388 protein-coding genes and 14 tRNA genes are annotated in these 461373 nt (G+C 49.7%); 217 read left to right on the top strand and 185 right to left on the bottom strand.

Annotated features, from left to right (window positions below; genetic code table 11):
- Nucleotides 1–76: transfer RNA gene (locus tag ACYZZ0_RS00005), tRNA-Gly, on the top strand.
- Between the two features lie 134 nt (nt 77–210).
- A complete protein-coding gene (locus ACYZZ0_RS00010; protein ID WP_461534511.1) occupies nt 211–1722 on the top strand; it encodes an oligopeptide:H+ symporter in 1512 nt (503 codons plus the stop codon).
- 9 nt (nt 1723–1731) lie between these two features.
- Here ACYZZ0_RS00010 and ACYZZ0_RS00015 read toward each other — a convergent pair whose 3' ends face one another.
- Entirely contained in the window at nt 1732–3204 is a 1473-nt protein-coding gene (locus ACYZZ0_RS00015) for an aminotransferase-like domain-containing protein (protein ID WP_461534512.1), read from the bottom strand.
- 143 nt (nt 3205–3347) lie between these two features.
- Here ACYZZ0_RS00015 and ACYZZ0_RS00020 point away from each other — a divergent pair, with 143 nt between their 5' ends.
- Both ACYZZ0_RS00020 and hutG (ACYZZ0_RS00025) read left to right on the top strand, forming a co-directional pair.
- Complete coding sequence (locus ACYZZ0_RS00020; RefSeq protein WP_461534513.1) at nt 3348–3548, top strand: DUF1127 domain-containing protein; 201 nt, start codon at nt 3348–3350, stop codon at nt 3546–3548.
- A 122-nt stretch (nt 3549–3670) separates the two neighbouring features.
- A complete protein-coding gene (gene hutG / locus ACYZZ0_RS00025) occupies nt 3671–4579 on the top strand; it encodes a formimidoylglutamase (protein ID WP_461534514.1) in 909 nt (302 codons plus the stop codon).
- Here the strand turns inward: hutG (ACYZZ0_RS00025) and ACYZZ0_RS00030 are convergent.
- Complete coding sequence (locus ACYZZ0_RS00030; protein ID WP_461534515.1) at nt 4561–5805, bottom strand: hypothetical protein; 1245 nt, start codon at nt 5803–5805, stop codon at nt 4561–4563. The genes hutG (ACYZZ0_RS00025) and ACYZZ0_RS00030 overlap by 19 nt on opposite strands.
- Between ACYZZ0_RS00030 and ACYZZ0_RS00035 the strand changes: the two genes are divergently transcribed.
- Nucleotides 5805–6713: a TIGR01777 family oxidoreductase gene (locus ACYZZ0_RS00035; protein WP_461534516.1), complete on the top strand. Its 909-nt coding sequence runs from the start codon at nt 5805–5807 to the stop codon at nt 6711–6713. The two genes, ACYZZ0_RS00030 and ACYZZ0_RS00035, sit on opposite strands and share 1 nt — an antisense overlap.
- Before the next feature lie 27 nt (nt 6714–6740).
- On the opposite strand, the gene ACYZZ0_RS00040 is transcribed toward ACYZZ0_RS00035, so the two are convergent.
- On the bottom strand, nt 6741–7136 hold the full coding sequence (locus tag ACYZZ0_RS00040) for a PA2817 family protein (RefSeq protein WP_461534517.1): 396 nt from the start codon (nt 7134–7136) through the stop codon (nt 6741–6743).
- Between the two features lie 169 nt (nt 7137–7305).
- Between ACYZZ0_RS00040 and ACYZZ0_RS00045 the strand changes: the two genes are divergently transcribed.
- From ACYZZ0_RS00045 to ACYZZ0_RS00070, 6 genes are all read left to right on the top strand, one after another.
- Nucleotides 7306–8217, top strand: coding sequence for an ABC transporter ATP-binding protein (locus ACYZZ0_RS00045; RefSeq protein ID WP_461534518.1), 912 nt, complete (start codon nt 7306–7308; stop codon nt 8215–8217).
- 7 nt (nt 8218–8224) lie between these two features.
- Nucleotides 8225–9013 carry an ABC transporter permease gene (locus ACYZZ0_RS00050; RefSeq protein ID WP_461534519.1) on the top strand — a complete coding sequence of 263 codons (789 nt, stop codon included), beginning with the start codon at nt 8225–8227 and terminating at the stop codon, nt 9011–9013.
- Between the two features lie 77 nt (nt 9014–9090).
- The gene (gene queF, locus ACYZZ0_RS00055) at nt 9091–9942 is read left to right on the top strand and encodes an NADPH-dependent 7-cyano-7-deazaguanine reductase QueF (RefSeq protein ID WP_461534520.1); all 852 of its coding nucleotides are present in this window, start codon (nt 9091–9093) and stop codon (nt 9940–9942) included.
- Between the two features lie 72 nt (nt 9943–10014).
- Complete coding sequence (locus ACYZZ0_RS00060) at nt 10015–10593, top strand: nitroreductase family protein (RefSeq protein WP_461534521.1); 579 nt, start codon at nt 10015–10017, stop codon at nt 10591–10593.
- A 19-nt stretch (nt 10594–10612) separates the two neighbouring features.
- Entirely contained in the window at nt 10613–11068 is a 456-nt protein-coding gene (locus ACYZZ0_RS00065) for a hypothetical protein (RefSeq protein ID WP_461534522.1), read from the top strand.
- Nucleotides 11069–11247: 179 nt separating this feature from the next.
- On the top strand, nt 11248–11859 hold the full coding sequence (locus tag ACYZZ0_RS00070) for a hypothetical protein (RefSeq protein WP_461534523.1): 612 nt from the start codon (nt 11248–11250) through the stop codon (nt 11857–11859).
- 56 nt (nt 11860–11915) lie between these two features.
- Here ACYZZ0_RS00070 and ACYZZ0_RS00075 read toward each other — a convergent pair whose 3' ends face one another.
- The 3 genes from ACYZZ0_RS00075 to ddpX are packed head-to-tail and all read right to left on the bottom strand — an operon-like array spanning nt 11916 to nt 13985.
- Complete coding sequence (locus tag ACYZZ0_RS00075; RefSeq protein WP_461534524.1) at nt 11916–12212, bottom strand: YcgL domain-containing protein; 297 nt, start codon at nt 12210–12212, stop codon at nt 11916–11918.
- Complete coding sequence (gene rnd, locus ACYZZ0_RS00080; protein WP_461535418.1) at nt 12209–13372, bottom strand: ribonuclease D; 1164 nt, start codon at nt 13370–13372, stop codon at nt 12209–12211. The genes ACYZZ0_RS00075 and rnd overlap by 4 nt, the downstream gene beginning before the upstream one ends.
- Nucleotides 13373–13418: 46 nt before the next feature.
- Nucleotides 13419–13985 carry a D-alanyl-D-alanine dipeptidase gene (ddpX, locus tag ACYZZ0_RS00085; protein WP_461534525.1) on the bottom strand — a complete coding sequence of 189 codons (567 nt, stop codon included), beginning with the start codon at nt 13983–13985 and terminating at the stop codon, nt 13419–13421.
- Nucleotides 13986–14078: 93 nt separating this feature from the next.
- Here ddpX and ACYZZ0_RS00090 point away from each other — a divergent pair, with 93 nt between their 5' ends.
- Together ACYZZ0_RS00090 and ACYZZ0_RS00095 are read left to right on the top strand one after the other, a co-directional pair.
- Nucleotides 14079–14570 (top strand): SycD/LcrH family type III secretion system chaperone, encoded by a 492-nt coding sequence (locus tag ACYZZ0_RS00090; RefSeq protein WP_461534526.1) that lies wholly within the window; start codon nt 14079–14081, stop codon nt 14568–14570.
- A gap of 2 nt (nt 14571–14572) precedes the next feature.
- Nucleotides 14573–15181, top strand: coding sequence for a hypothetical protein (locus tag ACYZZ0_RS00095; protein WP_461534527.1), 609 nt, complete (start codon nt 14573–14575; stop codon nt 15179–15181).
- 85 nt (nt 15182–15266) lie between these two features.
- On the opposite strand, the gene ACYZZ0_RS00100 is transcribed toward ACYZZ0_RS00095, so the two are convergent.
- A complete protein-coding gene (locus ACYZZ0_RS00100) occupies nt 15267–15716 on the bottom strand; it encodes a universal stress protein (protein WP_461534528.1) in 450 nt (149 codons plus the stop codon).
- Between the two features lie 148 nt (nt 15717–15864).
- On the opposite strand from ACYZZ0_RS00100, the gene ACYZZ0_RS00105 reads away from it, so the two are divergent.
- The 4 genes from ACYZZ0_RS00105 (at nt 15865) to ACYZZ0_RS00120 (ending at nt 18808) form a co-directional block, all read left to right on the top strand.
- Complete coding sequence (locus ACYZZ0_RS00105) at nt 15865–16284, top strand: hypothetical protein (RefSeq protein ID WP_461534529.1); 420 nt, start codon at nt 15865–15867, stop codon at nt 16282–16284.
- Between the two features lie 48 nt (nt 16285–16332).
- Complete coding sequence (locus ACYZZ0_RS00110) at nt 16333–17274, top strand: LysR family transcriptional regulator (RefSeq protein WP_461534530.1); 942 nt, start codon at nt 16333–16335, stop codon at nt 17272–17274.
- Between the two features lie 134 nt (nt 17275–17408).
- Nucleotides 17409–17588, top strand: coding sequence for a hypothetical protein (locus tag ACYZZ0_RS00115; protein WP_461534531.1), 180 nt, complete (start codon nt 17409–17411; stop codon nt 17586–17588).
- Nucleotides 17589–17590: 2 nt separating this feature from the next.
- Entirely contained in the window at nt 17591–18808 is a 1218-nt protein-coding gene (locus tag ACYZZ0_RS00120; protein ID WP_461534532.1) for an MFS transporter, read from the top strand.
- A 51-nt stretch (nt 18809–18859) separates the two neighbouring features.
- On the opposite strand, the gene ACYZZ0_RS00125 is transcribed toward ACYZZ0_RS00120, so the two are convergent.
- Nucleotides 18860–21367: an RING finger protein gene (locus ACYZZ0_RS00125; RefSeq protein WP_461534533.1), complete on the bottom strand. Its 2508-nt coding sequence runs from the start codon at nt 21365–21367 to the stop codon at nt 18860–18862.
- A 710-nt stretch (nt 21368–22077) separates the two neighbouring features.
- Here ACYZZ0_RS00125 and fadB point away from each other — a divergent pair.
- Both fadB and fadA read left to right on the top strand, forming a co-directional pair.
- Nucleotides 22078–24234, top strand: coding sequence for a fatty acid oxidation complex subunit alpha FadB (gene fadB / locus ACYZZ0_RS00130; RefSeq protein ID WP_461535419.1), 2157 nt, complete (start codon nt 22078–22080; stop codon nt 24232–24234).
- Between the two features lie 110 nt (nt 24235–24344).
- Complete coding sequence (gene fadA / locus ACYZZ0_RS00135) at nt 24345–25520, top strand: acetyl-CoA C-acyltransferase FadA (protein WP_461534534.1); 1176 nt, start codon at nt 24345–24347, stop codon at nt 25518–25520.
- Nucleotides 25521–25609: 89 nt separating this feature from the next.
- Here fadA and ACYZZ0_RS00140 read toward each other — a convergent pair whose 3' ends face one another.
- A complete protein-coding gene (locus ACYZZ0_RS00140) occupies nt 25610–26137 on the bottom strand; it encodes a nucleoside triphosphate pyrophosphohydrolase family protein (RefSeq protein ID WP_461534535.1) in 528 nt (175 codons plus the stop codon).
- A 506-nt stretch (nt 26138–26643) separates the two neighbouring features.
- Between ACYZZ0_RS00140 and topA the strand changes: the two genes are divergently transcribed.
- The 3 genes from topA (at nt 26644) to ACYZZ0_RS00155 (ending at nt 30273) form a co-directional block, all read left to right on the top strand.
- Nucleotides 26644–29280, top strand: coding sequence for a type I DNA topoisomerase (gene topA, locus ACYZZ0_RS00145; protein WP_461534536.1), 2637 nt, complete (start codon nt 26644–26646; stop codon nt 29278–29280).
- A 127-nt stretch (nt 29281–29407) separates the two neighbouring features.
- Nucleotides 29408–29902 (top strand): DUF6586 family protein, encoded by a 495-nt coding sequence (locus tag ACYZZ0_RS00150; RefSeq protein WP_461534537.1) that lies wholly within the window; start codon nt 29408–29410, stop codon nt 29900–29902.
- A 122-nt stretch (nt 29903–30024) separates the two neighbouring features.
- The gene (locus tag ACYZZ0_RS00155; protein WP_461534538.1) at nt 30025–30273 is read left to right on the top strand and encodes a hypothetical protein; all 249 of its coding nucleotides are present in this window, start codon (nt 30025–30027) and stop codon (nt 30271–30273) included.
- A gap of 110 nt (nt 30274–30383) precedes the next feature.
- Here the strand turns inward: ACYZZ0_RS00155 and ACYZZ0_RS00160 are convergent, their stop codons facing one another.
- Both ACYZZ0_RS00160 and lexA read right to left on the bottom strand, forming a co-directional pair.
- Entirely contained in the window at nt 30384–30890 is a 507-nt protein-coding gene (locus ACYZZ0_RS00160; RefSeq protein WP_461534539.1) for a SulA-like leucine-rich domain-containing protein, read from the bottom strand.
- Nucleotides 30891–30939: 49 nt separating this feature from the next.
- Entirely contained in the window at nt 30940–31533 is a 594-nt protein-coding gene (gene lexA / locus ACYZZ0_RS00165) for a transcriptional repressor LexA (protein ID WP_461534540.1), read from the bottom strand.
- Between the two features lie 474 nt (nt 31534–32007).
- Between lexA and ACYZZ0_RS00170 the strand changes: the two genes are divergently transcribed.
- From ACYZZ0_RS00170 to ACYZZ0_RS00195, 6 genes are all read left to right on the top strand, one after another.
- Entirely contained in the window at nt 32008–32706 is a 699-nt protein-coding gene (locus ACYZZ0_RS00170; protein WP_461534541.1) for a TetR/AcrR family transcriptional regulator, read from the top strand.
- Nucleotides 32707–32793: 87 nt separating this feature from the next.
- Entirely contained in the window at nt 32794–33840 is a 1047-nt protein-coding gene (gene nagZ, locus ACYZZ0_RS00175) for a beta-N-acetylhexosaminidase (RefSeq protein ID WP_461534542.1), read from the top strand.
- Nucleotides 33815–34900 (top strand): mechanosensitive ion channel family protein, encoded by a 1086-nt coding sequence (locus ACYZZ0_RS00180; RefSeq protein WP_461534543.1) that lies wholly within the window; start codon nt 33815–33817, stop codon nt 34898–34900. Before nagZ ends, ACYZZ0_RS00180 begins: the two co-directional genes overlap by 26 nt.
- 159 nt (nt 34901–35059) lie before the next feature.
- Nucleotides 35060–36259 carry a PP2C family protein-serine/threonine phosphatase gene (locus tag ACYZZ0_RS00185; RefSeq protein ID WP_461534544.1) on the top strand — a complete coding sequence of 400 codons (1200 nt, stop codon included), beginning with the start codon at nt 35060–35062 and terminating at the stop codon, nt 36257–36259.
- A 73-nt stretch (nt 36260–36332) separates the two neighbouring features.
- Nucleotides 36333–36671 carry an STAS domain-containing protein gene (locus ACYZZ0_RS00190; RefSeq protein WP_461534545.1) on the top strand — a complete coding sequence of 113 codons (339 nt, stop codon included), beginning with the start codon at nt 36333–36335 and terminating at the stop codon, nt 36669–36671.
- Complete coding sequence (locus ACYZZ0_RS00195; protein ID WP_461534546.1) at nt 36668–37123, top strand: ATP-binding protein; 456 nt, start codon at nt 36668–36670, stop codon at nt 37121–37123. The genes ACYZZ0_RS00190 and ACYZZ0_RS00195 overlap by 4 nt, the downstream gene beginning before the upstream one ends.
- 55 nt (nt 37124–37178) lie before the next feature.
- Here the strand turns inward: ACYZZ0_RS00195 and ACYZZ0_RS00200 are convergent, their stop codons facing one another.
- The 4 genes from ACYZZ0_RS00200 to mfd all read right to left on the bottom strand — a co-directional run bounded on the left by ACYZZ0_RS00200 (nt 37179) and on the right by mfd (nt 44973).
- Nucleotides 37179–38681 carry a hypothetical protein gene (locus tag ACYZZ0_RS00200; protein WP_461534547.1) on the bottom strand — a complete coding sequence of 501 codons (1503 nt, stop codon included), beginning with the start codon at nt 38679–38681 and terminating at the stop codon, nt 37179–37181.
- A 137-nt stretch (nt 38682–38818) separates the two neighbouring features.
- Nucleotides 38819–40237, bottom strand: coding sequence for a DEAD/DEAH box helicase (locus ACYZZ0_RS00205; RefSeq protein ID WP_461534548.1), 1419 nt, complete (start codon nt 40235–40237; stop codon nt 38819–38821).
- 291 nt (nt 40238–40528) lie between these two features.
- Entirely contained in the window at nt 40529–41473 is a 945-nt protein-coding gene (locus ACYZZ0_RS00210) for a CsiV family protein (RefSeq protein WP_461534549.1), read from the bottom strand.
- Nucleotides 41474–41496: 23 nt separating this feature from the next.
- On the bottom strand, nt 41497–44973 hold the full coding sequence (gene mfd, locus ACYZZ0_RS00215; protein WP_461534550.1) for a transcription-repair coupling factor: 3477 nt from the start codon (nt 44971–44973) through the stop codon (nt 41497–41499).
- Nucleotides 44974–45353: 380 nt separating this feature from the next.
- Between mfd and ACYZZ0_RS00220 the strand changes: the two genes are divergently transcribed.
- Entirely contained in the window at nt 45354–46739 is a 1386-nt protein-coding gene (locus ACYZZ0_RS00220) for a glyceraldehyde-3-phosphate dehydrogenase (protein ID WP_461535420.1), read from the top strand.
- A gap of 160 nt (nt 46740–46899) precedes the next feature.
- Nucleotides 46900–48774 (top strand): hypothetical protein, encoded by a 1875-nt coding sequence (locus ACYZZ0_RS00225; RefSeq protein WP_461534551.1) that lies wholly within the window; start codon nt 46900–46902, stop codon nt 48772–48774.
- Between the two features lie 97 nt (nt 48775–48871).
- Here ACYZZ0_RS00225 and ACYZZ0_RS00230 read toward each other — a convergent pair whose 3' ends face one another.
- Together ACYZZ0_RS00230 and ACYZZ0_RS00235 are read right to left on the bottom strand one after the other, a co-directional pair.
- The gene (locus ACYZZ0_RS00230; protein ID WP_461534552.1) at nt 48872–49696 is read right to left on the bottom strand and encodes a Cof-type HAD-IIB family hydrolase; all 825 of its coding nucleotides are present in this window, start codon (nt 49694–49696) and stop codon (nt 48872–48874) included.
- Between the two features lie 426 nt (nt 49697–50122).
- Nucleotides 50123–50428, bottom strand: a complete 306-nt coding sequence (locus ACYZZ0_RS00235; protein ID WP_461534553.1) for a hypothetical protein — start codon at nt 50426–50428, stop codon at nt 50123–50125.
- A 127-nt stretch (nt 50429–50555) separates the two neighbouring features.
- On the opposite strand from ACYZZ0_RS00235, the gene ACYZZ0_RS00240 reads away from it, so the two are divergent.
- From ACYZZ0_RS00240 to sthA, 9 genes are all read left to right on the top strand, one after another.
- Nucleotides 50556–51887: a Na(+)-translocating NADH-quinone reductase subunit A gene (locus ACYZZ0_RS00240; protein WP_461534554.1), complete on the top strand. Its 1332-nt coding sequence runs from the start codon at nt 50556–50558 to the stop codon at nt 51885–51887.
- Nucleotides 51888–51889: 2 nt separating this feature from the next.
- On the top strand, nt 51890–53086 hold the full coding sequence (locus ACYZZ0_RS00245; RefSeq protein ID WP_461534555.1) for an NADH:ubiquinone reductase (Na(+)-transporting) subunit B: 1197 nt from the start codon (nt 51890–51892) through the stop codon (nt 53084–53086).
- Nucleotides 53079–53870, top strand: a complete 792-nt coding sequence (locus ACYZZ0_RS00250; RefSeq protein WP_461534556.1) for a Na(+)-translocating NADH-quinone reductase subunit C — start codon at nt 53079–53081, stop codon at nt 53868–53870. The genes ACYZZ0_RS00245 and ACYZZ0_RS00250 overlap by 8 nt, the downstream gene beginning before the upstream one ends.
- Nucleotides 53871–53874: 4 nt before the next feature.
- On the top strand, nt 53875–54543 hold the full coding sequence (locus tag ACYZZ0_RS00255; RefSeq protein WP_461534557.1) for an NADH:ubiquinone reductase (Na(+)-transporting) subunit D: 669 nt from the start codon (nt 53875–53877) through the stop codon (nt 54541–54543).
- 1 nt (nt 54544) lies between these two features.
- Nucleotides 54545–55156, top strand: a complete 612-nt coding sequence (gene nqrE / locus ACYZZ0_RS00260; RefSeq protein WP_461534558.1) for an NADH:ubiquinone reductase (Na(+)-transporting) subunit E — start codon at nt 54545–54547, stop codon at nt 55154–55156.
- 16 nt (nt 55157–55172) lie between these two features.
- The gene (nqrF, locus tag ACYZZ0_RS00265; RefSeq protein ID WP_461534559.1) at nt 55173–56405 is read left to right on the top strand and encodes an NADH:ubiquinone reductase (Na(+)-transporting) subunit F; all 1233 of its coding nucleotides are present in this window, start codon (nt 55173–55175) and stop codon (nt 56403–56405) included.
- 230 nt (nt 56406–56635) lie between these two features.
- The gene (locus tag ACYZZ0_RS00270; RefSeq protein WP_461534560.1) at nt 56636–57745 is read left to right on the top strand and encodes an FAD:protein FMN transferase; all 1110 of its coding nucleotides are present in this window, start codon (nt 56636–56638) and stop codon (nt 57743–57745) included.
- A gap of 113 nt (nt 57746–57858) precedes the next feature.
- A complete protein-coding gene (gene nqrM / locus ACYZZ0_RS00275; protein ID WP_461534561.1) occupies nt 57859–58080 on the top strand; it encodes a (Na+)-NQR maturation NqrM in 222 nt (73 codons plus the stop codon).
- A 247-nt stretch (nt 58081–58327) separates the two neighbouring features.
- A complete protein-coding gene (gene sthA / locus ACYZZ0_RS00280) occupies nt 58328–59737 on the top strand; it encodes a Si-specific NAD(P)(+) transhydrogenase (RefSeq protein ID WP_461534562.1) in 1410 nt (469 codons plus the stop codon).
- Between the two features lie 107 nt (nt 59738–59844).
- Here sthA and ACYZZ0_RS00285 read toward each other — a convergent pair whose 3' ends face one another.
- Entirely contained in the window at nt 59845–60273 is a 429-nt protein-coding gene (locus ACYZZ0_RS00285; RefSeq protein ID WP_461534563.1) for a hypothetical protein, read from the bottom strand.
- A gap of 224 nt (nt 60274–60497) precedes the next feature.
- Between ACYZZ0_RS00285 and ACYZZ0_RS00290 the strand changes: the two genes are divergently transcribed.
- Nucleotides 60498–61835 carry a sodium-dependent transporter gene (locus tag ACYZZ0_RS00290; RefSeq protein WP_461534564.1) on the top strand — a complete coding sequence of 446 codons (1338 nt, stop codon included), beginning with the start codon at nt 60498–60500 and terminating at the stop codon, nt 61833–61835.
- Nucleotides 61836–61922: 87 nt separating this feature from the next.
- Here ACYZZ0_RS00290 and ACYZZ0_RS00295 read toward each other — a convergent pair whose 3' ends face one another.
- The 3 genes from ACYZZ0_RS00295 to gltA form a co-directional block, all read right to left on the bottom strand.
- Nucleotides 61923–62408: a DUF3859 domain-containing protein gene (locus ACYZZ0_RS00295; protein ID WP_461534565.1), complete on the bottom strand. Its 486-nt coding sequence runs from the start codon at nt 62406–62408 to the stop codon at nt 61923–61925.
- Nucleotides 62409–62456: 48 nt separating this feature from the next.
- The gene (locus ACYZZ0_RS00300; RefSeq protein ID WP_461534566.1) at nt 62457–63041 is read right to left on the bottom strand and encodes a hypothetical protein; all 585 of its coding nucleotides are present in this window, start codon (nt 63039–63041) and stop codon (nt 62457–62459) included.
- A gap of 221 nt (nt 63042–63262) precedes the next feature.
- Complete coding sequence (gene gltA / locus ACYZZ0_RS00305; protein ID WP_461534567.1) at nt 63263–64540, bottom strand: citrate synthase; 1278 nt, start codon at nt 64538–64540, stop codon at nt 63263–63265.
- Nucleotides 64541–65188: 648 nt separating this feature from the next.
- On the opposite strand from gltA, the gene sdhC reads away from it, so the two are divergent.
- The 9 genes from sdhC to sucD all read left to right on the top strand — a co-directional run bounded on the left by sdhC (nt 65189) and on the right by sucD (nt 77237).
- Nucleotides 65189–65563, top strand: a complete 375-nt coding sequence (gene sdhC / locus ACYZZ0_RS00310) for a succinate dehydrogenase, cytochrome b556 subunit (protein ID WP_461534568.1) — start codon at nt 65189–65191, stop codon at nt 65561–65563.
- A complete protein-coding gene (gene sdhD, locus ACYZZ0_RS00315; protein ID WP_461534569.1) occupies nt 65557–65925 on the top strand; it encodes a succinate dehydrogenase, hydrophobic membrane anchor protein in 369 nt (122 codons plus the stop codon). The genes sdhC and sdhD overlap by 7 nt, the downstream gene beginning before the upstream one ends.
- A gap of 3 nt (nt 65926–65928) precedes the next feature.
- The gene (sdhA, locus tag ACYZZ0_RS00320; RefSeq protein ID WP_461534570.1) at nt 65929–67701 is read left to right on the top strand and encodes a succinate dehydrogenase flavoprotein subunit; all 1773 of its coding nucleotides are present in this window, start codon (nt 65929–65931) and stop codon (nt 67699–67701) included.
- A 60-nt stretch (nt 67702–67761) separates the two neighbouring features.
- A complete protein-coding gene (locus ACYZZ0_RS00325; RefSeq protein ID WP_461534571.1) occupies nt 67762–68472 on the top strand; it encodes a succinate dehydrogenase iron-sulfur subunit in 711 nt (236 codons plus the stop codon).
- Between the two features lie 622 nt (nt 68473–69094).
- A complete protein-coding gene (locus ACYZZ0_RS00330; RefSeq protein ID WP_461534572.1) occupies nt 69095–71932 on the top strand; it encodes a 2-oxoglutarate dehydrogenase E1 component in 2838 nt (945 codons plus the stop codon).
- 149 nt (nt 71933–72081) lie between these two features.
- Nucleotides 72082–73287 (top strand): 2-oxoglutarate dehydrogenase complex dihydrolipoyllysine-residue succinyltransferase, encoded by a 1206-nt coding sequence (odhB, locus tag ACYZZ0_RS00335; RefSeq protein WP_461534573.1) that lies wholly within the window; start codon nt 72082–72084, stop codon nt 73285–73287.
- 300 nt (nt 73288–73587) lie between these two features.
- A complete protein-coding gene (gene lpdA / locus ACYZZ0_RS00340; RefSeq protein ID WP_461534574.1) occupies nt 73588–75039 on the top strand; it encodes a dihydrolipoyl dehydrogenase in 1452 nt (483 codons plus the stop codon).
- A gap of 156 nt (nt 75040–75195) precedes the next feature.
- Nucleotides 75196–76365 carry an ADP-forming succinate--CoA ligase subunit beta gene (gene sucC, locus ACYZZ0_RS00345; protein ID WP_461534575.1) on the top strand — a complete coding sequence of 390 codons (1170 nt, stop codon included), beginning with the start codon at nt 75196–75198 and terminating at the stop codon, nt 76363–76365.
- Nucleotides 76362–77237 carry a succinate--CoA ligase subunit alpha gene (sucD, locus tag ACYZZ0_RS00350; RefSeq protein WP_461534576.1) on the top strand — a complete coding sequence of 292 codons (876 nt, stop codon included), beginning with the start codon at nt 76362–76364 and terminating at the stop codon, nt 77235–77237. The genes sucC and sucD overlap by 4 nt, the downstream gene beginning before the upstream one ends.
- A gap of 123 nt (nt 77238–77360) precedes the next feature.
- On the opposite strand, the gene ACYZZ0_RS00355 is transcribed toward sucD, so the two are convergent.
- Together ACYZZ0_RS00355 and mnmC are read right to left on the bottom strand one after the other, a co-directional pair.
- A complete protein-coding gene (locus ACYZZ0_RS00355; RefSeq protein ID WP_461534577.1) occupies nt 77361–78530 on the bottom strand; it encodes a hypothetical protein in 1170 nt (389 codons plus the stop codon).
- A 138-nt stretch (nt 78531–78668) separates the two neighbouring features.
- On the bottom strand, nt 78669–80642 hold the full coding sequence (mnmC, locus tag ACYZZ0_RS00360) for a bifunctional tRNA (5-methylaminomethyl-2-thiouridine)(34)-methyltransferase MnmC2/FAD-dependent 5-carboxymethylaminomethyl-2-thiouridine(34) oxidoreductase MnmC1 (protein ID WP_461534578.1): 1974 nt from the start codon (nt 80640–80642) through the stop codon (nt 78669–78671).
- Between the two features lie 108 nt (nt 80643–80750).
- Between mnmC and ACYZZ0_RS00365 the strand changes: the two genes are divergently transcribed.
- Nucleotides 80751–81458, top strand: coding sequence for a TVP38/TMEM64 family protein (locus ACYZZ0_RS00365; protein ID WP_461534579.1), 708 nt, complete (start codon nt 80751–80753; stop codon nt 81456–81458).
- Nucleotides 81459–81508: 50 nt separating this feature from the next.
- A complete protein-coding gene (locus ACYZZ0_RS00370) occupies nt 81509–82936 on the top strand; it encodes an aldehyde dehydrogenase family protein (RefSeq protein ID WP_461534580.1) in 1428 nt (475 codons plus the stop codon).
- Nucleotides 82937–82942: 6 nt separating this feature from the next.
- Here ACYZZ0_RS00370 and ACYZZ0_RS00375 read toward each other — a convergent pair whose 3' ends face one another.
- On the bottom strand, nt 82943–83926 hold the full coding sequence (locus ACYZZ0_RS00375; RefSeq protein WP_461534581.1) for a tRNA dihydrouridine synthase: 984 nt from the start codon (nt 83924–83926) through the stop codon (nt 82943–82945).
- 203 nt (nt 83927–84129) lie between these two features.
- Between ACYZZ0_RS00375 and ACYZZ0_RS00380 the strand changes: the two genes are divergently transcribed.
- The 5 genes from ACYZZ0_RS00380 (at nt 84130) to ACYZZ0_RS00400 (ending at nt 89369) form a co-directional block, all read left to right on the top strand.
- Nucleotides 84130–84537 carry a lysozyme inhibitor LprI family protein gene (locus tag ACYZZ0_RS00380; protein ID WP_461534582.1) on the top strand — a complete coding sequence of 136 codons (408 nt, stop codon included), beginning with the start codon at nt 84130–84132 and terminating at the stop codon, nt 84535–84537.
- Nucleotides 84538–84811: 274 nt separating this feature from the next.
- A complete protein-coding gene (locus ACYZZ0_RS00385; protein WP_461534583.1) occupies nt 84812–85084 on the top strand; it encodes an OadG family protein in 273 nt (90 codons plus the stop codon).
- A 33-nt stretch (nt 85085–85117) separates the two neighbouring features.
- Complete coding sequence (gene oadA, locus ACYZZ0_RS00390) at nt 85118–86899, top strand: sodium-extruding oxaloacetate decarboxylase subunit alpha (protein ID WP_461534584.1); 1782 nt, start codon at nt 85118–85120, stop codon at nt 86897–86899.
- A 12-nt stretch (nt 86900–86911) separates the two neighbouring features.
- Nucleotides 86912–88216, top strand: a complete 1305-nt coding sequence (locus ACYZZ0_RS00395; protein WP_461534585.1) for a sodium ion-translocating decarboxylase subunit beta — start codon at nt 86912–86914, stop codon at nt 88214–88216.
- A 175-nt stretch (nt 88217–88391) separates the two neighbouring features.
- Entirely contained in the window at nt 88392–89369 is a 978-nt protein-coding gene (locus ACYZZ0_RS00400; protein ID WP_461534586.1) for an LD-carboxypeptidase, read from the top strand.
- Between the two features lie 165 nt (nt 89370–89534).
- Here ACYZZ0_RS00400 and ACYZZ0_RS00405 read toward each other — a convergent pair whose 3' ends face one another.
- Entirely contained in the window at nt 89535–89981 is a 447-nt protein-coding gene (locus tag ACYZZ0_RS00405; RefSeq protein WP_461534587.1) for a hypothetical protein, read from the bottom strand.
- A 547-nt stretch (nt 89982–90528) separates the two neighbouring features.
- Here ACYZZ0_RS00405 and pflA point away from each other — a divergent pair.
- Nucleotides 90529–91257 (top strand): pyruvate formate-lyase-activating protein, encoded by a 729-nt coding sequence (gene pflA, locus ACYZZ0_RS00410; protein ID WP_461534588.1) that lies wholly within the window; start codon nt 90529–90531, stop codon nt 91255–91257.
- A gap of 74 nt (nt 91258–91331) precedes the next feature.
- Here pflA and ACYZZ0_RS00415 read toward each other — a convergent pair whose 3' ends face one another.
- On the bottom strand, nt 91332–92369 hold the full coding sequence (locus ACYZZ0_RS00415; RefSeq protein WP_461534589.1) for a GMP reductase: 1038 nt from the start codon (nt 92367–92369) through the stop codon (nt 91332–91334).
- Between the two features lie 263 nt (nt 92370–92632).
- Between ACYZZ0_RS00415 and ACYZZ0_RS00420 the strand changes: the two genes are divergently transcribed.
- The gene (locus ACYZZ0_RS00420; RefSeq protein ID WP_461534590.1) at nt 92633–93205 is read left to right on the top strand and encodes a glutathione S-transferase N-terminal domain-containing protein; all 573 of its coding nucleotides are present in this window, start codon (nt 92633–92635) and stop codon (nt 93203–93205) included.
- A 24-nt stretch (nt 93206–93229) separates the two neighbouring features.
- Here the strand turns inward: ACYZZ0_RS00420 and udk are convergent, their stop codons facing one another.
- Nucleotides 93230–93856: a uridine kinase gene (udk, locus tag ACYZZ0_RS00425; protein WP_461534591.1), complete on the bottom strand. Its 627-nt coding sequence runs from the start codon at nt 93854–93856 to the stop codon at nt 93230–93232.
- A 145-nt stretch (nt 93857–94001) separates the two neighbouring features.
- On the opposite strand from udk, the gene ACYZZ0_RS00430 reads away from it, so the two are divergent.
- Together ACYZZ0_RS00430 and ACYZZ0_RS00435 are read left to right on the top strand one after the other, a co-directional pair.
- Nucleotides 94002–95042, top strand: a complete 1041-nt coding sequence (locus ACYZZ0_RS00430) for a methyltransferase (RefSeq protein WP_461534592.1) — start codon at nt 94002–94004, stop codon at nt 95040–95042.
- Nucleotides 95043–95284: 242 nt separating this feature from the next.
- Entirely contained in the window at nt 95285–95857 is a 573-nt protein-coding gene (locus ACYZZ0_RS00435) for a Crp/Fnr family transcriptional regulator (protein WP_461534593.1), read from the top strand.
- Between the two features lie 11 nt (nt 95858–95868).
- Here ACYZZ0_RS00435 and ACYZZ0_RS00440 read toward each other — a convergent pair whose 3' ends face one another.
- The 4 genes from ACYZZ0_RS00440 to ACYZZ0_RS00455 all read right to left on the bottom strand — a co-directional run bounded on the left by ACYZZ0_RS00440 (nt 95869) and on the right by ACYZZ0_RS00455 (nt 99211).
- On the bottom strand, nt 95869–96525 hold the full coding sequence (locus ACYZZ0_RS00440) for a tRNA1(Val) (adenine(37)-N6)-methyltransferase (RefSeq protein ID WP_461534594.1): 657 nt from the start codon (nt 96523–96525) through the stop codon (nt 95869–95871).
- A 126-nt stretch (nt 96526–96651) separates the two neighbouring features.
- Nucleotides 96652–97566 (bottom strand): DMT family transporter, encoded by a 915-nt coding sequence (locus ACYZZ0_RS00445; protein WP_461534595.1) that lies wholly within the window; start codon nt 97564–97566, stop codon nt 96652–96654.
- Between the two features lie 198 nt (nt 97567–97764).
- On the bottom strand, nt 97765–98298 hold the full coding sequence (locus tag ACYZZ0_RS00450; RefSeq protein ID WP_461534596.1) for an OmpA family protein: 534 nt from the start codon (nt 98296–98298) through the stop codon (nt 97765–97767).
- A 163-nt stretch (nt 98299–98461) separates the two neighbouring features.
- Nucleotides 98462–99211 carry an OmpA family protein gene (locus ACYZZ0_RS00455; RefSeq protein WP_461534597.1) on the bottom strand — a complete coding sequence of 250 codons (750 nt, stop codon included), beginning with the start codon at nt 99209–99211 and terminating at the stop codon, nt 98462–98464.
- A gap of 450 nt (nt 99212–99661) precedes the next feature.
- Between ACYZZ0_RS00455 and ACYZZ0_RS00460 the strand changes: the two genes are divergently transcribed.
- The 4 genes from ACYZZ0_RS00460 (at nt 99662) to ACYZZ0_RS00475 (ending at nt 102954) form a co-directional block, all read left to right on the top strand.
- Nucleotides 99662–99895, top strand: a complete 234-nt coding sequence (locus ACYZZ0_RS00460) for a FeoA family protein (RefSeq protein WP_461534598.1) — start codon at nt 99662–99664, stop codon at nt 99893–99895.
- Nucleotides 99892–102288, top strand: coding sequence for a Fe(2+) transporter permease subunit FeoB (feoB, locus tag ACYZZ0_RS00465; protein WP_461534599.1), 2397 nt, complete (start codon nt 99892–99894; stop codon nt 102286–102288). Before ACYZZ0_RS00460 ends, feoB begins: the two co-directional genes overlap by 4 nt.
- Nucleotides 102278–102532: a FeoC-like transcriptional regulator gene (locus ACYZZ0_RS00470; RefSeq protein WP_461534600.1), complete on the top strand. Its 255-nt coding sequence runs from the start codon at nt 102278–102280 to the stop codon at nt 102530–102532. Before feoB ends, ACYZZ0_RS00470 begins: the two co-directional genes overlap by 11 nt.
- A 95-nt stretch (nt 102533–102627) precedes the next feature.
- Nucleotides 102628–102954, top strand: a complete 327-nt coding sequence (locus ACYZZ0_RS00475; protein ID WP_461534601.1) for a hypothetical protein — start codon at nt 102628–102630, stop codon at nt 102952–102954.
- Between the two features lie 89 nt (nt 102955–103043).
- Here ACYZZ0_RS00475 and ACYZZ0_RS00480 read toward each other — a convergent pair.
- The 10 genes from ACYZZ0_RS00480 to gloB all read right to left on the bottom strand — a co-directional run bounded on the left by ACYZZ0_RS00480 (nt 103044) and on the right by gloB (nt 115777).
- Nucleotides 103044–103119, bottom strand: a tRNA-His gene (locus tag ACYZZ0_RS00480).
- A gap of 90 nt (nt 103120–103209) precedes the next feature.
- Nucleotides 103210–103285 (bottom strand) — tRNA-His (locus ACYZZ0_RS00485).
- A 184-nt stretch (nt 103286–103469) separates the two neighbouring features.
- Nucleotides 103470–105065, bottom strand: a complete 1596-nt coding sequence (locus ACYZZ0_RS00490) for an ABC transporter ATP-binding protein (protein ID WP_461534602.1) — start codon at nt 105063–105065, stop codon at nt 103470–103472.
- 18 nt (nt 105066–105083) lie between these two features.
- A complete protein-coding gene (locus tag ACYZZ0_RS00495) occupies nt 105084–106106 on the bottom strand; it encodes an ABC transporter permease (protein WP_461534603.1) in 1023 nt (340 codons plus the stop codon).
- Between the two features lie 28 nt (nt 106107–106134).
- Nucleotides 106135–107226 (bottom strand): microcin C ABC transporter permease YejB, encoded by a 1092-nt coding sequence (locus tag ACYZZ0_RS00500; RefSeq protein WP_461534604.1) that lies wholly within the window; start codon nt 107224–107226, stop codon nt 106135–106137.
- Nucleotides 107227–107232: 6 nt separating this feature from the next.
- Entirely contained in the window at nt 107233–109257 is a 2025-nt protein-coding gene (locus ACYZZ0_RS00505; protein WP_461534605.1) for an extracellular solute-binding protein, read from the bottom strand.
- A gap of 12 nt (nt 109258–109269) precedes the next feature.
- Nucleotides 109270–111129, bottom strand: a complete 1860-nt coding sequence (locus tag ACYZZ0_RS00510) for an extracellular solute-binding protein (RefSeq protein WP_461534606.1) — start codon at nt 111127–111129, stop codon at nt 109270–109272.
- Between the two features lie 31 nt (nt 111130–111160).
- Nucleotides 111161–113020, bottom strand: a complete 1860-nt coding sequence (locus tag ACYZZ0_RS00515; protein ID WP_461534607.1) for an extracellular solute-binding protein — start codon at nt 113018–113020, stop codon at nt 111161–111163.
- 149 nt (nt 113021–113169) lie between these two features.
- Nucleotides 113170–114819: a lytic transglycosylase gene (locus ACYZZ0_RS00520; RefSeq protein WP_461534608.1), complete on the bottom strand. Its 1650-nt coding sequence runs from the start codon at nt 114817–114819 to the stop codon at nt 113170–113172.
- A gap of 160 nt (nt 114820–114979) precedes the next feature.
- Nucleotides 114980–115777, bottom strand: coding sequence for a hydroxyacylglutathione hydrolase (gene gloB, locus ACYZZ0_RS00525; protein WP_461534609.1), 798 nt, complete (start codon nt 115775–115777; stop codon nt 114980–114982).
- Between the two features lie 158 nt (nt 115778–115935).
- Between gloB and ACYZZ0_RS00530 the strand changes: the two genes are divergently transcribed.
- Genes ACYZZ0_RS00530 through dnaQ form a run of 3 tightly spaced genes read left to right on the top strand, consistent with a single transcriptional unit; the run spans nt 115936 to nt 117955 of the window.
- Complete coding sequence (locus ACYZZ0_RS00530; protein WP_461534610.1) at nt 115936–116763, top strand: class I SAM-dependent methyltransferase; 828 nt, start codon at nt 115936–115938, stop codon at nt 116761–116763.
- Nucleotides 116760–117239, top strand: coding sequence for a ribonuclease HI (rnhA, locus tag ACYZZ0_RS00535; RefSeq protein WP_461534611.1), 480 nt, complete (start codon nt 116760–116762; stop codon nt 117237–117239). The genes ACYZZ0_RS00530 and rnhA overlap by 4 nt, the downstream gene beginning before the upstream one ends.
- Nucleotides 117236–117955, top strand: a complete 720-nt coding sequence (dnaQ, locus tag ACYZZ0_RS00540) for a DNA polymerase III subunit epsilon (protein ID WP_461534612.1) — start codon at nt 117236–117238, stop codon at nt 117953–117955. Before rnhA ends, dnaQ begins: the two co-directional genes overlap by 4 nt.
- Nucleotides 117956–118021: 66 nt before the next feature.
- Here dnaQ and ACYZZ0_RS00545 read toward each other — a convergent pair whose 3' ends face one another.
- Entirely contained in the window at nt 118022–118333 is a 312-nt protein-coding gene (locus ACYZZ0_RS00545) for an SCP2 sterol-binding domain-containing protein (protein WP_461534613.1), read from the bottom strand.
- A 384-nt stretch (nt 118334–118717) separates the two neighbouring features.
- Between ACYZZ0_RS00545 and sohB the strand changes: the two genes are divergently transcribed.
- Together sohB and ACYZZ0_RS00555 are read left to right on the top strand one after the other, a co-directional pair.
- Nucleotides 118718–119782 (top strand): protease SohB, encoded by a 1065-nt coding sequence (sohB, locus tag ACYZZ0_RS00550; protein ID WP_461534614.1) that lies wholly within the window; start codon nt 118718–118720, stop codon nt 119780–119782.
- 38 nt (nt 119783–119820) lie between these two features.
- Entirely contained in the window at nt 119821–120831 is a 1011-nt protein-coding gene (locus tag ACYZZ0_RS00555) for an oxidoreductase (RefSeq protein ID WP_461534615.1), read from the top strand.
- Between the two features lie 20 nt (nt 120832–120851).
- Here ACYZZ0_RS00555 and ACYZZ0_RS00560 read toward each other — a convergent pair whose 3' ends face one another.
- Entirely contained in the window at nt 120852–121811 is a 960-nt protein-coding gene (locus ACYZZ0_RS00560) for an AraC family transcriptional regulator (protein WP_461534616.1), read from the bottom strand.
- Nucleotides 121812–122665: 854 nt separating this feature from the next.
- Between ACYZZ0_RS00560 and ACYZZ0_RS00565 the strand changes: the two genes are divergently transcribed.
- The gene (locus tag ACYZZ0_RS00565) at nt 122666–123718 is read left to right on the top strand and encodes a hypothetical protein (RefSeq protein ID WP_461534617.1); all 1053 of its coding nucleotides are present in this window, start codon (nt 122666–122668) and stop codon (nt 123716–123718) included.
- Between the two features lie 45 nt (nt 123719–123763).
- Here the strand turns inward: ACYZZ0_RS00565 and ACYZZ0_RS00570 are convergent, their stop codons facing one another.
- The 3 genes from ACYZZ0_RS00570 to ACYZZ0_RS00580 form a co-directional block, all read right to left on the bottom strand.
- Complete coding sequence (locus tag ACYZZ0_RS00570; protein ID WP_461534618.1) at nt 123764–124933, bottom strand: cation:proton antiporter; 1170 nt, start codon at nt 124931–124933, stop codon at nt 123764–123766.
- Nucleotides 124934–125360: 427 nt separating this feature from the next.
- Nucleotides 125361–125852, bottom strand: coding sequence for a DUF934 domain-containing protein (locus ACYZZ0_RS00575; protein WP_461534619.1), 492 nt, complete (start codon nt 125850–125852; stop codon nt 125361–125363).
- Complete coding sequence (locus ACYZZ0_RS00580; RefSeq protein WP_461534620.1) at nt 125836–127494, bottom strand: nitrite/sulfite reductase; 1659 nt, start codon at nt 127492–127494, stop codon at nt 125836–125838. The genes ACYZZ0_RS00575 and ACYZZ0_RS00580 overlap by 17 nt, the downstream gene beginning before the upstream one ends.
- A gap of 411 nt (nt 127495–127905) precedes the next feature.
- On the opposite strand from ACYZZ0_RS00580, the gene ACYZZ0_RS00585 reads away from it, so the two are divergent.
- A complete protein-coding gene (locus tag ACYZZ0_RS00585) occupies nt 127906–129255 on the top strand; it encodes a Fic family protein (protein ID WP_461534621.1) in 1350 nt (449 codons plus the stop codon).
- Nucleotides 129256–129570: 315 nt separating this feature from the next.
- Nucleotides 129571–129759 (top strand): zf-TFIIB domain-containing protein, encoded by a 189-nt coding sequence (locus tag ACYZZ0_RS00590; protein ID WP_461535421.1) that lies wholly within the window; start codon nt 129571–129573, stop codon nt 129757–129759.
- Between the two features lie 25 nt (nt 129760–129784).
- On the opposite strand, the gene ACYZZ0_RS00595 is transcribed toward ACYZZ0_RS00590, so the two are convergent.
- Complete coding sequence (locus ACYZZ0_RS00595) at nt 129785–130936, bottom strand: aromatic ring-hydroxylating oxygenase subunit alpha (protein ID WP_461534622.1); 1152 nt, start codon at nt 130934–130936, stop codon at nt 129785–129787.
- Nucleotides 130937–130975: 39 nt separating this feature from the next.
- The gene (locus tag ACYZZ0_RS00600) at nt 130976–131824 is read right to left on the bottom strand and encodes a CvfB family protein (protein ID WP_461534623.1); all 849 of its coding nucleotides are present in this window, start codon (nt 131822–131824) and stop codon (nt 130976–130978) included.
- A 114-nt stretch (nt 131825–131938) separates the two neighbouring features.
- On the opposite strand from ACYZZ0_RS00600, the gene ACYZZ0_RS00605 reads away from it, so the two are divergent.
- Nucleotides 131939–132151 (top strand): hypothetical protein, encoded by a 213-nt coding sequence (locus ACYZZ0_RS00605; protein WP_461534624.1) that lies wholly within the window; start codon nt 131939–131941, stop codon nt 132149–132151.
- 15 nt (nt 132152–132166) lie between these two features.
- On the opposite strand, the gene ACYZZ0_RS00610 is transcribed toward ACYZZ0_RS00605, so the two are convergent.
- Nucleotides 132167–132385: a DUF2970 domain-containing protein gene (locus ACYZZ0_RS00610; protein WP_461534625.1), complete on the bottom strand. Its 219-nt coding sequence runs from the start codon at nt 132383–132385 to the stop codon at nt 132167–132169.
- 301 nt (nt 132386–132686) lie between these two features.
- Between ACYZZ0_RS00610 and ACYZZ0_RS00615 the strand changes: the two genes are divergently transcribed.
- Nucleotides 132687–135473: a hypothetical protein gene (locus ACYZZ0_RS00615; RefSeq protein ID WP_461534626.1), complete on the top strand. Its 2787-nt coding sequence runs from the start codon at nt 132687–132689 to the stop codon at nt 135471–135473.
- Nucleotides 135474–135492: 19 nt separating this feature from the next.
- On the opposite strand, the gene ACYZZ0_RS00620 is transcribed toward ACYZZ0_RS00615, so the two are convergent.
- A complete protein-coding gene (locus tag ACYZZ0_RS00620; protein ID WP_461534627.1) occupies nt 135493–136299 on the bottom strand; it encodes a TatD family hydrolase in 807 nt (268 codons plus the stop codon).
- A gap of 60 nt (nt 136300–136359) precedes the next feature.
- Nucleotides 136360–137370, bottom strand: coding sequence for a 2-hydroxyacid dehydrogenase (locus ACYZZ0_RS00625; RefSeq protein ID WP_461534628.1), 1011 nt, complete (start codon nt 137368–137370; stop codon nt 136360–136362).
- 159 nt (nt 137371–137529) lie between these two features.
- Between ACYZZ0_RS00625 and ACYZZ0_RS00630 the strand changes: the two genes are divergently transcribed.
- Together ACYZZ0_RS00630 and ACYZZ0_RS00635 are read left to right on the top strand one after the other, a co-directional pair.
- On the top strand, nt 137530–137901 hold the full coding sequence (locus ACYZZ0_RS00630) for a CidA/LrgA family protein (protein WP_461534629.1): 372 nt from the start codon (nt 137530–137532) through the stop codon (nt 137899–137901).
- Nucleotides 137901–138602, top strand: a complete 702-nt coding sequence (locus tag ACYZZ0_RS00635) for an LrgB family protein (RefSeq protein ID WP_461534630.1) — start codon at nt 137901–137903, stop codon at nt 138600–138602. The genes ACYZZ0_RS00630 and ACYZZ0_RS00635 overlap by 1 nt, the downstream gene beginning before the upstream one ends.
- Nucleotides 138603–138695: 93 nt before the next feature.
- On the opposite strand, the gene ACYZZ0_RS00640 is transcribed toward ACYZZ0_RS00635, so the two are convergent.
- Both ACYZZ0_RS00640 and ACYZZ0_RS00645 read right to left on the bottom strand, forming a co-directional pair.
- A complete protein-coding gene (locus ACYZZ0_RS00640; protein ID WP_461534631.1) occupies nt 138696–141785 on the bottom strand; it encodes a MexW/MexI family multidrug efflux RND transporter permease subunit in 3090 nt (1029 codons plus the stop codon).
- Nucleotides 141786–141811: 26 nt separating this feature from the next.
- Nucleotides 141812–142927, bottom strand: coding sequence for an efflux RND transporter periplasmic adaptor subunit (locus ACYZZ0_RS00645; RefSeq protein ID WP_461534632.1), 1116 nt, complete (start codon nt 142925–142927; stop codon nt 141812–141814).
- Between the two features lie 376 nt (nt 142928–143303).
- Between ACYZZ0_RS00645 and ACYZZ0_RS00650 the strand changes: the two genes are divergently transcribed.
- On the top strand, nt 143304–144095 hold the full coding sequence (locus ACYZZ0_RS00650; RefSeq protein ID WP_461534633.1) for an MOSC domain-containing protein: 792 nt from the start codon (nt 143304–143306) through the stop codon (nt 144093–144095).
- 291 nt (nt 144096–144386) lie between these two features.
- On the opposite strand, the gene ACYZZ0_RS00655 is transcribed toward ACYZZ0_RS00650, so the two are convergent.
- The 3 genes from ACYZZ0_RS00655 to ppsR all read right to left on the bottom strand — a co-directional run bounded on the left by ACYZZ0_RS00655 (nt 144387) and on the right by ppsR (nt 150406).
- Entirely contained in the window at nt 144387–145313 is a 927-nt protein-coding gene (locus ACYZZ0_RS00655) for a hypothetical protein (RefSeq protein WP_461534634.1), read from the bottom strand.
- A gap of 395 nt (nt 145314–145708) precedes the next feature.
- A complete protein-coding gene (locus tag ACYZZ0_RS00660; protein WP_461534635.1) occupies nt 145709–149347 on the bottom strand; it encodes a protein kinase domain-containing protein in 3639 nt (1212 codons plus the stop codon).
- A 240-nt stretch (nt 149348–149587) separates the two neighbouring features.
- Nucleotides 149588–150406 carry a posphoenolpyruvate synthetase regulatory kinase/phosphorylase PpsR gene (gene ppsR / locus ACYZZ0_RS00665; RefSeq protein WP_461534636.1) on the bottom strand — a complete coding sequence of 273 codons (819 nt, stop codon included), beginning with the start codon at nt 150404–150406 and terminating at the stop codon, nt 149588–149590.
- 556 nt (nt 150407–150962) lie between these two features.
- Here ppsR and ppsA point away from each other — a divergent pair.
- Nucleotides 150963–153332 carry a phosphoenolpyruvate synthase gene (gene ppsA / locus ACYZZ0_RS00670; protein ID WP_461534637.1) on the top strand — a complete coding sequence of 790 codons (2370 nt, stop codon included), beginning with the start codon at nt 150963–150965 and terminating at the stop codon, nt 153330–153332.
- Between the two features lie 211 nt (nt 153333–153543).
- Nucleotides 153544–154245, top strand: a complete 702-nt coding sequence (locus ACYZZ0_RS00675) for a hypothetical protein (protein WP_461534638.1) — start codon at nt 153544–153546, stop codon at nt 154243–154245.
- 84 nt (nt 154246–154329) lie between these two features.
- On the opposite strand, the gene ACYZZ0_RS00680 is transcribed toward ACYZZ0_RS00675, so the two are convergent.
- Together ACYZZ0_RS00680 and ACYZZ0_RS00685 are read right to left on the bottom strand one after the other, a co-directional pair.
- Nucleotides 154330–155307 carry a threonine/serine dehydratase gene (locus tag ACYZZ0_RS00680; protein ID WP_461534639.1) on the bottom strand — a complete coding sequence of 326 codons (978 nt, stop codon included), beginning with the start codon at nt 155305–155307 and terminating at the stop codon, nt 154330–154332.
- A gap of 5 nt (nt 155308–155312) precedes the next feature.
- Complete coding sequence (locus ACYZZ0_RS00685; RefSeq protein ID WP_461534640.1) at nt 155313–155912, bottom strand: helix-turn-helix transcriptional regulator; 600 nt, start codon at nt 155910–155912, stop codon at nt 155313–155315.
- Between the two features lie 249 nt (nt 155913–156161).
- On the opposite strand from ACYZZ0_RS00685, the gene ACYZZ0_RS00690 reads away from it, so the two are divergent.
- Complete coding sequence (locus ACYZZ0_RS00690; protein WP_461534641.1) at nt 156162–157751, top strand: ABC-F family ATPase; 1590 nt, start codon at nt 156162–156164, stop codon at nt 157749–157751.
- 64 nt (nt 157752–157815) lie between these two features.
- On the opposite strand, the gene ACYZZ0_RS00695 is transcribed toward ACYZZ0_RS00690, so the two are convergent.
- A complete protein-coding gene (locus ACYZZ0_RS00695) occupies nt 157816–158298 on the bottom strand; it encodes a DMT family transporter (RefSeq protein WP_461534642.1) in 483 nt (160 codons plus the stop codon).
- On the bottom strand, nt 158295–158768 hold the full coding sequence (locus ACYZZ0_RS00700) for a DMT family transporter (protein ID WP_461534643.1): 474 nt from the start codon (nt 158766–158768) through the stop codon (nt 158295–158297). The genes ACYZZ0_RS00695 and ACYZZ0_RS00700 overlap by 4 nt, the downstream gene beginning before the upstream one ends.
- A 134-nt stretch (nt 158769–158902) precedes the next feature.
- Here ACYZZ0_RS00700 and ACYZZ0_RS00705 point away from each other — a divergent pair, with 134 nt between their 5' ends.
- Together ACYZZ0_RS00705 and ACYZZ0_RS00710 are read left to right on the top strand one after the other, a co-directional pair.
- The gene (locus ACYZZ0_RS00705) at nt 158903–159811 is read left to right on the top strand and encodes a LysR family transcriptional regulator (protein ID WP_461534644.1); all 909 of its coding nucleotides are present in this window, start codon (nt 158903–158905) and stop codon (nt 159809–159811) included.
- Nucleotides 159812–159930: 119 nt separating this feature from the next.
- Nucleotides 159931–161295 (top strand): SPOR domain-containing protein, encoded by a 1365-nt coding sequence (locus tag ACYZZ0_RS00710; RefSeq protein ID WP_461534645.1) that lies wholly within the window; start codon nt 159931–159933, stop codon nt 161293–161295.
- A 146-nt stretch (nt 161296–161441) separates the two neighbouring features.
- Here the strand turns inward: ACYZZ0_RS00710 and ACYZZ0_RS00715 are convergent, their stop codons facing one another.
- Nucleotides 161442–162002 carry a TetR/AcrR family transcriptional regulator gene (locus ACYZZ0_RS00715; RefSeq protein ID WP_461534646.1) on the bottom strand — a complete coding sequence of 187 codons (561 nt, stop codon included), beginning with the start codon at nt 162000–162002 and terminating at the stop codon, nt 161442–161444.
- A gap of 115 nt (nt 162003–162117) precedes the next feature.
- Here ACYZZ0_RS00715 and ACYZZ0_RS00720 point away from each other — a divergent pair, with 115 nt between their 5' ends.
- Entirely contained in the window at nt 162118–162573 is a 456-nt protein-coding gene (locus tag ACYZZ0_RS00720) for an HPP family protein (RefSeq protein WP_461534647.1), read from the top strand.
- A 25-nt stretch (nt 162574–162598) separates the two neighbouring features.
- Nucleotides 162599–163096 (top strand): ribonuclease E activity regulator RraA, encoded by a 498-nt coding sequence (gene rraA / locus ACYZZ0_RS00725; RefSeq protein ID WP_461534648.1) that lies wholly within the window; start codon nt 162599–162601, stop codon nt 163094–163096.
- A 93-nt stretch (nt 163097–163189) separates the two neighbouring features.
- Here rraA and aceA read toward each other — a convergent pair whose 3' ends face one another.
- Entirely contained in the window at nt 163190–164506 is a 1317-nt protein-coding gene (aceA, locus tag ACYZZ0_RS00730) for an isocitrate lyase (RefSeq protein WP_461534649.1), read from the bottom strand.
- Between the two features lie 192 nt (nt 164507–164698).
- Here aceA and ACYZZ0_RS00735 point away from each other — a divergent pair, with 192 nt between their 5' ends.
- From ACYZZ0_RS00735 to ACYZZ0_RS00750, 4 genes are read left to right on the top strand one after another with little or no spacing between them, the layout of a single operon-like run.
- Nucleotides 164699–165664, top strand: coding sequence for a LysR family transcriptional regulator (locus ACYZZ0_RS00735; RefSeq protein ID WP_461534650.1), 966 nt, complete (start codon nt 164699–164701; stop codon nt 165662–165664).
- Between the two features lie 16 nt (nt 165665–165680).
- Nucleotides 165681–166271 carry a DNA endonuclease SmrA gene (smrA, locus tag ACYZZ0_RS00740; protein ID WP_461534651.1) on the top strand — a complete coding sequence of 197 codons (591 nt, stop codon included), beginning with the start codon at nt 165681–165683 and terminating at the stop codon, nt 166269–166271.
- 59 nt (nt 166272–166330) lie between these two features.
- Nucleotides 166331–166876, top strand: a complete 546-nt coding sequence (locus ACYZZ0_RS00745; RefSeq protein WP_461534652.1) for a heme NO-binding domain-containing protein — start codon at nt 166331–166333, stop codon at nt 166874–166876.
- A gap of 2 nt (nt 166877–166878) precedes the next feature.
- A complete protein-coding gene (locus tag ACYZZ0_RS00750; RefSeq protein WP_461534653.1) occupies nt 166879–168249 on the top strand; it encodes an ATP-binding protein in 1371 nt (456 codons plus the stop codon).
- An 11-nt stretch (nt 168250–168260) separates the two neighbouring features.
- Here ACYZZ0_RS00750 and ACYZZ0_RS00755 read toward each other — a convergent pair whose 3' ends face one another.
- Complete coding sequence (locus tag ACYZZ0_RS00755) at nt 168261–170138, bottom strand: hypothetical protein (RefSeq protein WP_461534654.1); 1878 nt, start codon at nt 170136–170138, stop codon at nt 168261–168263.
- A 232-nt stretch (nt 170139–170370) separates the two neighbouring features.
- Between ACYZZ0_RS00755 and ACYZZ0_RS00760 the strand changes: the two genes are divergently transcribed.
- Complete coding sequence (locus ACYZZ0_RS00760) at nt 170371–172551, top strand: malate synthase G (protein WP_461534655.1); 2181 nt, start codon at nt 170371–170373, stop codon at nt 172549–172551.
- A 67-nt stretch (nt 172552–172618) separates the two neighbouring features.
- On the opposite strand, the gene ACYZZ0_RS00765 is transcribed toward ACYZZ0_RS00760, so the two are convergent.
- The 5 genes from ACYZZ0_RS00765 to mnmA all read right to left on the bottom strand — a co-directional run bounded on the left by ACYZZ0_RS00765 (nt 172619) and on the right by mnmA (nt 177994).
- On the bottom strand, nt 172619–173164 hold the full coding sequence (locus ACYZZ0_RS00765; RefSeq protein ID WP_461534656.1) for a GNAT family N-acetyltransferase: 546 nt from the start codon (nt 173162–173164) through the stop codon (nt 172619–172621).
- The gene (locus ACYZZ0_RS00770) at nt 173085–174212 is read right to left on the bottom strand and encodes a JmjC domain-containing protein (protein WP_461534657.1); all 1128 of its coding nucleotides are present in this window, start codon (nt 174210–174212) and stop codon (nt 173085–173087) included. The genes ACYZZ0_RS00765 and ACYZZ0_RS00770 overlap by 80 nt, the downstream gene beginning before the upstream one ends.
- Nucleotides 174213–174321: 109 nt before the next feature.
- Nucleotides 174322–175689 (bottom strand): adenylosuccinate lyase, encoded by a 1368-nt coding sequence (gene purB, locus ACYZZ0_RS00775; protein WP_461534658.1) that lies wholly within the window; start codon nt 175687–175689, stop codon nt 174322–174324.
- Between the two features lie 481 nt (nt 175690–176170).
- Nucleotides 176171–176791: a high frequency lysogenization protein HflD gene (gene hflD, locus ACYZZ0_RS00780; RefSeq protein ID WP_461534659.1), complete on the bottom strand. Its 621-nt coding sequence runs from the start codon at nt 176789–176791 to the stop codon at nt 176171–176173.
- Between the two features lie 99 nt (nt 176792–176890).
- Entirely contained in the window at nt 176891–177994 is a 1104-nt protein-coding gene (gene mnmA / locus ACYZZ0_RS00785; RefSeq protein ID WP_461534660.1) for a tRNA 2-thiouridine(34) synthase MnmA, read from the bottom strand.
- A 495-nt stretch (nt 177995–178489) separates the two neighbouring features.
- On the opposite strand from mnmA, the gene icd reads away from it, so the two are divergent.
- Nucleotides 178490–179749, top strand: a complete 1260-nt coding sequence (gene icd, locus ACYZZ0_RS00790; RefSeq protein WP_461534661.1) for an NADP-dependent isocitrate dehydrogenase — start codon at nt 178490–178492, stop codon at nt 179747–179749.
- 183 nt (nt 179750–179932) lie between these two features.
- Here icd and ACYZZ0_RS00795 read toward each other — a convergent pair whose 3' ends face one another.
- The gene (locus ACYZZ0_RS00795) at nt 179933–180247 is read right to left on the bottom strand and encodes a cold-shock protein (RefSeq protein WP_461534662.1); all 315 of its coding nucleotides are present in this window, start codon (nt 180245–180247) and stop codon (nt 179933–179935) included.
- A 322-nt stretch (nt 180248–180569) separates the two neighbouring features.
- On the opposite strand from ACYZZ0_RS00795, the gene clpS reads away from it, so the two are divergent.
- Together clpS and clpA are read left to right on the top strand one after the other, a co-directional pair.
- Nucleotides 180570–180920 carry an ATP-dependent Clp protease adapter ClpS gene (gene clpS / locus ACYZZ0_RS00800; RefSeq protein ID WP_461534663.1) on the top strand — a complete coding sequence of 117 codons (351 nt, stop codon included), beginning with the start codon at nt 180570–180572 and terminating at the stop codon, nt 180918–180920.
- A 20-nt stretch (nt 180921–180940) separates the two neighbouring features.
- Nucleotides 180941–183202, top strand: coding sequence for an ATP-dependent Clp protease ATP-binding subunit ClpA (clpA, locus tag ACYZZ0_RS00805; protein ID WP_461534664.1), 2262 nt, complete (start codon nt 180941–180943; stop codon nt 183200–183202).
- Between the two features lie 61 nt (nt 183203–183263).
- Here the strand turns inward: clpA and infA are convergent, their stop codons facing one another.
- The 3 genes from infA to aat all read right to left on the bottom strand — a co-directional run bounded on the left by infA (nt 183264) and on the right by aat (nt 185214).
- Nucleotides 183264–183482, bottom strand: a complete 219-nt coding sequence (gene infA / locus ACYZZ0_RS00810; protein ID WP_461534665.1) for a translation initiation factor IF-1 — start codon at nt 183480–183482, stop codon at nt 183264–183266.
- A 252-nt stretch (nt 183483–183734) separates the two neighbouring features.
- Nucleotides 183735–184499, bottom strand: a complete 765-nt coding sequence (locus ACYZZ0_RS00815; RefSeq protein ID WP_461534666.1) for an arginyltransferase — start codon at nt 184497–184499, stop codon at nt 183735–183737.
- A gap of 10 nt (nt 184500–184509) precedes the next feature.
- Nucleotides 184510–185214, bottom strand: a complete 705-nt coding sequence (gene aat, locus ACYZZ0_RS00820) for a leucyl/phenylalanyl-tRNA--protein transferase (RefSeq protein ID WP_461534667.1) — start codon at nt 185212–185214, stop codon at nt 184510–184512.
- Between the two features lie 158 nt (nt 185215–185372).
- Here aat and ACYZZ0_RS00825 point away from each other — a divergent pair, with 158 nt between their 5' ends.
- Together ACYZZ0_RS00825 and ACYZZ0_RS00830 are read left to right on the top strand one after the other, a co-directional pair.
- The gene (locus ACYZZ0_RS00825) at nt 185373–185831 is read left to right on the top strand and encodes a DnaJ domain-containing protein (RefSeq protein ID WP_461534668.1); all 459 of its coding nucleotides are present in this window, start codon (nt 185373–185375) and stop codon (nt 185829–185831) included.
- A gap of 98 nt (nt 185832–185929) precedes the next feature.
- Nucleotides 185930–186595, top strand: coding sequence for a 7-cyano-7-deazaguanine/7-aminomethyl-7-deazaguanine transporter (locus ACYZZ0_RS00830; RefSeq protein ID WP_461534669.1), 666 nt, complete (start codon nt 185930–185932; stop codon nt 186593–186595).
- Between the two features lie 27 nt (nt 186596–186622).
- Here the strand turns inward: ACYZZ0_RS00830 and ACYZZ0_RS00835 are convergent, their stop codons facing one another.
- Nucleotides 186623–187459 carry a putative RNA methyltransferase gene (locus ACYZZ0_RS00835; RefSeq protein WP_461534670.1) on the bottom strand — a complete coding sequence of 279 codons (837 nt, stop codon included), beginning with the start codon at nt 187457–187459 and terminating at the stop codon, nt 186623–186625.
- A gap of 225 nt (nt 187460–187684) precedes the next feature.
- On the opposite strand from ACYZZ0_RS00835, the gene aptA reads away from it, so the two are divergent.
- Both aptA and ACYZZ0_RS00845 read left to right on the top strand, forming a co-directional pair.
- Nucleotides 187685–189001, top strand: coding sequence for an omega-aminotransferase AptA (aptA, locus tag ACYZZ0_RS00840; RefSeq protein ID WP_461534671.1), 1317 nt, complete (start codon nt 187685–187687; stop codon nt 188999–189001).
- Between the two features lie 53 nt (nt 189002–189054).
- Nucleotides 189055–190605 (top strand): sodium/proline symporter, encoded by a 1551-nt coding sequence (locus tag ACYZZ0_RS00845; RefSeq protein WP_461534672.1) that lies wholly within the window; start codon nt 189055–189057, stop codon nt 190603–190605.
- A gap of 36 nt (nt 190606–190641) precedes the next feature.
- Here ACYZZ0_RS00845 and narL read toward each other — a convergent pair whose 3' ends face one another.
- Nucleotides 190642–191283, bottom strand: a complete 642-nt coding sequence (gene narL / locus ACYZZ0_RS00850; RefSeq protein ID WP_461534673.1) for a two-component system response regulator NarL — start codon at nt 191281–191283, stop codon at nt 190642–190644.
- A 44-nt stretch (nt 191284–191327) separates the two neighbouring features.
- The gene (locus ACYZZ0_RS00855) at nt 191328–193196 is read right to left on the bottom strand and encodes a histidine kinase (protein ID WP_461534674.1); all 1869 of its coding nucleotides are present in this window, start codon (nt 193194–193196) and stop codon (nt 191328–191330) included.
- 307 nt (nt 193197–193503) lie between these two features.
- On the opposite strand from ACYZZ0_RS00855, the gene napF reads away from it, so the two are divergent.
- From napF to ACYZZ0_RS00905, 10 genes are all read left to right on the top strand, one after another.
- Nucleotides 193504–194052 (top strand): ferredoxin-type protein NapF, encoded by a 549-nt coding sequence (napF, locus tag ACYZZ0_RS00860; protein ID WP_461534675.1) that lies wholly within the window; start codon nt 193504–193506, stop codon nt 194050–194052.
- Nucleotides 194049–194321, top strand: a complete 273-nt coding sequence (locus ACYZZ0_RS00865) for a chaperone NapD (RefSeq protein ID WP_461534676.1) — start codon at nt 194049–194051, stop codon at nt 194319–194321. The genes napF and ACYZZ0_RS00865 overlap by 4 nt, the downstream gene beginning before the upstream one ends.
- A 6-nt stretch (nt 194322–194327) precedes the next feature.
- Entirely contained in the window at nt 194328–196835 is a 2508-nt protein-coding gene (gene napA / locus ACYZZ0_RS00870; protein ID WP_461534677.1) for a nitrate reductase catalytic subunit NapA, read from the top strand.
- Nucleotides 196836–196954: 119 nt separating this feature from the next.
- On the top strand, nt 196955–197755 hold the full coding sequence (napG, locus tag ACYZZ0_RS00875) for a ferredoxin-type protein NapG (protein WP_461534678.1): 801 nt from the start codon (nt 196955–196957) through the stop codon (nt 197753–197755).
- Nucleotides 197752–198633, top strand: coding sequence for a quinol dehydrogenase ferredoxin subunit NapH (gene napH / locus ACYZZ0_RS00880; protein ID WP_461534679.1), 882 nt, complete (start codon nt 197752–197754; stop codon nt 198631–198633). The genes napG and napH overlap by 4 nt, the downstream gene beginning before the upstream one ends.
- 40 nt (nt 198634–198673) lie before the next feature.
- Nucleotides 198674–199126 carry a nitrate reductase cytochrome c-type subunit gene (locus ACYZZ0_RS00885; protein ID WP_461534680.1) on the top strand — a complete coding sequence of 151 codons (453 nt, stop codon included), beginning with the start codon at nt 198674–198676 and terminating at the stop codon, nt 199124–199126.
- A gap of 18 nt (nt 199127–199144) precedes the next feature.
- Nucleotides 199145–199753: a cytochrome c3 family protein gene (locus ACYZZ0_RS00890; protein ID WP_461534681.1), complete on the top strand. Its 609-nt coding sequence runs from the start codon at nt 199145–199147 to the stop codon at nt 199751–199753.
- Nucleotides 199754–199774: 21 nt separating this feature from the next.
- A complete protein-coding gene (locus ACYZZ0_RS00895) occupies nt 199775–199903 on the top strand; it encodes a TIGR02808 family protein (protein WP_461534682.1) in 129 nt (42 codons plus the stop codon).
- 195 nt (nt 199904–200098) lie between these two features.
- Nucleotides 200099–202051 carry a hypothetical protein gene (locus tag ACYZZ0_RS00900; protein ID WP_461534683.1) on the top strand — a complete coding sequence of 651 codons (1953 nt, stop codon included), beginning with the start codon at nt 200099–200101 and terminating at the stop codon, nt 202049–202051.
- Between the two features lie 35 nt (nt 202052–202086).
- Nucleotides 202087–202689, top strand: coding sequence for a hypothetical protein (locus tag ACYZZ0_RS00905; protein WP_461534684.1), 603 nt, complete (start codon nt 202087–202089; stop codon nt 202687–202689).
- 13 nt (nt 202690–202702) lie between these two features.
- Here ACYZZ0_RS00905 and ACYZZ0_RS00910 read toward each other — a convergent pair whose 3' ends face one another.
- On the bottom strand, nt 202703–203602 hold the full coding sequence (locus tag ACYZZ0_RS00910; RefSeq protein WP_461534685.1) for an MBL fold metallo-hydrolase: 900 nt from the start codon (nt 203600–203602) through the stop codon (nt 202703–202705).
- A gap of 168 nt (nt 203603–203770) precedes the next feature.
- Here ACYZZ0_RS00910 and ACYZZ0_RS00915 point away from each other — a divergent pair, with 168 nt between their 5' ends.
- A complete protein-coding gene (locus ACYZZ0_RS00915) occupies nt 203771–205093 on the top strand; it encodes a hypothetical protein (RefSeq protein ID WP_461534686.1) in 1323 nt (440 codons plus the stop codon).
- Nucleotides 205094–205388: 295 nt separating this feature from the next.
- Here the strand turns inward: ACYZZ0_RS00915 and ACYZZ0_RS00920 are convergent.
- From ACYZZ0_RS00920 to malE, 8 genes are all read right to left on the bottom strand, one after another.
- Nucleotides 205389–205464, bottom strand: a tRNA-Arg gene (locus tag ACYZZ0_RS00920).
- A 149-nt stretch (nt 205465–205613) separates the two neighbouring features.
- Nucleotides 205614–206585: an aldo/keto reductase gene (locus ACYZZ0_RS00925; RefSeq protein ID WP_461534687.1), complete on the bottom strand. Its 972-nt coding sequence runs from the start codon at nt 206583–206585 to the stop codon at nt 205614–205616.
- 102 nt (nt 206586–206687) lie between these two features.
- Nucleotides 206688–208109 (bottom strand): maltoporin LamB, encoded by a 1422-nt coding sequence (gene lamB, locus ACYZZ0_RS00930; protein ID WP_461534688.1) that lies wholly within the window; start codon nt 208107–208109, stop codon nt 206688–206690.
- A 144-nt stretch (nt 208110–208253) separates the two neighbouring features.
- Nucleotides 208254–210455 carry a 4-alpha-glucanotransferase gene (gene malQ, locus ACYZZ0_RS00935; RefSeq protein ID WP_461534689.1) on the bottom strand — a complete coding sequence of 734 codons (2202 nt, stop codon included), beginning with the start codon at nt 210453–210455 and terminating at the stop codon, nt 208254–208256.
- Between the two features lie 42 nt (nt 210456–210497).
- Nucleotides 210498–211664 carry an ABC transporter ATP-binding protein gene (locus ACYZZ0_RS00940; protein WP_461534690.1) on the bottom strand — a complete coding sequence of 389 codons (1167 nt, stop codon included), beginning with the start codon at nt 211662–211664 and terminating at the stop codon, nt 210498–210500.
- Nucleotides 211665–211688: 24 nt separating this feature from the next.
- A complete protein-coding gene (gene malG, locus ACYZZ0_RS00945) occupies nt 211689–212579 on the bottom strand; it encodes a maltose ABC transporter permease MalG (protein WP_461534691.1) in 891 nt (296 codons plus the stop codon).
- Nucleotides 212580–212609: 30 nt separating this feature from the next.
- Entirely contained in the window at nt 212610–214166 is a 1557-nt protein-coding gene (malF, locus tag ACYZZ0_RS00950; RefSeq protein ID WP_461534692.1) for a maltose ABC transporter permease MalF, read from the bottom strand.
- 32 nt (nt 214167–214198) lie between these two features.
- Nucleotides 214199–215410, bottom strand: a complete 1212-nt coding sequence (gene malE / locus ACYZZ0_RS00955; protein WP_461534693.1) for a maltose/maltodextrin ABC transporter substrate-binding protein MalE — start codon at nt 215408–215410, stop codon at nt 214199–214201.
- Between the two features lie 242 nt (nt 215411–215652).
- Between malE and ACYZZ0_RS00960 the strand changes: the two genes are divergently transcribed.
- From ACYZZ0_RS00960 to glgX, 4 genes are all read left to right on the top strand, one after another.
- Complete coding sequence (locus ACYZZ0_RS00960; RefSeq protein WP_461534694.1) at nt 215653–218142, top strand: glycogen/starch/alpha-glucan phosphorylase; 2490 nt, start codon at nt 215653–215655, stop codon at nt 218140–218142.
- 53 nt (nt 218143–218195) lie between these two features.
- On the top strand, nt 218196–219167 hold the full coding sequence (glk, locus tag ACYZZ0_RS00965; RefSeq protein WP_461534695.1) for a glucokinase: 972 nt from the start codon (nt 218196–218198) through the stop codon (nt 219165–219167).
- 77 nt (nt 219168–219244) lie between these two features.
- On the top strand, nt 219245–221485 hold the full coding sequence (glgB, locus tag ACYZZ0_RS00970) for a 1,4-alpha-glucan branching protein GlgB (RefSeq protein ID WP_461534696.1): 2241 nt from the start codon (nt 219245–219247) through the stop codon (nt 221483–221485).
- Nucleotides 221486–221515: 30 nt separating this feature from the next.
- The gene (glgX, locus tag ACYZZ0_RS00975) at nt 221516–223633 is read left to right on the top strand and encodes a glycogen debranching protein GlgX (protein WP_461534697.1); all 2118 of its coding nucleotides are present in this window, start codon (nt 221516–221518) and stop codon (nt 223631–223633) included.
- A gap of 16 nt (nt 223634–223649) precedes the next feature.
- Here the strand turns inward: glgX and ACYZZ0_RS00980 are convergent, their stop codons facing one another.
- On the bottom strand, nt 223650–224219 hold the full coding sequence (locus ACYZZ0_RS00980) for a DUF1285 domain-containing protein (RefSeq protein ID WP_461534698.1): 570 nt from the start codon (nt 224217–224219) through the stop codon (nt 223650–223652).
- A gap of 141 nt (nt 224220–224360) precedes the next feature.
- Between ACYZZ0_RS00980 and ACYZZ0_RS00985 the strand changes: the two genes are divergently transcribed.
- Both ACYZZ0_RS00985 and ACYZZ0_RS00990 read left to right on the top strand, forming a co-directional pair.
- A complete protein-coding gene (locus ACYZZ0_RS00985; RefSeq protein WP_461534699.1) occupies nt 224361–225089 on the top strand; it encodes a TIGR04283 family arsenosugar biosynthesis glycosyltransferase in 729 nt (242 codons plus the stop codon).
- A 3-nt stretch (nt 225090–225092) separates the two neighbouring features.
- On the top strand, nt 225093–225740 hold the full coding sequence (locus ACYZZ0_RS00990) for a TIGR04282 family arsenosugar biosynthesis glycosyltransferase (protein ID WP_461534700.1): 648 nt from the start codon (nt 225093–225095) through the stop codon (nt 225738–225740).
- Here ACYZZ0_RS00990 and ACYZZ0_RS00995 read toward each other — a convergent pair.
- On the bottom strand, nt 225735–225947 hold the full coding sequence (locus ACYZZ0_RS00995) for a hypothetical protein (RefSeq protein ID WP_461534701.1): 213 nt from the start codon (nt 225945–225947) through the stop codon (nt 225735–225737). The genes ACYZZ0_RS00990 and ACYZZ0_RS00995 overlap by 6 nt on opposite strands.
- Nucleotides 225948–226207: 260 nt before the next feature.
- On the opposite strand from ACYZZ0_RS00995, the gene ACYZZ0_RS01000 reads away from it, so the two are divergent.
- The 3 genes from ACYZZ0_RS01000 (at nt 226208) to ACYZZ0_RS01010 (ending at nt 229039) form a co-directional block, all read left to right on the top strand.
- Nucleotides 226208–226900 (top strand): MlaA family lipoprotein, encoded by a 693-nt coding sequence (locus tag ACYZZ0_RS01000; RefSeq protein ID WP_461534702.1) that lies wholly within the window; start codon nt 226208–226210, stop codon nt 226898–226900.
- 343 nt (nt 226901–227243) lie between these two features.
- The gene (locus ACYZZ0_RS01005; protein ID WP_461534703.1) at nt 227244–228551 is read left to right on the top strand and encodes a SpoIIE family protein phosphatase; all 1308 of its coding nucleotides are present in this window, start codon (nt 227244–227246) and stop codon (nt 228549–228551) included.
- The gene (locus ACYZZ0_RS01010; protein WP_461534704.1) at nt 228548–229039 is read left to right on the top strand and encodes an STAS domain-containing protein; all 492 of its coding nucleotides are present in this window, start codon (nt 228548–228550) and stop codon (nt 229037–229039) included. The genes ACYZZ0_RS01005 and ACYZZ0_RS01010 overlap by 4 nt, the downstream gene beginning before the upstream one ends.
- Before the next feature lie 67 nt (nt 229040–229106).
- Here ACYZZ0_RS01010 and tal read toward each other — a convergent pair whose 3' ends face one another.
- Together tal and dusA are read right to left on the bottom strand one after the other, a co-directional pair.
- On the bottom strand, nt 229107–230057 hold the full coding sequence (gene tal, locus ACYZZ0_RS01015) for a transaldolase (protein ID WP_461534705.1): 951 nt from the start codon (nt 230055–230057) through the stop codon (nt 229107–229109).
- 125 nt (nt 230058–230182) lie between these two features.
- Nucleotides 230183–231145 carry a tRNA dihydrouridine(20/20a) synthase DusA gene (gene dusA, locus ACYZZ0_RS01020; protein ID WP_461534706.1) on the bottom strand — a complete coding sequence of 321 codons (963 nt, stop codon included), beginning with the start codon at nt 231143–231145 and terminating at the stop codon, nt 230183–230185.
- Between the two features lie 211 nt (nt 231146–231356).
- Between dusA and ACYZZ0_RS01025 the strand changes: the two genes are divergently transcribed.
- A complete protein-coding gene (locus ACYZZ0_RS01025; protein WP_461534707.1) occupies nt 231357–232463 on the top strand; it encodes a tyrosine-type recombinase/integrase in 1107 nt (368 codons plus the stop codon).
- Between the two features lie 53 nt (nt 232464–232516).
- Here the strand turns inward: ACYZZ0_RS01025 and ACYZZ0_RS01030 are convergent, their stop codons facing one another.
- Complete coding sequence (locus tag ACYZZ0_RS01030) at nt 232517–232807, bottom strand: pyocin activator PrtN family protein (RefSeq protein ID WP_461534708.1); 291 nt, start codon at nt 232805–232807, stop codon at nt 232517–232519.
- Nucleotides 232808–232961: 154 nt separating this feature from the next.
- On the opposite strand from ACYZZ0_RS01030, the gene ACYZZ0_RS01035 reads away from it, so the two are divergent.
- Complete coding sequence (locus ACYZZ0_RS01035; RefSeq protein ID WP_461534709.1) at nt 232962–233753, top strand: hypothetical protein; 792 nt, start codon at nt 232962–232964, stop codon at nt 233751–233753.
- Between the two features lie 482 nt (nt 233754–234235).
- Here ACYZZ0_RS01035 and ACYZZ0_RS01040 read toward each other — a convergent pair whose 3' ends face one another.
- The 8 genes from ACYZZ0_RS01040 to ACYZZ0_RS01075 all read right to left on the bottom strand — a co-directional run bounded on the left by ACYZZ0_RS01040 (nt 234236) and on the right by ACYZZ0_RS01075 (nt 264148).
- Entirely contained in the window at nt 234236–236353 is a 2118-nt protein-coding gene (locus ACYZZ0_RS01040) for a UvrD-helicase domain-containing protein (RefSeq protein ID WP_461534710.1), read from the bottom strand.
- Nucleotides 236353–242730: a DEAD/DEAH box helicase gene (locus ACYZZ0_RS01045; RefSeq protein WP_461534711.1), complete on the bottom strand. Its 6378-nt coding sequence runs from the start codon at nt 242728–242730 to the stop codon at nt 236353–236355. The genes ACYZZ0_RS01040 and ACYZZ0_RS01045 overlap by 1 nt, the downstream gene beginning before the upstream one ends.
- 143 nt (nt 242731–242873) lie before the next feature.
- On the bottom strand, nt 242874–248741 hold the full coding sequence (locus tag ACYZZ0_RS01050) for a DEAD/DEAH box helicase (RefSeq protein WP_461534712.1): 5868 nt from the start codon (nt 248739–248741) through the stop codon (nt 242874–242876).
- Nucleotides 248741–252094: a hypothetical protein gene (locus ACYZZ0_RS01055; RefSeq protein WP_461534713.1), complete on the bottom strand. Its 3354-nt coding sequence runs from the start codon at nt 252092–252094 to the stop codon at nt 248741–248743. Before ACYZZ0_RS01055 ends, ACYZZ0_RS01050 begins: the two co-directional genes overlap by 1 nt.
- Before the next feature lie 279 nt (nt 252095–252373).
- A complete protein-coding gene (locus tag ACYZZ0_RS01060; protein WP_461534714.1) occupies nt 252374–253582 on the bottom strand; it encodes a hypothetical protein in 1209 nt (402 codons plus the stop codon).
- Between the two features lie 98 nt (nt 253583–253680).
- Nucleotides 253681–256173: a DEAD/DEAH box helicase gene (locus ACYZZ0_RS01065; protein WP_461534715.1), complete on the bottom strand. Its 2493-nt coding sequence runs from the start codon at nt 256171–256173 to the stop codon at nt 253681–253683.
- Nucleotides 256174–256313: 140 nt separating this feature from the next.
- Nucleotides 256314–261266, bottom strand: coding sequence for an Eco57I restriction-modification methylase domain-containing protein (locus tag ACYZZ0_RS01070; RefSeq protein ID WP_461534716.1), 4953 nt, complete (start codon nt 261264–261266; stop codon nt 256314–256316).
- Between the two features lie 2 nt (nt 261267–261268).
- Nucleotides 261269–264148, bottom strand: coding sequence for a DEAD/DEAH box helicase (locus ACYZZ0_RS01075; RefSeq protein ID WP_461534717.1), 2880 nt, complete (start codon nt 264146–264148; stop codon nt 261269–261271).
- 482 nt (nt 264149–264630) lie between these two features.
- Here ACYZZ0_RS01075 and ACYZZ0_RS01080 point away from each other — a divergent pair, with 482 nt between their 5' ends.
- Genes ACYZZ0_RS01080 through ACYZZ0_RS01090 form a run of 3 tightly spaced genes read left to right on the top strand, consistent with a single transcriptional unit; the run spans nt 264631 to nt 269033 of the window.
- The gene (locus ACYZZ0_RS01080; RefSeq protein WP_461534718.1) at nt 264631–267204 is read left to right on the top strand and encodes a hypothetical protein; all 2574 of its coding nucleotides are present in this window, start codon (nt 264631–264633) and stop codon (nt 267202–267204) included.
- Nucleotides 267205–267210: 6 nt separating this feature from the next.
- On the top strand, nt 267211–267918 hold the full coding sequence (locus ACYZZ0_RS01085) for an OmpA/MotB family protein (protein WP_461534719.1): 708 nt from the start codon (nt 267211–267213) through the stop codon (nt 267916–267918).
- Nucleotides 267918–269033 carry an HNH endonuclease gene (locus ACYZZ0_RS01090; protein ID WP_461534720.1) on the top strand — a complete coding sequence of 372 codons (1116 nt, stop codon included), beginning with the start codon at nt 267918–267920 and terminating at the stop codon, nt 269031–269033. Before ACYZZ0_RS01085 ends, ACYZZ0_RS01090 begins: the two co-directional genes overlap by 1 nt.
- A gap of 117 nt (nt 269034–269150) precedes the next feature.
- On the opposite strand, the gene ACYZZ0_RS01095 is transcribed toward ACYZZ0_RS01090, so the two are convergent.
- Nucleotides 269151–269486: a hypothetical protein gene (locus ACYZZ0_RS01095; RefSeq protein WP_461534721.1), complete on the bottom strand. Its 336-nt coding sequence runs from the start codon at nt 269484–269486 to the stop codon at nt 269151–269153.
- A 557-nt stretch (nt 269487–270043) separates the two neighbouring features.
- Here ACYZZ0_RS01095 and ACYZZ0_RS01100 point away from each other — a divergent pair.
- The 3 genes from ACYZZ0_RS01100 (at nt 270044) to ACYZZ0_RS01110 (ending at nt 273640) form a co-directional block, all read left to right on the top strand.
- Entirely contained in the window at nt 270044–271219 is a 1176-nt protein-coding gene (locus ACYZZ0_RS01100) for a hypothetical protein (protein ID WP_461534722.1), read from the top strand.
- Nucleotides 271220–271257: 38 nt separating this feature from the next.
- A complete protein-coding gene (locus ACYZZ0_RS01105; RefSeq protein WP_461534723.1) occupies nt 271258–273126 on the top strand; it encodes a DEAD/DEAH box helicase in 1869 nt (622 codons plus the stop codon).
- Between the two features lie 241 nt (nt 273127–273367).
- Nucleotides 273368–273640, top strand: coding sequence for a type II toxin-antitoxin system TacA family antitoxin (locus ACYZZ0_RS01110; protein ID WP_461534724.1), 273 nt, complete (start codon nt 273368–273370; stop codon nt 273638–273640).
- A 552-nt stretch (nt 273641–274192) separates the two neighbouring features.
- On the opposite strand, the gene ACYZZ0_RS01115 is transcribed toward ACYZZ0_RS01110, so the two are convergent.
- Complete coding sequence (locus ACYZZ0_RS01115; protein ID WP_461534725.1) at nt 274193–274456, bottom strand: hypothetical protein; 264 nt, start codon at nt 274454–274456, stop codon at nt 274193–274195.
- Nucleotides 274457–274699: 243 nt separating this feature from the next.
- Between ACYZZ0_RS01115 and ACYZZ0_RS01120 the strand changes: the two genes are divergently transcribed.
- The 8 genes from ACYZZ0_RS01120 to ACYZZ0_RS01155 are packed head-to-tail and all read left to right on the top strand — an operon-like array spanning nt 274700 to nt 282448.
- The gene (locus ACYZZ0_RS01120) at nt 274700–275257 is read left to right on the top strand and encodes a TIGR00725 family protein (RefSeq protein ID WP_461534726.1); all 558 of its coding nucleotides are present in this window, start codon (nt 274700–274702) and stop codon (nt 275255–275257) included.
- The gene (locus tag ACYZZ0_RS01125) at nt 275235–276206 is read left to right on the top strand and encodes a hypothetical protein (protein WP_461534727.1); all 972 of its coding nucleotides are present in this window, start codon (nt 275235–275237) and stop codon (nt 276204–276206) included. Before ACYZZ0_RS01120 ends, ACYZZ0_RS01125 begins: the two co-directional genes overlap by 23 nt.
- A 26-nt stretch (nt 276207–276232) precedes the next feature.
- Nucleotides 276233–276985, top strand: a complete 753-nt coding sequence (locus ACYZZ0_RS01130) for a polysaccharide deacetylase family protein (RefSeq protein ID WP_461534728.1) — start codon at nt 276233–276235, stop codon at nt 276983–276985.
- Nucleotides 276986–277681, top strand: coding sequence for an arylamine N-acetyltransferase (locus tag ACYZZ0_RS01135; RefSeq protein ID WP_461534729.1), 696 nt, complete (start codon nt 276986–276988; stop codon nt 277679–277681).
- Nucleotides 277681–279168, top strand: coding sequence for an asparagine synthase-related protein (locus ACYZZ0_RS01140; protein WP_461534730.1), 1488 nt, complete (start codon nt 277681–277683; stop codon nt 279166–279168). Before ACYZZ0_RS01135 ends, ACYZZ0_RS01140 begins: the two co-directional genes overlap by 1 nt.
- Before the next feature lies 1 nt (nt 279169).
- Nucleotides 279170–280420, top strand: a complete 1251-nt coding sequence (locus tag ACYZZ0_RS01145; RefSeq protein WP_461534731.1) for a nucleotide sugar dehydrogenase — start codon at nt 279170–279172, stop codon at nt 280418–280420.
- Entirely contained in the window at nt 280417–281265 is an 849-nt protein-coding gene (locus tag ACYZZ0_RS01150; protein WP_461534732.1) for a M20/M25/M40 family metallo-hydrolase, read from the top strand. The genes ACYZZ0_RS01145 and ACYZZ0_RS01150 overlap by 4 nt, the downstream gene beginning before the upstream one ends.
- 46 nt (nt 281266–281311) lie before the next feature.
- Nucleotides 281312–282448: a hypothetical protein gene (locus tag ACYZZ0_RS01155; RefSeq protein WP_461534733.1), complete on the top strand. Its 1137-nt coding sequence runs from the start codon at nt 281312–281314 to the stop codon at nt 282446–282448.
- A 112-nt stretch (nt 282449–282560) separates the two neighbouring features.
- Here the strand turns inward: ACYZZ0_RS01155 and ACYZZ0_RS01160 are convergent, their stop codons facing one another.
- The 3 genes from ACYZZ0_RS01160 to ACYZZ0_RS01170 all read right to left on the bottom strand — a co-directional run bounded on the left by ACYZZ0_RS01160 (nt 282561) and on the right by ACYZZ0_RS01170 (nt 284697).
- Nucleotides 282561–282914, bottom strand: a complete 354-nt coding sequence (locus tag ACYZZ0_RS01160; protein WP_461534734.1) for a hypothetical protein — start codon at nt 282912–282914, stop codon at nt 282561–282563.
- Nucleotides 282915–283053: 139 nt separating this feature from the next.
- Complete coding sequence (locus ACYZZ0_RS01165) at nt 283054–283341, bottom strand: hypothetical protein (RefSeq protein WP_461534735.1); 288 nt, start codon at nt 283339–283341, stop codon at nt 283054–283056.
- Between the two features lie 42 nt (nt 283342–283383).
- Entirely contained in the window at nt 283384–284697 is a 1314-nt protein-coding gene (locus tag ACYZZ0_RS01170) for a hypothetical protein (RefSeq protein ID WP_461534736.1), read from the bottom strand.
- 278 nt (nt 284698–284975) lie between these two features.
- Here ACYZZ0_RS01170 and ACYZZ0_RS01175 point away from each other — a divergent pair, with 278 nt between their 5' ends.
- The 4 genes from ACYZZ0_RS01175 (at nt 284976) to ACYZZ0_RS01190 (ending at nt 289840) form a co-directional block, all read left to right on the top strand.
- Nucleotides 284976–285221, top strand: a complete 246-nt coding sequence (locus ACYZZ0_RS01175) for a DUF2442 domain-containing protein (RefSeq protein WP_461534737.1) — start codon at nt 284976–284978, stop codon at nt 285219–285221.
- A 930-nt stretch (nt 285222–286151) separates the two neighbouring features.
- Nucleotides 286152–286715, top strand: coding sequence for a hypothetical protein (locus ACYZZ0_RS01180; RefSeq protein WP_461534738.1), 564 nt, complete (start codon nt 286152–286154; stop codon nt 286713–286715).
- A 122-nt stretch (nt 286716–286837) separates the two neighbouring features.
- Nucleotides 286838–287422, top strand: a complete 585-nt coding sequence (locus tag ACYZZ0_RS01185) for a class I SAM-dependent DNA methyltransferase (protein WP_461534739.1) — start codon at nt 286838–286840, stop codon at nt 287420–287422.
- A gap of 6 nt (nt 287423–287428) precedes the next feature.
- Complete coding sequence (locus tag ACYZZ0_RS01190) at nt 287429–289840, top strand: DEAD/DEAH box helicase family protein (protein ID WP_461534740.1); 2412 nt, start codon at nt 287429–287431, stop codon at nt 289838–289840.
- 81 nt (nt 289841–289921) lie between these two features.
- Here ACYZZ0_RS01190 and ACYZZ0_RS01195 read toward each other — a convergent pair whose 3' ends face one another.
- A complete protein-coding gene (locus ACYZZ0_RS01195) occupies nt 289922–290926 on the bottom strand; it encodes a Gfo/Idh/MocA family protein (RefSeq protein ID WP_461534741.1) in 1005 nt (334 codons plus the stop codon).
- On the bottom strand, nt 290926–291225 hold the full coding sequence (locus ACYZZ0_RS01200; protein WP_461534742.1) for a putative quinol monooxygenase: 300 nt from the start codon (nt 291223–291225) through the stop codon (nt 290926–290928). The genes ACYZZ0_RS01195 and ACYZZ0_RS01200 overlap by 1 nt, the downstream gene beginning before the upstream one ends.
- A gap of 103 nt (nt 291226–291328) precedes the next feature.
- Here ACYZZ0_RS01200 and ACYZZ0_RS01205 point away from each other — a divergent pair, with 103 nt between their 5' ends.
- A complete protein-coding gene (locus tag ACYZZ0_RS01205; RefSeq protein WP_461534743.1) occupies nt 291329–292192 on the top strand; it encodes a LysR substrate-binding domain-containing protein in 864 nt (287 codons plus the stop codon).
- Between the two features lie 34 nt (nt 292193–292226).
- Here ACYZZ0_RS01205 and ACYZZ0_RS01210 read toward each other — a convergent pair whose 3' ends face one another.
- Nucleotides 292227–293111 (bottom strand): transglutaminase domain-containing protein, encoded by an 885-nt coding sequence (locus ACYZZ0_RS01210; protein WP_461534744.1) that lies wholly within the window; start codon nt 293109–293111, stop codon nt 292227–292229.
- Between the two features lie 386 nt (nt 293112–293497).
- On the opposite strand from ACYZZ0_RS01210, the gene betB reads away from it, so the two are divergent.
- The 5 genes from betB (at nt 293498) to ACYZZ0_RS01235 (ending at nt 299423) form a co-directional block, all read left to right on the top strand.
- Nucleotides 293498–294961, top strand: coding sequence for a betaine-aldehyde dehydrogenase (gene betB / locus ACYZZ0_RS01215; RefSeq protein ID WP_461534745.1), 1464 nt, complete (start codon nt 293498–293500; stop codon nt 294959–294961).
- A gap of 25 nt (nt 294962–294986) precedes the next feature.
- Nucleotides 294987–296663: a choline dehydrogenase gene (betA, locus tag ACYZZ0_RS01220; RefSeq protein WP_461534746.1), complete on the top strand. Its 1677-nt coding sequence runs from the start codon at nt 294987–294989 to the stop codon at nt 296661–296663.
- Nucleotides 296664–296903: 240 nt separating this feature from the next.
- Nucleotides 296904–298121 carry a BCCT family transporter gene (locus tag ACYZZ0_RS01225; RefSeq protein ID WP_461534747.1) on the top strand — a complete coding sequence of 406 codons (1218 nt, stop codon included), beginning with the start codon at nt 296904–296906 and terminating at the stop codon, nt 298119–298121.
- 317 nt (nt 298122–298438) lie between these two features.
- Complete coding sequence (locus ACYZZ0_RS01230) at nt 298439–298798, top strand: hypothetical protein (RefSeq protein WP_461534748.1); 360 nt, start codon at nt 298439–298441, stop codon at nt 298796–298798.
- 58 nt (nt 298799–298856) lie between these two features.
- Nucleotides 298857–299423, top strand: coding sequence for a hypothetical protein (locus ACYZZ0_RS01235; protein ID WP_461534749.1), 567 nt, complete (start codon nt 298857–298859; stop codon nt 299421–299423).
- Nucleotides 299424–299484: 61 nt separating this feature from the next.
- Here the strand turns inward: ACYZZ0_RS01235 and ACYZZ0_RS01240 are convergent, their stop codons facing one another.
- The 3 genes from ACYZZ0_RS01240 to ACYZZ0_RS01250 all read right to left on the bottom strand — a co-directional run bounded on the left by ACYZZ0_RS01240 (nt 299485) and on the right by ACYZZ0_RS01250 (nt 301911).
- Nucleotides 299485–300009 carry a hypothetical protein gene (locus ACYZZ0_RS01240; protein ID WP_461534750.1) on the bottom strand — a complete coding sequence of 175 codons (525 nt, stop codon included), beginning with the start codon at nt 300007–300009 and terminating at the stop codon, nt 299485–299487.
- Nucleotides 300010–300012: 3 nt separating this feature from the next.
- Entirely contained in the window at nt 300013–300456 is a 444-nt protein-coding gene (locus tag ACYZZ0_RS01245) for a hypothetical protein (protein WP_461534751.1), read from the bottom strand.
- A gap of 537 nt (nt 300457–300993) precedes the next feature.
- A complete protein-coding gene (locus ACYZZ0_RS01250; protein WP_461534752.1) occupies nt 300994–301911 on the bottom strand; it encodes a YiiX/YebB-like N1pC/P60 family cysteine hydrolase in 918 nt (305 codons plus the stop codon).
- 153 nt (nt 301912–302064) lie between these two features.
- Between ACYZZ0_RS01250 and ACYZZ0_RS01255 the strand changes: the two genes are divergently transcribed.
- The gene (locus tag ACYZZ0_RS01255) at nt 302065–302586 is read left to right on the top strand and encodes a hypothetical protein (protein WP_461534753.1); all 522 of its coding nucleotides are present in this window, start codon (nt 302065–302067) and stop codon (nt 302584–302586) included.
- 85 nt (nt 302587–302671) lie between these two features.
- Nucleotides 302672–303064 (top strand): DUF2750 domain-containing protein, encoded by a 393-nt coding sequence (locus tag ACYZZ0_RS01260; protein ID WP_461534754.1) that lies wholly within the window; start codon nt 302672–302674, stop codon nt 303062–303064.
- A 56-nt stretch (nt 303065–303120) separates the two neighbouring features.
- Here the strand turns inward: ACYZZ0_RS01260 and ACYZZ0_RS01265 are convergent, their stop codons facing one another.
- A complete protein-coding gene (locus ACYZZ0_RS01265) occupies nt 303121–303624 on the bottom strand; it encodes an FKBP-type peptidyl-prolyl cis-trans isomerase (protein ID WP_461534755.1) in 504 nt (167 codons plus the stop codon).
- Between the two features lie 182 nt (nt 303625–303806).
- Between ACYZZ0_RS01265 and ACYZZ0_RS01270 the strand changes: the two genes are divergently transcribed.
- Nucleotides 303807–304562, top strand: a complete 756-nt coding sequence (locus ACYZZ0_RS01270) for a redoxin domain-containing protein (RefSeq protein WP_461534756.1) — start codon at nt 303807–303809, stop codon at nt 304560–304562.
- Nucleotides 304563–304675: 113 nt separating this feature from the next.
- On the opposite strand, the gene ACYZZ0_RS01275 is transcribed toward ACYZZ0_RS01270, so the two are convergent.
- Together ACYZZ0_RS01275 and ACYZZ0_RS01280 are read right to left on the bottom strand one after the other, a co-directional pair.
- A complete protein-coding gene (locus tag ACYZZ0_RS01275; RefSeq protein ID WP_461534757.1) occupies nt 304676–305344 on the bottom strand; it encodes a GNAT family N-acetyltransferase in 669 nt (222 codons plus the stop codon).
- A gap of 34 nt (nt 305345–305378) precedes the next feature.
- Nucleotides 305379–305861, bottom strand: a complete 483-nt coding sequence (locus ACYZZ0_RS01280) for a MaoC family dehydratase (RefSeq protein WP_461534758.1) — start codon at nt 305859–305861, stop codon at nt 305379–305381.
- Between the two features lie 360 nt (nt 305862–306221).
- On the opposite strand from ACYZZ0_RS01280, the gene ACYZZ0_RS01285 reads away from it, so the two are divergent.
- Nucleotides 306222–306836 (top strand): hypothetical protein, encoded by a 615-nt coding sequence (locus ACYZZ0_RS01285; protein WP_461534759.1) that lies wholly within the window; start codon nt 306222–306224, stop codon nt 306834–306836.
- 106 nt (nt 306837–306942) lie between these two features.
- Complete coding sequence (locus ACYZZ0_RS01290) at nt 306943–307389, top strand: hypothetical protein (RefSeq protein ID WP_461534760.1); 447 nt, start codon at nt 306943–306945, stop codon at nt 307387–307389.
- Nucleotides 307390–307422: 33 nt separating this feature from the next.
- Here the strand turns inward: ACYZZ0_RS01290 and ACYZZ0_RS01295 are convergent, their stop codons facing one another.
- Nucleotides 307423–308262 carry a 23S rRNA (adenine(2030)-N(6))-methyltransferase RlmJ gene (locus ACYZZ0_RS01295; protein ID WP_461534761.1) on the bottom strand — a complete coding sequence of 280 codons (840 nt, stop codon included), beginning with the start codon at nt 308260–308262 and terminating at the stop codon, nt 307423–307425.
- Nucleotides 308263–308429: 167 nt separating this feature from the next.
- Here ACYZZ0_RS01295 and ACYZZ0_RS01300 point away from each other — a divergent pair.
- Nucleotides 308430–308506, top strand: a tRNA-Pro gene (locus tag ACYZZ0_RS01300).
- A gap of 377 nt (nt 308507–308883) precedes the next feature.
- Here the strand turns inward: ACYZZ0_RS01300 and ACYZZ0_RS01305 are convergent.
- A complete protein-coding gene (locus ACYZZ0_RS01305) occupies nt 308884–309300 on the bottom strand; it encodes a GFA family protein (protein WP_461534762.1) in 417 nt (138 codons plus the stop codon).
- A gap of 85 nt (nt 309301–309385) precedes the next feature.
- Entirely contained in the window at nt 309386–310279 is an 894-nt protein-coding gene (locus tag ACYZZ0_RS01310) for a LysR family transcriptional regulator (protein ID WP_461534763.1), read from the bottom strand.
- Nucleotides 310280–310438: 159 nt separating this feature from the next.
- Here ACYZZ0_RS01310 and ACYZZ0_RS01315 point away from each other — a divergent pair, with 159 nt between their 5' ends.
- Nucleotides 310439–311044: a LysE family translocator gene (locus tag ACYZZ0_RS01315; RefSeq protein WP_461534764.1), complete on the top strand. Its 606-nt coding sequence runs from the start codon at nt 310439–310441 to the stop codon at nt 311042–311044.
- 234 nt (nt 311045–311278) lie between these two features.
- Here ACYZZ0_RS01315 and ACYZZ0_RS01320 read toward each other — a convergent pair whose 3' ends face one another.
- The 6 genes from ACYZZ0_RS01320 to ACYZZ0_RS01345 form a co-directional block, all read right to left on the bottom strand.
- On the bottom strand, nt 311279–312262 hold the full coding sequence (locus ACYZZ0_RS01320; protein ID WP_461534765.1) for a transposase: 984 nt from the start codon (nt 312260–312262) through the stop codon (nt 311279–311281).
- Nucleotides 312243–312617, bottom strand: coding sequence for a transposase (locus tag ACYZZ0_RS01325; protein WP_461534766.1), 375 nt, complete (start codon nt 312615–312617; stop codon nt 312243–312245). The genes ACYZZ0_RS01320 and ACYZZ0_RS01325 overlap by 20 nt, the downstream gene beginning before the upstream one ends.
- Before the next feature lie 129 nt (nt 312618–312746).
- A complete protein-coding gene (locus tag ACYZZ0_RS01330; protein ID WP_461534767.1) occupies nt 312747–313067 on the bottom strand; it encodes an immunity protein YezG family protein in 321 nt (106 codons plus the stop codon).
- Between the two features lie 2 nt (nt 313068–313069).
- On the bottom strand, nt 313070–313270 hold the full coding sequence (locus tag ACYZZ0_RS01335; RefSeq protein WP_461534768.1) for a DNA/RNA non-specific endonuclease: 201 nt from the start codon (nt 313268–313270) through the stop codon (nt 313070–313072).
- 69 nt (nt 313271–313339) lie between these two features.
- Nucleotides 313340–314263: a DMT family transporter gene (locus ACYZZ0_RS01340; RefSeq protein ID WP_461534769.1), complete on the bottom strand. Its 924-nt coding sequence runs from the start codon at nt 314261–314263 to the stop codon at nt 313340–313342.
- Between the two features lie 129 nt (nt 314264–314392).
- Nucleotides 314393–314710: an SCP2 sterol-binding domain-containing protein gene (locus tag ACYZZ0_RS01345; protein WP_461534770.1), complete on the bottom strand. Its 318-nt coding sequence runs from the start codon at nt 314708–314710 to the stop codon at nt 314393–314395.
- 242 nt (nt 314711–314952) lie between these two features.
- Here ACYZZ0_RS01345 and ACYZZ0_RS01350 point away from each other — a divergent pair, with 242 nt between their 5' ends.
- The gene (locus ACYZZ0_RS01350) at nt 314953–315270 is read left to right on the top strand and encodes an Mpo1-like protein (RefSeq protein ID WP_461534771.1); all 318 of its coding nucleotides are present in this window, start codon (nt 314953–314955) and stop codon (nt 315268–315270) included.
- Nucleotides 315271–315291: 21 nt separating this feature from the next.
- Here ACYZZ0_RS01350 and ACYZZ0_RS01355 read toward each other — a convergent pair whose 3' ends face one another.
- The gene (locus ACYZZ0_RS01355) at nt 315292–316263 is read right to left on the bottom strand and encodes a GNAT family N-acetyltransferase (protein WP_461534772.1); all 972 of its coding nucleotides are present in this window, start codon (nt 316261–316263) and stop codon (nt 315292–315294) included.
- Between the two features lie 38 nt (nt 316264–316301).
- Nucleotides 316302–316520, bottom strand: coding sequence for a hypothetical protein (locus tag ACYZZ0_RS01360; protein ID WP_461534773.1), 219 nt, complete (start codon nt 316518–316520; stop codon nt 316302–316304).
- A 118-nt stretch (nt 316521–316638) separates the two neighbouring features.
- On the opposite strand from ACYZZ0_RS01360, the gene ACYZZ0_RS01365 reads away from it, so the two are divergent.
- The 8 genes from ACYZZ0_RS01365 to ACYZZ0_RS01400 all read left to right on the top strand — a co-directional run bounded on the left by ACYZZ0_RS01365 (nt 316639) and on the right by ACYZZ0_RS01400 (nt 327229).
- The gene (locus ACYZZ0_RS01365) at nt 316639–317883 is read left to right on the top strand and encodes an MFS transporter (protein WP_461534774.1); all 1245 of its coding nucleotides are present in this window, start codon (nt 316639–316641) and stop codon (nt 317881–317883) included.
- Nucleotides 317884–317986: 103 nt separating this feature from the next.
- On the top strand, nt 317987–318397 hold the full coding sequence (locus ACYZZ0_RS01370; protein ID WP_461534775.1) for a hypothetical protein: 411 nt from the start codon (nt 317987–317989) through the stop codon (nt 318395–318397).
- Nucleotides 318398–318480: 83 nt separating this feature from the next.
- A complete protein-coding gene (locus tag ACYZZ0_RS01375) occupies nt 318481–319305 on the top strand; it encodes an ABC transporter ATP-binding protein (protein ID WP_461534776.1) in 825 nt (274 codons plus the stop codon).
- Nucleotides 319306–320214: an ABC transporter substrate-binding protein gene (locus ACYZZ0_RS01380; RefSeq protein ID WP_461534777.1), complete on the top strand. Its 909-nt coding sequence runs from the start codon at nt 319306–319308 to the stop codon at nt 320212–320214.
- The gene (locus tag ACYZZ0_RS01385; protein WP_461534778.1) at nt 320211–322175 is read left to right on the top strand and encodes an iron ABC transporter permease; all 1965 of its coding nucleotides are present in this window, start codon (nt 320211–320213) and stop codon (nt 322173–322175) included. Before ACYZZ0_RS01380 ends, ACYZZ0_RS01385 begins: the two co-directional genes overlap by 4 nt.
- 210 nt (nt 322176–322385) lie before the next feature.
- Nucleotides 322386–324635: a TonB-dependent receptor gene (locus ACYZZ0_RS01390; protein ID WP_461534779.1), complete on the top strand. Its 2250-nt coding sequence runs from the start codon at nt 322386–322388 to the stop codon at nt 324633–324635.
- 116 nt (nt 324636–324751) lie between these two features.
- On the top strand, nt 324752–325903 hold the full coding sequence (locus ACYZZ0_RS01395) for an iron-containing alcohol dehydrogenase (RefSeq protein WP_461534780.1): 1152 nt from the start codon (nt 324752–324754) through the stop codon (nt 325901–325903).
- A 171-nt stretch (nt 325904–326074) separates the two neighbouring features.
- Nucleotides 326075–327229, top strand: a complete 1155-nt coding sequence (locus ACYZZ0_RS01400) for a hypothetical protein (protein WP_461534781.1) — start codon at nt 326075–326077, stop codon at nt 327227–327229.
- 45 nt (nt 327230–327274) lie between these two features.
- On the opposite strand, the gene ACYZZ0_RS01405 is transcribed toward ACYZZ0_RS01400, so the two are convergent.
- Both ACYZZ0_RS01405 and ACYZZ0_RS01410 read right to left on the bottom strand, forming a co-directional pair.
- Nucleotides 327275–327931, bottom strand: a complete 657-nt coding sequence (locus tag ACYZZ0_RS01405; protein ID WP_461534782.1) for a deoxynucleoside kinase — start codon at nt 327929–327931, stop codon at nt 327275–327277.
- A gap of 334 nt (nt 327932–328265) precedes the next feature.
- Nucleotides 328266–328356 (bottom strand) — tRNA-Ser (locus ACYZZ0_RS01410).
- A gap of 119 nt (nt 328357–328475) precedes the next feature.
- Here ACYZZ0_RS01410 and ACYZZ0_RS01415 point away from each other — a divergent pair.
- Nucleotides 328476–330083 carry a hypothetical protein gene (locus ACYZZ0_RS01415; RefSeq protein ID WP_461534783.1) on the top strand — a complete coding sequence of 536 codons (1608 nt, stop codon included), beginning with the start codon at nt 328476–328478 and terminating at the stop codon, nt 330081–330083.
- Between the two features lie 87 nt (nt 330084–330170).
- Here the strand turns inward: ACYZZ0_RS01415 and ACYZZ0_RS01420 are convergent.
- From ACYZZ0_RS01420 to ACYZZ0_RS01430, 3 genes are all read right to left on the bottom strand, one after another.
- Nucleotides 330171–330261, bottom strand: a tRNA-Ser gene (locus ACYZZ0_RS01420).
- A 187-nt stretch (nt 330262–330448) separates the two neighbouring features.
- On the bottom strand, nt 330449–332200 hold the full coding sequence (locus tag ACYZZ0_RS01425; protein WP_461534784.1) for a formate--tetrahydrofolate ligase: 1752 nt from the start codon (nt 332198–332200) through the stop codon (nt 330449–330451).
- A 348-nt stretch (nt 332201–332548) separates the two neighbouring features.
- The gene (locus tag ACYZZ0_RS01430) at nt 332549–333640 is read right to left on the bottom strand and encodes a hypothetical protein (RefSeq protein ID WP_461534785.1); all 1092 of its coding nucleotides are present in this window, start codon (nt 333638–333640) and stop codon (nt 332549–332551) included.
- A gap of 193 nt (nt 333641–333833) precedes the next feature.
- Between ACYZZ0_RS01430 and ACYZZ0_RS01435 the strand changes: the two genes are divergently transcribed.
- The 3 genes from ACYZZ0_RS01435 to ACYZZ0_RS01445 all read left to right on the top strand — a co-directional run bounded on the left by ACYZZ0_RS01435 (nt 333834) and on the right by ACYZZ0_RS01445 (nt 336240).
- Nucleotides 333834–334388: a hypothetical protein gene (locus ACYZZ0_RS01435; protein WP_461534786.1), complete on the top strand. Its 555-nt coding sequence runs from the start codon at nt 333834–333836 to the stop codon at nt 334386–334388.
- 68 nt (nt 334389–334456) lie between these two features.
- A complete protein-coding gene (locus tag ACYZZ0_RS01440; protein WP_461534787.1) occupies nt 334457–335317 on the top strand; it encodes an alpha/beta fold hydrolase in 861 nt (286 codons plus the stop codon).
- Complete coding sequence (locus tag ACYZZ0_RS01445; RefSeq protein WP_461534788.1) at nt 335314–336240, top strand: DUF4892 domain-containing protein; 927 nt, start codon at nt 335314–335316, stop codon at nt 336238–336240. The genes ACYZZ0_RS01440 and ACYZZ0_RS01445 overlap by 4 nt, the downstream gene beginning before the upstream one ends.
- 59 nt (nt 336241–336299) lie before the next feature.
- Here ACYZZ0_RS01445 and ACYZZ0_RS01450 read toward each other — a convergent pair whose 3' ends face one another.
- The 3 genes from ACYZZ0_RS01450 to ACYZZ0_RS01460 form a co-directional block, all read right to left on the bottom strand.
- Complete coding sequence (locus ACYZZ0_RS01450) at nt 336300–336866, bottom strand: hypothetical protein (RefSeq protein WP_461534789.1); 567 nt, start codon at nt 336864–336866, stop codon at nt 336300–336302.
- Nucleotides 336867–337035: 169 nt separating this feature from the next.
- Nucleotides 337036–337590, bottom strand: coding sequence for a hypothetical protein (locus ACYZZ0_RS01455; RefSeq protein ID WP_461534790.1), 555 nt, complete (start codon nt 337588–337590; stop codon nt 337036–337038).
- Nucleotides 337591–337667: 77 nt separating this feature from the next.
- Nucleotides 337668–339002: an MATE family efflux transporter gene (locus ACYZZ0_RS01460; protein WP_461534791.1), complete on the bottom strand. Its 1335-nt coding sequence runs from the start codon at nt 339000–339002 to the stop codon at nt 337668–337670.
- Between the two features lie 137 nt (nt 339003–339139).
- Between ACYZZ0_RS01460 and ACYZZ0_RS01465 the strand changes: the two genes are divergently transcribed.
- Nucleotides 339140–339529 carry a hypothetical protein gene (locus ACYZZ0_RS01465; RefSeq protein WP_461534792.1) on the top strand — a complete coding sequence of 130 codons (390 nt, stop codon included), beginning with the start codon at nt 339140–339142 and terminating at the stop codon, nt 339527–339529.
- A 98-nt stretch (nt 339530–339627) separates the two neighbouring features.
- On the opposite strand, the gene metH is transcribed toward ACYZZ0_RS01465, so the two are convergent.
- On the bottom strand, nt 339628–343305 hold the full coding sequence (gene metH / locus ACYZZ0_RS01470) for a methionine synthase (protein ID WP_461534793.1): 3678 nt from the start codon (nt 343303–343305) through the stop codon (nt 339628–339630).
- Between the two features lie 138 nt (nt 343306–343443).
- Nucleotides 343444–345726 (bottom strand): WD40 repeat domain-containing protein, encoded by a 2283-nt coding sequence (locus ACYZZ0_RS01475; RefSeq protein ID WP_461534794.1) that lies wholly within the window; start codon nt 345724–345726, stop codon nt 343444–343446.
- Here ACYZZ0_RS01475 and ACYZZ0_RS01480 point away from each other — a divergent pair.
- Nucleotides 345714–345902, top strand: coding sequence for a hypothetical protein (locus tag ACYZZ0_RS01480; protein WP_461534795.1), 189 nt, complete (start codon nt 345714–345716; stop codon nt 345900–345902). The genes ACYZZ0_RS01475 and ACYZZ0_RS01480 overlap by 13 nt on opposite strands.
- Before the next feature lie 85 nt (nt 345903–345987).
- Here the strand turns inward: ACYZZ0_RS01480 and ACYZZ0_RS01485 are convergent, their stop codons facing one another.
- The gene (locus ACYZZ0_RS01485) at nt 345988–347217 is read right to left on the bottom strand and encodes a multidrug effflux MFS transporter (protein WP_461534796.1); all 1230 of its coding nucleotides are present in this window, start codon (nt 347215–347217) and stop codon (nt 345988–345990) included.
- Between the two features lie 220 nt (nt 347218–347437).
- Between ACYZZ0_RS01485 and ACYZZ0_RS01490 the strand changes: the two genes are divergently transcribed.
- Nucleotides 347438–349678: a hypothetical protein gene (locus ACYZZ0_RS01490; protein WP_461534797.1), complete on the top strand. Its 2241-nt coding sequence runs from the start codon at nt 347438–347440 to the stop codon at nt 349676–349678.
- 48 nt (nt 349679–349726) lie between these two features.
- Here ACYZZ0_RS01490 and pfkA read toward each other — a convergent pair whose 3' ends face one another.
- Nucleotides 349727–350710, bottom strand: coding sequence for a 6-phosphofructokinase (gene pfkA / locus ACYZZ0_RS01495; protein ID WP_461534798.1), 984 nt, complete (start codon nt 350708–350710; stop codon nt 349727–349729).
- A 311-nt stretch (nt 350711–351021) separates the two neighbouring features.
- Between pfkA and nfuA the strand changes: the two genes are divergently transcribed.
- The 5 genes from nfuA (at nt 351022) to ACYZZ0_RS01520 (ending at nt 357496) form a co-directional block, all read left to right on the top strand.
- Nucleotides 351022–351603, top strand: a complete 582-nt coding sequence (gene nfuA, locus ACYZZ0_RS01500; protein ID WP_461534799.1) for a Fe-S biogenesis protein NfuA — start codon at nt 351022–351024, stop codon at nt 351601–351603.
- Between the two features lie 166 nt (nt 351604–351769).
- Nucleotides 351770–352342, top strand: coding sequence for a GNAT family N-acetyltransferase (locus tag ACYZZ0_RS01505; protein WP_461534800.1), 573 nt, complete (start codon nt 351770–351772; stop codon nt 352340–352342).
- A gap of 202 nt (nt 352343–352544) precedes the next feature.
- Nucleotides 352545–353030 carry a transcription elongation factor GreB gene (gene greB / locus ACYZZ0_RS01510; RefSeq protein WP_461534801.1) on the top strand — a complete coding sequence of 162 codons (486 nt, stop codon included), beginning with the start codon at nt 352545–352547 and terminating at the stop codon, nt 353028–353030.
- Nucleotides 353031–353147: 117 nt separating this feature from the next.
- Nucleotides 353148–355673 carry an AAA family ATPase gene (locus ACYZZ0_RS01515; RefSeq protein WP_461534802.1) on the top strand — a complete coding sequence of 842 codons (2526 nt, stop codon included), beginning with the start codon at nt 353148–353150 and terminating at the stop codon, nt 355671–355673.
- Entirely contained in the window at nt 355670–357496 is a 1827-nt protein-coding gene (locus ACYZZ0_RS01520) for a hypothetical protein (protein ID WP_461534803.1), read from the top strand. The genes ACYZZ0_RS01515 and ACYZZ0_RS01520 overlap by 4 nt, the downstream gene beginning before the upstream one ends.
- Before the next feature lie 237 nt (nt 357497–357733).
- Here the strand turns inward: ACYZZ0_RS01520 and ACYZZ0_RS01525 are convergent, their stop codons facing one another.
- The gene (locus tag ACYZZ0_RS01525; RefSeq protein WP_461534804.1) at nt 357734–359386 is read right to left on the bottom strand and encodes an electron transfer flavoprotein-ubiquinone oxidoreductase; all 1653 of its coding nucleotides are present in this window, start codon (nt 359384–359386) and stop codon (nt 357734–357736) included.
- A 559-nt stretch (nt 359387–359945) separates the two neighbouring features.
- Between ACYZZ0_RS01525 and ACYZZ0_RS01530 the strand changes: the two genes are divergently transcribed.
- The 10 genes from ACYZZ0_RS01530 (at nt 359946) to ACYZZ0_RS01575 (ending at nt 366204) form a co-directional block, all read left to right on the top strand.
- Nucleotides 359946–360695 (top strand): electron transfer flavoprotein subunit beta/FixA family protein, encoded by a 750-nt coding sequence (locus ACYZZ0_RS01530; RefSeq protein ID WP_461534805.1) that lies wholly within the window; start codon nt 359946–359948, stop codon nt 360693–360695.
- Nucleotides 360695–361624, top strand: coding sequence for an electron transfer flavoprotein subunit alpha/FixB family protein (locus ACYZZ0_RS01535; protein WP_461534806.1), 930 nt, complete (start codon nt 360695–360697; stop codon nt 361622–361624). The genes ACYZZ0_RS01530 and ACYZZ0_RS01535 overlap by 1 nt, the downstream gene beginning before the upstream one ends.
- Nucleotides 361625–362068: 444 nt before the next feature.
- Nucleotides 362069–362722, top strand: a complete 654-nt coding sequence (uvrY, locus tag ACYZZ0_RS01540) for a UvrY/SirA/GacA family response regulator transcription factor (protein ID WP_461534807.1) — start codon at nt 362069–362071, stop codon at nt 362720–362722.
- Nucleotides 362723–362764: 42 nt separating this feature from the next.
- The gene (gene uvrC / locus ACYZZ0_RS01545) at nt 362765–364633 is read left to right on the top strand and encodes an excinuclease ABC subunit UvrC (RefSeq protein ID WP_461534808.1); all 1869 of its coding nucleotides are present in this window, start codon (nt 362765–362767) and stop codon (nt 364631–364633) included.
- Nucleotides 364634–364707: 74 nt separating this feature from the next.
- Nucleotides 364708–365277 carry a CDP-diacylglycerol--glycerol-3-phosphate 3-phosphatidyltransferase gene (gene pgsA, locus ACYZZ0_RS01550; RefSeq protein ID WP_461534809.1) on the top strand — a complete coding sequence of 190 codons (570 nt, stop codon included), beginning with the start codon at nt 364708–364710 and terminating at the stop codon, nt 365275–365277.
- A gap of 93 nt (nt 365278–365370) precedes the next feature.
- Nucleotides 365371–365446: transfer RNA gene (locus tag ACYZZ0_RS01555), tRNA-Gly, on the top strand.
- 15 nt (nt 365447–365461) lie between these two features.
- Nucleotides 365462–365535 (top strand) — tRNA-Cys (locus ACYZZ0_RS01560).
- A 149-nt stretch (nt 365536–365684) separates the two neighbouring features.
- Nucleotides 365685–365758, top strand: a tRNA-Cys gene (locus ACYZZ0_RS01565).
- 149 nt (nt 365759–365907) lie between these two features.
- A tRNA-Cys gene (locus ACYZZ0_RS01570) sits at nt 365908–365981 on the top strand.
- Between the two features lie 149 nt (nt 365982–366130).
- Nucleotides 366131–366204: transfer RNA gene (locus ACYZZ0_RS01575), tRNA-Cys, on the top strand.
- A gap of 58 nt (nt 366205–366262) precedes the next feature.
- On the opposite strand, the gene ACYZZ0_RS01580 is transcribed toward ACYZZ0_RS01575, so the two are convergent.
- Nucleotides 366263–367066, bottom strand: a complete 804-nt coding sequence (locus ACYZZ0_RS01580) for a hypothetical protein (protein ID WP_461534810.1) — start codon at nt 367064–367066, stop codon at nt 366263–366265.
- Nucleotides 367067–367218: 152 nt separating this feature from the next.
- Here ACYZZ0_RS01580 and cysQ point away from each other — a divergent pair, with 152 nt between their 5' ends.
- From cysQ to ACYZZ0_RS01625, 9 genes are all read left to right on the top strand, one after another.
- Complete coding sequence (gene cysQ / locus ACYZZ0_RS01585) at nt 367219–368040, top strand: 3'(2'),5'-bisphosphate nucleotidase CysQ (protein ID WP_461534811.1); 822 nt, start codon at nt 367219–367221, stop codon at nt 368038–368040.
- A 27-nt stretch (nt 368041–368067) separates the two neighbouring features.
- The gene (locus ACYZZ0_RS01590; RefSeq protein WP_461534812.1) at nt 368068–369432 is read left to right on the top strand and encodes a phosphohexomutase domain-containing protein; all 1365 of its coding nucleotides are present in this window, start codon (nt 368068–368070) and stop codon (nt 369430–369432) included.
- Between the two features lie 123 nt (nt 369433–369555).
- A tRNA-Leu gene (locus ACYZZ0_RS01595) sits at nt 369556–369643 on the top strand.
- A 5-nt stretch (nt 369644–369648) separates the two neighbouring features.
- Nucleotides 369649–369722, top strand: a tRNA-Cys gene (locus tag ACYZZ0_RS01600).
- A 131-nt stretch (nt 369723–369853) separates the two neighbouring features.
- Nucleotides 369854–370201 carry a hypothetical protein gene (locus ACYZZ0_RS01605; RefSeq protein ID WP_461534813.1) on the top strand — a complete coding sequence of 116 codons (348 nt, stop codon included), beginning with the start codon at nt 369854–369856 and terminating at the stop codon, nt 370199–370201.
- Nucleotides 370202–370589: 388 nt separating this feature from the next.
- A complete protein-coding gene (locus ACYZZ0_RS01610) occupies nt 370590–371111 on the top strand; it encodes a hypothetical protein (protein WP_461534814.1) in 522 nt (173 codons plus the stop codon).
- Between the two features lie 238 nt (nt 371112–371349).
- Complete coding sequence (locus tag ACYZZ0_RS01615) at nt 371350–371880, top strand: hypothetical protein (RefSeq protein ID WP_461534815.1); 531 nt, start codon at nt 371350–371352, stop codon at nt 371878–371880.
- A gap of 158 nt (nt 371881–372038) precedes the next feature.
- Nucleotides 372039–372560: a hypothetical protein gene (locus ACYZZ0_RS01620; RefSeq protein ID WP_461534816.1), complete on the top strand. Its 522-nt coding sequence runs from the start codon at nt 372039–372041 to the stop codon at nt 372558–372560.
- A 195-nt stretch (nt 372561–372755) separates the two neighbouring features.
- Nucleotides 372756–373064, top strand: coding sequence for a hypothetical protein (locus ACYZZ0_RS01625; RefSeq protein ID WP_461534817.1), 309 nt, complete (start codon nt 372756–372758; stop codon nt 373062–373064).
- Nucleotides 373065–373104: 40 nt separating this feature from the next.
- Here ACYZZ0_RS01625 and ACYZZ0_RS01630 read toward each other — a convergent pair whose 3' ends face one another.
- Both ACYZZ0_RS01630 and ACYZZ0_RS01635 read right to left on the bottom strand, forming a co-directional pair.
- Entirely contained in the window at nt 373105–374181 is a 1077-nt protein-coding gene (locus tag ACYZZ0_RS01630) for a 3-deoxy-7-phosphoheptulonate synthase (RefSeq protein WP_461534818.1), read from the bottom strand.
- A 197-nt stretch (nt 374182–374378) separates the two neighbouring features.
- Nucleotides 374379–375122 carry a sulfite exporter TauE/SafE family protein gene (locus ACYZZ0_RS01635; RefSeq protein ID WP_461534819.1) on the bottom strand — a complete coding sequence of 248 codons (744 nt, stop codon included), beginning with the start codon at nt 375120–375122 and terminating at the stop codon, nt 374379–374381.
- A 186-nt stretch (nt 375123–375308) separates the two neighbouring features.
- On the opposite strand from ACYZZ0_RS01635, the gene cysB reads away from it, so the two are divergent.
- Entirely contained in the window at nt 375309–376283 is a 975-nt protein-coding gene (gene cysB, locus ACYZZ0_RS01640) for an HTH-type transcriptional regulator CysB (RefSeq protein WP_461534820.1), read from the top strand.
- A 56-nt stretch (nt 376284–376339) separates the two neighbouring features.
- Here cysB and ACYZZ0_RS01645 read toward each other — a convergent pair whose 3' ends face one another.
- From ACYZZ0_RS01645 to ACYZZ0_RS01685, 9 genes are all read right to left on the bottom strand, one after another.
- Nucleotides 376340–376642 (bottom strand): hypothetical protein, encoded by a 303-nt coding sequence (locus ACYZZ0_RS01645; RefSeq protein ID WP_461534821.1) that lies wholly within the window; start codon nt 376640–376642, stop codon nt 376340–376342.
- A gap of 163 nt (nt 376643–376805) precedes the next feature.
- Complete coding sequence (locus ACYZZ0_RS01650) at nt 376806–377753, bottom strand: hypothetical protein (RefSeq protein WP_461534822.1); 948 nt, start codon at nt 377751–377753, stop codon at nt 376806–376808.
- A gap of 114 nt (nt 377754–377867) precedes the next feature.
- Complete coding sequence (locus ACYZZ0_RS01655) at nt 377868–378614, bottom strand: DUF2608 domain-containing protein (RefSeq protein WP_461534823.1); 747 nt, start codon at nt 378612–378614, stop codon at nt 377868–377870.
- A 34-nt stretch (nt 378615–378648) separates the two neighbouring features.
- Entirely contained in the window at nt 378649–380079 is a 1431-nt protein-coding gene (pabB, locus tag ACYZZ0_RS01660; RefSeq protein WP_461534824.1) for an aminodeoxychorismate synthase component I, read from the bottom strand.
- A 143-nt stretch (nt 380080–380222) separates the two neighbouring features.
- Nucleotides 380223–381401 (bottom strand): 2-methylaconitate cis-trans isomerase PrpF, encoded by a 1179-nt coding sequence (gene prpF / locus ACYZZ0_RS01665; protein ID WP_461534825.1) that lies wholly within the window; start codon nt 381399–381401, stop codon nt 380223–380225.
- Nucleotides 381402–381480: 79 nt separating this feature from the next.
- The gene (gene acnD, locus ACYZZ0_RS01670; RefSeq protein WP_461534826.1) at nt 381481–384087 is read right to left on the bottom strand and encodes a Fe/S-dependent 2-methylisocitrate dehydratase AcnD; all 2607 of its coding nucleotides are present in this window, start codon (nt 384085–384087) and stop codon (nt 381481–381483) included.
- Nucleotides 384088–384169: 82 nt separating this feature from the next.
- A complete protein-coding gene (gene prpC, locus ACYZZ0_RS01675; RefSeq protein WP_461534827.1) occupies nt 384170–385297 on the bottom strand; it encodes a bifunctional 2-methylcitrate synthase/citrate synthase in 1128 nt (375 codons plus the stop codon).
- Nucleotides 385298–385372: 75 nt separating this feature from the next.
- Nucleotides 385373–386212, bottom strand: a complete 840-nt coding sequence (locus tag ACYZZ0_RS01680; RefSeq protein ID WP_461534828.1) for an isocitrate lyase/PEP mutase family protein — start codon at nt 386210–386212, stop codon at nt 385373–385375.
- 102 nt (nt 386213–386314) lie between these two features.
- Nucleotides 386315–386989 carry a GntR family transcriptional regulator gene (locus tag ACYZZ0_RS01685; protein WP_461534829.1) on the bottom strand — a complete coding sequence of 225 codons (675 nt, stop codon included), beginning with the start codon at nt 386987–386989 and terminating at the stop codon, nt 386315–386317.
- A gap of 408 nt (nt 386990–387397) precedes the next feature.
- Here ACYZZ0_RS01685 and ACYZZ0_RS01690 point away from each other — a divergent pair, with 408 nt between their 5' ends.
- Entirely contained in the window at nt 387398–389164 is a 1767-nt protein-coding gene (locus ACYZZ0_RS01690) for a hypothetical protein (RefSeq protein WP_461534830.1), read from the top strand.
- Between the two features lie 167 nt (nt 389165–389331).
- Here the strand turns inward: ACYZZ0_RS01690 and ACYZZ0_RS01695 are convergent, their stop codons facing one another.
- Complete coding sequence (locus ACYZZ0_RS01695; protein ID WP_461534831.1) at nt 389332–390015, bottom strand: NUDIX hydrolase; 684 nt, start codon at nt 390013–390015, stop codon at nt 389332–389334.
- A gap of 377 nt (nt 390016–390392) precedes the next feature.
- On the opposite strand from ACYZZ0_RS01695, the gene ACYZZ0_RS01700 reads away from it, so the two are divergent.
- Entirely contained in the window at nt 390393–394670 is a 4278-nt protein-coding gene (locus tag ACYZZ0_RS01700; RefSeq protein WP_461534832.1) for a protein kinase domain-containing protein, read from the top strand.
- Nucleotides 394671–394731: 61 nt separating this feature from the next.
- Here ACYZZ0_RS01700 and ACYZZ0_RS01705 read toward each other — a convergent pair whose 3' ends face one another.
- The 7 genes from ACYZZ0_RS01705 to ACYZZ0_RS01735 form a co-directional block, all read right to left on the bottom strand.
- Nucleotides 394732–396681: an acetoacetate--CoA ligase gene (locus ACYZZ0_RS01705; protein WP_461534833.1), complete on the bottom strand. Its 1950-nt coding sequence runs from the start codon at nt 396679–396681 to the stop codon at nt 394732–394734.
- 110 nt (nt 396682–396791) lie between these two features.
- Complete coding sequence (locus ACYZZ0_RS01710) at nt 396792–397697, bottom strand: hydroxymethylglutaryl-CoA lyase (protein WP_461534834.1); 906 nt, start codon at nt 397695–397697, stop codon at nt 396792–396794.
- Nucleotides 397694–399670, bottom strand: coding sequence for an acetyl/propionyl/methylcrotonyl-CoA carboxylase subunit alpha (locus tag ACYZZ0_RS01715; protein WP_461534835.1), 1977 nt, complete (start codon nt 399668–399670; stop codon nt 397694–397696). Before ACYZZ0_RS01715 ends, ACYZZ0_RS01710 begins: the two co-directional genes overlap by 4 nt.
- A gap of 4 nt (nt 399671–399674) precedes the next feature.
- Nucleotides 399675–400505 (bottom strand): enoyl-CoA hydratase/isomerase family protein, encoded by an 831-nt coding sequence (locus tag ACYZZ0_RS01720; RefSeq protein WP_461534836.1) that lies wholly within the window; start codon nt 400503–400505, stop codon nt 399675–399677.
- A 13-nt stretch (nt 400506–400518) separates the two neighbouring features.
- Nucleotides 400519–402126, bottom strand: coding sequence for a carboxyl transferase domain-containing protein (locus ACYZZ0_RS01725; RefSeq protein ID WP_461534837.1), 1608 nt, complete (start codon nt 402124–402126; stop codon nt 400519–400521).
- Nucleotides 402126–403283 (bottom strand): isovaleryl-CoA dehydrogenase, encoded by a 1158-nt coding sequence (locus tag ACYZZ0_RS01730; protein ID WP_461534838.1) that lies wholly within the window; start codon nt 403281–403283, stop codon nt 402126–402128. Before ACYZZ0_RS01730 ends, ACYZZ0_RS01725 begins: the two co-directional genes overlap by 1 nt.
- 192 nt (nt 403284–403475) lie before the next feature.
- A complete protein-coding gene (locus tag ACYZZ0_RS01735) occupies nt 403476–403868 on the bottom strand; it encodes a MerR family transcriptional regulator (protein WP_461534839.1) in 393 nt (130 codons plus the stop codon).
- 342 nt (nt 403869–404210) lie between these two features.
- On the opposite strand from ACYZZ0_RS01735, the gene ACYZZ0_RS01740 reads away from it, so the two are divergent.
- The 4 genes from ACYZZ0_RS01740 to cobB all read left to right on the top strand — a co-directional run bounded on the left by ACYZZ0_RS01740 (nt 404211) and on the right by cobB (nt 408225).
- Nucleotides 404211–405368, top strand: coding sequence for an isobutyryl-CoA dehydrogenase (locus ACYZZ0_RS01740; RefSeq protein WP_461534840.1), 1158 nt, complete (start codon nt 404211–404213; stop codon nt 405366–405368).
- Nucleotides 405368–406141 carry an enoyl-CoA hydratase gene (locus tag ACYZZ0_RS01745; RefSeq protein ID WP_461534841.1) on the top strand — a complete coding sequence of 258 codons (774 nt, stop codon included), beginning with the start codon at nt 405368–405370 and terminating at the stop codon, nt 406139–406141. The genes ACYZZ0_RS01740 and ACYZZ0_RS01745 overlap by 1 nt, the downstream gene beginning before the upstream one ends.
- A gap of 96 nt (nt 406142–406237) precedes the next feature.
- The gene (locus ACYZZ0_RS01750) at nt 406238–407359 is read left to right on the top strand and encodes an enoyl-CoA hydratase/isomerase family protein (protein ID WP_461534842.1); all 1122 of its coding nucleotides are present in this window, start codon (nt 406238–406240) and stop codon (nt 407357–407359) included.
- 164 nt (nt 407360–407523) lie between these two features.
- Entirely contained in the window at nt 407524–408225 is a 702-nt protein-coding gene (gene cobB / locus ACYZZ0_RS01755; protein WP_461534843.1) for a Sir2 family NAD+-dependent deacetylase, read from the top strand.
- 153 nt (nt 408226–408378) lie between these two features.
- On the opposite strand, the gene ACYZZ0_RS01760 is transcribed toward cobB, so the two are convergent.
- A complete protein-coding gene (locus ACYZZ0_RS01760) occupies nt 408379–409641 on the bottom strand; it encodes a hypothetical protein (RefSeq protein ID WP_461534844.1) in 1263 nt (420 codons plus the stop codon).
- Between the two features lie 311 nt (nt 409642–409952).
- Complete coding sequence (locus ACYZZ0_RS01765; RefSeq protein WP_461534845.1) at nt 409953–410729, bottom strand: siderophore-interacting protein; 777 nt, start codon at nt 410727–410729, stop codon at nt 409953–409955.
- A 188-nt stretch (nt 410730–410917) separates the two neighbouring features.
- On the opposite strand from ACYZZ0_RS01765, the gene ACYZZ0_RS01770 reads away from it, so the two are divergent.
- The 5 genes from ACYZZ0_RS01770 to ACYZZ0_RS01790 all read left to right on the top strand — a co-directional run bounded on the left by ACYZZ0_RS01770 (nt 410918) and on the right by ACYZZ0_RS01790 (nt 417827).
- Nucleotides 410918–412798, top strand: coding sequence for a sensor histidine kinase (locus ACYZZ0_RS01770; protein ID WP_461534846.1), 1881 nt, complete (start codon nt 410918–410920; stop codon nt 412796–412798).
- A complete protein-coding gene (locus ACYZZ0_RS01775; protein WP_461534847.1) occupies nt 412791–414158 on the top strand; it encodes a sigma-54-dependent transcriptional regulator in 1368 nt (455 codons plus the stop codon). The genes ACYZZ0_RS01770 and ACYZZ0_RS01775 overlap by 8 nt, the downstream gene beginning before the upstream one ends.
- A 627-nt stretch (nt 414159–414785) precedes the next feature.
- Nucleotides 414786–415784, top strand: coding sequence for a TRAP transporter substrate-binding protein (locus ACYZZ0_RS01780; RefSeq protein WP_461534848.1), 999 nt, complete (start codon nt 414786–414788; stop codon nt 415782–415784).
- A 79-nt stretch (nt 415785–415863) separates the two neighbouring features.
- Nucleotides 415864–416430 carry a TRAP transporter small permease gene (locus tag ACYZZ0_RS01785; RefSeq protein WP_461534849.1) on the top strand — a complete coding sequence of 189 codons (567 nt, stop codon included), beginning with the start codon at nt 415864–415866 and terminating at the stop codon, nt 416428–416430.
- On the top strand, nt 416430–417827 hold the full coding sequence (locus ACYZZ0_RS01790; protein ID WP_461534850.1) for a TRAP transporter large permease: 1398 nt from the start codon (nt 416430–416432) through the stop codon (nt 417825–417827). The genes ACYZZ0_RS01785 and ACYZZ0_RS01790 overlap by 1 nt, the downstream gene beginning before the upstream one ends.
- Here ACYZZ0_RS01790 and ACYZZ0_RS01795 read toward each other — a convergent pair.
- From ACYZZ0_RS01795 to ACYZZ0_RS01805, 3 genes are all read right to left on the bottom strand, one after another.
- Nucleotides 417783–418199 carry a hypothetical protein gene (locus ACYZZ0_RS01795; protein ID WP_461534851.1) on the bottom strand — a complete coding sequence of 139 codons (417 nt, stop codon included), beginning with the start codon at nt 418197–418199 and terminating at the stop codon, nt 417783–417785. The genes ACYZZ0_RS01790 and ACYZZ0_RS01795 overlap by 45 nt on opposite strands.
- A 741-nt stretch (nt 418200–418940) precedes the next feature.
- On the bottom strand, nt 418941–419822 hold the full coding sequence (locus tag ACYZZ0_RS01800; protein ID WP_461534852.1) for a DMT family transporter: 882 nt from the start codon (nt 419820–419822) through the stop codon (nt 418941–418943).
- A gap of 49 nt (nt 419823–419871) precedes the next feature.
- Nucleotides 419872–420114 carry a hypothetical protein gene (locus tag ACYZZ0_RS01805; protein WP_461534853.1) on the bottom strand — a complete coding sequence of 81 codons (243 nt, stop codon included), beginning with the start codon at nt 420112–420114 and terminating at the stop codon, nt 419872–419874.
- A 277-nt stretch (nt 420115–420391) separates the two neighbouring features.
- Between ACYZZ0_RS01805 and ACYZZ0_RS01810 the strand changes: the two genes are divergently transcribed.
- Nucleotides 420392–422380 (top strand): hypothetical protein, encoded by a 1989-nt coding sequence (locus ACYZZ0_RS01810; protein ID WP_461534854.1) that lies wholly within the window; start codon nt 420392–420394, stop codon nt 422378–422380.
- 29 nt (nt 422381–422409) lie between these two features.
- On the opposite strand, the gene ACYZZ0_RS01815 is transcribed toward ACYZZ0_RS01810, so the two are convergent.
- Nucleotides 422410–422760, bottom strand: coding sequence for a GFA family protein (locus ACYZZ0_RS01815; protein ID WP_461534855.1), 351 nt, complete (start codon nt 422758–422760; stop codon nt 422410–422412).
- 250 nt (nt 422761–423010) lie between these two features.
- Here ACYZZ0_RS01815 and ACYZZ0_RS01820 point away from each other — a divergent pair, with 250 nt between their 5' ends.
- The 4 genes from ACYZZ0_RS01820 to ACYZZ0_RS01835 all read left to right on the top strand — a co-directional run bounded on the left by ACYZZ0_RS01820 (nt 423011) and on the right by ACYZZ0_RS01835 (nt 426145).
- Nucleotides 423011–423892 (top strand): hypothetical protein, encoded by an 882-nt coding sequence (locus ACYZZ0_RS01820; protein ID WP_461534856.1) that lies wholly within the window; start codon nt 423011–423013, stop codon nt 423890–423892.
- Nucleotides 423893–424055: 163 nt separating this feature from the next.
- Nucleotides 424056–424592, top strand: a complete 537-nt coding sequence (locus tag ACYZZ0_RS01825) for a DUF6817 domain-containing protein (protein WP_461534857.1) — start codon at nt 424056–424058, stop codon at nt 424590–424592.
- 59 nt (nt 424593–424651) lie between these two features.
- Complete coding sequence (locus ACYZZ0_RS01830; protein WP_461534858.1) at nt 424652–425353, top strand: MOSC domain-containing protein; 702 nt, start codon at nt 424652–424654, stop codon at nt 425351–425353.
- 72 nt (nt 425354–425425) lie between these two features.
- Nucleotides 425426–426145 carry an SIMPL domain-containing protein gene (locus tag ACYZZ0_RS01835; protein ID WP_461534859.1) on the top strand — a complete coding sequence of 240 codons (720 nt, stop codon included), beginning with the start codon at nt 425426–425428 and terminating at the stop codon, nt 426143–426145.
- A 50-nt stretch (nt 426146–426195) separates the two neighbouring features.
- Here the strand turns inward: ACYZZ0_RS01835 and hmpA are convergent, their stop codons facing one another.
- The 4 genes from hmpA to ACYZZ0_RS01855 all read right to left on the bottom strand — a co-directional run bounded on the left by hmpA (nt 426196) and on the right by ACYZZ0_RS01855 (nt 429051).
- The gene (hmpA, locus tag ACYZZ0_RS01840; RefSeq protein ID WP_461534860.1) at nt 426196–427392 is read right to left on the bottom strand and encodes an NO-inducible flavohemoprotein; all 1197 of its coding nucleotides are present in this window, start codon (nt 427390–427392) and stop codon (nt 426196–426198) included.
- A gap of 198 nt (nt 427393–427590) precedes the next feature.
- Nucleotides 427591–428283 carry an aspartate/glutamate racemase family protein gene (locus ACYZZ0_RS01845; RefSeq protein WP_461534861.1) on the bottom strand — a complete coding sequence of 231 codons (693 nt, stop codon included), beginning with the start codon at nt 428281–428283 and terminating at the stop codon, nt 427591–427593.
- 14 nt (nt 428284–428297) lie between these two features.
- Nucleotides 428298–428753 carry a PaaI family thioesterase gene (locus tag ACYZZ0_RS01850; protein ID WP_461534862.1) on the bottom strand — a complete coding sequence of 152 codons (456 nt, stop codon included), beginning with the start codon at nt 428751–428753 and terminating at the stop codon, nt 428298–428300.
- 76 nt (nt 428754–428829) lie between these two features.
- On the bottom strand, nt 428830–429051 hold the full coding sequence (locus ACYZZ0_RS01855; RefSeq protein ID WP_461534863.1) for a hypothetical protein: 222 nt from the start codon (nt 429049–429051) through the stop codon (nt 428830–428832).
- Nucleotides 429052–429435: 384 nt separating this feature from the next.
- Here ACYZZ0_RS01855 and ACYZZ0_RS01860 point away from each other — a divergent pair, with 384 nt between their 5' ends.
- The gene (locus ACYZZ0_RS01860; RefSeq protein ID WP_461534864.1) at nt 429436–430383 is read left to right on the top strand and encodes a Ca2+-dependent phosphoinositide-specific phospholipase C; all 948 of its coding nucleotides are present in this window, start codon (nt 429436–429438) and stop codon (nt 430381–430383) included.
- Between the two features lie 108 nt (nt 430384–430491).
- Here ACYZZ0_RS01860 and ACYZZ0_RS01865 read toward each other — a convergent pair whose 3' ends face one another.
- Nucleotides 430492–431040 (bottom strand): flavodoxin, encoded by a 549-nt coding sequence (locus ACYZZ0_RS01865; RefSeq protein ID WP_461534865.1) that lies wholly within the window; start codon nt 431038–431040, stop codon nt 430492–430494.
- 119 nt (nt 431041–431159) lie between these two features.
- Complete coding sequence (locus ACYZZ0_RS01870) at nt 431160–432053, bottom strand: helix-turn-helix domain-containing protein (RefSeq protein WP_461534866.1); 894 nt, start codon at nt 432051–432053, stop codon at nt 431160–431162.
- A gap of 146 nt (nt 432054–432199) precedes the next feature.
- Between ACYZZ0_RS01870 and ACYZZ0_RS01875 the strand changes: the two genes are divergently transcribed.
- Both ACYZZ0_RS01875 and ACYZZ0_RS01880 read left to right on the top strand, forming a co-directional pair.
- Nucleotides 432200–433129: a DMT family transporter gene (locus ACYZZ0_RS01875; protein ID WP_461534867.1), complete on the top strand. Its 930-nt coding sequence runs from the start codon at nt 432200–432202 to the stop codon at nt 433127–433129.
- A 49-nt stretch (nt 433130–433178) separates the two neighbouring features.
- Nucleotides 433179–435068 carry a hypothetical protein gene (locus ACYZZ0_RS01880; RefSeq protein ID WP_461534868.1) on the top strand — a complete coding sequence of 630 codons (1890 nt, stop codon included), beginning with the start codon at nt 433179–433181 and terminating at the stop codon, nt 435066–435068.
- A gap of 39 nt (nt 435069–435107) precedes the next feature.
- Here ACYZZ0_RS01880 and ACYZZ0_RS01885 read toward each other — a convergent pair whose 3' ends face one another.
- Both ACYZZ0_RS01885 and ACYZZ0_RS01890 read right to left on the bottom strand, forming a co-directional pair.
- Nucleotides 435108–435659, bottom strand: coding sequence for a shikimate kinase (locus ACYZZ0_RS01885; RefSeq protein WP_461534869.1), 552 nt, complete (start codon nt 435657–435659; stop codon nt 435108–435110).
- 16 nt (nt 435660–435675) lie between these two features.
- On the bottom strand, nt 435676–436227 hold the full coding sequence (locus ACYZZ0_RS01890) for a GNAT family N-acetyltransferase (protein ID WP_461534870.1): 552 nt from the start codon (nt 436225–436227) through the stop codon (nt 435676–435678).
- A gap of 234 nt (nt 436228–436461) precedes the next feature.
- Between ACYZZ0_RS01890 and ACYZZ0_RS01895 the strand changes: the two genes are divergently transcribed.
- Nucleotides 436462–437178 carry a class I SAM-dependent methyltransferase gene (locus ACYZZ0_RS01895; RefSeq protein WP_461534871.1) on the top strand — a complete coding sequence of 239 codons (717 nt, stop codon included), beginning with the start codon at nt 436462–436464 and terminating at the stop codon, nt 437176–437178.
- Between the two features lie 103 nt (nt 437179–437281).
- Here the strand turns inward: ACYZZ0_RS01895 and ACYZZ0_RS01900 are convergent, their stop codons facing one another.
- Nucleotides 437282–440848 carry an ankyrin repeat domain-containing protein gene (locus ACYZZ0_RS01900; RefSeq protein ID WP_461534872.1) on the bottom strand — a complete coding sequence of 1189 codons (3567 nt, stop codon included), beginning with the start codon at nt 440846–440848 and terminating at the stop codon, nt 437282–437284.
- A 383-nt stretch (nt 440849–441231) separates the two neighbouring features.
- Between ACYZZ0_RS01900 and ACYZZ0_RS01905 the strand changes: the two genes are divergently transcribed.
- Both ACYZZ0_RS01905 and ACYZZ0_RS01910 read left to right on the top strand, forming a co-directional pair.
- On the top strand, nt 441232–443064 hold the full coding sequence (locus ACYZZ0_RS01905; protein WP_461534873.1) for an NADAR domain-containing protein: 1833 nt from the start codon (nt 441232–441234) through the stop codon (nt 443062–443064).
- Nucleotides 443065–443230: 166 nt separating this feature from the next.
- A complete protein-coding gene (locus ACYZZ0_RS01910) occupies nt 443231–444505 on the top strand; it encodes a hypothetical protein (RefSeq protein ID WP_461534874.1) in 1275 nt (424 codons plus the stop codon).
- Nucleotides 444506–444523: 18 nt separating this feature from the next.
- On the opposite strand, the gene ACYZZ0_RS01915 is transcribed toward ACYZZ0_RS01910, so the two are convergent.
- Genes ACYZZ0_RS01915 through ACYZZ0_RS01925 form a run of 3 tightly spaced genes read right to left on the bottom strand, consistent with a single transcriptional unit; the run spans nt 444524 to nt 446392 of the window.
- Nucleotides 444524–445249, bottom strand: coding sequence for a GNAT family N-acetyltransferase (locus ACYZZ0_RS01915; RefSeq protein ID WP_461534875.1), 726 nt, complete (start codon nt 445247–445249; stop codon nt 444524–444526).
- Between the two features lie 54 nt (nt 445250–445303).
- Nucleotides 445304–445768, bottom strand: coding sequence for a hypothetical protein (locus ACYZZ0_RS01920; protein ID WP_461534876.1), 465 nt, complete (start codon nt 445766–445768; stop codon nt 445304–445306).
- A gap of 30 nt (nt 445769–445798) precedes the next feature.
- The gene (locus ACYZZ0_RS01925) at nt 445799–446392 is read right to left on the bottom strand and encodes a hypothetical protein (protein WP_461534877.1); all 594 of its coding nucleotides are present in this window, start codon (nt 446390–446392) and stop codon (nt 445799–445801) included.
- Nucleotides 446393–446617: 225 nt separating this feature from the next.
- Here ACYZZ0_RS01925 and ACYZZ0_RS01930 point away from each other — a divergent pair, with 225 nt between their 5' ends.
- Nucleotides 446618–448282, top strand: coding sequence for an ankyrin repeat domain-containing protein (locus ACYZZ0_RS01930; protein ID WP_461534878.1), 1665 nt, complete (start codon nt 446618–446620; stop codon nt 448280–448282).
- A 40-nt stretch (nt 448283–448322) separates the two neighbouring features.
- Here ACYZZ0_RS01930 and ACYZZ0_RS01935 read toward each other — a convergent pair whose 3' ends face one another.
- The 8 genes from ACYZZ0_RS01935 to hutG (ACYZZ0_RS01970) all read right to left on the bottom strand — a co-directional run bounded on the left by ACYZZ0_RS01935 (nt 448323) and on the right by hutG (ACYZZ0_RS01970) (nt 455796).
- A complete protein-coding gene (locus ACYZZ0_RS01935; protein WP_461534879.1) occupies nt 448323–448877 on the bottom strand; it encodes a pyridoxamine 5'-phosphate oxidase family protein in 555 nt (184 codons plus the stop codon).
- Nucleotides 448878–448929: 52 nt separating this feature from the next.
- Entirely contained in the window at nt 448930–449403 is a 474-nt protein-coding gene (locus ACYZZ0_RS01940; RefSeq protein WP_461534880.1) for a DUF3291 domain-containing protein, read from the bottom strand.
- A gap of 156 nt (nt 449404–449559) precedes the next feature.
- On the bottom strand, nt 449560–450108 hold the full coding sequence (locus ACYZZ0_RS01945; protein WP_461534881.1) for a GNAT family N-acetyltransferase: 549 nt from the start codon (nt 450106–450108) through the stop codon (nt 449560–449562).
- 77 nt (nt 450109–450185) lie between these two features.
- Nucleotides 450186–450953, bottom strand: a complete 768-nt coding sequence (locus tag ACYZZ0_RS01950) for an IclR family transcriptional regulator (protein WP_461534882.1) — start codon at nt 450951–450953, stop codon at nt 450186–450188.
- A 101-nt stretch (nt 450954–451054) separates the two neighbouring features.
- Nucleotides 451055–453304: a TRAP transporter permease gene (locus tag ACYZZ0_RS01955; RefSeq protein ID WP_461534883.1), complete on the bottom strand. Its 2250-nt coding sequence runs from the start codon at nt 453302–453304 to the stop codon at nt 451055–451057.
- Entirely contained in the window at nt 453301–453804 is a 504-nt protein-coding gene (locus tag ACYZZ0_RS01960) for a DUF1850 domain-containing protein (protein ID WP_461534884.1), read from the bottom strand. The genes ACYZZ0_RS01955 and ACYZZ0_RS01960 overlap by 4 nt, the downstream gene beginning before the upstream one ends.
- Complete coding sequence (locus tag ACYZZ0_RS01965; protein WP_461534885.1) at nt 453782–454750, bottom strand: TAXI family TRAP transporter solute-binding subunit; 969 nt, start codon at nt 454748–454750, stop codon at nt 453782–453784. The genes ACYZZ0_RS01960 and ACYZZ0_RS01965 overlap by 23 nt, the downstream gene beginning before the upstream one ends.
- Before the next feature lie 47 nt (nt 454751–454797).
- Entirely contained in the window at nt 454798–455796 is a 999-nt protein-coding gene (gene hutG, locus ACYZZ0_RS01970; RefSeq protein WP_461534886.1) for a formimidoylglutamase, read from the bottom strand.
- 203 nt (nt 455797–455999) lie between these two features.
- Between hutG (ACYZZ0_RS01970) and ACYZZ0_RS01975 the strand changes: the two genes are divergently transcribed.
- From ACYZZ0_RS01975 to ACYZZ0_RS01985, 3 genes are read left to right on the top strand one after another with little or no spacing between them, the layout of a single operon-like run.
- A complete protein-coding gene (locus ACYZZ0_RS01975) occupies nt 456000–456797 on the top strand; it encodes an IclR family transcriptional regulator (RefSeq protein WP_461534887.1) in 798 nt (265 codons plus the stop codon).
- A 13-nt stretch (nt 456798–456810) separates the two neighbouring features.
- On the top strand, nt 456811–458082 hold the full coding sequence (locus tag ACYZZ0_RS01980) for an NAD(P)/FAD-dependent oxidoreductase (protein WP_461534888.1): 1272 nt from the start codon (nt 456811–456813) through the stop codon (nt 458080–458082).
- A 57-nt stretch (nt 458083–458139) separates the two neighbouring features.
- Nucleotides 458140–458517, top strand: a complete 378-nt coding sequence (locus ACYZZ0_RS01985; protein WP_461534889.1) for a RidA family protein — start codon at nt 458140–458142, stop codon at nt 458515–458517.
- A gap of 80 nt (nt 458518–458597) precedes the next feature.
- Here the strand turns inward: ACYZZ0_RS01985 and ACYZZ0_RS01990 are convergent, their stop codons facing one another.
- From ACYZZ0_RS01990 to ACYZZ0_RS02005, 4 genes are all read right to left on the bottom strand, one after another.
- The gene (locus ACYZZ0_RS01990; protein WP_461534890.1) at nt 458598–459017 is read right to left on the bottom strand and encodes a GNAT family N-acetyltransferase; all 420 of its coding nucleotides are present in this window, start codon (nt 459015–459017) and stop codon (nt 458598–458600) included.
- Between the two features lie 8 nt (nt 459018–459025).
- The gene (locus tag ACYZZ0_RS01995) at nt 459026–459151 is read right to left on the bottom strand and encodes a hypothetical protein (RefSeq protein ID WP_461534891.1); all 126 of its coding nucleotides are present in this window, start codon (nt 459149–459151) and stop codon (nt 459026–459028) included.
- Between the two features lie 102 nt (nt 459152–459253).
- Complete coding sequence (locus ACYZZ0_RS02000; protein WP_461534892.1) at nt 459254–459694, bottom strand: hypothetical protein; 441 nt, start codon at nt 459692–459694, stop codon at nt 459254–459256.
- Between the two features lie 97 nt (nt 459695–459791).
- Nucleotides 459792–460565, bottom strand: a complete 774-nt coding sequence (locus ACYZZ0_RS02005; RefSeq protein ID WP_461534893.1) for a class I SAM-dependent methyltransferase — start codon at nt 460563–460565, stop codon at nt 459792–459794.
- Nucleotides 460566–460887: 322 nt separating this feature from the next.
- On the opposite strand from ACYZZ0_RS02005, the gene ACYZZ0_RS02010 reads away from it, so the two are divergent.
- Nucleotides 460888–461124 carry a hypothetical protein gene (locus ACYZZ0_RS02010; RefSeq protein WP_461534894.1) on the top strand — a complete coding sequence of 79 codons (237 nt, stop codon included), beginning with the start codon at nt 460888–460890 and terminating at the stop codon, nt 461122–461124.
- Nucleotides 461125–461373: the final 249 nt, after the last annotated feature.

Here is a 461373-nt window from a genome sequence, read left to right on the forward strand (position 1 = left end):
GCGGGAATAGCTCAGTTGGTAGAGCACAACCTTGCCAAGGTTGGGGTCGCGAGTTCGAGTCTCGTTTCCCGCTCCAAAATAGAAAGCCGATCTGTAATTCAGGTCGGCTTTTTTATTTTTTGCACTAATAAAAACTGTCTTCCTAAAAATTATCATATTAATTTTCTCCTTCTAGACTAATGACGCATCCAGAATAACCCCGGAGTCATTATGTCCAGGTCCTTGAATGTTCTGCATCAGCCAAAGCCGTTTTACTTAATCTTTTTTATCGAACTGTGGGAACGTTTCGGGTTTTATGGACTGCAGGCACTGCTGGCAGTGTATATGGTTCAGGAAATGGGGATGACCGAGGCCGAGTCCTTTGTCACTTTTGGCGCCTTCAGTGCCATGGTATTCGGGCTGATGGCAATTGGTGGTTACATTGGCGACAAGCTGATTGGTACCAAGCGCACCATTGTACTGGGTGCTGTTGTGATGACGATAGGTTACATCTTGATGGGTGTATCCGATCATAATAAAAATATTGTTTTCCTGGCGCTCAGTGCGGTTGCTGTTGGCAATGGATTGTTTAAGGCAAACCCATCCTGTCTGTTGGCCAAGTGTTATGAGAAAGGCGACAGCCGTCTGGATGGAGCCTTTATCATGTATTACATGTCGATCAATATTGGCTCATTTCTGTCGATGGCCGGCGTACCCTATATCGCAGAGTGGTATGGCTGGAGTATTGGCTTCCTTTGCAGTGCTGTCGGTTTGATAGTCGGACTGGTGAATTACGCTTTTGTAAGACACTGGGTCGCTGATTACGGTTCAGAACCAGACTTTAAACCGGTGCCATTCAAGCTGACCTTTTTGCTATTGGTCGGAATTATTATGTCCTGTGGCTTCGGTGCCTGGATTCTGGATAACCTGACCATTGCCAATACATTGCTTGCCCTGTTGGGTATTGGCGTATTTCTGGTTTTTGGCAAGGAAATCGTGGCTTCCCATGGTGTGGTTCGGCGCCGAATGATTGTGGCGCTGGTACTGATGGCGGAAGGAGTGGTGTTCTGGGTACTGTATATGCAGATGCCGACCTCGCTCAATTTTTTTGCCATATACAATGTCGAGCCCAATATTCTGGGTTTTGAAATCAACCCGATATCTTTTCAATCGTTAAATCCGTTCTGGATTATGGTGGCCAGCCCGGTGCTGGCTTATTTCAGTAATATGGGCAGTGTCGGTCGCAGAAAGCTGGAAATGCCGGCCAAGTTTGCCCTCGGGATGTTGCTGACAGCGCTGAGTTTTCTGGTGTTGCCGCTGGGGGCTATGCTGGCGTCTGCAGAGGGCATTGTCGGTTCTGGCTGGTTAGTCTTCAGTTATCTGTTTCAGGCGCTTGGAGAGTTGCTGATCAGCGCGCTGGGGCTGGCGATGGTGGCCCAGCTGGTACCTGACAGAATGCATGGCTTTATTATGGGCGCCTGGTTTTTGACCTTGTCGGCAGGCTCGGTTATTGCCGGTTATGTGGCCGCATGGACTTCGGTAGACACCATTGAAAATGCCACTGCAATTGAAACCCTTCCAATCTACAGCAGCTTTTTCCAGAACCTTGGTTTAGCAACACTGGGCGTGGCGGCACTGACTTTTGTTATTGCTCCCTGGCTCACAAAAATGAGCAAACCCTCCGCCAGTGAGTTGGAGCAGGAGGATGGTTCTGCACCCCATTTGATGGAAGGTGCCGAATAAAAACCAGTTTCAGGCATGTTCCTGTTCGAGCCTGCCTGTTTCTTTTCTGGGCACAGGCCGTATGGTCTTGTGTGCCAGCTTACCCAAACGATTTATGGCTGCATAATCACTTTCACTACTGATCGTGCCATAACAAAGCCGGAAATAATTCCGGTATTTACCGCCTACTGTAAACATCGGCCCGGGGGCAATACTGATACCGCTATCCAGTGCTGCACGGGATAACACTAGTGCATCACTGTTTTCTGGTAACTCGATCCACAGCAGCAAACCACCTTTTGGGCAGGTAACCCGGGTACCTTCAGGAAAAAAGCGCAGAATCAGATTGCGAACAATATCCCGACGCTGCTGGTACATGGGCTTTACCCGACGCAGGTGCTGGTCGTAATGACCCTCTTCCAGAAATCGGGCCAGAGCCAGCTGCGGCAGTACCGGAGTCGTCAGGCTGGTAATGTATTTTTGCTGCTCTACCTGCCTGAACCATCGACCGGGAAGGATCCAGCCAACGGAAAGCCCGGGTGCCAGTACCTTGGAAAAGGAAGATACCAGGATAACCCGCTCATCAGTATCGTAGGCTTTAATGGCCTCAGGCCTGCCCGGGCGGTAATCCAGCTCGGAATAGATATCGTCTTCTATGACACATATATCATGCTCGCGGGCCAGCTGAATTAACCGTCGTTTATTTTTCTTGGGCATAAAGCCGCCCAGTGGATTGCCAAAATTGGGTGTTACCACACAGGCTTTAACCGGCCACTGATCCAGAGCCAGTTCCAGCGCGCCGAGACACATTCCGGTAACCGGGTCACTGGGGATTTCCAGAGCCTTGAGATTCATCGCTTCCAGCGCCTGGATAATGGCGTAATAGGTGGGTGAATCAATGGCAATAATATCACCGGGACGGGTGACAGCCTGTAAGGCGCAGGTAATCGCTTCCTGGCAACCGGTAGTCACCAATACATCATCTGCTGATATACGACAGCCGGCACTGACCATGCGTCGGGCAATCTGACCTCTAAGTCCGGACACTCCCTGCAGCGCACCATAGCCAAGTGTGCTGGCGTTGGCTGCCCGGGTCATATCTGCCAGATACTTTTTCAGCGGGTTCAGTGATGTAATATTCGGATCCGGTGTGGCCCGGCCAAACAGATGTGGAATATCCCCCGGATTATGGCTGGTTGAATTCAGTGCCATCCGCCATTCGGAGACACTTTCGGGTTGTAATCGGGGACGGGGCAGGCGAGGGACTTCTTCTATCTGTCCCGGCAGCTGGTCGACAACAAAATAACCGGATCGCGGTTTGGCAACGACCCAGCCCTGTCGTTCCAGGGTCTGATACATTTGCTGGATAGTAGCAATGCTGCGAGACATCTGGCGGGACAGCTCACGCACTGAAGGCAGTTTCTGGCCAGGCAGGTAGCGTCCGCGCTGAATCTGTTGCCGCAACTCCTCTGCAGCGGCTTCGTATAGTTTGGGTCGTCCCATAAACATGACAGTTTGCGCTGTCGAAACCATGACAGATGCAAAACTGTGTCCCCTGTACTGTTTATTTATTATTGGATCTGAATCTGTAATGAACAGGGTGCCATGATTACGCTGTACTCTCCACTGACAGGAGGGTAAATAAAATGAAGGAGAGCGATCAACAATCGGGTCAGCAGCAGAAAAAAGGCATTCTGACACTGGTTATCCGTAATCTAAAACTCTGGCATCAGCGCTCGGCAGGTCGCAAACAGGTGGCGGCATTGTCTGATCATATGCTGAAAGATATTGGTCTGAGCCGATACGATGCCAATAAAGAGTACGCCAAACCCTTCTGGATGAAATAAACACCACGTCAGGCTTTTGCTGTCTGTTTCAGAGCAAGGCTTGACTGATAGCGACCCGCGATCGAATCTGTAACTTACAGCCGAGATCGTGGGTTTATTTTTTTATGTACACAGCTCCTGATATGACACGTTGGCAGGGCCGTATTGATCCGGGTGCAGAAGCGCTGCGCTGGCATCAACATATACAGCCACTGGAAGATACCAGTCAGCCGGGTATTGTGCTTTTGGGGGTTAACTCGGATGAAGGTGTCAGCCGCAACAAAGGCCGGACAGGTGCCTGTCTGGGGCCTGAAATTTTGAGGAAAGCGCTGTCTTCGCTGCCCTGCAAACACAATATGACAAGACTGTATGATGGCGGGGATATTACTTGTGACCAGACTGATCTCGAAGCAATGCAGCAGCTGCAGGCAGAAAAACTATCGGCTTTTTTAGGATCAGGGCACTTGCCGGTCGTGTTGGGTGGTGGCCATGAAATCGCGGCCGGCAGTTTTATGGCTCTGGCTGATACTCGTTCTGAAAATAAACGTCTGGGTATTATTAACTTTGACGCCCATTTTGATCTGCGCCCGGATCCTGTACCCACCTCCGGAACACCCTTTCGACAGGCTGCCCGTCGCTGTACCGATGATGGGCAAGAGTTTCGCTATCTGTGTCTGGGTATTGCTGAAACAGCAAACACTCAGGCGCTTTTTAACGATGCGAATAAGCTGGGAGTGAAATGGCTGCGGGATGATGAGCTGGCGCCCTGGCAGCTAGATAAGGCAATGGCTGTAGTGCAGACATTTCTTGATGATATTGATGAACTGCATCTCAGTATCGATCTTGATGCGTTTCCCGCCTCGGTAGCTCCCGGAGTCAGTGCGCCAGCTGCACGTGGGGTGGAGTTAAGTGTTGCTGAGGTGTTGCTAGACAAGATCCGTGAATCCGGAAAAGTCCGGTTGATTGATATCGCAGAACTGAACCCGAAGTTTGATATTGATCATCATACAGCACGGCTCGCAGCCCGGCTGGCTCATCGTCTGGTTGTATGATTTCGCACCCTCACAAGTACAAAGTTGCACTGCCAGGCGCTGTTTAATTTAGATATGTAGTCGTTGATGATTCTCATGGTCAGTACGCCCTCGTCCAGATGCTGCTCACTGTCTGAAGGGGGAGGTGGTGCAAATATACCCAAGGCACTGCTTGCAATAAAAGGTTGCCCTCCCGAAACAAGCAGAAAGAAATGCACAGGATTTTCCTGAATGAATTCTTCAGGGGAGTATTGGCGATGAAATGTAAGAGATACACCGCCATCAGGCCGCTCGCGGTGAGCGGTTATCTGTTTGGCTGCATAACCATGAAGCTCTATTGATTTTGCGGGATTTCTCGGTGCATAGACACTCCAGTGTTCCTGTGGCTTTAATTCGAGGAAGCACTTCTTAAAATTTGAGAGGAAGATTGCAGGGTCAAAATACTCTCCGTTTGTTAAATGACTGAAGTGATAATGCTTTGCAAAAACCTCCTGCAGCGTTTTATAGAAATCAGTAGCGTTCTGGTGGAAGTCTGAATAGCCGGCGTAGTGCATATTCATCAATACCAGCATCTGGCGAGGATAGAGGCTGTAATAAAACCAGAATGGTTGATTCATTTCACGCAGGGTGGCCCAAACGGTTGATACTGGCAGGGGCGCAGGGAAGGTTTTACGCTCTGAAGTCTCGGTCTGCAATGCCTGGGCAGGCATAGGTTCGGCAAGCATGTTGGCACCGCTCATGAATTCGAAAAGCAAACTTTTAAGAACGGCCACCCGCCCGGGTTTCAGTTTTATGGTTTTTTCTGAAATGAAATGACTAACCCACTGCCTGTCGATCCTGGATATATGGTAGCTGGCCATATGCTCCGAAATCAGCCTGTATAGCTCTTGCACCCATGTATCATCAGAGTCAGTATGATCCAAAGGCTGAGCTTTTAACGAGCCGCAGCAGAGTACTATCGATAAAAGCAGCGCGACGAGACCTGCAAGCAGGAAAGATGGAAGGCTTTTGCTCTGATTATTATTGGGCTTACTTGCGGTCATTGCAGGTATAGTCCGTTGATATTGCAGTGAAAAGATAACTCCAGGTGTTTCAGCTTGGGGAGGCCTATTTTTTGCTTTGGTACGCAGGTTTATGACCGTTAAATGTTGAATCAGTTCACAGTGATTATGTCTGATGGTTTCAAGTTGTAAGATAAGGTTTAGAGGTTGATATTTTCTCTTTTTCAGGGATGGGTTTGTGATCAATGAATATTCTGATAACAGGTGGCACCGGTTTTATAGGTCATTTTCTGGTTGCTGACCGCCTGGAAAAGGGTGATGACATCACCGTTTTAAGTCGCCGCCAGCCTGCCGCTGTGAAAAAGGAATTGGGTAGCGAGGTCAGGGTCGTCTCGAGTTTTAAACAGCTGGGAGATGATGTTTCATTTGATGCTGTCGTGAATCTGGCGGGTGAAGGCATTGTTGACCGGCGCTGGACCGATTCGCGGCGCAAAGTCATCCGAGATAGCCGGATTGGCCTGACCGAATCACTGGTAGAATGGTTGAAGCAGCACCACACTCAGCCAGAAGTTTTAATCAGTGGCTCGGCCATTGGTTATTACGGCGCACATCCGGCAGAAGACCAGCTTGATGAATTTGCTTCGGCAGGGCATGACTTTTCCGCCACACTTTGTGTTGATTGGGAAAATGCAGCCAAAAAGGTGGATGCTCTGGGCATTCGTTTATGTCTGCTGAGAACCGGTATTGTACTGCATCCTTCCTACGGTGCTCTGGCCAAAATGATGCTGCCATTTCAGCTGGGCCTGGGAGGCCGAATGGGGCATGGCCGGCAGATGATGTCGTGGATTCATATTGCCGATATGGTCCGAGGCATCAATTATTTACTTGAAAACCCGTCATGCAGTGGCGCCTATAACATGACGGCTCCCGAACCTGTTGCCAATGCGGATTTCACTCGCGCTCTGGCCCATACCCTGAATCGAAAAGCACGATTACCGATGCCGGAACTGGCGCTCAAGTTATTGTTGGGAGAGGCATCGTCACTATTGCTGGAAGGGCAGACAGTATTACCTGACAAGCTGCAAAGGGCAGGATTCAAGTTTGAATTCAGCCGGCTGGGTGTTGCTCTGGATGATTTGCTGTGCAACACCTGACCGGCTATTGATAAAGGCGGGAAGTAATCAGTCAGCCTTATTTAGCACAGTACGTGCTTCAGACCAGTCGAAGTGTTCACCCTTGCTGACAGCTTCGGCTTGCTGTTCATCCAGTTGCTGGAACTTGTCCAGTTCCTCATCCGGCATAAAGTGCAGGCAGTCACCACCAAAGAACCAGAGCAGGTCGCGGGTAATCATCGGGGTCAGCTGGGGATAATTGCCGATTATCTGGCAGATAAACAGCTGGCCGTCCTGCAGGGCATCTTCACCGCCATGCTCAAGCCCGACAATGATATTGTCCAGCCGGTCCGAGATCACCTTGACGGTGTCTTCATCAATAATCACTTCCAGTGCCGGCGGCAGGGTACGGGCCAGTTGACGAAGCTGTTGGATGCTATAGGCGCGGCAGGAGGTTTGGCTCATATTGTGATGTGATCCTGTAATCAGGTTTAGTTGCAAACCATTTATTATATCACTTCACTCGAGCACTTGTGGCAGCCGGTATGTAAAGAACCTGAGTACAATGCTGAGTTTTTTTACGGCTTCAGTTAGAATTGATCTCCTTTCTTTTTACATAACTTAACGTTGTGGTATGACCAAAGCACTGGAAATACGCAACCTTCACAAGACGTACGACAACGGGCATGTGGCTCTGAAGGGTATCGATCTTGAGGTTGCGCAGGGGGACTTTTTCGCCCTGCTGGGCCCTAATGGGGCCGGAAAATCAACAACGATCGGTATTATTTCATCGCTGGTAAACAAGTCTTCGGGCAAGGTATCCATTTTCGGTCATGATATTGACCGCAATCTGACCCTGGCCAAACGACACTTGGGTATTGTTCCGCAGGAATTCAACTTTAACCAGTTTGAAAAAGTGCAGGACATTATCATTACCCAGGCCGGCTATTACGGCATGCGTTCGACAGTGGCCCGCAAGCGCTGCGAACATTATCTCAAGGCTCTGGGGCTGTGGGATAAGCGACACGAATCTTCACGGATGCTGTCCGGAGGTATGAAACGCCGGCTGATGATTGCCCGGGCGTTGATTCATGAGCCGAAACTGCTGATCCTCGACGAGCCAACTGCCGGTGTTGATATCGAGCTGCGTCGCTCGTTGTGGGACTTTATGGAAGAGGTGAACCGCAACGGCACCACCATTATCCTGACCACTCACTATCTGGAAGAAGCCGAGCAGATGTGCAACAACATTGCCATCATCGATCAGGGCCAGATTGTCGAGAATACCAGTATGAAAAAACTGCTGGGCAAACTGCAGAAAGAGCGGTTTATTCTGGATACTCTGGGCGGTCTTCAGCAAAAAGAATTCAATGTTGAAGGTTACCTGATTGAACCGCGTGATGACTTCTCATTTGAGGTGGAAGTGGACAAGACCCAAGGTCTCAACCGATTGTTTACCGAGCTGGGTAAATCCGGTATTGAAGTTGTCAGCATGCGCAACAAGGCTAACCGCCTTGAAGAGCTTTTTGTTTCCATGACCCGGTAAGCGTGAGATGAATCAGGTATCCGAACTGCGCGCGAACTGGATCGCGTTTGAAACAATTTTCGTCAAGGAAGTCCGCCGCTTTATGCGGATCTGGCCGCAGACACTGTTGCCGCCGGCGATTACCATGACCCTGTATTTTGTGATTTTCGGCAGTGTGATTGGCTCTCGGGTTGGCAAAATGGGTGGCTTCGAATATATGAAGTTTGTGGTGCCCGGACTGATTATGATGTCGGTTATCACCAACAGCTACAGTAATGTGGCGTCATCATTCTTCAGTAACAAATTCCAGCGCAGTGTGGAAGAGATTATGGTGGCACCGGTGCCGCACAGCATCATTCTGCTGGGATTTGTGATGGGGGGGGTTGTCCGTGGTATGTTCACCGCGGTAATCGTAACCATGCTGTCGCTGTTTTTTGTCAGCTTTACCATCCATGATTATCTGATTACTTTTACGGCCGTTTTCCTGACCGCGCTGATATTTTCGCTGGGCGGTTTTATCAATGCGCTGTATGCCCGCAAGTTTGATGATGTGTCGATTATTCCGACCTTTGTACTGACTCCGTTGACCTATCTGGGCGGCGTTTTCTACTCGCTGAAGGCGCTGCCGGAGGTTTGGCGTGATATCTCCATGTGGAACCCGATTCTGTATCAGGTGAATGCCTTCCGTTACGGCATGCTGGGACGTGCCGGCATGGTTGATATCAGCGATGCCTTTCTGGTAATGGCGCTGGTTTCTGCCGTCCTGTATGCCGTTTGCCTGTATCTGTTGAACAAAGGCAAGGGTCTGCGACACTAACCCTTCAGACACCCTCTGGTGATTTCTGAACCGGCTGAAGCCTGACCGGGCTTCAGCTTTCTCCCCCAATAATTGATATGAATAGCAGTAACAACGATATGGCACATGTAACGCCGGAACACTCTCCGCTGGGTAAACACACCGATTATATTTTTGAATATGATCCCAGCCTGCTGTTTCCCCTGCCACGCAAGGACAAGCGTGATGAACTGGGCATCACCGGTGAACTGCCGTTTCACGGACGTGATATCTGGAATGCCTGGGAACTGTCCTGGCTGGATCTGAAAGGCAAGCCGGTAATGATGATCGGCCGCTTCACCCTGCCGGCTTCTGCACCGAATCTGATTGAATCCAAATCTTTCAAACTGTATCTGAACTCTTTTAACCAGAGCCGTTATGAGAATACTGCTGTAGTACAGCAGGTGATGGAGAAAGATCTTTCTGCAGCCGCCGGTGCCCCGGTCAGCGTCGAGCTGCTTGATCTGACAACGGCGGCAAAAGAAGGTATCGCCGAGGTTGATGGTTTCTGCGTTGATAACCTGGATGTGGAAGTTGACTGCTATACCCTCAACAACAGTTTCCTGAAGCATGCGGATAATGCAGAAGTCGTTACCGAAACCCTGTACAGCCACCTGCTGAAGTCCAACTGCCCGGTAACCGGCCAGCCGGACTGGGGTACAGTTGTTATCAGTTACACCGGCAAGCAGCTGGATCGTGAAGGTGTACTGAAATACATCTGCTCTTTCCGTCAGAATCAGGAATTCCACGAGCAGTGTGTCGAGCGGATGTATGTTGACCTGATGCAGATCTGCGAGCCGGAAAAGCTGATGGTTGAAGCCCGTTATGTTCGTCGTGGTGGGCTGGATATCAATCCGGTACGCAGCAGTGAAACCGAACTGCCGGCGTTTGCCCGTCTGGTTCGACAGTAATATGCTGTTCTGACAGTACACCAAAGCACTGGCGGTGTGTTGCTGCCAGTGCACTTTATTCGTGGGGGAGCAATGATGACCAAGTCCGTTACAACCATGGATGCAATCACTGCGTTAACTCAGCGTGTTTCGGTCGCCCGACTGCAAGCACCGGCCCCCACGGATGATCAGCTTGAAACCCTGTTTGCCGCTGCCCTGAGAGCACCGGATCATATGATGCTGCGGCCATGGCGCTTTATCGTGATTCGTGAAGACCGGCGCGAAGCGCTGGGCGAGCTCTATGCCAAAGCGGCACTGACTGAGCAGCCGGATCTTTCTCCTGATGCAATCGATCGCTTTAAAGGCCTGCCATTAAGAGCACCCATGCTGGTGGCTATTGTCTGTTCGGTTACCGAACATCCCAAAGTGCCTGAAATTGAACAGGTGTTGTCGACGGGAGCTGCGGTGCATGGATTGCTGACGGCGGCACATGCCATGAAAATCGGGGCGATGTGGCGTACGGGTTCTATTGGTTACAGTTTAGTTGTGGCGGAAGGGTTGGGGCTGAAAGAGAGTGAAAAGCTGTTGGGGTTCGTTTATCTGGGAACACCGGTGGGAAAAGCTAAACCTGTGCCTGAACTTTTTGCTCAAGATTTTGTGTCAGCCTTTTAAGTGGTGCTTAATTCAAATCATGATGAATTTTTTTGAGCAAATTAATAGCTATAAATATGCTTATTTGGGACATATAAGTGAGCCTGAAGATAATTGTCTTCGTCTTGTTATTGAGGGGGCTGGTGTTTCTGATAATAAAATTGCCAAGCTTGCCGGTATTGGAGTTAAGGTGTCTTCAGGTGCGATTGAAACTATAGGTAGTGACAGTGTCTACGAAGTCTATTTTGATAGTTATATTGGTTACTCTGTAAGAGATGAATCTCTTTCTTTTCCTGATGATTATGAAGTCTATGAAGGGAAAATATTTGGCATTTATAGCAAGTCTCATTATCTGGATTTTATAAGTAAGGCGAGCTTTGCCTCTTCTGAGCATCCGGGGCCATTCAAGCATTATGCATTCCACTGTTTAAATCATATTGTTGATGTGGTTTCAGCGGATCAGCCAATAATAAAGAGGCACCCTCCTACTGCGTAGAAATGTTAGCATTTAATATGATAACTCATAGCGATTTAGGATTTTGGTGAGCTTCTAAAAATTAATAATATCAAGCCAAGTAATTGAACTTTCTTTCTTGCATGAGGACTTATTTAGAAACTTGCGGTTAATTGTGAATGATGGAGCGTCATTATCCACGATGAAAATGAAGGGATTTAATGAAGCCAATAAGCAAGAAAATCAATGTTTCTGTTTATCTGGTTCTGTTGCCATTTCTGCTCATAGCTGGCTGTGCAGACCAGAAAGTAACTCTCAATACCTATAATATTCCTGCTAACGAACAGTTTGTACCCATCAATCTGGATGTTAATGCCGGTCGTTATATCAATGCTTTGGAGTCAAAGACTGTTGAGCATATTTACTCCGGTTTTGAGAATTCAGGCCTGTTCCAGACCATTGAAACCAGTTTTATGCGTTATCCGGTGACGATTAAGGTCAAATATATCTGGAAGCAACGTACTGAAGTTCAGGATGTGGTCACCACAGCGTTTTCTATTTCAACCCTGATGATGGTGCCTGCACCTGTCAGTGAAGTACATTGCCTGAAAGTTCATATACTCAACGGTGATGAAGTTATAAAAACAATTGAGTTGGAAGAAACGATCAACAGCTCGGTCTCACTATTTAGTGACCAACTGGAAGACAGGAAATCCGGTATCAATAAAATGCTTGAACGGCTGTTTCGACAACTTAGAAGTGAAAAGCTTATTGCAGTCGGTAGCAGTGAAGGAGCTTCAGTAGGGCTTGGTAGCCCTAAAATGGCTATGTAAAACGCTGGTTTATAACAGGGCAAAAGCAATGAATGCTATGCCCTGTTTTTCTCTGATCAAGTTGGATCGTTAAACCGCAACATTTCCTCAGGTAATTCCGGTAACTCTCGCTCTTTCGGTGGAGGCAACTGCAATTGAAACCCGTGGGTTTCAATGGCTTCCAACACCTTGGCACCGTCAGCCTGAGCCAGCTTTTTTTCCGGTGTCAGCAGCATATCCATCACCTGAATCGGGGTGCCGAAAACCGCACGCAGGTTTTCCGGAATATCATTCAGGTCTTTGCCGCGCTGTACAAACAGGTAGGTTTCTTCTTTTTTGCTGCTTTTGAAAACAGATACCAACAGCTTTTTCATGAAAAATCGGGTCTCGTTGCAGTCAGGGTTTTGACCAGGGGTTCATAGACTTCACGCCGGCGCCAGCCGCTCAGGCTTGGCAACAGGGGGTAGTCATTGGAATCGAAAGCGGTTTGCAGCAGGGCTTTTAGGTCAGCACGGCTGATCAGGATTTCCCGCGAAACATTGAGTTCTTCCGCGCGCTTTTCCAGACAACGGCTGGCGGCTTCGGCCCAGGGCTTGGCATTTTTCGGTAATGGCAAGGGCAGGGCAGCAGGCCATTCAGAGCGGGGCAGGTTCTTGCCCTGTTCGATCAGCATCAGAATATGTTTGCCATGACGACGCACCAGTGTCGGGGTCATCTTCTGTGCCCGTGACAGACTCTGAATATTCTTCGGCTGATAACGGGCCAGTTCCCACAGGGCTCCGGCAGGAATCAGCTGGTTACGGGGAACATCCAGTCGGCGAGCCTCTTTCTCCCGCCAGTTACACAGCACTTTTAATATTGCCAGTTGCTGCGGGCGCAGTTTCCATGCCAGTTTGACCTGGCGCCAGGCTTCTTCCGGATTGGTTTCGGCGGTGCTGTTGGCTGCCAGTCGACGGCCTTCTTCCAGCAGCCACTCCAGCCGGTTTTGCTGTTCAAGTTGTTGGCGCAGCTTTTCGTACAGGGGCAGCAGATAGTGGACATCCAGTGCAGCATAGCCAAGCTGACTGGAGGTTAACGGGCGCTGGAGCCAGTCAGAACGGGTTTCGCTTTTATCGAGTTCAATCTCGAGCTGGGATTCCAGCAGCTTCTGGTAGCCGACACAATGTCCCAGCCCCAGTAATGATGCGGCCAGCTGGGTATCAAACAGGCTGTTTACTGCAGTGCCGGTCAAACGGCTGAAGACTTCAAGGTCCTCATTGCAAGCATGGAGGACTTTAAGACAGTCCGGGTTCTGGAGCAGGTCGGCCAGTGGCTGCCATTCATCAATGGCGAGCGGGTCGATCAGATAGACGATATCACCGGCATACAGCTGTACCAGTCCGGCAATGGGATAGAAGGTGTCACGACGCATGAATTCCGTGTCGACGGCCACAGCTGAAGCCTGCTGACAGCTTTCACAGGCCGACTTCAGTGCATCATTGCTGTCAATCCAGCAGGTTTGAAGGGCGCTGATAGTGAAACACTCCGGTAAAATTCAGAGTGTAACGGTTGGCAGGCTGTGCAGGCAACAGGGTGAACTGTCAGCCGACCATCAGTCCGGTTTTCAGATCAACATCTTTCAAAACCGGGTAATCAGCGCAGTTTGGCAGCTGATAGTGCCACCATTCGTACCGGTACTGCTCAAATCCGGCTATATGCATAATGCCAGCCAGCAATAACCGGTTGTGTTGGGCTTCGCGGCTGATATCCCTATAAGCGTGGTGTGAGCGCTCGTGGAACTCATCGAACTCAGCCCCCATATCCAGCTCGTTGCCCTGTTGGTCAATAAGGGTCAGGTCAATGGCGGCTCCGCGGCAATGGGACCGGGGGCCATTTTCCGGGGGGGATACATACATCGGGTTTGGCGTGTGCTCAAACAACTTTGCCTGGGCTTCCAGTGGCCTGAAAGCATCCCAGATCTTGAGCCGGTACCCGAGCCGGCCAGCCAGATCAATGGCTGTTTCCAGTTTTGGAATAGCGTCCCGGTGCAGAAAACAGGCTGGTTTGAGGTACACCGGGGCTCTGGTAAAGTTATCTGCCGTTGCATAGGCAATGCAGAGTTCGACATCAAATTTGTTACAGGTTACTTCGATCAGCGGGTTTTCCATATCGAATAGTCTCAGGTGAATAGTCTCAGGCTGGCTATGATTAAGTATATAGAACAAGGATATACCTTTAAGTCAGCAACAGGGACGGAATGGATGACCGGCCAACAGTCTTCCGATAACGAGCAGGATTTACAGAGTATGCTGGATAACCACCTGGTGCAGGGTGGAACCTTCAAGGACTTCCAGCAGATCAGTGATGAAGCCATGGATGCCACCTTTGTCATGGCTCACGGGCACTTCAGTAACGAGCGCTATGAAGAGGCCGCCAAAGCCTTTCAATATCTCTGTTTTCACGACCACTGGAATCCGCGCTACTTCGTCGGTCTGGCAGCCTGTCAGCAGATGCTGGGGTTGTTCGGACAGGCGATTGAAACCTATGCCTATGCACACCGGGTGAAACCGGATGATCCGGGTCCACTGTACTTTCTGGGAGACTGCTATGTCTGCCTCAAGCAGGATGACAAGGCGCGGGATGTTTATAAAAAAGCTGTCAAACTGTCTCAGGGTCGAAAGGAGTTTGCCCGGCAGGTATCGAGAGTGATGCGTTTTCTGACAGCGGATATTGATTCAGGGAAGGAGCAATAGTTATGTCTGTTTCAGGTGTGGGTCCAACGGATCATAATTACCGGCTGGATCGATTGAAAGAAGAAATGGAAAATGAGGATATAGCGGAGCAGGCGGAGCTGAGCTACGCCGCACACCTCACATTTGAAAGAGTCCGCAACGATCTTGAGGGTGAGGTTGATGGCTTCAGAATTGGCAAACCAGTATTATCTACGCCTCCGGTATCAGCCGGTGGTACCCCACAGGATCACCTAGTGCATCAGCAGGCCAGTGCCGATGGTCAGGCTGTCCAGTTTGCGGTTGCTGTGGCGCAATCAGATTCATCGAACCAGACCGAAGGTGTTCGTATTGCCACTCAGGGGCTGAGTCATCTGGAAATGCTGAAGTTGCTGCTGGCAGAATCTCCGGAGGATGAGGAGAAAAAGAAAGAGCTGGAAGAAGCTGTTCTGGCACTACAATCGGGCAATCCGACACCTGCCGAAGCCTATCTGGAATCAGTCGGTAAACTTCCGGCCACAGATGCTGCTCAGCAACTTGTTGTATCTGTTCAGGAAGTGGCGCGTGATACGCAAATCAGTCATGATCTGGCGAGAACGACGGAAGATGAAATTCAGCGTAACTCAAAGGTGTAAATGCGCTGTTCTTCTGAAGTGACTTTCAGCGCATAAAAAAAACCGGGCCAGATTCAGGCCCGGTTTTTTTTATTGGTCAACCAACTCAGTGATGATTGTTATTCTTGCCAACTCTTACCGCCAGCACATCACAGCAAGAGCCATGGAGGATACTGGTGGAAGTAGAGCCAAGAATCAGGGCAAGACCATGGCGACCATGGCTGCCTACAACAATCAGGTCGATATCGGACTCTTCGGCAATCCGGTGAACTTCCCGTTCCGGACGGCCATAAACCACATGCTGCTCACCTTTTTCCAGGTGAATCTTGTCTGCCAGCCGGTCAATACGCTCCCGGGCCTGAAGAGTGATTTCATCCTGAAGGGTGGTCAGGTCGAGAGGTATATCGCTGCCATAGGCAACACTCAGGGGTTCAACAACGTGGACAAGCGTCAGCCGGGCACTGTTGGCTTCTGCAATATCCTTTGCCTTGGCCAGCACTTCATCCGCTTCGTCAGACAGGTCAACGGCAACCAGAATATGCTTGTAGAGGCTCATGTCAGGTCTCCTTTAGCGTCGCTTGGGTTCGCTCGGGTCGTTGTATCGTTCGGATTTCTGATCAACTTCCGGTATGGTTCTGGTCGGGTGATCAATCCTCAGGGGGTGTCCCTAGGGGTAAATACTAAAACATTTGCGGATAGATTGTATGATCTGGATTGCAGTTTTTCTGGTTATTGCGCTTCTGCTCAGCAATTTAATGGCTTTGATCCCGTCCAAGGGGGAGCGTAAGGTCATGAAATTAAGGCAAAAGGCTTATGAATCAGGGCTGAAAGTGCACGAAAATACTGATATCGAACAGGACGGCCGCTGGTTTGATTACGTGCTGCTAAAAAAGCACGGACTGGGGTCTGTCAGGTACTGCCGTGAAGGCAATGGCTGGGTTATAAAAAATACTGCCGCCGTCACTGCATCTGAAATCCCGAAGCAGCTTGAATTGCTTCCGGCTGGTGTCATTCAGGTGGATGTAAAGCTCGGACGGGTCAGTGCGTGCTGGGATGAAAAAGGAACGGTTACTGATGCAGCCCAGGTCGCAGCTGTTCTGAAACAGCTTATCGGGCAAGCCTGACATCATTTTTTTGACCTCTTCACTGTTAGCTTGGTTTACCTGCCTACGATGGAACTGGAAGAAGTTTACCGCCGTGATCTCAATCTGCTGGTGGCACTTAAAGTGCTGCTGGAAGAGGGGAGTGTCTCGAGAGCCGCGCATCGGCTGCACCTGAGCCAGTCTGCCATGAGTCGGGTACTGGGTCGTTTAAGAGAGCTGCTGAATGACCCGCTGCTTATTCGTCAGGGACAGCAACTGATCCCTACTGAGCGGGCGCTGGAGGTCAGTGAGCAACTTGATCAGCCTTTGGACCAGTTAGGTCATTTGCTCAAGCAGGATGATTTTGATCCGCGTACCTGCGACAAGCGATTTGTGATTGCTACCACTGACTATGCCATGCAAACCATTCTCCCGTTTGCCCTGCCGCGGATTTACCAGGAAGCGCCGGGTATTCAGCTTGAATTTCCTCCAGTTCAGCATGAGCAGTTACTGGACCAGCTTTCGGCAGGATGTGATATGGCGATTAATCGGCCAGAAGGAAGTGTAGAACCCTTGCACTCCAGTCGGCTTGGACCAGTCAGTGTTTTTTGTCTGCTTTCAAAAAAACATCCGCTGGCACAGCAGGAACTGACCCTGAAGGATTATCTGAATTACCCTCATGCCCTGATTGCCATCAGTGATGGCGTCAAAGCACTGATAGATGAAGCCTTGCGTGGAACAGAGCCGCAGCGGAAAATGGTTCTGCGTGCCTATCATTTGCAGGCTGCTTTAGCGATCGTTGATACCATGCCACTGATCATAACTGTACCGGCTGATCTGGCCTATCTGGTTGCTGACAAGCATGACCTGGTTATCAAATCCCTGCCGTTTGAATTCAAACCCTTTGATTACTGGTTGATCTGGCATCCGCGCTGCGATCACTCTGCGGCACAGTTATGGTTGCGGCGATTATTGAAAGAAGAGTGCAGTCGTTTAATTAATCAGCGAATAAGGGATATGGGGTTGGCCTGATACTGACTCCCTTTCATTCTGTTATTGAATATATGCGCTTTGTGCATGTGCTTTCTGATTTTTATTCATTTGAATCATTTATAAGCAAATCATAAGCTCTTATTTCACATTTTCTCCCTCTGGATTCCCTCATCATGAACTCCCAATCACTGCGCGCTCAGCTGCTGCGCATGGGGTTGCTGTTGGCTGTTGTGCTGGTAGTGCTCCACAACTCTCCCGCGTTACAGCAGGTGTTTGCCCGACAAGCCGTTAAAGCCGGCTGTCATCAGCAGGAATCTGTTTCGTCTGCCTCCCCTCATGCAGGACATCATTGATCGTGAGTATTTTTCGTTTTCCACTGCTGGTGTGGATGGGTATTGCTACCCTGATTTTCAGCCTCGGTATTCGCCAGTCATTCGGCATTTTTATGATGCCGGTTTCAGAAACCTTTAACACTGGTCGGGAGTTTTTCAGTCTGGCCATTGCCTTGCAGAATTTGCTGTTTGGTGTGTTTCAGCCGTTTGTCGGTATGGCGGCTGACCGCTGGGGGGCTCGGTGGATTATCAGCCTGGGAGCACTGGCTTATGCCGCAGGTCTTTACCTGACATCTATTGCCGCTCAGCCGGAATGGATGTACCTGACGCTGGGAGCCTTAGTCGGTCTGGGATTAAGTGCTACCAGTTATGTGATTGTGCTGGGAGCCGTGGCAAAAGTGGTACCGCCGGAGCATACCGCCAAGGCGTTTGGACTGACGACGGCTGCCGGCTCGTTTGGCATGTTTGCAGTGATACCGGGAGCACAGGCACTGCTATCAGCATTTGACTGGCAGACCGCGTTACAAGTGTTTGCTATGGCTTGCGCAGTAATGGTGGGTTTTGCTTCATTTATGAAAGTGAACAAGCCCAGCTCCAGTGAAGTCACAAATAGTGCCGGAGCATCAGAGCAGACACTGAGGGAAGCTTTGAGGGAAGCCTTTCAGCATAAAGGTTACTGGTTTATCCATATGGGCTTCTTTGTCTGTGGTTTCCATGTGATGTTTATTGCCACCCATTTGCCCAGCTATCTGGCAGATAAGGGGCTCGAGGCTTCTGTGGCCGCACTGGCCCTGGCATATGTCGGTATTTTCAATATTTTCGGTTCCTACTTCTGGGGCGTAATGGGTGACCGGTTTGATAAACGTTATGTAATGACCAGCCTGTATATTGCCCGGAGTCTTGTCATTTTGGCCTTCGTTACTCTGCCGGTGACGTCTTCAACCGCGGCATTGTTTGGTGGAGCAATTGGTTTCTGCTGGTTGGGTACTGTGCCGCTGACATCTGGTCTGGTACGGCAGATTTTTGGAGCCCGGTATCTGTCGACGTTATACGGTCTGGTTTTTCTGACTCATCAGATTGGTAGCTTCCTGGGTGCCTGGGCAGGAGGCCGGATTTATGATTACTACGGTTCCTATGAGCCTATCTGGTGGGCGACGGTTGTTCTGGCCTTGATTGCTGCGATCCTGCATTTGCCCATTAATGCGCGGCCGGTACCTCGTTTGCAATTAGCAGCAGCTTGATTAGCGAGTATCTGAAAACTCCTGTCATAGCTCGGGCTTTAATTGTTCCGGTTATTTCCAAAGCCCGGGTCTCTTTTTCAATACACAGCTATGACACAAGTCGAAGCCGATTGAATTCGGGCTTGATGGACTGCAATGGCGACGGCGGTCATAGCATGTGTTACAGCAGAAACGGAAAGAGCCAACAGGAAATAAATAGCCACAACTGTTGCAGTCATAATAATTTTTACGTGTAACCAGTTGAGGGTTCAATTTGTTGCACCCTTCAACGTCATGAGAAGGCATTCTTTCCAGAACCAGCTGTCGGCATGAGTGGCAGACACTGAAAGTGCATTTACCGCATTTGAAGTAATATTTGTGTTTATTCAGAGCACCAGAACAGACAGGGCATTTAGTATGCTGATCGGCTGTTGATTGCCGGGTCATAACAGCTTTGCAACGGCACGGGATAATGTGGTTGTTGATACAGGGCAGGCAAACATCGATATTATCTGAAACCCATGTGTACTCAGACTCATGCCCTTTTTTTACCAACCGGTACAGTGGTGAAACTTTATCAGGTTTGAAATACCCCCGTGCGAAGATAACCTTGCTTTTGCAACCAGGGTGCTCGCAGTCAACAGAGAACGAACAGTCAACGTTAATATTTTCCAGTACCTGATGCTGCTCGATAAAGTGTGATGATCTTTTTTGGCATGAAACAGGCCTGCAGAACCGTTCCTTACCCCTTATCCCTGGAACTAAAACCTCTGGTAGCAAATGGCTTTCATCAGGCATGTAACAGTCTGCTCTGGCCTTTGCTATGGGGGTAGCAATAGAGGCCAGCAGATATGAAGGATGTGGAGTGCGTGCAATATTCAGTAAAGTCTCTACCACCGTCCGGTCTTCGGTACAAAACAGTAGGCGATATGTTTCTAAAATGGCTTCTGCAGATGTTGATGCATCCTCCAGATTTTTCATATGTTCTTTGCAGAGTCTCGAGAGCTCGTTCTCAGACAGATATTCCTGCAATTCATATTTTGATGTATGAAATACAGCAAGCAGAGCGCCTTCATAATCCATTTGCAGAATATTCATCCATCCCTTCGAGTCTCTGAAGATTCCTCGAATTTTTCCCAGGCTCAAAAGGTGTAATCCTTGCCACAAATCAGAGACTTCCAGATAGGTTTGAGATGCAGGGGCATTACTATCCGCACACCGGAATCGTTGGCTCAGGATGACAGGATCGCTATGGCTGTTGACAGCAATATCATGCGATGTAAGACCGTCAAAGCCATATCCCCGGGTATGAAAGTGCGCCACAATTTCCATTAGTTCCGAAATGAATTGCCAGAATCTTCCTGCATGTGTGTGCTGGTCAAGATCCCACAGACCTTCACTCAGACGTTCAAAGCGTGGAAAAATGCTTATATGGAAACTTCTGGTTGAGTTCGGTGGACTTGCCACAGTCTCAAAGAGCATCGCGGGATAGCCGCTATGACCATAGTTTCCGGCTGCTGCATCAAGTAAGGCCGTGCGTAATGAGATGGCTTCAATCGCGAGCTGCTGATCAGCCTCAGTGGTCAATTCTCGAATCAGAACTTCAATTTCTTCTTTTCCTTTCCGGCCTAGATACCTCACCGAGTTTGTGTAGAGTGGGTGCAACTGTTCTACCAATTTGAACATCTGTAGACTGCACGGGAGATTGTCTGTCAGAAGCTTTGTATACAGGATATGTTGACGACGAGCACTATGCCGTTCCTTCACTGAAGCAAAAGTTTGCGTTTGCCGAAATAACTTCATACTTTCAGAAAATGCCTGTGGGTCAGGTTTGGGTGTTGCACCCGGCGGGTGGACTGTGAATGTGGCAAGGCCACAGAAATACTCTCCTGCAGGAAGGCTGTCATATTCGCCGGGTGGAATAATTTCACCACTGTCGCATGAGATCACGGGAGAATCGAACTTTCCCTGCTTCAAGCCTTCAAAAGCCATTCCTCCCGCGGAATAATTGCCGATATTTTTAATTAAGTAATGGTATTGCGATCTCTGAGAGCGGGGCTTTCTCGTCTCTACCTTTTTAGGGCATCGATGCCAATTAGCACTTATCTCACGGAATGTTACCTGGCTGCTGCAGCTTGAACAGAAAATAGAAACTTCTTTGAGCAAACGTACGCTACTCAGCAAAGTATCAAAATCCTTGTATTTAACGTGCTTACTGTCTGAGCTGGGTTGTCGGCATATGGGGCATATATAAGGAGTTCCATTTTTTTGGGCAATAGCTTTAATACGTTTGTAGCAATTGCGGCATATTGAGTGTACTCCTCCGCATGTTATATATACCGGTGGATCCAGTGGCACGGATTCTTCCGGTTTTGTTGTTTGAACATAAGCTGTTAAACACACGCAGCAGATATCAAAGTTACATAATTCTGATATGATTTTTTGCTGGGTCGCGTCAGCATTTTTTATAAAGTACTGTTTGTCATGAGCAGTAAACTCAAGATTCCCTGCACAACATATATTCTGATGTAGCGTGATAATTAATAAAACAAGCGTTATCAGGTAGCTTCTTGAAATCATACCTGTCACTCGACCCTTATAATCTGGTTGGCATGATTCCGGGAAAATATGATTTACCTGTCACTGTGTGCAGGCGTTATGCTTTCGAATATAAATCAGATTAGAGTATATTTTTATTCATTCAAGAGGCTGGCATACGATTAATAATTCTGTTGCTGTGGGTCTTGCAGGCAAGTGATTCCATCTTTTATTAATATCATTATTTTCACAAAACTAACGCCATAGCTGACACTAAAAATTCACCGGGAAGTAGAAACGGTTTTTTTGGTGAGCATTATTCAAAGTTGTCTTACATTGGCTGTATTCGTCGTATAAAAACGGGATGATATTGCATGGTTCTTTGGCGGTTTTTACTTACTTTTTGATGCTGTTGTGCGTATTCATGCTTGACAGACTGGTGCGGATAGCAGTACGTTTCATTGCGTAATTCAAACGGTTGTATGAATTCGGTTTATGCAGCCCGCCACTGACATCTGGGGGGGAGTCGTGGCGGGCTGCCGTTCAAACCGGCCTTCAGCCGACAACAATAAAAGATTTATGACGCTGGCAGCATGTTGCTGCAAGCGGTAACGGAGCAGACGACAGACAAATATTGCCGGCCGCGCAGGGCTGCCCTGCCGCGGTCGGTTTTGTCTGAATCGGCAAGCCGCCCGGTGAAGCCGGCTCCTGACTGCGCACCACGCCAGTCCATTCAAAATGGAGAAATGCTGATGATCTATGAAGGCCAGGCCATTACCGTTCAGTTACTGGATGACGGTATTGCTCAGCTTGAATTCAACCTCAAGGGCGAGTCAGTCAACAAACTCAGCACCCATGTCATTGATGAACTGAACAGTGCCGTAGCTGCCGTCCGTGCTCGTGTAGAGAGCAATGCGGACGTCAAGGGTCTGGTCGTCACCAGTGGCAAGCCGGTGTTTATCGTCGGTGCCGATATCACCGAATTCCTCGGCCTGTTCAGTGCTGAAGATGAAGTTTTGTTTGAAAAGACCATGCAGGCACACAGCGTATTTAATGCGCTTGAGGATCTGCCGGTTCCGACTGTCTGTGCCATTAACGGTCTGGCACTGGGCGGTGGTTTTGAAACGGCACTGTCCTGTGACTACCGTGTAATGTCGACTGCAGCCAAAGTCGGTCTGCCGGAAGTGAAGTTGGGTATCTACCCGGGTTGGGGTGGTACTGTGCGTCTGTCCCGTCTGATTGGCCCGGACAATGCGGCCGAGTGGATCTGTGCCGGTGGCGAACAGCGTCCTGATGCAGCCCTCAAAGTCGGTGCTGTTGATGCGGTTGTAACTCCGGAAAAACTGCTAGAAGGCGCGGTTGATCTGGCCAAACGTGCGGCTTCCGGCGAGCTGGATTACAAGGCCAAGCGTCAGGAAAAACTGGATCCGCTGAAGCTGAACCAGATGGAACAGATGATGGCATTTACCTCTGCTATCGGTTTTGTCGGTGGCAAGGCAGGTCCTAACTATCCGGCCCCGGTTGCTGCTATCAAGGCGATGCAGAAGCATGCTAACAAGAAGCGTGATGATGCGCTGGCCATCGAAGCCAAAGGTTTTGTAAAAGTGGCCAAGAGCCCGGTTGCCCGTAACCTGGTTGGTTTGTTCCTGAATGATCAGGCACTGAAGAAAACTGCCAAGGCTTACGAGAAAGACGCTGCTGAAATCAACAAGGCAGCGGTACTGGGCGCCGGCATTATGGGCGGTGGTATCTCCTACCAGTCTGCCATCAAAGGCACTCCGGTTGTTATGAAGGATATCAATCAGGCCGGTATCGACCTGGGTCTGGGTGAGGCCAGCAAACTGCTGACCAAGCGTGTTGCGAAAAAGAAAATGGAACCGGCCAAAATGGGTGAGGTGCTGAATCGCATCGAGCCTGCACTGACTTATGCCGAATTTGAAAATGTAGACGTTGTCGTTGAAGCCGTGGTTGAAAACGTCAAGGTCAAGCACGCAGTACTGGCTGAAGCCGAGAAAGCTGTGAAGCAGGGCACTGTCATTGCTTCCAACACCTCTACTATTTCTATCTCCCGTCTGGCGGAAGCGCTGGATCGTCCGGAAGATTTCTGTGGCATGCACTTCTTTAACCCGGTGCACATGATGCCGCTGGTGGAAGTTATTCGCGGTGAAAAGACCAGCGAAAAAACCATCGCCACTGTCGTAAATTATGCCAAGGCCATGGGCAAGTCTCCGATCGTCGTCAATGACTGCCCCGGATTTCTGGTTAACCGGGTACTGTTCCCGTACTTCGGTGGTTTTGCCGGTCTGCTGCGCGATGGTGCTGACTTCCAGCAGGTCGACAAGGTAATGGAGCGCTTTGGCTGGCCGATGGGTCCGGCATACCTGCTCGACGTTGTCGGCATGGACACCGGTGAACACGCCAACAAGGTCATGGCAGAAGGCTTCCCGGATCGTATGCAGGCTGACTTCAAGTCCGGTATGGAAGTGATGGTTGAGCACAAGCGTTTCGGTCAGAAGAACGGTGTTGGCTTCTACCGCTATGAAACCGACAAGAAGGGCAAGCCGAAGAAGATTGTAGACGAGTCCAGCTACGAGCTGCTGGCGCCGGTTTGTGCCGAGCGTAAAGAGTTCGACCAGGAAGAAATCATTGCCCGCATGATGATTCCGATGTGCCTGGAACTGGTACGCTGCATGGAAGACAACATCGTGGCAACCCCGGCTGAAGCTGATATGGGTCTGATTTTCGGTGTCGGCTTCCCTCCATTCCGTGGTGGTGGTCTGCGTTATATCGATGAAATGGGTGTGCAGGCGTTTGTTGATCTGTGCGACAAGTATGCTGACCTTGGCCCGCTGTATCAGCCGACCGAAGGCCTGCGCAAGATGGCTGCTGAAGGCAAGACCTTCTACTAAACGCACGCAGCCAGATAAAAGATCAGTCGGTTTGCTTTTGAAAGCAGGCCGGCTCCCGTTTCAGGAGCAACCTGATGGTATCAGCGTCAGGTTGCCAAGGAGAAAGCATAATGAGCCTGAACCCAAGAGATGTTGTAATCGTTGATGCCGTGCGTACGCCGATGGGCAAGTCCAGAAATGGTCAGTTCCGCAATGTACGCGCAGAAAAGCTGTCAGCTGTTCTGGTTGAAGCACTGAAAACCCGTAACCCTGGCTGGAAGGTCAAGGAAACCGAAGATGTCATCTGGGGCTGTGTTAACCAGACCAAAGAGCAGGGCATGAACATTGCCCGTAATATTGCCATGCTGGCAGATCTGCCCAACACCGTTGGTGGCCAGACTGTTAACCGTCTGTGCGGTTCTTCCATGCAGGCACTGCACTCTGCGGCCCAGGCTATCCAGACCGGTAACGGTGATGTGTTTGTGATCGGTGGTGTAGAGCATATGGGCCACGTCGAAATGACCCACGGTGTTGACCTGAACCCGGAAGCTTCCAAGCACTACGCCAAGGCATCCAACATGATGGGTCTGACCGCTGAAATGCTGGGCAAGATGCACGGCATCACCCGCAAGCAGCAGGACGAGTTTGCGCTGCGTTCTCACCAGAAAGCCTGGGAAGCCACTGTGGAAGGTCGCTGGAACAATGAAATCGTGCCGGTTGAAGGTCACGATGCCAACGGTTTCAAGGTGAAGTGCGAAGTGGATGAGGTGATTCGTAAGGATGCCAATCTGGAATCCCTCTCCAGCCTGCGTCCGGCATTTGATCCGAAAGGTGGTACTGTGACTGCTGGTTCTTCTTCTGCGCTGTCTGACGGTGCCGCTGCGATGCTGGTCATGTCTGCCGAAAAAGCTCAGGAAATGGGTCTCAAGCCGCGGGCGAAAATCCTGTCCATGGCAGTTGCCGGCTGCGACGCCGCTATCATGGGTTACGGTCCGGTTCCTGCGACCAAGAAAGCGCTGAAGCGTGCGGGTCTGACCATGGATGATATCGATGTGGTTGAGCTGAACGAAGCTTTTGCTGCACAGTCACTGCCGGTACTGAAAGATCTCAAGCTGCTGGACAAGGTTGAAGAGAAGGTTAACCTCAACGGTGGCGCAATTGCCTTGGGCCACCCGCTGGGCTGCTCCGGTGCCCGTATCACCGGCACCCTGCTGAACGTGATGGAAGGCCGTGGTGCCAAGCATGGCCTGGCAACGATGTGTATTGGTCTCGGTCAGGGAATTGCGACTGTGATTGAGCGCGTTTAACTACATACTTTGCCTGCCAGTTGAAGGATAAATAATTTTCAATTGGCAGGCACTATTATATACCTTCCTTGAACAAAAAGTGCTCGGGTTCAGTCTGTGCCAGCTTCAAGAATTTCCCGTTCAGCTTCAAGGTTACGACTAATGGCTTGCCCGGAGTCAAACTTCTCCGGATAACGTTGTCTGAGCTTTTTGATATTGATTTCCCGGGCCTCTGTCGGGAGTCGATTCAGTGCACGATACATCATGGCCATGTACCACTCGGTATCACCTGCTTCTTCAAACATATTCACTTCGTCAAATGCTTCTCCACGCATGGCTTTCAGAATGGCCTCAAGCATTTCAGCAGCTTCTGTATAAACCCCCAGCGCAGCATGCAGAATTTCCGGCGCTACGGCGTCAGGGTTGATATTTGAGCTTTTACCCTTGTAGTTCTCAATGTCACTTCCGCTTTCGATCGCCTTGCCATAAAACAATGACTTTTTTGCGATATCGACCAGCTCTCCGGTTTTGATGGCTTGCTCAAGGATGTGTTCGAGCATGGCGGGTTCTACAATTTCTGTATGAAACTGGGTAGATGCAGTACGGGCGGACTCTTTCAAGTATTCTTCAGACTTCATCGTTGCTCCGTTATTGGTGTTATGGCTCAAGTGATTCGATTCATGAAGATTTCTGTTTTTATTAATCTATGTGTTTTTTGGCAATGATATAAGAGTCTTTGTAGCGTCTGGGGCGGGAACGCGATCAATATTATTTTGTGGGGACGGCCGGAATATCAACCTAATGCTTTAGCAGGTTGTCGAGAGCATGTGGCATCCTCCCAATGCCGTGCCCTGCAGCACAATGCAGCTCAAATATATGAAGCGATGTTGCCAGAAGACACACTATGAAAAAAATAGGCACAAAAACGCATAAAACCGGAATCAATTACAAAAAATTTATCAACAAGTGGCTGACAAGTACTTGCTCACCTTGACCGACTTCATGTTAAACCTTATATATTGACCTCAAATTACTGGCTCACCCATACCCGGAACTGGCCGACAGCACTAGGTGAACTATTTTCGCAATATACTTGCAGTATGTCGGTACTGGCCGGAACCGCAACAGGACGTGAATCGCAGAGATGGGTAAATCACTGGTTATCGTAGAGTCGCCTGCCAAGGCGAAGACGATCAATAAATACCTGGGCAAGGATTTCACGGTGAAATCCAGCGTCGGGCATATTCGTGATCTGCCGGTAAGCGGGTCAGGTGCCCGCAAACCTGTGGATGCCAAAGCGAGGGCCAAGGCGGCAGCCGAAACCCGCAAGCTCTCTCCGGAGCAGCGAGAGCTGCACAAGAAGCGCAAGGCAAAGGAGCAGCTGATTGCCCGCATGGGGGTTAACCCCGAGAATAGCTGGGAAGCCAGTTATGAAGTGCTGCCGGGCAAGGAGAAGGTTGTTGATGAGCTGATTCGGTTGGCAAAGACTGCTGACACTGTCTATCTCGCGACCGATTTGGACCGTGAGGGAGAAGCGATTGCCTGGCATCTGCAGGAAGCCATTGGCGAGAATGTAGCCGAATACAAACGGGTTACTTTTAACGAAATCACCAAGAACGCCATCACCGAAGCTTTCAAACAGCCCGGCGAACTGAACATGGATCGGGTTCATGCCCAGCAGGCCCGTCGTTATCTTGACCGGGTTGTCGGCTACATGGTGTCGCCACTGCTGTGGGAAAAGATTGCCCGCGGGCTTTCCGCCGGCCGGGTTCAGTCCGTGGCTGCACGTTTAATTGTTGAGCGCGAGCGTGAGATCCGAAAGTTTGTCCCGGAAGAATACTGGGAAATTTATGCCGACCTGCAAGGCGACAAGGCTAATGCTGTTCGCTTTCAGGTAATGAAGCAGGGAGGCAAGGCCTTCAAGCCCCGTAACCGGACTGAAGCTGAAGTGGCAACCAACTTCCTGCAGTCTGCCGGTTACCGGATTGCTGATCGTGAAGACAAGCCTACCAGCTCCAAGCCGTCTGCGCCGTACATTACCTCTACGCTGCAGCAGGCTGCCAGCACCCGTCTGGGCTTCAGTGTTAAAAAGACCATGACGCTGGCTCAGCGCCTGTATGAAGCCGGTTACATTACCTATATGCGTACCGACTCTACCAATCTGAGTGCGGAAGCAGTGGCCAGTGCCCGTGACCTGATTGCTGACCGTTATGGTAAGAACTATCTGCCGGAACAGCCGAACTCCTACAGCAGCAAGAGCGGCGCGCAGGAAGCGCACGAAGCGATTCGTCCGTCTGACGTGAATGTCTCCTCTGGCAACTTGAAAGGGCAGGATCGGGACGCAGAGCGTCTGTATGAGCTGATCTGGCGTCAGTTTGTTGCCTGTCAGATGCTGCCGGCTCGCTACCTGAGCACCAGCATTACCGCTGCTGCCGGTGACTATGAGCTCAAGGTCAAGGGTCGTACCCTGAAGTTTGACGGTTTCACCCGAGTTCAGCCGCCGGTTGCGAAAAAGGGTGAAGACAGGATTCTGCCTGACCTGCAGAAAGGTCAGGAGCTGAAGCTGGAACAGCTGGATCCACGCCAGCTGTATACCAAGCCGCCGGCACGCTTCTCTGAAGCGGCGCTGGTCAAGGAATTGGAAAAGCAGGGGATTGGTCGCCCTTCAACCTACGCTTCCATTATCTCCACGATTCAGGATCGTGGTTATGTAACAGTGAAGAACCGCCGTTTCTACGCTGAAAAAATGGGTGATATTGTTACCGACCGGCTGGTGGAAAGCTTCCATGATCTGATGGATTACAGCTTTACTGCTCGAATGGAAGAAGAGCTGGATGATGTTGCCGAGGGCAAGGGGCACTGGATTGAACTGCTGGACTCTTTCTATAAGGATTTCAGTAACCAGCTGAACAAGGCTCAGGACAAAGAGAGCGGCATGCGGGCCAACGAGCCGGTAATGACCGATATCGACTGCCCGAGCTGTAGCCGCAAGATGCAGATTCGTACCGCCAGTACCGGGGTCTTCCTGGGTTGCTCCGGCTATGCACTGCCACCGAAAGAGCGCTGCAAGACCACAATCAATCTGGTGCCGGGCGAGGAAGTGCTGGGTGTCGATGATGAAAACGCAGAAGTCGATGCGCTGCGAGCCAAGCATCGTTGTGGCAAGTGTGGCACCGCGATGGAAAGTTACCTGCTGGATGAACAGCGCAAGCTGCATATCTGCGGTAACAACCCGGACTGCGGCGGCTACGAGATAGAGAAGGGCGAATTCCGGATCAAGGGTTATGACGGCCCGACCATTGAGTGTGACAAGTGTGGTTCGGAGATGCAGCTCAAGACCGGACGGTTCGGTAAGTACTTTGGCTGTACAGCTGAAGACTGCAAGAACACTCGCAAGCTGCTGAAGAGTGGTGAAGCGGCACCGCCGAAGATGGACCCGGTGCCGATGCCGGAGCTGGCCTGTCAGAAGGTGGAAGATCACTATATTCTGCGTGATGGTGCTGCAGGCCTGTTCCTTGCTGCCAGTCAGTTCCCGCGGAATCGTGAAACCCGCGCGCCGCTGGTAAAAGAGCTGGTACCGCACCGCAGCGAGATCGATCCGAAATATCACTTCCTGATGGATGCCCCGCAGCAGGATCCGGACGGGAATCCAGCGGTTGTCCGTTATAGTCGTAAAACCAAGCAGCAGTATGTCATGTCTGAAAATGACAAGGGCCGGGCAACCGGCTGGCAGGCCTGGTTCACCGACGGCAAGTGGGAAGAGAAGAAAAAAGGGAAGTAACACCCTCTTACCTTCCAGCGTCGATCATCTATCGCTACTGAACAACAAAGCCGGCTTTTAAAGCTGGCTTTGTTGTATGGATCAGGGTAAAACCAAAAGACCGCAGTAAGAACTCAGGAAGTTATCTATGTCGGGTCTGACCAATGATTATAAAAAACTGACAGACATGCACCTGTTGAGTGCCGGCCAGTTGCTGGAACAGCTTCAAGGCACTGATGTATCACTGATGCAGCAAATGTCGATCCGCCATGCGGCATTGCAGCTGCTGGGGCTGGCTTACCGCTCCCTGCTGGCAGAGACTTTGCAAAGTTATCAGCTGGTACCGGGGCAGTTGCCGGACTCTGCTTTACAGGCTGAGCAGCAACTTCACGGCTATCATTCATCTGAGCTGAAGGAACTGGCAATTCAGGAAACATTGCCTGATTCAATGCCAGGCCGGCTGGTTCGGGCCCAGGCAACCATTATCAGGCCGGAGGAAACTCAGGCAGAAGAAGTCCGGGCACCGGCCCTGATTGCTGTGGCCAAACCGTTAGTCCGGCATTCAGTGACAGATTTACTGGAGTTACTGATGTGGTTACGGGATTATAAAGGAACGCTGCGGGAGCGTTTGGTAGAGTGGTAATTCATACCGGAAAACGTACCAGAGCAAGCTGAAGTAAAGTGAAATTACGGATCTGAAGCACAGGTGGTTGGAAATATTAATACTCGTTACAATCGAAAACAGGTTAACAGGAGAAAGGTGCAATGGCGGAATCTTATCTGGAAATAGTCGAACTCCCCGATGGCCAGATCGCATTGCGCCGGTCTGATGAGGCGGACAATCCGCTGGTTACGATTAATTTTTCAGAAGAGGCACGGGCTTTTCTGGAAGATAATTATATCGAGGTAGCTAAAGCCATGATGAACGCGGCCCTGAATGAGGCGGGGCGGGTTCATGAAATGGAAACCGAGATTGAGGAAGTGGTTATTCCCGAGGAAAGAGTGCTGCACTGAGTTGCAGCGCCTGTTATCAACCCTGCCTATTCACCTTTTCATTCGCTAGTCACCAGCCAGCAAGTACAGGTTTCCCCATCTGAATAAAAGTAGGCCTCGCCAGAGGCCTGCTACCGACTGCGAATAGCCAGACCCTGACTAGCTCCCTGACGTGCTGCCTGCTCCAGTTGCAATACTCCATGCTCTTCCAGTGCCAGAAACCAGCTGACAACGGTATGGCTGGTGCCGGATGCCAGAGCACGGGAGCTGAGCTCCAGAGCATCTTCGTTATTGTCAGCAGCAAGACAGATAACCCGGCTGCCATCAATCGAACTGCTGCGCATCCAGCGGGTCACCTGAGCGGCTTCCTGACGGGAACTGACAACCGTCAGCCAGCGACTGTCATGATTGTCAGCCAGATGGCTCAGCAATGGCTCCAGCAAACCTGAAGGCTGAGCCAGATCCAGCGGCAGTACAATCTCGCTGACTTTACCGGAGTTATACAGTGCCTTGTTACAGGTTCCTTCCCGGGACTGTTGATGCGATCTCACCGCAGGCCGCCTCGACGCACTGCTGAAAGGGTTGCGACGACCTGCGATTAGTTGTTGCTGTTCTGTGCGGGTGCCATGAAACTGCATTGTTCAATCTCCGGGGTGTTGCTGTAACAAGTGCTGTCTGCTCGCACTATCAGTGACGGATTACACCGACACTCAAACCTTCAATAATAAAATCCCCGCCTTCTACGACGATGGTTTCAAACTCTTCATTTTCCGGGTGGAGCAGAATGGTCCGGCCCTGTTTTTCAAACCGCTTTACGGTTACGTCGTCGTCCAGCCGGGCAACCACAATCTGGCCATTGCGGGCTTCACGAGTGCGATGCACCGCCAGCAGGTCACCATCAAGGATGCCGGCATCTTTCATACTCATGCCTTTAACCCGCAGGAAGTAATCGGCTTTGGGGCTGAAGAACTCCGGGTTCAGCTGGCAGTAGTCCTCGATATGCTCCTGAGCCAGAATCGGTGAGCCGGCTGCAACCTGACCTACAATAGGAAGGCCCTGATTTACGGGTTCAGGGATGCGAATGCCACGGGAAGTACCCGGGGTGATTTCAATGGCACCTTTGCGGGCGAGGGCGCGCAAATGTTCTTCGGCAGCATTGGGCGAGCGGAAGCCGAAGGTACGGGCTATTTCAGCCCGGGTCGGAGGAAAGCCGCTTTCCTCTATATGCTGCTGTATCAGTGCCAGGATCTCAGCCTGGCGGGGTGTCAGTCGGTTTTTCATGATGGTCTGGGTTTTTATACAGTGTACTGTGATTATATACAGGTATTACAGGGCTGCAACCTGTATATATTGCCTAAGACTTGATTTCTACTACTCCTTAGGGGCTGTTGACAATTAGACATACGACCAGCCGCTCATGGTTTACGCCAGGTTAGGCGCGAACTGTGCGGTGTGGTTATTCCACATAAACAGTGAGCAACGCGGCATGGCGTAAACCATGAGCGGCCCTTCGGGTTCATCACACAAGCCCTCATGCCGCGTTGAACGACTTGAACATGGAACCACCATGCCCTTCGCCGTTCGCCTTACCTGAGGGCTTGTGTGATGAACTGGTCGAATGTCTAATTGTCAACAGCCCCTAAGACTGGCAGGATTGCGTAAAATATTGAAGTGAAAGCAGAAACAGGCGTTTAACTTGACATAGCTCAATAAATAAACGATTGTTTCAAACAATCGTTTTATCGTGTAGCTCCAATGGCTAGTTCCAATAATCACTCCAGTACTCGTACCAATACCCGTTCAAGCACGGTCAGCCGCATTCTGGATGCTGCCGAAAACCTGTTTGCCCAGCACGGTTTTGCCGAGACCTCTTTGCGCAGCATCACCAGCCAGGCTGGTGTTAACCTTGCTGCTGTTAATTATCACTTTGGTTCCAAGAAAGAGCTGATTCAGGCAGTGTTCACCCGCTTCCTCGATCCGTTCTGCCAGCGTCTGTCAGAACGGCTGGATGAGTTCGAAAACCGGGGTAAAAACGAGCAGCCAACACTGGAAGATATGTTGCACCTGCTGGTTGATGAGATGACTGCAGTACCGCATAGCACTGCCCAGCTGGAAACGTTCATGCGACTGCTGGCGCTGGCCTATAACCAGACCCAAGGGCATTTGAAGAAATATCTCGAGCTGACCTACCGCGATGTTTTCGAGCGTTATATGAAGTTGTTGATTGGCGCGGCTCCGACCATGCCGGCGGTTGAAATTTACTGGCGGATCAACTTTATTCTGGGCGCGTCACTGTTTACCATGTCGGAAGCACCGACATTGCAGGCGATTGCTGAAAGGGATTATGGTATTCAGGAACCGCTTGAAAGTGTCATGCGCCGTATGGTGCCGTTTATGGCTGCCGGTATGCGTTCAGGACAGGTTCAGCTGGGTCAGGCTCTGCAGCAGGATTAAAGCTGGCTTCCGATTCGTTGGCAGCTGGTAGCTTACGTTAAAAGAACCCAGCCTTTCCCGGATGCTTTTCCTGTAATGGATACTGCCATGGATCACGGAATCCTGATGCTCGATCTCGAGGGCGAACGCCTGACCGCAGACGAGCAGACATTATTGCTTCACCCCTGTGTCGCAGGGGTGATCCTGTTTACCCGCAATTACTCCAACCCGCAACAGCTCACCGAACTTGTTGAGGCTATTCGCAACTGTTGCCCTGAAGCCCTGATTGTGGCTGATCAGGAAGGTGGTCGGGTACAGCGGTTTCGCGATGGTTTCACCCTTATCCCGCCTATGGGGCGTTTTGGCCAGCTCTATCATCAGGATGAGACGGAAGCACTGAACCTTTGCAGTGAAGCCGGCTGGTTGATGGCTTCTGAGCTGATCGCCTGTGATATCGATTTAAGTCTGGCGCCGGTGGTTGATCTTGACCGGGGTAATAGCCGGGTCATTGGTGACCGCGGATTTGATATTGATCCCGGCGTGGTGGCGATTCTTGCCGGTGCCTTTGTGAATGGAATGCGCGAAGCAGGTATGGCTGCCTGTGCCAAACATTTCCCCGGTCATGGCTGGGTTGATGCCGATTCCCATGTAGAGATTCCGACCGATCTGCGGGATTTCGCCAACATTATGATGTCTGATCTCAAACCGTTCAGGGAAATGGTCAGTCTTGGTGTTGAGGCGGTGATGCCGGCTCATGTCAGTTATCCGGCCTGTGATCCGAAGCCGGCCGGCTTTTCAAAATTCTGGCTGCAGCAAGTGTTGCGGGAACAGATCGGTTTTAAAGGTATTATCTGCAGCGATGATCTTAGTATGACAGCAGCCGGGCTGGCCGGTGACTATGCCGGGCGGGCAAAGGCTGCGCTGGATGCCGGCTGTAATTTACTGTTTGCCTGTAACAACCGGAATGGCTGGCTGCAAATTCTGGAGTGGCTTGAAGAACAGTCCGGATATGTCGGGGCGGCTACTGACAGTCTGCGTCATCGTCACCAGACTGATCGAACTTCTTTATCACAGTTACAACAACATCCGCGCTGGCTCGCCTGTCGCAATGAACTGGAGCGCAAGCTGAATGGAGCAGATACAGTCATTAAGTGAGAGTCTGGGTATGGGTAGCAGCTGGTTTTATCAGCTGGTTATTATTCTCGGACTGACGCTGGGCGGCCATATTGTAGCCCGGGTTATGTTGTCGCGGCTGCTGCTTCATGCCCGGCAGACAACAACCTTCTGGGATGATGCTCTACTTAAGGCTATTCGCAAGCCGCTGGTATTACTGATCTGGCTGATGGGGATGGCATGGAGCGCTACGGTTATTCATGAATTGTCGTCTGCTCCGATCCTGGCTGCGGTACCGGCGATTCGGGATGTGCTGATTATTGTGCTGCTGGCGTGGACCGTAGTGCGCTTTATCAAGCAGGTCGAGCGTCAACTGTTAAAGACCGATCTGACTGGCAAAAAGACCGATGCAACAACAATTACCGCGATAGGCCGCCTGCTTCGAATCTCGGTCATTATTGTCACCGTGCTGGTGGTCATGCAGACGCTGGGATACAGCATCTCGGGTTTACTGGCCTTTGGTGGTATTGGCGGTATTGCGATCGGCTTTGCAGCCAAGGATATGCTGGCGAATTTTTTTGGCGGGTTGATGATCTATCTGGACCGGCCTTTCAAGGTCGGCGACTGGATCAAATCACCGGACAAACAGATTGAAGGTTACGTGCAATATATCGGTTGGCGCCAGACGGAAATTCTGACTTTTGAAAAGCGTCCGCTATATGTCCCCAATGCGACCTTTGCCAGTATTTCGGTTGAAAACCCGTCCCGAATGGAAAACCGGCGGATCAAGGAAACCATTGGCTTGCGTTACCAGGATGCAAAAGTAGTCTCTCCGATTCTGGAGGAAGTCAGAGCATATCTGGATGCCAATGAAGCCATCGATAAGAACAAGATTGTCATGGTGAACTTCACCACCTTCGGTCCATCATCACTGGATTTCTTTATCTACTGTTTTACCTGCACCACCGACTGGAAAATCTATCACCGGGAAAAGGAAGCCGTGTTGCTGAAGGTGCTGGAAATTATTCACCGTCACGGGGCAGATGTAGCGTATCCCACTACAACGCTTGACCTGCCCGGTAAAGAGGTGCTTCCGGAATAGAGTCTCAGGGGGGTGTTTTTGTCACAGCAATGCAGTTTATACTGGATAAAATAATCACTGCCTGAATGAAACAACAGCGGCCAGGACGGCCGCTGAGCTTATGGCAATAAATAACAACACACTGTTTTAGCCATCATAAAACAAACCAGGGAAGGCTTGATGCGTGTACTGATCGCGGAAGATGCCAAAGACCAGCGGCTGTTGCTGAAAGCCCTGCTGAAAAAGCAGGGCTATGATGTTGTCGATACCGAAAACGGCGCCGAAGCCCTGCAAGTGCTGCAGGAAAACCCGGATATCCGGCTGGTGGTCAGTGACTGGATCATGCCGGAAATGGATGGCCCGGAACTTTGCCGCAAAGTCCGCTCGGACGCTTTTGACCGCTATGTCTATGTGATCCTCCTGACCGGCCATGAAGACCAGGATGCCTTTATCCAGGGGCTGGAAGCCGGGGCCGACGACTTTGTTCACAAACCCCTTAATGCTGATGAACTGAGAGTTCGCCTCAAAGCCGGTGCCCGTGTTGTAGGGCTGGAGCAACGGCTTGATGAGCGGAACCGCCAGCTGGGTGAAAACCTCGAACAGCTAGAAGCCGATCTGAGGCTGGCAGGGCAGACCCAGATGTCACTGCTGCCGGAAGCCGGGTGTCTGCAGGGTGTGACCATGGAGTGGTTTTTCCAGCCCAGCCGGATTCTTGGTGGTGATATGTTCGGCTACCAGGAGCTGGATGAGCAGCATATCTGCTTCTATCAGCTGGATGTTTCCGGGCATGGTATTCCTTCCGCACTGTTCTCCTTTCTGTTGCACCATATGCTGTCGGATACAGCCGGTAGTGATTCGTTGATCAAACAGGCTACCAGTCACCCGCCGTATTATCAGATTATGCCGGCCCCGTCAGTGGTCGAAGCTCTGAACAGTCGTTTTCAGGCCAGCCCTGATCATATGATTTACTTCACCATTGCCTTCGGGGTGATGAACACCCAAACCGGTATTGTGGAGCTGGTACAGGCCGGTCATCCGCACCCGTTACTGATTCGCAAGGCAACCGGAGATATTATCCGCACTGGCAAGGGTGGTGTTCCGGTAGGCATGATTGAGGGCATCACCTATGAGGCAGACTGTATTCAGATGCAGCCGGGAGACCGGCTGTTGCTCTACTCCGATGGTTTGATCGAATCCAGTAACCCGGAAGGTGAACAGTACTCGGTAGAAAAACTTGAAGCGTTACAGGCCAGTGTTGCCGGTAAGGAACTGAAAGAGGCTCGGGATATTACCGAGCAGGCATTGCATGACTGGTGCGGTGATGACCGGTTTGATGATGATATGACATTCCTGATGCTGGAATGGCAACCGGATAGTTGATTATAAAAGACCTTAAAAAATGGAATTTAAGGCAGCTAACACAAAAGCAGATTACAAAAATAAGGAGACAGGGATGCCGTTTGAAAACAAAGCTGAAGGCGACTGGACCGTTGTTAAAGTCACTGATATGCGTCTCGATGCCGCTCAGGCCGAACCCTTCCGCAAGCATGTACTGACAGAAATTGATGCCGGTCAGTCACAGTTTGTGATTGATCTCGAATCCGTAATTTTTATGGACAGTAGCGGGCTGGGTGCGCTGGTGGCCTGTCTCAAACAACTGGGTGGACAGGGTGAAGTACGACTGGCCGGTGCTGGCGGTGCGGTTAAGGATCTGTTCGAACTCACCTCCATGGACAAGCTGTTCAAAATGTTCGACAACGTTGAGGCCGCTCTGGCCGGAGATGGCGCATGAGCAGTGAGTACAAACTGTCGATGGAGATAGACAGTGACCTGACCCAGACTGCTGTGGTCGCCATGGCCATGCGCGGAGCCTGTGCCCTGATGTCGGTTGATGCCAGTGAAATCAACCGGATTGAACTGTGCCTGGTAGAGATTGTGAATAATGCGATCGAGCATGCTTACGGTAACGAGAAAGGCCATCCGGTTCGAGTCAGTCTGCTTCTGACAGATAGTAAACTGACGCTGGAAATACAGGACCAGGGCAAGACTTTTACCAATGCCGAAGAGAAGCTGAATGCGCCACCGCCGGAGCCGGATCCCAATGACCCTTCAACCTGGCTGAGCAGCGGGCAGGGGGTGAGTATTGTCAGCCGAATGATGGATGATGTCAGCTACGACTCCGGTGAAGGCTGGAATGTGATGACCATGAGCCGTATTTTCAAAAAATCCGAGCCAGACAATTGATGCCTTTACTTGATGCTGCAAGAGTAACTGCTTGCAGCATCACTTCTTCGGAGTTTTACAATCTCCCTGCTGCCTGCAGTCTCTGATAAAGCCACCCGCTGTCGTCCAGATTCTGACTCAAGCCAACAATGCTGGTGGTTGATCCACCTCCCCACATAATGGCGAAGACATTACTGTCCAGCAGTTGTTGCCAGTGACTTTGATGCCAGTTATAGACGCCGTCAATACAGCCATCCTTTCCTGAACCTGATTGCGGACAGGTAATCAGATACTGCTGCACAGCGGGGCTGGAGACATAGTAGTCATGCTGTGGATTGGTAAACTTCGACGCCAGAATGTATTGCTGCACATTAGCCAGTTCCAGCTGGAGTTTGCTGTCTCCAAGAATATAGTCCGGTGCAGTTGAACCATGGTCGGTACGCGGGTCAGTATCTCCGGTGATCTGCAAATGACCGCCGGGAATCTGAAACAGCATAACCGGCAGCTGGTTAAAATTGTGACTGATGCCGCTAATAAAGCTGAAGTAAATATGCCAGGCGGGCGCATTATAGAGATAACCGTTATTAATGCCGGCGCCTTCCAGTCCCGGATCCCAGCAGTCCCGCTCCCATTTGTCGAAGGCAATAAAGTGCGGTCGCCAAGGGTTGTTGCTGTTATAAATATTCAGGCTGGAAAGAAAGCCGGTTTCGATCTCTATGTGATGTTTGAGAATATCTTCGCTTCCAGCTTCGGCCGCTGCCTTGTGAAGCCAGCTATGGGCGAGGGGATCGCCGGCCCAGATATTATCCTGCCAGCCAAAAGCAACATCGGGAGCCAGAGTACGGAGCAGCCAGTTGATGGCATTGAGATAAAGACCAAAGTTGGCTTCATCGGTAGCCAGCGACTCCGGTATTTCAGGTGCTGAAGTCAGGAAACCATCTCTATGTAATTCTTCAAAAGCCTTCTTTAGTGCGGAGGCGACAGTTATTTTGATGCTCTTGTAAGCAATCGGGCAGTACTGTGGCTGACAGCTTTTATGGACTTCTCCGAGCAGATCGGGATTAAGAATAAAGGTGGCGGGTACGGGGTGGGTGTCATCCTTGCGACTCTCGGCTACCTGAGCAATACGACACAGATTATAAAACCGTTGCCACAGGTTATTCGGGTAATCGGTGTTCTGCCCCAGGTCAATGGCAATGGCATCAGCACCGCTGCTGCCTCCGGCGGTATAGATAACAATCACCGGCATGACCCGGCTGTCACCACCATAAGCGGCTTCCAGTTGGCGGCTTTGTTCAATCAGATTAATAGTTTTGAAAGGCTTGCTGACTTTCTGCAGGTTATAGCTGTCATTACCGCCACCGGCAGCATACGTGAACACGGCTTTAACCGGACGCTTTTTCAGCTGCTCGAAATTAAACTCACCGGCTCCGGTACTGGCGCTGGATACCGAGCCACTGGTGATACCACTGTTTGCCCAACCGGGAACATTGTTGTTACCGCTTCCGATTGCCGCCGTTGTTATAAATAAAACAGTGAAAACCAGAACATACATGAGTGATGATAATGATCTTTTCATGACGATTATCGAGCAGTATGAACGCAATAGCAGGAAGGAGTTGCTTAACTTTAGTTCAGACTTTACATGGAAGCCCTCGTTTATCAGCGCTAACTGGCAGTGCTGATAAACGAGGTCGAACAAACCCTTAATGATGGTCAGGGGCGTTTTACAATCGCTCTCTTGCGTGGAGTGCGCCCTTTCTGTTCATTTGCAGGTTTATTTCTCTTTCTGGCCGCAGGCTTTGACTCCGGTTTTTTTCTGCCGGAATCCTGTTTGCTCATCCCGGGCTTTTGAGTCCGTTTTTTAGATGATGGTTTACGGGCAGGCTTCTTTTCTTCGACTCTTTCCTGACGACTGCCTTTTTCGGCAATGTTTTGAGTCTTTTTGGGCTTCTTGGGTTTCTTTGCCTTGCGGGGCCTGATGCGTGTTTCCGGTACTGTATTGACCGGGTGATAGCCCTCCAGAGGGCGGCGCTCAATATGCTCCTGAATCAGGTTTTCAATATCAAACAGCTGCTTAGCTTCATCCGCGCAGACCAGAGAAATCGCTTGGCCTTCTGCGCCCGCCCGGCCTGTACGGCCAATGCGATGAACGTAATCCTCCGGTACATTCGGCAGATCGAAGTTCACTACTTGGGGAAGCTGGTCAATATCCAGACCCCGGGCTGCGATATCCGTAGCAACCAGGGCCTGAATAGTATTACTTTTGAATTCAGCCAATGAGCGGGTTCTGGCGCCCTGACTCTTGTTGCCGTGTATGGCTGCAGCAGAAATACCGGCCTCGTTCAGTTGCCTGGTAAGCCGGTTTGCACCATGTTTTGTCCGGGTAAAAATCAGAACCTGGTTCCAGCTATTCAGCTTGATCTCTTTGATCAAGGCATGTGGCTTCTGTTTTTTATCAACGATGTGAATCCACTGCTGTACTGTTTTTACGGTTGAGTTGGGTGGCGTAACAGAAATTTCGACAGGATTATGTACTATCGTCTTTGCCAGAGCCCGAATGTCGTCAGAAAAGGTGGCTGAGAACATCAGGTTCTGACGTTTTTTGGGAAGCACCGCCAGTATTTTTCGAATGTCATTAATAAAGCCCATATCCAGCATGCGGTCGGCTTCATCCAGCACCAGTATTTCCAGCTGCTTAAAATGCACTGCTTTTTGATTATATAAATCCAGCAAACGACCTGGTGTCGCTACCAGCACATCGGAGCCCCGGCGCAGCTTCATCATTTGTGGATTGATTTTCACACCACCAAACACGACATTTGATTTCAGGTGCAGGTATTTACCATAAGTTTCTACGCTTTCTGCAACCTGGGCAGCGAGCTCCCGCGTCGGGGTGAGAACCAGAGCTCTGACTCCGTTGGAACCGGCCTTTGATCCCTGACTTAACCTTTCGAGAACAGGCAATGTAAAGCCGGCGGTTTTTCCGGTTCCGGTTTGTGCCGCAGCCATAACATCCAGTCCTTCGAGTACTGCCGGTATGGCTTTGGACTGGATTGGCGATGGTGTTTCATAACCCTGTTCTGTAACGGCATTGAGAATAGGGGCGGACAGCCCGAGGGGGGCAAATGTCATAGGGTAAACTCGTAATTATCGCTTTTCGGTAAAGCATGAAACCGATTAATCGGTAGGGTTTCAGAAGGTGCAAATAGTTCAATATACAACCAACTGCTCATGATTCACGTCAGGCAGGAATAAAAATTATAGGAAAAAAGGTTGCGGGAGCTTACAGCAATGAATTGCTTCCGGGTATAGCGGGTTTAATTCAGAAGCCGAGCGGCTCTGCAAAATGATAGACCTTGGTGCTGCATAGTATTGAGGCAGATTTCTGACTCCGGGGGCGGTTACCCCCGGGAGTCGTATTCTTTAAAGGCCATTCGGTTCAAAAATATCGGAGGCCTTTTCATCCACCGGAATTTCAGCCAGAGGCGGCTTCCATGGTGTCAGTTTCACCAGAATGCCAAAGACCGGGCTGTCGAAATAGGTGATTTCACTGGTACGGACAACCCGCTGGCTGCCACTCACCCTGAAATGTCTCACCATCTGAAAACCGTCATCCGGCATGGCATCTTTCTGTTGTCCCGGTGGCAGGCTCATTTCTTCATTGATATCAGCCAGAGTCTGTGGCGGAAACTGGTTTTCTGCCATTTTATCCGGTTGGCTGAATGGCATGGCTACCGGCTCAAACTGGCGTAGCCAGAAGTCAGCATCAACATGAAGATAGCGTTTATTGCTGACCTGAATTGTACCGCGCAGTTCACGCTTGGTTCCCCAGTTTTGACCACCTTCCAGTAAAACCGGTAGCGATTCTCCCTGATCTTTCAGGGCCACTCGCCAGGAATAACGACCCAGCAGGGGATAGCTGCCATTGCTGGCCAGCCGGTCTGCAACCTGATTTAACTGCCGTTCTTCTGCGGGCAGGCTGATATAGGGCTTGAACAGCGTAGCAGCAGTATCAGCATTACGGCGGGGAGTTATTGCCAGTGGAAGACCATTGTCGTCAGCACCCTCCGGATTGCGGAAAATCAGGGGATCCAGCTCCTGAATGGATGGCTCCGGTAGCTGTTGCTGCACCCGGGTAAGACGAATAGCACCCTGATGGATTTCCTCTGCTGTCAGAGCGGGCCAGGCTTCCGGTGAGTCATTGACCGGATTGCGAAAAACCAGCACATCAACCTGATACCAGTTAACGGCTTCGGCCGCTGGGGCAGAGGGTTGGGTAGCGGCACTGACCGAAGATGATGTGGCCAGCGCTAGCCCCAGCATCAGTCCCGACAGTAAACCTGAACGATTGCAACGGTTTGATTCCATTGGTTCTGTAAATCCCTGCAAGGTTATCTGGCCAGCTGCTGCAACAAATCCCTGAGCGCACTGATCCGGCGATCAGCATCCGGCATGGGCAAACTGTACTTCATTACCGTGGCCCCTTCCAGTCGGAACTGACGGGGCTGAGATTGTACCAGTTGCACCAGTTTCATCGGGTCAATACTGGTTTCAGGGCTGAATTCCAGCTTGCCACCTTCGGTGCCGGCATCAATCCGGACAATGCCGAGCTTGTCTGCCAGCAGTCGCAGTGAAGCCTGACGCAGCAGATGTTTGCTTGGCTCCGGCAACGGCCCGAAACGATCGACCAGCTCTGCCTGCATATCCTGCAGTGCATCATCATTTTCGCAGCCGGCAATACGTTTGTAGATGATCAAACGGGTATGGACATCGCCGACATAATCTTCCGGCAGCAACGCCGGAATATGAAGATTGATTTCGGCACCACTGTTCAGCGGCTGGTCGAGGTTTGGTTCCTTGCCTTCCTTGATGGCTTCAACCGCACGTTCCAGCATTTCCATAAACAGGGTGAAGCCGACGCTCTGAATCTGGCCGCTCTGATCATCACCCAGCAGTTCTCCGGCACCACGGATTTCCATATCGTGAGTTGCCAGGGTAAAGCCGGCACCCAGCGTGTCAGACTGGCTGATCGCGTCCAGTCGTTTTACGGCATCACTGGTCATGGACTTTGGATGCGGTGTTAGCAGGTAAGCGTAAGCCTGGTGGTGAGAGCGTCCGACCCGGCCGCGAAGCTGATGCAACTGCGCCAGGCCAAACTTGTCGGCACGGTCAATAATAATGGTGTTGGCGCTGGGAACATCTATACCGGTTTCAATAATGGTGGTGCAGACCAGCACATTGAAACGTTTGTGATAGAAGTCGGACATGACCTGTTCCAGCTCCCGCTCACGCATTTGGCCATGGCCTACAGCAATACGGGCTTCGGGTACCAGCTCCTGCAAATCAGCCGCCACCTTTTCAATGGTTTTGACTTCATTGTGCAGGTAATACACCTGACCACCGCGTAACAGCTCACGCAGAATCGCTTCCTTGGTGGTGGGCTTGTCACTCTGGCGAACAAAGGTTTTGATAGACAGTCGTCGTGCAGGTGGAGTGGCAATAATCGACAGATCCCGCATGCCGGACATGGCCATATTCAGGGTACGGGGAATCGGGGTTGCGGTCAGAGTCAGAATATCCACTTCTGCCCGCATCGCTTTCAGGGCTTCTTTCTGGCGCACCCCAAAGCGATGTTCTTCATCGATAATCAACAGTCCGAGGTTTTTAAACTTCAGATCACCCTGCAGCAGCTTGTGGGTGCCGATCAGAATATCGACCTTGCCTTCATTAACCTGTTCCTGCAGTCCGCTGACCTGTTTGGCGGTACGGAAGCGGGAAATAACATCCACCTGAACCGGCCAGTCGGCAAAACGGTCGCGGAAACTTTCATAATGCTGCTGGGCCAGCAGGGTGGTGGGCACCAGAACCGCAACCTGCTTGCCGCTCTGAACCGCAAGGAAAGCAGCACGCATGGCCACTTCGGTTTTACCAAAGCCGACATCACCACAGACCAGTCGATCCATCGGTTTGGCGGTGGTCATATCACCGATAACTGCGGAGATAGCGGTTTCCTGATCGCGGGTTTCCTCAAACGGAAAGGCATTGGCAAAGGTGTTGTATTCCATATCCGGCATTTCAAAGCCGAACCCTTTGCGGGCCTCGCGGCGGGCGTAAATATCCAGCAGCTCTGCTGCGGTATCCCGGGCTTTCTCCTGCGCCTTGCACTTGGCTTTGGTCCACTGTTCGCTGCCCAGTTTATGCAGTGGCGCCAGTTCGTCATCGGCTCCGGTGTAACGGGCAATCTGGTGTAGGGAAGAAACAGGAACATAAAGTTTGGCTTCGTCGGCATACTCCAGCATCAGGAATTCTGCCGGCTGGTTATCCACGGTAATTGTTTGCAGGCCACGATAACGACCCACACCGTGATCCAGATGAACCACCGGCGCACCGACCCGCAGTTCGGTCAGGTTGCGGATAACCTGCTCGGTAGAAGTATCCTGCGTCCGTTGACGTCGCTGTTGCATGACCCGGCTGCCCAGCAAGCAAGCTTCGGGAATAATGATCCAGCCCTGTTTTGGCAGCCACAGACTTTGTTCCAGCGGAGCAATGGTCAGTCCGGTCAGGATTTGTTGTTGCTGGAAGTCATGCCAGCTGTCAGAGGCTTCAGTGCTGATACCGTTTTGTTGCAGCAGCTCTTCGAGGTTTTCCCGGCGCCCCGGGCTTTCTGCGGTGAACAATACCCGCAAAGGTTCATCAGCCTGCTGCTGATAAAGTTCAAGAAAGGCTTCGAGGTTTGCCAGCGGAGCCTCCGCGCGGGGATTGGCCTGAACATCGGTCAGTTCCTGCTGCGGCAGATTAAAGCGTCCTGCTTTTTCCTGTTGTTCGTCGGCCGTCAGGGACAGGCGCGGATAGTCTCCCAGCTGACTGAATAGTGATTCAGCAGGGATAAACATCTCATGAGGTGCCAGCAGTGGGCGCTCGGGATCGACCCGGCGGTTTTCATAACGCTCGTTAATATCCTGCCAGAAAGTATCAATCGCCTGATTCAATTGATCTTCGGTCAGAATCAGGGTGTTGCGGGGCAGGTAGTCAAACAGGGTGGCGGTCTGTTCAAAAAACAGTGGCAGGTAATATTCAATACCACCGGTTGGCAGGCCTTCACCGATATCCCGGTACAGTGGTACCTGGCGATAGTCCACATCAAAGCGGTCACGGAACCGGCTGCGGAAAGCCTTGATGGCTTCCTTTGCCATGGGAAATTCCCGTGCCGGTAACAGCTCAATGCTGTCACAGGGATCATCCGAACGCTGGGTTTCCGGATCAAACCGACGCAGTGAGTCGATCTCGTCATCAAACAGATCGATCCGGTACGGATGTTTGCTGCCCATGGGGAAAATATCGATCAATGAGCCGCGAACACTGAACTCGCCATGTTCGTACACAGTATCCACGCAGCGGTAACCGGCCTGCTCCAACTCGGTACGCTGTACATCGATATCAAACTGGTCACCTTTGTTGATCACCAGACTGTTGCCGCGGACATAATCTTTGGGTGGCAGTCGGTGCATCAAAGTGGATACGGGAACAATCAATACGCCGCGTTGAGTCTGGGGCAACTGATACAGGGTCAGCAACCGGCGGGAAACAATATCCTGATGTGGTGAAAAGGTATCAAACGGCAGGGTTTCCCAGTCAGGAAAGGCCAGCACATTGATATCACTGCGGTGGGAGAGATAAAATCCCAGCGTCTGCTCAAGCCGTTCGGCTGCCCGTGGGGTCGAGGTGATTACCAGAGTCAGGCCGTCACGCTGATTCAGTATCTCACTGACAAGATAATCCAGTCCGCCACCACTCAAATTGCCATAAACCTGCTTGTCACCGGCACGGGAAGGCAGTTGCAGTGAGTCTGCTCGGGTCTGATTCAACATGATACCTGTCTGATTACCAGATTAATAAATGAACAAGGCAGGGATTTTAGCCTTTTGCAGCAAGGCCTGACCAGTAAACCGGACAAACAGCAGGCTGTTAAATGTGATTGGTTGATGTTATATTTTGCGCGCTTTTGTTGGTTTGTGTTCGCGACCGAAACAGCCTTAAGCGGAGGATGCCGCTTGCCCGCAATAATGAAGATGTCTGGATAGCCTTAGGGGGTGACATTTTCATATAAAAAAGGGCCCATAAAAAGGTCGTGAGCCAGGCGAATTACTACAACTGTCGGAGCAACCGGCAGGTTTTATATAGTCAGGGGGTTAAAGTGACTCAGGCATGTCTGAATGACTGGATGGAAAGGGAATCACTGGCAGAAGCGATGATTCCACTGGTCGGCAAGCTGTACCGTGAAAATCAGGTTGTCACTTCCATTTATGGTCGTCCGGTAATTAACCGCTCCGTTATCGATATTCTGAAAGCACACCGCTTTGTTCGCCGGGTGCAGAAAGAAGAACTGTCCGTTCATGATACTCACCCGATACTGAAAGTTCTGAGCGAACTGAACCTGGGCCCGGCCCGAATCGATGTTGGCAAGCTGGCCATCGCTTTCAAAAACCAGGATGAAACTGCCAGCCTGGAAGACTTCCTGCGCAAGGAACTGGCTGATGTTGTTGACCAGCCTAAAGCTGAGCAGCCGGAAGGTCAGGACGTGGTACTGTACGGCTTTGGTCGTATCGGTCGTCTGATGGCGCGCATCCTGATCGAGCGCAGCGGTGGCGGCAACGGCCTGAACCTGAAAGCCATTGTTGTCCGTAACGGTGGTGCCAAGAGCGATATCGAAAAGCGTACCAGCCTGCTTCGTCGTGACTCCGTACACGGCAGCTTCCGCGGTACCCTGAGCGTTGATGAAGAGAACGGCTACATCATCGCCAACGGTGTCAAGATCAAGGTGATCTACTCCAACTCTCCGTCTGAAATCGATTACACCCAGTACGGCATCAACAATGCCATCGTTGTCGACAACACCGGCAAGTGGCGTGATGCTGAAGGTCTGAGCCAGCACCTGAAGTGCCCGGGTGTAAGCCGTGTTGTTCTGACTGCGCCGGGCAAGGGCGAAATGAAGAACATCGTTTACGGTGTTAACCACAGCGAGATCACCCCGGAAGACCAGATTATTTCTGCCGCTTCCTGCACCACCAACGCTATTACTCCGGTACTGAAGGCGATCAACGACAAGTACGGTGTGGTTAACGGTCACGTTGAAACCGTTCACGCTTACACCAACGACCAGAACCTGATCGACAACTACCACAAGGGTGACCGTCGCGGCCGTTCTGCAGCACTGAATATGGTTCTCACCGAGACCGGTGCGGCCAAGGCTGTATCCAAGGCGCTGCCGGAACTGGAAGGCAAGCTGACCGGTAACGCGATCCGGGTTCCGACCCCGAACGTGTCCATGGCGATTCTGAACCTGAACCTGGAAAAAGAGACCCAGGTTGAGGAACTGAACGATTACCTGCGTGAAATGTCCCTGTACTCCGACCTGCAGAAGCAGATCGAGTACGTGAAGTCTTCCGAAGTTGTTTCTTCCGACTTCGTAGGCTCACGTTATGCCGGTATCGTTGACGGTGAAGCCACTCTGGCCGACGGTAACCGTTGCGTACTGTACGTGTGGTATGACAACGAGTTCGGTTACAGCTGCCAGGTCAACCGCATTCTGCAGAGCATGTCAGGTGCGATGCATCCGGCTTTCCCCAAGAAGTAAAACGCTTGCGGTGAAATAAGTTGTGAATGCAGCCTTGAATAATTCAGGGCTGCATTTTGTTGTTTGCTTGAAACCCTCTCCTTCGATACATCTGATCTTTATTTCAGCCGCTTGAGCTCCGGGCTTGGTCTACATTTACCCAAACAGATAATGAATGCTCATGGCAGCCTCTCTTGCAGGTTGTATTGAGCTAACAATAATCAAGCTGAAAACAAGCGCCTGTATGACTTTAAAAAAAGCTACCGTACTGGCATTTTTTTCATTCTGTATCTTGCCCGCAAATGCTATGTGGCCTGAGCCAACCTTGTCCTGTGCCGAATATGGCAAACAGGTTAATCCTGCCGCACTTTCTCCTCTTCAAAACACCTGCTGGCATAACCTGGAAGAATTGCTTAATGCCGATGGAAGTGAGCAGCAGGTAGAAAAGGCCAGCCAGCTAAATGTCTTTTGTTATTCTCTCGAAGTCCCCGTGGATATCTATGGTCGGATCTATGCTCGTGGTCATGATTTGTCAGAGATTGTGATTTTTACGATAAAGCCACAACAAAAGCAGTTCTATCCAGCGAAAGGTATTTCACCTGCTGAGACAGGAACATGGCAGCGTCTGGTTAAGGGTAATCGCTGGGGGTTTGCGATAAAAAACACAGAAGTGATTTTTGAGATTGGCCCCGATATTTGTTTGCTGTCAGGAAAAGATGGGATAAAAAGTTTTCAGATTCGAATCGGTCAAAAGAGAAAGCCGGCCAATAAGTCTGTCACTTTACATAAAGCATTTCCAGCTCAAGAAGTAGAGCTGAATGACATAGGTTCAAGATCTTCTTTGAACTTAACGGCGACTCACCTGACATTGCCATTAAAGTATCAGGGAAAGGTTTTTTGCTTAACTCTGGATTTCAGTGAGGGCAAGGTGCTGCTTACCCCTCCTGATTATAAGAAAGGAACTGATTACTCGTTACCCTCTGTTTCATGTGATGTAGGAGAACCGGATGTTGTTGCAGGATTCAAAGTCAGCAGAGGCATGGCCTTAACGCGGGTATCACTCTATAGCAGGCAGATCGAATGGCTGGGTATCATTCCGGACAGTGCACTGAGCACCTTGATGGAGGGCGGGCAGGGTGCTTTTGTGATGTTCTTTGAAGCAGGCGTAATGGATGGCTGTCATTTTTATACTGTGTCCAGTAAAGGCCGAATATTGAAGCGAGCTCTAAAACTGAAATGTTACAAGAGCTCTGGCAGTTCCCGTTTTAATCTGGATTTCCTCAATGATTGTGCTGAAAGTGATAGCGATGCCGAAGATGAAAATCGGAGCCTGAAGCGTCGTGCATTACCTCTGGACACTGGGGGCGACAATGAAACAGGGCACAGCAAGCGGTTTAAGGCTGGTACCGGGATGGAATTGCCAGAAGATATAGAAAGGGTAAGCACACAGCTACCAACTAATGCTGTTCTTCTAGAGCAGGATTTGAAAGCAGCAGGCATAACGCTTGATGATGCTCTTGTGACGGAGCGTTGTTCCTATGGTGAGTCTGCGGGTGATGGCATTAAACCGTTTGTGAGTGAAATTAACTGGCAAGCATATGAAGCAGTAAAAGCACTGCTGGTTCAGAGTCATAATCTGTCTGCAGTACTGAGTGATGAAAGCAATACATATGTACAATGGATTGACTCATTGCTCTACCGGGTGACGGGTGCTGATGGTGCCAGGAAAGCCAAAGGTGAAAGTTATAAATTCGATACCGTTTCAGCTTTTGAGCCCTATGTGATTTACAGTTTGCTGTATCAGCTGTTTGCGTATCATAAAGCGCTGGCCTGGTTTATTGGCAGGCATCTGCAGGTCAGAGAATTAATGGGGTGCTCATCAGAAGAAATGGAACTGGTGGAGTGTGATGCCCGGAATCTGTGGCCGGATGTGCAAGCGGAGGAAATGTTGTTTGAACGATGGGGGCAATCGATATCTGTAGGGGCTTTTAATAAACTCAGAACAGATAAAGCATCATCTCTGGACGAAAAACAAGAATCTACTTCTCAGAAATAGTGCATGATTAAATCGAGATAAATTACACCCTTCAACCCGCTCTATCTTGCTGGTCGGATAGAGCAGGAGCGGTTTAAAACACTGAGCTGGCGGTCAATCAATGAACTGGGTGCAGATCTTTGAGGCCATACGTTTGAGTCAGGTAACCTGCAACAGCACTATGGGTATTTAATCCCGTTACCTCAAGCTCAGGCAGCCGGTCACGCAACCGCTGGTGGCTGTTACCCATAATGACGCCTTTACCGGCAACGGTAAGCATCTCTACATCATTCATGCCGTCACCAAAGGCGATAGCATCCTGCAGCGAAAGACCTTTCAAGCTCATAATTTCCTGAAGTGCATGGCCCTTGTTAACCCCGGGCGCCATGACTTCCAGAATGGTCGGAAGGGAAAAAGCCAGGCTGACGGTATCACCAAATATTCGCTTGATGTCCTGCTCAAGAGGTAACAGGTCGTCATGGTTGTCTGCACAGAAGAACAGTTTGATGACCTGGTTAGTGGGGATGGTATCAAGATCCTGCAACTGGTAAGCAAACCCGGTTTTACTGTGAAACTTCAGCAGCTCTTTCTGTTCCTGCTCTACAAACCACTGGTCTTCGGCATAGACATTGATGTAAACCGATCCTCGATACTTTCTACCGGCTGCGATCAGACCTTTGACAGTAGCGGATAAGATATTGTGACGGACTATAAATTCACCATCGGGGTTGAGCACCCGGGCTCCGTTGGAGGTGATGGTATACATATCAATGCCAAGCTGTTGCCTGATGCTTTCAACATCCTGATGGTGGCGACCGGTGGCAAAAATAAACCTGACACCCTGTTTATTAAGCTGACGAATAACCTGCCGGGTTTCCGGTGTCAGCTCATGTTTTTCATTCAGAAGGGTGCCATCAAGATCGGATACAACAACCGGGTACATGCCTGTCTCCGCGGGGGAAATAATGAAGACTGATTATCCGGTTCTGGTTGTAGGTGGAACAATAAGAACAATTACAACTGGTATTGGATAAAACTCTACCACGGCTTAAAAGTTTTAAGCGCGTTAAGAGATGACAGGATCGGGCAGATATACTTATCGTCAATATTCACAGTTGTCCTGCTGATAAAATCCTGTATAAACGTCACCGAAATGTTACCGACTGTATTGTTTGAGAACATTTTGGAGATCTATGAGCTGGTACATAAGTTCAAATAACCTCGAAAGCACCCCTGCACCTGCTATCTGTCGGATTATAAAAAAGTTTCCAAGTCTTTGAAAAATAGATCTGTATCATTGCGCGGTATCAAAATCCATGCCGCAGATTCTAGGTAAAATCCGAACGGGGATTGAGACAAGTGGCAAAATTTAGTCTTGATCTTTATAATGGCGCGCGTTTATGAGTGTTGCCTGCTTTGTAGTAGGTGTAATTCGGGTATTTTGCCGGTGTAGCCTGCTGGTTTGTTGCTGTAAAGACCACATCAAGATGAGTCGCCAGTAATAAAAATGTGTTTCAGGTACTTCCGGGAAATGGTGGCAGGCCAGCTCATAGACAGCCATGAAAAGTGGTAACCGGTTTTTGTTGCCAGGTTTTGTTGCCAAGTGTAGTGAAAACGGTTTTTTGATGGCGATCGCTGAAGCCGGATGCCAAGGGTGGGCATCAGGTAAAAGCATAATGAGGGTTTGGTCTAACCTTTCCGGCAGCCATGAGGAACATACTGTGAAGCGGTCTCGGACACTAACCGCAAAACTGCTGACAGTATGGTTATTCGGCAGAATGTTAAATGACTAGGCAGAACACATGATAGAGATCAAACGGGGCCTGGACCTGCCTATTGAAGGCGCGCCCGAGCAGACCGTCACCCCCGCGCGCGAAGTGCGCACGGTGGCCGTGACCGGTGCTGACTACGTGGGCATGAAGCCGACAATGGCGGTTGCAGTAGGTGACCGGGTAAAACTGGGACAGCTACTCTTTTCAGACAAAAAAACAGAAGGCGTAAAATACACCTCGCCTGCAGCCGGTACCGTATCCGCCATTAACCGTGGCGAAAAGCGGGTGCTGCAGTCAGTTGTAATTACCCTTGAAGGAGACGAAGAGGAAACCTTCGAATCCTGGTCAGAAGACAAGCTCGACGGTCTGGACCGTCAGCAAGTTGAAGACAATCTGGTCAACTCAGGACTGTGGACTGCACTGCGGACCCGTCCTTTCAGTAAAGTACCGGCACCGGGCAGCAAGCCCAATGCAATCTTTGTAACCGCAATGGATACCAATCCGTTGTCTGCTAACCCGGAAGTGATTATTTCCGAACACGCAGAAGACTTCGCTAATGGTCTGCGGGTACTGGGTCGTCTGACCGACGGTACTGTTTACCTGTGCAAGGCACCGGGTGTCAGCCTGCCACAAGCGGGAGCCCGTGCTGAAGAATTCGCCGGTCCGCACCCTGCGGGTCTGGCCGGTACTCACATGCACTTCCTCGAGCCTGCCAGCAGCAAGCGTATGCAGTGGTCTGTAGGTTACCAGGACGTGATTGCCATCGGTAAGCTGTTCACTACCGGTCGCCTGTGGGTTGAACGTGTGGTTTCCATTGCCGGACCACAGGTTAATAAACCGCGTCTGGTGCGTACCCGTGTGGGTGCCAGCATTACCGACCTGGTTGAAGGCGAACTGAAAGCCGGTGAAAACCGTGTTATTTCCGGTTCCGTATTTGGTGGTCGTACCACTATCGAAGGTTTCACCTGGCTGGGTCGCTACCACAACCAGATCAGCGTACTGGCTGAAGGTCGTGAGCGTCCGTTGCTGCACTACTTCACTCCGGGTGTGAACCGCTTCTCGGTAATGCCGATTTACCTGTCCAAGCTGGCTTCCAAGCTGTTCCCGTTCACCACCACTACAAACGGCAGTGAGCGTGCAATGGTACCGGTTGGTTCTTACGAGCGTATTATGCCGATGGATATCCTGCCGACCCAGCTGCTGCGTGCGCTGATCGTGGGTGATACCGATACGGCGGAAAAACTGGGTGCGATGGAGCTGGATGAAGAAGATCTGGCACTGTGTACCTTCGTTTGCCCCGGCAAATACGAGTACGGTCCGATCCTGCGTGACAATCTGACCCAGATCGAGAGAGAGGGGTAAACATGGCATTGAGAAAGTTCCTTGACTCCATTGCCCCCCACTTCGAGAAAGGGGGCAAGCTGGAAAAGTACTATCCGCTGTATGAGGCAGTGGATACCGGCCTTTACAGCCCGCCGGATGTAACCAACAACACCTCCCATGTACGTGACGGTATCGACCTGAAGCGTATCATGATTACTGTCTGGGCCTGTGCCTTCCCGGCACTGCTGTTCGGTATGTGGAACGTCGGCTTCCAGGCCAACTCCGCAATCGCCGGCGGCCTGTCTGCCCCGACTGACTGGCACAGCTGGTTCTTTGCCGGTCACGATCCGTCCAGCATGCTGGATAACCTGATGTATGGTGCGGCGTACTTCCTCCCAATCTATCTGGTGACCTTTGCGGTCGGCGGATTCTGGGAAGTGCTCTTTGCCATTATCCGCAAACACGAAGTGAATGAAGGCTTCTTCGTAACCTCCATTCTGTTTGCCCTGATCGTTCCGCCTTCTGTACCGCTGTGGCAGGTAGCCCTCGGTATCAGCTTCGGTGTCGTGATCGGCAAGGAAGTGTTCGGTGGTACCGGTAAAAACTTCCTCAACCCGGCGCTGACCGGTCGTGCGTTCCTGTTCTTTGCTTACCCGGCACAGCTGTCCGGCGACGCAGTATGGACCGCAGTAGACGGCTTCAGTGGTGCAACTGCGCTGAGTCTGGCAGCTGATGGCGGTGTTGAGCAGGTGATGGCTCACGGTATTACCTGGTTTGACGCTTTCTACGGCAGCATTCAGGGTTCTGTAGGTGAAACTTCCACGCTGGCGATCCTGATCGGCGGTATCATCATGATGGTGATGGGCATTGCGTCCTGGCGCATCATCTTCGGTACCATCATCGGTATGGTTGCCATGAGCACCCTGTTCAACCTGATCGGCTCCGACACCAACCCGATGTTCAACATGCCGTGGTACTGGCACTTTGTTCTGGGTGGTTTTGCATTCGGTCTGATCTTCATGACCACTGACCCGGTATCTGCTTCCATGACCCACGCCGGTCGCTGGGTGTTCGGTGCGCTGATCGGTGTCATGGTTATCCTGATCCGTGTAGTGAACCCGGCATTCCCGGAAGGCATGATGCTGGCGATTCTGTTCGCTAACCTGTTTGCGCCGCTGATTGACCACTTTGTCGTACAGGCCAACATCAAGCGCAGGGAGGCCCGTGCCAATGGCTAACAACGATACCCTGAAGAAAACCCTGACAGTAACGCTGGTGCTGTCACTGGTCTGCTCGGTTCTGGTTTCTGCTGCGGCAGTATTCCTGAAAGACCGCCAGGACCAGAACAAGCTGCTGGACGTGCAGGGTAATATCCTGTCCATTGCCGGTCTGGTTGATGACCCCCGTGCGATGAGCCGTGACGAAATCCTGGCGAAGTTCAAGGAAGTGAAGCCGATGCTGGTGGATCTGAAGTCCGGCGACTTCTACAGCGGTGGAGACCTGAATGTCAGCACTTATAACGATCGTGCTGCTGCCAAGGATCCGAAGCTGTCTGCTGCTCTGCCAGCCGCTGCTGACACTGCACTGATCAAGCGTCGTGAAGATGTTGCCAAGATCTACATGGTAGAAGAAAACGGCAAGCTGAAAACCCTGATTCTGCCGATTCGTGGTTACGGCCTGTGGTCCACCCTGTATGGTTACATGGCGCTGGACGCTGATCTGGACACCGTTGTGGGTCTGGGCTTCTACGAGCACGGTGAAACACCGGGCTTGGGTGGTGAAGTTGATAACCCGCGCTGGAAAGAAACCTGGAAAGGCAAGGAAATCTTCAACGACAACGGCAAGCTGGATATCGCTGTGATCAAGGGTTCTGTGGTCCCGGGTCCGAATGCGAAGCATCAGGTTGACGGTCTGTCCGGTGCAACCCTGACCACCCGTGGTGTTAACAATCTGGTGAACTTCTGGCTTGGTAGCAACGGCTTCGGTCCCTTCCTGGCCAACCTGAAGAAGGGGGAGGCTTGATTCTATGAGTACACCTACGACTCGTGAAGTTCTGCTGACGCCGGTTGTCAGCAATAACCCCATCGCGCTGCAGATCCTCGGTGTCTGCTCCGCGCTGGCGGTAACCACCGGGATGCAGACCAGTCTGGTTATGACCCTGGCGGTAATGTTTGTAACCGCGTTCTCCAACCTGTTCGTATCCATGATCCGGAATCATATTCCGGGCAGCATCCGGATTATCGTACAGATGGCGATTATCGCGTCACTGGTAATTATCGTTGACCAGATACTGAAGGCATTTGCCTATGAGATCAGCAAACAGCTGTCAGTATTCGTTGGTCTGATCATTACCAACTGTATCGTTATGGGCCGTGCGGAAGCTTTCGCTATGAAGAACCCGCCGCTGCCTTCCTTCATGGACGGTATCGGTAACGGTCTGGGCTACGGTTTCGTACTGATGGTCGTTTCCTTCTTCCGTGAGCTGCTGGGTTCCGGCAAGCTGTTCGGTGTGGAAATCCTGCCGGTCATCAACAACGGCGGCTGGTACAACCCCAACGGCATGATGCTGCTGGCGCCAAGTGCGTTCTTTATCATCGGCCTGCTGATCTGGGCTATCCGCAGCTGGCAGCCGGAGCAGGTAGAAGATGCCGAGTTCCGCATTGCGCCGAACTCTGTTGGTAAGGAGGCTCACTGATATGTTTGAGCATTATCTCAGCCTGTTCGTAAAGGCTGTCTTTGTTGAAAACATGGCGCTGGCCTTCTTCCTCGGGATGTGTACCTTCCTGGCGGTATCGAAGAAGATCCAGACAGCGATTGGTCTGGGTGTTGCGGTTATCGTGGTACTGGTTATCACTGTTCCGATTAACAACCTGATTTATAACTCCATCCTCAAGGACGGTGCCCTGGCCTGGGCCGGTCTGCCGGATGTTAACCTGAGCTTCCTCGGCTTTATCACCTACATCGGTGTTATCGCAGCGATGGTACAGATTCTGGAAATGTTCCTGGATAAATTTGTACCTGCGCTCTACAACGCGCTGGGTGTATTCCTGCCGCTGATCACTGTGAACTGCGCCATCATGGGTGCGGCGCTGTTCATGGTAGAGCGTGACTATGCATTTGGGGAAAGTGTCGTATACGGTCTGGGTGCAGGTACTGGCTGGACGCTGGCTATCGTTGCACTGGCTGGTATCCGTGAAAAGCTGAAGTACAGTGATGTGCCTGCCGGTCTGCGCGGCCTGGGTATCACCTTTATCACTGTCGGCCTGATGTCACTGGGCTTCATGTCCTTCTCTGGCGTCCAGCTGTAAGGGGAATTTAGACCACATGAGTGAAAGTAATCTGATTTTGCTCGGCGTGGGCATGTTTACTGCCATCGTACTGGTGTTGGTGGCAGTCATTCTTGCAGCACGCTCGAAGCTGGTAAGTACCGGTGATGTCAGTATTGACATCAACGATGATCCGGAAAAACAAATCAAGGCTCCGGCCGGTGGCAAACTGCTGCAGACGCTGGCAGGTCAGGGCATCTTCCTGTCTTCTGCCTGCGGTGGTGGCGGTACCTGTGCCCAGTGTAAGTGTAAGGTAACTGGCGGTGGTGGTTCTGCGCTGCCGACTGAAGAACCTCACTTCACCAAGGGTGAGCTGCGCGATGGCTGGCGTCTGTCCTGCCAGGTTGCAGTGAAGCAGGATATGCAGATTGAAGTGCCGGAAGAGTTCTTCGGCGTGAAGAAGTGGGAATGTGAAGTTGTCTCCAACGAAAACGTTGCCACCTTCATCAAGGAACTGACTCTGAAGCTGCCGGAAGGTGAAAACGTAGACTTCCGTGCCGGTGGTTATGTCCAGCTGGAAGCACCACCGCACGTTGTTGACTACAAGAACTTCGAGATTCCGGAAGAGTACAAGGGCGACTGGGACCGCTTCAATCTGTGGCAGTACAAGTCCAAGGTTGACGAGACTGTTATCCGTGCGTACTCCATGGCGAACTACCCGGAAGAGAAGGGCATTCTGAAGTTCAATATCCGTATTGCTTCTCCGCCTCCGGGACAGGACGTACCGCCGGGACAGATGTCTTCCTTTGTCTTCAACCTGAAGCCGGGTGACAAGATTGGCGTTTACGGTCCGTTTGGTGAGTTCTTTGCCAAGGAGACCGGTGCCGAGATGGTATTCGTTGGTGGTGGTGCCGGTATGGCGCCGATGCGTTCCCACATCTTCGACCAGTTGAAGCGTCTGAGCAGTACTCGTAAGATCAGCTTCTGGTACGGTGCGCGTTCCCTGCGTGAAGCGTTCTATACCGAAGAATATGACAAGCTGGCTGAAGAGAACCCGAACTTTGAATGGCATCTGGCTCTGTCCGATCCTCAGCCTGAGGATAACTGGACTGGCAAGACCGGCTTTATCCACCAGGTACTGTTTGAAAACTACCTGAAGGATCATCCTGCGCCGGAAGACTGTGAGTTCTACATGTGTGGACCGCCCATGATGAACGCCGCAGTAATCAAAATGCTGGAAGACCAGGGCGTTGAGCGCGAAAACATCCTGTTGGATGACTTCGGCGGCTGATCGACCGTATCGGAAAGACGGGCAGTATAACTGCCCGTCTTTTTATTCATCCGGAGTAGTTTATTTTCCAGGCTATCCGGCAAGCGATTTTCTTACTGAAGCAGATTTACCCGAACGGTCGCAGAGATCGAACAGGGCGGCCAGAAAGTCCGTTCTCAACGGGATCCAGTCTGCACATGCTTTTTCCTGAGGCTTTGTTCAGGATTCAATCCGCTAGATCTTTTCTGCTGATGAAACGAATTTTTCAGGGGCTGCTCGCCGTAGTATTTGCAGCCACTCTGGTTGCCTGCTCTCAAACCCAGTCACCGGTTGAACCCCGGGTGATCGTGGGCAATATCATGGGTACCACCTACCGCATCAAATACTTTGTTCCAGAAGATAAGGAGCTGGATGCGGAGCAGGTTAAAGCTGATGTTCATGCGGTACTGCAGGATGTTGATGGCCGGATGTCGACCTACAAGCCCGACTCCGAGCTGATGCAGTTTAACCGCGGACCGATAGGCGAACCGGTCAAAATGTCTGCTGATATTGTTGATCTGGTACAGCAAAGTTTCAAAATCTCCGAGGCATCCAACGGCATCTATGACATCACGGTCGGGCCGCTGGTCAATCTGTGGGGCTTCGGATCGATCAAGCCAGAACAGGCTATTGCCGACCTGGCTGACAAAATGCCGGAAATGGCGGACAGCCCGGCGTTTACCGAATGGGTGCAGCGTCAGGAAGCAAGAGTACCGACCAAAGAAGAAATCCACGAAGCACTGTCACGGGTGGGTCACCACAAGCTGCTGGTTGATGAAAAGAACCAGACCCTGACCCGCACCGCGCCACTGTTTGTTGACCTGAGTTCGATTGCCAAGGGCTACGCCGTTGATATGGCCGGCTACAAGCTGGAAGAGCTGGGTGTGACCACTTACATGGTTGAAGTGGGTGGCGAAGTGCGCATTCGCGGTCATAAACCGGACGGCTCGCTGTGGAGCATTGCCATCAAACAGCCCGATATGCTGCCCGGTTCAGTGAACACCATTGTGCAGGCCGATAATAAAGGGATTGCAACTTCCGGTGATTACCTGAATTATTTTGAGGTAGATGGTGAGCATTACTCCCATCTGATCAATGCCCGTAACGGTATTCCCGAGCGCCATAATCTGGCATCGGTGGTGGTGATTGATGATACCACCGCCATGGCCGATGCCTGGGCCACCATGTTTATGCTGGTTGGCGAAAAAGCCGGCATGGAGATTGCTGAACAGCAGGGGCTGGCTGTCTGGTTTATCTACCACACCGGTAGTGGCTTTGAGACCCGACATACCAAGCTGTTCGAGCAGTATCTGAAAAAGTAAAGACCGCTACAGAACGCGCCCTTGGGTGGCGGTATACTTGAATATAGAGATGTCGGAGTTCTGTTCTCGCTGCAGGTACCTGGACAGGCCCCGTAACAAAAGGAGTAACAGAGATGACAACTTTCATACTTGTATTTGCGATCCTGCTGCTGGTGTTTGCCGGTATGGCGATTGGCGTAATCTTTGCCAACAAACCTATCAAGGGTTCCTGTGGCGGCCTGGGCTCACTGGGCCTGAAAGAAAGCTGCCCGATCTGTGGCGATGACAAGCCGATGCCGACCAATGAAAACGGTGATGCACTGTTTTACGACGCCGGCGCGGCAAAGCAGGCCTGAGGCTGCATTAGCTTTACAGGCGGGTTTATTTTCCGCCTGATAATAAATAGAAGGCTGCCCTTCAGAGGCAGCCCTTGCACCCTGACGGGAGTGTTGTGACCAATTGGGACGCTTTTGTGAGGGGCTTCAACTGCCATCAAGTGATGATGTGTCGACTGAAGAGGATCTCGGGAGGGCACGGGTATGGCAGGCAATGACCAATATACTGCCGGCATGATCTGCCGGTATTGAGTTCTGGAGTGAATGGATGGGTGTCATTAGCTATGACGTGATTGTGCTGGGCAGTGGTCCGGCGGGGGAAGGTGCGGCAATGAATGCCGTCAAGCTGGGCAAGCGGGTAGCCGTTGTCGACCAGCGATCACAGGTGGGTGGTAACTGTACCCATCAGGGAACAATTCCCTCCAAGGCACTCCGTCATGCGGTGCAGCAGATCGATAACTTCAATAACAACCCGATGTTCAGGGAAATCGGTGAGCCGCGCTGGTTCTCGTTCCCCAATGTCATGAAAAATGCCATGGGGGTTATTCGCAAGCAGGTTAAATCCAGAACCAATCACTACGCCCGTAACCGGGTTGATCTGTATGCAGGCCATGCCAGCTTTGTTGATGATACAACGGTTAAGGTGATTGAGGCAGACGGTCATGCCCAGACCCTGTCAGCCAAGCATATTGTTATTGCCACCGGTTCTCGTCCGTACCGTCCTGCCGATGTTAACTTCAGCCATCCCCGTATTTACGACAGTGACACCATTCTTAACCTGACCCACACCCCGCGCCGGATCATTATTTACGGAGCCGGTGTAATCGGTTCTGAATATGCCTCCATCTTTGCCGGTCTTGGTGTGCTGGTAGACCTGATTGACACCCGTGATCGTCTGCTGTCGTTCCTGGACAAGGAAATCTCCGATGCGCTGAGTTACCACCTGCGCAACAAGAACGTGATTATTCGCAACAACGAAGAATATCAGAAGATCGAAGGTACTGAAGACGGTGTGGTACTGCACCTGAAATCAGGCAAGAAGATCAAGGCGAATGCACTGCTGTGGGCAAACGGTCGTACCGGTAATACCCAGAACCTGGGACTGGAAAGTATCGGGCTGGTGCCTGATGGCCGGGGTCAATTGAAAGTTGATGAGTTCTACCGCACTGCGGTCGAAAATATTTATGCAGCCGGTGACGTGATTGGCTGGCCCAGCCTGGCCAGTGCTTCTTACGATCAGGGTCGTTATGCGGCAGCCAATATCAAGGATGCGTCGACACCGCACTTTGTAACATCCGTACCTACCGGTATCTATACCATTCCGGAAATCAGTTCGCTGGGTCGTACCGAAGAGGAACTGACCCGTGATGCGGTACCTTACGAAGTCGGTAAGGCCTTCTTTAACCGTCTGGCCCGGGCCCAGATTACCGGTCAGACTGCCGGTATGCTGAAGATTCTGTTCCATCGCGATACCAAGGAAATCCTCGGTATTCACTGCTTTGGTGACCAGGCGGCGGAAATCGTGCACATTGGCCAGACCATTATGGATCAGCCGGGTGAAGGCAATACGCTGGAATACTTTATCTATACCACCTTTAACTATCCGACTATGGCAGAGGCTTATCGTGTCGCAGCACTGGACGGCATGAATCGTCTGTTTGATGAAGAGAGTGAGTAATTACCAGACTGTTCTGGGCTGAATTCTGATCGAGTTTTGTCTGTGCCTGCAGTAGCGCCGTGTTCCGCTGCTGCAGGCTTTTTTCTTTGTCTCTTGTCTATCCCTTCTTACATATCTTCCCCATCAACAATTAACAGGTCGGGCTGACTCTCTTCCGTGGCCTGCAGATGTTTGACCTTCCATTCGCTGTCTTCCTGCGCCAGGACATGCGTGGCGCGAAAGTAATGGGTTTCATCCTGTTTGTTGCCCTGTTCATCCTCGACTTCAAGATGAAATGCCCAGTGACTGGCACAGCTTATCTGCTGCTCCGTATGCCAGATTGAGGCAATGGCATAATCAATATCGGTGATGGTACGGGTTGCAAGGACTTGCTGATGCCATTGCTTGTAGGCGGATAAGTTTTTCAGCTCTTCCAGATCGGAATTCCAGAACAGCATTTCATCGCTCCAGCGACAGTCCTGTTGCCCGGTCAGGTAAGTCATTGCTTTGTAATCAAGCAGCTGGATCACAATATCTTCGGCAGCTTGTGCTTCCATTGTTGAGCCCGGTCGATTTTGAATAAAGATAGAAAAAGGGTCGATCAAGATTCTAGACGAGATTTCCCGAGGCAGGTTTTGCCGAACCGGATTGTGATCAGATAGGCTGTTGTAAGTAGCCACTGTCACCACGTGCGAGCCAATTCAGGCTTGATTGATGAGCCGGTCTGCTACTTTTGAAGTTTATGTTTTTAAAGTGTCTTTGCACATCGGAGCCAAAAACTATGTCTTCATCCAGCAACCTGATCAGTAACAAGGCCTTTATTCTGGCCGTCACGGGCGCCGCAGTCGGACTGGGCAATATCTGGCGCTTTCCCTATATGGCAGGAGAAAACGGGGGAAGTGCGTTTCTGCTGCTTTATATCGTGTTTGTGTTGCTGATGGGATTGCCGGTAATGATGTCGGAGATTCTGGTGGGTCGGGCAGGGCGGGCTGCACCGGTCAAGAGTTTCCAGGCTCTGGCGGAAAAAGCCGGACATTCGCGGCGCTGGGGTATTGTTGCCCTGGGTGGCACTCTGGCGGCGTTTATGGTGCTGTCATTTTACAGTGTGGTGGCAGGCTGGTGCCTACATTATTTCGGACTGTCTTTAGTGGACAGCTTTTCCGGTCAGGGCTCGACCGAAGTGGCCAATATGTTCTCTGACCTGCAGGATTCCATCCCGCTGGTGTTGGGTTTTCACGGGGTGTTTATTTTTCTAACCATGCTGGTCAGCCTGCGCGGTGCCCGGGGCATTCAGCAGCTCAGTAATGTGCTGATGCCGCTGCTGTATGTGCTGCTGGGTATTCTGGTGATTTATGCTGCCGGTATGAGTGGTTTCAGTCAGGCGGTAGATTATCTGTTCAAGCCGGACTTCAGCAAAATCTCCACCGATATCCTGATTGAGGCCATGGGGCATGCCTTCTTTACCCTGGCCATCGGTGCCTGCTGCCTGACCGCCTACGGTGCCTATATGCCAGCCGGACAATCCATTGCCAGAGTGATTCTGCTGGTTGCTGTACTGGATGTGCTGGTCGCGCTGATGAGTGGTATCTCCATCTTCAGTATTGTGTTTACCCAGCATATTCCGACTTCCAGTGGCCCCGGTTTGATGTTTATCACATTGCCCTATGCACTGGCTGATCTGCCTTTGGGTGGTGTGGCGGTTGCCCTGTTTTTCGGGGTGATGGTGATAGCCACCTGGACCTCTTCCATCAATCTGGCCGAGCCGGTGCTGATGTTGGCAGAAACCCGCTTTGGCTGTTCCCGCAAAGGTGCGGTGACACTGGTGGGTGTACTGGTATGGCTGGCCGGTCTGATTCCGGCGTTCTCATTTAATATCTGGAAAGATGTAAAAATGCCGGGTGGAATGGATCTGTTCTCTTTCTATACCGCCATTCCAACCAACTTCCTGCTGCCTGTCGTCAGTCTGTTTGTGGTGATCTTTGTCGGCTGGGTGATGCGCAAGGCAACCGTACAGCGGGAAATGGCGTTGCCGCCGGTGTTTCATATGTTGTGGATGGGGTTGATCCGGCTGGTTGCACCGGTGCTGGTTATTATTGTGTTTGCGGCAGGACTTTCGTGAAATAACTTGAGGGTTATAAATAGAGCAAGCTCAATGCTACTTAGAGTGCCTAGGCACCTTAAGTAGCATGCTGCTATCCGCGGTAACTTACTGAACAATGAATGTCTTTTGGGCTAGCAGTTTTTCGTTATGATAGATGGCAAAATTCCACCTTCCGGCAACAGTTTCCCATGACTCTTCAAATAAATACGCCATACATGACTCAGCGGTACCATCTTTCACAGAGATTTTTTTTGTGTACTTCGAGCTACTGAATTCGGTGCCATTTGGCATGGTGAGCTTCGGATGTTTAATTTCTCTTGTGATGGATATAGATGAGCTATTGCTCTTGATTTCAAAGCAAAATCCAAACTGTATCCCTATTTTTGCCGGGACTATATCTGTTTTCTGAGTAAATTCATTAGATCTGGTGATTAAGACTTGGTTGTTTGGTTCTTCAGCCTGTGTGTAAATAGAAACTGTTTCTGCTGCAGGAGAGATGCCATATTGGCTGATTTTGGTACTGCTAAAGTCTATATGTTCTGTGCTGGCGCAGCCGGAAATAAGGGCGACAGAAAGAAGAAGTTTTCTCATGACTTTAAGTCTATTGAACTCTTGTGTGTTTGGAGTCGGGTCTATCACTTAGCTCAAAGTTTTTGATCTGCTAGTGATTTGTCGAGACAAAGAGGAAACATGTCTTTCGAACTGACTTGTTTTGACCGTTAAAAGTTCCAGAGCATCTTGAAAGTCTGGAATAAACTCTGCTCCATCAATCTGGCCAGTTTTATAGCGTACTTTGTACCTGTGTAAAATATCATGAGCTACATCTCGTTGCGCTTCAACTTCTGTGAAAGTCTGTCTAAGCTCTGGAAAATACATATCCATTATTAAGAAAACACGTTCGTGGTTGTGCTCTCTTTTCTTTTCTAAGGTCGTGTCAAGAGCTTGATTAAAAGTTAGTTCTCCCTCCATTACTTTTAAGTAGGGAAAAAAGTACATGACGGTAGCCGACATATATTTTTTTGACTCTACATATAGCTCCTCTAGACGCTCACGAATAATATCATCTTGCTTTAACTTCCTTTCGTGTTCTAGCTGGATTTTAAGCCGTTTATTATTTGAGTGATTAGTGTATGCAACACCAAAAAAGGTAAGCATAGATGTTAGAAGTGCAGTGACTATTGCTGTCCAGGCTGTAGCAGGTATTTGACTTATAACTTCTTGCACAATGTTCCTTTAAATTTATAACAGTACAAATATGTTTTTTCTTGTTGATACTGTTATACGAAAAATAAGTCATGATCTAGAGCAATTGACTAACAAACATTTAATTATCTAGCTCTGTATGAATCTGTGAATTAGGTGCTGTGTTTTGCGAACAGCTTATTTTTGTTAGAGATCAAAAAAGTCGCCACAAGGGCGACTTTTTAACGAAGCAAAAACTTCAATCAGGCCGGATAATCACGCGGCGCAGCACCGGTGTACAGCTGACGCGGACGACCGATACGGTAGGAGCCACTGATCATTTCGTGCCAGTGAGCAATCCAGCCCGGAGTACGGCCGGTAGCGAAGATTACGGTAAACATTTCAGTCGGAATACCGAGAGCCTTCAGGATGATACCGGAGTAGAAGTCTACGTTCGGGTACAGCTTGCGCTCGATGAAGTATTCATCTTCCAGGGCAATCTTTTCCAGCTTCTTGGCCATGCGGAACAGCGGGTCATTGTGCAGGCCCAGTTCGTTCAGAACTTCGTCGCAGGTCTGGCGCATCACGGTGGCACGCGGGTCAAAGTTCTTGTAGACACGGTGACCGAAGCCCATCAGACGGAACGGATCGTTCTTGTCCTTGGCCTTTTCAATGAACTTCTCGATATTGGCTTCATCGCCAATTTCGGCCAGCATGGTCAGTACCGCTTCGTTGGCACCACCGTGAGCCGGTCCCCACAGCGCGGCAATACCGGCGGCGATACAGGCGAACGGGTTGGCACCGGAAGAGCCGGCCAGACGTACGGTAGAAGTAGACGCATTCTGTTCGTGGTCAGCGTGCAGCAGGAAGATGCGGTCCATGGCTTTTTCCAGAACCGGATTCACCTTGTACTCTTCGCACGGGGTGCTGAACATCATATGCAGGAAGTTGCCGGCGTAGCTCAGGTCATTGCGCGGGTAAGCAAACGGCTGACCGATTGAGTACTTGTATACCATCGCAGCGATGGTCGGCATCTTGGAGATCAGACGGAACGCTGCAATTTCACGGTGACGTTCGTTGCTGATATCCATCGCGTCGTGATAGAACGCAGACAGCGCACCGACAACACCACACATCACGGCCATCGGGTGAGCATCACGACGGAAGCCGCCGAAGAACTTGGTCAGTTGCTCGTGCACCATGGTGTGTTGAGTAATGGTGCGGGTGAACTTTTCTTTCTGCTCTGCATTCGGCAGCTCGCCGTAAATCAGCAGGTAGCAGGTTTCGAGGTAGTCTGAGTGTTCAGCCAGTTGCTCGATCGGGTAGCCGCGGTGCAGCAGCATGCCCTTGTCACCGTCAATGTAGGTGATCTTGGATTCGCAGGAAGCGGTGGAGACAAAGCCCGGGTCAAAAGTAAACAGACCTTTCGCTGTCAGGGAAGATACATCGACAACGTCTGGACCGATAGTTCCGGTATGAATCGGAAGGTTCAGTGAAGAGTCCAGACCATCAACAGTCAGCTGAGCTTGTTTGTCTGTCATGTATGGTCTCCTGTCATGTCTTATTGTATGCCACTGAATGCCTGTCCTGGCACTGCTGTTCAGTTGTCAGGTCGTTCATAACTGTCAGATTATGGGTAACTAACGACAATGTTCAGCATTAATGCGCACAGGAATCAGTAGTGCCGTGGCTGTTATACCACAGTCATGAAAAAACTGCCTTTCAGACTGCGGTTGCCTATTGATTTTGTTGTGGAATTCGCGGTTTAAGCGAAGTTCGACTAAGTAAAAGCCCGCATCACTATAGAGAGATTGTAACTTTTGTCAAACCTGTGACGTTTTCTGTGCGTTATTGTTACGCGGAATGACCGCACTCGTTGTAATGAAATACCGAAATGACTATACTCCACACCGGAAAACGGGGGGCTGGCCTGCACAGTAGTTCGGAGCATCTTAGGTACTAAAGAGTACTTAAAAGAAGCTTCAAAAGGCTGGCTGGTTTTCTTGTCTGACTATCTTGTCTGACTGACCTCAAACAACCTGAACAATTCACCACTGCTCTATGATTGAAGTTGCAATGACTTGCGATCGTTATCGAGCAATATGTGAACATCAGGTGCCCGCAAGGGTGATAGCCAGGGCTTCGCTGCCTAATACCGGGCCAGAGGGCCTAAAAAGAGTACTATAGCCGTGAACAGTAAACGACCTGTCAATCTTGATATAACAACCATCAGGCTTCCGCTTCCGGCATACACTTCGATTCTGCACCGTGTTTCCGGCGTCATTCTTTTCGTCGGTATCGGTTTCCTTTTATACGGCCTGGATCTGTCTCTGGATTCACCGGAAGGATTTGCAGCGCTGCAGGAGTGTATGGCGCATCCGGTAGCCAAATTTATTACCTGGGGCCTGGTATCTGCACTGCTGTACCACTTTGTTGCCGGCATCAAGCATTTGCTGATGGATATCGGTATCGGTGAAGAAAAGGAAAGCGGTAAAACCGGTGCGATGATGACACTGGCAATTTCCGTAGTACTGATTGTGCTGGCAGGAGTGTGGATATGGTAACCAATGCAACAAATTTCTCCCGTTCAGGTCTGTCTGACTGGATAGTTCAGCGTGTCAGTGCGATTGTTCTGGCTGCATTCACAGTATTTATGCTGGGTTTCGTGCTGATGAATCCGGGTATGGACTATGACACCTGGGGAGATCTGTTCGAGCAGACATGGATGCGCGTCTTTACTCTGATGGCGCTGATCTCTCTGCTGGCGCATGCCTGGGTCGGCATGTGGACCATTACAACTGATTATCTGAATGATCGTGCCCTCGGAACATCTGCGCTTGTCGTACGTTTTGCTGTTCAGGCAGCCTGCGGTATCGCCATGTTCACGTATCTGGTCTGGGGTGTACAGATTTTGTGGGGGCTGTAACGGATGGCTAAAATTAGAACACTGTCTTTTGACGCGCTGGTTGTCGGTGGCGGCGGTGCCGGTCTGCGTGCTGCGCTGCAGCTGACCGAATCCGGTCTGAACACAGCGTGTATTACCAAAGTATTCCCGACGCGTTCCCACACCGTATCAGCCCAGGGTGGTATCACCTGTGCGATTGCCAGTGCGGATCCGAATGATGACTGGCGCTGGCACATGTACGACACCGTAAAAGGGTCGGACTACATTGGTGACCAGGACGCAATCGAGTACATGTGCTCTGTTGGTCCGCAAGCGGTTTTCGAACTGGAACACATGGGTCTGCCATTCTCCCGTACCGAAGAAGGCCGTATTTACCAGCGTCCGTTTGGTGGTCAGTCCAAGGCTTTCGGTGAAGGCGGTCAGGCTGCCCGTACCTGTGCTGCTGCTGACCGTACCGGTCACGCGCTGCTGCACACCCTGTATCAGGCCAACCTGAAGGGTGGTACTTCCTTCTTTAATGAATGGTATGCCGTTGATCTGGTGAAAAACCAGCGCGGTCAGATTGCCGGTGTGATTGCCATCTGCATCGAAACCGGTGAAACCGCTTACATTAAAGCCAAGGCAACTGTACTGGCGACCGGCGGTGCTGGCCGTATTTACTCTTCCACTACCAATGCTTTGATCAATACCGGTGACGGTATTGGTATGTCTCTGCGTGCAGGTGTTCCTGTCCAGGATATGGAAATGTGGCAGTTCCACCCGACCGGTATTCACGGTGCGGGTACTCTGGTAACCGAAGGTTGCCGTGGTGAAGGTGGTTACCTGATCAACAGCGAAGGCGAACGTTTCATGGAACGTTATGCGCCGAACGCGAAAGACCTCGCCGGTCGTGACGTTGTTGCCCGCTCCATGGTTATCGAAATTCTGGAAGGCCGCGGCTGTGGTCCGGACAAGGATCATGTACTGCTGAAGCTGGATCACCTGGGTGAAGAAACCCTGTCCCTGCGTCTGCCGGGTGTTTGTGAACTGTCCAAGACCTTTGCACACGTTGATCCGGTCGAGGCACCGATTCCGGTTGTGCCGACCTGTCACTATATGATGGGTGGTATTGCTACTAACGTGGGTGGTCAGGCACTGACTCAGGATGCCAATGGTGTCGACCATATTGTAGAAGGTCTGTACGCCTGTGGTGAATCTGCCTGTGTATCTGTACACGGTGCCAACCGTCTGGGTGGTAACTCCCTGCTGGACCTGGTGGTATTCGGTCGTGCGGCTGGCCTGCAGATCGAGCAGAGCCTGAAAGAAGGTTTCGACAGCGTTGATGCCAGCGAGTCTGACATCGAGCAGGCCATGTCCCGCCTGGATCGTCTGAACAACACCACTTCCGGTGAGTCTGTAGCGCAGGTGAGAAAAGATCTGCAGCAGACCATGCAGCTGTACTTCGGTGTGTTCCGTGAAGGCGAAACCATGAAGGAAGGTCTGAAGAAGCTGGACGTGATCGGTCAGCGTCTGAAAGAGACTCATCTGGAAGACAAGAGCCAGGCATTCAACACTGCACGTATTGAAGCGCTGGAGCTGGAAAACCTGTACGAAGTTGCCTACGCCACCGCTATTGCTGCGGAAGAGCGCAAGGAATCCCGTGGTGCTCACGCCCGTAACGACTTCCAGGAACGTGACGATGAGAACTGGCTGAAACACTCCATGTATCATCCGACCACCAAGAAGATTACCAAGCGTGATGTAAACTTCTCACCGAAAGGTATGGAGCCGTTCCCGCCGAAGAAGCGGACGTACTAATTCCTTAACATCAAGTGTTTTAGTACCAGGCTTTCTCAAGATGGGGTGGAGGGAAACTCAATGAAATTACAGGTTAGTGTCTATCGCTACAATCCTGAACAGGATGCGGCGCCATTTATGAAGGACTATCAGGTCGAACTGCCGGACGGCAAAGACCTGATGGTACTGGATGTACTGAACCTGCTGAAAGAGCAGGATCCGAGTCTGGCTTACCGCCGTTCCTGCCGTGAAGGTGTTTGCGGTTCCGACGGTATGAACATGAGCGGCACCAACGGTCTGGCGTGTATTACGCCGGTATCCCAGGCCATGAGCAAGGGCAAGCTGGTGCTGCGCCCGCTGCCGGGTCTGCCGGTTATCCGTGACCTGGTTGTCGACATGGCCCAGTTCTACAAGCAGTACGAAAAGGTGCAGCCGTATCTGGTCAACGATACACCGGCGCCGGCAATCGAACGGCTGCAGAGCCCGGAAGAACGGGAGAAGCTGGACGGACTGTACGAGTGTATTCTCTGTGCATGCTGTTCTACATCCTGCCCGTCCTTCTGGTGGAACCCGGACAAGTTTATCGGTCCGGCCGGTCTGCTGCAGGCGTACCGCTTCCTGGCGGACAGCCGTGACACCGCGACCGAAGAGCGTCTGGGTAAACTGGACGATCCGTTCAGCGTGTTCCGCTGCCGTGGCATCATGAACTGTGTCAATGTCTGCCCGAAGGGTCTGAACCCGACTCGAGCCATTGGTCACATTCGAAATATGCTGCTGCGGTCAGGTACCTGATAGAATTGTTTGTTTTTGTTTGACTCTTCAGGTGAAGCAGTCAAATAGAACAAACAACTCCAGACAGGTGATAAAAAAGCTTTCGGCATTCTGTCGAAAGCTTTTTTATTGCTGCTCTTTTCTGTTTTTACTGATGTAAAACCACTGAAAATACGCCTTTCACCCTGCCTTATCGCTTCATTTAAATAATAACGACTACAATTGCGTTTTTTTTGTGGGGTTTGGTTATAAATCCCTATATAATTGCTCGCGGCGCTTACGGGCGTCTGAGTGTGACACGGTTCGGGGGGTTTTATATGCCCGAATCTTGGGTTGAACCAGCAGGGGCTTTCGGGTAATACCCGGACTATCTGTGGGGGATGGCCTGTATTTATCCTTGTCGAGGCAGTTGCTTCACAGAATTCCGGTGCCGAGTCGATGACTTGGTGCCATGTCTGCCTTTGTTCTGGATAAATACTGGCTGGCCGCGAATGACAGTGCAGTTGCTTGAGATAAAGCCATGACTGTTTTCCCCGGCCAGAGGTGTGCGGACTTCAGCTAAAGGACACGGGTCCGCCGAGCCAAAACCAACGTAATGGCGAGTCGCCGGATAGCAGCCCCAATCCCACGGGGTACTTTTCGAATGCAAGAAGGCATCATGCAGCAGATGTGGAGTTCATCCCACATCTCCGGAGGCAACGCTGCATATGTAGAAGAATTATATGAACTGTTCCTGCGTGATCCTAACGCAGTCCCCGAACAGTGGCGGGATTATTTTCAGACCCTGCCACAGATCGAGGGCATGAACGCACCTGATGTTCCCCATTCCACGATTCGTGACCAGTTTGAGAGGATGGCCAAGGGCCGCCCGATAACAGTTGCGCGTCCGGCCGGTTCTGTCAGCAGCGAACATGAAAAGCAGCAGATTCTCGCCCTGCGTCTGATGAACGCCTACCGCGTTCGTGGTCATCAGCAAGCTAATCTGGATCCGTTGAACCTCCAGCAACGTACGCCGGTACCTGACCTGGCTTTAGAACACCATGGTCTCAGTGCTGCTGATCTGGATACTGAATATCAGACCGGATCCCTCTTTATTGGCAAGGAACGAGCCACTCTCAAGGAAATCGTTTCAACTCTGGAAGCCGTTTACTGTAACAATGTCGGCGCCGAGTTCATGCATATCGTTGATACTGAACAGCGTCGCTGGTTCCAGCAGCGTCTGGAAAGTGTCAAGGGCAAACCGGAACTGGGTAAGGAAGCCAAGCTGCACCTGCTGGAGCGCCTGACTGCCGCCGAAGGTCTGGAAAAATACCTGGGCACCAAATACCCGGGCACCAAACGTTTCGGTCTGGAAGGTGGTGAATCACTGATCCCGATGGTGGACGAGCTGATTCAGCGTTCCGGTTCCTACGGTTCCAAGGAAGTTGTAATCGGCATGGCCCACCGTGGCCGTCTCAACCTGCTGGTTAACATTCTGGGTAAAAACCCGGGCGAGCTGTTTGACGAGTTCGAAGGTAAAAAGCAGAACGCCAAGGGTTCCGGTGACGTTAAATACCACCAGGGCTTCTCTTCCAACGTTATGACTCCGGGCGGTGAAATTCATCTGGCGCTGGCGTTTAACCCGTCTCACCTGGAAATTGTTACCCCGGTAGTAGAAGGCTCTGTCCGCGCCCGTCAGGATCGTCGTGGCGATACCGATGGTAACCAGGTCGTTCCGATTGCTATTCACGGTGACGCGGCATTTGCCGGTCAGGGTGTGGTGATGGAAACCCTGCAGATGTCCCAGACCCGGGCTTACAAGACTGGCGGCACCATCCACATTATTGTCAACAACCAGGTTGGCTTCACTACCAGTCGTCCGGAAGACGCCCGTTCTACCGAATACTGCACCGATGTTGCCAAGATTGTTGAAGCGCCGATTCTGCACGTAAACGGCGATGATCCGGAAGCCGTTCAGTTTGTTACCAAACTGGCGCTGGATTACCGTATGCAGTTTGGTCGTGACGTGGTTATTGACCTGGTTTGCTACCGTCGTCGCGGTCACAACGAAGCGGACGAGCCATCCGGTACCCAGCCGCTGATGTATCAGCAGATCAAGCAGCAAATGACGACACGTGACCTGTATGCCAAGCAGCTGCAGGGCGAGACTGTCATTACTGCCGAACAGAATCAGCAGCTGGTCGAAGACTACCGTAACGCGCTCGACAATGGCGAGCATGTCGTCAAGTCACTGGTTAAAGAACCCAACAAAGAGCTGTTCGTAGACTGGGCTCCTTATCTGGGTCACGAGTGGACTGCCCGCCACGACACCCGTGTCGCCATGGCTTCTCTGCAGGAGCTGGGTCAGGCCAATAATGATGTGCCTGAAGGCTTTGTGGTTCAGCGTCAGGTTGGCAAGATTCTGGATGACCGCCGCAAGATGGCAGCCGGTGCCCTGCCGATCAACTGGGGCTTTGCTGAAACCATGGCTTACGCCACCCTGGTGAAAGAAGGTCATCCGGTGCGGATTACCGGCCAGGACGTGGGTCGCGGTACCTTCTCTCACCGTCATGCGGTACTGCACAACCAGAAAGATGCCAGCACTTTTGTGCCGCTGGCTAACATGTCAGAAGACCAGCCGAGCTTCCAGCTGTTTGATTCGCTGCTGTCTGAAGAAGCGGTACTGGCATTTGAATACGGTTATGCGACAACCACACCAGGCACGCTGGTGATCTGGGAAGCCCAGTTCGGCGACTTCGCCAATGGTGCCCAGGTCGTTATCGACCAGTTTATTACCAGTGGTGAACACAAGTGGGAGCGTCTGTGTGGTCTGACCATGCTGCTGCCTCACGGTTATGAAGGTCAGGGTCCGGAGCACTCTTCAGCCCGTCTGGAGCGTTTCCTGCAGCTGTGTGCCGAGCACAACATTCAGGTTTGTGTACCGACGACGCCGGCTCAGGTGTTCCATATGCTGCGCCGTCAGGTTCTGCGTCCGCTGCGCAAGCCGCTGGTTGCCTTCACGCCGAAGAGTCTGCTGCGTCACAAGCTGGCCGTATCTACTCTGGAAGAGCTGGCCGACGGCAGCTTCCAGACTGTGCTGCCGGAAGTGGATGAGCATCAGCCGGAGAAGATCAAGCGCCTGATCATGTGTAGCGGTAAGGTTTACTATGATCTGCTGGAACAGCGTCGTGCCGACCAGCGTGATGATGTTGCGATTATTCGTATCGAGCAGCTGTATCCGTTCCCGCAAGACGATCTGGACGCGGTGTTTGCCCAGTACCCGAACCTGGAATCAGTGATCTGGTGTCAGGAAGAGCCGATGAATCAGGGCGCCTGGTACTGCAGTCAGCATCATATGCGACGCGCGCTGGATAACCACCCGAACAACAGCCTGTACCTGCAGTATGCCGGTCGCAAGGCGTCTGCTGCTCCGGCTTGTGGCTACATGTCCAAGCACGTCGAGGAACAGCGCCAGCTGATTGATGACGCGCTGAACGGTTAAATCCGGAAGGATTTCATCAGCGCTCAAGGGTTGAAAAACGAAACAGGGTCGCCATATTGAACAGCTGGCGACCCTGTTGCCAAACAAGCAACACACAAGCGATGCAACAAAACAGCATTGCGAAGAGATTGCCCCGATAAGGAACCGTAATGGCTACAGAGATTAAAGCACCGGTCTTCCCTGAATCCGTCGCCGACGGCACCATTGCCACCTGGCACAAGCAGCCGGGCGAAGCCTGCAGTCGTGATGAACTGCTGGTTGATATTGAAACTGACAAGGTCGTACTGGAAGTTGTTGCTCCGGCTGATGGTGTGCTGAAAGAAGTCCTGAAGGGCGAAGGCGATACCATCGAAAGCCAGGAAGTGATTGCTCTGTTTGAAGCCGGCGCTGTAGCCCAGCCGGCTGCTGACAAGCCGGCTGAAGCGGCTGCTCCGGCCGCTGCTGCCGATGCTGAAGAAGCCATTCTGAGCCCGGCTGCACGTCGTGTGGTTGATGAGAACAAGCTGGATGTCAGCCTGATCAAGGGCACCGGCAAGGGCGGTCGCATCACCAAGGAAGACGCACTGGCTGCGGCGGCTGCCGGCCAACAGCCTGCTGCTGCACCGGCGCCTGCTGCTGCACCGGCTGCTGCCGAGCCTGTGACTGTCAGCGGTGAGCGCACCGAGAAGCGGGTTCCGATGACCCGTCTGCGCAAGCGTGTTGCCCAGCGTCTGGTAGAAGCCCAGCAGAATGCTGCGATGCTGACTACCTTCAACGAAGTCAACATGAAGCCGGTAATGGAGCTGCGTGCCCGTTACAAGGATCAGTTCGAGAAGAAGCATGGTTCCCGTCTGGGCTTCATGTCCTTCTTCGTCAAGGCTTGTGTTGAAGCGCTGCGTCGCCAGCCTGCCGTCAATGCTTCCATTGATGGCGACGACATTGTTTATCACGGCTACCAGGATATCGGTGTTGCCGTATCATCTGACCGTGGTCTGGTCGTTCCGGTACTGCGTGACGCTGAATTCATGGGGCTGGCAGAAATCGAGTCCACCATCCGTGAGTACGGTCTGAAGGCGCGTGACGGCAAGCTGTCCATCGAAGAGATGACCGGTGGTACCTTCACTATCTCCAACGGCGGGGTATTTGGTTCCCTGCTGTCAACGCCGATTCTGAATCCGCCCCAGTCTGCAATTCTGGGCATGCACAAGATTCAGGAACGCCCGATGGCTGTTGACGGCAAGGTTGAAATCCTGCCGATGATGTATCTGGCACTTTCTTACGATCACCGTCTGCTGGATGGTAAGGAAGCGGTAACGTTCCTGGTAACTATCAAGGAACTGCTGGAAGATCCGGCCCGTATTCTGCTGGATATCTGATCGAGTGTTGCCATCGGTGGAACCATTAACCGGTGGCAGGCTCTTACTCTTTATCTATAAAGCCATTTGATAGCTCAAGGGCTGCTTGATAGTTAAAGAGTCGTTTGCTAGCTAATCAATAGCTGATTGATAGCTGAACAGCCGGCTGTAAACAGCTGGTTGGTTGAACCGGGCAGGGCTTCAGGCATAATGCCGGCCTTATCCGAATAGTTTTATAGACAGTTAATTAAATGACGGCAGGTAGTCGCATATCTCCCCCTGTAGATGCAGCTGTCGTTATTGAGGTGTTGGGAATACAACATGCCAAACAAGTTTGATGTTGTCGTTATTGGTGGTGGACCGGCTGGTTACGTATGTGCCATTCGCGCGGCACAGCTGGGTCTGAAAACTGCCTGCATCGAGAAGTGGACCGGCGACAAGGGCAAACCCCAGCTGGGCGGTACCTGCCTGAACGTAGGCTGTATTCCGTCCAAGGCGCTGCTCGACAGCTCCCACAAATTCCACGAAGCCGAAGCTGATTTCAAACAGCACGGTATCGAGCACAGTGGCGTAAAGCTGGATGTTCCGGCCATGATCGCGCGCAAGAACAAGATTGTTGCCAAGCTGTGCATGGGCGTTGAGAGCCTGTTCAAGGCCAACGGTGTAACCCTGTTGCACGGAATGGGCAAGGTACTGGCTGGCAAGCAGGTTGAACTGACCCGTAACGACGGTTCAGTTGAAACGTTCGATGCTGAAAACATCGTTATTGCTACCGGTTCTACCCCGGTTGAAATTCCACCGACTCCGCTGACTGACGATATCATCGTTGACTCTACCGGCGCGCTGGAATTCCAGGAAGTACCGGAGCGTCTGGGCGTTATCGGTGCCGGTGTTATCGGTCTGGAGCTGGGCAGTGTCTGGGCCCGCGTTGGCTCCAAGGTTACTGTACTGGAAGCTCAGGACGCGTTCCTGGCTGCTGCTGACCAGCAGGTAGCCAAAGAAGCTCTGAAGATCTTCAAGAAGCAGAAGCTGGATATCCGTATGGGTGCCCGTGTTGTCGGTTCTGATGTTGCCAATGGTGAAGTTGCTGTACGTTACACCACTGCTGACAGCGAAGAAGAGCAGTCTGTAACTTTCGACAAGCTGATCGTAGCGGTCGGCCGTCGTCCGTACACTGAAGGTCTGCTGGAGCCGGGCTGTGGCGTTAATCTGGATGAGCGTGGTTTCATCTTCGTTGATGAACAGTGCCGCACAGACGTACCGGGCGTATTCGCTATCGGTGACGTAGTACGTGGCCCGATGCTGGCGCACAAGGGTTCTGAAGAAGGTGTGATGGTTGCCGAGCTGATCAAGGAAAAGACAGCCCAAGTTAACTACGACCTGATTCCTTCTGTTATTTACACCCACCCGGAAGTAGCCTGGGTTGGTCAGACCGAAGAAGAAGTCAAAGCCAGCGGTGAATCCTACAAGGTAGGTACCTTCCCGTTCGCAGCCATTGGCCGTGCGCTAGCAGCCAACGATACCGACGGTATCGTCAAGGTTATTGCTCACGAAGAGACCGATCGCATTCTGGGTGTACACGTTGTAGGCCCGAGCGCTGCTGAAATCGTTCAGCAGGGTGTGATCGCGATGGAATTCGGTTCCAGTACCGAAGACCTGCAGCTGACCATGTTTGCTCACCCGACGCTGTCTGAAGCACTGCACGAAGCTGTGCTGGCAGTCGACGGCCATGCGATTCACATGCCGAACCGCAAGCCGCGTGGCAAGAAGTAAGCTGCTACAGCGATAAAAGAACAATACAGGAACATCAAGGGCAAGGATGCCTGGAGAGTCTGCCGGATGGAAACGTCCGGCAGACTCCGATCAAGGTGGCAGGGTAATACTTCTAACAAGCACTGCCGTATAACTATGACGTAATGGAAGCAAAACATGAATTTGCATGAATACCAGGCGAAGCAACTGTTTGCTGAGTACGGGCTCCCTGTATCCCAGGGATTTGCTGTCGATACTCCGGAAGCAGCAGCCGAAGCAACTGACAAGATCGGGGGAGACCGCTGGGTCGTCAAGGCACAGGTTCACGCCGGTGGCCGTGGCAAGGCCGGTGGTGTAAAGCTGGTCAGCAGCCGTGACGAAGCAGCAGCTTTCGCTGAGCAGTGGCTGGGCAAGAACCTGGTAACCTATCAGACTGACGAAAAAGGTCAGCCTGTCAGCAAGATTCTGGTTGAAAACTGCACTGATATTGACCAGGAACTGTACCTGGGTGCGGTTCTGGACCGTGGTACCCGTCGTGTTGTTTTCATGGCATCTACCGAAGGTGGCGTGGAAATCGAGAAGGTTGCTGAAGAAACTCCTGAAAAAATTCTGAAAGCCGCTATCGATCCGCTGGTAGGCCCGCAGCCTTACCAGGCGCGTGAAATGGCTTTCAAGCTGGGCCTGAACCCGGCTCAGATCAAGCAGTTCACCAAGATCTTCATGGGTCTGGCCAAGCTGTTCCAGGAAAACGACCTGGCACTGCTGGAAGTGAACCCGCTGGTTATCACCGACGAAGGTGATCTGCACTGTCTCGACGCCAAGATCAACATCGACAGCAATGCCCTGTACCGTCAGTCCAAGCTGAAGGCGATGCACGATCCGAGTCAGGAAGATGCCCGTGAAGCTCACGCTGCCCAGTGGGAACTGAACTACGTTGCCCTGGACGGTTCCATCGGCTGCATGGTAAACGGTGCCGGTCTGGCCATGGGTACCATGGACATCATCAAGCTGCACGGCGGCGAGCCGGCCAACTTCCTCGACGTAGGTGGTGGTGCGACCAAAGAGCGTGTCAGCGAAGCGTTCAAGATCATCCTGTCTGACGACAGCGTTAAAGCCGTACTGGTTAACATCTTCGGCGGTATCGTACGTTGTGACCTGATTGCCGAAGGTATCATCGGTGCAGTCAAGGAAGTCGGCGTTGAAGTACCGGTTGTCGTACGTCTGGAAGGCAACAATGCCGAGCTGGGCGCCAAGACACTGGCAGAAAGTGGACTGGATATTATCGCTGCCAGCAGCCTGACGGAAGCGGCGCAGCAGGTTGTTAAAGCTGCGGAGGGGCAGGCATGAGCATTCTGATCGACAAGAACACCAAGGTTATTTGCCAGGGCTTCACCGGTTCCCAGGGTACCTTCCACTCCGAACAGGCAATTGCCTACGGCACCAACATGGTTGGTGGTGTAACTCCGGGCAAGGGTGGTCAGGAGCATCTGGGTCTGCCAGTCTTCAATACCGTTGCTGAAGCGGTAGCCGAGACAGGTGCTGAAGCGTCTGTTATCTACGTTCCGGCTCCGTTCTGCAAGGACTCCATTCTGGAAGCGGCTAACGCCGGCATCAAGCTGGTTGTCTGCATCACTGAAGGCATTCCGACTCTGGACATGCTGGAAGCCAAGATCAAATGTGACGAGCTGGGCGTACGCCTGATCGGTCCTAACTGCCCGGGCGTTATTACTCCGGGTGAGTGCAAGATCGGCATCATGCCGGGTCACATCCACCTGCCGGGCAAGGTAGGTATCGTTTCCCGTTCCGGTACCCTGACTTACGAAGCTGTTAAGCAGACCACTGATTTCGGTTTCGGTCAGTCTACCTGTGTCGGTATCGGTGGTGACCCGATTCCGGGTTCCAGCTTCATCGATATCCTGAAGCTGTTCGAAGCTGACGAAAAGACTGAAGCGATCGTAATGATCGGTGAAATTGGCGGTAACGCTGAAGAAGACGCTGCTGCGTTCATCAAGGAACACGTAACCAAGCCGGTTGTTTCCTACATTGCCGGTGTTACTGCACCTCCGGGTAAGCGTATGGGCCACGCCGGTGCGATCATCGCCGGTGGTAAAGGTACTGCAGACGAGAAGTTTGCTGCACTGGAAGATGCCGGCGTGAAGACTGTTCGCAGTCTGGCTGAAATCGGCAGTGCTCTGGCTGAGGTTACCGGCTGGAAATAATTGCCGTTAAATTCAGCTTATGCCTGAAAAAATGCCCGCATTGATTGCGGGCATTTTTTATTCGGTCCGGAGATTATGAATCTGATGATCCGATGTCTGCTCTTGATCACATCACACGCTATATTACCTGTCCTCCAGTAGCCATGAATGGAGATCCGGCATCGGAGTCAAGTGGCGGGCTTGCAGTAAGTGATGCAACCAGATTTGCACGGCAATATGCATGTAAGGAGTGTTAGATTGCTCTGCCAATCCCGCTGACGCTTGTTTTAAAATAGTGTATTCGCCCTCCTCACAGAACCCTTCGTCGACGTTGTCTTCGGCAGGTTCAGCTTCCATCGCAGCTGGTTTGTCACTGCTGTAATAAGATAAAATACACCTCAGAATTCGTTTGTAAGATATTGAGATAAGCTTGTCAGCCTCTCGCAGGTTTGCTTCCGGCAGGTAAGGTATGACTGATAGCTCCAGTTCTTTCATAAAATCCCATATAACCATAGAGCCGAATGTTGCAGGCTGTTTTTTTGCAGTAAGAAAGCGGCCTATATTTGAACAGCAGTCTTGAGGTGGGCTCCATATCAAATGGTATTCAGATAATATGGCATCTAGGCTCATGAGGCTGGTAGCTCTAAAGGTCTCCAGTTCGACTTCGGTGCTTTCGTCAGAATCCAGCCATGCCTGAATACTGAACTTGTTAGACTGGTTATTCTCAATCAGCTCATATTCGAGCCATGCTCTGGCAAGTTCGCTCACAGGCATACCGTACGCATGAATAACGGAATTGAATGCAATACGGGCAATAATATTCAGCCATGGACCGTTATCATATTCTTCAAGTGCCATTTCAATAGAATGATGGGTGTTACCAGATTTGCTGAAAGCGCAACCAACCATCTTTTTCAGATTCCAAAGCCATTGACTGGGACATGATGCAGGCATAGTTTCGCTTCTGACCTGATTCCACTTTATTCCTTGATCCTCACACCTCTGCTTGAGCTCTTTTCTGGCTTGTGGTTTGGTTTTTCGTTCGGTAGAAGAGGTCTCTCTAATTAAATCGCTCTGCTTGCATGCACTAATCTCTGAGGTGGAGAGTGCTTTTGGTAAACCGCTTTCTGGTGGGCGTAGCCGTTTTGCTTTTCTTGTAGAGGCAGGTTGTGAATAGAATGGTTTACATGATTGCTTGCCGTGAGAAAGCCTAGAAGTATAGGCTCTTGATGGGTATTTAGCGGCAGGAGAATAGGTGGGCAGAAATAGAATAAGAAAAGGTAATACGTAGCACACCAGCCTCCGATATTTCATTGAGCCACCCCGGCAATTTTTTGATTAATGAGTCATATTTATAGCTTCTTTATTTTGCTTTCCTCTTGGTCAAAACTCCGGATAAGTTCATGAGATGTCGGCTATCCGGAGTTTTTTCAGATTTTGATAGTTCTGGAATTAACGGTTGCGGATCATTGCTCGAGACTGAAATCGGGTCGGGTGTAATTGAGATACTATATCGGATGAAAGGGGTAAGGCTTCACCACTGATCATCGCTGCAAGCAAGTCTCCGCTCAGCAGGCAGGTAATCAGACCGCGGGAACCATGGCCGCTGTTGATATAAAGACCTTCGTGATAGTTCGGCTGCTGACGGAATGGAAAGCGGGCATTTTTCCTCAACATCGCAAAGTCGACTTCAAACTGTGCATAGTCTGCAACCGGCCCGACCAGAGGAAGGTAATCAGGTGTTGTGCAGCGGAATCCAACCCGGCCACTGTTTATTTTCTCCGGTCGGGCATCCAGAGCCTCAAACAGGGAAGGTGAAAGCCGTTCAAGTTGGTTCAGGTTTTCCTGATGATCTTCTGCACGAATATCCGGGGTTTCTTCCCTGAAATTAAAGGTCGCACCAAAGGTATGCTGGTTACGGCTTTCGGGGGCTGCATAACTGTCACCGCACAACACAGTTTTGAGTTTTTGGCTTTCAGTCGTTGCCGGCAGGGTGCTGACCTGTCCCCTGATAGGCTTCAACGGCAGATGTGCGAGCTGTGAGAACTGGCATGCTTTATCTGCACTGGCAACAACCACAACAGGCGCTTTTATCTTGCCTTGGGTCGTTGCAAGCAACCATTCATTCTCTTTCCGTTCCAGGCTGTTAACCGTGCAGTCAGTAATCACAGTGATGTTGTTATGGTTCGCCAGAGCATTACAGACCGCCGGCGGATGTACCCAGCCGCCGCCAGGGAACCAGAGTCCGGGTTTATCCAGGGATATGCCTGCCAGTTCACTGAGCTCATCGGAGCTCATGGCTTGCAGCAGTTCTGAAGGAAAACCGGCCTCAGCCAGACGCTGTTGCTTTTGCTGAGCTTTATCAGATGACGCCAGCTGAATCACACCGCATAAGCTGAAGCGTTCCGGCTTGTCAGCCAGTAACTGGCTGACCCGGTGTATGGCATGTTGATAGCCTGCTTCGCAAAAGCGGCTGAGTACGGTGTTGTCATGAGACAGGCGCACATAAAGCATCCCCTGGGGATTACCGGAAGCGCCGGCAGCAAGTTGTGGTTTTTGTTCCAGCAAGGTTACCTGCCAGCCTCTTTCGGCCAGAGCACGGGCTGATGCTGTACCGGATAATCCGCCACCAATAACAATGGCTTTTTTCTCTGAGGTGTCTGCAGCTTTGGGTCGCAACCAGATTGGAATAGAGGTTTCTGTTGTTTCTGAGGCGGGTGTTTCCAGCACACCGCAAATCATATCCCGCTTATGCCCGAAACCGGGTACTTTCTGGACGATAAAACCGGCTTCTGCCAGTCCTTCGCGAACAGCACGTGCAGCGGTAAAAGTGGAATATGTCGTTGCCTTATGACTCAGGGCTCTCATTTGCTGGTAGAGTTCCGGTTGCCACATTCCGGGGTTTTTGGCGGGAGCAAAGCCATCCAGAAACCAGGCATCAACCGTTGCATTCAGCTGGGGCAGGGTTTCCTGCATATCGCCCAGCAGCAGAGTCAGCCTGATGCGGCCCTGATCAAATGACAGCGTGTGAAAGCCGGTTTTGCTGACCGGAATAGCAGCAGTCAGCTGTTTGCTGAGCGATTCCAGTTCGGGCCATAGTTGCAGTGCCTTTTGCAGCTCAGGCTGTGTCAGCGGGTATTTTTCTGTAGAGATAAAATGAAGTCGGGCTGATGCAGGTGCATGTTGAATAAAGCTTTGCCAGCTACAAAGAAAGTTCAGCCCGGTACCGAATCCGGTTTCGACAATGGTAAAGCACTGATCCGGTTCGAGCCGGATAAAACGTTCCGGCAGACCGTTGTGTTTCAGGAAGACATGGCGGCTTTCTTCAAGGCCGTCATCAATGGAAAAATAAACATCATCAAAACGAGTGGAAACAGGTTGACCACTGCTTCTCCATTCAATTCCGGCGGATTCAATCTGAGGCATGCTTACTTCATTTTATGCTGAGGATAAATACCAATAAGTCCCATTATTGGCATTCGTATTAGGCTGTATTATGGCGCATGGAACGACAATGATAAAAGATGTGGAACGGTGTCTCTGAAATTATTTCTTTATCGCAATCGCAGAATGTTATCCAGTGCCGGGCTGGTGAGTCTGATGCCGCTGATTTTCAGTTCACTGGCTACGGTATTGCTGATCAGTGAGCAGAGCTGGTTTGAATCGCTGGATGTCCTGCAATGGACACTGCTGTTTGCCCTGACCAGCCTGACTATGGCTCTGGCCATTACCCCTACAACATTTATTGCGCTGGCAAGTGGTTACTTTCTGGGATGGGCTGCTGCTCCCGGAATGATAGTGGCCTATCTGACGGCCTCAATGATCGGGTTCGGTCTGGGGCTCAGGCTGGATGGTGGTCGATTATTGCAGGGTATGGGTGATCACAGCCGTTTTCGGCAGCTGGTGGATGAGATGCAGACACGGGAGTTTGCCATGATGATTCTGGTAAGAATTTCCCCAGTGTTGCCATTTTCCCTGATTAACCTGTTACTGCCGGCAACCGGTATTCGTTTTCGAACTTTTGTTGTAGCCGGTTTTATCGGCATGCTACCGCGCACCCTGTTCTCAATCTGGGCCGGGCAACAGGCCTACAGTCTGGTCACTTTACTGCAGCAACCAGGAGAGCAAGTTGAAGCGACTTTGCTGTTAGTGGTAACAGGTGTAGTGTCGGTTGGTGGATTATTATGGATAGTCCAGCGAGCCTGGGTGAACAGTTTACAAAAGCAATCCGGCAGCTATTGAGTAACCGCTACACTGGATGAGAGGTATCTCTTGCTGGTAGTGAGACATCGATGACTGTTTTAACGGTACGCAATCCTGTAACGGGAGAGCATGATTTTGAATTTCAGTCGACTCCACCTGATGCTGTTGCGGCTATGGCAAGTGATTTGCGCCAGCATCAGCCTGCCTGGCAGGCGTTGGGACTTGAGCAGCGGATAGTACTTCTGCAACGGTTCGCGTCAGAGATTAGCGCAAACCAGGAAGCGATACTGACTGCTCTCAGCACCGATACCGGTCGGGTGATGCTGTCTCGACTGGAAATCAATATGCTCGATGACATTATTGAACGGGCAGCTGGTTTTGCCCGTTCACTGATGCAGGATGAGCAGGAACAGTGCTGTTCGGTACCAGACATTCAGACCAATGCACATTATGTGCCGCATGCCGTATCAGGTGTTATTTCCCCCTGGAACTTCCCTTTTCTGCTGGCCATGATGGAGTCTGTACCTGCATTGCTGGCAGGTAGTTCTGTGCTCTACAAGCCCAGTGAGATTACTCCGAGGCATGTCACACCGTTGCGGGCATGTTTTGCAAGGGTGCCCGCCCTGTCGAATGTTGTGGCATTCGCATTGGGGGGAGCCGAGGTCGGTGAGGCAGTCATCAATCATGTTGATGCGATTTGCTTTACCGGCAGTGCGAAAAACGGTCAAAAAGTAGCTGAAACCGCAGCCGGTAATTTTATTCCTGCCTTTCTGGAACTGGGTGGTAAGGATCCGGCTCTAGTGCTGGCTTCAGCTGATCTTGAGCGAACGGCGCAAATACTGTTGCGCAGTTCTGTGGTGGCAACAGGGCAGGCCTGTCAGTCAGTAGAACGTATCTATGTTGCACGTTCATTGCACGATGATCTGGTTAACCGGCTGGTAGAGCTGGCGGCAGAAGTATCCCTGACGGTAGATACTGAACTGGGACACCTTGGGCCACTGATTGATGATCGACAGCTGACTGTTATTCAGTCTCATGTGGACGATGCGCTTGCCAAAGGGGCTGAGCTTCATTGTGGCGGCAAGGCCATATTCAAGGGGGGAATCTGGTATCCACCTACGATTCTAAGTGAAGTTACTCATGATATGAGTGTGATGGTGGATGAAACCTTTGGTCCGGTATTGCCGGTTATGTCATTCGATTCGTCCGATGAAGCGGTTCAGCTGGCCAATGACTCTTGCTATGGCCTGAGTGCCAGCGTCTTTGCAGGAAGCCGGGCAGAAGGTCAGGAGATTGCCCGGCAGCTCAAGGCAGGGATAGTCAGTGTAAATGAAGCCTCACTATCGAGCAGGGTACAAGGGTTTGAGGCAGATGCTTTTAAAAGATCCGGAATGGGGCGGTCCAGCTTTGGAATTTCAGGTGTCCGGCGGTTTTATCAGCGTCAGCTGATACTGACCGACCAGACGGCTGAACCCGCCACAATTCATCACTTTATCGAGCAGACAAGGCAAGATTGAAAGTTATTACACACTTTGCAGCGTCTCAAGTAGCTGTTGAGGACACTTTATCAGTCGGAATTGTTTGAAAAAATCAGCAGCTAAAGTGTTGCGCTTACTCATCAGGGCCAGCCACTGTTTCATCCGGCTCATCAGATAACGCTCACCGTCACGGATATTAACCCGGGTCATTTCTGTTTCGTCTTCGCGGGCCAGAGTAATACGATTTGCCAGTTCACCAATGATCTTGCGAGTAGCGAGCCAGTGTAAATCAGCACTAGGTTCTATCGCTTCGCGTTGCTTGATATTGCGCGCCAGAAACGGGTCGGTCAGTGCTCCACGGCCCACCATAACCTTTTCACAACCCGTGACCTGACGGCATTTGTCATAATCTTCCGGAGTCCAGATATCACCATTGGCGGTTACCGGAATATCAATATTTTCCCGAATTCTGGTAATCCATTCCCAGTGTGCAGGTGGCTTGTAACCTTCCACTTTGGTGCGGGCATGAACGGTCAGATTTTCAGCTCCGGCTTCGGCAATAGCTATAGCATTATCCAGCGCCAGTGACTTGTCTTCGAGACCGAGCCGCATTTTTGCAGTAACCGGAGTATCTGCCGGTACCGCCTCACGAATGGCTTTAACAATGGTATGCAATATTTCGGTATCGACCAGCAGGGCGGCACCGCCCTTGTTTTTGTTCACGGTGCGGGCCGGGCAGCCGAAGTTGATATCAATACCTTTTGCGCCCAGTCGCCAGGCCTTGTGGGCATTCTCGGCCATTAACTGCGGATGGTTTCCCAGCAACTGAATATGTACTGGAACCCCTGCCAGGGTCTCGCTGCCATGACGCAGTTCCGGGCAATAGCGGTAGAACACGCTGTCTGGAAAGACGGTATCACTAACCCGGACAAACTCGGTCACACACAGGTCAAAGCCACCAATCTCTGTCAGCAGCTGTCGCATCAGATAATCAACTACACCTTCCATCGGTGCCAGCGCAATATGCACGTACCAGAACCCTCTCGTAACCGGCGGTCAAAAACGCTGCATTATATAGCCTTCTGCTGTTTATTGCCGTGGTGAAAGAGTGCAGTCCGGATGTGGTTATTGTCAGGCGCATGATCCCGAGGTATGTGCTTGATTACTTTCTTACGGGCTATCTATGATGCGGTGGTGCAGATAGTGCAGCGAAACAGGGTAGAGGACTCATCATGAAAAAATTCTCAGGTCTGATTGTTGGTCTACTGGCATTGCAAGTGTCAGCAGCCGAGCTGGATTGTGAAAATGCTTCTTCAACGATTGAGATCAATCAGTGTGCGGCGGCCGAGCTCGGTAAGATTGAAAAGGAAATGCAACGTTATCTGCAACAAAGTCTGGAGCAGAGCAAGGATGATGAAGTACTGGTAAAAGCGATCAAGGAATCCCAGCAAAGCTGGCTTGAGTACCGCAAGTCCTACTGTGATGCGGTCTATACCAGGTGGCGTGACGGCACTATCAGAACCCTGATGGCGCTTGATTGTGAAAAGCGGTTAACACGTCAAAGGACACATGAGTTGTGGAGTGAATTTCTGACGTATATGGATAGTACAAAACCGGTACTGCCAGAGCCGAAACAGTGAAAAACCCGTTAAACGTCGTTAAAAGAGTGTTGAATTTGCCAATATCAGGGTATTGCTCGAGGTTATATTGCGTTAAACCCTTATTCGGGTAGAATGGTGGCGCCGTGTAAGTACTCAGGTTTTCAAAATCTGCTGTGCTTGCGGAACTGAATTATTTTGTCAGATGTTGCGAGCGGGAAAATCGGACATGAAGGCGGAATATAACAAGTAAGTTGTCGGGATAGACGACAGAACGAATCAGTGGACGTGATAAACCAATAAGAAGGTGGAAGCTGTGTCTTCAGCGGATCTGATGGGGGAAGGACTTAACCTGATGCTATTCGGCATGGGTTTTGTTTTTGTCTTCCTTACAATGCTGGTCATCGTTACCAGTTTTATGTCGCGCATTGTTCAGGCCACTCAGCCGGAACAACCACAAACAACAGGCGGCAATAATATGCCGGCCACACCCATTACAGGCGCTGCGGATCCCGCCAGCGACCCGGTTCTGCTTGGCATTATTGGCGATGCCATTAAACAACATCGAATCAAGCAAGGCCGCTCGTAGCCAGTAACGTCTGAATTCAGGGGGAAACAATCCATGTCCGATGTAAATAAAGCTGTCGGTATCACCGACGTTGTGCTGCGTGATGCGCACCAGTCCCTTTTTGCCACCCGGCTGCGACTGGATGATATGCTGCCGATTGCCGAGAAGCTCGACGATGTCGGCTACTGGTCACTGGAAACCTGGGGCGGCGCCACCTTTGACAGCTGCATCCGTTTTCTGGGCGAAGATCCGTGGGAGCGCCTGCGGGAACTGAAAAAAGCCATGCCCAAAACCCGCCAGCAGATGCTGCTGCGGGGCCAGAATCTGCTGGGTTACCGCCATTATGCTGATGACGTGGTCGACAAGTTTGTCGAGCGTGCGGTAGTCAACGGTATGGATGTGTTCCGGGTATTTGATGCCATGAACGATCCGCGCAACCTGCAGCAGGCCATGAAGGCGGTCAAGAAGCAGGGTGCCCATGCCCAGGGTACGATTTCCTACACCACCAGTCCGGTGCATACCGTTGATAACTGGATTGATCTGGCCAAGCGTATTGAAGATATGGAGGCGGATTCCCTCTGTATCAAGGATATGTCCGGTATTATCCTGCCTCACGAAGCCTATGAACTGGTTTCACGTCTCAAAAAAGAGACCGGTCTGGAAATACAGTTGCACTGTCATGCGACATCCGGCCTGTCATCCATGGCGATTCTGAAAGCCATTGAAGCGGGTATTGACCGGGTTGATACCGCTATCTCTTCCATGTCCATGACCTACGGACATTCACCGACTGAATCCATTGTTGCTGCGCTGCAGGGTACCGGCCGTGATACCGGACTGGATCTGGGCAAGCTGGAAGAGATCGCCGCCTACTTCCGTGAAGTGCGGAAAAAATACGCCAAGTTTGAAGGCGCGCTGCGTGGCGTTGATTCCCGGATTCTGGTTGCACAGGTACCGGGCGGCATGCTGACCAATATGGAAAGCCAGCTGAAAGAGCAGGGTGCTGCTGACAAGTTTGATGATGTACTACAGGAAATCCCACGGGTACGTGAAGACCTCGGTTACATTCCGCTGGTAACACCGACTTCCCAGATTGTTGGTACCCAGGCGGTACTGAACGTTCTGACCGGCGAGCGTTACAAGTCCATCTCCAAGGAAACCCAGGGTATTCTGAAAGGCGAGTATGGTGCTGCTCCTGCGCCGTTTAATGCCGAACTACAGGCCAAAGTACTCGACGGTGCTGAAGCCATCACCTGTCGTCCAGCCGACAAGCTGGAGCCAGAGATGGACCGCCTCAATGATGAAGTGGTTGCTGAAGCGAAAGAGAAGGGTATTACCCTCGCAGAAAACAGCATCGATGATGTGCTGACGGTTGCCCTGTTCCCGCAGATTGGCATGAAGTTCCTGGCGAACCGCGGTAACCCGGACGCCTTTGAACCGGCGCCGACCGGTAATGAACAGCCGGCACGCAAGGCGGGTGAGCCTGAGGTATATACCGTCAATGTCAGCGGCAATGAGTATGTGGTTGAGGTGTCTGATGGTGGTGATATCACCGGTATCAAGGCCGTTTCTGCCAACAATGCGATTGCTGCACCGGCAGCCGTTGCGGCCCCGGTAACGGGCGGTGAACCGCTGGCGGCTCCGCTGGCAGGTAATATCTGGAAGGTTCATGTCCAGCCGGGTCAGGCAGTCCAGGAAGGTGATGTAGTATTGATCCTGGAAGCCATGAAGATGGAAACCGAAGTTCGAGCTGCAAAGGCAGGTGTCGTCGGTACCGTTAACGTGAAGGAAGGGGATGCGGTTGCTGTTGGCGATACGCTCCTGACCGTAGCATAAAGGAGCAGGCTGATGGATAAGTTATTAAGCCTGTGGTACGGATCGGGCATCTACAATCTGACCTTCGGTCAGACGACTATGATCGTTATCGGCTTTCTGTTGCTGTATCTGGCGATTCGCCGTAACTTTGAGCCGCTGCTGCTGGTACCGATCGGTTTCGGCGGCATTGTTGCCAATATTCCGGAAGCGGGACTCGCCTATTCGGCGGTTGAGCAGATGGCGAATATGGCCAGCAATGCCCAGCTGGCAGAACTGGCTTCTGTGCTGGGAGCACCGGTTGAATCTGCCAAGCAGTTGATTACTGCCTATCATAATGCACCGTCTGCGGTTCAGGCTGCAGCGGAGCATCTGGCGGCAGATTCCGGTTATAACAATGGCATGCTGTACCAGTTCTACAATGTGGCCATTGCCAGTGGTGTTGCACCGCTGGTCATCTTTATGGGTGTGGGCGCCATGACCGATTTCGGTCCGCTGCTGGCAAACCCCAAGACCCTGTTCCTGGGAGCGGCGGCACAGTTCGGTATCTTTACGACCGTAATTGGTGCTCTGGCGCTGACCAGCTTTGGCCTGATGGACTTCTCTGTCGCCCAGGCTGCGGCTATCGGTATTATCGGTGGTGCTGACGGTCCGACCGCGATCTACGTTTCCAGCATGCTGGCACCGGAACTGCTGGGTGCTATTGCCGTAGCGGCCTATTCGTATATGGCACTGGTTCCGCTGATTCAGCCGCCGATTATGCGGGCACTGACTACCGAGCAGGAACGCCAGATTGAAATGAGCCAGCTGCGGCCGGTCAGCCAGCGTGAAAAGATTATTTTCCCGCTGGTACTGCTGGTGCTGGTAGCCCTGCTGCTGCCGGATGCAGCACCGCTGCTGGGTATGTTCTGCTTCGGTAACCTGATGCGTGAATGTGGCGTGGTCGACCGGCTGTCGGATACTGCCCAGAATGCACTGATCAATACCGTGACCATCTTCCTGGGGCTTTCCGTAGGTTCCAAGCTGGTGGCGGACAAGTTCCTGCAGGCAGAAACCCTGGGTATTCTGGCGCTGGGTATTGTGGCGTTCTGTGTAGGTACCGCAGCGGGTGTTCTGATGGCCAAGCTGTTGAACCGTTTCAGCAGTACACCGATCAATCCGTTGATCGGCTCAGCCGGTGTTTCTGCTGTACCAATGGCTGCACGGGTATCCAACAAAGTTGGTCTGGAAGCCAACCCACATAACTTCCTGCTGATGCATGCGATGGGTCCCAACGTTGCCGGTGTTATCGGTTCTGCGGTAGCGGCTGGTGTGATGATCAAGTACGTGACTGGAGGCTGATTTGCTGGTTGTTCGTCAGGTGAGCTTGCCAAATGAACTCGCTTGGTGAACATGTCTGGTAAAAAAGTGTACTGACTTAAAAAACCCTCGCTCTGTCGAGGGTTTTTTATTTGCAACAGTCCGGAGTTTCAAAGTAGGTTATTTTAAATTTATTTTGTTTACGGGCAGGAATACTGTGCAACCAACATGGCAACCCCTTAAACCCGGTGATCTGATTGATGTTATTGCTCCCTCGGGTGCCATTGCCCGCTGGGACAGGGCTCTGAAACAGGTACGCGAACTACTTGAAGGTTATGGGTATCGGGTGCGGATGCCCGAGGAAATGATGTCGCCGACAATCCTGAATTATGCCCATGAAGATTCAGTGCGTGCGGAGTACCTGATCAAGGCTCTTCAGGCAGAGGACTCTGCGGCAGTATGGGCGGTTCGGGGCGGAACAGGAGCAACCCGGTTGCTGGATGCGTTGGATGCGATAGAGCCACCAAAGCGGATCAAGCCATTAATTGGTTTCAGTGATATTACTGCGCTACACAGCTACCTGCACAGTCAGTGGAACTGGCCCAGTGTGCTGGGCGTTGTTCTTTCGAGTAATCAGGAGTTACAGGCTAAAAACGGCGGTACTATAAGCGCTGATGCGGCAGCCAAAGACGTACTGACACTGCTTGAGAAAACAACAGCTGACGATGCTGCCTGTTATAACACTGTACAGCCATTAAATGCTGCGGCTTCAGTAGTGGATCAACTCGATACCCGGCTTACCGGAGGCAATCTTACATTGATTCAGGTGTTACAGGGCTGTCAGTATTTGTCAGACCTGCGAGGCTTTACCCTGTTGCTGGAAGATATCGGGCTAAGTCCGCAGCAGCTGGAGCGAACACTGGACAGCCTTCGCTTCTCGGGAATACTTGAAAACTGTGACGGCGTTATTCTGGGCGAATTTGTATCCAGCCGATCAGGAGAGGATGAATCACTGGCAATTACAGCCAATCAGTATGCACTTGATAATTTTGCTGCAAGTGTAAGCTGTCCGGTATTCAGCCTTCCTGTTTTTGGTCACGGGCGATTAAATGCGCCATTACTGCTGAATTCACAATGCCGTATTTCCTGTGATCAGGAAAACAATTATGCATTACACATGTACCCACCGGTCTGATATCAACATTTACCTACCGGATACGTGATGCAGCTATCAGTAACTGGAGAACAAAAGAGAGGCGATATTTATCGCCTCTTAAATATAGTAATGAGCACGATGTAACTCTTGCTGCAGCTCTTCCTGCAACTCTCAAATGCAGCAAGGACAATAGGAAATCGAGGGTTAACTCACGGAAGTCTTTGGTTCACTGACAGGGTTGTCATCCATGGTGTGACGACGTTTTCTGTAGGTGACCTTCGGGCCTTCCTTTGCGGCTCTGGGTGCAGGTGCTGCCATCTCTACCGGTCGCGCGGTATAGTCATTGCGGGGTTGGCGATTGAAATCCCGTCTGTAGTTATCACGGGCGTTATCACGAAATTCCTTTTTGAATTTCTGGGTCAGGTAACTGGTATCGTTAAAAGTATCCGGTTCCGGCTGCTGAATATTAACTTCAGAATTTGCCGCTGTTTCTTCCGGTCTTGTTTCATCCTGCATATTCAACCGCATGCGGTAAGGATGACCGTAACCACGCCGTCTTTTGGGTTTGGCATTTTTGGGCTCGGGTGGCTTCAAACCGGTGAATTCCTCATACACAGTCTTGTAAATATATTTACTGTCGGTTGTGCTCATTATGTCCTCCGGGGACAAACATCTTCCTGAATAGAATATTGATATCGTTATGGTCTGATATGCTAGACAAACAGCATTTCGGCATACATAGGTAGCTGTACCTAGCGTGTCAGGAAGAATGCTGTAAATCTCTGTGTAGTCGTACGAGGAAAAGAGACGTTGACTACGTTTACTTATCAGAATGACGGGTTAAGTGTTTTAAAATCTGAATAGCATCTTAGAGTAAACATTGTCGCAACTTTCACTAAATACTCGATAGTAATAAAAGCGCATTCTGTTTTTTGCAGAACGAATAAAGTTTATCGATTAACAAGGTATGGGTATAAAAGGCATTTTTTTAATTCATGGAATTGTTCTTTTCGGCGTCTTGCCCTGGATAACGTTTTATTTATTTTCACCATTAGGGCTGAATAAGCGTGGTGATATGTCTATGCTCGTTACCGTATAAATCCTGCCTCACAGTCCGGCCGGCAACCTGTATCCTTCCTGCTTTCATCCGGTTGTGACCGGATCTTGAGCTTTTTCCAACAGGAGAGGAAGGCCTGATATGCTGGGACGGATTCATTCCGAAGATTCTTTCAGTGCTGTCGATGGCCCTGGTATTCGCTATGTGGTGTTTATGCAGGGCTGCCAGATGCGTTGCCGCTATTGCCACAACCGTGACAGCTGGTCGATCAAGGATCAGCCATCTACCGAGATGGACGATATTCTGCAACGGGTGCAGGGTGTCAGGCACTTTCTGAAAAATGGTGGTGTTACGGTATCCGGTGGCGAACCCATGCTTCAGGCCGAGTTTGTGGCTGAATTCCTGCGTCGTTGCAAGCAGCAGGGGCTGCACACCTGTATTGATACCGGTGGCTTTGTAAAGCGTATGACCTCGGCTGTAAGGGATGCGGTTGATGCGGCTGATCTGGTGCTGCTGGATATCAAGCAGATTGATCCGGATATGCACCGCAAGCTGACACTGGTACCGAATGAGCCTGTTCTGAATTTTGCCCGCTACCTGAATGAAATCAACAAGCCGGTGTGGATCCGTCATGTGGTTGTTGATGGCTATACCACTGATCCGGAATATACTGCCCGGATGGCTGACTTCCTGGCACCGATGAAGAATATCGAAAAGGTTGAGCTGCTGCCGTATCACAAGTTGGGCAAGCATAAGTGGGATGTGCTGAAGGACGATTACGAACTGGAAGAGGTCGAGCCGCCTTCAAAAGAACTGTTGGAAACGCTGGCCAATATTCTGCGTGAACGCGGCCTGAAAGTTACCTATTAATAGATTGACGTATTAAAACAACAAAGCGACAACGGTCAAGAAAACCGTTGTCGCTGATATTACTGGCTTCCGAGTCAGGTGAAAATACGGTTTTCCTGTTCCTGAACCCGGATAAAGGTGGTGCGCTTGGTCAGCTCTTTCAGAGTGGCTGCACCGACATAGGTGCAGGTAGAGCGTACACCACCCAGAATATCCTTGACGGTTTCATCAACCGGTCCCCGGTAGGGTACTTTGACTGTTTTTCCTTCGGAAGCGCGGTAATTGGCAACACCACCGGCATGCTTTTCCATCGCCGTGCTGCTGCTCATGCCATAAAACAGTTTGAACTGGTTGCCGTCTTCCTCGACCAGGTCACCACCGGACTCATCATGGCCCGCCAGCATGCCGCCCAGCATGACAAAGTCAGAACCCCCTCCGAACGCCTTGGCGACATCGCCGGCTGAAGTACAGCCACCGTCACCGATAATCTGGCCGCCCAGGCCATGAGCAGCATCGGCACACTCGATAATAGCGGACAGCTGCGGATAGCCTACACCGGTTTTAACCCGGGTGGTGCAAACAGAGCCGGGGCCAATGCCGACCTTGATGACGTCAGCGCCACACAGAATCAGCTCTTCTACCATCTCACCGGTGACGACGTTGCCGGCAATAATTACTTTGTCAGGGAACGCTTCACGCACTCTGCTGACATACACACCGAAATGTTCAGAGTAGCCATTGGCCACATCAATACAGATAAATCGCAGCTGAGGATGCTGTTCGATGATGGTTTTGATTTTTTTGAAATCATCATCCGAGGTGCCGGAGCTGATCATCAGATGATCATATATATCATCACTGGAACCGGTCAGGAACTGGCTCCAGTCATCCAGGGTGTAGTGCTTGTGAACGGCAGTGAGCATGCCGTGGCTGGCCAGTGTAGTAGCCATTGAAAAGGTGCCGACAGTATCCATGTTGGCAGCAATGACCGGAACGCCGGTCCACTCCTGATTGCTGTGATAAAACCGGAAGGTGCGATCAAGACTGACCTGCGAGCGGCTCTTCAGAGTAGAGCGCTTGGGACGGAACAGGACATCTTTAAAACCCAGCTTGAGGTCTGATTCTATACGCATATATCGACTCAAAGTTAGTCAGGACGAAGGATATTGCGATGTACAAGCGGCGGGATGAAGGTTGGCATCGGTCAGCACTTATACCGCTTGATTGTACCTGCAGTTTTTTATTTTGGAACTGTTTTTTTGTTTTCGGGACAGGGAGATAATTCTGAATCGGGCTGACGGTTAATCATCAGGTTGTCGCTGGGATTATCTGCGCCTACTCTTTGCCTGTGGTCGCCTGTATGCCGGCTGTGTTGTTGTTCTCTACGGTCAGGACTATGAAGCTTTACAGTACGCGTTTATCACCCGAATGCCAGCGGGTACGGATTGCACTTAATCTCAAGCAGATTGATTATGAGCTGGTTTCGGCCGAGAAGGAGCAGAGTGCTGCGGCACCGGTACTGCTGACGGAAGGTGAGCAGAGCATCCGGCAGTCACTGGCCATTATTGAATATCTGGAAGAGATTTGTCCCAGGCCCGGACTGTTGCCGGAAGATCGCGAGTTAAGGGCAAGGGTGCGTTCGTTCTCGCACTGTATTGCCTGCGATGTCCAGCCGATGCTGTCAGATCCACTGGGGCTGGAGTCGGAACGGTTTACTGAGGAAGAGCTGTCGCAGCGTGTGATGCGCGGTTTGCACGCCCTTGAGTATACGCTGGCACGGCAGGCGATTACCGGTACCTACTGTTTTGGCGAGTGCCTGACAATGGCAGATGTGCTGCTGGTGCCACTGGTTTCCATGGCCCGGCGAATGAAAATTACGATGTCGACCTATCCCCATATTGACCGGATTTATGAGAATTGCATGCACCTGACGCCGTTTATGGATGCAGCACCGGAGCTGCATCCATAAACTGAAACCGGATTGGATTTCGGTTTAGCGATGGCTGACCAGGCTGCGGATCTTGGTTTTGATCAGATCCAGCGCGATCTTGTTTTTGCCGCCGCGGGGAATAATCAGGTCGGCGTGCTGGCGGGAGGGTTCGATAAACTGCTGGTACATCGGACGCACGGTTTCCATGTACTGATCGATCACAGATTCCATGTCACGGCCACGGCTGATGATGTCACGCTGCAGGCGACGGGTGAGGCAGATATCCAGCGGAGTATCCATGTAGAACTTCAGGTCGAACTCTTCACGGATACGCGGTACAGACAGCAGTAAAATACCTTCAAAGATAACCACTCGAGTCGGATTGATGCGCAGGGTTTCAGCACGGCGGTTATGCTTGGTGTAATCATACATCGGCACTTCAATCGGCTGACCGGCCTTCAGTGCACGCATATGCTCCAGCTGCAGATCGTGGTCGAGGGAGTCCGGATGGTCATAGTTGGTCTTGATGCGCTCTTCCATGGCCATATGGGACTGATCTTTGTAATAAGCGTCCTCGGAGATTACCGAAAGATGGTCAGAACCCAGTTCAGTAGCCAGCGTCTGGGCCAGCAGGCTTTTTCCGGATGCAGAGGCGCCGGCGATGCCGACCAGAATTGTTTTTTGAGACATGTGAAACGTACCCGAAAATCCGTAACGAAAATGACAGACGAGAACTGCCGGATGTAAAAGCCTGGCTTTAATAGCTGGGATATTACTGAGATAAAGAGTATAACGCCTGATCGTTTTTTATAAATTAACTGGAATTACCCCTCTCATGATGGATCCCCTTAGTTCGCCGGTGCTTTTGCTGCAAAAGAACGCAGACTTGTTGGAGGGAATGCGTATTCTCATGCTGGAGCCCGAATCCGGTGCGGCAGTAACGGCTCTGGCCAAAACTGCTGAACAGGTGTCGGTTTTTACCTCGGATTGCCGTGTCCGTGACCAGCTGGAATCATGGGCTGAAGCCGATGGGCAGAATACGCTTTGCTTTGGTTTTGGTGCGCAGACGACAGCGGCAGAGCATGATCTGGCCATCGTTTTTTTGCAGAAAAGCAAGCCGCGCACCGATATGTTGCTGCAGCAGGCATTGCAGGGGTTGAATGAATCCGGCCGGTTATTGCTGGTGGGTGCTAACAAGGCAGGTATCAAGTCCTGGGGCAAGCGAATTGAAAAGCTTGTCGGTTCGGTAGAGAAAGTCGACAGTGCCCGTCATTGTGTACTGTTTGCGGCGGATCGGCCGGATGAAGTGGCAGCTTTTGATATTGAACAGTGGTTTGAAGTTAACCAGCTGGATCAGGCAGATCTGGAGGTTCACTCACTGCCGGGTGTATTCAGTCATGGTCGACTGGATGTGGGTACCAGACTGTTGCTGGGCACAATGGAAAACCGTATCAAGGGTCATGTGCTTGATTTTGGCTGTGGTGCCGGTGTTGTGGCTGCCGCAGTTGGCAAGAAGTATCCGAATACCAAACTCACAATGGTTGATATCAGTGAACTGGCGCTGGAATCTTCCCGTCGTACGCTGGCTGCCAACGGGGTCGAGGGCCAGATTCAGGCATCGGACGGCCTTGGCAATATCAAGGGCCGGTTTGATCTGATTATTTCCAACCCGCCTTTCCATGAAGGCATCAGCACCCGTTACGATACCACCGAGAACTTTATTCGTGCGTCCCGCCGGTTTCTGAAACCACGGGGTGAGTTCCGGATTGTTGCCAATAATTTCCTGCAGTATCCGGCCATTATCAAAGAGGTTTACGGCCATTGCGAGGTGCTGGCCAGTGGTGACGGCTTTAATGTTTATCAGGCAAGGGTATAAAAATCCTGGTTGTATCTCCTTGCGCTTATTGCATATGTGAATCATTCTTAGAGCGTCAGTAACAAGATGCCATTGTCCAGCCAGTGCTAAACCCCATAATTTTTAAGGGTTTAACACTGGCTGGACATGTTTGCGGACAAGGTCATCCGCACAGCAGGCCGGAAAGGACTCCCTGATTCAGCAGTCAAGAGGAGAGGGGTGTAGTGTCGTATCTTTCTTTGCGCCAAACGCGGCTGGGACTTATGCTTGACAGCCTTCGCAGGGCTCTATCCGAAATGAGTCCGGTTCCGGACAGCGACTGGCACCGGTTTGAATGTCTGTTCCGGGAAGTGCGGCTCCAGCGCCATGAAGTGTTTATCTCCGAAGGCAGTATTCCCGACACCTTTGTTTTCGTATACAGCGGCTTGTTGCGGCTGTTCTATACCACCGAGCGTGGAAGGGAGTACAACAAGGAATTCCGCTGGGAAAACGAGTTCCTTGCCAGTTATAGTGCCTTTAACTTCCGACGTCCCACCCGTTTTACTGTTCAGGCTCTTGAGGATACTGTGCTGTTGGTAGCGCCCTATCATGAGGTTGAGCAGCTCTATGAGCATTCAACCTACTGGCAGGGTATTGGCCGCCGGCTGGCGGAAAGGATGGTGGCGGACAAGGAAGAAAAGGAAGCCCAGTTACTGATGGACTCCCCCAGGCTGCGTTATGAGCAGCTACAGAAAAAGTTTCCTGAATTGATGTCCCGTTTGTCCGATTACCACATAGCCTCCTATTTGGGTATCACACCGATAGGCTTCGGGCGTATCAAGCAGCAGATCGGTTGATTATTGCCGGTCTAAAGCTTCAGGTAATACGGGCTCAGTATCTCTGTGGCTGCTTTCGAGTATTCGGGATGTCTGCTGTAAATATTGATGCGCTGTTGCTTCAACGGCGCAGGCTTGTGTCTGAAAGCCAGGATGCTGCGATGTGGCTGGTGCTCGGTACTTGAAGCGACTTCAATACGTTGACAGAGGTGAAGGCCTGCATTGTCAGCTTCTCTGCAGGCATCTGAATCGCTATCTGACGGCAACAGCAGCCAGGCTTTTCCGGTTTCTTCCACGAGATTATTTTTCAGTGCCTGAAACAGCTCTGACAACGGCAGGCTGTCATCGTGACGGGCCATATTGCGCTGTGCATCGGGGCAACGGGTAGAACCGGTGAAGAAAGGGGGGTTGCACAGAATGCAGTCATACTTTTCTTCACTGTTACTGCTGAAATCCTGGGCAGACTTTTTATGCAGGTTAAGCCGGGCTGACCAGGGGCTGAAACTGAAATTATCAGCGGCCTGAGCCAGAGCGCCCGGTTCGATTTCCAGGGCATCAATCTTCGCTGATGAGCGCTGGGCAGCCATCAGCGAAAGCAAACCGGTACCGGTACCAATATCCAGAATCCGGGTAGCATTTTCTACCGGAATAATGGCGCCAAACAGGCAGGCGTCTGTTGTTATTTTCATGCCGCACAGCGCCTGCTCTACACGAAACTGCTTGAATGCAAAATATGTGTTTCGACCCATCTGGTATTTAATCTGTATTTTTGTCCTGAAGTGGGCCGGCAGTCTAATGGAATCTGCTGCAAGCGACTATTGTGATCTCTCCCTGTGCTGATTCGCAGTATTGCCTTTGAAACGGATCTTCTGCAGAAAAATACCGCCAAGAATAAATCCCAACCCTGCCCAGGTTGCTGTAATGATCGGTTCGTCCAGCACCAGCCAGATAACAAACAGTGACAATAACGGGCTCAGGTAACTCAGGTTACTGATGGCTGCAGTATTGGTGGCATGTTTCAGTGCCAGAATCCAGCAGACATAGGCCAATCCCATTTCAATCAGACCCACATAAACAGCACCAGCCAGATCATGCCAGTGAGCAGGTATAAAGGATGACTCCATCGCTACAACCAGGGTCATCATCGGTAAGCCGGCAATAAAGGTAGCAGTCAGGCTAATCAGGGGATCATGGCTATGACGGGTGTTAATCAGCCAGTAAAGGGCCCAGCACAATGTACTGGCCAGGGCCATTGCAACGCCGGGTACATCATCAAACTGTAATTCTGCCAGTTCGCCGCGGGTAGCAATGATCAGTACACCGAAGTAGGCCGTGAGAATGGCGGCGATATCCAGCTTGCGAATTTTCTGTTTGAGAATAGGGATTGCAAGCAGTGTCATTGCCATCGGCCAGGTGTAATTCAATGCCAGAGCCTGCTGTGCCGGGAGCCTGTCATACGCGTTAAACAGAAAGATGTGATACAGAAAGGGATTTAATGCGCCTAACAGCAGCCATGCCGGCCAACTGTCATACATCGCCCGAACTAATTGTCCGAGTTGCTGCTTTTTAATCAGTAAGCCCAGAGTGAACAGCAGTGATGTCAGGCTTGCATAAAATAACAGCTGGTAAGGGTCGAGGTGACCTAAGGCAAGTTTGAACGCTGTGGCTATGGTAGACCACATTAAAACGGTGACCAGGGCATAGGAATAGGCTTTGGTCATTTGGGTCATATTGTTACTACTTTTCGGGGGATTTTGGTGAAGGTTTTACATTTTCAGAAAGAGCGTAAAAATTCTAATCAGTTGTAACGACGATAGCGAGAGCCTGAGAGCAGATAATCGGTTTGTCTATAGATGGGAGGAATTAAAAAAGCCGGCGCCAAAGGGGGCAGGCACCGGCAAGTACTACAAAAGCTAATTAAGAAATAATTATTCAGAAACCGGAGAAAACTCGGTTCTGCGGTTCATGGCGCGACCTTCATCAGTTTCGTTTTCAGTCACTGGTGAGCCTTCACCGAAACCCTGGGTTTCCATCTGGTTTTCGGCAACCCCTTTATTTACCAGATACATATAGGCTGACATCGCGCGGCGTTCGGATAAACGCTGGTTATAATTGGCAGAGCCAATGCTGTCGGTATGTCCGCTCAGCATGACACGCTTGTTCGGATGCTTGATCAGATAGGCTGCCAGATTATCCAAACGCTCCCGGGCATTGTCATCCAGTCGATCCGAATCAAATGCAAAGTGAATACGCTCCATCTGCTCGATCATATCCACTTCACTGAAGGCACAGGCTGTGCCTCCAATCAATGCTCCACCAAGAGCAGCCCACGGGCCGCCTGCTGCCCAGGTTACACCGCCGCCTGCAGCGCAGGCTGGCCAGTTATTCTTGGGTTGGCTGGAACATCCGGTTAAAAAGACGATGCTGGCGATTAATACGAGTCCTTTCCATTGGGTTCTCACTGCGACCTCCTGTCATCTCTTTACAGCAGTACCTCAATTTTTAATCTAGCAGCTAACCCGGGTGATAACAGTCAAAGATGGAGTGTGAGAGTGGATGCAATAAAAAAGCCCCTAAATATCAGATAGATAGAGGCTTTCGGTTTCGATCGAAATTGGCTGGAAACTACTGGCCCTGATACTGATCAGAGGGCTGTGGCGGTTTTGGCGGCTCTGGAGCAAACAGCTCGAGATCGACCCGGCGGTTATGGGCCCGGCCTTCACGTGTGGCGTTATTGACCTGTAGCTCGCCCAGTCCTGAAGCCTGTATTCGACTGGCACTGATACCTTTCTTCTCTACCAGGTACTGTTTGACTGATTGAGCCCGGCGGACAGAGAGCTTGTCGTTATAGCTTGCAGGACCGGTGGAGTCGGTATATCCATTGACCTTCAGGTGAATATGGGGGAAACGCTCAAGGGTTTTCGCTGCATTTTCCAGTACCTGTTCTGAATTCTTCTCGATTTTGGTGGAATCAAACTGGAAATAAAGGCTGTCCAGTCTCTCCGGAGGCAACGGATGGGCCTCTTCTTTAACTGGCGGTGGTGGTGGAGGAACCTCAACAACCTCTTCAATAACAGTCACTTCAGGTTCAGGAGCCGGTGCGGGAGCTGGTGGTGCCGGAGGCTTATTGGTCAGGGCACAGATGGCTCCCCCAAGTAACAGCCCGATCCCGCCGCCAGCCGCTGCTGATGACCCGCTATGAGTTGCTCCGGCAGCAGCACCGGCCAGTCCGCCACCAAGTGCACATTTGCCCCAGCGATCGAACCAGGTCTGTCCGTGCTGGCTGGCACAACCTGCCAGCATAATGGGTACCAGCCCAATCAGAAGATACCGGCTACCGGGAAATCTTCGCTTGGTGTTGAGTGTTTCAGCCATAAGAGCATCCTCCGGAACCTTTTCTAATGATCCCTGCTGAAGCCTGCTGATCCTGAATGGCAGAGCTGCACCGATGGTATCGATTGCAGTGGCACACCCGGGAGCAACACCCGATAACAGCAGGTGCGAACAAAAAGGAAATATGACCCTGAATCGAATAAATATGGGATTACAGCAAATTTAAATATGAAGTGGGGTCATATGCTGAGTTAAACGTTTGAGAGTATAGAGGCTGGTTTGGTTTTCTGCCGGAAGCCGTCGAAGGCAGAGTGCTATCAAGAGGAGTTAATAAGGAGAGTGAACCGAATCAGGTACACTAGATCTAAATGATAATCTTATACATTTGCGATAATAGTACTATGCTCTCTCACTGACACTGAAGAGTACAGTCTTTGGTTATTGCTCGCTTCGATTCTAGTTTCAGGTGCGGCTTCCGGGAGTTTCTCGCTAATGATACAACGTCTGGATCAGTTGTCAGCAGGACAAACTGCCAGAGTGCTGGGGTTTAACGAACAGTTGGGGTGTCGCTCACAGTTGCTGGCAATGGGCCTGATACCGGGTGCCCGGTTAAAGGTTTCCCGACTGGCTCCGCTGGGGGATCCGATGCAGCTCGAGCTGGGTAATTCCAGCCTCAGCTTGCGTCGAAGTGAAGCCGCAATGATCCGGGTTGAGCGCCTGCCATGAAACCGTCTGCCACGAAACCATCCGCCTTAAAACAGAGGATCGTTGCTGTTCTTGGTAACCCCAATGCAGGAAAAACCACGCTTTTCAATGGTATGACCGGTGCTCGGCAGCAGATTGGCAACTGGCCGGGGGTCACGGTTGAAAAGAAAACCGGACACTACAGTCATGATGGTGAAAACATCACGCTGGTGGATCTTCCGGGTACCTATTCGCTGCAGGGGGAGGTTTCGCCTGACGAGCAAATTGCCCAGCAATATCTGTTAAGTGGTGAAGCTGAGCTGGTCATTAATGTGCTGGATGCAACCAACCTCGAGCGCAACCTTTACCTGACAACCCAGCTGATGAGTCTGCGGATACCCAGGCTGATTGTTCTGAATATGATGGATCGGGCCAGGGATCTGGGTGCTGTCATTGATGTCGATTTACTTTCCCGTGAACTGGGGTGCCCGGTTATTCCTGTTTCTGCCCGAAACAGCCGGGATATGATTCGTCTCCAGCGAGTGATTGCAAACTTTCTGCGCCTGAGTAATACGATGAACGCTGCTGAATCAGCGATGAAAGTATATTCCGGGGAAGAAACCGTCGGTCATAAGATTTGCTGTGCGCTTGAGTTGATTGAAAAGGGGCTCGCTAACGAGCAGGTTGGATCAGTCGCTGGACGACAATGGCATGCAACCAGACTACTTGAAGGTTCCGCTTTGGGGTTGGGCGTTTCAGCTGCATTGTCGGAAAAAACAGCAGCCCTGAGAAACAGAATTGAACGGGATTCAGCGGAAGATATCGATATTGTAATGGCTGATCAGCGTTATTGCTTTATCAGAAAGCTATGCGTTGAAGCCGTTAGTTTCAGAAAAAAAGCCAGTCGGGCGCTGACTGATCGTATTGATCGTATTGTCCTTAATCGTGTGCTGGGTGTGCCGGTATTTTTCCTGACCATGTACTTGATGTTCATGGTGACGATTCATATTGGCAGTGCTTTCATCGAGTTTTTCGAACTTTCCGTCGGCGCATTTGCAGTAGATGGCCTGGCCTCGGCTTTAACCAGTATTGATTCTCCGGGCTGGCTGACAGCACTGCTGGCTTATGGCATCGGTGGCGGTATCAAGACGGTTGCCAGCTTTATTCCGGTAATCACTTGTCTGTATTTGTGCCTGTCTCTGTTGGAGGGCTCGGGTTATATGTCCCGTGCAGCCTTTGTAATGGATCGTTTTATGGGCATGATGGGACTACCCGGCAAGGCTTTTGTGCCGCTGCTGATTGGTTTCGGTTGTAACGTGCCAGCCATCATGGCGACCCGGACACTGGAGCGGGAACGTGATCGTAAGCTGGCGATCATTATGAATCCGTTTATGTCCTGTGGTGCCCGGCTTCCGGTTTACGCTCTGTTTGCTGCAGCATTTTTCCCGGCTTCCGGTCAGAATCTGATTTTTACCCTCTATCTTGCCGGATTTGCCATTGCGATACTGACCGGCCTGATAATGAGGTGGACCTTGTTGAAGGGGAGCAATGCACCTTGTGTGATGGAGCTTCCGGTTTATCAGCTGCCGGCTCTGAAGACAGTCCTGATTCAGACTTGGGATCGTTTGTACGGGTTTCTGACCGGAGCAGGGAAGGTTATTGTACTGGTTGTCGCCGTACTCGGCATGCTGGGGCATGTAGATTCCAGGGGGCGGTTTTCTGCTGAATGCTATTCAGAGCACTCAATTCTGAGTGAGGCAGGACGAGCCATTGCACCGCTGTTTTATCCGATGGGCGTATCCGAGGATAACTGGCCTGCTGCAGTGGGTCTGTTTACCGGTATTTTTGCCAAGGAAGCAGTAATAGGCACGCTTGATTCATTGTATAGCCAGCTTGCGGGTCAGCAAAAGCCTGCTCCTGATGATGACGTCGGGCTGATAGACAAGCTCAAGGCCGCTGCCCTGACAATCCCTGCAAACCTGAATGCCCGCTTGGGTGGGGGGCTGATGGGAGGTCTTGATCTGGAGTTATCTGAAATTGGTGATTCAACCCAGACCGCAGAAGCTCTGGACCTCAATGATGGCATGATCAATCAGATGCAACAGCGGTTTGCGACCGATGCTGCTGCCATTGCCTACCTGCTATTTGTATTGCTATATGTGCCCTGTGTCGCTGCCATGGGCGCGGTGAAAAGAGAAGCCGGTTTTCGCTGGATGTTGCTGGTAGGTGGATGGTCAACATTTGTCGCCTATGCTGTTGCAACCGGATTTTTCCAGTTTGCGACATTCGCAAGTCACCCTCTTTATTCATTCTGTTGGTTGTCAGGGCTGTTCACAGTCTTTGCTGCGGTTATTTTTGCATTATGGTTAACAGGGCAGCGTCAGTTGCCAGCTACGATTCAGGTAAACCGGGCCGAGGTAGCAGATGCTGGTTGAAATCCGTGATTACCTGGCGGAAAAGGCCTCTGTCAGCATCAACGAACTGGCACTGCATTTTGATGTGCCGCCGGATGCCATGAGAGGGATGTTGTCACACTGGATTCGTAAGGGATATGTGCGGCACACGACGGCTTGTAGCGGTGGTTGTAATAGCTGTGATACGTCAGAAACCGAACTTTACTTCTGGCATCCGAAGCAAAAAAACAAAGCTGAATCTGCTGTATGCCTGATTAGAGGGTGAATTCCTGTCTCAATAAATAGGATAATATCACCCTTGTTTGTATGACGGCTCTTGTACAGGGCATCAGAAAAACCATTAAGGATAAGGTATTAGGGATGCAGCGAATAAAGTCGATTGCTTTCTCCGGGCTGGTATTGTTAGGGCTGGTCGGCGGAATTTCAGGTTGTGCCGTGTCATACCAGAATTATGCTCAGGTAGGAGATAATGAGGCTGCAGTTGTTGAAAAGATTGGCAAGCCGGAGAAACGAATTGCTAGCGGCGATTTTGTCGGGGTTCAGTACAGCAGTCGCAGTTTTGAAAGTGGTGATCTGAAAAAACAGTATTACGTAATCATTTTTTATGGTGACAAACTGTTCAAACAGGGATACGGGCAGCTAAAGCAGCAGGATCAGTTCCCGCCTTTAGTGATTGATGCGGAATAAAGGAAGCAGAAACTACTTTTCTGACTTCCATAAAAAAAGACAACCCGGAGGTTGTCTTTTTTTATGCCTTTAAAAGGCAGATCGAATAATGGGGTGGACGATGGGAGTCGAACCCACGACCGCAGGAGTCACAATCCTGAGCTCTACCAACTGAGCTACGCCCACCATTAAACCGGTGCAGTACAGAAGATATGATCTTCTGTTTTTCTGCTGTTTATTGAATCAGGTCCAATGAAAACAACAAAAATGAAAAAGTGGGGTGGACGATGGGAGTCGAACCCACGACCGCAGGAGTCACAATCCTGAGCTCTACCAACTGAGCTACGCCCACCACTTTGTCACAAAGAAGTTACTGTAAAGTGCAGTGCTTCAGTGCGGGGCGTATCTTACTTGTAAGGCTGAAGGCTGTAAACCCTTAAGTGAAAAAGATGATTCTGAATTATGCAGGAATAACAAAGAGTTATCGGTTTAAAACTGAAACCGACACGGTGACTTTCTGCGCCTGAACGACAATATTAAAATGCAGCCTCAAGCAAGGCCTGGGTGTATTCATGGCGGGGATTCTCAAAAATTTGTTCCCGACTCCCTTCTTCGACCACTGTACCGTTGCGCATCACCATAATCCGGTGGCTCATAGCTCGCACCACGGCGAGATCATGACTGATAAAAATATAAGACAGATTGTGATGGGCCTGCAGATTACGCAACAGATCAATAATCTGGGACTGAACAGTGCGGTCAAGCGCTGAGGTTGGTTCGTCAAGAATCACCAGCTTGGGCTTGAGTACCATCACCCGGGCAATGGCAATCCGCTGTCGTTGGCCGCCGGAGAATTCATGGGGATAGCGATGTCGTGTTTCAGGCTCCAGCCCGACCTCTTCCAGTGCCTTTATTATCAGTTGTTCGCGCTGCTGTTCATCCTGCATGCCGTGAACTTCGAGCCCTTCGCCAATGATATCGGCAATGGTCATGCGAGGACTCAGGCTGCCAAATGGATCCTGAAAAACAATTTGCATCTCCCGCCGAAACGGACGTAATGCTTTCTGGGATAACTGATGCAGCGGCTGATCATGAAAATAAATAGCGCCCTTGCTACTTTGCAGTCGAAGTAATGCCAGCCCCAGGGTGCTTTTGCCGGAGCCGCTCTCTCCTACAATACCCAGCGTTTCTCCCTGTTGCAGGGAGAATGAAATGTCATTCACCGCTTTGACATGATCGACCGTACGTTGAAGCACGCCTCGTTTGATGGGAAACCATATTCTCAGGTTTTCACCTTGCAGCAGTGTTTCGGAGCTGTCACTGGGTGCAACAGGAAAACCGGATGGCTCTGCATTAATCAACATCCGGGTGTAAGGGTGTTTGGGGGATGAAAAAATGTTGTCTGTGGTGTCTGTTTCAACAATTTTTCCCTGCTGCATAACAGCAACCCGGTGGGCATTGTGCCGTACCAGATTAAGATCATGGCTGATCAGCAGAATACTCATTCCCAGTTTTTGCTGAAGCTCATGCAGCAGGGCAAGAATCTGACGCTGCACCGTAACATCAAGGGCTGTTGTTGGTTCATCGGCGATCAGGATTTCAGGCTCATTGGCCAGCGCCATGGCAATCATAACCCGCTGGCGTTGTCCGCCGGAAAGTTCATGAGGAAAGGCATTGAGTCTTTTGCTGGCATCCTGAATTCCGACCAGTTGCAGCAATTCAATAATACGTTGCTCTGCAGCACTGCCTGACAACCCTCTGTGCAGTGCCAGCACTTCACCAATCTGTTTCTGCACACTATGTAGTGGATTCAGGGAGGTCATAGGCTCCTGAAAAATCATACTGATCCGGTCGCCTCGTATACGACGAAGAGTTCCCGTATCAATATCAAGCAGGTTTTCTCCGGCAAACTGAATGGAACCACTACAGCGACTATGGGCTCGGGGTAACAGCTGCAAAATTGATTGGGCTGTGACTGATTTTCCGGAACCGCTTTCACCAACCAATGCCAGCGTTTCACCCGGATACAGATCGAGGAAAGCATGCTCTACTGCGGTTTCGCAGGTATCGCCATTGAAAAATTCAATATTGAGATCCCGAATCTGCAGTAGTGGCTCCGAGGCGGTTGTCATTCCTTGCTCCCCATCCTGTTATTTGCGTGGATCCATGGCATCACGGGCACCTTCTCCGATAAACACCAGCAAGGTCAGCATCACCGAAAGCGTGACAAAAGCAGTAATACCCAGCCAGGGCGCATGCAGGTTAGCCTTGCCCTGTGCAATCAGTTCACCTAAAGAGGGCGAACCGGCAGGCAGGCCAAAGCCCAGAAAATCGAGTGAGGTGAGGGTGGTAATGGCTCCGGTCAGAATAAATGGCATAAAGGTCAGGGTAGCGACCATGGCATTGGGCAGAATATGACGAAACATTACCCGGGAGTTGTTCATGCCAAGCGCTCGCGCTGCCCGAACATACTCAAGGTTGCGCCCCCGCAGAAACTCGGCGCGAACAACGTCCACCAGTGCCATCCAGCTGAACAGCATCATGATGCCCAGCAGCCACCAGAATCCGGGCTCCACAAAGCTGGAAAGAATGATTAGCAGATAGAGTACTGGTAGGCCTGACCATATATCGATAAATCGCTGCCCGAACAGATCAATCTTGCCGCCATAGTAGCCCTGAAAAGCACCCGCAGTGACCCCGATCAGGCTGCTAAATAAGGTCAGGGTAAGGCCGAACAGAACCGAAATGCGAAAGCCGTATATAACCCGGGCCAGAACATCCCGTCCCTGGTCATCTGTACCCAGCCAGTTTTCGCCGCTGGGCGGGGCAGGAGCAACGCGTTTGTAATTGATGGTATCGTAACTGTAGCGAATGGGCGGCCAGAACATCCAACCGTGAGGTTCAATCAGTTCACGGGCGTATTCCTGACGGTAATCCGTTTCCAGTTCAAAATCACCGCCAAAAGTTGTCTCCGGGTAGTTATATAGAAACGGGAAGTAGAATTGATTGTCGTATTTCACCAGTAGCGGCTTGTCGTTAGCGACCACTTCAGCAATCAGGGTCAGCAGGAACAGAAACAGAAAGATCCATAATGACCAGAAAGCCCGGCGATTGTGGCAGAAACTTTCCCAGCGGCGCTGGTTCAGGGGATTCAATGTGATCAGTCCGGCCATGGAAGCTGTTTCCGGTATCGTTATTTATTCAGAGTTCTCGGGATTCAAAATCAATACGCGGGTCGACCAGAACGTAAGTCAGGTCGCCCAGCAGTTTTACCAGCATTCCGATCAGGGTGAAGATAAAAAGAGAACCAAAAACCACCGGATAATCACGATTGATAGCGGCTTCATAACCCAGTAATCCCAGTCCATCCAGTGAGAAAATAATTTCGATCAGCAGTGAACTGGTAAACAGAATACCAATCAGGGCGGCGGGGAAACCGGCAATAACCAATAGCATGGCATTACGAAAAACATGACCGTACAGCACTCGGTTTTCTTCCAGCCCCTTGGCCCGGGCCGTCTGGACATACTGTTTGTGGATCTCGTCCAGAAATGAATTTTTGGTAAGCATGGTAAGAGTGGCAAAGCCACTGATTACCAGCGTGAAAACAGGAAGCACCAGATGCCAGAAGTAATCCCCGATTTGTCCCAACAGGGAAAGTTGTTCAAAGTTATCTGATGTCAGTCCCCGTAAAGGGAAAATATTCCAGTAACTGCCACCGGAAAACAGCACAATCAGCAGGATTGCCAGCAGAAAGCTGGGTACTGCATAACCGGTGATGATGACGGTACTACTCCAGATATCAAACCGGGAGCCGTGTTTGACGGCCTTGCGAATCCCCAGCGGAATGGAAATAGCATAAATAATCAGCGTGGCCCATAGCCCGAGAGAGATAGAGACGGGAAGCTTTTCCTTGATCAGCTCGATCACCGGGGTATCTCGGAAAAAACTGTCGCCGAAGTCGAGCATCAGATAACTGTGCATCATTTTCCAGAAACGTTCGGCAGGGGGACGATCAAATCCGTATAGCTTTTCAATTTCCTTGATCAGCTCAGGATCCAGTCCACGGGCACCCCGGTATTCGGTCATGCCCTGTTGTTGCAGCTGCTGGATTTCAGCATCAACCCCGCCACCGATCCTGCTGGTGGCACCGACATCGAGTCCTTCCAGCCGGGCAATCATCTGCTCCACTGGCCCGCCGGGAGCCGCCTGAACAATAAGAAAATTGATCAGCATAATGCCGAACAGGGTCGGAATAATCAGCAACAGGCGGCGAATAATATAGGCAAACATCGACAGTTATTGTCCTTTTTTCCGGCGACGTGCAATGACTACATACAGAAGCAGTCCGGCTATCACCAGCAGGACTGTAAACCGGAAGCCATCCTCTGCTTCCGGTGTATTTGCATCTTCAGTATCCGCTGCCTGATCTGATGTTGCAATGGGTGGAGGCTCATACCACCAGATACTCATATCCAGGCTGAACAGCGGTGCTGAGTCAGGATGGTGTAAGGTGTTCTTGTAGGCCACATGCAGGTAAGGATCATACCAGTGCGGAATCAGGTAGCTCTGCCAAAGCAAAACCCGGTCCAGAGCATGTGTTGCTGCCAGCAGCTCCTGATAGTCATCTGCTGAGATTACTTTTTCAATCAGGCTGTCAACCACAGGGTTTTTGATGCCCATGCTATTACGGCTTCCGGGGGTATCAGCAGCTTCACTGCCCCAGAGATTTCTTAATTCATTTCCTGGACTGCTGGACATGGGAAAACGGTCGGCAGTGATATCGAAATCAAAGCTGCGAAGCAGGCTCAGATAATGGGATAAATCAACAGTGCGGATACGCATGTTGATTCCCAAAAGCTCCAGGTTCTTCTTGATCGGCAGGGCGATCCGCTCCATGCTCGGGTTCAGTAACAGCAAATCAAAACTGAATTGTTTGCCCTGTTCATTAAGCAGCTGTCCGTCCTGTATATGCCATCCAGCCTGTTGTAATAATTCGAGGGCAGTCTTCAGGTTTTCACGATTATTACCCAACCCGTCTGTTTGAGGCAGGGTGAAAGGTTGTGTGAACAGTTTCTCGGGAAGTTGTTCCTTCCACGGTCGCAGCAGCTTTAACTCCTGCTCATCAGGCAAACCGGATGCCGCGAGATCAGAATTGACAAAGTAACTGTTGGTTCGGGCATAAAGACTATAGAACAGATTGCGGTTGGACCACTCAAAGTCGAAGGCATAATTCAGCGCCTGCCGGACCAGAATATTATCAAAGGGAGGGCGGCGCAGATTGAAAATAAATGCCTGCATTCCGAAGGGATTGAGGGTACGCAGACTTTCAGTAATAACCTTGCCGGTTTTGATCGCTTCAAAGTGATAGGCGGTGGCCCAATCCTTTGACAGCAGCTCTATCCTGAAGTCGAGTGCTCCGGTTTTCAGCGCCTGTAGTGAGACTGTCCGGTCACGGTAATAATCATAAACAATGGTGTCGAAGTTATAGCGACCAATATTGACCGCCAGATTTCGTCCCCAGTAATTCGGATCCCGTTCATAAGTGATGGAATGACCGGACTCGATAGCCTTTATTTTGTAAGGGCCGCTGCCTACAGGCGGTTTAAGGCTAGTTACAGCGAAATCATTGTCTTCTCTTTCCCAATAATGTTTTGGCAGAGCCGGCAGCTGGCCCAGAATCTGAGCCAGCTCGCGATTGTTGTTATGTTTGAAAACAAACAGCACCCGACGCTGGGAAGTGGCCTCAGCCCGGGCTACATCGGCATAGTAGGTTTTATAAAAGGGCCGTCCCTGTTGCCGCAGCAAATTAAAGGTGAAGACAATATCTTCCGCCGTAACGGGGTGTCCGTCATGGAATTGAGCCGAGGGCCTGAGGTTGAAGGCAACCCAGCTATTATCTTTCGCCAGTTCAATTGATTCCGCCAGCAACCCGTAAGCGCTGAAGGGTTCATCGCTGGAATCTTCCAGCAGGGTGTCATACAGCCCGTTAATACCCATGGCTGTAGTACCCTTGTCTATCCATCGATTCAGGCTATCGAACGAACCAATACCCGCATAACGGATTGAGCCCCCTTTGGGAGCTTCAGGGTTTACATAGTCAAAATGACTGAAGCCGGCTTGATATCGCGGCGTGCCATAGCGACTCACACCATGGTGAACAGTAAAACTGGTACTGTTGTCGGAAGCTTCTGCCAGCACATTGGCGGCAGAAGCGGAAAACAGTATCAGCCATAGTGAGGTAAATAGCGAGGCAGATAGCGGTGCAAATAGTGAGGCAATCCAGGCAAAAAGATTCCGGACAGCTTGCTGTTCCTGATCCATGGCTGTTACCTGCTATTCTGGCTGATGCCACCAGGCCATGATATCGACGACATAAAGTGGGCTCACCGCAGGGTGTCTCAGATAGTTACGGTAAAACAGATTCCAGTTTTTCTGGTACCACAACGGGTGAGCGTAATAGTTACTTCTTACAACCCGGTCCATGGCCTGAACATAACCAATCAGCTCCTGCCGGGTGCGGGCATTGCCAATTCCCTGAATCATGTCATCGACAACCGGGTTTGAACAGCCGGAATAATTTTTACTGCCTGACTGACTTGCAGAAGCACTGCCCCAGAAAACAGCCTGCTCGATACCGGGAGAAGGAGTATTGTGGAAGCTGTGGATCAACAGATCATAGTCATGAGCCCGTAACCGGGTAATGTACTGGGAACTGTCAACAGTGCGCAGGTTGATCTGGATACCCAGACGCTCCAGTAATTGTTTGTAGGCCAGAATGGTCCTTTCGATCTGGGGGTCGGATGTCAGTAGTTCAAGTTCAACCGGATCATCACTTCCAGGGGCAAACAGTTTGTTGCTGCGGTGCTGCCAGCCATTATCCTGCAACAACTTCAGTACACGACTGAGAGCAGACCTTTCTTCGGCTGCTGTGGCTATATCCGGAGTGTGCCAGGGCACAGTCAGAGCGCCAGCCGGTAACTGACGGGCAAACGGTTCCAGTAATGTTTTTTCCAGTTTGCCGGGTAAGGGAGGGGCAGCCATATCCGTGCCGGCAAAGAAACTGTCAGCACGACTTAATTCCCCATGAAACAGCCGGCTGTTGATCTGATCAAAGTTAAACAGTTCACTGAGTGCCTGCCTGAAGATCAGTTGTTCCATTGGCTTGCGGCGGGTATTGAATACCAGTGACTGGGTTTGGGGGTTATGGTTGGTAATTTGTTCGGCGATAATTTTGCCGCTTTTTACCTGCGGTGTATTCTGGTCATTGATCCAGTAACGGGGATCTGATTCGATTCGCCAGTCATAGCTGCCAGCCTGAAATGCTTCTCTGGCAACGGTATTGTCCCGGTAATAGTCATACTGGATAACATCAAAGTTGTTACGACCCCGATTAACCGGATGGTCGGCAGCCCAGTAGTTATCGACTCGCTCAAGCGTAATAAAGCGTCCTGCTTCAAACTTGCTGATACGGTACGGCCCGCTGCCAAGTGGCAGTGTCAGGTCCGCCTTGTCAAAGCTGCGCCCCTCACTGGTCCAGTAATGCTTCGGTAGGACCGGAAGCTGGCCCAGAACCAGTGGCAGTTCCCGATTTTCCGGATTCTTCAGATGAAACACAATCCTCAGCGGTGATGTTACTTCGGTGCGCTCAACTTCTTTATACAGACTCTTCTGGGTCGGAGATCCCTGTTCAGTAAGAGCTGAGAAAGACCAGGCAACGTCTTCTGCGGTTACCGGGTGTCCGTCATGGAACCGGGCTTCAGGATTAATATTGAATGCAATCCAGCTGTTATCTACAGGGCGTTCGATCTTCTGTACCAGTACCCCATATTTGCTTAAAGGCTCATCCCAGGAGCGCACCATCAGTGTTTCGTAAACCAGATAAACAACGCCTGTTGCGTTACCTTTGCTGATCCAGGGGTTGAAGCTGTCAAAAGTACCGGTAAGGGCGAGTTTGAGTGTTCCCCCTTTCGGTGCATCAGGATTGGCATACCCAAAATGACGGAAATCATTATTGTATTTCGGCTGACCATGCAGACTGATGGCGTGGCTGGTGGTTACCGGTGATGCAGCATCAGCTTTCTGCTCACCCGTTACGGTATCACTTTCATTCGCGGTAACAGCCAGTGGCTGCAGGAAAAGAAAACAGACGGTGCTGAGCGCCCTCAGCCAAAACCGGCGAAGTTCTGGAGTCATTGTCGTTCTCATGCTGAAGAAAGTATTTGTTTCAGTGTAATCGAGCCGTCGATGCTTTGCCTGAGTCACCCTCGGCTTCTCTTGACCACCAGAGCGTCAGATCAGGTGATGTATAGAGTGGGACAAACCGGGGCGGTATCAGTTCATTGTGCCAGGTGATGCGTGCTATCGGGTTGTACCAGCGAGGGACCACGTAATATTCCCATAGCAGTACCCGATCCAGTGCCCGCAGGGTTGTTCGTAGCTGATCATAGGAGTTTGCGGTGGCGACTTTTGCCAGCAGGGCGTCTACGGCCGGATTATTAATGCCGGGCAGGTTACGGGTTGCCGGCTGATTGGCTGTAGATGAGTGCCACTGCACATTGAGATCAATGCCACCCGGCAGGTTATGCATATAGAAGTACCAGCCACACATATCAAAATCGAGTCGGCGGATGTCTCTCATGTAATGGGCAATATCTACCTTCTGGATATCCATATGAATACCGATCCTGGCAAGATTTTTTCTGTATTGCTGCAGAATGCGCTCGAATTCCTGAGTCAGGTAGAGCAAGGCAAATTTCAAGGCATCACCCGTTTCACGGTGAGTCATGACACCCTCTTTCAGCTCCCAGCCAGCAGCTTTGAGTAATTCGAGTGCTTGCAGAATCTGGGGGCGAATATTGCCACTACCATCGGTTTCCGGAGCCTGAAATGGTTTTTCGAACAAAACAGGGGGAAGGTGTTGTTGCAGCGGTCGAAGCAGTTTGAGTTCCTCTTCGTCTGGCATCCCGGTTGCCGCAAAGTCGGAATTGTTAAACCAGCTGTTGGAGCGGGTATAACTGCCTCCGAAAAGGTGGGTGTTGCTCCAGTTGAAATCGAATAGCAGGGCAATAGCTTCCCGCACCCTGCGATCCTGGAATTTTGGCTGGCGGGTATTAAACACAAATCCCAGCATACCCCGCGGTGACAGAAACCGGATCTCGCTTTTGTGCAGGCCAGCCGCTTCCAGATCTTTTGGATATCCGGTTTCCCAGCGCTTGGTACTGCTTTCATGGCGGAAGTTATAGTGTCCTGTGAGAAATGCCTGCAGCGCAACTTCGGGTTCGTTGTAAACATCCCAGGTAATCAGATCGAAGTTATATCGGCCGCGGTTGACCGGCAGATCTTTGGCCCAGTAATCCTTGACGCGCTCATAAACAATCCGTTTGCCGGCATCAATCTTTTTTATCCGGTAAGGACCGCTGCCACTGTGTGGTGTCAGTGATGTTCTGGAGAACTCCCGATCCTGCCAGAAACGAGCTTCAAGAATAGGTAGTTGTGCCAGCTGGATGGCGATCTTGGAGTCCGAATCTGGTTTGAAGAAAAAAGTGACAGTATGTTCTGAAGGTGTTTCTACCTTGGTTACATCATGCAGCAGTTCCTGGTAAAAGGAGGTGGCCTGTTGACTGAACAGTTCTGCAGTGAAGGCGACATCCTTGCTGGTGACAGGGTGACCACTATGAAACCGGGCGCGGGGGTCAAGGTGAAAAGTTATCCAGTGACCACCGGGTACCATCTCAACCCGTTTGGCCAGCAGTGGATAGACAGAAAGGGGTTCATCGGCTGACCTGACCATCAGGGTGTCATACAGCAGGTCAAGATCCGGTGGCAGCTTCCCCTTGGCAAGATAACGATTGAGAGAATCAAAGTTACCAAAGGAATTACGCTTCAGATGCCCCCCTTTGGGTGCATCGGGATTCACATAATCAAAATGAGTAAAGCCGTCCGGATATTTGGGAGCACCAAAGTGAGCAAGGGCAGAAAAGGTTTGTACCTTCGAGGTTTCGTCAGAGCCGGCCAGTGCGGTGTTGAGAGCCAGGAATACAGCAGTCAGTAATATGCCCCGAAGAACAGGGATAAAAGTGATCAAGGTATCCAAACCTGCAAATTGTTTATTAATAAATGTTATAGCAGCAGCGGGCTCGGAAGTGTGAGAAATAAGAAAAAAGAAAAGGTTAGGAGAGATTGATGTCATTAAAAAAGGCGTCGAACGACGCCTTTTAGACAGAATGGTCGCAATCAGCGAGCCCGGGTTACATCAACGTACAGAGTCAGCAGTTGACCTGGCTGAAGATATTTCTGGGATCGGGTTTTTGCATTCCAGTCCTTGATCTGGCTGACACCGACACTGAAACGACTGGCAATAACCGACAGGTTATCTCCCTGCCGTACCTTGTAGCTAACCCGGCGTACCACACCGGATTTAGGCATGCCCTTGCTGGTCCAGATGGAAAGGGTTTTACCGACCCGTAGCGGGTCACCGGGTGCCATGTTGTTCCAGCGTGCCAGCTGGCGCACCTTGACATCATAGCGACGGGCAATGATCCAGAAGCTGTCACCTTCCTTGACGGTGTACTGTACCTGGCGTCGACCTTTACGCGGCGTATTCTGTTTGGCCAGCGTCCGCTGAGCAGCAGTGAGCTTGTAATTGTCACTGTCGGCAGACGGTACCGGAATCAGCAGCGGCTTGCCAGCAACAATCCGGTTGCCTTCCAGCTCGTTAACCTGACGGATCAGTTCGGGGCGAGTACGGAACAGCTTGGCAATCTTGATCAGACTGTCGCCGGGTTTAATGGTGTAACGCTGCCATTTCATCCAGTCCTTGCTGTCCATGCTTTCGAGGTTGGCTTCAAACTCGTCAACCACTTCAACCGGCAGCAATAGATGATGCGGACCGTTAGGCGATGTTGCCCAACGGTTGAATCCCGGGTTCAGCTTGTACAGTTCATTCGGTTCGATACCGGCCATTGCAGCGGCTCGAGCCATATCAATCTGCTGACCTACCTCGACAACTTCGAAGTAGGGTTCGTTGATGACTTCCGGCAGTTTCAGGTTCCACTGTTCCGGATCCTTGAACATGGTGCTGACAGCCATCAGCTTTGGTACGTAAGCACTAGTTTCTTTCGGCAGTTGCAGATGCCAGAAATCAGTGGGCTTGCCGGCCGACTTGTTGCGACGGATAGCCTTCATTACCGTACCGGGACCGGAATTATAGGCAGCCAGTGCCAGCATCCAGTCACCGAACATTTCATGCAGATCTTGTAAGTGATCCAGTGCCGCTCGGGTAGACGCAATCACATCACGACGACCGTCATACCACCAGTCCTGCTCCAATCCGTAGAGCTTGCCGGTAGAGGCAATAAACTGCCACATGCCGGCAGCACGACCATGGGAGTAGGCAAAGGGATCGAAGCCGCTCTCCACAATCGGCAACAGCGCCATTTCCATCGGCATGTTGCGGGCTTCGGTCTCTTCAATAATAAAGTGCAGATAGCGTGAACTGCGATCAGCGGTTCGACCGAGGTAAGTGGTATAACGTGAGTAGCGCTCCAGTTCAGAAGCTACCCGCGGCTGGTCGTTGCTGTGGTCCATGGTAAAACCACCGCGCAGCCGTACCCACAGATCAGGGGATACCGTATCGGCAGCGAGTGCGCTGTCGGCTTTGTCAAGATCTTCGACCTCGGCAATAATCCGGGCCTTGAGATCATCCTTGATATGAGGCACTTCCGCTTTGCCGTCTGCCAGCAGGGCGGAGTTTTCAGGTGTTGTCTGCTGTGTGCTCTGACAACCACTCAGTAGCATCACAGCAGTAAGGGCCGGTACTGCAAGTTGCAGTGGACGGCGTGCCGATCGGGCATGATCGGCGTGGGTATTTTTTTTGCGGTTCATTCAGTTTTTAGCTGCTTTCTATACCGTACCTACCCTCAGAGTCTCTGCGTTACCAGACATCTGAAATCAGGATCATGCCCAGAAGACGAAACGGTGGTTTTAGTGAAACATACAAAACTCCACAGAGTTTAACATCTATCATCGACTGAATCTGTAGTTATTAAAAGCAGTCTTTCCAGTTTCTTATCACCTTAAAAATGTTGGCTTCCTCACTTGATATGTCAGCATCCCGCATTTTTGCGGCTGCGATCACATCAGGCTCTGCGGTGCGTAGAAACGGATTGGTATTTTTTTCTGTCAGCAGCGTTGAAGGCACGGATGGCTTATTGTTACTTCGCAGCAGAGCAACATCCTTTATGCGTTGTTGCAGAAGATTATTTTCAGGTTCAACAGCAATGGCAAAGCGCAGGTTGGCTTCGGTGTACTCATGTGCACAAAACACCCGGGTATTGTCCGGTAACGCAGCCAGTTTCTGCATTGAGTCGAGCATCTGTTCTGCCGAGCCTTCAAACAATCGACCGCAACCGCCAGCAAACAAAGTGTCGCCACAGAACAGGGCAGGGCTCTCTACAGCTTCATCGGTGAAATAGGCAATATGATCAAGAGTATGTCCGGGCACGGAATGCACTTTGAAACATGAACCCAGAATGCTTATTTCGTCATCCTGACCAACGGTTTGGGAAATCAATTTGATTGCAGGGTTGTTCGGGCCAACGACAGGGACCTGATAATGTTGCAATAATGTCTGAATACCGCCGGTGTGATCTGTATGATGATGGGTGATCAGAATACCGCCAAGTGACAGCCCCCGCTGCTGCAGGGTCTGTAACACAGCCTGACCATCGCCAGGATCAACCACCCATGCGGTTGAGTCGTCACTTTTATGCTGATTATCAGTCCGGGTCAGGAGCCAGATATAATTGTCATTAAAGGCCGGAATCGGTGTAATCTCGATCATGGGTATCGGTTCTCCTGAATAGACTGCTCTGGCAGGCAGCATTTTACCCCGGTACAGTTGACCGGACGCCCGTGATAGGGTGATATGTGGACGAGATGTTAACACTGGTCTGGAATGTTGAGTAGCGGATGAGCTTGAAACTGGCCCCCGGAAGAAGCATGTCGTCTGATCCCACGGTAATCCCGGAGCTGTACCGTCAGCTGGCAGAGTGGCTGGAAACGCCTGCCGGTCAGTATCTGCTGGAGCAGGAACGTAAAATTCTGGAACAGGCGCTGCCGGGAATTTTTGGTTACCAGTTACTACAGCTGGGCATCAAACCGGATCTGACGCTGGTCTCCCGCTGCGGTATTGCCCATAAAACCATGTTGTCACCCTGGTCCGGACAGGAAGACAAGGGTGCCTTTATTCAGGGCTCGATGCTGAGCTGGCCGATTCGGGAAGAAACACTGGATATGGTGTTTCTGCATCATGTGCTGGAATTCTCATCAGCGCCACGGGCAGTGTTGAGAGAAGCCAGCCGCTGTCTGATTGCCGGCGGCAAACTGGTCATCGTTGGTTTTAATCCATTCTCCGTATGGAATATGATCCGCTGGGTTTATCCCGGACTGAAACTGATGCGGGGTAATGCAAGCCCGCTGCGTGCGGCACGATTGCAGGACTGGCTGGAACTGCTGGGGTTCCGGGTGGACAGCATCAATCATGGTATCGGACTATTTCCCCTGGGGCGCAATCATCCGCAGTGGGTCCAGAAAATGGCCCGCTTTGCCCGCAAAACCGGCCTGCCGGTCGGTGGTATTTATGTCATTGTGGCGACCCGGGTCTATCCGGGACTAACGCCGCTGCGTGGTCGCTGGAACGGTGCCCGCTCCCTGATTGGCCCTGCGGTGCCGGGTTCTTCCGCACAATCTGTTTTCCGTTCCACCCATTTTGAAAGTGACCTGATTGACTTCAGTGGTCTTCAGGTGAATAAACAGGATACTGAGTGACTGAACATAAACCGGCAGAGCCGACAGGCTCTGTGGTCGAAATCTATACCGATGGTGCATGCAAGGGTAACCCGGGGCCGGGAGGCTGGGGTGCGCTGCTGCGTTACGGCAAGCATGAACGCGAATTATGTGGTGGTGAACTTGAAACCACCAATAACCGGATGGAACTGACCGCGGCGATTGAAGCGCTGCGCGCCCTGAAGCGACCCTGTCCCGTTAAGTTAACGACAGATTCACAGTATGTCCGGCAGGGTATCACTCAATGGATGGTTAACTGGAAAAAGCGCCAGTGGAAAACCGCCAGCAAACAGCCGGTCAAAAATGCTGATTTGTGGAAGGAGCTTGATCAGGAAGTGGCACGGCATCAGATAGAGTGGTGCTGGGTCAAGGGACACAGTGGTCATCCCGGCAATGAAGCAGCTGACCAGCTGGCCAACCGGGGTGTCGATCAGGTTTTGAACAGGAATAAGTCATGAGAATCGTTGTACTCGATACCGAGACAACCGGTCTGGAGCCTTCACAGGGGCACCGGATTATCGAAATTGGCTGTGTCGAACTGGTGAACCGCAAGCTCACCGGTAACCATTACCATGTCTATATCAATCCCCGCCGTGAAGTGGATGAAGGGGCGATTGAAGTACACGGTATTACCAATGAGTTTCTGGCCGACAAGCCGTACTTTGAAGATGTCGTCGAGGAGTTCTTTAACTTCGTTCGTGGTGCCGAACTGGTCATTCATAACGCGCCGTTTGACGTCGGCTTTATCAATCACGAATTCAACAAGCTGCCGCACTCACCCGGCAATATTGAAGATCACTGCAAGATCACTGACTCGCTGAAACTGGCGCGGGCCAAACATGCAGGGCAGAAGAACAATCTGGATGCACTGTGTAAGCGTTACGGCGTCGATAACTCGTCCCGGACCCTGCACGGCGCGTTGCTGGATGCCGAGATTCTGGCGGATGTCTACCTGCTGATGACCGGTGGCCAGACCCACCTGTCATTGGGTGGAAGCGATGATATCAGTGGTGGAGGAGTTCAGGGTTCAAATATTGTCCGACTGGATGCCAACCGGTCCCGGCTGCCGGTGCTCAAGGCGGATGAAAGTGAACTGGCTGCGCATAACGAGCGACTGGATCTGATTACCAAAAAGGGTGGTCGCTGTCTCTGGCGGGATATGATTCAGGACTGATCAGAAAAGAATCATCCGGTAGAAATCATGGAGAAACCCTGCCGGATGATTTTGAGCGTTGTCGGCTTAGCCGAACAGATCGCCCAGCTTGGTAGCCAGCATCATATTGCCTTTGCAGCGTATCTTGCCGGTCATAAAGGCCATCATCGGGTTTTGGGAACCGGAGAGAATACCTTTCATGGTACTGCTGGTCATGACCAGGGTGACATCGGGTGATTCATGGGCGCTGTGAATCAGGTCACAGGTACCGTCCTTGACGATCAGGTGATAGGTATCGCCATCTTCCATATCGAACTCATAAACCAGGTCCAGTCCGGCTGCAGCCTCAGGATTGAAATGCTCTTTCATCTGGGCAACAGCTTCAGCAGCTGTAGACATGTTCAGTTCCCTTTTTCATTGGTCGCTTTCGGTATTTGCGATACATCATTGGGTGGTACTGGGTCGAGCACCGCAAAACCCGTCAAGGCTATTGACTGGTTCCGACAGTGTCAACCATCAGGGATATAACACATTGGGGCGGCAACTGTTGTCAATGGCTTGAATGGTTTATCCTGAATCCCCATTAGAGAAGTACCCAGACATTTACTTTCAGATATTTTGGTGGCGCCTTTTTCCACCCTTGCTGCGTTGCAGCTTTGGTCACGTAGCTATGGCTACGCTCCCGACGCTGCGCCTTGAAGGATGAAAAAATCCACACACCAAAATATTCGAAAGTAAATGCCCGGGCACTTGTCACTGAATAATCAGAGTACATATCAGGAGATGATGTTGGAATTCCTTGCAGAGTACGGACTCTTTCTTGCAAAAACATTAACAGTACTGGCGTTTATTGTTGCGGTTGTCGGCCTGGTCGGCAGCATGGGACAGAAAGCCAAGAAGCACGCTGCCGGACATCTGGAAGTCCGCAAGCTCAATAAAGAATTTGAAGGTGCCCAGGACAGCCTGCGTCATGTTGTGCTGGAGCCCGAAGTCTACAAAAAAGAAGCAAAGAACAAAGATAAAGAAGAGAAGAAAGCCAAAAAAGAGCGTAAGAAAGAGCTCAAAAATGAAGAGGCCGAGGACAACACCCGCAAGCGCCTGTATGTGCTGGACTTTGACGGTGATATCAAGGCTTCTGCGGTATCCGGCCTGAGAGAAGAAATTACTGCGGTACTGGGTCTTGCCCGGCCGCAGGATGAAGTGCTGGTTCGGCTGGAAAGCCCCGGTGGTATTGTGCCCGGCTATGGTCTGGCGGCATCCCAGCTGGTGCGTATTCGCAATAAAAAGATTCATCTGACCGTTGCGGTCGATAAAGTGGCTGCCAGCGGTGGTTACATGATGGCCTGTAATGCGGATAAAATAATAGCAGCACCTTTTGCGGTTCTGGGTTCCATCGGTGTTATTGCCCAGCTGCCCAACTTTAACCGGCTGCTGAAAAAGCACGATGTTGATATCGAAATGCATACCGCGGGTGAATACAAGCGCACGTTGACCATGTTCGGTGAAAACACCGAGAAAGGGCGGCAGAAATTCCTCGAAGATCTGGAAGACACTCATGTGCTGTTCAAGGAATTTGTCAGCGAGCAGCGTCCGCAGCTGGATATTGAAAAGGTGGCGACCGGTGAAATCTGGTATGGCCGCAAAGCTGTGGAAGAACAGCTGGTGGATGAAATCATGACCAGCGACGAGTACATTATGGATCGCCTGGAAGACTACGATATTTTCCAGATCAAGCACCATGCCCGCGTCACTGTTGCTGAAAAACTGGGGCTGGCAACCGGTGCCATGGCGGAGCGCCTGCTGACATCTGCCCAGAGCCGGCTGGCGGCTATGCGATTCTTTAACTGATTTCTGAATGGATGCAGCACAGGGAGCGGAAACCGGATATGGCCGCATTTGAGAGTTCATTTAAAGCTCTTTGGGTAGAACAGCCCGAGCATGACTCGGTACCTGAAGTGTCAGTGATTACCCGTAGTACATCGGATCTCCCTGCCGGAGAGCTGTTGGTTCGAGTGGAATGGTCCTCGCTGAATTTCAAGGATGCCCTGTCGGTCAAGGGTAACCGCGGAGTCACCAAGCAATACCCTCACACGCCCGGCATTGATGCTGCGGGCTATGTGGAAGTCTCCGACTCTCCGCAATTCAAACCCGGCGATGCGGTGATCATTACCGGTTATGATCTGGGAATGAATACTGCCGGCGGGTTTGGAGGTTATATCCGGGTACCTGCTGAATGGGCTGTAGCCCTGCCGGAAGGTATGAGCCTGAAGGACTCCATGGCTTATGGCACCGCGGGTTTAACCGCTGCGCTGTGTCTGGAGAAACTGGAAACTGCGGGAATGAAGCCGGGGCCGGGTGATATCTTTGTGACCGGTGCCACCGGTGGTGTCGGCAGCCTGAGTATCTCCATGCTGTCCGGACTGGGCTACAGCGTGGCAGCCAGTACCGGAAAGTTGGAACATGCCCAGTATCTGACCAGCTTGGGTGCAACCAAGATTGTTGACCGGGAAACCATCAGTGATGGTGCCGAGAAAGCGCTGTTGAAAGAACAGTGGGCCGGTGCGATTGATACCGTTGGTGGTGATATTCTGTTTAACGTTATCAAGTCTCTGAAATACGGAGCAAGTGTCGCTTGTTGTGGCATGGTGTCGTCACCCAGCTTCGGGGCTACGGTGTTTCCGTTTATTCTGCGCAACGTCAATCTGCTGGGGGTGGACTCTGCCCGTCAGCCGGCTGAAGCGCGGCAGCGGGTATGGAGCCGGCTGGCCGGAGATCTGAAGCTGAAAAATCTGGATCGCATCACCACTGAGGTCGATCTGCATCAGCTACCGGATGCCATTGAGCAGATTTTCCGTGCCCGACAGATTGGCCGTGTTGTGTTACGCCACGACCATTAACATGTCCGTAACTCTGTGGGTTATGCTCCTATAAGTTGTAGTGAGTTGCCCACAGCATCTGACCAGCTATCAGTCTGTTTATCGCTTGGCTGTCTGTTGTTTGATTTTCTGCTGTCCCGGTTACGCAGTGTCTGCGAAGGCAGCTCATCAAACAACCGGTTATAGTCCGCCGCAAACCGTCCGAACTCGATAAAACCCCAGCGCAGGGCAATATCCGATATTCGGGTTTGACTGTCCTCAGCTTTCAGCAAATCTTCCCGGGCACCATTCAGGCGTACAAATCTCATATATTGAATCGGTGTAACACCGAACTGCTCCCGAAAACCGTATTCCAGACTGCGCTGGCTCATGCGGGCGATGGCGCAGAGCTCTGGAATGGTTGGAAGATCTCTGGCGGTCGCTTTGAGATAGTCAACCACCTGCCGGACTCCGCGCAAGCGTTTGGTTTTTCGTACGATGGTTTGCGGGGATTCAGATGCTGAAGTCAGTGCATCTACCGTTAACTGCATAATCTGGCTGTCGAGCATGGCAAGGATATGATCGCTTTCCAGAATGAAAGGTCGTTGCTCAACCAGTTTAAAGAGATAGTTCATACCGTTTTTGTAGGCATTGATGCTTTCCAGACTCATCTGGCGTGTCTGGCTGACAAACCATGCCGGCGAGGTGTCACGTCCTGAAAGCAGATATGCATTTTTTTCCAGTAACCTGGCATCAACAACGCTGGATATATAATCGAGCCGGTTTGGAATATACATGTTCCATTCCCCGCCGGTGCCCTGCAACAATTCATTGCCGGTAAATTCACGTCCGCAGAACTTTGAATCCGGTGCTGTAAACAGTATCGCCGCGAGCGGGAAAAAATGGCCGGGAGGTGCAGCCTCTATCTGCATACCGGCATACAGTTCCTCGCGGACAAGAATAGTGTTTTCAAGTTTTATTTCGGCAAGATGGCCGCGAATACTCCCGGGTTTCAGCTTCAAATAACGGCGATTTCTTCCAATATCTGAAAAATTCAGTTGGTCAGTGTCACATACCTGCGTGTATTTCAGGCTCGGAACGTTATTTTGCGGAAATTGCATACTCATACTTGGCAGTTTTTTATATGCTGGGTGCGTCTTGTTATAGATAGAGTGCTGACCGGATTTTATAGGCTTTTCATCCTTGATGAGAGTTGTTTTTGGTACTTTGTACTAAAAAGGCCTGTTCTGGAGTAATGCGGCAGTGTTTCAGGGATGATGCTTTGAGCAGGGATGCTCTTCCTTGTTGTGGTTCCCCGTGAACCGGAAGATCAGCCGGGTATCGTCCGATTCGAGATAGATGTCAGGACACAGGCATTCTGGTAGCTCTGCTGCTTGCCAGTGCTTCGTTGTTGTCACTTTTTATACTTTCCCCTGGGTATAGATTCAAAACACCACATTCAATCAACCGATGTCGTCAGAAGAGCTGTTGCTGAATGCTAATGCTCTTCAGACCTTTAACGGGTTCAGTCTGGTGTGGGCAGTTACTCCATCGTCTGACAGTTCAATAATGTAGGGAGCGTTCTCAATTAAACATATGACCAGTTCATCACGCAAACTCTCAGGCAAGGCGAACGGTGAAGGGCATGGTGGTATGTTCGAGCCGTTCAACGCGGTATGAGAGTTTGCGTGATGAACCCGAAGGGCCACTCATGGTTTACGCCAGAACCGCGTTGCTCACTGTTTATGTGGAATCACCACACCGCACAGTTCGCGCCTTGCCTGACGTAAACCATGAGCGGCTGGTCATATGTTTAATTGAGAACGCTCCCTAATAACTCAATAAAAATAAATCACTCATATTCCGGCGAAAATTAATGCGAAAAAATAAAACAATATTAAGCAAAGCTGTCTGGGGACTGGCAGTCTCATTCCTTTTGGCCATGACATCCTGGGCAAATGCCAGACCTCCCGTTGTTATCCATATCGGCTCCGGAGATATGCTCGCTGGTTTTGCCGGTGATGCTGAACCTTCCGTCAAAGTGTCTTCTGCAGAATTCGCGCGACATGGTGTTATTGAAGACTGGGCCGGTTTTGAGAAAGCGATCGCTGAAGTTTATGACCAGCTGGGAGCAAACCCTGAACGACAACCTGTTCTTATGTCTTCAGTCTCACTGAACCCGGCTTTCAAACGTCAAAAAATGCTGGAAATCATGTATGAAAAGTTCCGGGTGCCGGGCTATCACGCGATGAATGAAGCTCTTTTATCTCTGTTTGCCAGTGGTCGAACAACCGGTCTTGTGGTGCTTTCCGGGCAGGGTGGGACATATACTGTGCCGATTGAGGATGGATATCCTCTGGTGCATGCAATCATTCGGCTGGATCTGGCCAAGGTTGATGTTGATCGCAAAATGCAGTCGCTGTTAAAGGCCGAGGGTAAAAATGTTGCACTGGATGCTGCCGGTGAAATTGTTGCCGAGCTGGGCTACATATCCACCAACTACGAGCAGGATATGAAGGCAGGCAGTCCGACAGAAACTTACAGAGGCATTGCTGTTGGCAAGCCCCGGTTTGCTGCGCTGGAAACCATGTTCAAGCCGGAGTTGATCAGCATGAAGAGTGCCGGACTTGCTGAAACTGCGTATAACTCGGTGATGAAATGTGACGTTGATTTGCGCAAGGAACTTTATGCAAATGTGGTGCTGGCAGGTGTGAATACCCGCTATCCGGGCATGGCCGAGCGAATGAAGAAGGAGCTGGCTTCTCTTGCACCTTCAACCATGAAAATCAAAATCATTGCATCGCCGGAACGACATATTTCATCGTGGATCGGTGGCAGTATTTTTGCTGAGATGAGTGCTTTCCCGAGGGTTATGACAACCCTGGAAGAATATGAAGAACACGGTTCTGCTATTGCTCTCAAAAACTGATACAGGAAAATGGCAAGAAGGATATCTCTTCTTGCCATTTTTGCTTTAGTCCCTTCTCAGCTTCTCCGATACCGCAATCGGGCTCTCGAATTTAAACACCACAATATAAGAAGAGATCAGCAGGGTCAGAATGGCTGTGGCCTGAATAACATGGGCAACCACCGGTCCAACCATACCGATACTGAGCGCCAGGGTGGCAATCAGGATCGAGAACTCACTGGTCTGGCCCAGACGAAAACCAATTTCCCACGCTGTTTTCGGTGTTTCGCTTACCTTCTGCAGGGTATAACGGAAAGCAACCGGCTTGAGCGCCATGCATACGGCAGCCAGTATCAGGGTCGGCACAAACACTTCCGGTAACAGGCTGAGATTGAAGCTGGCACCAGTAGAGAAGAAGAACAGCACCAGAAAGAAATCTCGCAACGGTTTCAGACTGATTGCGATGTACTGGGCAATCGGGCTGGTGGCAATGGTAATACCGGCGATAAAGGCCCCGATCTCCGCAGACAACCCACAGGCATGCGCCAGTTCTGCCATGCCCAGACACCAGCCAATGGCTACCAGAAACAGATATTCATGGAACCGGTCAAACCGCTGCATCAGCGGCAGCAATACATATTTTACAAACAGCAGCGAGCCGACAATCAGGGCAGGTAGCGTCAGCAGGGTCAGCAACAGGGAATAGGCAGTCGGCTGATCAGATTGACCGTTGTAAAGTACCAGCAACACGACAATGGCAATCAAATCCTGCAACAGCAGCAGGCTGACCATCAGCTCACCGGTATGCTTGTGATGCAGCACCGTGGTTGGCAGCAGCTTGATACCGATAATAGTACTGGAGAACATCATGGTAGCGCCGATCAGCAGGCACTCAATGATGTCGTAACCAAAGGCCATGCCAAACAGATAACCGGCACCAAAAAAGACACTGGAGGTAATCACTCCGGTTACAGCGGTCTTGCGCAGCATATGGGCCAGATGGGATGGCTGCATATCCAGCCCCAGCAGGAACAGCAGGAAGATAATGCCGATATGGGCAATATCGTTCATTAACTGGGTATCAGTCACAAACTCCAGCCCGTAAGGGCCAAGCAGTGCACCCAGCGCAATATAGGCCACAAGCAGTGGCTGCCGGGTATAGAGTGCCACCGAGGCTAATACCGCAGCACCGGAGAAAATAAGAAAAAAGGAAAAGACGATTGAGCCCGAGTCCATCAGCTGTCTCTCTTTTGTAATACCGAAAACACCATCCGGTCAGCGCTCTGACAGCGGTATTTCCTGCTCACGGCCATATTGAGGCTCAGCTGACGCACATTTATTGTACTCAGCCAAAGCTCTTGCTTTGGCCCTGCGGGTGACTCGTAAAGCGGTCATCCGACTGCGTTGGACTTATACAGACATAGAACCACTATGCCAGCATAAGCCCGCCTTGCGTATGACCGCTTTACGAGCCACTGAGCACCATAAATGTGCGTCAGCTGAACCTGAAAAAACAGTATAAGAAACTGGGGCAAGAACTACTATGGCAGAAAAGAAGATAAGGGCGGGAATGAAAGAATCTTCACCTGCCTGACAGCAATGGGGATACTGACAACAGCGGCAGGTGAAGTTGGCTGACTGGAATGTTTTAAATCAGAGCCGGTCAGGCGGCTCCGACTCTGAACAAGGGCGCTTTATCGTTTGCGCCCTGATAGCTCAGGCTGAAAGCTTCCAGCCCCTGCAATGCTTCCTCGATGCAGCGATCACTGCGAACTGCGTAGGCATTGAAGCCGCAGCGGAGCATAAAGAACAGCTGATCCAGTAATACATCGCCAATAGCGCGCAGCTCACCGGTATAACCCAGACGCTCGCGAATCAGGCGGCCGGAAGAGTAACCGCGGCCATCACTGAAAACCGGGAAGTTAACTGCAACAGCAGCGGCGTCTTCCAGCTGGTCTTTCAACTCAAACGGATCCTGATCGGAATCGATCCAGACACCATATTCATTTTCTGCGGCCAGCTTCAGTTCCTTCCGCTGCAGCCACAACTGCAACGGAAGCAGCAGATTACCCTCAGGAAGATCACCTTCTGCATCTTTGGCAACCACCGTAAAGGAATCAGAAACGATCTGCTTGTCTTTAATTATGCGGCGCATAGATTCGCTCCTTGAACGGGGTGATGCCAATCCGGCGGGCAGTATCAATAAACCGTTCTTCCGGGGTACGCTGATCGACATAAACCTTCAGAATCTTGTCGATGGCATCAACCACGGTATCGCGGCTGAAGGAAGGTCCGAGAATGCGTCCCAGGGAAGCATCGTTGCCTGCATTGCCGCCAACCTGAATCTGGTAAAACTCTTCGCCTTTCTTGTCCACGCCGAGAATCCCGATATGGCCCACATGGTGGTGACCACAGGCATTCATGCAGCCAGAGATATTCAGGTCCAGATCACCGATATCATGCAGGTAATCCAGATCATCAAACCGGCGCTGGATTTCATCGGCAACTGGCAGTGACTTGGCATTGGCCAGCGCACAGAAGTCGCCACCGGGGCAGCAGATCACATCAGTCAGCAAGCCCAGGTTAGGGGTTGCCAGTCCGGTTTCGCGCAGTTTCAGCCAAAGAGGGTACAGCTGATCCTGACGCACATCGGCCAGTACCAGATTCTGTTCGTGAGTCACCCGCACTTCACCGAAGCTGTAGCTGTCGGCCAGCTCAGCAATGGTTTCCAGCTGGGCCGCATCGGCATCGCCCGGTGCTGTCGCAGCGGCTTTCAATGTCAGGGTAACCGAGGCATAGCCGGGGACTTTATGTGCCCGCACATTACGCTCGACCCAGTTACGGAAACCACGGTGTTCCTGCAGATCGGCCAGATAGGAAGCAGACTGAGCCGGCAGCACATCATAATCCGGTGCAGTAAAGCCCTGACCCACACGGTCGACTTCGGTTGCCGGAATTGTGCCCGGACCCTCTTTCAGATGCGCCCATTCTTCTTCAACCAGGCTGCGGAACTTGTCCATGCCCAGCGCCTTGACCAGAATCTTGATCCGCGCCTTGTACTTGTTGTCCCGACGACCAAAGCGGTTATAAACCCGCAGAATGGCTTCCTGATAAGTCAGGATATGCTGCCATGGCAGGAATTCACACAGGGTGGAGCCCAGCATCGGTGTCCGTCCGAGGCCGCCGCCAACCAGTACTTCAAAACCGGTTTCGCCCTGATCGTTTTTAACAATCTGCAAACCGATATCATGTACCCGGATTGCCGCCCGATCAGACTCAGTACCACTGACTGCAATCTTGAATTTACGCGGCAGGAAGGCAAATTCCGGATGGAACGTGGTCCACTGGCGAATCACTTCACACCAGGCCCGCGGATCTTCAATCTCATCCTGCGCCACACCGGCATAAGCATCGGTGGTAACGTTACGCATACAGTTACCACTGGTCTGGATCGCATGCATCTCGACCCCGGCCAGCTCTTCCAGAATATCCGGCACATCTTCCAGCTTGGGCCAGTTCAGCTGCACATTCTGCCGGGTAGTGAAGTGTACGTACCCTTTGTCGTATTTGCGGGATACCTCTGCCAGCTTGCGCAGCTGGACACTGCTCAGCATGCCGTAGGGAATGGCAATCCGCAGCATCGGCGCAAAGCGCTGGATATACAGGCCATTCTGCAGCCGCAACGGCAGAAACTCGTCTTCGCTTAGCTTACCTTCGAGGTAGCGATCCGTCTGGCCCCGAAACTGGCGCACACGTTCGGCTACAATCGTCCGGTCGTTGTCATTATAAGTGTACATTGTTGGACTTTGGATACAGGAATCAGATAGTACTGAGGCGGACGATAGCAGGTTGTTTTTATGCGCTTAAGTATTATTTATCGATATGTATATAGCATAAACGAATAAAGCACTTGGCTGTCCAAGATTGTACTTTGGGTTTGTTTCTGTAGCTGTATGAGAGTAGCTAACAGAATTACATGTGTTGAGAAAAGAAAATATTGCAGGTGTGAGTGCAGGGAGATTTTTATATGCACTATCAATAAATTTATAGTTAATTTTAATGTTGAGGTGGAGCCGAAATCAGCATATTTATATTGTCATGGTTTGTTACTATCACTATAGCTAGCTTCATTATCTTAAAACGCTTGACTTGGGGTGTTTTATTGCCAAACTTATGATATAAACGCAAATTTTGAAAATTGAGTTGAAATGGCTAAGGCAAGAGTTGAAAGAGCTCCTAAGTTTGATTTTAAAGAGTTCGACTACAAAAAATCTGCACAGTATCTCTCTGAGTACGATGTGACGGATAAAAAGGGCCGTTATCTTCATTGGGATCTATTAAAATGGCGTGTTCCCACAAAGGAAGCTAAAGCGATATGGGAAACAGTAAAGTTTAAGCGTTTCCTGCAAATGAAATTTGTTGAGCTATGCGATGAAAACGACCAAGTTTTTAGCTATTGCATCCCTCACTCCATGGAAGCAAAACTACATAAAGTAATTAAAATTGCGGGTGGTAGCGTTGCTTCTGTTGCTGGAAATATGGCTTCAGATAATATTCAGAGTAAATACTTAGTGTCATCTTTGATCATGGAAGAAGCGATCACTAGTGCCCAGTTGGAAGGTGCATCTACTACTAGGGAGGTCGCAAAAAAGATGCTGGAGGAGGAGCGAGATCCTATGGATGAAGATGAAAGGATGATTCTTAATAATTACTTCCTTCTCAAGTATGCAGAAAAAGTTAGTCATGAAGACTTAACGGTCGATATGATTTTGGAGTTTCATAGAATTGCTACTACTGGTACTACAGAAAACAATGTTATACCGGGAGAGTTTAGAGATAAAAATGATATATATGTTGAAGATGATCGAGGTGAAATAGCACACCAGCCCCCAAAGTATGAACTTATACCAGAAAGGCTTTTTGCTTTATGCATTTTTGCCAATACTGATCACTCTGGTGTGGATGGAAATAAATTTATAGCTCCAGTAATAAAAGCAATTATTTTGCATTTTATGCTTGGTTATGAACATCCATTTAGGGATGGTAATGGCAGAACAGCTAGAGCTTTATTTTATTGGTTTATGCTAAGGAATGAATATGATTTATTTAAATATGTTTCAATTAGTAAACTATTGAAGGAAGACCCTAAAGGTTATGGACTTTCTTATCTTTATACAGAAAAAGATCAAAATGATTTAACGTATTTTATCGATTTTCAACTTGATATTATTCTTTCATCTTTTGATGATCTGCAAAGATATTTGAAAAGCAAAACAGATGAATTTAACCAAGTTTTAGAAATTCTTGAGAGCTCTAGGTTTAGTAATATCTTGAATTTTGTTCAAAAAGATTTGGTAAAAAAAGCAACTAAAGAGCCAGGAAGGATCTTTACAGTTAAAGAAATTTCAAACTCATATGTCATTTCTGAAAATACTGCAAGGTCATATTTGAATCAGCTTGTGAAGCATAAGTTGCTTCTTGACACAAAAGATGGAAGAACTCGCCTATATTTATCTCCATCTGACTTAAGGTCTAGGTTGTCAGAAGGAAAAGTATAAGCAAATTAGTGATGCCTGTAGCATGTTTGATTTCTCCCTGAATGTAGAAGGGTATGTGCTCGCGACTTTATGAGCGGAATTGATGTATATTTTTGGCATTAACAAATGAATTGCTCTAATTGTTAGGAAAGGTTAAGAATCGAAATCTATAGAGATAATAAAGTACCTTGTATGTTTCTATTGTGAGGGAACCTGGGTAGAAAATCTGAACTGGATACAGGACTGGTTGTCGACGTCGCCAAAAATATTGAAGCTACAACTGGATTACCCTGCCCAAGCTATGAAGATCAAACGCTGTCACATGCAGTAGAGAATATCGAGTTGGATTATTGTCAAAAGTGTGAGGGTATCTTCTTCGACAAGGGAGAGCTTGAAGCCCTATCTCCAGACTTCAAGGCTATGGACGGGGTAGAAGTTGCCTCTGATGCTCTGAAAGCTCTAGCTGTTATCGTTGTTGTTACTAAAGCTGTGACGTCATGGTTCAGTTTTCTCAATGACGACTAAGCGTGAGGGTTTCAGGCATACCCACTTATTTTTTAAATAAATGGGTATGCTCGGAAGAGAAGGGGTTGTCAGTATCCGAGCCAAAAAGCCGTGATGCCAAAAACTGGTGGAAGTCGACAATAATTCGCTCCATCTCCACCAGTTTGCCACCTTTCCCTTTACGTGATGACATGCCCCGCTGAACCCGCTCACAAATCACCTTGTCTTCAGCAAAAAAGGCCTGGGTAAAGCTTTTGGAAGACTTGCTCTCTTTACCGGATGATTTGCTGGATAGATAGCCGGAACGCACCCGGGTTTCGTCAGGCCCCTGCGGTAAGACACAGAGCCAGCTGAGGGATTCTTTGTCCAGAATGGCGATCATCGAAGGTGGCACCGAAATCAGCATATAGTGATTCCATGCTTCGGGATAACTGCCCATCAGCCATTTCATCAAACTGCCGGAATAACCCTTGATTTCACCGGCGGTCAGGGTCCATTCGGCAGAGCCGGTGACATAGAAACTGGTTTTGGTGGGGGTAATGGTTTCCAGCGTTTGCTTGTGTACCTTGAACAGGTGATAGCTTTCCATCCCGTTTTCCATCACCAGCTTCCAGTTGGCCTGCCAGTTGTCGGTATCCGGTTGGGAACAGCGATCGAATGTTTCCGGTTCAAAGATGGCGGTATAGTCGCCAATATGGCCCAGCCTTTCGGCCAGCGATCGGGGGTTATCCGCCAGATTAACAAAGACCAGCCCCAGCCAGCTTTCAATATGAAACCGTGGCAGGCAATGGCTGGCTTTATCCACCGGAGTGTTGCCCGGAAACGGCACACCTTTCAGTTCGCCCTGATCGTTATAGGTCCAGGCATGGTAGGGGCAGACAATGTTTTTCTGCAGCTTGCCAAACCCCTCATCCAGTAACGGCGTGCCCCGGTGGCGACAGTTATTGGACATCACCCGTAACTGGCCATCTTCGCCGCGAATAATCGCAATCGCTTCACCGGCCAGACTCAGGGCGTAGTAATCACCCGGGTTGGCCAGTTCCTGTTCGGCACAGACAAATACCCAGTCATTGCTGAATATTCTGTCGGCCTCCAGCTGATACACGTCCGGTTGATGATAGCTCTCAAACGGCAGTGATTCTGCTGTGTCCAGGCTGGCGCTGGCGGCCTGACGATAGGCTTCGATTACATTATTCATCGAAAGATAGCCGTTACCGGTAGCTTTTATTCAGAATGCTCAGACGATATGTATTCCATCATTTTCGATTCTGATCAAGCGCTGCTTGTACAATCCGCCAATGGCATGCTTGAAGTTACGCTTGCTGACACCGAACATTTTCTTGATCAGTTCCGGGTTGCTCTTGTCGTGCAGTGGCAGGTGGCCGTTGTTCTGCTTCAGCTTTTCCAGAATCTGCTGGCCCAGATCACTAATACCGGACTTGTCGTATCCCGGCTTGGTCAGGCTGAGGTCGATCTTGCCATCCGGACGAACCCGCTTGATAAAGCCCTTGCCGCTGAAGCCGGTTGAGACATTTTCTGGCAGGTCGTTGTGGAACAGTACGCCCCAGTGCTTGTCATTGATAATGGTGGTGTAACCGATTTCTGTGCGATCGCAGACCAACAGCGACACTTCCTGGCCGGTGCGGTAACGGGCGGGCTCCTGGTTCAGGAACTTGTCGATTTTGGAGGAGCCGACAATACGGTTGGTGTGGGCATCCAGATAGAGGAAGACCACAACCAGCTGGTCTTGCTGCAGTTTGTTCTTCTGCTGGCCGTAGGGAATCATCAGATCCTTGGGCAGACCCCAGTCGGCAAAGGCGCCGGCATTATTGACGTCAATTACCTCGAGGCAGGCAAAATCACCGACCTGGGCCTTGGGTGTTTCAGTGGTGGCAATCAGGTCATCTTCCGAGTCGAGGTAGATAAAGACCCGCATGATATCGCCGATCTTGCAACGTTCCGGTACATAGCGCAGGGGCAGCAGAATATTGCCATGCTCGCCGCCATCCAGATAGACACCGAAGTCTACCTCTTTGATAACTTCAAGATTGTTGTACCGACCAATCTGTACCGCGGTCTGAGACATGTAGGAAGACCTGATTAACACTATGAATGAGGGGCGCGGAGTATATCACTTTCAGCGTCATTGAATCATCGGGTGGACTACTATAAGTTCAATCAATGAGGAAACGGTAAAATCATGCAGCACGCACCTCGTACGGATGCAGGCTCCGGACCCGGGCCGGATACTGACGGGACATCAACTGAACTCACAAAAACAACAACAGAAGAGAGCAGCAATATGGTGGCAGAACATCACGATGACAGTGACAGCCGGCTGGATGCCTTTGCGGCCACAGCCCTGATCCTGATTGCGGTTTTTACCGCGCTGTTCTGGGTGGCTGGGCAGTAAGGCAAGATCAGGATGTCAGCCTGGGATGACCAGGCTGACTATCAGGGCGAGCACCAGAACAAAGCCGGCAGTGAAGATAATGCCGGCAATGATAAAGTGGGATGGCTTACCCTGGGTGAAGTCAGCTTCACGCCTGCGGTTACTTTGAACACCAAAAGCCGCGGCAAAAACACTTTGGATAACATTGAGCCAACCCAGGGGTTTCGGATCTGCTCTATCATTGCTCTTTGTCATGATGTTGTATTCAGGCTTGGTTGATCCCAGTATAACGCCGGAAACTGTCAACTTTAAACTATTGCTTATTTTTGCAAAGTTACTTTGTTTTCATAAAAAATGATTTGAAATGCATGTTGTTCGCTGTATTCAGCTTGTTTTATTAGTTTCTTTTTTTATTCAGGTAATCCCTGTCGTAGCAGGAGGAAAAAAACTGGTTGATTGGTCAATCAGCTTTTGTAATCAGGCCCCTTTAAGCGATCAGTACAAACCGTTAACTGCTTTTCCCTATCCGGATGTAATAGGTATTCGAGAAAAGGGAATGGAATCAAAATTAGTTTATAAACCCGGTGATACCTTTTCTTCCTATGAATTGATGCTTCAGGATCCTGTTGGCAGCTTCAGTGCTGCTGGTTCGGCATGGTTGTGCCATTGCAGGGCTGACAGCCAGTTGCATGGTTGCAGTGTTGAAATAAGCCGGGGGATGGCAGGTGATAAAGAGTTTTGCCGCGACAAGACCCAGGAGTCATTTCGAGAGCAAAATCTCTTTTATATCGAAACATCTCTGCTTTGCGCTGGTGGAAAAACGGCTTCAGGTTTATTGAAACCAGCGAGCCTTGTTCTAATGCTGGACTGTTTCGAAGGAAATACCCCTCGGAATGCGGTTGATGGCAGTCTTCAGTTTCTGAAGCTGGATCACCACAACCAGCGAATTCAGATGACGGTTAACTTAACCAGTAAAAGCTGGTTTTGCATCCAGATGCCAAAAGAGTTTTTCAAATTCAGTTTTTGTCCGCAAGACAGCTATCTTCGAGTCAGGGATGCTCAGTATAAGCTGGTTGTGCCTGAACCCGGCCCGGAAAAGACCTGTGCTGGTGACGTAGCCGTTGACTCTGGGGCTGAGCACACGAGGAAAGGAGATGCATTGTTCCTTGCATTCTATGAGTCTCCGACAAAAAAATCCGACGCCTGGTTATCCACTTGCTGGTTGATTGATGCGCAGCTGATTGACCAGGCCTCAGGTCAGTATCATAAGGATATGCTGGAACTGGAAGCCACCGTTGGGGACAGCGATTTCTTTTGTGCTTTTGAAACGTTGTTAAAAATTGAAGCAGGTGAAATACAGAGTACAGATATTGATGCGTTTCTCGATATGGCTGTAAGAAGGTTGCTTCAGCATAATTTTGAAAAAGCCAGCCTGATTTCATCTCACAGGCTTATGTGTGGTGATATTTATTCCCAGATTTTGAAAGCCTACGCTGAGGTGTTGAAATATTTTTTAAATAGATTTACTGGGTATAACCCCCAGTTTATCCAGATCAATATTGATGACTGTCCTCTCGAGCCTGATCGCTTTTCCGGCTACCCGTTAGCAAAGGTCGTTGATGTTTACCGGGCTATGAATCCCTTGTTTAACCGGAAGGTTCATAATCAAAAACCTGATGTCGTCAATTTGCATTTTTTGGCGGGAAGAACAATCGTTCTGCTTTTATCACTGAAGCCTGATGCTGAATGCTGGCCCTTATTGAGTGAGTTCATGGATATTCATCTGAGATGGAATTCATGTGATGACTCTGATGCGGTGAGTGATATCGTACTGTCTGAATTTCTTTGTTATGCCGAATACCATAAAGAACAAAACATATCTTTGCTGCTAAACGTCTGTGAAAAATTACAGTCTGCAATAAACAGACTTTTATCATCAAAACGTCCGAGTCAGCTTAAAGTTATGCCTGACCGTTATCGTTCAGGGCTGGAGTATATCTGGTCATTAGTTGAAAAGGAGCAGCATCTCTGGATTGAACAGAAATCTGTTGCTGACGGAAGTTCTGCCAGAAATCTCACGCATCTTGACAGTTTTCTCAAGCAGATTGAATTCTTTGGCATCGTACCTGTTCGCAAGACAAAACGTTGGAAATCTAAACTGGCTGAGTGGCACGGAAAGGGCAAGGCGCTGCTTGCAAAAGAAAAGCAGCTGCAGGCACGTGAAATGGACGTAAAAAGAAAACAGGCAGCTAAAACTGGAAAAGAGTTACTGGAAGCAGTCAAGCTGGAGAAGAAAGCAGAGGAGTTGAGGCTGAAGCGTGATCAGCGTAAAACCCGAAAAAAAGGTACAAGAAAGGGAGGGGGGGCAGGAAAAGCTGTAACCAAAAAAGTCGTTAAGGTTGAAAACAGCCCGGTTGTAACCGAAGAAGAATTGCTTACAGAATGGGAAAAATCTTATCAGGCAGGTGTTGTTCTTTATGTAAGAAAACAATATCCGCAAGCGATGACCCATTACCAGAAAATGTATGAAAGCCATGAAAGCGAACTTGAAGCTGCCAGATTAAGCTCTGCGATTTCCAGTTGTATTCTGGCACCTTGCAGTACTGATATCGTGGAGCTGGAAAAGCTGACGGAACGGGCAGAGCGTTATCACAGTCAGTTCAAGAAAGCGGTTGATAATAAAGAGAGGATTCCGCAGAAAGCGGGAACTCTCAACCGAACCGTAAGAAGCCTGACCAGATTGTCAGATATCCTTTTGTCCCCGGTTTTAGATGCCGCTTTGCAAAAAAACCAGGCCATCGATCATTTACGTAGTTTTATGAGCCAGTCTTCGGATGATATTGAACTGGACGATGCCGGCGTTTTACTGGCGCTGATTGAAATTGAATACCAGCGTATGAATCAGGTTATGACCAATGTCAGGGACGCTCTGCGTTATTTGATTGATGTTTATGAATTCAGGTATTGCCTGCTCAGGGATAGAGGGCTTCTTAATGTCACCGGTGAATCAACTGAAGCCCGGCTCAGGCATGAAATGGAGGCTGTTGCAGACTCTCTGGATAAAAGCTCCGGGCGTCAGTCAGCTTCAGCTTCTGACACAACTGTTGTTCCAGGAGGGGCATCGGCCAGGCGGGAAGTGTACTCTCCTGATGCCGCCACCGGCCAGAAAGCTCCTGTGGCGGATATGACTGTTGAGCTTAGAGACAAGGATGATCGGTTCAGAAAGAAAATCAGTGACAACCTTGCAGGTATGACTAGAGGTGTTGTTGGGCTGGGGCTGAATCTCAGGAGAAGTGAGGAGCTGAAAAGGCTTGCTCCTCATAAGCCTGTGCTGGATGAGTAACTCCTGAGTCAATCAGCCTTTAGCCAGCCGGTAGTCTGAAGAAAGTACAGGCATTGGCGGTTGTTTCCTGTGCGATAAGCTCTGCCGGTTTTCCCGTCTGGACTGAAATCATATTTACCACTTCAGATAAAAAGGCGGGTTCATTACGACGGTTTTTGGGTTTTTTCTCCAGTGTCCGTGGTAACAGCCAGGGGGCATCGGTTTCAATCATCAAGCGATTGGCCGGAATGTTATTCAGCAGTGGCCAGAGGTGGGTTCCGCGCCGTTCGTCACACACCCAGCCAGTAATGCCGATATACAGATCCAGATCGAGATAGCGGAACAGGGCATCGCGGTCGGCGGTAAAGCAGTGAATCACCGCATTGCTGATATCATCACGATGGGCTTTGAGGGTTTCATGCATTCGGTCAGCGGCATCACGTTCATGGCAGAACAGGGGCAGGCCGGTTTCGGCCGCCATTTCCAGCTGCGCCAGAAACGCGGCTTCCTGTTCTTTCGGGGTCGAGAAGTTGCGGTTGAAATCAAGCCCGGTTTCACCCACTGCCACAACCTTGTCTTCATTCAGCAGGCCGCGGATGCTTTTCAGTACTTCCGGGGTTGCGGTGCTGGCATCATGCGGATGAATACCGGCAGTACTGTAACACCAGGGTGAGTATTGCTGGCACAGTTCCAGCACCTGTTCACTGCTGGCCTGACAGGTGCCGGTCAGAATCATCCGTTTGATGCCGGCTTCTACCGCCCGCTCGACCACTTCGTCGCGGTCCCTGTTAAACTGCTTGTCGCCCAGGTTAACGCCAATATCAATCAGTTCCGGAGTGTGTGACATTGTTGCCCGATGGTTCCCGTAATCGATGGAAAGAAAAAACAGCGGGCAGTATATCTCAACTCAGTGGTGATCCGGTGCATGGTCACTGATTTCATTGCCCGTTGTTTTACCTTCCTTGAATGCTTTGGCATTACCCAGAGTGGTGTCAGCAATGGCAGTAAGCGCTTCTTCAGTCAGAAAGGCCTGATGTCCGGTAAAGATCACATTGTGACAGGCTGAAAGACGCCGGAAGACATCATCCTGAATCACTTCGTCGGACAGATCTTCAAAGAACAGATCCTGCTCGTTCTCATAAACATCCAGCGCAAGGCCGCCAAGAATTCCTTTTTTCAGTGCCTCGATGGCCGCAATGGAGTCCAGCAGTTTGCCCCGGCTGGTATTTACCAACACCGTACCCGGCAGCATCCGGTTAAAGGCTGCTTCATTGATCATATATTCATTATCTTCGGACAGTGGGCAGTGCAGGGTGATGACTTTGCTACGGCTGATCAGGGCATCAAGATCAACATATTGACCGCCAATCGCCTCAAACGCGGGGTTATGAAACGGGTCATAACCCAGCAGTTCACAACCAAAGCCTTTCAGAATACGGGCGGCCGCCAGACCAATCTTTCCGGTACCGACTACACCGGCCACCCGCCCGTGCAGGTTAAAACCGGTCAAACCTTCCAGTGAAAAGTTGGCATCGCGGGTACGCTGATACGCCTTGTGAATCCGGCGATTCAGGGTCATGACCAGCGCTATGGCATGTTCGGCCACGGCTTCAGGAGAGTAAGCCGGTACTCTGGCAACACGCATGCCCAGTGCTGATGCTGCTTCCAGATCAACATTATTAAAACCGGCACACCGCATCAGCAAAAGTTTGATATTATGTTCAGCCAGTACCTGCAGTACCGGCTGGCTGAGATCATCGTTCACAAACGCGCACACCGCGTCCGAGCCTCTGGCCAGATGAGCGGTTTTGCAGTCCAGATGAATGTCGAAGTATTCCAGCTCGAATCCGTATCCCGCATTACACTGTTCGAAGTATTCACGATCATATTTTCTGGCATTAAACAGGCAGATTTTCATACGTATTCCTGTCCGCTTTTTGTGGCTTCAGCTTGAGTCTGAAACTTTGGTTTGCCCGCTTTGAAACGTGCAATTTGAAGCAAGCGTGCTGTCACAAGTGGTTCTGATATTCGGGGCTGCAAAACAAACGACAGGTGATTTTCCCGACAGGTGTCTCTCTTGAATATAGCTTCTGTTTGCAAGCGCATGGCCTCATGGCTTGGCAGTCTGATGATTTTACTGCTGTGTTTGTATCTTGGTGAGTTTATCAGCACATTAATGAATGAGTTATTACCCGGAAGTATTCTGGGCATGTTGTTACTGGCAGCCCTGTTGGGCAGTGGCCTGGTGCGACTGTCCTGGGTTGAAAGCGGCGCCAATTTTCTTATCCGCTGGATGTCATTGTTGTTTGTGCCCATTGGTGTCGGCGCTATTGATCACCTTGAGTTATTGCACAGCAGTCTGGTTGCGCTGCTGCTTTGCTGTATTGTCGGTACGGTTGTAGTGATGGCTGTTGCCGGCTGGATGTTTCAGTGGCTGGAGCGTTACTAATGATCGCTGGTACCGGATTGTGCTATCTGCTGTTTACTGTTCTTGTCTATCTGCTCTGTTATGCGTTGTACCGACGCTACCGCTTTCCGTTATTTAATCCGGTTTTGCTCAGTATTGTGATTATTGCGGGAACCCTGCTGGTGCTGAAAATACCGTATTCGCATTATCAGCAGGGTGGTGACTGGCTGATCCGTCCATTAGGGATTGCGGTAGTTGCGCTGGGGGTGCCGTTATATGAGCAGATGAAAGAGATCCGGCGGGAATTGCCCGGGGTTATTCTGATTGTGGGTCTGTCCTGTTGTTTAGCGCTGACAGTCACTGTGCTGCTGGCACTGGCGGTGGGTGCTGATGAACAGGTGGCTATCTCGCTGGCCCCCAAATCGGTTACTACGCCCATAGCGGTGATGATTGCTGAGCATATGGAGGGGGGGATTCCGGCATTGACCGCTATTGCAGTTATTATCACCGGCCTGACCGGCGCCATTGTCGGAGTACCGTTATTGTCACTGATGAAAATCACCAGCCCCAAGGCCAGAGGTATTGCCATGGGTACCGCCTGCCACGCGATTGGTACGGCGAGGATTGTTCAGGACTCTCTGCAGCAGGGGGCATACAGTGCGCTGGCACTGGTTCTGTCCGCAAGTTTAAGTGCTTTGCTGGCGCCGGTGGTGGTGCCTTTTGCTCTGAAACTGTTTGGGTAAAAATGCTGAAGGGAAAGAGATGATAAAACGGGCACTTGCTTTACTGCATTTTGCAGATCAACAAGTGCCCGCTGTTACTCAGACTTTATGATATTACGAAGAATGAACCGCTGCGGTTGCAGCCGGCTTATTTTCCTTCGCCAGCAATGAATACATCACCGGAACCACATAAAGTGTAAACAGGGTACCAATTGTCATCCCGGCCACGATCACCAGGCCGATATTAAAACGGCTGGCGGCACCTGCACCGGCAGCAAACAACAGCGGGAAGATACCCATAACCGTTGCTGCAGTGGTCATCAGAATCGGGCGCAGACGCAGGGCACTGGCTTCTTCAACTGCAGCCCGGACACCATAACCCTGCTCGTGACGCAGCTGATTGGCAAATTCCACAATCAGAATACCGTGTTTACTGATCAGGCCGATCAGGGTTACCAGTCCGATCTGGGTATAGATGTTAAGGGTAAAGCCCACACCCCATACCTGCTCAAACAGGGAACCCAGTGCCAGTGGTATCAAGGCACCACAGATCGACATGGGTACCGTAATCAGAATAATCAGCGGATCACGGAAGCTTTCAAACTGGGCAGACAGCACCAGGAAGATGACCAGCAGGGCAAAGAAGAATGTGATCAGCAGGGCATTACCTTCTTCAATGTACTGACGAGACTCGCCTTCATAGTCAGTGCTGAAGCCTTCCGGCAGCAGTTCGTTGGCTTTGTTCTGCAGGAAAGTCAAAGCTTCACCGATACTGACACCCGGCAGCATTACACCCTGCAGCTTGGCAGAGTTCAGCTGCTGGAACTGGGGCAGGGTGTTAGGCGACACTTTCTGTTCCAGCGTGATAATGGTTGCCAGTGGCACCAGATCACCGCTGGCAGTCCTGACTTGGTAACGGTACAGCCAGTTCTTGTCGAGACGGCTGTCGGCATCGGCCTGCGGAATCACCTTGTAGCTGCGACCGGATTCACTGAAGCGATCAATATCACCTTCACCCAGCAGGGTCGACAGGGTACGGCTGATATCACTCATATTGATACCCAGTCGTGCTGCCTTGTCCCGGTCGATATGCATCACAGTTTCCGGCCGGTTAAACCGCAACTCGTTACTGATAAACATAAACAGACCGGACTGCATCGCTGCAGCCTGCAGCTGGTCGGCGACATGGTACAGGGTTTCATAATCTGCAGTGGTGTTGATCAGGAACTGAATCGGCAGACCGCCACCGGCGCCCGGCAGGGCCGGCGGGTTAAAGGAGAAGATCTCCAGCCCGGAAACCTGACTCTGAAGCTGATTCTGCAGATCTTTCTGAATCACCTGCTGGCTGCGTTCACGGTCAGCCCACGGGTTCAGTTTCATCCCGGAGAAAGAGCTGTGCGGGCCACCGTTACCATTAATCTGGAATGACATCTGGTATTCAGGAAAGCCCTCAAAGATTGGCTCAAACTGGGAGGTATAACGATTCAGGTAATCGATGCTGGTGGCCTGGGGTGACTTGGCCACAATAAAGATAATGCCCTGGTCTTCGGTCGGTGCCAGTTCCTGTTTTGCCAGCTGGTACAGGAACGGAATGCTGGTCAGTACCACGAATGCCAGCAGCAGAATGACCGGGCGATAGTTGAGGGTATTGTGCAGCTGTCGCTGATAGCGCTGCTTCAGGGCATCAAACTTCTGGTCCAGCCAGTCTGCCATTCGGCTGCTCTGGCCATGAGGCTTCAGGATGCGGGAACACATCATTGGCGACAGGGTCAGGGCGACAATACCGGAGATCACTACCGAGCCGGCCAGGGTAAAGGCAAACTCACGGAACAGTGCACCGGTAATGCCACCGAGGAAGCCGATCGGCGCATAAACTGCAGCCAGGGTAATGGTCATGGTGATAACCGGCAGGGCGATTTCCCGCGCACCTTCCAAAGCCGCGTCAAAGGGCGTCTTGCCCTCTTCAATATGACGGTGAATATTTTCCACCACCACAATGGCATCATCTACCACCAGGCCGATAGCCAGTACCATTGCCAGCAGTGTCATCAGGTTGATGGTGTAGCCCATCAGCATCATGACAAACAGCACCCCGACCAGCGACAGCGGAATGGTAACAACAGGAATCAGTACGACACGCAGCGAGCCCAGGAACAGGAATACCACCACAATAACGATCAGGGCGGCTTCAATCAGGGTCTGGCTGACTTCATTGATAGAAGCCTGAATAAACTCGGTCGCATCATAAACGATCATGCTTTCGAGTCCGGCCGGGAGCTGATTCTGAATATCCGGCAGGTTGGTGCGCACCCGCTCAATCACATCCAGCGCGTTTGCAGAAGGTGTAGCAGAAATGGCCATATAAACTGAAGGCTGACCATTAAAGCGTACCATGGAGTCAAAGTTTTCCGAGGTCAGCTCAACCCGGGCGACATCAGCAAGGCGTACCAGGGTATCACCACTGGTGCTGACCACAATCTCACTGAAGTCTTCCGGAGAACTCAGACCGGTGCGGGCATCAACCGCAGTCGCCAGCAGCAAACTGCGGGTTTCGCCGGCGGCGGACTGAACATTGTTATTGCGCAGGGCGTTATTGACGTCAGAGGCCGTGACATTGAAGCCGGCCATTTTGACCGGATCCAGCCAGATCCGCATGGCGAACTTCTTTTCACCCAGAATATCGGCAGAACCGACACCTTCAATGGTTGCCAGTTTGGGTTGAACGACGCGAGACAGGTAATCGGTGACCTGCTCTTCATTCATTATGTCACTGTAAAAGCTGATATAAAGCAGCGCCGAGCCCTGATTGTTGCCTTTGGAAATCACTGGCTCGGAAGCATCATCCGGCAGGGTATCCCGCACCGAAGCCACTTTACTCATGATTTCACTCAGCGCCACGTTACTGTCGTATCCCAGCTGGAGATAGACGGAAATGGTGGAGCTGTTCTGGGATGAAGATGAGCGGATGTAATCAATACCCTCACTGCTGGCAATTACCTGCTGCAGTGGAGTAGTAATAAAGCCTTGTATCAACGAGGCGTTGGCACCGGCATAAGCGGTGGATACGGTGATAACACCGGTTTCCAGTTCGGGATATTCCCGTATCTGGAGCTTGCTGAACGCCTGCAGGCCCAGCAGGATGATCATCAGGCTGACCACCGTTGCCAGTACCGGGCGTTTGATAAACAAATCGGTAAAGCGCATGTCAGTAGATTCCGTTCCTTCCGTCCTCAGTTTTCAGTGTCTGCAGACGGGGCGGCAGGAGCTTCCGGGACAAGGGTGACCCGGGCATTGTTTCGCAGCTTGAGCTGGCCGGCAGTAACAACCTGTTCGCCAGCTTTTACACCGGCCAGAATAGCTGTACGGCCATCGCGTTTTTCACCGGCAGTTACGGTGCGGCTGATAACCTGTAGAGAGGTTTCGCCGGCTTCGTTGCTGGATTCAGTCACCACGTAAACGGTGCTGCCGTAGAGGTTATAGGCAATAGAGGTTGCCGGGATGGTGACTACCGGCAGCTGGTCACCGGTAACGATACGCACACTGGCAAACATGCCGGGCAGCAGTTTTTCCTGTGGGTTATCGGTCAGGGCGCGAATCTGGATGTTACGGGTGTTGTCATCAACCTTGACCGCAGTAGAGATAACAGTAGCGGTCAGGGTGTCATTATAGGCCGGTACTTCAAACAGTACGCGCTGGCCATTTTTCACCTGGGGCCAGTCCTGGGCCGGAATGGTGAAATCCACATACATCTGCTGCAGATTTTCCAGGTTGGCAATGATCTTGCCTTTATCCAGAAAATCACCGATTTCAATTTTGCGAATACCCAGCTTGCCATCGAACGGTGCGGCAATGCGCTTTTTGGCAATGGTTGCCTTGATTTGCTCTACTGAAGCGACCGCCTGTTCCAGGGCGGCAGAGGTTTCATCGAACTTGGTCTGGGAAATGGCATTTTTGCGTACCAGTTCCTGATCGCGCTTGTATTTCAGTTTGGCCAGTTTCAGCTGAGCCTGTGCACTTCTCAGGTTAGCCTGCTCAACGGAGTCATCCAGCTCCAGCAGCAGTTGTCCCTGAGTTACCGTATCGCCCGCCTTGAAATGCAGGGCTTTGACAATACCACTGGTTTCAGCCGCCAGCTCGATACCCTGAACGGCATTCAGGGAGCCGGTACCATACAGATACTGATCCCAGGTATCAGTCACGGCAGTTTCTGCTGAAACACTGATCGGGGGAGGGGTGAAGCCAGACATGAATTTGGCCACCATCTGGCCTTCGAAGTACTTGTATCCGAAGACGCCCCCGAATACCAGAGTCAAAACTGCAGCCATGGCTGCCATGCGTTTGATCATTATGCTTTACGTTCCTGCTGGATGTCGTTAAACCAGAACCTTGGTGTCGCAAAACCAGGACAATGACATGAAGTATGTTACTGTTTGCGCAATTCAGGATAATTTGCGCTGCGGCTTTTTTGATTCAATCAGGCATCATACCTGCCGGTTAACAGGCGTTAAAGCGAAATAATTCACATTTAGAGCCTGTTCATAATCTTTCGCGGATAGTGAAAGTGCTGAGAAAAGCCTCAGATACTTCGGTTTTTCGAGGCGCATAGTGGTGCTATGTAACGAGGAAAAGCGAAGTATCTGAGGCTTTTACCGGCATTTGTAGCCCGCGATAAGATTGTGAACAGGCTCTTGGAATCTGGGGTTAAGGTTGATGGAATTGTATGTGAGTCAGCTGGCAGTGTATCCGGTCAAGTCCACCCGACAGATTGCGCTGCAACAGTGTGAGCTGGATGCGTTTGGCCTGCGCAATGACCGGCGCTGGATGGTGGTGACCCCGGAAGGACAGTTTCTGACCCAGCGTCAGTTGCCACAAATGGTGTTGATAGATGTGCAGTTGACTGATAACGGAATCTCCTTGCAGGCTCCGGATATGTCTCTGCTTGATGTGGCAGTGCCGGTCTTGAATCCGGCCGGTACCCGTGAAGTTCTAGTGTGGAACGATACCGTTGAAGCTTTGGATGCCGGTGATCGAGCCGCAGTCTGGCTATCTGGTTTCTTGCAGCGTGATTGCCGGTTGGTTTATATGCCGGATTCTACCTTTCGTCAGGTTGATCCCCGTTATGCTGAAACAGGACAGCGCACTGGTTTTGCTGACGGCTTTCCCCTTTTGCTGATTTCTGAGGCTTCGCTGGAGGGATTGAACAGCAAGCTGGAATCACCGGTGCCGATGGCACGATTTCGGCCGAATCTGGTGATCTCAGGCTGTGAACCTCATGCTGAAGACAGCTGGAAGCGAATCCGTATTGGTGAGGTGGAATTCAGTCTGGCCAAGCCCTGCACCCGCTGTGTCATTCCTTCAATTAATACTGATACCGCAGAGAAAGACAGCCGGATGCTAAAGGTACTGGCAGGCTACCGGCGTGATGAACGCAAACGGGTTATTTTCGGTATGAACCTGATTCATTCCGGCCTCGGTTCCATTACTGTCGGCGACAAGGTGGAAGTGATCGAATAAGGCATCCGTAATGACCAATATAGATGCAATGCAAAGTATTGATATGGGTCAGGGTTGGTAAAACCCCGTACGGGTAGGATGAAGTTACTCACCTAGCGCATGCAGGGTTTCGGAAAAGCCGGTTAAACATTTTACCTGAAGACAGGCAAGTGACCGAGCGCTTTCTCTAGCTTTGCACCTGCCTGAGTATCAGGGATGTTTGCAGAACAACAGGGACACAGACCGCAAGCTGCGGGCTGATACTCCTGCCAAATAGAGCTCGATCTTGAGGGAGATCGAGCTCTTTTTTTACTATTGAGTGGCAGTTGTCAGATTATCAGCCATGACTTTTGATGTCAGGAAAAAAGGTCGATCCCGTTGAGCTGTCGGCCTTGTCCACTCTTTGCTAAAGCCTAGCAAAGGTGTATGTGCCGAATCGCTGTCAGTGCTTTTAAGTAGCGAAATAGTCAGCTTTGTACCACGAGGGGTAGGTATCTCTATCCTTATTCTGTGTCCATCTGAATAGTCCAGCAAAACAACTCTTTTGCTCTCAAAACTGAGAGTAGCGCCAGATTTGATATTGTCGCGGCCTACTTCATGCATAAATAGTATCTGACTGACAATCAACATAGGCATAAGCTCAGACAGGCCTTCACTAGTGCGAAAATTAAAGCTGGACTGCTGAACGGAAGGGAAAGGAAAGGTCTGTGTTATTGGTACAGGATCTCCTCCAAAACTGAGAAAATCCTCATAGTGACCATCATCTTTTTTGGGCTTTGAGGCTTCGGTTTTAGTCGTGGATTTAGCCCCAGTTACCGCCGTTGCAGCGCTAGTGGATGATCTGCTTGGGCGGCGGATAGGGATACACCCGCAAAACAGTCTTGTTTCTTCTACATCATCTTCAACTACCAGAGTTGGAGCGGGAGGCTCTGCTTCTCTGGTGGATGTTTTGATGACAACATTATCGATTTTTTCCTTGCGCAGCTCTACTGTGTCATTTTGATATCTACTGGTACCATCGCCATGGACTGTCCACACAAGCGGGCAGTCTTCTGACGTCGCTCCATTGTTGATTACTTCAGTGCTACGAATTTTTTTAGTCTCGGTGTTTTTAAAATCAATCGCACAAGCTCCGTTAGGAAAGGAGACTGAATTAACTCCGGCAACTACTGTGCCAAGGATCATATTCATTATAATGAATATGGGAAGTGATATTCTTGTCAGTGATTTAAGAAGCATAAAATAAACCTGTAATTATTTGATTCCTGAATCGAAGTATGAAAAAAGCATAGACTGAGATTTTTAATAGTAAAGAAAGATGAATTTATAGTTTTGTAGTGTTTTTAATTGATAGAGGTTGGTGGAGAGTTAATTCTGTTTTTGAGAAGACATAAAGTGTAGAGTTCTGCTGTTTTATTGAGTTTTTATATTGCCGGAATTTGTTTGGCTTCCATTATGCTTGAATATAATATTTGAGTTGCAATTTGATTTTTATTTTGTGTTCGAATGAAGCTTGTCAGTCTTATCTATTGTTTAAATTCTGATTTTATTTAAATAATTCTTTGTACTTTGTAAGTCTGATCGTAAAAAAGCCCGCTACCTGGTAGCGGGCTTAATCATCATGAGCATCTAGCTTACTTGGTACATTTCAGTTCAGCACCTGCAATCTCCAGCCAGCTGCCAGGCTCCACAAACAGGCCTTGCAGTACAGTGCCAAGGTAACATTGCAGATCGCCTTTCATACCTGCTGTCACTTCAGGTTCGATCTGAACCTCGACCAGTGTCCAGTCAGGCGTTGCAACGTGGTTGACCATGCCGATAGAGACACCATCACTGTTGTTGACTACTGACATCAGACTGCCCACATGGCTTGATCTGACCCAGAAAGACAGAGCTGCTTTTTTACCGCGAATCATATCCATACCCTTGGGGATGAACTGAGTGCAGGCATTAAATGTTTCTGTCGGGCTATACCACTCAAGTCTCAAAGCTGTCTTGGAGGCAGCCGGACCGGTATTAACAACTAGGCGGCCCTTTTCGGAATTAACCGAGCAATTTGAAGACCAAAGAGTCCAGCAGTCGTCAGGCTGTACATCCTGAGTTTCGAAGCGCAGGTCAGCACCTGCTATATCGACCGAATCTCCCTCTTGTTCAAGCAGTGCTGATATGCCAGAAGCAAGGTAGAAGTTCAGATTATCCCCGGCAGCCACCGGTGGCAGCTGATGTCTGACAACGATGCGTGTCCAGCGATCACTGACCGGGAAGCCCTTGAAACTCAGGGTCTGGCCATCCGAGTACTGGCACAGGCTGGAATACAGCAGGCCTTCTTTTCGAGTGGATTTCACCCAGCAGGAGAACACGGCTTCGCCTCCTTCTTCCGGTACCTGTGCTCCGGAAATAACCTGGGTCAGTGCTTCAACCGGCTCATCGCCATACTCAATATGAATGACTGGCTGTTGAGTCCTGCGGTAAGGACTGGTTTTATCCTTTAGAAGCAGACCCGCTGTTGGCAGCAGTTTGCAACCAGGTGTCCAAAGTACCCACTTTGCAGGGTCATTGGTATCAATCAGGTTGTACCGATCGAATAATGCACTGGTAAATCCACCATTTGTCAGCTGGTTTTTCAGCAAAGCCAAAGGCTTGACCGCCACCACTGGTTTTGGTCCTTTACGTCGGTCAACCATTGGCACGATAGCGCGTACAGGCTTATCCTGCTGTCGGGTAACTGACTGGAACGGGCCGGCAGGCTTTGGAGCTTGCGGCTGTTGAGCCACTTTCTTCCTTTTGGCTCGCAGTGACCGAACGGATCTTTCATGATCGTCTTCCAGCTGTAACAACTCAGCATCCAGCATGCCGCTATATCGGGCAAGCAGTTCACTGGCTCGAGCCCGGTTGCCAGGATCTACTACCAGCATTTCCCGAATCATTGCTTCAGCCACACCGAGTTGATGACGGTGTTCGGTAAGGTAAGCATCGATACCGTGATGGAGTTCGGCTGGTTGCAGGAAACCGGCATTAAACAAACGCTTGTCTAGTCCTCGCTGCTTCCATTCCCTGATAAATGCGTCTTTGAAATACTTGCTTCGCATTGGGTTCTGGCGCGTCAGCATTTCTGTGAAACTGATGCCCAGACTCCAGACATCCAGTTTGTCACCTTCAAGATACAGTTCTGTTCCCCGCTTCGGTATGTGCATTTCTGGTGCAGCATAGGGCTGGGCAACCCGGAATCTCTGCATTCGCAGGTAGTTGGGTTTTCCTGTAACCGGGTGATTCATGAGCATTTTGTGTAGCCCAAAGTCACTGAGCTTGACGACTGGATTACCATCCTCATCTTCTTTGTACAGATAGTTGTCCGGCTTGATGTCCCAGTGAACAATACCGTGCTGTTCAAGATGAGCGGAGGCTTTCAGCATTTGCTGCATGTACTGTATTTTGCGCAGCTGATTCAGCCTGATCAGATGGTGAGCAACAGCAGCATTCTGTTGCTGCTGGATCTGGGTTGCCAATTCGGCATCCATTTTCTTGATCTGGCTATCCAGGGTGCTGTCCATTAGCTCCATCGGGAATCCGGCAAAGGCCTCGGTGATGGCTTCTACACCATCTTCCAATGTAACCAGCTGAATATTTTTAAGGGCGTCAATCTCTTCGTCATCTTTGTCTGCAGCCTCAATGATATGGGGGTGTTGTAACCATTTGACAATACTGTACTCAATTTCCAGCTCCTCCATATCTTTCAGTTGATCTGTCTTCGGTATTTTTCTGGCAACAGAGGGTCCCAGACGTTGACCGTCACGCGACCGGGGAAAGGTTTGAACTACCTTACCGTATTCACCTCCGCCCAGCTCTCGCTCCATTACCCAATAAACGTCCGGAGTTTCCAGCAGCGGGAAAAAATGAGGGTTCAGGTCTTGCTCCTCTTGGGCAAGCGCAGTGAAAGGAACAAATGTCCCGTCATCGTTGAACTGATAGTAGGCTTCAGCTTCGCCATAGATATCGTCTACATCAACGTAGATATCTTCGACCGTCAGGCCTTGACCGGCAGGAACGGAATTCAAGTCATAATATTCACGTACTACAAGATCATAGTACTCTCGAACCGGTACGACGTCGGTTGGCGCAGGCATTTTGGGATCTCTACCCATAGCCGCGAGATCAGCGTTGAAGTAGCAGGGAGCATCAAACTGTCTGCCTGATTCGTCAGCTAGATTCTCGTACTCAAAATCCATCTCGCCATACTCACATACCGGAAAATCCTCATCATCTTCGTCAGTGTCCATCATCTGAACTGGTGGCGGATTACCAACTACAGCATCGTCATACTCTTCCTCTACATCTGTTCCCGCTGGTGATACAGGAGCGGGTTTTGTGGGTGCGGTGTCGTCATAGTAATCAGCAGCCTCGAGAATATTTTCCCAAAGTGCGAGGAAAGTCCCCTGAACAGGGATTCCTGCCTGCTGACCAAAATTGATCAGTTCTGTAAGTGTCAGGTCATGGGCGCCATTCAGCAGTCCTGTCAGCTTGAAAGCCTGAGCAGATGTTATTATCAGATGAAAGGTGACAGCATATTCAGGTGCACCCATGTTGGTAGCAGCGTTAAGCTTCACCGCTGCCGGCTCGGCTTTGAATATAGACATTCCGAGCAAGTGACCGTTATAGCGAGCAGGTTGTCTTGAGCCCTGCTCAATAACAAACGGATAGTTATCATCGTGCTCAGAGTTGAGAGCCATTGGTAGGGACAGGCGATGATCCCCATCTATATGCGGGTTGCTGTGGGTGAATTCGATCATATCTCCGGCTGGTCCATACCCCCAGAAGCCCAGACTGAAGTTGGCAGGAGGCGCGCCAGGTGTTGTCGGGTTAAAGTATCTGCCCGGAGTCACCAGCATTAAACTGTCAGCGTCAGTATTTGCTACTTGAATGTTGAAGAACGTGGGGTAAACAGCCAGCGTGCTGTCAGTGGGCTCGAGTGAGTCTGCCAGCATCCAGGCATTACCGGGAGGAAGCAAGGCTTCGATATCTTCCATGCTCAGCTTGCCTAAACCGATTCTGGCAATAGAGGTCGATTTGGCAACAGTGTTCTTCTTCCGGAACCTTATGGTCGGAACAGAACGATTGATCGCTTCTTTTGCATCTGCAGTGCTTTCGAGTACAACCACTCCAGTTGTGTTATGCACGGTGAGAGCAGGGTTTTCAACTGCTGTTGCATTGATACCAAGAATCAACATTATTAGCGATAACAATCGCCACAACGAACTTCGGAAAATTAATCTCATCGCTAACTCCTTCTAGCCGGTTGTGTCTCCATTCCTGTTTTAGGTTTGTGCTGGCAGCGCTGGGGCTATACCCGGACCTGATATGGAATTAAAAAGACAATTTTTATGCTTGATGGGAGGCTAACATGACGAAAAAGAATCAGAAATTATACCTTAGTCGATAGACTGGCAGGGCTCTAGATTTGATGAGGCATAATAGCCAAAGGTATGAATCAAATGATCCATACCTTATACGTACAGCTATTTCAGGCGTCGTTCTATTCCAGCCTGAACCATAATCCGGGTTGAAATCTCTTCAACTGAGTAGTGAGTTGTGTTTATAAACGGAATTCTTTCCCGCTGATACAGCATTTCGACCTCGCTGACTTCCCGGCTGCACTGCCGCATGGAGGCATAACGACTGTTTGGGCGCCGTTCATTACGGATATTGGTCAGACGGGCAGGGTCAATGGTCAGTCCGAACAGCTTGTGCTTATAAGGCTTCAAAGCTGCCGGCAGGGCTGACATATCGAGATCATCTTCAGTAATGGGGTAGTTGGCTGCATGAATGCCAAATTGCAGTCCCATATAAAGGCAGGTCGGTGTTTTGCCACTGCGTGATACGCCGACGATGATGATATCGGCATTATCATAATAGCGGGTACGGGCGCCGTCATCGTTATCCAGGGCAAAGTGAACAGCTTCGATTCGCTTGTTGTAACGATTGTTATCACTGTCTATTGCACGCTTCTTGCCCACAGCATGGATGGCATGCTGTTCAAACTCGGCTTCGACACCGGGCATAAAGCTCTGGAAGATATCAAACATTTTGGCGTCAGCACTCTGAATAATCCTGCTGACTTCCTCGTTGATAATGGTACTGAAAACCAGCGGACGATGGCCGTCAACCTTGGCTTTGGCGAGGTCTTCGACAACCTTGAGAGCTTTTTCCGGTGTATCGATATAAGGCAGGGTCTGGTGGCTGACTTCAATATGGTCGAACTGGGCCAGCAGACTCTGGCCAAATGACTCGGCGGTAATCCCGGTACCGTCGGAAATAAAAAATACACGTCGCTGCATGAAAGTTACCCTGAGCTGCCTCTTGTCTGTCCGGACATGTCGTTCAAAAGAAGCACGTCGGTCAAAAGAATTCTGCCAAAAATGGCATGTTCGTATTTGTTTGATTATTCTACCGTTCTTTTTTGCAGGCGTATCTGTTGTAAATCATAAAGTTTGCGTAAAAGACGCTGATTTTTGCTGCTGAACCGGTTTATACTTGCCCCCGAGCGAAAATATCGCATAATCGTGCCTGTTTTCGTCAGACAAAGTCTGAATGTTTGCGATGGTTCGAATTTGTTCGGGTGGTTTTGGCGTAAATACCCAAAATGCCGGCATATCAGCAACCTGAGCATAACGTTATAACTTGTGTCCTTGAGTGCCACCGGACCACGGACAGTTAAGCGTTTGATCGTGCCGCTGGAGCATGATCCGGCTGCAGGCTTAAAACCGTTATAGTCAGGCACACGTGAAGAGTGCATTAGCGGTAGCCGTAGTCGCAAACAGGATTTTCAAGGAGTGTTTTTTGCCGAGGGGGCGGGCACTCCGGTTAGACCATGGGCATTTGGGAGATTCCACCTTGCAAGATTATGTTGTTTCACTTGAGCACCTGGGCAAGGGTGATGTTGAACGGGTCGGGGGCAAGAATGCGTCTCTCGGCGAAATGATCAGCAATCTGGCAGGTGCCGGCGTTAGTGTACCGGGTGGTTTTGCAACTACCTCGAAAGCCTATCGTGACTTTTTGAGCAAGAGCGGACTGGATGACCGTATCCACGATCTGCTTGATACCCTTGATGTTGATGATGTACGCAAGCTGGCGGAAGTCGGTGCCCAGATCCGACAGTGGATTATGGATGAGCCGTTCCAGCCTGAGTTTGAAGACGCTATGCGCCACGCCTGGGACGAACTGTGCAAGGGCAATGAGAACCTGGCCGTAGCTGTACGTTCTTCTGCCACTGCCGAAGACCTGCCGGATGCTTCTTTTGCGGGCCAGCAGGAAACTTTCCTTAATATCCGTGGTTACGACAATGTCGTGCACGCCACCAAGGAAGTCTTTGCTTCCCTGTTTAATGACCGTGCAATTTCTTACCGAGTACACCAGGGTTTTGACCATCGTCAGGTAGCACTGTCTGCCGGTATTCAGCGCATGGTGCGCAGTGAAATCGGTGCCAGTGGTGTTATGTTCACCATGGATACCGAGTCCGGCTTCAACGACGTGGTATTTATCACTTCTTCCTGGGGCCTGGGTGAGACTGTTGTACAGGGTGCGGTTAACCCGGACGAGTACTATGTCCACAAGCCAATGCTGAAAGATGGCAAGCCGGCCGTTCTGCGCCGCAACCTGGGCAGCAAACTGATCAAGATGATTTATACCGATAACGCCAGTGCCGGCCGTTCGGTTGAAACAGTGGATGTAGATCAGGCTGATCGTCAGCGTTTCTCCATAACTGATGAAGAAGTGCTGTCTTTGGCTAAACAAGCCATGATTATCGAGCAGCATTACGGTTGCCCGATGGATGTCGAGTGGGCCAAAGATGGTGATGATGGCGAGCTGTATATTGTTCAGGCGCGTCCGGAAACCGTACAGAGTCGTAACGATGCTTCCATGATTGAGCGTTATGTGCTGAACGAGCGTGGCGATGTGCTGGTGGAAGGTCGCAGTATCGGTCAGCGTATCGGCAGCGGCAAGGTGCGTATCCTTAATGACCTGAACGATATGGACAAGCTGGAGCAGGGTGACATTCTGGTTACCGATATGACCGACCCGGACTGGGAACCGGTTATGAAGCGTGCTTCTGCAATTGTTACCAACCGGGGTGGCCGTACCTGCCACGCGGCTATTATTTCCCGTGAACTGGGTGTGCCGGCGGTAGTGGGTTGCGGTAATGCAACGGACATTCTGAAAGACGGTCAGGAAGTCACTGTGTCCTGTGCTGAAGGTGATGCCGGTTACATTTACGGTGGTCTGCTGGACTTTGACGTTAAGCGCAACAGTGTTGACTCCATGCCTGATCTGCCGTTCAAGATTATGATGAACGTGGGTAACCCGGATCGCGCCTTTGCCTTCCAGGCACTGCCGAACCGTGGTGTAGGTCTGGCCCGACTGGAATTCATTATTAACCGAATGATCGGCGTGCACCCGAAGGCGCTGCTGAACTTTGATACCCTGCCGGCTGATGTCAAACAGACTGTTGAGCAACGTATCGCTGGCTACAAATCACCGGTTGATTTCTATGTCGAGAAGCTGGTGGAAGGTGTTTCCACTATCGCTGCCGCGTTCTGGCCGGAAAAGGTGATTGTTCGTCTGTCGGACTTCAAGTCCAACGAATACGCCAACCTGGTCGGTGGTAATCTGTATGAGCCGGAAGAAGAGAACCCGATGCTGGGCTTCCGTGGTGCTTCCCGCTACATCTCCGATTCTTTCCAGGATTGCTTCGAGCTGGAATGCCGCGCCATGAAACGGGTCCGCGAAGAGCTGGGCCTGACCAATGTCGAGCTGATGGTACCTTTTGTACGTACCGTTGATGAAGCCGAGCAGGTGGTTGATATCATGGGCCGCTTTGGTCTGAAGCGGGGCGAAAATGGTCTGCGCCTGATCATGATGTGCGAGCTGCCCAGCAACGCACTGCTGGCTGAGGAGTTCCTGGAGCACTTCGATGGTTTCTCCATTGGTTCCAACGATATGACCCAGCTGGCACTGGGACTGGATCGTGACTCAGGCCTGATTGCTCACCTGTTTGATGAGCGTAACGGTGCGGTTAAGGCATTGCTGAGTATGGCAATCCAGGCTTGCCGTAAGAAGGGCAAGTACATTGGTATCTGTGGCCAGGGTCCGTCTGACCATCCGGATCTGGCCCGCTGGTTGATGGACGAAGGGATTGAAACTGTTTCCCTGAATCCTGATACCGTACTGGATACCTGGTTGTATCTGGCTGATCAGGAAGCGTAACAGGCGAGAATTAATTTCCTTCTGAAAATAGCCCTGCAGTGTAATGCTGTGGGGCTATTTTGTTTGGATTGCTTATTTCATTGTTTTTTTGTCTGATTATCTCTTTTAAAAACTTGTTTCCTCTTGCATGAACTAGACTGGCAACACTTAAATGGTGTTCGGTTTTCAGTTGTGACCGGATTTGATTTTTATTCACGCCAGAACTTTTATCATGAAATCAAGATTTCAGATATTCGATTTAAGGATGTTGTGTCGTGTTCTTGTCTTGTTGTTCTTTCCTTCCAATCTTTATGCTGGCTTGCTAGATACCAAACTGGGGCAGACTGAACCTGAATTTACTATTCATCATAGTGACTCGTCTCATATACAGGTTGGTAAAGTGAAACTTAAACCTGCTGTAGAAAGTGATGATATCGAAGTCGAATATACCCCAAAAGGTAGTAACACTTCTCAAACAGGAAAAATCACAGCTGCTGTATTTTCAGGTGTTGAATCCCGCCTAGGGTCTCACCAGATACCTGAAGGAATTTACATGAATCAGGTGGCTGGTGCTTTATCCTGCTTATATGCATGGGACCTGGACAGTAATGCCGGTGAAATTGTTAGCCTTAATAATGCTTTGGCAGTAACTGAGATTACGGTTACCTCAACTGATGAGTTTGAAATGTACCTGTCGGGCTCGGTAGATGGTTCAGGAACAAAAGTGGAAAAAACGGTGGTTACGATAACGGCCTATGATGGAAGACCAAATGAGTGCAGGATCTGGGTCAAGATAAAGAATAAAGAAGACCATACCTTAAAATATATGGTCGATTTTGGTAACAACAGCACTATGTTTTCTCGAAGAGTTATTCAGGCGTGTCCCGGGTATCAAGGCACGGAAAAAGCCACGACGAAATGCTCTTGTTGGTGACGATATTGTCGTTAGCTGGGTAACGCTGATTACTTTCAGCTTCACCCAGCTATACGTATAAATCATGTTCTCTTGTGTCTGAGCCTATCTTAAGTTGGTTTGACTGACTGCTTTAATGAAGGTTGGTAGTGTGATATTCCTGCCACAAAGCACAGCTGCTACATTTTTGCCCTGAAACTTACTGGCTTCCTGAATAGCCCCTGACAATGCCACACAGGCTGCCCCTTCGAGCATATAACGTTCGTGAGCAGCAACCCGTTGCATGGTTGCTGCTATCTGTTGCTCTGTGACCAGAACCTTCTGGTCTATGACTTGCTGACATATGGGTAAAGTAATGCTGTCTTCTTCTATTTCACCGGCAGTGCCATCTGAGAGTGTTGGATGTTCGGTAGTTTTAACAACCTTGCCTGCATTCAGAGATTGATACATAGCGGTGGAGTTTTCTGGCCAGCAACCAATGATCGAGATCTTCGGGTTGACGCGTTTGATATAACTGCCGATACCGCTGATCAGACCTCCTCCACCCACAGCAATAAAGACTGCATCCAGCTCCGGAAGTTGGGTCAGTAACTCCAGACCTATTGTTCCCTGACCGCAAACAACCTGTTCATCATTGTAGGGAGATACGTAAATCTTCTGCTCTTTTTCAGCGATGGCCAGGGCTTCGATTTCGGCGTCCAGGCAGCCACCTTTAACTTTCTGGATCCGGGCACCATAACGCAGAATGGCACTGACTTTGGTTTCCGATGCAGTGTCAGGAACAACAACAGTGGCATTTATTCCCAACAGGCTGGCAGCGTAAGCGACGGCTTGACCATGATTGCCTGTACTGGCAGTTATTACACCTTTATTTTTATCGGCTTTAGAGAGCAGAGATAGTTTGTTGGTTGCACCTCTCAGTTTAAATGAGCCGGTTTTTTGCAGGTGTTCGCATTTAAAATACAGATTTGTTCCGGTTAGCTCACTGAAATATGAACTGTGTTCAAGTGGTGTAGTGACAACAGCATTGGGTGATGATTTGATTCGTAAATTAGCTGCAACAATATTGTCTTTCAAAACCATATGAATCAGCCTTTGAGTTGTTTCAGATAATTAAAAACAGTGGTGCGCCCCAGCCCAATAACTTTGGCGGTATATTCCACCGTCTTGGGGCCATTGAACGCCCCACAGTTATACAGCTCCTTGATTAATTCTTGTTTGTCCTGTCGGGTCAGGGCCTGAAGCGTTTTGGCATGAGTCGACAGCCAGCGATTAACAAATACATTGATCTTTTCGAACCAGTCATCACGAAACAGATTGTCTGACTGGGGTTGCAGATCTTGAGGTCTCAGGAAACTGCTGAGGGTATGCAGCGCCCGTTCCATTTGCGATACATCAAGATTGATACAGAGCATGCCAACCGGATTGCTGTTTTCATCCCTGAGAATGGAAGAAATTGATTTCAGTTTGCGGCCATCCCAATTCAGCTTTTCGTAGGGGCCAACTACCTGCATTTCATCGTCGACTTCAATGCTGTCCATCAGCGAGGGCGATCCAATCTCCCGCTGGGAAAAGTTGTTATAAAGCGCAACAACTTTCTGGGTTTTCAGGTTGTGAACCACAACCTCGGCATGAGGGTGCAGCAGAATTGAAATCGCTTCCGCAACAGGAAAAAAACGTTCAAGCATTTTGAACTCTGTAGTTCTTTTTGAATAAAGTAGTACAGATTTATGGGTAGAGCGCAGGTTTGTCTGCCGGTGTCACTCTTTTGTGATAGGGGTACACTATGTTTTTATAATGATAATCTGCGGTAGGCAGTGGCATTAGGCTACTGTAGAATGCGCCGCTTTTGGCCTGTTACAGTAATAGCTACTTAATATAGCTACTGAAATTGCTACAGGCTCATCCATCCACTTTTTGCTGCCAGGGTCGGATCATTGCTCTCAACCGCTAACATCACCATGCAATTCGGGGCCAAGCCCCTGTTCGAGGATATTTCTGTCAAGTTTGGCGAAGGTAATCGCTATGGTTTGATCGGTGCCAATGGCTCCGGTAAATCCACCTTTATGAAGATCCTCAGTGGTGAACTGGAGCCGTCCGCCGGTAATGTGATGCGCGATCCCAATGAGCGTATCGGTAAACTGAATCAGGATCAGTTTGCGTTTGAAGAATTCACCGTGCTGGATACCGTCATCATGGGCCACAAGGAGCTGTGGGCGGTGAAGGAAGAGCGTGACCGGATTTATGCCCAGCCGGAAATGAGTGAAGAAGACGGCATGAAAGTCGCTGATCTGGAAGTTGCTTTCGCCGAAATGGATGGTTATACCGCCGAATCTCGTGCCGGTGAACTGTTGCTGGGTGTGGGTATTCCGCTGGAGCAGCATAATGGTCTGATGAGTGCTGTGGCTCCGGGCTGGAAACTGCGGGTACTGCTGGCTCAGGCGCTGTTTGCCGATCCTGATATCATGCTGCTGGACGAACCGACCAACAACCTCGATATCAACACGATTCGTTGGCTGGAAGGTGTGCTGAACGAACGTAACAGCACCATGATTATTATCTCTCACGACCGTCACTTCCTGAACAGTGTCTGCACCCATATGGCGGACCTGGATTACGGCGAGCTGCGCCTGTTCCCGGGTAACTATGATGAGTACATGATTGCCGCCACCCGGGCCAAGGAAAAAATGCAGGCTGAAAATGCCAAGAAGAAAGCCCAGATTGCTGAACTGCAGCAGTTTGTCAGCCGTTTCTCTGCAAATGCTTCCAAGGCGCGTCAGGCCACTTCCCGTCAGAAACAGATTGATAAAATCCAGCTGGATGAAGTCAAGCCGTCCAGCCGGGTGAATCCTTACATCCGCTTTGAGCAGGAAAAGAAGCTGCACCGTCTGGCGCTGCAGGTTGAAAAGCTGGCCAAGGGTTACGATGAAACCCTGTTCCAGAACCTGAACCTGATGGTTGAGGTTGGTGAGCGTATTGCGGTTATCGGCCCTAACGGTATTGGTAAGACAACTCTGTTGCGCTGTCTGGTAGGTGATCTGGAAAATGATGCCGGTGAAATCAAATGGTCTGAAAATGCCAATATCGGTTACTTTGCCCAGGATCATGCCGCTGATTTTGAAAAGGATCTGAACCTGTTCGACTGGATGGGGCAGTGGGGCAAGGAAGGTGACGATGAACAGTCCATTCGTAGTGTACTGGGTCGTCTGTTGTTCTCCCAGAAAGAAATTGATAAGTCAGTCAAGGTTATTTCCGGTGGTGAGCAGGGACGGATGCTGTTCGGTCGTCTGATGATGCAGAAGCCGAATATCATGGTGATGGATGAACCGACCAACCACCTGGATATGGAATCGATCGAATCACTGAACCTGGCGCTGGAAAACTATCCCGGCACCCTGCTGTTTGTCAGCCATGACCGGGAGTTTGTTTCCTCGCTGGCAACCCGGATTATTGAACTGACGCCGACCGGTATCGTCGATTTCCACGGTAGCTATGAAGACTACCTGAAAAGCCAGGGTGTAGAATAAATGGCAAAAAGCCCGATGATTATCATCGGGCTTTTTTTATCCGGCTTGAAAGACCTCTAATATTCTAGGCTTCAGCTTCCGTTCGTTGATTCGATGATGCGGATGTTTTTTCAGTAGGTTGGTTTCTGCTTTTGTGGAGTGAGAAATACATTCCGGCAAAGATCAGAATCACCCCGGCACCCTGCATTACCAGATTGTGCAATCCGGCCTGCATCGCATCAATAATCAGGCTGGTAATCATCTGGCCTCCCAGCACAAACAGTACTGACTTAACCGCGCCGATTCTGTGCAGGATATAACTGTTCACTGCTACATAAAGTGCACCAATCACCCCGCCCAGATAGACATACCCCGGAACTTTTTCACTAAAGTGAAATTCGCCCGGAGAGACCGCAAATAAAAGACCACAAAGAAATAGAAAACCTGTCAGATGATTAAACCAGGATGCCTTGAAGGGCCCCTGGGCCAGATTCAGTCGTCCATTGAGGTTTCTGGCCAGTGCTATCAGGACTCCGTTAAACAGGGCAAGCAATATCAACCCGATCATGCGGCGTCTCCTGCAAAAATCAGCAGCATGCTGCCGGCCCCGATTAATCCCACAACGACAAAGTCGTGTACCGTTAACGGGCGCTTTTTCAATCCAAACCAGCCGAATTTGTCGGTGGCCAGACTGAACAGAATCTGCCCCAAGAGTCCCAGCGCCAGCGAACCACTCAATCCCAATGGGCTGTTAACGGTAATGGCGGCAATCGCTACGGCAGCAGCACCGGGCAGTCCGCCAAGGTAAGCCCAGCGAGGCGCTTTTGCTGTTGTCAAAACAGGCTTTTTTCTGTGTTTTGAGACGGTTCCCAAAATGGCAATTAATCCCAGTGCCGTGACAGCACCTATTCCATGAGCAACCCATGAAGCGGTCATGGGAGAACTGAAACCGGCCAGCTGGCTGTTAAAACTGATCATGATGGCCAGAAGAGCTCCGCCGGCAATAGCCAGCATAAAATCGGTTGCGTGAACTTTCACAGAGTGCCTTGTTGTTAATAGATTTAAAACAATCGCTAGATGAATCGTTAGATGAATTGTACGGGGCTCAGGGTTGCTGAATAAGACAGGTTTCAGGAAACTTGGCGTTGAATAGAAGTCGACAATAACGTGTCATGGTTAACTTTTCTGCAATACCTGTGTTTGTTTCGGTGGTTGAGAGTGGCAGTTTTTCTGCAGCAGCCAATCTGTTGGGCATCACCAAATCGGCGGTCAGTAAACGTATCAGTCAGCTTGAACATCAGTTAGGCGTCAGGTTGTTAAATCGTTCTACCCGAAGCTTGACGCTCACTGAAGCGGGCAAGGCTTATTTTGATTATGCCAGGCAAGCTTTCCAGCTGGCTGAAGAGGGGAAAGAGGCGATTCAGCAATTACGGCAAGCTCCGGCCGGACGACTGCGGGTGAATGTTCCGATGTCATTCGGGCGACTGCATATTGCGCCATTGATTAAACGGTTTCTTGAACAGTATCCGGATATCGACCTGCAACTGACCATGGATGACCGGATGGTCGACTTTGTTGAAGACAGAATTGATATTGGTATACGTATTGGCAATTTGCCGGACTCAACCCTGATTGCTCAAAGGCTGGCACCTTGCCGCAGCGTGCTGTGTGCTTCTCCTGATTATATTCAGCAGCATGGCGAGCCGCTGTCGCCGGCTGATTTAAAAAACCATAACTGTCTGTATTATTCCTACTTTCGGGGTGGTGCAGAATGGACTTTTTTCCATAACAGGGCCCCGGTCCGAGTGATGCCAAGAGGTAACTATCAGGTCAATAATAGCGAAGCACTGCAGCAGGCTTTGCTGGACGGATTGGGAATAGCGCAGATGCCAACCTTTATTGTGGGGCCTGATCTGGCACAGGGAAAGCTGATTCCTCTGTTAACGGGGTACCCATTGCCTGAGCATGCGATAAATATCGTCTATCCGGACAGGCAACATCTGCCATTAAAAGTCAGGGCGTTCAGGGACTTTATGATTGAACACTTTAAAACTGATTTTCCGAACTGGGACGAGCAATAGTTATGGGTAGTTTATACCCTGAATGTGTTGACAGGACTGGAATTGCTTGACAGCAACAAGTCGTGTAACGGACTATTTGACACGTATTTTTGGTTGTTGATGTCCCAGGGGGTGATGTCGTGCCTTTGCATAAAAAAAATTGTGCCGGCTGGCGGGCTTCTGTCTCGTTGCTGGCACTGCCTCTATTGTTCGTTTCTACGGCGGGTTCCGCTGAAATAACAGCGGCTTCGGATACTGCCAGAGCCTATTGTCTTTCCGGTGGCGGTAATTCAGGTTACAACTGCAACGGTAATCCGGATAAAGAGCCAGAAGGTGGCTGGATGGCTCCGCTGGAACTGGAAGATATGATGGCGGACTTTTCCGAGCCAATGCTATCCCTGAATGCTCTGACACCTGAAGAGTTAGCTGCATCGGTAGAGATCACCGATGATGCTGCCGAATATTCGGAAGGTATTTCGGCGGAACTGTCTGAAGTGCTGGCCGCATCTGATCGCAAATCTTCACCTGCACCGGATTTTACACCGGTACCTGTTTTCACTCCTGCTACTGCATCCGTTGCTGCGCCTGCTCCTAAAGTTGCCCCGGCGGCTGAGCCGGCATCCGATCTGGGCATCAAAACAAAAGGTTACACCATTCAGCTGGCTGCTTTTCGTACCAAAGAGCGTCTGAAGCGTTTTCTGGAGACGGTGGAAGACCGGGGAAACCTGTACCGGGTCAAGCGTAGTGATGGCTGGATGTCTGTAGGCTATGGCTTTTATTCCATGCCGGGTGTGGCCAATGCTGATCTTGCCAGGCTGAAAGCAGCTGGCGTTCAGGGCTGGTTACGTCCGGTTGAATTTGCTGCACTTGAAGACGTTAATGCGAAGCCGAAGGCTGAAGCACGGGTTGTAGCTGAAGCGGCACCGGAAGCAAAAGAAATAGAACCCAAACCTGAAGAGGAAATCAACCTCTCGGCTGTCGCGCTTTATGACCAGGTTGTGATGAGCAGCCCGAATGCCAAAAAGCCAATAGCAGATACTGTTATCATCGAGGATGACAGTATGGCTACTATGACTCACGCTTCAAATCAGCAGGATGAAGCGCTGGCAGTAGTGCCAGCGGCTGAAAAGGTTGATGTGCAAACTGCTGTTGTAAAGGCGCAAAATGAGCCGGAAGTGAAGCCTGAGGTTGCTTCGGACGTCATCGTGGCTCAGACAAGTGATGGTTATACGTTGCAACTTGCCGCATTCCGTACCCAGGAGCGAATGGACAAGTTTCTTGATTCAGTCGACGATATCAAGGGGCTTTACATGATATCCCGTAATGATGGCTGGCTGTCTGTTGGTTATGGCTATTTTGCAGAAGTAGCCCAGGCCAATGAAGCAAATCAGAAACTGAAGCAGGCTGGATTGCAGTCATGGGTGCGCCCGGTTTCCCATGATGCGCTGGAGATGCTTTCTGATGCTGATAACCCTGTTGTCAGTACATTAGATATGCCGCTTTAATTATTGCTCCCCCTGAAGCTGCTCGGGTGATATGCAAAGGTGAAATTCCTTTTCATATCACCTGAGTAGCTTTGACTATCCTGCCTTTTTTATTTTCAATAAAGAATCAACTGAAAACTTGACGGTTTGCTTCCATCAAGGGGCAACTAATCTTTATTCAGTAGTTTTAATGCCGCTGGCAGGCATTTCTCAGCAGCCATTGTATCACCGGAAACCTGAGCCATAACAATGGCGCCTTCCTTAAGCGTGCACAGCGTATCCAGTATGCCTTCAGGTATATCTGTCAATCTGGCTGCTAGTATCTGCCGGAACTGTTGTTTGTGCTGCCGGCAGTATGCTGCAACCTCGTCATTAGTCACCCCATACTCAATAGCGGAATTGATAAAAAAGCATCCCCTGAACGGTGGTAATTCCGGAGCACGGTTGTTAAACCAATCTGTCAGTGCTTTGAACAGTTGAATGACGACCTGTTTATTGTCTACGGCTTTTTCTATTTTGCTTTCAATCCAGGCAAGGAATCGCTGATCTCGTAACTGAAGTGAAGCCAGTACCAGCTCATCCTTGCTGCTGAAATGGTTGTACAGTGTCTTTTTGGCAATGCCTGATGACTTTAGTACTTCATTGATACCCACTGCATTGATTCCCTTTTCATAGAAAAGCTGCAGGGCTGTTTCGAGCAGTTGACTGCGTTTATCTGAAGCGACCATGGATGACTCTAAAACCAGCCTTAAGTAAAAGTGCATGTTGACAAAAAGTAGACCGACTTGTCTACTGTGTAGTGTAGACAGATCGGTCTACTTTTTCGATTAAGGAGTCGTTGGTATGAGTAAAATTCTGATGCAGTTGTTATCTGGCGTAGGAGCTGCTGTTGCTGTGGGAATTCTGGCTTTTGCTGATCAGCTATCTCCCGGGCTGGTTATGCTGATGGCACCTTTTGGAGCTTCTACTGTGCTGGTGTTTGGTTTACCGGACAGCCCGTTGGCACAACCTAAAAATGTATTCTTTGGTCATCTGCTGACAGCATTGATTGGAGTTGTTTTTGCCCAGTATGCAGGGGCTGAACCCCTATGGCTTGCAGTCGCTACAGGGCTTGGCGTGACAGCCATGTTAATGACAGGCACCACTCATCCTCCTGCAGGTGCAAATCCGTTGCTGATAATGATGACCGGTCAAAGCTGGAACTTTCTGCTGACGCCGGTGGCGATAGGGGCCATAACTATCATTCTGGTGGGGGCCGGGTTTAAAAAGCTGATCTTTTCAAAGTATCGTTTACAATGAGTCTCCTGTAACAGGGGATATCAAGATGGATAAAAAGAATTATATTACTCCCGACCTGTGCGATGCTTATCCTGAACTGATTCAGGTAGTTGATCCTTTATTTCGTAACTACGGTGGTTGCTCTTCATTTGGCGGTCAGATTGTGACTGTTAAATGCTATGAAGATAACTCCAAAGTAAAAGAGCTGGTGGATACTGACGGTTCCGGCAAGGTGATGGTAGTAGATGCTGGTGGTTCCATGCGTCGTGCCTGCCTGGGCGATATGTTGGCTGAAAAGGCGGTTAACAATGGCTGGCACGGAATCATTATGTATGGCTGTATCCGTGATGTGGATGTGATTGCCGAACTGGATTTGGGCGTTCAGGCTTTGGGTTCCCACCCCATGAAAACTGACAAGCGCGGCATTGGTGATGTTGATGTCGTGGTAACGTTTGGCGGAGTGACCTTTAAGCCGGGTGATTATATTTACGCAGATAACAACGGCATTATTGTTTCCCCCGAGCCATTACCGGCTGCTGAATAAAATAGCCAGTTAAATAAGATAAATCAGTTAAATAAAAAGCCCCGGCAGAATAATCTGCCGGGGCTTTTTGATGAAGCTTCAGTCTAAATGTTTTTAGAACTGTTCTTCTTCAGTAGAGCCGGTCAGTGCAGTTACTGAAGACTGTCCACCCTGGATAACGGTGGTCATATCGTCAAAGTAACCGGTGCCCACTTCCTGCTGGTGCGCGACGAAGGTGTAACCCTTCTCGGCAGCGGCGAACTCGGGCTCCTGCACCATTTCTACATAGTGCTTCATGCCTTCGCCCTGAGCGTAGTTGTGAGCCAGTTCGAACATGTTGTACCACATGTTGTGAATGCCAGCGAGGGTGATGAACTGGTACTTGTAACCCATGTCGCTCAGTTCCTGCTGGAACTTGGCAATGGTTTCGTCGTCCAGGTTTTTCTTCCAGTTGAAAGAAGGTGAGCAGTTGTAAGCCAGCAGCTGGTCAGGATATTCAGCGCGGATAGCTTCGGCAAACTTGCGCGCTTCATCCAGATCCGGAGTCGCAGTCTCACACCACAGCAGGTCAGCGTAAGGCGCGTAAGCCAGACCACGGGCGATTGCCTGATCGATACCGGCCTTGGTGCGGAAGAAGCCTTCAGCGGTACGCTCACCGGTCAGGAACGGAGCATCGTATTCGTCGCAGTCAGAAGTGATCAGGTCTGCAGCGTTGGCGTCGGTACGGGCCAGAACGATGGTCGGTACGTCGGCAACGTCAGCGGCCAAGCGGGCTGCAACCAGCTTCTGTACAGCTTCCTGAGTTGGAACCAGTACCTTGCCGCCCATGTGACCACACTTCTTCACAGAAGCCAGCTGGTCTTCAAAGTGAACGCCGGCAGCACCTGCCTCGATCATGTTCTTCATCAGCTCGTAAGCGTTCAGAACGCCACCGAAACCGGCTTCAGCGTCAGCTACGATCGGTGCGAACATCTCAACGTAGCCTTCTTCGCCCGGGTTCTTGCCCGCTTTCCACTGAACCTGGTCAGCACGCTTGAAGCTGTTGTTGATGCGCTTGACCACTGCAGGTACGGAGTCAACCGGGTACAGGGACTGGTCAGGATACATGGTGCTGGCGGTGTTGTTGTCTGCTGCAACCTGCCAGCCGGACAGGTAAATGGCTTCGATACCGGCTTTAACCTGCTGTACCGCCTGACCACCGGTCAGAGCGCCGAGGCAGTTTACGTAGCCTTTCTTGGCCTGACCACCGTAAACCAGATCCCACAGCTTTTCAGCACCCTGACGGGCAATGGTGTTTTCAACTTTAACGGAGCCACGCAGACGGACGACATCTTCGGCAGTGTAGGTACGCTTGACGTTTTTCCAGCGAGGATTCTCTGCCCAGTCCTGTTCGATGCGGGCAATCTCTTCGGCACGGTTATATTGGGTCATGCTTCACTCCAGTCGTTGCTGTTTTTATGATTCTTCAGTTCCGTGGCAGCGGATTTCGTTTCAGGTGTTTTCACTACCCGTGAAATTTTCTGCTGCCCGGAGCCATTTGCGGTTAGCGACTCGACGTGACGAATAATATGGTCTGTGAGACAATTTCGGAAATTTATAGTTTTTATTTTCGATATTTATGCAATGAATGGCAGTAAAATCGACCTCAACCTTCTCGTGTATCTGGATGCCCTGTTAAGGGAAAGAAATGTAACCCGTGCCGCCTATTCGCTGGGTATCTCCCAGCCGGCGCTGAGTAACGGCCTGCGTCGTTTAAGGGATTACTTTGGTGATCCGTTGCTGGTGCGTACCAGCGAAGGCATGGCGCCAACCGAACAGGCGCTGGAATTACAGCCGATGATTCGCGATGTGCTGGTGCAGGTCGATCAGGCCATTCAGCCGCGCAAGCCGTTTGACCCGGCATCAAGCAAGCGGGTGTTCCGCATCATGGCCAGCGACTATGCCGAATCAACCCTGATTCCGGATCTGCTGCGCCGGGTGCGTATCGAAGCGCCGCAAATTACTCTGGATATCCTGACCCCCAGTGACGTCAGCTTTCATGATGTGGAACAGGGCAGGGTGGATATGGCGATCAACCGGTTTGATGATATGCCCCAGTCGTTCCATCAGCGGACGCTCTGGCGGGATAACTTCTCTTGTCTGATGTCCCGCAGTAATCCGATTCTGGAAGAATTTACCCTCGACAACTACCTTCGGGCACGCCATATCTGGGTCAGCAAGACCGGGATGGGGATTGGCGTAGGGGTTGACCCGGAAGATGTGCAGCGGCTGGGCTGGGTTGATGAAACCCTGGGCAAGCTGGGGCACAAACGGACGATTACGGTATTTACCCGCCACTATCATGTGGCGATGCAGCTATCCCAGAATAATGACCTGATTGCCACACTTCCCACCCGGGCGGCAAGGTTACAGCAGGATAATCCGCAGCTGGTGGTGCTGGCTCCGCCGTTTGAGATCGAACCGATTGAACTCAAAATGGCCTGGAGTCCTCTATTGCACCATACCCCGGCACACCAATGGTTGCGACGAACCATCGGTTCGGTGGCGGAAGCAAGTAAAACCCCGCGCGCGGCAGTTGCAGCCTGCTAATTGGATAGATAACAGAATGAGTGTGCATGACGAAGACGACCTGTTTCAGGATGCGCTGGACGGGGTTCGCCCGCTGAAGGGGCCGAAAACAGTAACGTCAAAACAAAAATGGAAAGGGCCGACTGATACCCAGGTACAGCGCCAGCTTTCGGCTCAGGAAGAGCTTGAGACTGAACGGGATGGCCTGACCAATGGTTATGTTGACCAGGTTGAAGCGGATGCGGTTCTATCCTGGTGCAGTAGCGGGGTGCAGCATGGTGTATTCCGTAAATTGCGACTGGGACAATATCCGGTTGATGCCCGGCTGGATCTACATTTGAAAACTGTGGAGCAGGCACGTACCGAAGTTTTCCGGTTTGTGCGTGATTGTGTGCAGTATGGTATCCGCACTGCGATTATTGTGCATGGCAAGGGACACCGTAACCGTGACCAGCCGGCAATACTAAAAAGCTATACGGCTAAATGGCTGCTGGAACTGCCGAGTGTACTGGCGTATCACAGTGCTCAAAAACAACATGGCGGAGCCGGGGCAGTTTATATTATGCTGAAAAAATCAGAGCAGGCGAGAATGGATAATCTGGAGCGGCACCAGAAGCGACATCGCTAGTTTCTGTTTGAACCAGATTGGCTCTGACGACATAACCTGACTGGCATGGAGGCCGGACTATGAAAGGTGTTGTTTTTACAGAGTTTCTGGAAATGGTTGAAAGCCAATTCTCCTATGAGGTGGTGGATGCCATTCTGGAAAAAGTGAAGCCCGAATCGGGTGGAAGTTATACAACCCTGGGCACCTACGACCACCATGAAATCGTCAATATGGTGGTCGCGCTTTCCGAAGAAACCGGTACCGTTGCCGGTGATCTGATCCATGCTTTTGGCATGCACCTCTTTGCCCGTTTCAGTCAAATTCATAACAGCTTTTTTGATGGGCTTGAAAGTACTTTTGATTTTCTGGAGCGGGTTGAGGACTACATTCATGTTGAAGTTGCCAAGCTTTACCCCGATGCGGAACTGCCAACACTGGCAACTGAGCGTCCTGAGCCCGGTACGCTGACTGTTCACTACTATTCCCGCCGTCCGTTTGCTGATCTGGCCTTGGGTTTGATTGATGGCTGTATCAAACACTTCGATGAAAAAATTACTGTTTCGCGCAAGGATTTGAGTGAGCCGGCAGGTACTGATGCCGTATTTACCCTGAAGAAGGGTGCCTGAGCGTGGACAGTGACAGCTATAAACGCCGTATCGAGCGTGAGAAAAAAGCCCGCCGTGAGGCAGAGCAGATTGCGGAAGAGAAAACTCGCGAGCTGTTTTATCGAAACCGGGAGCTAAAAGAGCTGAATGACGGGTTGGAGTCACAGGTACAGGTCAGGACTGCTGAGCTGGAAGAAGCCAACCTCAGCCTGCGACAAAAAGCGCAGCAGCTGGAAGAAGCCAATCGCTATAAAGACGAGTTCCTGGCTAATGTCTCCCATGAACTGCGCACACCGCTTAACAGCATGCTGGTACTGGCCCGTACGCTGGCAGGGAACAAGGAAAAAAACCTGACCCGAGACCAGGTTGATGCAGCCAAAGTAATCATGGACAGTGGTAAGGATCTGCTACAACTGATCGGTGAAATACTGGATCTGTCCCGTATTCAGGCCGGCAAGTTGGGGGTGGTTGAAGAAACGGTTTACCTGCAAGACCTTTCCCGCTACCTGCTGAAGATGTTCAAGCCGCTGGCGAAGCAGAAGAAAATCGCATTTCAGGCATCACTGGATGCCGAGCTGCCGGACAGTATTGTGACCGACGCCCAGCGGCTGCAACAGATACTCAAAAATCTGTTAGGCAATGCTATCAAGTTTACCGAGGAAGGGCATGTTCGACTCGGCTTTGAGATGGATGATGAAGACATACTCAGGGTCAGTGTTGAAGATACCGGCATTGGAATTCCCGAAGAAAAGCAGCAGCTGATTTTTGAGGCTTTCACCCAGGCCGATGGTTCAACGACACGCAACTATGGCGGTACCGGACTGGGACTGACTATTTCCAACAAGCTGGCTTCTTTGCTGGGTGGAAAGCTGGAAGTCACCAGTCAGACTGATAAAGGCAGTTGCTTTACGCTTGTATTGCCGCTGAAACAGCCGCAAGAGGAAAATCTGCCTGAGGCTCAGGAAGAATCTGAGGAACCAGTTGCAGATAATGCGCTTACGATTGAGGCCAGCGAAAAACTGCAGGGAACCCAGATACTTCTGGTAGACGATGATTTGCGTGCCGGTTTTGCCCTGTCGAAGTTCCTGCAGCAGCTGGGAGTCAAGGTTTCCATTGCCGACAATGGTCGCTTTGGCTTGCGTAAACTGCTGGAGGAAGACAACAATTTTGATCTGGTGATTCTGGATATTATGATGCCGGTAATGGACGGCTATGATGTACTGAATGAACTTCAGCAGGCGCCTTCTACCCAGCAAGTGCCGATTATTGTGGCCAGTGCCAAGGCGTATCCGGAAGATCAGCAGAAAGCTCTTGATAGCGGAGCAGCGGCATTTTTATCAAAACCGCTTGATCTTGAGCAGCTGGTTTCCCTGATGGAAAGCCTGCTGCCCTGATCGTTTTGATATCAGTTGAGACCGGCCATGGATAATGTCAGCAGGCGGGTATGTTCGGCCTTTTGGGCATCGAGCTGGTTTACGACAAAGAAGACTTTCGGCATATCACCATCATGTGACTCTGCGAAGGTCTTGACTGCATTCGTCCAGGTTGCGGCGACTTCATCATTATCGAGATTGCTGTACTCTGTGAGGAAAGGGGTAAGAGCAAGGCTCTTGTCTCCTTTTTCCACAGCCTGTTGCAGTATGGACGTTACCGCAGATGTTAGTTCATCAGCTGTACAGTCCTGACCACATGACAGTCCGGCACCTGCACCGTACTCTGCCTCCAGAGGGCCAGGCAAGCCGGTGACCAAGGTCGTTGCGCCGCCATCATAGGAACGCTTTTCTCCATGTTGGAGCAGGGTTTGGGCGTCTTTCCCAACTTGTACTAACGACGGCCGTTTAGGTACAGATGTCTGTGGTGCTGGAGGTGTGCTAACGGGAGTTGACGATGTTGTTTTTGATTGATCGTCGGACGTTTTGAGTTGTTGTTGGTTGACTACTTCCTCCAGTTTTTCGAGTTCTTTAAGCCAGTCATCACCTGCTTCCGTTGTGGTCGTTGAAGAGGGCTCGGGCCGGTTTGATTGCTGTAACTGATCTACAACTGGTTGCAAGCGTTCTTTCATTGAGGGCTGTTTAGAGTCTACATTGGACTCTTCGACGGCATCTTGTAAATCCATCCCTGCCTTAATCAGCTGCAGCTCTCTGTTCAGGTCTTTATAGCTGACCTCCGGAGTGGCTGCTTTAGGGCCAGTTGGTGTTGAGCCTGAGGATACAGATCTCGATGTGCTTACCGGTGGTTTGGGCAGAGTTTCGGGTGGTTCCTTGGTTGCCCCGGAGCGGACTACAGGAATGGTAATTCTGGGCTGATTTTGATTTGCTTCTGGCTTGGCCTGCGGCCTGATATGGGGCTTCACTATTCGTTTGGGTTGCGGTTCAGGTCCGATACGTCCTCTCAATCCGGAAACCAGACGCTCCTGGTTGTAGACTGGTTGGAAACGGGATTCTGTTGAGCTGTGGGGTGTTCTGTCCCGCTGTTCGAGAATGCTGAAGAAAGTATTGAGGCTGTTACGGTCGATGGTTGTTTTACGGTTCCTGATGCCTCGAGTATGGATGGACTGATCAAGCAGCTTTGCCATATTCTTTGCCCACTGCTTATCTGCGCCTTTAAGTCCTTTGGTGCTTTGTTTAAAGGCCTTTTTCAGCCCACTGATGCTGTTTCTTTTTTCTTTGAAGTTTTGGCCTGCGACTTTGTTAACAAACTCAAGATGCAGTCTTTCTTTCGGCACTGCCCGGTGAGAAGCCGGAGTCTGCTGTACAAAATGTACAGTAGGAGCCGGGTAGCCCTGGTGGCTACTGAAAACAGTTACTTTCGGTGCTGCAACGGCAACATGATGCAGAACCGGAGGCTGGTAGGGTTGCAATGACTGCTGGGCGAAGTATTGAGCCTGTGGCTTGGCTTGAAAGGGAGGTGTCTGTACATGTTGTGTTACATGCCACCCCTGGTCACTAAACTGGCTAACCTGATAGCCGGGCTGGTAGCTCTGTTGATAGCTGGGTTGATAACTATGTTGATACCCGCCGTAATTTTGCTGGTAACCCTGCTGTGGTGCCGGATTGAGATGGCTGACAGGAGGATGAAAAACCGCGGCTCTGGAGAAGACAGGCTGTCCCGTCCATTGTTGTTGCTGGATATTCTGACTCAGGTTGGTTGTAGAATTGACTAGGGCCTGAACATCCCGGTTAAAAGCCGTACCTGATGATCCTGAATGAAATACGGCAGGTGGCTGTCCATTGGAGCTGAAGACAGTAGTTGTCGTAGTGGTGTGAACCGGGCCCATTGGCATGATGAGACTTCCCTGTAAAACATCCTTATTTCCTCAGTATAGTGCCGGGCAGGATCATGCTTTCCGTACAAAAAAACAATCTGCAATAAACAGGCTGCTATTTATTCATATTCTAAATACCGAATATAAATGGTCGGATTAAGGCAAGCGTACCTAAATCCTCTAGAATCGAGCCCGTCTACGGTCGAGCATTAGCGATGGCCGGGAGAATTATTAAACCAGGGCAAAAACGATGACTGAACGTATAACAATAGGCGGCCTGAAAGTCGCACAGGTACTCGATGAGCTGGTTCGTAATGAAATTGCTCCCGGCACGGGGGTAGATGCAGACAGTGTCTGGTTGGCACTGGAAAAGATTCTTGATGAGCTGGGGCCTGAAAACAGCGCCTTGCTACAGAAGCGTGAACAGCTGCAGCAGCAGATCGATCAGTGGCACCGGGAACATCAGGGACAGCCACATATTCCCACAGAATATAAATCCTTTCTCAAATCTATCGGCTATCTGGTATCTGAAGGTGATGACTTCAATATCAGTACCGAAAACGTCGATGCCGAGCTGGCTACCATGGCCGGTCCACAGCTGGTTGTGCCGGTTATGAATGCCCGCTATGCATTGAACGCGGCGAATGCCCGCTGGGGTTCGCTGTATGATGCACTGTACGGCACCGATGTTATCTCTGACGAAGGCGGTGCAGAAAAGGGGCAGGGATATAACCCGAAGCGGGGAGAAAAGGTTATTGCCTTTGCCCGCAATCTGCTGGATGAAATGGCTCCGTTGGCAAACGGTTCTCATGCTGATGCTACCCATTACCGTATCAAGGAAAGCCAGCTGGCTGTCACCCTGAATAACGGTTGTGAAACCGGGCTGAAAACTCCTGAGAAATTTGCCGGTTACCGAGGAGAGGTTTCCGAACCTGTATGCATTTTGTTGAAAAACAATGAGTTGCATGCAGAAGTTCAGTTTGATGCTGAGCACCCCATTGGCAAAACTGACCCGGCTCATATCAAGGATGTGGTACTGGAATCGGCGCTGTCCACCATTATGGACTGTGAAGACTCCATTGCTGCGGTGGACGCAGAAGACAAGGCTCAGGTCTACAGTAACTGGCTGGGTTTGATGAAAGGTTCTCTGAGCGAACAGGTGCAAAAGGGCGGCAAGACCTTTACCCGTACCATGAATCCTGACCGGTTTTATACCGCTGCAGATGGTAGTGAGCTGACTCTGCACGGTCGCAGTCTGCTGTTTGTCCGCAATGTCGGCCACCTGATGACGACCGATGCGGTGCTGGATAAAGACGGTAATGAAATCCCGGAAGGCATTCTTGATGGTCTGATGACCTCGCTGTGTGCCATTCACGACCTGAAGCAGACCGGTTCCCGTCGTAATTCACGTCAGAACAGTGTGTATATCGTTAAGCCTAAAATGCACGGCCCGGAAGAAGTGGCGTTTGCCAACAAGCTGTTCGCACGGATTGAAGATGCTCTGGGGCTGGAAAGAAATACCCTGAAGATGGGTATTATGGATGAAGAGCGCCGGACAACCGTCAATCTGAAAGAGTGTATCCGGGCTGCCAGCGAGCGTGTGGTCTTTATCAATACCGGCTTCCTGGATCGTACCGGCGATGAAATCCATACCTCGATGGAAGCAGGGCCGGTTGTGCCCAAGGGTGAAATGAAGCAGTCGGTCTGGATCAAGGCATACGAAGATGCCAATGTTGATACCGGACTGGCGACCGGTCTGAAAGGCAAGGCTCAGATTGGCAAGGGTATGTGGGCTATGCCGGATGAAATGGCGCAGATGATGGCGCAGAAATCCGGTCATCCGCTGTCCGGTGCCAATACCGCCTGGGTTCCGTCGCCTACTGCTGCTACCCTGCATGCGATCCACTATCACCGGATTAATGTCGCAGCCCGTCAGGAAGAGCTGATGCACCGTACCCCGGCCAGTGTCGATGATATTCTGACCCTGCCACTGTTGGATGGATTTTCAGTGCTGACCCCTGAAACGATTCAGCAGGAACTGGATAACAACGCGCAGGGTATTCTGGGATATGTGGTGCGCTGGGTTAATCAGGGCGTAGGCTGTTCCAAGGTGCCGGATATTAATAATGTCGGCCTTATGGAAGACCGGGCAACGCTGCGGATTTCAAGCCAGCATATTGCCAACTGGCTGCGTCATGGTGTTTGCAGCGAAGAGCAGGTGGTAGCAACCCTGCAGCGCATGGCTGCCGTGGTTGATCAGCAGAATGCCGGTGATCCGCTGTATCGCAATATGGCGCCTGACTTCGATAACAGTGTGGCATTTCAGGCTGCCTGTGATCTGGTACTGAAAGGTTGTGAGCAGCCCAGCGGTTACACCGAGCCGGTATTGCATGCCCGCAGGCGTGAAGCTAAAGCAAAATATGGGAACTAACAGGTACCTGTATCCAAAGTAAAAAGCCGGCAATGCCGGCTTTTTTTATGCAGAGATGTGCGGAGAGTCAGAGCTTCAGTCGCATATTCTGATGCATGATCGGTCCATCCAGATAGATTTCTCCATAGGCTTCAAATCCCAGCTGCTCATAAAAGGGCATAACATCGACTTGTGAGCTCAGATAGACCTCGGTTTGTCTGGTTTGGCGGGCCTGCTGAATAACTTCTTTCATCAGGCTGTGGCCGATGCCTCTGCGACGGTACGGAGCCAGTACTGATACCCGGCTGATTCGGCCATCCTTCGCCAGTCGTGCAGTAGCAATGGCATCCTCCGTTCTCACGGGCTCACCGTTGGCCTGGCTGATAAGAAAGTGCAGACAGACAGGATCACCTTCGGGATCCCATTCATCTTCCGGGGCAAATCCCTGCTCGTCGATAAAGACTTGCTGTCTGACGGCTGCCAGTGCGGTTCTTTCTTCATGCCACTGGCATATTTTTATCCAGAGTTTAAGCCGGGAATTTTTTGTCGAGGTTTTAGCGGTAGAGCGTCCCCATGTGAAGCATCTCAGTGAACAGTTGCTGGAGTTCAGGGGCCGGATTCGCCGGGATTTCATATTCCCGCTGACAGCAGAGCTGATCAATGATGTCGGTATGAACGGGATCAAGATGCCAGCATTCGCCATCGGCAAAAAGCAGCAGCTCATCACCCTGGTGACGCCAGCATAACCGACTTGCCTCATTGACATACAGTACGTCCTCCTGCTCGAGCACATCCTGCATTTGTTCTTGGTCTGTTTCAGGTGCAGGATGCTGGTACTTAGGTTCGGTCATGTAACGGCCAAACCACTCGCTGAGCTGCTCTGGCTGACTCAGCGCCTGCTGAAGAATAGTCTGTACCTGAGATAATGCACGGTCGCTCAATTTGGCTGAGCTGGTGTCTTGCACCAAATCAGGGTCACTGTAACGCAGCTGCGGGTCGATTTTTTCGGTAATAAAATCGCAGAAGTGGCTGACAATTTCGGTGTGTGCTGGAGCCCGGAACCCCACCGAGAATGTCATGCTGTCTTCCAGGGAAATACCATGATGAGCAATGCCCGGGGGGATATACAGAATATCGCCGGGTTCCAGAATATGACGCTCCTTGCATTCAAATTCAGCCAATAGCCGCAGCTGGGGGTGAGGTCGAATTGGTGAGTGCTCGGTGCAGTGTTGTCCCAGTTGCCATTCCCGTCGACCGGAGCCTTGAATCAAAAACACATCATATTGATCATAGTGGGCGCCTACTGTGCCTCCCGGTACGGCATAACTGACCATAATATCGTCCAGTCGCCAGTCCGGAATAAACCGGAAAGCTTCCAGTAAACTTCGAACCTCGGGCACCCAGTGATCCACTGCCTGAACCAGCAGGGTCCAGTCCTGTTTTGGCAGACTGCTGAATTTGTCTTCATCAAAAGGGCCGTGATCCAGTTGCCAGTTCTGATGTTTGTCAGAGCCCTGGATGATGCGGGATTCAACCTCTTCCTCCAGCGACAGGCCTGCCAGTTCATCCGGAGATAAAGGGTCAATAAATTGTTTGAAGCCCTGACGGATCAGGCAGGGTTTCTTTTGCCAGAACTCGGTTAAAAACTGTTCTGAATCAAAATGCTGCAGCTGGTATTTCATGTTATTGGACAGCTTGTAAAAGCTTCTATAGGGATGTTAAGGGAAGAGGTGACAGGGTCGTAAAGTGCCGCCTGTGAAAGGCGGCACTTCAGATCAGATAGCGACAGGCTTAGATATCGCGAGCCTGGGCTACTGCGTTACCGATATAGGTCGCCGGGGTCAGAGCCTTCAGCTGCTGCTTGGCAGCTTCAGGAATTTCCAGCGTATCGATAAATTCGGAAATCACCTGCTGGCTGATATCACGACCACGGGTCAGTTCCTTCAGCTTTTCATACGGCTTTTCGATACCGTAACGGCGCATCACGGTTTGAATCGGCTCGGCCAGGACTTCCCAGGAATTATCCAGATCGGCGGCCAGCACTCCGGCATTCAGCTCCAGCTTGCCATTACCCTTCAGGGTGGACTGCCAGGCAATCAGACTGTGCGCCAGACCAACACCCAGGTTACGCAGTACGGTGGAGTCGGTCAGATCACGCTGCCAGCGGGAAACCGGCAACTTGCGGGCCAGATGCTCCATCACGGCATTGGCGATGCCCAGGTTGCCTTCGGAGTTTTCGAAGTCAATCGGGTTGACCTTGTGCGGCATAGTAGAAGAACCGACTTCACCGGCCACAGTCTTCTGCTTGAAGAAGCCCATGGAGATGTAACCCCAGACATCCCGGTCATAGTCAATCAGGATGGTGTTGAAGCGAGCAACGGCATCAAACAGCTCGGCGATATAGTCGTGAGGCTCGATCTGGGTAGTGTAGGGGTTCCAGGTCAGCCCCAGCGAAGTTACAAACTTCTCGGCATGAGCCTGCCAGTCCACATTCGGGTAGGCGGAGATGTGGGCATTGTAATTGCCGACAGCACCGTTGATCTTGCCCAGCAGCGGAACATTCTTGATTTGTTCCAGCTGACGCTGCAGACGTGCGGCAACATTGGCCATCTCCTTGCCCATAGTGCTGGGAGATGCAGTCTGGCCGTGAGTACGGGACAGTATCGGCTGTTCAGCCAGATCGTGAGCCAGGCTGCGGATTGATGCCAATACTTCTTCCATGGAAGGCAGTACAACTTCACGCAGGGCGGATTCAAGCATCAGGGCGTGGGACAGGTTGTTGATGTCCTCGGAGGTGCAGGCAAAGTGCACAAACTCGCTGATAGCGGCCAGCTCGGCATTATGCTCCAGCTTCTCCTTGATGAAGTACTCAACCGCCTTCACGTCGTGGTTAGTGGTGCGCTCAATGGTTTTAACGCGGAGTGCATCTTCTTCAGAAAAGTTCGCTGCAATATCGTGCAGGAATGTGCGGGCTTCCTGACTCAGCGGAGTCAGTTCGGCAATGCCGGCGTGGTCGGTCAGCTGCTCAAGCCAGCGTACTTCGACCAGTACACGGAACCGAATCAGGCCAAACTCACTCAGGATAGGACGCAGTGCGGCTGTCTTGCTGCCATAGCGGCCATCAACCGGGGAAATCGCGGACAGGCTGGATAGCTCCATGAATACCACTCACCATTGGTTCATGTTCAAAAGAAGCACGGCATTCTAACTGAAAACGGAGGCTGTTTCACCGGCAATTACGTATATATCGCGTTTATGGACCCTCTCCGCGACTGTGATCCCACAAGGTGAGCTTTACGCCATGAGCCCATGTGCTGAGAATGCTGAAGCTGTATTCATTGTTTTGATCTTTGTAATAAAAGTCGTATCGACACGAGCCATCATTAAAAGTGGGGCCTTGCAGGTGTTTCTGGAGTAATTCTTTCTCACTTAGAAACTGAATTACTTTGTCTCTGGCCTGCTCAATAGAGAGACCACAATCCCTGTAATATTTTTCTCGATAAATTACGTATCCAAACACAGTGCTTACCAGCAACATTATTGCTAGTAAGCTCGTCAGGACTTTTAGGGCTGGTTTCATAATTATACGAATGAGGAAAGCCGCCAGCTGTTCTACTTACAGCTGGCAGTATGTAATGTGTTAACTGTGAAGTAAGCGGTCAGCAGCCTGTCCCAGCTTTTTCCGTGACCAGACCAGCTGCCAGCGACTGCCACCGGTCTGGCGCCACAGCATGGCAGAACGGATGCCAGCCAGCAGGCAGGCACGAATGCGGGCAGTATTGGCTTTGTTCTCAACATGAGTACGTTCGCCGACAACATGAATCCGGGTGCCGAAGGTGCTGATGGATTGCAGATAGATATCTGCCAGATTGGCAATAATATTTTCGTGCATCAGCTCGAAGTGTTCCCGCTGAGTGCGGGCGGCATCGAGTTTACGGCCAATCAATTCCATCATATCCGAACGCTTGGCCAGCTTGCGTTCCAGATGGAGCAGGGCCAGTCCATAACGCAGACTGTCGGATTTGATAACCGCAGCATCCTTGAACAGCAGGTCGCGCACAAAACGCAGGCCGGTACGCATATTGGCAGCATTACCGTATACAGCTTCCACGGAATCAGGGCTGGTCTGAAACAGGCTTTCCAGGCTGGCAGCCATGTCATCTTCGTCAAAACGTCCCTTGTGGGCAATATCCTCTACCAGGCGGGTAGCCTGAAACACACCCGCCAGTGCCAGGGCCTGATCTTCCGTAGAATAGGGCACTTGTTATCTATCCTCTTGTGCTCTGGTACAGAGTGGAGATATGGCGCCATATCTCCACTCTTTCTGTCTTGCTTTGAATTTGTCGTTACGGCTGAAAGTTTATTCCGGCTGGAAGCGCTGGCTGATAACACCGCCGCCCAGACAGATATCTCCATCATACAGTACCACGGACTGGCCCGGTGTGACTGCCCGCTGAGGCTCATTGAACTTCAGCAGCCAACTGCCATCTTGCTGTTGATGAATCTCGCAGGCCTGATCCGGCTGGCGATAGCGGACCTTGGCATGAAGTCGGGTACCGCTGACCGGTGGTTCTCCATTGATCCAGAAAATATCATCACTGGCCAGACTGCCGGAAAACAGCAGCGCATTATCGTTGCCCTGACCGACAATCAACACATTACGTGTCAGATCCTTCTCTACCACATACCAGGGCAGCTCAGAGGCTGACTTAAGACCGCCGATACCGAGGCCTTGACGCTGGCCAATGGTGTGATACATCAGGCCATGATGTTCGCCAATTACTTCGCCTTCGGTGGTTTCGATCTTGCCGGGCTGGGCGGGAATATATTGCTTCAGGAAATCCTTGAAGCGGCGCTCGCCAATAAAACAGATGCCGGTGCTATCTTTTTTACCACTGGTTTCAAGGTCGTGTTCCTGCGCCAGTTTGCGAACTTCGGGCTTTTCCATACCGCCGACCGGAAAGAGGGTGCGTTCCAGTTCCTTTTCGCCAACCTGATGCAGGAAGTAGGTCTGGTCCTTGTTGTTGTCCAGGCCTTTTTTCAGGTAAGTACGACCGTCTTTTTGCTCGGTCTGGCAGTAGTGGCCCATGGCAATCAGGTCAGCGCCCAGGGTCAGGGCGTAGTCGAGAAAAGCCTTGAACTTGATTTCACGGTTACACAGGATATCCGGGTTTGGAGTGCGGCCGGCACGATACTCTTCGAGAAAATGTTCAAATACATTATCCCAGTATTCAGCGGCAAAGTTGGCCTTGTGCAGATGGATACCCAGCCGGTCACAGACGGCCTGTGCGTCGGCCAGGTCATCCATGGCGGTACAGTATTCAGTACCGTCATCTTCTTCCCAGTTTTTCATAAACAGGCCTTCGACCTGGTAGCCTTGCTGTTTCAGGAGCAGGGCGGAAACGGAAGAGTCGACACCGCCTGACATGCCGACGATGACACGAGGTCCGGTTGCTTGGGTCATGAATTCAATACACGCAAAATAAAAACCGCAGATTCTAGCGATAATCACTTGACGCTGCCATCGACATTAGCCGATTTGGGTAGGTGAAATCAGATAGGTTTTGAACTCAAACATAAAAGAACTTTTATAAACGTTGTCGATTGGTATATGGTATATCCGCTCAAACAGCCTTGAGCGGGAAATGCAGCAGCCTTCAGCGGAAAATGAAGTCCGTCCTGAAGCATGAAATGAGAAACATATCAGTGCTGCATTTTCACAAAAACAGCAACTTTTTTGCCAAAACAGTCAAAACATGGCACAGTTGTTGCGCCAAAATCATAACAAGCTCGCCTTTTTACATTTCCAGGTAAGCAGTCAAGACCCCGGGCACTTCATTTCAAGGCAGTACGAATAACGAAGTCGCCGGGCATTGTGGCAATAAAAATACAAGAACGCGATGGGTCGGCTATACATTAGGCGACCACATTCTGATCAAGACAAGAACGGAGTAATTCAATGGGATATCAAAACATCAAGGTTCCCACGGAAGGTGACAAAATCACCGTAAATGATGACTTCTCCCTGAATGTTCCCAATAACCCGATCGTTCCTTTCATTGAAGGTGACGGTATCGGTGTTGATGTAACCCCCCCGATGGTTAAGGTTGTTGACGCTGCTGTTCGCAAGGCATATGGCGGTGACCGCAAGATCTCCTGGATGGAAATCTATGCCGGTGAAAAAGCAACTGCAGTTTATGGTGATGATGTCTGGCTGCCGGAAGAAACTCTGGAAGCCATGCGTGAATACAGTGTTGGTATCAAGGGTCCGCTGACTACTCCAGTTGGTGGCGGTATCCGTTCCCTGAACGTAGCCCTGCGTCAGGAGCTGGATCTGTTTGCCTGCATCCGTCCGGTTCGCTGGTTCGAAGGTGTACCGAGCCCGGTAACCAACCCGGAAAAGACCGACATGGTTATTTTCCGTGAAAACTCTGAAGACATCTATGCCGGTATCGAATGGCAGGCCGACAGTGCTGAAGCCAAGAAACTGATCACCTTCCTGAAGGAAGAAATGGGTGTCAGCAAGATTCGCTTCGAAGACAACTGCGGTATCGGCATCAAGCCGGTTTCCAAAGAAGGTACCGAGCGTCTGGTTCGCAAGGCTATCCAGTTCGCCATCGACAATGACAAGCCGTCTGTGACTCTGGTTCACAAAGGCAACATCATGAAGTTCACCGAAGGTTCCTTCAAGGACTGGGGTTACGAGCTGGCTGCCAACGAATTCGGCGCAGAACTGCTGGACGGTGGTCCATGGCAGGTACTGAAGAACCCGAAGACCGGCAACGAGATCATCATCAAGGACGTTATTGCTGACGCTTTCCTGCAGCAGATCCTGATGCGTCCTGCTGAATACAGCGTTATCGCTACCCTGAACCTGAACGGCGACTACATCTCCGACGCTCTGGCTGCAGAAGTTGGTGGTATCGGTATTGCTCCAGGTGCCAACATCGGTGGCAAGGTTGCCCTGTTCGAAGCCACTCACGGTACTGCTCCGAAGTACGCTGGTCAGGACAAGGTGAACCCGGGCTCCCTGATCCTGTCTGCTGAAATGATGCTGCGCCACCTGGGCTGGTTCGAAGCTGCTGACCTGATCGTCAAGGGTATGGAAGGCGCTATCAGCGACAAGACCGTAACCTACGATTTCGAACGTCTGATGGACGATGCCACCCTGCTCAAGTGTTCCGAGTTTGGTGATGCGATCATCGAAAAAATGAGCTGATCTTTCAGATCTCTCATTTGATAAAAAAACCGGCTTCCTCAGGATGCCGGTTTTTTTATGGGCGTTTATCAGGCTTTAATATAACGACCAAAAACAGGGCGGATAATAGTATCCGCCCTGTCGAGGGTCAGGCTAAAGCCAAGTGGTCAGAGTGTCAGGGGTTGCCTGAACACTCCTGGACCATCAGGATTCCGCCGCAGGCTCCACTGCCGGCTGCAGGGTCTGGGCCGGTTCCGAGGATGACTGGGTCACATGAGCCCCTGATGGCTCTGCTGCATCCTGATGATCGAGAATGGTGATATTGATGGCGTGAAGCCCTTTCGGGCCCTGGAGAATGTCAAAGCTGACGCTTTGACCTGCCTTGAGAGTCTTGTATCCCTCCATGTTTATGGATGAGTAGTGAACAAAAAGATCTTCACTACTTGTTCCGTCCTCGCCGGCCAGAACAAATCCATATCCCTTGGCATTATTGAACCACTTAACTTTACCTGTAGGCATCCTTAATCCCTCTACGTCTACTCCCGATGGGGTTTTTCTTATTATGCAAGTCTGAAGTCGGGTTATTGTTTTTGCATTCAGACTCGTACCCATGTCCTATGGGTTAAATCAAGTGTCAGGGAACCAAAATTGTCTGTCAAGAGTTGATAGCCCTGTGTAACATAAGAATCTGGTAGAGGATAAAAGATGTGACCTTTGGAAGAGTCAGGATGACTTGGAAAAGCTCCCGTAACTGGAGGTTTTCGGCAGGGTCTCATTAAAACTTAAGGGTTTCCTAGAAACCTGTATTTTTGTGATGAAGTTTTTTGTGACAATGAGTGGCATGAGTGAGATTCGTCTAAATTTAGGTAATAAGGGTCATCAAAAACCTGAGATGGATGGCGATGTGGCTCTGGCACCGGAAAAGGTGCGCATCAAGCCGCCACCGATGTACAAGGTTATACTTCTTAATGATGACTACACTCCCATGGATTTTGTAGTTGACGTTCTGGAGCAGTTCTTCGGTATGGCGGAGGAGAAGGCCACCCAAACCATGCTGATGATCCACACCCAGGGCAAAGCCGTGTGTGGCGTTTATACCAGGGATATCGCAGAGACCAAGGCGGAGATGGTGAACGGGTTCTCAAGGGAACATAACCACCCGCTGTTGTGCAAAACGGAACAGGCAGACTAACGCTTAGCCAGGGTATTGCCATGCTCAATAAAGAACTTGAAATTACGTTGAATCTGGCTTTCAAGGAAGCCAAAAGCAAGCGGCATGAATTCATGACCGTAGAGCACTTGTTGCTTGCGTTGCTGGATAATGAAACGGCAACCCTGGTGCTCGAGTCATGTGGTGCTAATCTCTCCAAGCTGCGGCAGGATCTGGTTGATTTTGTTGATGCAACCACGCCGTTGATTCCTGCTCATGATGAAGAACGTGAAACCCAGCCCACACTGGGATTCCAGCGTGTACTGCAACGAGCCGTGTTCCATGTGCAGAGCTCGGGCAAGAAGGAAGTCACTGGTGCCAATGTGCTGGTCGCTATCTTCAGTGAACAGGAAAGTCAGGCGGTTTACTTCCTCAAGCAGCAGGATGTGGCCCGGATTGATGTGGTGAATTACATCGCCCATGGCATTTCCAAGGTGGCTGACAGTGAAGGTGATGAACCGCTGGGTCTGACCAGCAGTGAAGACGAGCCCAGCGAAGCTGAGGGTACCAGTACCAAGCCGTTGGAAAGCTATGCAACCAACCTGAATGAACAGGCCAAGAAAGGCCGTATTGACCCGCTGATTGGCCGTGACAAGGAAATCGAACGGGTTGCCCAGATTCTGGTGCGTCGCCGCAAGAACAACCCTCTGCTGGTGGGTGAAGCCGGTGTTGGTAAAACCGCCATCGCTGAAGGTCTGGCGCGCAAGATCGTTGATGGCGAAGTACCAGAGGTTCTGGCTAACAGCGTTGTCTACTCGCTGGATCTTGGCGCACTGTTGGCAGGCACTAAATATCGCGGTGATTTTGAAAAGCGCTTCAAGAAGTTACTGGCAGAACTTCAGAAAAAGGATGATGCCATCCTTTTCATTGATGAGATTCATACCATTATTGGTGCCGGTGCAGCCTCCGGTGGCGTGATGGATGCTTCCAACCTGCTGAAACCATTGCTGACCAACGGTGAACTGCGTTGTGTGGGTTCTACTACCTTCCAGGAATTCCGGGGTATTTTTGAGAAGGACCGGGCGCTGGCGCGCAGATTCCAGAAGGTTGATGTGGTTGAGCCTTCCGTTGAAGACACCATCAAGATTCTGAAGGGGCTGAAGCCGAAGTTTGAGTCCCACCATGAGATCAAATACAAGGACAATGCCCTTCGTGCCGCTTCTGAGCTGGCTGACCGTTATATCAACGATCGCCATATGCCGGACAAGGCGATTGATGTCATCGACGAAGCAGGAGCCTATCAGCGCCTGCTGAAGGAAAGTGATCGCAAGAAGACCATTGATGTGGGGGATATCGAAGCCATCGTGGCCAAGATCGCCCGGATTCCACCGAAGTCTGTCTCTGCTTCTGACAAGGAGATGATGGCCAAGCTGGATCGCAACCTGAAAATGGTGGTGTTCGGTCAGGATGATGCCATTGAAGGTCTGACCAATGCGATCAAGCTGTCCCGTGCCGGTCTGAAAGAGCCTGAGAAGCCAGTTGGTTCATTCCTGTTCGCCGGTCCTACCGGTGTCGGCAAGACAGAGGTTTGCCGTCAGCTGGCACGTCAGCTGGGTATCGAACTGGTACGGTTCGATATGTCGGAATATATGGAAAGCCACACGGTATCCCGTCTGATCGGTGCGCCTCCGGGTTATGTCGGTTATGACCAGGGTGGTTTGCTGACCGAAGCGATTAACAAGACACCGCACTGTGTGTTGTTGCTTGATGAAATCGAGAAGGGCCACCCGGATGTGTTTAACCTGCTGCTGCAGGTGATGGATCACGGCACCCTGACCGATAACAACGGCCGTAAGGCGGACTTCAGAAATGTGATTCTGATCATGACCACCAATGCGGGGGCAGAAACGATGACCCGTAGCTCCATCGGTTTCACCGAGCAGGATCACACTACCGATGGTTCTGAAGCGATCAAGAAAACCTTTACGCCGGAGTTCCGCAACCGTCTGGATTCCATTATCCAGTTCAGCTCACTCAGTCAGGATCATATCAAGCATGTCGTCGACAAGTTCCTGACTGAACTACAGGTTCAGTTGGATGACAAAAAGGTTGTGCTGGATATCGATGATACGGCGCGAGACTGGTTGGCAATCGCCGGTTATGACAAGCAGATGGGCGCCCGCCCCATGGCCCGGGTGATTCAGGATGTCCTGAAAAAGCCACTGGCCGAGCAAATCCTGTTTGGAAAACTGGCCAAGAAGGGCGGTACCGTCAAAGTCAGTGTCAGCAAGGATGAGCTGGCACTGGATATCGAAGCGGACTGAGTAATCCAGAAGAGTCTGGCTCCGAAGCCCGGCTTCGGGGCTGGCTCAACGCCAGCAGAGCTTAGCGGGCGCGGTAAGTAATGCGGCCTTTGCTCAGGTCGTAAGGTGTCAGTTCAACCTTAACCTTGTCACCGGTCAGAATGCGGATGTAGTTCTTGCGCATTTTACCGGAGATGTGTGCAGTCACGATGTGACCGTTTTCCAGTTCTACACGAAACATAGTGTTAGGCAGGGTGTCTACAACCGTGCCTTCCATTTCCAGACTGTCTTCTTTCGCCATGGGCGCTCACCTTGCAAATGTATTGTTAACCTGGCCGGAGGATTTCGGCAAACCCTTGCCGAAACTGAATAACTCGTCCGGACAAGCCAGCATACGGATTAATTTTATATGGTATTAAGCCGGCCAGCATTCTGCCTTCAACCAGTGCGGAAGTAAAGTCGTGCTCGGCTGGCTATTTGATACCGGATATCACGGTTTTCACTGTCTTGCGTGTTGTATACCGGCTTCAGCGGTTAACGGGTGTGCCGGTATCTACGTCTTTTCTGATTGTGATAACGGAATTTCAACCCGTTGCCAGAGATTATCGGTCAATCGTTCCTGTGGCATAAAGCGCTGCTTGTATACCATCTTGCGACAACCATCAATCCAGTACCCAAGATAGAGATACTGCAGATTCAGAGCTTTTACCAGCCTGATCTGTAATAAAATACTATACGTGCCCAGGCTGCGGTGTGATAACTCCGGATCATAGAAGGTGTAGACGGCTGTCAGACCGTTAGTTAACTGATCCATTACGGCAACGGCAACCAGTTTGTTTTTTTTCCGCAGGCACAGGAAATAACTGGCATGCTGCCGGTTATCTTCTTTCGGATCGCTGGGCCGACAAAGAAAATCCCTGAACTGTTGTGCCGATGGCGGATACATATCGCTGTCCCGGTGCTGACACTCAATATATTTTTTATAGAGGGTATAGACTTCATCATTGAAGTTGCAGGGCATCATGCTCGCTGTCAGGTCGTGATTCTTTTTTAAAAGACGACGCTGGTTTCGACTCGATACAAACTCTGCCACAGGTAATCGCACCGATATACAGCGCTGGCAGGATTCACACTGTGGCTTGTAGTAATGGGAGCCACTGCGACGAAAACCGATTTCATTCAGCCGGGTAAACAGCTCGGTATCAACCGCGGCGGCCGGATCAAGAAACAAGGTTTGTGCCATCTCATCCGGCAGATAGCTGCAGGGATGCGGCGGGGTGAGATACAGTGCTGTTTCCGTCTGCTTGTCTGAAGCCATTGGCATCCTTTCAATTTGATCCGGCGGGGGAGTGATCACACCATTTCCCGGACAGGAAAGGCGGTTTGCAGTATTGATCAAGCTGGTGCAGGAATTCAGTGCGATCCATATTATCGGCGCCGAGACTGCGCAAATGGTCTGTTTCCATCTGGCAATCGACCAGTTCAATATCGAGTGTCTGGAGCAGTGAGGTCAGATGATAAAAAGCCAGTTTGGAACTATTTGGTGCCAGACTGAACATGGACTCACCAAAAAACATTCGACCCAGAGCGATACCGTATAGCCCGCCAACCAGCTCGTCATCCTGCCAGATCTCGACGGAGTGGGCATAACCGGCCTGATGCAGGTTGATATAGGCCTGCTGCATTTCTTCGGTAATCCAGGTGCCTTCCGGTCGGCAGGTCGCACAGTGATAAATAACATCAGCAAAGGCACGATCAAAGCTGACCTTGTAACGGCCTTGCCGGATCAGTTTGCGTAATGATCGGGAAACATGCATATCGGCAGGTCTGATCACCATTCTGGGGGCAGGTGACCACCATAGAATCGGATCATCTTCGCTGAACCAGGGAAAAATACCCTGTTGATAAGCCTGAAGCAGGGTGGGGACTTCAAGATTACCGCCGATAGCCAGCAGTCCGTTAGGATCATCGAGAGCCTCGGTGGGATGAGGAAAAATAATCTGGTGTGGATCCAGTTGCGTAATGAAAGTCATACCATCCTGTGTGATAGGCTATTTATTTAATAAACAATGGCCGTGTAAATTAGAGGCTATTAGCTCATTCTGGTTTTATCATAAACTCATGGCTGATATTTTCTGAAAACAATAACGGTGCTGCAAACACGGCGCTACAAAGCAAGAGGGGCAATGAGTTGATTATTATACTGTTACTGGGACTCATCATTGCCTGGTGGTTATATGGGCTATACAGGGAAGGGAAGCTCAGCCGCTTGCAACTGCTGCTGATTATTGCCTTTGTGGTTGGTGTATCGTTACTGGTAGCAGGCCCGCGAGGCGCTCTAACCGGGCTGCTGTTTGGTATTGTGCCGCTGTTGCGCCGGGGGCTGAGTCTCGCGATGTGGGCTTCAACTTTGAAGTCTCTGTTTGGAAGGCGGGCAGCGTCATCGGCCGCTGTTAATCCTGGGCAGGTAATGACAGTTGAAGAAGCCCGTGAGCTACTGGGAGTGGACGAACAGGCATCACGACAGGATATTATTGATGCCCATCGCAAGCTTATAAGCAAAGTTCACCCGGATAAGGGAGGAACATCCGGGCTGGCTGCTCGACTTAATCAGGCTCGGGACTGTTTGCTAAATAATATGCCCGAATAAGCTATAGGTGTTATTTATTATTCGATATTGAAATAAGCCAGGTGCATCGCTAGAATCCGCCGCTCTGAGTTCCCTTACCTCTATGCTAAAAAGGATTCTTGATGAACCTGAGTGCTCTGCAACTCAAGCGCCTTGTGCTTGTCCTTTCCCTTTTTCACATTGCCATAATTACCGCCAGTAATTATCTGGTGCAGATTCCATTTGAAATCTTTGGCCTGAAAACAACCTGGGGTGCTTTCACCTTTCCGTTTGTATTTCTGGCGACTGATTTGACGGTGCGTATTTTCGGTGCTGATTCAGCGCGTAAAATTATTTTTTACGCCATGTTCCCGGCACTGCTGGTGTCCTATCTGGTTTCCGTGTTGTTTCACAATACGGTGTTTCAGGGGATGGCGGCGATTGAGACTTTCAATGTGGTTGTTGCCCGGATTGCCTTTGCCAGCTTTGCGTCCTATCTGATCGGCCAGTTTATGGATATCACTGTCTTTAACCGTCTGCGTCAGATGAAGGCCTGGTGGGTGGCGCCAGCCTGTTCGACGGTTTTTGGTAACCTGATTGATACCTTCAGCTTCTTCAGTCTGGCCTTCCATGGCTCCAGTGATGCCTTTATGGCAACCCACTGGGTAGAAATTGCGGCGTTTGATGCCGGCGTGAAGATGGGTGTCAGCCTGCTGTTCTTCCTGCCGCTGTATGGCATTCTGCTCAGCCGTGTTCAGGGTTTTATGACAAGTGATGCCGGAAAACTCCAGCATCAACCTGCCTGAAAACTTTGATAATAAGCCGTTATCAGCTCAGGGCTGATAACGGAAATGGAACAGCTGCATATCCAGAGTACATTCAAGGATATTCAGCTGTTCCAGCTTCTCTCGCTGCTCGGGCTTGATATGCCAGTAATGAGGCGTCATAGCCAGCAGATCCTGAATCGCCTGCGATGATTCCAGTGTGAATCTATCTTGTACCGGTGTCACTGACTCGGCGACAATTGATTCAGGAAGTTCTTTCAACAGTTTGTCGGTTTTATAAGACCGAACCTCGCCATAAATAGCTTGTCTTAATTCCAGCAGATGATTTGATCCCGGGCCCAGAGCGAGAACATGGCCGCCAGGTTTCAAAACTCTGGAAAATTCAGCCCAGTCAATTCTTGAAAAAATACTGAAGATTACATCCATGCTGTGATCAGCCACAGGCATATTGCTGACGCTGGCGACTAGCCAGTTAATGCTTTTACTGCGCCGACAGCAGGCCTGAATGGCATTTTTGGAGATATCCAGTCCATAGAGTGCTGTGGGCTGGCATATCTTTTCAACCGACGCAGTGTAGTACCCCTCGCCACAACCGGCATCCAACACGCAGAATGAGGGATCATTGCTATCACTCTGCAGTTTGCTGATTTGTTCCGTAAGCATACGAGCCGGCTTTTGATAACAACCAAGATCAAGAAACCGGTTACGGGCTGTCACCATCAGTTTGTTATCGCCGGGGTCAACAGTACGCTTGTGATGGCTGGGAAGCAGGTTGAGGTAACCCTGCCGGGCTCGGTCAAAACTATGGTTATTGCTACAGCGTATGCTGTTATCAGTGGCTACTAGCGGATCTTTACAGATCGGGCAGGTAAGGTGTTGAGGCATGGTCAGATTGCTTGAAACTTAATGGCGGCAAGTTTACGGCTAAATTGCTTCAAGCAGAAGGAACTTCGTGGGTGGATTTTAAAATTCGGAAGTTCGCCGGTTTTTAGCCAGTCCGGGCTATCAGTGTTTTTTAAGGTGTCATATTCCTGTCTACACTTAGAATCTCCTTTCTTGTGAGCAAAGAAAGGGTTTTGACTTGTTGTTGTGCCATCGACAGGTATTGATATGACACTGACAGCTGCTGAACTGAACGCCTGGTGGATGCCTTTCTCTGCAAACAGGCTCTTCAAGGATTCGCCCAGATTGATAACGGCAGCAGAAGGCGCATATTATATTACTGACGACGGGAACAGGGTACTGGATGGTATTTGCGGACTATGGTGTACCAATCTCGGGCATAGTCGAAGCGAAATAACCGCCGCTATTCAGCAATCCCTGTCCCAGCTGGATTATGCGCCAAGTTTTCAACTTGGGCACCCCGCCGCATTTACCCTGGCTGATAAGTTGCTAAAGCTGGCGCCAGCGGGGTTCGGACAGGTTTTTTTTACCAACTCCGGATCTGAAGCCTGTGACACGGCGCTAAAAATAGCGCTGACTTATCATCAGTTGCAAGGGGATACGGAACGCACTCACCTGGTTGGAAGAAAGCAGGGTTATCATGGCGCCGGGTTTGGAGGCCTTTCTGTCGGCGGTATCAATAATAATGCGAGACTGATAAAAAACCGGCTTGAAGATGTTTCCCTGCTACCGCTCCCAAGATCAGAGAAATGTTTTATCAAAGGTGCACCTCCTGCGGATCCACATCAGGCAGAGGCTTTACTGGAGATCATTCAGCAGGTCGGTGGACATCGTATCGCGGCGGTTATTGTCGAGCCTGTTGCCTGTTCCGGAGGCGTACTGGTGCCTTCAGAAAATACACTGAGCGATATTCGGGAAATTTGTACCGAGAATGGCATTCTACTGATTGTTGATGAAGTGATTACCAGTATGGGCAGGCTGGGGGCAGCTTTTTCCTGCGAAGAGCGTTTCGGGGTTGTGCCGGATATTATTACCACTGCCAAGGCGCTGACCAATGGTACTATTCCTCTCGGAGCAACACTGGTTCGAGGGAACATACATCAAACATTTCTTGATAAAAGCGATACTCTGATCGATTTTTATCATGGTTATACTTTTGCCGGTAACCCCGCTGCTTGCTCTGCTGCGCTGGCCGTACTGGAAACCATGGAAAATGAAAAACTGTTTACCCGGGCACTGGATCTGAATGAACTATGGCAACAATCCATACATCAGCTTCAGGGATTACCGGGGCTTACAGATATTCGAAACTATGGCTTTCTTGCCGGATTTGAGCTGGATCCTGTCAAAAACAGCCCCGGGCTACGGGCCTGGAAGATTTTTCGCGAGTGCTTTGACCAGGGGCTGTTAGTGCGGGCCAACGGTGATGTCATTGCTCTTTGTCCCCCACTAAATGTATCTACAGAGCATATTGCTGAAATGCTGGCCATACTGTCCCGGGTTATCAAGCGTGAATTTGCCTGACTCAATAATCTGAATCTGACTTTAAACTCGAACAAGTCCAGATGAGGCCCGTGATGTCCGGAGTATATTGGAGTCTGTTGTTGTACTTTTCCGGACTCGGGTTGTTGGGCTGGTTGGCATCCCGAAAAGTACACAGTGCAGCTGACTTTTTTGTTGGCGGGAAGAAACTGCCTTCATGGATAGCTGCCCTGTCTGCACAGGCTACGGGAGAGTCGGCATGGCTTCTGCTTGGACTTACCGGTTTGGGAGCCCTGATAGGCGTCAGTGCTTATTGGGTCGCAGTCGGTGAATTTCTGGGGGTTTTTGTAGCCTGGTTTCTAATGGCTGGTCGCTTCAAAAAACAGGCTGAACAGAGTAATGCCCTGACGGTAACTGATTATCTGGCTTTTCGTTTCCGGCAGCATGGGACTTTGATAAGAGCATTATCTGCAATAGCCCTGACTGTTTTTTCGATTATCTATATCAGTGCGGAAATTGATGCAATTGGTGCCGCATTTGAGCATTTTCTTGGCTGGAACTACTACGCTGGTGCCATCTCGGGATTTCTGTTTGTTGCCTTATATTGTGTTGTCGGCGGCTTTCTGGCCGTGGCATGGACCGATACGGTGCAGGGTATCATCATGCTGGTGGGACTTGCAGGGCTACCGGTTGCAGGTTTGTTGTCTGTGGCAATGCCTGCAAATGAAATTATGGGCGTGTTGGGGGCCATTGACCCATTGTTGACCCGGTTCTGGCCGGCCACTGATAGCCATTTGATGAGTCTATGCAGTGTTCTGGGGTTAATGGCTGTGGGGCTGGGTTTTATGGGGTCCCCACAAATTTTCAGTCGGTTTATCGCAATTCGTGACCAGAATGAAATTCGTTCCGGTCGCTGGATCGCTCTTTTCTATACCCTTATTGTCGATTGTGCCGCAGTCAGTATAGGCATTTTGGGTCGTGTCCTGTTCACTTCTTCTGCTGACCCGGTGGAGGCATTGCTGGGCAACGGTGCGCAAAACATACTCCCTGTTACGGTCTCTTCACTGCTCCCTGAATATCTCTCCGGTTTCTATATCGCAGCGGTATTAGCCGCAATCATGTCAACAATTTCGTCGTTACTCCTTCTGGCTTCAAGCTCGCTAACCTGGGATTTTTATCGCCAGTTGGTTTACATAAATATGGAGGACAAGGCAGCAACACAACTGTCGCGCAGGTTGACCTGGGTTCTTGCTTTTATTGCACTTGCTCTGGCCTTATCTGTTGCAATCGTTACACCCGGCAGGACAGTTTTCTGGTTTGCACTTCTTGGCTGGTCGGGGATTGCAGCTGCGTTCTGCCCGGTTGTGATTTTATCCCTGTTCTGGAAAGACTATTCGTCGGCAGGTGCGCTGGCGTCAATGTTCAGCGGTTTTATTATGGTTCTGCTCTGTAAACTGGTCTTACAAAATCTGGACGGAATTGGCCCCTTCATGCAGGCGGTTGAAACCTTGCCTCCAGCTTTTGTTATGGCATTGCTGACGGGTTGGCTGGTGTCCCTTCTTCAGCCTGATCAGCAGGTTGTGCATATACATGAACCAAACCCGAGACAAGCAGAGGTCCAGGATGGTAATCAGACGACTGATTGATAAAGCAAACCCCGTATCCGAAAAACAATTAGAACCTCAGGTGTTTTGATTGACCATCCACACAGCGGCTTCTACCCGTGATCTGACGCCAAGCTTCTTTAATAAGCGTTTGACGTGAACTTTTACCGTACCTTCACTGATTTCCATCTGTCGGGCAATCATCTTGTTGGCCATACCTTCGGCAATCAGGTGCAGCACTTCCTTTTCTTTTGGAGTCAGATCATCCAGCTTGTTATGGCTTTTCTGTTCCGGGCGCAGGACTGAAGCCAGTACACCAGCCAGTCGGTCGTCTACTACCAGCTTGCCGGTGGCAACTTCGATGATCTTGTCCAGCAGCTCTTCCGGTTCCATATCCTTCAGCAGGTAACCATCGGCTCCGGCACGAAACATGGCAGCGACATCATCCCGGTACTCGGACACGGTCAGAGCCACCACTCTTGCATCAATGCCGTCAGCCCGCATTTGCTTCAGGGTTGCGACACCATCCATACCCTTCATATTCAGGTCGAGCAGGATCAGGTCGGGATCATGTGTCTTGGCCAGTTCAATGCCTTCAGGTCCGTTACCGGCTTCAGCGATCACATCCAGTTCGTCTTCTTCATTAATAAGCTGCGCAAGTCCCTTGCGCAGCAGCGGGTGATCATCAATCAGCAGAATGCGGGTGGTATTATCAGTCATAACGGTAAACGTTCAGTTATTGGCTTTCCAGTCTGGTTTAATGGCTATAGCTTTTCTGATTTCAGATCCGGGCTAAATGTCAGGATGACATGAACGCCACCGTCTGAGGAGGATCGCATGGCAAACTCTCCATCCATACTGGCGGCCCGTTCCCGCATAATCGTGGTTCCGTAATGACCACTTTTCTGTTGCTGCAGATCCAGACCGCGACCATTATCTTCCACGGTAATGGTTATTGCACTGTTATCTTGCTGGAGGCAGCAAACCCTGGCTTCTGTTGCTTGAGAGTGCTTGATGACATTGACCAGAGCCTCACGCACAATTTGCAGCGCGTGAATCTGCTGGTGAGCGTCAATGTTGCAATATCGGAGCTGATAATCAAGGCTGAATTCAATATCCGGTTCGCGCTGACGGTATTCATCCAGTGTCTGCTTAAGCGCGGTTTCCAGATCGCCTTCGGGCAGAGTCAGGCGGAAAGTGCGCAATAACTCGCGTAACTGGATATAGGCACTGCTGATACCATCCTGCAGTTCAGCCAGAATGGCATCGACCGGCTCCAGACTACCGTCTTTTTTCAGTCGGCGCTTCAGGCGTGAAATCTGGATTTTTTGATAGGAAAGCGCCTGAGCCAGCGAGTCATGTAACTCCCGGGCAATTACCGCCCGTTCTTCCATCAGCAGTAACTTATGTTGCTGGGTTTTACTGCTGCTCTGATACAGGGATGTAGCAACAATATCGGCAAAGGTCTGCAGCCACTGGCGGCTCTCTTCGCTGAGACCACTGGCAAGGCTGGAAGTCACTTTGAGGAAGCCAAAGCTTTGCTGTTCACTCTGGAGTTCAAAGCTGCAGGTCTGAAGGTCCTGCTGAACGAAGGGGGCACAATTGTCGCTTAAACATTTGTTGCAGTTATTGTTATTGCAGTCGTCTGCTTTGCGGTCAGTAGTTATTTTTTGCAGGCGGCTGGTGTCGGCGCTGGCGGAAAGGCAGATATAGCAGCTGTCCAGCCGCAATAATGATTTCCAACTATCCAGCATGTCTGACACTTGTTCACTGTTGTAAGGGTTGTCGGCAATATTTCTTGATGCCTTGTACAACAGTTGTAATGCACTATTGGATTGAGCCAGCGCCCGGGTTTGTTCTGCGACTTCGGATTCCAGGCTGTCATATGACTGAGCCAGATCCGCTGCCATCAGGTTAAAGGTCTGGGTAAACCAGCCCATTTCATTGTCGGCATCATAAGTCAGGGCAATGGATTGAAACTCCCCGTTGCGCACATTGGTAGCGGCATCACTCAGTTCTCTGATGGGGTGCAGGATATGGCTTCTGATAAAACGGACGGTAATCACCGCCAGACTCAGAATGCCCACCAGGGTCAGCAAGGCTATTACAAACAGCTGCTGCAGCTTCGACTCGGTATTATGCTGCAGTGCCTGTACCATCCGGTCGATCCGGTCGACAAAATCCGGCACCTGCTCGATAAACAGTGTGTACCCCTGCGGCGATCCCAGCAGCGGTTTCATTTCATTATTCCACTCATACAGCACCAAACGATAGCTGTCGCCCAGTGTGTCATAGTCTTCCGCCAGCTTTTTCAGTGGTGGACTGTTGATACTGTTGTCATAGATATCAATCAACCGCCCCAAGGCTTCCTGACTGGTCAGTTCCGGAATCAGCACTTGTTCAGTGAGACGCCAGGACTGCATGCGCAACGATCCGGCAATATTGATCGCGGCGGCATCGTTTTCTGTCACCCAGGCAAACCAGAGTGAGGAGCAGACATTAAACAGGGTCAGCAGACAGATAGTACCGATCACTGCCAGTGCCTTGCGTTGCAGGCTGCGGTTAGCGGGCTGGCGAAATAATGTCTGGCGTGGTGCCGGTCGCCGAAACAGGCGCCGCCATAATCGCTGCAAAATTAATTGATTCAGATCAGGTTTCCTTCCGAAATAGGCTTGTACCCCCAAAGAGTTCGCCCGTCACCAACTGCAGCGTCAGCAAACTGTCAGGCGTTTCAGTCCTGCCTTTACACAGCGGTAAATGCGGTGCTATCGCGGGGGCGGTGAAATCGTCTCAGAAAACCGCTTTTTACCACATACCCCCAAAGGGGTATATCGGGAGTATCCCCCCGTATATCCCGCAATTAGCGGGGGTTTTATGGTACTGACGAATCATTAATATCCCGAAATAACAGATAACTTGACCGGGATTTAAACGACAACCATGGACGCAGCCAGAACAGTTTCTCGACGAAGCCTGCTTCGAGGCCGACTGCGTAACAGTGACGCAATTCGTCCGCCATGGAGCCCCGAAGAAGATGTGTTCACCGATCTTTGCCGCCGCTGTGGTGACTGTGTCGCCGCCTGTGAAACCGGGCTGCTGATCAATGGCAGTGGTGGTTTTCCGGAAGCTGACTTCAAGCGCGCCGGATGCAGTTTCTGTGAACAGTGTGTTACCGCCTGCAGCCATAAAGTGCTGGATGCAACTACCGGTGAGCCCTGGTCAATTATCGCCCAAATAAAAGACACCTGCCTTGCTGCCAATGGTGTGCACTGCCGCACCTGTCAGGACCAGTGTGAGCCCGAGGCAATCAGCTTTCAGCTGCAGCCCGGGGGCATTGCACAACCGAGCATTGACGTATCGTCCTGTACAGGTTGCGGCGAGTGTATTTCCGGTTGTCCGGTAACGGCTATTGAAATGCAGCGGCCGTCAGTACAGCAACCTATTCAGCGCTCTCTTGAGCAACAGCTATCGGCAACAACAGTACTATGAAAAACGCCAGCAAAATCACCACAGAAGACTGTCAGACCTGTGCCGTATCCGGCCTGATTGTCTGTACCAAACCGGAAAATATCGAGCGGGTGACCGCAAGCCTGAACCTGATGGACGGGGTTGAGGTTCATCAGGCCAGTCCGGAAGGGAAGCTGGTGGTGACTGTGGAAGAGTTGCCGGGCCAGAAAATGATGGTTGACCGTATTTCAGATATCAGTGCTGCTGACGGGGTTTTATCCGCAGCGCTGGTCTATGCGCATCAGGAGTAGAAACCTATGACGTTAAAACAAAGTCGTCGAGACTTCATAAAAAATAGCGCCGTCGCCGCTACGGCTGCCGCCGCCGGTATCAGCACCCAGTCCATGGCGACCAATCTGATTACCAGCAGCAAGGAAACCGACATCCACTGGGACAAGGCACCCTGCCGCTTCTGTGGTACCGGTTGTTCTGTTCTGGTAGGCACCAAGGGTGACCGCGTTGTTGCTACCCAGGGTGACCCCGAAGCACCGGTTAACAAAGGTCTGAACTGCATCAAGGGCTACTTCCTGTCCAAGATCATGTACGGCAAGGACCGTCTGCAAACTCCGCTGCTGCGAATGAAGAACGGCAAGTTCGACAAGAACGGTGACTTCACTCCGATCACCTGGGATCAGGCGTTCGACATCATGGCCGAGAAGTGGAAGGCCGCGCTGAAGGACACCCGTAACTCGGAAGAAATGCCTCCGGTGGGCATGTTCGGTTCCGGTCAGTGGACCATTATGGAAGGCTATGCCGCTTCCAAGCTGTACAAGGCAGGTTTCCGCTCCAACCACATCGATCCTAATGCCCGTCACTGTATGGCGTCTGCAGTAGGTGGCTTCATGCGTACCTTCGGTATCGATGAGCCGATGGGTTGCTATGACGACTTTGAACACGCCGATGCGTTTGTGCTCTGGGGCTCCAACATGGCCGAGATGCACCCGATTCTGTGGTCTCGTATCACCGATCGTACCCTGTCTCACGACCATGTTCAGGTAGCTGTACTGTCTACCTTCAAGCATCGTTCTTTCGAGCTGGCGCACAACCCGATTATCTTTACTCCGCAGTCTGACCTGGCCATCGGTAACTACATCTGTAACTACCTGATCCAGAACAAGGCGGTAAACCACGAATTTATCAAGAAGCACACTCACTTCCGCATGGGTGTGACCGATATTGGTTACGGTCTGCGTCCGGAACATCCACTGGAGCAGAAAGCGAAGAACCCGGGCAAGGGTGCTTCCACTGAAATCGACTTTGACGGTTTCGCCAGGTTTGTCAGCGAATACACCGTTGAGAAGGCTTCCGAAATCTCCGGCGTTCCGGTCAAGAACCTGGAAGAACTGGCCAAGCTGTACGCTGATCCGAACCGCAAGGTCATGTCCCTGTGGACTATGGGTGTTAACCAGCACACCCGCGGTGTGTGGATGAACAACATCATTTACAACATCCACCTGCTGACCGGCAAGATCTCCGAGCCGGGTAACGGTCCATTCTCCCTGACCGGCCAACCGTCTGCCTGTGGTACTGCCCGTGAAGTCGGCACCTTTGCTCACCGTCTGCCGGCCGACATGGTCGTCAAGAAGAAAAAGCACCGTGACTACGCCGAGAAGATCTGGAAGCTGCCGGAAGGCACTATCCCGGGTCAGGTGGGTTACCACGCGGTACTGCAGAATCGGATGCTGAAAGACGGCAAGCTGAATGCTTACTGGGTGATGTGTAACAACAACATGCAGGCAGCCCCCAACATGAATGAAGAGGGCTACCCCGGCTACCGTAATCCGGACAACTTTATCGTTGTTTCCGATCCGTACCCGACTGTAAGTGCCCAGGCCGCTGACCTGGTACTGCCGACCGCTATGTGGGTCGAGAAAGAGGGTGGTTACGGTAACGCTGAACGTCGTACCCAGCTGTGGTACCAGCAAGTAACTCCGCAGGGCGAAGCCCGTTCCGATCTGTGGCAGCTGATGGAATTCTCCAAGCGCTTCAAGGTTGAAGAAGTATGGTCTGACGCACTGCTGGCCAAGGCGCCGGATCTGCGTGGCAAGACTCTGTTCGAAGTGCTGTTCAAGAACGGCCAGGTTGACCAGTACTCCATGGACGACTTCAAGGGTCGTATTAACCAGGAAAGTGAAGACTTTGGTTTTTACGTCCAGAAAGGTCTGTTCGAAGAATACGCTGCCTTCGGCCGTGGCAAGGCGCACGACCTGGCACCGTTCGATATGTACCACCAGGCGCGCGGTCTGCGCTGGCCGGTAGTGGATGGCAAGGAAACCCTGTGGCGCTTCCGTGAAGGCTACGACCCATATGTAGGCAAGGGTGACGAAGTGAAGTTCTACGGCAAGCCGGATGGCAAGGCCTGGATCTTCGCGCTGCCGTACGAGCCGCCTGCCGAATCTCCGGACGAAGAATTTGACCTGTGGCTGTCCACCGGCCGGGTACTGGAACACTGGCATACCGGCACCATGACTCGCCGGGTGCCGGAACTGTACCGTGCGTTCCCGGATGCTGTCGTATTCATGCACCCGGACGATGCCAAGGCGCGTGGTCTGCGTCGTGGTATGGAAGTCAAGATCTCTTCCCGCCGTGGTGAGGTACGTACCCGGGTAGAAACCCGTGGTCGTAACCGTCCGCCGAAAGGGCTGGTATTCATGCCGTTCTTTGACGCCAGTCAGCTGGTTAACAAGCTGACACTGGACGCCACTGATCCGCTTTCCAAGGAAACGGATTACAAAAAGTGTGCGGTCAAGGTCGTCAAGGCATAACGCACCTGAGACACAGATAGAGAACAGAGGGCTGCCCGCAAGGGCAGCCATTTCAGAACAGGGCCGGATAGCAACACTTTTAGTGTGACAGCGAATGTCGCACCCCGGGGGTAACAGCAATGAGCGCTGGTGACAAAAGTAACAGGGATAAAGGCAAGACTGCTGGCAGAAACGTCAGTCGTCGTCGCTTTTTGACTGAAACCGCACAGGCGGCATGTGCCGTCGGTTTGCTGGGTTTGGGACTGACCTTTGTTGCTGAAAAATCCCGGGTTCATGCCGCCCAGGTGCTGCGGCCGCCAGGTGCGTTGCCGGAAGATGACTTTCTGGCGTCCTGCCTGCGCTGTGGTATCTGCGTTAATGACTGCCCGTATAACACCCTGAAACTGGCCACCCCGGAAGATCCGGTGGCTACCGGTACACCCTGGTTCAATGCCCGGGAAATACCCTGCGAGATGTGTGACGACATTCCCTGTATCAGCCACTGCCCCAGCGGTGCCCTCAGCCCTGAGCTGAAGGATATCGATGATGCCCGAATGGGTCTGGCGGTACTGATCGACCGGGAAAACTGCCTCAACCTGCAGGGACTGCGTTGTGATGTCTGCTACCGGGTCTGCCCGCTGATCGATGAAGCGATCACACTGCAGCGAACCCGCAACACCCGCACTCAGGTGCATGCGGTGTTTGAACCGGTGGTTCATTCCGATGCCTGTACCGGCTGTGGCAAGTGTGAACAGGCCTGTGTGCTGGATGTGGCAGCGATCAAGGTATTTCCGCGAGAGCTGGCACAGGGTGAGCTGGGCAAGCATTACCGCTTTGGCTGGCAGGAAGAAGAAAGGACAGGTGAAAAACTGGTGCCCTGGGAAAACAAAATGCCGGCCCGGATGCCGGGTAACAGTCTGAACGACGGAGGTGACCTGTGAGCAAACGTCGTCCTGCTACTGAGGCTGTTGCTGTTAAAGGTATCTGGAAAGCATTTCGTTTCCTGTGGTTACGTCGGCTGATGCAGCTCTCAATACTGGGGTTGTTTGTCGCCGGGCCGGTGCTCGGTGTCTGGCTGATCAGCGGTAACCTGTCGTCCAGTTTGATTCTGGGCAAGGTGCCGATGAGTGATCCGCTGGCGGTGCTGCAAAGCCTGCTGGCCGGTCATCCGGTAGTAGCTGTCGGAGTGATTGGAGCAGGGCTGGTGATTGCACTGTATGCCCTGACCGGTGGCCGCAGCTTCTGCAGCTGGGTCTGCCCGGTCAATATGATCACCGATCTGGCTGCCTGGCTACGGCGTCGTCTGGGCATTCGTACCAATCACCGGTTGCCGCGCAAGGCCCGCTACTGGCTGCTGGCTCTGGTGCTGGCGCTGCCGGTGGTAACCGAGATACTGATTTGGGAGTTCATCAATCCCATCAGTCTGGTGTATCGCGGCCTGTTGTTCGGACTGGGCGCCGGATGGTATCTGCTGGCAGCCATCTTCCTGTTTGATCTGTTGGTGACATCACGCGGCTGGTGCGGCCATTTATGCCCGCTGGGTGCCTTTTACGGCCTGGCTGGCAAATACAGTCCACTCATTATGAGTGCTGCACGACGTGAGAAGTGTGATGACTGTATGGACTGCTATGCCGTCTGCCCCGAACCGCAGATTCTGCCCATGGCGCTGAAGCCGAAAAAAGGCTTCGGCCCGGTTCTGAAAACCCTCGACTGCACCCGCTGTGGTCGCTGTCTCGATGTCTGTGCCAAGGACGTTTTTGAATACCAGGTTCAGTTAAAGAACCAACACCCTTTGATCCCCGTGAAAGCGGTGGAGTGAAACAGATTATTACATTTGCCATGAAGGCGGAGAAGCAGTCATGAAACACACCACAAGCCTGAAATCCGTGATGGCCTTTATGCTGGCCATCCTGTTTACCGGTATGGTTTCTGCGGCCGATAACGGTGGCCTGGAATCCCTGCGCAGTGACAGCCTTGAGCTGGAAGCCCCTGCTCAGGCCATGAAGAAGACTTTCGAAAATGACGGCGTAATGGCCCGCGACTTTATCCAGCAGCCGCCGCTGATTCCACACGATATCCGTGGTTACGATATCGACAAGGATCACAACAGCTGCCTGCGCTGTCACAGCTGGAAGAATGCCAGCAAGTGGGGCGCTACCCGTATCAGTGTGACTCACTTCTACGATCGTGACGGCAAGCAGCTGGCCGACGTTGCCCCGGGTCGTTACTTCTGCGTCCAGTGTCACGTTGTACAGGCTGATGCCAAGCCGCTGAAGGATAACGGCTTCGAGCCGGTTGATTCCCTGAAGTAAAGGACAGGAGAGTAGATCATGAGCAGGGAATTTTTTCTTAAACGCTACTGGAAGCTGCTGACGACTCCGGCAAAGGTTTCCATGGGCGTTATTTTGGCCTTTGGCTTTATCGCCGGTATCGTGTTCTGGGGTGGTTTTAACACCGGAATGCAGGCAACCAACCAGGAAGAGTTCTGTATTGGTTGTCACGAAATGAAGGACAACGTGTACGAAGAGTACAAGTCCACCATTCACTACAGCAACCGTTCCGGTGTTCGGGCAATTTGCTCCGACTGTCACGTACCGAAGGACTGGACTCACAAGCTGATCCGCAAGATCCAGGCCAGTAAGGAAGTCTGGGGCAAGATTACCGGCAAGATCGACACCCGTGAGAAGTTCCTGGATCACCGCCGCAGCATGGCGGAACGTGAATGGGCGCGGATGAAGGCTAACGACTCTCAAGAGTGCCGTAACTGCCATAACTTCGACTACATGGATTTCTCCGAGCAGTCTTCCCGTGCGGCCCGCATCCACGGTAAGGCACTGTTTGGTGTTGATGGCAAGCCGGCGACCGGTGAAACCTGTATCGACTGTCACAAGGGCATTGCGCACCAGCTGCCCGATATGACTGGCGTAGAAGGCTGGTAATAACCGGAAGGAGATTAAGATATGAGCGCACTTGAATCGGCTATCTGGACCGCACTGGGTTATGCATCCATGCCGGCTATCTTTCTGGGTGGCTTTGCTGCAACCGCGCTGGTGGCCTGCTTTGTGTTCGACAAGTTGAACAAGAAGTAGCCTCCACCAGGTTGTAGAAAAAACCGGTGTAACATATGTTGCACCGGTTTTTTTGTGCTTTGTATTCGGATGGTGAACGCCTTGATTATTTTAAATTGTGATCTTCAATAACAGGTAGGCAAAATATCAGGGATGTTCTGGTTCATATTACTTCTGCCTGTTCTCCAATAAAGATGGTGAAGGCTTGCATCAAATATGAAAACAATATTTCTACCACTGGTAATTATATTGTTTTGCTTATCCTCAAACCTGCAGGCTCAATATTATTATCAGCGGTTGGAAAATCTGATTATCAGGATTTCCCGTGAGCTGAGACTTCCTCCTGATAAAACTGATTATCTACAGCGATTACTGCCAAAATCTTATCTTGTTGTTTATAAGGACAGTTACTGGCATCAGCCTGGCGTCTGTATGCAGTTCCGGGACAAGAAAAAGTGTTGTGCAATGGTTGCCGATCAATGCTTTGATTTTGAAGTCATAGGCAATACTGATGTGCTACCGGTTATTGTTGATGAGTACGGTCATTGTTTTAGCCTAAAAGTTGAAGATGGATTCTGGAGTGGGTGGATAAACCTTGGAGCCTACATCATGCTCCGGAATTACAATACCAAAATAATAACGCTGGTCCATGAAGATAATGTAAGTTGTTTGAGTGCACTGGAAGAGGAGGAAAAAGAAAACACCGTAGTGATTACAGCACCTTCAGAAAGCGCCGGGATTGTAGAAAGTTCTGATCAGTGCAAACCGGAGGCAGGAAGCGTCACCTGCTGTCAGAATGAACTACTGGAACAAGACGTGACTGATCTGGCTGATACAGTGTTTCCAGACATTAATACTGCTTCTGTTCCTGACCCAGTGCCAGAGCTCTTGATAGAATCTCGTATGTCGGGCTCACGCTATGGCAGAAAGGAGATCACACTGGCAGACTTTCTGGATAAGTTGCCGATAAAGAAAAAAACGGAAGCATCCTCACCAGAAGAGTTTGTTGTTCGTGATGAATTTCAGGAAGAATCTGGTGTTAGCGATGAATGTCGGGAAGAGTTTTTCTCAGAGAAATTTTCATTAGAAGGCGCAGCTATCAATAAACAGTTTAGAAGCCGTCCCAGATATTGCCCAAAAACAGTATCAAGTAAACAGGAAACAAAAACCAGGTCACCTCTATCCGTCAGCTCCGTAACAGGAGTGCATGGGGGCAATGGTGATATTTCTAAAAAAACCAGAGTCAGGAAAAGGAGACAGGTTCAAAGAAATCAATTCAGTTCTCCTTCAGGTTTTGATTTTCATGTATCACAATCAGCCTTTATTCCACAGCCTCCACCTGCTGATCCGTGGATGATACAGGGTCACTCTGCTCCGGAAGCTGCGGTTACTATTGAAATCAAAAAAGATTCAGAGTGTGATGAGCCAGTATCTTGTAAAAGCACAACTACGAGTTCAGAAAAAAGCTCAACAGCAAGCATTACAGGTGATTGTGAGCAAGTAAACAAGGGGCCTCATAGCTCTGTGGAACAGAAACTTCGCCATCGTGGAAAGCGATTGGAGCCTGATGGCATATCGGTGGGAAAAGAAACAAAAGAACCCCAGAGTACAGCTCCAGAGAGCCTTTTGTCGCCAAGAACACGTCCTCATTTGGAAATATCTGATGAAGATCATGACTGGTCTGATAACAGCTGTATGGCATGGCTGTCCTATGTTTATGACTGGTGGGGTAAACCAGTCAGACTTAAACAGTTTCTGGTCGATTTTATCCCGGCAGGGCTGAAGCGGGGTGATGTCCGCCTGTATCACCGGGAAATTACCCTGTTCAAGGCTATGATGAATATGCAGTGCCTGAGCGCTGCTTATCAGCTTGGCTTGAGTCAAGGCGCCTACGTGGATCTGGCGCGATGTATTTACGAAACAGACCGGGAGTTGATTGAATTTCTAAACGGATGGTGTGGTAGTGATGAGTTAAAAGAAGTTTGTGTACCTTTATCTGCAGCCAATATTTTTGGTTCATACCGTCAACGCTGTGCAGATTTACGCCTGTGTTTTTATAAGAAAGAACGTTTAAGCTGCTCTTTTGAAACAATGTTCTTGCGGAGGCCCTCTAAAAACAGGCTTGAAAAAAGACTAATGCAGCTTTTCCTCTCTCTCCCAAAAATATAACGAGTTCACGCCCGCTCATACAGCATATTCAGGAAATGCTGGATATTGGGGAGAGGCTCATTAGCCCGGTTGGCTACAAGGTTAATACCAGAGTCTGGGGGCGCTGGGGTGATACTCAATGGTTTATGGATTTTGAAGGGTATTATTTTTATCCGTTAGTTTATGAACTTTTGCCTCATCTGGATTATTTGAAAGTTTTAGACAAAATTGTTCATGATCACCGTCATCTCTATCATTGCATGCATAATTTTCTAAAGGTCATGTTATTACCAAGTAATAATCTGAAAAGTATGCTGGATGCCTCGGACTGCCAGTTAAAGGCATTGTACATTGCTCATGAAATTCTTGGTCAGGATATTATATTGTTATGGGGAGGCGAAGAGGTATTGGTAGTTCCGATATTGGAAAATCAGACCGTGCTTGTTCGATTTATCAAGCATAATATTTATTGCGATGAAAATGTTGAAAATTTTAGTTTTGCCGAGATGATTCCTGATGACTGTGCTCCTTCCTGGACGGGTAGTGTCGACAGGTCTGATCCTGTTATTCTTGTAACTCCTGATCTTATTCACTTTCGCAGGGTCTATTATCCGGATGCGCGAGAAAAAGCCATTAGAATGGCTAGGTATAGAAACTAAATTGATTGATTTTTTAGTAACAATCTAAATCTTCAGCCAAAACAATTCGACCTGAATAACCGGATTTGACTTCATCCAATACAGTTTTTATTGGCTCGTCATAATGCAGAATATGTGTCAGAGCAAGTAATCCAGGATTAACGGCTTTGGCCAGTTTTGCCAGCTGGCTGCTACTTGTATGTGTTTTATTAAAGTACTGCTGCCATCTTTGTGGCTGACGGTTTAAAGCGGCCTCACAGATCACTTCATGAATCAGGATGTCGGCACCTTTTGCATGCTCAGCCATACCATCGAAATATGCCGTATCACCACTGATGACAATCACCCTGTCCGGAGTTGTAATCCGGTAACCGAAAGCTGGTTCGATATCTCCATGAGCAACAAGGAAGGGCCTGATCGACACTTGGCCATGGCGAAACTCCCATTGATCATCGTCGTGCTCTTCTACTTCAAGCTGATACATGGTGGGATTACTGACAGGTTGACTGCCTTTGGTTCGAAGTGAAATATCCTGCTGAAGAAAACAGTAATATCCATTGATCATTGATTGACAGCCTGTCGGCCCATACAGTTTCAACTGTTTGCTTCTTCGCCACCAGTATGTGGCTGCAAGGGCTGGGATGCCTAGAATATGATCGCTGTGAAGGTGAGTCAGGAAGAGGTACTCAATTCGTGTAGGGTAAAGTGCTGAAATCCCTTTTTGCTGAGATGCTGTAATGGCATTGCGAACCATGCCGGGGCCAGCATCGAAAACATAGGCCTGTTGATTATAAATAACGGCAACAGATGATCCTGCTCTGGCCGGGTCAGGTACAGGGGTTCCTGTGCCTAGCATAACAACTATTGTTTCAGATAAAACATATGTTGTTTTAGTTAATAAAATAAAGAATGTTTTCAGGTAGAGTTGTTTCATTTTCTAATTTAGATTTTAAAATGGATCATTTTGATTTTCTTACGTAGTTTTTTGTTGCCTGAATGCTTGATTGTGGTCGTAAATATTACAGATAACAAAGAGTTTATATAAAATAAGGTTTTTTATTTTATCTACTGTATTAAGTAATATTTTTAAAGCCTTGCTGTCATGAAGAAAAATATTGCTGCAAGCCTGATTTTGTTTATTGTGATTTCCGGTTTTATTAAAGCCGATGAAGACGGAAATGAACAGCATGTTTTGACTGCCAGGCAAAGGTTATTTCGTCATGCATATGAATCCCTTTTAAATAAGAGAAGTCGGCTGTTTGGTGTTTTTCAGCAATGTTGTACAGGTTCGGACACCATTAGTCTTAATACAGAATTAGTGCCACTCGTTGAGAATGGCTTTGATACATCACGTCAGTCAGATAGCCCACCTGAATATCAATTTGAATCTGAGCTTACTCTGAGTCAGGTAGAGCAGTTAAATTATCTTCTGGCAGAAGAGGATTATGAAGCGGCTTTAGGGTTGGTGAGTGAGAAAGGACTAGGAGGGAGTGATCTGTTGCATCAGTTTATAGTGCAATATCCAGTGCTCACATCCAAAGTCCGTCAGCTTCTTATCAGATTGATTGGTCAATTTAAATCACAGTATCTGCAGCAGTGGCAATATTTTAATTCTGGCCGTGATGTTCATACTTTTCTAACTAGTAGAATAGCTGAAGAAAAAAACAGTTTAAATTTATTGTTTGAAGGGGAGTGCTATACACTCGCTAGCAATGGGCTGGATCAGCAACTTGCTTCGTTGCTTTTATTATGTGAACTCAGGGAGGAAGTGGTTTGTCAGGCTTTTTCTGAGCTGATTATCGACTGGATCTCCTGCGTGAAGTCTACTTGTAGTGAGTTTAGACCTGCCGCATATTTCTTGCGATGGAGCTTATATGTTCCTGTTGCAGAGTGGTTGCAATATGCTCCAGTACAACTTGTTACAGTTCTGGCTGAACTGAGTTCTCCAGTTGCAAGGAACACTGGCAGAAGAATGGCTGTGCCACCACCTGTTTATGAGTTCGGAAGAGTGGCTACTCCGCCGCCCGTATATCGTCAACAGCAAACTGAGGAAGAGTTGAAAACAGCCTATCTGGACAGCTGGCTCTCTGTGATTTGGGAGGATTTCGGAGGCTCCTCTACCGAAAATGCATTCAGGCTTTTGGTGGAAGCGAAGAACAGTGCAGACCGGGTCCCCAGAGTTAATAAATTGCTGCAGGCAACCACAACAGGGTGTGTTCATCCTTTGCCTTATCTATCCTGTATTGCATTGCTTCTGGAGTATCAGAGATATAATGAAATCAGGCATGTTTACAAGCGCTATCAAGAGAGTACCAGTATGGTTGCGCAGGACGCTCAGTGGCAGACATTAAGAGATCATCTCGAATATAAACTACTGGGTGGCAGGTGTTTGACTGAGGTGATTTTCTGTGATGCCGGGCACTAGGTTAGCCTAAAGGTATTATGGGTTATCAAGACAGAGACCGGTTTAATACAAGCCCTATAACCTTGCTTTTTCTTTTGTTGAAGGCATCAAAACCATGTTTTGAGAAAAGGTCATACTTGCCAGACAAAATGCTGATGGAATGTATGATCTACTTTCAGAGAGAAAATATACAGAATATTAATGGAGTTGGCTGGGTAGAGAGTTACAGTGATGAAATAACAGGGACTACTACCGAGACCAAAACTGAAAATCTTTAAATCTCGTACAGCGTTGTTTTGCAATTACTTGATTTTAATGGCGTCCCCACCAGGACTCGAACCTGGATCGATCGCTTAGGAGGCGACTGTTCTATCCGGTTGAACTATGGGGACGTATCGGAGTGCAAATGCAGAACTACTCTCACCGGACGGCCGCTATCATAGCGGTTACCGACACCGATTTCCATACTTTATCATGCTGAATCCGGTGCCCGTCAAGCGGCTCCGGGCACGTGCTGGTAGTCATTTTTGTGCTAACAACTTCAAGGGAGCTCTCTGCCTCTGGCGGCAGCATAAAGTTGATACCATTGCTCCCTGCTGAGTTCTATTCTGCTGGCCTCGGCACAGGCTTTGAGGCGATCCGGGTGGGTGGTGCCGATAACCGGTTGAATTCTGGCAGGGTGCCGCATCAGCCAGGACAGTACAATGGCTTCGGAACTGACTTCCATTTCGGCTGCCAGCTGTTTTGCCAGTCGTGCGGTTTGTTGTACGGCTGATGAGTAGTCCCCGGTGGGACGTCCGGAGAATATTCCCTGACTGAGGCTGCCCCATGCCTGCAGTTGAATCCGGTTCTGCTGACAATACTCCAGGGTGCCGGAGGTAAAGCTGGCGCCTGAACCTTCGGGATGATTGACCAGTACGCCTTCCTCCAGCCAGTCCAGTGCTGACAGTCCCAGATTCAGTTGATTGGTCACCAGCGGAATATCATTGGCTGACTGTAGAAACCGGATCTGCTGTGCATTCATGTTAGAAACGCCGAAGTGACGTACTTTTCCGGTTTTGCTCAGTATCGTGAAGGCTTCTGCAATTTCCTCCGGTTCCATTAACGGGTCAGGGCGATGAAGCAGTAGCAGGTCAAGGTATTCTGTTTGTAATCTGGTGAGGATATTGTCGACACTTGAGATAATCCAGTTGCGAGACAGGTCATAGCGTTTCGGACCCTGACTGTCCTCAAACCGAATACCGCATTTGCTTTGCAGCAGCATTTTTTCCCGCAGGGCAGGATGGCTTCCCAGTATCTTGCCAAAAACCTGTTCGGCCTTGCCAAAGGTATAGATATCGGCGTGATCGAACAGGTTGATGCCGGCTTCCAGCGTAATATCAATCAGACTATGGGCCTGACTGATATCAGCGGTGGTGACCGGGTCGTGATTCCAGCCCCCTCCCAGGTTCATGCATCCAAATACGAGATGGCTGGCATGAGGCAGATGATCCTGCAGCGGAATCGATTGCATAAGATGTCCGGAAAGAAATTAAGGAGAGATATGAGATCAGCTACTTCTGACATAGCCAGAAAGGGCATGCGGTATTTCATGCCCTTTTAGCAGTCTGCGCTGTTACCACCAGATTTCGCCCTGGACACCATAGGTCCAGCCACTGGTTTCCTTGTCGAAAGGTGCGCCGCCAATTTTACCTTTGGATTCCTTATTCCACTTGGCGTAAGTAGCGAACAGTCGAATTTGCGGGCGAGCCCAGTAATTGCGTCCTGCTGACCATTGCTGCGCCAGAGTGACTTTGGTCAGTTTGGAGTCCGCAAAGGTTTTGGGTTTTCCGTCTGTCGCTGTCTCAGTGATAATACTGTCCTTGACCATATCGTAACCGACATCAAGCGCCGTACTCATATAGTTATTCCAGAAATAGACGGGCCGCATTCCGGCTGTAATCCAAGTCTGATCTTTCTTGCCGGTTTTCTTGATATAGCCCAGTTTGCTCCAGCCAACAACATAGTTGAGTTCAACGTTTTCACCGAGTGCTACAACACCGGTATCCATCACCCGGGTTAATTTATCGGTTTCCAGCGCATCAAGGCTGGCATAGCCCAAACCACTGGTGCCGAATCCCCATGCACTGCCGGCATCCTTGGCATGTTGCAAAATCAACTGGTTGAAACCACCCAGGAAGTCACTCTGGGTGTGGATCAATGAGAATAAAAAGCCATCGTCTTCCAGGTCCTTTTTCTTGTAGTTTTTCTGTTCAACCTTCGGGTTTGCTATTTTGCTGCTTTGCTTGACGCCATAGGTATTGATCCAGCTGTCCTTGATGCCGTCACTCACATTGCCTGTACCCCACTGCAGTGCCGCTGTGAGCTTGCCATTCTGATTGAGCTCGATATCTTCAAGGCGCAGATCAATCACATCATACGAAATATCCCTTTCTTTGGGATCTTTAAGCTCAGCAGCGTCTGATGCAGTGCTGTAGTACTTGTAGGTTTGTGTATTACGCATCCAGGCGGCACTGAATCTTGCTCCACCCAGATCAATATTCTCAATACCTGCACCTGGCCCCTGCATGGTGAGGTAATAATAATCGATCATATGAATATCATGGCGTTTGTAGTATCGCTTGCCAGCCCAGATGGAGGCTTCAGGTGCAAAACCAAAGACACCGGTACCCCGCATGTAAAATTCCCTCAGGGCGGGTTTGGTTGCTTCCCAGTCAGTAGCCTGGTCGACAGAGTAGGCCACCAGGCTTTTGAATTCCCAGCTTGCGGTTCCGTCATTGAAGGCTTCGCCGCCAAGTCCAAGTTCAACAAAGGTCTCTGTTTCATTCCCCAGCCGGTATTTGGTTGGAGCGCCAACAGCCTTGAACGCCTGTTGCTTTCCGCCCTCATTACTGTTGCCTATGCCGGAACGTGCATAACCGGTGAACTTCAGGTCTTCGCCGGTTATTGTTGCCATCGACGTTGTCGAGGCTGAGGCCAGCAGGAGAGTGCTGCAGAGGTAGCAGAGCGGTTTGGGGATAAACGGCTTGCGAGACATACTATCCACCTTGTGTATAAAGTGCTGTATTAACAGCGGGGCTACGCCTGAGGCCGGTTGTTATTGATTCCCGGACATGGCAGGAATCTGCCTGGCTTCAGACGATACAGGTCATTGCACTCAGGCTATTGCAATTAATAGCTTTCAGGCCTGCCGGGTCAGGGTCAGGTTTCTGAAGAAAGCCCGGTTGGCATCATCCGAGAAAATAGCACTGAGTGTCAGCTGTTGTTTACGGCGCCAGTTGGGGTATTCATCACTGGTGCCGGGCACATTGACCGGTTCGGTTAGTTGCTGGATATCTTCCAGTTGTACCGTAATAATGGTCGATGCAGTTTTGGCTAGGTAATAATGGATTTTTTCCATTAAATCGCGGCTATATCCCATGGTGCTGATGTCGTCGGGGTCCATGCCCCACGGGCATTCACCGATCTGTTGCAGGGTTTTAAGCAGCGCAATCTTGTCTTCGTGACGGGCATTTTTTTCCTGCTGCGTTTTCTGGGCATCGTATATCCCCAGCTGCTGTCGCAAATCCAGGTCATCACAGTTCCACCAGGCTTTAAGGGTTGGGATATCGTGATTGGATACGCAGGTCAGGGCGCGAGCCTTGAAGTCGTCGGGATGGAAGAAATGGTCTTCATCCCGGGAAAACAGCACCACTTCATTGGAGTAACACAATGCCGGTGGTAACCGCTGTTCTATCTCGTCAGGTACGGTACCCAGATCCTCTCCAAAAACGAGACACTCACGGCGCAGGCTTTCCAGCTTGAGGATGCCCAGCAGATCGTCCAGAGGGTAGGTGACGTATACTCCCTGGTCGGCAGTAGCTCCTGCCGGACACCACCAGAGCCGGAACAGCCCCATGACATGATCAATCCTCAGTGCGCCACAGGAGGACATGTTGGACTGAACCGTTTCGATAAAAGCAGCATACTTCAGATGCTTTAATTCTGCCGGATGCAGTGGCGGTAATCCCCAGTTCTGGCCTTGTGGTGCCACCGGGTCAGGAGGCGCACCGACACAGGCATTGAGACAATAGCCATCCGGCTGGCACCAGACATCAGCACCGCCACGGTCAACACCTACCGCTAGGTCACGATAGATACCCAGTCGCATACCGGCATCCAGTGCTGCCTGCTGAACTTCAGCCAATTGGCTTTCGGCCAGCCACTGCAGATACATAAAGTATCGAATGCGCCCCTTGTATTTTCGCTGAAAACTTTTGACTTTAGCGGTATCAAACTGCTGATAGTCATCCGGCCAGCAGGGCCAGCCCCAACTGTTGATATCGTCTTCGCGGAAAAACTCATACAGCGCGTCATAAGTAGCGGCAGCATCCAGTGCGATGCCTCGCTTCCGGCGGTATTTATCAAACTCTTTATAAACCGGGGTTTTTTCTTTGGCGTGGTGGTTTTCGAAGTAACTGTAAAGCGCTTCCAATACCGGAAACTTCAACGCTGCAACCGCTTCATAATCAACCAGTCCGGTTTCCCGGGCATCTTTGAGGTGCTGCTGAAATGTGCTGTCGTTTACAAGGGCGTTGACGGCGTCCAGAGAACCATAATCCGGTACCCGGGTGACATCGATATACAGCGGATTAATAAAGTTTTTACTTGAAGGGCTGTAGGGGCTGCAATGCTGAGGGTTGGATGGATACAGTGAGTGAATCGGGTTCAGGCCAATAACATCGGCCCCTTGCTCTCCCAGCTGTTTTGCAAGGTATTTCAAGTCGGAGAAGTCACCGATACCCCAGTTGGTTTCAGACCTCAGGGTATACAGCTGAATACTGCAGCCCCAGATCTTTTCGGCACGAGCCTTGTCGTCAGGTTTAAGATAGTCCGGTTCATGGCAAGTGGACGGAGTAACAATCAGGTAGCAGTCGGCTTCAAGATTACGGTTTCGCAGTGATAATTTGTGGTAACCCAGCGGCAGGTCTTCCGGCATTTCCAGTGACAACCTGAGCATATTTTTCTTTTTTATCACCCTGCGCTCCAGAACCGATAATTCGGATACCTTGACACTGATACCGGCTGATTTTTTGCTTTCCAGCACCAGTTCTCCCCGGAAAGTGTTGTTCAACCGGGTTTCAGGAATACAGACGGGGATTTCGAATGGTTTGCCCTGGTGTACGACACAGACAGGGGGCAACAGGTGCGACCAGTCGCGTAGCAGGCTTTGTTCAATCGCCCGTTCCAGTTTCTTTTCAGTACCGATATCGAAGCCCAGCGCTTCGATAATGGGGATCTTGGTGGACTCTGCGATATGTACCAGTTGTCCGGCCGCATCGATGTAATCTGCTGCAATACCGTTCAGAGAGGCCAGTTGATTGATCAGATCTTGGTTTGACATAACAGGCTCCGTAACGGTGATTCGGCTGTAAAGTGTTCCGCACTAGCTCTGACAAGTGTTCAGTTCTGGCTTGTGGGTACGGGAAAAAGCAAGTCCCTCGGCACTGAACAGATGACACTGTTTGGGTGGGAGGTGGATACCAAGTTTGTCATTTTCGTTTTGCAGGCCGGATCCTGTGACCCGGACAATCAGATACTCTCGAACAGAATCATGATCAAGATAGATAAATGACTCTGATCCCAGTCTTTCAAGGGTAGACACTGTTGCGATAACAGTGTTGTCTTTTTCGGTCTGATCCTGTTTTTTATCCGGCAATAACAACACATGCTCAGGCCGGATACCGATAATGACCTGGCTGCCACAGGCGGAGCTGGAGGTATTGGCGGCAACCTTTAGAGTTTCTCCACTGGTTAACTTGATCGTTGACCATTCTTCACCCGGTTGTTGCAGCTCTGCGTTAAGGAAGTTCATTTTGGGTGAACCGATAAAGCCTGCAACAAACAGGTTGGCTGGATGATGGTACAGCTCCAGAGGCCCTCCGACCTGTTCCAGATTGGTTTTGGCACCGGGTTGCAGCGGACTTAATACCACAATGCGGTTTGCCAGGGTCATGGCCTCAACCTGATCATGTGTTACGTATATTGATGTCGTTTTCAGGCGTCGATGCAGCTGTGAAAGTTCCTGTCGCATCTGTACCCGCAGCGCGACATCGAGGTTGGAAAGCGGTTCATCAAACAGAAAAACTCTTGGCTCCTGTACGATGGATCGACCAATAGCTACCCGTTGTCGCTGGCCACCGGACATGGCTTTGGGTTTGCGCTCCAGCAAAGGTTCAAGCTGCAACATACGGGCTGCTTCGTCTACCCGCTGTTTAATGATCGACTTGTCAGCCCTGGCCAGCTTAAGGCCGAATGCCATGTTCTCGGCCACGGTCATATGGGGATAGAGTGCATAGGACTGAAACACCATACCGACCTGTCGTTCATGGGGCGGATGGTCATTGATCAGTTCGCCATCAATATGCATTTCGCCAGTGGTAATATCTTCCAGCCCGCAGATCATACGCAGCAGGGTGGACTTGCCACAGCCGGAGGGGCCAATAAAGGCAACAAACTCACCGTTGTGTATTTCAAGGTTCACATCCTTGATGATCCAGGTTTTACCCTGGTCATAGCTTTTGGAAATACCGTTGAGTTTTACTTCAGCCATGCAGTATTACCTGTACCTTGATGTTTATCCCTTGACGCCTCCGGAGGTCAGGCCTCCGACAATCCAGCGCTGACAGGCGAGAAAAATAATGGTGATGGGTAACCCGGAAAGAATGGCGGCAGCGGCAAAGTCGCCCCAGAGATAGTTTTGCGGGTTGAGATACTGCTGAGATCCCACGGCCAGAGTCAGCTTGTCCATACTGTGTAGTAGAATGGAGGCCACCGGGTATTCTCCGATCGATGCGATAAAAGCCAGAATAAAAACGACTGCAAGAATGGGGACTGACAGCGGCAGCAAGACATAGCGGAATGCCTGCCAGGGGGTTGCACCATCAATGGCGGCGGCTTCTTCCAGTGAATTATCAATGGTTTCAAAATAACCCTTGATCAGCCAGATATGCAAGGCAATACCGCCAATATAGGCAATGGTTACCGAGCCCAGGCTGTTGATGCCCAGCCAGGGAATGTAATCCCCGATCTTGTCGAACAGGGTATAGATCGCTACCAGTGCCAGTACTGCCGGAAACATCTGCAGTATCATCATGGCGGTCAGCATATGCTCCCTGAATTTGAACCGCAGCCGGGCAAAGGCATAGGCACCGGTGGTTGAAAGCATCAGTACCAGAATGGAACTGAAAAAGGCGACCTTGATTGAATTCCATAACCACAGCAGTACGGGGAAAAAAGGTTCAGTGACAGAACCGTCCGGATTTTCCCAGGGAATACCAAAAGCCAGGTACCAGTGCTCCAGCGACGGATTTTCGGGAATCAGCGAGCCGGTAGCAAAATTCCCACTGCGGAACGAGACCGAGATAATCATCAGGAACGGAAACAGAATCAACGCCAGAAACAGCCACAGCGCAATCCGGGCATACCAGACCCGATATTTGAGATTGCGGGGTTGAACCATAGCCATCGTCGTTCTTCTCCCGAGTAAGCGTGCTGTCTAGCCTTCCTGCATGCGTCGTGTTACCCGCATATTGAGCCAGGCAATCAGGCCGACAATCAGGAAAATCAGCGTGGCAATGGCAGATGCCAGCCCGTAATCCTGACCGTAAGACTCAAAGGCGATGCGGAAGGTATAGCTGACCAGCAAGTCTGTTGCACCGGCTGGAGTGGTCGCTCCCAATAGATCCGGGCCACCACCGGTAAGCAGGGCAATCAGCACCAGATTATTGAAGTTGAAAGCAAAGCTGGCGATCAGTAGCGGTGTCAGCGGTTTGATTATGAGAGGAATGGTGATCCGGGTAAGGTTCTGCCAGGGGGTTGCGCCGTCAATCGCCGAAGCTTCATAGAGATCGTCCGGAATGGCTTTCAGCAAGCCAATAGCGAGGATCATCATATAGGGGTAGCCCAGCCAGGTATTAACAATCAGCACCATACTTTTGGCCAGAGTCTCATCGCTGAACCATTCGGGGGCTATGCCGAACAACAGCTCCAACAGCATATTGATTTCACCAAAGTTCTGGTTAAACAGGCCCCGGAAAATCAGAATCGAGATAAAGGCGGGTACAGCATAGGGCAGAATCAGCAGCATTCGATACAGTCCGTTTCCCTTCAGCGGTTCCCACTGGATCAGGCATGCCAGTAACAATCCAATGATTAGAGTGAAAACTACGGACAAAGCCGAAAAAATTACGGTCCAGACAAATATCTTGAAAAAAGGCCCCTGGATGCCCGGGTTGGAAAAGATCTCATTAAAATTTTTCCAGCCGGTATACACCGAAAAACCAGGCCCAACTTCATTGGTGCCATCGGTATAAAATCCGGAGTTCATATCCGGGTAGAGCGTCTCTCCGGTACGGGTATCCGTCAGAATCAGCGGATTATCTGTTTGGGCTTCGTAGATCTTGCTGAGGGGGCCAAACTTTCTTAATCCGGCCAGCACCAGACCAGTGCCGTCCGGCATTATAATGGTCAGTTGTTTTAACGAACTTCTTTGCTTGATGATTTCCCGCATTGATAGTGGGGTGCCGGTTGTTCCTGCACTGTCCGGTTTCAGCGGCGCAGCCTGAATCGATACCGGTTCGAACAGCTCACCAAAAGACAGCGTTTCAAACTGGTTGCCGTCGTTGTCTTCCAGTACCAGATGATATCCACCACCTTCCTGGTACAAGCGGAATCCCCAGGAGCCGTCGCCAGAGCTGTAAGTCTTGGCCAGATGGATTTCCCTGACCCGTTCCAGTGACAGCAGATTATTGGAACCATAGTTGGTAAAGGCAATATTGATCGTATAGAGCAGGGGGAAAACGATAAAGGTAAAAACGCCGAGCAATCCGGGGAATACATAGCGGTAACAATAGCCCCGCTGACTGATGAAAACCCAGCTACCACAGGCCATCAGAAACAGGGTCAGCAAGGCAAAGGCTATTTCTCCCTGGGCATACATCAGGGTAATGCCATACAGCAGTACGATATCAATCAGGCCAACCAGTATGATGGCAAGCCAGCTTTTTCCGTTCTGATCAGACTTTGCTGATTGGCTGCAAGTTTCGTCACCCATGGCTATACCCGCTTGAGTATCCTGCTTGCAGTTCAGTTCACAATACGTTTGGCCGCATCATCCAGTGCGGCTGATACACCCTGTCTACCGCTGGTGATATTGCGCAGGGCGGATTCCATTGCTGCCCAGAACTTGCCCATTTCAGGCACGTTGGGCATAACCAGCCCCTGCTGGACATTCTGGTATGTGGCGGCAATCCGGGGATCTTCCTTCAACTGTTCCATAAAGGCCTTGTTGGCCACGGCCCCCAGCGGAACATCGTCGTTCATGGTCTTGAGGCCATCCAGTGTCAGCAGATAGTTTTCCAGAAATTCTCGGGCAATATCCTTGTTCTTGCTGGCATTATTGAGTGTTGCTCCCCAGACCCCGACAAATGCCCGCGCGGGTTCCCCGTTAATAGATGGCAGCGGGGCGACGGCATAGGGCACCTTGCTTTCTTTCAGGTTATCCCAGGCCCATGGCCCGGTAATCATCATGGCGGATTCCTGGTTGTTAAAGGCGGACTCCATCACGCCATAATCCACGCCCCGGGGCATGACGTCTTTCTCTATCAGGCTGACCAGCATCTGGGCGCCTTCTTTGGCTCCGTCATTGTTGACCCCGGTATTTTTCACGTCATATCCGGAGGGTGTGTCCTTGAACACATAGCCACCACGAGCAGCGAGCAGTGGCATGGTGAAATAGGGCTGTACCTGATCCCACATGATGGTGGTAATACCCTTTTTGAGTTTCTCATCATCGGTGGGGGGATACATCTCCGCCAGTTTTTTGCTGAGGGGGAACATTTCTTCAAAAGTTTTGGGCGGTTCGGGCAGAATCTTGGTGTTGTAAATCAAGCTGATGGCTTCCAATGAAACCGGATAACCATAAATCTTGCCGTTATAAGTCATCGCCTGCCAGCCAATATCATCGATACCGGCTTTAAATTTTGCGCCAGGGTCTACCGCCGCAATCAAACCGCTTTTTGCCCACTCGCCGTAGCGGTCGTGAGCCCAGAACAGAATGTCAGGTCCGCCGCCGGAGGCAGCCGCTTGCTGAAACTTGTCAGTAATTCCTTCCGGAATCTCAACCTTGACCAGAATACCCAGTTCTTTGGTAAAGCGTTCGCCGACTGCTCGAATACCATCATAGGCTTTGTCGCCACCCACCCAGATCAGTAGCGGGGATTCTTCTACGGCGATCACGAATCCGCTACCCAATGCGCACAAGCTTAGGGTCAGAGCGCGAAACAGCTTGGCAATCATTGATCGACTCCTGAAAACGGCAGGTGTTGGCTGGTCATCGGATGCAGTCGAAATGTGTCGGATTCGACATAAATACGACAATGAACGTCCTTCGCAAAGGCTGTCCGGCTGCATTGCATAAAGCGATATGTCGTCTATAAGAAAGTAGATAGTTTCCGGATTTGCAAGATTTAATATCGAGTTGTGTTGGCGTATGACGGCTGTTCCGGTCGGGTATGCTGACTTATCGGAGATTGCCGATTATGCCGCTAGAAAACAGCCTGCAAAGTACGGATCTGGATGCAGTCCAGTCATTGTCTGCCCGGCAGGTCAAAGATCATATCCGCTACCATCTGGAGCAGTCCGTCGGTATTGATGCGGATGAGGCTGAGATCAAGGACTACTGGTTTGCCATTGGCTTGTTTCTGCGGGATATCAACCTCGGGCGGGTCAGGAAAACCCGGCGCCAGGAAAGAGAATCGGAGTCCCGGCGAGTCTATTATCTGTCACTGGAATTTCTGATAGGCCGGCTTTTCGGTGATCACCTGCATAATCTGGGGGTCTACAACCAGACTCGCAAGGCTCTGGAGGATATGGGACTCGAACTTGAGCAGGTACTCGAGTATGAGCCTGATCCGGCGCTAGGCAATGGTGGTCTTGGACGACTTGCTGCCTGCTATATGGATTCCATGACAACGGTTGGTGTGGCCGCATTTGGTTATGGCATCAACTACCGTTTTGGTCTGTTCAAGCAGAGTTTTGCGGGCGGCAAGCAGGTGGAGAGTCCTGACAGTTGGCGCGAAAATGGCTTTCCCTGGGGACGTGAGCGCTACAAACGGAAGCAGAAAATTCAACTCTATGGCCGGGTTGAAGAGCAGGATGGCCAGTCCCGCTGGGTTGATACCACTGAAATTATGGGGATTCCCTGGGATATTCCTGTCTCCGGTTATGGTACTGACCGGGTCAATACCTTGAGACTTTGGGAAGGCCGGGCTGAAGGTGGTTTTGATCTGAACAGTTTTGAAAAAGGCCATTATAACGATTCGCGCAGCAATGAAATCCGTGCTGAAAACCTGAGTCAGGTGTTGTATCCCAATGATAACCATCCTGAAGGTCAGGAGCTCAGACTGATTCAGCAGTACTTCTTTGTCGCCTGTTCGCTGGCAGACTTGATGCGACGTTATCGCCGTGAGTATGTGGAGGAAGGGCAAACCGGCGTTGCTGCTTTCAGTGGTCTGGGAGACAGGGTTGTAATTCAGCTCAACGATACCCATCCGGCACTGGCTGTACCGGAGATGATGCGGATATTAATGGATGACGAAGGTATTTCGTTTGCTGATGCGCTGGATATCTGTCGTCGGGTCTTCTGTTATACCAACCATACCCTGCTGCCGGAAGCACTGGAAAAGTGGCCGCAGAATCTGATTGCCCGGGTATTGCCCCGTCATCTGCAGCTGATTCATCTGATCAATCATCACTTTCTGCACAAGGAAGTCGAAGCCAAATGGCCCGGCGACAATATGATGAAACGCCGGCTCTCCATTATTGAAGAACCGCCGACATCCTGGGAGCAACCACGGGTGCGGATGGCATTTCTGGCGACCATTGGCAGCAGCCGTGTGAATGGCGTAGCAGCCTTGCATACCGAGCTGATCAAACGGGATCTGTTCCCGGCCTTTGATATGTTGTGGCCGGAGAAGATTGTTAATGTTACCAATGGCGTAACACCACGTCGCTGGTTGGCCAATTGCAATCCGGGACTGGCCGAGCTGCTTGATGAAGCTGTTCAGGGTGACTGGCGCAGGGATCTGGCTTTGCTGACCAATCTACAGTCGCATGCGACAGACAGTGAGTTCCAGCAACGGTATGCCGCAGTCAAAAAACAGAATAAACAACGACTGGCGAAGGTTATCGAGCAAGAGTGTGGCGTCCGGGTGAATACTGACGCTATTTTTGATGTTCAGATCAAGCGTCTGCATGAGTACAAACGACAGCATATGAACCTGCTGCATATTATGGCGCTGTACCGTCGGTTGCTTGAAAACCCGGAACTGGACGTACCGCCCCGGGTATTTATCTTTGGGGCCAAGGCCGCCCCGGGTTACCAGCTGGCCAAGACCATTATTCATGCCATTAACTGTGTCAGTGAACGGATTAACAGTGATCGCCGTATCAAAGACAAGCTGAAGGTTGTCTTTATTCCCAATTACAGGGTCAGTCTGGCCGAAAAAATCATTCCGGCAGCGGATGTGTCGGAACAGATTTCTCTGGCGGGACTGGAAGCTTCCGGTACCGGTAATATGAAATTCGCCATGAATGGTGCCCTGACTGTTGGCACTATGGACGGCGCTAATGTGGAAATGGCAGAAGAAGCCGGCGAAGAGAATATGTTTATCTTCGGTATGCGAGTGGATGAAGTTCAGGCATTGCGGCAGCGGGGTTATGATCCTGGCAGTATCTACCATCAGAATCCTGAACTGAAAGCAGTGCTGGACTGGATGGCATCCGGTGATCTGTGTCCGGAAGAGCCTGAAGCTTTCCGGCCGCTGGTGAATACGCTCAAGGATTCCGATTATTTTATGGCGCTGGCTGACTTTCAGGCCTATAGCGATGCCCATAACCGGATTGTCGAAACCTGGCGCCAGCCGCAGCAGTGGTGGAAGATGGCGATTATAAATACCGCGACCATGGGCAAGTTTTCTTCTGATCGCTCAATACGTGACTATGGTCGTGCGATCTGGAATATATTCTAGATTCTGTTGATATATGATCTTCTGACCAGCTTCAGACCACAGGGGAATAGGCGATGCAGTCTTACACGGCACTGGTAGGTGATATCGGGGGAACCAATGCCCGCTTTGCTCTGGTGGAAGAGGGCAGTCTGGAACTGCGCAGTATCGAGGCTCTGTCTGGCCGGGAATATCCGGATCTGGAAGCTGCGGTCAAGGTTTATCTTGAACGGCAAGGGATTGTCTCGATTCATACGGCCTGTCTTGCCGTGGCTGGTCCGATTATCAACGGTCGGGTCAGTTTCACCAATAGCCCCTGGACCATTGAGCAATCTCACTTTCAGCAAACCTTTGAGCTTGAAGCATTTGAGCTGTTGAATGATTTTGCTGCACAGGCATTGTCTGTGCCTTATCTAAAGCCTGATGAACTGTTAAGCGTTGGCCCGGAGTTAACCGGCGATACTCATGCAGTGAGGCTGGTTATAGGCCCTGGAACTGGATTGGGAGTTTGCTCGCTGGTGGAGACGGCTTGTGGCTGGCGAGCGCTGCCCGGTGAAGGCGGCAATGCGGATTTTGCGCCGATAGATGATATCGATATTGAAGTCCTGCGATTTGCCCGCCAGAAGATCGAGGGTAATGTCGGCTGGGAGCGGCTGTTATCAGGTTCCGGTCTGGAGTTGTTGTATCAGGCGCACAGTTATCTCGAAAACACGTTTCGTACCCGCTCGGCGCCGGATATAACGCGCAAGGCTCTGGAAGATCGGCAGTCCCTGAGTTTCAGAGTTGTTGAACACTTCTGTCGTTTACTCGGTCATTGTGCCGGCAATGCAGCACTGACCACGGGTGCCAGAGGTGGAGTATATATTGCTGGTGGCATTATTCCGCGAATCAGGGATATTTTTGTACAGGGCGCTTTTCGCCAGGCCTTTGAACAGAGGGACAAGATGCTCCACTTCATGGAAGGTATTCCGACTTCACTGATGCTGGCGGAGTTTCCTGGTCTTACAGGTGCGGCAGCCTGGCTAAAAATGAATGCCGAAAGCAGTTAAACCGAATTCAATCCATGCTCTATTGCAATCTTTCTTCTGGTTGAACCTTAGCCTTAAGGCACAGGGTTATATCCAATATGGCCGTTATCAATCCCGAAATGACGCAGCTGCAAAGTGATCTCCTGCGAAGCTGCTGTGCCAGACCATTCAGTATTCTGGGTATACAACCAGATCCAAAACGCGACACTAGCTATATCAGGGTATGGCTCCCGATTGCAGACGAGCTGTTGCTTGCTGACGAAGCGTCTGGTCTGCCATTGGCGGATTTAAAACCGGTTGATGGTGCCGCCGGCCTGTTTGAGTGTGAACTCGCATCCAAAGAAATACCGGCTGTCTATCGGGTGCAGGGAACATCACAGAATGGCAGCGAAATCAGCCTGATAGATTCCTACCAGTTTGGCCGTTATTGCCTGCAGGAATCCGGTGTTGATGTTTATCGGTTGCATCGCCATATGGGGGCGCATCCCGCTACTCATCAGTGGACGGATCAGTGTGGCAATGAAGCTGAAATTACGGGTGTCCTGTTTCGGGTCTATGCGCCTCACGCCCGCAGTGTCAGCCTGATTGGATCATTCAATCAATGGGATGGTCGGTTGTTACCGATGGCCAGTGCCGATGATGGCGTGTGGCGTCTTTTTGTTCCGGGTGTTGTTACAGGTGATCAGTACAAATATGAAATAAGGGGACAGTCCGGGGAGTTACTGCCGAACAAGGCAGATCCTTTTGGTTTCTTTGCCGAGCAGGCGCCGGGGAATGCCTCGATTGTTTACGATCATGGAAACTATCACTGGAATGATCACGAGTGGAAGCGGGATCAGGGCAGGGATACCGCTGTTTCCATTTATGAAGTGCATGCCGGCTCCTGGAAAAAGAAACCGGGCGATGAAAGTAAGGAATGCCTCTGCTATAGCGAACTCGCGGATCAACTGATTCCTTATGTCAAAGAGATGGGTTTCACCCATATTGAATTCCTGCCGCTCTCGGAACATCCCTTTACCGGTTCGTGGGGCTATCAGCCGGTAGGGTTGTTTGCCCCGACCAGCCGGTTTGGTAATCCGGATGATTTCAAAGCCTTTGTTGATTGCTGTCATCAGCAGGGTATCAGTGTGATTCTGGATTGGGTGCCAGCCCATTTTCCGGAAGATCCGCATGGGTTGGGGCGATTTGATGGCACGGCACTATACGAATATGAAGACCCTCGCCGGGGCTGGCATCCAGACTGGAAAACCCTGATATACGATTATGGCAAGCCGTTTGTGCGTCACTTTCTGGTCAGTAATGCACTGTACTGGCTGGAAGAGTTTCATATTGACGGTTTGCGTGTTGATGCTGTGGCCTCAATGTTATATCTCGATTACTCGCGCCAGCATGGGGAATGGGAGCCTAATGTTCATGGTGGTAATGAGCATCTGGAAGCGATCAGTTTTCTTAAAGAGCTGAATGAAACTGTGTTCAGTGCGGTGCCCGGCTGCATGATGATTGCTGAAGAATCGACCAGCTGGCCCGGCGTTTCCCGCCCGACCTATGGCAATGGTCTGGGTTTCAGCCATAAATGGAATATGGGCTGGATGCACGACTCGCTGGAGTATATGAAACAGGATCCGGTGCATCGCCAGTATCACCATGGCCAGATGACGTTCAGCATGGCTTACCACTACAGCGAGAATTTTATTCTTCCGTTGTCGCATGATGAGGTGGTGCACGGCAAGGGAACCTTGCTAACCCGAATGCCGGGCGATGAATGGCAGCAATATGCCAACCTTCGTGCCTACTATGGTTTTATGTTTGCCCACCCTGGCAAGAAAATGCTGTTTATGGGAGCCGAGCTGGGAACCAACCGGGAATGGAATCATGATACCGAACTCGATTGGCCGCTGCTGGAACAGCCTTTCCCGGCCGGTGTCAGCAAGCTGATACAGGATCTTAACCGGGTTTACCGTCAATATGCCGGGTTCTGGGCTGGTGATTACAACCCTTCAGGCTTCCAGTGGCTGATCGGTGATGATGCTGAGCGCAGCGTATTTGCTTTCTGCCGGCAGGGAATTAATGAAGCTCATAACGAGTGCGTGATACTGGCGATCAGTAATATGACCCCGATGATTCGTTATGACTATCGCGTCGGCGTTCCCAAAGCCGGCCGCTGGCTGGAAGTATTGAATACGGACAGTGAGCTGTACGGTGGCAGTAATGTCGGGAATGCCGGCGAGATTACCGCGATGCTTGAAGCCAGCCATAACCAGCTGCATGGTCAGCCTGCCTCTTTGACTTTAACCCTGCCGCCGTTGGCAACACTCTATCTGGTTTTCTGTAATAGCTGATTCGGTTCAATGTTGTAAATGGAACCCGTTATGGATAATCCTGCCTGCCCTGAACTGCAACCCGGCAATCCGGAGATTCCCGGTGCGACGCTGGTAACGGTAAATAATCAATCAGGCGTTAATTTTTCGGTGGCGGCTCCTGAAGCAATAGCGGTATGGCTGTGTCTGTTTGATCAGGATAATCAGGAAGTCCGTCTTCCGATGGTACGGTCAGAACAGGGTATCTGGCATGGATTTGTTGCCGGTCTAGGTGAAGGACAGGCTTACGGCTTTCGTGTCGATGGCCCCTGGGAACCGGCTTCAGGACATCGCTTTAACCCGGATAAACTCTTGCTGGATCCGGTGGCTCGCGAAGTCAGGGGGAACGTTGCATGGCAGTCACCGGTTTATGATTACAGTGTCGATGGTGAGGGCAACTGGTCACGAGACAGCAATAATAATGCTGACTTTGTTCCCCGTTGTATTGTTCGAAGCAGGGCATTTGACTGGCAGGGCGTCAGCTTGCCTGAAATCCCGGTTTCAGAACAAATAATTTACGAAACTCATCTCAAAGGTTTTACCCGGCTTCACCCTGATATTCCTGATGCATTGCAGGGATCTTATCAGGGAATGTGTCATTCAAGCGTTATCAGCTATCTGAAACGGCTGGGCATTAATACGGTTGAACTATTGCCGGTGATGGCTTTTGCCAGTGAACCCCGATTAGTGCAAATGGGGTTAAGCAACTATTGGGGATATAACCCACTGGTGTTTGCTGCGCCTGAACCCTCTTATGCCGTTAATGATCCGGTAACCGAGCTAAAGACAATGGTTCGGGAACTGCACCGTGCCGGTATTCGGGTCATTATGGATGTGGTGTTTAATCATACCTGCGAGGGTGGTAATGACGGGCCTTCGCTTTGTCTGCGGGGGCTGGCAGCCAAAGAGTATTACCTGCTGGAGTCACCGGGTAATAATGGTGCTATGTCCTATGCCAATTACAGTGGTTGTGGCAATACCCTGAACTTTGATTCTCCCCTGATGCAGCAGCTGACTTTGCACTGTCTCCGACTCTGGTGCGAGGAATATCATATCGATGGCTTCCGGTTCGATCTGGCGCCTGTGCTGGGTCGGCACCGGGAACAGTTTGAACGGGAACATCCGCTCTTCAAAGCCATTGAGCAGGATCCACTACTCAGTCAGCGACAAATGATTGCCGAACCCTGGGATATTGGCCCGGATGGTTACAGGCTTACCGGCTTTCCTCAGCACTGGCAGGAATGGAATGATCGTTATCGTGATGGTGTTCGCAGTTTCTGGCGTGGCGATAACCGACAGATTGTTGATCTGGCCTGGCGCATGACTGGCTCAGTCGATCTGTTCGGGCTGCAGCGTCCGGAAGGCAGCATTAACTATATCTGCAGTCATGACGGATTTACCCTGAGTGATCTGGTGTCCTATACCGAGCGCCGAAATCTGGATAATGGCGAGCAGAATCGTGATGGCGATCAGCATAACCTGTCCTGGAACTGTGGAGCAGAGGGTGAAACGGAAGATGCTGTGGTTCTGGGCAGGCGGTTACAGGCCCGCAAAAACCTGCTGGCAACCTTACTTTTGTCACCGGGTACACCCATGCTGATGGCTGGTGATGAGTGGGGAAATGGCCAGCAGGGGAATAACAATGCCTACTGTCAGGATAATCCGATCAGCTGGCTGGACTGGAACTGGTTAAAACAAGATTCCAAGAGGAACCATCACAATGCATTACATGCCTATGTGGTGGAGCTGATGGCATTGCGCAAGCAATGTCAGCCTTTCCTGAGCTCGGTCAGAAAGGGTGCCGGAGGCCAGCCTCAACTTGCAGTTCAATGGTATGGCCGCAATGGCAATCAGCTGAGTGCAGAGATGCTGCCAGCAGAATCAGGTCATGCATTTCAGGTCTGTTATTCCCACTCCGGCAATAACGGACAATGTTTGCGGATTTTGATTAATAATGAGTCCCAGCCTGTATCTTTCAGTTTTGCTGAACAGGGTCCGCAGGCTTTGTGGTGGCGGATACTGTCGACAGCAGACAGTGATCCGTTTTACCGGGAAGTGTTACTCTTCAAAGGCTGGTATCCGGTACCAGCCCGCAGTGTTGTTGTGATCAGGGAGCAGTCAGCCAGATAGCTCTCAAATAGCAAGCTCAGGGCAGCTCACCCAGGGAATGAAACTGACCACCGCTGTAGATACCCAGCAGGGTTTTGTCCTGCAGCTGTTGCTCTTCTGCCATCTCGACCAGTTGGTAAAACACGTTACGATGGAGTCTGGCATCCAGCCGGTCACGTACATTAATGTAGGGCAGGTTTTCACCATTTGAGGTCTGCTCGATACGCAACGGGTTTTCAGTATTCAAAACCACCTCGTCGCTAACATTGGTGGTCATAACCAGTTGCTGCTTCTCACCACTGCCGGTCACCTCAAAGCCGGTAATAATAAACGGCACATCATCTACCCGGATTCTGACTTTTTCTACCGGGGTCACCAGGTAGTAGGCATCATCGGGATCGCGGCGAAGAATGGTGGAAAACAGCCGTACCATACTTTCCCGGCTGATCGGGGTGCCCATATAGTCCCAACTGCCGTCACGCTTGATATGAATATCGATATCGCCACAGAAGGCCGGGTTCCAGTCATGTACCGGCGGCAGTCCGCGTTTGCCATGCTGTTGTGCCGTGGCTGCCAGAGACTGGGGATTAACGGATTGCCGGGTCATAGAATAGTTGCTCCTTCCGCGAACGGACGATGTTTACCGTTTGTCGTGTGCTTATGATTGTTATTGAATCGTACTTGTCACGATTTTACCGGTTGCATAGGATGCTTGCCCAGAACCTTATTCAACCCGCAGGAAAACCTATTGCGCTGCTCGATTATTATTCCGGTACTGAACGAAGCTGACCAGATTGTGGCAACGCTGCAGCCATTACAGCCATGGCGCGCCAAAGGCCATGAAGTGGTGCTGGTGGATGGTGGCAGTGAAGACCATACCTGCGAGCTGGCTACACCACTGGTTGACCAGGTAGTTACCAGTGGTCGTGGCAGAGCTTTACAGATGAATACCGGTGCCAGAACGGCCAGTGGCGATGTACTGCTGTTTCTGCATGCGGATACAACGCTGCCGAAGGATGGTGTAGAGCAAGTTATTGAAAACTGCAGTAATGACAATGGGTGGGGGCGGTTCGATGTGAAACTGACTCCGGGACATTTTCTGTTTCCGCTGATCGGCTTTATGATCAGCCTGCGTTCCCGCATCACCGGTATTGCCAGTGGTGATCAGGCAATGTTTGTAACTCGTGAACTGTTCAATCAGGTGGGTGGCTTTCCCGTGCAGCCACTAATGGAGGATATTGAACTCAGCCGCCAGTTGAAACACATCATGGCGCCTCAATGTTTAAAGTCACAGGTGATTACTTCCAGCCGGCGCTGGCAGGAATATGGCGTGGTCAGTACCATTCTGCTGATGTGGCGCCTGCGATTACGCTATTACATGGGCGCAGCGCCGGAAACACTGGCACAGGAATATCGTTTTACAGTCCGGGCAAAAAAAGGCATGCTGCCGTCCCGATCAAAACAAGCTGATAAGTGATTCATGGCTGCTGATAAGGAAGCCTGTGTGCTGTTGTTTGCCAAGCCCCCCGTTGCGGGTAAAGTTAAAACCCGACTGATTCCGGCTCTCGGTGCAGAAGGTGCCTGTCGTTTACATCAAAGACTGCTGGAACATGTGGTTGAGCAGGTCAATGCATCAGGTATGGATGCCTGCCTGTGGGCCGCTGATGATCCGCAACATCAGGGATTTGAAAATCTGTCATTAAGCCGCTGGCAAAGAAAAACCCAACCCCAGGGTGATCTGGGTAACCGCATGCAGACGGCGGCAGAAACCATGCTGAAGCAGTATCGCAAGGTGTTGCTGATTGGTAGCGACTGCCCGTTGCTGAATACAGAATACTTTGAGCAGGTTTTACAACAGCTGGAACAGCAGCCGGTGGTCTATATCCCGGCTGAAGACGGTGGTTATGTGTTGTTGGGACTGTCGGAACAGATGCTGTCACAGTCCATGAGCCCGCTGTTTGAGAATATTGACTGGGGAACAGACAGCGTTTTGGAACAGTCCCGCCAGCAGTTACAGCAGGCCGGTATTCAGTGGAATGAACTGACTGAACTTTGGGATATTGACCGGCCTGAAGATGTTGAACGGTTAAGCAAGGTAAAACCGGAACTGGTTACCGGTTTGCTATGAATGAACCTGATCCAGCTGTGCTTCCAGCTCTGCCAGTTTACGGGCCACGCGACGACTGTCGGCTTTAAGTTTACCCTGAAGATATTGCTGGCGCAGTTCGGTAATCAGACGATCCCGTTCGGAAAGAAATACAAGGTTATCGGCCTGTTTTGCTGCACTGACTGAAGCATCCTGCGGGTCAGTTGCAAGGGATTTATCCTGCGGCATGATTTTGTCCTTGTTATGGTGCCGTATCGACTTCAGTATGCAATGGTACTGTAATGGCTGCAACTGTGATTGTCAGGAAACAAACAGGTCAATAGCCGGAAAGATAACTTTGGTAAGTTTCTGAATCAGCGTGCCGGTTTCGTTACAGTTTCCGGCTTGTTATATTTTTTAAACACCCTGTTAATGTGGCTAGGGGCTGCTGAGGTTTTGGTAGCCGTTAACTGGCGTGAACAACTCGACCCTATAAGAGGAATCTCGGCGTGAATGCATGGAAAACATGCGTCTGCTCTCTGGCACTGGCCGTCAGTGCGATGTCGGTGCAGGCAGATGACTGGCAACCGATTGATCAAGAAGATCACTGGGAAAGCTTTAACCGCGGCGCCTTTGCCTTTAACGATACGCTGGACACCTGGATTCTGAAACCGGCTGCCCAGGGCTATGACTATGTTGTTCCGGACAAAATGCAGTCCATGGTGGGCAACTTCTTCAGTAACCTGGGTGAGCTGCGCAATATGCTCTATTCCGGGTTGCAGCTGGAAGGTAAAGAAGCGGCTACTGCGGGCGGACGTTTCCTGGTGAACTCGACTGTGGGCATGCTGGGGCTGCTGGATGTGGCCGGTGCCTATGGCATGGAAGGTAACGACAAGGACTTTGGCCTGGTGCTGGCCGACTGGAAAGTGTCTTCCGGACCGTTTGTGATGGTACCGTTCTTCGGCCCCAATACCGTACGCTCCGGTGTGGGCCTGGTGCCGGATCATTATGCTTACCCGGTGAGCTATGTCGACGGGGGGGAAGGTCTGGCCCTGAATGTGGTGCGGCGTCTTAACCAGCGTTCCGGTCTGCTGAAATCTGAAGACCTGATCGTGGGTGACAAGTACAGCTTTATCCGTGATGCCTGGCTGCAAAACCGGGAATATCGGATAACCGGTGAACTGCCGGTGGACGATTTCTAAATCTCCGTTACACTCACTATCCAGCCTGATGCTTGCCGGCTCTGTGATTGTCGACCTTTGTTGGCAAAAGTGTTGGCAAATTTGCTGGCGAGCCCTGTCATCAGGCTTCCTGTCATTTGATGTTACATCCGGGTCTGTTGCAGCTGTATTTTTATGGGAGTATGGTTCAAGCAGACAGGGTGTTTTTTTACCAGGCTCTGTTAACCTGAGTTCGGTGTGGCTCGGTGTGGTTACCTGCCGCTCTCAGCCGTGAGTTGGCTAAAAGGTAATATGGGCTGACAGAAAGCCGGGGCCGGGGCGCTGTAAAGCAGATAACGATGATGTTACCCATAAGGATGCCTGAATGACTGTTGGACGCAGCACGCTGCTTGTCATCGATGACGATACGATCGTCAGGGAAAGCATTGTGGCCTATCTGGAGGACAGCAATTTTGCTGTGCTCGAAGCCGAGAATGGCGATCAGGGGTTGCAGGTATTCCGGGACTGCTCTCCGGAACTGATTCTGTGTGATCTGCGCATGCCGGTGATGGACGGGTTGGCCGTATTGCGTCAGGTACGGGAAGAATCGCCCGAAACACCTTTTATTGTGGTCTCCGGTGCCGGTGTCATGGCCGATGTGGTCGAAGCCCTGCGGCTGGGTGCCAGCGATTATATAATCAAGCCGATTGTTGATCTCGAACTGCTGGAATATTCCATTAACCGGGCACTGGAAAACTCCCGGTTGTTTCAGGAAAACCTGCGTTACCGGGAAAGTCTGGAACAGGCGATTGAATCACTCAATGACAGCCTGAATCTGCTGAAGTCGGATCAGAAAGCCGGGCGCCAGGTTCAGTTGAAAATGTTGCCGCAAACGCCCTGGCGTTTCGGTTCGTTCCATCTTGAACATCATATCAGCCCTTCGTTGTATCTCAGTGGTGATTTTGTCGACTACTTTCCGCTGAGTGATCATACCTTTGCTTTTTATCTGGCCGATGTTTCCGGCCATGGTGCATCCTCTGCATTCGTAACCGTATTGCTGAAGCATATGTCGCTCAGCCTGCGGGATGAATATTCCGGCCGGCGGGCCAGCCTGAAGGTGAAACCTTCGCAGGTGCTTTCCTATATTAATAAAAGCCTGCTGAATACCGGCCTGGGCAAACATGTCACGGTGTTTGGTGGCATTCTGAATACTGAAGAAAGAACCCTGACGTATGCTTTTGGAGGGCATTTCCCGCTGCCGGTGCTGGCGGCAGGAGAAGAGAGCCGTTTTATTGAAGGGCGTGGATTACCGGTGGGGCTATTCCCGGATGCGGAATATGAAGATGACACCATTCCGCTGCCGGACAATTTCAGTTTGACCGTGCTTTCCGACGGTATTCTGGAAATTCTGCCCCACAAAACCCTGCAGGAAAAAGAAGCCTTCCTGTTGTCCTCTATTCAGAGTTGCCATGGCAATATGGACTCCCTGAAACAGGTGCTTGGTGTTGAGGACCTCAAGGGCGCTGCACCGGATGATATTGCCCTGCTGATGCTCAGAGGGGACACCCGTACCGGTCTTCAGACCGATAATCTTGTTCCGGATACGGTTGTTGAGGATGACAGTCAGGACTCAACGTCGCATAATGCCGCCTCCGCTGAACAAGCTGAAAATACAGCCCGGAAAGACAGATGACTGCTGGTAAAATCCGTTTCGCCGAAGGCGATGGAACTTTTATTCTGAAATTTATCGGTGATGTACGGCTGACGTTGTGTACAACACTGGACGGCTTTATCGACGAGATGTTTCGTAATGAGTCGGTTGCTGACATCATCATTGACCTGACCGAAACCGAAGGTATCGACAGCACCTCGCTGGGATTGCTGGCGCGCCTGTCACGGCAGGCCGGACAGCAGTACCGGCTGACACCGACGATCTGGTCAACCAATCAGGATATTACCCGCATTCTGGAAACCATGGGCTTCCGGCAGGTCTTCAATATTGTGGAAGAGGCCGGTGAATGTCAGTACCAGTATGCTGATCTGCCATTTCGCGAATGTACCGAACAGTCTGCCCGGGAAAAGGTCGAGGATGCCCATACCTGGCTGTGCAATCTGAATGACAAGAATCGGGAAATGTTTGGTCCGCTGCTGCGGGAAATGAAAAAAGACAAGGCAGGATAAAGGCAGATACCTTCAGTATCTGCCTCTTTTCAGGCTATCTCGATCAATAGCCCTTCATCGAAAACGATTACAGGCTGCTCAGGAAGCTTTCCAGCTTGACCTGATCAGCTGCGAACGCACGAATACCTTCAGCCAGCTTTTCAGTTGCCATGGCGTCTTCGTTCAGCGCCCAGCGGAAACCTTTCTCGTCCGGAATGTACAGCTCTTCGGAAGACTGTGGCTTGTCGGCGAACAGTTTCTGTTCGATCGGATCGTTGCTGGCAGCCAGCTTGTCCAGCAGTGCCGGCGCGATGGTCAGACGGTCACAACCGGCCAGTTCAGTGATTTCACCGGTGTTACGGAAGCTGGCACCCATGACCACAGTCTTGTAACCGTGCTGCTTGTAGTAGTTGAAGATGCGGGTTACAGACAGTACGCCCGGATCTTCGTTCGGTGCAAACTCACGACCTTCCTTCGCCTTGTACCAGTCCATGATACGGCCAACGAACGGGGAGATCAGGAATACGCCGGCATCGGCACAGGCAGCAGCCTGACCAAAACCGAACATCAGGGTCAGGTTGCATTCGATGCCTTCCTGCTCCAGCTGTCGAGCCGCCTGAATACCTTCCCAGGTAGAAGCGATCTTGATCAGGACACGATCCTTGCTGATGCCTTCTTTCTCATACATCCGGATCAGACGGTGAGCACGTTCGATGGTCGCAACACGATCGTAAGACAGGCGAGCATCAACTTCAGTAGAGATGCGGCCGGGAATGACATTCAGGATTTCCTTACCGATGCCTACGGCCAGGGTGTCACCCGCCAGACCCAGCTGTTCACTGCTGGAACCGTCGAACTTGCGACCGGCTTCGATGGACTGGGCAACCAGCTCTTTATAGACCGGCAGGCCGGCGGCCTTCAGCAGCAGTGAAGGGTTGGTGGTAGCGTCAACCGGCTTCCAGGTGCGGATCGCTTCGATATCGCCGGTGTCGGCGACAACGGTAGTCATCTGGCGCAGTTGTTCTAACTGACTTGTCATGGGGGTTCCTTACATTGCAATGCAGGTGGAAATAACCATGAAACCCGGCTCCATGCCGGTATTTCACAGAGTCAGAAGTGGTAAGTGTCTGGACACTTATGCCATCAGCAAATGGCTGACCCGGATCAGCAGTTAACCAGCGCAGCGGCTTGTTTCAGTGTATCAACACTGGCCTCGGGGCGATGGGCATTTTCACTGATATAGCGACGGAACCGGCGGGCACCGGGCAGGCCCTGGAACAATCCCAGCAGATGGCGGGTCATATGATTCAGGCGCACACCCTGTGACATTTCATGTTCAATATACGGATACATGGCGGCCAGCACGTCATGGCGGTCGGTTTCGTCAACATCCCGGTCAAATATCAGTTTATCAGCTGCAGCCAGAATGTAGGGATTGTTGTAGGCCTCGCGACCGATCATCACCCCGTCTACATGCTTTAGATGTTCCTGGGTTTGCTCAAGGGTCTGGATGCCGCCATTGATAATGATTTCCAGATCCGGGAAGGTCTGTTTCAGCTTGTACACCACATCATATTTCAGTGGTGGAATCTCGCGGTTTTCCTTGGGGTTAAGGCCTTCCAGAATGGCAATCCGGGCATGGGCGATAAAGGTTTTGCAGCCGGTGTCGGCAATGGTGCCGACAAACTCGCACAGCTCATCCCAGGAGTCACGACCATTAATGCCGATCCGGTGTTTGACGGTTACCGGAATACTGACCTCATCCTGCATCGCCTTGATGCAGTCAGCCACGGTTTGCGGCTCGGCCATCAGACAGGCACCAATCCGGCCTTCCTGCACCCTGTCACTGGGACAGCCCACATTCAGGTTTACTTCATCATAACCATGGGACTGGGCAAAACTGGCACACTTGGCCAGATCGGTCGGGTTACTGCCACCCAGCTGAATCGCGACCGGCTTTTCGCCCGGGTGATAATCCAGGAAGCGGGCCCGGTCACCGTGGAGCAGGGCACCGGTAGTCACCATCTCGGTATAGAGCAGGGTATGACGGCTCAGCTGACGCAGGAAGTAGCGGCAGTGACGGTCAGTCCAGTCCATCATGGGAGCTACACTTAGACGTCGGTCCAAAGCATTTTCTTTAATCATATATAAATCAATAAGATACCGAGGTTATATGATTTCAATTCGTACGAACGTCCGTCACATTTACAGTCATTTTGACCCTTTTTTGGGTCAAAATTTCATGGTGGGGCCCTATTTCGGTGCCCCATTTTCCATGGGGCACCGCAAATTTGACCTATAATTTCAGTCGTGGAGCCTCAACAATAGCGAGTAATACATGGCATCATTTTCAATAGAAAAGCGAACCCGCAAGGATGGCACCATCCGCTATCGGTGTGTGGTCAGAGTCAAAAAGGATGGCGTGATCATACACCGGGAATCCCAAACATTCAGCACTAAAAACAAGGCCCGGGCTTACGGTAAAAAAAGATCGGTTGAGCTTGAAGACCCTCACTATCTGAAAAGCCTCTACCATCAGGACAAGCCTGCTCAACACAGCCTTCTTGGCACGCTGATAGAAAAATACCAAAAGGAAATTTACCCGTTAAAACCCTGGGGGCGAACCAAGCATTATGTGCTTGATCTGCTGTTGCACTCGGCACTTGCAGCTAAAAATGTCTATGAAATCAAGGCAGCGGATATTATCACTCACTGCAAGAGCAGAAAAGAGGCAGGAGCAGGTCCTGCAACAATTGCGCACGATATATCCTATTTACGGGCGGTTCTGGCTACAGCTAAGCCTAACTGGGAAATTAATGTAGATGCCAGTGCTATTGATGACGCCATGCTATTCCTAAGCAGCCATAATCTAATAGGGCACAGCAAACCACGTGACAGGAGACCGACACGTGAAGAAGTCAAACAGATAAGAAGTGCTCTTGAGAAACGTCAGTCAGCTCGGCAAAGTACGATTCCACTTGTTGATATTTTTGATTTCAGTATTCAAAGCTGTATGAGAATCGGTGAAGTGTGTCGAATTTTGTGGGAAGACCTGGATCTGTCAAGAAAGGCCATAAAGGTTCGCGATCGTAAAGACCCCCGGCATAAGAAGGGTAACGATCTGACTATTCCGCTACTGGGTGAAACGATGGAGATTATTCAGCGTCAGCAAATGGTGAGCGACAGAATATTTCCTTATGACCCGAGATCAGTTTCTGCCGCATTCCAACGGTGCAGAAACAAATTAGGAATAAAAAATCTTCGATATCATGATTTACGAAGAGAGGGGGCAACCAGATTGATGGAGCTTGGTCACAAAATTGAAGATGTAGCAACTGTTACTGGCCATAAAGATATCAATGTATTATGGAAAATATATACTGCCATCAGTCCTGAAAGCGTACATGAAAAGCACAGTGAGTTGACAAGGAAGAAAAAAGAATGATATTGGAATCTATGATAGCAAGCTCTCTCTGAGACGAGTTGCTGTGAAGAGATCTAAGACAGGTCCAATATATATTTCATATCTTTGTTTATTTGATTCCATTCTTCCAGAGCTTCTGATCTGAGCCTGTGAAGCCATTGCGCGTAATCAAATATTGATACTACATAAGGACATTTCTGACTTTTCCCCAAGCGTATAGCAGGGAAGGGTAAAGCATCAAGATTTGCCTTTTTTATAGCTGTCTGAAGAGTCATCTTCAAATACCCCCTTTCAATGAGCTGATCCAGCGTGATTAACGTATGATCATTGAATTCTCTCCTCAGATGTTCAATTAGTTTTTCCATACAGCTTTCTCATTTTAAAAATGTCCATATATATAATTAAAGCAAAAAATACCTATATTACAAAATCTGGCGGTAAGTTTCAGTTAATTGAAAAAATTCAGTTTTTTGTTTGTGTATAATATATATAATTCACAAATGATATAGGAGCTATCTTTTGAATGATTTTTTTGCTTGTTGGAAGGATCCAAAAAACCCGTTTCAAAGTTCATCGCAATTACCTATCGATTATCCTATTTTGGGAAAGCATTTGTACAGCTTGGCAAAGTCCTTAAATTTTTCTGTTATGGATGCGTGCTGGTTTTTTGGGATTACTAATGCCAGTTGGTATGAGTATTCAACCAATCATTACCCTAAGATGGAAGAACGTCACGCTCGAGAATTGAGAAAGCTATTTGATGAATCTATACGAGACGGAGATTTTGACTCAAGAGTAAAGAGATTGAACTCCAAAATACAGGATGAGATAGAGTCCTTTAGAGAGAAGGAAAAAAAAGCATCCCGCCATCCGAATAAACCCATCAATGATATATCCCTATCATTGCTATGCCGTTTTTTTAGCGTCATGCCAGATTGGAGCAGCTGTATTACCATGAAATCGCCTGACATTAAAAAGCTGGATTTGTTGTTTAAAGAGGCGTTTAAACATATTCCAGATCAAGCCAAAGCTCATAGCACATGTTTAGAGCCATGCATCGGTGCTTTGCTGGGTCGAGATAAAAATGCGGGCTACCGCTGGATTCAAGGTGTCAATCAACCTCACTCTACTGTCAAGCGTTTGGCTCATGCACTTATTCAGTGGCTTAGCTATGAAAGTGCAGGTGATATTTGTTCTGCTGAAATATCATCTGAAGAGCGTACCAAGCGAGCATATTGGTGGTTAGCTCTATCCCAAAATGAACATAAGTTATTAAATAGAGAGTGGGGGAATGGCATTCAACGAGGTTAATCTGTGTAGTAAGAAGAATTGCGATGTTAAATTATCAAAGAAAATATATTTCGAATGCTCATTTTTAGAATGTTTTTTAACATGTGAATGCTGAACAGAGGGTCATCGAAATATTTAAAAAACTGACTTCCAAACTTCTTAAATTAAGCCAAAAAACCTATTATAATATTTTAATATTATAGTATTACAATATTATAAGGTTTATATGGTTACGTCTGTTTGTCAAGGATGATTGCTAAAAAAATTACAAATTAGTCCGTCTTTTGATTATCTGTGACAGGTTCGTGACAGGTTCGTGACAGGTTCGTGACAGGTTCATAACAGGTTCATAACAGGTTCATAACAGGTTTATAACCGCCACTTCCTCAGGATTTTATTCTGCCATTGCATCTTAATGCTTACTGATCTCGTGCCCAGGGGGGCTGACAGTTATCACCCGCCTTGATGATTAACTGTCAGATCATTTCCATTAATTGAAAGTATCAGCGAATAATAAAACTACTCTGTGAGCCATAACTCAGTACATAAGCAGCTTTGCGGGCTCTGGTAATAGCAACATATACCAGTGAACGCTCTTCCGTTTCTGCGTCAGTTCTGGAAATGTCATCACCCTTGTTTGACATAGCAAAAGACAAAGGCATCAAGCCGTCGTTGACTGAGGCAATAATAAGTTGATCAAACTCAAGCCCTTTAACCCGGTGAACGGTGGCCAGCTTGACTGTATCTGACTGCTCTCGTTCAGGTTCGTTCGGCTTGATAATAAGAGTAGCCACCCCCAGTGTTTCAAGCTTTTTCTGAATGTCGTTAACTTCGCGATTTGTTCTGGCGACAATACATGTGTTGCTTTTTGTATGCTCTGACTGATCCAGTAACTGCTTTATAAATTTAGCCTGGTCATCCGATGTCTCAAATAACTCAACAACCGGAGTAGCTCCATGGGTGAGAGATTTATACAACTTGTTGTCGTCTGAACCACCATCAAGGTCGTCAATATCCCTGCCATCAAGCAGTGCCGTTGCCCATTTACGGATTTCATCTGTGGTTCGGTAGTTAATCTTCAGCTTTCGGGACCGGCCACGAATATTAATACCGCATCGACCCAGAACAACCCGATTACGTCCATAAATGCGCTGGTGAGCATCACCGACAATAAACAAATCATTTTTGCCTTCAGGTACGATTGCGCGCAGCAGGTTAAACGCCTGTGTACCCATATCCTGGGCCTCGTCAACAACAATTGAAGAGTAGGGGAGCTTAACCCGTTGGTTCAGAAGTAGCTGGGTTGCATCACGGTAAGCATCGTCGGTCTCTTTCTGACGATTCCTGTTAAGCTGATGGCGGTATTCTTCGAACACCGGCCAGATTTTAACCCGTTGTTCACGGTTAAGCCTGGTTCCGCGCCCGATACGAGAAGCTCGTTTATATTCTGCCAGTGATGTGACACCCTGAGGCTGAATAACCTGCTGCCACTCTTCAGTATAAAAACTATCCGGAAAATCAATGTCGGCAGGCTTTTCAGATAATGCAACGCGCCAGTATTGCTCCATACGGCTGGTATCAAACACGATCTGGTAGTCGTAGGATTGTTTTCTTAAAAAGCCCTGAACCCAGCGGTCAAGGTTAACGACTTCTATTTTATCCAGCTCATCCTCGGTACAGATATTGTTCAGGTTTTCCTGAATATCGACGGCCAGATTTCTGGTAAACGTTGTGAACAGGATGTGCTGGTCAGTTTCCTGTAGTTGCTGAGCAAGCCATTTGGCCCGGTGCATGGCAACAACGGTCTTGCCGGTACCCGCTCCGCCAAGAACCCGAACGGCACCATTTTTCTCACCAAAAGCGATTTTCCGCTGAGATGAGTGGAGAAATACACGCCATTTTTCTTTGGGTGCGTTAAGCATTTCGGTCAGTTCTTTATCTGAATTCGGAACTACAAAACGCGACTGGGACTGAATCCGGCTAAGAGCTTCAGAGAAATTATCTGTGTCATAGGTTTTATTTTCTTCAGTCTCACGTTCAAGCAGAATATCCCCATAAAGCTCACCAGCCATGATGAGGTAAAGTCCTTCATAAGCTTCCTCCGGAAGCAACAGCTGAATCTTTTCAAGCTGTTCTTCTGCCTGATCTTCCTGTATTTGCCGGACGAGCGGTATCTGTTCCTCCGGTACTCCAAGTTTAAGCAGTTGGCGATCCTTCAGATCGTCAAACTTACCCACTGTAGCTGCAACCGAACTGGCTGGGGGTGAAATCTGATCCTCAATACTTGCCGCATAAAGCTGTAATGTTCCGGTATTCGGGTTCACCTCACACTTGTGTCTGGATGCCCAGTCATAGGCTTTGTCATGGTGATCCACCCAGAGAAAAAGGAAAACATTACCTTCTTTGGGAGCCGACACAATTGCACGGTATGTATTGTCCACGCGCAATGATCGCATCCGCTTGTCTTTAAGAGCATTAAGCTTTTCATAGTTAAGCCCGGTTGACCTCGGGTTGCTCTGAAATTTCAAAACCAGCTGGTTTACTTTGGCCTGAATATTCGGTGGCAGATTCGTTAGTGCTGAAAAAAACACATCGGAAAAAGCAACTTTAGTATTTTCCATTACTGAATACCCACCATCTCAATAAGATCATCCATTTCGGTATCGATTGTAATCACATTCCAGCCTATTTTATCGAAATAGTCCTTGTTTTCATCCAACTGGTAGTCAAGCAAGAGAACGGTTGTTCTTGATGGCCATGCCAGCTCGGCTTCAGCCACAACTTTGCCCTTATCGTTAAGGTGCTCATAAGATACAGCAGGCTTTTCTATTGCATGTTTTGATATTTCATGGATGAACGGAAGGGCTTCTTCATCGGCAATAGATGCCACATCATCCCAGCCTGAAGTATGAACAGATTCTGCCGGCGTTTCTCCCCAAGCCAGCTCCGAATACTTCCCACTGTCAATTCCCTGTTGAGTGGAGATGAAGCTGAATGGCAAGAATTGTAAAAGATTAAGTAATTGTAATAATCGTTGCCATGCTGAAAATGCATCCTGATTGTCAGTGTCCGGTGCGTTGTAGATCGTTGTAACCGCAAGCTGTTTAATATCAAGGTCTCTAACAACTGCCAAGTCTGCGGCGGCACAAAGTTGCAATGAATCACTGCATTCACTGAAATTGGTGAATGACGTTAACCTGAAACCAACATCCTGCCAGCACTCGGTGAACTGGGATGGCCATACACCAGAAAGCGTTCTGAATCTGGCTATACCATCCGGATGTTGCATTGATCTCGCGTCAAACCAGCTAAGCACACGCAGTGCGGCAAATTTCTGCCATTTTGTGAAATCAGGTTGCTTCAGGTAATTAAGCAACTGAGCCAGAGGTTTAAGGCTGGCAAGTTGTTGAAGGTTAGTCAGGCCCTGTGCCTGTGCAATCTGTTGTATCGGACCCGACGGGCTATTTTCGGTATGTTCAGTCAGTGGATTAGGTATTTTGGTTTCTGTTCCGGCAAATACCTGCTGAACATCATGCCAGGTCAGGCTCCAGCAATGGTACTTGCCTGAAAGAGTAAGCCCCTGACGTTTCAGCAGGTCTTCCTGAATAATATCCTTGTGATACTTCCAGCCATCTAGAAATACTGCAACAGGTAAATGGCCGCTGCTGGACTTATCCGGGTAAATCATGAAGTCCGGCTCGCAGGGGTAAGCAACACCATGCTTCTCATTCAACTGTGGGTGGATTTCAACTGAATAATTGAAATCCCCCACCTCTAGCCTGAAGCCGACTTTACCATTGATAATATCTTTACTGATCCTGACTCTGGCATGCTCTATCGACGGATGGTTATTGAGCATCTGGATGGCATCAGGGAAGCAGGCTTCGAGCTCACTGTCAGCCCAAGGGTCTTTCTTGATGCTTCCCAGGTTGTTGACCTCTTTCAGAACCGGGTTATTTGACAGAACGAAATTGAGTAACTCAATTGCTGTTTTGCGTGAGGTCCGTTCCATGCCGTAACTGTTTTTGTAGGCATACAGACAGTTATAGCAGCCATCCATTTCCGGCTGTTCCTGACAGGAACAACTGTCCAGAGTTTGCAGTGCCAGTTGCAGAACCTCCAGAAGGTTTTCCGGTGTTGCCAGTAATTCATGCAGATAACCGGTGCCACCGGGAACGGAATCATACAGCACAAGGTAACTGGCACGTTCTGCAGAACCGGGTATGGGTTCATCACTTAACGTGATATGGATGTGATCAACCTTGCCTCCAAACCGTTTTTTGAGGCCAAGCTGCAGAGCGGCAACAAAAGATTCGGTTTGCTCATCCCGGGGTCTGGACAGCAGGTGAGGCATCAGAATACGGATTGCTTCAGAGTTGTATTCCCTGTAGAGATAAAGGCAGTCAATAATGCCTTCCTGTCCCTCGGTATTTCGGTACTGGCACTTAAATAGGTGCTCCGGTTTGTTTTTATGGTGCTGTACCGTTCCGCACTCCCTGCAAATCCTGAACCCGGGTCTTGGCATTTCCTGGCCGGCAACATAAAACACCTGGTCCGCAGCACCCTGCTTGCCAAAGTTAATTTCCCGGAATGTTGCCTTACGAATAAATTCAAAACCAAAGGATATATTGTCACTGTCCAGAGCGTGAGCCAGAAGTACAGCTTCAGGTTCAAAATCAATCAGCATCTGGCGATTGAAGAAAACGGGTTCCCGGGTATCTGACTCATCCCCGATCTGGGCATCTTCCTCAGAGGTATTGGCATAGACCTGTTGCAGTCTCACCATTTCCCGTTTCTGCGCAGAATCGGCCCACATAGAATCTTCACAGCGTGGACAGGCGGGCTGCTCCGGTCCGGTAATTTCTTCACTGTAGCTGCAGTTTGGACAGAGTCTCCAGTACTGAAGGTTCTTTCCCTTTGCCATTTCTATCCGCTGTATCTGTACCTTCTTGTTACTGGCATAAAAGACACTCTCCGGTGCCAGCTCGGAAAGTGCTGCCTGAGCCGGGCGGGTATATTCATAGCTGCGTGACTCAAAGGTTGTCACAGAGCCGTCATCATTCTGTCGTGGAGTTGAAAGCTTGCGGTATATAACTGAATGTAGTGTGGTACCTTCTTCCGGGAAGGCGTAGTTCGGCAATAAACCCTCGTCAGTAAAAAAGTTGAAGGTCTCTTTTCTGTTCAGCTCACTTTTTAGTCGCTTGATTCCTTCAAACTCATTGCCTACCTCCCTGATCTGGGCTGAAACGGATTCATCTTTCGGCATCTTTTCCAGCTTTTTTAACTCAGCTTTTAGAGACTTCTGGTGCTCATTCAGGTTGTGCCTGAGATCAACAATTCTTTTGACAGCGGTTAAAAAATAGATATCAAGCGGCTCATCATCGTTTGATGTGCCCAGCATAATTGCCTGCAGGCGTTCACGGCAGTTTTTCGATACTTTTTTATCCAGCAGTTGCTCAAACCTGTCCCAGAGAATGTCACGATTCCTGCTGATAAAATCCAGCAGAGTATATGGGAATTTTCCGGTTCTGCTGTGCTGTACAGCATCCATAACAGCCTGCATAGAACCGGGAATTTCCTGCAGACCGCCTTGATGGGTGCCCCACTGGTCAAAACAGAATGCAAGAAGCTGGCGGCGCAGCACCATGCTTGCATTCAGAAATATCGCCGGTGCTTCTACATTGCCGGCAATCATATTGAGTGGGTTGGCATAAAAGAACAGATCATGTGGATGCCCGTTGGCAAGCGTCAGTACAAATGAATTACCATCTTTACGCCCGCCACGTCCGGCTCGTTGTAAATAATTTGCCTGAGTTGGAGGAACCGAACACAGGAGTACCGAAGACAGATCGCCAATATCGATACCCATTTCAAGTGTGGGTGTTGCCGACAGTAGATTAGTGTCCCAGGTATGCTGACTATTAATAAAACGTGTTTCCAGACTTTCCCTGAATTCGCGTTCAAGCAAAGATGTATGTTCATGGGCCTGTACCCGATGAATCTGGCCACTAAGGTAATAGTCCCGGTAAAAAGAGTGTTTGGGGCTAAGATCCTCGGTAAATACAGGTAACTGTCGCCCGTCTGCTCCCTTGATATCAATATCGGGCATTCCATGAATATGAGGCAGCCATACATCAGGAGCTACCCATGAACCCTCGCACTGATTTTGCCCTTCATCATTTTCTGACCCCTGACGGGATAACCGGAGGCTGATGAGATCACGATAAATATACAGCTGCTCCGGATTGAGTCCCCAGGCAGTGTTTCCTTTCTGGGTTTCAAGCTTTAAAGTCAGGCCTCCTTCTGTCAGTGCCTCAAGTGCGAGTTGGCTTAGTTTTTTCACAGCACCGGAATCAACCAGTTTGTCAGGGTCAAGAAACAGCGTTGCCCAACGGTTATACCACCCCTGAGAGTTTTTGGGTTGCAACGGATCCAGATTAGACTCAGCTGCTTCTGCCGGAAATCGTGGCAGTGTAAAGTGGCTGCCGATAACCGGCATGAACGGAAGCTGTATGTGTGACAGTCTGTACCAGTTACCACCGCTTTCTATATATGGCTGAACCAGAGGCATAGCTATCGCCCCCTGCCGCTTCATTCTGATGGCTATTCCCCACAGCATAAAAGCAGCCTGACGGGTTTCAATATCAATGCCCAGCTGTTCATATGCATCAGCTTTCAGTGTTAATGCAGCATTGGTTATCAGTTCAGGATCCCAACCCAGAGTGGCCACTCCGGTTCTTTGTAATGAGCGCCCGATTGTCGACCTTAAACCAAACTCCAGACAAAACTCCCAGCCCAGCCGCTTATTGATCAGGTCGAGCAACTGGTCAGGATTTTTCAATTGATTCTTGTCACGAAGCTCAATCCAGCTTTCAGAAGTCTGCAGGTTAGGTGCAATAAACTGGGTAATATAATCCCGGGTAGAAAAGCTGTCGGGGTTATCAGGGTTCTCACGCCATAATCCGGGAAAGGTTTGTACGAAATCAGTAAATCGGACAGGCTTATCCTGACGGTGGATAGTTTTTGCCAGCGCCATTCGCAAATTATTTTGCCATGTACGTGCAGCAAAAAAACCGGCACGGTGAGCGGCATCCTGTACCGAGTCCGAGAATGCAATCAGTTTTTTATCATCATTAATCGGGCTGGCATAAAGCTGATGAATGGCTACAGCACTTAAACTTGCTGCTCTGGCACCGAACAACAGCAAGCTGTTACTGGCCTGACAGACCGGGCAGTTGCGCTGGCTCTGGATGCGCGGAATACCACCTCTGTTTACATTTTTATTAAGATCCGGCTGAAATATATGAACCAGTGAACCCTGATTACAGGATAAACACTTTCCATTTTCCGGTTGTAAATGACCACAGCCGGTACAGATATACCGTTCATAACCCTGCACTGTGAAATGTTGTTTCCCTTGCTGCAGGGGAAGATAAATCCTGACACTTTTATCCTGCTGGAAGAAAGCGTTATAAATGCTTCTTAAATCCTGCTCAATATGGGAGCTGTTTTCCTCCTGACGGGCCAGCCAGGCTGTGGAATGACATTCATTACACTGTACCAGTGGGAGATAAATTTCGTCATTTCCGATCTTTATATCATCCGAATACTGCAGGCTTACCGGGGTACCGGATGAATCATCACCAAGCCGGGCCACGATACGCCTCAGTTCTCTTGCCCAGAGCTGAATACGAATAGTCACAAAAGGCTCGGAGCCATAATTACTGCCCCGGGCATGAGCCATAAGCGAGAGCAGAGACAGCAGGACTTCGGCGGCATGATGCTTAAGGTTTGCCGGTATACGGCTCTTTACAACGGTTATCAGACTCGACAGAGAAGATATTCCGTTTTTGTCCAGGTATTGCAGCAGGTTATGAAGATAAGGGTTTTGCTTGAGTCGTTTGCCCAGAGCCTGCCGTCCTGATACAGACCGAATATCCAGTCCGTGCTCATCTCCGAGGAACAGCTTTGCCTGCGCGTCAAGATATTCATCGGGGTTATCATAGTGTCGAGGATTTAGTTTTTCAGGAGTAAATGCGGGATTTAGTAGCAGAGAGAAGTCCATGACATCAAGAAATTTGCCATGGGCTTCCCGGCTTTCGCCAATAATGCTGTGCTTGTCAAAGGACGTATCAAAAATATCACCGGCAAACCGGGCAAGGTCATCCATCTGATCTTCTGAACCCAGAGTCGCAGAGGTTCCCGCACAGACCAGATGATTTTTCGGCACATCCAGCCTAGCCTTGAGTCGCCTGATAAGCATGCCAAGGTCAGCACCCTGTGCACCATCAAAAGTATGGAGTTCATCGACCACAAGATAGCGAAGGGTGTCAGGATCATTGTTTTCCCAGAGAGGCTGGTCTTTTGGGCGCATCAAAAGATAATCCAGCATTTTGTAGTTAGTCAGGAGGATATCCGGCGGGTTTTTGCGTAGTGTCGTTTTACAGGTGATTACCTGTTCAGGACCCATAATCTTCTGGTCTGTTTCTTCAGCACCCCCGATAAACAATCCGGCCCGAATATTACCCTTAAGTTCCGGCGTATTGTGAATGACTGACGCAAACCGTTTTGCCTGATCAGTTGCCAAGGCGTTCATAGGATAAATGACAATGGCCTTGATTCCCGGCTTCCGGTGCCGCTGGCAGTGATCCAGAAGCGGATACAGAAAACACTCGGTCTTACCTGAGCCGGTCCCTGTTGCCACAATGGTGCTCTTGTATTTTCCCAGACTGGACAGGTTGCTCCATGCCTGCTGCTGATGGGCAAACGGGCTGTGTTCGGTTTTAAAACCGTCAAAAAGATCATTTCTGTCGGTTTTCTTCAGAAAGGGCAGCCCAATGGAAACATAGGGTCCTTTGATAAATGCTTCACCATTGTTGTGTTTATTTACAAGGGCATCGAACTTGCCTGCAAAAGGCCAGGTATCGGTTTCAAATCCGGTGACAATGAACTCACGGAGTGAGCGGGCAATATCTTGCGCCAGAAGGCCGGGTATCATACGGGAAGGGGCTCCTTGAACACGGAAGGGAAATAAAATCCTTAAGGATCATTATGCCGCCAGACAGGGGCAAGGGACAGGGCAGGGAACCCCGGAAAACTCCTTTTTTGGGAACCCTGCACAGGGATTATGGCATAAGAATCTTATGCACCGTATTCATCGGGTTTGTAACAGGTGATCATTGTTTCACATTCGCTGTTCATCAAATGTGACACGCCACCACTAAGTTCATAAAAGTACTTCGAAGTTGCTCCGCTGTCGTCGAAAACTGTGGCTACCACTCTTCGGTCATGGAAGCTTTTCTTCCTGTGGAAAGGATAGACATTGATATACACTTTACTGGCATAAGGTGCCAGCAGGCTTTTCAGCTTGCTCTCATAAGTCTGGTGGTTATCGTCCCTGTCAATCAGGCGGCAGTCTACCCTTAATTCATTGATCGTCTGCGCCATATCTGTCAGTTCGCTGATCAGCTTTTCAAGAGGACGGATGCTGTTGTCTGTTGCGGCATAAGGATCCCGAATATATAGCTTTTCAATATAGCTACCCTCCAGCTCACTGAAGATGCTGCGAGTTTTCCTTGTTTCACCAACAGAAAATTTGTGGATCAGCACCGGCTGTCGCTTGAGGAAGTAATCAGCTTCGTAACGATGGCTGGCTACTTCAGACTGATAAAAATCAGACTGAACAAATTCACTTTCACCCATCGATAGCACAGTGTCATTGACAGCAAGTGCATTCAGAGCCTTGAAAGGAGACATTGTGAACCAGAATGTGCTATTGCTTTCGGGATTTCCGATTGCAAACGGTTCAAAAGCCGGATCACGTTTATTCAGAGCTTCAGAATACGCGATATTAAGCTGGCCATCCCGGATGTAAGCAATAAGATAATGCATCAGGCTGCGCAGCCCGGATGAAGTTTTGTTAAATTTATCCGGCAACGGTTCAGTCAGTAGCAGAGAGACTTTTTTGCCCTGATTAAGCAAATCCAGCAGCCACTTAATATCATGCAGAATATCATCGCTATCTTCAGCCAGTCCCGGCAGCACAAACAGCAGCTCGTTGTATTTACTCCAGCTTTCAGACAATGAAGCGACGCTGGCGGTACTGTCAACAACCGCTCCCAGCTTTTCTACCGGGTGGTGCAAAACAGTGTCGGCTGTCAGCTGTTCCATATACTCAATGGCTGCGTGGCGGTTAAAGGCATCCCAGAAACGTTGATTGGAATAGTCACACAAACAGCTGATGCAGGCATCGGAACATTCTTTCGGGCACTGCAGTGAATTCAGCACGTGCTCTGAAAGATCATTAAAGGCGATCTGATCGCAAACCTTGCGAACATAACCGGCACCTCCCGGTACGCCATCATAAATAATTACCGAGAGGCTGTTTCGTTCAATCCGGTAAGTAGAGCGTACCTCACTCGGTGGAATGTCCAGCATTTCAATAATGGCACGACGAAATGCTTCAGACAGGGTTACAGCAACATTGCCAATATGATCAGCAGAGTCATCAGCAGGCATGTCAACCGTACTTGCGATGTTCTGACCTATTTTGAAGATCAGTACATCGGTCCAGAATTCATGAGCCAGTGCGACAGGGGATGATATCCGCCCCTTACAAGGTTGGTTGGTTTCCGGATTTGAGTGGTTTTTGGGAGGTCTGGGGGTTTCCACAAGCTCCATATAATTGCAGTAAGGACAACGGTAGTAACCTTTCTGAGCCCGCCCCCGGTTAAGAATAAACAGGCGACCTTCAAGTTCATCTTCTGCCTGGCTGGGCATCAGAACTTTTTTGACCAGTGCATGTCCGGTTTCGGTATAGGCATCCTCCCTGGGGATCACGATCAGTTTGGCTTCATCTGCCGCTGTTGGCCGTTTGCGAACGGACGACGGATCCTTGCCTTTTGATTCCTTCAGAGCCGTGATAAAGCCTTTGGGCTTAATGAAAGGCATGCTTTTGTCTTTAACCGGCTGCCTGCAGTTTTCACATTCGTTGGGGATGTCTGCAGGATCATCAGCAACATTCGCATGAGAACAGGAACGGCAGACCAGGACATACTCTGTAGGCATAAAGTCCCGCGGGGTATAACTGAGACCTGCACTTCGCCAGATCTTGCCGTTAGCTATAACCTCGCCTCCGGGGGCATACTCGGAAATTCCCATGGAGGCGTCCCGGGTCATAGCTATTTCAGACTGTACCTGCTCATATTTGTGGCTCTTCCGCTCTTTCGTGACTTCAAGAGAAATTGAGTGTACAGGGAAGCTGTATGTTGGAATCAGCCCTTTTTGCGAAAGCTGGTTAACAAGATATTGGCCCATAAAGGCCTCACGTTGACCATCCCATCTTGAAAATTCGCCTGAGGCTTTATTATCGCCATCATTTAGTTTGGCTTTTGCTTTCTCCATGTAGTCTGTGTAACGAAGCCAGCGGTCACTGATCTGGGCACTGAATCTTTCGAGTTCATCAACAAACAACCGGGAAATATCGGTGACCTGTTTTGTCAGTTCTGCAGATTCCTCATCAGGCAGAAGATTCAGCATATAGCGGGCATTTCCCAGAGCCTGCTGCCCACACGGCCCCTCAAGCCAGGCCTGAACCTTTTTGCGAAATTCGAGATGATAATTTTCAGGCATCTCTTCATCGAAAAGATCTGCCAGCACCGGAGCCCGTAGTTTTTCCAGCTGAATGTTATCCGACAGGAAATCAGAGAGTAATATTGATAGTTGATGGCGCTGGAAAATGGTCGGATTTGCCAGATGAACCATCGGGTCTGCCGGTGCCTTGCTCAGATATCCGGCAAAATCATTAAAAACGACCCTGTCGTAGTATGAGTTTCTGGCAATGGTGACGCAGAACGGAGCAGCCTGAGCACGACGGCCTGCACGACCGGTTCGCTGCTGATAGCTAGCAATACCCGGGGGAACATTCAGGTTGACGACTGCTTCAAGCTCACCCAGGTCAACACCCACTTCCATGGTGGTTGTACAGCTCAGGATGTTAACTTTGCTCTGATGAAAATCCGATTCAATCTTTTCCCGAAGGTCGGTTGATAGCGAGGCCGTATGTTCTCGTGCACGGGGAACCAGAGGGCTGGTCTTAGTCGCAGAATAGATATAGTGATTCCGCAGTATTTCTTCTTCGGAGAGGGTGCAGGGTGTTACCTCTCCGGTGCAGCCAAAAGCCGTACAGCGATGGTTGACTACATGGAACTGTTTGAGGCCGCAGCCCTTACATTCAAATTGATCTTGCGGACTTGCTGCGACTAATAAAACAGATCTTGAATCAAGCGCTTTTCCAGAACCTGATGCTGTTATCAGTCGACTTCTGGAAAGAAGATCCCACAAATCAGCCAGGAAACTGTTGGCGTCATCCAGAGACCAGTTCAACTGTTTTACCAGATACCATGTTCTGCGGTTAAAGCGATTTTCTGCCTTCGTTAACCAGCCGAAAACTGAACTGTTACTATCTGTTTTTTCCAGCTCGAAAGAACGTTTACCTTTGTAGTTTTCTCCCCAGATAATGCCGTCTTTAATGTCGGGGTCATAAGGGATATTAGTAATTGCCTTGTTGCGCCGAATGTTTTCCAGAAATAAATGGGTGAGCTGATAAATATCTTGCTGGCTTGCCAGATGCTTATAGGCATTATGAAGTCTATCGACGACTCGGGTAATTGTTCGCTCATCGTAAGTAACTTTAGCAAGGCCAAGAGCCTCGGTAGACAAGCGTCTTCCCGGTGGAGTACAGAACTCGGCAACAATCTTGCCGGTCAACAAACTGCTGACGGCGTCGAAATCTGTTCTGACATAACCTTCCCGATCCGGGTAAGCAAAACTGTCTTCCTTACTCCATATAGCACGAACTTTTTCTGCGACAGTGTCGAACGGAAGTGGTTTACTGGCTTCCTCAAGCACTTTAATAATTGCTGCCCTGTGGGCTAGGTCGCCTGCAGTACGCTCGAAATAAGGAGCAAAGAAAGCAGCATCCTGTCTGTTGTCTGAAAATGTCAGCAGCTTTCTTCCGGCCATCGGTCTGTCATCATCATGACCGGTCTTTTTGGGCAGAGCCTCAATGACCCGCTGGGTCACAACGCTGGATAATGATTCATTACCCGGATAAAAGCGGGTAATAATTTCAGCATGAGCACCGGATGCTGTTGCATGGCAGGCTGCACAGCGTTTCAGATAGGAAATCTGTTCCTCAGAATCATCGACTGTCGAAACCTCATAGATTTCAATGCCCTGATCACTGCCGGTACCGAGCTGGCCTGTATGTGTATTCAGATAGACCGGCTTTACTTTGGCTTGGCTGATTGCCTCCTGTGCGTCATCTTCATCATAAGTGATGGTTGATGGCGGCTTTCCAAGCCAGAAAACCCTGCGGGTAGCGCGTTTGCCCGGATGATGGTTAACCAGACTGCCGTTATCATGATAGCCTTCAAAATAAGGCTGTCCGCACTGTCTGCAGGTCAGTAGAGGGTAGTAGATATTGCTTTCGCTCTGGTGCCGTCTGGCCAGTTTGATATCCGCATAACCTTCCGGGCTGTCTGACGGCAGAATACTCAACTCTTCGATTGCACCAGCCATAATATGATGACGACAGGGCAGCAGTGGAAATCCGTTTACCGGTGAACGGGCATACATACCCATCTGGATCAGCCCGGTCAGTGCTGCAACAGCCTGGTCCTTTGAAGATTCAGGAAATAGTGTATGGCTCAGTTCAACAAAATCTGTGACACCCTGTTGCAGTGTCTCGGCAGCCAGTGAAATTTCCCTGTTTGTCGCAAAAACCCTGAACAGACTCTCACAGAGAGGTTCATTATCATTATCTGCTTCTTCAAAAGGCTCGGCAGACAGATCTGCTTGTTCCAGCGCATCTGAAAAGTCCCAATAGCTTTGTTCCTTACTGTCAGGAAACTGATTCAGAAACGATGAAATAGCCTGACCTGTTTTTATCCATTCATCAGCGGACAAAGAAAACCCGGCATCTTTGCCACTGGTAATTTCAGCGTGAGCTTCACGGTTACCCCTGACAATCACCGGTTCTTTTTCACCGAACAGGCTGGCGGAAAATGTCTTGAGTTTCTGATCTGATTCAGGGGAGTCACCCAGGCTGGCGCTGGTGGCAAAAAACTGCAGCGGGTAGTCAATCTTTAACCGGTTTTTCAGTTTCCGCAACAACATGGCAACTTCTGTGGCCTGGGCACCGTTATAGGTGTGTACTTCATCCAACACCATTGCTTTGAGAGCGGTATGGCTGAACAGTGACCTGTTGGCAGGGAGCAGTAACAAATGTTCCAGCATGGCATAGTTTGTAACCAGAACTTTGGGCGGGTTTGCCAGCATTTCTTCCCGGGTCAGTAGCCAGTTATCAGGAATGCCGTCGAAACCGAACTCGTCGTCTATTTTGCTGTTCTCAAGCATTTCTGAAACAACTTCATCTCGCCGTTTTCCTTTCGGCGTCTGACCGGTGTAGCGGCCAAAAGTAATTCCATATTTACGGAGTGTTTTACCCAGCAGTGGCGCAACACGGTAATACAGCTGGTCATTGGCCAGAGCGTTCATCGGGTAAACCAGAATAGCTCTGACACCAGGCTGATCGAAGTTTTCATCCTTCAGCAGCATATCAACCAGCGGGTACAGAAAGGTTTCTGTCTTACCTGAACCGGTACCCGTCGCAACCACAAGGTTCTGCCCGTCATGGCAGGCATTGGTTAAAGCGACTTCCTGATGCAAGTGCAGTTTACGGTCAAGGATCTGTGGTTCAAAATCAGAGAAACCTTCGTGTAAAAAACCACCGTTACTCTGGATAAGGTCACGTAGCGGTCGGCCTTTTTCAAAATCCGGTACGGTTTCGATATAAGGGCCTTTTACCAGCTGCTCCGACTGCAGAGTGTCCCAGAATGCCTGTCTAAGTTGCGGATAACGGGAATGTATTGGCACTGCGGTGGCAATATAGCGCTTCAGGGTGTTATCCAGATTCCTGGCCAGTGCAAGTGGATTTGCTTCAGACATTACACATCCTTTGATTCGAAATAGATTTCCCACAGCAGCAGGTAGTAGTGAAAAAGACAGTCAGCAACGGAAAGGAAAAAGCTGAGAATCTGTGGTTGGTCACAGGCGTTATCCTGCAGCAATTTCATCAGCTCAAAAACGGTTTCGTTGAGATCTTCTCCCGTTCTTGTATGGCGGCGGCAGGCATAAGCCAGATGCGATGCCACTCTGGTTAAACCGTCAAATATTTCCCTTTCCTGCTCATCTGAAAAGAACTCCGGTGGAACCAGACAGGGCAAAACCGATGTTCCGGTTCTTGAACGCAGGGCAATACGAGTCAGATCCCGTCTCCGGTTGTCGTTGCCGGACTGAATGCGGCGGAGGTTTTCCAGTAACTGGTGCTGTGCATAGGCCAGATGATAACCACCCGCCAGATCGCCAAAGGCAGGCTCTTTACCTTCGCGTAACAGTTGCTGCCAGTGCCTGTCTATAAAGGTCATCGGAAGCATGGCGCTCATTGTATGAAAAGAAAAATTGCGAGGCTGGTGGCCGTTATTAATAACGGCCACTGTGTTGGTAAAAGCTGTAACTAGGGAATTCGACAGCAATTCACTCTTTATGGCCTCTGCCAGGTTTCTGCTGACATCAGAAATAGCCCGGAGGCAGCGCAGGTTAATACTGTCACCAGTATCAATCCGGTTATAGGCAATGGCATTACGGGCATAGATATAAGGCTTGTAGCCACCGATATGCAGCATGGGCACCCATGATTCTGCTGCGGTTTCGTCAGGCAGGGTATCGGTAAACGGAAGAATTGATGGCAGGTTATCATTACCCATCAGAGCGGCATCTTCCAGCAAATGTAGCCAGAGGCTTTTAAGCCATGACAGGGCTTCCCAGCACTCTAATGCATAGCAGTTTCGCAGCAGCTCATTGGTATGCTTCAGTATCCGGTTTTTTTCAGGTACCGGAATCAACGGGTGCGACCAGTCAGAAAGATGAATATTCAGATCACTGATTTCTCCCCGGAAGATAACGGCACTGCACGCATACTGGTCTGCCCGCTGGTTAGAAAGCGTACCCCAGCGGCCATTGATCAGTGCGCTGACCTGGAAGAACCAGGCACCGTCAGAAAGGTTTTCAAGATGCAGTGACAACTGCTGGGCGTTCAGGACTCCGGCATTGTCTGCAACCAGAATACCGCCGGTTTTACCGGGCTCAGCGGGTAACAGCCCGGTGTTGGTGTCGAAGGTTATGCGGTGTCGGCGACCACTGAAAAGCTCTGTAGCAGTGATAACCAGTGAATCAACAGATGCGTAGGTTTTGAATTCAATATTCAGTGCCTGATCACAGGGCAGACATTCCCAGCCTGAAATATGATGCGGGGACAGCAGTTCGACCAGTGTCTGTTCTGCATATTCGCTCACAAACCTGAGGCATGAGTTCTCACTGTTAATATGATCAATCAGCGCAGCTACACGATATTTGACCCAGGGTCTTTTCTGAAAATTATCATGCAACAGGTGATCACCGATAAACAGTGCGCCCGGCTCGGTAGAATAAATTCTGATTTTTCTGCGGTCGCTGATTGTCGCAGAGAGCATGGAGCCCGGCCTGATTAATTTTTCCTGTCGTGTCTCTGTAGCAGGATCGTCCAGGTAAATATAGGTACCCGGCAAGGCGAACCGAAAGGAATACTGTTTTCGTGCAGATTTGAAGTACAGCTTGAAAAACGGCAGGCTCTTGTCACGGATAACCAGCTTCCCGCTGTCTTCATCAATCCTGATATTTTCACAGTTTTCAGGTTTCAGGCTGTCCGGTATTTTGCTGAATTCAGGCTTAAAGCCCTGTCGCATCTGATCAAGCCCGGTCCATACCAGCGCACTGGCACGGGCCAGTGGCCTTTTCTGTCCTGTTCGGCGAAGGGTCGCAACAATGCGGTCTACACCGGCTGGCCAGCTGGCGGTAACAAAGCCCAAAGGAACATTAACCTGATGTTGCTTCAGAAATTGCAGTGGCACTGTCCATTGCTGCTCCAGTTCTGGTGCCCGGAATTCCAGTTCATAGGTTTCTTCGCCCAGCCCCCACTCTTCAGGAAGTTTTACAGCCGCCTGAAGAGTGTTGGCAGAAAAGAAGGACGGGCCTTCATAAGGAGTTTCTGCCTTGCCGTTAAATTCAATAACTGCATGGGAGTGAGCTTTGATAATGAAGCTTACCGGTCCTCTTTTAATTTCAAGACTGCTACCGGCATTCAGCTCAAGCTCACCACTGAAGAAACCCTCTTCATAACATTCCGGGGTGTGTAGTCCGGGAATATCAATTTCAAAACGGCTGAGAATAATGTAACGACCGGGATCAAGTGCCACGCCATCTTCGCGCAGGCTGTGACTGCTGACAAAGGTATGATTATCTGCATTGAAAAAAGCAAACTGATTGTCCCGTTCGTCCTGCCAGAGCCGGTATGTAATTTCTGTAGAATCTGTACCTGCCTTACGAATGGTCAGCTGCCGGAAGTCAAGATCATCAACGGGCAGGGTGCGAGACCGGTCAACGACTTCAACCTTCTGTTTTTCACCGTCAATATCCACTTCCCAGACGGTATAGTCATCTGTCGAAGAAAGTTTGAGCAGCAGCGAGTCACCGTCATACTGAAACACTGGCAAAACAGAGTCGGAAAAATTCCTTCTGCCGGTGCGGGTTTCATCCGTAGCAACTTCTGACAAAAACCGCGTCAGGTAAAACCCCATGGTGTCGTTTTCCAGTGCCCTGCGGGTTCTTACCGGGAACGGGCTGTTGAGGCTACCGCAAAACTGTGAGTACCACAGTTTCTGAGCAGCCAAATCATGCTCATCGGGCAGACCGTTGCGGTGGGCGAACCGCTCCATCCGTTCCCAGAGCTGATCCAGAAAAGCGTCTGGTACACCCACCTGTTCCAGATAGGCATCAATCATATAATTGGTGCCAAATGTCCGGTTAGAGAGCGGCAGTTGCAAGCGGCTACAGGCACGACGGAATGAATGCCACATCTTTTCCCGTTCAGAAGAAGGCTGACGGGCATCTCTGGAGCGTCCCATTGCCTGGTTAAGGCAACCGTAAACTTTATTGTCTTCCTGTCCGTGATCTTCCCTGATGGCCTTTATCATGTAAGCCGCAAAAAGAGCCGGAAATTTTTTCAGACCCTGTTCAATGGTACTGAACCTGCCACCGGCCTTGTTCAGTACAGTGCGGAGAAAGTCCGCTGCTGCGGGACTGATCAAATCATCAATCAACCCGAGATATGGTTCCTGAGCAGAAAGAATTTTCTGTCGGACTTCGCTGTTATATTGCTGGAGTTTATCGACACCGTTTCCCGGCGTTGTAGATGAGCTGGTCACGTTATACTTCACTGGTTATTTGAATTGACTGGATAGGGCAGGGAGGAAAGACAATTAGCAGAAAGCAGGATTCTATAGGGTTAATCTGATTATTATATGTGATTTTCAAACTTGGGTACTTGGTCAAATATTCTCAGGACAAAGTAATTATTGCGCTATGAACCACTATTATCCATGGCACAGCTCAGTAAAAGGTTTTTTGAACTGCCTTTTTGTGTTCTCCGCTTAGTAAAACTGAAATTAATAAGCCGATAAGATGAGGAAGCTGTGAAACGAAGCTCAGGCAAATTTCTTTCGGTTTTTGTCAATGAAGTCCGCCAGCCGACCGGCGTTTTCCTGTGTTTCCAGCATTTCCCTGTAAGGCAGTGAATTGGCAATTTCGGTGAAGATATTAATGATGTCAAACATACTGGCATTATCCCGCCAGAAGGAATGGATAACCTTACCTCCCTTACCTCCCTTACCTCCAAGGTGTTTCATGACTTTCTCAATTAAAAGCTGATCTTCATCCTGCTTTATTTCATCCGTGGTCATGCCTTCTTTTTCCCAGTCCTTAAGCTTTGCCATGTCTTCAAACTCTTTTCTCAGGTCCCGGCCAGAGATCAGGTTGCAGATATCATCAGTAATACCTGCTTTGACAGCCTGAAGTGACACAAACTCAATGCCGTATAAACGCTTTATCATTGAATGGGTGGTTTTAAGTGTACCGACAATGTTTGAAACAGCCTTTTCAAGACGATGACTGAATGACTTAGCTGTTCCGATGTGAACAACCCTGTCAGCCTGGCTACCGGTTGGCACAACAAGACCATTGGCGCAGATCAGTCGGTAAAGATAATAAGAGAGTTTCAGGGCATGCCCGCCTGCCATGCTGTTTGAAAGCTGCAAGCCTGTATAGGTTATATCCTCTCCTTCACCACCTTTGCCCTTTATTATTCCTGTCTTGTGAGTAGAGATAAGACGCAGGAACAGACGGCTGTTATAACTATAGGCTTCTTTTAGTTCAAATTTACCGAAATCAAGATGTAAAAAGCTTTTTTGCCGGACTTGCTTATCGCTCAGGGCGACAGAAACTGTCTCCAGAAGGGACAGGTTACTGAAACCGCAGTATCGGTTGGATACAACACCTATAATCTGATTCTCACGACCATCAATAATGAGCTCAGAGTTTTTTAGCAGGCCTTCTTTGTTCAGCACAGACAGCCTGTCGTTCAGAATATCTGAAGCCAGACCTTCACGTTCAGCCTGCTGAACAAAAGCGGGATTGGTTTTCAGGTGCCAGCAGAACTGCTCCAGTCCTTCACTGCTGAACTCCATCCGGGTGCTTCCCAGCCCGAAATATTTGTCATCAGATAATGCGGCGCCTTTTGTTAGCAACGGGGATAATGAAACTCTGTAAATATGTTCTTTTTCGCTGTTTACAAAGGGCACAACTTCTTCGAGTGACTGAAAATAGAAGTATTCCGGAGTCTGTGTGGTAATAGCCATGACTGTGGTTTCCGGCTAAATGAGGGAAGTTTAACGCTACTGTTGAGTCGAGAAAACAAAGTTCTCTGAGAGTACAGAGAACTTTGTTCAGTCAAATGTCAGCCCTTGAGAGCTTTAATCAGTTTCGGAAAATTCTTTACTGCTCGTGCCAGTGTCATGACGGTCCAGCTCTCACTCTTCTTTAATGATTTAAAGTCATCAAGCTGTTCCGAAAACTCAACAATTGCCACTCTTTCATCCGGCCAGCAAAGTAAGGGCTGAGCTACCACACGGTCTCCGGCAGTAATCTCATAGGACAAAACCGGCGTCTTTACATGATCAGCCAGCTTTATTATCAGCGAATGATAATCATCGGGTACCTCTTTGGTCACCTCACTCCATTCAGGAGACAGATCCAGATCGGAAAGGTCGCGAAGAGGCTTTTTCCTGTAAATAAACTGATATTTTCCATCAGCTTCCAGAACAGAGCGGAATTCATCGTAGAAAGGGGATGTCATTTCCATACCGGAAATATGAAGCCAGCCCTTGGCTCGGGTCATAGCTACAAACAGCTGGTTGCGGTGTTTCTGGCTGTTTTCATTTCGGGCGATTTCATCCAGTCCCATAACATAAACCATTTCGGCTTCATTGCCCTTGGCCCGGTGTATCCGTGAAACCGTTACAGCGCCCTGATGCCAGAACCGGTTAGGGTCATTGTCAGGCCAGCGTATATTATGCGTGTTGGCCTGAGTAGCAGACGGAATATAATAATTAATGCCTCTCTGATTCAGGGCGCTGGTTACCAGTTGCTCCGATTCCGTTGAAAAAACGACAATCAGTAGCTGCTTCTTGGGCGTCAGCTTATGCTGCTGAATATCGCTCTGGATTTTATTTGCTACTTCCTGGGCTTCCTGCTGCCGGTTTTGATAGAACTTAAGCTCAACCGACGGCAGTTCGCTGATTACCGGGATCGGATTCGGTGAGTTTTCAGCAGGGCGCTGGAGGCATATCTGCTCACCGGAAGTGAACCGGCCGGAAACATCATAACCAAGATCTTTCCATGCCTCCCTGTTGGTTACGCCTGAAATCATTCCCTGTTCACGCATTAAGCCCATACCAATCGCATGAGCTGCTGTCAGAATCGGCCCCGGAGTACGGTAACAGCGATGCATGATTATACTGCGCTTGATACCGCCTTCGTATTGTCCCACAAGCATTTTTCCAAGCTCTTCACCAAAGACCTCTCTGGCTTTGGGGATAATGGGAGATTCAAGGCACTGGGCTTCATCGTAGGCCCATATCAGGCGACGGAAATCCTTACGTTTGGTTTGAACCGTTTCTGCTTCCGCTTCAAACAGCGCTATTTGCTGCTCTTGTTTTTTCACCGGCTTGCAGAAGTTGTATGCCATCCAGTAGAAAGGCTGAACACCGTGCTCTTTATATTGAGGATCAAAAACCAGATCCTGACCTTCATCAATCAGAATAGCGTCATATATTGGCGGAATTGTACGGTTATGCTGCTCCAGCCAGTTACGCATTTTATTGATAGCCAACCCCAGGCGGGCAGAAATGGGAGTCTCTCTGGAAAACTCCCTGGGCAACATTTTCCGGCAGCCGACACTGTTGCAGACTTCACCATAAAGGCCGGGCTGATCCTGAGCGCCCCAGGCATGAAAGACTTTGAGTCGGCTGGTCTGAGAATTATATCGTTGTTCACCGTTGGTGAACTGCCGTACATACCGATCAATAAGATCAATGATGGAGTCGTATAACGAGCGGGTAAAGAAGACCAGTGCAATGTCCCAGTCAGGGTGTTTCAGATGCATCTGGGCGGCTTTCTGGCATAGCAGAACTGTTTTACCGGAACCGGCTATACCACGAATACGCTGAGGGCCATCCGGAATCTGTTTTGCGGCTGTTTCCTGCTCGGTATCCAGTCTGGCAATCGTCTGCTTTGCTTTTGCGATAGCATCCGCTTTGGTTACAACGGTTTGCACCACCTCGGGATCAGGTGTTTTAAGAACAGAAGTATTACCCGCCACACTGCACAGGCGCTGCCATTTGCCATCATCAAGAATCTGTCCCGGTTGGGCTGTTACAGCATTGCTTATGACAGCATTCAGTCCTTCTCCCAGATCATCCTTAAAAATGACCGGCGGACAGCACGGATGCTTGTCAAACCCTTTTGCCTGCCATTCACTGCGTTTGATTTCGGGCAGTGCAACCAGCGCTCTGCCGGCAACACGGCGGCGCAGTTCAGGCTGGCGGTCACTCATTGCCAGAAATTCAAACAGATGATTTTCTGCCTGCTCATAGGGGCTGCCCGAATCGGTATAGAAATTTCTGAACTGCCAGAGGTGTCCGTCGATACCGGTAATCTGGTCGATTTTCAATGCCTTCACTTCAATGACGACGACACCCAGCGACTGGTGCAGCATCAGAATGTCCGGCTCTTTTCGGCGCTCCCCTACATTCGAAAAAAGTGGGTAGCGCCAGTAGGCAAGACAGGTATCTGAAGCGAATTGCCTGGAGAGACTATTCCAGACTTTTTTTTCAGCACTCAGTCCCGGCTGGGGAAATTTTTCAGTAATAATAAAGTGACTGCTGTTCATGATGTTCCATATCACACAAAGAGTCGCCAGCGTTTGTTCCGGCCTTTTAAAGAATGCCGGAAACTCTCTGTGCGACAGTGATTAATCATCAGGGCGGAGGTACGGCAGCGAAGGCTGCCGTACATATTCAGATAAAGGAATCAGGGCTGGTTATCAAATCGCTCGCTGAATACCTCCCACGCCACCCGGTAATCCTCTTCCCGGTTGGGCAGGTGCCAGGGGGCGGTGTAGGTGATGGTTTTCTCTCTGGGACCGCCCGGTAATGTATCGTCCATTACGGTGCGGTGGATTTTGGTGCCTTCCTCCAGCTGGATAGCCTCTTCCCAGCCCAGTGGGCGGGTTTCCTTCTCTCCGTTTGGATGTTCGACGGTAACCGGGGTGTCTTTTTTGCCCGCCTTGCGGGGCAGGCCAACACCGACCAGCCCTTTGCTGGGAGTGAAGACGATACGGCCACTGGTATCGTAGTAAGTTTCCCGTTCATACTGGCGCATTACCGGGAACTGGACGCGGTAGATGGTCAGCAGTTCCTGCAGGGTCAGGCCCAGGGCCATAGCGACCAGAACGTCGATTTCGAGCAGGGCCTGACGGCGTTCGTAGTCAGTTCGCAGTGCGGAATGTTCCCTCCACTCTTGCGATTGCTTAGCAAAGTAATTTTCTTCGAGTATAGAAATTTTAGTTGTCCAGTAATCACTTTTAAATTTGTCATGCCAGCCCTGCTTCCAAAGAGAAGAATATGAAGCTGTTACACTAACGCAGCCCAATGTTCTATTAGCCAGAGCCAGTCTTATATTGGCAGAGGGAGAAATTAATGCATATTCTTCAAGTTTTGTATGTAGGTTAGCTACTCCGGAAGCCTTGAGCATAAAGTCATATGGGAGTGAAAAGTGCATTGCTGCTACTAGAATCAGGGTGTTTATATCTTTGTATGCATAAGATTTGACACCATTGATGTGTGCAAGATGAGGAGGGTAAATCGCTCCAATTAATGTTCTTTCAGCTGAAGGTCCGACCATTGCCCGATAGCAAATTCTATAATAGTCGAGAACGAGTTTTAGTTTGGATTCATTACTTTCGACCCACGATACTTTAGGTGCACGGAGTAAGTACTCCTCTGAGCTCAAGGCCGGAGTATAATTTGTCCGAGGTAAAAAATTATTTGGGAGGCAAGTTAAGTCTAAAGCATCATAATGGCTGTTTTGGCTACAGATAGACCGGGGCGTTTTGTAGAATGGTGTGCCTACAAAAAAATGAGGTCCAGATAGTATTAGTTTTTCAAGAGTTTTTGGAAAACACGTGTGCCGCTTTATTGTTCCATTATTTTGGGCATTTAATTCATGCCAGCAAGTTGATGGCGTTGCGTAAAACTCACTATTAATATCTCCTAGTCTTCTTGGTTGATGAGCAAACTTTTCCAGTACAGAAATCAATTCCTGAGAGTGAATAGCTGGCAGGCGTGCTTCAGTTGCGGGTGTTCCCGGCTCATCATAAAGCTGGGAAAAAGTTTCTAAGGTATGTTCATCTACATGAACTATACGACTTTTGTGCCCCTTGGTATTCCACTTGTCTTGATCATTTTTAATGCCTGGGACAGGACCGCCACCATCATGCGAAAAGCAGTTATCAATAGTGGAAGGGGTATACAGGTTTGATATGTGTGTGAATGAAATTTTATCCTTAGCCTGACCATAACCATGAATGCCAAATCTTAAACGTCCATGATCATTTGTACCTACAAAAAGGGTAAACTCGTTTTGAAACTGGAAGTGAAAAGCCAGTCTTGGATAAATAAGAGATCTTAGCTTTCCTCCTTTAGGGTCATCATAGGTTCCTTCCGGGTGTACAAAGCCACTAACACCCTCTTGAGAACCAAAACGCCAAGCTTGCGGTAAAAAACACTTATAAAGATTAGTCTGAATCCCTTTCAGCTCCGGATAGTTCTGAAAAGCATTCAGAAAGTTTTGCGTCCCTTCCGCCTCTTCCAGCTCGGTAAACCAGCTTTGCTCCAATTCCGGGCTGCGCTCAAAAGCTTCCGTCCGTTCATCCCGCAATTTGGTGGCACTCAGCTTCCGCAAAACAAATTGCGGATTGTAATCACCCAGCACACCACCTTCGTTCCATTCCACCTTCAGCCAGGGCGGGTTCCCCAGCATCACATCAAAGCCGCCGTTATCGGCAAAGATATCGGCAAACGTCAGTTCCCAGTGGAAGAACCGGTGCTTCTGCGCCAGCTGATTCACCAGATTTAAGCGGGGGAATTGTTTAAACAGTTTTTCAAGGTTCAGTTCACCACTGGCGGTTTTTACGTCCCGGGCTTTCTGTTCCTGTTCGGTCAGGTTTAGCTGTGGCTCATCATCGGCAAACAGATCGGTAACCGGCTTGGTAAAGCTGTCCGGCTCAGGTTTTACAGGCTGATCCAGTGCCAGTCCCCCTTGCTCCGGCTGGAAGCTGTACACTTCGCCCTGCAGAATCAGGTTCAGCTCAAACAGCCAGCTGGCCCGGTCCGGCAGCAGTTCGGCTTTATCCAGCGGCCAGAACCAGAGGGCGCACCAGTAGTCCATCACCAGTTTCAGACGACAATAGGCCGAGGCGATTCTGGCGTTGTTATTGAAAATACCGCTGGTGCGAATCTGGTCTTTTTCGGCCGTGGTGGTGCTGTGGCTGCCGTTATCGCTCTGGCCCCAGATGGCAAACTGGTCTTCAGTACGGTTACGGTCGGCCCGCAGGGTATCGGTATGCTGTTTCCAGAGTTTGTCGACAGACTCACTGATGCTGGTCAGCAGTTCCAGTTCGTAGCTTTCCAGCGGCTCGATAAAATCCTTTTTCCAGCTTTTGATCCGCTCAAAAGCCGCGGGCTTTAGCTTTTTGGCTTCCTTATCACTGACCCCGGCCATGCCTTCATCGGGCAGCAGGAAGTGGTAAATATGATCCGCTTTGCGTTTTGGGTTTAACGGATCGAGCCGTTTGGGTTCGGTATTAAACCAGCGCTCCTGCTTTCTTTTTTTGGTCAGCAATGTCGGGCTGTAAACCTGCCGCCGTGCGCCGATCAGCGAGTTACCATTAAACAGCTGATAACCGAACCAGGGCACCTGATTGGCGCTGGACAGGGCATTCAGCCACAGGGAAACTTCCGCCAGTTCCACCGCAATAGGGTTTAAATCCACACCGTAAACATTGCGGTCGGCAATATACATTCTGACCTGTTGCAGGGCATCGCGGTATTCTTCGTGGGGAATCCGGGTATTCAGCTCTTGCTGCTTGCGGGTCAGATAAGCTTCCGCCAGCTGGTTAACACCTTCGTTAAGGAACGCTGCGCTGCCCATAGCGGGTTCGCAGACGGTCAGTTTCAGAATATCGTCGGCTTTCAGCCCTTCCAGCCGTTCTTTCAGGGTGTATTTCACCAGACATTTGGTGAGCACTTCCGGGGTGTAATAACTGGCGCTTTTCTGGCGGTCGCGGCCTGCCAGCCGGTAGATAAACCGGCCCTTTTCATGTACCCGCAGTTTTTTATGACCGTTGTCGTCAGTGTCATAAACTTTCTCTTCGTCTTTATAGTCGTCGATCTCACAGGCAGGCACAAAGTAGCCGGTTTCCAGTTCGTCCGGGGTATCACCGGTTTTTTTGACCTCATACAGGTCATGACCGGCAAAGAAGCCGCGATAACTCAGCAGGGCTTCATACACTGCCCCCAACTGGTTAATCCCCAGCTGGGCATAGCTGACCCGTCCCCGGCGTTTGCGCCCGCGGCCTTTGGTTTCGCGGGTGAGCGACATTAAACGGATAACGGTTTGCAGGGTTTCGTTGGTGAACTGCACCTTGTTGAGATAGGGTGTCCGGCCGGGGTCAAACAGGTGGCTGTCCAGCTTTTCAATGGCAAATGTGTTGTGCAGGCCGCGCTCGCTCCAGTCCAGCGCTGCGGTGTGCTGCTGTTCGCTGTTGTAGCCTTCGTGAATCAGCCGGAACACCTGACTCAGGGAATGGTGCAGGTAATAACCTTTGCGGCTTTCTTCGCTGGTGAGTTTGACCAGTTCCAGATCCCGCAGGCTTTCCAGGCTGTATCCTTTGCGCCAGGCTTCGCTCTGGTGGGGGACATACTTCAGTTCCGGGCGGGCTTCGATATAGAACAGGAACAGTAGCCGGTACATATAGCGCAGACATTCCCGGCTGAGCTTGTCGGCATCCAGCGCCGACTTGCCGGTGAAAGAAATATCCTTTCGCTGGATCAGCTGTTCCGCGGCTTCATTGCCGAGCATTTCGATGGCCTGGCGCAGGGCATATTTCAGGTCTTCGGAAACACCAAAAGCATGCTTGTGGCTGTTTTCATCCAGATTATCCAGCAGGCTGCTGCCTTCTGACGGTACCAGGCTGGACTGGTGCAGCAGGACGCTGGTGGCTTTCAGGGTCTGGTCATCCTTGCGGCCGAGAATTTCATCCCAGTCGAAGCGCAGCATCCGGTTCTGCAGCCATTTGAAACGGTCGATCAGTACCAGCTGGCGGTCGCTGAGCAGCAGCACCCAGCGGGGGGGGGCGTCCTGTTTGAATACGGTGTTGTTAATCAGCTCGTACCAGCTGGTTTCTTTCAGGCTGTCGAACTGGGGGCCGTCACCGATAAACTGCTCTTTGTGCAGATTCAGGGCCAGCGGGTCCAGCCCTTCTTTATTGATATCCAGTGCGCCCAGCACCCAGAGTGTCGGGTTGGTGGTTTCACCGGCAGGCAGTGTTGCCAGCACCGGCAGTTCCAGATCTTTGCCGACGATCCGGTTATGGGGTTGCCAGGGAATATCCATAGCGGACAGCAGTTCTTTAAACACTTCCCGCTGCAGGTTGATTGCTCTGGCGTTACTGCGTTCCTTCTGGCTGCGTTCGCGCATGGCGAAGTAGTGCTTTGCCAGATTTTTCAGTCGCTGGTAAGGGGGAACAAACCGCTGTTCCCGGCTGAGGGTGTCGTCTTCCCTGTCAGCATCTTCTTTTGCTTTCCACTGGTTCAGGGTGTCACTGATATCCCCTTTGAAGACTTCAGAGAGGTAATGAGCGCTGTAGAATTCGTTTTCGTTGTTGATGCCAAGGAAGCTGGCAGCATTGTCGGCAACAGCCATGATTACACCTCCTGCTGGCAGGAGGCCAGAACAGCAATCAGTTGGATATAGGGGCTGGGCTCGGTTTTCAGGGTATCTTCGAGCCAGTGCAGGTATTCGGTAAACACGTCGTCAATCTTTTTCATACGCTGGTTGCGGCGGCTGTCTTTAAAGGCCGCACTCTGCTGGGAGCGTTCAAGGGTGATTTCCAGCTGTTTTTCCTGAGCGGAGCGCAGATGTTTCAGTTCTTGCAGCTGGGCGGTCAGCTTTGGAATCATTGCCTGTTCGAAATCCGATCGCTGCTGCAAAACGGATTCTTTAACGGCATCGACAACCGGCTGTCGCAGTTTGTTCAGTTGCTCAAGGTTGACCGGCTGGCCGGTATTGGGGCGCTTCTTTTTGCCCAGCGCCAACTGTTCCAGGGTTTCATCCAGTGGAGTGATTTTAGTGACAGCACTGCCTTTGCAGTGGACTGCATACCAGCTCCAGATCACCGGATGGGCTTTGCGGTTGGGAATCAGGGCAGAAACCAGAAAGATACTTTCATCTGCTGCCAGATCAGTATTCAAACCCATAACCAGCGCTTCATGGCGGCCGGTATTGCCGAGCATCCGTTCCTGCAGCCATTCGATGACCGGATGTCGGCGCCAGAGGTAATGGGTTTTCGGCCAGGCATGTTCATCATTGCGGCTGCGCTGGATTTCGTTTTCGTAATCGTCCCGGCTGGAGGTGAGTACGAAGTGTCCGTTTTCCGGCCAGACTTCCGAGGGCAGAAACCGGAATTTCTCCCGCAGGTCTTCCGGGGCCGTCAGTGATACGGTTTGGTTGTGGTCCTGATAGCTGACCTCTGCCATCCGCTGCTGACGGTTCAGGAACTCAAAAGAGTCTTTTACAAAACGGTAGTCGTTTTCATACAGGCTGAAAGTTTTGGCCAGCGGCAGCGCCGGCTGCTTCTGTTCCGGCTGTACAGGATCTTCACTCAGGAAGGCGGCCAGCAGATCATCACCTTCGTTGCTTTCATCGGGCTGGTATTGTCGGTCGAAGGCGTTGGCATCCATGCCTTCGGCCATGGCCCCGGCGGTCAGTTCTTCCTCAACCTGAGTGTCGTGAACGCCCATAAAGGTGGCCGGGTCGCCGATATTCTTGTAAGCCTGCTCATCTTTTTCCTGCAGGATTTCCAGAATCCGGGTGTCGCCGCGAATGGTTTCGTTCTCGCACTCTGTTATCAGGTAATAGAGATGCGGATCATGCTTCTGGCCATACCGGTCTACACGACCGTTACGCTGCTGGAACACCATCAGCGACCAGGGCAGATCGAAGTGAATCAGACGGTGAGAGAGGTAGTGCAGGTTGATACCTTCACTGGCCACATCGGAACAGAGCAGTACCCGCAGTTTGGTTTCCGGCTTACCGAAGGCTTCAACAATTTCCTGTTGTTCGATATCGCTCATGCCGCCGTGAAGCTGGGTGATCTGGGCATCATTCAGTTTGAGTTCGGCCTTGAGGCTTTGCTCCAGAAAACGCAGGGTTTCCAGCCGTTCGGAGAAGATGACCAGCCTGTCTTCGGTATTGGTTTTCCTCCAGTCAAACGCTTTGCCTTTCAGGAGCTTGATAAAGGCATCGTATTTCGACCAGTGACCTTCAATGTTGTTCAGGGCCAGTTTGAACGATTCCAGCGCATTGATTTCAGACTGGATATCTTCATTGATATTGCCGTTATTGCTGAGCTTTTTGATGCGTTCGTTTACGGATGTCAGACAGGCTGCCGGAGATGAAAACAGGGCTTTCTGCAGGCCGATACGAATCAGGTGGCCCTGTTTTTCCGGGTCAAACTCCCCACGGTAAGTAAACGGAATTTCCAGCAGTTTGTCGTAGGCGGCTTCTTCTTCAGGAGAGGCCTGATGGCGCAGGCGGTGGACAGTACGTTCTTTAAATTCGTCGCCTACCTGATCCTGAATATCTTTCTTGAAGCGGCGGATTACCAGTCCTTTGTTCTGGAAGTCTTCACGGCCGTATTCTTCCGGGTCGGAAATAGCCGTCGGGTCCAGCATATTCATCAGGCTGGCAAAGCTGCGGGCGCGACCGTCGTGAGGTGTTGCCGACAGCATTATCAGAGTGTCAGATCGGGAAGCCAGCAACTGGGCCAGCTCGGTACGCTGGGAGCCGGTGCCACGGTCGGCCACATTGTGAACCTCGTCAATAACGATAATGTCCCAGTAGGCCTGTTCAAGATAGTGCTTGAACTCGTTGTCCTGCTTAAGGGTATCAATGGAAATAATGGATTTGTCGTAATAGTAAAACGGGTTGTGATTGCCCGGAATACGGTTGCGAACCCGCTGCAGACCGTTGGAATCAAGCCGGGTCAACGGGATAGTAAAGCGGTTCCAGAATTCCTTCTGAAACTGGGTCATCATGCTTTTCAGGGTTAGTACAAGAATCCGCTGACCGCGACCGCGCTGCATCAGTTCGGTAACCAGAATCCCGGCTTCAAGGGTTTTACCCAGACCCACCGCATCTGCAATTAGAATCCGCTGGCGCGGTTGCTTCAGTGCCTGCAGTGCGGGGTCAAACTGATAGGGTACTTCATTCATGGCGGCTTTATGGGCGACATGAATCTGTTCGTCATTAGGCGTGGCCTGACGTAACTGGCTTTCTATATAAAGCAGACTTTGTTCGAACGCATTGGATGTATCCTGCATCAGCTTTGTTGTAGCCGGATCCAGAATTTTAATGTCATCTTCAAGCTGGGTGAGAAAAATCGAGCTTTTGCCGCGCACCAGTTCAGAGATACCATCGCAGGTCAGCTGGTAGCCTTTATCTGAACTTGGATCGACACGACGAATAACCCATTCGGCATCACGGATTTCAACCCGGGCACCGGGGGCGTAATTGGTAACTGGCATAGAGTGTTCCGGAAAGGAAAATGCTTTATAAGCAGTACTATAACAGGATGGAGAGTATCAGAAACGCTACCGCCCGGAGGTTTTACCGGTATATTTTGACTGCCGGTCAAGCATGGGCCTCGGTAGCTGCTGATCAGAAAGGGGGAAGGCTGTAAAAACCGTTAGATCATACTCTTTGTACTATGGAACATGAAGAAGTGTATATGCGTAACATTGGGTTATTTTATTTTTGATTCTGAAGTAATAAAAGCGATGTTTCTGCTCTGGTAAAGGAGAAGCGCAGGAGTATGCGAAGGTCGTTATGTAAAAATATGTATCGTTGGGTGCATAATCGAAAAACAAAGCATCACTTAGAATACATCCAACAATAGCCGCAGAATTCTTAGTGACTAAAATATACGTCTAAATCTCAATATCCTATTGAGTTGTATTACTTCTGCAGTATTTTGCAGTGCCTGCATTCACATAATGCGAGATTTCCTGTGCTTTCTTCCCCAATTGAGTCATTTATTACCTACGCCGGAGCGTCTGCACTGACTGATGGCTTTCTTGCTGTTTTGGGTTTTGTGTTCTTTTTTGCCGTAGGGTGCAAGATAAAAGATAAAGCCCATGCATTTACTCAGTATACGCCCACACTTCTTACTTCTTTGGGGATACTGGGGACATTTATGGGGATTGTTGCTGGTCTGCTGGACTTTGATACTGCCCATATCGACACCAGTATCGGACCTTTGCTGGAAGGTTTGAAAACGGCATTTATTACCAGTTTGTCAGGCATGCTCTTGTCCATTTTGTTCAAAATGCTTAGTGCATCTGGCTGGATAACCTCAAAAGATAACAAGGATACCGGGGAAGAAATCACTGCTGCCGATTATCTTAGCCACCTGAGACTAATGGGTGAGCAGGCTCAGAATATTAATGATCTGAAAGAAGCCATTTGTAGCACTGAGGATATGAAGCTTGGCGAGCTACAACAGGTTATCCAACGGCAGGCAGATGGTATTGATCAGCTTCTGCGGTCTATTGGTGGTAATGATGATGGAAGTCTCCTGGGCCAGCTGAAACTGTTGCGGTTTGAACAGAGTGATAACCAAAAGCATCTCAATATGCATCTTACCCAGACGGCAGGGGTGCTGGCAGAAATAAACAGTCACCTGTCAGTGCAGGGTGATAACTTTAAACAGTTCGAAAATCGCCTATGGATCAAACTTCAGGACTTTGCCGACATGATGTCAAAGTCTGCAACCGAGCAGGTCATTGAGGCACTGAAATCAGTCATTCAGGATTTTAATAATAATCTGACTGAGCAGTTTGGCGAGAACTTCAAGCATCTTAATAATGCCGTTCTGGAGCTGGTGACTTGGCAGGAAAACTATAAACACCAGCTTGCAGACATGAAGAATCAGTATGATCTGGGTGTAAAAGCAATCAGTGAAACCGAATCGTCAGTTGCTCATATCGGAGAGAAAGCACAGTCCATTCCAGGGGCGATGGATGATCTTGTTAAGGTGATGGAAGTTAACCAGCACCAGATTGAAGAGTTATCTCGTCATCTGGGTGCGTTTGAATCGGTTCGGGACAAAGCTGTTGAGGCGGTACCTGAAATCCGGGGTCAGATTGATATGGCCATTGCCGGTGCCAGAGAAGCCAATGAACTGATGGCGCAGGGAGTTCAGGAAAGTACTGACAAACTGAAACTGGTGGTTGTTGAAAGTGCGGATAACTATCGCGACACCGTAGACCGCACCCGTGGCGCTCTGAATGATGCTGCTACGGAAACCGCTAATTCCAGTGTTGAGATCAAGGATCACTTCAAGGCAACCTTGGAAGATATTAACAACAATATGCGAAACCTTGTCAGCGAACTGCAAACCGGTGGCAAGGCGTTGAATGAAAGTTATATCAATGCCAATGAAACGCTGGTTGATGGCCTTAAGAAGGGCAGCGAAGCACTGACGACCGGGGTAACTGAAGCCGGTGCCAGCCTGGTTAATAATCTGCAGCAGGGTGGGGAAGCTATTAACCAGAGCTATACCAATGCTAATGAAGCATTGGTTGAGGGGCTTAAGAAAAGTAGTGAGGCTCTAACCTCCGGGGTGAATGAAGCCGCAGAAAGTCTGGTTACAAATCTCCAGCAGGGTGGGAAGGCACTCAATCAGAGTTATATCGATGCCAATGCAACACTGGTTGACGGACTGAAGGCCAGTGCAGAAACCCTGGCAGCAGGCGTCAGTGAGGCAGGGGAAAGCCTCGTGATGAACTTGACTCAGGGTGGTAAAGAATTCAGTCAGAACTTTACTGCTGCTGGTAATGAAATGGTCGAAGGGCTTCAGGTCAGCGGTAATGCATTAGCTAGCGATATCACTAAAGCCGGAGAAGGGCTGGTGAATGACATACAGCAGGGCAGTAAGGAATTTAACCAGAGCTTCCTCGAAGTCAGCGAAGCAATGGTTGATGGCCTGAAAGCAGGCAGTGACACACTGACAACCGGCGTTACCGAAGCTGGAGAAAGTCTGATTACTCATTTGCAGAAGGGTGGCAAAGAGCTTGGAGATGCCTATAAGACGGCTGGAGACCAGCTGCTAACAGAATTCCGTGTAACCAGCTCCGAGATGAAAGATTCCAATAACAAGCTGGTAACTGAACTGGCTGAAGGAAATAACAAGGTTGCAGAAAGCTTCAGGCAGGCCAGTGCCGATTTTGCGAAAGAGTCTGGTACGTTGCTAACCACGTTTGGTCAGAATATAGACACTGTTCAGAAGAGTCTGACTTCCACTATTGAGCAGCAGGCACTGGAGCATCGCCAGCGAGCTGACAGTATTTTTGCCGGCCTGGAAAAGAGCATTCAGCAGGCGCTGAGCAATACCGGTGAATCGGTACAAAAGCAAGTTGAGATGATTGACCAGGCCATGGAGAAGGAAGTTACCAAGGTGATGCAGTCCATGGGTGAAGCCCTTGCATCTATCAGCGGTCAGTTCACCCGTGACTACAGCAGCCTGACCCGGGATATGGGCAAGGTGATCAGTCAGGTAAAAGCAGCCAGGCAAGCGATGTAACAGACCATGATGCACCAATTATTAAACCCCGGGCATGATGAGCAGGAAGAAAATCACTGGCTGTCGGTCTCTGACCTGATGGCTGGTTTGATGATGGTTTTTCTGTTTATTTCCATTGCTCTGATGCTGAATGCTTTCAGTGAACGGGACAAAATCAAGCAGATTGCGGTTGCCTACCAGGAAAACCAGGTGGCAATTTTTGATGCTCTGAATACCGAATTTGAAAAAGATCTTCAAAAGTGGGATGCGGATATAGACGAGGAAACTCTTACGTTTACTTTCAAGTCTCCGGATGTGCTGTTTAAAACCGGAGAGATTGAGTTGAGCGATGAATATGAATCTCTGCTGAATGAGTTTTTTCCACGCTATATGGAAGTGCTGAAACCTTTTCAGGATTCGATTAATGAGGTTCGTATCGAAGGACATACCAGCAGCGTGTGGAGCAGGTATTCATCAGACCGTGAAGCCTATTTCAAAAATATGGAGTTGTCCCAGGGGCGTACACGGTCGGTACTGGACTACGTTTACAGTATGCCAAGCAGCCGACCGTTCAGGCACTGGATAAAATCTCATCTTGCGGCTGTAGGGTTGTCCTCGTCGAGGCTGATTTATGATGAAAAAGGCAGGGAAGACCGGGCTCAGTCAAGACGTGTCAGTTTCAGGGTCATTACCAACTCTGATATTCAGATTAAACGCATTCTGGAACGTGCCTGATGAAGTTATCAGTAAAACTGGATGCATTGTGGGCCAGTGTTCAGCAAATGGGTGCTGAACACACCGACTTTGATCTCGGGGAAGTGTGGGATGACTCAGTGACTGAGTTTGACAAGGAACTCAGCAGTTCCGGTGTTGAAATCAGTCTGGAAGATCTGGTACCCGAACAGGGACTTCTCAGTGTAAAAGGTCGACAGGTTCTGCTTTTTATTCCTGATCACAGCTACCGTATTGAAGATGTTCTGGCTGATCCCGGCAGTGGTAACAAGTTTCATATCGCGGATTGTCGCAAGCTTCATGAAATGCGGCAGAGAAAGCGTTTTGATCGTTACAAGGTTACGAATAACCTGAGTGGAGATTTTAATATCTATGGTTCGGTTCAGAGTGGTAAAGCTGTAGAGGGTATTGCGAGGCTCAATGTCTGCAAGCTGTGCCTGAGTCATTTGAATTACAAGGGTGCTGCGAATGCAGGTGGTGCTGGCCGCAGCCGGCTTGTTGAATCTTTTGATATCGGTGATTTCTTCTCGACCTACAGTTCGTTGTTCAAGCACCTGCCCAAAGGTATTAGTCATACCGGAACAGGATATACGGATGACTGGAAGGATGTGTCCTATAAGGTCAGAAAAACTGCTGGATTTACCTGCCAGAAATGCAGTCTTGACCTGTCAGAACATAAAAAATTACTCCATGTACATCACCTCAATGGCGTAAAACACGATAACTCTGATGCCAACCTGATGGTGCTGTGCCTCGACTGTCACCGCAAAGAGCCCCATCATGACCATATGTTTATCCGTCATGAAGAAACTCAGTTGTTAAATCGCCTGAGAAGGGAGCAGCAGCTCATTCTTTCAGGGCTTCAGGACTGGGAACAGGCTATAAAGTATGCGGATACAGCCGTACATGGCATTCTGGATCATGCAAGACACAGAAACTATTCTCCTCCTGAAGTTGGATATGAACTGACCAATGACAAGGGAAGAGTTGTAGCGGAACTGGAACTGGCATGGCCTGATACCAGGTTCGGTATTTATATAGACGAACCTGTTGAGGTGGATGGCTGGTATTTGCAGAGTATAGAACAGGCTATGGAATTCTTTAGCAAAAAGAGATAGTCCGGATATAAAAGTTTGCCGCCTGAACGAAGGTAGTCTGATGTATAAAGAGATGTTAACCAGACTATTCATTAGACTACCTGGCCACTACGGCGGTGCTGCTATAAAGCCAGTACGCTACCTGGGAGCAAAGCCATAATAACACCCAAGGAAACCGGGAGCCGGCACATAAGCTGCAAATTTAACCGCATCGGGTATTGTTACCCTGTCAGTCAGTTCATCTATGCTGCCTTCAAGTTCATCCTCATCCAGTTTCTGGGAGTTGATATTTTCGTCAAAGCGTTCCGACCGGTATTCAAACCCGGCATCCGTGGCGACAAAAAGGCAATGAGGACATGGATGTATGCCAGCATCACCTCCGGTTTCCATATCGATAACTTTCTGACCACAAAAAGGACAGAAGATAGAGTGATCATAAAAACGGGTGAGTTCAGCGCGATGGATAGCAGACATGGATTAACAACTATGAATTGAATGTCATTAGTGTAGGAGTACAACAATTATATCTAACACAGCGGTCAATGCTCTGATTTTGATCAGGATAATATTCTGACAATATTGAATGATAGAGGTCAGTGCCGAGTAGAGCGTTTTAATTTATTTTTACTGATTAGCAGTAATAGTGATGCATTACCGCAAAGAACTGAAAGCACTACTTGATCATATAGAATCCTTGAATAGTGGGCGCGATAAGGATTATTACGAATTCGGATACAGTCGTGTTCTGCCTCATAAAGAGCTGGTTGCTGTCTGCTATCAAAGCCTCACCTGGACGGATAACGAGTCAGGACCACGGTTTCAGAAACAATAAACTCTATTATCTTGAAGTTATTCTGTTTGCAAATGTTGAGAGCTTAAAAAAATGAATAAAGGAATTAAAATGTTAAAAGTATAAAGGGCAAGACCGTAGAGTAATGTGTGAAAATACAAATAAATGATGTGGTAACTTTCAATTGTGTTATTACTACTGTTTTTGTATTTTGGCGTGCTTGTTGATATGGAAATAAAAAATGAAATCTCAATGTTGTGCCTTTTGTGGCAACAGCAATGGTGTTATGAATACATATTATGCTCTTCCTCTGGAGCTTGGTGGAGCCGATACCGAAAATAATAAAATATATCTATGTTCGCTTCATAGTGTCATTCTAGGAGAGATACAGAACAATGCAGCATCAGAAAAAAATCAAGATAAAGGAAACAAGTCTTTACGTTTATCTCTAGAGACTTGTCAGGAGCAGAGGGAAAATCTACAGAATCAATTTTCTGAATTACAGCGGCAAAATACTGAGCTTTTATCTGAAGTTTCAAAGCTGAAAATTGATAAAGAAATACTTTTAAAACAGTTGGATGAAGCAAAAAAAGAATGTGAGAAAAATCTGTCCAATAGTATGGATGTGTCCAAAGGTGAGTCCGAGATTAAGCCTGTAATTGAAGAGTTTGGAGAAAATCAAAATTCACCTTTAGATGAGGATACTGTCAAGCTCACCTTGACTGTCTTTGATCATGATATGGCCTCAACTGCAAGTGCTCTTGGTTGTAGTACTGATGAACTAAATGCTTACATCAAAGAGCATGGTTTAGATGGTTTTTTTGTAAAAGATGAACCTAATGAGGTTCAAAGCTCAGATAAAAGCACTATTCGATCTAATATTCAATCTGAACAAATAGATTCTGATGCTAACTTGAATAACATCGCTTCAGATCAAAGTGATAGCGCAAGAAACGATAGTGCTGTTGTGATTGCTGAGAGTAGCGAGAACCCTTGCATTAGGAGTAATGAGCAGAACAAGACCGATACTGCTCATACAGAATATGAAGTGAAATTTTTGAAAGATTGTTCGATTCTGATAAAGGCGCTCACATATGGTGTGCGTTTCAGTTCATACGACGATCCAGTTGTAAGGCATGTAGGAAAAGAAGAACTTATGCGTGCCATGAATAACAATAACTGGAGCCAGGATCTTTTTCGGGATCCAGAACAAATTCAAATTGTTATTGATAAAACGATTGCAAAAGAAGTAAGAAATGACTATTTGTCAAATTTGCCATCAACCTTGGAGGCTAGCAAGGAATTTATTATTGAGTCGCTAGTTCGGACAAACCAGAGTAAGGACTTAATAAGGAAGTTCAGGTTGAGTTTTCTAAATGATAACCCTAGAGCAAAATTTTTATCTAGCAAGTTGTAAATAAGCTGTAATTTATTATCTGGTAGGTTATCGAATAGATGTATAAGCTGCGTCCATATCAAAATGAGTCTGTATCTAGGATATTGCAGACAGTCAGTAGTGGTTTTGAATCGCATAGTGTTGCGGTACTAGGTACCGGTGCCGGTAAGTCAATTATTATTGCTGAGGTTATAAAGCGCCTTTCTAAAAAAGTGCTAGTTGTTTCGCGTAATAAGGAAATTTGCCAGCAAAATGCTCAAAAGTATCTTGATGTGACTGGAAAATATCCATCAATATATAATGCTGGATTGAATCAAAAATCTTTGCATATGGATGCAGTCTTTGCTTCGGCTCAAAGTCTTGTAAATCTTGATGAAAGAGCTTATCCAAGGTTTGATCTGATTATTATTGATGAGTGCCATCAATGGGGTCTTGAAGAGGGGTCAGCCACAATTCAGGCAAAGCACATAGTCTCTGCATGCAAAAAAGTTAATCCTGTTGTTCCGGTAGTAGGACTCACAGCTACACCATTTCGCTTGAAGGCTAATCCTCAAGGTAGTGATTACTTTAATTGGCCTATATATGAGGGTAAAGAAGCATTTTTTAAGAAATGTCTCATTGATATTTCTGAGGAAACATTAACGGCTCAGGGATATCTATCACCAATAGAGTACGTAAATGATGCGAAAACTCTGTTTGTGGCCAGAGGGGCTTATGTAAGCAGTAATGATTTTAAAGAAAATGAAATCGCAAGAATATGTGATGTTGATACAAAAATTAGAGCGTCTGTTGCAAGAATTATCAGAAATGCAGACCAGCGAAATGGTGGATGCATAATTTTTGCTGCAACAAGGTATCAGGCTAGAATGATATACGAGATTATACCATCTTCTAGTAAGGCATGTATTTTTGGAGACACAAATACCAGCTTACGCGATAGCTACATTAAAAAGTTTAAGAATGGTGACATTAAGTACTTGGTTAATGTACTTGTACTTACTACTGGCTTTGATGCACCAAATATAACTACTCTGGCAATTCTCAGACCCACAGCTTCATATTCGTTATTTCGACAAATTATTGGTCGGGGAATGAGATTGCATCCCGGGAAAAAATCGTGCCTGCTTATGGATTTTACCGATAATGTTGAGAGGTTTAGCGAAGATGCTGATCTTTCCGCATTGCTGGGCAATAAAATCGGTAAGGGTGAATTATCATTACCAATTGAGCATAGAAGTATATCAGAGAAGAAAAATGAAAAAATTATTTGTCCGACATGCCAGTTTGCCAATTTATCAAACAGTGACAAGTGTCTCAATTTGATCAAGGGTCAAGATGGAGAGTATAAATTTTGTGATACATATCTGGAACCCAAAAAGTGCAAGTTTTGTGGTCAGATAAATCCAAAATCTTCTGACTTTTGCTCTGGCTGTGAAAGTAGTATCAATAGCATCGATACATGTAATTATTGTAAGCATGAAACGCCAAAAAATGCTCCATTTTGCCTTATGTGTGGTATGAGTAATACCGAAAATTTTGAGCTAATAAGAGATGCCGCGAGGTTAGCAAAAAGCTATAGAGGAGAGCCTGTATATAAATGTGTGGTGGGAAGCGACAAGCTAAAGTTTTTAACAGACTTCAGTATTTTGTTTCATATTGATGTAAATGGAAAAACATATTCATCATATGCCGCAGGAGATATATTTCAATTTATTAGTACTCTTGCCCCTGTACTTGATATGCTTGGTATCTTGAAACAATGCAGAATGGCTTCGATACGTGATAAATCCGGAGTGGTACTGAAAAATATTTTGCATTTAAATGCTGAAAAAATCAGGAATAACAGTAAGTATTTATATCATTCTTTATCGAAAAAAATAGGTTCAGATGAAGTGATTCCGAGGGTGGTATCGATTGACTACTGTTAAAATAGGGAAATATTCTGGTAATCTCCTTTTTCAGCTCACTCTTTGCAAATCATGATTTTTCATAATGACCTTGACTGCTTCAGAGCAGTATTGGCTGCTTTTGTGGCTATGGAAGACATAGCCATAAGGAAATGTGTGATACCGAAGAGTCATATACTTGTGGCATGGGCTGATGCTGATCTATAGCGCCCAGAAGAAAATGTGTTTCCTGTTACATTCCGCTGATTTGGAGGATATTACAATGAATCACTCTCAATCTCATCTTGATATACCAGTCAGTGCTGAAGTACAGGAATTATTGGAAGAAGCGGCAAGGCTTTGTGGTGAGTCCAGTATTAACTCGTTTATGCTCAAGGCTGCCACCGATAAAGCTCGTAAAATCATAGACCGTGAGAATATTCTGGAGCTAAGTGACAGGGATACAGAGAAGATGGCTCAGGCGCTTAATGAGCCTTGCCATCCCAATAATGAGCTTCTTAAAGCCAGTAATATGTATCGTAAGAAAAGCCAATAATACAGACAGCTCAATTGAGGGAATGAGGCACTTCTAACACGGGACATATTCTGTCGTTCCTCTGAGCCACCATGGGAGCTTTACGGGATCAGGCAGAGAGATGTCTCATTGTGATTGTTCATATAAGCACTGAAACAGCGCGCAAAAACCATGTACCACTTCTGAAAACAAAAATCTGGAGCTTACGGGTCATATTGGAGTTGGCAGGCTTTAATCGGCTTGTGGACAGAGAAGATATAGAAGGTATTGTATTAAACTCTCTGGGGCTCACGGGGGATTTACACCCGGATCATTACAGCTTTGATACTGAGCGGGTGCTTGTAGGTTTGGAAAAGGCATTTACAGAATTCGAGCAGGCTCTGCAACAGGCCGGAGACAACAGTCTTTTTGGCCAGAGTCTGAGTCGTTTGAGTGAGTTCCTGCAGCTGAATTCTGCTAAGCAAAGTATTCTTGAGTTTGTACTGCTACTTCAAATAGGTCCCTGTCTCAGAGCGGCGACAGGGTACTGCGGTCATATTCACTCTATGGCTTCTTTGCACTATGTGCTGGCAGTTATACAGAGTGGAACAGGGCTCTGATATTTTCATCAAGATTAATGCGACGGGACACATGCGGCAGCAACTCGGCCTGAGTCATTTCTTCATAATCAATACCTACACGAGCCGCAAGATCCTGCGCCATGGCTTCACCCAGCTGACGTAGTTTTACCAGCGTCGTATTGGGATCGTGGGCAAAAATAAGCTCTGCGGTTGAGGCAAGCTGAAAGAAAATGGGGTTGTGGGACTCGAGAAATCTGAAATTACTTTTTGGCATCATCCTGACCATCCGGCTGGCTGCAGGTTGATGATACCGTGTCGTGTGATCCGGGGCTATGGTCGAAAGAAGACAGCGGACGAAGCAGTTGATATCCTTCAGTACGGTTAACCTATTGATATTTAAATATTATGCACAATAAAAAAGTATCTTAATTGATATGCATATTGCACCGTAAAAAGTCGGGCTTTTATCATATAAATAAACACAAACGATAATTAGTTTGAGCAGTATCAAGGAGCGTGTGTGCAGGTCGCCGTAGTAGGTAATGCCAGGCTAGAAGATCCTTCCATCATACAAATGTGCAGGCACGTCGGGGAAACACTTGCAAGGCGAGGGTATAGCATCGTCTGCGGAGGTCTTGGCGGTGTTATGGAAGAAACCTGCCGGGGGTTCAAAGGTGTTGAAGGCAGTGGTTCGACTGTAGGAATACTACCTTCTTATAATGCGTCATCCGCCAATAGATTTATTGATATAACCATACCGACAGGGCTGGATATCGGCCGCAATCAGCTGGTTGTGGCCAGTGGCTTTGCGGTGATTGTTATTGGTGGCGGGGCAGGTACTCTGAGCGAGATAGCACTGGCATCCCAAATAGGAAAACCCGTGTTGTTGATGAAGGGAAGCAGTGGCTGGGCTGATAAGTTAACAACTGATTATCTAGATGATCGTCACAACGCGGCGCTATATCACATCCATAATATGCACGAGCTGGAAAAAACACTTTCCGGGCTAGAAAAACACGTCGATCGTGCAGGCATAATCAATAGTGGTCACAATAATGAAGTTACTGGTGCCCGTTAGCTATTTTTTTGGCAAACCACGCAGTGAAATATGGCAGTTAGACACTGAAAATAATGTTAAGAAGTTAATCTGCAGCCTTCCATCTTCAAATAAAGAAGTACGCGGTAAAGGGATCACCGGTTTATCCTGGCTGGATAATGATTATCTTGTTGCTTGTGATTTCAATCGCCTGATCAAGCTTGAGTATGATTCCTGGAATGTTGTTGAAGTGGTGGAAGATTCCGAGTTCAACGACCTCCATCATCTGAGTGTTAGCAAGAATCGTATTTACCTTGCAAATACAGGCAGGGACAGCATTGATGTCTTTGATGACAGACTTAACATGATTCAGCGAATAGATGGCTTGTCAGAACAGGAGTGGAAACAGCGAGTAACGGGTGACTATGAGGTATCAGGCCCCTATTTTGATTCTCCCTGTTCCGGTTTGCCTTTTCATAGCCGCCGGGGGCCGGACAAGTGGCACTTCAACCATGTTTTTAAAGCCGGTGAGGGTTTGGAAGAGCGGATAATTGCAACCAGCTTCGGAGCCAGAGCAATGATGGATCCGGAGACCCTTGAAGTTATCAGTTCAAAGTTGCCTGTGCAGCCTCATGATGGTTTTGTTCATGGTGATTACCTGTGGGTTACTACGGTATCCGGGACGATCTATCGTGCGGCCATAAACCAGCCGCTGGTCTTTGAGCCGGTTGTAGACTTGTTTGCTTATGCACCTCACCAAGGCTGGTGCAGGGGGATGTATATTTCCGGGGATAAGTTGTTTGTTGGCATTACGGCTATTTATGAGAAAAGTAATAGAACCCGCTGGCTGAAAGGTGCTATAGAGGATAGCCGGTCGGGTATTTATAAAATCAGTCTGTCCTCTCTTCAGATAGAGGCGTTCTATGACTTCTCAACGGCAGAAGGGAGCCGAATCTTCTCCATAGTGCCGGACCTGCAGGGTAACCCGTAATGCCCTCAGTTTTGATGTTGCACCGGGTGCTGCAGGAATATGATCCGGACAATTATTATTTTCAGCGTCGAACTGCTATCAGCTGGGGCAGGTTTATTCAGCTGCTGGATAAAATTGAGGCAGATGGTTGTGAAACCCTGCCTGTTTCTGCATTGGGGAAAGCCTCTCCACAAAGTGTGTTTATCACTTTTGATGATGGTTATGCTGATAACTTTCGTGCAATAAAAGAGCTGTTACGGCGAGGTATGACAGCAACAATTTTCCCGGTAAGGAATTTTTCGCAGCAGCAGTTTTCAGCGATAGATGATATGGCAGCAAATCTAATGATGTCTGATGCGATGCCAGCAGATTTGAGGGCCTCAATTATCAATGGGCGGATAAAGAAAATAGCCAGACGCCTTTCCTCCGAGCGATACCGTTTTCTGAGGGCGAAATTATTTGGTATCGCTGAGGATAGACTGATTGAGAAATTGTTTTTAACTGAACAACAACTCTCTGAGCTTGTTGACTCAGGTATCGGGCTTGGAATACATGGCTGTAGCCATAGAATCTTTTCTTCATTGCCGGAAGATATTCTGGAAAAGGAACTACAGGAGTCTCTGGACTGGCTTATATCCCTGGGGATTTCAAAACAGCCTGCTATCTGCTTTCCTCATGGCGCTCATGATGAACGTACCGTTGAAATTTGCAGCCAATATTCAAAATATTTGCTGGGTGTGGACTGCAAGCCTGTTTGCAAAGAGGTTCATAGAAGAATTCATGTAAAGGAAGACACCTAGATGAACAATCTGATGTCCTTTCTGCAACGATGTCTTCATGAGCAGATGCAGGTGTTTCCTTTCCACAACCTGACCCTATTGAACAGGCAGCAGGCAGTTGTTGGTGGAACCTGTTTTGATCAGGCTTTAAAGCTGAAAGATACGTTGAATCAGGCCAGGCTGTGTTCACGTTTATGCGAAGCAGAAGTTTGTATGACCGGGGAGCTGACTCACCGGCTGGTCAGAGTTGATTATCAGGGCTCTGCATTATTTGTGGATGCAGGAAGTGGGTGGCCCACCGTTTATGTAGCCCGGCCCGCAGCGATGAACCAAGAGCATCAAGTTCTTCATAAAGTCGCAGGTATAGTGTTTCAAATCATGGCTGATTCAGAGCACATACTTATAAAAAGGCATGATGGAACGCAATGGCGGGATATGAATCGTATCTCTCTGGCTGAGCAGGATGAACTGGATATCCTTGCGAAGTATGACAGTCGTTATGCCTCTCCATTGCCATTCAGTAAAGAATTGCGTTTATGCTGGCTTGAAAACGCCCGTTTTTATCGTGTGGCAGGGAATCATATTTTTGTGTTTGAAACGGGGAAAAGAACAAAATGTTGTGCCGTGTCACCTCAGGAGTTAATCAGGCAGGTGAGTAAAACGAAGTTTATGAGATTGGTTCCTGATTTGGAGCGTCATTTTGAGGGGCAGCACTGATGTGTGGTTTTGTTGTCAGCGCGTACCCAAATAAGATCTCACAATGTTTCACGGGTGTTGGTATTGATACTCTGGCGAGAGGACCAGACTTATTACAGGCAAGAAAACTGAAGGTTGGCAGCCTCCAGTTATTTGTAGAATTTGCGCATCTGTTTATCACAAAGCCTGCTGCCAGTCAGCCACTTGAAACGAATGAATGGCTACTGGTGATAAATGGAGAAATATACAATTATCATGAGCTAGCCGTTGATGCGGGGTGTGATACCTCTGCTCTGAATGACTCAGAGGTTTTTTTTCAGCACCTTCTGCACTTTGGATTAGAGAGTACTCTCAATCGATCGCTGGGCATGTACGCTGGGTTGTTGATAAACAAGCGAACAGGCATTTGCCAGGGGTTTACGGATCAAGCGGGAAAAAAGCCACTCCTGCTCTGGAATAGCGAGAACGGCTGGCATGTTGGAACGGGGATCGAGAGTAATTATTTCACGGATGAAACAACATCCCTGCAAGTTCTGCGACCCGGACTACATCACATTTGTTTTGAGAGTGGTATGGTCAAGGCTGTTGAAAATATAAATCTCACGCTGCGAAATACCAAAACTTCGGATATTCGGGATATTTTAAGAGCCGCTGTCGCATTAAGGGCTCCGGAGGGCCAGCCTTTTGCTGTTGCGTTGAGTGGTGGGCTGGATAGCTCAATTATCACCTATATCCTTGAAACGGAGCTCAAACTGACACCTGATTACTATGTGGTGGGCGAGGAGTTATCGGAGGAAGTCAATAGCCTTATACGCCTCCTGGCAATTGATAAGTCAAGAGTCAGGTTGATAAAGCCCTCTTGCTCAGGAGAAATACTGCAGCTTATTCGAGACGTATGCAAAATTGTCAAAAGCTACAACCCCTCTGTTGTGTCAAATGGTATTGCAACAATGTTGTTATCCAGAGCCATTCACAATGATGGCCTGAGAGTTTTACTGGGAGGGGAGGGGGCAGATGAGTTCTTTTGCGGTTATCAGGCAATGTATAGCGGCCATCATGATCCTGAGCAATTGCGGTCCAGGCTGATAGCTGACCTTCACTTCACTGAACTCAGGCGTCTTGATTTAATCTGCTCTCATCATGCGACTGAGGCTCGTTGCCCTTTTTTGGATCAGCGTGTAATTCAACATGCACTTTCGATGGAGGCTGTACATCATTGCTGCAGTGAACGAAAAATCGGCAAAATTCAGTTAAGAGAACATTTCAGGGGGCTTTTACCTGACAATATAATTAATGCACCAAAGGAGCCTTTTGATATAACCAGTGGTCTACAGAGGCAGGTTATTGAAGCTGTCAAGAATTATGGCGGGAAGGAAAGAGATGCATTAAAGGTGGTTTTTGAAGGTGTTTTGGGCAAAAGGGAGATTTACAAACATGATTACTTTTCCGCATACCCAGCTTTTGACTCTATGATTGATACGAGATACAGGAAGTATAAAACCAAATAATATGAATAAAAGACCGTGTATTGCAGTTATCGGCCTTGGATATGTTGGCTACCCTCTGGCGCTTGGATTCGGGCAACATTTTGAAACCATCGGATTTGATATCGATGAGTCACGAATAGCAGAACTAAGCCAACAGTATGACCGTACCCGTGAGACTGATCGTCAAATTATTGAGAAGGCAAAACTGCTTGGTTTGAGCAGTGATGAAAAGCACATAGCCAAAGCTAATATTTACATTGTTACAACATCTACTCCTGTTACCGACAAGAATAAGCCAGACCTGACAGAAGTGCTTAATGCTGCCAGAACTGTAGGGCGCTCCGTTTCTGCAGGGGACACCGTCATCCTTGAATCGACGGTCTATCCGGGAGTGACTGAAGACATTTTTGCAAAAGAGATAGAGGTAATCAGTGGCTTGTCGGCAGGTGCTGATTTCTTTTTGGGTTATAGCCCTGAACGCATCAATCCGGGGGACCCTTTCCATAAATTGCAGGATATCGTCAAAGTCGTTAGTGCTACAGACCAGAGCACATTGGATCTGATGTACTCAATTTATAGTCGTATCGTCCCGGAAGGCATACATAAAGCTGAAAGTATTGAGACTGCAGAGCTTTCCAAGCTGGTTGAAAATACCCAGAGAGATATCAATATTGCGTTCATCAATGAGATGTATCAACTTGCATTGAGCCTTGGGCTTGACTTCAGCAAGGTACTCGAATGCGCCAGAACAAAATGGAATTTTATTGACTTTACACCGGGTCTTGTCGGGGGCCACTGTGTTGCCGTTGATCCATACTATCTGATTCATACGCAAGAAATCAGAAATACACCCAGTGAAATAACCCGATCTGCCCGACAGACGAACGAGCAGATGGTTGATTTTGTAGCCAGTTCATTTGTGAAGCACCTTACCCGAAAAGGCATGCCTCTCACCCGTTCACGAGTACTCATTTTGGGAGCAAGCTTCAAACCCAACTGCCCGGACACAAGGAATTCAAAGGCCTTGCGGGTGATAGATGAGCTTATGTCGTTTGGGTTGAAGCCGGAAGTGTTAGAGCCTGTTGCTGATTTGTCTTTTTATAACGGGATTACATGGCATAAAAGGCTACCAGCTGAGGAGTATGACGGCATCCTTATGTTAACCCCCCATACTCTGATGATTGAGTCTCTTCGTGAATGCAGTCATTCCCTTTTAAAGCCGGGTGGCATTTTCTATTCCCTTGACTCGACTCATGAGGCATTGTTTTCATGATAACCAATACCGATAAGCTACAAGAATTCATTTCTATTCCATCTGTCGATAATCATCCGTATGGAAATAAGCAGGCCATTGACTTCGTCAGCACTTTTTTAAGTACTATCGGGTTCGACTGCCAGACAGAAGGCGCAAGCAGAACAGACCAGCCTGTTCTTGTCTGTCGTCATCCAGGCCGGAATTCTAACCAAAAAATTGTGATTTATGGCCATTACGATGTTGCACCTGTCGGTGTTAACGAGACATGGAAATACGGTGACCCTTTTACTTTAAAAGAAACCGAGGGGCGTTTCTTCTGCCGAGGGATTGCTGATAACAAAGGTCCTCTCTGGGCTCGTCTGGAAGCAGTGGCGGAGTTGTTTGATGGCGAAGCTCCTTGCCCTGAAATACTCTGGCTTATTCAGGGAGAAGAGGAGGTCACTTCAGGTGAGAGGGTAGCAAAAGAGATTTTCTCACATCATATTGAAAGGTTTGGCGGGAACCTCTTTATAGAGGAAACAGGATTCAACAATATCGATACCGGTGCACAGATTGCGTTTTTGTGGTCTCCCTCTTTGTCACAAGAGGCATTGAGAAGCTGGGAGCCACTACTGCAAGCATCATTGAATAAACCTCTGGTTGAATATCGGCATCTTAATAAATTCAATGGCATTGAAGCCTGCCCTCTCCTGGGTAACTTACCAGACAAGGCAGTGTACATTGGCTTTGGTCCGAATGATCGTTTACATCAGATTCATCGAGAGAATGAATCTTTAAATATTGAACGGCTAGATCAGCACAAAAAACAATTCAAAGAGTTTTTGAGTCAGTATGCTCGAGTCAGTTGTAATCCCTCGGAATAAAATACAAATCGTACTTGCGACTTCCTCACCTGACCGGGCATTAATAATGCTCCGTAATGTGTGCCACAAGCTGCCAGGTTATGATGTCAGTGTATCAGCGCTATATTTTGGTCAGGACAATGAGGTGGTCAGTCCGGATATAGGCCATGCTATTGAATGTATAGGTGTATCCAGAGAGCTTTTATCCATCGCCGAAAGCAGAAACCGGTGTCAGGCCTTTTTGAAACAGAAACTTGAGAATGAAGGAGGTATTGGACTTGTTCTGGATGATGATCTGCGCTGGGTCATGCCTGAAAATCAGTTTTCTGCGATGTGCCTGCAGTTAGTGAATGAAAATTGTGATATGGCCCTGTGTGCCCTGGCAGGTGATGCACCGATACCCAAGGAATATACCAGAGCCAGCCCGTTACTTGATATTCTCATTGACGTTAATAGTCGGTTTGAGGTCACTCAGGGTATTTCTGACTTTCTCGACTCGGTTTCTCTGGCTGAACATCATGATGCAGGGATGGGCTGGCATCATGACTTTTATACTTATAGACGAAGATCATTTATTCCAACCTCTATTGATACTACCAAGATAGACTGGCATGACTTTCTGCAATGTCTTTATGTGGGTAAAACAACAACCCGTGGTGTGATGACACTAGGCGATATTACTCCAGCAACCGGACGAGAGAGGGGAGGAGCAACAATAATCCTGAACCCTGATGTGCTGGATTCTGAAAATATTGCATTCAGTCATGGGGGTATCTGCAGCCGCCGCAGTGACATGATGATGGCTTCAGATGCTAAAAATAAAGGCTTTCAGCTTTTATGTACACCAGCAGTTCTTGAACATGAACGTACCGTGGCATTTGATTCGCACGATCCTCGCAAGCTGATAGGAGATATCATGGGTTATGCCCTGATTGAGTCTTATCGTGATGGCAGTTACTGCGCAAACCGTTTTCAGCAAAGCTTGCGCCACAGGGTAACCAGCACGGTTTCTATACTGCAGGATACGTCATTAATGCTAGATCTTTTGCGTGAATGGATATTGAAGGAAGGGCTCTTCTCGGTTGGTATGAATGCTGAAATTAGCAGTATTTTTAAAGAGAGTAGAGCCGCTGAGATTGCACTGGGTAACCTCGATATGTCCGGGATAGTCGACTCTTATAAACAAAGGTTTAACAGAATCTGATCTTGCTAGCACGCTCTTGAAAAATAGTGGCTGTAAGATCGGATCCCGGTTTGTGTAGACCAAGCAATGGGCTGAATCATTGATATCATGCTTCAACCCATCGCTATTTTTTTTAAGCTGTTCTATGCCATTCAACCAGTTTGGATAATGCTTCTATTGTCTGAATGTCGATCTTATACTTCTCCTTCAGGACATCTAGTTGGGGAGAAACCCTCTTAAGTGCTGTGCTCGGTTTTTTATCAGGTGTATATGTAGTCAAGCGCCCAAATCCAGGACTATTAATCAGATGCTCGGGCAATTTTCCAATAAATACAGAGGCTTTGTTTTTTGTTCTGGGGTCGAACGCAAGTTCTACACCAGTATCAAGCTTGTAAGAGATCAAGTAGTCGTTATTGTCCCTTTTGAATAATTCTGCATGGGGGTGACGTTTGAAAAACTCTTCTACATCTTTACCGTTAATTTTCATTTTTATTCCTTTGGCTGAATTCGCTTATGAATAACTAAATCATTGTTTTTTTGTTGTATTTTCTCTGCTGAAGAGACTGGTAAAGGTCAAAAAATCAGTAGAGCAAGTGTTCAGCTACATGTTTTATGGATTTGATGTATCAATGCTCTGTGTGTCCCTGCTTCATATTTTCAATCACATGGTTCCTGGCAGTTTCAATAGATATCTCTGCAGCTTCAAGCGTAAAACTTTCAAAAAAATCCAGCGGGGTTGTTTTGCAGTCAAAAGATACCGGAACTCTTACCATGGCAACTTCCAGCTCTTCCTTGTGGATTCTAAAGACCATATAAATGGACCACCCCTCGGGTTCGTCGTGCTCACTGGCCCCGATATACATCAGAATCTGGCCAAACTTCTCTGAATCAACGACCTTGGCAAACTTGTCCATTGTTATGTCCCGGTTTTTATAATAATTTTGGTTGGATTGTTTTCAGGAAATCACTTTTAATAGCGACCGCAGTTCGCCACACGAGCGAATATGAATTTTGTACAGGCTCTCATATGCAATTTCGCTGTACTTCTTTAATCCACTATGGCGGCCGTAGCGGCCCTTTTGGTCTAGTTGATCCTTTGAATAAAAACTCTTTTCGAGATTCAGCTTCTTCCCGATATTTTCAGGCACCCAGATAAACTGTTTCTTCAAACTGTGTTCATGGGTGAACGTAACACCATTGGCTTGATAGCCGTCCATCTTGGCGTTTTTCTTACCCTTTTGCAGATCGTGTACTTCTATATTTTCGGCTTGCTGAAGAATCATGCGAATAATATCAGCAGTAGCAGGCTGTGAATCAGGGGTATTGCTCACTGTTTTCTTTTCGAAAAGTGATTTGAAATCACTGTCAGTGGGAAGTCCGGCAACTTCCTTTTCCCTTCGAATTTCATCACGAAGAGCAAAAACATGTTTCGCCATCAGTCTGGGGCTAACATGTAGTAGTGTCCCCAGTTCAATAGCAACATCGGAAGTAAACCATTGAAGAACTCGTTCATTTGAGTCACTACCGTGACGCCAGAAATAATCGAAGCTGTCCTGAGCTTCAGGTGATACAGCGTTCCTTATCTGTTCGAAAGTTATGACTGGATCTGAATACTGTTCATCAGTAAAGTTTTCTAACCATCTCCGAAACCAAGAAGTACTTCTGAATACACCATTGCTGTCGAGTGCCCAGTTATTTTTGATCCGTGTTGGCTGAAAGGTCCCGCGGGCTATCTGCCACCTTTTAACATCCTCAGGGTGGTATAAGTCGTCTTTGACCGGTTTCAGGCAAGTGTTGTCCGATCCATACATAGCCGCTCGAATAGTGTCTTCTTTAACGCCTTCATACTGAGCAAGCTGGTTTCGGGAAATTAGACCTGTGCTGTGCTCTGAGGAGTAATGACCAGTAGTAAAGTTTACATATACACCTTTTATTGGATCTATTGCCCAACGTATGGTCAGAAAGTCATGTATTGCCTGAATTTCGTGTCGTCTGTCATCCAGAGACAGGTACTCTGGCATCTCAAATCCAAATAGATCAGAGAAGATTGGTAATTCCTCGTCAGGAGCCCCGCCAGTCCATTCTCCGGTTTCGGCAAAGTGGTACGCCGCCTCAAGCAGGGAGCCTGACTTGTCAGGATCGTCGAGAAGATCGTGCATGATGTTGACGTTTTTCCGGCTACATCCACACCACATGAGTTCTAGCATTGATGACGAGAAATATTTTATCACTTCATGTGCGAATGCTTTATCAAAAGGTAATTTAGCCATATCGAGCATCTTTGTTATTTGTCTGGCCATAATATGGCTAGACAAATAACAGGTCAAGTTCTGTTTTCTGGAATGTGCGAAAGTCGGTCGTAGAATAGGCTTGAAATGTGTCTGAGTCAGAGAGATAGCTTGTATGCCAGCCATCGTTGAGAAAACTTCAGAACACTGAGCCTATTGATGCTAGACCTGAGCAGTGTCCCATTTTAGAGTTGCTCTTTATCTGTGCGCTGTTTTTGCATCAGAACGTACACGCATTTTAAACCGAGATATGTAGTGGTATGGATGAAGTAACAATATCTGCAGTACGCCATATCAAGGGGCATGTTTTGGCGCTGACATTTTCAGATGGGCATATACAACCGGTTGATTTCGCCCCTTTCATTTTTTCATCTGGTCATCCAGTTATCGAAGCTTACCAGGATATGGGCAGGTTCTTGGGATACAAGCTTATCGATGGGAATCTTAATTGGGACGACTACAATATGATTTTTCCCGTAACAGATTTATATAAAGGTAAGCTGTGAGTTTGATATCTCGTTCAGACCTTGCAGTTCTGCAGACAAAATGCACTGATATTGAGGTTGAACTCAATGATAAGAATATCACTATTGAGTTTGTGAAATGTCTAAGAGAGAGCCTCCTTCTGAGCGAAAAAGAGCTTTTGAGAGGTTTGGATGCTCACACAGCACACGCGGATCGGTTAGCTATTGTTTTAGGCAAAGAGTTTGGAGAGTAATAGTACACACTGTGAAGAGAATGATGTTACTTGGCTTAAACCTGATTCAGTTAACCGCAAAGTAGTGCCCAGTTCTGCTCAAAAGATATCCTGACGACGTGAGACTCCCGCAGTAGGAGTAGAGTCGTAGTTATTGCACCGAAATACACTATGAACTCCGCAGAATGGTGCTGTTGATCAATTCGTGTTCAACGTGTACGAAAATCTGATCGTTATAAAGATACCGTTTTGGCCTTCTGGGTGCCCCTAAAGTGCCCCATTAGATTATTTATGTAGTTATAATAAATAGTTTGTCCAGTCCATCATGGGTGCCACGCAGAGGCGTCTGTCCAGGGTTTTCTCTTTAGTCATATAGAAATCAACAAGATACCGGGCTTATGTGATGTCGGGCTGCAACCGTGTTCGTCACATCCATTAATCACACCAGAGTTACCAAAAGGGAGTTACACCTTTCTTGCGGCAGAAGGTCAGAGTCAAAGCCGAACCAGCGGCTGTAGCCGATGCTGGTTGCAAAATGCCTGTGAAATCGAGGCGGACGATATTATCACTCAGAAGGAACGCAGAAAAGAGGGATATCCGGGGCCTTACTGCCAGAGCCAATGGTAAGAGGGCATTTGCCTGTCCTGAATGGGACGGAGTTTGAAGCTGTAGAACCTGCGGCCGAAATAAGAAGTAATACAAAGTCTAAATGAAACCGGATTGATCAGGGATGACTGTGATGAAAAAGAGTGCATCTGAATATACTGTGTTTATGCTGCTTCTTGTTCTGCTCTTGGGACTTGGCAAGGCTGCTGCCAATGACATGATGCAATCCTCTAATGAGGAGGGTGCCCTGAGGGAAGTTGCTTATGAAGTTTTTTATAATGAGGATCAGGTTTATGCATTTGAGGCATCCGATGAGGAACGTTTAAGCCGACGTGAGAGAATTGCAATGGGACCTGACCGGGTTGAGGTGTTTAGTAATTTGACTGAGTGGTACCAGCGCTTTCCCGATGTAACCCCCTCTCCAAAAATAACCCGTCTGCTCGAAAGCAACTATACGCTAGTAATTGGCTATGTAGACTTCTCTACTTCAACATGGGGTGTCTGGCTGAAGGTAAGAGAAGTTTCAAAAAAAGGTGATATCGTACAAGTGACATTAGATCGCCCTACGGGTTGCACCAAGCCGGGAGAGATGTGGATCGTAACAACTGACGGTGGTTTTGCACATGTCATGATTGCTATCCCTTCAGGCCAGGGTGAGGTCAAGGCGAGAATTGAGGCAGTGTGTACTAATCGATAAGGGCAAAATATTCGGTAGGGCTTAAGGTTTGACTTTTGACACAACCCGGCTCTCCGGATCACTCACCAAAAAAGCAATGAAAGAGTATGATAGGGGCTCATGATATTGCTGGCTCATCAATCATGCCCCAAACCATCGACTTTTATAATCAGAATGCACCGACCTTTTATGACTCCACGATATCCATCGATGCCGGGAGTCTTTATCAAGAGTTCTTGCCACTGATAACAGCCGGAGGACGTGTTCTTGATGCGGGCTGCGGCTCGGGCAGGGACTCTCTGGCTTTTATGCGTCAGGGCTATGAAGTAGAGGCTTTTGACGGCAGTCCGGCAATGGCCGAGCTGGCATCAAAACTGACAGACATGAAAGTTAAACACTGTTTGTTTAGGGAATATCATTCCTTTCAGCAGTTCGATGGTATCTGGGCCTGCGCCTCTCTCCTTCATGTTCCTCATACTGATCTGCGCGATACCTTTATCCATCTGGCTCAATACCTAAAGCCTGAGGGTGTCTTTTACTGCTCATTTAAACAGGGGCAGGGCGAAGAAGACCGGGGTGGGCGTCATTTTACTCATCTTGATAACGACGAGCTCGAATCTATTTTAAAAACCACGGGACTGCATATCCATAAATACTGGATTACCCAGGATCTGCGCCCCGGGCGTGAAGATGAACGGTGGCTGAATGCCATCCTGAAAAAGGACTGATAATACATGGAAGTAGAAGAAACAGGTGCTGGCAGTGCGCTGTTGACTGCTGGTGGGTATAACGATCCGTTACTGCCCAAGCTTATTTCTGCAATTAATCGCGCCCGGGAAATTGAAATCAGTGTTGCTTTTATCCGTATGAGCGGACTGAAGCTGTTGTTTGACGCGCTGAGTGATGCGATTGAGCGGGGTACTGTGTTAAAGGTGCTGACATCGGATTACCTTGATGTCACTGATTCGCAGGCATTACGAGAACTGATGCTGCTGAAAGAACGCGGTGCGGATATCCGGATATATCAGTCTGACGGCCAGCAGAGCTTTCATATGAAAGCGTATATCTTCATTCATACTCATGATCACGAAACGGTTGAAGGCTGTGCTTTTGTGGGTTCCAGCAATATCAGTAAGGCGGCACTGGTATCGGGTCATGAATGGAATCTGAAGTTGCAGTGTAAGGGGAAGTCTGAACACCGGGACGTACAGCAGTTTAACCATATACGCCGTCAATTCAGCGATATATTCAGCCACTCACAGGTACAGCTTCTGACCCATGGCTGGATTGATGACTATTGTGCCCGGCGACGCAGTGTAAAACTGGTTGCTGTAGAAGACGGTGTTGAACCGGAACCGCCTTCGCCCTCTGAAATTCAACTGGATGCATTGCGGGCCTTACAGCAGACACGTGAGGCAGGTAATCAGCGGGGACTTGTGGTACTTGCTACCGGGTTGGGAAAAACCTGGCTGGCAGCATTTGATTCAGAGCAGTGCAGGGTGCAACGAGTGTTGTTTGTTGCCCACCGGGAAGAGATTTTATTGCAGGCTCAGAAAACGTTTTCCCGGATTCGTAAGGATGCCAGAACCGGATTTTACAATGGTAAAATTAAATCAGGTGACGCTGATATTATTTTTGCCTCAGTTCAGACACTTGGAAGGCAGCAGCATCTACAGCAGTTTGGGGCTGATGACTTTGATTATATCGTCGTGGATGAATTCCATCATGCTGATGCCGTTACCTATCGGAATATTCTCAAATATTTCCAGCCGAAATTTATGCTGGGGCTGACTGCAACACCGGAAAGAACTGATCAGGCTGATATCCTGAGCCTCTGTGATAACAACCTTGTTTTTGAATGCAATCTAGTTGCCGGTATTAATGCTGGTTTACTGTCACCCTTTCATTACTTTGGGATTGCAGACAAACATATCGATTATGATGAAATTCCCTGGCGAAATGGTCGATTTGATCCCGAGTCACTGGAAAATGCCTTTGCTTCCTATAAACGAGCCCATCATGCACTGACGCACTGGGAACATAAGCGACAGCAACGTACGCTGGCCTTCTGTATCTCGAAACGCCATGCTGACTTTATGGCCGGGGTGTTCCGAAGAGCAGGATATCGGGCCGCAGCTGTATATAGTGACTCGCAAATTCGCCGCAATGAAGCTCTGAGCCAACTGGAGCAGGGCAGGCTGGATATTCTATTCTCGGTTGACCTTTTTAACGAAGGTACTGACCTGCCGTCTATAGATACGGTGCTGATGCTGCGCCCTACAGAATCAAAAATCCTGTTTCTGCAGCAGCTGGGGCGTGGCTTGAGGCTGCATGAAGGCAAAAGCCATCTGGTTGTTATCGACTTTATCGGAAATCATAAATCATTTCTGACAAACCCTGTTGCACTCCTTAACGAACATTCAGGCAGGCAGGTAGTCCAAAACATAATACAAGGAGCCTTTAACCTTGCTGCGGGTTGTTATGTTGATTATGACCCGGAGGCTATTGATTTCTTGGCTCGAATTGCAAGAAAGCAAAATGCCAGTATCAGTGATGAATACCAGTCCCTGAAGACACTATCAGGACGTCGGCCCACAGCGACGGAGTTCTATAGCTATTTGCAAGAAACCGTGACGGACTTTAAAAAAGTCAGGGATAAACATGGCAGCTGGTTCGGACTGGTCAAAAGTGAAGGTGACCTTGATATCCAGGAAGCTGAACTGGTTGAGCAATTCAGCAGCTTCCTTCTGGATGTGGTTGAGAAAACAGCCATGTCCAAATGTTTCAAGATGATTCTTCTTGAAGCCTTCCTTGAGCTCGACGGCTTTGCTATCCCACCTACGACAAATGCTCTGGCCGCAAAAAGCTGGCAGGTACTGAAACGCAGACCACAGCTGTTTCAGTCTGAGCTACCCGAAAAGCAGGCAAACCTTGAAAGTGGTGAAGACAAAGAATGGCATCGTTACTGGAATGGAAACCCGGTAAAGGCATTTTTAAAAAGTGCACCTGATTATTTTGAGGAGCGAGATGGGCGGTTTACTTGTACTTTACCGATAAGTGCTGACCAGAGAAATGTAATGCACCGACTTGTTCAGGAGTTAGTAGATCTGAGACTTGAACAGTATTCTTCTCGCATTAGAAAGTAAGACTCTTAAGGATTGTTGTCCGAAAGAGGAGTTCAACGGATGCCTTCTTTTGAAGAAGGCATCCTCGGCAAGCAGATTATTTTAGCTGCAAGACTCACTGGCCGTTAAATGCCACTGATCCAGCCAATGCATAATGGTCACAGACTCATCAATATCGACTGAAGGGAATGGCAGACTGGTTTCACCCGCACTGATTGCATCTGCAATCCGCTTGATCTGGTAGAGATAGGCATCGCCTTCAGCGGTAACATTCAAAGTCTGGACTTCCTTTTCATACTCACCATACTTCAGAACATTCTGCTGATCCGGCAGCCATGGGTTAGAGGCCATTTCAATATAGCCCTTGCTGCCAAGAATCCGGAAGCCATGCAGCAGGCCATAGTCTTCTGCACTGTGTAGCTGTACCTGAACCTTGTCATTAAAGTTCAGTTGGGTAGAGGTTTCGCAGACATTGCCATCCTGACCTCTGCGCCCGGTAGACTGTATGCGGTAGTCCGTCAGATCCAGCTCTGGCAGCATGTGCTTGATTACCCTGAATGCCAGAGAGCCCGGATAACAGCCCAGGTTGAAAATGGTGCCTTTGCTGTCAGGGTTCACAAACTGGGAAATAGCCGCGCTATAGCTGCCCTGAATACTCTTGAGCTCGCCAATCGTACCTTTGGATAGCAGGTTCAGTAATTGTTCAACAACCGGGTGGTTCAGATACATCAGGCCTTCGGCAAAAAATACGCCATTCTCTTTTACGCTCTGTGCCATTGTCTGAGCTTCTTTCAGATCAATACTCAGGGATTTCTCACACAGAATCGCCTTGCCTGCTTCTGCGGCCTTGATAACAAAGTCATAGTGCAGGTGGTTTGGCAGCGCGATATAGATAATATCGACTTCCGGATCATTGATCAGGGCATCATAGTCGGTATAGGTTTTCTCGACCTGATACTCGGCTGCGAATGCCTCTGCCCCCGCCTGACTTCGACCACCCACCGCAACGATACGACTGCGGCCCTCCTTGATCATGGCGTTTGCCATCACCCCGGAAATAAAGCTGGTACCCAGAATACCCCAGTTCAGTGTTTTTGCCGTCATCATTACTCTCCCAGTGCCTTGCTCTGACTGGCATGAACCAGCTCGGTATACCCCTGCTTAATAAAAGCCCGGGTGTGAGGCATGTTAAAATGTGCGTCAATGGCTGCCTGATCCCTGTAGGCTTCCCACAAGTGCACCTGGCGGTCATCAGTCAGATCCTGACTGGCATAGGCGAAAAGGCAACCGGGCTCACTGTTCATGTCCTGGCAAAATTTCTGAACAGCAGCCAGCCCTTCATCCAGAGCAACTTCTGGTTTGATTTTAAGGGCTGCGGTGACCCGGATTCCTTCATTAGGCAACATATATTGTTCCCATCAACAGCAAAAATGCGGAGATTACGCCTGTCACCCCTGCAGATAAACAACGATATAATTGTCTTTTTATCAACCAGCAGTTGTTAATCAATTGAATAAGCTGAAGAGTATGCAGGTGTTTGTCAGTCTGGTGGAGAGCGGCAGTTTTACCAAAGCCGGGCAGTTACACCAGATCAGTTCGACAATGGTAGGGAAGCATATCAAAGCGCTTGAGAGCGACCTGTCGACCCAGCTGATGATTCGCACGACCCGCAAGAAGTCACTGACTGAAACCGGACAGCACTATTATCAGATGTGCAAGCGCATACTGGACGATCTGGAAAATACTGAAAACCAGATTCAGAATATGGAGCAGCGTCCCAGTGGCCGGTTGATCATCAATGCACCTGTCAGCTTTGCCAATTATCAGTTAGCACCAGTGCTGTCCGAGTTTATGGCGCTTTATCCCGAGATAAACCTCGAACTACAGGTTGAAAATCAACTGATCGACCCGTGGCAAAATGAGTGCAACCTTGTTATCAGGATTGGCGAGCTGTCTGACAGCAGTTTATATGCCCGATACCTGGGTGATTACCCTTTAATTTATGCTGCTGCTCCCGGTTATCTCACCAGAAAGGGGACTCCACAGCGGCTGGCTGATCTGACGTCACATCAGTGCCTTGGGTTTCTGTATCAGGACCGAAGGAATGCATTTCCAGCCAGCATTCCCGGTTACAGGCTATTGAGTAACTCCGGTGAAGTATTGCTGGCTGCTGCAAGACAGGGTGCTGGGGTTATTTTGCAACCCAGGGTGTTGTTAGAGCAGGATATTCAACAGGGGCGGTTGGTAGAAGTTTTACAGAAAGAGAGACGCAAAGCGGAGCCGGTGCATCTTATCTATAAGAAAAAGCCAATGGCGCTTAAATTAAAGGTCTTTGCGGACTTTCTGGCCAGCCATCTATCCGGGGATAAGTAATTGATATTCGCTGCCGGCCACTATCCTGTTACTGCTACCTGGAATAAAGCTCCCTGAGTGTTGGTGCCTGCTCCCAAAGCCAATCATCAGGAAGACGTATAGCCGGGTTGTTGGTTAAAACTTCTATCGCCGCTGAGGTATCATTCCGGCGGCTAATAGTTGCCAGTTCATCCAGCATGGCCATTTCATTATCATTTGCGATGGGGGTGATATAGTCCTGCAGCACTCCCCAACCGGTATCCCAGGCCAGAATTTCGATTTTGGTCAGCGCAAACAGGTCACGGATAATATTGCCTTTGATAAAGGGCTTCCCGCTAAATCCGTTAATTCCAAAGTGATCGGGGTTTTCCTGTCCGGTTTGGCAGAGCTCCCAGGCCTGACCGGCAACAATAAACCGGTTGGGCGGCACATCGCAGGGATCAAAGTCGATATTCAGTGTTTCCCTGTGCAGTTGATCCAGTTGGGCATCCACCATAATCCAGGTTGATTTTGCTTTATTCCAGTATTCGCAGACCCAGTGATCCTCAAACTGACCGGGCCGCAAATAGGTGGCAAAGCCACATCGCAGACGTGCCGGGATATCTTTTGCCCTGAGAATGGTACATACCATCAGGGAGAAATCCCGGCAGATACCCACTACCCGGTCTTGTGGATTGCGAGAGGCGGAGACGGGTTGTCTGTTTTTTGATTCCGCCAGTTTCAGAATATCTGCGATATATCGCAGCTGCATTTCCTCGAGTTTTGTTACTTCGTTGAAGGCGCAGCCATAGCGTTCGAACCAGTAGGCGTGAATCAACAGGTTCTGAACAAACTGACAAACAGACTCAAGATCATCCGGAATTTCCTTCAGCAAAGCAGTGAAGTGCTTCGGATCAGTAAACTCACTCGGGTTGGTGTAGAAGGGCAACATCTTGATCATTTTTATAGGTTTTAAACTGCTTAAGGTCAGCTGCTGAGAATTTTGGATTCAAGTCGTACGTTCTGATGAATACTTGTAAAGATATAAATCTTGCGGACAAGTTTTCACAAAAGCTGCCATGTTGACGGTTTTTGTTCACATTTGATAAAAAACGACAAAGACTGTACACTAAAAATACGATAAATACTTATAAGAGTCTTATGCTTCCGCAGTTTTTCCGAATTAACTCACCTTCCACTCAGACTCTTTTGGCGCTGTTTCTGCGGCACCGCTTTCGATCTCTCTGATCAAAAAAATTCTAATTCATACCTCGTTGCTGTCTTTCGGGCATGACGACTGTTTGTCGTTGTTGTCTGCTAACGCCTTCAAATCTTACGGAGCCACTTGTGTCACTGCCTTGCTATCAGAATTTTGTCGATGGTAAATATCTCGCCAATACCACCGGGGAAACTTTTCCCGTTATTAATCCTGCAACCCGTAGTGTTATTTACACGGTAGAGGTTGCCGACGAGTCGGTGCGTCAGGCGGCGATTGCCAGTGCTCAGAAAGGTTTTGAAACCTGGTCAAAGATGACCGGCATGGAGCGTGGTCGCATTCTGAACCGTGCGGTCAGCCTGCTGCGTGAGCGTAATGATGAACTGGCAGAAATTGAAGTTCTGGATACTGGCAAGCCCTGGCAGGAAGCATCAGTTGTTGACGTGGTAACCGGTGCCGACTCGATTGAGTTTTTTGCCGGCCTGGCGGCGTCTATTGAAGGTAACCAGCAGAGTCTGGGTGATGACTTCTACTATACCCGTCGTGAAGCGCTGGGTATCTGTGTCGGTATCGGTGCCTGGAACTACCCGCTGCAGATTGCTTGCTGGAAAGCAGCGCCAGCTTTGGCCTGTGGTAACAGTATGATCTTCAAACCTTCAGAAGAAACCCCGCTGGGTGCCCTGAAACTGGCCGAGATCTTTATTGAAGCCGGTGTGCCGGCCGGTGTCTTCAATGTGATTCATGGTGATGGTGCCGTCGGTTCCTGGCTGACCCATCATCCGGACGTGGCCAAGGTGTCATTTACCGGTGAAGTGGGCACCGGCAAAAAGGTCATGGCTGCGGCGGCATCTTCTCTGAAAGATGTCACCATGGAGCTGGGTGGCAAGTCGCCACTGGTTATCTTTGATGATGCGGATATTGATAACGCCATCTCCGGCGCCATGCTGGGCAACTTTTATACCCAGGGTGAAATCTGCACCAACGGTACCCGGGTGTATGTTCACAAGAATATCTACCCGACCTTTATCGAGAAGCTGAAGCAGCGTACCGAGAACAATATTATTCTGGGCGACCCGATGCATCCAGAAACCAATATGGGTGCGTTGATTTCTGAAAAACACCACAAACTGGTGCTGGACTATATCAACAAGGGCATCGAAGAGGGTGCAACCCTGCTGACCGGTGGCAAGGCTGCCAGTCCGGCTTCTGCTCCTGAAGGTCTGTTTGTCGAGCCTACCATCTTTATCGATTGCCGCGATGATATGACCATCGCCCGGGAAGAGATCTTCGGCCCGGTCATGGCGGTCTTCACTTTTGATGATGAAGACGAAGTGATTGCTCGCGCCAACGACACTGAACTGGGTCTGGCTGCCGGCATCTTTACCAAAGATATCACCCGTGCTCACCGTGTCATTCATCAGCTGCAGGCGGGTATCTGCTGGATCAATAACTATGGTGCATCCCCGGCAGAAATGCCTGTGGGTGGCTATAAACAGTCCGGTATTGGTCGTGAAAACGGCATTGAGACCCTGAAGCATTACACTCAGGTCAAAGCCGTCTATGTCGGTATGACGCCGCTCGACAGTCCGTTTTAAGATCGGTCATTGAGGAGCAAGTACCATGACAGAAAAAAAATATGACTATGTCGTTGTCGGTGCAGGGTCTGCTGGCTGTGTGCTGGCCAACCGCTTGACCGAAGATGGCAATAGTCAGGTATTGCTGATTGAAACCGGCGGTAGTGACAAAAGCATTTTCATCCAGATGCCGACCGCGCTTTCCATTCCCATGAATACGGAAAAGTATGCATGGCAGTATGAGACTCAGCCTGAACCTTATCTGGATAACCGTCGTATGCACTGCCCGCGGGGTAAAGTACTGGGCGGTTCATCGTCTATCAATGGCATGGTTTATGTGCGTGGCCATGCCAGGGATTTTGATGAATGGCAGCAGTACGGTGCTACCGACTGGGATTACAGCCACTGCTTGCCATATTTCCGCAAGGCGGAAAGCTGGGCCTTTGGCGAAGACGACTATCGCGGTGGTAGTGGTCCATTGGGTGTTAATAACGGCAATGAAATGAAAAACCCGCTCTACCAGGCCTTTATCAAGGCCGGTGTAGAAGCCGGTTATATGGAGACCGAAGACTATAACGGCTGCCGTCAGGAAGGCTTTGGCCCGATGCATATGACTGTTAAAGACGGTTTCCGCTGGTCTACAGCCAATGCTTATCTGCGTCCGGCCATGCAGCGTAGCAATCTGACGGTGGTGACTCATGCCCAGGTGCATCGTGTACTGCTCGAGGACAAGAAAGCTACCGGTGTTGAATACAAGCATAAGGGCCAGCTCAAGCAGGCTTTGGTAAGCAAGGAAGTTATTCTTTCTGCCGGCTCTATTGGTTCGCCTCATATCCTGCAGCTGTCGGGCATCGGTTCAAAAGATGTGCTGGAAAAGGCCGGAATTCCTGTTCAGCATGAACTGCCGGGTGTGGGTGAAAACCTGCAGGATCATCTGGAGTTCTACTTCCAGTTCCGCTGCAAGCAGCCTATCACTCTGAATGGCAAGCTCGACCTGCTGAGCAAGTTCTTTATCGGCGCCCGCTGGTTTTTCAAGAAAGATGGCCTGGGTGCTACCAACCATTTTGAATCCTGCGGCTTTATTCGCTCCAAAGCCGGGGTTGAATGGCCGGATCTGCAATATCACTTCCTGCCAGCAGCGATGCGTTATGACGGCCGCAGTGCCTTTGATGGTCATGGCTTCCAGGTTCATATCGGTCATAACAAACCCAAGAGCCGTGGCTGGGTAAGAGCGGTGTCTGCTAACCCGGATGATCATCCGGAAATTCAGTTTAATTACCTGGCTGAAGAGGAAGACCGGGAAGGTTTCCGCCAGTGCGTACGTCTGACCCGGGAAATCATCAATCAACCTGCTTTTGATGAGTTCCGTGGCTCTGAAATCCAGCCCGGTGAACAGATTCAGACCGATGAAGAGATCGACAAGTTTGTCCGCGAGTTTGTGGAGAGTGCTTACCATCCCTCCTGTTCCTGCAAGATGGGAACTGATGAGATGGCAGTGGTTGATCCGCAAACCCGGGTACGGGGACTGGAAGGATTGCGGGTAGTGGATTCCTCCATCTTCCCGACCATTCCCAACGGCAACCTTAATGCGCCAACCATTATGGTTGCTGAACGCGCAGCAGACCTGATCAAGGGCGGTAATATGCTGCCCGCGTCAAATGCTGTCGTCGGTATGGACGCCGACTGGCAAACAACGCAGAGAACAGGAACGGCTCTGCGATAAAAAACTGGGGGCAGGTACTCAATAACAAACGACTTGTTATCGGGTGCCTGGGGGCACCACAGGTTTTAACTATCCCCAGCGGAAGATAAGACGTTTCTGCTGGGGATACTTAAGCCCTGCAATGCCGGCAATGAAGCTGGACCGGTGTGCCGTTATCTCAGCCATAAAAAATGATAACGACAGGCATGACTTTATGAACGACAATAAGAACAACCATCGCAACCCGAAGGGTGGTAAACAATGACTGCTCTTCTAAGCGCTGGTATTTTATTTACCTTTACCGCCATCATCTTTGTCCTGATTAAGTGGGGCAATATGCGACTGGTGGGTGTGACACCCGTTCGTACCCTGACTTTTACCGCGATTCTGTTTACTTCCGGGCTGGATGTGGGACTGATTATGTTCCCGCTGACAGAGTTTGCCGGCTACGCCGATATTGCGACCAGTCCGGAGTATGCGTTCAGCAACCCGCTGGCGATTGAATTCGGGTACTGGGGTTTCCTGATCTGGGGCTTTTATTTCCTGACCTGCTTTTACTTCTGTGCCATTGAGCCCAAAGTGAAGTTTTTTGAAATCCCGCTGATCAAGTTCATCAATAACATCGTTATTATCGGAACCTGTGCTTTTACCGCCTATTTGCTGCTCAGCAATTTGCCGTGGTATCTGCCGCAAATGGGCGACGGAGAAACGGTAGTTGGCAGTTTCTACCTGATTGTGTTTGCGGTTATTGCCGCTGCCGTTTATTCCAGTACCAGCCTGCGTTATGTGAAGACCTTGAGTCTGTCGTCAACCTGGTTGTTCCTGGGGTTGATTGCATTGATGTGGATCGGTGCTTTCACCGGTGAGAATGGCACTGCCAGCGATTTTGTTAATACCGTTGCGCTGATCGGCAACTACTTCGGCAATATTCACCAGTTTGTGCTGCCGCTGAATGACTACCATGAGTTTTATCTGTTCTGGTGGTTTGCATGGAGCATCATGATTGGCCAGTTCACTTCACGCTTTGTTGGAGGCCTGAAAACCTGGCAGGTGCTGGCTGCAATGCTGGTATTCCCGTCTATTCCGATTGCCACCTGGTTTGCGGTGCTGTACTTCTACCATCTTAATGGTCTGGACACTTCCGGATTCTACAGCCTGGCGATGGCAGCAGTGGGTATTCTGTTTGTGATCAATTCGCTGGACTCCCTGATTCGCCTGTATACCGATAACCTGAACCTGACCACGGACCGGATTGGCAAGCCTCAATACATTATTGGCAACCTAACCGCCATGGTGCTGCTGACCCTGCTGTTCAAGTTCGACTTCCTCGAAATTCAGTGGGTGGGTGCGCTGGTTATTGGTCTGTTCTTTACCTGCATGGCTTATATTCTGGTGACCAGTTTTGCCAAGGTTCGGGCTATAGACAGTTCTCCTGAAGAAAATGAAATCGACTTCAGGAAGCTGGATTTGGCGGGTTAACCGAATACTTCTATCTCGTTCCTAATCCAAACCCCGGCCTCTAAGCCGGGGTTTTTGCTTCATTCGATTACAAATCCCAGTAGTCAGTAAATCCGCTTTCTGGAGATGCTCAAGAACCATACCTGTGATTGAAATGGTTCAGCTGTTTGACAAGCCTATTTCGTGATATGCAGCAGGTGATGATGATCAAAAAGATTGTAGACTCTCTGCATATTCCTGTTGGTTTTCCGGCAGTTTAACTCTCAATATCCGGTGGCTTTGCCTTCCTTACCCTCCGTGTTCAGTAACAGACAAGAGTTTCATTTCAGAAAATGTTAATGGCATTAAATACCCGCAACTTTGACCATCAGCAAGCCTATAACCTGGATAATGTTGTCATTGATGCAACATATTCTCAGGTTGAAAGGGCAAAGGTTGATCTGGCAGAAGTCAGAGAGGTTGTTCGTTTTAGCTATACCAAAGAAAAGCAGGTGACTGTTGAAAAATACAATAATATCAGTGTAGTGCGTGATGTTCAGATCATGGATATGCCTGATGGTTTAACCGCTCAGGGTGTTTTGTTGTGCGGTGAACGAGTATCCAGAGAAGTGATGAATAAAGAATCGGTCGCAATTATTTACCCGAAAGCGATCAATAAAGCAGGAAACTTTAATCAGTTTACCCTGAAACAGGCATGATGGCCTTGGATGAATGTCAGAAGTACACGTCCGATCTGTCGGTTTCATGGAGTAACCAGTGAAAGATATCTTTGAGCTGGAAAGCAGCACTGAAATAGATGCTGCTCATTCGTATATCGTCTCGTATTCACACCTTATACGCTTTGCGAGCAATATCCAGACATTGACTGCTACAGAGCTGGTTGTTCTGAGCCATATGGTTTACGGCTGGATGCCAACCATTTTGAATCTTCACCTTCCAGATGAACCAGATGGGCTTGATAAAATTACCCGGATTCTTGAGAAGGCCCGGCAGAAGGGCTGTATCAGTTACGACGAGTTGTCACAGCTGAAGGCACTGGTAAACAATTCGGTTGTCGGAGCCTCAAAGCTGCTGCATTTTACTGCACCTGAGCATTTTCCTATCTGGGATTCAAAAATCTATCGCTTTTGCTATGAGAACGAGCCACATCAATACAGGGTAAATAGTGTTGACCACTATCTGACTTATATCAACCAGCTAAAAGAGCTGGTTGCAGATCAGCGTTTTCCTGACTTGCACAAGAATGTTAATGACAAGCTTGGCTACAGTGTGACACCTTTGCGAGCAATAGAGTTGATAATGTTCCTGAATGCGGATATCTGATCAGGACGGTGTATGGTTGGGGGATAGAAGAACCACTATCCCCTTTTGATCAATGCCAATACTACTGTGGCAGCCTGACTCTGACAGCTTCGAGGATATTCGCCAGTTCGTTGATCGTTCTGCAGTCAAAAAAGCTGCCGAATTCATCCTCTTCTGCCTCAATGGTCGCTTCTGCTTCATTATCAACGGTGCTGACCCCAACGCCATTGGCGAGGTCCATCACCATAAAAACAGACATCAGCAATCCCCGGTCTGACAGTCCTCCGGTGGGGTTTCCTTCCTCATCCTTACCACAGAGTATTCTGCCGTAATCGACCTCTTCAAAAGGTACGTCAAGCTCCCTGGCCCATATATGCCTTTCGATATCATCAATCAGGTCGGCTTCAGGTGTTACAAGTTCTGCCGGGATCTGGAAATAGTGGGCTATCAGGGACTGCAGATAACTCACGACTTCAGCTTGAGAAGTCACATTTCTCAGGTCTATGGTGGGGCTTTCGGACAAAAGGCGAGCCATTTCGGCCGGTTTTAAATTGTCCTGATCGTTAAATGGCTGTATCGGAACTGACTTTTCGACTTTGATATACATCCATTAATCCTTGTCATTATTAAGCTGCAACTGGATCAACTCGCTGATTGTCAGGGCAGGGTTGGAAGCGTTCTCGGGGCTGATTGTGATAGTGTCTGGACTTTGTACCGATGACTGTAATTTACCTGCGTTGAATACACCAAAACTGTAATCACCGGTTTCTGCACAGATATACTCCTGAACTAACCATTCGAGGTCAGCATCATCAACTTTCGGCATATCGGTCAGCCAGGAATAAGAGGTCTGGAACTGTTTCAGTATTTTCTGCTGAAGTAATTCTGAAGGGGAGCCAGGTTGGTTATCTGTCCAGCGAAGCAGATCGTGATAACAGGCAGTAATGAGTTCCCGCTGGCTCAGAACCCGTCTGCACTTGAATTCGGAATAATCCGGTTTGCCATCGTTCAGCGGCTCGATGTAACCCAGCAGGCGTTGCATTTCTTCGTACATTGTTAATCCTGACTTCTGTAATCAGCTATGTCCATTTCTGCCTGTATATCTGTGCCGGACTGTTCTTTGGCATTTCGCTGATGCAGCTTCACAGGTCAGATGTTCCTTTCTGAAGTTAGGGAAGGGCAGTTTTGGGTCTCAATTTCTCAAAACAAGGCTGGAAAGTAATTAAGTATTATGACTTAAACGTCAGGGGGAATGAGTTCGCTCGCTTAATCTGAACATCAGGCATAGGTAGCCAGTGATATATAGAATTCTGTTTTTAAATAGCTTTATTGTCTGCCAATAGATTCTGGCTGAGTGATTACAGGCAAAAAGAAACCCGGAGTCCTGGGGGAAGGATCACCGGGCTAAGACCATATAGGAGTGAAACATAGGTACACAATCCAAGTACCAAGACCATTTCTGGCCTAGATCGACAAGTTTGTAGGGGGAAACAATCTTATCGACGGACATAAGTATTGATGATTTTCAGAATGCTTCCATGTTTTCTTAAGAACAAGTCCTCATATCAAAAGTGTTTTTTATTTATCGCTACTAGTTTCTGTTTTCGCGTTGATCCCGGGCTTCATTCAAGTCGGTAACCTGCTGAATATTGGTTGCCGCTTCATTTCTCATTTGCTTGATTTCTGCCAGCTTTCCGGGGCTGACATAAAGATCCGCTTCATTACCTTCCAGGTGAGCATCTCCATGCCAAGGCAGCAGCTTGTATTCGGCATGCAGGGTGTAATCCAGGAATGGATATTTGATGATCAGAAAGTAGGGTGAAAGGTCGAAGTCTTTCGGGGTACAAAGCTTGGGGTTGCGCTGGAACAGCTGAACGCCATGCTTGTTGGAAATCTTGACCAGTGGCAGTATCGGGAAGCGGATAAAACTGAAGGCTTCGGCAATCATCGATGAACATACGGTTCGAGTGGCTTCACCTGGTGAGTACTGGAACAGGGACGAGCGCCAGCGGCGGGGTAATATGCTGTAGGGTAAGAAAAATCTTGCCAGATCAAGTACTTGTCTTACATCATATTCCATTCCAAGGCGGCTGACAGCGTAATGAATGACCTGCTGGCTGTCGGCATAGGAAAGTCCGTTAGGGCGACATAATCGCATATGCTCGCCCTGATAGCTGCTCAGGGGGCGAACCACAGTACCGTAACCAAGCTCACTCTCTATAATCAGCTGCTCATCAGGCTCACATTCCAGCGACTGGCCCAGGGTTTCCCTGATTCTCGGGTCTGCAATATCATGCAGTCGTCCCAGGTAGAGTACAGCATGAGACCAGGGGCTCTGGGTGATCTGTTTGATAACCTGGCTGACGCGAGAGCGTCCTTCTATCAAGAGCACATCGCAAGGCTTGAGTTCATGCCTGATACGCTCAAAATCGCAGAGTGGTGCCTGCGCGCGTGGGTACTGGTACATCAGTAACCGGGTCAGCCATCCGGATACTTTATTAATCAACATGTTGAACACTCCCTGTTCTCCTTCTTTAAGGATAGGAGCTCTGGGCATAAAGCCCTAACAACTCCAGGATTGAGCCTGTTATTTTCTACACAGAAACATTACAGATGGTTGACGGTCTGAAGAGGAGGGGAGCATGGCAGGCAGGAGAATTTAATGAGGCTGATCGTACGGAGCCTTCAGGTAGGGTTGCTGTTTTGGGCGATGATAAGCTCAAGCATAACTGGAGCTGCAGAGGGAGAATCAAAGAAGGTTTCTCAAATACCGGAAACTGTCTATGGCAACTGGTGGCTGATAAATCCGAAAGCTGTTGAGCAGAATATGATTGCCGGGGCGCTCATTATCTGTAACGAAGCAATGGCCGGACAGTCATCATTATCCTGCGCCAAAGACTCATTCAGCTTTGTATTACTGGAACGAAATACTGGCCATGGTTGTACTGATTATGTGGCGATGGGCAAGGTGATCTCTCAGAACAATGTCACTCAGCTTTTGCCTGATGAAGCCAACCAGCCATTCCTTGTGCTTAAGGCGGATGAAAATCAGTTGATACTGGCTCCCGCTGAAGGTGGTAAATGGGTATTTGAGCGGGTTTCATCAGATGAGATAGACCAAAGAGTCGAGAACGCTTGTGAAGCGTCAAGGCTTGAATATGAACGACAGCGTAACAAACCGTGATCTTTCATGATTAAGCTGAATCTTTAGGATAAAATACAGGCTGGATAAGTAGACAGCACCGACGGTGCTTCGGGATAGTCGTCAAATGGCGTATAAGTTGAACAGTCAGCAGTATGAGAATGTCTGCAGATTGTCAGATGATCAACGGTTGGATTATTTTCTCAAGAAGGTGACAGATTTTGAAGAAATCTGGAGTCTTCACAGTAACGATGGCTGGGTTGCCCTGTCTTCTGCAGACGGCGAAGACTGCCTGCCGATATGGCCTCACCCGGATTTTGCCAAAGCCTGGGCAACAGGTGACTGGTCAGATTGCACCCCCAAGGCGATCAAGCTTGATTACTGGATTGAGCGCTGGACGCCAGGTTTGGAACGGGATCATACCATGCTGGCCGTATTCCCGGTTGGGGAAGAAGAAGGCATTGTGCTGAGCCCGGCCGAATTGCAAGAATCGCTTGTCGGTCTTCTTGAGCAGTTCTAAGTAAAAAAAGCGCCTTTTGAAGGCGCTTTTTTTAATGTAAGGCGAAGCCTGATGGCTTAATGGTCGCAGCATCCTTCGCTATGATCGTGACCGCAGCCGCCTTCAGCATGAATATGGCCGTGCTCTTTCTCTTCAGCAGTTGCTTCACGTACTTCCACAACCTCGATGGCGAAGTGAAGGTTTTCACCGGCCAGCTCGTGGTTGGCATCGATAACAACTTCATTTTCATGAATTGCAGTTACGGTTACGACTCTGGGGCCAATTGCGGTATCAGCGTGGAACTGTGAGCCAACTTCTACCGGATGGTCACCAAAGTCTGCACGCGGTACAGCCTGAACCAGACTGTCATCGAACTCGCCATAAGCTTCGGCAGGCTCAACAGTTACTTCGAATTTGTCACCGGCTTGCTTGCCTTCCAGCTCTTTTTCCAGACCTTCCACGATATTGTACTGACCGTGCAGGTAACCCATAGGATTGCCTTCAGAGCTATCCAGCAGTTCACCCTGATCGTTTTTCAGTGTGTAGTTAAACAGGGCGACGCAATTGTCTGCGATTTTCATTGGCTGTATGCCTTAAATCTGTCAGTGAGGCGCTTATAGTATAGGGTGACAGGCTCATTTCAAATGACTTCTGCTTTGCTACTGACATGAAATAGCCTGAAGTAAGTGGAATCCGCAATCTGCAGTCAGCAATTTCTGCTAATTCTTACCGAACATCCACTGTTTAGTACTGCGAGATCAACATGAGCCAAAAGACTTTGTCCTGGCCCTTAAAGTTGCCGGTCTATGTACTTGCTTTATCTTTATCCGCTGTGCTGTCCCTGACTTCAGAAGATGTAAAAGCGGGTATCTTGCCCGGACAAAAGGCTCCAGCCTTTACTGCCGATATTTTCAATCCTGAAAGCGAGAAAGTAGAAAACGATGTTGCTTCGGACCTGTACCTTGGTAAGCAAAGAGTCATCCTTTTCAGCTATCCCAAAAACTGCACTTATGTGTGCCCGACAGAGCTGATTGCATTGAAAAAGGTGATGCCAAAGCTGCGCCAGATGGGCTTTCAGGTGCTGGTGATTTCTGCGGATGAAGCCTCAGAAAAAGAGGATGCCAAACACTCCCATGAATCCTGGTGGAAATCCTCGGATGACCAAAAAGTGAATAAAGAGGGGCCGCTGGGCTTGGGCAAACCAGAGTATATTATGGTGTCCGATCCGGACAAGAAAATCCTGCAGCAGTACGGTCTGCTGGGTGATGATGGCATGGCCCTGAGGGGAACGGTCTATATCGGTGAAAATGGAGTGATCAGAATTATAGAAATCAACAGCAATGATATTGGCCGGGATGTTTCAACTCATATCCTGAACAATGCCGCCAAGGTCGAACAATTGGATGAGCGCGGTAAAGCGGATGCTGAGAAGGTGCTACCGGCTGGCTGGAAACCGGGAGATCCCATGATGCCGATGACCGATGAAGGCGTCAGGGAGCATATGAAAGACAAGAGCTAGTTCAAAGCCTTGAGAACAGATCTTGTATTGCCGGGAGCAGGGAATGCTTTCGGCTTGGCAAGGGTCCGGGGGGGCTGGGGTAAAGTGTGCTGGTGTCAGTCAGGATAAGGATATTAACTTTCGTTGAGTTGATAAGGAATGGCTTTAACCCGCACAGTAGCTTCTGCTGAGGTTGAACCATGAATAGGCAAAGGTGTTAATAAAATCATATCTCGAGTACAAAGCACCGGCTTGATCATATAGTCATAAAAAAAGTTCATGCCGATATGCTGATAGAAACTTTCAGAACTGACTCTTGATTCCAGCATCACATCAGGAATTCCGTGTGTGCGTGCCAGGTCAAAAAGACAAGTCATTAAGAGCTTGCCGCCGCCACGTCCCTGAATTTCCTTGCGGGTTGCAATCCGGTTGATAAACAGCACGGGCATGGCATCTGCGCGCTGTGCCGGCGCAGAGTCAGAATTGACCAGAGAGCCCTGACCTGAGGGTATAAATCGTTGTTCAGTGTAAAGTGCGAAGCCAAGTACTCTGCCGCTGCTATCACTGCGATCGGTCAGTTCAAGGCATCCTGATAAACCGGCAGGAGGGCTTTGGTTTATCTCGGCAAACTCTTCCGTGAGATCAGTAAACTCTTCATCTTCAGGTGACACGGTCCAGCTGAAAGGCTCATTAATGGCATCAAACCAGACCGCATAATATTCGCTGTGGAAAAAGGCTGGTCTTGAGACCAGCCTGAATCCCCGATCCAGTGCAAACTGGAATATGGCATCCCGAATCAGCATGGTGGAAGAGAGGACTATTGTGTACGGGTGTTAATCAGTTTTTGCTGATCAGTTCAACATCCGGTAACGGGTATTCGTCAACGATCACTTTTTCTACAGAAGGCATGACTTCAGCAGAACCCTTGACCACAGTCTTGCCATCCTGATTAACAACGTTGGTACTTATTGTAGCGCGTTTACGGCGCAGGTTGATGTCGGTGACTTCCAGTTTGACTGTGACGGTGTCCCCGATCTTTACCGGCCGCATAAATTTAACTTCCTGGGACAGATAAATGCCTCCAGGCCCCGGCAGTTGGGTTGCCAGCGCGCAGGAAATCAGGGAAGAAGTCCACATACCGTGAGCAATCCGGCCTTCAAACTGGGTGGTGGCTGCGTACTCCTGATCCAGGTGAACCGGGTTGGTATCACCGGACACCTTGGCAAACAGGATCAGATCCTGCTCGGTTAAAGTGCGGGTCAGGGTTGTAGCATCACCAACCTTGAGTTGTTCAAACGGGACATTTTCCAGTTTACGCATGCGTTCAGACTCTTGATTATAAGTTTGAAAGGACAGTGTAACTGTCGCTGTAAATTCTATGAGGTATGGATGACAACGTTGTCGTTGCTATCACAACCAGAGTGGCGCGGATCATAGCAACAGGGTGAAGTGAAGAAAATTGCAGCTTTGTAACTGAGTAAGCGTCTATGATTTAAGCGCAGATCCAAAGGCTGTCGAAGAGGTGATGAGATAAAAGCTTGCTTCGTCTTTTTCTTGATTCCGCTTCTGCCCTTTTGTGTACTGGCAGATAATTACGTAACACGAAAGGATATCGCCATTACAGAAGCTACTGTGACCCGTTTGATAATAAAGGTTCACAAAACGGACAGTCATTGCCTGATGGAGGTCCATACCTCCGACATCAAAGCAGCAAAACGGTTATTGAAACCCCGGAGCAGAGCGCCACAGGCGATAGACCGTTTGCTATACCAACTTCTGCTTGAGATGGGAGTCGCATATTACGGATTAGTGGAAGGACAGCAGGTTGCTATTTCTGATGCTGCAACTTGCTGGTTTACAGAACGGGCCGAATCGAAAGGCTTTCTGGCAGGACAGGTGATGCAGTCGGCTGCTGCCAGCTTTGGCGGGCTCGAAGCTGATTTTGTTATACGGATGCAGGTGCTAATGAAATCTGCATCACAGCTTCTGCTGGCTCAAGCAGATCGAACGGATATCGATTCCGGTATTTCGATTGAGCCTGAAAATGTCTTGAAACACAGGTTCTTCTGGTTAGCCATAAAACAAAACTGGGATCTGGCATGGATGGGTTTGGGTACATATAACGACTGTACCGCATCGGGCATGTTGAAATTCATTTTTAGACGGGATACGCCATGGATTTCACGGCGACTGGATCATATAACAACAGAGTTGATAAACAAGTTACCAAACAGGAATGGATATCAAGTTCTGATTGTAGAAAAAGAAATAAAGAAGTGGCTCTCTGGTAAGTAACAGCTATACGGCAAATAAGTATGCTTAATATAAGCTTTTAAATAAGGATTACAGAAGTGAATAGTGCGTTCTCAGGAACGACAATATCGCAATGGAGCCGCGAAGTATGGGATTTCGGCCCGAAATTCATATATCTGCCAGCCAGTTACGCCGTGAGCGTGCTGCCAGTGTAAGCCGCCTGACACAGCGTAATTATCCGGTTTTTGTACGCAACCTCCGGGGCAAGCCCGTTTGCGAGATGCTTTCAGCAGAGCAAATGGATTATCTTGAGATTGCCTGTTTTGATTGTTCAGAAGCGCTCGAATTGCTTGAAAAGCCAAAAGATATCAGCTTTGAGCGGTTGAGCGGATATGCTCATTACTTTTTTTCAGAGCAGCAGCCTTTAACCGGTCGGTTTTTATACCGGGTACTTGATGTCGATAACGACAGTCTTTTCTTTATTATTCCTGCAGATTTGAAGGACGAATTAGAGCGGTTGTTGGGGCATGTTGAACTGACTTCTGTGAATACTCACGACCAAAGTCAGCCAGATTTTCATTCAAACCGTTATTAAGCCGTCTGAAATAATCAGACGGCTTCTATCTGATTACTCTTCAACCAGCTGCTTCAGGCTGAAACTGCTATCGGCTGTTCCCAAATGTTTCACCAGGTAGGGTAACACCTCTTCCATTTGCTGCTTCAATTTCCACGGCGGATTAACCACAAGCATGCCAGTGCCTGTCATTCCGAATTCATTATTATCCGGCTGAATACAGAGTTCGATCTGCAGCACATTGCGCATTTGGCTGCGCTGGATCTGTTTCACCATATCATCAATAAAGCCCCGCTTTACTACGGGATACCAGACCATATAAGTGCCGGTTGAAAATCGCTGGTAACCGTTCTGGATGGCTTTAATGGCCTGCTGGTAATCGGTTTTCAGCTCGTAGGGCGGGTCAATCAGCACTATCCCTCTGCGGCTCGGAGGCGGAAGCAGGGCTTTCAGGGCATGATAACCGTCGGACTGGGCAACACGTACTTTCTTGCGTCGTTCAAACTGGCGATTAAGCAGTTTGTGATCATTTGGGTGCAATTCATAAAGATAAAGATTGTCATCCCGCCGCAACCAGCTTTGAGTAATGGCAGGCGATCCGGGGTAGGTTTTCAGCGTGTTACCCGGGTTAAGCTGCTTGATGTGATCAATATAGGGCTGTAGTGCTTCCGGCAGATCGTCACGTTGCCACAGTTTGGCAATACCTTCCTGATACTCACCTGTTTTCTGGGCATGGTCGCCCTGTAACCGATACATGCCAGCGCCGGCATGGGTGTCGATACAGGTCATGGCTTTATCTTTCCTGACCATATGCTCCATTGTCAGGTGCAGTACAGCGTGCTTGAGAACATCGGCGAAATTGCCGGCATGAAAGGCATGGCGATAGCTGAGCAAGGGATTCTCCGGAGAGTAGGGGTCAGGCTTTAGTGAAGGTGGCTAATAATAGGTGGCTTGATAAGGGAATGACAACTGTTGAACGGCGGGATTATTTACGTACCGCAAAACACCGCCAAATTAGTTTTGACAATCGAGCCTGAATCATTAAGATACGCCTCGTCCTTCGGAGCGTAGCGCAGCCTGGTAGCGCACCACATTCGGGTTGTGGGGGTCGGAGGTTCAAATCCTCTCGCTCCGACCATTTCTTTATCTAGCCTTTCTGGCTAGTCATTACTTCCAAATTTACCAGTTCGCAACAAGATTCAGTCTCTGTCGGCTATCTCGTACAGCCATTCTCTAGCAGCCTACGAATATAGTGGATTTGGGCGCTAGCTGTTTTGTTATTCTTTTTTACCGAAACAGACTATGTCGCTAAAAAGCACTTGAATTGAGTCTGTGTCATCTCCTGATTAGCAATCATTTTGCCATCAATAATTATCCGCGCTTGGATACTATCTCGGCTGGGTCGACACCGATGACTTTTGTACTCATAACGGGATTTTCCTCGACGATAGCCGTCGATACTGGTTCAAGGGCGTGGGGAGTCCAGTTATCTTGTTAGCTGCTTGTCACACTGTACTACTTTTTTGGTAATTTATTGTATTCAGGTAAATCACTAGCAGCTTTATACCATTTGGCTCTGGACTCAAAAAAGATATTTTGAAAAGGCTCAATACCCGGGTGCTCATCAAGAGAGCCTGCTGGAATGACAACACTCTTACCGCTTTTGGCATTCCAAGGCATGGATGAACCGCAGTTGTTACAAAATGCTGTGGCAAAATGCTTTGTTTCGTTGGGTAAAAAACGGGTTACTTCTTTTTCCCCTTTGAGCCACTTGAACTGATTTGGTAGAACCAAGAGGTTGGCGGCATGGGCGCTCCCTGTGAATTTTCTACATCGAGAGCAGTGGCAGTACTGAAAAATGCCTAAGTTTCCAGTAATCTCATATTTGATATTACCACATAGGCAACTTCCTTCTACCTTAACTTCCTGCATAGCGGCCCCAGAATTAGTTTATGTATTCAGCCTGACAAAAGTGTTAACTAACTTTATATGTCGTGACTAACAGGACATTATCACACTATTCAGTAGATAACTCATATGATTGACAAAACTTGATGAAGCTTTCAATAGGCTCAGGGTAATCTCTATTATCATCAGTAATACAGTGGATGCTTGAAATCATCTCTGTATCTTTGAGCTGAAGTGATACAAGCTCCTCCTGATCAAGCTCTTTAGATACAGAGCTTAAGCTTAAAGCTGCGATACCTATGTTCAATTTTACGCTTACCTTGATAGCTTCTATGCTAGCAAACTCACTTATATTAGCTGTGCTATATGCTCCTGCATTGATTAGAATTCGTTCGAACTGATTGCGATAACAACAACCCTGCTCAGTGAGTATCACATGTTCATCTATTAGATCATGAGAACTTATTTCAATTTTTTTAGCCAGAGGGTGAGATGGTGAGCAAACTAAAACTATTTCTTCCTCCTTAAAAATATGAGCAGTCAGGCCTTGTCTCATAAATGGCTTCTCAAGTATAAATACTAAATCTAGATTACCTGCTAAAAGTTCACGCTTCAAATGTGCTACTGGTATTTGTTGAATAGAAAAGCGTATCTCTTTGTTTTGAAGACGATATTGACTAAGTATCTTGGGTAGATAATAAGTAAGAATGGTATCATTACCGGCTATTTTAATTTGATGATTTTTTTGAGTAGTAGCAATAATAGTTTTTGCTTCTTCGCACATATTTAAAATTTTTTTTGTATAGTGCAGCAGCTGCTGGCCACTTGTAGTTAGCTCAACTCCTCGCCCATTTCTTTCAAATAGCCGAGTATCAAGTTCTTCCTCAAGACTTTTGATTTGGTTGGTTACTGCAGACTGTACATAGCCGAGTCTATCTGCAGCTTCGCTAAAATGAAGTGTTTGTGCTGCACACTGAAACGTTCTGAGCTTTTTAAAATCCATGACTTCACAAAATTTGATAACAGCCTTTATTAGATATCATTTTACATGATCTATCAGTGCATACACAATGTCCAACTTCCATTGCTGGTATTGCCACAAGATTGAATTTTAATCGCATAGCTGTACTGGTAGATCAACAGGTAGCACATGGGACGATGTATGCTCGAAAGTAAGTTTGTACTTTGGTTTGGAATGATGTTCCCATTAATATTCTCGGCAGGACCGGCAAATGTTGCCATGGCAGCATTATCTGCAAAGCAAGGTTTCTTCCGGTTGGTACCATTTCTCTCTGGCATAAACCTGACTGTATTTGTACAAGCTGTATTAATTGGCTCAGGCGCAGGTGTATTGTTAGGAGCGTATCCAAGGTTTTTTTATTTTTTACAGTATCTTGGGTCAATTTATTTGATTTATCTTGCTTACAAAATCATAAGTCAGCCTTTATCAGGTGAGGTGAATGAAAGCTCTGATACCAGTTTAGGATTTCTTGATGGTATCATTCTTGAATCTTTAAACGTGAAACTCATTTCTGTCACGATAGTGATGTTCTCTAAGTTTTTGGATTCTACATCTACACAACTGTTTCAGGTACTACTTCTCTCTTTGGGTATAGCTGTTTTAACTACTGGAGCAACAGTTTCCTGGGCATTGGGTGGGTCATGGCTTCAACGTAAGTTTGCATCTGAACAATCTGAACGTATTCAAAGGTATGTTTTTGGAGGGATGTTGATTTGTGTATCTTTGTGGATGATTGTTCGTAATTAATAGCCTATGGATGAAGCAGGAAAAAATTGAGGACACCCATATATTTTCCTGTGTTTTTGAATCTATTTCATACACCTCAAACTTTCAGATAACATTATTATAGAATCTGACTTCGCTTTTATATGCAAGTGATGCAGTCGCGCAATATTAAGCACTTTGAAAGATGCTGATACCCAAAAGGAAAGGTATTAAAAATATGGGAATAAATTCTGATCTAAATTTTGATAGCTGGATTTAATTGAGCGAAAATAAACGCCTGCAAACCTCCATACCCTGCATCCACTGTTGTCCAGAATTGAGTGCACAAGCCTTCATTGCAATCACTCTACCGGCTGCGCGGTAAAAGCGATTACCTCGACCCATGGTCTGAACCCATTCATCTGGATTAATACCCAGACGGGTCAGAATAGGTGGCATATCACTGGAGATCGATCCCCGTTTATCCAGTCGAACAGCTCGTCCACTCCAGTCTACCAAATCAAAGTAATCATACAGGGTGTAGGGAAGAGCAAGATCAGTTTTCTGACCCTGTGCTCGAAATGGCTTAAGCGTTACGGGCTGCATTCTTCCTTCACTTTTCGCGAGATGTCTGGCTCGCTCCTGAACTGAGGTGAAGTCGGATTTCTCCGGTGTTGTGGCTATCTTTGCACGAACAGGGTTAAGATCAACATAAGTCATACAAGTGAGAAGGGCTGCTTCATCCAGTAAAGCCTGGCTTTTAAAGCGCCCCTCCCAGAACCGACCCTTACAGCCGTCCTCCTTATTAGCCTCACGAGCAAGATATTCGTTAAGACATCGCATAAACCAGCTGATATCCATCAGCCGATCACGATAGGTTGCAACATAGTCGTCAACCCGTGCCAGTTCAGCAGTGTTCAGTTTATCTCTGGCAAGATATCTCTGTGCCAGGAGTGGACCAGTGAACAGTGAAGTCCAGCGCATCAGTACTTCATCTCTGGTCCATTTGTCTGCTGGGTGTCTGTTGATGTGCAGTACGACATGGTAGTGATTGGACATCACCGCATAGGCACAGACCTCGATAGCAAAGATATCAACCAGAGCCTCCAGTCTGTCGACAACCCACTGACGACGGTGCTCATAGTTCTTGCCGGTCAGATGATCCTCACCACACAGCCAGGCTCTGCGGACGCAGCGCGCGATGCAGTGATAGTACGGCGTACTGCTCGGGTCTATCAGGTTACTGCGTGCTTGAGTCATTGGGTTTTCCTGCCGGGAAAATTAATGCTTGGTAGGAAGATAGATCAGGGTAAGGTGTTGTCAAATGTATGGGTGTCCTTTTTATTTTATCTTTAGTCCATTTGTCTGCTGGGTGTCTGTTGATATGCAGTACGACATGGTAGTGATTGGACATCACTGCATAGGCACAGACCTCGATAGCAAAGATATCAACCAGAGCCTCCAGCCTGTCGATAACCCACTGACGACGATGCTCATAGTTCTTCCCGGTCAGATGATCCTCGCCACATAGCCAGGCTCGGCGGACGCAACGTGCAATGCAGTGATAGTACGGAGTGCTACTCGGGTCTATCAGGCTGCTGCGTGCTTGAGTCATTGGGTTTTCCTGCCGGGAAAATTAATGCTTGGTAGGAAGATAGACCAGGGTGAGGTGTTGTCAAAAATATGGGTGTCCTTTTTATTTTTTTCCTTTCTTTCCTTTTTCCTGTTCTTTCTTCTCCTTTTCTTATTTTTTCCACCTCGGTGAATCATCATAAGAGAAGTCTGTTTCAAAACGACCATTTGCATACAAAACAAAGGTACATTTACTCCACTTCCCTTTTTTTGACATGGATTCTAGGTTTCTTAGTTTTTCGAAGCTATCACTAAGCTCAAAACTAACGTCTAACATCTTCTTTTCACCTTGAGCGGTCAAATACCAAGCATCAAACAAAGACATATCATCATCAATCTCTGCTTCAATCTGAGCCTTTGTCCACTCTTCTGGTATTTGAGAAATAGCTTCATTACCAATTACTTGATAAAGCTTCTGAGCTTCTTGAACCATGATTACTGCCCTGCCTGGTCTTTCAGGAATATTTGTATTGGGTTGTTATCATTAACCTGATAAACAACTTTAAATTTATCTGGTCTAACAGAATCACCGACGTAAGAGGGTTGTATTTTAACCCCTACTTGGCTCCCTGCTGAAAAATCACGCTTCCAGATATTTTCAAGCTTGGGATACCCACTCGTGTTCAAGTTTTTCAAGCAATTTACTGGCTTACCATTTCCTTGAACAAAAAATTCGGGTTGATGTGTTGAGGTTCAAATTTAACCTCAGGCCGCCCCTTGTTCTTCTCCCACAACCGCTTTGTCTTTATTTGAATTGCTAGTAACCGCCTTAGCACCAGATGAATTCAAAAACACAGCCAACAAACCCGCCACAACAACCAACAGCATGCCGCTCAGAGCCAGTGTATCCGGCAAATGATCCCAGACTATCCAGCCCAGCAAGCCACTGAACACAATACCGGTGTAGTTCAGGGGTGAAACAACGCTGGCCGGGGCGCAGGTATAGGCGCGGGTATAGCACCACATGGTCAGGCAGATGGCAAAACCGATATAGAACAGCCAGGGCAGGCACCAGAGCGGGAGTGGCTTCCAGTTCAGCAGTGCCAGTGGCAGGCTGCAGATAACGGAAAGCACAAAATAATAAAACATAATCCGGCCGGAAGGCTCGGTGCGTGACAGGGCGCGGGTAGCGACCATGGATATAGCCAGAGTCAGGCCGGAGGTCAGTCCCACTAAATGCCAGATTTTGATATCAGCCATATCCGGTTGAAGTACCATAATTACGCCGACAAACCCAAGCAGCATCGGCAACCATGCCTTGCCTGGGACTTTAAATTTCATCCATAGCCAAACGACGAGGGGTACAAACAGCGGGCCACTGTTGCGGAGCAGGGCGGCATCGACCAGCGGAATTTGTGACAGTGCCGTGTAGTAAGCATAAAAGCAGAGCCAGCCACTGACACCCCGCACCAGATGTACCCCGAAGCGTTCGGTCTTGAGGGAGCGAAAGGAGTAACGCCCAAGCCAGGGCAGCATGATGACAAAACAGATCAGGTACTGAGCCAGTACAATAACCGGGATCGGAACATCAGAGGCGATCAGTTTGGTTGCAGCGGCAGCGGTGCTGGCAAAAAGCGTGGTCGCAACGGCATAGGCGACACCTTTCGGGACATTCTCCGTGGCCAGCATGGTGGTAGCTCCTGCTATGTTTTGGAATTCGAGGCCGGGCCTGATGCTCAGGCTGCAGGAATAATAACGTTTTTAGCAGGCATAAAAAAACGACCCGTGCGGGTCGTTTTTCAAATCTGGAATGCCTTCTTACGACAGAGTGAAGAACTCGGTCAGGCGCAGTGACAGCATCATGTCACCTTCGATCTGGACGCGGCCCTGCATAAAGGCCTGCATGCCGTCGATTTCACCGGTAATCAGTTCGATAAAGGTGGTTTCATCCATTTTCAGAGTAACGCTGGCGTCGTCGTGTTCACCTTCAACGATGTCGCACTGACCGTCGTTGATCGCAACGTGCCAGGATTCATTGTCACCGATAGCGAACTGGAATACGTGCTCTTCACCTGCAGCTGCTTCAGCGTTGAAACGCTCTTTCATTCCGGTAATGGTTTCGCGAACAGTTGCCATCTTGTCTCTCTCTTGAACGAGTATGATCGTTATTATCGGTTCCCAAGGTGTTTACTGCCGGAAAAATACGACAGAAACCTTGAAGATGGCTTTAGCCTACCGTACATTGCAGAACAAAATCAAACATATGTTTGAAACGTGTGTATATCCTAAAATCCGGTCAGCCGGATGTTGACTGGCGAGAAGGCTTTATTCAGGGTAGGGGATACCAGCGCTACCCGATCGCTGAAAGGGCAATAATAATGACAACAAAAGAGTGCACAAAAAAAGAGTTCACCAGCCTGAAGGATTTTTACCCGTACTATCTTTCGCAACATCAGCACCCGGTATGCCGGGCATTGCATTTTGCGGGCACGAGCTTTGGGTTAGTGCTGGCTTTTGCCGCGATAGGAACGGCCAATCCATGGCTGTTGCTTGCCGGAATAATACAGGGCTATATCTGGGCCTGGATTGGTCATTTTGTATTTGAGAAAAACAAACCGGCGACCTTTACCTATCCGCTTTACAGCTTTGTTTGTGACTTGAAAATGTATCGGGATATCTGGCTCAGGCGGTTGTAGTTTGATCCTGAAGGTGCGGCATTAAAGCCGCACGTTGTTGAAAAACTCTTGCCGGTTACAGTCGGTTCGAGTCTTGTGCTGGCTGCTGTATTCCAGCTCTCTGACAAACTGCCATCCGGCCGGGCGCAGCAGGTTCAGCAATTCGGGGTTTTGAGTCCAGGGGGTAACCTGCAGGCTTTCCACTTCGGTATTGTCCAGGAAAATAAAGTGGCTGATGGCCCGGGCCAGCGCCTGACTGTAGCATTCATCCTGAAAACGAGGATCGCCTAGCAGGGCATGGTAACTCACGCTGCCGCTATGCTCTTCTGTTGCTGCCAGCCCGGCGTCTTTTGCCAGGCAGGTTTCGATATAGCAGCAAGGTTCATTGTCGAAACTTGCCAGTAGCGGGGTTACCTGCTTTTGCTGTTGAGCTGTCCGGTTTCCGGTGTAGGCAATACAATCCTGGCTGGTGGCGGCATGGTCCGATCGGCCAATCTCCATCCATTGTTGTAAAACATGCGCCTGATGTTCGGTATCCAGCTTTTGCAGGGTAATGACGGTGTCGCTCTGAAAGTCATAGCGTTGATACAGCGTGTCCCTTTCCCGGTTTTCAGCCGCCTGTGATCCGGTTTGATGCCACAGCATACCCTGCTGATAGAACCTTGCCCGATCTACCGCGTAGACCTCGCCATCATTCATTTTGCGAATAGCATCATACTCACCACATTGATTCAGGTACTGCACCAGTGAGGGGGCAAGATAAATACGATTGAGCTGATCCGAGCGGGCAAACAAATAATCCAGCATGGAAGCAAGCAGGGGGAGAGCTGCTGCTGAAGCCGGGCTGTGATCCGACAGGCTGATATCCAGCTGGTCGGGAGAAGAGCAGTCATGCAGCATCAGCTGCAAATAACCCTGATCATTATGTGCCTTGAGGCAAAACGAAGAGAGCAGGCTCAGCCGGGGAGAGCTGGAGTGCAGCGCTGGCAGTTCAAATTCGATATGGGCTCTCATATGTGAGTTCTCCGGGGCAATACAAGTAGACAATGAATTCAGCAACAGATGGTGATCTTGACGGGAAAAGAACAAGGCGGCTGATCGGGATCATCCGGGAAAATAGTCAATAGCTCTTCATCACTGCCAAGTGTTCGGCGAGGGGGCTTATCCTGCTGCCCGGTAAATGGAAGCTGATGACGGAGACCTGTCGTATTACAGCCGGAGCAGGATATCGGTCTTTTAATCACCGAGTCAGGAATATCTGTCATATCCATAAAGCGAAATCCCCTGATAGATCAACCGGATTCAAATCTAGTACTTGTTAATGAGAATAATTATCATTAAGATCGTTTGCAACCTATTTATCATCGTACTTATACGGAGCGGTAACTCATGGACAGTGGAGCAGCTCAAAATCAAACTGAATCTTTCAGTAACGCCCCGGCTTTACTGGCGGCATTGATCTTTCAGGGAGCAGGGCAAACAGTACTGATAGCCTGTTTGCCGTTGCTGGTGGCCACAGCCGGGTTGAGTTACTCCCAGCTGATTGGTGTGATGGCTGCCGGAATCATTGTGATGCCCCTGGCTGCACTGGGGCAGAAAAGAATAAGTCACTGGTTGGGACAGCTCCGTACTATTCGGTTATCGCTATTGATGATGGGTTGCAGTTATCTGCTGCAGGCCATTACCGTTTTTGGAATGAGTCGCGGGGTATTCGTTACAAGTACATGCATCGCTTTATTACTTGTTGCATTTGTCATGTACGGCTTGTTCTCAGGAGGTTTGAACGCAGTCATACAAGAAAAACTGCTGGCTAGCGCAGAAGAACAGGATCACCAACAGATTTTGGGTAAAACATCAGTAGCTATCAATGCAGGGCGGGTGCTGGGAGCCTTGATGGGATTGTTTGCCGTTTTAAGTGGGCCCGCCAGTCTGCTGCTGGCGCTGGCTGGTATTGGTTTTGTGCTGACGATCGGATTGTCTGTTACTGACAAGCTGAGTGTGCAGCAAGACACGCTTCCTGTTATGGCGGCACAGCAAAGACTGAAGCTTTCTCCGGCTTTATCACAGTGGCCGCTGCTGCTGGTCGCGCTTTTCGTTGCGGTATTTGCCGGCATGTTGCAGTTTGGGTTGAGTCCGCTGCTGGCACTGCATGTCGGGTTTGAAGCAAATCAGACCGCGGCACTGGTATCTGGTCTGCTGATTGCCATATCAGGATTAACAGTTGTTGCACACCAGGTCAGAAGTCGCCTGTTTGCCGCCAACTCGCTCAGGGCTCTGCAAAGTGGTGTGGTCATACTGCTGGTGGCGGCGCTGTTTATTGCCGGGGCTGTGTCCCTGCAGGGTATTGCCGCCGGCCTGGCGCTGTCTGTTATTGCCGTGACTTTTATGATGCCGGTTTATACCACCATGATTATGGAAAGCCTGTCGGAATCAAAAGGTAGTGCAGCTGCCGTTGTAGCCATTGTACAGGGTGTTGGTTATGCCATGGGTGGTTTGATAACAGGATTATTGCTTGAGCAGGGCGTTGCCTGGTTGCAATGCGGACTGGTCAGTCTGGCTCTGGTATTGTTTATGGTCGCCATGCTGTTGCTGGGGGAAAGAACGCTGGACCGTTCATTCCGGATGGCGGCCTGAGTTTGTTACCTGTTGTGTTGATCGCAGCCTCTGACGACAGTGTGTGAATATAAAAATGAATGATAAATAGAATTGCAAAATCGAATTTCAAGGGAGTTAACAAATGTCTGTGTGTGATATGCCTGTAGAAGCTGTTGGCAAGGCTATCAGAATGTCTGGCTGGCCGCTGGTACAGCTGGAATTTGTCAGTCCGGCCAGCGAGGCTGATCTGCAGCAGTGGCTGGCCGAGATGGATCAGATGCTGAATGAAGGCAAACGTTTTGGGTTGCTGGTCAGTGCCCGTCCCAATAGTCAGCTCTCTCCCGAGGGCCGAAAGAATTTCAGCCTCTGGTTTAAACAGAATCGTGCCTTGCTGGCAGAAGGTTGTGCAGGCGTGGTGCGAATGACCGCCAATGAGGAGGAGGGCAATCGCATTGTTAGTGATCGTATGAAGCAGGCCATGCCATTCCCGATGATTGCTGAAACTTGTGATCATCGCGCCCGTAAATGGCTGCAATTCCGGCTACAGGCCTGACGGAATTTAAACGCAGGTTTGATTTATAAAATGCGAATCATTACTATTCTCGCGGTCAAGAATAAACATAACCTGTGCAGTCTATGGAAAAGACAACATTTGTCTTAAAAAATCTTTCGTATCGGGCCGGTGGTCGGGAAGTTTTACACCAGCTTGATACCTCAATTGCGGAAGGAAAAATCACCGCAATTGTCGGTCCCAACGGCTCTGGCAAAAGTACTCTGCTGAAACTGCTGGCAGGACTGGAGCCTGCAACATCGGGTGAGCTCAGCATTCTGGGTCGCCCGGCTGCCAAATGGCCACGCCAGCAACTGGCAAAAGAGCTGGCCATGTTGCCCCAGTCCTCGCCGGTGCCGATGGCAATCAGTGTCAGGGAACTGGTGGCTTGTGGCCGGTTCCCCTGGGTCGGTTCTTTTGGTCGCATGACCGCTGAAGACCATCGTGCAGTTGATGAGGCGCTGGAACGAACCGGGATGGCGGCTTTGGCCGACCGGGATGTCAACAATCTATCCGGTGGTGAGCGACAGCGGGTGTGGCTGGCACTGACCCTAGCACAACAGACCCGGGTTCTGCTACTGGATGAACCCACTTCCTGGCTGGATATTGGTCATCAGTTACGGCTGGTGGATATTGTCCAGACCCTGAACCGGGAGAAAAAGGTCACTGTCGTTTGGGTGCTGCATGATCTGAACCAGGCAGCCCGTTACAGTGATAACCTGCTGGTGATGCAGCAGGGCCGGCTGGTAAGGCAGGGCACCTCGGCAGAGGTTATGGATCAGGAACTGCTGCAATCAGTATTTGGCGTGCATGCTGCCCGATACTCGGATTCCAGTTATTCGGATAAGAAGTCCGGTAGTGCTCAGGATAATCATATCTGGGTGCCTGAACTGGAATACGGTGCCGCCTAAATGACTCTCAGGATACTCTTACCCGTACTGCTCTGGTGTTGCAGCGCACAGCTGTACGCGCTGCCCGGTGATAACAAAGTGAATCCGATACCGGAGCGTATTGCCGCCCTGAACTGGACCCAGGCCGAGTTTCTGCTGACGCTGGGCATTACCCCGGCGGGTGTTACCACCATCAAGGGGTATCGCCGGTGGCAAACCGATAATCCGCCATTACCGCAGGGTGTGACTGAACTGGGCCATCGAGCGGAACCCAGTCTGGAAGCACTGCGTGGACTGAAGCCGGATCTGATTCTGGGTTACAACTGGCGTCATCAGCGACTGGCGCAGAGGCTGCAGGCGATTGCCCCCACACTGTTGTTCAGTCAGTACCCTTCTGAAAGTGATAGTCGTAACTATCTGCAGCGTATGCAGGACAATTATCTGCAGGTGGCTGAATATCTCGGACGTGTGCCAGCGGCTAAAGCTCAGCTGGTGCAGTTACAGCAAGTGCTGAGCAAAGGCCGGCAACAAATTGCTGATGCCGGCCTGAGCGGTGAAACCGTCATTATGGGCAAGTTTGTGGGAATGGGTCTGGGCTTACGTGTGTTTGGTGAACAGTCACTGGCCGGTGCCATTATGCAGGAGCTGGGACTGAAGAATGGCTGGAACAGCACATTACCGGGTCGTGACTTTACCCATATTGATTTGCTGCAACTGCCTGCTGTCGGCAACGCTACGTTGCTTCTCAATGGTGGCAGTGTCAGCAAACATCGCTCCATGACTGAAGCCGCTGTCTGGCAGCAACTGCCGGCAGTTAAAGAAGACAGGGTTTACCTGTTGCCATCGTTATGGAGCTATGGCGGACCGGAGTCTGCTATTCGCATGGTGGAAGAGATTGTCAGACAGCTGACAGGGAGTCAGGTCAGTTGATTCATGAATACAACCATTCCCGCTGGCTGATGCCGGGAATGATGCTTGTCTGCCTTTTGGCGGCAGTATTTTCATTACAAGTCAGTCCAATACCCATCAGTCTTGATGCACTCTGGTCAAATACTGCCGGTACCGAACTGCAGCAATTAATGCTGACCACCCTGCTGGTTCCCCGAACATTGATGGCACTGTTATGCGGTGCTGCGCTCGGCATTGCCGGTAGCCTGATTCAGCTGGCGACCCGCAACAGCTTTGCCAGTCCGGCAACGCTGGGTGTCAATGCCGGTGCGCTGCTGGCAACGGTGCTGGGAATGGCGCTGGTTCCGGGGCTGATGGCAGAAGCACCGGTTGTGGTGGCATTCGGTGGTGCACTGGTGACGACGCTGCTGGTGATCAAATTGTCCCGAATGATTGGTGACTCACCGGTTAATCTGGTGCTGGTAGGCATGGCGATCACTCTGGCTCTGGGCGCAGTCAGTGCCGGACTGATGATGTTTCTGGAAAACCGGCTCGACGGCCTTTATACCTGGGGCGCAGGTAATCTGGCCCAACATGATTTCTCCGGTATTCAGCGTGTATTGCCGGTATTGCTGGTGCTGGGTGTGGTCAGCTGGACACTGGGTCGCAAGCTGGATCTGATTGAACTGGGTCGGGAAACCGCCCAGGGACTCGGTGTTAATGTTGCCATGCTGGTTAATGGTGCCTTGCTGGTTGCCATTGTGCTGTCGTCACTGGTAGTCAGTGAAGTGGGCATGATTAGCTTTATCGGATTGGTTGCACCACCGTTGGCCCGGTCATTGGGTTTTCGCACCAGTCGAGCCCGGATTCCGGCGGCTGCAGTGATTGGTGCAGGCTTGTTATTGGCCGCGGATATCACAGCCCGGTTTCTCTCTGGACAGCATTACAGCCTGCCGGCCGGTGCCATGACGACACTGCTGGGTGCGCCTTTCATGATCTGGATGCTGGTGCGTCGGAGAAGTGACAAGGGACGGCTGCCGTCTCCGGGACAGTCTGGTATTTCAGCGTTGATATCAATGCCACCTCTACCCGTTATTTCTGTACTGGCAGTCGTCTGTGGTTTGCTGGTCATTATGGCACTGGGTACTAGTGGAATATCCGACTGGCTTGATCTGCGTGGACCGAGGGTACTTGTAGCAGCAATGGCCGGCATTGTACTGGGTATTTCGGGCTTGCTGTTGCAGACATTGTTGAAAAACCCGCTGGCCAGCCCCGATGTTTCCGGCCTGACAACCACAGGGGTGCTGTTTGCAGTGCTGGGTGTTGTGCTGGTGCCGGGTATTTCTTCACTGGGACTGGGACTGCTTACATTGCTGGGCAGTGTGAGTGCACTCGGGTTATTACTGCTGATTGGCCGTATGACCGGCTTTCAGCCCCAGCTGTTTGCGCTGACCGGACTGTGCCTGTCCGCGCTGGCCGGAACGTTGATCAATATTGTTTTGGTGCTGGGCAGTAACCAGACCTCGGAAGTGCTGGTATGGCTTAGTGGCTCCACCTATCACAGCAGTTTGCAGGGCGGTTTTCTGCTGGCTGCCGGTGCCGCCTTGATTCTGGTTGTTGCCGGACTGTTTTCCCGCCAGCTGGATATCCTGCAACTGGGTGAAACCTGGAGTGGGTTGCTGGGTATTAATTCCCGGCCGGTCATGCTGTGGCTGCTGGCCGCAATTGCGCTGACATGTTCATTAACAGTAGCTGTGGTCGGCGGAATTTCCTTTGTTGGACTGATGGCGCCTCATATTTGTCGCGTCATTGGATTGAGCAGCCATCGTCACTTGATTCCGGCAGCAGCCCTGACCGGAGCGATCCTGATGATTGCTGCTGACTGGCTGGCTCGCAGCATGATGTATCCATTTGAATTACCTGCCGGACTGGTCGTGTCGTGCTTGGGCGGATTGTATTTTGTCGTACTGTTATTGACCGGCCGCTATGTGCGAAGAACCTGATATGTCGTAGTGACTGTCTGAATTAATTTAAAAGATTTGAAAAATCCTGCCGGGGATGCGGGAGGGGTATCCCTGTGCCTGAAAAAGATATCGGTGAACAAGGTGTCAAAAAAGGCGACAGCGCAGGCTATTCAAAATAGTTGACCATGTTTGAACCAATTGGCATGTGTCACAGGCGAATAAACAACATAAAACCAAGTGAGTAGAACAATGCTAAAGCAATCCTTATCACCGCTGGCACTGGCTGTTGCCTTTGCTGCTTACGGCCCGATGCCAGCTTCCGCCGCAGCGGAAGAAGTAACCAAGCTGGAAAAAGTAGTCGTAACGGCTTCCCGTGCCAAAGAGCAGATTTCCTCTATTGCCGGCACGGTACAGGTTATTACCGGTGCCGAGATTGCTGAACAGGCCCAGCCGGGCAAGAAACTGGCAGATATGCTGGAGCGACTGGTGCCGGGCATGGGCCCCAGTACCCAGACTGTAACTGACCGTACCCAGAGCCTGCGTGGCCGAAAAATTCTGGTATTGATTGATGGTATATCCCAGGCTGATAACCGCCAGATCAGTCGTCAGCTGAACAGTGTACGGCCGGAAAATATTGAGCGTATTGAAGTGGTTTCCGGTGCCAGTGCGATTTACGGTGGCGGTGCAACCGGTGGCATTATCAATATTATTACCAAGAATGCGAAAACAGACGGCATCAAATTTGTATCTGAAGCCGGCATTCGTACCGACGGTTCTCATCTTGGCGCCTATACCCTGAGTCAGAGTGTACAGGGGCGTGAGGGTGCATTTGATTATCTGGTGTCGGGTACCTTTGAGCAGCGCGACAGCTTCTTTGATGCTGATGGTCATCGTACCAGCCCGGACCCGTCTCAGGTCAGCCGTAATGACAGCCAGACCAAAGATGCCCTGATCAAGCTTGGTTACGATCTGGACGACAGCAAGCGTTTGCAGGCAACGGTTCAGGTTTTCCGGGATAAGATGGACAGCGACTATGCACCGGACTATGGCGACAACCTGTCCCGTCTGGGCAATAAGGATGCTGAAATCAAGGAGCCGGTAAAGGGGCTCAAACTCGAAGATCAGCCTCAAACCAAGCGTGATAGCCTCGATCTGGTATACAGTGATGATGAGTTTTTCGGTAATCAACTGACAGCCCAGGCCTACTACCGAGAGCGTGAAGCCCGTTTCTACCCTTACGCCTATGACTACCGTCGAGTGATTAATCAGGTACTGGTAAACCAGTCCACCTCCAAGGCAAAAGTCTATGGTTTGAAGCTGGCTCTGGACAAGGCCCTGTCAGATGAGCTGAGTATTTCCTATGGTCTGGACTATGACATTGACAAGGGTGAGCAGGAAGCTCGTAGTTATGATGGCCAAACCTTTATTGACAGTAATGGCAAGGAATTCAAGCCGGTTGGTGGAACCTACGATTATGGTCCCGATGTCACTACCAAAACACTGGGTCTTTTCGCTCAGGGTAATTATGACCTGACTTCCGATGTCACCCTTAATTTTGGTTGGCGTCACGAGCGGGCCAAAATGGATATCAGCGACTACAACCCGGTTGCTGAAAGCTGGTTTGTACCTGTGCTGCCAGTACCCAAGGTGTATACCCCGTTGAAAGGTGGCTCCAAAAAATATGACGCCAACCTGTTCAATTTTGGTGCGGTTTATCGTCTGAATGATTCACATCAGGTGTTTGCCAACTATGCTGAGGGCTTTGAAGTACCGGATGCTGCGCGTCTGCTGCGTAATGCGGTGGCTGAAGGCAGTATTCTGACCCAGGTACCTCAGCTGGGCGGTTTGATCAAACCGACAACCGTTGAAAAGGCCAACCTTGATGCTATCAAGATCAGGAGTTATGAGCTGGGATGGCGTGGCCAGTTTGACAGTGCCGATGCTGCTGTCACCCTGTTCTATAATGAGTCTGATAAAACCATCGATTTCAATGCAGATTTCAGTGTCGACCTGCTCGATCAGAAAAAGAAAGTCTATGGTATTGAAGCCCGTGCGGACTACTTCGTAAACGACAACTGGAGTGTGGGTGGCAGCTATGCCTTTACCGAAGGCCGCAGCTACTACAAGGATATCGGTAAATGGCTGGACCTGCAGGCGGCTGATGTTTCTCCCCAGAAGATCACCGCTTATGTGCGCTATGAGCAGGAGGGTATGAATGTCCGCCTGCAGGCTGTTAATTTTGCCGATTATGATAAGGGCAAGAAATACACTGCCAGCAGTAAGACCTATACCGATCGTAAAACCAAGGGCTATACCACGGTTGACCTGATGGCATCCTATGATCTGCCAGTGGGTACAGTCAGTGGCGGGATTACCAACCTGTTTAATGAAGACTACCAGACTGTTTACAGTCAGTGGGCGCGTCAGACCTATGATGGCCTGAGTTCTTCCAAAGCAGAAGGCCGTGCTTATGTACTCAGCTACCGGGTAGAGTACTAAGAGAGAGGCAGGAAAGATAATTTCACTCAAATTGAGGTGAAATAAGAATTTCCGTTCATACCAAAACAACGGTAAGCATCTATCCTTGAGGGCACTTATGCCGGAGATAGACTGTAATGAGCGCTTATCGTTTCTATATGCCTGCTCTCAACCATATGGGAGCAGGCTGCCTTGATGAAGCCATTTCAGATATTCGTACCCTGGGATTAAAGAAAGCACTTGTTGTGACTGACAAGGTTCTGGTGGATATCGGCCTTGTTGCCAGCGTGACCGAGAAGCTTGGTACCGCTGGAATTACCTGTGTTGTCTTTGATGAAACCAAGCCCAACCCGACGGTAAAAAACGTAGAGGACGGATTGGCACAATTACAAAGTGCTGACTGTGACTGTGTGATTTCTCTAGGCGGTGGCTCGCCTCATGACTGTGCCAAGGGGATCGCCCTTGTTGCCAGTAATGGCGGCAAGATTGGAGACTATGAAGGTGTCGACCAGTCCGAGAATCCACAACTGACGCTGGTCTGCATTAACACCACGGCCGGTACAGCCAGCGAGATTACCCGTTTCTGTATTATTACCGATGAACAGCGCCATATTAAAATGGCGATTGTCGATAAAAATACGACTCCGGCTATGTCGGTCAATGACCCCAGCCTGATGCAGGGCATGCCCCGGCAGCTGACCGCGGCAACCGGAATGGATGCTTTAACTCATGCAGTCGAAGCCTATGTCTCGACTGCATCGACTCCGGTAACCGATGCCTGTGCCCTGCAGGCGGTTGAACTGATTTCCACCTGGCTGCGCAAAGCCGTGTATGACGGCGATAATATGGAAGCCCGGGATCAGATGGCCTATGGCCAGTTGCTTGCAGGGATGGCGTTTAACAGTGCCAGCCTCGGGTATGTGCATGCCATGGCGCACCAGCTGGGTGGTTTCTATGACCTGCCGCACGGGGTTTGTAACGCGATTCTATTACCTCATGTTGAAGCCTATAACTCCAAGGTATGCCCGGACAAGCTGGCCAGGGTGGCTGCGGCTATGGGTGTTGATATTTCTGGTTTAACACCGCGGGAAGGTGCGGAACGGGCGCTGGAAGAAATTCAGGGATTGTCCTGGGATGTGGGTGTTCCTGAAGGGCTTGAAGTTATAGGGGTCAAGAAAGAGGACTTCGGGACTTTGGCGGATAATGCCCTGAAAGATGCCTGTGGTTTAACCAACCCGATTCAGGCGACAAAAGAAGAGATAATAGAAATTTTTGAAGGTGCATTTTGATCATAAAAATTCATGTTAAAAGCAATTTGTAAATAAAACCACACAATCAAAGGCAGGAGTCATTACTTCTGCCTTTTCTGTTTCAGGCTTGAAATTCCGCATTTCGGAAACATCATCTACGTTTAATCACTAGTGTTTTTTATTAATGATTAATGCAGGTGGTGAATCGCGATGAAATATATGAAATGGGTTCACGGATTTTTTTCTTTCATAATCATTGCTGGAAGTGCTTTTGCCAGTTTCGAACCAATCACTGTTTTTCCTCATGTGATGGAAGATGCTCCATCTGAAGGCAATCTTTTAGGTGAAGCAAAATGCTTTGAACTTCCAGCATACTCTATATCAGGTGTTGCAGGCTGCTGTTCTGGCAGTGTCGCAGGACAAGCAAGAAATATCATTGTTACAGAAAATCAATTTTTAATACTGGAATGTAGCGGTACCTTTGCAACAAAAATCCTGGAAATTATGAGAGGTGATTTCCTTGCCAGCCTTTCAATTACAGACACAGTTAGAACTATGCGGGGGAAATTTGCAAAGACTGTTTCCTGGCAAGGCCATCATGTTTCTGTAGCCAGTGTCAGAGTTGAAACTGCATCATGTTTGAAGGTTTATGTTGACGGAATCAGTACTGCTGTAGTTGTTCCCATGGGTGAGTGGAAGAGAGATTTGGATGTTGTGCATATTTCACAGCAAGAAATCCATAGATTTGGCGGTTGGTGTGAAGGGGTTAAGTTACTTGATAGCTCTACAGCATTCTCATACACCAACTTTTTAAACTCCAAGTCTCATGCGAAGAATAACCCTTCAAAGAAAAAGCAGCTTTTACAAGCGCTTGAATTGGCAAATGAGTTTAATGGATATCTTTCATATACTGCTGCGACGAGTCACGACCAGGCTTTGGTGAATGATCCTGTAGAAACAGCATGCCCGGTTTCAGGTCATGTGAGGTTGTATATATATACACAGGGTATAGCCTTACATCCCTATGAAATAGTTATCGAAAATTTATCAAAAAATCCCGAAGCTTGCTTGAGAGAAATATCAAACATATTTCTTGCAAGGATGAAGAAACCAGAAAAAGAGAAGGATAAAAGTGCAGGTGCCAGCACTACAGAAATTAAACAGGGGCTAGCTGCAAAATTTGGTATGCAACAGCTTGGTTTGGAGGCTAGATCTTATGGTGGTGCGACTAAAGGCAAGAAAGTTTTTATGCTGGAAGGTTCCGGGGGAGCAATAGAATCGCTCCAAGCAGGTTGGCTGGTGCCACAGAATGATGAGTCCGGGCTGGCGTGTGTTATTGTTGATATTAATCCCCCGCCAGCTTAAAACCGGGGAGTAAGCCGAAACAGCCGTTTCGGCTTTGATCTGAAGTCAGGCAGCTGCTTGTTGTGTAGCCTTAATTTCAGTCAGGATCAGCTGAGAAACTTCTTTAGCACAGCCGAAATTGTCCCAGTCCAGTTCAATCAGTGGTGTCTCCATTTCACGACAAATCTGCGGCAGGCACGCTTCGTGGAACCGGTGCAGGTCACGAATATAATCCAGCGGAGTGCCGTTTTCAGCTGCACGGCCACGGGAGATCAGGCGATCGTAGGCCACTTCCGGTGTTGTGCGCAGGTAGACAACAGAGCTGATGCGAGGATAGTCCTGCAGGCGACGCTTGATATCGTAGTAGTAATCCATGTACATGGCATTGGGCTGCTCCATGGACAGGAAGTTGGCCTGGGAGAAAATCAGGTCAGAATAAAGCGAGCGCTCAATCAGGTAATTCTTGCTGGGATCGAGCTCTTTTACCAGAGATGCACGACGCACAGTGATGTATTTCTGGAACCGGATACGACGGTTGGCATCGTGCGGATGCTGGGTGAAGTCTTCCAGCAGCTCGGTGAATTTCGGATCGTCTACAGGTTCCTGCAGATGTTCCCAACCCAGTTCTTCAGCCAGTCGGGGCAGCAGGGTGGATTTGCCTGCAGCAATGTTGGCTTCCACGGCAACAAAATGGTTGGTCTGGCTGTTAATCATAGTCAGCATGCTTCCGAAATATCTGGGTGCAAACAGGGAATCAGTCTTGCCTGCCGCGGGCAGTGATAGGGCAGGGCACTCACTGTATCGGTGAACAGACACAGCGATGATTATTAAAATTTAGGCAGGCACTATAGAGCTGGAAGGGTAAGCCTGCAATAGGTATATCAACGATTGTTTTTCCATATATAGTGCCCTTGGTGTTCCGGCGGCGCTATATATGGTGTTTCTGCGCTTTGGTAGGCACGGCTGATTATGTTGGGGCAGTTCTGAAGTTCAGTAGGTTGACCTGAATAAAACGCACAAAAAAACCGGATCAGATATCTGATCCGGTTTTTATATATGGCGGAGGGACAGGGATTCGAACCCTGGGTGGGCTATTAACCCACGCTGGTTTTCAAGACCAGTGCATTCAACCGCTCTGCCATCCCTCCGCAAGCGAGGTAGATATTACTGATTTGGGCCGTGGAGTCAACGCCTATCTACAAGCTTTGTTCAAGATGGTTACCGGGAGTGACGATAAAACAGATAGCTTCCATGGATGATCTCCATCATGTTGAACCGACTCTGTGTGCTTTGTGCTTTCGTACTACTGGCTCCGGTTACTCAGGCTTCTGACTTTCTGGGATCGCTTTACTTTGGTCAGGTTCCGGCGGGTGCCGAAGAGTTGCGCCAGCTGTATAACTGTCAGCCCGATCGGCCGGATGAAACGGCGATTACAGGTTACCGTTTATCAGATCCTTCTCTGAACGGGATATTTGAAGCTGATCCCGCAGAAGATGATGGTGAATGCCTGGTGATTACCGTGTCCTTCAGTCCGCCAAATGGGCTGCAGGACAAGTACAGGGTTTACGGTCGTGGCCTGAATGAATCAACACAACGTGTACGTGGCAGTGGTGGTCCGATTGCCGGCGCTGCCGGTACCTCACAGGACTATTTGCAGGCCATGGTTAATGGTTACTGGGTAAATCTGGCTCCTGTCAGAGGCATCGGGGTCAGTCGTGCCGAATGGGATCAGGTGATAGTTAAAGCGGGCTGGCGTTACGGTGGTAATGTCACTCTGCTTCAGCACAAGAAGGAAGAATCCAAGCCCAAACCTCTGGGTTTCGATGCTGTGACTATTCTCGATGACCGGTTTTATTCAGTTCATTTCAATGGGGAGCGCAGCCTGACAGTATTTGAGCTGGATGAGTTTGATATCCCCATACCTGTTCTTGGAACATCAGGAGAGTTGCTCAACTACGGCAAGCTCAATCGAACCCAGTGGATTGCCTCCAGTGAAGAGAGTGGTTATCTGGCGACGCTGGGATTGCTGGGTGAGACCATTATCTGGGATCCGACAGATGAAGGGCTGGATAAGGTACATGTCGACGATTGCTCGGCAAGCGAGTGTGGCGTGCTGGGTTTGTTGCACCGGCATGAGCCGGTTTTTAGTGATGATGGCGAGTGCCTGATGGCTGCTGATGGCAGCAGCATTTTTAATACCGGCAAGCAGATTCGCAGTTATAGTGTGCCGGATGATGGTGTTCCCAGAGAGCTGGGAGAGACTCTGGTTGCCAGTGATATCTGGGGTCTGAGTACCGGGCCGGATGATGCGCTGGCTTTTATTAATATGGACGACAACAGTTTGTCGGAATGTCAGGTATCAGATTATCAGTGTGGTATCCATAGCTGTACCAGCTTCAAACCCCAGGGCTTGAGTAAACCCCGGGCAGCCGCTTACAGCTCTGATGGGCTCTGGTTTGCTGCATCCGGATGTACGGCTCAGGAACCCTATTGCAGCCTGGTTAATTTATGGCCCCGTGATGGTATTCGCATTATAAACCAGCCACCTGAAACCTTTGAAGCTTCCTGGGTGGATGCCTATTCGGGCTGGAATCTGAAGTTTCACCCGGATGATGATCAGCTGGTGGTGCTGGGACTGTACCGGGTCAGTTTCTTTGAAATTGATGAAGATGGGGATCTCTTTCTACAGTGGTCTTTCGAGCATGGTGAGGGTGGTGCCTACAAACCCCGCAATGGAAACTGGATACGTAACAAGGTGCTGGTTTTCAATGAAGACGGTTCACGACTGTATATTGGATATACAGGCTCAGAAGGTGGTGTGATGATGTATGACGAGCTGATTGAAGGTGAGTCGGAGTATCTTATAGACGAGTGAAGACCGATAACTGTAGAGCTGGAAGGCCGTTGGCTTTTTTTCAGGCACAAAAAAACCGGATCAGTTATCTGATCCGGTTTTTATATATGGCGGAGGGACAGGGATTCGAACCCTGGGTGGGCTATTAACCCACGCTGGTTTTCAAGACCAGTGCATTCAACCGCTCTGCCATCCCTCCGCAAGCGAGATGAATATTAATGAAAAACCGGCTGGAGTCAACTGCGAGATGTGAAAAAGGCTATGTTTTCAACAAGATGCAAATAGTGTGAGGGATAAAAAAGAGCCCGACAGCTTTCATTCCAGCTATCAGGCTCTTAAAGGTAAGTTTCAGTCGTTCCTAGAGAATCACAGTCTGAACCACCAGATTAACTCAGACCGACAATCTGTCCTTTCTCATCGATATCAATCTTCATATAACCTGGCAGGGAACCAAAGCCAGGCATGGTCATAATGCTACCGGCCAGGATATAGACAAAGCCGGCACCGGCAGACAGTCGCACTTCCCGTACCGGGAAATCAAAGCCTTTGGGTGCACCTTTCAGTGACGGATCGTGAGAAATGGACAGTGGAGTCTTGGCCATGCAGACTGGCAGTTTGCCATAGCCGTTTGCTTCCAGTTCCGCCATCTGAGCGATTGCGGTTTCACTGAATACCGGCTTGCTGGCACCGTAGCCTTTGGTCACCATAGTGGTGATGCGCTCTTCCAGAGACTGGTTCAGCTCATACAGGTGAGTGAACTGACGTGGCTGTTCACAGGCCGCATCAACCGCATGAGCCAGTTCCATAGCGCCTTCACCACCAAAGCGGAAACCATCCATAATGGCAGCACCGTCAGCACCAAATTCAATGGCACGCTGGCGGGTCAGTTGCAGTTCTTCTTCTGTATCTTCCGGGAAACGGTTAATGGAAACCACAACTGGCAGGCCGTACTGCTTCACGTTCTGGATATGCCAGTTCAGGTTGGACAGGCCCTTTTCCAGTGCATCGACATTGGGTTCAACCATACCCTTATCCAACGGTTTGCCCGGGCTCATCACGAAATCACCGGAGTGAGATTTCAGACCGCGCAGGGAGCAAACCAGTACCACTGTATCCGGTGCTTTGCCGGAAACACGGGCTTTGATGTTGCAGTATTTTTCCAACCCCATATCGGAACCGAAACCGGCTTCTGTGACCACATAGTCACCCAGCTTGAGCGCAATCCGGTCAGCCAGAACAGAAGAGTTACCGTGAGCGATATTGGCAAACGGGCCGGCATGAATCAGACAGGCGCCGCCTTCCAGATTCTGCATCAGGGTAGGGTGGATGGCATCTTTCAGAATGGCGGTCATGGCACCCGCGACCTGCAGGTCTTCCGCAGTTACCGGCTGACCGGACTTGTCATAGGCCATGATGACCTTGCCGATCCGCTTGCGCATATCCAGCAGGCTGTCGGTCAGTGCCAGAATGGCCATCAGTTCGGAAGCAACGGCAATATCAAATGCTTCTTCGCGCGGCACACCATTCATATTTTTTTTCTGGTGAGCAGACTGCTGGCCAATGGTCATACCGCGCAGTGCTCGGTCATTGTGGTCTACTACCCGCTTCCAGCAGATACGGTCGACATCGATTTTCAGGGACTTCAGGCCTGTACGCTCTTCGAACGCTTCGTAGCCTTCACGCTCTTCGTGGAACAGGCGGCTGTCGAGGGCGGCAGCACCGAGGTTGTGGGCACTGGCAATAGCGTGAATATCACCGGTCAGGTGCAGGTTGAAGTCTTCCATCGGTACAACCTGGGCATTACCGCCGCCGGCAGCACCACCCTTGATACCAAAGACCGGACCCATGCTGGGCTGGCGAATACAGCTGATGGCTTTTTTGCCAATCATATTCAGGCCCATGGTCAGGCCAATAGTGTTTACGGTTTTGCCTTCGCCAAACGGGGTAGGGGTAATGGCGCTGATCAGCACCATTCGGCCGTCAGGTTTTTCTTCCAGACGCTCCAGCGACTCAATGCGTACTTTGGCCTTGTAGTGGCCATGGGGTTCATATTCGTGGGTTTCCAGACCCAGCCCGGAAGCAATTTCGGAAATGTTTTTCAGGGAAGCGGAGCGGGAGATCTCGATGTCTGACTTCATTCTATTTATACCAGTCCCATAGGTCTGCTTTGAAACAATCCCTGCATAACTTCCAGATAAGGTAGGTGCAGGAATTAGAAGTGTTCCTGCATGGTGCCAGAAAGAAAAAGGGGGTTTTTTGATCCAAGGCAGTTATTGGATTGGTGGGTTTTGTGTTTGTGATAAGTTTTGTGCTGTTATGTTTCTATTATACAATCATATTGTCTTGTGGTAGAGATTTAATCAAACATTGACTTTTACAAGTGAGAATCAAAAGAGAGCAACGACAGGCTGCCAAATATAATATAAGTTGTCTTTACATAATTAGCAGATCAGCAGTCCTGTCATTTTTGTAGTACATACAGCTCTTCAGGCTGCACTTGATCTGAAAAGATCCAGCCAGTTAAGCATTAATAAGCAGAAACTTGCTCTTTGTGGATCGGTACCCAGATCGGATGAAAGGATTTGAAGCAGGTATTTATGATATGCGAAGATAGCTCTGTCTTGTTCTTGAGTAATGGCTGACTGTAGTGTTTTTAATACAGGACTACCCAATTGCTGACTATTATCGAGAAGGTATTGTGCTAGAAAATAATAATCAGATTCACCTATCTTCAGATGTTCTTTAAATCCAGTATATTGTGTCGAAAGATCAGGCAGTTGACCGCTTGATGCTGTGACTGAGCTGCTCTCTTCGGAATGTGTTTTGAAGGCTCTGCATCTACATTCCAATAGTTTTTTCGCATTTTTCGGGGCTGTTTGAAGACTTTCTGCAAGTGTTGTAAAGAGTACTTCCAAGTCACCAGTACCTATTGGATCTGCCTGCATTGTTTCAGGTGCTGGTTCTTTATCTACTTGAACACTCGCGGGTGTCGCAATTTGTGGCCTCAGGAAAAATGTGAGGTACATAGCCAGGGGCTCATCATCAGACTCAGCTTCATTAGATATAACGTGTGAAACACTAAATTTTCCGAGCTTGGATATATCCTCTTCACTACAGAGGCTGTCTGGAAAACGTGCATTAAAGAGTTGTTCATAAAGGGTATTCAGCATACAGGGTCCCAATAACAGGCCACCATCTGTATATACGACATCTTTATTTATTGCCCATAGCTCCAAACAAGCCTGAAATATCTCCCCTTCCGGAGAGCCTGGCTCAAGGGGAATGTTAAAGCCCTCACTTGAGTCCTTGTAACAAAACTGGAAGGATTCTGCTCCGCTTGCAAGTTCTTTGACAAAGACGGCCTGCTCATCTTTGCACTCACTTAGTAGTGGGCTTAACAAGTCACTTTCAAGTGGTTTTTTGGCAGGGTATACCACAATATTCAGAATCTGATTGCTTTCTGTGAAAGCAACAAATACCTGTAGATCATTTTCATATTGAGAGAAGCAGAACTTAGGCAACAGCAGCAGGAGTACCAGGAAGCATCTTTTATTGATCTTGCATTTTCGCAATTTCATGTTGTTTACCTTGTTAGTGAGAAGATGAAATGCTTGACTCCAATTTGGTTTTAATAACTCTGTTGATTTTTTTTCATTATTTATGATTAGTTTTTGTCTTTCTTGTGGGGGGTAAAGGTTAGGTTACGATCAGAAATACTGCTGGTATTTGAAGTGAAAATTTAAAACAACCACACTGGTTTCAGAGTGCATCATGAAATATCTCTATTTCGACCTTGATGAAACGCTTTTCACAACACTAGACAGATATTCCAGTCTTAGCCTGCCCCAGCAGGATAGTCTTGATAACAGTGTTGATTATGAATTTTTTCCTGATCAGAAAAGTTACCCCTTGTATCGCTCAAGGCATGGGTTAATTTTTTCCCACCTGGCATTATCTCCAGACGACTTCCGGGTTTATGTGCTGACCAGTGCAGTGTATGTCGATGCCAGAATTCGCAAGGGCCTGGCCAAATTCTTTGGTAACCGTGATTTCTTCTGGAATGTGCCCTGTATCAACCGGTTTCACTATCCCAATGCCCAGAACAAGGGAGAGAAAATCCTGTTGCATATGCGTGGTCTTGAGCAGGCTAATGACCAGGGCGGTTTATCCGGGCTGGAGGTCTGGCTGATTGATGATCAGCCCGGTAACAGGCTTTCGGCTATAGCAGTTGGAGCCAAAGCGATTGCCTCAGACGCGGCTGACTACATTACAAAGCTGGAGCAGTTGGTGCTCGGTGGACCTGTAGAGTTGCCTGCCAAGCCTTGAGGCATCGGCTGTTATCGTGTTAAACAACAGCAGAACAAAATGATAATTAATGCGGTGCCTGTCCCTCCATGATGAAATCAGCAAAGAACTATATTCTGCCGACCCGTTCACTCAAGATGGGGGTGCGGGAGTGGGGCGATCCTGATGGCACTCCTGTCGTAGCATTGCATGGGTGGCTGGATAATGCGGCAACGTTTGACCGGGTTGCACCGGGGCTGGAAGGTATTCGTCTGATCTCCATCGATCATGCCGGCCATGCCCTGAGTGAACAGCGGCCTGCCGGTAGCCATTATCAGGTGTGGGAATACACCCTTGATATGGTCGATATTCTGGATGCACTGGAACTGGAAAAAGCGACCTTAATGGGACACTCACTGGGGGCTATTGTACTGACCCAGTTTGCAGCAACATTCCCCGAACGGGTAGAGCGCCTGGGGTTAATTGAAGGACTGGTACCCATGACATCTGTGCCGGAGGCGGCGCCGGATAATCTGGCGCAATATGCCAAAGTCCGTCATCGGGTGCAGCAGGCAAAGCCTACCATCTATTCCTCTCGTGACAAGGCGATCGAAGCGCGGATGAATGGTTTTGTGAAGCTCGGACGCGAGGCGGCAACAATTCTGGCTGAACGCGGTGTTTTCAAGGCAGACAACGGCTTTTACTGGCATAATGACTCCAGGCTGAAATTGCCGACCGCAGTGCGGATGGATCAGGCGACAGGATTCGCATTTGTACAGAAGCTGGCGGTTCCGACTTTACTGGTACTCGGGGAAGACAGTGGCTATCAGAAGTCCCGAATGTTTCCAAAGCAGCTGCCTGACTGTCTGCAACTGAAATTACTACCGGGTGGCCATCACCTGCATCTCGAACAGAGCAGCGATGCCGTGGCTGAGGTGATGAACCGCTTTCTGAAGGGGGAAAGTGTGTGATTCGACAAGTCCGAAATTTGTTGGCTGGATGTTTGCTGGTTACGACCGGGCTTTCCGGTCTGGTTATGGCTGCAGCGCCCGTCATTCAGGATTATCCCAACGCCGAACAAAAGAGCCTGAGCAGTCAGGAAAAACACAATTATCCGGTGATCACCAGTCCGCTGAAAAAAGTGAATGGTCGTATTATGGCGGACCAGGAAGTGTGGCAGGACGGTCATCTTGACCGTCGCTGGTTACAGATTCCGGCCGGTCATGACAGCTTTGCGGCGTTTGAATTCTATGAGCGGCAATTATACAAGCAGGATATTAAAGTCCTGTTCCAGTGTGATCGCTATACCTGTGGCGAAAGCACCTACTGGGCCAACCATGTGTTTGGTATTGCGGCACTGGGTGGTTATGACCGCAGTCAGTCGTTGCTGGTGGCTGAGTCCGGGGTCGGGGCACATCGTCGGGTGTATGTTTTGTATGCGGTGCAGCGCGGTAATCGCCGGGTTCAGGTGTTGCTGGATCAGTTTCAGCCGCAGGTAACCTCGCCTGGTCAGGGAAGTGAGAACGGGCTTTCTACTGACTATGTGCTGGCCATGATCGACAGTAATGGTTTTTATGACATATCCGGCTGGCCGGAAATGAAGCTGGACTTCAAAAACAGTACCGGCTTCCGCTTGCTGGTGGATGTACTGAAACGTCGTTCGCACCAGACATGGTTGCTGGCTGTTCAGCCGTCGTCTGCTTTTACCGCCAGACAGGACCTTCAGCAGCAGCTGAAACAGGGACAGGTTTGGGGTAAGGCGATTCTCGATGAGCTGAAGCAAAAGGATATTGTGATCGACAAGTTGCAGCTGTTGCAAACCGGGCCGGTCCTTACTGTTGAGAAAGGTAATGACACGCCGGTTATTCGTTTGATTTCGCTGGATGCTGACTGATTGTCTTTAGGCGGAGTATCAGGCAGGCCATATTCTATGGCCTGCCATTTATCGCTTCGTTAAGCGGTGACCGTAAGCGGGATGTTTTCCAGTATCTTGATTGCCTCTTCGAGCAGGGCATCCTTTTCTTCCCAACTCATTGATCCGTTGCAGCTGGCTGCTTTTCTATACAGGATATTCATCTTTCTTGATGGATAGTTGGCGGGAATAAACTGGAAGTGAGCTTCCTGGAAGCAGGTTGTTGTTTCACTGAGGTACATACCACCATGTGCCCACAGATCGCGCTGACGTTCATCAATGGTTTCTGCATAGGCACAAGCCTCAAACTCAACCCCTTTGATTTCGCGACTGATTCCCGGGCACTGGGGAACAGAGCCGGCTAATGGCCGCCATTCGATGTCATGCCTGGGGGTTTTCATATCTGCAAAATAGATAACACTGCTGACTTCGTTGTTATGATTTGTTCTCAGCCAGGCATTTTCGGATGTTGACAGTGTCATCGTGGTTGAGTCATTGTCGGTTCGTGACTGAAAACTTTCTTTATACGCTTCAAGCATTTCAAAATCGGCAGGCAGATAAAAATCAATTGCTGGCGATGCCGTTGATCCATAGTAATGATCAGACACATTGATCTGCTTTTGGCGGCACAGCCGGTCAAGGCTGTAACCACCATGGCGAGCGTCAACAACTTCTTCATGAAGACAATACCCTGTGTGTTACTTCGTTATTGTTTGTAAATAGCGGCTGGATTGTACGACGTTTATCAGGGTATTCACACGTTCATAGTCACTAACTTTATTTGCGAAATACTGTCACAGGAACCGGAACTACTTGAACCTGTATGGTTTGAACAATGTTATGAGGAATCATGACAATCAATGTTGTGATTTTTTCCAGCTCGGTACCCAGCTCTGCTCCCTTGAGTTGTTGTTTTAACTTGGACTGAACTTCTTCCCGGTTGACACTGGAGGAGTGAGCTAAATGGCATGTTTTAATCGCACACGATAGATGCTGCATGCAGGTTTTGGCCTGTTGGTATTCCTCTGAATCACTCTCCAGCAACCCTGATGTGCGAAGCCCCAGCAGCAGGTGCAGCGAAAGCAAGTCTTGGTTCTTGCTATATTCGGCCGTTAACTTGTTAAGCAAATTGAGCATTTCAGGCTTGAGAGGGTAATCCATCGCTCTCGTTTTAATAAAATCCATCGCTTCTGTCGAAAGGCCAGGTATTTCGACGAACAGCGCTGCTCCAAATGTGTCTACCAGTTGTTTTAAATCCTTTAGATCATCTGCATAAGCTGGAGCTGGCAGGAAGGCCATGATTATCCAGAAGATAAGAAAACGCATGGTCATGCCAGCCCCCGGATGTAAATGGAGTCAGCTAAAGGTAGTAGAGATCAGAGCCGAATGTTCGGCGTCAGCTTGCGGATTTAATGTACCAGCGAAACATGATCCTTCTTCAGCCACTCCGCCCGCTGCCAGATCAGGGCAAACATCACCGAGCTCAGCCCGCGCTGGATCGCCTGAACGACACAGATAGCAATCAGGCCATAGCCCAGAACATTTACCACCCACCAGGAAAGTGGCAACAGAACCAGCCACTGGCTGCCAAACCGGATCATCATCACGGTACGACTGGCACCGGCTCCAAGCAGCGCCTGGGTCAGTACGATACCGGTTGCCTCGGCGATAATACCCAGACCGGTGATCTGTAGCGGCACAATGCCGGCATCTATCATATGCAGATCCGAGGTAAACAGACCGATGATCTGTTCCGGGATAAGCCACAGCGGCAGACTGAGTACAACCAGCCCCAGTGTCGCCACCAGAGCCACTTCCCGTCCCCAGCGACAGGCTTTTGCCGGATCTCCGGCACCGATGGCGTGGCTGACCAGAGTGGTTGAAGCCATGCCCAGACCAATGGCCGGAAGAATCAGCAATAGTGAAACGTTGATCAGAATATGACCCAGCGCCATGGCTGTGGCACCGGCCCGGGCAAGAATGGCAAACAGCAGCAGCAAGCTGAGGGAAAACATGAATTGTTGAATTGAATCCGGAATCGCCAGCTTCAGCAGCTGAAAGTGTACTCTGCGACCGGGCCAGTCTTTCAGAAAGCCGGCATCACGGGCATCCCGCCACATAAACAATCCATTAACCAGTGCACCGGTATACATGGCAACCAATGTACCGAGAGCCGCGCCTTCCACCCCCATTGCCGGTAATCCCAGCTTGCCATAAATCAGCAGATAGCTGAGCAGGGCATTGAGAAGGTGTACCAGCAGTAAAATCCGGACAAAGCGCAGGGGATGGTTGGAACCATTCCAGAATCCCCTGAACGACAGGTTCATAGCGGCCGCGGGCAGGGATAGCAGCCGGATATCAAAGTAATCGCTGGCATGGCTGGCAATGGCGGGGTCGGGAGATAAAAAGCCGAGTATCCATGGCGCCAGTAGCAAGCCAATGACAACCAGCGGCAGTCCCAGCCAGAGTGAAAGTGACAGACCCGTATTAACCGGAAGCGCTGACTCAGTGTCTCTGCGACTACCTCTTAACCGTGCCACCTGGGCCTGTATTGCGGCGGAGAGGCCGGACATCAGCGATATCATAAGCAGAATGGCATAGCTGCCGGCACTGACTGCGGCCAGGGCTGCCTCACCCAGATGGCCAACCAGTGCGGTATCAACCAGATTCATCAGGCTCTGGGAAAGCATTCCGGCAATAATCGGCAGGCCAAGGGTGAGAATGGTGTAAATCCGTTGCCTCAAAGTAGTCTCGTCGTTCTCATATACGGGTCGGGGCGCATTCTAACAGATGCGGCCTGTGGGTTAAGGTAAAAGCATCCTAATAGTCATACCCTATACTCAACAATAAGGATATGACTCAGCATACAGGAACGTAAGCCATGCCAGGGAATCAGGTTAGTCGCTACTCAGGGCCGCCCAAACCAGTGATTGATGAGCTGAAAACTCAGGGGGGAAAGCCAAAAAAACATAAACCCCGGAAGGAAGGCTCTTGGCTGGGACGAAGAATTAAAATGGCGAGAAAGAATGCTGATAGCGGTTATTTGGGGGGAACTTCCCGAGGTTTTAAATGGGTTATGTTCGGCAGCTCCAGATATCAGCCCGGTTTTAATATGGACACCATGAAAAAACTGGGTGCTAGAGCACCGCTTTTTGTACCTGCTTTGGGCGTGGGTTTAATTCGTGGGATTGCAGAGGGGACTTTTGGCGTCCTGAAGGGGTTGGCTACAGCCCAGCCACACAGGCCTGAATGGCAGGGCCGGGATTATTAACCAGGGCTCATAATTGATGAATTGATGCATTACTGTTTATTTATACAGTTCAAAAGCCGCCATCTGCTGATGGCGGCTTTTTGTTATCAGTCTTTAACTTAGTCGAGCTGACTACTTAACCATTTTTCTGCGGCTTCCAGCGACATTCCCTTCCGGTCTGCATAACTTTCAAGCTGATCCCTACCGATTTTGCCTACCCCGAAGTACTGTGCCTGCGGATGAGAGAAATACCAGCCACTGATACTGGCTGCCGGGAACATGGCATAACTTTCTGTCAGGGTAACTCCGGTCAGGTTTTCCGCATCCAGCAGGTTGAACAGGGTTTCCTTTTCGGTATGTTCCGGACAGGCCGGGTAGCCTGGGGCGGGACGAATACCACGGTATTTTTCCTTGATCAGGGACTGGGTATCCAGAGTTTCATCCGGTGCGTAGCCCCACCATTGCTTGCGAACCTGCTCATGCAGGTATTCGGCAGAGGCCTCCACTAACCGGTCTGCAACCGCCTTGACCATGATGCTGTTGTACAGGTCATGCTCAGCCTCATAGGCTTTTGCCAGTTCATCAGCACCGCTGATAGTCACCACAAAGCCGCCCAGATGATCCTTCAGTCCGGTACCCTGTGGTGCAACAAAGTCTGATAATGACAGGTGGGGTTTACCATCCGGTTTTACTGTTTGCTGACGCAGGTTATGAATCCGGGCCAGGGGTTGGTTATCACCAGTGGTAAGCTGGATATCATCATGATCAACCTGAGCTGCTGGCCAGAAACCAACAACCGCGTGAGCTTTTAGCTTCTGTTCCCGAATCAGTTGCTCCATCATTTCCTGAGCGCCCTCGAAGACCTTGGTGGCTTCTTCGCCAACAACCTCATCAGTCAGTACCTGCGGATAACGACCGTGGAGGTCCCAGACCTTGAAGAACGGGGTCCAGTCAATGTAATCCTGCAGTGCTTCCAGTGGCACACTGACTTTACGGTGACCGGTAAACTCCGGTACCGGCGGCTGGTAATTATCCCAGTCCAGTTTCAGGGCATTGGCTTTGGCTTCGGCATAAGGCAGCTGCTGCTTGTTGGGACGTTTGCGAGAATACCGCTCCCGAACCTTGATATATTCAGCTCGAATATCGCTGACCAGACCAGGTTTGGTTTCAGGGTTCAGCAGTTTGGCAATAACCGGAACGGTACGGGAAGCATCGGCCACATAAACGGCAATATCGCGCTGATATTGGGGTTCGATCTTGACCGCGGTATGAGCCTTGGAGGTGGTGGCTCCACCGATAAACAGGGGAATATCAAAGCCCTGACGCTCCATTTCACTGGCGACATGCACCATCTCATCCAGCGAAGGGGTAATCAGACCGGACAGTCCGATACAGTCAACCTGCTCTTCCCGGGCCACCTGAAGGATCTTTTCACAGGGCACCATCACGCCCAGATCTATCACTTCATAGTTATTACAACCCAGTACCACACCGACAATATTTTTGCCGATATCGTGCACATCACCTTTTACCGTGGCCATCAAAATTTTGCCGCGGCTGCGGGCTCCACCAGAATTTTCAGCCTCAATGAATGGCACCAGGTGAGCAACGGCCTGCTTCATTACCCGGGCGCTTTTTACTACCTGGGGCAGAAACATTTTGCCGTCGCCAAACAGGTCGCCGACCACGTCCATGCCGCTCATCAGCGGCCCTTCGATCACTTCAATCGGCCGATCAGCCTGCTGCCGGGCTTCTTCAGTATCTTCAATAATGTAGGTGGTAATACCCTTTACCAGTGAATGTTGAAGTCGTTTCTTAACATCCCATTCACGCCAGCCCAGATCTTCAGTCTGCTTGGCTCCGGAGCCGTCACCACGATATTTTTCAGCGACTTCCAGCAGCGCTTCGGTACCCTCCGGAGTGCGGTTCAGGATGACATCTTCAACCCGGTCACGCAGCTCCTGCGGAATATCTTCGTAGATCGCAAGCTGCCCGGCATTGACGATACCCATATCCATTCCGGCCTGAACCGCGTGATACAGGAATACCGAGTGAATGGCTTCCCGCACTGGGTTATTGCCCCGGAATGAGAAGGAAACGTTACTGACACCACCGGAAATCATCGCGTGTGGCAGGTTCTGCTTGATCCAGCGGGTACCTTCAATAAAGTCGACGGCGTAATTATTATGCTCTTCAATCCCGGTAGCGACGGCGAAAATATTGGGGTCGAAGATAATATCCTGAGGCGGGAAGCCCACTTCATTGACCAGAATATCGTAGGAACGCTGGCAGATGGTTTTACGCCGCTCAAGGTTATCAGCCTGACCTTCTTCATCGAACGCCATGACGACGATAGCTGCGCCATAACGCATGCAGAGTCGAGCCTGTTCCCGGAACTGGTCTTCACCCTCTTTCATGCTGATGGAGTTAACGACGCCTTTACCCTGAATGCATTTCAACCCGGCTTCAATGACATGCCATTTGGATGAGTCGATCATGATCGGCACCCGGGAGATATCCGGCTCGGTGGCAACCAGATTGAGGAAGGTGGTCATCGCCTCGATGGCATCCAGCATCCCTTCATCCATATTGATATCGATGATCTGGGCACCGTTTTCAACCTGGGTACGGGCGACATCCAGTGCAGTCTCGTAATCGCCTTCCTTGATCAGCCGCTTGAAGCGGGCTGAGCCGGTTACATTACAGCGCTCTCCGACATTGACGAACAGGCTTTCGGGCTTGATAGCAAAAGGTTCAAGTCCACTCAGATTACAGGCGACGGGCAAATCAGGAATGTTCCGGGTGGCAACCGGTGCAACCCGTTCAGCTATAGCTTGAATATGCTCAGGCGTGGTACCACAGCAGCCGCCAATAATGTTAACCAGTCCCGAATCGGCAAACTCACCGACAATGGCTGCCATTTCTTCCGGTGTCTCGTCATACTCACCGAAAGCGTTGGGCAGGCCCGCATTCGGGTGGGCACTGACATAGCTGGTGGAGCACTCAGACAGTTCAACTACATGCTGGCGTAATTCTTTTGCACCCAGAGCACAGTTGAGGCCGACACTGATCGGTTTGGCATGGGCAACCGAGTTATAAAAAGCTTCGGTTGTCTGACCGGAGAGAGTACGGCCGGAAGCATCAGTAATGGTGCCGGAGATCATAATTGGCAGCTCAAAACCCAGCTCTTCAAATACGGACTGAACTGCAAAAATGGCAGCTTTGGCATTGAGCGTATCGAAGATGGTTTCGATCAGAATAATATCCGAGCCACCTTCAATAAGGGCTCGGGTCGCTTCACGATAGCTTTCGTCCAGCTGGTCAAAGCTGATGTTGCGGAACCCCGGATTGTTTACATCCGGAGAGATGGATGCTGTACGGTTGGTTGGTCCAAGCACTCCGGCAACATAACGGGGGCGGTCGGGGGTTTTGGCGGTGATCTCATCTGCAGCCTGACGTGCCAGTCGGGCACTTTCCCGGTTTATCTCTGGAACCAGGCTCTCCATGGCGTAATCAGCCATGGCAATGGTGGTGCTGTTAAAGGTATTGGTTTCAATAATATCCGCCCCGGCTTCCAGATAGGCGGTATGAATACCCTTGATGATTTCCGGTTGGGTCAGCGACAGCAGATCGTTATTGCCTTTGACATCCTGCTGCCAGTCAGCAAAACGTTCTCCCCGGTAAGCCATTTCATCCAGTTTATGTTGCTGGATCATGGTGCCCATAGCGCCGTCGAGAATCAGAATTCGTTGCTCAAGGGCCTGTTTTAACTGGGTAATACGCTGTTCCCGGGACATCCGCTATGATCCGTTTTCTTATTTGATGTCAGCGCATAGTATCAGAATTACGGCGGGTGATAAGTGCTGATGGAAAGAAGCAGAGAGCATTCGGTTATTGAATCCTGCCGAATGCTCTCTGTGGCACGGCGGGATATCTTATTGCCGGCTTGGAGGAATTTTTCCTGCATCGGTGGACAGAGGCGTTTTCCTGTCATGATGCCGGATTGTTTTGGGGTTAAGTGACTGCCTTTGATTTCTGTGACGATTCCAGCTGCGTGCCGTAGTGTATTTTTTTGCGTGAGGATACATTTCATAATAATCCGGAGGTGCCGGAATTTGTACAGGAATGGCTGTTAGAGAGGCCACGTTGGGTCGGAGATCCGTTGAAGAATTACTGCGCCTGACGGGTTTGCTGTTTGCGGGTTTGTCTTCCTCCGGATCAGAGTAATAGCCGTCCAGAGTTTGTGAAGATAATGCTTCGCTACATACTGGCGAGGACACTTGCTGCTTTTCTTCGCTTTCAGGTTGAGCAAGGAAAGGCATGGGCTGTGCTCCAGTCTTGCAATGAATATCACTTCCAGTGTGTACAAGTGAGGTGCTGCTTTCTGCTGCAGCAAAAGGAGACAAGCTTGCTTCCAGTTTTGTACCTTCAATCACCCGGCTTAAAAAAACGGATAATGTTTCGCCTGTTGTTTGGGACGTTGTTGATCCAGAAGTTCTGGCGACACTTGTATCCAAAGCCGGGTTTTCAGGGAAACCTGTATCGGTCTCTGATAACAGTGTTGGTTCTGTCGGGTGCTCACCTGCGGCCCACCAGGAGGAAGGCGGAATATGGACAAAACAGGGTGAAGCATCATAGTCACAGCTGAAGATTGGCTCTGTGACGGACTGACAGGTCGATTTTCTGGCTTTAAGCTTTACAACCCCTTCGTGCTTGACTGGCCGGAATGTTTCAACACCTGAAGCCAGAGTGCTGAGTCTAAAGTGAGTGTCGAAAGCAGTGGCATTATCCGCTGAGGTTGCTGTGTTGTTTACCGCAGCATCGGAAAGAGCGGTCTTTTCCAGATTCCAGCGGTGAGTGCTGAAATCACACCAGGTGGTATAGAGAATATCCCGACCGGTGGTTTCTTCAGTGGCAAGGCAGCTTGAGCGGTGAGCACCGATATGGGGTGAGAAACTATAGCGCAGGCGAATTGCTGATAGTGCAGATACTCCTCCCTGGCATGAACCTGATGCAAGCTGGATTAACCTGGGGTAGTCCAGAACCCAGACCATGGCTTCTGGAAGCGAGTGTGGGTCAGGCTCCATTAACAGGTGTTTTCCGGATGGACTGAACAGGCAAGTTCTAAGCGATCCCTCCATACAGAATGAAGCCAGAAAAGGGTAACCGGCAGTGGTCAGATCCAGCACATGAAGATTGATAGAGCTGTGATCAACGCTTCTTGAGCTGAAGATCAATTGCGTACTGTCAGGCTTAAAGGCAAGCACTTCCTGAGTTCTATAAAGAGGCATCCGCAACCCGTGGATAACGAGCGCTCTTTCTTTTTCTCCCTGAGCCAGCAGGTTCAGGTTCAGAATAAAAAGATGATAGCTATTCAACATCACCAGCCTGCTTGAATCAGGACTAAAAACAGGGTGATTCATTACCTTCCCACCCATCAGGCTTACATCCTTGAAGCTGTACAGTAAAGCTGTATCAGGAGTTTGGGTCAGTAATTTTTCAAAATCCCATAGTTGAATAGCATCTTTCTTGCTGGTCAGAATATACTTGCCGTTCGGACTGAAGCTGCACTCAGGAGGCATCGGACGCCAAGCCGGGAAATCTGCTTTTGGGAGCAGAAAGGAGCGAACAGGTGCGGGCGCTGTTCCACTTGAACCCGAAATGAGGCCATCCACTGACCAGATTGAAACCGAGGCAAAGGCATCACCCGACCCGGGGTATGACGCCATCACCACAAGATACTGGTTATCTGGAGAAAACAGGCACTGCATATAGTTCGATCCAGCGGATAAGCTGAGTCGAGTAATAAGCTTTAAAACCGTGGGGTTTCGTTTTTGAGGACATTTTTCCAGGGTGTATAGTTCTACTTCCTGACGCTTTGGGCTGGAGCAGACCAGGCAGGTTTCATCAGGGCTCAGGATGACCGATGTATTCTTTTCAAATTTATAAAAGTCTGGTGTTGTTGCAGGATCAGAACTGAATTCCAGTTGATGCTGGTAGTGATTTTTTCCAGCTTTTACCGTAACCAGCCTTGGATAGTAATTACAGTCATAAGCCAGCACAAAGTGTCCTGATGGGCTTGCAGCTATAGAGTGACTTAGCTTGCGGACACTTTCTAAAACCGGGTAGTCAGTTGTTTGAAACAGGCCGGCATACACTACAGCTGGAATGTAAATAAGCAGTAAGCCTGACAGAGAGCAGCATCTTGATTTCTTCATTGGTAGGTCTCCTTAAATTCAGCCTTTCTGCTGAAAACCCTCCACTTGATTTGTTATGGCGTTATGGTGGGACACTTAAAGAATTATCAACTATTGCTAACATTGATAGCTGTGGTGGTGAAAAGTTCCCGATACTAAGGTTTGCTGAAGAGAATTTATCTCAGGGAGGAATGTGATGGATGTTCGGTGGGGTCAATCTGAAAGGAGAGAAAGTGGCTACACACTGAAGGTATAGCCACTTTCAACAAAAGGGGGGCAGATTCAGGCAGTCTGAGCAGATGCAGCAGTATCATCAACCGCACGAATACGAATACACAGTGCAGCAATCAGGCCGGCACCCAGCATCAGGGCAGCCACAGGTAAAGTACCTTCCAGTGGCAGCAGCGGGGTCAGGAACGCTACCAGGGTTGCCATAATCATTTCCATAAAGAAAATCAGGCCGGCACCGGTACCACCCAGGTTTTCCGGCAGGTGGCGCATGGCGCGGGCCTGGCAGCAGGGCAGGAACTGGCCCAGACCGATTTCATAAATCATCATACCGCCGATCAGGCTGACCAGCGCTGTTTCTTCATTCAGTCCACCAATAACGGCTACCGCGGCACCGGCAACCAGCAGGATGGAAGCGATAAACAGCAGTTTGCTTCTTCCCAGTTTGGCTTCCAGTTTTGATGCCATGGCTGAGCTGGCAATAAAAGTCGCCATAATCAAGCCAAACAGAATGCCATAAGTGGTCGGAGCCAGCTCCATCTGTTCAATCAGGGCAAACGGTGCGCCGGCAACAAAAACAAAGGCTCCGGAGAATGCCAGACCTGCAGCCACAACGTGGCGCATATAGGTGCCATCGGTCAGTAGTTGGCCATAACCACTGACCATGTTTTTCAGCTGCAGTGGCTGGGTTTGTTTCAGGGTTTCAGGGATCAGGAACATCACACCTAGCAGGGCCAGCAGGCCAAAACCACCCATCAGAATGATATTGTATTCCCAGCCAAAGCTCTGCTCCACAACACCGCCTACTGCCGGAGCAATCATCGGGCCGGCAGTCAGACAGGCACCGATCATGGCCAGGATTTTAACCTGCTGCTTGTCTTCAAACAGGTCGTTGGCAATGGCACGGGAAAGGGCGGTACCAAAACAGCCGAAAATTGCCTGGAACAGACGGGCAATCAGGAACACCATCATATCGTCGGTAAACAGCAGTACTGCAGTAGACAGCATAAATACGGTGTATCCAATCAACAGGGTTTTACGGCGACCCAGGCTGTCAGCCAGCGGTCCGCAAATCAGCATAGAGATGGAGAAACCCAGCATAAACAGGGTCACACTCATCTGGGTCATCGCCTGGGTTGCCCCAAATGCCTGACCGATAGCTGGCAGGGAAGGGGAAAACACATCAATGGAGATCGGGCCTACCAATGCCAGGATCGTCAGCAGGGTCAGGAATAATTCAGGCCGTCGGTGATACCAGGCAGAAGCAGGGGACGTTTGTGACACAGGCGGTCTCCGTTGATGAAAAACCGCGCACGATAGTGAAAGATGTCTCGGGACTCAATCAGGAATTACCACTTGAGGAATATTAAGGTGGGAAAGAAAGGGGGCTATAACAAGTAGCCAGTTAAAAATAGATCCGATTACAAAGTGAATAAATATTACCACTTGTGATGTTTCCCGGTTGTCTATGATTGCTGGCAGGAAATAATAATGAAAGTTAAAAATGAGCTTGTCTAAACGATTCCTGTTAACGATTCTGATGGTGCTTCTGGCCGCATTCCATGTGGCAAAATCCAGTGCCATGCCGGTTCCTGATTTAATGGAGAGGCTTGTCAATGAGCTGTTTTCACAATGGCTGTCGGGAAAAACTGTTGATAAGCGGGTTATACGATCTGTTGTGACTCCCAATGACTCTGACTATCGGCCACTGGTACTCCGTATGGGTGTTGAAACGGTGATCGATCTTGCGACCGCACAGCTGTCAGAGAGACAGTCAGAACGGATTGCTGAAGAAGGTGAACGTCAGGCTCAACATGCTGGAAATCTTCAAAAAGCGCTGGTTGTTTCTTTTTCAGACGGAGACCCGGTTCCGGAATTTGATTACAACGCATTATGTCTGTCATGGGGGGTAGTTCCCGGTCAATATGACCCGGCAGGGCTATATCTTGCAGAAATAATGCATCTGCGTAACAGGCACTTCAGAGATAGTTCAAAAACAAGGGCAGATAAAAGAGCAGCTTTAAGGCTTAAAACACCACAAAGCAGACCACTGACGCCAGCACGGAGGAGTCGGATGATGAGTCTGGCGGTTAATACTGTACCGATGCTGCAAGTGGAAAGTACTTCTGAGACTGTACCAGCAGTTATGTCAGCAACACCTGTAACAATTGTGAGCCCCGGGACTGTTAATATTAGCTCCGCTTCTCAGTTTTCCAAACTGTTACCCCCGGTATTACAAGCTTTTCCCGGCTTTAAAAAGCCGCTGTTCTTTTGGAAAATTACAGATAGCCAAGCTCTGGGCTACTCAGATTATTTAGTGTCTTTTTTGAAAAAGTCAGAACAGTTTTCCTCTGTGGCCGAGGATGGTGCATGTCTCTTCAGTGTCACAGATTTCAAAGCGAGTGTAGACAGAGTTCTGGTATCAGCAGAAAAATACTCTCTCATACGCTCAAGGGTCGGAGTGTCGAAGTTACAGGAGAGTCTGGACAAAATCCTGTCCGGTGCAGATCCACGCAATGAATGTCTGTTGCACTATCAGTTTAAGGATCTGTGTGACTCACCGGAAGCACCTGAGTGTCTGTGGCTGTTTCTGGTAAAGAGTAAAGAGAGGTGGTTTGTCGCGTCGCCTTTTATGGGGGTACGGCCGCTACCTTCATATGATGAACTTGCCAGTGCCTTTCCTGATGCTAAATCAAATGGGCTAGGTGCGTTGGTTGTAACTTTTTTGGGGCAATGCATGACTGTTATCGAAAATATGTATGTTCCAAATGAAGAAATAACAGGACATAATTTTTCTGGCTTTGCGCTGGAGCGAATACTGGTTTTTGAACCATGGCAAAGAAAAGGCTCTCCGGTTGCAACTGCAGTTTCGTCGTCTTCGGCTCGATATGTTGACTGTATGCCTGTTACCCAAAAGACAGTGTTCGGGGTTCCTGTCACTGCCGTAGCTGCTGAGTCTGTTCACGAACATCCTTCTGCGTTATCTCATCAGAGTCATCAGGCCTCTCCGGTAATCAAATCAACGCCGGAATGTAAGCGAGCGGACGGAATGATGGGGGAATTTGTACGCTTCGGGGATCAGGATTTTTTTGAAAGTGTTTTGACTGATGATTTTAAACGTGAATATCCCATGTTTATGAACCGGCTTATCGAATTTACTGACATGGCAGGGCTTGAAGCCGGTTATTCAGGCCTGCTTGATGAGCTTGAGGCCGCACTTGAAAGTCTCACAGAAGTAGAGGTTTCGCACGCAGATTTAACTTTCAACCCCGGAAAGCTGCTTGCAAGTGTTAGAAGGATTAAGGACGGAACCCCATCTACTGTAGATATGAGTGACAAGAAGAGGTTTGTTTCTCGTGAGATGGTAGAACGTTGTTTGCAAAATCCCTTTTTAACCGGAACACCTGAACATCCGGAGTGTGTGGTCGCATTACGCCGAGAAGACCGGGCGAGGGATGATGAGGTTGCAGAAGGTACGTTCTTTGTCATTTTTTATTGTGAAGAACGCTGGTTTATTGCTTGTAACTGTTTTGGTTTTCGTGAAATGCCTTCTGCTTCAGCAGTGTCTGCTATTCTGGCTGGTGGAGAAATTACTCACCCTGAGGTTTTAATGGCGTTTATTAAAGAGCTGATCAGGGTGATTGAAAATACTCATGTCCCATACGACGATGGATATCAGTTGAAGCTGGTGATGAGGGCGGCAACTGTTTACAAGGATCGGGAAATCCAGCGACCTGTCCCCTGAGATCAGAGCACGGGTCGCATTTCATTCATTGTCTTATCGGAAGCAGCCTCAAAGCGAGACGATATCCGCTACTTCCAGCAGACCCGGATCAATCCCCTGTTTCTGGCTGATCGCATCAGACAGGAAGGTGCTGACGACATGGCCGTTACGGATACCAACCATCACACCACTCTGGCCTTCACGCAGCAGTTTGACGGCCGCTACACCCAGTCGGCTGGCCAGAACCCGGTCAGCGCATGAAGGGGAACCACCACGCTGGATATGACCCAGTACGGTTACCTTGCTGTCGTAATTCGGGAGTCTTTCTTCGACCTGACGTGCCAGCTCGAAAGCACCACCGGATTTGTCTCCTTCAGCAACGATAATAATGCTGGAGGTTTTGCCGGCACGACCACTGCGCTCGAGGGAATTGACCAGGTGATCCAGGCCACGGCTGGCTTCCGGAATCAGAATCTCTTCTGCACCACAGCCAATACCGGTATTCAGGGCAATAAAGCCGGCATCACGACCCATAACCTCGATAAAGAACAAGCGGTTATGAGAAGTAGCGGTGTCACGAAGCTTGTCGACAGCTTCCACCACGGTGTTCAGTGCAGTGTCATAACCGATAGTGAAATCTGTGCCGTAGATATCATTATCAATCGTACCGGGAATACCAATCACCGGCACACCGAACTCTTCGGCAAACAGTTTTGCACCGGTAAAGGAGCCGTCACCGCCGATAACAACCAGCGCATCCAGTCCCTTTTCCTTGAATACATCATATGCCTGCTGCCGGCCCTCTGGGGTTCTGAATTCCAGACAGCGGGCCGATTTCAGAAAGGTGCCGCCCTGGTTGATGATGTTGGCGACAGAGCGAGCATTCAGCAGCTCCATTTTGCCTTCCATCAGGCCCTGATAACCTTCACTGATACCGTAAGGCTTGATGCCGTAGTGAACACAGGTGCGGACAACAGCACGGATGGCAGCATTCATACCCGGCGCGTCACCACCGGAAGTCAGAACACCGATGCTGGACAGTTGTTTAGTCATAAGTTGAGACATTCTTCAGTTGGATTTCAGCAGCCATGAGAGGGGTACCACTGAAACAATGAGTCTGAATCCTGATTATAGAACCATCGGGTGGATGGCGACTATTTCACTGGTACAAGGCGTGGAATAAGGTTGATATGTGTCAATGATAATCCCGGATGCTGTTCATGCTTGTGTTTTTGCTAGTTTGGGTCTGTTTGTTTTTGTTCCTCTTGTGAGGCGGTTTTGCAATAACCCACCAATTAACTGGGTCTTTTGCCTGCCACCACTTTGGAATAGAATGAGCCGGATTAAAGTGAAAGGTGGCAGTTTTGAATATTACGTTTACCGATTCAGCTCAGGAATATCTGTCCGGCCTGCTGTCAAAGCAGGAAACCGAAGGCATGAATGTCCGTGTTTTTGTAACCCAGCCGGGTACCCCTCATGCCGAAACCTGTCTGGCCTACTGCAAGCCGGGTGAAGAAAAGGAAGGCGATTTGACGCTGCAGCTGAGCGGATTCCTGTGCTACATCGAGGCTGACAGCGAGCCGTTTCTGGAAGAAGCGCTGGTGGACTACGGTGCAGACCGTATGGGTGGCCAGCTGACCATCAAGGCGCCGAATGCCAAGGCACCGCGTATTACTGATGACAGCCCGCTGCCGGAGCAGATTAACTATTTTCTGGCAACCGAGGTTAACCCTGGTCTGGCCTCCCATGGTGGTCAGGTTAGCCTGATTGAAATGGATGGCGATGTTGCAATACTGCAGTTCGGTGGTGGTTGCCAGGGCTGTGGTATGGTTGATGTGACCCTGAAAGATGGTGTCGAGAAAACGCTGATGGAGCGTATCCCTCAGCTGGCCGGTGTACGCGATGTAACCGACCACTCTGACCGAACCAACGCTTACTACAAGTAAGTTACCGGTGAAAAGGTGAATGGATAACACTTTTTGGGTTATTCATTCACTGATTTTACTCCGCTTGATGGCCTGTTTTCCCCAATAGGTATATCCCGCCCTGTACTCATGATCCTGTAATAACAATTATATGCGGCTGCCAACCATTCAGTGAGATGCTGCCGTCATGCTGCAACGACAACAACTCTTAAAAAACCAGCCGATTCCTCTGACGGAAACACTGAGTTTCAAGCTGCTCTGTCCGGAAGATATGGATGAGCTTATTCAGCTTTATCAGGATCCCGATGTAACGGAGTATCTCTGGTTTGCCCCGGCACCGGATGAGTTCTTCCACAGTTATTTTATGCCGCTGGCACTAAAAAACCGCGCCGCTCTGAAAGGGGATGGTGAGCCATTACCGGTTGTTGTGATACGTGATGAAAATGATCAGTTTGCAGGTATGGCAACACTTTTACCTGTTGCTATCGCCGGAATCTTTGAACTGGGTTATCAGGTGGCTCCGGCTTATCAGGGTCAGGGCATTGCCACCAGGATCAGCCGCTGGCTGGTGGCATATGGCTTTGAGGTACTTCAGGCCCACAAGATTACAGCGGATTGCTACGGTAATAACCGGGCATCGGAGCGGGTGATGCAAAAGGTCGGAATGATCAAAGAGGGGCATCAGGTCGGCTTTTACCCGTTCCCCGGTGGTTTTGATGACCGGCTGCATTATGGTATCTGTTATTCTGCATTTAATTAAGAGCCTGTTCACAATCTTATCGTGGGCTGCAAATGCCGATAAAAACCTCAGGTGCTCCGCTTTTCCTCGTTACATAGCACCACTATGCGCCTCGAAAAATCGGAGCACCTGAGGTTTTTCTCAACATTTTCGCTATCCACGAAAGATCATGAACAGGCTCTAAAACCAAAGCGTTTGGACATAAAAGGATGGCTCTGTCTTTATGAAGTCGAACCTGATTACCCGGGCAGGAAAAGAAGCCTTACAGCAGGAGCTGGATTATTTGTGGCGTGAGAAACGTCCTCAGGTTACTCAGGCCGTTTCTGAGGCGGCAGCTCTGGGTGACCGTTCGGAAAATGCAGAATATAAGGAAGGCAAGCGGGAGCTGCGCAGTATTGATCGCCGGGTCCGGTTTCTGCGCAAACGGCTGGAAGTACTCAAGGTAGTGGAATATTCACCGGAGCAGGAAGGCAAGGCATTCTTTGGCGCCTGGGTTGAACTCGAGAATGAAGACGGCGATATGCTGCAGTGCCGAATAGTCGGTACCGATGAAATCGATGTCAGCAAAGGTCATATCACCATCGATTCGCCAATGGCCCGAGCGGTGATTGGCAAGTCGGAAGATGATGAGGTGGTGGTACGTACTCCGGAAGGTATCAAGGTCTGGTTTATCAATAAAATCCAGTATCAGCCTTTTACACAGGGTTAAATAGCATAGATCGCTGCACGGTTTGATAAATGCCATCTTTTTGATGGCAGAATTGACGTATACTCCCACCGGACTGGTTCCACTCTGGTTTTTCTACCCGCCTGAATAGAGATTTGTATGTCTGGTGAAAGTCGTCGGCTGTTGTGCACTATCGAAGAAAATTATCCTAATTTTGTTGATGGATTAGGAAAGCTGAGTGTCCACTTCGAAGTGTTTGAAGACGGCAGCATGGCACCGGTTAATACCCGGGAGATGCTATGTGAAACCGGTCAGTTGTTTGTCACCAGCGGCTTTGATGAACTGAAAGAGCGGTTTCAGAATCGGTTGTTTGAAGCCCGTGCTATTCCTAATCAGAAAGAATTCCGGACCGGTGACTGCCTCTATGTCACCAATGCAGATTATTGTGATGAAACCAAAGGCTTGATGGCCTGCCATGTATTCCGCAGCAAACTGCCAGAGCCTGATGCCAGCCAGCTGACGGTTGATACACCACCGCTTACCCGCAAGATCTTTCTGACTCATGATGACAAGGCCTATGGCCCCTTCGATTGTGAGAGTCAGGCCAATGAAGACCATACCTACACGCTGAAAATTACCGCTTCGACCCAAGATTTCAAACTGGCAAAGAGTGCCGGTAATGTGCTGCCGGCTTTTCATGTGACCGAACTGGATATGAAGCAGTGTAGCAGTCAGCTGAGACAACTTAAGCAAGGCTCGGACAGCTATGGCTTGCTGGGCAATGTCAAACAGCTGCTGGCCGGGAACAAGACCCACCGGGATTTTATTAATACCGATCAGCTGATCACCAAATACGGCAATATGCTGGCCGGCTCTACCAACGTGAAGGGCTTTACCAAAGGCATGGTGGCGCTGATTCGCAAGAATTGCCAGACTTCACGAGAATTCCAGCTGCATCCGCAGCGGTTTGAGCGGTTTCTGGAAAGCCTGAATAAAGCCGCGGTCTGGGGCACCACCCGAACTTCCCTGTTTGACGATTTTCTTAAACAGGATATTGGCCAGCAAACCCTGCGTGATTATATTGAGGCCAATAAAGAGCGCTTCTTCAAGGCTGAAAAACAACAGTTGCTGAAACTGCTCAAGCAGGAGCAGGCTGATGAGAAAAAGAAAATTGAAGCGCTGCGACGTGAAGGCAAGAATCTTGAAGCCGAGCTGATCAAGAAAAGGCGGGAGCTGGATGAACTTGAGTCATGGGATGACGTCAAACAGGCGCCGGTAATTATCGAGCAGCCTTCAGATGACAAAGAGCTAAAGCAGCTTCAGGATCGAAAAAGCAAAATTGAACGGGATATTGCCAAGCTCTCGGACCGGCATGACCTGTTGAGAACCCAGCAGCAGATCCAGAGTGAAATTAAACGGCTGCAGGGCCAGCGGAATGAAGCCAAAGATCTGAAAATAGCCATGGAGCAGCAACAGGAACAAGTGGCTGCCAGATTACGTGCTTCCAACGAGACGCTGGTGGCCCGCCTGGTTGAACTCAAGCCCGAGGTTGATGCTCTGAGCGGCGTTCGACCGGAAAAATTCAAGCCAGTACGTGACTTTGATGTGCCGGCCAGGTTGCAGTATTCACTGGAATCAAAGGATATTGACCAGAGTCGGGCAAGCTATATCGATCATGTCGCCGGAAGGCTGGAAGAGCTGGGCCGCAAGACCGATTATAACGCTACCGCCAATATTCTGATCACGCTGGCCCAGAGTCAGTTTACCCTGTTCAGTGGTTTGCCGGGCACCGGTAAAACATCCTTTGCCCGACTGATCGGGCAGGCGATGGGATTGCAGCGTCGACTGCTGAATATTCCTGTAGCCCGTGGCTGGAACTCACCCCGTGATGTGCTGGGATTCTATAATGCCCTGTCACAGTCTTTTAATCCTTCGGCCAGCGGACTGTATGAATTGCTGGCGCATATGCAAGACGAGGCGGATGAAATGGCACCGGCCATTTTGCTGCTGGATGAGTTGAACCTGTCTCAACCGGAGCATTATTTTTCACCTTTCCTGCAGATGGCTGACCCGGAATCAGACCGGGTGATCTGTACCGGTGATCCGAAACAGCCGGAGATGATTTGCCCGACCTATATGCGCTTCCTGGGAACGATTAACCAGGATGAAACCGTGCAGAGCCTGAGCCCGAGAATGCTCGATCGGGCTGCTGTGATCGAGTTCAGCGACGATATTTCAGTCGATATGCTGTCATTCACACCGAATGCGGCAATGACTGATATTGATATTCCGGCCATTTCCGGGGCGGACTTTATGCAGCTGTTTACCCCGGCTTCTTATGATATGCCGGATGATATCAGCAGTATTCTGATGAATATCTGCAGTACGCTCAGAGACGCTAATCCGGAGTATGGTGCTCCGGTGATTATTTCCCACCGTAAACTGAAGGCGATTGCCAGTTACTTCAATGTAGCCTCGCCGCTAATTGAGCGACTGCCAGCACTGGATTACGCCGTCAGCCAGCATATTGTTCCGCTGTTGAATGGTTTTGGTGAAGGCTTTGGTCACAGACTTGAGTTGCTGCTGGACAAGCTGCCGGAGGAAATGGAACAGTCCCGTCGCATGCTGCAGCAGATGATCGCTTCCGGTAAGCAGAACCTGTATAGCTACGGGCGCGGATTATGAGCGGCTGGCAGCTGGTCTATGATGTTGCCGGAAATGAGCATGAGATAAACCTGATACCCGGCGGGCATTACCAATTGCCTGAAACCGCAGCCGTACAATTCAGAGTGCGGCTGAGTGATCAGGATATTGAAGAGCTGGGAGAGCCTTCTCTGCTGTTGGGCGGTGATCTGCTGGAGCTGGCATTTATTTACCGTGACCCTGACGGTCTGCGCGTTTTTGGTACCCCGGATATTGGCAACCGGGCAGAAGCCCAGCTGTTTTATAACGCTTTTGGTGATATTGAAACAAAACTGGTGTTTGCTGCTGAGCCTGCGGTAACCCTGACCGTTATGATTGCGGTGCTGGCACGTCCGGCCAATGCTGAAGTCGCCTCGACCATGTTCGAGTATATCTCCCGCCATATTGATGATGTTACAACGCTGTGTTTCTCCAGCACAGTGAAAGGTCGTCAGGCAGGCAGTGAGTCCGGTCATCAGAAGATCAGGCTGCTGGGGCAGATCGTTGAGTTCCTGACAACTCATCAAACCCGCTTTATACGACAACATCCAGTGAAGTGGGAAGAGCGGCTTGGCTCCCAGAAGCGTGGTCAGCCTTCGGGCCCGGACAGTGTGCTCTGGGCTTTGAATCATCTCGATCAATTGTCCCCGGCTCCCATTGAACAAGCCAATCTGTGCTTTCAAAATCGTGGCTACCGGTTTGAAGAACTGCCGGATGAAACCCGGGTCGAGAATACCGATGTTGAAGAAAACCGGGTTATTCACGGTTTTCTGGCGGCAGCCATCGACTTTTTGCACTCACTGCGCATCAGTTACCAGAAGCAGAAGCTGCAGGTGATAGATGCTGCCCGGGAGGAAGGGCAGGACTTTATCAGCTTTAACCAGACCCTGAATCATTACCGGGAAAGTATTCTTAAATATCAGTTATCTGAAATCGAGGAACTGTTGTTGTCTACCGAGCGGTTGCGGCGACAGTTGTTGAAGCGTATTCCTGCGAAAGTTATTCCCGGCCTGAAGCCGGTACCAACCGCGTGGGTGTTAAAACATCCCCATTATCGGCACCTGTTTGAATGGATGGCCGACTGGTATGGAATGGCAGCTCCGAAACAGGAGCGCAAAGAACTGTTGCTGGGAATGAAAAACCTGACGCTGGTGTATGAGCTGGTCTGCCTGATCCATCTTGTGCGGCTGATTCAGGAAGAGTTTGATGTGGTGCTGGAGCGACAGTCATGGCAACAGCATGGTATCGACAGCCCTTTTGGTGGAGTTACTGACAGCCGACCGGCAGGGAAAATCAATAATCTGTTTGTGTTCAGCGGGGCAGGGGGGCTGATTGAGTTATTTTATGAACCCCAAATCTATCCTTTCAGTGACAGCTCCCGTCCCGGGGATCTGATTGATATCAGTGATGTATTCTGTGGTGATTTTGAGAGCCACTTCTTTTGTCCTGATTTTGTTATTCGCATTCGGCGTCCGGGTTGGACGACACCATTGGTGGCCATTCTTGATGCCAAGTATTCCAATGCGGGAAGCATCAGGCGTCACAGTTTGAATACTCTGACCCAGAAGTACTTGTTGGGAATACAGCAGCTGTCCAGTGATGAGTGTCCGGCAATGACGCCGGTTAAAATGCTGTTATTGCTGTTTGCCCATGGCCAGGAAGGAAATATTGTCTCTCTGGTTTCAGCCCGACATCAGCTAACGGGTGAACTTCCAGTGCTGCCACAGTCGGCTGGATTATTATTTCTGCCTGAAAGGGATCAGATCGTGAGACAGTGGCTGCAAAAACTGCAGGATCTCCACGACAGGAGCGAAAAAACCGGGTAAGCCGGTTTTTTTAGGTATCCTCTAAAATATAAATATATTATACAATCATATATCTTATGAATTTGAGTGCCCACCAATAAACTCCGTGCAAAAAGTTAATCAGAAAGTGAGTTGGAAATTTCAATGCCGGAAATGAAATTAGTGTGAGGTTGAAATGAAGACACAAAAAAGCCCCGGTCAGTTCTGACCGGGGCCTAGATAATTATGAGCTAGTTAAGAACTACTCAGTTTAAGCAATTACATATTTGGATAGTTAGGACCGCCAGCACCTTCCGGCGTTACCCAGGTAATGTTCTGGGCCGGATCCTTGATATCACAGGTCTTGCAGTGAACACAGTTCTGGCTGTTGATCTGGAACCGCTTGCTGCCATCTTCATCAACCACCACTTCATAAACACCGGCAGGGCAGTAGCGCTGGGCGGGTTCATCAAATTTTGGCAGGTTATCACGCAGAGGAAGATCGGCATCTTTCAGACGCAGATGGCACTGCTGGTCTTCTTCATGGTTGGTGTTGGACAGGAAGACAGACGACAGTTTGTCGAAACTCAGCTTGCCATCAGGCTTCGGATAATCAATTTTCGGGCAGTCTGCAGCCGGTTTCATCTGGGCGTGATCCGCTGAACCGTCGCGCAGGGTGAAAGGCAGCTTGCCATTGAAAATATTCAGATCCAGCCAGGACAGTCCGCCGCCGACAAATGCACCGTACTTGTGAACCAGCGGACCGAAGTTACGCTGCTGGTGCAGTTCTTCATAGAGCCAGGAGCTTTCGAAAGCATCGGTAAATGCGCCCAGTTCCTTGCCACCCTCGCCACCACTCTTGAGAGCTTCGAATACGGTTTCGGCGGCAATCATGCCGGACTTCATCGCAGTATGAGAGCCCTTGATCTTGGCATAGTTCAGGGTGCCGGCATCACAACCGATCAGCAGGCCGCCGGCAAAGGTCATTTTCGGCAGAGACTGCAGGCCACCTTTGGCAATGGCTCGGGCACCGTAGGAAACACGCTTGCCACCTTCAAGGTACTGACTTACCACCGGGTTATGCTTCAGGCGCTGGAATTCATCAAACGGACTGACATGCGGATTGGAGTAGTTGAGGTCGGTAATCAGACCGACAACTACCTGATTGTTTTCGATATGGTACAGGAAGCTGCCACCCATGGAGCCGCTTTCAGTCAGCGGCCAGCCTGCAGTGTGAACAACCAGGCCCTGCTGATGCTTTTCTGCCGGAATATCCCACAGTTCCTTGATACCGATACCGTAGTGCTGCGGATCACGTCCTTCATCCAGCTTGAATTCACTGATCAGCTGTTTGCCGATATGACCACGGCAGCCCTCAGCAAATAGAGTATATTTGGCGCGCAATTCCATGCCTGGCATGTAACTGTCTTTTTGCTCACCATTGGCGCCGACACCCATATCGCCGGTCAGAATACCTTTGACAACGCCATCTTCAATAATGGGTTCCTGGGCCGCAAAGCCGGGGAAAATTTCTACGCCCAGCTGTTCGGCCTGCTCACCCAACCAGCGGCACAGATTACCCAGGCTGATAATGTAATTGCCTTCGTTGTGCATGGTTTTGTGAGTGAGGAAGTGGGGAATCTGTTTGGCCTTGTCAGCACCGGTGAGATAGTAAATCTCATCACCTTTAACCGGGGTGTTCAGCGGTGCACCCATGTCTTTCCAGTCCGGGAACAGCTCGTTCAGGGCGCGGGGTTCAAACACCGCACCGGACAGGATATGTGCACCGACTTCGGAGCCTTTTTCAACGACACAAACTGTCAGTTCCTGTTCAGCTTGCTGGGCCTGTTGCATCAGTCGACAGGCAGCGGATAAGCCAGAAGGGCCGGCGCCGACAATGACTACGTCGAATTCCATGGATTCTCGTTCCATGCGGGGTCTCCTGCTCAAGCGAAAGCCGTTATGGCAATCGGGAATCTGGTCGCTCTGAAGTCTTGTGTGCCTGACTGGCGTTTATGGCAGCGGCAGTATGTTGTTTTCGTTCAGAGCCTGGCCGAGATCAAACGTGCGTTTGAATTTTTGTTGGCATTATACAAATTTCACTGCAAATAACCAGTTTGTTAAGCGTGCAGATTATTCGGCGGGCGGGTCGAGTGTTGGTTGAGGGCGCTAGATCATATCAAAAATGCGTTGGTTTTATAAATAAAAACGACAAAATTTGGCTTTTTTTTGCGTTTTGTCGCAATGGACATTTGGGGAATTCCTTGACCTCGTGGCTTGCAGCGTTCAACATACGGTGCGACTGCGAATCGCCTGCTTGTCTCGCAGGCAGCGTATAACAGGTTCGGTACAGCCTTAACAAAAGAGTGGGAATATGCCCCTGAATGGATTGCCTGCAGTCAATTTGGCACTCCGGTATTCAGGTACGAATGTTCTCCAATAAAACCGGCTGTGACCGGGCTGATAACTGAAAGGACATTACGAGAAGAGCATGAAGATTCTTGTAGCTGTTAAGCGCGTCATCGACTACAACGTCAAGGCTCGCGTCAAAGCCGACAACTCCGATGTTGATCTTACCAATGTCAAAATGGCCATTAATCCCTTCTGCGAAATTGCGGTAGAAGAGGCGGTACGTCTGAAGGAAAAGGGGGTTGCTTCAGAAATCGTTGCCGTATCCATTGGCCCGAAAGCCTGCCAGGAGCAAATCCGTACCGCTCTGGCGCTGGGTGCTGACCGTGGTATCCAGATTGAAACCGAAGCCAGCCCGAATTCCCTGAGCGTCGCCAAGCTATTGAAAGCTGTGGTTGACGAAGAAAAGCCTGACCTCGTTCTGCTGGGCAAACAGTCCATCGACAGCGACAACAACCAGACCGGCCAGATGCTGGCTGCACTGGCAGGTTACCCGCAGGGTACCTTTGCTTCCGAAGTGAACGTTGAAGACGGCAGTGCCAAGGTCACCCGTGAAATTGACGGTGGTCTGCAGACTGTTGAGCTGAAACTGCCGGCGATTGTTACCACTGACCTGCGTCTGAACGAGCCGCGTTACGCTTCTCTGCCGAACATCATGAAAGCCAAGCGTAAGCCGCTGGCTGTTAAAACACCGGCTGAACTGGGTGTTGAAATCAGCTCGACCCTGACCACAGTTAAAGTTGAGCCGCCGGCCGAGCGCCAGGGCGGTATCAAGGTCGGCAGTGTGGAAGAGCTGGTAGAAAAACTGAAGAACGAGGCAAAGGTGATCTGATGAGCATTCTTGTCGTAGCTGAACACAATAATAACAGTCTGAATCCGGCCACGCTGAATACTGTGGCCGCAGCCCAGGCTATCGGCAGTGACGTTCATGTTCTGGTTGCCGGTCTTAACTGTGGTGGTGTAGCAGAAGCTGCAGCGGCTGTTGCCGGCGTGAGCAAGGTGCTGGTTGCTGACAGTGCAGCCTATGAGCATCAGCTGGCTGAAAACATCAGTCTGCTGGTTGCTGAACTGGGCAAGGGCTACAGCCACGTACTGGCATCTGCAACCACCACCGGCAAAAACTTTATGCCGCGTGTTGCAGCCCTGCTGGACGTTGACCAGATTTCCGACATTATCAAGGTTGAAAGCGAAGACACTTTCGTGCGTCCTTTCTATGCCGGTAATGCCATTGCAACCGTTCAGTCCAGTGCTGCTGTGAAAGTTATCACTGTGCGTGCAACCGGTTTTGACGCTGCTGAAGCGACCGGTGGCAATGCAGCTGTTGAACAACTGTCTATCGTCCACGATGCAGAAGTTTCCAGCTTTGTCGGTGAAGAGCTGGCCAAGTCTGACCGTCCTGAGCTGACTGCTGCCGATATTATCGTTTCCGGTGGTCGCGGTATGGGCAACGGCGAGAACTTTGAAATTCTGTACTCGCTGGCTGACAAACTGGGTGCTGCAGTAGGTGCTTCCCGTGCTGCAGTTGATGCCGGCTTTGTACCGAACGATATGCAGGTCGGCCAGACCGGTAAGGTTGTGGCTCCGCAGCTGTATATTGCTGCCGGTATTTCCGGTGCTATCCAGCACCTGGCCGGTATGAAAGACTCCAAGGTCATCGTCGCCATCAACAAGGATGAAGACGCACCGATCTTCCAGGTTGCAGACTACGGTCTGGTTGCTGACCTGTTTGATGCTGTACCTGAGCTGGCAGAAAAGCTGTAAGCTCATTACAGAATCAACATCAATTGTTGCGTAGTTTTCGGGCTGCAAAAACAATGAAAAAAGCCCGCATTTGTCTGCGGGCTTTTTTTTATGTTTGTTTTCAGGCAAGCTGAAACAAAACATCAGTGTTCACTGACCTTATCGTTTCAAACGGACTTGAAGCATTACAGGTGAATCTTTTATCGGCGTGTTGTCGTCATTTGAAGTAAGTACCCGGCCAGTTGTTTTGCAATGTTTTGGCGAGTGAATTTTTTCAGCCTTCAAGGCGCAACGTCGGGAGCGTAGCTTTTGCTACGTGACCAGAGTTGCAACGCAGTAAGGGTGGAAAAAGGCACCGTCAAAATATGCGAAAGCAGCTGACCGGGTGCTTAAGGGAAGTATTTAAAGAAAACGCTTATCGAAGATCAGGTTGACTGTTAATTAACCCCTGAGGAGGGTTATCCGTTGATTCGAGTATTGATAGCTGAAGATCACGAGATTGTTCGCGCCGGCATTGCCAGAATGCTGGAAGATATCGACGGAGTTACGGTTATCGGCCAGGTGGCCAGCGGTGAAGATGCGGTAACGGCTGCCCGGGTGCTGGAACCTAATATAGTCCTGATGGATGTCCGGATGCCGGGTATTGGCGGACTGGAAGCAACCCGACGTATTGTTCGAATCAGCCCGTTAATACGGGTGATTGCCCTCAGCGCCCTGATTCAAGCGCCATTTCCTTCAAAACTACTTGAAGCTGGAGCCTGCGGTTATTTAACCAAAGGCAGTAGCCTGGAAGAAATGGAAAAGGCGATCCGAATGGTGAACGAAGGCAAGCGTTATATTAATCCGGAGATTGCCCAGCAACTGGCAATCAGTGCACTGGATCGTGAGCCTGCTTCTCCCTTTGATTGTCTGTCCCACCGCGAAATGCAGATTACCCTGATGCTGGTTCATTGCGAGCGGGTTCAGGCGATTTCCGACAAGCTTTATCTCAGTCCGAAAACAGTCAACAGTTACCGTTACCGCATTTTTGAAAAGCTGGCGATTACCAGTGATGTAGAATTAACCCATCTGGCCATTCGTCACGGGCTGGTAGAAAACGACAAGGTAAAGATAAAATAGACGGATTCTCCACTTTTCTGTTTATTGCAATGGCTGGACCTCATGCCTGTTACGCTTCCGGAATTTGATTACCGACAGTTCCTGAAAACTGCGCCGACCACCCCCGGCGTTTATAAAATGATGGATGGTAACGGGGAACCGCTGTATGTCGGCAAGGCCAAGAATCTTAAAAACCGGTTGAGCAGCTATTTTCGGGGCAGTGTCGGGGTTAAAACCGAAGCGCTTGTTGCCCGTATCTGTCATATCGAACTGCTGCTGGCAGAAACCGAAGTGGAAGCCCTGCTGCTGGAGCAGAACCTGATCAAGCAGTTCCGCCCGCCCTATAATGTGCTGCTGCGGGACGACAAGTCCTATCCATTTATTTACCTGTCCCGTAACGATAAAGATCCGGCACACAAGCCCAGGCTGGATATTCATCGTGGTGCCAAGCGGCATAAGGGTGATTATTTCGGGCCTTATCCCAGTAGCGGAGCGGTGAAGGAAACACTGAATATTTTGCAGAAAATATTCAAGGTGAGGCAGTGCCATGACAGCTATTTCAATAATCGCTCCCGTCCCTGTCTGCAGTACCAGATCAAACGTTGCAAGGCGCCCTGTGTTGACGGACTGGTGAGTGATAAAGAGTATGCTGCAGATGTGATGCACTCCCGGCTGTTCCTGGAAGGTAAAAGTCAGGAACTGATCTATCAGCTACTGGCTGATATGGAATCCGCATCATCAAAGCTTGAATTTGAACAGGCCGCACAATTACGCGACCAGATCGAACAGTTGCGGGAAGTCCAGAAAACCCAGTCAGTCTGGGCCGGGCAGGGCAATTGCGATGTGATTGCCCAGGTAATTGAAGACGGTGCCTGCTGCCATCTGGTGATGATTGTGCGGGATGGCCGGGTACTGGATAGTAAGCATTTTATTCATGATATTCGTACTGATGAAAAACCGGCCCAGTATTTGCTAGATTTCCTCGCACCTTTTTATATTCGCAATGCCGATAAGCGGGACTGGCCGGATGAAGTGCTACTGCCTTTCCGGCTGGATGATACACAGGTTATGGCTGATGCGATTTATCAGCTGACTACACGACGGGTAGTATTTAAAAACCTGACCCGGGGGGAAAGGCGGAAATGGCAGGAAATGGCCGAACGCAATGCCCGCAATGCGTTAAATGCACATCTAGCCAATAGTCAGACGGTATTGAATCGCTATCGCTCACTGGAACAACTGCTGAACTGGCCGCAACCGATTCAGCGGATGGAGTGTTTTGATATCAGTCATTCCATGGGTGAAAAAACTGTCGCATCCTGTGTGGTTTTTAACCGGGAAGGACCGGCCAGTCAGCACTATCGTCGTTATAATATCGAAGGCATCACTCCCGGTGATGACTATGCGGCCATGGCCAAAGCATTGCAGAAGCGCTATGGCCGTCAACAGGATTCAAAAGATCAGGCTGCCGGTTGGCCTGATCTGGTATGGATTGATGGTGGCAAGGGCCAGTTATCCGCAGCCGTTGAAGCAATGAGTCAGCTTGAGCTTGATACCATGCCGGTGCTGATCGGCATCGCCAAGGGACCGACCCGCAAAGCCGGGCTGGAATCGTTGCTGCTGACCACCGGTGAAGAGATTGATGCATCTGATCATCCCGGCGCGTTGCACCTGATTCAACATATCAGGGATGAAGCTCACCGGTTTGCAATTACCGGTCACCGCCAGCGTCGTGATAAAAGCCGCAAGCGTTCGGCTCTGGAAGATATTCCGGGGGTTGGCGCCAAACGCCGAACCGCATTGATTCGGTTTTTTGGCAGTGCCCGCGGAGTGGCTGAAGCGAGTATGGAAGAGATCAGTCGAGTAGAAGGAATCAGTCGAAAACTGGCGATTCAGATCTACGAGGGTTTACATTCTGATACGCAAGGATAATATTCCAGCGTTTTCATCGTTATGATAGTCCGGAATTCATCCCGGGCCCGGATTAGGCAGCAGCAATAACCAAAATGAATATTCCCAATATTTTGACCTTGATGCGGATCGTACTGATCCCGGTTCTGGTGGCAACCGCTTTTCTGCCGTTCGAATGGCGGTATAAAGCCTGTGCCATCATTTTTGCACTGGCCGCTGCGACCGACTGGTTTGATGGTTATCTGGCCCGTCGTCTGAATCAGAACACCGCATTCGGGGCTTTTCTGGATCCGGTGGCAGATAAGTTGATGGTCGCTACCGCACTGACATTACTGGTGGGTGAAATTGCCGAGGCCTGGCTGACTGTCCCTGCGATGATCATTATTGGTCGGGAAATTGTAATTTCTGCGCTGCGGGAGTGGATGGCGGAACTGGGCAAGCGTACCAGTGTTGCTGTCAGTTATGTGGGCAAGCTGAAGACCGCAGCCCAGATGCTGGCTATTCTGATCCTGCTGATGTCACCAACTCCGTTGGTCGACTGGAAATGGCTGAGCTGGTTCGGGGTGGCACTGCTCTATATTGCTGCCGTTTTAACCATCTGGTCGATGTTTGCCTACCTGAAAGCGGCCTGGCCTGATCTGGATCCTTTCGGCAAAAAAGAATAATTGCCAGGTTTGGGTTATAAGGTGTTGACAAAGCAGGGAAAAATCTTAGAATGCACAGCCGTTCGGAGCGGAAACATAACGCTCTGGACCAAAGCGGGAATAGCTCAGTTGGTAGAGCACAACCTTGCCAAGGTTGGGGTCGCGAGTTCGAGTCTCGTTTCCCGCTCCAAAGTTTGAAAAATACGGCGAGTTAGCAAAGCGGTTATGCAGTGGACTGCAACTCCATATAGACCGGTTCGACTCCGGTACTCGCCTCCATTTTATTGGATAGAGCCCCTTCACTTTGAAGGAAACAACCTTGCCAAGGTTGGGGTCGGCTCTTTCCTATGAGCGAGTCTCGTTTCCCGCTCCAAATTAAATCTGAAAAGGCAGACTTATATTGTGCCTTGATGAAGATTAAAAAATACGGCGAGTTAGCAAAGCGGTTATGCAGTGGACTGCAACTCCATATAGACCGGTTCGACTCCGGTACTCGCCTCCATTTTATTGGATAGAGCCCCTTCACTTTGAAGGAAACAACCTTGCCAAGGTTGGGGTCGGCTCTTTCCTATGAGCGAGTCTCGTTTCCCGCTCCAAATTAAATCTGAAAAGGCAGACTTATATTGTGCCTTGATGAAGATTAAAAAATACGGCGAGTTAGCAAAGCGGTTATGCAGTGGACTGCAACTCCATATAGACCGGTTCGACTCCGGTACTCGCCTCCATTTTATTGGATAGAGCCCCTTCACTTTGAAGGAAACAACCTTGCCAAGGTTGGGGTCGGCTCTTTCCTATGAGCGAGTCTCGTTTCCCGCTCCAAATTAAATCTGAAAAGGCAGACTTATATTGTGCCTTGATGAAGATTAAAAAATACGGCGAGTTAGCAAAGCGGTTATGCAGTGGACTGCAACTCCATATAGACCGGTTCGACTCCGGTACTCGCCTCCATAAAAAAAGGCCTGAACAAATGTTCAGGCCTTTTTTTATGTGGCTGTAATCTCCTGTCTCAGTACTCGTCCAAGTCACTCTCGGGGGCATTCAACATATGTGACCACTGGTTAAAAAGCATATATCGGCTATCAGGGTCAGCATTATCAAATTCAAAGTATTTTGCGTCATACCCTTCGGTCTTTTCGGTTGGGTAATCAGGATGCTCGGGAACTGCCGAATCCGGATATAATCTATGACTCATGGTTTGTTGGCGAGCATACAGGGCTTTTCCCGGATCAAATTCATATCGATCGTCATCCAGCATGCTTCTGAAGGCGATATTAGTAGCCTCATGAAGTAAATCTGGTGTCAGCCGGCCTCTTGAGAATTCTTCCCCGTTTCCCCGTACTTTTGGCAGAGAAAGCTCTCCGCTAATTTCGCTGTCTCCTTTATGATTGACAAGCCACATGGCGACTACCCTGGTGCGCTTTTTCAGCGTCTCATTCAAGTCAATGTCAGCTTTGGCGTGAGGGGTCAGATCCCGCCATTCAGAGAGTGATTGCAGGTACTTTTGTTGGTGAAATGCCAGATAGCCTTTAATTGCTGCTTTATTGGACTCGGCATTCTTCTTGGTGACTACACTTTCGGGAACCGCTGGAGATTCTTTGCTTTTTGTGAGGTAAGTCTGTGTCGGGTTATGGGGGGAGGCTTTGCGTGATTTTAGCGAGATGCCTTCAAGTTTTTCCCAAATAACATAAATGAAATTGGGTATATGTGCCCGGCGTACTCTGTTATCACTGGAACTCTGGTCTGATTTTTGTGGTATTTGTCCGGGCTGTTCGTACAGAACGCTGCGAACAGCATCTCCAATTCGGCTCATGAGCTTCCTTGCCTGTCTTTGGCCAGCATAACTTCTATAAGTGTAAGTGAAGAAAACTCCTTGTGCGTTATGTTGAATGGAGCCGTCGGCTTTTGTTCCCGGTTGGGATGCGTTACGCTTTGCAACCTGTCTTTGTATGGATGCTTACAGTCATGTCATCAGCAGCGCCCTCAGCTTCTGTTGTCCGTCATGAAGATCTGATCCGGATTGCCCGCCAGGCCGGTGATGCCATCATGGCCGTTTATAAAACCGCAGTTGATATTAAAACCAAATCCGATAACTCACCGGTAACCGAAGCGGATCTCAAATCTCATCAGATCATCAGGCAAGAGCTGGAAAAGCTGACACCTGATATCCCTCAGCTTTCGGAAGAAGCAGATAATATCAGTTGGGAAGAACGTCAGGAGTGGGACTGTTACTGGTTGATTGATCCGCTGGATGGCACTCGCGAATTTATCAAAATGAATGATGAATTTTCGGTCAATATCGCGCTTGTTGTTAATCATGAGTCGGTTCAAAGCGTTATTTATATGCCTGCTACGGGTGAAACCTTCTGGGCCCGAAAAGGTGAGGGTGCCTGGCTCTCAAGTCCCGAATCTGAGCCGCAGCCGCTTCAGGTCACAAAAGTAGAGTCAGCGGGTACCTGGCGATTGGCCTGTAGTCGCTCTCATAACAAGAACCCTGAGCGGTTGGTCAGACTTCTGGGTGATATGAGCTATGACTTTGTTCCGGTTGGCGCTTCGCTAAAATACTGTCGTATTGCTGCCGGGCAGATTGATTGCCATGTGCGGCTGGGTAGTATCAGTGAGTGGGATACGGCTGCAGCCCAGTGTATTTTGGAGCAGGCCGGCGGCCATATGACTTGCCTGAGCGGCCTGCCGCTGCGTTATAACACCAAAGCATCCCTGCTGAACCCCGAATTTGTCGCCTGGGGCGGCACCCGGCCGGAATTTATGGATAACTCCGGCCTGTAATTACTGCACTGTAATCAGGAAAAAAAGATGTCCTCTCTAACGTGTTTCAAGGCGCTGGATGTACGTGGTCGGCTGCCGGATGAGCTGAATGAAGATATTGCCTTTCGTATTGGCCGGGCCTATGCCGAATACCTGCAGCCGAAAAAAGTTGTTGTCGGTGGTGATATTCGCCTCAGCACTGAAAGCCTGAAGCAGGCCCTGACTGAAGGTCTGCGCGAGGGCGGTGTTGATGTTACCGATATTGGTCTGTGTGGCACTGAAGAAGTTTACTTTGCAACGGCTCATCTGAAAATGGACGGTGGCATTATGGTCACTGCCAGCCATAATCCGATGGACTACAACGGTCTCAAGTTTGTGCGGGAAGAGTCAAAGCCGATCAGCTCCGATACTGGACTGAAAGATATTCAGGCACTGGCTGAAAAAAATGAATTTGCTCCGGCCGAACGTCGTGGCGAATATCAGCAGCTAAATAACCTGCACGATTATATCCAGCATCTGATGGCATATGTTGACCTGTCAAAGCTGAACCCTCTTAAGCTGGTCGTTAATGCTGGCAATGGCGCTGCAGGACATGCTGTCGATGCGATTGAAGCACATTTCCAGGCCAACAATGTGCCGGTGTCTTTTATCAAGATTCACCATGAGCCCAACGGCAACTTCCCCAATGGTATTCCTAACCCGATTCTGCCGGACAACCGTCAGGCGACCATTGATGCGGTTAAAGAGCATAAAGCAGATATGGGGATTGCCTGGGATGGTGATTTTGACCGCTGCTTCCTGTTTGACGAAAACGGTGGCTTTATCGAAGGCTACTATATTGTCGGCCTGCTGGCAGAAGCCTTCCTGCAGAAGCAGCCGGGCAGCAAGATTATTCATGATCCGCGCCTGACCTGGAACACCATTGATATCGTCGAGGCTGCAGGCGGCAAGGCTGTGCAGTCCAAAACCGGTCATGCGTTTATCAAGGAACGGATGCGTGAAGAGGACGCGGTTTATGGTGGCGAGATGAGTGCCCACCATTACTTCCGTGACTTCGCTTACTGTGACAGCGGTATGATTCCATGGCTGCTGGTTGCCGAGTTGCTTTGCATCAAACAGCAAACCCTGTCTGAACTGGTTGCTGAGCGTATTGCCCTGCATCCATCTTCCGGTGAGATCAACAGCAAGCTGGCTGAATCCAAAGTTGCCATTGCCCGGGTGCTGGAGCATTACCGCAATGATGCTGATGTTGTTGATGAAACCGATGGCATCAGTCTGGAGTTTGGAGAGTGGCGTTTCAATCTGCGCAGTTCAAACACTGAGCCTGTCGTACGCCTTAATGTTGAATCCCGCCAAAATACAGCATTGATGGAAGCAAAGACTCGCGATATTCTGGAACTGTTGCGTCAGTAAAAACCACATTTTTACTGAGAATTGGGCCTCAGGCGCCGTCAGGCGCTTGATTCCCTTGGGGCGGATCCCTATAATTCGCCTTCGTTGGGTGAGGGAATTACTCCCGGCTCAATCCATCCGAAAGCCCGGGTGGTGAAATTGGTAGACACAGCAGACTTAAAATCTGCCGACCGTTTAGGTCGTGCCGGTTCGATTCCGGCTCCGGGCACCATATATGGCGAGTTAGCAAAGCGGTTATGCAGAGGACTGCAACTCCTTTTAGACCGGTTCGACTCCGGTACTCGCCTCCATTTTCTTCTTTTTCCAATTATTTTTCTTGCTTCTCTCTGGCAAATCAACCGTTGGCGTTGTATTCCCTTATTGTCAATGAAGCTTAAAAGATGAATGCTGTAGAACCAATGGTTTGGTTATCTCTGGTGCTATGGCTTTACGCTTTATTCTTCTGATTTTCTCTTACTTGCCGCTTGCAGCCCATTTTCTGCGCGGTGGCGAGTATGTCATGGCTGTTGTTACGACCTCCTTTCCCTTGCTGGCACTGTTCCGTACCCGCACCGTAACCCGAATCTTGCAGACCGGTCTGGTGGCAGGCGTTTTTGTCGTCTGGCTGCCTACTCTGGTTAATCTTGTTCAGATGAGAATGGTAACAGGGCAGCCCTGGTTACGAATGGCCCTGATTCTTGGCGGAGTGATGTGCTTCAGCTTACTAAGCGCCTGGCTTGCAAAAGGTATTATTCGATCTGAAAAAAATAATAATATTCTTTTTGATTAAGGAGCGTGTTTGCATGATTAATTTTGATCAGTATTAAACACAAAATGTAATTTTAAATTAACGAATTCAGAGGTTCGAAGTAAATATAGAATGATGAGCTGGTTTTTATTTAAAATTGCAGCTTGTTGAGAATGAATATTAATTAAATCCGGTTTGCCTGATACTGAAGTTCAATTATTTCTCGATGTTTACGAAATAAACAAAAATTACTCATAGATATACATTTTTTCAAAAATAGACGGCAATAATATTCTTTCTATTGTTAAAGACACTAGGCAGTATGTCTAAAGTGCGTATTGTTGCACTGAAATTACACTCTAAAATCAATCGGGAAAATAACAATAATTATACAAACCCATACTATTTGAGTTTTAAAAGACGTCCTGCAATGAAGAATACAAAGAAGTTTATCCTGAGCACGGCTGTTGTTGCTGCAGTGGCCGCAAGCGCGAGCGTCAGCCAGGCTGCTGATGGTGGTGACATGCGCTGGAGTACCCGTATAGAGCCGGTATGTGGTATCCAGATAAAGGACGGTCAGGGTGGTATCGGTTTCCGCCGTGATAATTACAATAATATCGATAACACCACATTCACTATTACCAGTAATAACCGGATGACAGGTCCTTTTGGTCCCAAGCCTTCGGCTTATGTAAAGGTTGACCTGGACAGCGTCTCTTCAAACTTTGATGGCCGGGTTAACGAGCATAATGCAATATTTATGCTTAAAAGCCCCGCAACTCATAACAACCTGGTTGCAAAAACTATTGATGTTTGGGATGGCGCCAGTAATAAAACCATAATGCCAAACGGCGAATACAATGCCTGGATGATGGTACCAATTGAAAGATCATCCATGCCCGCTGGTGAAGCTTCAATTGTGACTACCGTCACTGTTTCCTGTCCGTTATAAGATTTGACAGTTATTAAACGTGGCAGACTAGGACAGAGTGCTTCTAATCTATTGCTGGTTCTATGGTTTTGTTTTTAAAAAAGAGATGCGTGTCGTTTAGCTTGTATCTACACCAATACTGATGTCTTAAATGCGTATTGAGAGCGGGGCTGAGGTGTTTAAAATTCGGAGCCAGATTTAAATAAAATTTGATTTATCAACAATAAAGTTGAATTTAACGAAAAAGAAGACGCCCGTTATGAAAAAGACATCCCGGTTTTTGACTCATGCTGTTGTGGTTTCTGTTCTGGCTGGAGGCGCAGGTTCAGTGCTGGCTGCTGATGGCGGTGACATGCGCTGGAGTACTCGTATTGAACCAGTATGCGGGGTTCAGATCAGGGATGGTCAAGGTGGTATTGCTTTCATGGGGGAGGATGTCAAAAGTGCTGACAGTACGGCTTTTACTATTGCAAGTAACAATCCGATAGCGAACCCCTATAACAACGGCAGGCCTTCAGCTTATGTGAAGGTTGATCTGGATGATGTTTCTCCGGCATTCGGTGGCAGGCTCAATGCGAATAATGCGCTGATGACTTTTACCAGTGACGCGATCGGCAACAGGCATACATTCAGCCCGGTTTCTTTCTGGGACGGGAAACGTCGGGAAAATGTACTTCCGGCAGGTGATTACAGTGCCTGGATGAAGGTTGCCCTGAAGCGGGATTCAATGCCGGCCGGTGAAGCATCTGTGGTCACAACGATTACCGTCTCTTGCCCGTTGGCCAGCTGACAGCAGCTTTGACAGCTATTAAAAGGCAGGTAGCAGCTCTTTTTGCTCCTGCTGATAACCAGAGTCGTGCAAACGACTGGTGATCTTTCAGTCTGCTCGGGTGGGCTGAACAGATTCTCCATTATTTCCGGGCCATGCCCATAAAAAGATGTGATGTTATGAAACTGTCCAGAAAATTTGCAATCAGTACTCTGTTTTCGCTTTGTACCGTAGCGGCTGTATCCGCTCAGGCTGCCGATATGGAGTGGTCAACCAATATTGATCCGGTGTGTGGCGTTACCATCTCCGATGCCAAGGGTAGTATCGCCTTTGCCGGTGAAGATGCGCAGAATGCCGACAAAACCGTATTCACGATTTCCAGTAACAACTGGATGGCCGGTAGTGACTATTCCGGTAAAAAGCCTGCAGCCTATGTTTCGCTGGATCTGGAATCCTTGTCAGACAACCTGCAGGGGATTATGACCAGCAACAATACCAATCTGACTGTTGCCGGCAAGAAAGAGATTCCGCAGCCCATTGAGAGACCTATTGCCCGCTGGGATGGCGAAAAGAGCCGCAGCATCCTGCCTGCCGATACCTATAGTGCCTGGATGAATACCAGTATTGAAAAAGCGAGCCTGGCAGCGGGTGAAGCATCTGTTGTGACAACGATTTCTGTCACCTGTCCGTTGTCCAGCTGACACCTGTTCAGTTGACCGGAAGATGGCTGTATACCAGTTGGTTACAGCCATTTTTATATCTTTTTCTGGCATCACACCGGCAGAAAGCCAATCAGGTATAACTGCTTGATCGCAAAACGCTATTACATCATGCTGTAATAGTGTATGTTACGCGCCTTTTCCCGATATTGAGCTGCAACCCCCCGTAATTTTATTGTGAAACGAGTCAGGCAAACTTTTCTCGCCGGCTATGTGATGACTCTGGACGAAGGTGAGTACCACATTGTCAGCGCCAATCTGGATATCGAATCTGCACCGGACGAAGCCCTGTGTCGTCACCTTATTGCAAAGGGACGTCGCTATGAGGTTCTGACGGAAGCGATGCTGAATCACTGCTGCCCGATCTGCAGGGCTATTCTGTTGCGTATGCTGGACAACCTGACAGTGCGGCGGGGGAAGGTTGTGGTATCCCAACTGACCGAACAGATTGAACTGTTTGATGGCCAGTTGGGATTGGATCTGTAGCTCTGGCGAATATCTCAGATAAAAAGAGCTCAGATAAAAGTTAGCGCTGTCGTCCCGGCAACACATCTTTCAGCAGGTTGCGCATTTCGCGCAGGCTGTTTTCAGTGGTTTCCCAGTCGATGCAGGCGTCGGTTACTGAAATACCGTACTCCATCTTGGACAGGTCAGAAGACAACTTCTGGTTGCCCCAGCCAATATTACTTTCAATCATTACACCCACAATGGACTGGTTGCCATCAGTGATCTGATGGGTAATGTTGTTCAGTACCAGTGGCTGCAGCGCCGGATCCTTGTTGGAGTTGGCGTGACTGCAATCAATCATGATGTTGGGCTGAATACCGGACTTCTGTAACTGCTGCTCGCACAGGGCAACGCTGACAGAATCATAGTTCGGCTTGCCGCTACCACCACGCAGCACAATATGGCCATAGGGGTTACCAGACGTTTTAGTAATGGCAACCTGTCCCTGGCGATTAATACCCAGAAAACTGTGCGGGCTGGATACAGACTGCAGGGCATTGATCGCTACTTCAAGACCACCATCGGTACCATTCTTGAAGCCAACGGCCGGAGATAATCCGCTCGCCATTTCACGGTGAGTCTGGGATTCAGTGGTACGGGCACCGATAGCAGACCAACTGATCAGGTCCTGCAGGTATTGTGGTGAAATCGGATCCAGCGCTTCAGTAGCTGTCGGCAGGCCAATTTCAGATACCTGCATCAGCAGTCGACGAGCAGTATATAGACCTTCCTCAATCCGGAATGAATCATCCAGGTGGGGGTCGTTGATCAGTCCTTTCCAGCCAACAGTGGTACGTGGCTTCTCAAAATACACCCGCATGACGAGATAGAGTGTATCGCTGACCTCGTCAGCCAGTTTTTTCAGACGGCGGGCATAATCCAGTGCAGCATCAGGGTCGTGGATAGAGCAGGGGCCCACGACTACAAACAGGCGGTGGTCCTTGCCATCCAGAATGTTGCGAACCACGTCGCGGCCGTTGGTGACAGCTTCGCGGGCAGCATCGGAAAGAGGCAGTTCTTTTTTCAGTAACTCGGGAGTTACCAGAACTTCCTGGGATGAAATATTCAGGTCATCTACGCGGGGGGTAGTACTCATACGGACTGTCCGGCTTTCGTTGTCTCTCGTCATTGAGGGTCTACTGTATATCAGACCCGTCAAACAACCAAATGATCCTGAGGATTTTCTGCATGTTTTATAGCGTTAACCAGAAATTAGTCGCTAAAAGGTGCAGAAAAGTGAAAGAAGTACTCGGTTATTGCACTCTTATTGCACCTTTACTGCACTATGGAGCGCTAGAAAAACGAATACTTAAGTCCCATCACCATCAAAATTGTTGCCAGTAATAACTGCAATAACTTCGCTGGCAGCTGACGGCCAACCCGGGTTCCCAACCAGATTGCGGGCAGGGAACCGATCAGCAGTGTACCCAGCAGGAGGAAATCCACATTACCCAGCAGGAAGTGTCCCGCTCCGGCAACAAAGGTGAGCGGAACAGCATGGGCCAGATCGGTTCCAACAATCCGGGTAGGGAGCATGGCCGGGGCCAGCAGCATTAAAATAGCAGTACCTATTGCACCGGCGCCAACGGATGACAGGGTAACAAAAATGCCCAGGAATATGCCGCAACCAACAGTAAACCCGGTACGGTGGCGCTCAATGAAGTCCGGGGTTCGATCAGGCAGCAGTCGTTGCCGCAGGATCAACACCAGGCTGGTCATAATCAGCATAAAGCCCAGATTTGTGGTAAGAATTGCGGTATATTGGCTGCTGTCTGTAAACAGTGTCTTCAGCAACAGCAGGGTAATGAGCGCCGCGGGAATACTGCCGGCTGTCATTAATCTGGCTACTGACCAGTCAATAGTCTGCTGTTTGTGATGCATCACCACGCCGCTGCTTTTGGTAATGGCAGCGTAAAGCAGATCAGTACCCACTGCGATATGGGGTGGAAAGCCGAACAGCAACAGTAATGGTGTCATCAGCGAACCACCACCGATACCTGTCAGACCGACCGCAAAACCGACGCCTGCGCCGGCCATTATGTAGAGCAAGAAATCCATAAAATATGGTCTAAAGTTATAAATACCGTGGGTGATGTTTAAATTTATGATTTGAACGGTCGAAATCGTTGGTAAATGTAGCGACCAGCTACTATTCTTAAAAAGAATATTTATTTATATTTTTATTCCTTTTAGCGCATAAAGAGCATCAACCGGAGGCTTGCAATGAAGCTGCAACAGCTGCGCTACATCTGGGAAGTGGCCCACCACGATTTGAACGTGTCCGCTACTGCGCAGAGCCTGTATACCTCTCAGCCGGGAATCAGCAAACAGATTCGTCTTTTGGAAGATGAGCTGGGTGTTGAAGTGTTTGCCCGTAGCGGCAAGCATCTGACCCGGGTCACGCCAGCGGGTGAAAAAATTATTGAGACCGCTGGTGAGATTCTGCGCAAGGTTGACAGTATCAAGCAGGTCGCCCAGGAGTTCAGCGACGAACGCAAGGGCGCACTGTCCATCGCGACTACCCACACCCAGGCACGTTACGCCCTGCCGAATGTTATTGAAAACTTTATTTCCCAGTACCCGGATGTATCTCTTCATATGCATCAGGGTACACCCACCCAGATTTCTGAAATGGCCGCTGACGGTACCGCAGATTTTGCCATTGCTACTGAAGCGCTTGAACTTTATAACGATCTGGTGATGATGCCTTGTTATCGCTGGAACCGTTGCGTGCTGGTACCCCGCAATCATCCTCTGGCTCAGGTTTCAGAGCTGACACTGCAGGATATTGCCCGCTTCCCGCTGGTGACCTATGTGTTTGGTTTTACCGGCCGCTCCAAGCTGGATGAAGCCTTTATGAATGAAGGTCTGTCACCGCGCGTAGTGTTCACCGCTGCCGATGCTGACGTCATTAAGACTTATGTCCGAATGGGAATGGGGATCGGAATTGTGGCGCATATGGCCTACGATCCTGAAGCTGATTCTGACCTGGTAGCGCTGGAAGCTGGCCATCTGTTTGAGCACAGTGTGACCAAGATCGGATTCCGTCGTGGGACCTTCCTGCGTGGCTTTATGTATGACTTTATCGAAATGTTTGCACCGCACCTCAACAAGGATCTGGTGCAGGAAGCCGTTATTCGTCATAACCGCGCTGAAATTGATGAGCTGTTCTCTCATATCCAGCTGCCTACACGCTAACGCTCAAACCTGATACGACTGTTATCGTCGTATCAGGTTCATGCCTTTCTGTTTGATCAGTCCAGTTTGTTCAGTATGTCTTTTACCAGTTTGAAGTAGATGGTAAAGACCTGTGGTTCCTCGCCTTCGTATTCCACAATAAAAAATGGAGCTTTATCAATATTCAGCTTTGAAGCCAGTTGCATACCTTCGCTGTCTGGATTGCTCTCTTCGGCAACCAATATCTTGCTGATATGCTGCATCTGGCCGGATGACTCTAGCCGGGCTGTTACATCATTGCATTTTTTACATGGGCTGCCGTCAGCCAGTGTTTTTTTTACAAATGTAATAGTGGGGAAAGGTGCTACAGAATTCGCCATTGTTATTATGCGCTCATGTTCCATTCGCAGCGAATATATTATTTGGAATTGCCAAATGCCAGCAAAGTCCACAAACATAATCGCATAAGGTTATGTCTGGAAGTCATGTATCCTGTTTGGGTTGACATCAAATGTTCCAGATTTTTAAGTTAAAGAAAGCGGTTTAGGTGTTAGAGAAGTAAATTAATGCGGGAGGCGTTGACGGGACAATGAGTTCCCACCATCTCAGAATATATTGTAACTGTCCTTTGTAAGTTGCTATTTGTCTGATTAGCTGCAGGTGTTGATTGAAATGTAAATCACTTTTATGGTGTGCCTTGTCTTTATCCTCCCTGAGTTTGTCATATTTTGTATCACTTGAAATCTCAAGTCCGGTTAAGCTGCTTGCTCGTGAAAGTCGGGATTCGTCTGAATAATCCAGATCATTTGATATTTCAGTGGGAAACCAAAGCAAAGTTATTGCTTGCTCATAAAAACCAATATTGTCGATGAGTACACAAAGAGCTGCTGATGGCGTATTACAACGATGGTTTTCTATATCGTTTAATAACCCGGCTTGTTCATTTTCTTCTGAGTCTTGTGAAGAAACGCTATTTGTTAGAAAAAAGAGCGCGGTTGACTGACCCCCGCTATCATGAGGACACATTTTATAAATGATACTGAAAAAGTGAAGACGTACTCCTGTAAACTCGCAATAAATTTCTTCAAATTGATTAGCAAGAATTTTAAAAAGATCTTCTTTAAATCTGAAGCAGATCTGTTCTATAAAAAACTTCAAAAATCCTGTCAGGTATGGAATTTGCTCCCTTTGGAGCTTGTATCTGGGGCCATTCTTGGATCTGGATAAAATAAAATACTGATCTTCAGAGAATGAAAATGAAGTACAGGACTTTTTTCTAACAGTTACTTCGAGACTGGGGCGAGAACCATAACAAGACATCAAATCGCATGCTGTTTTGTGAGAATTGCTGACTACTGTACCCTGTAATCTCTTTTCTTTGTCATGAACAGTCAGCTCCCAGTACCCAGCTTGTGCCGGAGTATAATAGATCAGGAATAGAAATAACGATGGTTGAAACTTTTTCCATGAATATAACAGTTTGAAAAGCATAATTCTTTATTGCTTCTTTAATCTGGTAGCGTTATAAGGTATTTTAAAAGTTAGTGCTGAATGGCTGTAATTTGATTTTGTAGTATATTTTTTACTTAGTTCTTGTTTTAGTTTTTAATCATCATGATGAAAAAATGCCTCACCCTTAATTTTGGCTGGAAGCTTCCATTTTTTATCGCCAGGATTTTCCCCGGTTAAGTGAAAAGCCATAACCTTCTTACCCTCCTTCTCCAGTGTGTTATTAACACTTTGAACCTGCTCTTCTGAATCATCAATAAAAAATATAGAGCTGTATATACCAGATCTCAAATTAACAAATGCTAGCAGAACCGCACCCTTGGTTTGATGGTTTGTATAGATGATATTTCCATTATATCTGCATTTGAGAGCAGTAATTTTAGATAGCTCTCCGGATTCAGGTTCTATAAAATTTGATGAACCTGACAACTGCAGTCCAGCCTGAGCCAGCTCTGCAAGGCCATAAACTTCATTCCTTGCCGTCAGGCAGATAACATCGGCAACAAGAGCCAGCTCGTTCACCCACTCAGCTACTGACCGGTATACAATATAGTGCCGACCTCCAGAATGAAGTACATTATATCCATCTGTTTGTTGATGTTCGTTTTCTACACGGTGTAGCAGAACCTTATCAATATCGATAGCGACCAGTGCCTGCTCTGATTCACCTGCTTCTATATGTTCCATGATGACAGATACAAACTGGGCAAAGTTATCAATAACCTGAATACCGGCTTCTGCGGGAGCTGATACCCAGGCAATTAAGATACAGAAGCTAGCGAAGGCTCCTGTTACAAAGGATGAAAGGAAACGCCGTAATAGCTTTTGACCGGAAGCAATCAATATGGCGCCTCGAACAAGGACAGCTATGTTGCGACTAACTATGAGTCAAATTGGCCAGAGCTTCCATCAAATTCCTGACTTTGGCGACAGACTCTTCATACTCTGAGTCAACACTAGAGTCCCGGACAATAGCACCACCGCCCCAGCAATGAATCCGGTTGTCATGAGCAACCAGTGTACGAATGGCAATACTGGTATCCATTCGACCACACAGGCTGATATAGCCAAGGCTGCCACAATAGGCAGAACGTGATTCAGGCTCCAGCTCACGGATAATTTCCATGGAACGAATCTTCGGAGCGCCGGTAATCGAGCCTCCGGGGAATGTTTTCTGCAGCAGGCTTAGCCCATCTTCTCCGTTAGCAAGTCGGCCGCGGATGATGCTCACCAGATGGTGTACATTGGCGTAGGACTCAAGTGCGAACAAACTGGGCACCCGAACACTGCCAATAGCACAACAACGCCCCAGATCATTGCGCAATAGATCCACAATCATCAGATTCTCGGAACGATCTTTAGGGCTGGCCAAAAGCTCTTCTGCCAGAGCCTTGTCTTCAGATTCAGTTTTACCCCGGGGACGGGTTCCCTTGATCGGATGTGTTGCGACATCCTTGCCGGCCAGTTTGATAAAGCGTTCCGGTGAATGGCTCAGGATCGTCATTTCCGGCATGCCAAGATAAGCCGAAAACGGCGAGGGGCTGGTCTTACGTAAATGGTTATAGGCCGCCCACAAGTCGCCCTGGTATTCTGCCGAGAAACGCTGAGTCAGATTCACCTGATAGCAGTCACCGGCCAGAATATAGTTCTGGATTCTATCAAAGGCTTCAGCATAAGCCTCGGGAGCCATATCGGGCTGGAAGGGGGCTTTTAATTTGAAAGTGTGCTGAACATTATCAGGTTGCTGTTCAAGTCTGCGGTGTATTTCACGACTGAGTTCAGGACGGCAGGCCGGGTGTTCGACCAGCCAGCTCTGCTGTTGCTCATGATCAGAGATAATTGCCCACAGATACATACCAACACCTACGCCGGGCAAGTCACAGTCACGGGGTTGCAGCTTTGGTTCCAGCTCACTGTTCAGCTCATATCCCCAGAAGCCCATCAAACCACCGGCAAAAGGCAGGTTGCCGGCACGGACATGAAGGTACTGGCTCTCGATTTCCCGCAGCAAGTCAATGGTGCTTCCCTCCCGATAGCGGGTATTACCATCAGCGTCGGTCAGCAAGAGTTGGTTCTGCTGTTTCCGGACAAAGTATTCGGGGGCTGCGGACATTATGTCGTAGCGCCGGTTTCTCTGTTCCGGTGCATGGTTCATCACACTGTCCAGCAGTACGGGAAAAGCAAGATCCCTGATCCGGTCAAAGTACTGTGTGGCATCCTGGCTGTATGGCAGGGGAGTCAGACGGGAAACAACTAAACCGGTGGCCTGTTCAGGGGTACCGGAAGACATCAGATCAGGGCTGGTCATAGCACTCTGTAAGGTAACTGCAATCAGGAATAATAAAGCGTAGGGGATTGTACCTGCTTGATCTGGTCTCTTACAGGGTAGGAAAGAAAATCTGGGGGTTTATGGCAGAGCTTTGATGATAAACAAAGCTCTGCCGATCGTTGTTAGCAGGATGAATCCGGCACTCGAACTAAACCTTCCATCAATACCCTGGCACTACGGCTCATAATAGCCTTGGTAGCGATCCAGTCACCGTCAACAGCCTCGGCCTCTGCACCGACCTTCAGTGTTCCTGACGGATGCCCGAACCGAACGGCACTGCGCTCACCACCGCCGGCAGCCAGATTAACCAGAGTGCCGGGAATTGCAGCAGCAGTACCAATGGCCACAGCTGCAGTACCCATCATTGCATGATGCAGCTTGCCCATGGAAAGTGCCCGTACCAGCAAATCAATATCTTCCTCGGCAACCTGCTTGCCACTGGAAGCCGTGTAAGCTGCGGGTTTGGCAACGAAGGCTACTTTAGGTGTGTGCTGACGAGCTGCAGCCTCTTCAACACTGCTGATCAGACCCATCTTTACCGCGCCATGGGCACGAATGGTTTCAAACATGGCCAGCGCCTTGTCATCACCGTTAATCGCTTCCTGCAGCTCGGTGCCGTTATAGCCCACTTCTTCAGCATTGATAAAGATGGTGGGAATGCCGGCATTGATCAGGGTGGCATTCAGTGTACCGACTCCCGGTACTTCCAGATCATCAACCAGATTGCCGGTAGGGAACATGGCACTGTCACCATCAGCCGGGTTCAGGAACTCGATCTGGACTTCGGCTGCCGGGAAGGTAACACCATCCAGTTCAAAGTCACCGGTTTCCTGCACTTCACCATTGGTCATCGGAACATGAGCAATAATGGTCTTGCCAATATTGGCCTGCCAGATACGTACAGTGCAGATACCGTTTTCCGGTACCCGTGCCGGGTCAATCAATCCTTTACTAATCGCAAAGGCACCGACAGCGGCAGTCAGGTTGCCGCAGTTACCACTCCAGTCTACAAAAGGACGATCAATGGCAACCTGACCAAACAGATAGTCAACATCATGATCAGGCTGTGAGCTTTCAGAAAGGATTACGGTCTTACTGGTGCTGGAAGTGGCACCACCCATACCATCGGTATGCTTGCCGTAGGGATCAGGGCTACCAATGACCCGCAGCAGAATCTGATCTCGAACTTCACCAGCCACCTGCGCCGCTTCAGGCAGATCTTTAAGGCTGAAGAATACACCCTTACTGGTGCCGCCGCGCATATAGGTGGCCGGTATTTTTATTTGAGGTTTATGAGCCATGGCTTGGTATCCGGAGTTTTAATACTGTCAGCCGGTATTCCGGCTGACAGTAAAAGAGACGAAAGATGAGGGGGCGTGCTTATGCAGCTTCTGAAGCAAGGAAGTCCTTGGCAAAACGCTGCAGAACCCCACCGGCTGCGTAGACAGAAACTTCTTCCGCGGTATCCAGACGACAGGTTACCGGCACTTCGATAGTTTCACCGTTCTGGCGGTGAATCAGCAGCGCCAGAGTTGCGCGCGGTGTCTGCTCGCCAATAACATCGTAAGTTTCGGTACCGTCCAGACCCAGGGTTTCGCGGGTGGTGCCGGGTTTGAATTCCAGTGGCAGCACACCCATGCCTACCAGGTTGGTACGGTGAATACGCTCAAAACCTTCGGCTACAATGGCTTCGACACCGGCCAGTCGTACGCCTTTAGCTGCCCAGTCACGGGAAGAACCCTGACCATAGTCCGCACCGGCAACAATAATCAGCGGCTGCTTGCGATCCATATAGGTTTCAATCGCTTCCCACATTCGGGTCTGTTTGCCTTCAGGCTCAACCCGTGCCAATGAACCCTGCTGGATTTCACCGCTTTCATCACGGCACATTTCATTCAGCAGCTTCGGGTTGGCAAAGGTAGCCCGCTGAGCAGTCAGGTGATCGCCGCGGTGAGTCGCATAGGAGTTGAAGTCTTCTTCCGGCAGTCCCATCTTGGCCAGATATTCACCAGCGGCACTGGAAGCCAGAATGGCGTTGGACGGCGACAGGTGGTCAGTGGTGATATTGTCACCCAGTACCGCCAGCGGGCGCATGCCTTTCAGGGTGCGTTCTCCGGCCAGTGCGCCTTCCCAGTAAGGAGGACGACGGATATAGGTGCTCATCGGGCGCCAGTCGTACAACGGGCTCTTGGCCTGTTCAACCTGTCCCAGATCGAACATCGGAATATAAACTTCGTTGAACTGTTCCGGTTTTACATGCTGGCTGACAATTGCATCAATCTCTTCATCGCTGGGCCAGATATCCTTGAGAGTAATCGGGTTACCGTCTTTATCAGTTCCCAGTACATCTTTCTCAATATCAAAGCGCACAGTACCGGCGATGGCATAGGCCACAACCAGCGGCGGTGAAGCCAGGAACGCCTGCTTGGCATAGGGGTGAATCCGGCCATCAAAGTTGCGGTTACCGGAAAGCACCGCAGTAGAATACAGATCCCGGTCAATCACTTCCTGCTGGATCTTCGGGTCCAGTGCACCGCTCATACCGTTACAGGTAGTGCAGGCATAGGCAACGATACCAAAGCCCAGCTTTTCCAGTTCTGGCAGCAGACTGGCTTCTTCGAGATAGAGTTTTGCAACCTTGGATCCTGGGGCAAAGGAAGATTTAACCCAAGGCTTGCGAATCAGTCCCAGCTCATTGGCTTTACGTGCTACCAGACCTGCCGCAACAACATTGCGCGGGTTACTGGTATTGGTACAGCTGGTGATAGCCGCAATGATTACCGCGCCATCCGGCAGCAGACCTTCATCTTCTTCTGCTTTGGCCTTGTCCAGGTCAACGGCAATACCACGCTCGGCCAGATCAGTTGTCGGCAGGCGACGGTGCGGGTTGGACGGGCCAGCCATATTGCGGCAAACGGTAGACAGATCAAAGGTCAGTACCCGCTCGTATTCCGCTTGTTCCAGACTGTCAGCCCACAGACCAGTAGTTTTGGCGTAGTTTTCAACCAGCTCAACCTGTTCCGGCTCGCGACCGGTCAGCTTCAGGTAATCAATGGTCTGTTCGTCGATATAGAACATACCGGCGGAAGCACCGAATTCCGGGGTCATATTGGAAATGGTGGCACGGTCACCGATGGTCAGGTTGCGGGCACCTTCACCGAAGAATTCCAGATAGGAGGAAACCACGCGCTCTTTACGCAGGAACTCGGTCAGGGCCAGTACAATATCAGTGGCGGTAATACCGGGCTGACGCTTGCCGGTCAGCTCAACACCGACAATATCCGGCAGACGCATCATAGACGGGCGACCCAACATGACCGTTTCAGCTTCCAGACCACCGACGCCGATGGCGATAACACCGAGAGCATCAACGTGCGGGGTGTGGCTGTCAGTACCCACGCAGGTATCAGGGAAAGCGACACCATCACGGGCCTGGATTACCGGCGACATCTTTTCCAGGTTGATCTGGTGCATGATGCCGTTACCGGCGGGAATTACATCAACGTTTTTGAATGCAGTCTTGGTCCACTCAATAAAGTGGAAACGGTCTTCGTTACGACGGTCTTCTACCGCGCGGTTCTTTTCAAAAGCATCGGGGTCAAAACCACCGTGCTCAACTGCCAGCGAGTGGTCAACAATCAGCTGGGTGGGGACTACCGGGTTAACCTGGGAAGGGTCGCCACCCTGTTCGGCGATAGCATCACGCAGACCCGCCAGGTCAACCAGTGCCGTCTGGCCAAGAATATCATGGCAAACAACACGGGCAGGGTACCAGGGGAAATCCAGATCCCGCTTGCGTTCAATAATCTGTTTCAGGGAATCGGTCAGATCTTCGGGGTTACAGCGGCGCACCAGCTGTTCAGCAAGTATCCGCGAAGTGTAGGGTAGTTTGGCATAGGCTCCGGGCTGGATTGCCTCGACTGCAGCGCGGGTGTCGAAATAATCCAGTGAAGTGCCCGGGAGCGATTTGCGGTTTGCAGTGTTCATAACTTCAGCAATCCATATGAATCTTGTGTTGATGGGAGCAGCCTGAAAAGACTGCTCCCTTGTTTTATTTTTATCGAATCAATTATGGACGATCTTCGATCGCTACCCACTCGGCACTTTCCGGACCGGTGTAGTCAGCAGACGGACGGATAATCCGGTTGTTGGCCCGCTGTTCCATTACGTGTGCGGTCCAGCCGGCAACACGAGAGCAGACAAAGATCGGGGTAAACAGCTTGGTCGGGATATCCATAAAGTTGTAGGCAGACGCATGGAAGAAGTCAGCATTACAGAACAGCTTCTTCTCACGCCACATAACCGCTTCAACCCGCTCGGAAACCGCATACAGGTGGGTGTCGCCAACCTGCTCGGACAGCTTCTGGGACCACTCCTTGATAATGGCGTTACGGGGATCGGATTCACGGTAGATGGCGTGACCAAAGCCCATGATCTTGTCCTTGCGCGCCAGCATACCCATGATGGCATCTTCGGCTTCATCGGCCGTTGTCCACTGTTCGATCATGTCCATTGCAGCTTCGTTCGCGCCGCCGTGCAACGGGCCACGCAGGGAGCCAATTGCGCCGGTTACGGTGCTGTGAATATCGGACAGGGTGGAAGCGCAGACCCGGGCGGTAAAGGTAGACGCATTAAACTCGTGCTCGGCATACAGGATCAGCGATGCATGCATAACCTGAACATGCAGCGGCTCCGGCTTCTTGTTGTGCAGGGTCCACAGGAACTGCTCGGCGATAGAGTCAGCGTCAGTGTCCACTTCAACCCGGATGCCGTTATGGCTGAAGTTGTACCAGTAGTTGATCATGCCCGGGAAGATTGCCAGCATCCGGTCAATATGATCGAGCTGTGCGTCGAAGCTCTCTTCAGTTTCCAGGTTACCCAGCATGGAGCAGCCGGTACGCATGACGTCCATGGGGTGGGCTGAAGCCGGAATCTGTTCCAGCACGACTTTCAACGCATCGGGCAGGGTACGCATGCCTTTCAGGCGGGTCTTGTAACCATCCAGTTCGGCCTGGTTGGGCAGCTTGCCGTACAGCAGCAGGTAAGCCACTTCCTCGAACTGGGCTTTGTCAGCCAGTTCCTTGATATCGTAGCCACGGTAGGTCAGACCGGCGCCGGTCTTGCCTACGGTGCACAGTGCGGTTTCACCGGCAGATTGACCACGCAGGCCGGCACCGCTCAACTTCTTTTCTGCCATGATAATTCTCCGTTTGTTATTACTTTTTCTTCGAGTTATTTAAGACAAAACAGGGACAGGACAGTGGCCTGATGCTCAGGGATTCAGGAACTCTTTGGTTTTCACCAGCAGTTCACGTTCCTGGAACGTCATCATGCCGTCGGCGATGGCACCGCTGTTGCCGTCGCGCTTGATCACTTCCAGCACTTCGCGCATCGCGGTTACCGCAGCACGCTGCAGGTCGGAAGGGATAATAATCAGCTGATAGCCCATGGCTTTCAGGTCTTCGGTCGGTACCAGTGGAGTTTTGCCACTGTAGAACATGTTGATCAGCTTGGGACCGGGTGCCTGCTTGGCAATTTCCTCGATCTGGGCGATGGTCTGGGGTGCTTCTACAAACAACATGTCGGCACCGGCTTCAACATACGCCTTTGCACGTTCGATTGCATCATCAAATCCGGTAACGGCAATCGCATCGGTACGGGCAATAACGGTGACGTTGTCCGCATACTTGGCTGCGGTGGAAACCTTCTTGCACATTTCCTCAACCGATACCAGCGACTTGCCATCCAGGTGACCGCAACGCTTGGGGAATTCCTGATCTTCAATATGGAAGCCACAGACGCCGGCACTCTTGAACAGTTCAACCGTACGCTTGACGTTTACTTCGTTACCAAAGCCGGTGTCGGCGTCAGCAATAACCGGCAGTGAAGTGGCTTCACAAATCTGACGCACACGGTCGACAACTTCAGTCAGGGTCAGTAGACCGATATCCGGTACACCGGTACTGCGGGCAATGGCACCACCGCTGGCATACAGCGCAGAAAAGCCGGCTTCTTCGCCGAGGCGGGTAGAAATGCCGTCATAAACGCCCGGTGCAGTTACGATACCTTCCTTTGCAATCAGGCGGTTAAGCGCATTGTCTTTATCGCTCATATCACTTCCTCTTTTTGTTCTTGTGCAGTTTAGTGCTTTGCTTTGATGGCCGGGGATGAATTCCGGCCGGATAATTTTGTGTTTTTATTTTTAAAAATTAAGTTATTGCTGTTCGGGTTCAATAAACTGTTTGATTTCTCGCCGTGCCTGACCGATATGACGGCGCATCAGCATTTCAGCCAGTTCCCCATCGCGGTCTTTCAATGCCTTGAAAATCATCTGATGCTCAAACAGCGCCTGCTCGGGACGGGTGCGACTGCCAGAGTTTTTACGGTACATCTGCATCAGGTGATACAGTTCATCACACAGGGAACGAATCAGGCGCTGATTACGGGAGCCGGTAATAATCCGGTAATGAAAATCGTAATCGCCGTTCTGGTCGATATAAGCCTGTCCCTGGTGCTCTTCAATATAAGCTGCATGAGTTTCCAGCAGTTGTTCGAGCTCTCCCAGTTCCTGGTCAGTCATATTCTCTGCTGCCAGCCGGGCAGCCATGCCTTCCAGCGCTTCGCGCACAGCAAAGATTTCTGATAATTCAGTGCGGGTCAGGGTGACAACCCGGGCGCCAACATGGGGGGCACGGATAACCAGCCCCATGCCTTCGAGCCGTAAAATTGCTTCGCGCAGGGGGCCACGGCCGATGCCGTAGCGGCGCGACAGTTCGGGTTCTGAGATTTTGCTGCCCTGAGGCAGATCGCCGGAGGTTATGTCCCTGACCAGCTTGTCAGCAATACCCTGGGACAGGGTCTCCATGCGGGGAGGTGAGCTGGTATCCATAAACTCTGATCTAAGTTTTGTTTACAATCTTTATTTTTATAGCAGTTTATATCGCATCTTCAGTGCTTTTTTCAAGGGGATTGTAAACAATGTTTGTTTCTTGATGAAATGTAACGCAATATCTGCCGTGATTTCACTGATTCCTGCCGATATTTTCTTTTAACAGTAAGATCTCTGTGATCATAAATTTGTTAAAGGGATAACATTCCCCACTATTGCTGCGACAAGGATGTCAAAATGCGAAGGCTATTCATTTGCTGGTTGTTGTTGTGGAGCTCAACAATTACTCAGGCAGACTCTCCTGCGGTTGGGTCAGTGCTCATGCTGACTACTCATCAGGAAGCGGCAGGTGGTCAGAAACAACTCAAGGCGATTCTGGTTTTTGATCGGCAGCGTAAGGTATGGCGGTTGCCTGGTGGTGCTGCCATACAAGCTGATAGTTTTTTACATGTAAATGTTGCGGCCAGAAAGTTACAAGAAGAACTGGGTTTGAATTTCGGGTTGGGCGACCTGATAAACCTTAACCGCAGTTACACCCATAACAATCACACTGTCTATGTGATGGGGGACAAAACTTCCAGAGGGTTGTTTTTTCTTTCCGGCACCCGACTGCCTGCAGAAGGGTATCGATACCCCGAACGGTTTGATGCCCCACGCCTCAGAGTAACAGTGCAGAATCGACTTGTTGATCTTGCAGATACTCCACAGAATCGGCCTTTTCGAAGAATAGCTGATATCAGGCTGCTAAAGCTGAAAGTAATCAGAGAGTGGCTTGAGGCAAATAATATTCTCGATGCTGAACGCTTTCCAGAGGGGCAGCCCGTCCTGATTCCTGACCCGGAGCATGCGGCTGCGCCGCTGGCAGTACAATACGATTTTCTGATGACAATACAACAAGGATTGATGATAGAAAGCCCGACGTGCTCAGCCAGTTGCATGTTCAGCCTGATGGACAACCCTGAGATCCGCGCAGTTACAGATGAGCAGCTGGCGGGTTTTTTTCCTCCTGAGCCTGTTGAACCCCTTCCGGATGAAATAGTTGTACAGCGAAATGATGCGCCTGAAATCGTACCTCCAGTAGTTCCCCAGCCTTTGATTGCTCCTGTTATAGACGTACCCGCTCCTCAACGAGTGGTTATTCCGGCTGTTGAGCAAAACCCAGTCAGGCGCAGAGAAGAACGGGTTGTACCGCCACCTGTAGTTGCAGATGTTGACCCTGTCATACCTCCCCGAAGTCGATATGCCATGCCCGTTGCATTTGATGGCTGGCCGGAGGTTGATGTAAGACAGCTCTTGCCTCTACTTGATAATCCGCCTGAGGGTTATATTGGCATGACAGACTATGGGGCTTTGTTTTATTTACCAAGGTTTTCTGATCGATATATTGATGATGTTTTTAGATTTCATCAGGCAATGAATGCCATTATTCAGGATCATCTGATTCCAATTAAAGATTTCTGGCCTGAGCAATTCAGTCAGGATTTGTTGCTTCCGGTGAATATAAGAGAAGCAAATATTCAGTCAATTATTAATTTAATTGAAGTGATAAATTCAAATGATGTTGCATCTGAAGTTTTTAAATTAATGAAACCGGTTAACCAGAATGTAAGAAAAAGATACCTGAGGACAGAAGGTAAAGTTATGGTTGTTGGTTGTGGTGCAAACCATGATCGTCATGTCAATTTCCATCCGGCTGCCCATACCTTTACTATTGATCCATCCCGAGAAATGGGTGCTGATCTGGTGAGTGATGTTCAGTATGGTTTCCATATGCTGCCTAAAAAAGAGCACTTTTCAGTTATCTATTTTGAGAGTGTTCCAAGCATGTTGTTCGAGTATGGCGAGCTAAACAGAGCCATGCTCAAAAAAGCTTATGATTTATTGAAACCTGACGGGTTGTTAATGATCAGGGCTGGATGTGCAACAATGTGTACATATGACGACTACAATGTACCTGAGATGATGACAGGTCTTCTGAATGAGGCCGGGTTTCTCGAGGTTAAATTTATAGAAGACGAAATCAGCGATATGTTTGGAAGGCTATATCATCTGCGTAATGATTTTAAGTTTTCCGCAAACAAATTATGGAACAGAGTTGTCAATGAGGGTTATATTCCAGTATCCAGAGATGAAGCCATTAGAAAGGGTATCAAGGTGATATCAATTAAAAAGTGAATGGTTTGCTTGGCTCAGTTCAGATGTTTAAATGAGAGTTTGTGACAACAAATATCCCAGATATAGCGGAACTCAACAACCAGAAAAAGCCGGTGGCTGTTGAGTTGGCTGAAGTGAATCTGTCATAACACATCACTAGAAAAATGCTGTGATTTTGGGGCATCTAGTTACTGAAAATATGGCGCCAAAACAGTGTCGTTATACAGTCTTTGAAGCGGGTCATTCATCAATGTAAACATGCATATCGCACTACAACCCGGGCTTTCAATCATCGTTGCTTGCTGAAGAGTCCATAAAAACCAGTAATCTATTGGATAAATTTTACCATCGTGAGGGTCAGTCACAGGAACAGCAGCACCGGCTGGAAATGCTATAGGGTCAAGAATGTTGTTATTACCAAGCCATGCAAGTATGGTCTTGATCTTGAATAGTTTTACATCATTGACTTCGAGTTTATGGCTGTTTGCTGGAATATTTGGAATTTTTGATTGGGCAGTTTGTATCGTTTTCTTTAATTCGACCTCTTTAAATTCTGAAGGGTATTTATATCCTCGTTTCGGTTTATTTGTGCCATCAAGAAAAAAAAGCCCTTTGCAGGTTTTATCACCAAATACATAAACGATATGTTGGCCAAAATAGTAACTTCGGTTTAGATTTGTAAGATCGTTTATATCGTAGAGTCGGTGTAATTCTTCCCCGGTTTCCCGTGCGGCTGTATTTGGAAGTGCTCCGTTATCCTTCGCGCTCATTTGGCCCCCAGGCAATAGCCAGAGATTCTTTGTTTTATCATATGCCAATACAACCATTAGCTGCTTAACTTTTGCTGGAGGAAACTGCCGGGTTGTAATCATGAAGCAATAAGCTCTTGTGGGCGGGTAAGCCTCACAGCTCAAACAGATAAATAAAAAAGATAATAATAAACACAGATGCTTCTTCATTATTTTCTAATATCCGAATTTTTTGATATCAAAAGTTACAAAATTAATTTATTTAGATCGATGCAATCTCAAAAGTTCAATTATTTGTCTTTGGTTGGAATGTCTAAAAATCCATTAAAAACAGTAAGTTAGGCTTTTTGTATTGGACAAAGGTATAATTTTTTTTCAATTTTGTTTGTTTTATGTTCTCACCAGACAAAAAAATCTAACGAGCTATGAACATAAAACAAGGAGTGAGTGTCTCAGTCAGAGGTGCTTTGTTCTCAAAATTACAGAACAAGGATGTAGATATGATAAAACGAAGCCTGCTTTTATTGTTGTTATTCTTCTCGGTGCTGGTTGAAGCAGCTCCACCAGGTGGTGCTGTGCTGATGCTGACCACTCATCAGGCAAATCCAGGTGCTGATAAAGAAGTTGAGCTGGTTCTGGTGTATGACCGGGAACAGAATATCTGGCGTTTGCCCGGAGGGGTCTCAAGGGATCCTGGTGCGCTACACGTGAATATAGCTGCCCAAAAAGCTCAGGATGAGTTGCACCGTGTTTTCACTTTGGATGACTTCACTAACCTCAATCGCAGCTACACCTTTGATAATCAGACTGTTTACATCATGGGCGACAGAACCTGTCACGGTCTGTTTCTTATCGCCAATGGAAAAACTCCGGTTGAAGGATATCGCTATCCGGCCCGTTTTGAGGCTGCCCGTCTGAAATGGATGATCAGGGACTCACAAGCCAAATTACAAGATACTCCTGCCAATGCTCACTTATTCAGAGTGTCTGATGTTCGTCTGATAAAGCTAAAAATGATCAGGGAATGGCTCAAAGCCAATAACATTCTGGATGAGGGGCTCTTTCCGAAAGGGCGGGCAGTAGTCATTGCAGATCCCGAGCATGCAGGTCAGTACTTAAATATCGATTATGGTTTTTTGGCGGGCTTACAGCAGAGTATGGTGATTGAAAGTCCTACCTGCCCAATTGTCTGCATGTTAGACCTGATGGATGACCCGGCGACCAGGGCAGTCTGTGACGGCCAGCTGGCAGGATTCTTCCCGGGCGACGCGCAAGAGGAGATATTTCCGGTGCAGGTTCCACCGGCACCGGCTGTTGTCGGTGTTGATCATAATGCCGGTGCGCAGGCTCAGGTTGCAGACAATAATCAAGAGTTGCTGATTAAAGTGCTCCAACTGACAAATGAGTGGGACACCTTCATGCTGATGCAGCCTGATCTGGACCTGATGCTGGGTGGTATTGATGCAAAGCCTATTATTAAAGACCCTAACTCCGAAGGTATCTTCAGATCACAGTTCAAATTATTTCTGGAGTTGATGGGCCTCAATGCCAAAGACTTCTCAATAGATAAATTTCCACTGTTCGTGGAAAGTGCCAGCAGCGATATTATTAAAAACTGGACTGCAGGCCATAGCCAGGTTGAAAACACTATGGCTCTAGTATTGAGGGTAATGCAGTTGTTGTCGGAACAGTCTGTTCCGGTGGCGGTGGTTCAGCCATCTCCTGCACCCGTGGTAAAACCAGCTCCGGCCGCTGCAGTGGCGGTCAAACCTGCGCCTGATCAGCCTAAAGATCAACCGCCATTATTACTCAAGCGCCCCGCTGGTCCGGAAATCCTAGTCCAGGAGCAAGCTTATGCTCAACAGCTGAAAGCTATGCGGGGCTACTTTACCACGCCGCTTGAATTGCGCAGAGCCATGATTGCCGGCGTTGATTTGAAAGAGGAGCTCAAAACCGGTATCAGATGCCATGATTTTGAAGCACTGTTCCGCGCTTATCATAAGTATATGGCAATGAGACCGGGCTTCTACAAGCCGGAATACTTTCAGCACTTCGTGAAAAGTATCGGAGAAGATTTTGCCGGCCTCTGGTATCAGGACTTTATGATGGTAGAGCCACATGAAGCTCTGGTCGCTCAGATGTTCCAGGAATTTCTGCAGACCAAGGGCATTCAGGTGGTCAGTCTCAAGGATCTGAATGCTGCTGCCAATGATGACGAAGACACTCTGGTTGCGGCTGTCCAGCCGGGCCCGAATCAGCCATCGGCTTCAGTGTATGCAAGGAGTTCAGGTAGCGGAACCTTGAAACAGCGCCTGGACCGGTTTGGTGGCCAGTCTGTTGCCCTGAGAGGCCTGCAGGAACATCTGGTACCGCCCAAGCCTCCAGCCGTTGGGTATGCTGCACCAGCACCTGCATCGATTGTTTCTGTTCAAGGCAAGGTGTTGCATCTGCGTGAGAATAATGTGAAGAACGGAGTCAAGCCTTTCAATGACCAGCATCACCCGACAGCACTGGGTGACCTGTACCATTATTACGGCTTCAAGAAAACCCGGCAGGCACAGTTCCACAATGACAGGTACTACATCCAGCCGGTTCGCGGTAGTGGTAACTGCCTCTATCTGGCTTATTTGAGTGGGTGGTTGCATGCGTTGGTAGAAGATGTCGTTACAGGACGTAACCCTGGTGCGATTGATTATGAAATTAACAAGCTGCTCAATCAGCGTGCCGGCTTCAGGGACTATCTGGCTAACACCGGTCGGGCGGTTGGTCTGGTTGATACAACAGATGAATTTGTGAATTTCCTGCAGGAGCTTAATGGTAATCCGACCGTTGCTCATCTGCACCAGATGATTATGCCAACCCATCCTGTCATGATGCGCTGCGGCACGGAGAATATTCGTGGCTGGGGTGGTAAAGAACAGCGCCTTGAGCCACTGATTTGCTACTTGCGTAACTATACAGTGTTCCTGACCAGAGAGGATTTATACCGGGAGGTTTATCAGACACCTGAAGCCAGAGAGCGCCAAAAACGCTGGGTTGATTTAATGGGGATGGCTGAGTTTTTCCCGGGAGAATTCGGTTGTGCAGAAGGCGTCAAAAATTTCACTACATATTACGGGCATCTGAAACTGAACCCGCTGGATGCATTTTTGCTCCACCAGTCTCAGATGGGTGTCAATGCCACGGCTATTGAAATGAGGATGCTGTATACCATCAGGCCTTTCAGTGTTTGTCATCAGGAAGGGCATGAAGAATGGAATCAGGAGTGTGTTGCTACTTTTGGTTTCAAACGTGCAATCTACCCAGAGGGTGAACGCATTGTTATTTTGCAGCAACCACAGCACTTTGTAGCCATGATTCCTGTAGATCTGTGCTACGTACCACGGCAGGCTGCCCCGGCAGTTGTCAATGTTCCCGTGTCTGTCGTTAATCAGGCGCCTTTACAGGTACAAAGACAGCCGTTACCGGTCGTACAAGTCTCGCCATTCCAGCAGGGAAAATCACCGGCGCCCAAGGACCATCAGGCTCAGGGATACAAGGCTCCGGCTAAAGTTGCCAAACCACATCCCAAAGCAGTAGCTCCAGCGGCTGTTGTCAAGATTGTGGAAGACCCGAAACGAACCCAGCAGGTGACGGTCAAGCAGCATTATCAAAATGTGGCAGGTCATCCGGGTAAGCGACTGATTGAATTTGTTCGACCCAACCATGTTGAGATTATGCAGCATTTTCTGCGTGATCGTGTAGAACGCGCCAATATTGATATTGACTGCACTGATTACCGAGGCGCTATGCCGATACAGCTGCCAGGGCCCTGGATGAATCGTGTACGTCTTTATCGCAAGATTGGGCAGGGTGGGCAAGGTGCAATTTATGCCGCTTCATTTGCGGAAGAAAATCATCCGACTCGAGTGATCAAGGTCAGTGATGCTGCGGATGACTACAGCCGTACCGATATGACTAATTGCCGCAGGTTTGATCAAACCTTCAGGGATGATATGGCTCATCCGTGCATCGCTCTGGATTATGCTCAGTTTTACGATCAGGGGCTGCAGCAATTCTTCCAGATGATGGATCGCTACCCGACAGATCTGCAGCATATGATTCCTGGTGCTGGCAAGGGCGTCGATAAGCATCTTGCCATGGTCATGATTCATCAGATGCTGCAGGGAATTGCTCACATGCACGTCAATGGTTGGATTCATCGGGATATCAAGCCCGGCAATACCATGATCGAGATGGACGGCAGTCGTATCAAGCTGATTGACTTTGGCATGTCCAAGCGTGTGGGTACAGGAGCGCAGGCTGGTCAGGGGTTAGATTCCATGAAAGGTACCCCGGGTTATATGCTCATGCAGATGCAGGCCGGTGGTAAGTACAATGGCTTCGCTGCTGATATGACTGCGCTGGCTGTTACTTATTTCCGCTTGAGAGCAGGATTCGGTGAAGATTTGATTGAAATACCGGATGACCTGCGCGCTGCAAACAATATCCCTTACTACCAGAAGGTGCTGATTGCTTACCAAAGGTTGCATGAGGAAGCATTGGCACTGGGCGGGACTGGTGAGGCCGGCGTAGGTGAGGATGCGGGTGTTACACAAAGCATTATCATGCGGTTGTATCAGGTCTTTGGTGGAGAGTATGACGATGATGAGGCCATGTTCCTTCGAGACTTGCTCAACCCGGAAAATGGCAGACATGCAAACAGTGAAACGCTGTACACTATTCTGGGTAAAAACCCATTGATGGTACGGGCCAGAACACTGACTGTAACTCACTGATACTTAATCCCCCCCTGTTAATTACTCGAACAGGGGGGGATTAAGTCTCTCAAACCAGGGCCTATGCTAAAAGCGCAAGATTCTGAAAGTACTTCAGCGACTCAGGATTAGCCAGAGCATCCGTGTTCTTGACTGGGCGTCTGTGAATAGTCTCACGTACCGCCAACTCAACCAGTTTGCCACTCAACGTTCTCGGCAAATCCGGCACCTGAATAATATGCGCCGGCACATGCCGTGGACTGGCCTGGGTGCGAAGAATCTGCTTGATATCCTGCTTTAGCTGATCCGTCAGCTGCTTGCCATCCTTCAGCATCACAAACAGAATAATACGGGTATCGTCCTTCCACTCCTGACCTACCGCGAGACTCTCCTGCACATCCTCGATCTGGCTGACCTGGCGGTAAATCTCGGCTGTGCCAATCCGCACCCCGCCGGGATTCAGCACCGCATCGGAGCGGCCATGAATGACAATGCCGTTATGCTCGGTCAGTTCACCAAAGTCACCATGGGCCCAGATATTCTCGAACCGGGCAAAGTAGGCATTGTGGTAGCGCTCACCTTCAGGATCATTCCAGAACCCCACCGGCATTGAAGGGAAGCTCTGGCGGCAGACCAGTTCACCCCGTTCACCTTTTACCGGTTTGCCATCTTCATCGAAGAACGCCACATCCATACCCAGCCCGGCGCACTGCAGTTCGCCGGTATAAACCGGCTTCATGGGTGAGCCCAGGGCAAAGCAGGAGACAATATCGGTGCCGCCGGAAATGGAAGCCAGACACAGTTCGGTCTTCATTTCCCGGTAAACCCAGGCAAAGTTCTCCGGTGCCAGTGGTGAGCCGGTAGAAAGTACGGCTTTCAGGGTACTCATATCATGACTGCGGGCCGGTTCCACTCCGGCCTTCTGCAGTGCAGCAATATAGCGGGCACTGGTGCCGAAAATGGTAATGCCTTCTTCCTGAATCACATTCAGCAGTGCCTGTGGGCCGGGATGGAACGGAGAACCATCAAACAGCACCAGCGTAGCACCGGTCATCAGGCCACTGACCAGCCAGTTCCACATCATCCAGCCACAGGTGGTGAAGTAGAACAGTACATCATCCGGTTTCACATCCGTATGCAGTGCCAGCTCTTTCCAGTGCTGCAGCAGTACACCGCCAGTGCCGTGAACAATACACTTGGGCTTGCCGGTGGTGCCGGAGGAGTAAAGGATATACAACGGATGATCAAAGGGCAGGGAGGCAAACTCGACGTCGGTGACTGTTTCCTGTTTGAAATCACCCAGCAATACCGCATTTTGCAGGTCGGACAAGTCAGGTTCAGGATTTCTGAAAGGAACGACTACGGTTTGCTCAATGGAGTCGATGCCTTCCTGAATGGCTGCAACTTTATCAAGGCAGTTCAGTGACTTGCCGTTATAAAAGTATCCATCACATGAAATCAGCACTTTGGGTTTTGTCTGGCCAAAACGGTCCAGTACCCCACTCAGACCGAAATCCGGAGAGCAGGAGGTCCAGATACCGCCCAGCGCGGTGGTTGCCAGCATACAGACAACAGTTTCAATACAGTTGGGCATAAATGCCGCAACCCGATCACCGGCCTGAATACCGGCTTGCTTCAGTCCGGCCTGAGCCTGGGCAACCTGTAGGTAGAGCTCAGCATAAGTCAGCTGTTGCCGGGTGCCGTTTTCTCCGCGGAAAACCATGGCGGCTTTTTCATCCCGGCGCTGCAGCAGGCGTTCGGCAAAGTTCATACGGCTACCGCTGAACCATTTGGCCTGGGTCATCGGACCGGCGGTTTCATCCAGAACGGTGTCGTAAGGCTGATGGAAGTTGATCTCACCCTGTTCGGCAATGGCCTGCCAGAAATCAGCGCGATGGTCGACAGACCACTGATGAAGATCGTCGTAGGTTTCGAGTGTCAGTCCATGCTGTGCATTCATCTGCTGCATAAACCGGTACATATTGGAATCTTTCTGCCGCGCCTCACTCGGGCTCCAGAGCGGTTGGCTCATGATGCATCCTCTTGCTGCAGATTAAATTTATTGTTGTGAAATTGTGGTGCAATCGAGGTTTGTTTATTAAAAAGCCTGCGATATTGATTCGCAGGCTTTATTAACGGTCGCTATTCATTGGCTTGAGCCAGTGCCGCCAGTCCGGCGGCTGAACGGCAGGGCAGTCCCAGCTCTTCCGTCACAAACCGGGTCGCCTGCAGCAGGCCATCCTGGCTGATGCCGTGCTCAATACCCAGTCCGTTCAGAAGATAGACCACATCTTCGGTGGCGACATTGCCACTGGCGCCCGGTGCATAAGGGCAGCCGCCCAGGCCGGAGATGGCACTGTCGATTACGCCAAGGCCTTCTTCCAGCAGGGCATAAAGGTTGGCAATGGCCTGTCCACGGGTGTTATGGAAGTGTGCAGCCAGCTGCTCCATAGGCGCTACAGCAGTGATTTTCTCAAACAGCTGTTTAGCCTGTACCGGCGTTCCCAGACCGATAGTATCGCCCAGGGAAACCTCAAAGCAGCCACGATCCAGCAACTCTCTGGTCAGAGTTGCTACTTTTTGCGGCTCGATGTTGCCTTCATAGGGGCAGCCCATCACACAGGAAACATAACCGCGTACTCGCACGCCAGCCGCTTTGGCGGCATCCAGTACCGGAGTAAACCGGTCCAGGCTTTCAGCAATGCTGCAGTTAATATTTTTCTGGCAGAAGGTTTCTGAAGCGGCGGTAAATATCGCGACTTCATCAACATTGGCTGCCAGTGCACCTTCCACTCCACGGCGGTTAGGGGTGAGAGCCGCATAAACGATCTCACTGTTGCGCTGCAGCTCGGCAAACACTTTATCGGAATCAGCCATGGCCGGAACCCGGCCCGGGGCGACAAAACTACCGGCTTCAATATGGCGCAACCCGGCGTCGGCCAGCAGCTCAACCAGCTTTACCCGGTTGGCGACAGACTGGGGCTTTTCACCCTGCAGTCCGTCGCGGGGGCCGACTTCTACGATACGAACAGACTGAGGCAGGCTCATGCTTCAGTCTCCTCGTGCTGTTCAAAGTCGATCAGAACCGCATTTTGTTCAACCTGCTCACCGGCATTGAAATGAATCGCAGTAACCACACCATTGGCCGGCGCCCGGATGGTATGTTCCATCTTCATGGCTTCCATAATCACCAGCGGCGTATCCTGGGTCACTTCGGTACCGGCTTTGGCCAGCACTTCAACAATAGTGCCCGGCATTGGCGCATGCAGGCCGCCATCGTCTTCACCCGCGCCCGGATTAACCGGCGATTGCATTGACCAGCCAAACTGGTGATCAGCGCCGGTCAGATACAGGGTTTTACCATTGCAGCCAAGACGGAAAGCATGTTGCTTGCCGTTGGCAGCAATGACCGCAGTGTCGTTTTGCAGCTTATAGGAGAAACTGAATTCACCCTCTGCAGCTTTTAGGGTGGCTTTATCCTCACCCTGCAACACAATGCGTGCTGTCAGGCGTTCCTGATCCTGCCAGAAAAAGACCGGAGCAGTAGCCTGCTGGTTCAGACGCCAGCCAGTATCAGTAGCAACCGGTGCCTGTTCGGCCTGCTTCAGTTTGAACAGGGCGGCAGCAGCCAGTGCTGGCTGCAGTTCAGGTTCACGCGGCCCGAGGGTATCGCCATGCTGCTCAACAAAGCGGGTAGTGAGTACAGCTTCAGCAAAAGCCTTGTGACGCAGAACCCGAATCAAATAATCACGGTTGGTATCGACACCGCCCAGCTGCATATTTTCCAGCGCGGTAATCAGTCGCTCACGGGCTTCATCACGATCCGCGCCATGGGCGATAATCTTTGACAGCATCGGGTCATACCAGACACTGACATCATCACCCTGTTGAATACCGCTGTCGATCCGGATACCAGGCAGGTCAGACGGCTCATGCAGCACATCAATATGACCGGTCGCCGGCAGAAAACCATTGTCCGGTGATTCCGCATACAGCCGCACTTCCATGGCATGGCCGGAAGGTAACAGCTGCTGCTGGGTCATGGGCAGTTTTTCACCACTGGCGACCAGCAGCTGCCATTCGACCAGATCGGTACCGGTAATCAGTTCGGTCACCGGATGTTCGACCTGCAGTCGAGTGTTCATTTCCATAAACCAGAATTCATTGCCTTCCAGCAGGAATTCCACGGTGCCGGCACCGGTATAGTTAATGGCTTTGGCCGCTTTCAGTGCCGCTTCACCCATATCCTTGCGGAGGGAAGGGGACAGACCCGGGGCCGGGGCTTCTTCAATAATCTTCTGGTGACGGCGCTGCACCGAGCAGTCCCGCTCAAACAGGTAGACGCCATTGCCATGCTCGTCACAGAACACCTGAATTTCTACATGACGCGGCTGCAGCAGACACTTCTCAACCAGCATCCGGTCATCACCGAAGGCCTGCATGGCTTCACGACGGGCGCCGGCAATGGCAGCATCAATCTCTTCCGCATCATAGACGACACGCATGCCTTTACCGCCACCGCCGGCACTGGCTTTCAGCATCAGCGGGAAGCCCACTTTCATGGCCGCTTGGCGCAAGGTGTCATCATCCTGCTTGTCGCCGTGATAGCCGGGCAGTACCGGTACGCCGGCGTCTTCCATCATCGCCTTGGCTTCCTGTTTGGAACCCATGGCGGTAATGGCATTGGCTTTCGGGCCAATAAAAACAATCCCTTCTTCAGCGCAGCGCTGGGAGAAGGTGGCATTTTCAGACAGGAAGCCGTAACCCGGATGAATAGCCTGGGCACCGGTTTGCCTGGCCGCAGCCAGTACCTTCTCCATATCCAGATAGCTCTGTGCCGCCTCTGCGGGACCCAGGCAAACGACTTCGTCGGCCAGTTGGGTGTGCAGTGCCTTGCGGTCAGCTTCGGAGCAAACAGCAACGGTTTTAACACCCAGCTGCTGGCAGGTGCGGATAATTCGGCAGGCAATTTCGCCGCGGTTGGCAATCAGAATCTTGTTAAACATTTTGCTAGGTAACATAGTGCTAGGCATCCTGCTCATCTCCGCTGGCCTGAATCCAGGATGGGGAGCGCTTTTCAAGAAACGCACTGAGACCTTCCCGGCCTTCCTCTGAGGCCCGGATCTTGGCAATACAGTCGATGGTGTAGTCGGTAACTTCAGCAGTACCCGGTACCTGACCGGCAATACCTTTCAGCAAATCCTTGGTAGCCGCAATCGCTGCCGGACTGTTTTGCAGTAACTGGGCAATCAGGGTATCGGCTGTCGAGCGAAGCTCATCTTCAGCCACAACTTCATGTACCAGACCAATATCCAGCGCCTTTTCGGCTGGAATGACTTCGGCACTGAGCATATAGCGGCGGGACTGACGGGTGCCAATAGCACGGGCCACAAACGGGCTGATAGTCGCCGGCAGCAGGCCAATCTTGACTTCACTCAGACAGAAACGGGCATTATCTGCAGCAATAACCATATCGCAGCAGCTGGCCAGACCAACGGCACCGCCATAGCAGGCGCCCTGGATCAGACCGATCACCGGTTTTGGACACTGATCCAGCATCACCATCAGTTTGGCCAGTTTTTCGGCATCGGCGCGGTTGGCGGCTTCATCCATCTGCCCCATGCGGCGCATCCAGTTCAGGTCGCCACCGGCAGAGAAGTGTTTGCCGGCTGCGTCCAGTACGATAACCCGGGCTTCAGGGGTGTTAACCACTTCTTCCAGGGTTTCGATCAGATTGGCAATCAGGTTATCGTCAAAAGCATTGCGTACAGCCGGACGATTCAGGGTCAGTCTGACCACACCACGAGGATCAATGCCGGCGGTCAGATTGGGTTCGTTATTGTTTTCATTACTCATATGTACCGCCTCCTTACATCCGGAAGATACCGTAACGGGTGTCTTCAATCGGTGCGTTCAATGCTGCTGCCAGACTCAGTCCCAGAACATCACGGGTCTGGGCCGGATCGATAACACCGTCATCCCATAACCGGGCGCTGGCATAAACGGCAGTGGACTCACGGTCAAATTGGTCTTCAAGCGGCTTGCGGAATTCGGCTTCTTCTTCGTCAGTCCAGCTTTTGCCGGCTTTTTCCAGTGCACCGCGTTTTACTGTGGCCATAACACCGGCTGCCTGCTCACCACCCATAACCGCGATTCGAGCGTTGGGCCAGCTCCACATAAAGCGGGGATCGTAGGCACGGCCGCACATGCCGTAGTTGCCGGCGCCATAGCTGCCGCCAATCACGACAGTCAGCTTCGGTACTTCGGCACAGGCCACTGCGTTAACCAGCTTGGCACCGTGGCGGGCAATACCTTCGGACTCATACTGTTTGCCGACCATAAAGCCGGTAATGTTCTGCAGGAACAGCAGCGGAATCTTGCGCTGGCAGCAGAGCTCAACGAAGTGAGCGCCCTTGATGGCAGACTCGGAGAACAGCACACCGTTGTTGGCGAGGATGCCCACCGGGTAACCGTGAATCCGGGCAAAGCCACAGACCAGCGTAGTACCATAGCGGGACTTGAATTCATCCAGCTCGGAACCGTCGACCAGACGGGCAATAATATCGCGTACATCAAACGGCTGGCGCGGATCTTCCGGAATTACACCGTACAGTTCTTCAGCATCAAACAGCGGAGCAACCGGTTCTTTACGCTGAACCTGAGGCGGTACAGTGCGGTTCAGGTTGGCGACGATATTGCGGGCAATCTGCAACGCATGTTCATCATTTTCTGCCAGATGATCGGCAACACCGGAAGTACGGGTATGCACATCACCGCCACCCAACTCTTCGGCGGTGACTTCTTCACCGGTAGCGGCTTTAACCAGCGGCGGACCCGCAAGGAAAATAGTGCCCTGATTGCGGACGATAATACTTTCATCCGCCATTGCCGGAATATAAGCGCCGCCTGCCGTGCAGGAGCCCATGACCACCGCAATCTGGGCAATGCCCTTGGATGACATGCGGGCCTGGTTAAAGAAGATCCGGCCAAAGTGTTCCCGGTCAGGGAATACATCGGACTGACGGGGCAGGTTGGCACCACCGGAATCCACCAAGTAGATGCAGGGCAGGTTGTTGGCTTCGGCAATCGCCTGGGCCCGCAGGTGTTTCTTAACAGTCAGCGGATAGTAACTGCCGCCTTTGACGGTGGCATCATTGGCCACAATCATACAGGCCTGACCGGACACCTGACCGATACCGGCAACCGCACCGGCAGCCGGCAGGTTATCTTCATAGACACCTTCAGCGGCCAGCTGGCCGACTTCCAGAAAGGCCGAGCCCGGGTCCAGCAGCTGGTCAATCCGGTCACGGACCAGTAATTTGCCGCGACCTTCATGACGGGCGCGGGCCTTTTCACCACCGCCCTGCAGAATACGGGCGATGGTTTCATTCAATCCGTTCAGCTTGCCCAGCATCGCCTCGCGGTTTTGCTGGAATGCCGATGAATGAACGTTAACTGCAGATTCAATCACAGGCATTAGCGAGTCTCCTGGAACATTTCACGACCGATCAGCATTCGGCGGATTTCAGAAGTACCGGCACCGATTTCGTACAGCTTGGCATCACGCAGCAGACGACCGGTGGCATATTCATTGATATAGCCGTTACCGCCCAGAATCTGTATGGCCTGCAGCGCATGCTGGGTAGCACGTTCAGCGGTATACAGGATAACGCCGGCGGCATCCTTGCGGGTGGTTTCGCCACGGTCACAGGCTTTGGCAATGGTATAAAGGTAAGAGCGGGAAGCATTCAGCTCGGTATTCATATCGGCCAGCTTGGCCTGGATCAGCTGGAATTCACCGATCGCCTTGCCGAACTGGGTGCGTTCGTGCACATAGGGCAGGGCAATATCGAGACAAGCCTGCATAATACCGACCGGACCACCGGACAGTACCACTCGCTCATAGTCGAGGCCGCTCATCAGTACTTTAACGCCGCCGTCTACCATGCCCAGTACGTTTTCTACCGGTACTTCACAGTCCTGGAACACCAGCTCACAGGTGTTGGAGCCGCGCATTCCCAGCTTGTCCAGCTTCTGGGCCTGGGTGAAACCGGGGAAGCCACGCTCAACGATAAAGGCGGTAATGCCGTGAGCACCTTTATCCTGATCGGTTTTGGCGTAGATTACATAGGTGTCGGCATCGGGACCGTTGGTGATCCACATCTTGTTGCCATTCAGCACAAACACATCACCACGACGCTCGGCTTTCAGCTTCATGCTGACTACATCGGAACCAGCATTAGGCTCACTCATGGCCAGTGCGCCGACATGCTCACCGCTGCACAGTTTCGGCAGGTATTTTTGTTTTTGTTCTTCGGTACCGTTGCGGCGAATCTGGTTCACACACAGGTTGGAGTGGGCGCCATAGCTCAGGCCGACGGAGGCAGAGGCTCGGCTTATCTCTTCCATGGCAACCGCATGAGCCAGGTAACCCATGCCTGAGCCGCCGTACTCTTCCTCAACCGTAATACCCAGCAGGCCCATATCGCCCAGCTTGCGCCAGAGGTCAGCCGGGAACTGGTTTTCCCGATCAATATCTGCTGCAAACGGAGCAATTTCGTTTGCAGCAAACTGCCGAACCTGCTCCTGCAACATGTTGATGGTTTCGCCAAGATCGTGATTAAGCGTGGACATAGACAAGCTCCTGTTATCGCTGAAATTTTGCTGCGCTTATTATTGTTCTGGTTATTGTTCTGGTTTTATTTTTATTATTGAGTGGCTCAAATTTCTGAGCGTACTCTAATGCATCATGGCTATTCATGATTTCTCATGAGTGCATCATGTGCTGTACCGGGCTTCTCTCTTCAAGAGGTCAGCAACTGGATCTCAGTGAATATGGCTGAGTGATTCACGACAGCGACGTTCAACCTCGTCCAGTTCCCCCTGCATCGCGGCAATATCGCGCAGTTGCTGGTTAAGCAGTGCCTTGCGCTCGGCGATCATTCCCAGAATGGTCAACAGTTGCCGCTTGTTATTGCGATCAGGGTCGTACAGTGCAATCAGTTCCCGGGATTCATCCAGGCTGAACCCAAGTCGCTTGCCCCGAAGGATCAGCTTCAGGTGCGTGCGGTCTCTGGGGCTGTATATCCGATGCTGACCTTCCCGTGCCGGTGACAGCAAACCCTTGTCCTCGTAGAAACGAATGGTCCGGGTTGTGATGCCAAATTCCTGCGCTAACTGTGAAATGGTGTAGCGCGTCGGCTTATCCTTGTTCTCCATAACGGAAGGTTCTGTTGGCTTCGGTATTTCGGAGTATAGGGTAGGTTGACGTTAACGTAAAGTTGGTCAATATTTATTAGCGTTCTGGCAATATCATCTATCTGGATTGAATGTATAGGGATTGGTTTACAAGCGCGTAATTCAGATGAGTTGCCAGTTTTCCGGAAGATGTAGTATAACTTTACGTTAACGTAAAGCTTGTTTTGAATGTCTTGCTGAAACTGGATTGCAGCTCTGCTGGTTACGTAAAACAACAATCTCGCGATTCCTGTCACCGGCGCTCAATGCTAGTTTACGCAATACTCTGACTCTCACCTCCAATTATAAGTAAGAGAGGTCGCTGTGAATTTTGAACTGACTGAAGATCAGATTGCTTTCCGTGATACTGCGCGCCAGTTCGCGGAACAGGAACTGGCACCCCATGCGGCAGAATGGGACCGGGAACATCATTTTCCTGTTGATGTGATCAAGAAGACCGGAGAACTCGGCTTCTGTGGGCTCTATACCCCGGAAGAAGCTGGCGGTCTGGGCCTGAGCAGGCTCGACTCTCACCTGATTTTTGAACAACTCTCCTATGGCTGTACGGCCACTACTGCATATTTGACTATCCATAACATGTGTACCTGGATGATCGGCAGCTTTGCTGCGCCGGCACTGCGTGATGAGTGGTGTCCGGATCTGGTCAGCGGGGAAAAACTGAGCTCCTACTGCCTGACCGAGCCGGGTTCCGGTTCTGATGCCGCTTCCCTGCGCACGACTGCGAAGCGGGAAGGGGATTACTATGTCCTGAACGGCAGCAAGATGTTTATCTCCGGTGCCGGCAGTACTGACGTTCTTGTTGTTATGGCCCGTACCGGCGATGCCGGCCCCAAAGGTATCTCCGCCATTGTGGTACCGGCAACTACGCCCGGTATTACCTATGGCCGACTGGAAGAAAAAATGGGCTGGAATGCCCAGCCGACTCGTCTGATTACATTTGAAGATGTAAAAGTTCCGGTTTCCAACCGTCTGGGTGAAGAAGGCGAAGGCTTTATCTTTGCCATGAAAGGTCTGGACGGTGGTCGTCTGAATATTGCCACTTGCTCACTGGGTACCGCCCAGCTGGCCATTGACCGCTCCAAAGCTTACCTGCAGGAGCGTCAGCAGTTTGGTCGTCCGATTGCCAGCTTCCAGGCGCTGCAGTTCAAACTGGCGGATATGCAGACCGAACTGGTTGCAGCCCGCCAGATGGTACGACTGGCTGCTCATAAACTGGATAACAAGGATCCGGAAGCCACTTCTTACTGCGCCATGGCCAAACGCTTTGCGACTGATGCCGGCTTCAATATCTGTAATGAAGCACTGCAACTGCACGGCGGTTATGGCTATATCAATGAATTCCCGCTCGAGCGGATGGTCAGGGACACCCGGGTGCACCAAATTCTGGAAGGCACCAATGAAATCATGCGCGTGATTATTGCCCGCCGCCTGCTGGACGAAAAATGTGGAGAGATCGAATAATGAGCGACAGCATCCTGATAAAAGAAGAAGGTCACACCGCAATTCTGACCCTGAACAATCCACCGGCCAATACCTGGACCGAGGAAAGCCTGAACTATCTGGCATCCATTGTGGAGCAGTTCAATCAGCGTAAAGATATTATGACCCTGATTGTGCGCAGCGACAGTGAGAAGTTTTTCTCTGCTGGTGCCGATCTGAATATGTTTGCGGATGGTGACAAAGGAAATGCGGCCAGAGTCGGTATCGCCTTTGGTAATGCCTTTGAAGCACTGTCGTCTTTCCGTGGCCTGACTATTGCCGTAATTAACGGCTGGTCCATGGGCGGTGGTCTGGAAGTAGCGCTGGCCTGTGACCTTCGTGTTGCCGAGCCGCAAGCCACACTGGCACTGCCGGAAGCTTCTGTAGGTTTGTTGCCCTGTGCCGGTGGTACCCAGAACCTGACCCTGCTGGTCGGTGAAGGCTGGGCCAAGCGCATGATTCTTTGCGGCGAGCGGGTCAAGGCAGAAAAAGCACTGGAAATTGGCCTGGTTGAAGCACTGGCCGAACCGGGCAAGGGCATGGAACAGGCAATGGAGTGGGCCAACGGCGTCGAGAAACAGAGCCCGGCAGCAGTTGCTGCCTGTAAGCGCCTGATTCAGCAGACCCGCAGTGCACCGTTGAGCGAAGGTCTGCCGAAGGAGCGGGCTGAATTCAACGAACTGTTTGATGATCCCAACCAGCTGGAAGGCGTCAACGCTTTCCTGGAAAAACGCAAGCCTGAATGGAAGTACTGAGTACGACTGTTGCTTTAGGTTCAAACTCAATCGCAGTAGCTGCTGGCTTTATTGCAAGAGTGGCTCTGCGATTGCCTTCATTTAAGGATGTAATGAATGTCTGATTGCGTTTTATTTACCGAGCTGGAAGCCCGTAACGGGATGAAAATCGGCCGGGCTACGCTGAATTCCGAAAAGTCCATTAATGCCCTGAGCCTGGATATGATCGATCTGATGTATCCAAAGTTTCAGGACTGGGCAACTGACCCCTCGATTGCTGCAGTAGTATTGGATGGTGCCGGTGAGCGCGGTTTCTGTGCCGGCGGTGATGTGCGTCAGCTGTGGGAATGCATGCAGCAAGATACGCCGGATAACCGGGCTTACTGCGAAGGTTTCTTTACCCGCGAATACCGTCTTGACCATCTGCTGCACCGTTTCCCCAAACCACTGCTGGTCTGGGGTGGCGGTTTTGTTATGGGTGGCGGTATGGGTCTGATGGCCGGTGCCTCTCACAAGGTTGTCACTGAAACCACCCGTATCGGTATGCCGGAAATCACCATTGCATTGTTCCCGGATGTGGGTGGCAGCTATTTCCTGAACCGACTGCCGGCACACGCGGGTATGTTCCTGGGGCTGACTGCCTGCCAGATTAACGGCACCGATGCTTTGGATCTGGGGATGGCAGACCGTCTGCTGAAACAGGAATCCCGGGCAGAACTGCTGGATGCAATGCAGTCTGTCGAATGGAGCAAAGATGGCGCCGCTAATCATCGTCTGCTGGACAGTATTCTGCGCCGAATGGAACAGGATGCCGCTGATGTGAAACCGGCAGCACAGGTAGTACCGCGAATGGATATTATCCGTTCCCTGATCGACCGGGATTCACTGTCCGATATCATGGGCGCAATCGAAGCGCTGGAAACAGACGATAAGTGGCTGCAGAAAGCCCGTGCCGCTGCGCTGCATGGCAGCCCGGCAGCAGCACATCTGATCTACGAAATGCTGCAGCGCGGCCAGCGCTGGTCACTGGAAGAAACTTTCCGTCGTGAGCTGGATCTGGCCGTGAACTGTACCCGTAACGGTGAGTTCAGCGAAGGTGTCCGGGCCTTGCTGGTTGATAAGGATCGTACGCCAAAGTGGCTGTTTGCTTCTGTTGATGAAGTGCCGGCTGAGTGGGTTCAGTCGCAGTTGCAATCGCCCTGGGATGAGGAAAATCATCCGCTGCAAAGCCTTTCCTGATTGATTTGCCGAAGAGCTGACATCGTTGTCAGCTCTCGGTTTGTTTCTTTTCTGTTCTGTTTTTTCTTCACTCGATATATTTCAGCTTACGATTACGATCTATCGCGCTCTCTTTTGCTGTTTTGGCAAAGATCAAAATTACTGTATTGGGAAACAAGCTGTTTATGCCTGCCTACAAGAATATTGTTGTGTTAACCGGTGCCGGAATATCGGCTGAATCAGGAATACAGACTTTCCGTGCCAGTGATGGCCTGTGGGAAAATCATCCAGTCGAGGATGTGGCAACACCGGAAGGTTTTGCCCGTAACCCTGAGTTAGTGCAAGACTTCTACAATCAGCGTCGGCAACAGCTTGCTGAAGTGCAGCCAAACCGGGGTCATCAAGTGCTGGCCGATTTTGAAGCAGCATTTGACGGTGACTTTTTGCTGATTACCCAGAATGTTGATGATCTTCATGAAAGGGCAGGGAGTAGCAACCTGATACATATGCACGGTGAGCTGAAAAAGGCACGCTGTCTTGATTGTGAGCATGTGGCTGATCACGAAGGTGATCTGGGCATTAACAGTCTGTGTAATAACTGTAAGTCTGTCGGATTGCTAAGACCCCATATTGTCTGGTTCGGGGAAATGCCGCTGGAAATGGATCTGATCTATGACAAGCTTGCCAATTGCGATCTGTTTGTTTCTATCGGGACCTCGGGCAATGTTTATCCAGCTGCTGGATTCTTTGCTGAAGCCAGAGCGGCAGGCGCACATACTGTTGAGCTCAACCTTGAACCGAGCGAGAACGCTTCGCAGTTTGATGAACAGTTTTATGGCCCGGCGACAGAGGTGGTGCCGGCATTTTTTAATACTCATATGAAATGATTTAATGACCGGCAGTATGCTTGTTGCTCTGCCGGTGGACTCTAACGGTCAGTTACTCGGACAGGTTATACTTATTTTCCTATCTACTTTTCTATTGCATGTTGAGGGTCGAGAAGTAATCCGGCCGTATATGAAGTCTAATGTTGAGTATTGTTATAGCGCTAGCTGAAAATGCTCTTCAACGAATGGTAGTGTTTCTTTTTGAGAGAACCTGAAAACAGAATATTCATAGAGAGCGTGCTTCTTCACTTCCTCCATCATCGATTGCTTCAGGTCTTCGGGAACACTGGTTTTGTCTACAAGCTCCAGGAATGCTGTTACTTTCCGTTCAGGGCAACGTAGAGCCCATGCCTGCAGAAAGAACTTCATTTTTTCACCGTGGTTGAGGCCTAAGGAAGTTGTAAAGGTATGAAGGTCAACTCTGAGTGAAGCGTCTTCAGCTGAATCCAGATGCTCCTCTAAATCTGGAGTATTTCGGCTCAGTTTAGTGAATACCGAAGAGCCTGTCAGTTCACGGATGCGTACGACGGGTGGACAGTAATATGCGTTCATTAATTGCCCAAATTTAGTGTTATGTTCGTCAAGTTGACTTGTGGTAACACCCATTGCTTCACACAGAGCTTCACATTCACCGGACATCGTACAGAAATGATTAGGCAGGTAACTCCAGTGAATACGCCTCTTAATCATGAAATACTGTATTGATTGAAGAAACTCATCTCCTGCGTATGTATCCTCATTCTCGTAATATGAATCTGACGAGCGCAGTAAGTGTGACAAATTATGGGGCAGACATAGCATTCCCAGCATATAGCAGATCAGCTCACGTTGAATGTCATAAGAAGTATGCTCATTCAGCCAGGCTATCCCAAGCTTAATCCTTGACTGATTGTCCTCTACTGTTTCAGTAGTATCATCACAGGTAAGCCATAAGGCTGAATCAAGCTCCCACCCTCCGGTGATTACAGCCAGAGTATCAGTCAATCTCTCCTTTCTAAGAACAGGGCCAAGAAACAGGATATTCAGATCTGTGTGCTTGTGAGCTTCCTGAAAGAGGGTGAGTAACTGTATGTTGAGGCCAATGTGATCACCCTTGGCCACACTTAAGGAATGTACCAGTTGCCTGTACTCTGATAGCTCGGCCTGAACAACCGAGTCATGCTTTGCCTGCGCCTCCTCTTTTAGATCAAGTATATTCATACCTGCCGGGCTTCCACTGGCCTTGTCCAGAGCTATGAGAAGATGGGCGAATTGATCAAATGTCAAAGTCTTGGCCAGATAAAAATTCAGTTGATGCTGTTTATCCTTCTCGACCAGACGGACTTTTCCTGCCTGCATATTTGTTGATATGAAAGCTGATAAAAAAAGGCATCCCAGTTTCATCAATAGTTTAATGAAGTGTTGTGATGGGTTCATTTTTTGAATTCTAATGCTTTTAAATAGGATAGTTATCCTAGTTCAGAGTTTGAGAGGTTGCCGGTTTTGTTTCATTCTCCTGAAGCAGGAGTTCTGGCAAAAGAGAGATGGAACTGAAGAAAGTCATCTGCTTTGGGTTCGATCATGCTGAAACCAGAGCGACAGGTACACATACTGTTGCGCTGAATCTTGAGGCGAGTGAAGAGACGTTGCCCTTTGATAGATCTGCGCAGAAGTGGTGCCAGTATTTATTGATTCACTGACGAATTAATTACCGGCAGTCACCCTGCCGGTTGATTTCTAACTACCAACTACTCGGCCAGCTGGCGCTTCTTTTCCTGCTTGTGGCGAGTGTCGTCCAGTCCTTTCTGCCAGTAACTACTGATATAGCGGGGAGGGCGGGGTGCCGGCATGGTCTGATTCAGATGATTGCGCAGTTCCAGCACAGATTTCAGCTCTCCGGCTGCCCAGATATACGGTGTGCCGGATAACCATGGTAGTGAGAGCGCTTTTTGTTTGAGCTGATCATGATGAGTACCGGGCTCGGGATTAACCACCCAGTGGATTTCAATGCCTTCAGGTGATTTTCCGGGTTCAATTTGCAGTGCGGCTTTATCTTCGGCTTCAGGAACTTCGAGCACCACATAGCCTTTGGCATCAGTCGGCATTTTATGCAGATTAGCTCTGATTGCTGGCAAAGCAGTCAGGTCGCCGGCCATAAAGAACCAGTCTGCAGAGAAGTCGACCAGCTTGGTATCACCCGGGCCGGCAACCTTGATTGAGTCTCCCGGTTTTGCCTGACCTACCCATTGTCCTGCTGGTCCCAGCTTTTCCGGGCTGTCCTGGTTATGCAGGGCAATATCCAGCACCAGCTCTTTGGCCTGAATATTGCTATCAACTACGGTCATACTCCGCATCATTGGCCGTTGGCCTTCTTCCGCACTGTCGAACACGAGTTTTACGTAGGCTGAAGCCTGATCAACAGGGAAGTCACTCAGCGATTCGCCGGTAAAAGTAAAGCGACGCAGGTTTGGTGATAGCGGGGTAATGTCTTTTACAGTTAATTCTCTTGGCGCAGGTCGGGACATTAAAACTCCGTCGTATTCATTAATTCTTTTTCGCGAATGAGGCGGTATGAGTGTAGCAGTTATTGAGAATTATTATCATCAGGTAATTTATACAATATCAATCAATATTCATATCGCAAGATACATACTGGAGTGGTAATCTCCACACCGCCAATGGAGTGATGCACAGCAAAGCAAAGATAAAAACATTGAAAAAACTATTGATTCAAGCGGGAAACAGACGCCAGACCACCTTTCTTGCTGTTATAGCAGTAATGATTCTGGTTGTAACCTGGTGGGCCAGTCGTCAGGTAGGATTTGTACTGTTGAGGCAGGATGGCCTCAATGAGCTGTTCCGTTATCGTAATTCAATTCAGTATATGCTGGAACGCTATCGTCCGTTACCGGCTATTCTCGCGGTTAATCCATTACTGGAAGATGCATTCGAGGACGAAAAACTGTTGCCCCGGGTCAATCTGTACCTGGAGCAGATGGTTGAAAAATCCGGTGCCTCTGTCATCTATATGATGGATCGTGAGGGCAACACCATTGCCAGTAGTAACTGGTCATCCCCGCGTACATTCCTCGGTAAAAACTTTGGCTACAGACCCTATTTCCTGCAAGCCATGCAGGGTGGTGAAGGGTTCTATTCCGCGCTGGGCGTCATCTCCGGAGCCAGAGGTGTGTATTATGCCCGCAGGGTTGAAGTCAACGGTCGTCCGTTGGGCGTGATTGTTGTCAAGCGTGATATGGAAGAGATCGAGAAGGACTGGGAAAGTCCGTGGGATCGTGGTGAAGCCGCATTCACCATTACCGACTCGACCGGCATTATCTTTATCAGTACTCGAAGAGACTGGCTGTTCCATAGCCTGGAGCCTGTTTCCCGTGATGACCTGGGACGCATCCAGCAGCAGCGTCGTTATGATAACCAGACCTTGCAGCCACTGTACTATATGCAGCAACCCAAGCCTTATAGTTTGCAAAACAGCAACAGTGATTTACGAAGTGTCGGTATTGGCCAGGAAAGAACAGAGTCATTTCTGACCCAGAGTGTTGCCATGCCGGAAACCGACTGGCGTTTGCATCTCTTTATCAAAACCACCGCGGTTAACAGGATTGCAGCGATCAGTACTTTGAGTATGGCTGGTTTCCTGGTGGTACTGCTGATGGGAGGTCTGTACTGGCGAGAACGTCAGTGGCGCTATCAGGAAGTGAAAGCCGCACTCGATCATCTGGATGACAAGGTTCGGGCACGCACTCTGGCACTGACCGAAGCCAACCGCAAGCTGCAGTGGGAAATTGAACGTCACAAGCAGACTGAGAAAAATCTGCGTGATACCCGCAATGAGCTGGTGCAGGCAGCCAAAATGGCGGTGCTGGGTCAAATGTCAGCCGGTATCAACCATGAGCTGAACCAGCCGTTGACGGCGATTCGCTGCTATCTGGAAAATGCTGAAGAGTTTCTGCGTCGTGACCGTCAGGCCCAGGTTGCGGAAAACCTGCGGGAAATCTCCCGTCTTACCGAGCATATGTCAGGTATTATTCGTCAGCTCAAGGCGTTCTCACGCAAGGCGGAGGATGAACACGAACCGTTGAATATGCTTGATGCACTGCGGGACTCATTGAAAATTGTGCATCCGATGCTGCGGGAAAACAGTGTCCAGCTGAATTTTGACAATGTCTCCAAGGAGCCGCTGATTATCAACGGTGACCTGGTCCGGTTGAAGCAGGTCTTCGTCAATCTGCTGAGTAATGCCGTCCAGGCAGTTGAACAGAAGGATGAGCGCAAAATCAAGGTTGGTCTCTATCGCCGTGACAAGCAGGTTGTCGTAGAAGTCTGCGACAATGGTCATGGTTTGCCGGGCAGTGCAATCCAGCAGATTTTTGAACCGTTCTATACCACACGCTCCATTGATCAGGGACTGGGGCTCGGTCTTTCCATCTCCCGTCATATCGTTGAAGCAATGGAAGGTGTGATCAAGGCGGACAATGTTGCCGAGGGTGGCGCCCGGTTTACAGTGGAAATTCCGCTCATAAAAAGCGACACTGCATCTGCCGTAGCAGTAGAAGACAGAATTCACTATGGATGATCATAATAATTTGCCGGTCGTAGTGGTCGATGATGAGCGGGACCTGCTGAATACCATTGCCCAGACTCTGGAACTGAATGATCTGCAACCCCTTTGTTTTGATTCGGGCACAGCTGCCCTGAAACAGCTGAACCGTGACTTTCCCGGTGTGGTGGTGACTGATATCAATATGTCACCCATGGACGGTCTGGAGTTGATGACCTGTATCCAGACCATTGACCGGGAACTGCCGGTGATTCTGATCACCGGCCATGGTGATATCTCAATGGCGGTCAATGCCATACGGGATGGCGCCTACGAGTTTATTGAAAAGCCGTTTACCGGCAAGCAACTGGTGTCGGTTATTCAGCGGGCACTGGAACGTCGTCATCTGGTGCTGGAAAACCGGGCCCTGAAGCAGGAGCTGGCAGTTCATTCGGCACCGGGATCACGGATTCTTGGTAATGCCAGCAATATGAAACGGCTGCGTAACCGGATTCATCAGGTGCTGGACGCTCCGGCAGATATCCTTATTCATGGTGAAACCGGTACCGGCAAAGAGCTGGTTGCCCGTTATCTGCATGAGCACAGCTCGCGCCGGCAGCATCCGTTTGTAGCAATAAACTGCGGTGCTGTGCCGGAAAACCTGATTGAATCGGAACTGTTCGGGCATGAGTCCGGAGCCTTTACCGGCGCTGAGAAAGCCAGAGTAGGGAAGTTCGAATATGCCAATGGCGGCACCCTGTTTCTGGATGAAATCGAAAGCATGCCGGCCTCACTGCAGATCAAGATTCTGCGGGTACTGGAAGAGCGCAAGGTTGAACGACTGGGATCGAACAAGCTGATTTCACTGGATATCCGCATTGTTGCAGCCACCAAGGTTGACTTGTTGCAGCTGGCCGAGCAAGGCAACTTCAGGGAAGACCTGTATTACCGCCTGAATCTGGTCAAGCTCAATATTCCACCATTGAGAGAGCGGCTGGATGATGTGCCGTTACTGTTCGAACACTTTGCCCTGCTTGCGGCCGAACGTTACCAGCGTCAGTTGGAACCAACCGGCACCGAGTTTATTGATACCCTGTTGCAGCACCACTGGCCCGGTAACGTGCGTGAACTGCGGAATGCTGCCGAACGCCATATTCTGACCGATGGCTTTGATACCTTTGAATTCCGTGAAGATGATACCCTGCGTGATATTCAGGCGCGGGCTACGCTGCCGGAACGGGTAGAGCAGTTTGAGCGGATGGCCATTGAACAGTCACTGAAACAGAACAACGGCTGCATCAAAGACACCATGGTCTGCCTCGGGATTGCCCGCAAGACCCTGTATGACAAAATGAAAAAATACAGCCTGACCAAGGACCCTTACAAGGTAGCCTGAGAGTCAGAGCTAAAATCCATGCGGGGATAATAAGAGGGGGGGATTTACCCGGCGTTGTCTCTGCTTTTTTGCATTAACAAAATAAAAATAACCATGCAAAAAAACTGTGTTGTACGAGTCATTGATCGTACAGGTCTGACACCATACTGACCGATAACCACGTCTCCGATACTAGGCAGAACGTGGTGTACATTTTTTTTCCATCGTTATTTTTTTACTCCTGCAAACGGGCGACACTTTGTCGTTAGCAGACACAGTCGCTATCAGACTTTGTTGTCATTCGTATGTGGAGGTATCCGCCCTGGTCGCTGATTCGTGAAGAGAACCTGCATATAACTTTTCAGATATCTGTTTGCAGCATGATCATGTTGTAACCGGCTGAAAAACAGCAATATTTTGTGTGCTTGTCCCTACGCGGAAAGTATTGAAATGGGTAGATAACTACCCATTTTATGTCGAATTTTATTTTCATAAACCGTCAGGTGCGCGGATTACCTGCCCTCGGTAGTAAGTGGAAAAACTGGCAAGGCTTTTGCTTAAACGTGCCAGCAACATGGGAATGATTCCCGCATAACAATGTAACAAGTTAAAAACTAACAATAAGCCAATACGCAAGGCGCTTTTATAATGAAAATGATTAAAACCCTGATTGCCAGCACAGTTGCCTGCGCTGCCCTGATTGCTCCGATGACCCAGGCGGCACCGATCGAGATCAAGTTCTCTCACGTTGTGGCCGAGAACACCCCGAAGGGCAAGATGGCGCTCAAGTTTGAAGAGCTGGTTGAACAGCGCCTGCCAGGCAAGGTAGACGTCAAGGTTTACCCGAACTCCCAGCTGTTCTCTGACAGCAAGGTACTAGAAGCCATGCTGCTGGGCGACGTTCAGCTGGCGGCTCCGTCTCTGTCCAAGTTCCAGAAATACACCAAGAAGCTGCAGGTATTCGATCTGCCGTTCCTGTTTAACGATATCGAAGCTGTTGACCGCTTCCAGAAAAGCGACAAGGGTCAGGAACTGCTGACTTCTCTGGAAAAGAAAGGCCTGATGGGCATGGGTTACCTGCACAATGGCATGAAGCAGCTGTCTGCTTACTCGCCGCTGAAGGTACCGGCTGACGCTAAAGGCAAGAAGTTCCGTATCCAGACTTCCGACATCCTGGCTGCCCAGTTTGAACAGGTTGGCGGTATTCCGCTGAAGAAGCCGTTCTCTGAAGTATTCACCCTGCTGCAGACCCGTGCCATCGACGGTACCGAAAACCCGTGGTCCAACATCTACTCCAAGAAGTTCTTTGAAGTTCAGCCGTACATCACCGAGTCCAACCACGGTGTACTGGATTATATGGTTGTAACCTCCAAGGAATTCTGGGCCGGCCTGCCGGAAGATATCCGTCCGGTGGTTGCCAAGTCTCTGAAAGAAGCCATTGCTTACGGTAACGAAGTGGCTGGCGAGAAGACTCGCAGCGACCGTCAGGCGATCATTGATTCTCCGCGCAGCGAAGTGCTGTCCATGACCGACGCTGAACGTCAGCAGTGGGTTGAAGCAATGAAGCCGGTATGGAAGCAGTTTGAACACGAAGTTGGTAAAGACGTCATCGACGCTGCGCTGGCTTCCAACCAGAAAAAATCCTGATCCAACCGCGAAGCACGTATCCGGTCAGCTGCAGTAGCAGTTGACCGGTTCTTAATAACAATGAAGGGACTTCGCTATTATGCTGTCGCGTCTCCTTGAATACCTCCACGGGGCTGAAGAAGCTCTGCTGAGATTGCTTCTGGTCGCCATTACCCTGCTGGTTTTTGCTGAAACTGTGTTGCGATTCGGTTTTAACACCGGTGAGCTGTGGATGCAGGAAGTGACCCTGTACTGTGCTGCCTGGTTTGTGTTGCTGGGTGCCTCCTGGGGTATCCGTGTGGGTGCCCATATCGGTGTTGATGCTTTTGTAAAGCTGTTGCCGAGTGCCTCCCAGCGTATTGCCGGCATTATCGCCGGGGTACTGGGACTGATTTACTGTGGTCTGTTCGTTTATGGCAGCTGGATTTATGTCGGCAAAGTAAAAATGATCGGACTGGAAATGGATGACCTGACATTTCCCAAGTGGATTGCCATGAGTGTGCTGGTGATCGGCTTTGTATTGCTGGCCATTCGGATTCTGGTGCTGCTGAAGAAAATTATCACCGGTGAAGCCAGTGGCTTCCATCATGTAGATGAAGCTGAAGAGAGCATGAAACTGGCAGAAGAGATCAATGCTGCCGGCAACACAGCAGGGGAGAAGCACTAATGGCTACAGCAACGCTGTTTATTACCCTGCTGCTCTGCATGCTGCTGGGCATGCCGATTGCGATTGCGCTGGGTCTGTCCAGTATTGTTACTATCCTGACCTTCTCCAGTGACTCGCTGGCTTCGGTCGCACTGAAGATGTTCGAGGCGACATCGGAGCACTATACGCTGCTGGCGATTCCCTTCTTTATTCTGTCTTCTGCCTTTCTTTCTACCGGTGGTGTCGCACGACGGCTGATTGATTTTGCAATTGCCAGTGTTGGCCATATCCGTGGTGGTCTGGCGATGGCATCGGTTATGGCCTGTATGCTGTTTGCGGCAGTATCCGGCTCATCTCCGGCAACCGTAGCAGCAATCGGCAGTATCGTTATTGCCGGTATGGTGCGTTCCGGCTACCCGCAGTCGTTTGCCGCAGGCGTTATTGCCAATGCCGGTACTCTGGGTATTCTGATTCCGCCGTCGATCGTTATGCTGGTTTATGCGTCAGCGACCGAAGTCTCTGCTTCCCGCATGTTTATGGCGGGTCTGATTCCCGGCCTGATGATGGGTGGCCTGCTGATGGTTGCCATCTATATTGCTGCCCGTATTAAAAAGCTGCCGGCTCAGCCTTTCCCCGGTGTAACCCACCTGTTCGGTACCGGTGCCCGCGCCATGGGCGGCCTGATGCTGATCGTGATTGTTCTGGGTTCCATCTATGGCGGTATTGCCAGCCCGACTGAAGCCGCGGCTGTTGCTGCCGTCTATGCCTGGCTGGTTGCGGTTATCGGTTACCGTGATATCGGCCCGCTGAAAGCTGTGCCGTGGAAGAAAGAAGGTGAGTCTCTGGTTGTTGCCATGGTGCGTAACACCGTGCAGATGTTGCTGGCACTGGTACAGTCTTTCACTGACAAGGAAGTGAACAAGGTTGTTACCGACGCAGTAAAAACCAGCCTGATGCTGTTGTTTATTATTGCCAACGCCATGCTGTTTGCTCACGTTCTGACCACCGAACGGATTCCGCATATTATTGCTGAAACCATCGTTGGCTGGGGTCTGCCGCCCTGGGCATTCCTGATCGTTATGAACCTGTTGCTGCTGATGGCGGGTAACTTTATGGAGCCATCGGCGATTCTGCTGATCATGGCACCGATCATGTTCCCGATTGCCACCCAGCTGGGTATCGACCCGATTCACCTCGGTATCATTATGGTGGTGAATATGGAGATCGGCATGTTGACGCCACCGGTCGGACTCAACCTGTTCGTCACGGCGGGTATTACCGGCCGCAGTATGGGCTGGGTAATCAGAGCCTGTCTGCCATGGCTGTGCCTGCTGCTGTTCTTCCTCGGCCTGATTACCTACGTGCCGCAGATATCACTGTTCCTGCCCGAGTTGATTGACTCGATGAAGGGATACTGATTGCCCTGTTCTTTTCGGCGATGACTGTTGCTCTAAGCAGTCATCGTTGTTTTGACCAGAGGCAGATTGCCTGTTTATCTGCCCCGGTTTTGCCACAGGTTTGCAATAGCACTTGTGGCATCCTTTCTTTGAAAATGACCTGTTTTTCGTGGCGTCCTTTTTTCTCTTCTTTATCTCTATCTCTTTAAAAAATAATAAAAAAAGAAAGAAGAATAGATATTCTGAGCTCATTGCCAAATGCGCCAGTTGTGGCATTTGAGCGGTAACCTGTGGCACCGTTTTGGCGCCCAGGCCCCATGCCAGCGGTAATTCTCCGGAGGACACCACAAAAACACGGGTATATTGCGTCCTGCCAGCCCCTGTTACCTGCACAGAGGTGAAACCGGCAAGAACACAACTGTAGGGAAACCCCAGGATCAGGATTTCAATTAATACGTCAGTGGGTTTATGACTCCGGCGTGAGTGTCGTAGTAATCAGGATTCGTTGTGTGAAAACGGTAAGAGATATTTGTCTAATATCGCCATAATTAATGGCCTCTGAGGGCTGGCCCAATAACTGTCGCGAGAAAAGAGAGGGGGGAGGGGGAAAACACTTGTGGTGGTGTGGCGTGATGTCGGTCTGGCGGCTGGAAAAATATATCTTGTGTCTGTTAATGTCCGGTTTGCAGCCCGGCGTTTTGATAGCTCCTTAACAAACCAAAATAAGTACCTGAAAACAGGTTAATATTCTGGTGGAAAATTGAGGCTTTGTAATGCCTTGATATATAGAGCTATTTTCTTAGAGTGTTCCCTGCGCCCGCAGGGATGAACCGATCACAGCCGGAGGTAACAGCAGAAAGGCAACCGTGTTCCCTGTGCCCACAGGGATGACCTGATTCATCAGAGATTTATCCAGCAAGAGCAGTTAAGCCAGATCTCTCTAAACCCATTCTGTCATGATCTATTGAGAATCCAGTTCCGGGAATGGATTTTGAGAAACCGAAAGCCTTGTTCTTAGGGGCTTCGCTGGTGAAAAATCTTCCCAGAAAGGGGCGTTATTAAGCCCCCCAAGATGTTTTTGATACTTTGTATCGATGCCGTGCTACGTATCAGAGAAAAGTAAGCTCTACCTGATCAAGTGGGTTCAACTTGCCTGAACAACCTGAACAGGGGACTGTTAACCATGAAAACGGCCATGGATGTTATCAGAATGCCAATCAACTCGTTGGTATCCAGCGATTCGTCAAGAAGTATCACTGAAAGCATCACTGAGCTGACAGGAATCAGATAAAACAGGCTGGATACCTGGCTGATCTCAAGTTGCCTGATAAGGATATATAGAATGCTGAGTGCCCCGATTGAAACAATAACAGCCATCCATAGCAGAGAGAAAATAAATGCGGGCTGCCAGTCTGTATAGCTGCCATCATAAAACATGGCGATTGTGTAACACATGGCTGCAGAAACACAGGTATGAATAACACCACCAGAAAATACATTCATATTTGAACAAAATTTCTTCTGATAAACACTGCCTAATGCGAGGCCCAGCAGCCCCAGTATTGACATCAAGATGCCCGACAGATTATCGATCCCGAGGTTGTTAAAGACGATAAAGCTGACCCCCAGAAGCCCCATAAACAAACCAACCCATTGTTGCTTGCTGATGGTTGTTTGCAATACAAGAAATGATAACAGGCTGGCTATCAGTGGCTGGAAGCTTATGATCAGGGATGACGTTGCAGCCGAGGTACCCAGGTCAATAGAAATAAAGACGCCAATTGAAAATGTACCGACGATCAGCATGCCGGCAATCGATATGTGAAATACTTCACGGAAAGAGCCTGGCCATCTGACTCTGAATAGCAAGCAAATAACGACAAGTATTATTGCTGTTATAGAAAATCTGTAGGTCAGAAATGAAAGTGGGTCAGCATAGGGTATCCCGAACTGGGTAGCCACAAACCCCGAACCGTACAAGGTAATAAACAACAAGGATAAAATGGTTGTACGCATAGCTACAGCTTCCACTCGGATGGCTCAGGCATATTGTTATCCCTTTTCTTTATTCATTGACAACGCCGTAGCGGTCATCAGACATCATATGCTGATGTTCCTGCAAGCTGTTAACGTTGAAGGTTTTACATAACCAGCGCATTTTGTGAGCAGCCATATCCCCGATATGGATCACCTCTCTGGCGTGCAGACTGTCATTATTAGCAATGCTGACAAAATCACCAGTACCAAGAAAGACTGGATTTTTACATTTGTGATTCACATCATCCAGCTTTTGATGGCCTCTTTTCATTCTGAAACTGCAGATCGGGTTCGAGTTTCAAAGTAACATCTAAGTAGAAACCTGTACGTTTTCCTGTAAAACAGGTTTCAGCTCAATATTATCTTCACTACACCCGCCGTGGACGCTGATAACTTTATGGACACACTCAGGCGCTCCCTGCGCCCGCAGGGAGGGAGCCGGTATATGAGCCAACTGATACTTGAACCCTTTTCTGCGAAAGCAATGGAAAATAAATATCCAGTAACTATGCTTTTTTATCTCAAAGTACAGTGCGGCTGGTTAATAAATGGGCTGGAAAGGGCCAGAACATAAAATAGTCTTCCTGCTGCTTGCTTTTTACGGGCTGTATTTGTTTTCAGTACCGTTACAGGCAGCAATGTCTGCTGTTGTAGTGCTTCCTGAAGAAGAGAGGCATATTGGTGTCATTCAATTCAGGTGCAGTATTGCCAGTGAAACGGGGCGAGGTGGTCATACATACCAATTGTATGAGACTTACCGAACCGTTGAATTATTTTTTAAAATCAAAGGCAGATACTACGCGCTCTGGATCAAGCAGCGAGCAGTAGAACGCAAGAGCGGCAAGCCTGTACGGCTTAATATCAAATGGCGCTGGAGTGGAGACCCGAATCTCATTGATGAAAAGTATCAGGAGAAGATGAGTCACGAAGATATGGCTGGTGTGTATGAGCAATTGGTTTACAGAGTTGAGCGTAGGGAAAAAGTTTCACTTTCAGAGCTTATTGCTGAAACACCGGAAAGAGTAACAGTACAAATGCGTAACAATATCTGGCTGGGAGAAAGCTCTCAGGTGGAGTCCGAGTTTTTCAAATGGTTTGATGATGATGAAGGAGGTGAGGTTCATAAACCAATCAGCATCAGTGATATAGCCTCTGACCCGGAAGCGAGGGGATATCTTGATCGAGGTATTGCGGGTCTGTGTCTTGACTATGACGATGACCATCGCAAAAAGGTGACATGGCATCCGCTGAAAGGGATCAGCTGCCTGAGAGATATCAGCCTGGAACAGGAGCGGGACGCACATGGGTTTGTCGTTTGCTTCAGACTTGAGCGTGACGGGAAGGCATCGCGCCAGAAATTTATTTTGCACTATCCACCCAATAGCAGGAAAAGAAAATTAAGCTATCGGGAGCGACCACCCAGTAAAACCGAAGTGTTTAATAGTTCGTCATTATTATTTTCAATTGGCAGGTATGAATATGGTCGTAAGGTCGATGTGAAAAAACAGGCTCCTGATTGTAACTGGAGCCAGATCGATCATATTACTGAGGCGCTGCTGACACTTCCTGCACCGTTCAACCCTGATGAGTCATACAATCAAACACAGGAGGATCATTTTTGTTACCAGGCTCCTCCCATCAAAAAAGCACGGGAGGTGACTGTGTTTGCCTCAGCTGAAGCTGTTGATGAATCACGTGAACAAATCCCTTTATATGCAATAAAATCTTTAAATGAGCTGACAGAGCGGATCAGTCAGTTGAAGCAAGAATTACAGCAAGTATCTTTTGAACGTGATGATTGCCGTAGAAGGGTCAGCTATCTGGAATCAGAGCTGGAGCAATTAGGCGCTGTTCGAGATGATTATTACAAACGAATTGAAACCCTTGAAAATGATCATGAAACAATGGTGGAACAGAATGAGGAAACCGACAGAATCATTCAGGCTTTGAGGGATAATCTTGAGGAAGCTGAGAGTGTTCAGCGGAAACAGGAGATAAAAATAGCTATGTTGGAAAAGTCTCATGCTGAGGCTAATCGTGAAACTCATATGGCAAGAAGTGAGCTTGATCAGGAATGCTTACAGGTAACACGGTTACAACAAGAGATCGCTAAAATTAAAGCCTTAGTAGAGGATAAGGAAGCGGCAAATATAGACTTGATGAGGCGGCTGGATGAGAGTGTGAAACTGACCGAAAAATATAGGCATGCCTCTGTTTTGCCTTCAGCTGAGGCAGTTCAGTGTTCTCCTCGGCCTGTACACACTATTTCCAGTGGCAGACCCAAAGTGAATGAATGGAGACTCGTTATGTCTACCAACCGAAAAGTGCGGCGAACAGATACTGTTCGCCGCGCTGATAGAAAAGGCCAGGAGTCCTTGTCGGAAAGAAGAGTACTGATTGATTTTCCTTTGCCTCGGCCAAGCTCTGGTTGTGGTGTTGGTCTGGACGAAGTTGAATCAACACCAAAAAGTGTTATTAGTGTGAAACCCTCTAGCAAGAAATCATTTGCAAGCGTGGTGCGAGATGGTAACAGATAATGCCATGATCAAATTTATAGATTTGCTTTCTAAAGCTCCGACCCTTTAAAAATATCAAAAGGTAGATTTATTGAGTCCAGGCCATCAATACAACCTGTGTTGATCCGGTACTCGCCAGGCGCTCTCAGTGTTTGGTGAAAGGTATAGATACCACACCGGTTGCAGAAATGATGACGCGCTACATCCTGACCAAAGGTGTAGGTCGCCAGTGCATCTTTCTCAGCCGTGATTTTCAGTCGTTCCGGAGGCAGGGTAAAAGCTGTCATTGTTGCTGCCTTGCGGGTGCAGATTGAGCAGTCACAGCGAAGTCCCCGGGTAATTGCCGGTGCTTCAAATTCAAACTGAATGGCACTGCAATGGCAGCTTCCTTTGTATTTCATGCTCTTTATCCTGTTTGTCTGTTGTTATTTGTCAGGTCAAAGATCGGGTCATGATGCGTTATCTGTGAAAAGAGTCAACCTGGCAGTAGCTGTTAGTTGTCGTTTTTTAATGGTCTGGTGATAACATACTGGTCATTCGTTGTGCTGGTTTAGCCGCGCCTGTCCGGGTTCTGTTTGATGTGAGTAAGTCCGGTTGGGAGGCAGTGAACAGTTAAAGTCGCCTGAGAAGAATTATCTATAAGTAGCTGAAATGGAAAAAAGGTTATCGCCATCCCCGTTGTTGTTTACCTTGCTAAACCTCGGAACGTTCAACATCTATTCCATCTATTGGGCCTTCAGAAACTGGCAATACATCAAAGCCAGACAGGACAGTGATATCCGGCCATTCTGGAGAGCGGTTTTCCTGCCGTTTATGTACAACGAACTCATCAAGGATCTCGATGCAGATACCGGTGAAAAGTTATATAAGACGGATAACATCAGGTATTTTCTGGCTGTTATATATTTTGTTGCAGCCATCAGCTCAAACCTGAGTGAGCAGACTTTTATAGGGTCTTTTTTCATCTTTGTTCCTTTACTGCCCACCGTATACAAAATGTGGAAGCGTGACAGTTGGACACCTCCAAAGCATGCTCTGAAATGGAGTGTGCCTTCTGTTTTGCTCGGTCCACTGGCACTGCTGGCTATTTTGCAGCTGACTCTCTGGGATCTGCCTGAAACGGTGATTGATGGCTCTGAATTGTCAGAATCGAACCGTGAAATTCTGATTGAAAACAGCTTGCTACAGCCTGATGAAGAGATTATCAAGTTTTATGCGGGCGGCCTTACCTCGGTTCTGGAAGATGGCCAGTTTCTTACCGACTGCTGTGTGGTCAGTTATTGGGAAGAGCTGGAAACCAGCCGCATCATGAACAACAGGGTTGGCTATGAGGACATAACTGATCTGGAGGTCACATGGGCTGAATCACTGCTGGATGATACGGTTATCAAAGTGTATGTGAATGAGACTGACTATTTTGAGCTCTGGCTGAGCAAGCAAAATGATGGGGACAGGGAGTTTATCAAGGCGTTCAAGGAACAGATTGTGAAAGAGCGTATAGCACTGTCCAGCCGGGATGAAATGACAATCTAGTTTGTTATTCGGCACGGGCTGTTAAAGCCTGTTGCCGGGTACCGCGAATATTAAAAGTATTCGCCTGGGTAAAGAGCGAACCGCACAAGAACTATTCTAATCCTGAACCTGGCAGTCGTATTGCCTGTAAAATGACCCTACTGTATTCGGTGGAGTTCGGGGAATGAATCACAAATTTGAAAAGCTTGCTTCACTCGGGGCAGGGGACTTTCAACATCTGCACGGCTCACTGGAAACGCACCTCAAGGGAACAGAGTCATTGCTGGCAGAGTGGGGGGCTGATGAAACCCTGAGAACCGCCGGGCTGTTTCATGCGGCCTATGGTACGGCAGGTTTCGATGAGCAAATGGTGTCTCTGGCCCGGCGTGGAGAGATTGCCGCTGTGATTGGCAAAGACGCTGAAGCGCTGGTTTATTTGTACTGTGCCTGTGATCGTGACGCGGTCTATCCCCGGTTCGGCAAGTCATCATCTGTCCGGTTTCGAAACCGGTTTAATGACACAGAATTTGAAATGTCCGTTGATCAGATGACCCGGTTCTGTGAACTGACAGCAGCCAATGAACTGGAGCTGGTGTGTGCCAGCGACCAATTCAAACAGCAATACGGGCAGGGACTGTTTGATCTGTTCGAGACAATGAATGATTACCTGAGTCCGCAGGCCCGGGCGGCTTATCAGAAAGCGCTGGCTGAGTTTGCCTGACTGCCTGTACAACAATAATTTTACAGCAAGAACAAATATAAGAACCGTCGGAGTTGTTTATGAAACATGGCGTGATTAATTCTTTATGGCGCTATCCGGTAAAATCACTGCAGGGAGAGCAGCTGAAAAAGGTTGAAGTCGACAGCAGAGGTATTAAGGGTGACCGGCTGTATGCTATCAGCAATCCAGAGGGAAAGTTTGGCAGTGGCAAGAATACCCGACGTTTCCGACGTATTGATGGCTTGCTATCTCTCGGGGCTTCACTGATAACAGATGGCGTTACTGTCAGATTTCCTGATGGTAGCTCACTGAATAAAGGCGATATCGGGCTGGATCAACAACTGTCTGAAACGCTTGGGCAACCGGTATCCCTTACCAGAGAAAACGACATCCCCCATTTTGATGCCGGAGCCGTCCATATTATGACAACGGCCTCGCTGCTTTCGCTGCAGCAGTTATGCCCGGATGCTGAAATTGCTGCGCCGCGGTTTCGGCCCAATATTGTGATTGACTGTGAATTTACGGATCAGGAGCTGATCGGCAAGACGCTTCATATCAATGATGTTGTGCTGGAAATCACGGGTAAAACCGAAAGGTGCCGGATGGTTGCGCTTGATCAGCCCGGCTATGAATACAGGCCTGAAGTACTGAAAACGGTATCGCAGCATTTCGGCATGCATTTTGGTGTTTATGCCAGTGTTATTGCTACCGGAACCCTGGCGGCTGGTGACAACATCAGGTTTGCAGATCAGGCTGCCTGATTCAGGCTGCAGCACTGGGTTGACTGGCAATATATACTGCTGAAGTTTTTGATGTGATGTAAGGATACTGTTGTGCAACGAAATAATGTTCCGGGCCTGATGATTCTTGGCCTTTCGATTATTCTTGGTCTGTCTTCACTGGGCTATCTGCTTGGCAGTGCCGCTATTGAATACCGGCAGCTTGATCGCAGCGTAACGGTAAAGGGACTGGCTGAAAGGGAATACCCGGCTGATATTGTGATCTGGCCGATTATGTTTACCGAGGCCGGAAATGATCTCGAGACGCTCTATAATGCGATAGAAAACAGCTCTTCCGAGATTCAGTCATTCTTGCAATCCAGAGGTATTGAAGCAACTGAAATCAGCTTTTCCTCACCTTCAATAACCGACCGTTCTGCCCAGCAATATGGTAATGGTAACCCGAGTGAGTTTCGCTATATTGCGGTACAGACGGTCACAGTCTATTCCAAAAATATTGATACTGTCAGAGCCGTGATGAACTCACTTTCAGCCTTGGGCAAAAAGGGGATTGTCTTTACCGGCGATGATTACCGGGCCCGCACCGAGTATCTGTTTACCCGCCTGAATGAGATCAAACCGGAAATGGTTGAAGAAGCTACCCGAAATGCCCGCGAAGTGGCAGAGAAATTCGCGGCAGATTCTCACAGCAAGCTGGGTAAAATCAAAAGAGCTTCACAGGGACAGTTCAGTATCTCGGCCAGAGATAACAATAACCCGCATATCAAGTCGGTGCGGGTTGTATCAACCGTTGAGTACTACCTTTCAGATTAATCCGGGACAGGGTGTTGTGAGCCAGCTATGAATAGCTGGCTCGACAGGGATCAGATCTCTTTATGAGGCCCGAACACTTCAAAGTGGATATTCTCTTTCGGAACACCCCAGCTTTTCAGGGTCCGGTTGACCATGGCCATAAAACCGAGTGGGCCGCAGAAGTAGTAGTGGGCATTCGGCAACTCAATCCGGTTTCGGATCGCTTCCATATTCATGATACCGTTGTAGTCATGGCCGCTGCAGTCTGCAGTCGGAGCATTGTAGAATACAATCTGTTCTACATTGTCATGCTTGTTAGCAACAGCTTTGGTGTGAGCACCAAAAGCATGAACCTTGCTGTTCTGGGCACTGTGAACATAACGAACCTGACGGCTGGTTTGAGCCAGGGTGTTCAGCATGCTCATGATCGGGGTCTGACCTACACCGCCGCTGAGTAACACCACCGGGCTGGATGCCTCGACATCCAGTACAAACTCACCGGTTGGTGGGCACAGTTCGACAATATCGCCCACCTGTACCGAGTCGTGCAGGTAGTTGGAAATCAATCCCTCTTTCTCGCAATCCGTTTCCCGCTTGACGGAGATTCGGTAAGTCTTGCCGTTAGGCGCATCTGACAAACTGTACTGGCGAATGCAGCGATAACCTGAGTTTTCCGGCTTGAGACTGAGGCCGATATGCTGTCCCGGAAGGAAATTAACAACGGGTCTGCCATCTACCGGTTCAAAATAGAACGAGGTAATCAGCTCATTTTCCGCAACCCTGGCGGCGACCCGGAACTCTCTCGTGCCTTGCCAGCTGCCGTCGGTGCTTTCGCACTGGCGATAAACCCCTTCTTCTATCTCAATAAACAGGTTGGCCAGCAGCTGATAGGCTTCACGCCAGGCAGCAAGGGTTTCGTCTGTGGCTGTATCTTTAAGGACATAAGCAGCTGCTTCAATCAGATACTTGCCGACGATAGAATATTGCTCCGGCTGAAGCGTAAAGCTGGCATGTTTCTGGGCGAAACGCTCTACCGCGTCTTTCAGCGCCGGGGGATTGTCGATATAGGCGGCATAACACTGAATGGCATCAGCCAGAGCAACCTGCTGGCGATCGGTTTGCTGATTACTGATGCTGAAAACATTCATCAGTTCAGGGTTATGGTTGGACATTTGCTGGTAAAAATGGCGGGTAATTGCATCACCCTGTTCTGCCAGTACCGGCGCAGTGGATTTTATGATGCGGATTGTCTGTTCACTCAGACTCATAACAGTCTCTCCCCATCAGCCGGAGCCAGGCTCAGCGGCCGAAGGTGTATATGTTTTGCATATTATGGCTGCATCCTATAACCGGCTTAGGCTGATGTCTACAAGTGTCGTGTATTGTGGGGCAGTTTGATTGAAAAGTACGGGCAAGGCCCTGATATAAATCAGGGCGGTCCAAGATTTGGTAGTAAAAGCGGTATTTTATGCCAGTGCAGTCTCTACCGCTTTGGTGGCGTGAATAGCTGTCGTGTCATATAGCGGTATCTGAGTATCTGACTGTTTTACCAGCAGTGCAATTTCGGTGCAGCCCAGAATGATGGCCTCGGCGCCCTGGCTGTGCAGGTCGGCAATTATTTCAAGATACTGTTGGCGAGATGTTTCGTTTACCTGTCCCAGACACAGCTCCGAATAAATTACGTCGTGTACCCGTGTCTGCTGGTCATTATCCGGCACAATCACATCAATCCCATACTTCTGCGTCAGTCGCCCCTTGTAGAAGTCCTGTTCCATTGTGAACCGGGTACCCAGCAGGCCGACCTTGCGCCGGTTGTCCTGTAACAGCTGTTCTGCTGTAGCATCGGCAATATGTAACAAGGGGATGGAAAGCGCCGCTTCAATTTCAGTAGCGACCTTATGCATGGTATTGGTGCAGATCAGTAGAAAGTCGGCACCACCGGCCTCAACTGCTTTAGCTGCGGTAGCCAGTATCTCTGCGGTTTCATCCCAGCGTCCCTGATGCTGAAGCTTTTCGATCTCATCAAAATCGACACTGTAAAGGCAGATTTTGGCAGAGTGCAGTCCGCCCAGCGCCCGTTTAACGCCTTCGTTCAATGCCTTGTAATAGCTGGCAGTGGATTCCCAGCTCATGCCGCCGAGCAGACCGATGGTTTTCATTTAATAATCCGTATTCAGCTTTGAATATTATTGCGGTTAAAAACCGACATAATCGTGCCGGTCATGTTGGCTACCCGTTTTGTCTTGCCGCCATCAAAGGCCACCATTTCTGCTTCAGTAAAGGTAATATTGCGCCCTGGCTTAACAACTTTACCAATAGCCAGAAAGCGTTCCCCCTGCGCCGGCGCCAGCAGATTAACCTTGAACTCTACTGTCAGCACTGCGGCATCTTCAGGCATCAGGGAAAAAGCCGCGTAACCACAGGCGGAGTCCAGCACAGTTGATACGATACCAGCGTGAACAAATCCATGCTGCTGGGTTAGTTTCGGTGAGGGAATAAACGCCAGCTCAACCCGTCCCGGTTTAATGGTGGCAATTGAGGTATTGACTGTGTCCATAACGGCTTGGCGGGCAAAACTGTCACGAACTCTGGCTTCAAAATTTGGGGTTTTAGGTATGAAACTTTCCATAACTCGCTTCCAGAAATAACAACAAGTCAATCTAACTTGCAGTAAATATTGTTCTTTTAAAGTTGAGTCAGGCTATTCAGGGCACCGTGGCAATAACATCCGGCTGCCACTGCTTTTCCGGGTCGGGCACAAAGGTCAGACCGGAGCCTGACCCAATGCCATCTTCCGGATTACGGGCTGTTGAGCGGTAAATGCGATCAAATACAGATTCAACCAGCCAGCCGCCGGGCACTTCTGTTCGGCGAATATACTGAGTGATATGTGCGTCGTTATAGACTTCGATAATTTGCCAGGTCATCGAGGTCTGAAGACCACCGGTCGCTTCATTTTTTTATCATTATTGTTACCCGGTTATCTGTTGTGTTGGTTCGCAATAAATTACGAGCGTGAATAGCCTAACATTGAACCTTGGTGCAAATAAATTGGATGTTTACATCACAGGTACAGCTAAGCGTCATATGTAGTCAAAAGTAATAAGATGTCACGAATCGTAAGGCGTTGATCAAATATTGACCCCTGTCAGCGCTTCAATACCTTTACCTGCCTTAGCGTAATAACTTGTCCGGCTCTGGGTGCGGCTTTGCATCTGGTGCCTGACAATATTGTCGATGTAATACCGCAGTCATTCTGCCGGGTTTTACTCGATTCCCTCCCAATTCAAATACCGTGGTTTAGAGAACAGATGAAAAAGAAGATTCTCGCAGGTGCTGCCGCCTTTGTCGGCTTGCTGGGTTTGCAGGCACTGCCAGTCAGTGCGGCTGAACAACAGTCTTTTATTGATAGCCGGGTGTGGAATACCTCGTTTGATGATATTGCCCAGGTTGCCTGTCACAATTGCTATGAAAGTCAGCATGCCCAAAGTCTGGTATCAGCGCTGGACTCTGTCAGGACGCTGGAAATTGACTTCTATGATGACCGTGACCTGTGGTGGGGGGATGAGCCTCGGTCATGGTTTGTGCGCCATTATCCGACCGGGGGCAACAACAGTAACTGCAGTGGCATCGGTAATCTGGAAAACTGTCTCAGTGATGTAAAACAGTGGAGTGATAACCATCCGGGGCATTTCCCGGTCACCATCATCCTGGATAAAAAGCAGGGTTGGTCCGGCAGCGGAGATCAACGGACGCCGACCGATCTGGATAATCTGGTCAGCCGGGTGTTTGGCTCCAAACTGTTTACCCCCTATGACCTGAAAGTATTTACCGGGCAGGGTGGTTCGCTGCGGGATGCGGTTGCGCAAAGAGGATGGCCTGCGGCCAGTGCACTACAGGGCAAAATCATTCTGGTGCTGAACGGACACCGTAACCAGACCCTGAAAGACTATGCCAATGAACGCCGACTAAGCGGCAAAATCTTTATCTCTCCCGAAACCAATGATCAGGGCGATATCACCGGCAAGGTCGGCGGTATGGACGACAGTTCATCTGCTTATGTGGTGATGAACAATATGTCCAGTGGTGAGAAAAACTGGTCGGATAACGTCAAGGCGAAGAACCATATTGGCCGGGTATGGGGCAATGACGGTGAGTCATTCTACAACCAGCTGTCGCGTGATACCCATCTGTCCGCTTATTATGATTACCATGACCAGACATCGGCTGCCGGTTATCGTATTCGCCCGTTTGACTGAATATATCTGGCAAGAGTGTAAGAATGTAAGCATATAAGAGAGTAGAGAGCCCGCCAGTTTGCGCGGCGGGTTCTTTATCTTTTCGGTTATCAGTTCAAATGGTGTGGTTCAGGCAGCCCGGGCCTCTTCCAGTTCAACCACCAGTTGCTCTACCCAGGCATTGATACGGTCATCAGATAAATCAAACTGCTGGTCTTCATCAAGGGCCAGACCACAAAACAGGGTTTTGTCTTTATTAGCGGCTTCGGATGCCTCAAAGTCATATCCTTCAGTTGACCAGGCACCAATAACCCGGGCACCTGTCTTGAGTATTCGCTCGTTAAGCCACCCCATGGCATCGACAAAGTAATCGGCATACCCAAACTGATCCCCCAGTCCGTAAAGGGCCACAGTCGTTCCCTTGAGATCCAGCGTCTGCAGTTGCTGCTCAAAATCTTCCCATTCAGACTGGATTCCGCCGAAGTCCCAGGTGGGTATTCCCAGTATTAAAAATTCATAGGATTCAAAGATTTCGGGGACGGCGTCGGCAATATTATGCATGCTTACTTCGCAGCCGTAGGTTGCCAGCACTGCACTGATTTTGCCTCCCATTTCTTCGGTGTTGCCGGTATCGGTACCGAAAATCAGTCCGGTTCGCAGGGTGCTGATCTGTGACATTAAAAGCCTCTTTCCTGATAAGTTTGAATTAAGAATGATTCTTATTTGCGAAAGACTATATCGGAAAAAAACAGCGTGTGCATGTTTTTTGGAAAGGGTGAAATAGCGACATCGCCTGCTTATAGTGCGAGGCTTCGAAGATAATGCCCTGGCGTGATCCCGGTTTGCTTTTTAAAGGCGCGTCCCATATGACTCTGGCTCGAAAAACCACAGGTCAGTGCCATATCAGCCATGTTCTGTCGTGTTTCAGTCGCATTGGCCTGTTGCTGCAGCAGTGTCTGTACCCGCTCCACGCGTAAACGGGTGATATATTGCTGTGGTGTTTCCGCCAGGCTGGTTTTGAACATACGGCAGAAGTGGTATTCACTGAGTTCAGCGACAGCTGCCAATTCTGACAGGCTCACCGGACGATGCAGATGGGCCTGAATATAATCACATACCCGTTTGTTGATCGCTGGAGCCAGGCCGCCTTTTAACCGGTCCGAGTCATGCTTTATCAGCCCCTGTTGTTTGATCAGATTGACCAGCAGTAGCTGTACTGCCTGTTCAAGTGCCAGCTCGCAATCCGTTCCTTGCCAGTCCCAGCCGGCAATACTGTGCCGGGCCAGTGCTTCCAGTGCCGGGTCATGACAGAATGTCAGTTCCGGCAGATTAATCAGCCGCGGGTCAAGATCAAATGTCGCCAGTGCCAGCCGGCGAATATAGTGATCATCAAAATAGAGGTGAAGAAAGCGCTGGGTTGGCCCTACATCCCAGGCGGAGTAAGCGCCTTCCGGCATCAGACAGAAATGACCCGGAGCCCCGTTCGGAGACTTTTCATCCGTGCGAATGGTTTGAAACCCACCTTGCAGATAGAGGCTGAAGGTATGGCTTTGCTCATTCTGGTAATACAGCCGTTCATTGCCGTTCTGATATTCCGCCAGCCGGATGCCTTGCGGCAGAATCAATTGCCGCCTGCAGTTAACACTTGAGGCATCAAAAGACACCAGTCCGGGTTGGGTATGCTTGTTCATAGCCCAACACCTTACTGAATGCTCCTCTGCCACATCAATAGACAGATTGCAGATAACCGCAGGATTGTGACAAAACCGGCAAAATGGTGAAATCCGGTGCCCGTTCTGATTTGGATAATGGCTGGAAAATAATCAGGATGGCATCAATGTTTAACAGTCTGCTTTATCTCGGAGTATTGCTGGCCTGGGGTGGTTCCTGGCTTGCGATTAAATGGCAGGGCGGGGACGTCCCTACAACCGTATCTATTTTTTACCGGTTTGTTTTTTCCGCACTGATATTATTGATCATTGTGCTGCTTTCCGGCCGGCTGCAACGGAGTTATCGCCGCGACCATGGCTTTTACCTGTTGCAGGGGTTGTGCCTGTTCTCGATGAATTTTGTTGCCTTCTACCTGGCAACCCAATATATCGCTAGCGGACTTGTAGCGGTAACCATGTCAACGGCCACGCTGTTTAATGCGGTACACAATCGGTGGATTTGGGGTATATCCAGCAGTGGTCATTTCAAGTTGGGTTCAGTACTGGGAATTGTCGGGTTGGTGTTGTTGCTGTGGAGTGATCTGGAAGCCCAGCAGTGGTCAGGTGACAGTTATATCGGTATCGGTTTTGCCCTGCTGGGCACCTGGTTGTTTTCGCTGGGGAATATGATTGGGGTACGTCATGCCCGTTGCGGCTTGAAAGCCTGGACAACGACCCTGTGGGGAATGATGTATGGCTGTCTGATATTGGCGCTGGTCAGTTCTATGGTCATTTTCAAACAATACGGTGCTTCAGATCTGGTGCTATGGGATAGCAGTGTCCGCTATCTGGGCTCATTACTGTATCTGGTGATCGTTGCAACGGTGCTGGGCTTTACGGCCTACCTGATGCTGGTTGCCCGAATAGGAGCCAATTATTCAGCTTATGCGCTGGTGATTACACCGGTGGTAGCGCTGACTTTATCCAGTCTGTTTGAAGGGTTTGTCTGGAATTCACTGACTATTACAGGCCTGGGAGTGATTATTCTTGGAAATATATGTGTCCTTTCTGAAGTAAAGACAATTGGTTTTATTAACGCGATTCGTCCATTGAGATAGATATCACTGATACTGGATGTAGTGACTACACTCAGTTATTACTCAGGTGATGATGACTATAAATGTGATGGAAAGAAAAACACTTTTGAGTTTTAAAAGTAGATTTTGTTTATCACTATTATTTTTAGTTTTGTGTTTGGATGCCTCAGTAGCCCTGGCATCAAGAACAAAGGCTACAGCCAAAGCTGCTCAGGCTCAAAGGATAGGTACTACCAAGGTGGAGGTACCTCCAACAAAGTTTGAAGATGAAAGCGCTTCAGAATCTGTCAGTCCCAGGTCAGAAGAATTATCACAACAACAATCTCAACAACAGAGTGTTGAATGTGATGTGGGAGAGTGGCTCAATTTTGGTGCCCGCCTTACAGCAGATCAGCGCAAGGTGTGGGAAGACCGTGCTTCAGGGCTTGGTTTGCAGTTCGCTGACTTTGTAGATATTCCTGAAGACAAGCCCGACTGGTTTTCTTCGTTATCTATGTACAGGCTGCTGATTAATCTTGATTACTGGTGCTATCAATGGGTGTATCAATATAGGGATATTATAAGCAGGGATGGTGAGTGGATTGAAAGGCCAGCCGAGTCAGGCTCCGATAAAAAAGCGGAGACTGCTGCTCAGGTAGATAAGTTGTTGGCTGACTATCTAGAAGCAAAACATGATGTCTGCCTTGTTCCAGTGATAGCCTGCATGAATTCTGCAATTAATCACGGTCACACACCGCTTGGGGAAAAAGAGAAGAACTATATCAAGTGGCGACTTGAGTGGATTAATGACGTGGTCTTTCCCAAAGATGTTTCATTTGACTGGCAAGGCGAGTTTAAGGAAGTTTTTAAAATGATGGAGGGGGCTGATCTTCAGGATTCAGGAGGGTCCAGCGAAGCCGTTATGGACACGGCAGGTAAAGAGGTAGTGACTGAAGGTGAAGATAATGAGGAAGAAGATATACCTCTGGATTATTCAAGTATTACTACTTGCCAAAGCGAAGCAGATTTAAAAGAAGCGATAAAGAAAAGTCCCCACAGCTATTACCTGAAACTTCATGCCAATGCTGAGTATTATAAAAAAAAATTAAAACTATGTATGTTCTGGGATGCTGTTTACACCTACTTTGATGACGCGCATAAGAGTGATCCACTTAAACAACTGTACTTTAATATTGTATTGAAACTTGGATTGCATCGACAAAAGTGTTTACAGCCAGAAGAAAAACTGTTGGTAGTGGTATGGCATCAACGCAGGCTCATCATAAAGAAACATAAAAGCAGAAAGACTAACTGGCTGGAAAAAGTAGAAACCTTTGATTTGAGCGCTCTAGGAAAAGCACCATCCGCGCCAATAGTAGTCAGGCAGAAACACAAACCAGTCAGCCCCCTCGCAGTGAGTAGTACACAAGAGGTGACTGGTAACCAGGGGGCCGGTGAAGACAGTCAGTTGAAAGCAGCTCTTCTAGCTGGTGTTGTTGCTCGCAGCCCTTTTATGACTGTTAAGACAGCTTCTCCTCCTCTACCGGGACATATGTCTCATGACCAAAGAGCAATGAAGAGGGGATTTGATGACCGGGATCAAGGAGTACCTCAGGTTGTTCCTAAATTTCCTGGCACATTGACAACCCCGGTTACCAAGGCAATGAGACTGAGCCCGGCAATGTCAGGGGGCCACCCTTATAGCTATACGACTGCCTCGCCCTTGCCCTGCGGGCGTGGCTTTTCACAGCCACAGATGATGATTCATGGTTATCCACCAGGACCGGGCAGCTCTGGATATATTTCAATGTCTCCATATGGAGGCCCGCCACATCACATGTCTGTGTATCCGGCAGAAAGCTCAACAAACCATGTCCAATTCGACAACTGGGGCGGAAGAGGTACGACCGGGGGGCCGGGGTATGTCTACCCACAGCAGTTTCCACCGCCACCAGCTTACGGGAACCACGGATATCGATAGGTCGGCTATACAAGACGTATGGGTGGTTATTGCCCGTAGTTAACCAGGGCAATAATCACCCTCAGGTCTAAGGTCACTAAGCAGCCGCTCGGCATCAGCCGGCGACCGCAGCCGCACAAAGCGGATATGGGCATAGCGGGAGTCATACATCATGGTGACGTATTTGCGCCGGTTTTTGCGGAAATTGGAAACCGTCCACCAGATAATGGAATCCTTACTGAACAGTTTGCGCAGGGTTTCCCGGTTACCGGTGTTTGGCCACAGTTCCTTGCGGGTGGCAATGCGTACAGTGGCGCGCTTCAGCGCCTGCAGCAGGGTGCGGGTAAAGGAATAGTCGACCCAGATAACCAGCTGGGTCTGGGACCATTTGATCGGTGTCGTGCGGGTATAGTTGCCGTCCAGTACCCAGTAATCCTGATCCAGCGCCAGCTCCAGCCGGGAGTAAAAGGCCTCATCCCTTGGCATCTGCCAGTTCGGTCCCCAGAACAGCTGATCCATCTCGATATAGGGAATATCCAGTTGGCTGGCCAGCCGTTTGCTCAGGGTGGACTTGCCACTGCCACTGGTACCGATAACATTGATTCTCATCATGCAGTTTTTACCCTTGCTATACCTTCGCCTGTTCAATCTGGGTTCGATGTAGCCCGTAAACTGCATGGGCCAGGATGCGATCACCGATCTTTTCCCGGTTTGAAATAATACCTTCCAGGGTCATGCCCAGCCGTTCACAAACGGCACGACTGGGTTTGTTATCTTCAGCCACACTGATCTGAACCTTGTCCATATCCAGTGCAGTAAACGCATGGTTAATCAGGAAACGACAGGCCCGGGTAACAATCCCCTGACCTTGATACGATTCAGCCAGCCAGTAACCGATCTCAACCATTTTGCGATCATCAAGAATGGCATTGAAACTGATATTGCCGACAATCTCTCCGCGGTACTCGATGGCACAGGTCAGGCTTTTGCCATCGGCATAGTCATGCAGTGAGCGGGTGACGAAGGCACGAAATGCCTCTTCGGTATTACATTTTTCCGGCCAGGCCAGCCATTGGGACAGGTATTCACTGTGGGCCGCTACCAGTTCGGTATAGCGGGGTGCAAAAGAGTGCTGTACCAGACAGAGACGAATGTCGTCATCCACTAGAGCGCTGAACATCAAATAGTTTCCTGCAAATCATACCATGAAAGATGGTATTTATACTTATTTTGTCGCTTGTTTTCGCGGCGATCCTAGCATGAGTTGTAAAGCAGTGACAGGGCAAAACCCTTATGTTTGTATGGTTTTTTTCACGTTCTGGTTGAAACAGGAGATTTGGAATAATTTTGCTCTCACTTGAGCCAACAAGTATCACAACTAGACTGTAAAATTTGGCCGAATCAGAGTAAAGGCATGAAGTACCGTGGCGAAATCCCGGAGCTCTACTCGGAGCTGGTGCAGGGCGATGTCAGTTACCTTTTTATGCGTGATGTTCCCCGGTTGCTGGAATCAATTACAGACTCCGGCAATAAAGCACTGGACTATGGCTGTGGTACCGGATTGAGAATGCCTTTCCTTGAAAAGCTTGGGTTTGATGTTGAAGGGATGGATATCGAACCTGAAATGCTGACTCAATGCCGGAAGAGCTATCCGGATTTTACTGTTACCCAAATTCAATCCGCCAGTATTCCGCGACCGGATAACAGCTATGATCTGGTATTTATCTGCTATGTGTTGCTGATTATCCCTTCACTGGCAGAGATCCGGCAGATCATGCAGGAAGTTAACCGGGTATTAAAACCCGGTGGCACAGTGATAATTATTACTGCTTCGGAAGCACTTTATGACTCTTCACGGCAATGGTTATTTGCGGCCGACCAGATGACAGTCGTGCAGCCGCCGCTGAGAAGCGGAAGCAAAATTCTGGTCAAGTTTCCTGATACAGAACTGGAGGTCGTTGATTATTTCTGGACTGATCAGGATTACCGCGAGGCTTTTGCTGCAGCCGGTTTTCAAACCGAGGTTTGTCACCGCCCTTTGGGAAAGGATGGTGAAGGTTTTGCATGGAAGGATGAAAAGCAGATTTCGCCCAGCGCTCTCTATATTCTGAAAAATAGCAGGAGGCTGTAGTTAGCTGTTTGCTTCTTCATATGGCGTGGCTGTTTTTAGGGATATCAGAGCTACGGTACTCTGTTGCAGTGTAAAGGATTATGATTTTTGGGATGTCTTCAAATCAATGGAAAATCCTGATAGAGCCATAGCTTTTTCGTTTACACTGGGGGCACTGATGTTTACTACATGCATGACAAGATAAATGCCCACAGGACAGAATATGTAAATCAGCTTCTGTTGAACACCAATGACACATTATCTTACGGTCCTCTGGGAATTCATTATCTCTTTCTTCTATGTCGAGTAACTGTTGTGGTGCTTGAGGCAAAGAGGGAGGAGCGATCAAGGCTATTCCATTTTCTACCGGGGATTTTTGGCATAAAAAACAATTAGCAGATCTGGAAAATATTTTGGCATTTTCCAATATTTTCTGCTGGCAAGGTTTACAGACCAAATGGCCACAAGGCAGTGAGTAAAATGGAGTTATGTTTCTCCAATATTGATAGAAAACAGGGCATTTCAATGCTGGTAGATGTTGTTGCTGCCGAGATATTTCCTGATATCGCATCTGTGCCTCAGGACAGAGAGAGAATAACTGTTTACAAAAATATCTGCTAACCGGCTCCGGACGTTCCCACAGCATTGCTAATGCTGGTACTACCTCATCACTACAGTCAAGCAACACAGCTCGAGCGTCTGTAATTGCTTGTGGATAGTGCTGTAATAATTCAAGCAGTTGCGCTTCAGGGAAGTTGGCCAGCATTATATGCAAGGGCGATACGTAACCTGAGTCATAGACTGACAAGCTGGCTCCTTGCCGAATGAGCTGGTTAACCATGTCATAATTATCATTTTCTGCAGCATGGTGCAGAGCAGTATGCCCCGTTTTGCTTTGACAGTTGATGTGTGAAGAAGCTCCTGCCTGTAGTAACAGTGTTACTAACGCCTGATCATTTTCTTGGGTCGCGGTAATCAGAAGTACCTGTTTTCGGCGAAGGTCATACAGAAAGTCATCTGTATCTACCTGCATGAATTTGACTGGGTTGAAGCGATAGCCCTTTTTAATCAAATTATGGATAAGCTCACAACCCGGTACGGCACAATCGCAGGCAAGTTGTTCCCGAGAGGCTATAGGAATATTTGTCAAATAGAGTCGAAGGCTACGTAACATTGCGACATGTTTATTTCGCATTGTCCAGTGAATTGGAGTAAGGCCAGCCTTGTCTCTCAGGGATGGGTCAGCACCTATCTCCATCAGAAGTTGAGGGTAATCATTAGACCCATTACAGATGGCACGTTTCAGAACATCTGCTCCAGGCGTATTGACATTTTCTTCAAGCAGAAACCTTATGACTTGTTTCCTTTCTGGTATATCAGGTAAACCATTGAGTTTGTGGCAGGTATTATTTGTGTTTTTGCACGCTGAAAAGGTTTCACCATCAAGCACAGCTCCGTGCCTTACCATTACTTGAAACATAGCCCTTGGTAGTCTGTGATGAAGTGCCAGATGAAGCGGATTGATAGAGCACCAGCCTTTTTGGTTCGGATCTGCCCCTGCTCTTAGCAGTAGTCTAATGAGTGGTTGCAGCCCTGGAGTGATTATCGCATGTTGTAACAATGTCTCATCTTTTCCATCAAGGCCTATATCGTAATTACAACATGTGTCAAGGTCATTCTTATCGAGTATTGCTTGCACGTGTCGAACAATATAAATAGGTTCTTGTGACATATAAGCGAGACGCAAGGTCTCATGCAAAAGCTCGCACAGTGAATTTTTGCAATTCAGGCATTTCAGATCTGCTAAATCACAAGGCCACGTCTTATTGCCGCCGTCAAAGTGGATTCCAATAGCTCTTACGATGTGTGTCGCAAGTGATCGGTCTTTTTCCAAAGCCCAATGCAATTGGGTTAAGTTATCCTTTCCTCTTGAAGCGGGATTTGCGCCAGAGCTGATAAGCGCTCCTATTAAAATCGGATCATCCCAAGCTATCGCATGTTCTAAAGGGAGGAAGTTGTCACTGTCACGCTGGTTTGGAGTTGTAAAAATTGCAGAAACGCGTGGTGCTGCAGGGTTGGCTTTTAGTTTACAGTCATTTCCAGAAGCAAAAACCAGTCTGAAGTTCTGACAGTCCTTTTCCCAGCATTTTTGAACTGTTTTTCTAGTTGATGTGTATACCTGATCAACATGATGAACATCTCGTTTGAATATTTTTGAGGTGGTGGGGCGGATAATGTAAAAATCTGGCAGTGTGCATGGTATGCCCTGCTCAACCATGACCTGAAGGACTTCGGTATTTTTTCGGTGAATAGCCTGATGCATCGGTGTAAAACCGTCTTGATCCAGATATTCTGGATCAGCTCCGGCCAGTAGCAATGCCCTTACCAGAGAAGCACTGTTTGCTGTTCTTACTGCCCGATTCAGCAGGGTACCGTTATCATCTCTGAAATTAATGTCTCGATGTGACAGCATGCTCTGGGCAAAATCCCAAAGCTCGGGATTCCCGGGTAACTGCAAAACTTCGTAAAGCACTCTACAAAGGGGATTAAGGTCAGTTTCACATCTAATGCAGGGGCCTGGGGTAACATCTGTCAAGGAAACTTGACCGCTTATCCGTTCAGCCTGATGTTCAAGTAGCATTTTTTTTCCGGCCACGGGATCAGGTAACTGTGGTGATTCCCAAATTTGCACCTTGCAGCTCTGGTCGGCTGTTATTAGCACTTGACCGTCAGGCTGGCAGGTGATGCTCTTGATGGCAGTAGTATGCACCTTTTCTGCAACCGGGGTGCAAAGCCAGCGATTTCCAAGATTTTCAAGTATTATCAGGTTCCCTGCAATATCTCCTGCTATGAGGCTGGTAGCTGTAAGGTTTTCAAGAGCAGTTATAGTGTATGGCGTTTGGATAAGGCATTTACAGCACCACCCCCGAATTTTTTTAAAGCGCCAGAATTTGAGTGATCCGTCAGCCGTTGTGACAAAAAACTGTTTTTCTGAGTGAGGAGCCATTGCTGTTATTGGGCATTTTTCGTGCCCGATGTGCTGGGGCTGCCATTTAGTTTGAGGGGGGGACAAAAACCATCGGGTTATAGTTCCATCGTGATAGGCGATAACAGCGGAGCTATCGTTTATAGTTGCAATACAGTTGATGGCATCTCTTGTTGGGACTCTATCTATCCAGCATATTTTTAGCTGGTGATTCAGTTCAGGTAGGGTTAGTAGTTGTAACGCTCCGGATTTGAATCCGGCTATAGCGGCCTGCCTGCCAGAAAAAGGAGTCATATGCGTGGCAGGTTCAGTAGTTGTATTTACCGATGGAAAGGCAGTTTTGATTATTTCTCCATGGCTATCCGAGCTGCGTTTGAAAACGTGCCCCATAGGTGAGGTTATGTAATCGGCCTGAAGAGCCGGGTCAACAAGAACGACAAAGCTTTTGAGCTGTTCAGAGCTTCGGGAGTAGGGCAGGAGTTCTATCGCTTTGGGCTGGGGATACCAAAGTTTACTGCTTTTGTCCTGTATCCATATGGTTCCGAGAGTATTTGATTGAATGGTGATTATGGCGCCATCATGGCAATATTCGGCCGTAACCACGGGGCAGTCATGTTCAAGTACCGCAGGATAGCTGCAGGGCTGATAGATTATAGAGCTCAATAGTACAATTAGAAAAGAAAGTACCCACTTGTAGAGCAACATTTTTCCTTGTGAACCAGAATGAGATCTTTTCAGTATTTATTATTGTTGAATAGACTTTGGATCACTACTTAAGTTCATTTCTGGAAGTTATCTGGTGTACAGTTCTTTGATTCGATGCGTTAAATTAGATTTTATTGATTTCAGAAAGGCATGAGAAGAGAATGCTTCAGGTTGTTTCTAGTAATGATAGAAATTGACTTTATATTAACTCTAAATATTCAGAAAATTGCTTCAGTAGATTAAATATTAATAACAATTTTCACTGGATCAAGATTTGAGTTTTCAGTATTTTGCCAATTAGCAGGACGGCTTAATTGCAGCTTTCCTCTATTTACGGGATAGTGATCAAAAGCAATGGAATCACATCATCTCGGGATCAGGGAATGACCAAGGGGCCAACAGGAGTCAGACCTCCGGTGCATACGCCGGTATCACCGCTATCTGAAGACAATCAGCCAGGCAAGCCGTTGTCAGATAAAACGTCCCCGAAACCCAAAATTGCCAGAGGGCGAAACCGGACTGCCGGCAAGTCACTCTCCAGCCGTCGAACCCAACAAACCGGACCCCGACAAAGTATCAGTCGAAAAGCTCATGAATTTAGTCGGGCGCAGCAGCAGTATCGCGTTGAGCAAGCGCTGGTGGCTGATCTGCTGGGGCAGAAGCATATTATTGATCTCTTGCCGGATATAGAGCATTACCTGGCGCATCCTGAAACAGCTACAGATGACCTTCCATTTGAACTGACATATAGCGACGCCAATCAGGTGATCCAGTTTGTGCCGCCGGATGAAACGGCACAGGCACTGATACCCCTATTAAAACAGCATATTCAACCGGTTTTGGCGAATCTGAAAAGGACCGCTACACCAGCCCATACCCAGGCACTGGAACAACAACTGACTGTGGCTCAAAACCGGCTTAAAGCCAGCGAACACCAACTTCAACAGTTTCAACCTGATTTCAGACCTGTTCAGGTGCAACCGGGTAGTGTCGAGCTTGAACTTGCCAGCCCTTTGTCGCAGACAGTACCGTCACCGGGCAAACCCAGAGTGAGGTTTGATCCGGTTTCGGCACCTTTGTCTCCACAGGAGAAGAAGGAATTACAAAGCCGGGACTGGATACAGTTTATGCAATCACCGGATCATAGAATCGAGGGCCAGCAATGGACGCTGAACCAGGTTCGAGCTTTTAACGACCAGCAGATGGAAAAGGAACACAATTACATCCAGCTGTTATTTCCCAATAAGATACCCAGCTCGGTGAATCCCGGTGCTCCGATCTTAACCCCTAGAATGGCAGCACGGTTACGGGATGATCCGGCAATGGAGCGCCAATTGCTGGTTTCAGTTGACCATGTGCTGCGATTCTGGGGAATAGAGCGGGCTGGAGATGATGTGGGGCTGATGGTGGGCGAAACTGGTCGGCACAGTAAATGGTGTGCCAATGATAATAACCACAACCAGAAAAGAGTCACTCGAATGCTACACTGTCTTATGGCCTGTGGTCAGCAGGAGTTGGCGCGCAATATAGAAAAGGCCCTGCAGGCTCATCGCCGTCAGCTCAAGGCACCACCAAACAGGTACTGGTCAGATGCGGTTGGGAGAACAAAAACGGCACCGGTTCGCAAGGTTGCAGTGCCGAAAACCAATGTTTCGAAATCACCGGTTGTACCCTGGCAGGACTATCAGCGCCGGTTTCCTTTCAATCAGTTTAAAGACCGTCCAGGTGTCGTGCAGTTTTATAACAAGGATGAAAAATATTATGAACTCACCAACTTTTATGATTGTGGCAGCCTGACAATCGATGGTATTGCCTGGCCTTCGACAGAGCACTATTTCCAGGCCTGCAAGTTTGCCCCTGGCAGTCCTGAATGGAATCATATTCGTACCCGTAAAAATTCCAGTGAGGTGTTTCATTTTATTCATCCTTATAAGGATAAAAGTCAATCAATTCCCTTGAATGTAACCCGGGAGCAATGGGATGGCGGCGCAAAAGATCGGGTCATGCTGAAGGCTCTGCGTGCCAAGGCTCAACAGAATCCGCAGTTTCGCAAGACGCTGTTGTCTACAGCAAACAAACCGCTGTTTGAAACATCACCCTATGACGGCTACTGGGGCGTTAAATATAACCGCGGTGATCATGGTAAAAATGTGCTAGGTGCGATGTTGATGCAGGTGAGGGATGAGATCCGGGCGGGTAAATTACCTCCACGTTAACAGACTGATATTGCCCCTAAAGATAGCGAACTGATTCTGTTGTAACAGTAGTGTGAAATGACAGTATCCCGGCATGGAACGGAGGCACACGCGTCTAGCATAAAGCATCTATACTGGCTTTTTCTTCATTATTATTTGATCAATTGCTTCCGGACTCTTTTGTCAAATGATGTATATTTTTGTTCGGGTATTAAGTTGTATTTCATTTCTTTTCTGGCTGTTTATAACAACAACGGTTGCAGCAAGAATGAACTGTGGTTTCCAGATTTATTTTGATGATGAGCTGATAGGGCATGTGAAGGAAACCATTGTGACAGCCCGGGTAGAGAATTGTGATGAACGCTACCGCTCTCAGACAGGCTGGATTTTTGTTGAAGATACAACACCAACCAATTCTCAACCCAATACACCTTCCACAGGCAGTAATAAAAAGCGGACGGGAGATATTACGACCGCAGATAGTACTCACAAGGTATACTGGAAGCAGTACCGTTATTTGATCAATAGAAAAATTTCATCACTTGGGTTTCTGTTTGATCGAAAGGCTTTTCTGGAGTGTCCGGTGGGTTGGACCGTAATTGTAGTACGGGGCTTAACGGAGGGCTCCTCTGGTCGACTTCCGGTGATTGCTCAACGATTTATTGTCACTGCTGAGTTGGGAGAGAATCCTGAGGCATTCTCGCTTCCTGAAGGCTTTGTGAGAGACTTTCATGCCGGTACTTTCTACCTCATTGACCCGGTACTCCAGTTTGCCCTGATGATTAAAACGTTAGATGCGCGTTACCATCAGGATGGTCAAATTTGTTGTTCTAACTGGCAATATGACGGTGCAGGATACATGAGTGCACTTGAAATGCCGGTCTGGCAAGGAGTAGGGAACTCTGGGTTGAAGTTTAAAACAAGCTATGCACTGTGTCTGGCCGGAAATCAGAATGAGGTCTCTATCAGCCTCGATGCAACAACGACAACCCCAAGACGAGAAAGCACTGGCTCTTCGGGGTCCGGTCGCTCTGGTCAAGGCAGAACTCGCTTGACGTTACAATCAGTCACCGGCCTGGTAACCCCTTCAGAAGGTGATCCCTATCAGCTTCGTTATGAAACCCGAAGCGCTCAACCGGATGTGGCTGCACTCCGTTCTGCTGCCCAGATGTCTTCACACAAAGTGGCAGCTTCATTAACAGCACCATCAGGGTTCACTCTGACAGCAGATAATAATGAATATAATATGGATATGACCGGTATTTTATCGGTGCCACCAGCGCCACTTGAGGAGGAGCCTTATCTTAATCGGGAATCAAATAATGCCCCTCCCACGTCCCCTCCAGTACATGGCGATATTGTACGTGACAGAGTTGAACCACCGGAGGGTAATCCGCCAGCACTGTTCTATGTGCACCCCGGCGGACGACAATCAAATAGGGGGTGCTGTGTACTACTCTGATAAAACAGCCATCAATAATCAGTCAAGGCTAGCCATAATTTGCAATCGACTATGCTGGCGAAAGCCCAGTGATTCACAAAGTCTGATTGATGCCTTGTTCTCCTGGTTAGTGCGATAGCGGACGATACGATTCCGGTGACCCGCTTCATCGACCAATCTGGCCAGCAATGATTTGGCAGCACCTGTTCCCCTGAACTCAGGCAAAACAATAATCGACAAGGATTCAAACGGTTCTACACCGCAATAAGCCGCCAGTATTCCTGCAACCTGGCCGTTGATTATGGCAGCGTAAAAGTAATCAGAATCCTCGTCAAAATCTGCAGTAGTCAGATCCCGTGGATCACAACAAGCGATAAACTTTTCAATCCGGTTTCTGTCTCGATTGGCTGTCAGCTCGATAACCTCAACTTCCGGCGTGTAATCAGGCTGATGATCAAACAGATAATAATCCAGGTCATCAATATACACTTCCAGTCTGTCTGCATCGGCACGGTATTTTCGGTAAGTTTCCAGTGACTCGGGCTGTAATTGTCCCAGTTCATGCCGCAGATCAGGGTGACAACTGACCAGAGTCAGAGATTCCGAGGAATAGAGAAAAGCCAGATCTTCCTCTCCGCCACGTTTCCAGTAATCACAAGGGTTGATGATGTAAGATCCGGTTTCAGGGAAAGCTGGGATACCCAACCGTTGCAGCCAGGATTGATCTATAAATGTGCTGTCGAACTTCATTCTTTTTGTTTTCATTAAACCGGGTTGGCCTTGCCTTGCTATATAACAGTAAAACCAACCCGGTTGCAGCTACTGCAGGGTTAAAACTTTTATTACGGCCCATTCTCCCCGGGTTAACGGCTTCAGATCAACCTGAATAATGGCTTTGCGGCCTTCAATACCCAGTCCGGCAATTCGGTTCGGGTTGATGCTGTCGTCAAGTGTGACATTGATATACAGCGGATATTTGGTATCCGCCCGGAATAGCAGCATATCATCCGGCGCAGAAAATAACCGGCCGAAGAAACGACAATGCTCTGTACCGCGGACATAGCCGAAACAGAATTTTCGGGCCAGTTCATATAAATACTTTTGCCGTTCGCGGGACTTTTTTTGAATTGCCTCACACTGCTCGGCAGAAACTGCTGCTCCGCTGTAAGGCTCACAGGCCGGACCCGTAGCAGGCTGGTGATGATCAGCTACTGTCAGTTGTGCTATTGCCGCAAAAAGAAAGCCTGATATCCATTTTAAGGCTATAGGTTTTATCGCGTTCATAAACATTGTGCCCCTGAGTCCATTTAGGGATTACAGAAATTCCAGCCGAGTCACCAGAGGCGCCGGGTTGGCATGAATCCGGTCAAGCCAGCCATAACTGAAAAAGTCATCCTTGTCTTTTATCAACATATAGGAGACATCAATCATGACACGCACCCGGGTGCCCTGTGCCGCCAGATTCTCTGGTTTGATAGCTTGCCAGGGAGTATCCAGTCTCACCGGAAAGACAATATGAGAGTGTTCAAGCATCAGTAGTATGGAGCGGCCGGGCCCCTGGAACAGGCGGCCGGTCAGTGTCCCCGTCAGGGTTTTATCCTTCACACTTCGCCCGGTAACTCTGGCAAAGAAGGATGGCACTTTCATCATGGCTTCTGCATCCAGCGTTGGATGACAGCGACCTCCAGTTGAGGATTGCCATGTTGGATTTCCACGACGACACAGGCCACGCAGGGCCTGGGTTGACAGTGAACTGTCCGTATTTTCAGGATCGATGGTGATTTCGGCGATATCAGAGTTTCTATTCTGTACCTCCTCTTCTGCCTGAACATATGATGCCTGCATCAACCCGGGTATCAATGACACAAGCACTACGGCTGATAACCTTGCAATCCGTTGCGGTTTCAAAACAGTTTCTCCCTGTAGCGGCTTTCTTTTTTGTCAGAGAACATCCTATTAAAAAGATAAAGCTGCTCCAGGTTCAAGTATCGCGTCATTTCTGTCAATGGGATACCAAGGTCTAATACTCTCTATTCTGCTGTGCTAGGTATGATCAGCTCAGTCAAAAAGCCGTTTCTCCTGCCAGATTGGCCTCAGGGGTCGTTTCGTATGTTCATTGGGAAGGGATTGTCTATGAACAAGGGCTGCGCATCGTATTGTTACCTTATACCGGTTTTCTCACTGGTAGCGCTGTTTCTGGTATCTGTCAGCCACGCCACACCACCGAGTCAGGATGACTTTGTAACGATGTGTGCTGAAAATAATGTAGAGGGATTTGCCAGCTCCTTTTCGGATCAGACGGAGCTCAAGCAATGGGCGGCAACCAGTCACAGCGATAACACTGTCCCGCTTTACTGGGCAGCTGCAACTGTCTGCAAATCAGCGGCCGATGCTGAGTCGGTTTGTAGTTCCGGTATTATCAGAACACTGCTGGAAGCCGGGGTCGATATTGAGCGTGCCAAAGATGACAAACCAATACCGGATCATTTGAAAGGTCTGGTTAAACCGGTATTGGATGGAGAGACAGCCTTGATGGTGGCGGCCAGGGCTGGTTGCACCGAAACAGTATCGCTATTACTGGAAGCCGGTGCTGATATTACCCGGGAGAGGGGAACTGATGGCTGGACAGCTCTGGTTTTTGCTGCATCCCAGGGTCACACCCGAATTGTCCGGATGTTGCTTGAAGCCGGAGATCAACGGGGATATAGCAACAGAAATGCAGAAGAGCAGGCTGTACGACTTGCTGTCGAGCAAGGGCATATCACGACACTGTTCCTGCTACTGTCACATAATCCATCTCTGATTGATACCAAGGCAACTTATGATAAAGGGACATTACTCCATGCCAGCCTGTTGAGTCCCAATGATGTACCGGTGACGCTGCTACTGCAGGCCGGCGTCAACCCTGCAATCAAAGACCGGATGGGGAAATATCCGCTCAGCTTTATGCGGGCCAGTAAAACATTACAGGCTGCCAGCTGTCAGGAGGTCATCTCCACCGTTTTTCCGGACCGGGGTGAACGCCATGAAGTGTATGCATTCCGTGAAAGCTGTGAGGACCGGTATGGTGAAACACCCTTACATCACGCTATTCGGTATGGAAGAAATCAGGATGTTGTTGTGTACCTTGAACAGCACCCGAAGTGGAGAGAACAGCGCCGGCTTGACGGGTGTACTCCGCTGCATCTGGCTGTTCTGCACGACAATGCAGTTGCATTAGCCTGGCTCCTGACGTTTGATATCGACCTTTCGCCTGGTTTGCCCTTTCGTCGCCATGCTTCCCGCTATGATGAAGCGCAGTGCCAATATCAGCAGACGCCGTTGCAATGGGCCAGACAGCTGGGTTATCAGCATCTGGTTGATATACTTGCGCCGCAAGTTGTCACCCGACATCAAAACAAGCGGTTGTATGTCTCGGAAGTGTGGGCACCTGACAGGTCAGGCCAGTTGCGTATAATCAAGCCGGCAGATAGGCAATATGCAAGACAACATGCCGAACAGAGCAAGAAGCCTTTCTCCCTGCTGTCTCTGGCTGCCAACACTTGCATAAGAGAGAGCAGGAGGGATGGGTTTCGTCAGACTTTTGTTTCCGGACGTATTGTTTCACCCGTTATGGTGAAAGGTATATTCGGAGCCAGCCGCGATGACCAGACTGTGTTTCAGAGCGACCAAAAAACAGGCGCCGAGCTGCCGGGATCTACCGTCGGGCGCAAGTTGACTCACTTAAAAACCCGGTGGCACCTTAAAAAAGAGAACTTCAAACAGCGGGTCGGATCTGTCACTCATTTCCGCTTCTGAAATCTATTTTTTCCTGGTACGTGGCTTGTGTCGACTTGACCTATAAGCCACTCAGGGTCTTGATACCGGTTTCAAGCCCGTCAAGACTCTGCTGATTCCGTTTCAGCCAGTATTCTTCCATACCCTTATGTCCAGCCCGTTCAGCCCAGTCGGTCAGAATTTCACGCTGGCCTTCATATTGATAAAGCGGCACCGAAAACCCGCAGGAAGTCTGGACCAAGTCAATATCCATAACGATTACCTGACGGATGCCAGGCAGGGCAGGGAACAGATCCTGATATTCCTTCCAGCGTGGATCAGCCTGATGGATGGCTTCGGCCTGACCGTAAAGTCGCAGAATTTCAGGCTTGTCTTCAAAAGCACAGAACATCAGGGTCATCCGCGGCAGCTGTTGCAGGTGGGTGGCGGTCTCATTGCCACTACCGGTCAGGTTGAGCCAGATCACCTTGTTGCTATCAATAACCCGTAATGAATCCATACCCTTGGGAGACAGGTTAATTGTACCGGTGGCGGCAGCCGTCGCTACAAAGAACATCTTCTGGGCAGCGATAAACTCGATATGTTCATCGCTGAGTGCGTCAAATCTTTTGGCCACCGTTTTGCTCCTTGTTGCTTCTGGCTGGATAAATTATACGCCGGTTGTTTACTTAGACTGTCTCAACGGGTTGAAAGGGTTTGGCAAAAGTGAAGGCGGCAGGTCCGGGACCGTTGACTTCTAACTGCTCAAGTCTGGTTCTGCCTTCCTCCACAGAAGGAATATGTCCGGCCGGAATCCACCACAGAGCTTGATGTGCCTGCATCATTTTAAGAAACCAGGCGTCCCTATCACGGATCAGATCAACATGTGCGGTGCGATAGACAAAGTGTTTCAGTGACTCGATATCTTTCCAGACACTCATATTAACGATAATGGCCGGGTCATCATAAGCCTGAATTGCTGTTGCATCACCTTCATCAGTCTGCAGCCTCCAGACAAATCCCGGAGCATCATCAGCCAGTGCGTTGATTTCATCCAGCCGGTCCACAAACCCTTTCATGGTCAGCGAGTCCATAGTGTCACGAGCATGGGCAATATTGATCTGGGCCAGATGATAGCCAGGAGCTGAGTCAGAATTACTCATTGTACTGCCTTGTTATGATTATTGATGGCAAGTGCTGGCTTTAAGCCAGCACTGGATAAGCAACAAAATACGCCGCAGGCATAATGACTTCAAGTTAATGCAGAAATTATCCTGTACAACACAAAACTATTCACCCAACGGGCAAACCAGAATCTCTCACTGTTGGTGCAGGTAGCTTTCAATAGTTTCAGCCGGCTTACTCAGCACATAATTTTTATGCTGTTCATCTTCAAACTCGAACCAGGTTTCTCCGGCTTCAATAAACTGATGCTTGCGATAGAACGCCATGGCGCGCTGATTCAGATGGTATACCCGCAGCCACAGCTGTTCCGAACGCAGCTTGCGACAGTATTCCATTGCCGCCTGTAACAACAGGGCGCCGAGTCCCTGGCCGGTAAACCGTTCCTGAACATACAGCTTTTCCAGCTCTGGCCCGGCAAGACCGGTGACCGGTGCTTCTGCCTGCAGATCCAGCATGGCATAGCCCAGCATATGCTCATCACGTTCACAGATCAGGTAAACAAAGCGGCTGTCGGCGACTTTTTCAGCTATTTTGGCTTCGGTGAATTCAGTCAGTACATAATCGGAAATATTGCGACGAATGCCGTCAAAGGCATAGGTATCAAGCCACACCTGAATCGACAGGGCAGCAATATTGGCACTGTCTTCAAGGGTGGCGGTGCGGATTCTGCAATCTGTGGTCACGGGAGCCCCTTTCACATCGTTGTTATACGCTGCAGCGGCACTATTTTATCCCGTTTGTATTCATTATGCTCAGGAAGTTATTCGTTACCGCCAAGCGCCTGCATAATATCATCTGCCGTTTTTTTCAGGGTAATCACCAGCCGCTCTTTCACACCTTCCTGCTGCATCAGCACATCAGGCCCGGACACATTAATTGCGGCAACGACATTGCCGGTGAAGTCACGAATGGGGACTGCAATCGCGGTTGAATAATCCGAATAGTGAAGGCTCCAGCCCTGGGCCCGCTCTTTTTCACACATAGCAATCAGCCCCGGCAGGGTTTGGGGAGCCGGTTCCGGGTAGCCATCCAGTCGCTGGCCCTGATAAATGGTTTCAATTTGCTGGGGTGCCAGCCCAATCAATAACGCGCGACCCATTGCGGTGGTATGGCAGGGAAAGCGGGTACCGATCGGAACATTCACTGATAACCGTTGCAGCGCCAGAGCACAGAAGACATAAAGAGCCTCGCTGCCTTCACGAATCGCCAGATGGCTGGAGAGTGAGGTGCTGTCACGCAGATGAGTGACAAAGGGCGAGGCGATTTCGACTATTTCACGACTGGCCAGATAACTGAATCCACGGCTGACAACCTGCGATCCCAGTGAATAGCTGTTGCTTCCTGTTTTTTTCAAATACCCCATTGTCGTCAGTGTCTGGACAATGCGGTACAGCGAACTGGAACTGACGCCAAGTGTTCGCGCCATCTCTGCCTGTGTCAGGCTTCGCTGCCGGGCATCAAACATTTCCAGAATCTGCAGCCCTTTCTGCAATGCCGGTACGATGTAGTGATTTTCTGTTGCGGCCATCCTTTATCCTGTCATCTTTACCCGCTTTTTCTGACCACCCGCACTCGTTTTGAGTGAGGGTGGTTTCCTGGAGTAGAACTCAGTTTCAAAATATGCCGGGATCAAGTCACCGCAAGCTTTGATTGCTGATGACTCTGTCGGTAATTCCTGAACAGGATAGCGATAACAATTGAACCGGCCGGAAGCACCAGCCAGAACTGTGAACCCACCAGCGCCAGTCCGGCAATGGTAAGAATGGTCTTTTCAGCCCGCTGAATCGGGGCGCAGAAGAAACCGATATACGCCGATGACAGCGCCAGAATACACAACACTCCGCTGATCATGGCCAGTACAAACTCCGACCAGCTGAAATCAAGGAACAGCAGACTGGGGGCATAGACAAACATAAACGGCACCAGTGCTTTACCCATAGAGAGCCGGAATGCGGTGGTTCCTGTCCGCATCGGATCGGAACCGGAGATACCGGCACCGGCATAAGCGGCAAGCGCAACCGGCGGTGTGACATCGGCCAGTACACCGTAATAGAAAATAAAGAAGTGGGTTGCCAGCAGCACAATGCCAAATTCGTCCAGCGCCGGTGCCACGATTGAAGCCAGAATAATATAAGTTGGAGTTGTTGGAATCCCCGCGCCCATCAGAATACAGGCGACAGCAACCAGAATCAGGGCAATAAACAGGGTGGTCGATTGCTGATCCAGCAGCTCGAACGGTACTGCCAGGGTGACCCAGGCACCGAAATCAGTGGCCAGCTGTACGATAGCACCGGAGAACTTGAAGCCCAGCCCGGTGAGGGTTGTTACACCCAGCAGGAAGCCCACGCAGGCACAGGCAGCGGTAATGGCAATCGACTGTTTGGCACCTTCTTCAAGACTGGTAACCAGACGTCTTGGAGTCAGAACACTTTCACTGTCCAGTTTATCCAGGCCGAGCGGTTTCAGCAGCAGCGGAATATAGGAGCAGACAATAGTCAGGATGATGCCCCAGAAGGCTGCAAGGAACGGCGTAAACTGCATGAGCAGCAGGGTCACCATGACAATCAACGGAATGGTCTGGTGCCAGTGACGGGCCATAACATCACGAAAACGCGGAATATCTTCTGCCGGCATTCCTTCAAGGCCAAGACGACGTGCTTCAAAGTGCACCATGCAGAGCGTTGCCAGATAGTGGAACGCTGCCGGAATCACGGCGATAAGAATCAGCTCGTTATACGGCACCCCCAGCATTTCCGACATAACGAAAGCGGAAGCACCCATAATCGGCGGTGTAATCTGTCCGCCACAGGATGAGGCTGCTTCGGTTGCAGCGGCAAAGCGGCCACTGAAGCCATAACGCTGCATCATGGGAATGGTAAAGGCGCCAGTGGTCACCGTATTGGCAACCGGCGAACCTGAAATCATGCCGAAAAAGCCGGATGACACCACAGAAACCTTGGCCGGACCGCCGGAGTAACGGCCTGCCAGCAGTGTTGCCAGTTCAATAAACAGCTGTCCAAGACCCGAAGCCTGAGCCAGAACACCGAACAGTACAAAGTGAAAAACGTAGGTCGCAACAACACCGATGGCAATGCCGTAAATACCTTCAGTGCCCAGATACAGGTGCTCAACCAGGCGAATAATGTCGTATCCACGATGAGCCAGCGGTCCCGGCAGTTCAGGCCCGAACATTGCGTACAACAGTGATAATACACCAATAATCGACAGCGACTCGCCCATGGTTCGGCGGGCACCTTCAACCACGAGCATGATGGCCATACCGCCCATCAGGTAGTCCATGGTTTGGGGGAAGCCGACATTGATAATGAAAATATCGTCGAAGAAATAGACCAGGTAACCAGAAAAAGCAGCACCCATAATCGCCAGCGGCCAGTCGAGCCAGCCCGGTTTATGGCTGCGCCCGCCCAGCAATGACAGGGGCAGGGCAGACAGAGCCATCATGCCGGCAAAGATATAGATACCGGCATGCATCAGCGGTGAGAGTTCATTCCCGAGGGAGTTACCCAGCTGTCGGGCAATCAACAGGTAGAACAGGCCATAGGCCAGTCCCAGCGCGGTGCCAACGACCGGTCTTTTAGCGGCGCGTCGTGGAAAAACAAGGAATAACAATCCCATAATCAGCGTCATATGGACGGTGCGATGGGAGACTTCATTCAGCAGGCCAAAACCGGCGGTATAAATATGAAAGACACTCAGCGCAACGCAGGTCAGCGTTACAAAGTGCTTTAGTCCGCCACGTAGATCACGGAAGTTACTCTCGTTGTCGTATTCCTTGATCAGGTTATCCAGATCCTGCTGGTGCATTTCCGGCACGCCCGGCGAGGAACCCTTGGCTCCCGCTATGCTGTCTGCGCTCATGGTATGTGCTCTGATTCTTTACAGTGATCCACTGGCGCAATACGCAAGCCAGTATCCGGCCACTGATTTAGATTTATTGTTTGGTGTTGAAGATGAAGCCGGTTTTGAAAGCGCTGGTCTGTCCGCACAATCAAATCGTGAATCGGGCGTTGCAGATGTAATATAAATTTGCCGTCACGATGTTCAAAAGCCAGTGCATCCGGTTCATCCTGCAGGGATGGCAGCCCCTGACCATGGGCAATAAAATGCTCGGCGGTTTGTACTATCCGGCTCCTGTTCTTATCGCCATCGTGAATCTGATAAAAATCAGTTACAGGCGTCAGGGATACCGAGTGAATAAATGAAAGTGCAAACCGGTTGTCAGTCAGGGGAATGCATGCCAGCTGTTGCTCCACCCGATAGTCGTCTATCTGCAGCGAAACGGCGCTGGCACAACCGGCTGACAGCATCAATGCTGCAGCCAGTAGCAGGGCGTGCTTACTTGATAATGCCTTTTTCACGGTAGTAACGTTCTGCACCCGGGTGTAAAGGAATAGAGACAGATTCCAGCGCCTTTTCGATGCTGATTTCCTTACCCTTTACATGCACCTTGGCCAGTGTATCGGTGTTTTCATACAGGGCCTTGGTGACGGCGTAAGCGATATCGTCCGACAGGTCGGCGTGGGTGGCCCAGACAGCACGTACCGCCAGAGTCTGAACATCCTTGTCGATACCTTTGTAAGTACCTGCCGGCAGGGTGGTGGCCGCATAGTAAGGTTGCTTCTCCAGCAGTTTTTCTACCGGTTCGCCGACCAGAGGTACCAGACTGACAGCATGGCCGTTGGACAGCTCAACGATGGATGCAGTCGGAGAACCGGCGGTGATCAGAGAGGCATCCAGGTTACCATCCTTGATCTTTTCAGCAGACTGGGAGAACGAAGAGTAATCTTCCTTGATGTCGTCACGGTCCATGCCGTGTACGGCAAGCAGGTCACCCAGCAGCTGCCACTGACCTGAACCGGGAGAACCGGAGCTGACAGTGCGGCCTTTCAGATCGGAAAACTTGTTGATACCCGGCTGGGCAACCAGCTGTACAGTTTCCGGATATAGTGCACCCAGCGCCCGCAGGTTTTTGATCGGCTTGTTCTTGAACTGGTTTTTACCGTTATAGGCGGCATCCAGTACGTCTGCAGCAACAAATGCGGATTCAATCGCACCCCGGCTCAGCAGACCGGCGTTAGCCACAGAAGCATTACCGGTCTCAGCGGTTGCGGAAAGTTTTTTCCCTTCCAGCTCTGCATTATTGGAGATGACCTGTGCCAGCATTCCCCCCAGCGGATAATAAGTACCGCCGGTGCCACCGGTCGCGATTCCAAAGAATACCCGCTCCTGAGCCTGCGCTGCTCCAGTCGCCAGTCCTGCCGACAAGGCTGCTGAAATCAGAAGTGTCTTTAGTTTTGTTTTCATTTGACTTCCTTCAATTATGAGCGCTGATTTACGCCCGGTTTGCCGGTTCACACCGGTAATTCTGTAAGCATCCGGTTGGCCAGAACGGCAGCAGTTCTGGCTGTTACGCCTTGCAGATCACAGGCTGGATTCAGTTCGGTAATCTCAACCAGTGGTAATCCATGCCGGCACTGCCCGGCACTGGTAATGACCTGTTGTATCACCTGTTCAATCACATTCAGACTTACCCCGCGACTGGCTGGCGCACTCACGCCGGGAGCCTGATAGTGCGGCAACACATCCATATCAATCGTCAGGTAGAGTACGTCGACTGTGCGGGAAAAATCGTCTATCTCGCGACGTATTTGCTCCAGTGCACCTTCACCCATCTGGTCATCTGTGCGGTATTTCACGCCCCATGCCTCGGCCCGGTCAAACAGTGTCGCGGTATTGGATTCCCGGGCAACACCCAGGCAGAAGTAAGCAAAGTTTTTCTCACCCACGAGTTCCCGAATCTGGAAGAAAGGGGTACCCGACGAGCCTACTCCTGTATCCGGACCTGCATCCGGTTTACGCAAGTCAAAATGTGCATCAAGGTTAATGATGCCGATCCTGCTTTCTGCGCCCAGCGCGCGATAAAGACCACAGAAACTGCCATAGGCGGTTTCATGTCCGCCTCCGATAACCAGTAAACGGGAAACCTGAGGCAGTGCCTGCTCAACCTGAATCGCCAGTTGCTGCTGGGCGGCTTCGAGTTCATCGCCCTCAGCCTGCACATTACCAAAATCCCATAAGCGACGATGAGCTGCATTTTGGTCTGCAGGGTGCCAGGCCATATTTCCGAGCTGTTTGCGTAAAGCTTCCGGCCCTGCAGCCGCACCCGGACGACCAAGATTACGCTTTACCCCGATATCACAACAAAAGCCGATAAGACCGGTATGCGTTGCGGGCGTTGGTTGATTGTTATTTTCGGCGACATCAACGCGATGATGCCAGCGTTGAGCCCGTTCAGGGTTGTCCTGATCGCTTCGTCCCTGCCATGGGCGCTGCGGTAGAATTGTTGTCATATCCGCACCCTGATTAAAATTCGAAGTCATATAAACATAATTAAATGACTTTCAAAACACATATATCTACATCATGATTCATATATAAATCATGAATTTATATGTGAATAAAAAACATTAAAAAAATAAAAATTATCACTATGCGAGAAGACTGAAGCAGGGTTCCTTTTTTATAGTGATAGCAGACCATGGAGCAGTAACTGATGAGTCGAAGCTCGCCGCATTTCTTTCCTGAAAGTGGAATCCAGACCCTGGATCGCAGCATGTTACTGGTGGAGCTGGTTGCCCGTTCCGGCAACCGGGGTATGACCGCAGAGCAGCTGGAAGAAGCCAGCGGGTTCTCCATGGCAACGGTGTACCGAATGACCCAGGCCCTGAAGAAACTGGGGCTGTTAAGGCAACTCAGAAACCGGGGGCCATATTTGTTGGGTCATCAGCTGATTGTATGGGGCAGTGCTGCCGGCCAGACCCAGCATATCAAGCGGGCCGCAGCTGAACCCCTGCGCTGTCTGGTTGAGCAGTTCAATGAGAGTTTTTTCCTGTTTGTACCGGATGGCTTGAATGTACTTTGTCTCGATATAAAAGACGGCAGCAGTCCGGCCCGCAGTTATGCCCGAAATATCGGTAGCCGCATTCGCCATGGGCTGGGGCAGGCATCGATTGCGATTCTCAGTCATTTGGGTGATGAAGAGTACGAGCAGATTCTGTCGCACAACAGTATCTCGCTACAGCGCAACTTTGGCATCAACCGCCACGATATTGATCAGGCTGTGAGCATGTGCCGGCATCTGGGCATTACCGGTGGAGTAGAAGGGCGTCACCCGCCTGAATTTACCGGTCTGGCCAGTCCGATTCTTGATCCGCTGGGACAACCGGTTGCGGCACTCAGCTGTAGTTTGCCAAGGCATCATCTGACGGAAACAAATTACCGTTCGATGTGTGTCTGGCTGCGAGATCAGAGCAACAAAATAGAACAACAACTCTTTGGCAACAACCAATAACAAGGAACCCGTCATGTCATCTCCATCGCATCCCTGCTATCGGCGTCCCTGTGGCTGGCTCGATCTTGCAGATGATGGTGTGCGACGACCGGAACTAACCGGTGACTGCCACTATGATGCGATTGTCGTCGGGGCAGGGTATACCGGCCTGGGTATTGGCAGGCGACTTGCCGAAAATAACCCGCAACAAAATATCGCGGTCCTTGAGGCCGATTGTGTGGGTGGCGGTTCTCCCGGTCGTAACTCAGGGTTTGTTATTGAAAATGCCTTTACAGCTTCCAGTCCGGATAAAGCCGGGGCTCTTTATCAGTTGTACCGCAAAGCCCATGCAGATCTGATGCAGGTAGCAGGGATGGCGGATGACAGCAGTTCACAGCATATGATCAAGGCGGCAGCGACGAAACGGGGTGAAACAGCGCTGAGTCGTCTGGGAGATTTTCTGCAACGCAGTGGACAACCCTGGGAGCCACTTGATGCCAGTGCACTTTATAAACTGACAGGTTCCAGCTATTACCGTGCGGCGATAAAGCTGAAGGGTAACCGGCTGCTGAATCCGGCACTGCTGATTCGTAATATTGCCGACCATATGCCGGCAAATATTGCCCTGTATGAAAACTCACCGGTACTGGCAATAGAGCCCTGTTCTACTGGATGGGTGGCACGAACAGCAAAAGGCACAATTAAAGCCCCGAAACTGTTTCTGGCCAATAATGCCTTTATCAAGGGGCTGGGTATTGGTCGGCCCTATAGCGTCACAATCTATACCTATGCCGGTATTACCGCGCCACTTGCAGCAGATGAACAGCAGCAGGTGCTTGGTCAGGGACAATGGGGGCTGTTGCCCGCGCACCGGCTGGGGACAACCTTTCGTACGACAGATGATGGCCGTTTGCTGGTACGTGGCATGTATGGCTATGAAAAAGAGGGCTGTGATGAGATTCCCCGACTGTTACAGCAAAGCCTTGTCAGACGTTTTCCCGAGATTAAAAGTGCCGGCCAGCTGACTGACTGGTGGGGAGGCACGACTTCGCTGACCCTGAATGGTGCCCCGCTATGGGGTGAGATAAAACCCGGTCTGTTTGTTTCCGCCGGCTGCAATGGTGTCGGAGTAGTAAAAGGCTGGTTACTGGGGCAGGCACTGGCTGACCTGTCTGCAGCAATGAATAAAATTGATATCCCCGGACTTTTTGGCCGCCCGCAGTGGATGCCACCTGAGCCGTTTCGTAAACCGGGATTTCTGATTGCCAGTAAGTTTGAGAAAAAACTGGCGGGCGCCGAAATCTGAACCCCAAATACTTACCTTCAAAGAATTACCTATAACAAAAAGCAAGGAGTTCTGCTTGTGATTACGACTGTCAAAACCGACCTTTACGATTCTCCCTCTCCTCTGGAATGGGCGACTATCGGCAACGGTATTCTGTTTACGGCGCAAATTCCAATCGATGCAAAAGGTCAGGTTGTTGAAGGGGGAATTGAAGCCCAGGCTCGTCAGACGCTGGATAATCTCAAGCACACCCTGGAAAAGGCGGGAGCCGGCATGGCCAACCTGACTCAGGTTTTGATCTATGTGACTGACAAAAGCTATCTGCCCACGGTCAACAAAGTCTATGCAGAGTATTTCACCCCACCTTACCCTAACCGGGCAGCAATGGTGATTGCGGGACTGGCACGTGATGAAATGCTGGTCGAGATGGTGGCTTATGCTGCGGTTGAAAGCTGAATAAAGGCTGCAGGCCTTTAGCGGGAAAGATAAAACAGCCACAGTTTTGTCTGTGGCTGTATGCGCTCAAAAACACATTATCAGGCAGCGGCCTGTTTTTTGGATAACCGCTTATACATCCCTTCGGCTTCCGGTGATGTTTTCTGATAGCCAAGCTTTTCATAAAACCCGGGTTTGTCGGCAATCATGGAGACATAAGAGCCATCGCATGCTGCCGTCTCAAGCCAGCCGTCCAGCAGAGCCATGACCAGTTTGCCGATTCCTTCCCCCTGATAGTCAGGATCAACGGCGATATCAACAATCTCAAAGAAACAGCCGCCATCACCAATAATCCGGCCCATGGCAACCAGCTGTTCCCCCTTGCGGAAATGCACCGCATACAGCGAGTTGGGCAGGCCGATTGCGGCAGCTTCCAGTGATTTGGGTGACAGTCCGGCACGTTTCCTCAGTTCAACATATTCGTCCGGAGCAGGTGGTAATTCAACGATGCGGTATTCCATAGCTATTATTATTTTACCTTCACATCTCGGTAAATGACGGGGCGGGTATTGGTGAAGTCGTTTTCCTGTCTGGCTTCTTCACGTTTCCACTCCCTGATTTTTTTCTTGCCTGAAGATGTATCCAGGGTTGCCATTGTTAATCTGGTTTGTACGAGATCGTCGCTATTTTCTCAGGGTTTTCCGAAGGAGGAAATAGCTTTTGCAGATTTTCCCTTTCCGGCATTACAGCACCTCTATTACAGTACCTCGGCGATCAGTCGCTCGCCGTGGCGATTATTCATGGAGAGAAAGCGACAGACCAGCATTGGCGGTATCGCCAGACCAAAACCACCGAAAAACATCATGCCGCTGTATTTACTGATTTCGATTCCTTGTGCAATGGCTGCAACAAAGCCGCTCAGCCCACCGGCCATCAGTGTCAGGCCAATGGCCGCGAAGAAAACATGGGGTTGGGTCAGGCGAAAGGCAAAAGCTGTAGGCCGATAGGCTTGCCATTGTTTCAAAGGAATCCGGAACGAACCGGCAAGTAATAACAGTATTCCTGACATAATGCCCAGTGGCAGCAGTGAAATCACTTCCCGCCAGGTACTGAAGGCACCGGATATCACATCCTGCTCGCAGGCCAGGGTTCCGGTGAGGGTCAGACAAATAAACAGTGCAAGATTAACATGAAGCATTTTTTATTATTCTCTTGTCTGGCAATTCACACTGCCAGACAAGGGTTATGCTCATCGCTTGCCGGCAGGCCGGAAACAAAACATTCCGGCCCTACCATCAAGCAAATTTTGTGCCCTTTATGCTGTAGACCAATGGCATGTCTTTACCCTGATGTTGCAGGTAAAACCGCCCGGTCTCGCGTTGCTCCATGTTTTCAAAGCAGTTATAGGGGCTGAACGGAAACTCATTCAGCTGTTCGATCATGATGCCTGCCTGTATCAGGGCATTGATAACATCACTGAGCGGATGGCCCCAGGTCATCAGGGTTGAAGTTTCACCGCTGCAGTTCTCGGTATAGGTGCCTTCCTCATCCACATCGGCCTGATCCTGATGAAAGTAGTCATAACCGGCCACCAGATCATAAACCGGATGAAACTCGGCCATATAGAATCGACCGCCCGGCTTCAGTGCCGAGGCGACAGTTTTCGCCCATCGATTAATATCCGGCAGCCAGCAGATAGCGCCAAACGAGGTAAAGACAATATCGTACTGTGTCGTATTGTTTTCGCCGAAATCATAGACATCAGTACAAACAAATTCGGCGTTCAGCTGGGCTTTATCCCTGAGCTGGTTAGCCTGTTCAATGGCTAAAGGAGAAAGGTCAACACCCGTTACTTTGGCGCCCAGTCTGGCCCAGGACAGGGTATCAAGTCCGAAATGACACTGCAGGTGGAGCAGACTTTTTCCGGCAATATCTTTCAGTTCCGACGTTTCTATTTCCGTCAGAGTGTTGTTGCCGGCCAGAAAGCCTTCAACATCATAGAAACGGGATGTGACGTGAACCCGGGTTCGTTTATCCCAGGCAGCCTGATTTATTGTTTTGTAATTCATGCCGGTATCCGGTCGTAATTCTGGTCTCGCATTGTCTATCAGGGCTGCAGTGGGCTCAAGCAGGCAGGTAACCTCTGAGAGCCTGTTCACAATCTTATCGCGGGCTACAAATGCCGATAAAAGCCCCTGATGCTCCGCTTTTTCTCGTTACATAGAACCACTATGCGCCTCGAAAAATCGAAGCATCAGGGGCTTTTCTCAACATTCTCGCTATCCGCGAAAGATTATGAACGGGCTCTGAATAGTAAAAATGGACACGTATGGCATTTGGTTATTTGATAGGGTTGCCATAATTTCGGAAGTTGTGAACGGGATTCACTTTATGCAAGCCCTTATTCTGGTGAACTTGCTGTTTGCACTGGTGCTGGGGATATTTCTTATCCTGCCTGTCACATCAAACTGGGCATGGCTGGTACTGATCGTATCCTGGTGTGTGGCTGAAGGCTGGCTGTCAAAGAATGCCAGCTTGCGCTGGTGGCATTTTGCCCTGTTGTTTTCAGTGCTGGGCTTGCTGGAGCTTGGCATTATTTTTTATGCAGCAAACTGGTTAAGCTGGTAGTTGTATAGATAGCTTCGAAGTTAGCCAGAAAGATAGCTGCAAAGGTAGTAGACAATGTTTTGGAAAATTATTGGCGTTTTCCTTCTGGCATGGGCCGGTTGGGATTTATATAACGGATATACCTACCTGTTTGAGCGGGTCTATCGCGATACATCACCGGGTTTGTACTGGACCGCCGTAACGGCCTGGACACTGCTAGGCATAAGTTGCTTTTTCTCATGGGATTCAAGATAGAGTAGCTATCTTCTC

The organism is Spongorhabdus nitratireducens (assembly GCA_947387575.1).
Lineage (GTDB): Bacteria > Pseudomonadota > Gammaproteobacteria > Pseudomonadales > Endozoicomonadaceae > CANDOC01.

Bases quoted from the DNA above. Each gene is read 5' to 3' on its own strand.
- ACYZZ0_RS00010 (WP_461534511.1), top strand. From the start codon at position 211: ATGTCCAGGTCCTTGAATGTTCTGCATCAGCCAAAGCCGTTTTACTTA.
- ACYZZ0_RS00015 (WP_461534512.1), bottom strand. From the start codon at position 3,204: ATGGGACGACCCAAACTATACGAAGCCGCTGCAGAGGAGTTGCGGCAA.
- ACYZZ0_RS00020 (WP_461534513.1), top strand. From the start codon at position 3,348: ATGAAGGAGAGCGATCAACAATCGGGTCAGCAGCAGAAAAAAGGCATT.
- hutG (WP_461534514.1), top strand. From the start codon at position 3,671: ATGACACGTTGGCAGGGCCGTATTGATCCGGGTGCAGAAGCGCTGCGC.
- ACYZZ0_RS00035 (WP_461534516.1), top strand. From the start codon at position 5,805: ATGAATATTCTGATAACAGGTGGCACCGGTTTTATAGGTCATTTTCTG.
- ACYZZ0_RS00040 (WP_461534517.1), bottom strand. From the start codon at position 7,136: ATGAGCCAAACCTCCTGCCGCGCCTATAGCATCCAACAGCTTCGTCAA.
- ACYZZ0_RS00045 (WP_461534518.1), top strand. From the start codon at position 7,306: ATGACCAAAGCACTGGAAATACGCAACCTTCACAAGACGTACGACAAC.
- ACYZZ0_RS00050 (WP_461534519.1), top strand. From the start codon at position 8,225: ATGAATCAGGTATCCGAACTGCGCGCGAACTGGATCGCGTTTGAAACA.
- queF (WP_461534520.1), top strand. From the start codon at position 9,091: ATGAATAGCAGTAACAACGATATGGCACATGTAACGCCGGAACACTCT.
- ACYZZ0_RS00060 (WP_461534521.1), top strand. From the start codon at position 10,015: ATGATGACCAAGTCCGTTACAACCATGGATGCAATCACTGCGTTAACT.
- ACYZZ0_RS00065 (WP_461534522.1), top strand. From the start codon at position 10,613: ATGATGAATTTTTTTGAGCAAATTAATAGCTATAAATATGCTTATTTG.
- ACYZZ0_RS00070 (WP_461534523.1), top strand. From the start codon at position 11,248: ATGAAGCCAATAAGCAAGAAAATCAATGTTTCTGTTTATCTGGTTCTG.
- ACYZZ0_RS00075 (WP_461534524.1), bottom strand. From the start codon at position 12,212: ATGAAAAAGCTGTTGGTATCTGTTTTCAAAAGCAGCAAAAAAGAAGAA.
- ddpX (WP_461534525.1), bottom strand. From the start codon at position 13,985: ATGGAAAACCCGCTGATCGAAGTAACCTGTAACAAATTTGATGTCGAA.
- ACYZZ0_RS00090 (WP_461534526.1), top strand. From the start codon at position 14,079: ATGACCGGCCAACAGTCTTCCGATAACGAGCAGGATTTACAGAGTATG.
- ACYZZ0_RS00095 (WP_461534527.1), top strand. From the start codon at position 14,573: ATGTCTGTTTCAGGTGTGGGTCCAACGGATCATAATTACCGGCTGGAT.
- ACYZZ0_RS00100 (WP_461534528.1), bottom strand. From the start codon at position 15,716: ATGAGCCTCTACAAGCATATTCTGGTTGCCGTTGACCTGTCTGACGAA.
- ACYZZ0_RS00105 (WP_461534529.1), top strand. From the start codon at position 15,865: ATGATCTGGATTGCAGTTTTTCTGGTTATTGCGCTTCTGCTCAGCAAT.
- ACYZZ0_RS00110 (WP_461534530.1), top strand. From the start codon at position 16,333: ATGGAACTGGAAGAAGTTTACCGCCGTGATCTCAATCTGCTGGTGGCA.
- ACYZZ0_RS00115 (WP_461534531.1), top strand. From the start codon at position 17,409: ATGAACTCCCAATCACTGCGCGCTCAGCTGCTGCGCATGGGGTTGCTG.
- ACYZZ0_RS00125 (WP_461534533.1), bottom strand. From the start codon at position 21,367: ATGATTTCAAGAAGCTACCTGATAACGCTTGTTTTATTAATTATCACG.
- fadB (WP_461535419.1), top strand. From the start codon at position 22,078: ATGATCTATGAAGGCCAGGCCATTACCGTTCAGTTACTGGATGACGGT.
- fadA (WP_461534534.1), top strand. From the start codon at position 24,345: ATGAGCCTGAACCCAAGAGATGTTGTAATCGTTGATGCCGTGCGTACG.
- ACYZZ0_RS00140 (WP_461534535.1), bottom strand. From the start codon at position 26,137: ATGAAGTCTGAAGAATACTTGAAAGAGTCCGCCCGTACTGCATCTACC.
- topA (WP_461534536.1), top strand. From the start codon at position 26,644: ATGGGTAAATCACTGGTTATCGTAGAGTCGCCTGCCAAGGCGAAGACG.
- ACYZZ0_RS00150 (WP_461534537.1), top strand. From the start codon at position 29,408: ATGTCGGGTCTGACCAATGATTATAAAAAACTGACAGACATGCACCTG.
- ACYZZ0_RS00155 (WP_461534538.1), top strand. From the start codon at position 30,025: ATGGCGGAATCTTATCTGGAAATAGTCGAACTCCCCGATGGCCAGATC.
- ACYZZ0_RS00160 (WP_461534539.1), bottom strand. From the start codon at position 30,890: ATGCAGTTTCATGGCACCCGCACAGAACAGCAACAACTAATCGCAGGT.
- lexA (WP_461534540.1), bottom strand. From the start codon at position 31,533: ATGAAAAACCGACTGACACCCCGCCAGGCTGAGATCCTGGCACTGATA.
- ACYZZ0_RS00170 (WP_461534541.1), top strand. From the start codon at position 32,008: ATGGCTAGTTCCAATAATCACTCCAGTACTCGTACCAATACCCGTTCA.
- nagZ (WP_461534542.1), top strand. From the start codon at position 32,794: ATGGATCACGGAATCCTGATGCTCGATCTCGAGGGCGAACGCCTGACC.
- ACYZZ0_RS00180 (WP_461534543.1), top strand. From the start codon at position 33,815: ATGGAGCAGATACAGTCATTAAGTGAGAGTCTGGGTATGGGTAGCAGC.
- ACYZZ0_RS00185 (WP_461534544.1), top strand. From the start codon at position 35,060: ATGCGTGTACTGATCGCGGAAGATGCCAAAGACCAGCGGCTGTTGCTG.
- ACYZZ0_RS00190 (WP_461534545.1), top strand. From the start codon at position 36,333: ATGCCGTTTGAAAACAAAGCTGAAGGCGACTGGACCGTTGTTAAAGTC.
- ACYZZ0_RS00195 (WP_461534546.1), top strand. From the start codon at position 36,668: ATGAGCAGTGAGTACAAACTGTCGATGGAGATAGACAGTGACCTGACC.
- ACYZZ0_RS00200 (WP_461534547.1), bottom strand. From the start codon at position 38,681: ATGAAAAGATCATTATCATCACTCATGTATGTTCTGGTTTTCACTGTT.
- ACYZZ0_RS00205 (WP_461534548.1), bottom strand. From the start codon at position 40,237: ATGACATTTGCCCCCCTCGGGCTGTCCGCCCCTATTCTCAATGCCGTT.
- ACYZZ0_RS00210 (WP_461534549.1), bottom strand. From the start codon at position 41,473: ATGGAATCAAACCGTTGCAATCGTTCAGGTTTACTGTCGGGACTGATG.
- mfd (WP_461534550.1), bottom strand. From the start codon at position 44,973: ATGTTGAATCAGACCCGAGCAGACTCACTGCAACTGCCTTCCCGTGCC.
- ACYZZ0_RS00220 (WP_461535420.1), top strand. From the start codon at position 45,354: ATGATTCCACTGGTCGGCAAGCTGTACCGTGAAAATCAGGTTGTCACT.
- ACYZZ0_RS00225 (WP_461534551.1), top strand. From the start codon at position 46,900: ATGGCAGCCTCTCTTGCAGGTTGTATTGAGCTAACAATAATCAAGCTG.
- ACYZZ0_RS00230 (WP_461534552.1), bottom strand. From the start codon at position 49,696: ATGTACCCGGTTGTTGTATCCGATCTTGATGGCACCCTTCTGAATGAA.
- ACYZZ0_RS00235 (WP_461534553.1), bottom strand. From the start codon at position 50,428: ATGCTTTTACCTGATGCCCACCCTTGGCATCCGGCTTCAGCGATCGCC.
- ACYZZ0_RS00240 (WP_461534554.1), top strand. From the start codon at position 50,556: ATGATAGAGATCAAACGGGGCCTGGACCTGCCTATTGAAGGCGCGCCC.
- ACYZZ0_RS00245 (WP_461534555.1), top strand. From the start codon at position 51,890: ATGGCATTGAGAAAGTTCCTTGACTCCATTGCCCCCCACTTCGAGAAA.
- ACYZZ0_RS00250 (WP_461534556.1), top strand. From the start codon at position 53,079: ATGGCTAACAACGATACCCTGAAGAAAACCCTGACAGTAACGCTGGTG.
- ACYZZ0_RS00255 (WP_461534557.1), top strand. From the start codon at position 53,875: ATGAGTACACCTACGACTCGTGAAGTTCTGCTGACGCCGGTTGTCAGC.
- nqrE (WP_461534558.1), top strand. From the start codon at position 54,545: ATGTTTGAGCATTATCTCAGCCTGTTCGTAAAGGCTGTCTTTGTTGAA.
- nqrF (WP_461534559.1), top strand. From the start codon at position 55,173: ATGAGTGAAAGTAATCTGATTTTGCTCGGCGTGGGCATGTTTACTGCC.
- ACYZZ0_RS00270 (WP_461534560.1), top strand. From the start codon at position 56,636: ATGAAACGAATTTTTCAGGGGCTGCTCGCCGTAGTATTTGCAGCCACT.
- nqrM (WP_461534561.1), top strand. From the start codon at position 57,859: ATGACAACTTTCATACTTGTATTTGCGATCCTGCTGCTGGTGTTTGCC.
- sthA (WP_461534562.1), top strand. From the start codon at position 58,328: ATGGGTGTCATTAGCTATGACGTGATTGTGCTGGGCAGTGGTCCGGCG.
- ACYZZ0_RS00285 (WP_461534563.1), bottom strand. From the start codon at position 60,273: ATGGAAGCACAAGCTGCCGAAGATATTGTGATCCAGCTGCTTGATTAC.
- ACYZZ0_RS00290 (WP_461534564.1), top strand. From the start codon at position 60,498: ATGTCTTCATCCAGCAACCTGATCAGTAACAAGGCCTTTATTCTGGCC.
- ACYZZ0_RS00295 (WP_461534565.1), bottom strand. From the start codon at position 62,408: ATGAGAAAACTTCTTCTTTCTGTCGCCCTTATTTCCGGCTGCGCCAGC.
- gltA (WP_461534567.1), bottom strand. From the start codon at position 64,540: ATGACAGACAAACAAGCTCAGCTGACTGTTGATGGTCTGGACTCTTCA.
- sdhD (WP_461534569.1), top strand. From the start codon at position 65,557: ATGGTAACCAATGCAACAAATTTCTCCCGTTCAGGTCTGTCTGACTGG.
- sdhA (WP_461534570.1), top strand. From the start codon at position 65,929: ATGGCTAAAATTAGAACACTGTCTTTTGACGCGCTGGTTGTCGGTGGC.
- ACYZZ0_RS00325 (WP_461534571.1), top strand. From the start codon at position 67,762: ATGAAATTACAGGTTAGTGTCTATCGCTACAATCCTGAACAGGATGCG.
- ACYZZ0_RS00330 (WP_461534572.1), top strand. From the start codon at position 69,095: ATGCAAGAAGGCATCATGCAGCAGATGTGGAGTTCATCCCACATCTCC.
- odhB (WP_461534573.1), top strand. From the start codon at position 72,082: ATGGCTACAGAGATTAAAGCACCGGTCTTCCCTGAATCCGTCGCCGAC.
- lpdA (WP_461534574.1), top strand. From the start codon at position 73,588: ATGCCAAACAAGTTTGATGTTGTCGTTATTGGTGGTGGACCGGCTGGT.
- sucC (WP_461534575.1), top strand. From the start codon at position 75,196: ATGAATTTGCATGAATACCAGGCGAAGCAACTGTTTGCTGAGTACGGG.
- sucD (WP_461534576.1), top strand. From the start codon at position 76,362: ATGAGCATTCTGATCGACAAGAACACCAAGGTTATTTGCCAGGGCTTC.
- ACYZZ0_RS00355 (WP_461534577.1), bottom strand. From the start codon at position 78,530: ATGAAATATCGGAGGCTGGTGTGCTACGTATTACCTTTTCTTATTCTA.
- mnmC (WP_461534578.1), bottom strand. From the start codon at position 80,642: ATGCCTCAGATTGAATCCGCCGGAATTGAATGGAGAAGCAGTGGTCAA.
- ACYZZ0_RS00370 (WP_461534580.1), top strand. From the start codon at position 81,509: ATGACTGTTTTAACGGTACGCAATCCTGTAACGGGAGAGCATGATTTT.
- ACYZZ0_RS00380 (WP_461534582.1), top strand. From the start codon at position 84,130: ATGAAAAAATTCTCAGGTCTGATTGTTGGTCTACTGGCATTGCAAGTG.
- oadA (WP_461534584.1), top strand. From the start codon at position 85,118: ATGTCCGATGTAAATAAAGCTGTCGGTATCACCGACGTTGTGCTGCGT.
- ACYZZ0_RS00395 (WP_461534585.1), top strand. From the start codon at position 86,912: ATGGATAAGTTATTAAGCCTGTGGTACGGATCGGGCATCTACAATCTG.
- ACYZZ0_RS00405 (WP_461534587.1), bottom strand. From the start codon at position 89,981: ATGAGCACAACCGACAGTAAATATATTTACAAGACTGTGTATGAGGAA.
- pflA (WP_461534588.1), top strand. From the start codon at position 90,529: ATGCTGGGACGGATTCATTCCGAAGATTCTTTCAGTGCTGTCGATGGC.
- ACYZZ0_RS00415 (WP_461534589.1), bottom strand. From the start codon at position 92,369: ATGCGTATAGAATCAGACCTCAAGCTGGGTTTTAAAGATGTCCTGTTC.
- ACYZZ0_RS00420 (WP_461534590.1), top strand. From the start codon at position 92,633: ATGAAGCTTTACAGTACGCGTTTATCACCCGAATGCCAGCGGGTACGG.
- udk (WP_461534591.1), bottom strand. From the start codon at position 93,856: ATGTCTCAAAAAACAATTCTGGTCGGCATCGCCGGCGCCTCTGCATCC.
- ACYZZ0_RS00430 (WP_461534592.1), top strand. From the start codon at position 94,002: ATGATGGATCCCCTTAGTTCGCCGGTGCTTTTGCTGCAAAAGAACGCA.
- ACYZZ0_RS00435 (WP_461534593.1), top strand. From the start codon at position 95,285: ATGCTTGACAGCCTTCGCAGGGCTCTATCCGAAATGAGTCCGGTTCCG.
- ACYZZ0_RS00440 (WP_461534594.1), bottom strand. From the start codon at position 96,525: ATGAAAATAACAACAGACGCCTGCCTGTTTGGCGCCATTATTCCGGTA.
- ACYZZ0_RS00445 (WP_461534595.1), bottom strand. From the start codon at position 97,566: ATGACCCAAATGACCAAAGCCTATTCCTATGCCCTGGTCACCGTTTTA.
- ACYZZ0_RS00455 (WP_461534597.1), bottom strand. From the start codon at position 99,211: ATGGCTGAAACACTCAACACCAAGCGAAGATTTCCCGGTAGCCGGTAT.
- ACYZZ0_RS00460 (WP_461534598.1), top strand. From the start codon at position 99,662: ATGATACAACGTCTGGATCAGTTGTCAGCAGGACAAACTGCCAGAGTG.
- feoB (WP_461534599.1), top strand. From the start codon at position 99,892: ATGAAACCGTCTGCCACGAAACCATCCGCCTTAAAACAGAGGATCGTT.
- ACYZZ0_RS00470 (WP_461534600.1), top strand. From the start codon at position 102,278: ATGCTGGTTGAAATCCGTGATTACCTGGCGGAAAAGGCCTCTGTCAGC.
- ACYZZ0_RS00475 (WP_461534601.1), top strand. From the start codon at position 102,628: ATGCAGCGAATAAAGTCGATTGCTTTCTCCGGGCTGGTATTGTTAGGG.
- ACYZZ0_RS00490 (WP_461534602.1), bottom strand. From the start codon at position 105,065: ATGACAACCGCCTCGGAGCCACTACTGCAGATTCGGGATCTCAATATT.
- ACYZZ0_RS00495 (WP_461534603.1), bottom strand. From the start codon at position 106,106: ATGGCCGGACTGATCACATTGAATCCCCTGAACCAGCGCCGCTGGGAA.
- ACYZZ0_RS00500 (WP_461534604.1), bottom strand. From the start codon at position 107,226: ATGTTTGCCTATATTATTCGCCGCCTGTTGCTGATTATTCCGACCCTG.
- ACYZZ0_RS00505 (WP_461534605.1), bottom strand. From the start codon at position 109,257: ATGGATCAGGAACAGCAAGCTGTCCGGAATCTTTTTGCCTGGATTGCC.
- ACYZZ0_RS00510 (WP_461534606.1), bottom strand. From the start codon at position 111,129: ATGACTCCAGAACTTCGCCGGTTTTGGCTGAGGGCGCTCAGCACCGTC.
- ACYZZ0_RS00520 (WP_461534608.1), bottom strand. From the start codon at position 114,819: ATGAACCGCAAAAAAAATACCCACGCCGATCATGCCCGATCGGCACGC.
- gloB (WP_461534609.1), bottom strand. From the start codon at position 115,777: ATGATCGAGATTACACCGATTCCGGCCTTTAATGACAATTATATCTGG.
- ACYZZ0_RS00530 (WP_461534610.1), top strand. From the start codon at position 115,936: ATGTCGTCTGATCCCACGGTAATCCCGGAGCTGTACCGTCAGCTGGCA.
- dnaQ (WP_461534612.1), top strand. From the start codon at position 117,236: ATGAGAATCGTTGTACTCGATACCGAGACAACCGGTCTGGAGCCTTCA.
- ACYZZ0_RS00545 (WP_461534613.1), bottom strand. From the start codon at position 118,333: ATGTCTACAGCTGCTGAAGCTGTTGCCCAGATGAAAGAGCATTTCAAT.
- sohB (WP_461534614.1), top strand. From the start codon at position 118,718: ATGATGTTGGAATTCCTTGCAGAGTACGGACTCTTTCTTGCAAAAACA.
- ACYZZ0_RS00555 (WP_461534615.1), top strand. From the start codon at position 119,821: ATGGCCGCATTTGAGAGTTCATTTAAAGCTCTTTGGGTAGAACAGCCC.
- ACYZZ0_RS00565 (WP_461534617.1), top strand. From the start codon at position 122,666: ATGCGAAAAAATAAAACAATATTAAGCAAAGCTGTCTGGGGACTGGCA.
- ACYZZ0_RS00570 (WP_461534618.1), bottom strand. From the start codon at position 124,933: ATGGACTCGGGCTCAATCGTCTTTTCCTTTTTTCTTATTTTCTCCGGT.
- ACYZZ0_RS00575 (WP_461534619.1), bottom strand. From the start codon at position 125,852: ATGCGCCGCATAATTAAAGACAAGCAGATCGTTTCTGATTCCTTTACG.
- ACYZZ0_RS00580 (WP_461534620.1), bottom strand. From the start codon at position 127,494: ATGTACACTTATAATGACAACGACCGGACGATTGTAGCCGAACGTGTG.
- ACYZZ0_RS00585 (WP_461534621.1), top strand. From the start codon at position 127,906: ATGGCTAAGGCAAGAGTTGAAAGAGCTCCTAAGTTTGATTTTAAAGAG.
- ACYZZ0_RS00595 (WP_461534622.1), bottom strand. From the start codon at position 130,936: ATGAATAATGTAATCGAAGCCTATCGTCAGGCCGCCAGCGCCAGCCTG.
- ACYZZ0_RS00600 (WP_461534623.1), bottom strand. From the start codon at position 131,824: ATGTCTCAGACCGCGGTACAGATTGGTCGGTACAACAATCTTGAAGTT.
- ACYZZ0_RS00605 (WP_461534624.1), top strand. From the start codon at position 131,939: ATGCAGCACGCACCTCGTACGGATGCAGGCTCCGGACCCGGGCCGGAT.
- ACYZZ0_RS00610 (WP_461534625.1), bottom strand. From the start codon at position 132,385: ATGACAAAGAGCAATGATAGAGCAGATCCGAAACCCCTGGGTTGGCTC.
- ACYZZ0_RS00615 (WP_461534626.1), top strand. From the start codon at position 132,687: ATGGAATCAAAATTAGTTTATAAACCCGGTGATACCTTTTCTTCCTAT.
- ACYZZ0_RS00620 (WP_461534627.1), bottom strand. From the start codon at position 136,299: ATGTCACACACTCCGGAACTGATTGATATTGGCGTTAACCTGGGCGAC.
- ACYZZ0_RS00625 (WP_461534628.1), bottom strand. From the start codon at position 137,370: ATGAAAATCTGCCTGTTTAATGCCAGAAAATATGATCGTGAATACTTC.
- ACYZZ0_RS00635 (WP_461534630.1), top strand. From the start codon at position 137,901: ATGATCGCTGGTACCGGATTGTGCTATCTGCTGTTTACTGTTCTTGTC.
- ACYZZ0_RS00640 (WP_461534631.1), bottom strand. From the start codon at position 141,785: ATGCGCTTTACCGATTTGTTTATCAAACGCCCGGTACTGGCAACGGTG.
- ACYZZ0_RS00645 (WP_461534632.1), bottom strand. From the start codon at position 142,927: ATGATCAAACGCATGGCAGCCATGGCTGCAGTTTTGACTCTGGTATTC.
- ACYZZ0_RS00655 (WP_461534634.1), bottom strand. From the start codon at position 145,313: ATGCTTCTTAAATCACTGACAAGAATATCACTTCCCATATTCATTATA.
- ACYZZ0_RS00660 (WP_461534635.1), bottom strand. From the start codon at position 149,347: ATGAGATTAATTTTCCGAAGTTCGTTGTGGCGATTGTTATCGCTAATA.
- ppsR (WP_461534636.1), bottom strand. From the start codon at position 150,406: ATGCAGCGACGTGTATTTTTTATTTCCGACGGTACCGGGATTACCGCC.
- ACYZZ0_RS00675 (WP_461534638.1), top strand. From the start codon at position 153,544: ATGAAATCAAGATTTCAGATATTCGATTTAAGGATGTTGTGTCGTGTT.
- ACYZZ0_RS00680 (WP_461534639.1), bottom strand. From the start codon at position 155,307: ATGGTTTTGAAAGACAATATTGTTGCAGCTAATTTACGAATCAAATCA.
- ACYZZ0_RS00685 (WP_461534640.1), bottom strand. From the start codon at position 155,912: ATGCTTGAACGTTTTTTTCCTGTTGCGGAAGCGATTTCAATTCTGCTG.
- ACYZZ0_RS00695 (WP_461534642.1), bottom strand. From the start codon at position 158,298: ATGATCGGGTTGATATTGCTTGCCCTGTTTAACGGAGTCCTGATAGCA.
- ACYZZ0_RS00705 (WP_461534644.1), top strand. From the start codon at position 158,903: ATGGTTAACTTTTCTGCAATACCTGTGTTTGTTTCGGTGGTTGAGAGT.
- ACYZZ0_RS00715 (WP_461534646.1), bottom strand. From the start codon at position 162,002: ATGGTCGCTTCAGATAAACGCAGTCAACTGCTCGAAACAGCCCTGCAG.
- ACYZZ0_RS00720 (WP_461534647.1), top strand. From the start codon at position 162,118: ATGAGTAAAATTCTGATGCAGTTGTTATCTGGCGTAGGAGCTGCTGTT.
- rraA (WP_461534648.1), top strand. From the start codon at position 162,599: ATGGATAAAAAGAATTATATTACTCCCGACCTGTGCGATGCTTATCCT.
- aceA (WP_461534649.1), bottom strand. From the start codon at position 164,506: ATGACCCAATATAACCGTGCCGAAGAGATTGCCCGCATCGAACAGGAC.
- ACYZZ0_RS00735 (WP_461534650.1), top strand. From the start codon at position 164,699: ATGAATGGCAGTAAAATCGACCTCAACCTTCTCGTGTATCTGGATGCC.
- smrA (WP_461534651.1), top strand. From the start codon at position 165,681: ATGAGTGTGCATGACGAAGACGACCTGTTTCAGGATGCGCTGGACGGG.
- ACYZZ0_RS00745 (WP_461534652.1), top strand. From the start codon at position 166,331: ATGAAAGGTGTTGTTTTTACAGAGTTTCTGGAAATGGTTGAAAGCCAA.
- ACYZZ0_RS00755 (WP_461534654.1), bottom strand. From the start codon at position 170,138: ATGCCAATGGGCCCGGTTCACACCACTACGACAACTACTGTCTTCAGC.
- ACYZZ0_RS00760 (WP_461534655.1), top strand. From the start codon at position 170,371: ATGACTGAACGTATAACAATAGGCGGCCTGAAAGTCGCACAGGTACTC.
- ACYZZ0_RS00765 (WP_461534656.1), bottom strand. From the start codon at position 173,164: ATGAAATCCCGGCGAATCCGGCCCCTGAACTCCAGCAACTGTTCACTG.
- ACYZZ0_RS00770 (WP_461534657.1), bottom strand. From the start codon at position 174,212: ATGAAATACCAGCTGCAGCATTTTGATTCAGAACAGTTTTTAACCGAG.
- purB (WP_461534658.1), bottom strand. From the start codon at position 175,689: ATGGAGCTATCCAGCCTGTCCGCGATTTCCCCGGTTGATGGCCGCTAT.
- mnmA (WP_461534660.1), bottom strand. From the start codon at position 177,994: ATGACCCAAGCAACCGGACCTCGTGTCATCGTCGGCATGTCAGGCGGT.
- icd (WP_461534661.1), top strand. From the start codon at position 178,490: ATGGGATATCAAAACATCAAGGTTCCCACGGAAGGTGACAAAATCACC.
- ACYZZ0_RS00795 (WP_461534662.1), bottom strand. From the start codon at position 180,247: ATGCCTACAGGTAAAGTTAAGTGGTTCAATAATGCCAAGGGATATGGA.
- clpS (WP_461534663.1), top strand. From the start codon at position 180,570: ATGAGTGAGATTCGTCTAAATTTAGGTAATAAGGGTCATCAAAAACCT.
- clpA (WP_461534664.1), top strand. From the start codon at position 180,941: ATGCTCAATAAAGAACTTGAAATTACGTTGAATCTGGCTTTCAAGGAA.
- infA (WP_461534665.1), bottom strand. From the start codon at position 183,482: ATGGCGAAAGAAGACAGTCTGGAAATGGAAGGCACGGTTGTAGACACC.
- ACYZZ0_RS00815 (WP_461534666.1), bottom strand. From the start codon at position 184,499: ATGGCTTCAGACAAGCAGACGGAAACAGCACTGTATCTCACCCCGCCG.
- aat (WP_461534667.1), bottom strand. From the start codon at position 185,214: ATGACTTTCATTACGCAACTGGATCCACACCAGATTATTTTTCCTCAT.
- ACYZZ0_RS00835 (WP_461534670.1), bottom strand. From the start codon at position 187,459: ATGCCTCAACACCTTACCTGCCCGATCTGTAAAGATCCGCTAGTAGCC.
- aptA (WP_461534671.1), top strand. From the start codon at position 187,685: ATGACACTGACAGCTGCTGAACTGAACGCCTGGTGGATGCCTTTCTCT.
- ACYZZ0_RS00845 (WP_461534672.1), top strand. From the start codon at position 189,055: ATGTCCGGAGTATATTGGAGTCTGTTGTTGTACTTTTCCGGACTCGGG.
- narL (WP_461534673.1), bottom strand. From the start codon at position 191,283: ATGACTGATAATACCACCCGCATTCTGCTGATTGATGATCACCCGCTG.
- napF (WP_461534675.1), top strand. From the start codon at position 193,504: ATGGACGCAGCCAGAACAGTTTCTCGACGAAGCCTGCTTCGAGGCCGA.
- ACYZZ0_RS00865 (WP_461534676.1), top strand. From the start codon at position 194,049: ATGAAAAACGCCAGCAAAATCACCACAGAAGACTGTCAGACCTGTGCC.
- napA (WP_461534677.1), top strand. From the start codon at position 194,328: ATGACGTTAAAACAAAGTCGTCGAGACTTCATAAAAAATAGCGCCGTC.
- napG (WP_461534678.1), top strand. From the start codon at position 196,955: ATGAGCGCTGGTGACAAAAGTAACAGGGATAAAGGCAAGACTGCTGGC.
- ACYZZ0_RS00885 (WP_461534680.1), top strand. From the start codon at position 198,674: ATGAAACACACCACAAGCCTGAAATCCGTGATGGCCTTTATGCTGGCC.
- ACYZZ0_RS00890 (WP_461534681.1), top strand. From the start codon at position 199,145: ATGAGCAGGGAATTTTTTCTTAAACGCTACTGGAAGCTGCTGACGACT.
- ACYZZ0_RS00895 (WP_461534682.1), top strand. From the start codon at position 199,775: ATGAGCGCACTTGAATCGGCTATCTGGACCGCACTGGGTTATGCATCC.
- ACYZZ0_RS00900 (WP_461534683.1), top strand. From the start codon at position 200,099: ATGAAAACAATATTTCTACCACTGGTAATTATATTGTTTTGCTTATCC.
- ACYZZ0_RS00905 (WP_461534684.1), top strand. From the start codon at position 202,087: ATGCTGGATATTGGGGAGAGGCTCATTAGCCCGGTTGGCTACAAGGTT.
- ACYZZ0_RS00910 (WP_461534685.1), bottom strand. From the start codon at position 203,602: ATGAAACAACTCTACCTGAAAACATTCTTTATTTTATTAACTAAAACA.
- ACYZZ0_RS00915 (WP_461534686.1), top strand. From the start codon at position 203,771: ATGAAGAAAAATATTGCTGCAAGCCTGATTTTGTTTATTGTGATTTCC.
- ACYZZ0_RS00925 (WP_461534687.1), bottom strand. From the start codon at position 206,585: ATGCAATCGATTCCGCTGCAGGATCATCTGCCTCATGCCAGCCATCTC.
- lamB (WP_461534688.1), bottom strand. From the start codon at position 208,109: ATGTCTCGCAAGCCGTTTATCCCCAAACCGCTCTGCTACCTCTGCAGC.
- malQ (WP_461534689.1), bottom strand. From the start codon at position 210,455: ATGTCAAACCAAGATCTGATCAATCAACTGGCCTCTCTGAACGGTATT.
- ACYZZ0_RS00940 (WP_461534690.1), bottom strand. From the start codon at position 211,664: ATGGCTGAAGTAAAACTCAACGGTATTTCCAAAAGCTATGACCAGGGT.
- malG (WP_461534691.1), bottom strand. From the start codon at position 212,579: ATGGCTATGGTTCAACCCCGCAATCTCAAATATCGGGTCTGGTATGCC.
- malF (WP_461534692.1), bottom strand. From the start codon at position 214,166: ATGGGTGACGAAACTTGCAGCCAATCAGCAAAGTCTGATCAGAACGGA.
- malE (WP_461534693.1), bottom strand. From the start codon at position 215,410: ATGATTGCCAAGCTGTTTCGCGCTCTGACCCTAAGCTTGTGCGCATTG.
- ACYZZ0_RS00960 (WP_461534694.1), top strand. From the start codon at position 215,653: ATGCCGCTAGAAAACAGCCTGCAAAGTACGGATCTGGATGCAGTCCAG.
- glk (WP_461534695.1), top strand. From the start codon at position 218,196: ATGCAGTCTTACACGGCACTGGTAGGTGATATCGGGGGAACCAATGCC.
- glgB (WP_461534696.1), top strand. From the start codon at position 219,245: ATGGCCGTTATCAATCCCGAAATGACGCAGCTGCAAAGTGATCTCCTG.
- glgX (WP_461534697.1), top strand. From the start codon at position 221,516: ATGGATAATCCTGCCTGCCCTGAACTGCAACCCGGCAATCCGGAGATT.
- ACYZZ0_RS00980 (WP_461534698.1), bottom strand. From the start codon at position 224,219: ATGACCCGGCAATCCGTTAATCCCCAGTCTCTGGCAGCCACGGCACAA.
- ACYZZ0_RS00990 (WP_461534700.1), top strand. From the start codon at position 225,093: ATGGCTGCTGATAAGGAAGCCTGTGTGCTGTTGTTTGCCAAGCCCCCC.
- ACYZZ0_RS00995 (WP_461534701.1), bottom strand. From the start codon at position 225,947: ATGCCGCAGGATAAATCCCTTGCAACTGACCCGCAGGATGCTTCAGTC.
- ACYZZ0_RS01005 (WP_461534703.1), top strand. From the start codon at position 227,244: ATGACTGTTGGACGCAGCACGCTGCTTGTCATCGATGACGATACGATC.
- ACYZZ0_RS01010 (WP_461534704.1), top strand. From the start codon at position 228,548: ATGACTGCTGGTAAAATCCGTTTCGCCGAAGGCGATGGAACTTTTATT.
- tal (WP_461534705.1), bottom strand. From the start codon at position 230,057: ATGACAAGTCAGTTAGAACAACTGCGCCAGATGACTACCGTTGTCGCC.
- ACYZZ0_RS01025 (WP_461534707.1), top strand. From the start codon at position 231,357: ATGGCATCATTTTCAATAGAAAAGCGAACCCGCAAGGATGGCACCATC.
- ACYZZ0_RS01030 (WP_461534708.1), bottom strand. From the start codon at position 232,807: ATGGAAAAACTAATTGAACATCTGAGGAGAGAATTCAATGATCATACG.
- ACYZZ0_RS01040 (WP_461534710.1), bottom strand. From the start codon at position 236,353: ATGGAAAATACTAAAGTTGCTTTTTCCGATGTGTTTTTTTCAGCACTA.
- ACYZZ0_RS01045 (WP_461534711.1), bottom strand. From the start codon at position 242,730: ATGATACCCGGCCTTCTGGCGCAAGATATTGCCCGCTCACTCCGTGAG.
- ACYZZ0_RS01050 (WP_461534712.1), bottom strand. From the start codon at position 248,741: ATGTCTGAAGCAAATCCACTTGCACTGGCCAGGAATCTGGATAACACC.
- ACYZZ0_RS01060 (WP_461534714.1), bottom strand. From the start codon at position 253,582: ATGGCTATTACCACACAGACTCCGGAATACTTCTATTTTCAGTCACTC.
- ACYZZ0_RS01065 (WP_461534715.1), bottom strand. From the start codon at position 256,173: ATGAACAGCAGTCACTTTATTATTACTGAAAAATTTCCCCAGCCGGGA.
- ACYZZ0_RS01070 (WP_461534716.1), bottom strand. From the start codon at position 261,266: ATGGCTGTTGCCGACAATGCTGCCAGCTTCCTTGGCATCAACAACGAA.
- ACYZZ0_RS01075 (WP_461534717.1), bottom strand. From the start codon at position 264,148: ATGCCAGTTACCAATTACGCCCCCGGTGCCCGGGTTGAAATCCGTGAT.
- ACYZZ0_RS01085 (WP_461534719.1), top strand. From the start codon at position 267,211: ATGATGCACCAATTATTAAACCCCGGGCATGATGAGCAGGAAGAAAAT.
- ACYZZ0_RS01090 (WP_461534720.1), top strand. From the start codon at position 267,918: ATGAAGTTATCAGTAAAACTGGATGCATTGTGGGCCAGTGTTCAGCAA.
- ACYZZ0_RS01095 (WP_461534721.1), bottom strand. From the start codon at position 269,486: ATGTCTGCTATCCATCGCGCTGAACTCACCCGTTTTTATGATCACTCT.
- ACYZZ0_RS01100 (WP_461534722.1), top strand. From the start codon at position 270,044: ATGAAATCTCAATGTTGTGCCTTTTGTGGCAACAGCAATGGTGTTATG.
- ACYZZ0_RS01105 (WP_461534723.1), top strand. From the start codon at position 271,258: ATGTATAAGCTGCGTCCATATCAAAATGAGTCTGTATCTAGGATATTG.
- ACYZZ0_RS01110 (WP_461534724.1), top strand. From the start codon at position 273,368: ATGAATCACTCTCAATCTCATCTTGATATACCAGTCAGTGCTGAAGTA.
- ACYZZ0_RS01115 (WP_461534725.1), bottom strand. From the start codon at position 274,456: ATGATGCCAAAAAGTAATTTCAGATTTCTCGAGTCCCACAACCCCATT.
- ACYZZ0_RS01125 (WP_461534727.1), top strand. From the start codon at position 275,235: ATGAAGTTACTGGTGCCCGTTAGCTATTTTTTTGGCAAACCACGCAGT.
- ACYZZ0_RS01135 (WP_461534729.1), top strand. From the start codon at position 276,986: ATGAACAATCTGATGTCCTTTCTGCAACGATGTCTTCATGAGCAGATG.
- ACYZZ0_RS01140 (WP_461534730.1), top strand. From the start codon at position 277,681: ATGTGTGGTTTTGTTGTCAGCGCGTACCCAAATAAGATCTCACAATGT.
- ACYZZ0_RS01145 (WP_461534731.1), top strand. From the start codon at position 279,170: ATGAATAAAAGACCGTGTATTGCAGTTATCGGCCTTGGATATGTTGGC.
- ACYZZ0_RS01150 (WP_461534732.1), top strand. From the start codon at position 280,417: ATGATAACCAATACCGATAAGCTACAAGAATTCATTTCTATTCCATCT.
- ACYZZ0_RS01155 (WP_461534733.1), top strand. From the start codon at position 281,312: ATGCTCCGTAATGTGTGCCACAAGCTGCCAGGTTATGATGTCAGTGTA.
- ACYZZ0_RS01160 (WP_461534734.1), bottom strand. From the start codon at position 282,914: ATGAAAATTAACGGTAAAGATGTAGAAGAGTTTTTCAAACGTCACCCC.
- ACYZZ0_RS01165 (WP_461534735.1), bottom strand. From the start codon at position 283,341: ATGGACAAGTTTGCCAAGGTCGTTGATTCAGAGAAGTTTGGCCAGATT.
- ACYZZ0_RS01170 (WP_461534736.1), bottom strand. From the start codon at position 284,697: ATGGCTAAATTACCTTTTGATAAAGCATTCGCACATGAAGTGATAAAA.
- ACYZZ0_RS01175 (WP_461534737.1), top strand. From the start codon at position 284,976: ATGGATGAAGTAACAATATCTGCAGTACGCCATATCAAGGGGCATGTT.
- ACYZZ0_RS01180 (WP_461534738.1), top strand. From the start codon at position 286,152: ATGAAAAAGAGTGCATCTGAATATACTGTGTTTATGCTGCTTCTTGTT.
- ACYZZ0_RS01185 (WP_461534739.1), top strand. From the start codon at position 286,838: ATGCCCCAAACCATCGACTTTTATAATCAGAATGCACCGACCTTTTAT.
- ACYZZ0_RS01190 (WP_461534740.1), top strand. From the start codon at position 287,429: ATGGAAGTAGAAGAAACAGGTGCTGGCAGTGCGCTGTTGACTGCTGGT.
- ACYZZ0_RS01195 (WP_461534741.1), bottom strand. From the start codon at position 290,926: ATGATGACGGCAAAAACACTGAACTGGGGTATTCTGGGTACCAGCTTT.
- ACYZZ0_RS01200 (WP_461534742.1), bottom strand. From the start codon at position 291,225: ATGTTGCCTAATGAAGGAATCCGGGTCACCGCAGCCCTTAAAATCAAA.
- ACYZZ0_RS01210 (WP_461534744.1), bottom strand. From the start codon at position 293,111: ATGATCAAGATGTTGCCCTTCTACACCAACCCGAGTGAGTTTACTGAT.
- betA (WP_461534746.1), top strand. From the start codon at position 294,987: ATGACAGAAAAAAAATATGACTATGTCGTTGTCGGTGCAGGGTCTGCT.
- ACYZZ0_RS01225 (WP_461534747.1), top strand. From the start codon at position 296,904: ATGACTGCTCTTCTAAGCGCTGGTATTTTATTTACCTTTACCGCCATC.
- ACYZZ0_RS01230 (WP_461534748.1), top strand. From the start codon at position 298,439: ATGGCATTAAATACCCGCAACTTTGACCATCAGCAAGCCTATAACCTG.
- ACYZZ0_RS01240 (WP_461534750.1), bottom strand. From the start codon at position 300,009: ATGTATATCAAAGTCGAAAAGTCAGTTCCGATACAGCCATTTAACGAT.
- ACYZZ0_RS01245 (WP_461534751.1), bottom strand. From the start codon at position 300,456: ATGTACGAAGAAATGCAACGCCTGCTGGGTTACATCGAGCCGCTGAAC.
- ACYZZ0_RS01250 (WP_461534752.1), bottom strand. From the start codon at position 301,911: ATGTTGATTAATAAAGTATCCGGATGGCTGACCCGGTTACTGATGTAC.
- ACYZZ0_RS01255 (WP_461534753.1), top strand. From the start codon at position 302,065: ATGAGGCTGATCGTACGGAGCCTTCAGGTAGGGTTGCTGTTTTGGGCG.
- ACYZZ0_RS01260 (WP_461534754.1), top strand. From the start codon at position 302,672: ATGGCGTATAAGTTGAACAGTCAGCAGTATGAGAATGTCTGCAGATTG.
- ACYZZ0_RS01265 (WP_461534755.1), bottom strand. From the start codon at position 303,624: ATGAAAATCGCAGACAATTGCGTCGCCCTGTTTAACTACACACTGAAA.
- ACYZZ0_RS01270 (WP_461534756.1), top strand. From the start codon at position 303,807: ATGAGCCAAAAGACTTTGTCCTGGCCCTTAAAGTTGCCGGTCTATGTA.
- ACYZZ0_RS01275 (WP_461534757.1), bottom strand. From the start codon at position 305,344: ATGCTGATTCGGGATGCCATATTCCAGTTTGCACTGGATCGGGGATTC.
- ACYZZ0_RS01280 (WP_461534758.1), bottom strand. From the start codon at position 305,861: ATGCGTAAACTGGAAAATGTCCCGTTTGAACAACTCAAGGTTGGTGAT.
- ACYZZ0_RS01285 (WP_461534759.1), top strand. From the start codon at position 306,222: ATGGAGGTCCATACCTCCGACATCAAAGCAGCAAAACGGTTATTGAAA.
- ACYZZ0_RS01290 (WP_461534760.1), top strand. From the start codon at position 306,943: ATGGGATTTCGGCCCGAAATTCATATATCTGCCAGCCAGTTACGCCGT.
- ACYZZ0_RS01305 (WP_461534762.1), bottom strand. From the start codon at position 309,300: ATGCAGGAAGTTAAGGTAGAAGGAAGTTGCCTATGTGGTAATATCAAA.
- ACYZZ0_RS01310 (WP_461534763.1), bottom strand. From the start codon at position 310,279: ATGGATTTTAAAAAGCTCAGAACGTTTCAGTGTGCAGCACAAACACTT.
- ACYZZ0_RS01315 (WP_461534764.1), top strand. From the start codon at position 310,439: ATGCTCGAAAGTAAGTTTGTACTTTGGTTTGGAATGATGTTCCCATTA.
- ACYZZ0_RS01320 (WP_461534765.1), bottom strand. From the start codon at position 312,262: ATGACTCAAGCACGCAGTAACCTGATAGACCCGAGCAGTACGCCGTAC.
- ACYZZ0_RS01325 (WP_461534766.1), bottom strand. From the start codon at position 312,617: ATGACTCAAGCACGCAGCAGCCTGATAGACCCGAGTAGCACTCCGTAC.
- ACYZZ0_RS01330 (WP_461534767.1), bottom strand. From the start codon at position 313,067: ATGGTTCAAGAAGCTCAGAAGCTTTATCAAGTAATTGGTAATGAAGCT.
- ACYZZ0_RS01340 (WP_461534769.1), bottom strand. From the start codon at position 314,263: ATGCTGGCCACGGAGAATGTCCCGAAAGGTGTCGCCTATGCCGTTGCG.
- ACYZZ0_RS01345 (WP_461534770.1), bottom strand. From the start codon at position 314,710: ATGGCAACTGTTCGCGAAACCATTACCGGAATGAAAGAGCGTTTCAAC.
- ACYZZ0_RS01350 (WP_461534771.1), top strand. From the start codon at position 314,953: ATGACAACAAAAGAGTGCACAAAAAAAGAGTTCACCAGCCTGAAGGAT.
- ACYZZ0_RS01355 (WP_461534772.1), bottom strand. From the start codon at position 316,263: ATGAGAGCCCATATCGAATTTGAACTGCCAGCGCTGCACTCCAGCTCT.
- ACYZZ0_RS01360 (WP_461534773.1), bottom strand. From the start codon at position 316,520: ATGGATATGACAGATATTCCTGACTCGGTGATTAAAAGACCGATATCC.
- ACYZZ0_RS01365 (WP_461534774.1), top strand. From the start codon at position 316,639: ATGGACAGTGGAGCAGCTCAAAATCAAACTGAATCTTTCAGTAACGCC.
- ACYZZ0_RS01370 (WP_461534775.1), top strand. From the start codon at position 317,987: ATGTCTGTGTGTGATATGCCTGTAGAAGCTGTTGGCAAGGCTATCAGA.
- ACYZZ0_RS01375 (WP_461534776.1), top strand. From the start codon at position 318,481: ATGGAAAAGACAACATTTGTCTTAAAAAATCTTTCGTATCGGGCCGGT.
- ACYZZ0_RS01380 (WP_461534777.1), top strand. From the start codon at position 319,306: ATGACTCTCAGGATACTCTTACCCGTACTGCTCTGGTGTTGCAGCGCA.
- ACYZZ0_RS01390 (WP_461534779.1), top strand. From the start codon at position 322,386: ATGCTAAAGCAATCCTTATCACCGCTGGCACTGGCTGTTGCCTTTGCT.
- ACYZZ0_RS01395 (WP_461534780.1), top strand. From the start codon at position 324,752: ATGAGCGCTTATCGTTTCTATATGCCTGCTCTCAACCATATGGGAGCA.
- ACYZZ0_RS01400 (WP_461534781.1), top strand. From the start codon at position 326,075: ATGAAATATATGAAATGGGTTCACGGATTTTTTTCTTTCATAATCATT.
- ACYZZ0_RS01405 (WP_461534782.1), bottom strand. From the start codon at position 327,931: ATGCTGACTATGATTAACAGCCAGACCAACCATTTTGTTGCCGTGGAA.
- ACYZZ0_RS01415 (WP_461534783.1), top strand. From the start codon at position 328,476: ATGTTGAACCGACTCTGTGTGCTTTGTGCTTTCGTACTACTGGCTCCG.
- ACYZZ0_RS01425 (WP_461534784.1), bottom strand. From the start codon at position 332,200: ATGAAGTCAGACATCGAGATCTCCCGCTCCGCTTCCCTGAAAAACATT.
- ACYZZ0_RS01430 (WP_461534785.1), bottom strand. From the start codon at position 333,640: ATGAAATTGCGAAAATGCAAGATCAATAAAAGATGCTTCCTGGTACTC.
- ACYZZ0_RS01435 (WP_461534786.1), top strand. From the start codon at position 333,834: ATGAAATATCTCTATTTCGACCTTGATGAAACGCTTTTCACAACACTA.
- ACYZZ0_RS01440 (WP_461534787.1), top strand. From the start codon at position 334,457: ATGATGAAATCAGCAAAGAACTATATTCTGCCGACCCGTTCACTCAAG.
- ACYZZ0_RS01455 (WP_461534790.1), bottom strand. From the start codon at position 337,590: ATGACCATGCGTTTTCTTATCTTCTGGATAATCATGGCCTTCCTGCCA.
- ACYZZ0_RS01465 (WP_461534792.1), top strand. From the start codon at position 339,140: ATGCCAGGGAATCAGGTTAGTCGCTACTCAGGGCCGCCCAAACCAGTG.
- metH (WP_461534793.1), bottom strand. From the start codon at position 343,305: ATGTCCCGGGAACAGCGTATTACCCAGTTAAAACAGGCCCTTGAGCAA.
- ACYZZ0_RS01475 (WP_461534794.1), bottom strand. From the start codon at position 345,726: ATGAAGAAATCAAGATGCTGCTCTCTGTCAGGCTTACTGCTTATTTAC.
- ACYZZ0_RS01490 (WP_461534797.1), top strand. From the start codon at position 347,438: ATGAGCTTGTCTAAACGATTCCTGTTAACGATTCTGATGGTGCTTCTG.
- pfkA (WP_461534798.1), bottom strand. From the start codon at position 350,710: ATGACTAAACAACTGTCCAGCATCGGTGTTCTGACTTCCGGTGGTGAC.
- ACYZZ0_RS01505 (WP_461534800.1), top strand. From the start codon at position 351,770: ATGCTGCAACGACAACAACTCTTAAAAAACCAGCCGATTCCTCTGACG.
- greB (WP_461534801.1), top strand. From the start codon at position 352,545: ATGAAGTCGAACCTGATTACCCGGGCAGGAAAAGAAGCCTTACAGCAG.
- ACYZZ0_RS01515 (WP_461534802.1), top strand. From the start codon at position 353,148: ATGTCTGGTGAAAGTCGTCGGCTGTTGTGCACTATCGAAGAAAATTAT.
- ACYZZ0_RS01520 (WP_461534803.1), top strand. From the start codon at position 355,670: ATGAGCGGCTGGCAGCTGGTCTATGATGTTGCCGGAAATGAGCATGAG.
- ACYZZ0_RS01525 (WP_461534804.1), bottom strand. From the start codon at position 359,386: ATGGAACGAGAATCCATGGAATTCGACGTAGTCATTGTCGGCGCCGGC.
- ACYZZ0_RS01530 (WP_461534805.1), top strand. From the start codon at position 359,946: ATGAAGATTCTTGTAGCTGTTAAGCGCGTCATCGACTACAACGTCAAG.
- ACYZZ0_RS01535 (WP_461534806.1), top strand. From the start codon at position 360,695: ATGAGCATTCTTGTCGTAGCTGAACACAATAATAACAGTCTGAATCCG.
- uvrC (WP_461534808.1), top strand. From the start codon at position 362,765: ATGCCTGTTACGCTTCCGGAATTTGATTACCGACAGTTCCTGAAAACT.
- pgsA (WP_461534809.1), top strand. From the start codon at position 364,708: ATGAATATTCCCAATATTTTGACCTTGATGCGGATCGTACTGATCCCG.
- ACYZZ0_RS01580 (WP_461534810.1), bottom strand. From the start codon at position 367,066: ATGAGCCGAATTGGAGATGCTGTTCGCAGCGTTCTGTACGAACAGCCC.
- cysQ (WP_461534811.1), top strand. From the start codon at position 367,219: ATGTCATCAGCAGCGCCCTCAGCTTCTGTTGTCCGTCATGAAGATCTG.
- ACYZZ0_RS01590 (WP_461534812.1), top strand. From the start codon at position 368,068: ATGTCCTCTCTAACGTGTTTCAAGGCGCTGGATGTACGTGGTCGGCTG.
- ACYZZ0_RS01605 (WP_461534813.1), top strand. From the start codon at position 369,854: ATGGCTTTACGCTTTATTCTTCTGATTTTCTCTTACTTGCCGCTTGCA.
- ACYZZ0_RS01610 (WP_461534814.1), top strand. From the start codon at position 370,590: ATGAAGAATACAAAGAAGTTTATCCTGAGCACGGCTGTTGTTGCTGCA.
- ACYZZ0_RS01615 (WP_461534815.1), top strand. From the start codon at position 371,350: ATGAAAAAGACATCCCGGTTTTTGACTCATGCTGTTGTGGTTTCTGTT.
- ACYZZ0_RS01620 (WP_461534816.1), top strand. From the start codon at position 372,039: ATGAAACTGTCCAGAAAATTTGCAATCAGTACTCTGTTTTCGCTTTGT.
- ACYZZ0_RS01630 (WP_461534818.1), bottom strand. From the start codon at position 374,181: ATGAGTACTACCCCCCGCGTAGATGACCTGAATATTTCATCCCAGGAA.
- ACYZZ0_RS01635 (WP_461534819.1), bottom strand. From the start codon at position 375,122: ATGGCCGGCGCAGGCGTCGGTTTTGCGGTCGGTCTGACAGGTATCGGT.
- cysB (WP_461534820.1), top strand. From the start codon at position 375,309: ATGAAGCTGCAACAGCTGCGCTACATCTGGGAAGTGGCCCACCACGAT.
- ACYZZ0_RS01645 (WP_461534821.1), bottom strand. From the start codon at position 376,642: ATGGCGAATTCTGTAGCACCTTTCCCCACTATTACATTTGTAAAAAAA.
- ACYZZ0_RS01650 (WP_461534822.1), bottom strand. From the start codon at position 377,753: ATGCTTTTCAAACTGTTATATTCATGGAAAAAGTTTCAACCATCGTTA.
- pabB (WP_461534824.1), bottom strand. From the start codon at position 380,079: ATGACCAGCCCTGATCTGATGTCTTCCGGTACCCCTGAACAGGCCACC.
- prpF (WP_461534825.1), bottom strand. From the start codon at position 381,401: ATGGCTCATAAACCTCAAATAAAAATACCGGCCACCTATATGCGCGGC.
- acnD (WP_461534826.1), bottom strand. From the start codon at position 384,087: ATGAACACTGCAAACCGCAAATCGCTCCCGGGCACTTCACTGGATTAT.
- prpC (WP_461534827.1), bottom strand. From the start codon at position 385,297: ATGGCAGAAAAGAAGTTGAGCGGTGCCGGCCTGCGTGGTCAATCTGCC.
- ACYZZ0_RS01680 (WP_461534828.1), bottom strand. From the start codon at position 386,212: ATGAGCGATAAAGACAATGCGCTTAACCGCCTGATTGCAAAGGAAGGT.
- ACYZZ0_RS01685 (WP_461534829.1), bottom strand. From the start codon at position 386,989: ATGGATACCAGCTCACCTCCCCGCATGGAGACCCTGTCCCAGGGTATT.
- ACYZZ0_RS01695 (WP_461534831.1), bottom strand. From the start codon at position 390,015: ATGATTACAACCCGGCAGTTTCCTCCAGCAAAAGTTAAGCAGCTAATG.
- ACYZZ0_RS01700 (WP_461534832.1), top strand. From the start codon at position 390,393: ATGATAAAACGAAGCCTGCTTTTATTGTTGTTATTCTTCTCGGTGCTG.
- ACYZZ0_RS01705 (WP_461534833.1), bottom strand. From the start codon at position 396,681: ATGAGCCAACCGCTCTGGAGCCCGAGTGAGGCGCGGCAGAAAGATTCC.
- ACYZZ0_RS01710 (WP_461534834.1), bottom strand. From the start codon at position 397,697: ATGAGCCTGCCTCAGTCTGTTCGTATCGTAGAAGTCGGCCCCCGCGAC.
- ACYZZ0_RS01715 (WP_461534835.1), bottom strand. From the start codon at position 399,670: ATGTTACCTAGCAAAATGTTTAACAAGATTCTGATTGCCAACCGCGGC.
- ACYZZ0_RS01720 (WP_461534836.1), bottom strand. From the start codon at position 400,505: ATGAGTAATGAAAACAATAACGAACCCAATCTGACCGCCGGCATTGAT.
- ACYZZ0_RS01725 (WP_461534837.1), bottom strand. From the start codon at position 402,126: ATGCCTGTGATTGAATCTGCAGTTAACGTTCATTCATCGGCATTCCAG.
- ACYZZ0_RS01730 (WP_461534838.1), bottom strand. From the start codon at position 403,283: ATGTCCACGCTTAATCACGATCTTGGCGAAACCATCAACATGTTGCAG.
- ACYZZ0_RS01735 (WP_461534839.1), bottom strand. From the start codon at position 403,868: ATGGAGAACAAGGATAAGCCGACGCGCTACACCATTTCACAGTTAGCG.
- ACYZZ0_RS01745 (WP_461534841.1), top strand. From the start codon at position 405,368: ATGAGCGACAGCATCCTGATAAAAGAAGAAGGTCACACCGCAATTCTG.
- ACYZZ0_RS01750 (WP_461534842.1), top strand. From the start codon at position 406,238: ATGTCTGATTGCGTTTTATTTACCGAGCTGGAAGCCCGTAACGGGATG.
- cobB (WP_461534843.1), top strand. From the start codon at position 407,524: ATGCCTGCCTACAAGAATATTGTTGTGTTAACCGGTGCCGGAATATCG.
- ACYZZ0_RS01760 (WP_461534844.1), bottom strand. From the start codon at position 409,641: ATGAACCCATCACAACACTTCATTAAACTATTGATGAAACTGGGATGC.
- ACYZZ0_RS01765 (WP_461534845.1), bottom strand. From the start codon at position 410,729: ATGTCCCGACCTGCGCCAAGAGAATTAACTGTAAAAGACATTACCCCG.
- ACYZZ0_RS01775 (WP_461534847.1), top strand. From the start codon at position 412,791: ATGGATGATCATAATAATTTGCCGGTCGTAGTGGTCGATGATGAGCGG.
- ACYZZ0_RS01780 (WP_461534848.1), top strand. From the start codon at position 414,786: ATGAAAATGATTAAAACCCTGATTGCCAGCACAGTTGCCTGCGCTGCC.
- ACYZZ0_RS01785 (WP_461534849.1), top strand. From the start codon at position 415,864: ATGCTGTCGCGTCTCCTTGAATACCTCCACGGGGCTGAAGAAGCTCTG.
- ACYZZ0_RS01790 (WP_461534850.1), top strand. From the start codon at position 416,430: ATGGCTACAGCAACGCTGTTTATTACCCTGCTGCTCTGCATGCTGCTG.
- ACYZZ0_RS01800 (WP_461534852.1), bottom strand. From the start codon at position 419,822: ATGCGTACAACCATTTTATCCTTGTTGTTTATTACCTTGTACGGTTCG.
- ACYZZ0_RS01805 (WP_461534853.1), bottom strand. From the start codon at position 420,114: ATGAAAAGAGGCCATCAAAAGCTGGATGATGTGAATCACAAATGTAAA.
- ACYZZ0_RS01810 (WP_461534854.1), top strand. From the start codon at position 420,392: ATGGGCTGGAAAGGGCCAGAACATAAAATAGTCTTCCTGCTGCTTGCT.
- ACYZZ0_RS01815 (WP_461534855.1), bottom strand. From the start codon at position 422,760: ATGAAATACAAAGGAAGCTGCCATTGCAGTGCCATTCAGTTTGAATTT.
- ACYZZ0_RS01820 (WP_461534856.1), top strand. From the start codon at position 423,011: ATGGAAAAAAGGTTATCGCCATCCCCGTTGTTGTTTACCTTGCTAAAC.
- ACYZZ0_RS01825 (WP_461534857.1), top strand. From the start codon at position 424,056: ATGAATCACAAATTTGAAAAGCTTGCTTCACTCGGGGCAGGGGACTTT.
- ACYZZ0_RS01830 (WP_461534858.1), top strand. From the start codon at position 424,652: ATGAAACATGGCGTGATTAATTCTTTATGGCGCTATCCGGTAAAATCA.
- hmpA (WP_461534860.1), bottom strand. From the start codon at position 427,392: ATGAGTCTGAGTGAACAGACAATCCGCATCATAAAATCCACTGCGCCG.
- ACYZZ0_RS01845 (WP_461534861.1), bottom strand. From the start codon at position 428,283: ATGAAAACCATCGGTCTGCTCGGCGGCATGAGCTGGGAATCCACTGCC.
- ACYZZ0_RS01850 (WP_461534862.1), bottom strand. From the start codon at position 428,753: ATGGAAAGTTTCATACCTAAAACCCCAAATTTTGAAGCCAGAGTTCGT.
- ACYZZ0_RS01855 (WP_461534863.1), bottom strand. From the start codon at position 429,051: ATGACCTGGCAAATTATCGAAGTCTATAACGACGCACATATCACTCAG.
- ACYZZ0_RS01860 (WP_461534864.1), top strand. From the start codon at position 429,436: ATGAAAAAGAAGATTCTCGCAGGTGCTGCCGCCTTTGTCGGCTTGCTG.
- ACYZZ0_RS01865 (WP_461534865.1), bottom strand. From the start codon at position 431,040: ATGTCACAGATCAGCACCCTGCGAACCGGACTGATTTTCGGTACCGAT.
- ACYZZ0_RS01870 (WP_461534866.1), bottom strand. From the start codon at position 432,053: ATGAACAAGCATACCCAACCCGGACTGGTGTCTTTTGATGCCTCAAGT.
- ACYZZ0_RS01875 (WP_461534867.1), top strand. From the start codon at position 432,200: ATGTTTAACAGTCTGCTTTATCTCGGAGTATTGCTGGCCTGGGGTGGT.
- ACYZZ0_RS01880 (WP_461534868.1), top strand. From the start codon at position 433,179: ATGATGACTATAAATGTGATGGAAAGAAAAACACTTTTGAGTTTTAAA.
- ACYZZ0_RS01885 (WP_461534869.1), bottom strand. From the start codon at position 435,659: ATGATGAGAATCAATGTTATCGGTACCAGTGGCAGTGGCAAGTCCACC.
- ACYZZ0_RS01890 (WP_461534870.1), bottom strand. From the start codon at position 436,227: ATGTTCAGCGCTCTAGTGGATGACGACATTCGTCTCTGTCTGGTACAG.
- ACYZZ0_RS01895 (WP_461534871.1), top strand. From the start codon at position 436,462: ATGAAGTACCGTGGCGAAATCCCGGAGCTCTACTCGGAGCTGGTGCAG.
- ACYZZ0_RS01900 (WP_461534872.1), bottom strand. From the start codon at position 440,848: ATGTTGCTCTACAAGTGGGTACTTTCTTTTCTAATTGTACTATTGAGC.
- ACYZZ0_RS01905 (WP_461534873.1), top strand. From the start codon at position 441,232: ATGACCAAGGGGCCAACAGGAGTCAGACCTCCGGTGCATACGCCGGTA.
- ACYZZ0_RS01910 (WP_461534874.1), top strand. From the start codon at position 443,231: ATGATGTATATTTTTGTTCGGGTATTAAGTTGTATTTCATTTCTTTTC.
- ACYZZ0_RS01915 (WP_461534875.1), bottom strand. From the start codon at position 445,249: ATGAAAACAAAAAGAATGAAGTTCGACAGCACATTTATAGATCAATCC.
- ACYZZ0_RS01920 (WP_461534876.1), bottom strand. From the start codon at position 445,768: ATGAACGCGATAAAACCTATAGCCTTAAAATGGATATCAGGCTTTCTT.
- ACYZZ0_RS01930 (WP_461534878.1), top strand. From the start codon at position 446,618: ATGAACAAGGGCTGCGCATCGTATTGTTACCTTATACCGGTTTTCTCA.
- ACYZZ0_RS01940 (WP_461534880.1), bottom strand. From the start codon at position 449,403: ATGAGTAATTCTGACTCAGCTCCTGGCTATCATCTGGCCCAGATCAAT.
- ACYZZ0_RS01950 (WP_461534882.1), bottom strand. From the start codon at position 450,953: ATGGCCGCAACAGAAAATCACTACATCGTACCGGCATTGCAGAAAGGG.
- ACYZZ0_RS01955 (WP_461534883.1), bottom strand. From the start codon at position 453,304: ATGAGCGCAGACAGCATAGCGGGAGCCAAGGGTTCCTCGCCGGGCGTG.
- ACYZZ0_RS01965 (WP_461534885.1), bottom strand. From the start codon at position 454,750: ATGAAAACAAAACTAAAGACACTTCTGATTTCAGCAGCCTTGTCGGCA.
- hutG (WP_461534886.1), bottom strand. From the start codon at position 455,796: ATGACAACAATTCTACCGCAGCGCCCATGGCAGGGACGAAGCGATCAG.
- ACYZZ0_RS01975 (WP_461534887.1), top strand. From the start codon at position 456,000: ATGAGTCGAAGCTCGCCGCATTTCTTTCCTGAAAGTGGAATCCAGACC.
- ACYZZ0_RS01980 (WP_461534888.1), top strand. From the start codon at position 456,811: ATGTCATCTCCATCGCATCCCTGCTATCGGCGTCCCTGTGGCTGGCTC.
- ACYZZ0_RS01990 (WP_461534890.1), bottom strand. From the start codon at position 459,017: ATGGAATACCGCATCGTTGAATTACCACCTGCTCCGGACGAATATGTT.
- ACYZZ0_RS01995 (WP_461534891.1), bottom strand. From the start codon at position 459,151: ATGGCAACCCTGGATACATCTTCAGGCAAGAAAAAAATCAGGGAGTGG.
- ACYZZ0_RS02000 (WP_461534892.1), bottom strand. From the start codon at position 459,694: ATGCTTCATGTTAATCTTGCACTGTTTATTTGTCTGACCCTCACCGGA.
- ACYZZ0_RS02005 (WP_461534893.1), bottom strand. From the start codon at position 460,565: ATGAATTACAAAACAATAAATCAGGCTGCCTGGGATAAACGAACCCGG.
- ACYZZ0_RS02010 (WP_461534894.1), top strand. From the start codon at position 460,888: ATGCAAGCCCTTATTCTGGTGAACTTGCTGTTTGCACTGGTGCTGGGG.